Origin of the sequence: Nonomuraea sp. CA-141351 (genome assembly GCF_050944675.1) — a bacterium.
Lineage (GTDB): Bacteria > Actinomycetota > Actinomycetes > Streptosporangiales > Streptosporangiaceae > Nonomuraea.
The window spans coordinates 6,261,573-6,712,549 of sequence record NZ_CP191982.1 but is presented as its reverse complement, the minus strand read 5'-3'; the positions used below and the strand labels follow the sequence as shown (position 1 = coordinate 6,712,549).

Genomic DNA, 450,977 nt, shown 5'->3' with positions numbered 1-450,977 from the left:
GCTCGATCATGCGAGAGGTCAGCAGGGGCGCGGTCGAGCAGGCCCTGCAGCTCATCGACGAGAGCCACGCCCAACTGCTCGACGACCGCCGCACGCTGCTGGCCGTCGAGCGGGCGCTTCGCGATCTCACGTCCGAGGACGGGTCCAGGCCTCTGGAACGCCACGAGCCCGTAGGCGACACCTTCATCGGCCCCCTGGCCAGAAGGCTCGGGGTCAGGCCCGCCACCCTCCGTAAATGGGAGCGCGCCGGGCTGGTCGATCCGCGACGCGACCCTCAAACGGGCTACCGCGTCTACACCGCCGCCGACGTGCGGGATGCCCGGCTGGTCCACCAGCTCAGGCGCGGCGGCTACCTGCTGGAGCAGATCGCGCCGCTGCTCGCGCAGGTGCGCTCCGCAGGAGGGGTGGCACCCCTCGAGGCCACGCTGCGTGACTGGCACGCCCGGTTGTCGGCGCGCGGCCGCGCCATGCTGGCCGGCGCCGCGGAGCTCGACGCCCTCCTGCGGGGAGCTCCGACGGATTAAGATACAGTACAGCTCTGTATATTAATCCGCCATGACAGGCAGACGGGATGACGCCATGGGTGCATACGTGCTCGGCTTCCACGACATCGACAAGACGCTGCTCCCGCTGGTCGGTGGCAAGGGGGCCAACCTCGGCGAGCTGTCCGCCGTCGAGGGCGTGCGGGTGCCACCGGGCTTCTGCGTCACCACCGAGGCCTACCGCGCGGTGGTGGAGTCGGACGAGACGGTCGCCCAGCTGATCGGCGGGCTCTCCAGGCTGCGGGCGGACGACCGGGGCGGGATCGCCGAGGCGGCCGCGCGGCTCAGGACGGCCGTCGAGACCCTGCCCGTGCCGGCCGAGATCGAGGGCGACATCCTGCGCCATCTCGGCGAGCTCGGCGACGGGTCCTGCGCCGTGCGCTCCAGCGCCACCGCCGAGGACCTGCCGTCGAGCTCGTTCGCCGGGCAGCAGGACACGTACCTGAACGTCACGGGAGAGCAGGCGGTGCTCGCGAGCGTACGGCGCTGCTGGGCGTCGCTGTTCACCGACAGGGCGGTGGCCTACCGCATCAAGAGCGGCTTCGATCACCACGCGGTCCGCGTGTCCGTGGTCGTGCAGCGGATGGTCTTCCCCGAGGCGGCGGGCATCATGTTCACCGCCGACCCCGTGACGTGCAACAGGAACGTGGTCTCGATCGACGCCGGGTTCGGCCTGGGCGAGGCGTTCGTGTCGGGCGTGGCGAACGCCGACAACTACCGGGTGCGCGCGGGCGAGATCATCGCGCGGAACGTCGTGACCCAGACCATCGAGCTGCGCCCCTCCCCGGACGGCGGCACGGAGGAGAGGGAGATCGAGCCCGCCCGCCGGCACGTCCAGACCCTGGCCGACGAGCAGATCGTCCGCCTCGAACGGCTGGGCCGCCGCATCGAGAGCCACTTCGGCCGCCCCCAGGACATCGAGTGGGGGCTGGTCGACGGCGAGTTCCAGATCCTCCAGAGCCGCCCCATCACCACGCTCTACCCGGTGCCCGCGACCGGCGACGGCAAGAACCACGTCTACATGTCGTACGGGCACCGCCAGATGATGACCGACGCCTTCAAGCCCCTGGGCCTGTCGGTCTTCGCGCTCCTGCACGACCGGCTGGGCCGCTCGGCGGGGACGGTGACCGGCGGCCGCTTCTACAAGGACGTGTCGCCGGAGCTGTCCTCGACGTGGGCCCGCGCGGTCACGCTCAAGAGCCTCGGTCAGGTGGACGTCCTCATGGCCAACGCGTTGCGCCAGGTCCTGGCCAGGAAGGACTTCGTGCGCGACCTGGCCCACGGCAAGACCTCGATGCTGGACTTCGGCGAGGGCGGGCTGCTGCCGATGGCCCGCCAGTACCTGAAGATGTCCGGCAAGGACGACACCGAGGCCGTGCCCGAGCTGATCGCCGAGAACGAGAGGACGGTCGAGGAGCTGCGGCGGGGCATCGCGGGCAAGTCGGGCGACGCGCTGTTCGCGTACATCCTGGACGACCACGACGTGCTGGCCCGGCTCACGTTCGACCCGCGCAGCGTGGCGGCGGCCTTCGTCGGCATCCAGGCGGTGAACTGGGTCAACAAGCACATGAAGGCCTGGCTCGGCGTGCAGAACGCCGCCGACCCCATCGCCCAGTCCGCCGACCACAACGTGGTGGCCGCCATGGGCCTCGACCTGCTCGACGTGGCCGACGCGATCCGCCCGTACCCGTCGGTGCTCGAGCACCTCGAACGGGCCGATCGCGACACGCTCCTGACCGGGCTCGACGGCCTGGAGGGCGGTCCGGAGGCCCGCCGCGCGATCGAGCACTATCTGCACGCGTACGGGATGCACTGCTCGGGCGACATCGACATCACCAGGACGCGGTGGAGCGAGGACCCCACCCAGCTCGTCCCGCTCCTGCTGAGCAACGTGAGGAACTTCCCGCCGGGCGAGCGCGCCCGCAAGGCCGAGCGGGGCCGGGCCGAGGCCGAGCGCACCATCGCCGACCTGCTGGAGCGCCTCAGGGAGCTGCCCGGCGGCGAGCGGAAGGCGAAGAAGGCGGCGCGGCAGATGAGCCTCATCCGCCACTTCATCGGCTACCGCGAGTACTCCAAGCACGCCCTGCTCCAGCGGTACGAGCTGTACAAGCGGGCGCTGCTCGCCGAGGCCGCGAAGCTCGTCGAGCGGGGAGTGGTCAAGGAGCCCGAGGACGTGTACTTCCTGTCACTCGAGGAGTTCCGGGAGGTCGTGCGGACCGGACGGCTCGGCTACTCGCTCATCGAGGAGCGGCGCGAGGCGTTCGAGGAGTATCAGAAGCTCACGCCGCCGCGCGTCATCACCTCCGAGGGTGAGGTGATCTCCGGCGAGTACGACACCGGCGCCCTGCCCGAGGGGGCGCTGGCGGGCATCGCGGTGTCGTCCGGCGTCGTCGAGGGGCGGGCCCGGGTCGTGCTGAGCATGGACGAGGCGGCGGTCGAGGAGGGCGACATCCTCGTAACGGTCTTCACCGACCCGAGCTGGTCTCCGCTGTTCGTCTCCGTCAAGGGGGTGGTGATGGAGGTCGGGGGAGTGATGACCCACGGCGCGGTGGTCGCCAGGGAGTACGGCCTGCCCGCGGTCGTCGGCGTGGAGAACGCCACCCGGCGCATCGAGGACGGGCAGCTCATCCGCGTCAACGGCACCGAGGGGTACGTCGAACTGCTCTGACCTGATCCTGTGGGCTGCGCGGATACGTGTAGGTGTGCGGCGCAGGTAGTCCATGCGGGCAGCTCGCCGGTGCCGACCCCGCACACCAGGCGCAGGGTCAGCGCCACCTGGCCTCCCGAGCCGGCGCGGGGTGGCAACAGGTGAAGATCAGGCGCAGGCGGTCATCGGGGATCGCCTTGTCGTCGGGCTCATCCATCTCGACCTCGTCCGGTTCTGCGAGCAGCGGCATTTTCGCCCGGAACACCTGGTCCCTGCGCAGGACGTCCAGTGCTTTGCGTTTGGCGGTGGTGGTGAGCCAGGCGCCGGCCTTGCGGGGCACGCCGTCGCGGGCCCAGGCCTCCAGTGCGGCGAGGTAGGCGTCTTGGACGCACTCCTCGGCCAGATCGAGGTCGCCGGCGACGCGCGCCGTCGCGGCGAGCACGAAGGCCCACTCGCGACGGTGCGCGTCCGCCACGGCGCGTTCGACCGCGGCCCTGCTGTCGCTCACTCCGCCGGCGGGCGAACAGCGGCCGGACCTCCACGCCGCCGCCGTCCAGGTAGTCCGGGTTGAGCTCGGCGATCTTCGGGGCGACGTCCAGATCCGGTGTCTCCAGGATGAAGAACCCGGCGACGGCCTCCTTGGCCTCGGGCCGTCGGTGACGAAGCCGCCGCCGCGCACGGACGTGGCCGTGGTGCTGGGCTGCAGCGCATAGCCCGCGACACCGCGATGCCCGCCAGCGCCCTCTCGGGCAGGGCGCCGGTGTCGTACTCAGGCGAGATCTTCATCGCGTCGCCCGGCGCCGGCATGTAGACCAGGACTCCGTACTGGGGCTCTGGAAGATCATCAGGCCGCCGCTACGGCTCGGGGATGACTTGGCATACTTCTCCGGTGGATATATCAAGGGCTTCCTGGCGTAACACGACGCACGACTGGGCGAGCGTGGTGGACTTCGGTCACTTGGCGTGCATCCGTCAGAACCCGGACACATTCGCTCCCGGTGGTGTCCGGCATCTGATCCTTGAAGTCGTCGCCTATGCAGCCGACGAGGCGGAGTGCAACAACGGAGGGTGCTGTGTCGTGACACTCCACCCCGATGGCTCAGTGTCCGTGGCAGATGACGGGCGAGGCACTGACACCCGCTTTGACGAAAATGGACGGGTCGTGAAGAAGCCGGTCATGGCGTCGAAAGACCTGCGGTTCTTCGATCACCCTGACGCACAGTTGCTGTTCGATGGTCATCCGCGCCGGGGCATGTCCGTCGTCGCGGCGCTCAGCGAGTGGCTCGTCCATACCAACCGCCGCCACAACGGATCCTGGACTCAGCGTTACGAACATGGCGCGCCCGTGACCGATCTGGTACCGATCGACGATGACGGCACGACCGGGACGGTCGTCCACTTCCTCCCGGAGGAGCCTGTGCGGGTGGCGAGCGGCGATCCCATCCCGTTCGCCATGCCGTGGCGATGCCTGTCCGTCGAGGTCGACGACCGGCGCCGGCCACGGACACGGCCGAGAAGGTGACCGGTGGCCGCGCGCGCACCTATGGCCGGTGGACGCGGGACCACGTCGCCGAATTCGGCGGCTGAGCCGGTCAGACGGTGCCGTGGGGGTTGTCGATGACGTAGCGCCACTGGCCGTCGGGGCCGCGGCGGACGACGTCGGTGGCGGTGCCGCTCATGTCGATCTCGGTGCCGTCGCGTGCCGTGCCGCGCATGGACCAGTCGACGATGAGCAGGGCGATGTCGCCGGCCACGTACGCGTGCCTCGGACGCGCCTCGATCGGCAGCCCGAAGCCCTGCAGGTGCTGGTTGGCGGCGAGTCGTGCGGGGCCGGTGACGGGATGGCCGGGCACCGGTACGAGGACTGCGCCGTCCTCGTAGACGTGGTCGATCGCCTGAGGGTCGCCGGCGTTCATGGCCGTGACGAAGCGGGCGGCGGGGCCGTCGGGGTCTCCGGTGAGAAGCACGTAAGGCCGGGATGTGTCATGACTATTCATGACAAAATGATCATAACACGCTCCGGCCTGTCTCAGGCCGGAACTCCGCGGTCTCGCGGAGCCCGAGATTGTCGTGGGCGCCCGCTAGGGTCGCCGCGATGGCTGACGCAGCGGAGGTGTGTTCGTGCGCCCGTTCTTCTTCCCGGCCCGCTGGAGAGGCGGCCGGGTGAGCGCGTGGGAGCGGCTGGTCAAGCTGGCCGCGCGTGGTGCGACCGGCAAGGTGGTTCGCCTGATCGGCGAGCTGGACGCGGCCGGTCGGAAGGAGGTCGCGGAGCGGCTGCCGGGATACGTGGCCACGTTGCGGCCCGAGGGCGACGGGTCGGTCCGGCAGGAGCAGCTCAGGTCGATGCTGCTGGCCGGGGTCGGGTGCCTCGGTGGGGCGGCGGCCGTCGCGGCGTGGTTGTTCAGGCGCGAGTTCCGCTGGATGCGGGGCGACGACGAGCTCGTTCTCGAGCTGCTGCGTGAGCGGCCCGCCGCGTGGAAGGCAGACGTGGCGCGCCGCATCGCCAGGCGGCTGCGCGTGCCCGAGCTGCGGCATTGGGAGGTGGCCGCGGCGTTCGTGCGGGAGACCGGCATCGAGCCGCCGGCCGGTGACGCGTTCATGGTGGGCTGGTTGCGCGCGCTCGACTCGAAGCCGGTGGCCACGGATCCGCTGTTCGCCGCGTTCGCGCCGCGGATCTTCGAGATCGACGGCCTGGGGGAGGCCCTCCCCGATCAGGTGGGCACGATCGTCCGGCTCGTCGAGGACGGGCTGCTGGAGCGGAAGGTGGTCATCGACGGTGTCGTGGGGCGGCTGCTACGTGACGGGCCGTCCGCGCCGGCCGCCCTCGCGATCCTGCACGACCGGCTCGACCTCGACATCGACGAGTCGGCCGAGCGGGCCGCCGACTACACCAGGCTGCTGCCCGCCGGGCCGGTCCCGGTGGCCGATCTGGCGCTGGCGCAGCTGCGGCGGCTCGAAGAGGCGGGGCGGCTGGAGGAGGAGCTGTTCGCCGAGGCGGTGGAGGCGCTGGCGTTCCGGCCGGAGAAGAAGCTGCTGCGTGCGGTGGTCTCGTGGGCCGGCGACGCCGTGCTGCGCGACGCGGGGCGGGTGGACGTCGTGCTGGCCGCGCTCTCCGTGATCTTCGCGCAGGATACGCTGGCCCTGCAGGAGCGCGCCGTCCGGCTGGCCGTCAAGCTGGCCCGGCAGGCCGGTGAGCCGGGTCGCGAGGCCATACGCCAGGCGGCGGCCGTGCTGCCCGGCGAGCTGCGGGAGAAGATCTCGGCGGCGTACGGCGGCGGCATCGAGGCGGAGGAGGTCGCCGTCACCCCGCTTCCCGCGGTCGGGGACGGCCCGGCGATGCCGGCGCCCATCGCCTCGGCGGAGCGGCTCGTACGCGAGGCCGCCGCGCCCGACCTGGACCCCTACACGTTCGAGCGGCTCCTGGCCGGGCTGGCCGAGTGGTCGCACCGGGCGCCCGCCGCGCTCCGCGAGGCATTGCGTCCCTGGTCGCAGCCGATCGATCCGGTCTTCTTCGGTCATTACGGGGACCGACTCTACGACGGGGCGGTTCAGGCCGTGCGCCGGGCCTTCCTCGCGTTCGCCTCGCCCGAGGACAGCAGGTCGCTGTCGAAGACGGCCGTCAAGCAAGCGCTGCCTCTGCGCGCGTTGGACCGGATCTACGTGCGCCGCGCCCACGAGCTCGCGCGGTCGTTCGAGGGTGGCAACGGCTACCCGGTCCTGCTGGCCACGCCCACCGCGGGCACCGGCCACATCGACCCCGGTGTGCTGCTCGATCGCCTCGAGGTGCAGGAAGCCGCCGGCGTGCGGGCGCTGCCCCTGGATCTGGCGCAGGCCCTGCTGCGGCTGCCTCGCGACATCCCGGAGGTGTGTCGGCGGCGGGCGGAGGGCCTGACCTCGGAGGCGGGCCGCACGTGCGACGCCTGGATGCGCGGCGGCCGCCCGGCCGATCCGGGAGTGAAGGTCCTCGTCGTGGAGCATCGCCCGCGGCAGGGGGAGCCGACGCGGGACTTGAAGGCCGAGCTGTCGGGCGACCTGCCCGAGCCGATCCGCGAGCTGTACGAGCTCGAGACCGGCTACGCGTACACGCTCGAGTGGTGGCCTCTCGTCATGCCCTCGCACCGGGAGGTCGTGGCCGCGCACCTGATCTGGAACCTGTCAGTCGGCATGGAGTTCAACGACTTGCCCACCCAGGCGCTGGTGGGCCTGGCGTACGCGGACGGCCCGATCGGTGAGGGCATGGCGCACGCGCTGGCCTGCGGCATGGGCCACGCGAACGCCACCAGCCGGGCGGCAGCCACCGACGCGCTGCTGACGCTGGCGGCGCGCAGGCAGGTTCCGGTGGCGGCGCTGGGAAAGGCGCTCACGGAGCTGGTCACGCGGGGCGTTCTCAAGCTCAACCGGGTGGTGTCGGTGCTCGACGACGCCACGCAGGCGGGGGCGCACGAGACGGTGTGGGAGCTGATCGTGCGGCTGCTGCCGGGGCTGCTGCCGAAGGAGGGCGAACGGCCACGTGCGGGGGTGGCCGACCTCCTCGCGGCGGGGGCGAGGGCGGCCAGGATCGCGGGGATACGTGCTGAGCTGCCGGAAGTGGCGGCGGTGGCGGCCCGCAAGGGTTCGAGCCGGATGGTCCAGGAGGCGCGGCGGTTACGGCACCTCGTGACCGCCCCTGAGAAATCTACATTGTAAAGGCGTCGGGATCGGTGTGCCGTCGTCAACCGAACCCCGCGTACAAGTGGCTCCTGTCGCCGGTCTGCGGTGCCCACTCCGGGAAAGCCCAGCGTGCGGCGTGGTCCCGGAGCCCGGAGAGCCGTCGGTCCTGACCTGAGGAGGCCGTACTCCACGGTGTCAGGAATGGCGCCAAGAGCAGTTAAGCGCTGTTCAGCGCCGCCAGTGGCCGCCGCGGCAACGGTAGATGCGGCCACGGGAGGTTCCAACAGCGCCCGGTGTGCCGCAGAACCCGCCCGGGCGGACGTTGCCGACCTGCATCGGTTCCGGTTGCGGGTGCGGACGGGGCCGGCGGGTCTTCTTCCGCTTGAGGCGTTTGCCCTTGCTGGGGTCGTGGTCATCGATGTCGTTGAGGGTGGTCGCTCCGTCGTAACGGTCGGCGACGCCGTCGTCGCCGCGGCCTGCCACGGGTCGCGGTATCCGAGGTTCCGGCGTCCAGGGCCTGTACGACGGGATCGGCGCCGGCGTGTAGGCGGCAGACGCGGGGGCTCGGTCGTCGTTGCCGAAGAGGGCGCTGCATCCGCCCACGACGAGCAGGAGGGCGACGACAAGGCAGCCGCACCCTTTCGCTCGATTGCGTGCTGCGGGGTTGATGGTCGGCATGGAGCGTTCCTCCCAGGAGGTGCGTGAGCACAGACAGTAGGTGAGACGCTGCAATGCGCTACTTGGTTGGTGTTGTTTGCGCCGGCTCCATTCGGGTGCCCGGCCCCCGCGGCCTGGAGCCTTCCGCGTGGCGGGGCCGCCACCCGCATGACCGCCACACGCTCCACCGCCGGCCCGCACGTCCTGCACGTCAGTCAGCACATTGCCCACCAGGCGTTCCACATCACCGCACCGACCAGCGTGCTCATCCGCCCGGAGGGATACATCGCCGAATTCTGCAGCTGGCGCCGGTGCGCCAACGTCACCGAGAGGCGCCCTGTCCAGCTCCGTGCTGAACCAGGACGGCGCCCTCGGCCTCATCGGCGAGGGCGCCGTTTTCCGGCATTGCCGGGTCCTCGGGCGTCAGATCTTCAGCGGAAGGCGGCTCACTCCTGTCATGGTCGGCGTGGGCATGAAGTTCACCGGGTCGCCCGGGTCGGTGCACAGGCGGTCGAATCGGTCGAGCAGGATGTTCAGGGCGACGCGTCCCTCCAGGCGGGCCAAGGGGGCGCCCAGGCAGAAGTGGATGCCGCGGCCGAAGCCGAGATGCGGGTTGGGGTCGCGGCCGGGGTCGAAGACGTCAGGGTCGGGGAACTGCCGGGGGTCTCTGTTGGCTGCCCCGAGCCAGGCCATGAGCATTTGATCGGCCGGGATCGTCACGTCGCCGATTTCGACTTCGCGGGTGGTGGCGCGGCCGAGGGCGGCGAACGGGGTGAGGAAGCGGAGGGATTCCTCGATGACGTCCGGGATCGAGGCGCGGTCGGCCCGTACCTTGTCCTGTTGTTCGGGAAAGGCGTCCAGGCACAGCACCGTGTTGCCGAGCAGCATCGTCGTGGTGATGTGTCCGGCGAGCAGGAGGACGATCGCGAAGTTGACCACTTGGCCGTCGGGAAGGCGTTCGCCGTCCACCTCGGCCTCGACCAGCCTGGTGAGCAGGTCGGCGCGCGGCTGTCGTTTTCGTTCCGCGGCGTGGCCGGCGAGGTAGGCGGCCATGTCCTTCCACGGTTTCAGCGTGGCCTCCATGTCCACGTTCTGTTCTTCGGCGGGCTCGGCGAGTGAGACCTTGGTGTCGCGCTGGAACAGCCCGTCGGCCCACTGTTTGAACAGGGCGCGATCGCTGCTGGGCACGCCCAGGAGTTCGGCGATGACGATGACCGGGAGGGGATAGGCCAGATCGGTCACCAGTTCCAGCCGGCCGCGATCCTGTGCCGCGTCGAGCAGTTCGTGGGTGAGGGCGGCGATCCTCGGCTCGAGATCCGCGACGACCTTCCGCGTGAAGGCGCTGCTGACCAGCTTGCGTAGCTTGCCGTGCTCCGGCGGGTCGATCTGGGTGATGAAGCCCTCCAGCGAGAGGTCCTTGCTGTCCGGTCTCAGGTGCTTGGGGATCACGCGCATGGTGTCGGAGGAGAACGTGGCGGGATCGCCGAGGACCTCGTGCAGTTCCGGGTAACCGTAGACGTTCCACATCCCGGCGCGGGCGTCGTACTCGACAGGCGGGCCCGATCGCTGCCCGCGCAGCCAGAAGTGCTGTTCGGGGATGTTGTACCGCTCGACGATGTCAGCCATCGCCTCTCCCTTGGTCGTGGGTCTGTTGTCGGTATCCGTGAAAGGTTGGGATGGACTCCGTGGCCTGCCGAGTGTTCAGAACGTGAAGCGGTATTCCACGGATATGTTCCGCAGTCCCGGTACGGCGTTCATGAGCCGGTAGATGACGCGGTAGAGCCGTACCGGGATCCTGCGGTAGTGCGTGGTGAGGGGAACCTGGTCGGCGCAGGTGAGGCGGGGGTTCCAGCGCTCGACGTCCCGGCCGTCGCGCGGGGACCAGTGGAACAACTTGGTCATCCGGACCACCCATGGAGCCAGCCCATCGAAGATCAACTCGCCTGAGGTGAAGTGGTCGGTCAGCCGCTGCAGCAGGCGGCGCACCTCGGACGGGGTCAGGTAGGGCAGCAGCCCCTCGGCGATGATCAGGGCGGGGCGGTCGGCGGGGATCTTCTCCAGCCAGCCGTCGTCCGTCACCGACGCGCCGATCATCCGGTACGAGCCGTGTTCCGGGTAGATCTGGCGGCGCAGGTCGATGACCTGGGGAATGTCGAGATCGAACCAGCGCGGCGCCCCCTGCGGGCCGAGCCGGAGCATCCTGCTGTCCAGGCCGCAGCCCAGTTGCAGCACGGTGGCGTCCGGATGCCGGGACAGGAAGGCGGCGCTCCAGTCGTCGAGCTGCCGGGCCCGCAGCGCCACCAGGAACTGGTTGCTGTTCGGCCGCATGCGCCGCTTCAGCTTGGCGAAGTCGTAGTCGATGCGCCGGATGGCCTCGGCCGCGTGGTGGTCGCCGAGGATCGGCGCCGGTAGCCGGCTCTCCCATGCCCGCAGGTAGAGGGTGCCCAGGAGCGTCCAGGTCACCCCTTCGTCGGTGACGCCGCTGAAATCCACCTTTTCCGCGTTCATTCGACGCCCCCATCGTCTTCCGGTTTCTCGCGGTACTCCCGCCAGCGCTGGAGGAACTCGTCCAGGTCGCGCGCGGTGAAGGCGAAGAACTCCCTGGTGTCCTCCAACCGCGCCCGCTGCTCGTGCCGATCGTCGCCGACGACCGAGAGCCCGAAGTCCAGCGTCTCCAGGACCGGCTGCATGGCGGCCAGCTGGACCCGCATGACGTGCTCCCATCCACCGTGGACCACCTGGTAATGGTGCTCGCGGCTCGACGTGGGGACGCGCTCGATCATGGCGACCGCCTCCAGTTGCCTGGCGACCGTGCTGATCGCGGTCTTGCTCACGCTGAGCTGCGCCGCCAGATCGGTGAGGGACTGGTGTGGTGGGTCACAGATCATCAGCCACGCGTACAGGCGGCCCATCGTCCGCGTGCCGCCCAAACGCTCCATGACCAGCCCCAGCCGGTCGACGAACTCGCTTTCCCGGGGATCCATCTATGCCAACTCCGACAGCATCGTAAAGTACGTACTTTACGAAGCGTACGTCCGCCCTCGGCCTTGGGCAAGGGGCCAGTACGTCGCTCCTTGAAAGTGAGGAAGGAGGACAGACCAAGTAAGCCGAAATGGGCTTATAGGGCTGGTGTGGACGCGCTGCGGGGGTGAAGATGGGCCGGATCAGGCCCGGTGTCAGCGGGCGAGGGGAATGCGGAAGACGAAGCACGCGCCACCGGTCGCCGAGTCTTCGATGTGCAGGGTGCCGTGGTGATCTGAGGCGATGTCGCGCGCGATGGCCAGCCCCAGGCCGGCACCGCCCCGGTCGCGGCTGCGGGCGGTGTCCAGCCGGACGAAGTTCCGGAATACGCGTTCGCGGTCGGCAGGGCGATTCCCTGGCCGTCATCAGTCACGGCCAGTTCGGCATGTTCGCCTGCTCCGTGCAGGCGAACCTCCACCATGTGGGTGGCGTGACGTCGGGCGTTGTCGAGCAAGGCGACGAACAATCGGGCGATCTCGCCCGGGGCGGCGTTCACCGTCACCGCGGGATCGACGTCGATCCGCAGGTTGCACCGGTCGGCCCAGCGAGCCGCCTGTGTCTCGACCAGTTCCGTCAGGTCCACATCCTCAAGAATCCTCCCGGTGTCGGCCTGAGGCCGGGCCAGAAGGTGGAGATCACTGATGATATTTTCCACCCGGACGATCCCACCCATGACATGCTCCAGGAGATCGGGCAGGTCAACATCTTCTGGATGCAGCTTCGCCGCTTCTACTTGCAGGCGTAGGCTGGCGATCGGCGTACGGAGCTCGTGCGAGGCGTCAGCGGCGAACTGACGCTGCCGGTCAAGCAGCTGTTCGACGTGCGTTTTCGCCTCCCTCAGCTGTTCGTTCAGTTCCTGCGGTTCCTTGGCGGAGGCGTGGCGCTCCGGTTCGGTCGCGTGCTCGTGCGCGTCCAGCCTGCTCGCCCGCGAGCCGGCCTGCTGTCGTCCGGGAAGGAACGCGGTCACGTCCTCGACCAGGTGGAGGAACAGCCTCACCGCTCCGTCCGGGCCGAGGGTGGGAGAGTTGATCGCGCTCCAGTACCGTTCCTCGAACACGTCCGTGCTGCCGGGCACCGGCATGGCGGTCTTGTGCGGAGCCATGACGTCGGACTGTCCGGTGGCCCGGACCTGGCAGAGCGAGGCTTCGAGGTTGCGCAGCGCCCGGATCTCATCGGATCGGCGGGATTACGAGGAAACGGGTCGAGGAGATACCGGCCCAGCAATTCCTCTGTCTGAAGTCCGCAGGCGTCGGCGTATGCCTGGTTGACGGCCACGATGGTCAGATTCAGCGTCATGATCAGACACGGGCTCGGAATGGCCGCGAACACGGCGGCGTAGTCAACGTGGTGTCATCGCGTTCCTCTCCGTTATGCCTGGCAGGGTCGAAGATCCCTAGCCTTGTTCGGGCCTCTGCCTTGCCCGCCGGCTTGCCAGATGCGAGGGGAAGCCGCAGCACGAAGCAGGCCCCGCCCGTTGCGGACTCCGTAGCGTGGAGGGTGCCCATGTGCGCCTGGGCGATGTCGCGGGCGATGGCCAGGCCGAGGCCGGTGCCTTTGTGGTCGATGCGGCGTGCGGCGTCCAGGCGGGTGAAGCGTTGGAAGATCCGTTCCCGCTCGGACTTCACGATTCCTTCTCCGTCGTCGGCCACGGTCATCTCGGCGCTGCCGCCCGTGCGGCTCACCCTGACCTCGACCATCCGCTGGGCGTGCCGTTGAGCGTTGTCGAGCAGGTTGGTGACCAGCCGGGCGATCCGGATCGGGACGGCCTACACGGTCACGCCCGGTTGAAGCAAGAGCTGGACCGCGAGGCGATCGACTCGGTGGCAGACCTCGTCCCGGACCAGCTCCGCGAGGTCGACCTGCTGCGGCTCCATGGGTGGGCCTGCCTCCATTTCGCCGAGGACTCGCAGGTCGCCCTCGTCATGGCCGCAGGCGCCGCACTATGCCTCGGCCAACTTCTCCACACCCAGCCAGACCGCGACGAGGCGCAAGCCACCGACCAGATCGCGGAAGACCTGCTGCGCACCTTCGGCATCCCCACCGACGAAGCCCGCCAAATCTGCCAACGCCCCTGCCCGAGCTCGACCGCCTTCTCCCCAACGCCACCGCGTAGCAGAGGCAGGCGATGGCTGGTGAGCCGGTCCAGAGCGTTTCATTTCAGATCGGCTGAGCGGTGGTGGCGGTGCCTGGCTGCTGAGGTCTGCTGAAGGGATGGCAGACAGCAGCCTGGTCGGCCTCGTCGACGACGGCTCCGGTGACATCGAGATGTTCCAATGGGAGGGATACCGCCGCCACGACCCCCGCCGTCCCTCCCGCAAGCGGCTACAGCCGGCGGTGGACCTGGCCGCGTTCTGCGCGCCGCCGCTGGCCGCTCTCACCCTTCTCTGGCTACTGGGCCCGCACACTGCGGTGGTGCTGATCGGCTCAGCCGCCGCTCTGGCCACGGTGGCGGTCCTGGCGACCCAGATCATCGGCTACGCGGACGTGGCCGGTCCCGCGCAGCTGACATGATTGCACGGCCGTCTCGGTCTCCTGGGATGCCCGTGGTCACGTCCACCACGGCGTTTGAAGGGGAGCCACGCGGCAAAGGGCCTGACTGATAGGCACCTCGCCGCGTGTCTCACCCCGTCAGAGATGGACGGGTAGCCGCGTCAGGCCGTGGATCAGCATGCTCTGCCGCCAGACGAGCCGCTGTGGCTCCTCGGCGAGGGCCAGGTCCGGGAACCGTTCGATCAGGGTGCGGAAGGCGATCTCACCCTCCAGCCGTGCCAGCGGGGCACCGAGGCAGTGGTGTATCCCGTACCCGAACGCGACGTGCCCGGAGGCGTCGCGTGTGACGTCCAGTTCCGTCGGCTCGCGGTAGCGCTCAGGGTCGCGGTTGGCGGACACCAGCGAGACCAGCACGACCTCGCCGGCCGGGATCATGGTCCCTCCCAACTCGACCGGCTCGGTGGTGTAGCGCAAGGTCGCGAGGTTGACCGGGCCGTCGAAGCGCAGGAACTCCTCGACAGCGTTGGGTATCAGCGACGGGTCGGCGCGCAACGCGGCGAGCTGGTCGGGGTGGCGGAGCAGGGCCAGCACCCCGTTGCCGATGAGGTTGACCGTGGTCTCGTGCCCGGCCACGAGCAGCAGGAACGCCATCGAGAGGGCCTCGCCAGGCGAGAGAGAGTCACCGTCTTCAGAGGCTTGCACGATCGCTGAGAGCATGTCGTCGCCCGGGTTCGCGCCTTTGTCGGCAACAAGCCGGGTCAAGAAGTCGCGCATCGCGCCGGCCGCCGCGATGCGCTCCTGCTGCGGCGAGAACGAGAGCAGGGTGTTCGACCAGGCGCGGAAGTCGTCCCGCTCGCCGTCTGGAACGCCCAGAAGCTCGCATATGACAGTCATCGGCAGCGGGAAGGCGAACTCGTCGATCAGATCGACGGTCGCCTCGCCGGCTCCCTTCGCCGCCATCGTGTCAGCCAGCCGGTTCGCGATCTCCTCGATGCGGGGCCGCATCCGCGCGACCGCCCGAACCGTGAACGCGCGGTTGACCAGCTTGCGGAGCCGAGTGTGGTCCGGCGGGTCCGTGTTGAGCATGTGCCCGGCCACGGAGTCGGCGAGCTGTATCCGGCTGTCGGGCGGGATCGATCGCTGCTCGAGGATCTCGGCGAACCGGGCGGCGCTCTTGGATAGTCGCGGATCGTTCAGCGCGGGCCGGACGTCCTCATAGCGGGTGACCATCCAGGCGTGCAGGCCTATCGGCGTGATTACGCGCACGACCGGCGACTCCAGGCGCAGCTTTTGGTACAGCTCGTCCGGATCAGCGAAGAACGGACCGTCCAGACCGACGGTCGCTAGGTGCGTCATCAAGTACCTCTCTCTACGGTGTTGATCGCCCCACACGGGCACCGCCTCGTAGCCCTCTCATGCGAAGTGAGATGCCGCGGCCTTCACGATCTGCCCACAGCGCCCTGCCGGGCTCACGTGCGGTACGCGCTCTTGGACACAAGTCAAGCAATAGGGGACGTCGTGCCCTGCAACCAGAACCTGCCGAACCACCTCCTTGGCCGGTCGCGCCGATTGCTCCCCGGACGACGATCCTCATCGGCCTCCTCCCTCGTTCGGTGACGAGGCGCCGTACGCCGTCCCGACGGTTTCTTGATCGAACGTCGATCCGGTGACGACCCGCAGCACCTCCATGCACAACCGCGTGACCTCAGCCTTGGCCACGGCAGGGCTGTTCACGGACTCCCGCGCAGCCTGCACGACGAAACCCAGCCAGGCCCCGACGGCAAGCCGCATCACCGGGGTGTCCTCCTGTCCCAGCAAGCCGAGCACGCGTTCCACCTGTACCGGGTGGCCGGCAGCCACGAGCTGGCGTACCAGCGGCGGGGCCGCCGCCCCGGGGGCGGTGAGGTCAGCCAACCGGCCGCTGGCGCAGAAGTGATCGAGGTATGCGGCCAGGCTGCGTCGCAGGTTCTCTTGCGGGGAGAGCTCGGGATCCGGCGCAGTCACCTCGAGAAGTATTTCGGCCTCGCGCCTGAGCACCGCCTCAAGCAAGGCATCTTTCCCCGGGAAGTAGTGGTACACCAGCGCGCGCGTCACGCCGGCGTCTGCGGCAATCGCCCGCACGGAAAGCCCCTCGTAGCCCTCGCGTGCGAAGTGAGACGCCGCGACCTCCACGATCTGCCCGCGGCGCGCGTCCGGGGTCAGGCGCGGCATGCGACGACTCTTTGACACAAGGCAAACAGTAGGGCGAGTATTTGACAGCAGTCAAACAAGCGGCGACGCGACACGGGTGGCCCTGCGGCAGCCTGAGGGCGCTGTGATGGCGCTGCCAGAGGCACATGTGGGCTCGGAGCTGGGCTCGCCCGGGTGTCAGGCGGGCCGGCGCACCTCGACGGGGAGATGGCGGGGTCCGCGCAGCATGGCGTTCTGCCGGTAAGGGGGCGGGTCCTGGATCAGGGTCGCGGTGCCGAGGCGGGGGATCAACGCGCGGAGGGCGATCTGGGCCTCGACGCGGGCGAGCGGTGCGCCGTAGCACAGGTGGATGCCACTGCCGAAGCCGAGGTGCTCGTTGCCCGGGCGGGTGGGATCGAACCGATCGGGCTCGTGGAACCGTTGGGGATCGCGGTTGCCTGAGGCGAGCACGAGGACGAGAGAGGTGCCTTGAGGGATGGTGGTGCCGGCGACATCGACGTCAGCGAGCGGGATGCGCTCGCGCATCTGCACCGGGGGCTCGTAGCGCAGCAGTTCCTCCACCGCGCTGGGCAGCAGGCCGAGATCACGGCGGAGCCGGTCGAGCTGGTCGGGGTGGCGCAGCAGGGTGAGTACCCCGTTGGTGATCAGGTTGACCGTGGTCTCGTGTCCGGCGATGAGCAGCAGTACGGCGGTTTCCGCCAGTTCCTCACGGGTGAGCCGCATGGCCGGGTCCGGTTCGTTGATGAAGGCGGAGAGCATGTCGTCACTGGGATGGCCGCGGCGCTGCTCGGCGAGGTTCACCAGGTAGCGGCCCATCTCGGCCCGGGCCTGTTCGCCCGCCCGATCCCGCTCGATGGTGTCCTGCCCGGGCCCGACGTCAGCGGAGGCGACAATTGCGTCGGACCATTGCCGAAACAGCGGCTCGTCTTTTCGCGGGACGCCGAGCAACCGGCAGATGACCGTGACGGGCAGCGGGTAGGCGAAGTCGTCGACGATGTCGATCTGGGTGCGATCCCGGAGCGCCTCGATCAGTTCCTCGGTGAGTTCGGTGATCTGGCCGCGCATGGCGTCGATCCGGCCGGGGCTGTGCGGCGGGCCGAACGGCCGCATGGCCAGGGTGCGCAGCCTGTGGTGCGCGGGGTCGTCGAGCCGCAGGAAGGGCGGCTGCCGCTCCTCCTCTGACAGGCCGGGGGCTGGGGCCGGGCGGCTGCGGGGATCGGCACTGATCCGTGGGTCATGGAGCAGAGCATTGATCTCGTGGTACGTGCCGATCAGGTAGCTGCCGTCCGCCTGCCGCACCACGGGACCGGCTTCGCGGAGTTCCGCGTACAGGGGGTAGGGGTTGGAGCGGTTGGCGTAGTCGCTGATCCGTTCCAGCAGGGTGTCGGCGGTCATGGTTTCGGCTCCTCGTGGACGGGCGGAAGGGTCAGCCAGGCCGCACCACGGTCAGCCGGCGGTCCGGCAGGTGACCGGTGAGCGCGACGATGGGGCCGTGCGAAAGCCCCTTCGGATCCGGCACATCGGAGGGAAACGGGATGTCTGCTGCGATCGGACGGTCCGCCGCGCCGGGCACGGGCGGGAACGGGGCGGCGGTCTCGATCAGGTGCTGGTAGTACTCGAGCGACTTGGCCATGTTGACGGTGACCGCGGCGGTGACCCGGCCCCGGTAGCCGTACACCATCGTCAGACGGCGCTCCTCCAGCGAGCCCTGCGCAAGGACTATCTGGTCGGAGAAGGTGGGGACGCCCACCGACTTGATGTTGAGCCCGAACTGGCTCGACCAGAACGTCGGGAGCGCAAGGTGGGGACGCCGCAGCGGCCCTGGATTGACCATGTTGTAGGCCGCCACCTCGGCCTGCGCGACCGCGTTGCCCCAGTGCTCCAAGGAGAGCAGTTGGTAGTCGAACAGCGGGTGGGGAAAGCGGGAGACATCGCCGGCGACGAAGACGTCGTCGGTGACGATCCCGTACATGTCGAAGGCCCGGCATCCGGCGTCGCAGGCGACCCCGCGCGGGCCCGCTGCCAGCCCGGCGTCCGCCAGCCATTCGACGTTGCGGACCGCCCCCAGCGCGACGACGCAAACATCCGCGTTGACGTGGCTGCCGTCGGACAGGTCGGCACCGGTGAAGCGGCCGTCCCCGTCCCCGCGCAGGGCGGTGACCGTCGCCCCGCAGCGCAGGTCCACTCCGTGCCTCCGCTGCATTCCGGCGGCAAGCTTCGACAGGGTGCCGCCGAGCGCGCCCACCAGGGGTGCGGGGCCGCGCTCGGTGACCGTGACCTCCAGCCCCCGTTCCCGGCAGGCCGAGGCGACCTCCGAGCCTGTGAACCCGCCGCCGATCACCAGTACCCGCCGCGGCCCGGCGGCGAGCCGCTCGGCCAGCCGTCCGGCGTCATCGCAGGTGCGCAAGGTGAACACCCCGTCCAGGGCGGCCTCCTCTGGATTGGGCCAGGGCCGCGCCCTGGTCCCGGTCGCGATCAGCAGCCGGTCGAAGGGCAACGATTCGCCGTCGGCCAGCACCACCCGTTTCCCGAGGGGATCCAGACCGGTGGCCCGCACCCCGAGCCGCCAATCGGCGTCCGGGTCCCGGCGCATCGGCAGCCCGGTGGCGTCCGCCGCCGCCTGGCCGAGCAGCACCTGCTTGGACAGCGGCGGCCTGTCGTAGGGCGGATGGGGCTCGTCTCCCACCACGGTCAGTGAGCCGGTGAAGCCCTCCTCGCGCAGCGTCTCGGCGGCTCGCAGCCCGGCCAGCGACGCGCCGATGATGACGATCCGGCCCTCCCGCAGGTCACCGGCCACCGGCGCTCACCTCCTCACCGAGGAGGATGGCCTGGACGGGGCACGCCGCGGCGGCCTGGCGCACGCGCTCCAGCTGGTCGTCGGGGACGGCCGGGTCGTACAGCAGTGCCTCCTCCCCGTGCAGGTGGAACACCTTCGGCGCGAGGAACACACACTGCGCATAGCCCTGGCAGCGGGTGAGGTCCACAACGATCCGCATCCCACCACTCCCTCCGTCGCCTCACCCCTGTTCCTGTCCAGAACAGCAGCCCAAAAGTCGGACATTAAGGCAATAATCGGGAGATCGCCTGACTGCTGCGCCGGGGGCGGGCCTCCTCGACCTTGATCATTCTGATGGGGTCACGTTCGCTAGTGCGCCGTCCACCGTAAGTTCAGGGCGGCTGAAGGCCCTTCAGCGGAGAATTCGCCTTTGGGGGCTGGGGCTCGTCGGTGGCCCATGTTCGTCCACATCGAAGATTTCTGATCAGCAGGACCCTCGCTCTCTGACGGCTACTGACCAGCCCTATTAGCCCCTTTCTGGCGTAGTTGGTCTGCCCCGGGAACTGTGGTCCTCCGCTACCGCTTCTCGCCTCGGCTCAGCGGCCCGACTGACCTGGGCTGAGGCGATTGCTTGATGGGACGGGGCCGTGGTGGAGGAGGTCAGGCGGTGATGTCGGCCTCGATGTGGGTGACGGCGGTCATGGCGCCGTAGGCGAGGAGGGAGACGGTGCAGTGGTCGCTGAGGCGGTGGTCGGTGGCGCGCCAGGCCGTGACGTGCTCGTCGGTGATGGCCTCGGGTGCCAGGGCGGCGAGGATCGCGATGCGCGCTCCCATACGTTCGCCCTGCGAGAGGGACGAGAGGGGCCGGTCGAGCCAGTCGCCGACGGGCAGTCGGCGGCCCCGGTGTTCGGCGATCACTGCCGCCGCCGCGGTGGCGGCCGCCGGGGTGAGCAGGCCGCTGCCCTGAGCGGCGGTGGCGGCGAGGGTGGCGTACGCGGTGCCGATCGGGCGTCCGGCCGCCCACGCGGGCGGTTCGGCGGTGGGCAGGCCGTCCAGCAGGGGGAGGGTGGCGCCGGGGCGCAGGTCCTGATCGAGGGGGCGCAGGACCGGGGCGCCGTCGAACGGTGGCTCGTCGTCGGGGTCCATGCTGCCGGGAGTCAGCCCTGCGGGCAGCATGGCGGCCGCCACGCGGTCGATGAAGTGCGTGAACAGGAGCGTGCCGAGGTATTCCGCGGCCACCTCGCCGGAGAACGGCGGCTTCAGCGGTTCCCGCGCGGCGACGCCGGTGGAGGCGGCCCAGTCCAGCAGGGCCGCCAGGCCGGGGTCGGAGGGCGGGTCGCCGCGCTCGATGGTGTCGGCGAGCTGCGGCCGGCCGAGCAGCCGCAGCACCGACAGGAACGCCTCAATGTCGTAGTCGAGCCCGTTGGCCTGAGCGGCGCCCAACGCGACGATGGACTTCTCCAACGCCGGGGCCTCACCGGCCAGCTGGGCTTCGCGCATCAGCGACCAGCCTGCGGCCATGATCTCGGGGGAGGGCGACATCATCATCACGGCCGGGCCGATGCTGCTGAACTCGGCGTTGACCTGCGCGTACACCTCGGCCAGCGTGCCACGGGCACGGTGCGGGGACACGGGGGTGATGTGGCGTATGAGTGCGGACGACATGAAATGGCGCCTTCCTGCGGGGAGATGGTGGGTCTCGAGCATCGCCGTGCGGAAGTGGTGGTGTCGTCGTCCGGCCGAAGGGTCTGACCGATACTCCCCGGGGGGTATCGGGCCGTGCGGGTACGCCGGATGAAGTAGGGGTCCGGCCCGGGATCCCCTCGACGCCCGGCATGACCTCAGCGGCGGGGACAGCATCAGGCCGGTCCGGGCCGGTCGAAGGAGCCTTGGACTTTGGCGATCCGGTTCCGGTGGTGGCGCGGGCCACTTGGATAGGTGGGGTTCCTCCTCATGCGCCAGAGGGGCGGGGCCCCGCGTCAGGTGTGCTGGGGTGCGAGAGGTACGTCCAGGTCTGGGTGCATGGCCGGTAGCGGGCGCCAGGTGACGGGGACTTCCCGCATGACGAGAGCGCAGTCCAGTGTCGCGCTCCCATGGGGCAAGCTGTCGAAGAACGACGATTGCGCCGAGACGATTCGGCACGCGTCCAGCCGCCAGGCGTCCGCATTCAATTCCATGCCTTCGAGCGCTCCCGCGGCCGTAGGTGAGTAGCCCTTGGCCCCACGCTCGAAGAAGATCGACGCCTGTTGCAGGTTGTCGAACAGCTGGCTGCCCCGCAGGCCGGGGGTCACCTCGACGGTGACGTCCACTCGCGTGTCGCCGCTGCGGGCGGTGTAGGCGACGCGCAGCTCGCCGGGCGTCTCGCGGACCTCGAAGTCGGCCCGGCCGTGCTCGCCAGGGAAGAGGCGTCCGCCGGCCCAGGTGTTGAGCAGCGAAGCGGTGTCGCGGCGTGGGATGTAGACGCCGGTCTCGACTCCGCCGGGACCGTCCCACTCGACGGCGATGCGGTGGGCGGCGTTCTCGCTGCGCAATCCCACGGCTTTCGGCGCCCAGCTCGGCCGTACGTCTCCCAGGCGGAGCAGGCAGATGCCCGCGACGGCATGTCCGCGCACGAGTTGCGGGCGGAGCCCGTCGGGCAGCAGGCGGGTGGCGACTTCCGGCGTCAGCCGGTAATTCACCAGGAGGCGCCGCTCGACGACGCTGGACAGACGGGGTTGCCTCACGCTCCCTCACCTTCCGAAAGGCGGCGCCACTTGGTGTGGCGTAGGACGACCTGCTCGGGACAGACGGCGCTGAGGAAACGGCCGACGCAGATGGCCAGCTGCTCCTCGGCCAGTGTGTAAAGGATGCGGTTGCCGTCGCGGCGCTCGGTGACCAGACCTGCGCCCTTGAGGACGCCGAGGTGGCGGGAGATGGACGGCGCGCTGATGGAGAACCGGCTCGCGATCTGTCCTGCCGAGAGCTCGCCGTCACGCAGGTCTTCGAGAATCTGGCGTCTTGTGGGATCGGCGAGCGCGCGGAAGACACCGGTCTCGTCCTTGGCGTCCGTCATGCTTTGTATATTAGCAAAGTAGCTAAATAGCTAACAACGCGGTCTCCCAAGGTCCACCGAGGTGACGGGACATCAGGGGTCTGCATGCAGGCGAGCCGTGACCCGTCTTCGCGGTGCATGGGATGAAGCCCCCTTCCGTGGCCGGCGTCTATCGGCTGCTCAGAGGGGAGCACGCCGTTCGATCACCTTGACGGTGAGACCAGGCCCGCCTCGTAGGCGATGATGACGAGCTGGACCCGGTCACGCGCGTCGAGCTTGGCCAGCAGCCGGGTCACGTACGCCTTGACGGTGGCGACGCTGATGGACAGGTCGGTGGCGATCTCGGTGTTGGACAGGCCGCGGGCGATGAGAGTCAGGACCTCGCGTTCGCGCTCGGTGATGCCCGCCAGTTCGCGTGGAGGGGGAGCGGGAGCGGAGCCGGGGCGGTCGGTGGCGAACGTCTCGATCAGCCGCCGGGTGACGCCCGGTGCGATCAGGGCGTCGCCGGCGGCCACGACCCGGATCGCGGCGAGGATGTCGTCCAGGGCCATGTCCTTGACGAGGAATCCGGATGCGCCGGCGCGCAACGCGCCGTAGACGTAGTCGTCCTCGTCGAACGTGGTCAACACCACGACGTGCGCAGGACCGGGTCCTTTGGTGATGAGCCGGGTGGCTTCGATGCCGTCCATGCCGGGCATGCGGATGTCCATCACCACCACATCGGGGCGCAGGTCGCCGGCCAGCTGGACGGCTTGGAGCCCGGTTGAGGCCTCTCCGGCGACTTCGAGGTCGGGGGCGTCGGCGATGACCATGTGCAGGGCGGTGCGAATCAGCGGCTGGTCGTCGGCCAGGAGGACGCGAATGGTCACCGAACTGCCGCCGTCAAAGGCAGGTGGGCAGCCACCCGGAAGCCGCCTTCGGGACGCGGACCCGCCGCGAAGGTCCCGTGCAGCAGGCTGACGCGCTCCCGCATCCCGATCAGGCCGTAGCCGCTGCTGCCTGGTGTGCGACGGGGGCCGCGCCCCTCATCGAGGACCTCGATGGCGAGTTCGCCGTCGCGGTAGTCCACGAATACGCGGCACGAGCCCGTGCCGGCGTGGCGCACGACGTTGGTGACCGCCTCCTGGATGATGCGGTAGGCGGAGACGTCGATCTCCGGTGGCAGCCGGTACGGCTCGCCCCGCCGGCTCACCTCGACGCGAACGCCGGCGTCCGTGGTCGCCTCGGCCAGCCGGTCGAGGTCCGCCAGGCCCGGTGAGGGATGGGGCTCGGCCGCGTCGTGCGGCCGGTTCGCCTGGCTGTGGCGGAGCGCCCCCAGCATCCGGCGCAGCCCGGACAGCGCCTCCCGGCCGACCGTCTCGATCTCGCCCAGTGCTTGGCTCGCGCGCCCTGGCTGGGTGTCGATGACGCGGCGCGCCGCGCCGGCCTGCAGCGCGATGACGCCGATGCTGTGGGCGACCGTGTCGTGCAGCTCGCGGGAGATGCGCAGCCGTTCGTCGGTGACGGCCTGGACGGTGGCCTTGGCGACCAGCGTCTCGGCGTGCTCGCGGGCCTGGCGCACCGAGTGGCCGATCAGCCACGCGATGATGGTCGTCATGGCCACGGCCAGCTCGGCCGAGGTGCCGATCGGCCAGCCGCACAGCAGCCGGATGGTCAGGTAGCCGGCCAGGACGGCGAGCGCGCCGGCGAGGGCGGCGATCCCGGTACGGCGTGCGCCGCCGGCGGCGAGGAAGCACACCGCGACGTCGACCGCCAGGTATTGGGCCAGCGGAATCTCTCCCACACCCAGCGGAATGCACGCCAGAACGGAAGCGGCCAGCAGCAGCCACAGCGCCCGCAGCGGCCGGCGACGCAGCAGCGCGCAGCCCGCCAGCGCCACCGCTGTGGCCAACGCCAGGTTCGTCAGTCCGTCCCACCGGTAGAAGACGACCCCTGCCAGCACGGCGGGCTCGCTCTCTCCCGGGAGCCTGACCCGTACCAGGAACGTGAACACCAGGCCGCCGCACCACGCCAGGGCTGTCCATGCGCCCGGCGGCACCCGTTTGAGCAGCGGCAATGGCGGTGTCACGTGCATGCACAGGATGGTAACGGCGTCGACCGGGCCTTGGCATCGGACCACGGTCGTACGACCGTGGTATCCCAGCAGCCCAGCGAATGCCGACGACGGTCCGATGTGGCGCGGGTGCCGCCTGCGGCACCGTCGATCGGGTGATCGACGTCAAAGCGCCCCTCCTGCGCCGTACCCTGCTCGCCGCGTTCATCTCCGCCTCGGTGGCGGCGCCGGTGACGGGTGCGACGCGCTCCGCCGCGGTCCCCGCGCCCACCCCGGCCCCCGTCACACCGTTGCGGGCCGCGACCCCCGAGGCCCTGGCCGCACGGTACGCCGCGAGCCGGGACGCCATCCGGGCCGCCGAGAGGATGGCCGCGGACCACGGTGACCGGTGGCGGGCCGCGATGCTGCGCGCCATGGCCGGCCCCGAACGCCGGTTCCTGTCCTTCGACGGCCGCGACGGCGGCCGCGCCATCGAGGTGTTCGGTGACCTGCCGGCTGCGGAGAAGATCGCCGTGCTGGTCCCCGGCAGCGACACCAGCCTCGACAAGTACGGGCTCCTGCGCGGCGGCGCGCTGAGGCTGCAGCAGGCGCTCGGCGAGAGGTCCGCGGTCGTCGCCTGGCTCGGCTACCGGACGCCCACCCTGGTGAGCCTGTCGGCGCTGACCCCCGGCCGCGCCGACGAGGCAGCCCCGGCGTTACGCGCATTCGTCCGGGAACTGGGCGCCGCCAAGCCCGCCGCCCGCATCTCCCTGCTGTGCCACTCCTACGGCAGCGTGGTCTGCGGCAGGGCCGCGCCCGGACTGGACGTCGACCGGCTCATCCTGACCGGCAGCCCCGGCCTCACCGTCGAGCACGCCGCCGACCTGCGCACACGAGCGGCCGTCTGGGAAGGGCGGGCAAGCGGCGACTGGGTCGCCCGCGTGCCACGCGCCCTGCTCGCAGGCCTCGGTTTCGGCGCCGACCTGGTCTCGCCGGGCTTCGGCGCGCGCCATTTCGCCGCAGGCGACGGCGGGCACAGCGACTACCTGAAAGCCGGCTCCCTGCCGCTGGACAACATCGCCCGGATCATCTCCGGACAAGACCCCGTCGAGGCCCGCCGTGCTGCCTGACCTCATCCGGCGCATCGACACGGCGACCCCCTCCGATCGCGACCGCGGCATCGACGCGCTGCGCGCCCTGGCCATCGGCGGCGTGGTGCTCGGCCACTGGCTGGTGACCGCCCTGGTCGCCGACAGCGGCACCATGTACGTGACCAGCCCGCTGCGCGACATGCCCTACCTCGCCCCCGCCTCGTGGATCTTCCAGACCATGACGGTCTTCTTCCTGGTGGGTGGGCAGATGGCCGCCACAAGCCTCACCCGCGCCCGCGCCCGCGGTCTCACCTACGCGGGGTGGCTCGGCGCCCGCATGGCCCGGCTGCTGCGGCCGGTCGTCGCCGTGCCGGCGGTGTGGGCCGTGGCGGCGGTCGCGATGCTCGCCCTCGGAGCCGATCTGAAGACGGTGATCGCCCTGGCCAAGCTGGTGTGGTCGCCGCTGTGGTTCCTGCTGATCTTCGCGGCGCTGACGGCGGCGACCCCGCTGGTCGCCACCCTCCACCCGGCGTGGCCGCTCGCCACGGTCGCCGTCGCCGACCTCGTCAGGTTCGGGATGGGCGGGCCGGCCTGGATCGGCTGGGCCAACCTCGCCGCCGGCTGGCTGGTGCCCTACTGCCTGGGCGCGGCCTGGGGCCGTGGCCGCCTGCGCAGCCGTTCGACCGGGTGGACGCTGCTGATCGGCGGCGCCGCGGCCACCGCCGCGCTCGTCCTGTGGGCCGGCTACCCGGCATCCATGGTGGGCGTGCCCGGCGCCCCCGTCTCCAACCAGTCGCCGCCCACCCTCGCGGCCGTCACCTTCGGCCTGGCCCAGTGCGGGGCGGCGCTGCTGCTGCTCGGCCCGCTGCGCCGGGCGCTCACCCACCCCGCCGCCTGGGCCGCCGTGGCCATGGCCAACCTGTCCGCCATGACGATCTACCTCTGGCACCAGACCGCCATGATCGCGGTCACCGCCCTCGGCCTGCTCGCCGCCCGCCCGCTGCCCGGTCTGCACACCGTCCCCGACACCCCCGCCTGGGTGCTCGCCCGGCTGGCCTGGGTGCCGGCGTTCGCGCTGGCCCTGCTGGCGTGCCGGCTCGCCTTCCACGCCCACGAACATCGACAGCCCGAAGAACGTGACCAGGGCCGGGCCGCACCCGAGCGACTGCGGTCACACTGATCCCGCGCAGGCCGGCAGGGCGCGGGCTGCGGGAATACGGCAGAACGACACCGCGGAGTCTGACGGTCGATCGTCGTCGTGTTGATGGCGGTCTTGGCCCGGCTACGGTGATCCGCCACCCGACGGTCCAGCGAAGAGGCGCGGGTCATTCGTCGTCTGGATCTGCCGGCTCCACGGTCGGGGCGATCTGCAGTGGTGTCGCGGCCCCGCCGGCGATCTCGCGCCCTTGATTCAGTGTGTAGTCAAGCTGCCTGGCCAGGTGGGGGAGGGTCGCCGGAGGTAGATACGCATCAGCGCCGGCGTCGAGCAGTCGTCGGACCGGGCCGTGGTACTGAACTCCGAGTTCGGGGTCCTCGATCTCGGTGACGATGACGCGAGCTTTCGGGAACATCGATCGGAGCGCTGTGATCAGCTGCGGGCTGCCTGGAGGTACCAGCAGCACATCGGTCGTCGCGGGAGCCGCATGCATGTCGAGCACCACGTAGTCCGCCCCGAGCTGGGTGGATAGCGCGACCCGAGCCGCGGACGACAACTCCATCGCGGTGGCCACGACTGTCATGCTCTCGTAGTCGATCGGTGCTTGATCGTTGGCCTCATCTGGCGCGTCGCGATCGACTATGGCGCCTTGGACCACGTCAATGGTGCTGGAGATCGTCGCGATCGACGCGCCATCACGCGTGAGGACCAAGTTGTCACCAGGCTCGAGGGCGTCGATGAGCGCCACGACGTCGTCGGGAAGTCGGGTCACGTCGATTCGCTGCGTGGAGCGCGGGGCGCGTCTGCGGATCACCATGCCTGGGACACGCTCACGGCTGCGAGGGCACCCTGCGTCATGCGCAGCCCCGGCCGCCGAGCGGAAGGCCCATCCACGGTGACATGGTCGCCTGCCCCGAAGGTGCCGTTCAACAAGACGATCACATGAATCCCTTCTGATGCTGTGACCTTGTTGGATGCCACCACACGATCATTGGTTCGAGGCCGCGCCGGAGTTTCTCTCATTGGGTGCCCGGCGTGCACGAACGGCAACTCCAGCACCTCGCCCGACGAAGCGAGCGCGACGGGACGCCCGGCTGGCTCGCGGTAGTGCCAGCCCAGCGATTCCGCGGCTTCGTCGAGGGACAGCGACCGGTCCAGCCACGCGGCCGCTTCTCGATCACCGGCCGCACCTGCCCGGGAGTCAAGGCGTCGATGTCCGCCAGTGCGTACAGGTCGTAGGAGCGGCCCTTCTTCTCGAACACGTCGGCCACGGCCAGGTGGCCCACCTCGGCGAGGGTGCTGATGTCGGCGGGCTCGACGTCCAGGCCAGAGCCGATCCGCGCACCTGCTGCCCCGGCTGATCTCCGGCCGGGAACGCGGCCCGCTGTTCCTGTCCGAGTACCGGCCCGCACCGCCTGGCCACCACCGACCCTGACGACATCTGTCCGGAGACCGGCCGGGTCCGGCTGGGCTACGACCGCGCCCGCATCCTGCTCGCCCACTACGCCGACGGGCTCCAGCTGCACCAACTCCGACACAGCCCAGCCACGCACCTCGGCGAGGCCAACCCTCCGCCAACGTCATCATGGCCAAGACCGGGCACGAGTCACTGCGCAGCGTGCAGCGCTACGTCAAACCCGGCCTGGCCGCCGTGCATCAGGCCACCGCGACGCTGTCCAGCCCCCGCCGACGCGGCTGACCAGCAGCTACGGGGGCCGCGGCAAGTTTCTGGCCAGAGTCCCACCCCTCAAAGACGAGTTGACGGACCCCGTCACCTCACACTGCAGGAGCGGACCTCGAGCCAGGTCAGGTGGTGAGGGCGGCCGCCGCTTCCCGGTAGATGACATTCGGGTCCTCCGACAGCCACCTCTTCACCTGGCGGCTCCAGTCGTCGGCGAGCACCTCGGGCCGGTGCGCCTCGATCCCGTCCAGGGCTGCCGCGACGATCGCCTCGGGGGCGCTCTTGTCGCCGTTGTACCAGGCCATCATGTCGGTGTCCGCGGCGCCCAGGTGCAGGCCCGTCACCAGGGTGCGCTGACCGGCCAGCTCCAGGCGGACGTTGTTGGTGAGCGCCCACTCGGCGGCCTTGGCCGCGTGATAGGCGCCCGCACCGTCGTAGGCGAGCCACGAGATCGCCGACAGCACGTTGAGGATCGCGCCGTCGGCCAGTTGGGGCGCGAAGGCGCGGATCACGTTGAGGGTGCCGTAGAAGTGCGTGTCCATCTCACGGCGGATCATGTCCAGGTCCCCGGTGACCAGGTTCGCCCCGGTCGAGATTCCCGCGTTATTGATGACGATCTTGACATCAGGTGCCGCGGCCGCCGCGCCGGCGATCGATGCCGGATCGGTGATGTCGAGTCGCAGCGGGACGACCCCAGGCACGTCGATGAGGTCCGGACGGCGGGCGGTGGCGTACACCTTGGCGGCGCCGCGGTCGAGAAGGGAAAGGGCGAACTGGCGGCCCAGGCCGCGGTTGGCGCCGGTGACCAGCACGTGTGCTCCATTGATCTGCATGCCGGATAAGCTAAAACCTGACGTTGACGTCAGAGGCAAGTCCTGTGATGGAGGTCACGGTGCGTATCGGTGAGTTGGCGGTGCAGTCAGGCGTCAGCGTACGGGCCCTGCGCTACTACGAGGAGCAGGGGCTGCTGGAGGCTGCCCGGAGCGGCTCCGGGCAGCGCCACTATCCCGAGTCGGCGGCCGACCGGGTTCAGCTGATCCAGATGCTCTACGCGGCCGGCCTGTCCAGCCGGACCATCGCCGAGCTGCTGCCCTGCGTCGAGGCCAAGGTCAGCACCCCGGAGTCGCGAGCCCGGCTGGCCGCCGAACGTGATCGCATCGATGCCCAGATCGCCGCGTTGACCCGTACCCGTGAGCGCCTCGACGCCGTCATCCTGTCCTCCGGAGATCCGGCCAGCGGCTGCACGTGGATCGCGGACCAGGACGTCGCCGCGCACGCGAGTCACTCCGCGACGCCGTGATCGCGCCGGCCAGGTCAGGCTCTAAGAAGTCCCAACAAAATGATCATCTACAGGTTGATCACCTCTGTGAGGAAGGGTGAGCAGTCGCCGGGGATCATCCCGGATGAGTTGTGGGCGCGGATCGAACCGTTGTTGCCGGTCTTGCCACGCCGTACAGATCATCCGGGCCGTAAGCGCCTGGACAACCGGAAGGTCCTGTCGGGCATCTTGTTCGTGCTCTACACCGGTATTGCCTGGAGTTTCTGCCCCGCCGTGGCACCCGGCACGGCTCCGGCCTGGGTAGGCATCGCCGGGTGATCGAGCAGACGATCGCCCTGTTGCATTGGTTCCGCCGCCTGCGTATCCGCTGGGGGATTCGCGACGACATCCACGAAGCCTCCATGACCCTCGCCGCCGCCATCATGTGCTGGCGACGCCTCATCCATTGATCATCCGATAGGACTTCTCATAGCGGTCGGGCCCGCGCAGCCTCACAGCCGGGATCTCAGCACGTCGATCTCACAGCCCGGCGCGAACGGGTCGAAGCCGTGCTCGACCAGCCAGCGAACCACTAGCAGGCTTCGCAACGACCACCACGCGCGGATCACGTCAACGTCGACGTCGGTGCCGTAGCCGGCGACGACGTCGCCGAGGTGCTCCTCGTGCCCGAGCGTCAAGGTGGCGAGGTCGAACAGGGCATCACCTTGGCCCGCCTCGGACCAGTCGATGATGCCGGTGACCTCGTCGCCGTCGACGAAGACGTGCGCGATCTGCAGGTCGCCGTGTGTGAACGCCGGAGTCCACGGCCGGAGCGCGGCCTCAGCGACCTGGCGGTTGCGGGTGACCAGGGCGGCGGGCAGGACGCCGTTCGCCACGAGCCACTCGCACTCGCCGTCGAGTTCCGCCGCCAACTCGTCGAGGCCCCGGCCGGCCCGGCCGGGGCGGGGCGGCAACGGCGCGTCGTGTAACCTCCGGATGGCGGCGCCCGCCGCGGCCCACGCCGCCGGGGATGCGGTCGACGGCTCGCCGAGGCGGCCGAGCGCCGTCCCCGGGACTGCGGCGATGGCGAGCACCGGCGGCTTGTGCCACAGGACCTTCGGGGTCGGGACCGGCGCGAGGGCGATCGCCTCGACCTCGACGTCGATGCGCGCCTGATCGGCGTCCACCTTCAGGAACACGTCGCCGACGCGTAGGGTCGCGCGCTCGGAATGGGCGACGACCATTTTGACTTCGTCCATGGGCGACCAGTATCCCGGGGCTGATCGTCGACGTCGCCGGGTTTATCGCGTGCGACGGCGCGGCTGACCGCGTCCCGCTACCGAGCGGCCTCGTGCGCGACACCGACCGCTGACCAGGTCAGGAGAACTGAGAACCCATGCCTTCATTCGGATTGGACCTGGTCGTGCGCGTGGCCCGCCACGTCCGGGCCGATGGTCGGCTCGTCCTGCAGCAGCACCGGCTCCGGCCCTCATCACAGCGACAACGCGGCCATGAAGGCCATGCTGGCCGCCATTCCGGCCGAGCACAGCTCCTGGCCGATCCCCCTTCGGTTCACGCCCCGCTCGGGCAGAACGCGGATGAGCCGGGCGCAGGTCCAGGCCAGCCCGATGAGCACGGCCATCGTGGCCAGCGAACCGGCTCCGTGCGTGTGTCCGGACGGAGCGCCGTCGAGAGGGGGTCCGTTGAATGCCGTCAGCACCAAGAGGATGGCCATGACCACAAAGTCCTGGATGTGATGACCGCTCTCCGCACGGCGGGAGGGGGTGCCGCACAGCCAGCCGGCGGTCAGCAGCGCGAACACCGAGACGGACAGGAACACGCCGCCCAGATGCCCGGCCGCCATGCCGAGCGCCATGACGACGTGCGGCCACCTCTTGATGGGACGTGCGGTGGGCAGCAGCGCCGGCGCGAGGGCCAGGACGCAGCCGGCCGATACCCCCACCGCGTGGAGGAGAGGCATGATGCACTCCTTGCCGTTGTCGATCATTGCACCACCAGACAGAACGAGCTCGACGCGGAACGAAGCAGGTCACGGGGCGAGCGGTCCGACGCGTTGAGGCTGACCCGCATTACCCGCAACGTCCACCTCGGCGTCACCTGACTCGAACAGGGCTCGACCGACCGGGCTTCGGTGAGGTCCGGGCGCTGCCGCTGCGCAAGCGACTGAAGCCGCTGGCTCGAACAGCTTCGCCGGACTGCACCGCTCAACCCGTCAAGCTTGCCGAGCCCTCGGCGGATGGGGCCACACGGCCGGCCAGGCGAATTCCCGCCGGCCGTGGGTCCGTACGACGGTGCCGTCAGGGCGTGGCCGGTGGTGCGGTGTGCAGGGGGCAGGTGCACGCGGTCCATCCGTCCGCCAGGGGGCCGAGGTCGTCGTCGCGCCCGGCCTGCAGGCGCGGCCATTGGGCGGCCGGCCGGCCGTCGAGCTGGAACTGGCCGCCCTTGGAGCCCCAGCGCTGCGGCCAGCCGTCCGGCGAGTCCTCCCAGTCTTCTTGCCGTCCGTAGACGGTGCGATCCAGCAGTCCGTACGACGGCGCCATCGCTTCGTTGCCGCGGCCGGTGGTCCAGTAGGTCTCATACACCTGGTCACCGTCTCGCAGATAGCAGGCCAGGATGCCGAAGTGCCGGCCGGCGATCAGCCGGTCCACGGAGTCCTGCGGCACCGAGTACCAGGGCACGGGGTAGCCCATGAAGTCGCGGTAGCGCGAGGCCTCCTCGTACGGTCCCTCGGCCAAGACGGCGTAGCTGACGTCGCGGGAGTGCAGGTAAGCCAGCTCGGTGACGTGGGAGGTGCTGAAGGTGCAGCCCTCGCACTGCTGCGCGGCGGGCCGTCCGGGGTGCCACATGTGGAAGTAGGCGACCAACTGCGACCGGCCGGCGAAAAGGTCGATCAGCGGCACCGGCCCGTCCGCCCCGATCAGCGGAGTCTGTGGATCGATCTGGACCATCGGCAGGCGGCGGCGGGCGGCGGCGATCGCGTCGCCCTCGCGAGTGTGGGCCTTTTCCCGGGCCCGAAGCCGGTCCAGTTCGGCCTGGAACGCGGCCCGGTCGGCGACCGGGGGCTTGGCCGCGTCGCCGATAGGCGAAACGGGAGGTTCGGTGGGCTGGCTGGTCATGGCGAGGTCCTTTCTCGTAGACGGCCGTGTAGAAACGGCCGGATCCGCACGCTCCGGGAAGTGGTGCTGGGCGATCTGTCGGCGGGCCGGCCGAGCGGTCTGCCGCTCCAGGCGCCCGCTTGCACCGCGACCGCGTGCTGGTGACGAACTGGCCGCAATGCCTGGCCCCAGCCAGCATGGCGGTGAGCGTGTCATGGGCGTCAGCTTCATGATCGCGGTTCCTTTACCTCGGCGCCGCCCCCTTGCGGACGGCCTCACCCCTGCTACGAACACCACCGCCCCGATCCGACACCGACTCCTGGATTTGTTTGAAGAACTTTCCGGGACGCCGGTCGTCAGCGATCCGACAGCACGACAGTTTCGCGGCGACTGCGCTCCACTTCCTCGAGCGCGCCGGTGCGGACAAGCTCGTGGACCAGATCGATCGCGGAGCTCCTCAGCGCCCGCGGGCAGGGCGACAACGAGACCGGCGCGTTCATCAACCAGACCTCCAGCGCGCCGACGCGTTCCTGCTCGGCCGGCGGACCTACGAGCTGTTCGCCGGCTCGTGGGGTCCTGGACGGTCCAGGATGTCCCGTCATGGGGGCATGGAACACACGGCCCAAGTACGTGGCATCGACCACACTCGGCCGGGCACCACCGTCCTGTCCGACGACCTTGCGACCGCCGTCGCGGACCTGAAGGGCAAGCCAGGGGATGAGCTGCCGGCACACCACACTGTCTTGACACCATAGGAGATGATCCTCGGATGCAGTACCTGATTTCCGTGATCCACGACCAGGCCGGCCTCGCCACCCCGGACGAGCACGCTGCGATCGACGTGTTCAATGACGGGCTCCAGGCCGAGGGCCACTGGGTCTTCGCCGGCGGCCTCGCCTCGCCCGGCACGGCCACCGTCATCGACAACCGGGGTGGGGAGGCGATGGTCACCGACGGGCCCTTTCTGGAGTCCAAGGAGTACCTCGCCGGCTTCTGGATCATCGAGGCAGCCGACCTCGACGTGGCGCTGAAGCTGGCAGCCGAGGGGTCGAAGGCCTGCAACCGGAAGGTCGAGGTGCGGCCGTTCCTGTGAACAGCATCGACGTCCGTGAGGCGATCACCCAGGCCCACCATGAGGAGTGGGCCCGGGTGGTCGCCTCCCTGACCAGGCGCTTCGGTGACCTCGACATCGCCGAGGAGGCGGCCGCCGAGGCGTTCGCGACCGCCGTCCAGCGGTGGCCGGCCGACGGCGTGCCCCCCAACCCGGGCGCCTGGCTGACCACCACCGCCAACCGCCAGGCCATCGACCGGATCCGGCGCGAGAACAAGCGCGACGACAAGCACAGAAAGGCTCAGATGTCCTACGACGACCCGCCCGAGCCTCTCGGCGCCATCGACGACGACCGGCTCCGGCTGATCTTCACCTGCTGTCACCCGGCACTGGCGATGGAGACCCGCGTGGCGCTGACGCTGCGCATGGTCGCCGGCCTGACCATGCCCGAGATCGCCCGCGCCTTCCTGGTGGCCGAGAGCGCCATGGGGCAGCGGATCACCCGCGCCAAGGCTAAGATCAAGGCGGCTCGCATCCCCTATCGGATGCCGTCCGCCGAGGATCTCCCGGCACGCGTCTCCGGCGTCCTCGCCGTCCTGTTCCTCGTCTTCAACGAGGGCTACCTGGCCACCGGCCCTGACACCGCTCCCGTACGGCACGAGCTGACCGCCGAGGCGATCCGGCTCACTCGCCTGATCCGTCTCCTCCTGCCGGACGACGGTGAGGTGGCCGGGCTGCTGGCGCTGATGCTCCTCATCGAGGCCCGCCGCCCCGCCCGGGTCTCGGCCGGCGGCGAACTGGTCGCTCTCGACGAGCAGGACCGCGGCGCCTGGGACGCGAAACTGATCGCCGAAGGTCACCGGCTGGTGCGCGAGCGCCTGGCCGCTGCCGCCGCCGGGGTGGCTCCGGGTCGCTACCAGATCCTCGCCGCGATCAACGCCGTGCACACCTCCGCCCGCGACATGCGCGACACCGACTGGTCGCAGGTCCTCGCCCTCTACGACCAGCTCATCCGCCTCGACGCCTCGCCGATCATCGCCCTCAACCGGGCCATCGCGGTCGCCGAGCTCGACGGCCCGGAGGTGGCACTGGCGGCCGTCGACCGTCTTGAGCCCAGGTTGGCCGGCTATCACGCCTACCACGCCACCCGCGCCGACCTGCTGCGCCGGCTGGGCCGCAGTCAGGACTCGCGCGCGGCCTACGACAAAGCCATCGACCTGGCGGGCAACACCGCCGAGACCGCCTCCCTGATCCGCCGCCGCGACCAACTGCGGTAGCGCCCACGGACGCATCTCGCACAAGAGGTCCGGTGGTGTTCCGTAAGGCGATCCTCAACCGGAACACCCACCAGCCGAGACAGCGCCCCAGCGGTCGCCGCGACGGTGGTGGTCGGTCGGGTTTCCTGGTCCGGACGTGTCGGGGGCCCGGCGTCGGGACGCGGTATGGCCCGTGCCCCCGACCGGGACTGGCCGGGGGCACGGGAGACCCCGCTAGCGGGCGCGGTAGGACAGGATCAGGCCGAGACCCTCGAGAGCGGACTTGTCGCCTTCCAGGACCAGACGCCAGGTCCCGGCCGTGAGGCCGGGGGTCGGCAGGAGCTTGCCCTCGTTGAGCGTCAGGCGTCGTTCTCCGTTGAGGAGGAAGCGGGCCGAGCCCTCGCCGGCCGGCGAGTACAGGGCGTACACGCCGGTGATGGCGCGGCCGGTCATGCCGGGGAACATGTCCGGGGTGAACGGGAGGGTCAGCGTGTCGTCGGAGCCCTCGACGAACGCGGACCATTCGTCGGGGAACTCCGCCGGGATGTCGCAGTAGCGAGCCGTGGCATAGGGCTTGAGCATGCCCTTGACCGCGCCGGCGAAGAGCTCACCGCCCTGTTCGGCGGAGTACTTCACGGTGATGGTGACGTCCAGGAGCTGCGGGGCGCTGCCGGAGGGCAGCTCCAGGCGCCACCGGGAGACCGCGCCGGTGCCCTCGAAGGGAAGGTAACGGTCGTCGTCGTAGCGGAGCTCGAAGAGCCCGTTGTTGTCCTTGTACTCCTCCAGGTCCGACAGCGCGATCTGCTGGCCGCCGCGCCAGTCGGCGCGCAGCGTCGCCGGCATCGGGCCCTTCGGATCGAGGAGGTACTTGACGGCCTTGGGATCGGCCGCGAGCACCGTCCTGCTGTCCAGCTGGGTCAGCACGGCGTTGAGAGCGAGCGGGCCCTCCGGGCCGGTGAAGGTGACCGACACCGTCTTGACGCGCCGGCGGTAGTGGCCGGGGAAGTCGCGGTCGAAGAGGGCCTCGGTCAGGGCGAACTCGCAGCGGCCGGTGGTGCGGAGGCCGAGCGCGGCCACCGGGTCCAGCGCCAGCAGCGACACCTTCTTGATGATCTCCAGGCCGCGGCGGTCGCTCTCGACCCACGCCTTGCCCAGCCGCTCCAGGTCCAGCCCCAGGCTCTCCGCGGCGAGCAGGCCGTTGCGCCGGCTCTCCCAGTAGAGCGGCTGGATGTAGTCGGCCTCCCCCTCGGGGACGCCCCGCTCGTACTGGAAGGACCGTTGCGCGGCGCGCGCCATGTCGTACGCCATCGAGTAGGTCTGGAAGTACAGCCCGGCCAGCCGCCCCGACATCCACTGGTACAGCTGGAGGTTGGTGAACTTGCCGGTCATGAAGGCGCCGACGGCCTCCTGGTTGGCGATCTGCTGATCCAGGATCTGCAGCTCGCGCTGGGCGGCCTTGAGCCGGAGCTCGGCGGCCTTCACCTGGTGGCCGAGCTGCTCCAGGTCGTTGCGGGCGACGGCGAGCTGGAAGGTCCAATCAGTCACCATCCGCTCCTGCTCGGCGCGGATGCCGAGCAGCTCGCCGATGACGTTCAGCGCCTCGGCCGCCGACGACGAGGCCTCGCCGCCGTGCTCCAGGGCTTCGGTCACCTGTTCCCGGCCCAGCTTGGTGCCCATGATGAACAGGCCCAGCAGGACGTCCGGCAGGCCCGAGGCGATGGCCGCGCCGGCCTGGAAACCGGTCGCGACGACGTGGGCGACCACCGCCGCGGACATCATGCCGAGCTGCGCCTGCTCCAGCGGCGTCAGCCCGGCGGCGATCAGCCCCTCGTAGTGCTCGACCCGGTTCTGCGCGCCCTGCTCGCTGACCCGCACCTCGCTCAGGCCCTGGGCGGCGATCTCCACCTCCGCCTCGCGCACGGCGCGGGTGAGGGCCAGGATCGTGCCCTCGTGCCGGTTGTTGAGCAGCGCCAGCTCCTCGGAGTCGCGGCGCTCCAGCACGCTGAGCAGGTCGCCGCCGAACTGCCGCAGCTTGTCCACCAGCTCCTGCGCCTTGCGGAAGACGGAGGAGAAGCGGTAGTGCGGCACCGGCAGGGTCGCGGCGGCGGCGAGCCGGTCGAGCGACGCTCCCGCCGCCGCGCCGCGCACCAGCGCCATCACGTCGGCCGGCGGCTCGAACAGCGGCAACGGCCGGCTGACGCCCATGATGTCGAGCGAGGCCCGGATCTTGCGCAGCCGGTCCTCGACGCGGTCCCAGTACTCCAGGAACACGCCGTTGGCGGGGACGTGGAAGTACGGTCCCGCGACGCTGGCGTGCACCTCGCCCGCCTTCTCCAGCATCGCGCCGCCCGCGGTGAGCTCGGTGAGCCCGTCGTCCTCGGGCGCCCGGCGCAGCTCCTCGTAGGTGAGCGCGGGCGTGAGGGCTCGGGGGCCGAGGTCCTCGGGCGGCCGCTCGCCGAGCAGGTCGTAGGCGAAGATGTAGAGCATCCTGGCCTCGTCGACGCTCTCGGCGGTGTACTGCCTGAAGAGCAGGTCACCCCAGTCGAGCAGGTTGTCGACGTACGCCATCACGACCGCGCGCCGGTAGGCCGGCGGACGCAGCTCGGCGATCGCGTGCGGGTCGAAGGGATCCTCCAGGTACGCCTTCAGCAGCGCGGCCCGGTCGCCCATGAGGTCGTACTGCTGGCGCAGCCGCCCGACCAGGGCGACGCGTTCCAGCAGGCCCTTCAGCGCCGGCCCGGCCCCTGGCGGCGCCTCCAGCGCGTCGAGCGCCTCCTCGATCGGCGGCAGTCCGGCGGTCGTCGGCCCGCCGGACGGCAGCTCCGCGAGGTAGTCCTTCTCGGTCTGGCTCAGCTCGCGCTGGTGCTGGAAGGCGGGGGCCATCGGCTCCACCTTGACCAGGATCGCCTCCAGGTCGGCGCCCGGTTTGCCCACGTCGGCCCCTCGGGCGGCGAGCTCGGCCAGGTCGTCGCGGCAGCTCTGGACCAGCGCCTCGACGTCCGCCGCCAGGAACGGCAGGAAGCGCCAGTATCGCGGTGTGGTGGGGTCGAAGACGTACTCGTACCAGGTGCGGGCGTCGTCGAAGCGCTGGGCGGCGTTGAGCGCCTGGGCGATGAGCGTGGGGGCGTGGAAGAAGACCTCCCAGTAGTAGATGCCGTTGCCGCTGTTGAAGTCCAGGTGCGTGGCGGCCGGCACGCCCTGCTCCGCGGTCGACTCGGTGACCATGATCGTGGTGGCGTCGGAGACCCGCGTGCTGAAGGCCGGCAGCTCGTCGAGCTCCTGGATCTCCGGCGCGAGCAGCGCGGGCACGCCGCCCTCCAGCAGCGCCTTGTTCAGCCTGTACGCCGTGCTGGAGGTGAGCCTGATGACCTCGTGCGGCAGCGCGGCGATCTCGTACGGCCGCTGGACCTTCACCGCCGAGGGGTAAGTGACGTACGTGGAGCCGAGGAACAGGTAGAGGTCGCCGGCGTCGAGCACGCCGTCCAGCCCCGTCTCCCAGCCGGCGGGCAGGCCGCCCCAGTTGCCGCTGACCGGGGAGAACTCCGCCATGGACGCCAGCTCCTCGCCGGGCCGCAGCACCGTGTAGTCCTGCCCGCTGAAGACGTAGCGCAGGCCCGCGCGCTGGAAGACGGCCCGGACGCGGCGGCTCATGGGCTTGGGATAGCCGGGGTCGGCCAGAGCGGCCGGGACGCCGTCCTTGAGCGTGTAGCGGACGTACTCGAGGTTCCTGGCGAGGAACAACGTGGCGTCCTGGCCGCCGGTGCCGGCGACGACGTAGGCCGCGTCGACGCCCTCGTCGGTGACGGCCGTCCTGGCCACGCCCAGGGGCTTGATGGGGGACGGCTCGCTCTGGACGTATTCCCTGGAACCGTTGCCGGACTGTCCCCGGCCCTTGCCGGGTTGCTCGCGGGTGATGGACAGGTAGGTGTGGGTGTCGTTGTTGAAGAAGTAGACGCTCTCGCCGTGGCGGAAGGGGGCGCTGACGGGGCCGGACTGCGGCAGGCCGTCCTTGTTGCCCCGCAGCGGGATCGGGCGCTCGTTCGGGCCGTCCCCGCGCCGGTAGGAGTCGCCGTTCACGACGAAGAACTCGTCGCCGCGGAACAGGAGCGCATCCACCGGCGTGTCGCCGAGCGCCCACGGCGGCTGGAAGGTCTCCAGGGGGCTGCCGGGACGGGTCCGGCGCAGCCACCCGTGCTGCCTGGCCGAGTAGTAGTACTCCACGCCGTTCGCGTCGACGGCGGCGGCGTCCACCTTGTCCCACTGCGGGAAACCCTCTTTGTTGCCGGCGATCAGCTTCGGATAGCCGACGTCGATCCTGCCGAAGGGGTCACCGGAGTAGCGGTAGTAGTACGCGCCGGAGAACAGGTAGCGGAACCCGTCCTTGACGATGGCCGCGTCGGCCTCGGCCGCGTCGTCGTACAGGGGGGTGGCGACGTGTCCCCAGCGTTCGGCCGTCAGCGGCTTGCCGAGGCGGGTGGCAGTGGTCCGGGTCGCGGAGACCTCCACGTAGTAGGGACCGGAGCCGCTCTCGCCGGTGTTGTTGAAGAAGTACCGGACGCCGCCGGGCAGCTCGACCGCGGCGTGGATCGGGGACCACACCGGTAGCTTGTCGGGATTGCCGCTCAGCTGCCGCGGCTCCTCGCCGCTGCCCTCCGGGGCGATCGGCCGGCACAGGAAGCTGCCGCCCTTGTGGTCGACGCTTATCCACGGGTCGCTCTCGGCCCCGGCCGGCAGGGTCAGCTGGACGACCTTGGACGCCTCGATGGGCTCGCCGAAGATCTGCTCCAGCCGGGACGGCCGCACCGGCTCCGGCACGCCCTCGGCGCGGAGCGCGTATAGCTCGGGGGTCAGCGCGAACGCCGACTGCACCCTTTCCGGGCCCTCCGGCTTGGCGACCGTGTACGTGCAGGTGATCAGGATGATGTCGTGCGTGCCGCCGTCCGGCACCGGCACGGTGGCGGAGGCCTGGACGTACAGGCTGACGCCGTCGACGGGCGCGTCCAGCACGTCCTCCAGGGGCAGGACCTGCGCGGGCACCCATTCGCCGTTGAGGTTGCGGAAGGAGTAGTTGACGCGCACGCGATACTTGGGCGGCGGCGGAGTGAGCGTACGGTTGTCGCCGCTCTGCTGCTCGGTGAGCGTGGTCCGGGCGCCGGGCTCGGGCGCGACCGCCTCGGCCGTGGGCCAGAAGACGAAGATGCGGCCGAAGGCGTGCACCGGGTAGACGATCTCGGCCTCGACCTGCGCGTCGACCTTCAGCCACGGCTGCCAGGTGGCCGACAGGCGCCCGTCGTCCCTGAACTCCGCCTCGCGGCAGTAGTAGCGCCTCGGCTCGGTCCTGGTCCTGCCGAACAGCACCAGCCGCCGGACGCCCGCCTCCGCGCCGTCCTCGCGGTAGACGTAGCCGCCGGCGATCGCGAGCCTGGAGACCTCGGTGTACTCGTCGAGGTAGCGCTTGTAGGCCTGCTCCACCTTCTCCTGGGTGATCTCGCCCTGCAGCAGGTCGTCCTCCAGGGCGCGGAAGGCCGGCGTCTTGGAGCCGCGCAGCTCGGGGCGCAGGTAGTTCTCCGGGTAGAGGAAGACTTTCCTGTTGGCCTCCCACAGGCGGTAGTTCTTCAGCCAGGCCCACCAGGTCCTGATCCGCCGCCTGGTCTCCTCCGGGTCCCGCCCGTGCGGGACCGTCACCCGCTCCAGGTCGAGCAGGTAGCGGTGCACGTAGAGCTGGGCCGCCGCGATGGCCTCGCGCACCCGTGAGGTGCGGCCCTGGCCTCCCATCTCGACGTCGGCCAGCAGCTTGTCGTACAGCTCTCCCGGGGTGCCCGGGGCGATCGAGACGAGGGCGTCGCGCTTGAGCACGTTGATCTCGTCGTGGACGGCGGCCGACAGCGCCTCCCACTCGCCGGTGTGCAGGCGCTCCATGATCCCGTAGAGGGCGGTGTTCGCGGCCGCCAGGGCGGGCGGGTCGCCGAAGGCCTGCCGCCACACGTCGGTGTAGAGCGTGGACGGGGCCTCCCCGATCCGGCCCGTGAGCGTGAACAGCTCGACCAGGCGGAGCAGGAACTCGACCTCGAAGCGGTCCTCCTCCCGCCGCACTGGCGCGGCGCTCACCGCCGCGGCCGCGATGGCCTCGGGTTCGGCGGTCAGGAGCGCGGCGTTGCGCTTGGCCCACCTGATCTCGTCGACGTCCCAGCCGAACAGGTCCGCCAGGTAGGCGTACGGGTCCTGCACCACGGCCGGCGGGTCCAGCAGGAAGGCGGGCAGGCCGTCCGGGTGCCGCCGGGCGAGGTCGACGAACCTGGAGATCGTGTGCACGTCGCTCAGCCGGTAGTCGGCCGTGCCGCCCCAGCGGTGGCGGAACCGCTGCGGGTAGGTGCGGTCCACCTCGTGATAGCCGCGGGAGTAGCGTACGTATTCGTCGCCCTTGCACAGGTACGTGCGGCCCTCGAAGACGAAGGCGCCGTCGACGCCCGACTCGAAACGGGCCGGCAGGTCGCCCCAGTCGTCACGGACGGTACGGGGGTGGCCTTCCTCCACGAACTCCAGCGCGCCCGGACGGTATCGGACGTACTGCCCCCCCTTGAAGGCGTACAGCTCGCCGGTTGGCGCGGCGAAGGCGGCGTCGATCAGCCTGTGCCCGGCGTCGGCGAAGGCGTTGCGCACCTTGCCGAACAGGGCGTTGACAGGCTGCGCGGCCGGTTCGCCGACCCGCTGGCAGAGGTCGCCCTTGATCAGGTGGACGGTGCCGGCGGGGCCCGGGGTGCGGAAGGCCGCGTCGAGGCCGTCGGCGAAGTCCGCGGGCGGGTCCTGCATGCGCAGATCGAGGGCAAGGCCGGGGAGGATGGCGCGGGGGTAGCCGTCGTCGGCGTAGTCGTACTCGGTGCCGGTGTAGCGGACGTACTGGTCGCCGGAGAACAGGTAGGTGTGCGCGCCGGTGACGATCGTCGCGTCCACCTTCTCCCTGTCCACGAGGTTGTTCCTGACGCGGCCGAAGACGGCGAGGTCGCGGGTGGCGGTCGCGGCGCGGGAGACGACGTGGCAGGAGCCGCCCGCGAAGAGGTAGGCGGTGCGGCCGTTGGCGATGGCGGCGTCGATCGTGCGGCCCGTCACCGCGTCGTCGAACGACTCCGGCAGGTTGGCGAAGGCCGCCTCGCGACGCAGGTTGCCGACGATCTTCTTCGGGTAACCGAAATCGATGTAACGGTATTCGGAACCGGTGTAGCGGACATACCGGTCGCCGGAGAACAGGAACGTCGTGTCGTCGCCGAAGACGCAGGCGGCGTCGATCCTGGCGGTCGCGTCGTCGGGCACGAAGGGGTTGGGCGACCTGCCCCACCGGTCGCGGATGACCGCGAGCGGGGCGAAGTCGTGCCCGTCATGGCGGGAGTACTGCTCGGACAGGAAGAAGTACGTCGAGCCGTCCGGCGCGGTGAACGCCGTGGCCAGAGCGTCACCGTCCTCCCTGCTGGATTCGAGGACGCGCTCGAAGCCGGGCCAGAGCCGCTCGATCGGGCGCGGGTAGGACCAGGCGCCGGCTCCCTCGTCGTACTGCAGGCAGTGCTCGCCGTGCAGCAGGAGCATGGTGTCGCCCGCGAACAGCACCGCGTCGGGCACGGGGTGTCCGGGTATGCGGTACTGCTCGGGCACCTGCCAGAAGCTCTCGTCGGCGAGCTGCGGCTCGCCGTCGGGCTCGGTGTAGTCCGTACCGGAGTAGACGAGGTAGCGCATGCGGCCTTCCTCGTCGGGCGACTCGAAGACGTACGTCTTCGTGCCGCGGACGTACGCGAGCGCGACGTCGTCCAGGCCGCCCCAGTGCTCGGAGATGAGCCGGGGCTCGCCGTCGATGGTGAGGCCGGGGTTGGGGGCGGCGGTATTGGCGGGTCCGGGGTCGGCGTAGACGACGAACTGGTCGCCGCTGAACAGGTACGTGCTGCCGTCCCTGCCGACAAACGCCGCGTCCACCTTGTTGTCCTGATAAATCGTGTTACGCGGCTTGCCCCACTCCTCGGCGAGGAGGTACGGCCTGTTCAGCCGCGTGTTGACGCAGTCCGGCCCCTTGAACAGGTACGTGGTGCCGTCGGCGCCGCGCAGCACGGCGTCGAGCCCGCGCCGGAACCCCTCCGGCGCGGCGCGCAGCGACCGGGGTGTACCGGTCTCCTGCGCGAGCCCGTGGCCATCGACGGACTCGATGCCCGCGCGATGGCGCCAGCCGCCGACGTCCTCCGCCAGCAGCTTGCCGTCCTCCAGGAACGCGCAGCTCAGCCCGCTCAATGAGGCGTCGTCGTAGCGGCGGTAGAGGCCGTCGGACACGATGTGGCAGCGGCCGGCGCGGAAGAGGTGGACGTTGCGGCGGTCGGCGAACGCGGCGTCCACACCGTCGAGCGTGACGTCCAGGGCCGCCATCCCGGGCTCCCGCGACAGCGCGGACAGAGCGGCCGGATAGCCGTCCTGCACGTACTCGAGCTCCGTGCCCAGGTAACGCACGTACTGGTCGCCGGAGAACAGGTAGGTGTAGTGGTTGTCCACCTTCCTGCCGTCGACCTCCTCCGTCACGGTCCTGGCCAGCGCGGCGTCCACCAGGCCCGTCCGGGCGATCCTGTTGACCACGTTGCCCCAGTACGCCGGGACGGAGGCCGGGTAGCGGTCGTCGGCCCTGGTGTAGTCGCCACCGGAGAAGCGGATGTACCGGTCGCCGGAGAAGACGTAGGTCCGTCCGTCCTTGCCGACGAAGGCGGCGTCCACCCTGGTGAAGGGCAGTAGGCTGTCCCAGTGGCCGGCGATCGTGCGCGGCTCCGACCACCAGCGGTGCCGGGCGTCGGACACCACGAAGCTGTCGCCGGCGAAGAGGTACGTGCGGCCGGTGCCGTCGGTGAAGACCGCGTCGACGACCGCGAAGCGGGGGTCGGCGGCCAGCGATGCGGGCAGGTTCCACCAGTTGTCGGAGACCGGCTTGGGGTAGCCGGGGTCCGGCGTGGCGTAGTCCCTGGTGGAGTAGCGGACGTGGAAGTCGCCGCCGTCGGCGTGCACCTGGATGTGCAGCGGGTTCCTGTGGAGCGTCAGCGCGATGCCCTGCTCGGTGCCGACGTGCCACTTCCTGTACTCGTCCGTGCCCTCGGCGGTGACCGTGGCGTTCTCGGCCAGGGTCAGGCCATGCTCCAGGAAGTGGCGGCGCAGCGCGGGCGACAGGCGGCCCTCGTTCAGCTCCGGCTCCTGGGCGAGCGGCACGTCGAACAGGTGGCCGCCCTGGCCGAACAGGTACGTCCTGCCGTCCATCACGAAGGCGGCGCCGACCTCGCGCAGCCCTCCCCAGTCGCCGGCGATCCTGCGCGGGTAGCCGAGGTCGACCACGGCGTAGTCGGCGCCGGAGTAGCGGATGTACCTCTCGCCGCTGAACAGGTATGTCTTGCCGTCCATGCCCACGAGCGCGGCGTCCACGGCGCCGCCGGCCAGCACGTCGGCGACCTTGCCCCAGCGCTCGGCCGTCGGCTGCGGCACGCCGACGCCGGAGGCGGCGAAGGAGACCGTCCTGCCGTCCTTGAAAAGGTGCACCATCCCCGAGACGGGCTCGGTGAAGGCCGCCTCGACGCCGGTGTGGAACTCACCCGGCAGACGGGCGAACTCGGTCTCGATGCGCCGCGGATAGCCGTCGTCCACCCGCACGCCGTCGTTCTCCACGCTGTCGGTGTAACGGACCACCTGGTTGCCGCGGAACAGGTACGCCCTGCCGTCGGGGCCGGTGAACGCGCCGTCGAGGCTCTGCGCGCCGTCGAAGGCGTTGCGGATGCGGCCCCACCGGGCTGAGATCGGCTGCTCCTGCCCGCCGATCTCGAAGTAGCGGCCGCCCGCGAACAGGTGGACATGCCCGTCCACGTCCTGGAAGGCCGCGTCGAGCGCCCCGGTGAACGCCTCGGGCAGCGGCGTGTCGTGGCCCTCGGCCTGCCACCATTCGGCGACGCTACGCGGGTAGCCCTCGTCGACTGTCGTGAAATCCGGGTCCGAGTATCGGATGTACTGGTCGGCGCAGAACAGGTAGGTCCTGCCGTTCTCGTCCACGTACGCGCTGTCGATCCGGCGCGGGGCCTCGAAGTTGTTCCTGACCCTGCCCCACAGCTGGTCACGGGGCGCCCAGCGGATGCTGCCCGGCTCCTTGACGAACAGCCGCGAGACCTCCCGATCGGGGAGCTCGTCACCCTCGCTCCGCTCGACGGCGCGGCCGACGATCCACTCGGCGCCGTCGGGGAAGGCGAAGGCGGCGTCGACCCGGGTCAGCCCGGTGAACCGGGGCGACAGCTCGGTCAGCGCCTTGGACCTGGGGTCGAGCAGGGCGTACGTGTCGGCGGAGTAGGCCCAGTAGACGTCGCCGGCGAACACGTAGATGCGGCCGTCGGAGCTGCGCAGCACCGCGTCGACGACGTCGATGCCCGGTGGCAGGGCCAGGGGTTCGGGGTATTTGCCGGTCAGGTCCTGGTCGTGGAAGGCGACGGCGACTTCGGTCTCGTCCATGCCGAGCTTGCCGGCCAGCAGCGCGAAGCGGCGGATGCGCTCGTAGGCGGCCTGGAAGTGCGGATCAGACAGTCGCCGGGGGACGGCGATGACCGGCGGGAGGAGGATCTCCATCGCCTCGGGCAGCCCGCCGGCGACGCCCGCGCAGATCGCCGCGGCGCTCTCCGCGGGCACGCCGAACGCGTCGGCCAGCGCGGAGGTGAGCGCCTCCCGCTGCTGCCCGGCCCGGTTCTCCAGCGTGGCGGTCACCTCCTCGACCGCCTCGGCGAGCGCCACGGCGACCGCGTGCAGCAGGAAGAACACGTCCCGTTCGAAGTCCTCCAGCCCCTGCAGGGCGAAGCTGACGACGTTCGCGGGGTTGGCGAAGAAGGGGACGGCCTCGCGCGGCACTGACAGGCCGTCGGTGAGGTATCCCCGCGCGATCAGCTTCTCGACGACCAGGCGCTGCTGCTCGTCGTCGAAGCCGAGCTCGCCCAGCGCCTCCAGGTGGATCCGGTACGGCCGCTCGTCCTGCGCGCACTCGGCGACCCGCAGGGCCACGATGCCGGTCTCGGCCGCGGTGAACCCGTCGCCGAGCGTCTCCACCTCGGCGACCGGCCAGCCGTCGCTCAGATGGACGCCCTCCATCGCGGCCATCGCCCGCTGCGCCATCGCCAGGTCCGCGGTCCCGGCGAAGTCCTCGGGGGTGAAGGTGTAGAGCTCGGTCTCCAGCTCGCCGATCTGCCGCTTCGCGGCGTCGAGCACGGCCTGCCGGTGCGGGTGGAATTCGGGCGGCAGCGCGAAGTCGGCGGGCTGGAGCGCGGCCAGCGCCTGCTTGTTCAGATAGCGGCCGTTCTCGTCGATGTAGCCGTTGAAGCGCAGCCCGTCCATCAGCCTGGCCAGCCGCGCCTCGCTGAGCCGCAGCCCCGTCAGAAGCGTGGGGTCGAGGACGAGCGGCTCGGCGCGGAAGGCGTCGATGCGCCGGCGCAGCAGGGTGAGCACCTCGGGGGCGACGTCGGATAGGCCGGCGTTGACGCGGAACGCCTCGAGGTTCGCCTCGTCGGCGAAGAACGCCGGATCCTGGACGGCGCCCTCCTCGTCGACGTACCCGTGGTAGATCAGGTTGTCGTACAGCTCGTCGAGCTGCCCCTGGGACAGGTTGCCGACCGTGGCCAGATCGGAGGGGTAGAAGGACGAGGTGCCGTTGCCGACGCTGTTGATCAGCTTGAACAGCGCCTCCTTGAACGGCGCGAAGTCCCGCTCCAGGTTCAGCGCGTAGTCGGTCTCGGGCATGCCCTCGGTGACGAGCGTGCCGTCGGCGCGCAGCCGTCCGCTGAACACGAGTTGCGCGTGGATCTTGCCGGCCAGACGCTCACCGAGCCCCAACCCGATGAGGTCGTCGTCGACGATCATGCCGAGGGAGGTGACCGCCTCGTACGCGGCCACGGCCACCGTGCCGGGGTCGAGGCGCAGCAGCCGGGCGTCGCGTTCCGACACCACTGCGTCGGTGTGGGTCGCCAGCACGTCGTGTACGGCCTGCGCGGCCCGCGGCCCGAAGCGCTCGCCCTCGAACATGGCCGGCTCCATGGCCACCGCCTGGAACCGCTGGTCGAGGCCCTCCAGCACCGCGAGCCGGTCATCCCCGCCGGACCCGCTGGACCCGCTCCCCAGGATCTCGGCCAGCTCCTGGGCGCCGAAGCCGCCGTCCTGCATCCACCGGGCGACCGCGAGCAGCGTCTGGGCCAGCCACAGGCCGGAGGCGGGGTCGCCGCCCTCCAGGATGCGGTAGCAGTCCTGCGTCTTCGGCTCGACCCCGCCCAGGAGGGAGAACGTGGAATACCGCCACAGCGACGGGTCGCTCTCCAGCACCCCCAGCAGGTCGAACAGCTCGCCGGCGGACATGCCGAGCGCCGAGGTCAGCCTGCCGGTCCGCCGCAGCAGCGCGATCTGCGACGACCCGATCGGAGCGCGGTCGAAGGGGCTCGGCTCCAGGGCGCTGTAGCGGTCTCGGTAGCGCCGCACGGTCTCCATGATGTCGCTCTCGGAGGTCCCGATTCCGATGGCCAGCTTGCGGCGGTACTCCTTGTTGTGCGGGCCGAGGATGTCGCCCGACATCGCGGGCAGCTCCTCGGGCACCGGCTCGACCTCCGCCACCAGCCCGCACACCGCGTCGACGGTGAGGTCGTAGCCCTGCCGCAGGTGCACGACGAGCGCGGTGGTCCGCAGCGCGGCCGCGTCGAGCGTACCCCCGCAGCACGTGGTCAGGACGCGATCGAGGTCGCTGAGGCCGAGCCCGGTCCACCTGGCCAGCCGGACGATCCGGCTGATCCGGTCGTACCAGCCGGAGGTGGCCCCCTGCAGTCGCGCCCCGTCCGGCGACATGGTGACCGGCCCGCTGCCCTGGTTGACGTACGAGTCCTTGGGCGGCCGTACGAGGTCTTCCGGCTCGCCGAGCAGCTCCCGTAGCTGCGGCGCCGACAGGCCCGTCACCTGCTTGAACCTCTCCACCTCCGCGAGCGAGTCCAGCCGATCCTGCGGTGCGAGCCCGTAGAACGCCTTGATCCGCGCCTCGTCCGCCGGCGACGTCAGATGCGTGACGGCCTCCGCGGACAACCCCAGGAACAGCCGGGCCACCGTGTCGGCGTCGGCCACCGGAGCGAAGATCCGGTAGAGCTCGTCCGGTCCGGTCCTGAGGTGCCGGAGGTAGGTCTTGAACCGCTCCTCGTCCAGCGAGAACGGCATCCCGAACGGGTGCTCCAGCCGCTGCCGCATCCGCTCGTACGGCTGGTCCCCGGCGAGCCTCTCCAGCAGCTCGATGACGATGTCCAGGTAAGGAGACTCGCCGAAGGTGTTCTCCCCATCCAGGAGGACCCTCTTCAGGTCGGCGCGCCGGTCGTCGCCGAGCAGTGACGGCTGCTCCAGAACGGCCTCGAGCAGCCCCAGGAGATCCGCGAGATAGGCCCCCGGCGAGTAGACCGTCCTGGCCTCGTCCTCCTGCCGATGATCGAGATTCGTGTCGTCGAACAGTTCCTCGTAGCTCGGGAGCGGCTCGTTGCCCGCCATGCGTCCCCCCTCAGAGAAGCCTGTGCAATCCGGACCGACCCCACAGAGCGGTCCACGCCCTCCCAGATACAAGCCCAGAAACGGCGCCACGAATATGGCGACCAAGCCACCTGTCCTCATCCGGCCAGAGGCGGACCGTCGTTCGTCAGACGGGGCGGTCTCCCGGTGGACGGGTGGAGGATCATCGGCGAGCGATGGCCTTGGTGATCGCGGTGAAGGACTCCTCGCCGTTCTCGACGAAGCGCCGACGTGCTGGACCAGAGAAGCGCGCCACGAATGTGGCGGACAGGGAAGCTTTGCACGCCCGGCCGAAGGTGGACGATCGATCGGTCGTCAGGCAAGGGGGAGCCTTGAGAAGAACGGCTGGGGGGTCATGAAAAAGACAGGGCCGAGCACCGGCACCAAAAACAAGCGTCAGCGCAGGCGTACGATCGCCGGAACAGAAAAGATCAAGCCTGGCATATCAGACATGTCTGACGTGCCCATCACGAAGCGTGACGTGTCCGTTGCCTCCCCATCGGTCTCCACATCAACGCCGCCGGGCTGGCAGAAGTTCACCGAGAAGCCCGACTCGACCACCGCCAAGGTGGTGGCGCAGGCGCTGCGGGACACAACCTCCGTGCGGCGCATGGCCGGGATGCTGGCCCAGCGCTCGGCGTATGAGCGCAGCACGATGTCGCGGCTCATCGTGGCGCAGCTCAGAGGCAACCTCGCCCTTGACTTCCTGAAGGCGACCGCCGGGGTTCGTCTCGTCAAGCCCGAGACGCCGCAGAAGCAGGTGCCGCAGCCTGAGGACGGTCGCGATCCGGGCCGCAACGAATCGCTCGAGGCGCTCGACCTCGCCGCGCCGCGCAAGGGCGCCATCGACCTGGTCGAGCTCGCGAAGCGGACCGACGACGCGGACGACGCCTCGTCGATCGCCTACCTCAAAAAGGCGTTGGCTGACATCAACTTGATCAGCAGCGGCAAGACGCCGTACTCGGAGCTGCGCCGCAAGGAGCTCGGGAAGGTGGCGGTCGCCGGGCAGGCGCACCTCGTCAAGCAGGTGGGCTTCCGTACGGCGAGCAGCAAGCGCACCGGCCAGAGTAACCTGTCGACCCAGCACGACCTCGTGTCCAGCTACTGGCGCACGTCCTTCGGCGAAGCCTTGCAGGAATTCGCGGAGAAGCTGCAGGCGGACGGCAAGCTGAAAGAGGGCGACATCCTGGTCAACAGCCCGCGCGTGCTGCGCAAGCTCGGGATGGTACTGGACCCGAAGGTGCTGGCCAAGCTCGAGATCAAGCCACTCAAGGGGGAGACGGGCATCAGCGTGCTGAGGGGCGTCACCGACTCCTCCTTGCCCTGGAAGGACATCCTGGAGGGGATCGGCGCGACGCCGTCTGCGTACCAGCTCTACGAGCTCATGGACGCGGACAAACCCCCGCTTCGGCCGAACTTCACCGTCGACGCGCACGCCGACCTCGCGCAGCTCATCACTTCCAGCGCGTTCTCCCGCCTGCAGGACATCGCGCGCGGGAAGGGCGAGCTGGCGCCGGCGTGCGCCATGGTCGAGCACCTCCTGCTCGGCCTCACCGACAAGCTCGGCCCGTACCGCCACGATGCGCTGACCGCCGACGCCCTGCGCTCGCTGAGCCGGCTCCTCGACATCGTCGTCGAGGATCCGAACCCGTCGACGGCGTTGCGCGCGGTCGACCTCATGATGGACGAGATCGCCGTCGTGCTCGCCGTGGCCAAGAACTACGGCCATGTTGACTATTGGAAGACGATGCAGGATGTCCTGCTGAAGCGGGCGCCGAGCATCGCGCCGAACGTCGGCAGGGAGATCGAGCTCAGCAGCCACCTCATGACCAGCGGCATGGACGCGCTCGGGACGGCGCTGTACATCGCGCTGTCGGGGCGGCGCACCGGCGAGGTCTCGCGTGCCACCGAGAAGGTCGACTACTTCGAGACCGGGATGCTGCTCGGCAAGCTCAAGAAGGGGGAGGTGGCGAAGCCGCGCAAGGATGTCGTGGTCGCGGCGCTGAACCCGAGCACGCCCTTCGAATCGCCATCGGCAAAGAACCTCGTGGAAGGCGTGCTCGAGGGTCTGAAGACACGCAAGCCGGATGACCCGCCGCACGCGCTGATACTCGACACCACCGTCGAGGAGGGGCTCGACCTGTCGACCGGCCGGACCCGGCTCGACGAGGTGCTCAGCCGCCTGAAGGGCGCCATCGCCGACGGCAGCCTCGAGGTGTTCCTGTGCAAGAGCTTCCAGAAGTACGCCTCCTTCGGCACCGGCAAGGTCGCCGCCGGCGATCTCACGGTGTTGTCGAAGAAGGGCGGCATGGCATCCCAGCGCACGCAGGCTGAGGCGCGGCTGCAGGAGCTCGACCTCGATCTCGCCCGGCATGACGAGGGGCAGCTCGTGATACACATGCTCAAGCACGGCAATCAAGACGAGCAGGCGCTGATGCGCAGCGCCGCCGGTAACGCCCAGTTCGTGAACAAGTTCTGCTGGCCGGTCACGCATACGGACCTGGGGTCTCCGTACGTCGATGGCATCCCCCTGCTCCTGCGCTCGAAGCCCGGGGGCCAGATCGCCGAGCTGTTCCAGAAGCTCACCCTGGTCGATTGGCGCGGCAGCTTCTCGTTCCTGCGGACGTCGTTCGTCGACCTGATCCCGGGGCCGTGGGGAGCGACAGATCAACAAGAGGACTGGTACACGCGCATCAACACCGGCCACGAGTCGAAGCAGACGATGGTCGAGTACTTCTACGCGTTCGGCCACCTGGCGACCGGCATGCCTCCTGGCGCGAAGAAGCCGACGACGGAGGTCAATCTCAAGAGTCTGAACATGAAGGACGTGAAGGACCACTGGGACGCACTGGGCGGCGTCAAAGACGAGGACGATGCCGACATCGCGCGGTACCGGGACAGCATCATGGCCTCGTACTGCGCGTATGCGTGCCAGAACGTGCTGTTCAAGCCGGACGTGCTGCCGATGCTCATCGCGTTCTTCGCGAGGCCGACGACCGGCGTCTCGATCGAGACGCGGCGCTATCTCGCCGGCGAGCTGCTCGCGCGGGCGAATTTGACAGCCGTGAAACCCCTCGATGCCGGCACTCTCACGGACCTGTGTGAGCGGGCGATGGTGGGTTTCAAGATCCCAGGCATGGACAAGCCCGACGCGACCGTCACCCTCGCGGCGCTGTGTCGCGCGGCGGAGGTCCTCCCCAACTGGTCGATGAAGCCCTTCGCCCAAGGACTCATGGACAAGCTCAAGCGCAGCGGCGATTCGACGGAAGCGCAGCGGCTGCGAGATCTCCTCGAACGAGCCATCAAAGCCTGAGGTCGGCGGGCGATCAGCCGGTCGATCACGGTACCCGGGCCCCGGACGCCGCACCTCCCCTGACCGCGGCGTCCCGGGCCGGAGCCGGTGGCCAAGGGGCCGGCCCCTGAGCCCAGCGCGCGCTGGATCCAGAAGTCCCAAGCGGCAAGACATGCCCGCAGCCAGGGGAGTCGAGCCACTTGAAGTGTGTAGAGAGCCCTGCCAGCGCGTCGGGGTGGAGACGTTCCTCGATAACGCGGGCGACATCAAACGCACCGCGGCGAGCCCGTGCATCCACCGTGCGAGCCCGCACTACCGGCTGCGCAGGATCGAAAAGATCGCGGCTGTCGAGCTGCCCACCGGGGACGACCGGCTCGCCCTGCATCTGGGACTCAAGGTCGCCAGGCTCATCGAGTTGAGATGGCGGCGGCCGGCGTGACCGTGACACAACCATGACACGGCGCTGACGAGGCGGGGATACGGTCGGCCGACAGTGGATGGGGTTGACCGGCGCCGGCTCCGTGCCACTGAGGAAGGCTGATTGATCGTGACTGAACGCGTGCGCGTGGCTGTGCTGGCGGGTGGGCCGTCCGCCGAGCATGAGGTGTCGCTGCAGTCGGCGCGGGCTGTGCTCGATGCTCTGCCGAGGGATCTGTACGAGCCCGTCGCCGTCATCATCGACCGGCAGGGCAGGTGGCCGGTGGAGTTGCGACGCGATCTGGTGGACGTGGTCTTTCCCGTGCTGCATGGGCCGTTCGGTGAGGACGGCGTCGTTCAGGGTCATTTGGAGGCGTTGGGCATCCCGTATGTGGGCTGCGGTGTCCTGGCCTCGGCCGTGGGCATGGACAAGGTGGCGATGCGGCGTACGTTCCTGGCGGAGGACATTCCTCTTACCCCGCATGTGTGGTTCACCGAGCATGAATGGCGTACCTCCACCGACCACTGGGGTCTGGTGAAGTCGCTCGACTGGCCGATGTACGTCAAGCCGGCCAACATGGGCTCCTCCATCGGCATCTCACGTGTCACCTCCATGCAGGAGCTGCGTACGGGTGTGGAGCTGGCGTTGGGCTATGACCGGGTGGTCGTCGTCGAGCAGGGGGTGAGCGCGCGCGAGCTCATCTGCGGCGTGCTCGGTGGCTATGACACGCCGGATGTGTCGGTGCCTGGCGAGCTCATCGTGCCCGGTGACTGGCTCGACTATGAGGCCAAGTACCTCAGCCGGGCCGAGATCGCCACCATCCCTGCCGTGCTGCCGGAACGGGTGGCCGAGGAGGTGCGTGAGCTGGCCCTGCGCGCCTTCCGGGCGATCGGTGGCTATGGCCTGGCGCGTGTCGACTTCCTCTATGAGCAGGACACGGGACGCCTGTACGTGCTGGAGATCAACACCATGCCCGGTTTCACCTCCCGTTCGGTCTACGCCAGGGCCTGGGCCGCAAGCGGTGTCGCGTACCCGGACCTGCTGGGCCGCCTCATCGACCTCGCCTTCGCCAGGAGCGGTTCATGATCCCCATGACGCTGAAGGAGATCGCGCGGGTCGTCGGCGCGAGCCTGTCGGACGTGCGCGACCCGCAGGCGCTGGTGACGGCGCCCTCGGCGGTCGACTCCCGCGAGGTGGTGCCCGGTGGCCTGTTCGCCGCTACGGTCGGCGCCCGCGTCGACGGGCACGACTACGCGGCGGGTGCCGTCGCGGGCGGCGCCGTCGCGGTGCTGGCCGCAAGGCCCGTGGGGGTGCCTGCCCTCGTGGTCGAGGACGTCCAGCTCGCGCTCGGCCTGCTGGCCAGGCATGTGCTGGAACGCCTCAGCCCGACCGTGATCGGCCTGACCGGGTCCGTGGGCAAGACCACGACCAAGGACCTGCTGGCCCAGGTGCTCGAGCGGCACGCGCCGACGGTCGCCACCGACAGGTCGTTCAACAACGAGCTCGGGCTGCCGCTGACCGTGCTGCGTGCCGATGCCGGCACCCGGTACCTGGTGCTGGAGATGGGTGCGGGCCGCAAGGGGGATCTGAGGTATCTGACCGGGCTGGCACCGCCCCAGGTCGGGCTGGTGCTCAATGTCGGCACCGCGCATGTGGAGCGGATGGGAGGCGGGCCGGCCGATGTGGCCGAGGCCAAGGGCGAGCTGGTCGAGGCGCTTGCGGCGGACGGGTTCGCGCTGCTCAACGCCGATGACCCGTACGTCATGGGCATGGTCGGTCGCACCCGGGCCCCGATCCTGTTGTACGGCAGGTCGGCGAAGGCGGCGGTGCGAGCCGAGGACGTGCGGCTGGACGAGCGCGCGCGAGCCGCGTTCGAGCTGGTGACGCCCTCCGGCCGCGCCCGGGTCGAGCTCGGCCTCATAGGCGAGCATCAGGTGAGCAACGCCCTGGCCGCCGCCGCCGTCGCCACCGCACTCGGCCTGGGCGTCACCGAGATCGCCGATGGGCTGAACGCCGCACGGCGGCGCTCCGCGGGCCGGCTGGAGATCGTCGAACGACCTGACGGCATCACCATCGTCAACGACGCCTACAACGCCAACCCCGAATCCATGCGGGCCGGGCTGCGGGCGGCCAAGGCCCTGGCCGGCACTCGTCGTACCGTCGCCGTGCTCGGCGCGATGGGGCAGCAGGGGGACGCCTCCCGCGCCCGGCACGCCGAGATGGGCCGGCTCGTCGCCGACCTCCGCTTCGACGTGCTGATCGCGGTCGGAGCAGGGGATCCGCTCGCGATGGCGAAGGCAGCGCAGTCCTCGAGCCAGGGTGTGGCCGTCCATACCGTCGAGGACGCGGCCGCCGCCCTCAGGCTGGCCACCGCGCTGCTCGAACCGGGAGACGTGGTGTTCGTCAAAGCCTCCAGCGAGATCGGGCTCAGCACCTGCGCCCGTGCGCTGGCCGGCGCCTGACCGCCGGCGCATCGCCGAGGGGCCGAGCGGATCGGCCAAGTCCATGCCGATGCACTGCCTGGCCGGACTCGACCAGGCCAGTGGCGGCACCGTCACCGTGGCCGGCACCGACCAGCCTGCCGGCGCAAGCAAGCGAAACGGAGTTCCATGCGCGCTATCGGTCTCATCGGCGGGTTGAGCTGGGAATCGACGGTGATCTACTACCAGATCATCAACCAGCGGGTACGCGAGCGCCTCGGCGGCAGCCATTCCGCCAACAGTCTCATCTGGTCGGTCGACTACACGACCGTCGAGGACCTCATCTTCGCCGACCGCTGGGACGAGGTGAGTACGTTGCTGACTGGTGCGGGCAGGAAACTGGAGGATCTCGGCGCCGAGGTCCTGCTCATCTGCAGCAACACCTTCAGCCGGGTGAGCGACGACGTGGCACTGGCCGCGGGCGTGCCCGTGCTGCACATCGCCGACACCGTGGGCGCGGAGGTCCGCGCCAGGGGAATGCGCAAGGTCGGTCTGCTGGGCACCAGCTTCACCATGGAACAGCCCTTCTACCGGGATCGGCTGGCCGCCCACGGCTTCGACGTGGTCGTCCCGCGACGTGAACAGCGGGAACTGGTCCATCGGGTGATCTTCGACGAGCTGGTGCGCGGGGTGATCCGGGAATCGTCCAGGGACGCGTACGCCCGGATAGTCGCCGATCTCGCCGACGACGGCGCCGAAGGCGTCATCCTCGGCTGCACCGAGATCGAGCTCCTGATCAGTGAGAAGGACACCGCCATCCCGGTGCTGCCGAGCGCCCGGCTGCACGCGGAGGCAGCGGCCGGCTTCGCGCTGGCCGACTGACACACCCTCGGTCGTGGCACGATGCGGCGGCTCAGGCGGACAACGCTGCAGCCGCCGCCGTACAACGTCGCGTTGAAAACCGCGAGCTCTTCCTTCCGCCCCACGAACGCCATCTCGCGTGCTGCTTGCAGGAGCCATCCCAGCAATCCGGACGTGTTGTTACTCTCCGTTGACATACCCCTAACCCCTCTCCGAACGCCCGGTCGATGAATCGCACACCAGGGCTACTTCTGGTCCTCGTTCTCGCTTACCTAGCCCACGCCGGGTGGGGTCGTCGTCGTGGTGGTGTGCCGCCGCAGTCTGGGCGGTACTCGAAGTGCCACCACTCGTTGTCGTAGATGCGGTAGAGGTCGTAGCGGGCGCCGTGTTCCTCGAGCCAGCGCGCGCCTTCGTGCGGGCGCACGTCCAGCGCGATGCCCTTGACGTGGTTGGATTCCGCCGGTGGTAACACGAGCATCCGTGCCAAGGCCGGGGAGCCGGAGCGGCGCACTTCCTCGTCGAACATCCGTTGTTGGACATGGGGATCGCGGTATCCCGAGGTGAGGCCGATGAGCTGGCCGTGACGCCAGAGCGCCTCGGTGCGCGCCGCGGTGAACGCCGCCATGGCGCCGTCGGTGAGCCCGGTGAGGTCCTCGGCGGGGAATCGCATCCCCAACGCCCAGCGGCAGGCCAGTTCGCGGGCGCGGCCGGGATGGCGGGCCAGCGCCGCGGGCAGCAAGAGCACGGCCAGCACCAGCGTGACCACGGCGTACAGCCGGTCACGGGGCCGAGGTGGGATGGTGCGTGGTTCGTCCATGGCGACTACGATTGGCGCCGAATGTGCGCGCGTTGTCCGCCGAATGTCATGGTTTCTCGACTGCGGCCACCGTCGGTGCGACCGTGACACAACCATGACACGGCGCGGACGAGGCGGGGACAAAGCCGGCCGACAGTGGATGGGGTTGACTGGCGGGCGAGTTACGGAGCGTGCTTTGATTCGCGGCGTGTCGCGAGTGTTGTTGATCGAGGATGACCCGGCCGTGCGGGAGGGCCTTGAGCTGGCCCTGGCCCGGCATGGGCACCGGGTGCGCGCGGTCGAGTCCGGCGAGCAGGGCCTGGACCGGCTGCGTACGGACCTTCCCGATGTCGTCGTGCTCGATCTGATGTTGCCTGGCATGGACGGGTTCGAGGTCTGCCGCCGCATCCGGGCCGTCGGTGAGGTACCGATCATCATGTTGACAGCGCGCAGCGACGACATGGACGTGGTGGCCGGGTTGGAGGCGGGCGCCGACGACTACGTGGTCAAGCCGGTGCAGCCCAGGGTGCTCGAGGCACGCATTCGCGCGGTGCTCCGGCGGATCGGCCGGGACCAGGCGGAGCTGGAGCGGCACGGGGACCTGACCATCGATCGGGCCGGGCTGGTGGTCGCCCACCGCGGCGTGCCGGTCAGCCTTGCCCCGACCGAGCTGCGCCTGCTGCTCGAGCTCTCCGGCACGCCGGGCCGGGTGCACAGCCGCCAGCAGCTGCTGGAGTCGGTGTGGGAGCATGGCTATTTCGGCGACTCGCGTCTCGTGGACGCGTGTGTGCAGCGGTTGCGCGCGAAGATCGAGGACGATTCGGCGGCGCCCGTCTACGTGCAGACGGTGCGTGGGTTCGGGTACCGGTTCGGGCCGGTGTGAGCCGCCGATGGCACCTCGGCCGAGCCTGGGGCTGCGTGCCCGGCTGCTGTTCGCGTTCGCACTGCTGTGTGTGGTCACCGCGGCGGCGGTAGCCGGCGGGATCTACGTCGATGCCCGCAACGCCATCCTGCAGAGGACCCAGGATGCCGCGGTGCGGGCGATGACAAGCCGCCTGGAGGAGCTCTTCCCCTTGCGGAACCCGGCGCCGGGCCCGGCCGAACTCGGAGAGATCGCCGCCACCGTGACCGACGGGAACAGCTCCGCGGTCGCCTTCTACCACGAGCTGCACTCGCCGACCGGCCCGCCGCCGGGGCTCGAAGCGCCCGGCATGAACCCGCTGGTCCTGGATCCCAGGGCGATTCCACCGGAGCTGCGGCGAACGGTGGCCGGCGGCGAGGTCGCGTGGCAACGCGTGGTGTGGCAGGGCGCGCCCTTCTTGGTCATCGGCACGCCGTTGCTGATCGCCGACCCGGGTCAGCCGACGCGGATGTCCGGCATCGAGGTCTACGCCGCGCGTAGCCTGCTTCCCGAACAGCGCAGCATCGACCGGCTCGCCGCACGCGCCTGGCTGACCGGCGGGGCGGCCCTGGCGTTCGCGGTCGTCCTGGCGTTGCTGGCCACCCGTGGCGTGCTGGGCCCTGTGCGCGAGCTCGGCCGGGCGGCACGCCTGCTGGGCCAGGGCGAGATGCGGACCAGGATCGCGGTCCACGGCTCCGATGAGCTGGCCGACGTGGCACGCACGTTCAACACCACCGCCGCGGAACTGGAACGGCACGTCAAGCAGCTGCGCGAGATGGAGGCCGACGCCCGCCGGTTCGTGGCCGATGTGTCCCACGAACTGCGCACCCCGCTGGCCGCGCTCGCCGCGGTCGCCGACGTCCTGGAGGACGAGGCGGACCGCCTGCCCGAGCCCGCCGGCAGGGCCGCCAGGCTGGTCAGCCAGGAGACGCTCAACCTCACCGCTCTGGTGAACGACCTCATCGAGATCAGCAGGTTCGACTCAGGCGTCGCGGCCCTGGCGCCGAACGAGGTCGACGTGGCCGAACTCGTGCGCGCGACCCTGCGTGTCCGGGGCTGGTCGGAGTCGGTGCACACCGAGCTTCCCCCCGGGGTGACGGCGCGGCTGGACCCGCGCCGAGTGGACGTCATCCTCGCGAACCTGGTCGGCAACGCCCTGCGGCACGGCGAGCCACCGGTGTCGGTACGGCTTCGCGCCGACGCGGACTGGATCTCTCTCGAGGTCCGCGACCACGGACCGGGGCTGGACGAGGCCGTGCTGCCGCACGTGTTCGACCGGTTCTACAAGGCCAGCGCGGCCAGGGCCAGGTCCGAGGGCAGCGGCCTGGGCCTGGCCATCGCGCGGGAGAACGCGCGTCTGCACCGGGGCGACCTCACCGTCAGCAACGCCCCGGACGGTGGCGCCATGTTCACGCTGCGCCTGCCACGCCGGGCACACGATCCGGACGGAGGCCCCGAGTGAGGACCCGCCTGGCCCGCCGCATGCTCGCCGCGGGCCTCGCATCGCTCGTTGCCGTGGCCGGCTGCGGCGTGCGGCCCAGCGACGTCGTCCGCGCCGGCGACCCGCCGAGCGGAGGCGTCGCACCCACCATGGCGACCACCCTCTACCTGGTGAAGAGCGGCCGGCTCAGCGCGGTGACGCGGCCCCGTGGGCGTCCCATGTTCCTCACGGACACGCTCGCGCTGCTGGCAGCCGGGCCCACCGTGATGGAACGGGCGGACGGATTCACCACCGACGTCCCGCCCGAAGCCGGCCCGTTCGAGGTGACCGCCAAGCCGGCCGGCGACTTGGAGGTGACCCCGTCCATTCCGGCCGGCGAACTGTCCAAACTGGCCGTCCAGCAGATCGTGTGCACGGCCGCCGCCACGGCGGCGGAAAGCCCTGCCCGGGTCACCGTCGTCGGTGCCGAGCAGGGCTTCAGCCCCCGGAACTGCCCGGGGTAGACGACCAGCCGGGTGCCCGGGAACGACGCACCGCCGGCTCCTTCGAGGTCGGGACGCTCGACCGCTGGCCCGCCGCGTCACTTCAGGCACCAGGGGGCGACCGCTCCGAGGCTGAGCCCGATCACCTGCCGGGTGCCGTGACGGGCCGCGTCGCCCGACAGTGCCGGATCCTGGCCACCGGCGTCGCCGAGCACGTGGAGGCGGCCGAGCCGCTCGAACGCCTGTGCGCGCAGGTCGCCACCGTCCGGGACCACGACGACATCGACGCCACGGCCTCGGTCAACTTGTCCACGGCCGCGACGGTATTCGGCGGCGGATGCGCGTGAGGTCACTGCCGGCGCCGCCGATCGGCGGACGGGCCGGCTGTCAGCGGCGCAGGGCGGCGGCGAGGTCGTCGAGGTAGTGGGAGACCGGTCCCAGGGTGAGCAGCCCGCTGCCCGCCCCGGCCAGTTCCGCCGCGGCGGGCGCGAGCGCGGAATGGGCCCGCTCCATCGACTCCCGGTCGCCGACCGCGACGGCGGCTCGCGCCACCAGACACCACATGGCCTCCAGCAGCAGGTCTCGGGGCGGGTCAGGGATGTGGCGCAACTTCGCCGCCGCCTCATCTCGGCGGCCCTGGGCGAGCAGCACCACGGGACGCACCCACGGCTCGTAGGGTCCGAACCCGGCGCCCTCGTCCGCCGATGCGGCCCGAGGAGGCCGAGCGGGTTGTGCGTGGCCGCGCAGGCGCAGGCACAGCAGCGCGAGCGGCAACAGTCCGCGCTCGAGCCCCGGCATACCGGCGCCGTCGAGCCGGGCGGCGGCGGCCCGATAGGCCGACTCGACGTCCTCCACCGGCGCCTGCCCGGTCGCGTCGAGCCGCAACGCTCGGTACCACTGGGTGAAGACGCTCACCAGCGGCAGCTCGTACCGCTCGGCCAGGCGGTCGGCGGCGCAGGCGTGGGCGTCGGCTCCGGGGAAGTCCGCGAGCGCGCAGCGGGCTTGGAGACGGATGAGGTGCCCGAGAACCTCGTAGGTGGCCAGGGCATGCCGAGCCGACAGGGCGACCAACTCGGCGCCGATCGCATCCCGGTGCACAGCCAGCCCCGCCCGGTGGAACGTCTGCATGAACACGGCATTGAGCGCGAACGCCAGCAGCCTAGGATCGTCCAGCCGGCGTGCCAGCCGTTCCGCCTCCCGGGCGGCTTGTGGGCCGCGCGGCGAGTGGGTGCCCCGTGACTCCAGTCCGATCGTGGCCAACAGGCGAGCTCGCGCCGCATCATGCGCCCCCGCCGGGAGGGCGGTGGCCGGCGGGAAGGCTGCCAGGGTGGTCAGGGCGCGTTCGGCTGCCGCGATCACGTGCGCCGCCTGGTCCGGGTCGTCGAGGCGGGTCCAGATCGCCGGAACGTCGTAGGCGCCGATGACGCGGGCCGTCAGCTGCGCGTCGCCCAGTTCCTCCGCCGCCGCGATGGCAGCCACCCGGTGCTCGCGAGCCGCCTGCAGACCACCGCCCCCGGTCACCGCCAGGCCGCGCATCAGCGTCACCGTCGATTCCAACCGGGCCCGCGCACCCCGCGGCGCGCTGCGGTCGTAGGCGGCGGCCGCCCGCGCCCACACCGTCTCGGCCGCCCCCGGCTCCGCCGCACGCGATTCGGCCGCACGCGATTCGGGCGCACCTGATCCGGACGTACTCGAGTCGGACGCGGCCGAGCCGGATGCGGCCGGGCTGAGGTGGTCGGCGTGGTGGAGGATGTCGCTCTCCAGGCGGCGCAGCGCCGGCCCCGGGTCCACGCCCAGGTGCTCGGCCAGCAGCGTACGCGCCCGGCGTAGCACGGCGAGCGCGTCGCCCTGGCGCCCGGTACGGTACAGCGCCAGGGCCAGCAGCCGCCAGCCCTCCTCCCGCCATGGGTGATCGGCCACGTGCGCGTCCAGATCCGGCACCGCCGCCCCGGCAAGCCCCAGGGCCAGCCGGGCCTCGGCTCGGCGTTCGACGGCGTGCAGCCGCAGCTCCGTCAGCCGGGAGCGCTCCGCAAGGGCCCAGGGCTCGTCGGCGAAGTCGGCGTAGGCGGGCCCGCGCCACCATCCCAGCGCCTCCTCCAGTCGCTCGAGGACCTCCTCGGGCGGTCCCGCGGCGGCCACCGCCCGTTCGAAGCGCCAGGCGTCCACCGTTTGCGGCTCGGCGCGCAACGCGTACCCAGGGCCCTCGGTGACCAGCAGCCGGGCCGGGGCTCGGGGCGGGCGATCCGGCTCCAGCGCCCGGCGCAGGGCCGCAACGAACGTGCGCACCGCGCCCACCGCATCGGCAGGGGGATCCTCCCAGAGGTCGGCCACCAGGCGGGAGACCGGGACCACGCGCCCCCGGGCGGCGATCAGCCGGGCCAGCACCGCACGATGCCGCGGCCCCTTCAAGCCGATCGCACGCCCGGCGCCGTCCCAGGCCGCCACCGGCCCCAGCACCCCGAACACCACCCGCACTTCCTGCTCACCCCCAGGTCACGGTAGCGCGCTCATCGGATGCTCATTCACGCCCGGCACGCTGGAGGCAGAACGCCGCGGAGCCGTAGGTGCGGCGGCAGTGCGCCACGCCGTACGCACAGCCTTCACGCCGCGCGGCGCCAGTGCCCCTACACCTACGCGCGGCCCCGCATCCCGTGTACGGCTGGGCCCAAACCGGCCCAATCGACCCAAAAAGAAAGAACGCCATCATGGTCATCGAAGGCTTCACCTATCACCGCGTCCCCGTCGGCGACGGCGTGTCGCTCAGCGCGGCCGTCGCCGGCGAGGGCAGCCCGATCGTGCTGCTGCACGGCTTCCCGCAGACCCACCTCATGTGGCGGCACGTCGCCCCCGAGCTGGTGGCGGCCGGCCACACCGTCATCTGCCCCGACCTGCGAGGCTACGGCGCCAGCGACAAACCCGCCGAGACCGGCCCCGACACCTACGCCAAGCGCACCATGGCCGCCGACATCATCGCCCTGGCCCGCGCATTGGCCCACGAGCGCTTCGCCCTGGCCGGGCACGACCGCGGCGCCCTGGTCGCCTTCCGTGCCGCGCTCGACCACCCCGCCGCGATCACCCACCTGGCCTGCCTGGACGTGCTGCCGACCCTGGACATGTGGGAGGCGCTGCACGGCGCCGCCGCGGCCGTCGGTTTCCACCTCTACCTGATGGCCCAGCCGCCCGGCCTGCCCGAGCGGCTGATCGCGGCCGACCCGGACGCCTTCTTCGGCCACTTCCTCGACGCCTGGACCGGCGACCCGCAGGCGATCCCCTCCGACGTCCGCGCCGCGTACCTGGAGGCCTGCCGCGACGCGATCCCCTCGATCGTCGCCGACTACCGCGCCTCGGCAGGCATCGACATCGAGCACGATCAGGCCGACCAGGACGCGGGAAATCGCCTGCGGATGCCGGTGACGGTGCTCCAGCAGGACTGGGGCGCCGCCCTCGGCTACGACGCGGCGGCGCTGTGGCGGGCCTGGGCGCCCGACGTCCGGCATGGCACCGTCGGCTTCGGCCACTTCATGGCCGAGGAAGCCCCTGCCGGCATCGTCAAGGCCCTCCGGGAGCTGCTCGAGCGCTGAAAGTTCACACCCGTACGACGTGCGCATGGCAAGGAAGCAGCGCGTCGAACCATTTGGCGCGTTGCCGGCACGTCTCGGCGCTCGCCTGCACCGGCAGCAGTTGACTCCCACTGGCGGCAGGGGAGCGCTGACCATCAACCCCTGCCGGCCGCGCTGTCTCAACGAGGGCAAGGACCCGAACGCCGCCACGACACGCGGCCGTGGAAGCCGGGGCCAACTACACCTGCTGAGGCCGCACGCCTAGCAGTCGCCGGTGGGCTCGACGTGCTCGGTGCAGATCACTTGGGCGTTGCTGACCGCCGCCTGGAGCAGGGTGTAGAGGGTCTCGCGCTGGCCGGCGTCGAGCGCGCCGAGCACCTCGTCCTCGACCGCCGCCAGCGCGAGCTCGACCTCGGCCAGCCGCCGGGAGCCCGCCTCGGTGAGCTGCACCACGTGGCGGCGGCGGTCTTCGGGAGCGCGGCGGCGCTCGACCAGGTCCTGGGCTTCGAGGTCGTTGAGCAGGCCGACCACGTTGGTGCCGTCCATCGCCAGCATGGTGGCCAGGGACTGCTGGTTGCAGGCGCCGGCGTCGCGCAGCACGGTCAGCGCGACGACGTGGCGGGGCCGCAGGCCGAGGGGGGCCATCACCGACTCGGCGCGCATGCGGATGCGGCGGGAGAGGTGGTCGAGCAGGGGGCCCGAGAGGTGCGCCGTTTGGTCTGCGGCGGGCGCGGAGGTCATGACGTCAGTCTACGGCTTGGCAGAACCATCCATGTGGTGGTAATCATTGATGTGCCACAAACGATTTATTGAGGAAGAACGATATGGCACATCTTCTCCACATCGACTCGAGCATCCAGGGCGAGCGCTCGACCAGCCGCAAGCTCACCGCGCAGGCCGCCGCGGTCTGGCGGTCGGCACACCCGGGCGGCACCACCACCTACCGCGACCTGGGCCGCGACCCGCTCCCGCACCTCGACGCGGCGGGCGGTCTGGCCCGGCTGGTCCCGGCCGGGCAGCACACCTCCGCCCAGGCCGCCTCCTGGGAGCTGACCGAGCAGCTCGTCAACGAGGTCAAGCAGGCCGACACGATCCTGCTGGGCCTGCCGCTCTACAACTACGCCGCGCCCAGCAGTGTCAAGGCGTGGGTGGACCACCTCATCGCCCCCGGGCTGGCGTTCGACCCCGAGACCGGCACCGGGCTGCTGGCCGGCAAGGAGTTCATCGTGCTGGCCAGCCGCGGCGGCGGCTACGGTGAGGGCGCCCCACGTGAGGGCTGGGACCACGCCGGGCCGTGGCTTCCCCACGGGCTGTCCATGGTGGGGCTGACGCCGCGGTTCATCACGGCCGAGCTGACGCTGGCCGGGGTGAACCCGGCGATGTCCGATCTGATCCCGCTGGCCGCCGAGAGCCTGGCGGCGGCCCAGCGTGAGATCGACACCCTGTGGCGGGCCAAGGTGCCTGCCTAGGCTCCCGCCAGATGGGAGCGGAGCGTGCCGGTGAGCGGCCCGCGGTTCTCGCAGTCGATGAACGCGAAGCAGCTCGCCGGCCGCTCCGCCTCCTGCGGGCTCACGCCCTCGAAGCACCGCCCGAAGTCCGCCACCAGCGGCCCGGCCGACAGGGGCACCCCTACGAGAACGGGTCGAAGGTGGGGAACCCCTTGTCGAACATCCGCCGCGGAAACACGCCGACCCGCTCCTCTATCTCTCCTGGCGCAGGGGCGCGGTGCTGCCGCGGATGAGCAGCCGGGGCTGGAAGCGCACGTCGTAGCCGCCGGACTCGCCGTTCATCAGCGCCCACAGCCGCTCCCACGCCTGCCTGCCCAGCTCGTTCTTCGGGATCGACGCCGTCGTCAGCGGCGGCGTGGTGTAGCGGGCGAAGGCGATGTCGTCGAACCCGGTCACCGACACGTCGGCGGGCACCCGTACGCCGAGCTCGTGCAGGCCGGTCAGCGCGCCGGAGGCCACCATGTCGTTGAACGCCACCACCGCGCTCGCCCCGCAGCCGGCCACGGCGCCCGCCGCGGCGTGGCCGTCGTCGAACATCGACCCGCACGCCAGCTCCGTCAGCCGGAAACCGGGCTCCCCGGCCGCGGCGGCGCGCAGCGTGGCCAGCCGCTCGGCGTTGCTCACGCTGCCCTCTGGACCGGCCAGATAGGCCAGGTGGCGGTGGCCCAGAGTGGTGAGGTGGGCGACGATGGCGGCCATGCCCGACGCGTTGTCGACCGTCAGCGACGGCGCGCCCGAGCCCGGCACGTCCCGGTAGACCAGCACGAACGGCGCGAGCCTGGCACGCAGCTCGACCAGCCGCTCGTCGGAGGCGCGGGGCGAGGCCAGCACGAGCCCGTCGGAGTTGCGCCGGGCCTCCAGCGCCAGCACCGTCTCCTCCTCGGGGTCCTCGTTCGACTCGGCCACCAGCAGCCGCCGCCCGGCCTGGCCCGCGGCCTGGCTGAGCCCCCGCAGCACGCCCTGGAACAGCGGATTGGCCAGGTCGGGCACGATCAGCGACACGTTGCCCGTCCGGCCGAGCGCCAGGCTGCGGGCCGCCACGCTCGGCTCGTAGTCCAGCGCCCGCGCGGCCGCCCGCACGCGTTCGGCCAGCTCCGGGTTGACCGTGGTCGAGCCGTTCATCACGCGCGACACCGTGGCCCGCGACACCCCGGCCGTCTCGGCCACCCGGCTGATCGTCGCCGGCCCCGCCGGCCGCGGCCCGCGCCGCCCCGGCCGGTGGACCGGCTCCTCCTGATCGGCGTCTCCGGTGCTCGCCCTCATCCGCTCTCCCTGCACGCTCGGGCCCCTCCCTGCATGCACTCATTCAAGCGCCCCCGGCGACCGGTCAAAGCCGCTATGGCGAGGGATGCAGACCCTCGTGCTCGACCGACCAGTCCGCCGGGAAACCGGGCGCCGGCGGGCCGCCCTCCCAGCCGGCGGCCATGAGCGCCACCGCCGCCAGCAGGCCGCCGTTGCCCGGCAGGTAGACCGGCAGCGTGTCGGTCTGCCGGTTGTGGCCGTTGGGCAGGTAGGCGTTCTTGGCCACCGGCATGAGCAGCGTCTCGACGGCGGTCTCCGGCTCGCCCAGCCGGGTGGCGGTCATGGCCATCGCCGGGTAGTCCCAGCCCCACGTGGTGTCCCATTTCCAGCTCGCCAGCACGTTCCGAAGCGTCGCCCGCATCGTGGCGGGGTCGATGAGGCGGGTCGGCGGGACGAAGCCGAGCGCGTACAGCATCGACGGGTGGTCGTCGGGCACCGTGTACGGCGGCGCGTCCATCGCCGCGTACACCCCGCCGCGCACCCGCGGACGGCGCATCCCCTCGGCCACCTCCGCCCAGGACGGCTCGGGCGGCAGGTCCAGCAGGCGGCGCCACCGCTGCGCCACGCCCAGCGCCCACGACCAGTACGCCAGCTCGAACGTCGGGTCGGCCGCGCTCGCCCGCACGGACGCGTACGACTCCTGCGCCGGCACCAGCGGCGGGCCCAGCGCGTACCCGCCGGGCCCCTTGATCGCGAAGGAGGCCATGAACGCGGCCGTCTCCAGTACGATCCCGGCATACCGCTCCAGCGCGTGGCGGGTGCCGCGGGCCCGGCGCACCAGCTCGGCCAGGAAGATCGGGTGCGGCTGCTGCCACACCAGGAACGGCCCGATCGGGCTGGGACTCTCCCGCCCGTCCGGACCCACCTGCTTGGGCCAGCGTGCACCCGCGCACCCCTGGGAGCGCGCGGTCCCGCGGGCTCGCGGCAGCGCGGAGGCGTACCAGGCCAGGCTGCGCTCCAGCAGCTCGGACCGCCCCCACAGCGGGAAGTGCGCCGCGTGCCACCAGTGCATCTCCAGGTGGAAGCGACCCCGCCAGCTGTTGGCCATCAGCCCTGTCTCAGCCGGGGGAAGCGAGCCCGCGCAGTGGATCGCCGTCAGGTACTGCGACAGCACCACCCTGCGCTCCAGCTCGCCCGCCCGCTCGTCGCGGCTGCCCGACAGGTCGACGGCGCCGCCCGTGCTCCAGAACCGCGCCCAGTGCCGCGCGGACGCCGACGCCACCTCCTGGAAGGCGAGCGGCTCAGCGTTGAAGGCGATGACCAGCTCGGCGGCGGTGGCCTCCGGGAAGGTGATGCGGAACTCGTGCGGTCCGGCCTCCGTCACCTGCCCGTTCGTCGCCACCTTGACGTGGTAGGCGGTGTCGTCGAGGACGCGCTCCACCGTGAACCCACCCCGCGAGGGCCGCAGCGTCGAGGAGTGCGCCTCGGGCCGATCCCAGTCGGCCGCGTTGCCCCAGGCCTGCGACCCGTACGGGAACGCCAGCCGCACCGACGGCCCGCCCGCCGGCAGGCCCGACTCCAGCCGCACGGCCAGCACGTCCCGCTCGGGATGGCAGGCGGTGACGACCCGCACCGGCGAGCCGCGCAGCCGGTAGCGGCTGGTGATGGTGCCGCTCCACAGATCCAGCCGCTGCCGGACGTCGCTCACCTCGGCAGGTGTCACATCAGCGAGCCCGATCCGGCCCAGGTCGAGCCGGTGCGGGTTGGCGCGCAGCCACGACTCGGCCGCCGAGGCCGGCGCCTCGCCCGCGCCGCTCAGGTCGCCGCGCATGTCCACGTACGGCACCGGCCCGCGCGGCGTCTCATAGGCGCGCACCGTCTCGGCCAGGTCGTACGAGCCGGGCACGCTGTGCCAGCCCCACGAGGACATGGTCGCCAGCAGTGTGCCCGGGCCGGTGCCGGTGCGGTCCTGGACCGGGTAGCGGTCGGGGAAGGTCTGCAGCCCGGTGACGTCGACCGTGCAGCAGAACTCCCCGTTGCCGACCGACAGCGGCGACCGCGGCAGGATCCCCGTCACCTCGACCGCGTGCCGGTCGGCGAGTGCGCGGCGGTCGATCATTGCTTGATCGCCACCTGGACCTGCTTGATGAAGTCCGCCGCCGCCTCGGCCGGCTTCTGCCGGTCGAACAGCACCTCGGCGTTGACGCGGTCGAGGATCTTCGGCGTGTCGGTGGACCCGGTCGGCCCGATCACCAGCGGCGGCCCCGCCTTCGGCGTCAGCTTGTCGATGAACTGCGCCTGCGCCTTCTCGTCCTCGCCCAGCACGCTCTGAATGCCGGCGCGGACCTCGGAGTTGGCCGGCATGCCCCGGTCAGCCAGGATGATCTTCCCGGCGTCGACGCTGTTGACCAGGAAGTCGAGGAACTTGGCGGCCTCCTGCGGGTGCTTGCTGCGCGCGTTGATGCTGTAGATCTGCGAGGCCTGCAGCCACATGCCGGGCCGGGCGCTCTCGCCCGGCAGCCGGATCAGCTTCAGCGGCTGACCGGAGGCCTTGCGCAGCGCGGTGAGCTGGTTGCTCCAGTCGAACTGCATCGCGGCCAGGCCCCGGCCCATCAGCGACTGCTCGGGCGCGGGCTGGGTGATCAGCTCGGCCGTCTGCGAGGCCGGCGGGGTCGCCCCGGCATCGCGCAGCTCCAGCGTCATGGTCCACCAGTCGACCAGCGTCTGCCGGCCGATGCCGACCTTGCCGTCGGCGGTGTAGAGCGCCTCGCCGCGCTGGCGCGAGTACGCGTCCAGCATGTCGGTCCTGGTGGGGTCGGCCAGCGCGAAGGTGCCCTTGGGCACCTTCGGGGCGATCTCTTTGGCGATGCGCTTGAAGTCGTCCCAGGTCCAGGTGTCCTCGTCGGGCAGTTCGACGCCCGCCTTGTCGAACACCGCCGGGTTGACCACGACGGCGATGGCGTTGACGCCGGTCGGCACGCCGTACTGGACGCCGTCGAACTTGCCGTTCTCGAGAGCCGCGGCGCCGATCTTGTCGGTCTTCAGGCCGACCTTGGCCAGGTCGAGCAGGGCGCCGCGGTCGCCGTACTCGCGCGGATAGGCGCCGCCGAGCGTGATGACGTCCGGCGCGCGGCCGCCGGCCACCTCGGTGGCCAGCCGGTCGAAGTAGGAGTTGAAGTCGGTGTACGTGCCCTTGACCTTGATGCCGGGGTTCTTGGCCTGGAAGGCGTCGATGACCTTCTGGGTGGCGGCCGCCCGGTCGTTGTTGCCCCACCAGCCGAAGCGCAGCTCGACGGTGCCGTCGTCGCCGCCGGACGAGCCAGAGCAGGCCGAGGCCGCCAGCACGACGCCGGCCAGGCAGAGCGCCGCTAGTCTCCTTGGCATGAGCCAGTCTCCTTAAAACGTTTTAACGGAAGACATTATTTGAAGCCGGTCGTGGCGATGCCCTGAGTCAGGTAGCGCTGGCCGGCCAGGAAGAACCCGAAGATGGGGACCAGGCCCACGATCGACATGGCGAACAGCTGGCCCCAGTCCGTCTCGCCCTGCCCGTCCATGAACGAGCGCAGCGCGACCGGCATGGTCCACAGCTCGGGGTCGGTCAGGAAGATGAGCTGGCTGAAGAAGTCGTTCCAGGTCCAGATGAAGGTGAACAGCGCCGAGGTCGCCAGCGCCGGCACCGACAGCGGCATGATGATCCGCCAGTAGATCCGGATGTGCCCGCAGCCGTCGATGCGGGCCGCCTCATCGAGCTCCCGCGGCAGGCCACGGATGAACTGCACCATCAGGAAGATGAAGAACGCGTCGTGCGCCAGGAACTTCGGCACCACCAGCGGCAGGTTCGTGTTGATCCAGTCGAGCTGGGAGAACAGCACGTACTGCGGGACGATCAGTACGTGGACGGGCAGCATCAGCGTCGCCAGCATGGCGGCGAAGAACAGGTTGCGGCCCCGGAAGTTCAGCCGCGCGAAGGCGTAGGCGGCCAGCGAGCACGACAGCAGGTTGCCTATCACCGCCAGGATCGCGATCACGGCGGAGTTCAGCAGGTAGTAGTGGAAGGGGTGCTCAAGGGCCGTCCAGCCCGCGGCGTAGTTGCCGAAGTCGGTCTCGGTGGGCCAGATCGACGGGTCGCGGAAGATCGTCTCGGTGGGCTTGACCGAGCTCGACACCATCCACAGCAGCGGATAGAGCATCACCAGGCCGAAGCCGATGAGCAGCACGTGCTTCGACAGCCTTCTAGCTCCCATAGAACACCCACCGCTTGGCGAAGAGGAAGTTGAGCCCGGTCAGCGCGGCGATGACGGCCAGCAGGAACCACGCCATCGCCGAGGCGTAGCCCATGTCGAACGAGCCGAAACCGCGCTGGTAGAGGTAGAGCGTGTAGAGCAGGGTGGAGTCCGACGGGCCGCCCTGCCCGCCGCTGATCACGAACGCCTGGGTGAAGCTCTGGAAGGCGCCGATCATCTGCAGCACCAGGTTGAAGAAGATGATCGGGGTCAGCAGCGGCAGCGTGATGCGGAAGAACCGCGACACGGTGCCCGCGCCGTCCACCTGCGCCGCCTCGTAGTAGGAGACGGGAATCTGGCGCAGCCCGGCCAGGAAGATCACCATGGGCGCCCCGAACGTCCACGCGTTCAGCACCACGAGCGTGCCCAGCGCGAAGTCGGGGTGGGCCACCCAGCTCACGCCCTCGACGCCGGCCATCGACAGCAGCTGGTTGACCAGGCCGTCCTTGCCGAAGATCTGCCGCCACAGGATCGCGATGGACACGCTTCCCGCCAGCAGCGACGGCAGGTAGTAGATCGAGCGGTAGAAGCTCAGCCCGCGTACGCCGCGGTTGAGCACGAGTGCCAGCGCCAGTGCCAGCGCCAGCTGGACGGGCACCGACACGAACACGTAGATGAAGGTGACCAGCAGTGACTTGTGCAGCCGCGGGTCCTCCAGCATCTCGGCGTAGTTGGCCGGCCCCAGCCATTCGGGCGGCTTGAGCAGGGTGTACTCGGTGAACGACAGATAGAGCGAGGCCAGGATCGGTCCCACGGTGAAGACGGCCATGCCGATGAACCACGGAGTGAGGAAGAGGTAACCGATCCGGTCGGCCTTGTCGAAACGTTTGCTCATAAATCACCCTTCGCCGGTTGCGCGAGGCGGGGTTGAGGGGGGAACAAGCATCGTCCGGCTTGTGAGTAACCAGTTTCTAACAGAGCTGACATTGGGTGTCAACGCTCAGTGAGCGAAGCGTTGAGCTGGGTGAACATCGGAGGTAAGCGGACTCGGCAAACGGTTGCATCGAGATCTGAGAAACCGGTATCTTACGCGACTCCCAAAACGGCCCGGCGGTGTCGGCGGCCCTCCCGGAGGATGAAGCGATAGACTTCTATCGGTTTGACGGCGACGGTCCGATCCTCCGAGGAGCTGGCATGAGCGAGCCTGTGACCCTGCCCCTGTACATGCGGCGCGACGCGTTCGACCCGGATCCCGAGCTCACCGCGGCGCGCGACGAAGGGCGCATCCGCAAGGAGAGGACCCCGTTCGGCCTCGACGTGTGGATGGTCAGCCGCTTCGCCGACGTCAGGGAGGTGCTCGGAGACTCCGCGCGCTTCAGCAACGCCCAGCGCAACGTCTTCAGCGTGGCCGGCATGCCGGCGCTGAGCGACGAGGAGATCAAGAGGCTGCGGGCGGGCAACCTGCTCTCCTTCGACCCGCCCGAGCACACCCGGCTGCGCAGAATGCTGACGCCCGAGTTCACCATGCGGCGGATGCGCCGTCTGGAGCCGCGCATCAAGGACATCGTCACCGAGCACCTCGACGCCATGGAGGCCGCGGGCCCGCCCGCCGACCTGGTCTCGGCCTTCGCCCTGCCGGTCCCGTCGCTGGTGATCTGCGAGCTGCTCGGCGTGCCCTACGCCGACCGGGCCGACTTCCAGCGGCGCACCGGCAAGATGCTGGACATCTCGCTGCCCATGGAGGAGCGCAGGGCGGCCCAGCTCGAGTCGCGCGCCTACATGGCGGAGCTGGTCGCCCGCACCTGGGCCGAGCCGGGCGAGGACCTGCTCGGCATGCTCGTGCGCGAGCACGGCGACGACCTGAGCACCGACGAGCTCATCGGCATCGCCGGGCTGCTCCTGCTGGCCGGCCACGAGACCACCTCCAACATGCTCGGCCTCGGCACCCTGGCCCTGCTGCGCCACCCCGACCAGCTGGAGCTGCTCAGGAAGGAGCCCACCCGGATCAACGCCGCGGTGGAGGAGATGCTGCGCTGGCTCAGCATCGTGCACTCGGGCACGTTCAAAGTCACCACCACCGACGTCGAGGTGGCCGGACAGCGCATCCCGGAGGGGGAGCTCGTGGTGTGCGCGCTGCCCGCGGCCAACCGCGACCCGGCGTTCATCTCCGATCCCGACCGGCTGGACATCGGCCGCGGCGACATGGGGCACCTGGCCTTCGGCCACGGTGTGCACCACTGCCTCGGCGCGCCGCTGGCCAGGATGGAGATGCAGATCGCCTTCCCCGCCCTCTTCGAGCGCTTCCCCGGCCTGCGTGAGTCCGGGCCGCCCGCGGAGTTCCGCTCCTTCACCATCGTGTACGGGCTTCGCTCGCTCCAGGTGGCCTGGTGAGCGGCTGCTAGCGTTACGGATCGTGCACGAGCAGGGACAGCGAGCCGACGCGCAGCGCAACTCCGACAAGATCATCCGGGCCGCGATCGCCATCCTGCGCGAGAGCGGCCCCGCGCTGTCCCTCGACGAGACCGCCCGGCGCGCCGGGATCGGGATCGCGACCGTGTACCGGCGCTTCGGCGACCGTGACGGAGTGATCAGGGCCGCCTTCGCGACATACTTCGCGGAGGAGGTCGAGCCGCTCGCGCTGGCCGCCCGCGACGCCGCCGATGCCGGGAGCGCGCTGAACGAGGTGCTGGCGGCCACGGTGGAGACCCTGGCCGCCCACCACGGGCTGCTGCGGGCGGCGCACGAGTCGGGCGCGATCACGGTCGACATCGCCGAACGCTTCATGGGCCCGCTCGGCGAGGTGCTGTCCAGAGCCCAGCGGGAGGGTCAGGTGCGCGCCGACCTGGTCGTGCGCGACCTGGCGGCGATCGTCGTGATGGCCCTGTCCACCGTGCACCCGCGCGACCCCGGACACGCCGACCCGCGCCGCTACCTGGCGCTGCTGCTGTCCAGCCTCCGCCCCTCGCCCGGCGAGCTGCCCGCCCCGTCCTGCTCGTGAAGGGACGGCCAGGGGCGACCCCCTGACCGTCCCTCCGCGCTGCTCAGAACCCGCTGCCCTGGATGCCGGCCGACGCGGCGGTCGCCACCGCCACCACCGTGAACAACGCGACCATCAGGGTCAGAACGAATCGACGCCAACGAGTCATGGCACGCCTCCTTCCGGGTCGGGGGATCGACCCACCCCCGTATTCGCCGCACCGGCCCCGGCGGATCACGCCTTCGGCGAGGTGACCGATGCCTGGCCGCCGGATGAGGAGGACCGGACTGCCCGTTTTGCGCGGGCGCCCGCCGGGGACGTCAGGCGTTGGGGCAGCGGGGCGGGGCCGTGCCGTAGGCGTACTGGAGGAAGTCGACCAGGACGGCGGGCCAGGAGTTCCAGTCGTGGCCGCCCGTGCCGTAACAGTAGCGATGGCGCACACCCAGGCCGGTGAGGGTCTGGTCGAAGGCGGCGGCATACGAGCCGAGTATGGCCTCGTTGACCCCGTTGGCCTCGGTGTTCTCCGGGGACGTGGTGCTGTAGCCGCACTCCGAGGGCGCCGGGTCGTCGCCGTCACCGAGCACGTACGCGCCCGAGGAGTCGCGCGGCAGCGCCTTGCATCCGCCCGCGTACAGGCCCAGCCTCCCGCTGAACGGCGCGTACTTGCCCTGCGTCACCAGCACCGCCGGGTCCGCGGACGGCCAGTCGTAGCCGCCGGAGGCGCTGGTCGTGTGCGGGCCGAACAGGGTGTCCAGCCGGTACACCAGCTGCTCCTGCTGGTCGAGCACGGGCAGCCCGTTCGCGTACTTGTTGACCCGGTAGGACCCCAGGTCCAGCAGCGTGATCGCGGCCCCGGCCTGCCACATCGAGTCGGAGAGCGTGCGCTGGGCCGGTTCGGCCCGCAGGTCGATGCCCGGCGAGAAGGCGCCGATGACGGAGAACACGTCGGGGTGCGCGGCGGCGTACTTGAGCGTGCCGAACCCGCCCATCGACAGCCCGGCCAGCCCCCGCCCCGACCGGTTGGCGATCGTGTTGAAGTTGGCGTCGATCCACGGGATCAGCTGGGAGATGTGGTACGTCTCCCACTTGGGTGCGAAATATCCGTCGGTGCGCCCGGCCCAGTCGCTGTACCAGCCGGCCATGCCGCCGGTCGGCATCACCACGATGCCGTCGTAGGGATGGCCGGGCGTGGTACGGATCAGGGACACAAGGTCGGCCTTCGTGGTCCATTCGTCGTAGTTGTCGCCGCCGCCGTTGATGAGGTAGAGCGAGCGGTAGCGGATGCTCCTGGCCGGGTCGTACCCGGGCGGCAGGTAGACGCGGACGGTGATCTCGTGGGCGAGCGGATCGATCGCCGGGGTGCCGCCGGCCGCCTGGAAGATCGCCGTCGAGGTCATGGTGACGTCGCGCAGCTCGGACCCGTCGCTCTGGGGCCGGCGCTCGACCCGCAGGCAGGTGATGCCGTGGCCGTCCGGGTGGGGGAGCGTGGCCGAGCACGTCTCGGCGTACGCCGTCGCCGTGGGCGCCACGAGCGCCGCGGCGAACAGCAGGAGCACGGCGGCTAACCGTCGCATGGCATCTCCTCCGCGCAAATGCTTGCTTGGTTACGAGGCGTCCCGATCATGGCACCAGGCATCGGCGGTCACGTCAACATCCGCCGCATTGACAGCCAAAACAACCAAGCGCATGCTTGGCGGCATGGTCGAGTCCAGGAGATCCGGCAACACCCTGACCCCCGCAGGTCAGACCCGCCGCACCCTGCTCAAAGGGGCCGCCGTCGCAGGTGGCGCCCTGGTCACGGGCACGGCGCTGGGCAGCGCGCCCGCCCGCGCCGACACCGAGTACGACGTCGTGGTCGTGGGCGCCGGCGCCGCCGGGATGACCGCGGCGCTGACAGCCGCCAAGCGCGGGCTGCGTACGATCGTGCTCGAGAAGGCCCCCACGTTCGGCGGCTCGGCCGCCCGGTCGGGCGCGGGCATCTGGATCCCGTGCAACGAGGTCGTCCTCGCCGCCGGAGTGCCGGACACCCCGGCCAAGGCCGCCGCCTACCTCGCCCGCGTCGTCGGCGACACGGTGCCCGTCGAACGGCAGCGGGCGTTCCTCACGGCCGGGCCCGCCATGATCTCGTTCGTGCTGCGGAACAGCCCGCTGCGCTTCCGTTTCATGGAGGGCTACGCCGACTACTACCCGGAGTTCCCCGGCGGGATGCCGAACGGGCGCTCCATCGAGCCCGCCCAGCTCGACGGCAACATCCTCGGCGCCGAGCTGGCCCGGCTCAACGGCCCCTACATCCCCACCCCGACCGGCCTGGTGGTCTACAGCGCCGACTACAAGTGGCTCACGCTCGCCGCGGTCAACGCCAAGGGCCTCGAAGTGAGCACCGCGTGCCTGGCGCGGGGCACCGAGGCCGCGCTGCGCGGCGAGAAACCGCTCACCATGGGACAGGCCCTGGCCGGCGGGCTGCGCGCCGGGCTGCTCACGGCCGGCGTCCCGGTGCTGCTGAACACCCCGCTGCTCGACCTGACCATCGAGTCCGGCCGCGTCACGGGCGTCGTCACGCCCGGCGGAACGGTCAAGGCCCGGCGCGGCGTGATTGTCGGCTCCGGCGGATTCGAGCACAGTGGGGCCATGCGCGCGGAGTTCCAGCGCCAGCCCATCGGCACGAGCTGGACCATCGGCGCCAAGGAGAACACCGGTGACGGCATCGAGGCCGGCGAGCGCGCCGGGGCGGCGCTCGACCTGATGGACGACGCCTGGTGGGGCCCGGCGATCCCGCTGCCCGGCCAGCCGTACTTCTGCCTGGCCGAACGCACGTTGCCCGGCTGCATCCTGGTCAACGGCAACGGCGTGCGCTTCGTCAACGAGGGCGCCCCCTACAGCGACGTCGTCCACGTCATGTACGACCGCAACACCCCGGCCGCGCCCCACATCCCCGCCTGGCTGATCGTCGACCAGAACTACCGCGACAAGTACCTGTTCCGGGACGTCGCGCCACTGCTGCCGCTGCCCGACGCCTGGTTCGACAGCGGCGCCGCGTACAAGGCGTGGACGATCGAGCAGCTGGCCCAGAAGATCGGCGTCCCGCAGGCCGCGCTGCGCGGCACGATCAACCGGTTCAACGGGTTCGCGGTGACCGGCAAGGACCTCGACTTCCACCGCGGCGACAGCGCCTACGACCGCTATTACGCCGACCCGCTGGTCAAGCCGAACCCGTGCCTGGCGCCGCTGTGGCTGCCGCCGTTCTACGCGTTCAAGATCGTCCCCGGGGACCTCGGCACCAAGGGCGGGATGCGCACGGACGCTCGCGCGAGGGTGCTGCGGGTGGACGGCTCGGTCATCCCCGGCCTGTACGCCGCGGGCAACGCCAGCGGAGCCGTCATGGGCCACAGCTACGCCGGCTCCGGCTCCACCATCGGACCCGCCATGACCTTCGGCTACGTGGCCGCCAACGACATCGCCGACACCCCTTAATGCGTTTGCGGGCGCCCCCGCGGCAGAGCACCATGGCGGAATGCGCTTCTCGATCAACATCCCGAACTTCGGGGACTTCGCCGACCCCCGCACCGTCGCCTCGCTGGCCGTCGCGGCGGAGCGGGCGGGCTGGGACGCCCTGTTCGTCTGGGATCACGTCGTCCACGTCAAGAGCCGGCGGCGCACGTTCGGCGACCCTTGGATGCTGCTCACGGCGGCGGCGATGGCGACCACCCGGATCAAGCTCGGCACCCTGGTCACCCCGGTCGCCCGGCGGCGGCCGCAGCAGCTCGCCCGCCAGGTCGCCACGCTCGACGTGCTCAGCGGCGGGCGGGTGATCTTCGGCGCGGGGCTGGGCGGGCCGATCGAGGACGAGTACGGCAGCTTCGGCGAGCCCACCGACCCGGTGGAGCTCTCCGAGCGCCTCGACGAGGGGCTGGACCTGCTGTCCCGCTACTGGACCGGCGAGCCGGTCACCCATCACGGACGGCACTACCAGGTCGAGGACGTCGCCCTCCTGCCCCCGACCACGCAGCGCCCCCGCCCGCCCGTCTGGATCGCCGGGTTCTGGCCGAACCGCAAGCCGATGCGCCGGGCCGCCCGCTGGGACGGCGCGGTCCCGCTGTTCGGGCCGGGCTCACACGGATACGGCCCGCCCGCCGACCAGGTCCGCGACCTGGTGGCGTACCTCCGCGAGCACCGCCAGGACGACAGGCCCTTCGAGATCGTCGTCGGCGGCGTCAGCCCGGCCGGCGGATCCAAGGCGCGCGACCTGCTCGGCCCGCTGCAGGAGGCCGGGGCCACCTGGTGGGACGAGCGGCAGCCCATCGACAGCCCCGACAACGAGCGGCTCACACCCGTGCTGCGCCGCGTCGAGCAGGGCCCACCGACGGTCTAGGGAGTCTCGGCGGTCTGCCATGATTCAAGCGCATTAAGTGATCAACGCTTGAAGGAGTTCCCCCTTGGACCGCAGACGCTTTCTCGCCCTGACCGGCGCAGCCGGGCTTGCCACTGTGGACTTCGCCCGCCCCGCTCTGGCGGCGAGCTACCCGTTCGCCACCGCCGGCGTCCCCGACGAGCTGAAGACGAAGATGGGCGAGCTGGCGCCTTATGGCATCACGGCTGCCGCGTTCACGCCGTCCGGCGGCTGGGTGATCGTCACCCAGGACGGGCGCTATTTCGCCCGCGGCGTGCCCGACGCGTGTTTCGCCGAACTGGGCAAGATGGTCAAGGCGGGCGGGAAGATCCACTGCGTGGCCTTCCCGCCCGAAGGCGGCGATCGCTGGGTGATCACCGGTGACAAGGGGATGTCCGCGCGCGGCCTGCCCGAGGAGTGCCACCAGCGCGTCAGCGACAGCTACGCCGCCGGCCGCCAGGTCCTGCACGTCGCCTTCCCGCCGGCCGGCGGCAACCGCTGGGTGGTGGCCGACACGCAGGGCTTCTACGTCCGGGGCATCGACGACGAGTGCTACCAGATGATGCGGAACCTGACGCAGGGCGGACGCCGGGTGACCCGAGTCGCCTTCCCCAAGGCGGGCGGGTGGACGATCGTCGCTCAGGACGAGTTCTACGCGCGCGGCGTCGACGACGCCTGCTTCAAGCAGATGAACGCCCTCGCCGCCGACGGCTGGCAGCTGCACGACGTGGCCTTCTCACCGAGCGGCGGCTGGACGCTGAGCTCGCGCGGCAAGGTTCCCGCGCTGCCCGCCGACCGGGCGCGGCAGGTCGAGAACGCGGTGGGCGGCGCCACCATCTGGCAGCGGATGAGCGCCTGGAAGACGCCGGGCGTGGCCGTCGCGGTGGTGGTCGGCAACAAGATCGCCTGGTCCACCGGGTACGGCTGGCTGGAGGCGGGCAGCGGCGCCGCCGCCCATCCCGAGACCGCCTTCCAGGCCGCCTCCATCAGCAAGGCCGTGGCCTCGGTCGGCGTGCTGCGCCTCATGCAGACGCTCAAGCAGCCCCTGACCGGCGACATCCGCCCCTACCTGGGCTGGACGCTGCCGCGCCGCTCCTGCGTCTCCGCCACGGGCGTGCCCACCATCGACCGCCTCCTGACCCACCGGGCCGGCGTCATCGGCCGCGGCTCCACGTCCCCTTCCGGTGCCTGCTCCGGCTTCGACTCCGGCGGCGGCGGCTTCGCCGGCTACGGCCCCGGCGCGACCGTGCCCACGTTGCTGCAGGTCATGAACGGCGAGGGCAACTCCCCGAAGATCGAGCTCACCACCGACCCCGGGGCCGAGTTCCACTACTCAGGGAGCGGCTTCGTGCTCCTGCAGCGGATGGTGGAGCAGAAGAGCGGCCTCACGCTGGCCCAGTACATGGACAAGGAGGTGTTCGCGCCGCTCGGCATGAAGAACAGCTCGTACGCGCCGTCGCCCGGCTTCGAGCTGGCCGCCGGCCACACCGCCACCGGCGCCGTGATCCCCGGCAAGCGCAACCGCTACCCCGAGTCGGCCGCCGCCGGCCTCTACACCAACGTCCTCGACCTGTGCCGCCTGGTGTCCTACCTCAACAAGGCATGGACCGCCTCCGGCGACATCGCCGGACCGCTCACCAAGGCCTCCGTGCGCACGCTGCTCACCCGTGGCCCCGAGCCCACCATGGGGCGCGGGTTCTTCGTCGCCGGCTCCGGGACGAAGAACTTCTCCTACACCCACGACGGCTCCAACTACGGCTTCAAGTCCGTCTTCAAGGGCTACCCGGAGCTCGGCGCCGGCTACGCGGTCCTGGCCAACGGCAACAACATGAACGTGGTCAACGAGATCGCCGCGGCCATCCGCTCGGTCTACGGCTGGGCCTGACCCAAGCTCCGCGGCCACTTCCCCGGGCCGGGAGTGTCTCACCATGACGATCACCTCCTGCACCACGAAGGCCGGTCGACCGGCCTTCGTCGTCAACGTCGAGGTCTTCCTGGAACGGGTCGGCCGCTGGCTCCTCATCAAGCGCGGCCACCAGGAGGCCCACGCCCCCGCACGCTGGCCGGCGTCGGTGGCAAGGCCGAGGCGGACGGTGCCGGGGCCGACATCCTCGAGCAGACCGCGCGCCGGGAGGTCGCGGAGGAGGTCGGCGTCGACCTGACGGGCACCGGCCTCACCTATGTGGAGAGCGCCTGCTTCGTGACCGACGACGGCGACCCGGTGATCAACGTCGTCTCCGCGGCGGGCTGCCGCCGCAGGCCCGCCCGGTGGTGGCCGCGCCGGACGAGGTCGCCGAGCTGACCTGGCTCACCCTCGAGGAGGCCGAAGCGCACCCCGGCTGCCCGCCGTGATCCTGCGCAGCCTGCGGCGCCTGGCTCAGAGGCCCTGACCGAATGATCGCTATCGCGCTGTCGCCGTAGGCCTGCCGTAGGAACGCGCCTCTTGTACGTGTCACTCGGCCCGCATGCGCCCGACCTCCGACTGGAAGACCTCCTCCGTCCTGCCCAGGAAGCCGGCGATCAGTTCCAGCTGCTCCTCGGTGTAGCCGTCCATCGCGCCGCGCCACGCCCGTACGAACGGGGCGAACACCGGGGCGATCACCTGCGCGGCCTCCTGGACCTGGAGCGTCACCACGACCTTGCGGCGGTCGACGCTGTCGCGTTCACGCCGCACGTACCCCACCGCCTCGAGCCTGTCGATCACCCCGGTGACGGACGCGGTCGTGATGCCCGCGCGCCTGGCCAGCTCGCTCGCCGTCAGCGGGCCGTCGCTGAGCAGGTTGAGGCAGTGCAGGTCGGTGGTGTTGACGCCGATCCGCTCGGCGGCGCCCTGGCTCATCGCCACCGACAGCGCGTTGGTACGGCGCAGCGCGTCGAGCAGCTGGGCCACGAGCTCGGCACGCCTTGACATCGCCATCCAAACTCCTTAGCGTTCCAAGTGTTTAGGAAAACTAGAGATATGGTTCTCTAGTGGCTAGATTACCGTAAGGAGAGCGCGATGAAGGATGTCATCAAGCGTTTCTACGACGAGGTGCTCAACGCCGACGACCTCGACGTAGCCGACGAGATCGTCGGCCCCGGCTTCGCGCCCCGAGACGGCGGCGTCACCGGCCCCGAGGCGCTCAAGCAGACCGCCCGCTACCTCCGTTCGGCGCTGCCCGACCTGCGCTTCGACATCGAGGACATGATCGCCGAAGGCGACCGGGTGGCCACCCGGTGGACGCTGCGCGGCACGCACGAAGGCGACTTCTTCGGCTTCCCGCCCACCGGCAAGCCCCTGGAGGTCCGCGCCTGCGTCGTCTTCCGCATGGAGGACGGCAAGGTCGCCGAGATCTGGCCGGTCATCGACTCCAGCTCCCTCGTGGCCGCCAGAGGATGACCAGTCGGCGGGCAGGCCGTTGCGGCGGGCCGGCGTGCGCAAGGCGCTTCGCAGTGCCTTCGCCTCGTCGTCGGCGAGCCCTTCGGCCGGCTCCGCGTCGATCTCGGCCGCGGCCTCGGTGCACGCGGCCGGCCTTGGGCAAGGCGGAAGGCCGTGCCCCCCACGGGCACGGCCTTCGGCATGCGGTCATCAGGCGGTGGCCGGAGCCTCCTGCTTGGCCTGCTCGGGCAGGTCCAGGCTGTCGCGGAGCTTGGCGGGCTTGAGGAACGCCGCGGCGACGAGGCCGACGGCGGCGATCGCGGCCGAGATGAGGAAGATGTGGCCGGTGGCGTCGCCGTACGCGGCCCTGACGATCGTCTTGATCGGCTCGGGCAGCGCGGCGATGTTGAGGCTGCCGCCCGCCGCGCTCCCGGCGGCGGGGATGCCGGCCTTGGCCAGGCCCTCGACGATGTTGGAGGCGACCTGGTCGGCCAGCACGGCGCCCAGCACCGACACGCCGACGGTCCCGCCGAGCGAGCGGAAGAAGGTGACCGCGCCGCTGGCGGCGCCGATCTCGCTCAACGGGACGGTGTTCTGGATGACCAGGACGAGGTTCTGCATCGACATGCCGACGCCGACGCCGACCGCCAGCATGTACACCGAGATCAGCACCATCGGGGTCTCGTGGTCGATCGTGGCCAGGCCGGCGAAGCCCAGCAGCAGGACGACCAGGCCGACCAGGATGAACGGCTTGGTCTGGCCGGTCTTGGAGACCATCCTGCCGCTGATCGTCGAGGAGAGCAGCACGCCGAGCATCATCGGGATGGTCAGCAGGCCGGCGGTGGTGGGGCCGTAGCCGCGGCCGATCTGGAAGTACTGTCCCAGGAAGACCGAGCCGCCGAACATGGCCATGCCGACCGCGAGGCTGGCCAGGATGGCCAGGGCGGGGGTGCGGCGGCTGATGACGTGCAGCGGGACGACCGGCTCCTTGACCCTGGACTCGATCCAGGTGGCCAGGGCGAGCAGCAGCACGCCGCCGCCTGCCATGGCCGCGGTCTGCCAGGACAGCCAGTCGAAGTCGTTGCCGACGAAGGTGACCCAGATGAGCAGAATGCTGACGCCGGCGGCGATGAGGGTGGCGCCCCAATAGTCGATGCTCACGTCAGAACGGCGCACGGTCGGGATGTGCAGGGTCTTGGCCAGCAGCGCGAAGGCCAGGACCGCGAAGGGCACGGCGACGAAGAAGCACCAGCGCCAGCCGAGCCAGGAGGTGTCGGCGATGAGACCGCCGAGCAGTGGGCCGCCGACGGTGGCCACGGCCATGACAGCGCCGAGGTAGCCGTTGTAGCGGCCGCGCTCCTTGGGGCTGATCATCGCGGCGATGACGACCTGGGCGAGGATCTGCAGGGCGCCCATGCCCAGGCCCTGGACCGCGCGGAAGGCGATGAGCTGCCCGGTGTTCTGGGCGAAGCCGCAGGCCAGCGAGCTGAGCATGAAGGTCACGATGGAGATCTGCAGCAGCAGCTTCTTGTTGAACAGGTCGGCCAGCTTGCCCCAGATCGGGGTGGAGGCGGTCGAGGCCAGCAGGGACGCGGTGACGACCCAGGTGTACTGCGACTGGCTGCCGTCGAGCGCGCCGATGATCTGCGGGAGCGACACCGAGACGATGGTGCCGCTGATCATCGCGACGAACAGGACGAGCAGCAGCCCGCTCAGGGCCTCGAGGACTTGCCGGTGGCTCATCGGCTCCACCGTTGACGGCTCTGCCGTCTGTGCGCTCATGCGCGACCTCCAACTGAATGTGTACGACCGGGACACCATACATGCTCAATGGGAAACTTTGCGCACTGGGCATCTATTCCCGGCAGGTAAGCTTGCGTACGTCATGAACAGCACAGTGGGGTTGCGCGAGCGCAAGAAGGCCGAGACCCGCCAGGCGGTCCACGAGGCCACGCTGCGGCTCGCGGTCGAGCACGGCCTGGACAACGTCACGGTCGAGGCCATCGCCGACGCCGCCAACATCTCGCGCCGGACGTTCTCCAACTACTTCGACAGCAAGGAGGAGGCGCTGCTCTACGGCGATGAGCAGCGCCTCGGAGAGCTGGTGGAGCGGGTGCGTGACCAGCCGCCCGCACTGACGGCCTGGCAGGCGCTGCGTGCCGCCTTCGACAGCCTCTATGAGCAGACCGGCGAGCCCGACCCTGAGTGGATGCTGCGCGCAAGGCTGGTCAAACAGCACCCCTCCCTGCTGTCCAGGCAACTGGCCAGCAGGGTGCGCCTGGAGAACGAGCTGAGCCAGGTGGTGGCCGGGCGGGAGCAGGCCGGCGGTGTCAGCCCCGAGGTGATCACCGCGGCCTTCCTGACCGCGCTGCGCATCGCCACACTCCGATGGGTCACGGATCACAAGACCAGGACACTGCGCGAGCTCACGAACGAGGTCCTCGACCAGGTCGCCCAGCCGTTCGGCTGACGCGCCTCCGCCCGGCGCCGCCGGACAGGGGCCCTCTGTCTAGCCAGCTAACTCACTAGTACGTACATTAGAGGCGTCCGCACCCTGTCCTATCCGCCGGAGAGGAAGAAGTGATGGCCTCGTTCCTGACCGGGCTGGTCGGCTCGGGCATCGGCCCTTCGCTCAGCCCGCCGCTGCACGAGCGGGAGGCCGTCCACCACGGGCTGCACTACGTCTACCGGCTGCTCGACACCGACCGGCTCGGGCTGGAGGTGGGGGAGCTGGTGCGCACCGCGCGCCGCTTCGGCTACGACGGGCTCAACATCACCCATCCGTGCAAGCAGACCGTCATCCCGCACCTGGACGACCTGTCGCCGGACGCCCGCATGCTCGGCGCGGTCAACACCGTCGTCTTCGACGGCGAGTGCGCCATCGGGCACAACACCGACTGGACGGGGTTCGCCGAGTCGTTCGCCCGCGGCCTGCCCGAAGCCCCCACCCGCCGGGTGGTGCAGCTCGGCGCGGGCGGCGCGGGCGCGGCCGTGGCGCACGCGCTGCTCACCCTGGGCGCCGACCGGATCACGGTCGTCGACGCCGACCACACGCGGGCGGTGCGGCTGGCGGCCGAGCTGGGCGCCCGTTTCGGCGCCGGACGGGCGCGCGCCGCCGGCCCCGACGACCTGCCGGCGCTGCTGGCGGAGGCCGACGGGCTGGTGCACGCCACGCCCACCGGCATGGCACACCACCCCGGTATGCCGCTGCCCGCCTCGCTGCTGAATCCCGGTCTGTGGGTAGCGGACATCGTGTACCGGCCGCTGGAGACCGAGCTGCTCAAGCAGGCGCGGGCGCTGGGCTGCCGGACGCTGGACGGCGGCGGCATGGTCGTCTTCCAGGCGGCGCACGCTTTCCGCCTGTTCACCGGCCGTGAGCCCGACGCCGAGCGCATGCTCGCCCACCTGACCGACCTGGTGACCGTCTGAGGAGGAGACGTGCGCAAGTCCATCGCCACCGTTTCGGTGAGCGGCACCCTGATCGAGAAGCTGGACGCCATCGCCGCCGCCGGGTTCGACGGCGTGGAGATCTTCGAGAACGACCTGCTCACCTGCCCGCTGCCACCTGAGGAGATCCGGGCCCGCGCCGCCGACCTCGGGCTCGGCATCGACCTCTACCAGCCGTTCCGCGACTTCGAGTCGGTGCCCGCCGACCTGCTGGAACGCAACCTGCGTCGCGCCGAGCACAAGTTCCGCGTCATGGAACGCCTCGGTGCCGACCTGCTGCTGGTCTGCTCCAACGTCTCGCCGCAGGCGATCGGCGACGACGAGCTGGCGGCCGCCCAGCTGCGGCTGCTGGCCGAACGGGCCGCCGAGCACGGGATCCGCATCGCGTACGAGGCGCTGGCCTGGGGGCGGCACGTCAACGAGTACCTGCACGCCTGGCGCGTCGTCCGCATGGCCGACCACCCGAACCTGGGCACCTGCCTGGACAGCTTCCACATCCTCTCGCGCGGCTCCGACCCGATCGGCATCGAGGCCGTCCCCGGCGAGAAGATCTTCTTCCTCCAGCTGGCCGACGCGCCACTGCTGGCCATGGACGTGCTGCAGTGGAGCCGCCACTACCGCTGCTTCCCCGGCCAGGGCAACTTCGATGTGGCCGGGCTGGTCCGTCACGTGCTCAACGCCGGCTACGCCGGGCCGTTGTCACTGGAGGTCTTCAACGACCACTTCCGCCAGGCCGACACCGGGCGCACCGCGCGCGACGGCATGCGCTCGCTCATCGCCCTGGAGGACACCCTGTACGGGGCCGCGCACCCGGCCGTGCCCACAGGTTTCTCCTTCGCCGAGCTCGCCGACAATGGGCAGGTCGGGGGGATGCTGACCGCGCTCGGCTTCGCACGTACCGGGACGCATCCCACGAAACCAGTCGAACTGTGGGAGCAGGGCGGGGCGCGGCTGCTGCTCAACGCCACCGGCGAGGACCCCGCACTGGTCGCCATCGGGCTCGACAGTCCCGACCCCGGCGGCGCGGTCAAGCACGCCGAGTCGCTGCTGTCGCCGGTGCTGCCGCGCGAGCGCGCGCCCAGGGAAGCGCGCCTGGACGCCGTCGCCGCCCCGGACGGCACCCAGATCTTCTTCTGCGACACGGCCTGGCTCGACGACTTCGGTCCGTCGGAGCCGGTGTCCGGCGAGATCACCCGGATCGACCATGTGGCGCTGACGCAGCCGTGGCACCAGTTCGACGAGGCGGAGCTGTTCTACCGCAGCGTGCTCGGGCTGAGCCCGCAGGAGAGCCTGGAGGTGCCCGACCCGTACGGGCTGCTGCGCAGCAAGGCCATGTCGGACCCCGGCGGGCGCGTACGGATGGTCATCAACCTGGCCCAGGTCGGCGCGAAAGATCTCGCGTGGCAGCACGTCGCGCTGGCCTGCGACGACGTCGTGGCCATCGCCCGCCGCCTGCGCGCAGAGCACCCGGACCTGCTGCTGCCCATCCCCGCCAACTACTACGACGACCTGGAGGCCCGCCACGACGACGTCGATCCCGCGCTCAGAGAGCTGGGCGTGCTGTACGACCGGGACGAGCACGGCGAGTTCCTGCACCTGTACACCGTCACCGTGGGACGCGTCTTCTTCGAGATCGTCCAGCGAACGGGCGGATACCAGGGATACGGCGCCGCGAACGCCCCCATCCGCCTCGCCATTCAGCACGCTGGACATAACTAAGATGACCGAATGACCTCCCAACCCGTCGCCTCGGAACGCCAGCGGGACGCCGACCGCACCAAGGCGGAGATCCTCAAGGTGGCTCAGCAGGAGTTCGCGCGGCACGGGTACGCGGGCGCGCGCGTCGACGAGATCGCCGAGCAGATGCGCACCACCAAGCGCATGATCTACTACTACTTCGGCAGCAAGGAGCGGCTCTACATCGCGGTCCTGGAGAAGGCCTACACCGAGGTCCGCGCGATGGAGCGCACGATCGACGTCGAGCACCTGGCTCCGGTGGAGGCCATCCGCACCCTGGCGGAGCTGACCTTCGACCACCATGACGCGCACCGCGACTTCATCAAGCTGGTCGCCATCGAGAACGTCCACCAGGCCGAGCACATCCGCAAGTCCGACGTCCTGGCCAACCTCGGCACGCCGGTGCTCGACGTCATCTCGCGCATCCTGGACGCGGGACAGGCCTCGGGCGAGTTCGTGACCGACGCCGACGCGATCGACGTGCACATGATGATCAGCTCGTTCTGCTTCTTCCGCGTGGCCAACCAGCACACCTTCGGCGCGCTGTTCGGGCGCGACATGACCGCGCCGGAGCACCGCGCCAGGCTGCGCCGGATGGTGGGCGAGATGATCGTCGCCTACCTGCGCGGTCAGGCCTGACGCCGTCCGGGCCGGTAACCAATGGGCAATGCCCTTGTAATGTACGAACCGGTGAGTTAGTTTCCTGCCACTGCGCTTTCCCACCCCCCGTGAGGAGCTTATCGTGACGGTGCAGGGCAAACCTCGCAAAGCGGCCGTTGCTGCCTGGATCGGCAGTGCCTTGGAGTACTACGACTTCTTCATCTACGGCACCGCCGCCGCCCTGGTGTTCAGCAAGATCTTCTTCCCGTCCAGCTCGCCCGCCACGGGGACGCTGCTGGCCCTGGCCACCTTCGGCGTCGGCTACCTGGCCAGGCCGGTCGGCGCCTTCGTCCTCGGACACGTGGGCGACAAGTTCGGCCGCAAGAAGGTGCTGGTCGCCACGCTCGTCATGATGGGCGCATCGACGTTCCTGGTGGGCTGCCTGCCCACGTACGACCAGGTCGGCCTGCTCGCGCCGATCCTGCTCGTGGCCCTGCGCCTGCTGCAGGGCTTCTCGGTCTCCGGCGAGCAGGCGGGCGCGAACTCCATGACGCTCGAGCACGCCCCCGAGACCCGCCGGGCCTACTACACCAGCTTCACGCTCAACGGCACGCAGGCCGGGCAGATCATCGCCACCGCGATCTTCCTCCCGATCGCCGCGCTGCCCGAGGAGCAGCTGCTGAGCTGGGGCTGGCGGGTGCCGTTCTGGCTGAGCATCGTGGTGGCCGCGGTCGGGCTGGTCATCCGGCGCACGCTGGAGGAGACGCCCGCCTTCGAGCAGGAGGTCGCCACCAACAACGTGGCCAGGTTGCCGCTGGCCGTGCTCTTCCGCGAGCACTGGCAGGACGTGCTGCGGGTCGTCGTGGCCGCGGTCATCGCCTCGGTGAGCACGATCTTCACCGTCCACGCCCTGTCGTACGCCGTCAACACCATGCACCTCGAGCGCGGACCCATGCTGTGGGTGGGCGTGCTGGCCAACGTCGCCGCAGTGATCACGATCCCGTTGTGGGGGTCGCTGTCGGACCGGATCGGCCGCAAGCCGGTCTTCATCGGTGGCTCGCTGGGCTGCGCGGTGCTGATGTTCGGCTACCTGTGGTCTATCTCCATCGGCAGCTACGCCCTGATCTTCGTCGTGGGCATCCTGATGTTCGGCGTCGTGCACAGCGCCACCAGCGGCGTCTGGCCGTCCTTCTACGGTGAGATGTTCACCACCAGGGTCCGCCTGTCGGGCATGGCGATCGGCACCCAGATCGGCTTCGCCATCGCCGGCTTCGCGCCGACCGTGGCCACGGCGGTGGCGGGCACGGGCCAGGAGAGCTGGCTGGGCGTGTCGATCATCACCGCCGTGCTGTGCCTGGTCAACGTGGCCGCCGTGGCGACCGCCCGGGAGACCTACCGAGTGCCCACCGAGCAGCTCGGCGTCAGGGCCTCGGTGACGGTGTGAACGACTTCCGCGTCTACGCCCTGCGCTTCGCCGAGCGCGACGCCCGGCGCGGCGAGCACTTCCACGGCTACGACGCCAGGGGAGCCGAGCCGCATCCCACCGCGTACTACGTCTGGCTGGCCGTCAACGACGAGCACACGATCGTCATCGACACCGGCATCGCCCGGGCCCGGGCCGAGCGCGCCCCCGGGCTGCGTTACCTGGCCTCGCCCATGGAGGCGCTGGCCCGGCTGGACGTGGCGGCCGACGCCGTCGACCACGTGGTGCTCACCCACCTGCACTACGACCACACCGGCACCGCCAAGGAGTTCGCCTCGGCCCGCTACGTGCTCCAGCGGGCCGAGCTCGGCTACTGGACGGGCCCCTGGGCCGAGCGCATCGCGGGGGAGCGCTGGCTGCTGAACGACGACGACCTCGCCCACCTCCAAGCCGCCCGCGAGGACGGCCGCGTGCTCCTGACCGAAGGCGACGCGCCCGTCGTGCCCGGCCTGAGCGTGCACCTGGTCGGCGGCCACACCGCCGGCATGCAGGTGGTACGCGTACGCACCGCCCGCGGCCACGTCGTGCTGGCCTCCGACGCGAGCCACTTCTACGAGAACGTCGAGGGCGACCGCCCCTTCCCGATCCTGCACAGCATGACCGGCATGTACGGCGCCTTCGACCGGATCAATGAGCTGGCCGACGGCCCGGACCTGGTGGTCGCCGGCCACGATCCGGAGGTGCTCAAGCGCTTCCCCCTGCTGGAGCCCGACATCGCGGTGATCGCGGGCTAGCTCCTGGGTAGGGGGCGCTGATGTTCGAGGACTTCATCACCGACAGGGTCGACGTCGGAGAGACGGAGCTGTTCGTCCGGTACGGCGGCTCGGGCACGCCGACCCTGCTCCTCCACGGTCACCCCCGCACACACGCGACCTGGCACCGGGTCGCGCCGCTCCTCGCCGCCCACCACACCGTGATATGTCCGGACCTGCGGGGCTACGGCCGCTCCGGTAAGCCGCCCACCACCCCCGATCACGCGCCCTACTCCAAGCGGGCCATGGCCGGGGACATGCTGGTCCTCATGCGGGCGCTGGGGCACGACCGCTTCGCCGTGGCGGGCCACGACCGCGGCTCGTACGTCGCCCACCGCTTGGCCGTCGACCACCCCCAAGCCGTCACGCGGCTGGCCGTGATGGACGGCATACCCATCGGCGAGGCGCTGGCCCGCACCGACGCGAAGTTCGCCGCCGCCTGGTGGCACTGGTTCTTCCTCGGCCAGACCGACAAGCCCGCGGAGCGGGTCATCAACGCCGACCCCGATGCCTGGTACCGGGCGACGGCCGAGCAGATGGGCGAGGAGGCGTACGAGGACTACCTCCGCGCCATCCACGATCCGCGGACGGTCCACGCGATGTGCGAGGACTACCGCGCCGGGCTCGGCGTTGATCGCGCGGCCGACGACGCCGACCGGGCGGCGGGCCGCCGCGTCACGTGCCCGACGCTGTTCCTCTGGGCGGCCAAGGACGACATGGAGGACCTGTACGGGGATCCGCTGCAGGTGTGGCGGTCGTGGGCCGACGACGTATGTGGACATCCGATCGACGCCGGGCACCACATCGCCGAGGAGGCGCCCGACGAGCTGGCGGCGGCCCTGCTGGCGTTCCTGCGAGCGCCATGACCGGCGCCGAGCCGAGCGGCCTGGGCATGGCCTCCCTCTGCCGCTGACCCTAAAGAGCGCCGCCGACCAGCAGGGCCAGGTCGATGAGGCGGTTGGAGTAACCCCACTCGTTGTCGTACCAGCCGACCACCTTGACCTGCGAGCCGAGCACCCGGGTGAGCTGGGCGTCGAAGACGCAGGAGGCGGGATCGGTGACGATGTCGGTGCTGACGATGGGCGCCTCGGTGTAGGACAGCAGGCCCTTGTACGGACCCGCGGCGGCCTCGGCGTACGCGTCCTTGACCTCCTGCACGGTGGTCGGGCGGCGGGTGGTGACGGTCAGGTCGGTGACCGAGCCGGTCGGGACGGGCACCCGCAGGGCGAAGGCGTCGAGCCGGCCCTGGAGTTCGGGCAGGACAAGGCCGATGGCCTTGGCGGCGCCGCTGGAGGTGGGGACGATGTTGAGCGCCGCGGCGCGGGCACGGCGCAGGTCCTTGTGTGGCGCGTCCTGGAGGTTCTGGTCCTGGGTGTAGGCGTGAACGGTGGTCATCATGCCGGAGTCGATGCCGACCGCGTCGTGCAGCACCTTGGCCAGGACTCCGAGGCAGTTTGTGGTGCACGAGGCGTTGGAGATGATCGTGTGACGTTCGGGGTCGTAGGCGTCGTCGTTCACGCCGAGCACGATCGTGACGTCCTCGCCGCTGGCCGGGGCGGCGATGATGACCTTCTTCGCGCCGCCGTCCACGTGCGCCCGCGCCTTGGCGGCGTCGGTGAAGATGCCGGTGGACTCGATGACCACGTCCACGCCCAGATCCCCCCACGGCAGGTCGGCCGGGTCGCGCTCGGCCAGCACCTTCACCGTGGTGTCCCCGGCACGGATCGCGCCGGGCTCGGCGACGATCTCGCCGGGGAAACGGCCCAGGATCGAGTCGTAGGCCAGCAGGTGGGCCATGGTCGCCACGTCGCCGAGGTCGTTGACCGCGACGATCTCCAGATCGGCGCCTCGGGCCGCCGCCGCGCGGAAGACGTTGCGCCCGATCCGCCCGAAACCATTGATGCCAACACGAACAGTCATATGTGCCTCTCTCTTCTCGAGGGCTACATCATAAGCATCTTATATAAATTGTCGATATATATTTGTGGTGTGAACGACCTTCCCGACGACGACCTGGACGTTGACGCCTTCGCCACGGCGATCGAGAACTTCAACCGCTTCTACATCCGTCTCCCCGTGCTGGAGAAGTTGTCGTTCACGACGCTGTCGGTGCTGGACACCCTCGCCTTCGGAGCCAGCCCGATGCGGCTGACCGACCTGACCAAGACCGAGCAGGTCAGCCAGCCCGCCATCACTCAGCTGGTCACCCGGCTGGAGCGCGACGGGCTGGTGGAGCGCCGCCCCGACCCGAGCGACGGACGCGCGGTCCTCGTCCACATCACCGAGGCCGGCCGCCGGATCGGCCGTTCCCGCCACGACGACCGGATGCGCCATCTGGCCCCGCTGGTCGCCCAGCTGACCGCCGAGCAGCGACGGGCGATCGCCCAAGCGCTGCCCGCCCTCACCCACTTGGCCGAACTCGGGCGCGCCCAGCCGTCCGGCTGAGAGACGTTCCCGGCCGGCCATGCTGAGGGCGCATCGCCCGGGTGATCGGGCCGCACGGCGTCGCGGTCGTCGACACCGAACTGCGCGTGCACGGCCTGAGCGGGCTGCGGATCGCGGACGCTTCCGTCACGCCGTCACCGATCTCCGGCGACACCAACGCCACGGCATTCGCCATCGCCGAACATGCCGCGCACCTGCTCGCCGGGTGGGGTAAGGGGCAGTGCCTCCGGCCGGACCGCTCTACCGACCATTGACACATAGCGGCGATATCAGTAGCTTCCCTCCCATCTACCGGTTTCACCTCCCACTCATCGAACCGTTAGAGGGTGCTATGGCGGAGCTTGACCGTCTGGCCGGGACTCTGGAGCGTGGTTTCGCGATCCTGGAGTTACTCGCCGCGGAGCGGTCGATCACAGCGGTGCAGATCGCGGAGCGGCTGGGCCTGTCGCGCAGTGCGACGTACCGGATCCTGGGCACATTGCGCCAGCGAGGCTACGTGGACTGGGACGGAACGGAACGCGTGAGCCTCGGTCAGCGCGCGGTCACCTTGGGCATGGCCGCCCTGAGCAACTTCGACCCCTACCTGGCCGCGCAGGCGCACCTGCGGGACCTGTCGCGCGAGCTGTCGGAGGCCGCCCTGATGGCGGTGCGAGACGGCGAGCAGATGGTGTACGTCGCCCACGAGGACGTCACCGAACATTCCATCGCGGTCCGCCGGCTGCTCGGCGTACGCCGCCAGATGCACAGCACGTCACTCGGCAAGGCGTATCTCGCGGCACTGCCGATCGACGAGGTCGACGCCCTCATCGACCGGCTCGACCTCACCCCGCACACCCCGACCACCATCACCGACCGGGCGAGGCTGCGCGCCGAGCTCGACGAGACCCGCGCCCGCGGATACTCCATCGACAACAGCGAGAACGAGCCCGACGTGCTCTGCTTCGGCGCCGCGATCCGCGACGAACGCGGCATGCCCATCTGCGCCATCAGCGTGGCCGGCCCCCGCGAGCGGATGCTCGGCAAGCAGGACGTCGTCCCCCATCGAGTGTCCGAAGTGGCGCTCGCGATCTCCCGGCGGCTCGGTTTCGTTGGGCCCGTCAACTTCGTGAATCTGGGAAGGTAGCCCGAAGATGCGACGCATCCTGGCCTCTTGCCTCGCCACATTGTCGCTCGCCGCCTGCGCGCCGGGCACGAGCAGCGGAGGCGGGAACGAACAGCAGGTCGACGACAAGACGCTGACGTACCTGTACTTCACCGACGGTCCCGACGAGCAGGCGACCCGCAGCCTGATCGCCGACTACGAGAAGAAGTCCGGCGTGAAGGTCGACCTGCAGATCGTCCCCTTCGACAACCTGGAGCAGCGGCTGCAGGCCCGTCTGTCCGGGGGCAACGCGCCGGACGTGGCGCGGCTGCACGACATCTCGCCCTACCGCAGCGACCTGCTCGACCTGAACAAGTTCCAGAAGGCGGCGCTCGACGGCCAGTTCGTCGACGGCGCGAACGCCTACGTCAAGGGACCGGGCGGCGAGCTGTTCGCGGTGCCGAGCGACCTGACGATGAACGGCCCGCTGGTCAACGTGGACCAGTTCAAGAAGGCCGGGGTGTCGCTCCCGGACGTCACCAAGCCCTGGAAGTGGGACGAGATGGTGGCGGCCGCGCAGAAGGTGCAGAAGGCCAACAAGACCCAGTACGCGATCGCGATGGACGTCTCGGGCCACCGGTTCGCCACGATGCTGAGCCAGTTCGGCACCACGTTCTTCGGCGCCGACGGCAAGGCCGTGGGGCTGGACGCGCAGAAGGCGACGGCGGCGGTGAAGCGCTTCGCCGACCTCAACGCCTCCGGCACGATGCCCGCCGACCTGTGGCTGCAGGCCGGCTCCAAGTACAAGGCGGCGAACGAGATCTTCCTGGCGCAGCAGACCCCGGTGTACATCAGCGGGAACTGGCAGGTCAGCGCCTTCGCGAAGGACGCGAAGTTCACCTGGGCCGCCGCGCCGAACCCGTGCCAGGAGACCTGCGGCGGCTTCCCCGGCGGGAAGTTCATGGCGTCGTTCAAGCAGAGCAAGCGGCAGCAGGCCGCGGCGGACTTCATCGCCTACATGAACTCCAAGGAGTCGCAGGAGCGCCTGGCCAAGGAGGCGAACTTCCTGCCCACCAGGAAGGATCTCATCTCCTCCGGTGTCGACTACCCCCAGCGCGACGCCGACATGAAGGTGTTCCTCGCCGACGTGAGCCGGACGCCGCCGCAGGCCTTCGCCACCACCTACAGCCCGGCGTTCTCCGCCACGGCGAAGGCCACCGTGGACGAGCTGAGCAAGGTCCTGGCCAAGAAGGAGTCGCCGGAGCAGGCCGTCGAAGCGATCAAGGCCGCCGCGGAGAAGGCGCTCAAGGACACCAAGTGAGCACGCGAGGCATCCGGGCGACCGAGCCGCCTCACGGAGTGGGGTCATGAGCGCTGCCCGCAGACGGCGAGCCAAGCCGTGGAACCAGCGGCTCGCGCCGTACCTGTTCGTCCTGCCCAACATGCTGATCTTCGGGTTGTTCGTGGTGTACCCGGCGATCAACAACTTCAACATCAGTCTCTACGACAGCCGCAACGGCCGCGACTTCACCTACGTGGGCGACGCGAACTACCAGGAGCTGTTCGGCTCGGACGACTTCTGGAGCGCCGCGCGCGCCACCGCCGTGTTCGCCCTGTGCTTCGTGGTCCTCACCACGGTCCTGTCGGTGACGCTGGCCCTGCTGCTCAACCGGCGTCTCAAGGGCCGGGCGTTCTTCCGCACGGTGTTCTTCCTGCCGGTCGTCCTGTCCCCGGTCGTGGTGGGCCTGATCTGGGGCTGGATCTTCGACCGCGGCAACGGGCTGCTGAACACCGTCCTCGGCCGGATCGGGCTGGGACAGCCGGGCTGGCTCGTCGACGGCGGCCTGGCCATGGCCGTGGTGATCTTCGTGGGACTGTGGATGCACATCGGCTTCTACATCCTCATCATCCTCGCCGGGCTGCAGGGCATCGATCCGGCGTACTACGAGGCCGCGAGGATGGACGGGGCCACGAGCTGGCAGCAGCTGCGGAAGATCACACTACCGCTGCTGCGGCCGACCACGATGGTGGTGGTGATCCTCAGCCTCATCGCCGGCTTCCAGGCGTTCGACTACATCTGGACGCTCACCGGCGGAGGCCCCATCGGGGCGACCACGCTGATGGTCCAGTACATCTACGAGAACGCCTTCCAGTCCCCGATCCGGTACGGCATGGCCGCGGCCGCCTCCGTGGTGCTGTTCGTCACGGTGTTCGCGCTGACCCTGCTCAACTTCCTGTACGGCAGGCGGAAGGAGGCCGCGTGAACCGGCCCCGATGGACCTCGGTCGGCGGCGGCGGTGCTCCGACCGCCGGACGGGTCCTCACGTACGCGGTCCTCATCGGGCTGACCGTCGTGGTCCTCGCTCCGGTGGTCTGGGCGATCCTGTCGTCGTTCAAGACGCAGACCGAGCTGGCGCAGCGCCCGCCGGCGCCGCTGCCGTCGTCGCTGTCGCCGGCCAACTACACCGAGGCGCTCGGCTCGTTCGACTTCGGCCTCTACCTGCAGAACAGCGTGATCGTGACCGTCGGCGCGACGCTGCTGACCGTGGTGGTCAACACGATGTGCGCCTACGGGCTGGCCAAGTACAACTTCCGCGGCCGTGACCTGCTGTTCCTGGTCGTGCTCGGCACCATCATGATCCCGCTGCAGCTCATCTTCATCCCCGTCTATCAGGTGGCCTCGCAGCTGGGGCTGGTGAACTCGCTGTGGGGCCTGATCATCCCGCCCGCGGCGACCCCGACCGGCGTGTTCCTGCTGCGCCAGTACATGCTCGGCATCCCCGACGACCTGATCGAGGCGGCCCGCATCGACGGCGCGGGCGAGTTCCGGATCTTCGCCCGGATCGTCGTGCCTCTTTGCGGCGCGGCCCTCGCGGTCGTCACGATCTTCTCGGTGATGTGGCGGTGGAACGACTTCCTATGGCCGCTGATCATCAGCCAGGACCAGGCGAAGTACACGCTGCCGGTGGCCTTGGCCCAGTTCAACAGCCAGCTGTCCGTGCCGTTCAACTACATTTTGGCGATGTCGGTGGTCAGCATGATCCCGGTCGTGGTGATCTTCCTGATCCTCCAGCGCCACATCGTCCGCGGCATCGCCAACACCGGTTTCAAGTAGAGGGTTCGAGAACATGGAAGAACGGACCGTACACGCGCTCGACCGCCGCGGCACGGTACTGGACTGGCTGGTCAGCCCCGCGTGGCGGGAACCCGCCGACGATCTCGCGAAGCACCTGAGGGCCGACGGGGACCCGTGGGGAGAGCGGGGCCGGTGGCGGCTGACGAACGGCCCGGATGTGACCCCGGTCAAGGAGGAGCTCTATCGGCATCGGCCGTTGCCGCGCGACCCGGTGACCGCGCCGATCGTCGAGGGCGGCCAGATCCGCTACCTGCAGCACGCGGGAGAGTGGCGCCGGCTGCACACGGGTGCCGACGGCCTGGTGGACTGGAGCGAGTTCTGCTTCACGCCGGAGTACCGGGTCGCGCTCGCGGCCACCGTCCTGGAGGTCGACCAGGCCGAATGGCGGACGCTCCGGCTGGCGTCCACCGGGCCGACGCTGCTGTTCGTCAACGGCGAACTGCTCGACGATTCCGACGGCTTCACCTACATGGAGCCCGCCGAGCGCTCCCGGCGGGTGTGGCTGCCCTCCGGCACCTCGACGGTGATCGTCGCCTCGTGGCAGGTGGCCTTCCGCGAGTGCCGCCAGGTCCTGCGGCTGCGCGTGGACGGGCTGCCCGTCCGCGTCGTCGTGCCCGGCGCCGGCGCCCGGGAGGACACCACCGCCGTCGCCGAACGCGTCCTCGACGCCGTGGGCGTGACCCGCTGGGGCACCACCGACGGCACGGTGCCGATCGTCGGCCCGGACGGCGCCGCGCTGCGCGTGCGCTGGGCCGACCAGGAGCGTCTCGTACGGCTCACGGGCGGACGGGCGACCCTGCAGCTCGACAAGCCCGACGGCGACGGCGAGGTCGGGAACGCCTCCATGCTGTCGACCGGCGAGACGGTGCTGCGGATCTCCGTCGACGGCTCGCCGGTGTTCCGGGAGTTCCCGGTCGCCGTCCTGCCCCGCGAGTACCGCTCCTCCGCGCACGGCGATCCCGCCACCTGGCGGGCCGAGTTCCTGCGCCACGCCGCGGGCATGGACGGGACCTCGGCCGCCGAGCTGGTACGCGCCGCCGAGGACCCGTCGTACGTCGTCACCGGCCTCGAACGCGCCCTCTGGATGATCGGCAGCAGGGCCGACTGCGCCGACTTCGAGGCGGTCGGGCTGGCGCACCTCTGGCACCGGGCCTCGGCCTGGGAGCCCGGTCTGCGCGAGCGGGTCCGCGAGTCGATGCTCGGCTTCAAGTACTGGATCGACCAGCCCGGCCTGGACGCGATGTGCTACTTCACCGAGAACCACCAGCTCGTCTGGCACACGGCGGAGCTGCTGTGGGGCACGGCGCTGAGCGAGGAGACCTTCTCCAACACCGGCTGGACCGGCGCCCAGCACGCCGCGCACGGGCGCCACATGGCGGTGGAATGGATGCGCCGCAAGCTCGCCGGAGGGTTCAGCGAGTTCGACTCCAACGCCTATCTCGCGATCGACCTGCTCGCGCTCGTCTCGCTCGTGGAGTTCGCCGAGGACGCCGAGGTCAGGGCGCTGGCCGCGGGGGTCGCGGACCGGGTGCTGTTCAGCTTGGCGGCGAACTCCTGGCGCGGCATCCACGGCTGCGCCCACGGCCGCTCGTACGTGTCGACGTTGCGGTCGTCCAGGCTGGAGGAGACCGCGCCGATCATGTGGCTGTGCTTCGGCACCGGCGCGCTCAACGACGCCGTGCTGCCCGCGGCGGCGATCGCGACCGCGCGCCGCTACCGGATGCCCGAGGTGATCCGCCAGGTCGCGAACGACCTGCCGGACCGGTGGTGGGGCACGCAGAGCTACCGCGGTGAATACCGCTTCGCCCACGACCTGCTGAGCAGGCCGTACGCGTCCGACGTGTCGGTGTTCAAGACCCCCGACGTGATGCTCTCGTGCGCCAACGACTACCGCCCCGGCCTGCCCGGCCTCCAGGAGCACATCTGGGGCGCCACCCTGGGCCCGGAGACCCAGGTGTTCGTCACGCATGCCCCCAACTCCTCCACCTCGCCCTCCGCCCGGCCCAACGCCTGGGCGGGCAGCCGGATCCTGCCCAGGGCACGCCAGCACGAGGGCACGGTACTGGCGCTGTACCGGATCCCGGGCGACGACGTCATGGGCTACACGCACGCCTGGTTCCCCATCGGCGAGTTCGACGAGTGGACCCGGGCGGGCGTGTGGACCGTCGGACGCAAGGGCCGTGGCTACGTCGCCCTCGCCACGGAAGGCGGCGCGGAGCCCGTGACCACCGGGCCCGACGCCTGGCAGGAACTGCGGCCGCTCGGACCGGGGACCGCCTGGGTCTGCACCGTCGGAGCCGGCGCGGACTTCGCCGGCTTCGTCGCGTCCCTGAGCGAGCCGCGCTTCGCCCGCGACGCGGTCTCCTTCGCCACTCCCGGGGGCGCCGAGCTGAACCTGACGTGGAGCGGCCCCTTCACCGTGGACGGACGCCCGGCCGACCTCGCCCCCGATGGCACGATCGCCCAGCCGCCCCAGCTCGACAACCCCTACGCGCGGCTCGAGTTCGGCGCCGGCACGCTGTCCATCGGATCGCACGAGATCCACCTCCAGAAGGGCCGGAGCGCATGAGCGAGCGGACAAGCGGACACGGCAGGCCCTGGCGCATGCGACCGGCGAAGGAGGGCGCATGAGTCAGGGCCAGGGCCTGGACACCAGCCAGGCCAGGGGCGCGGAGCCGCCGCGCCCGCCCGCCGACCTGGCGGACCTCACTCCGGAGGTCCTCGCCGAGACCGCCGGGCGCATCGCCGACCGGGCCGTGGCCATGGGCCTCACGCACTGGTTCTGGGGCGAGGGCGTCGTCCTGCAGGGCATGATGCGCCTGACACCCCGGCACCCGTTCGTCACCGAGTTCGTCGATGGGCACCTGGGCGACGGCATCGAGCTCGGCCACGTCAACAATTTGGCGCCCGGCGCCGTCTGCGCCGACCTCTACGGCGCGACCGGCGAACGCCGCTACGCCGACGCGTGCGAGCGCATGCTGGACTGGCTGCGCAACGACAAGGCCGTCACCCGCGCGCCGGGTGGCGCCATCGAGCACTGGCCCGGCGGCGTCTGGGCCGACACCGTCTACATGGGCGGCACCTTCCTCATCCACTACGGGCTGCACGCCGGTCGGCCCGAGCTCATCGAGGAAGCGGGTGAGCAGATCCTCGCCCACGCCGATGTCCTCCAGCACCCAGAAACCGGGCTCTACGCGCACGGTTCCCACGAGGGCCGCACGATCTGGAACTTCTGGGGCCGCGCCAACGCCTGGACCGCGCTGGCGTCGGTCGAGTACCTCGAGGCCGGGGGAGCCCTGTCCCAGCAGGTGCGTGAGGTGCTGCGCCGTCAACTGCTCGCCCTGGCCGGTCACCAGCCCCCGCACGGTGTGTGGGACGTGCTGGTGGACGGGCAACCGGAGAACCGCGGCATCCTCGAGACCTCGGCCGCCGCCGGCATCGCCGCCGCGATGCTCCGCGCCGCCGCCCTCGGCATCGAGCCGGAGCGGCTGCGCCGTGCCGGATGGCGGGCGCTCGCCGGAGTCCACGCGTACGTCGCCGAGGACGGCACGCTCACCCGGACCAGCGCGGGGACGGTCCTGCAGCTGATCCCGTTCGGCTACTCGGTCATCCGCAACGACATGATCCAGCCTTGGGGCCAGGGCCTGGCCCTGCAGGCGTACACGGCAGCTCTCCAGGAGACCAGGTGAAGACCAGGCACGCCACCGACCCGGACCAGATCCCGGGGTTCGACACCGACGCGCTGCGTTCGCGTTTCCTCGTCGAGGACCTCTTCGGCACCGGCATGAACGACGGCATCACCATGGTGTACAGCCACGAGGACCGCATCGTCATCGGCGGCGTGCGCCCGTCGGGCGCGCCCGTGACGCTGGAGACCGCCGAGCCGCTGGCCGCCGAGCACTTCCTCGCCCGACGGGAGCTGGGCGTCGTCAACGTCGGCACGGAGCCGGGCACGGTCACCGTCAACGGCGCCGACCACGAGCTCGGAGTCAAGGACGTCCTCTACGTCGGCAGGGGTGTCCGTGAGGTCTCCTTCACCGGCTCCGGCGGGGCCGCCTTCTATCTCGTGTCCACTCCGGCGCACGCCACGTACCCCACCCGCAAGGGCACACTGGCCGAAGCCACCCCGATCCGCCTCGGCGACCAGCGCAGCTCCAACGAGCGCACCATCTACAAGTTCATCCACGCCGACGGCATCCAGAGCTGCCAGCTCGTCCTCGGCATCACCGAGCTCGCCCCGGGCAGCATGTGGAACACCATGCCCGCGCACGTCCACGGCCGGCGCACCGAGGTTTACCTGTACTTCGGCCTCGACGCGAACGACCGTGTGGTCCACCTGATGGGCCGTCCCGACCAGACGCGCAACCTCATCGTCGCCGATCGGCAGGCGGTCATCTCGCCGAGCTGGTCCATCCACTGCGGCTTCGGCACCGGCGCCTACGCGTTCGTGTGGGCCATGGGCGGGGAGAACATCGACTACGCCGACGTCGAGCCGTACCCGATCACGGAGCTGCGATGAGCCGGCTGTTCGACCTGACCGGGCGGACGGCGCTCGTCACGGGCTCGCGCACCGGCATCGGTCAGGCCATCGCGGTCGGCCTGGCCGAGGCGGGAGCCGACCTGGTGCTCCACGGTCACCACGACGACCTGGACGAGACGCAGGCGGCGGTCGAGGCCCACGGCCGCTCCGCCCGGCGGTGGATCCGCGACCTCTCCGATGCTTCTGGACTCGCCGGCGACATCGGCGGCCTGCTCGACCGGACCCGCGTGGACATCCTGGTCAACAACGCCGGGATCATCCGCCGCTCACCCGCCGTCGACATGGCGGGCGAGGACTGGGACGCGGTGATGACCGTCAACCTCGACGCCGTGTTCGCCATCACGCAGGCCGCGGGACGGCGCATGCTGGCCCGGCGGACCGGGAAGATCATCTCGATCGCGTCGCTGCTGTCCTTCCAGGGCGGTGTCAACGTCGTGGGGTATTCGGCGAGCAAGCACGCGCTGGTGGGCATGACCCGGGCGCTGGCCAACGAGTGGTCCCGCGACGGGGTCCAGGTCAACGCCATCGCGCCCGGCTATGTCGCCACCGGCAACACGGCCGCGCTACGGGCCGACCCGGTCCGGGAGCCGCAGATCAGCGGCCGGATCCCGGCCGGCCGCTGGGGTACTCCCGCCGACCTGGTCGGCGCCGCCGTCTTCCTCGCGGCTCCGGCGTCCGACTACGTGTGCGGCCACGTGCTCTCCGTCGACGGCGGCTGGCTCGCACGCTGAGTCCCCGGGGCCGCGATCGATTGTCGATGCCGCACCCGGACGCGGTCCCGGTCTTCCTGCTAGGAGATCCTGCGGGCGAAGCCGGGGGCGTGTTCCGGGCGGGGACCGAAGCCCACGAACCGGGTGGGAATCATCCGGAGCCGGGGGAACACGCGGGTGAGGAAGAGAGGGGCTGGAGGAGCCCCGGAACGCTTGCCCGCGAACTGCTTGTCGAAGATGACACGCTGGAGCATCCGCTGGCCGGCCTGGACGATGACGGTGGGGCGGTGCCTGCGCCGTTGCACGGCCGCCAGGTCCGCGAGGCGGAGTGCCGCCGCAGGGGCCCGGCCAGGATGGTGGCGGCGGCCACGGCGTCGTGCCGGTCTCCGGCCTGGGTGCCCGGCCATCTCTGTCAGAAGGTGAGGAGGCGCGCCCAGCGGTCCGGCTGCATCCTACAGAAGGCGCGCGGCCAGCCGGCTCCACTGGCGCAGCGGCGGCTCGCCCGGGGTCGAGGTGAGCACGTGGAGGCTGACGTGGTCCGCGCCGGCGTCGAGGTGTTCGCGTACCCGCTGGGCGATGTCGTCGGGGCCGCCGGTGGCCACCAGCGCCTCGACCAACCGGTCGTCAAGGGACTCGGCGTTGTCGAAGCCCAGGTCGCGCAGCAGCGTGAGCCGGTTGGGCAGGGCGGCGGCCGCGTGCGCGCGGGCCAGGTCGGCCGATCGGGAGCGGGACGGGTCGAGGACGACCAGTTGGGTGACCGCGAGCAGCGCCTGAGGCCCGAGCAGCTTCCTGGCGTCGAGGGTGTGTTCGACGGGCATGCCCAGGGGATGGGCGCCCCAGGCCCGTTCGCCGGCGAGCTTGAGCATCTTCGGGCCCAGAGCGGCCAGGACCCGGGGCGGTGCGGGGGCCGGCGGTCCGAAAGGGGCGGCGTCCATGGCGTCCAGGTAGCCGCGCATGGTCGCCAGCGGCGGGCCGAAGCGGTGGCCGCGCACGTCGGTGACCAGGGCGGGATGGCTTATCCCGAGTCCGAGCAGGAACCGCCCGGGAAACGCCTCGTCAAGGGTGCGCTGAGCGGCGACGGTGGTGACGGCGTCGCGGGCGTAGACGCTGGCCGCGCCGGTCGCGACGACGGTCCGCCGGGTCGCGGACAGCAGCATGGCGGCCTGCGCCATGGCCTCGCGGCCGGTCGTCTCGGGGAACCACAGAGCCCGATAGCCGAGCTCTTCGACGGCCGCGGCCGCTTCGCGAAGGACGGTGGCGGGGTATCGGTCGGCCTCTCCCGCCCAGATGCCGACCTGCCCGAGATCAGGCGCCCGGCCGCTCACGCCGTGGCCTTCTGGGCCAGGAAGTGCGCGATCTGGGCGGCGCCGGTCCGGGCCAGCCAGGTGCGCAGGTCCATCAGGCCGGGGTGCAGCGCGCGGGCGAAGGAGACGTCGGCCCGCCAGCCGCGTCCGTTGAGCCAGGCGTAGGCGAAGGCGAACTCCTCGCCGGCCTGAGCGATCGCCTCGAGCGGGATCTGGACGTAGGGCAGGGGCCGCCCGACGGCCTCGGAGATGACCGCGGCGATCTGGACCGGGGTCAGCTCGTCCCCGGCCAGGTCCACCGCCCGGCCGATCCAGTCCTGCGGCCGGGCGAAGGCCTGGGCGGTGAAGACGGCGAGGTCGTCGACGGCCAGGATCTGCTGCGGCACGTCCGCCTCGAACGCGGTGGCCACGGCACCGCCCTGCAGGTGGTAGGCGCCGGTGTAGTTCTCCATGAAGGAGACCGGGCGCAGGAAGGTCGCGGGCAGGCCCAGCCGTACGATGTGCTGTTCGATCCGCCACTTGCTCACCACGTTCTGCGGCAGCTTCTCGGTGTTGTGACGGCCCGCGCCGGCGACCGAGGCGTAGACCAGGTGCCGCACCTCGGCGGTGTGGGCCGCCTCGGCCACATTCCGGCCCCAGCGCACCTCGTCCTCGGTGGAGAAGCCCGCCGGGGTGCCTGGGGAGCCGACGGTCGGCTGGACGCTGAACATGCCGTAGGCGCCGCCGGCCGCGGCGGCCAGCGACGCGACGTCGTCCATCTCGGCCCGTACGAGCTGCGCGCCGGCCTGCGCCAGGGCCTGGGCGGGGGCGGCAGCCGGATCGCGGGTCACCGCCCGTACCCGCCAGCCGTTGGAGAGCAGGCGCGCCGTCACGGCGCGGCCCTGCAGGCCGGTCGCGCCCACCACCACGATGGTCTTGTCCACGATGTGTCTCCAGAACGTAGGCCCAGAAAGTGGGCATGACGGGGTCGCCATAACTGGGGGACCCCTCCGGTTACATTCGAGTACGATATGGAGGGCCACCCCGTTTTGCAAGCCCGCCGGAGACCGCATGCATCACGACAGCCGTACGCCGTCCGACCGGCCGATGCGTGCCGACGCGCGCCGCAACTACGAGCGCATCCTCGCCGCGGCCACCTCGGCCATCGCCCAGGACGGCGCCGACGCGTCGCTGGAGGAGATAGCCCGGCGCGCCGGCGTCGGCTCGGCCACCTTGCACCGGCACTTCCCCTCCCGGCAGAGGCTGCTGGAGGCCGTCTTCCGCGGCAAGGTCGAGGCCCTGTGCGCCGCGGCGGGCGACCTGGCCACCGACGCGGATCCGGGACATGCCCTGGTCGCCTGGCTCCGCGGCGTCGCCACCCACGCCGTGTCCAACCGGGGCCTGGCCGCGTCCCTGATGCGCGATCCCGGGGACGGCGACCCCACCCTGGGCGCGACCTGCCACTCCATGATCGTGAGTGCCGGGGAGGAGCTGCTGGGCCGCGCCGAGCGGGCGGGCGCCGTACGACCGGGCATCTCGATCGTCGAGCTGCTCACGCTTGTCAACGCCATCGCCCTGGCCACGGAGCACGAACCCGACGGCGCGGCCCGGGCTGACCGGCTGCTCGACCTCGCCCTCGACGGCGTGCGCCCCGCGCCAGGGCGATGACGGTGCGGGGGCCTCAGGCCACGGTGAAGCCTCCGTCGACGGGGAGGATCGATCCGGTCACGTAGGCGGCGCCGATGAGGTAGCGGACCGCGCCGGCGACGTCGCCGGGGCGGCCGACCCGCCCGGCCGGCACCATGTCGGCCGCGACCGCGAACTGGGCCTGCCTCTGATCCTCGGGCAGGAACGACCACCACGGGGTGTCGACGGCGCCCGGTGACACGGCGTTGACCCGTACCGGTGCGAGCTCGGTCGCCAGGGGTGAGACGATCCGCTCGATCGCGCCGTTCACCGCGGCGAACGTCACGGTCCCGGGCAGCGCCGCCCGCGCGGACGAGGCGGAGATCATCGTGATCGAATCGCTCACCTGGGCGTGCTGGATGGCGAACAGGTACGAGAAGAGCTTTCCGTCGAATGCGGATCTGATGTCGTCGACAGCGATGTCCTTGAGCGCCCCGCCGCCGAGCGCGCCCGGGCTGAACGCCAGGACCAGGTGGTCGAAGAGGCCGATCCGGTCGAAGAACGCCGTGACGTCGTCCTCGGAGGTGCCGTCCACCTGCTCCGCGGACGCCACCCGGTCCTTGACCGCGGCGAGCTTCTGCGGGTCCCTGCCGGTGACGATCACCTCGGCGCCGTCGTCCGCCAGCAGCTCTGCCGTGGCCAGCCCGATGCCGGACGTGCCACCCATGATCACAACGCGCATGCCGTGCCTCCCTTTGAGAAACGTTACGTCACGTAAATATATATGGACGTGGCCTCTTGTAAAGTCGGTGGCATGACGGATGATCGGCGCCGGGGGCGGCCGCGCAACGAAGCGACCCGGCAGGCGATTCTCGCCGCCGCGATCGACGAGCTGCGCGAACGCGGGTACGGTGCTCTGACCATCGAGGGCATCGCGGCCCGCTCCGGCGCGGGCAAGCCGACGATCTATCGCTGGTGGGGGTCCAAGGCCGATGTCGTCCTCGATGCCCTGCTCGACCGGGCGGCCGTGCACAGCCCCGTTCCGGACGAGGGCTCGCTGCCCGCGGACCTGGTGGCGTTCCTGAACGCCACGTTCCGGCAGCACGACGAGCGGCCGATCCTGATCGGCCTCATGGCTCAGGCGTTGCTCGATCCGGTCTTCGCCAAGGCGTTCCGGGATCGATTCCTGTTCAGCCGCCGCGCGGCCCTGCGCGAGATCCTGGACCGTGCCGTCGCGCGGGGAGAGATCGCCGCGGACGTGGATCCCGAGCTGCTCGTCGACGTGGTCTACGGCGTGCTGTGGTACCGCCTGATGCTCGACCACCTGCCGCTGGACGAGACGGCGGGCAAGCAGCTCGCCGAGCTGCTCGTCCGCGCGGTTCGCTGACCATCCGTCACAGGCCGGCCTCGGCGTACTGCGCCACGCCGTCGCCGAACGACCAGTCGATCGGCTGGTTCTCGTAGATCGTGACGAACACGTTCCGCGGCTCGGTGTCCGCGTACTCCTCGGCGAGCTCGGCGATCCTGCGGTAGAGGGCCTGCTTCTGGCTCGCCGTACGGCCCGAGCGCATGGTGATGGCGACGAACACGATGTCGTCGTCCCGGTGAACGCCGAGGTAGTCGTCGTCGTAGCGGAACATGCGATGCGTGCCGTCGTGGCTGGTGAGCACCTGGAACCTGTCGTCCTGTGGGATGCCGATGGCGTCGACCAGGGCATCGTGTACGGCCCGGCCCAGGGCGTCCAGCCGCTTCTCGTCTGCGCGGAGCGCATCAATACGAACAAAGGGCATGATTTCGTCCTTTCGGATGATTCACTCGGTGAGCGGGTACCTCAGCGGACGTGTCCGGCAAGCAGGCCGAGCGCGCCGTCGACGGCCTGCGCGTACACCTCCGCGTCACCGGCGGCGCGGGCCAGTACGTACCCGCCCTGCAGCACGGCGACGAGCGCGGTGGCGGTGGCCGCCGGGTCGAGCGCGGTGTCCAGCTCGCCATGTGACCGTGCTTCCGCGAGGACGCCGGCGAGCCGGGCGCGCAGCCAGGCGAAGGTCTCCTCGACCGGACGGCGTAGCACGGAATCGTCCATCACGTCCGGGTCCTGGGTAAGGCGGCCGACCGGGCAGCCCCGGAGCGCTTCCCGCTCCCGGCGCAGGTAAGCGGTGATCCGCTGGACGGGAGTCCCGGAGCCGGAGAACTCCGCCTCCGCGCGAGCGCGCATGTCGTCGGCGCTGCGGGCGATCGCGGCCAGCGCCAGATCGGGCTTGCCGCGGAAGTGGTGGTACATGCTGCCCTGGCCGGCCCCGGATCGCTCCTGGATCGCCTTCGGCGAGGTGCCCACGTATCCGCGCTCCCACAGCAGCTCTCGGGTGCTCTCGATCAGCCGTTCTCTCATGTCCACGGTCACGATCGTACATACTAGTAGGTACAGAGGCAACCTGGGGGCGGCGAAGCGGAGATCGCAGGAGTCAGCGCGCCGTGGCCTGGGGCGTGGTGAGGGCGTCGAGCAGGCCGGGGAACGCCTCGTCCATCTCTGTGCGGCGGAGGGCGTTCATTCGTGAGGTCCCGACGTAGTACTGCCGGATCAGGCCCGCCTCACGCAGGACGTTGAAGTGGTGGGTGGCGGTGGACTTGCTGACCGGTATGTCGAAATCGCCGCACTTGATGTCCTCGCCGGTGGCGTCGAGCTGCGTGACGATCCTGCGGCGTACCGGATCGACGAGGGCCTCCAGCACCTGCTGGAGGCCGAACTGCGACACCTCTGGGTGCGGCGGTGTACGTCCCATGGGCCCCATAGTACGACAGGTATCGAAGTTTGACAGCGATCGTACTTATGCGCTTCAGTGGGTCACGTTCACAGCGAGCGAAGGATGGTTGGCATGGCAAGGACCGTGCGGTTCCACGAGATCGGCGGGCCCGAGGTGATGCGGCTGGAGGACCTGGAGACAGGCGAGCCGGGACCGGGCGAGGTGCGGATCCGCGTGGACGCGATCGGGGTCAACAGGGCCGAGGCGCTGTTCCGCAGCGGCCAGTACATCGAGCCGGTCAAGCAACTGCCCGCCGGGCTCGGCTCTGAGGCCGCCGGTGTGATCGAGGCTGTCGGCCCCGAGGTGGACGGGTTCGAAGTGGGGCAGGCGGTCAGTGTCGTGCCGGCCTTCTCGTACAACGACTACGGCATGTACGCCGAACAGGCGATCGCGCCGGCGCGCGCCCTCCTGCATCGCCCCGACGGGGTGGACGCGGTCTCCGGCGCGGCGGTGTGGATGCCCTACCTCACCGCGTACGGCGCGATGGTGGAGGTGGGCGGGATGCGGGCCGGCGACGTGGCGGTGCTGAACGCGGCCTCCAGCAGCGTCGGCCTGGCCGCGATCCACACGGCCAACCGTGTGGGCGCCACACCGATCGCCGTCACCCGCACCCGCGCCAAGAGGCAGCGGTTGATCGAGGAGGGCGCGGCCGAGGTGATCGTCTCCGAGGAGGAGGACGTGGCGGGACGAGTGCTGGCGCTGACCGGCGGAAAGGGCGCCGAGTACGTCTTCGACGCCGTCGCCGGACCGGGCGTGGTTGACCTGGCCCGAGCAGTGGCCCCCGATGGGACGCTGTTCCTGTGGGGCGCGCAGAGCGGGCAGCCGACGCCCTATCCGGGGTTCGACCTGGGCATGCCGGCGCTGAACATGCGCACGTACACGGTGACGCGCGAGATCACCCACGATCCGCAGCGGATGCTGCGGGCGGCGGCGTTCGTCGCCTCGGGCCTGCGTACCGGGGCCTTCCGCCCGGTGGTCGATCGCGTGTTCCCGCTGGAGGAGATCGTGCGGGCGCACCAGTACATGGAGTCCAACGCCCAGTTCGGCAAGATCGTGATCACCGTGGCCCACTGACCGCCAGAGCTCAGGAAACCTTCTGGGCGATCAGCACCTGCAGCGCCACCGGTTCGACGAGTCGCCCGCTCGGATCGGCTGCCAGCAGAGCGTCGGTGATCTCTCGTTCGAAGGCGGGCCGCCGATCGCCGAGCAGCCGCCGCAGCGGGAGCGAGGTCGAATACAGGTAGCCGATGATCCGGTCCACCGTCCACGGCCGCTCGAACTCATGGACCACTCGGGCGACGTCCCGGAACGGCGAACGAGCCAGCACCGCTTCATGCGGCTCGGCCCACGTCCCCGCATTGGATTGGGGGAGCGGGCCCAGGAAGCGGTGCTGCACTTCCTCGATGGCGTGCTGCCACGGCGTTACTGCTCGCGCCATGCAGCCGTCATTGGCGATCACCACGCCGCCCGCGTTCTCCACCATGCCGGCCAGCGCTCCCAGCACCTGCTCACGATCCATCCAGTGGAACGAGCGCCCCATGGTCACCAGCCGGAACCGCCCCAACCCGCCTGGCAGGTCCGCTGAACCGCCACGCACCCAGGTCACGTTGCCGACCTCACCCGCGAGGGCCTGCCGGGCGGCCTCGGCGAGCATGTCCGGCTCAGGATCGACACCGACCGCTTCCGCGACATGACCGGCAAGCGGAATGGCCAGTTGGCCGGTGCCACAGCCGAGGTCGAGCAGACGTCCAGAGCCGTCGAGCCCGAAGCGCCGGACCAGATCGTCGAAGAACACCTTCGGATAGCCCGGACGGAAGCGCGCGTAGAACACACCTGTCCCGGCGAACAGTCCGCCACTCGACACCACGCCACCCTACCCAGATGCGCACGGCGGCCGGGCAGGCGCAGTGACGTAATGAGAGAGTCTCATCCTGATTGATGAGGGTTCTCCGGCCGCTGCTCCCAGAAGCGGTTCGGCCTGGAGGACGAGGTGGCCGGGCGATCGCGTCCCTAGATTCGTGACGTGTCCAAGAGAGCCGTGGTCGCCCGAGCACTGCGCAGGGCCGCCGTCTGGTGCGCGGTGGTGGTCGTACTGGCGGCCGTCACCGGGTTCTGTTACGAGTCCGTGGCCCGGCAGGGCGACCCACCCGCGCCTGGGCGGCTGGTGGACGTGGGCGGCCATCGGCTGCACGTGCAGTGCACGGGCTCGGGAACGCCGACCGTCGTACTCGAAGCGGGCTTGGCGGAGTCCAGCGCGAGCTGGGACGTGATCCAGCGCGGACTGCCTGGCCGCGTGTGCGCGTACGACCGCGCGGGATACGCCTGGAGCGAGGACGGCCCCGCCCCTCGTACGGCGGACCGCGCCGCGGCGGAGCTGCGCGCGCTGCTCGCCGCAGTGGGCGAGGCGGGGCCGTACGTCCTGGTCGGGCACTCCTACGGCGGCACGATTGTGCGGCTCTTCGCGCACCGCTGGCCCGCGTTGACCGCCGGACTCGTGCTGATCGACGTGACGGACGAGAACGCCACCGAAGCCCTCCAGGTCTCCCGTCCGCTGCTCGCCGCGCAGTTCACCGTCAACCAGGTCCTGGCGCGCGTCGGCGTGCTGCGGCTGTTCGGCGACGGGCTGGTGCCCGCCGACGCCACCGCGGCGGCGCGCGCGAGCGCTCCCGTCGTCTACGGCGCGGGCAGCATGGGCGCCGCCCGCGCCGAGGCCTGGGCCGCGGCGGACAGCGCCGCCCAGGTCCGAGCGACGGTACGACCAGGCGCGTGGCGCGACCTGCCGGTGGCGGTCGTCATCCCCGCGGGCCAGCCCGCGACAGCGGTCGAGCAGGCCAGACGCCTCGCCGCGCTGTCCAGCCGCGGCCGGGTCGTCGTCGCCACCACCACGGACCACTATGTGCAGCACGCCCAGCCCGACCTGGTGATCGAAGCGATCAGGTCGGTCCGGCGATAGGCGCGCGTTGAACGCCGGCGGGAGTCGAAGCGCTCCGCCGCGGCTGGGTCTGACCCGAGTTTCGTGGTGACCGCTGGTTGCGGTGATGATGTGGTCATGGCGAACAGGCGACACGTCATGTCCTGGGCCGGCGCGCTCGCGTCCGGCATGGTGTTCCCGACGTGTTCCCTCGACTCCGCGTCCAAGACCGGCGATCCGGCCACGTCCCCCAGAGGGGAGGACCTCACGGCCAGCCGGCGCCGGGTACGCCGACTTCGGCGGTGAGCACCTGACCGGAGCCGGGCACGACCATCTCCGCCTCGGTCATGCCCTGCCATTGGGCCGCCACGATGAACAGCGTCGTCCCGTCGGGACCGCCCAGGGCGCAGGCGAAGCCGCCGCGGTCCAGCTGGACGGTCTGCAGCACCTTGCCCCCTTCGGCGACGCGAACGCATTGCCGGTTGGGCACGTCGGCGTACCAGACCGCGCTCTGCTCGTCGACGCAGATGCCGTCCGGGGTGCCCTCGCCGAGGTCGGCCCAGATGCGCCGATCGGACAGCCCGCCGTCGGGGCCGATGTCGAAGGCCACCAGCTGGTGGCGGTAGGAGTCCGCGACGATGAGGGTGGAGTTGTCCGCGAGCACCGCCATGCCGTTGGGGAAGGCGATGTCGTCGCCTGCCTGCCGCACCGACCCGTCGGCGGCGGCCAGGTACACCGAGCCGGGCTGGAACGTCTCCCCGGCCATGGGGTCGAAGCCGGCGCGGTTGACGTAGGCGTTGCCGCGGCCGTCTACCACGATGTCGTTCCAGCCGGGCCGGCCGAGATCCGCGTGAGTGACCAGCGACCCGTCGGGCTCCAGGCGCAGCAGCCGGCCCTCCGGAGACGAAACGATCAGAAGCCTGCCCTCCGGCGACCACGCGGTGCACAGCGGCAACGACGCGACCCGCGCGACGGCCTCGCTGCCGCCATCGAGATCGACGGCGATGACCTCACCCGCGCTCCAGTCGGAGACGTACAACCGGTCACCGTGCCACCGCGGCGACTCGACCAGCCCTCGACCCGTCAGCAACGTGTCTACCTTGCGCATTTCCACCACACCCTTGTCCGTCGCGAGAGCTTGGCTTGCTCATCGTCCACACGAATGGCCGTCGATCAGATCGACAGTCCCGTGCCCTGCCGGTGGACGCCGGATAAGTTGCCACATGTGACTGATCTGCGAATCGTGTACCGGAAGTACGGCGGAGCATTGCACTGGAACCACCCCGGGCGATTGCTGGGCGAGGACGAACACGGAGTTTGGGTGGACGTGCCCGGCGGAACAGTCGCCCGCAAGGGCGAAGGCCCGCCGATCACATGGGAGACCACCGCGATCATGCTCTTCCCCCGAGACGCCTGGTGGACGGCATCGTTCAACTCACCGCCACACCGGAGCGAAATCTACGTCGACGTCACCACCGTCCCGGAGTGGAGGGACGGCGAGGTGACGATGCTGGACCTCGACCTCGATGTCATCCGAATGCGGGACGGACGCCTCATCCTCGACGACCAGGACGAGTTCGCCGAACATCAGGTCCTCCTTGGCTACCCACCCGAACTGATCGCCCAAGCGGAAGCCAGCGCCCGTTGGCTGATGGACGCGGTAGGCCAGAGAAAGGAACCCTTCGGCGGCGCGCACCTCGAGTGGCTGGCACGGACTGGGCAACTCAGCTGAACGTCTTCCGTTTCCCGGCGCTGCCACCGTGATTTGCCACAACGGCAAGCTTGGACGTGCTCTGGTTCAGCGGCGCCCGCGACGGGCGGTGCCGAAGATGGATCTGGTGATCTCCCGGCCGAGGGCGGACGCCGCCGACCTCGCCATGGAGCGGAACTCCTTCGACTCCAGCACGTTCTCCAGCACGGACTGCCTCGGTTCGCGTGCCGGCTCGCGCGGAGCTTTGGGAGCGGGACCGGCGGGAGTCTCGGCGGGTTGCTGCTGCGCGCTCAGCTTCTCGGACAGGATCTCGTAGGCCGACTGGCGGTCGACCGCTGCGCCGTACTTCCGCTGAAGTGGCGAGGCGGCGATGACGCCCTGGACCACCTGCGGGCTCGACGGCGCCATGAGCGTCTGAGGGGCGCGCAGGCGCGTCCAGGCCACCGGGGTCGGCGCGCCCGTCTCCGACAGGACCGTGACGACGGCCTCGCCGATGCCCAGCTCGGTGAGCAGCCGTTCCAGGTCGTAGGAGGAGTCGGGGAAGGTCGAGACGGTGGCTTTGAGCGCCTTGGCGTCCTGGGGGGTGAAGGCGCGCAGGGCGTGCTGCAGGCGCGCGCCGAGCTGGGCCAGCACATCGGCCGGTACGTCCTTCGGCGTCTGGGTGACGAAGAACACGCCCACGCCCTTCGACCGGATCAGCCGCACTGTCTGGGCGATCGACTGCAGGAACGCCTTGGACGCGCCGTCGAACAGCAGATGCGCCTCGTCGAAGAAGAACACGAGCTTGGGCTTATCGACATCGCCCACCTCGGGGAGCTCATGGAAGAGATCGGCGAGCAGCCACATCAGGAAGGTGGAGAAGAGCTGCGGCCGGTCCTGCACGGCGGGCAGCTCGAGAATGGAGATCGTCCCATGGCCGTCCTGCGCCACGCGGAGCAGGTCGCGCACGTCGAACTCCGGCTCGCCGAAGAACGCCTCCGCCCCCAGCGCTTCGAAGTTGGTCAGCGTACGGAGGATGACCCCTGCCGTCGCCGCCGACAGCCCGCCGATCCCGCTGAGTGCCTGCGGAGTGTCGGTCAGATACCGGATGACCGCGATCAGGTCCTTGAGGTCCAGCAGGGGCAATCCGTGCTTGTCGGCGAAATAGAAGATCAATCCGAGCGACGACTCCTGCGTCTCGTTGAGCCCGAGGACCTTGGCGAGCAGGGTCGGCCCGAAGGCGGTCATGGTGGCGCGGATCGGGACGCCGTCCCCCAGACCGCCCAGCGAGAAGAACTCCACCGGACAGGCCGCGGGCTGCCACGTCTGCCCCACCTCGGTGGCACGCCTCGTGACGCGCTCGGAGGCCGTGCCGGGCGAGGCGAGCCCTGACAGGTCGCCCTTCATGTCGGCGAGGAAGACCGGAACGCCCTGGGCCGCGAGCTCCTCCGCCATGAGCTGGAGGGTCTTGGTCTTCCCCGTTCCGGTGGCCCCGGCCACCAGTCCGTGCCGGTTCAGCATGCTCAGAGGGATCCGGATCTGCTCTGAGGGGGCGGCGGTGCCGTCCTCACGTACCAGGGCCCCGAGCTCCAGCGCCGGCCCCTCGAAGTCGTACCCCTTCATCGCTTGGGCTTTCTGTCAGGAGGGCCACCCGCCCTCTCGTATTCCGTGGTCCGGAACCCTTGCCGGTTGTGTGGGCGCTTCCGCCGTCGCGGCCAGGCACACGAACTGCCGTCTGGCGAGCATCGCTCTCCCTCCGGCTGGGGTTCATGCCGGTGGAGCCCGCTCAGGCCCCGCTTTTCACGGTAGGCGGCGGCTGGTCAAGGTCACCCCAAAGGCGGGTCGGCGGCATCCTCAGGTGGGCATATCCGGGGCGGTCCCCCGACCGTCCGCCGGTCGGTGCAGCCTCGTCGGGGGAGGGCCGGGAGCCGACGGGGTGCCGGCGATCCCGGCCGGGATCTCGTCCGTCGACAGGGGAGGATCGACAGGTCCCACAGCGGCCTGAGCCCCGCTGGTCGCATCACGATGAACGCGCGCACCCCCTGCCTCCCCGCACCGGGGTGGCTTTTCGCAGGGCGTCGCTTCCCCGGCTGGTCATCCTTCTGGATCTCAATGGTGTGACCGCAGGAAGGGCTGGGTACGGCGATCATCAAACGGTCGGTGGCTTCCAGTGGGCTCGTGACAGCAAGGGTGTCGTGGTCCGGTGGGGCAAGAACGGAAAGACCTCCATCCGCCAGTACGACGGCGCCGTCAAGCGGACCTGGCACGTGCGCGGCTGCCCTGTCGGCCAGGGACAAGGCACCTTCACCCCGTCTGGCCGCCGATTCGTCACCGCCTGCATGTCCCTGGAACGGTCAGCCTGCGTCCGGGACACGGCCACCGGCAAGGCCGTGACCCGGATCAAGCCGGCGTTCAGCCCCGTCTGGGGATCCGTGCGCGAAGCAGGGCTTCTACCCCCGGTTCGACGCTCGCGGCGAAGGCTGAGGGGCTTCCTGATCATTTCTTGTCGACCAGTTCGTAGCCGCCCTTGATCACGGGCGCGTCGGCCGCGGGGGCCATGCACTTGCGCAGCTGACCGTCACCGGGCTGAGGGCCCCCGCTCAGCCCGATCCGGCTGGGGCCCCTGCCCTTCCCGGCGACGTAGAAGCTGACACCCATGCGCGTATGTTCCTTCAGCAGCTCCTCCCAGGGCCCGCCGGGGGTGACCCTGGTGAGCGTGCCGGTGATGGTCGCGGTGGGTCCGCCGGTGGTCAGGCAGTCGACCTCGAGATCACCCCAGTTGGTGAACCACGTCCCGTCAGGCAGCTTGAGCCGGTGGGAGATCCGGAACGTCCCCCACGATCTGGTCGGCGTGGATGCGCCGTTCGGATTGAACGTGGCGTGGGCGTCGACGGTGACCTGGATGTCGTTGTCGGGCGCCGGGAAGTACATCCTGGCCCACCCCTTGAGATGGGAGGTCTTCACGCCGGGCGCGGCCGGGCTCTCGAGGGCGGACGGGCCCGGGGTGGGCGCGTCGGCCGCCGCCCAGGACGCGGGGAAGATCGCGGCCGTGAGAGTCGCGGCGAGGCCGACCGCGGCGGTCAGGCCCAGAACCGACGCGCGGCGGGTCCGGTTGATCATTGCGTGCACTCCGATCGAGCGGGTCGTACTTTCGACCTCACGAGCCTTTCGAACGGCACCCGGCCGTGGTTCCCCCGCCCGGGGGATCATGCTCCCCCTCGCGGGCGAACCCCACTGGGGCCAGGGGAGCGAGCGGCCGGTCCTCGCGGAAGCGGACGATCGGGGCGAACCGCCGGCCTCGGCTGCTCCTCCACGGGCGCCCCCGCATCGCCGGCACCCCTTTCACCCTCCAACTCAGTAATGAGCGTCGGAAGAGACGCCGTCCATGGCCATGTGCCTGGGCCATGGACGGCGTCATGCGTGCTCAGCCGCGGTCGGTGGCGGCTCAGCCGGACGTTCTGGCCGTGCTCGGCCGGGAGAAGGGCGGGGTCGCGAGTGAGCCGCCCCAGGGGAGAGGGTCGGTCGGCCACACCTCAGGCTGCCGCTTGACCTTGGCCTCGGCTCTGCCGCCTACCGGGCAGCGGAAGCCGTGCGGAGGAACGGTCAGCGACATCAGGTAGTTGTCGATGGGCACCGTGCTGCACTCGTCCTTGCCGTAGATGCGGTGCCCCCAGCCCTCGTAGGTGAGCAGCACCGCCTTGGGGCCGAGCCGGCGGGCCACGTTGGCGGACCAGAGGTACGGCGTGGAGGGGTCGTGGAGCGAGTTGCCCAGCAGCAGCGGAGTACTGCCCGTGTAGCGCAGCCGGTGCTGCGGGTTGGTGGTGGGATGGCCGAGGCAGACGGGCAGGTCCTCGATCGGCATCGGGTTGAGGCGCATGTCGGGGGCGAGGCGGCCGGAGCTCCGCAGCAGTGCGGCGTACTCCCGGTAGTTGCGCACCCGCAGGTTGTAGTCCTCGCAGAGGATCGCGGTCGGCAGCTGGGCGACTTCCCCCGTCACAGGCTGCCGGCCGGGCAGCGGAGGCACCCACTCCGGCAGCGGCCCGCCGTCCAGGGCGCGCAGCATCTCGCTCAGCAGTTGCCAGGCGGGCCCCTCGGTGCCCAGCACGCCCTGCCAGAGGACCTGCACCTCGGTCATCGGGCGATCCGTGACGCCCGGGTAGTACAGCTCGCCGCTGCGCGCCTTGGCCAGCAGCCGCTCCCACACCGCCCGGACGTCCTGCCCGTGCAGCGCGCAGGCGGACTCGCTGTCACACCAGGCGACGAACTCGTCGAAGGCGTCCTCGACGGTGGCCGCCTCCGTGTCGAGGAAAGCCTTGACGCCGAGGCTGTGGTCCATGTTGCTGTCGAGGGCCAGGGCACGGATCCGGTGCGGGAACAGCTCGGCGTACATCTGCCCGATCAGCGTGCCGTAGGAGATCCCGTAGTAGGTGAGCTTCTCCTCGCCGAGTGCGGCGCGGATGGCGTCCAGGTCCCGCGCGACGTCGACCGAGTCGACGTGGTCGTACAGAGGGCCGGTACGGGCCCGGCAGTCCCGCCGCAGCCTCTTGGCGTAGGCGATCCACTTGTCGAAGTCGGCCTGGCTCGTCATGACCGCGTACGGCATCTGGTTGTACACCGACGCCGAGCAGATCACCGGGTGGCTGCGGCCCACGCCCCTGGGGTCGAAGCCGACGATGTCGAAGTGCCGCTGGAGTTCCTCGGTGAAGAAGCCGGGGGCGCCGTACGCGGCCTCCACGCCGGATCCACCAGGGCCGCCCGGGTTGATCACCAGGGAGCCGATCCGGGCCGCGGAATCGGTGGCCTTGCGCCGGGCGAGGGCCAGGTCGATGGCGGGGCCGTTCGGCTTGGACCAGTCGATCGGGACGGCCAGCGTGCCGCACTCGGCGGAGGGCTCCTCCTCGCAGGGCGCCCAGACGATGGCGCCTTCGCAGCCTCCGCCGGGGCTCCGTCCGGGGTGGCCGCGCCTGCGGCCGTCGAGGTGGGTAAAAGCGCCGCTAACGCTACGAAGGCGGCAGCCAGCACACCGTACTTTCGTCGCACAATGCTCCAATCGTCGTCGGCTGGCCCCCGCGCGGCACGCGGCCGACTCTGATCATCCCCGTAGCCCGGCGATGCGCGGTGAGCGCGCGCCGCGGTGGGCAGGCCGAGCGCAACATCCAGCCGATCCACACCGTCGGTACGTCCTACCGCGAAACTTCCGGACATGTCCGAGACTTATTCCTTATTCACGACATGATCAGAATTGATGTGATCTCGGCAAGACCGGCGGCGCCGACCTGACCGATCGGTTCGCCCTGCTGGAAGGCCGCCCGCTCGACAAGGACCACCTGGTGGACTTTGTGGACGCGGTCATGCTCCCCGCGCTGCGCCAGCCCGCCTCCTGAGCCCGGCGATTCAGCCCTCAGGCGTCGTCGCCGGAGAAGAGGTCGATCATCTCGTCGAAAGCGGCGGATTCGAGTCGATGATGCGGATATGTCGCGCAGGCCGCGCCGGCGTGGGCCGGCTCATTGTTGGAGGGTCTGGCTGCGTTCGATGAGGTCCAGCATCGCCTTCTGGATCTGGCGCAGGACGCCGACGATCTCCTCGGCGGCTGCGGCGATGGCTGAGTCGCTGGGGGCGACGGGAGGTTCGAGCAGTTGGGCCACGGCGTCGGCGAGGACCTGGTCAGGGTCGTCGACGCCGTGGGGGGCGGTGGCCGGGTCGGACAAGGCGGCGCCGAACCCGGTGAGCACGGCGTGCACGGTGTAGGTCAGGTCGGGCAGGGGACGGTCGTCGCGGATCAGTCCGTGGCGGTGATGGATCGGCATGCCCGTCTCACACAGCGCGCTGGGCGTGGTGCGGGCGAACAGCTCGCGGTCGCCGGCCTGCTGCGTGAGCAGCCGCAACAAGTCGGCGTCGCCGCTTTGAACACGGCGTGCCAGGGGGAGTTTCAGCCCTGTGCGGATCAGCAGCGGGGCCATGCGGTGCGGCAGTACGGTGGCGGGGTCGGCGGTGATGCGGGTGATGATCTCGTCCATGAAGGTCAGCAGTTCGCGGGCGAACAATCCGAGGATGAGGTCTTCCTTGGCGGGCCAGTACAGGTAGACGGTGCCCTTGCCGACCCCTGCCGCGCGGGCGATCTCGCTGACGGTCACCTTGCGTACGCCGTGGTCGAGCACCAGCTCGCGTGCGCTGTCCAGGATGCGGGCGGCTTTGCGCGAGTGGCGCTCGATCAGCTGGCTCACCTGGGCTGTCCTCTTCTTTCGTGCTGGAGTCGGGTCACACGGCGGCGACGTCGAGGGTTTTGTTCTTCATGTCGGCGCCGTTCATTATCTTGCCCATGGCCTGCCCGATGACCGGCGCGCGCATGAGGCGGAGCATCACGGAGCGCATGATCTGTTCCTTGCGGTCGTGGGGCGTGAAGATCCTTCGCATGATCAGCGCGCTGTCCTGCTCGGTCTGGATGAAGGGCCGCATCCGGGCCTCCCACGCGTCCAGCGCGGCGGGCAGGTCGCCGGGGTGGCGCTGCAGCATGGTGCCCAGGAGCTCGCCTCCGGCGATGCCGCTGGAGGCGCCCATGCCCGCGTACAGGGTCACGCACCAGGCGGCGTCGCCGACCAGGACCACCCGACCCTGGTGCCAGCGCGGCATCTTGACCTGGTTCACCGAGTCGAACAGGAACTCCGGAGCCTGCTCGAACGCCGTGAGCAACCTCTCCAGGAGCGGTCCGGTGGGCTGCGGGCCGAACGCGGCCCGGATGGACTCGATCGGCGGGCGGGCGAACTCGGCGTCGACGTCGCCGGTGCGGTAGGAGAACAGCAGGCCCGGCGCGTGGTCGGAGAAGGGGAAGATCCACGCTGAGCGTCCCGGCTCGGCCAGGGTCAGGCCCTGGTCCTGGCCGAGGCCCTCGATCGGCTTGTCCAGGACGGTGGCGCCGATCATGTAATTCAGCGGACGCAGATAGTCCTCGGGACCGAAGGCCAGCTTGCGCACGGTCGAGCGCATCCCGTCGGCGCCCACCACCAGGTCGAAGCGCTCGGTGACGGTGGTGCCGGCCGCGGTGTCGCGCAGGGTGACCTCAGCCGCTGAGTCGTCCTGGGTGATGTGGGTGGGCACGGTGGAATAGCGGATCTCCACATCGGCCGGCAGTGCGGAGAACAGCGCCTGCTCGATGTCGCCGCGCAGCACGACCCGCGGTTTGCCGGGCAGGCCGGCCAGGCTCATGCCGACGGTGTGGCGTCCGGCCCGGTTCACCTCGTAGGGGGCAGGCCGCGGGGTACGGTCGCCGATCGCATCCAGCACGCCCAGCCGCCGCGCGGAGGCGAGCCCGGCGCCGAACACCAGGATGAAGTACCCGCCTGAGCGGCGCGCCGGGGCCCGCTCCACCAGCACCGGCTCCCAGCCGACCTGCCGTAGCCGTAGCGCGGTGGCGATGCCCGCGATCCCGAGCCCCACCACCAGCGCCCGGCCATGCCCGACTGCGTCCTTCATGACGCTCCTTTCTGTCGTGTCACCGTGACTCTATCTGACGAACTGACCAAACCGGTTCTAATGGTCAGTTTGCCAAACGCAACCGTATGCCGTTCAGTGCTTCGCTGCGCAGTCGTAGAGGGTGGCGCCGCCTCCCATGAGGCCACCGCTCGTTGGACTGCCCGGCGTGGAGGCGGTGGGACTTCCCCCATACGCGGCGCGGGGACCTCGGCGCAGTTGCCCCGGAACTCGTCCAGTCCTTCAGTTGCTGGGCGGTGACCTCCCGGACTGGCGTCGGTGGTGCCGCCGCTGTTGTTGCCGTCCAAGCGCCACCGCTCACACCGATGAGTTCACGCCGTCCGCCCGGTCTGCCTTCTTGAAGGACATGACCCGACATGGGCTTCAGCGGACGGAGGACAGCGGAATGAGTGGTGTGCAGCTAGGGGTCAGCCTCCCCACAAGCGGAGAGCACGCGACGCCGGAGGCGATCGTCCAGGTGGCGGAGGAGGCGGAACGCGCCGGGCTCGGCTCGGTCTGGACGTACGAGCGGCTGCTCCGGCCGACCGTGCCGATCGCGATGGGCGGCGAGGGCGGGCCGGTGATGGACCCGCCGGAGGGGTTCGCCAACGTCTACGACCCCCTGGAGGTGCTCGGCCATGTCGCCGCCCGCACCGAACGGATCAAGCTGGGCACCAGCGTGCTGAACGCGCTGTTCCACAACCCGGTGGTACTGGCCCGGCGGATCGCCACCCTCGACCGGCTGAGCGGCGGGCGGCTGCTGGCGGGCGTCGGGCAGGGCTGGATGTCCCAGGAGTTCGAGGCCGCCGGGGTGTCGATGAAGCGGCGTGGGGACGGCTTCGAGGAGCATGTGCGGGCGATGCAGGCCGTGTGGGGGCCGGACCCGGTGAGTTTCGAGGGGCGCTTCTACCAGATCCCCGAGTGCGAGATCGGCCCCAAGCCGGTGCGCGGGGGCGGCCCGGTCCTGCTGGTCGGCGCCGGCGCACCCGCCGCGATCGAGCGCGCGGCCCGGCTCGGCGCCGGGACGACCCTGGTGATCTTCGACTGGGACGCGCTGACCGGCACGATCGAGGCGTACCGGCAGGCGGCGCGGGCCGCCGGTCACCCCGCGGGCCCCGTCGTGGTGCAGGTCAACGGGGCGGTGACCGCGAAACCGCTGAACGAGCGGGCGCCGCTGACCGGCTCCGCCGAGCAGGTCGCGGGCGATCTGGACCGGCTGGACCATCTGGCCGTCGACCACGTCTTCTGGGCGATGCCCGGTACGCCGGCCGAATGCGTCCAGTCCATCGCCCCGCTCCTGACCCGCTGACAGAGACGATGCGGCGAGCAGCGTCTAACCGGCCGCCACCGTGCGCAGCGCGCGGTAGAGCAGGCGGCTGTCGCCCAGGTGATGACGTAGGAGCTTCTCCAGGCCGCCGATCGGGATCAGGTTCTGGGGGGCGCGCGGGTCCTTGTAGTCCACGCCGGCCAGTGGAGGCAGGGCCAGGGTGACCTCGTCGGCCAGCCGTACGACCTGGGCCGGGTCCAGGTCGGCGCTGGCCTCGCAGCGTGCCACGCCCGCCCACGGGGCGGGCGACTGGACGGGGAGCCGCAGGTACCAGGCGTGACGCCGCCAGCTGGTGCCCATGAGGAACACGGGCGTGCGCTGGCCGGGCGTGAGCGCGGCGACGACCGCGGACTGCGGCGGCGGCAGGTAGGCGGTGTGGTGGGTCTTGATGTAGCCGACCGTGCGCGGCAGGTGGGTACGCCCGCGCAGCGGCCCGTCCACCAGGAGCAGGTCGTCGCTCCGTGACCGGTGCCGCACCGCCAGGTCCACCTCGAGCTGGGTGACCTGCCGTTGCAGCGCCAGGGACAGCTCCTCGAACGACGCGTCGGCGGACTTGCTGGGGTGGTAGGTGGCGTGTGTGGTCTTGACCTCGGGCGCGTGCGGGGAGGCGGAGATCAGCGTCCGGTTGACCTGGATCTCGGCCAGGTCGGCTCCCTCCGGGCCGCAGCGGACGATCCCGGCCGCGTAGGAGGCGGCGATGCCGGGTACGGGCATGGGCGCGTCGGGGTCGTGGACCCAGACGCGGGCGTCGATCCTGCGGACGCCGTCGGCGACGAGCAGGGTCTCGGGGGCTGAGGCGCCGGGTCCGGGCGTGACGGGTTTCCAGTCGGCGGGCGGCTGCTCGACGTCGAGGATCAGCTCGGCCGTGGTGTCGCCCAGCTCGGAGATGTTCTCGACGGCGAGGGCGGCGGCGTAGCCGGGGTCCCATGGGTCGACGGTGAATCCCGTCATGGAGCGATGGCCGCCTTCCGTACGTGGGAGCCCTTGCCGTCGCGCCTGACCTCGAAGCGCACGGGGACGCGGTCGGCGAGCGCGGGCACGTGGGTGACGACACCGATCATGCGTTCCTGGCCGGCGGCGAGGCGTTCGAGGGTGGTGGCGACGGTGTCGAGCGTGGCCGGGTCGAGGGTGCCGAACCCCTCGTCCAGGAAGATCGAATCGAGCCTCCTGGCGACGGCGCCGGACAGGGCCAGCGCCAGGGCGAGGGCGGCCTGGAAGGTCTCGCCGCCGGACAGGGTGCGGGCGCTGCGCCGCATGCCGGCCTCGCCGTAGTCGATGACCTCGATGTCGCCGGTCTTGTCGGCGAGCGCGAGCTCGTACTGGCCGTCGGACAGCTCGCGCAGCGTGTCGGAGGCGGAGGCGACGAGCACGGCGAGGGCTTCGGCGCACAGCCAGCGCTCGAAGGCGTTGGCGCGCAGGCGCAGGGCAAGCTCGTGGGCGACCTTGGCCTCGTGCTCCTTCTGGGCGACCTGGCCTTCCAGGTCGGCGGCGCGCTTGCGTTCCTCCTTGAGCCGGTCGAGGGCGCTGTCGGCGCGGGCGACGGCGGCGGCGACGGCGGCACCGAGCTGGTCGGGGGAGGCGTCGCGCTGGGTGACGACCCCCTGCTCGGCCAGGCGCTCGGCCAGCCTGCGATGGTCGGCGGCGAGCCGGTCGCGGGCCTGGGCGAGCTGCTCCTCGCGTTCGGCGAGCGCGGTGCGGGCGGCCTGCGCGGCCCGGTCGCGCCAGCCGAGCAGCTCGGTCCAGGCCCGGTGCAGGTCCTCGCGGGCGAGGGGCGGCGGCGGGTCGTCCTGGGCGCCGGAGACGAGCAGCCGGTCGCGGGCGGCCTCCAGCGTGCGCCAGGCGGACTCGGTCTGGCGCTCGACCTGTTCGGCCGCGGCCCGCGCCTGCTCAAGCCGGCCGCGTGCGGCGCGTACGGCGGTGCGCGTCTGGGTGGCCAGCTGGTCGGCCTTGGCGATGGCGGCCAGCCGCGCTTCGAGCTCGGCCCGGTCGCCGGGGGCGGGCAGCGCGGCCAGCTCGGACTCCAGCCGGGCAGCCTGCGTGGCCAGCATCGACATCGAGGTCTCGGCCTTGGCCTGGGCGGCCCCGGCGCGCTGGGCGCGTTCGCGGGCGCCTGCCAGGGCGCGGTCGGCGGTGCGCATGTCGGCGGGAGGCTCGTGCTGGGGCAGCTCCGCGACCGGGTGCCGGCAGACCGGGCACGGCTCGCCGACGGCCAGCCGGTTGAGCAGGTGGGCGGCGGCGTGGGCGTCGCGCAGGCGTTCCCGCCGGGTCTCGGCTGCGGCGAGCGCTTGTTCGGCGGCGGCCCGCTCGGCGGCCAGGCCCTCGAGCGACGCGGCGGCCGACGTGGCGGCGGCGCGGGCGCGCGTGGCCTCGCCCTGCAGGCGTTCGCGGGCGTCGAGCGCGGCCAGCGCCGCACGGGGCGCGCCGCGGTCACCGAGCGCGGCCAGCGCCTCGTACGCCTCGTGCTCGTCGGCCTCCAGCCGGGCCACGTCGGCGGCCAGCGTCTCGACCGACTCGGCGGCGGCCCGGCGGGCCGCGGCCAGGTTGGCGACGGCGGCGGGCATGCGCAGTGACGACAGCACCGACTGGCGTTCTGCCACTGCGGCCCGTTCCTGCTCGGCGCGGCGGATGTCGCCGTCGCGGGCGCGCAGCAGGTCCAGGTCGGCGCCGATGGTCTCGGCCAGCCGCCGCAGCGCCGCCAGCCGCTCGCTCAGCTCCCGCTCGGCCTCCTCCGTCGCGCCGGACAGCTTGGCGAGCTGGTCGCGGGCGAAGGAGGCGGCCTGCTTGGCGGCCTCCTCCTCGCGGGCGGCGCTCTGCCTGATCCGCTCGTAGACGTCGGCGTCGAGCAGCTGCACCAGCAGGTCCTGCCGCTCACGCGGCGCGGCGTGCAGGAACTCCGCGAAGCGGCCCTGCGGCAGCACCACACACTGGGTGAAGAACCGGTACTCCAGCCCGGTCACCCGCTGCGCCTCCGGGGTGACGTTCTCGCCCTCGGCGATCGGCTTGACCACCGCGTCGAACGCCTGCCCGAGCGGCGCGGCGCCGTCCAGCTCGTCGAGCCTGGCCTCTTTGGTGCGCACCGCGCCCTTGGCGTCGCGCACCATCGCGCGGACCACGCCGTAGCGCCGGCCGTCGCTGTCGAACACCATGGCCACCTTGCCGGCGGAGACGGACGGCGCCAGCGCGTGGGCGACGGCGCCCTCCCTGCCCCAGCGCGGCACGGTGCCGTACAGGGCGAAGCAGATCGCGTCGATGATCGTGCTCTTGCCCGCGCCGGTCGGGCCCACGAGCGCGAAGTACTCGGTGTCGGAGAAGTCGACGGTCACCGGCTCGCGGAAGCTGCCGAAGTGGTCCAGGTGCAGCAGCAGGGGACGCATCAGCCGGTCACCTCGTCGTAGAGCCGGTCGAACAGCGCGGCCACCTGCTCGTCGTGGCGGCCGGTGGCGCTCAGGTAGTCGCGGAAGAGCTCGCGCGGGCTGTGCTCGGCCGAGCTCGCCCTGCGGGTCGCGGGCACCGGCCTGAACCGCTCGTCCAGCATGACGTCGACGGTGCCCGACAGCAGCTCGCGCACGTCGTCGGCCAGGCCGACACGTGGCTTCTCCTCCACGATCACCTTCAGCCAGTCGTCGCCCGGCTCGATGCCCTCCAACTGCTCCAGAGTGCCGCGCACGGTCCGCAGCCTGCGGGCCGAGGTGAACGTCAGCTCGTTCACCACGGCCGGCCGTCCGGGGGAGACCTCGACCAGCAGCGCGCCCGGAGTGTTGCCCTCCTCGCCGAAGTCGACGGCCAGCGGCGAGCCGCTGTACCAGATCGGGCAGGGGCCGGGGATCTGCTGGCGGCGGTGCAGGTGGCCGAGGGCGGCGTACTGGGTGGCGGCCGGGAACGCGGTCGGCTCGAAGTAGTAGGAGAAGATCGACTGCGCCTCCCGCTCGCCGCCCCCGAACGCGCCGCCGGGCAGCGTGCCGTGGGTGGTGATCAGGTTGACCGTGTCGGCGTGGAAGCCGGCGGTGAGCGCGCCGATCAGCTCGCCGATGCGGGAGGCGTAGTCGCGGTTGTGGTCGGCGGCCGTGCCGGTGAGGACCTCGGCGGCGCGTACGACGTACCGGTGCGACAGGAAGGGGAGCACGGCCAGCCGCACCGGCTCGCCCGAGCGCGCGGTGAACGCGAGCGTGCCGCCCGCGTCGGGGCGCCGGAACGAGCCGATCACGTGCAGGCCCAGCTTGCCGAGCACCGGCCGGTAGACCTCCAGCAGTTGCGGGTTGTCGTGGTTGCCGGCCAGCACCACCACGTCCCGGCCGTCGCCGCGCAGCGCCATGAGCGCGTTGAGCACCAGCGACTGCGCCTCGGGCGTGGGCGCGGAGGTGTCGAACAGGTCGCCGGCCACGATGACGGCGTCCACGTCGTGGGTACGGGCGGCGGAGACCAGCTCGCGCAGCACGGCCCGGTGCTCGTCAATCCGGGGGCGGCCCTTGAGCACCTTGCCCACGTGCCAGTCCGCGGTGTGCAGGATCTTCACGAAACCACCTGTGGTCAGAAGGGCGGGATGTCGTCTTCGACGCCGGGCAGGCCCTGGAACGGATCGGCCGAAGCCTTCGCCGGTGGGGCCGCCGCCTCGGAGGGCCGGGTCGCCCAGGCCGGGAAGGGGAACGCGACGGCCAGCGGGACCGGGATCTCCGGCTGGGCGACGAACATGGTGCCAGGCTTGGCGATCGTCGCGCGTTCCCGGACGGCCGGAGGCAGCCAGCCGTACTCGGACCGGGCCGCCTCGGCCGGGTCCAGACGGCCGGCGACGCGTACGGCGCTGTTGGAGACGATGCGCCGCTCCACCTCCGAGGCCGTCTGCTGGGCGCCGATGAGGATGACGCCGAGCGAGCGGCCCCGCTCGGCCACGTCCAGCAGGATCTCCTTGATGGGGGAGTCGCCCTCGCGCGGCGCGTACTTGTTCAGCTCGTCCAGCACCACGAACAGCAGCGGCCGGGCCGTGCCCGAGGACTCCTTGCGGTGGAACTCCCCGCGCAGCACCACGCCCACCACGAACCGCTGCGCCCGCTCCGGCAGGTTGTGCAGGTCCACGATCGACACCTGCGCGTCGGAGGTGCGGACCGAGTGGCTGCGGTAGAACGGCAGGTCGCCCCGGACGATGGGGGACAGCGGGCGCACCGCGCTGCGCAACCGGCGCAGGAAGGCGTTGACGGTGCCGAGCGGCGTCTGCGCGCCGCTCCACTCGCCGCGCGCGCTCTCGTCCTGCAGCTGGTCGGACAGCATCTCGACGAGGTCGGAGAACGTACGGCAGGCGATGCCGCGCACCATGATCGCGCCACCGTCGCCCACCGGCTCGGCCCACGCCTTCAGCCGGGCGGCGACCTGCCCCACCAGCAGCGAGTAGCCGGCCCGCTCGTCGTCGGCGTCGGCGAACACGAACCGCAGCAGCTCCTCCTCGCAGAACTCCACCAGCGTCCAGTAGAAGGAGCTCACCCCCTGCGTGCGGGCCGAGACGTGCGGCACGCCGTTGGGGTCGCCCGGGCGGGGCGGCGCGAACACGTGGACGCTCCCGAACGCCTTGGCGGGCAGCCCCAGCCGGGCGTAGACGCTGGTGGCGCGCTCGTCGAGCCGGAGGTTGTCGTGGTCGAGGAAGAGCAGGTCCTCGCCCTTGACGGAGAAGATCAGCGCCTTGGTGTTGGCCGCCTCGCCTTCCAGGACACCCGAGTTGAAGATCGAGTAAAGCAGGAAGGTGGCGAACGAGGTCTTGGTGGCCACGCCGGACACGCCCGAGATGGACACGTGGGCGCCGCGGGTGCCGTCGAGGAAGTCGAAGTTGACGTACAGCGGCTGGCCGTCGCGGCCCATCCCCAGGGGGATCCGCCGGTCCATCACGTCGAAGTACAGTGCCTGGTCACGGTCGCCCGCGCCGGCCAGATAGACCCTGGAACCGGGCAGCGGCGGCACGAACACCTCCGGCTCGACCCTCGTCACCCGCACCTCCGCCACCTCGACCACGGCGGCCGGCAGCGCGCCGTCGGCGATCAGGAAGACGTCGGAGTCGTACGCGGCGCCCTCGTGCCTGGCCTCCACGGTCGTCACCACGCCCGCCACCAGCACCAGGCCGTAGCCCGGCACCTCGCGCCTGGTCACCACCACGTCGTCGAGCTGGACGACCTTGCCCGGCTCCAGGCCCACCCAGAACGACAGCGGCGAGGCCGCCTGGGTGCCGAGCACCCTCCCGACCGCCTCACCGGCCGCAGACGTCGCCGCCGTCGCCTGATGGTTAACCGCCCCGTTGACCGTCACTCATCCCTCCGCCCCCACGCATGCCGCTCTAATGGAGCGTAGTCGGCTTGAGGGGTGCGTCCGGCTCATTTCGCAGGCGGGAACCCCGATGCGCTGAGCAGAAAGGTGGCGCTCCGGGTGACCACGACGGCCACATCCGCACGGAGCCTCAAACGCCTGGTCAGCTGGGGCATCCTCTCAGGCCGGGCGCCGCGCCCCCGAACGGGCCCGGAAGGCTGCCGCCTTCGTCCGGCTCTGGCAGGACCGGGAGCAGAACTGGCGCACCCCGTTGCGGGAGGCGTCGACGTACACGCGGTCGCACTGCCTGGCCTGGCAGACGCCGAGGCGTCCGCCGAGGTCGCTGCCGATGGCCAGCGTCAGGGCGGAGGCGATGCCCGCACTCCACCCCACGGCCAGGCTGTCGTCGGCGCCGTGGAAGTGGACCTGCCATGGCTCACCGGGAGTCCGGTTGAGCTGCGGTCGCGCGCCCGTGCTGATGATCAGCGCGTTGACGATGGCAGCCGCCTCGTCGTCCTGGTGAGCGTCCATGGCCTCGAAGACCTGCCGGACCTTCAACGCGGTTCCGGCCAGATAGAGGGACTCCTCCATCGAGACCGTCACGTCGCCCGGCAGCACGGCGCCGATCGCGGAGGGCAGCGCCTCTCCCGTCGGCGCCACGTACGGTTTGCCGCCGTTGGCGCCGCCGGTCATGACGTTCACGAGCGACACCGCGGTGTCGAGCAGGATCGCCACGTGACTATCGAACATCACTTGACTGGTCACTCCTAACGCCTTAAGGTCCGTGACTGATGTTATCAGTTTCGTCGGTCACGGAGGTTGCCGTGCAGGTCGCAGGCGGTGGGGAGCGCTTGCCGCGTACCGTGTGGTGGCTCGTCCTTGCGCGGGCGGTCAACCGGCTGGGGGCCTTCTCTCTCGGGTTCCTCACTGTCCTGATCACCACGGAGTTCGGCGTGGGCGCCGTCGCCGCCGGTTCGATCTCCGCCGCCTTCGGCGTGGCCACCATCCCATCCCGGCTTCTGGGCGGCGTCCTGGCTGACCGGTTCGGCAGGCGTCGCACGATCGTCGCAGGTCTGGCCGGGTGCGCTCTGGCCCAGGCAGGCATCGCTGTCTCCGAGAACCTGGTGCTGCTCGCCGGGTTCGCCGTCCTGCTTGGGCTGGTCTTCGAGATCTACGAGCCGCCGTCCCAGGCGATGATCGCGGACGCCGTACGACCCGCTCAGCAGGCACAGGCTTTCAGCCTGTTCAACACGGCCATGGCAGTCGGAGGCATGGGCGCGGGCCTGATCGCCGCGGGACTGGGACGGTGGGACCTGCGTTGGCTGTTCGTCGTGGACGCCGCCACCTGCGTGGCCTGCGCGATCGTGGTCCGCCTCGTCCTACCCGCCGACCGGTCCGCCCGCCGACCCTCCGGTGACATCCTCGCCCTCACCCGCCCGGATCACCGCTCGCCCTCGGTCCCGAGCCAGGCCGAGGGCGCTGCGGCCGTCGCGGGACCCGCCTGGCGCGACCGTAGCCTCCTCGTGCTCCTGGCCTCCGGCACCTTCTTCGCGCTGATCTACATGCAGGTCATGATGGCCCTGCCGCTGGCGCTCGTGCAGCGCGGCCTGCCGGCCGCCGACGCCGGGCTGCTGTCGGCCGTCTCCGCGGTGGTCATGGTGGTCTGCCAGCCGCTGCTGAGGTGGACGGCGGCACTGTCCCACCACGCGGCGATGACCGCCGGCTACCTGCTGCTCGCCGCCGGCCTCGCCGGCTATGCCGTGGCGGGCGGGTTGCCGGGCCATCTCGTCGCCACGATGGTGTGGAGCGCCGGTGATTCGCTGATGTTCGGACGCAGCTACGCCATGGTCGCCGGCATCGCCCCTGAGGACGCCCGGGGGCGCTACCTGTCGATCTTCGGCATCTCCTGGGGGTTCGCCACCGTCCTGGCACCCCTGTGCAGTACGCAACTCCTCGAACGTGCCGGGCCCAGCGGGCTGTGGAGTGCCCTGGCCATCGCATGCCTGCTGCTGGCCATCGCGCAGCCCATGGTGCTGAAACCCTTGCTCAGCAGGCGGGCCGCCGGCTCCGGCGTACCCGGCCTCACGGCGAGCTGACTCCCTGCCCTGACGCGGCGCGGATGGCGCGGGTGTCGGCCTCCCGCACGTACACCGGCGGTTCCCGTGGCGGGACCGCGTGGGCGCCGTACTCCCCCTCCTCATGGCCGGCCTTCTTCCGGTCAGCCGATTCCTTCATCGAGGGGGCGAAGCATCTCCAAGAGGGCAGATGGCCGGCGGTCGGGGCGGGCGAGCGTATCCGCGACCGGCACCTCGGCCAGGGGTGTTGACCAGCGGCCACCGGCCGTCATCGCCCCCTTGCCGACGCCCTCCGGCCGCATCGCCTCAGATCTTCATTGGATCGGGGGCGGCGTGGCGGGTGTGTCGGTTACGGCGTTGGCGTAGCGGCGGGCCAGGTGCGCGAAGGCGTCCTTGAGCTCGGCCGGGCCGACGACCTCGATGTCGGCGTCGAACCTGCCGATGGTGGCGGCCAGGCCAGTCCATGACCACGAGCCCAGGACGAGCCGGCAGCGGTTCGGGCCGAGCTCCTCGACGACTCCGTCGCGGGTGTAGCGGGACACGGCGGCGGCGGGCAGGTCGAGGATCACCTCGCCGCGGCACGGCCAGTCGCCGGAGCCCTCGGAGCCCCGGAACCTGCCGGCCAAGAAGGCGGCAACCTCACCTCCGGGCAGCTCGCGAGGGGTGAAGCGGGGCCCTGTAGGGGTGCGCGGGATGATCCGATCGGCACGGAAGGTACGCCAGTCCTCGCGGTCGAGGTCCCAGGCGACGAGATACCAGCGCCCGCCCCAGGTGACGAGGTGATGGGGCTGCACCCGGCGCGGCGGGGTCTGCGCGTCGGCACCTTGGGTGTAGTCGAAGCGCAGCACCTCGCGGGCGTGGACGGCGGCGCTGAGTGCCATGAGCACGCTGCTGTCGACCTGCGGGCCCGGCCCGATCGCGGGCGGCTCGACGGCGGTGACCTGGAGGGTGTCGATCCGGCGGCGCAGCCGTACGGGCATGACCTGCCGGACGGTGTTCAGTGCGCGCGCCGCGGCTTCCTCGATACCTGCACCAGCGGTGGTGGCGATCTGGAGCGCGATGGCCAGAGCGACGGCCTGCTCGTCGTCGAACAGCAACGGGGGCAGCTCCGCGCCGGCGTCGAGCCGGTACCCACCGTCGGGCCCTTTGAAGGCCACTATGGGATAGCCGAGCTCGCGCAGGCGGTCGACGTCACGGCGCACGGTGCGGGGGCTGACGTTCAGCCGCTCGGCCAGCAGCGCCCCCGGCCAGTCCCGGCGCGCCTGGAGCAGCGAGAGCAACGACAGCAGTCGCGCTGAAGTCTTCGGCACGGTCCCCATACTGCCCTGAGAAGCGGTCACTCCCTGGCCTCTTCGCCTGGGACTGTTGTCGCGTGCCAGTCAACGACGACAACCCGAAGGGCCTGAACTCCGTGACCACCACGTCCCCCTCAACTCTCGACGCCGAGCGGGGCGCTCGCTGCGCTCGCGACTGCGCGATCCGCCCTGACCAAGACCAAGCAGGTCGCGTCCATCGAGGAAGAGTGGCTGCGCTTCGTGGTCGAGGGTCCCTCGGCGATGCGCTACGACCTGCCCGGCGGCGTCACCTGGGCCGACCTCGCGGCCGGTACCGCACGCGAGGTCCCGCAGTGGGCGATCGACCACCAGAACGACTTCCGGATGCTGCCCGGCGAGACGCCGGCCGGGATCCTCGCGCGTTACGAGCAGGTCGCCGCCCGCAGCGAGGAGATCGTCGCCGCCGTCCCCGACCTGTCGGCGACGCACCCGCTGCCGGAGGTGCCCTGGAACGAGCCGGGAGCGGTGCGCAGCGTGCGCCGGGTGCTGATGCACGTCATCGCCGAGACCGCCCAGCAGGCCGGGCACGCCGACATCCTGCGCGAGACGTTCGACGGGCAGAGATCAACCTGAGCGGTGACGAGGCCCTGCCGGCTCGGGCCATCGTCTTGACCGGTGTCACCGGTCCCGGGCCGAGATCCACCACCCATTCGGGTCCTGCATGAAAGCGAAGGAGAACGGCGTCACCGTGAAGATGCGCGAGCTGGGGCGGACCGGTATTCAGGTCAGCTCCTACTGTCCAGGCGCCAAGATGTCCGGCCGCGCGGCGCCAGACCGGCGATCGGCCGACGAGCGCGTCGGGGCATGAGCCGATGACCGTTCTCGACACCCGGGCGCTCAACCGCGCGACGCTCGCCCGGCAGTTGCTGCTCGATCACGCCGACGTGCCGGTCCTCGACGCCGTCGCGCACCTGTGCGGCCTGCAAGCCCAGGAACCGCAGGAACCGTTCGTCGGGCTCTGGTCGCGGCTGCGCGCGTTCGACCCGGCGGCGCTCTCGGACCTGCTGGTCCGGCGGAGCGTGGTGCGGACCCACCTCATGCGCCGCACCGTCCATCTCCTCACCGCCGACGACGCCCTGGCCTGGCGGGCCCGCCACGACATCATGCTGCGCCAACGGGTACTCGGGACCTACCGTCGCGAGCTCGCCGGGATAGACCTCGACGAACTCGCGACGGCAGGCCGGGCGGTGATGGCCGACGGCGAGCCCCGCTCGATGACCGAGCTCGCGCGGGCGCTGGCTGAGCGCTGGCCGGCGCCGGGACCGCGGGCGCTGGGCGAAATGCTGATCGCCGCCCTCGTCCCGATGGCCCAGCTGCCGCCGCGCGGGCTGTGGCGCACGAGGGCAGGAGTGCGCAACGTCCTGCTCTCCTCCTGGCTGGGGCGTGAGATCGACCCGCCGGCCCCGAAGGGCTCCGATCCGGTCGGCGAAGCGCTGGTACGTCGCTATCTGGCCGCGTACGGCCCCGCCGCGACGGCCGACCTGCGCGCCTGGTGCGGCCTCGCCGGACTGCCGGACGCGGTGGCCGCGATACGCGAGGAACTGGTCACCTTTCGCGACAAGCGGGGCCGGGAACTGCTGGATCTGCCCGACGCGCCGCGCCCCGACCCCGGCACACCCGCCCCGGTGCGGTTCCTGCCGGCGTTCGACAACGCGCTCCTCGGCTACCACGACCGCAGCCGGATCATCGACCACGCCCACCGCGGCCTGTCGGTCGCCGGCGCTCGCGTTGCCCTGGTCGACGGCCGGGTCGCCGCGACCTGGAGCGTCAAGGCCGGCACCGTGATCGTCACCCCGCTGCGCCGCTTCTCCCGAGCCGACCGAACCGCCGTAGCCGAGCAGGGGCGGGCGCTGGCGTCGTTCCTCTCCGGCGGCGACAGCCATCGCGTACAGATCGCCGCGTCTCCCCGCTGAACGGCACACCCGCGAGCTGCTTCCCTTGGGCACGGGATCGATTGGGCCGCGGCACTCTGCGTAGGCGCTGATCGGCGTCGCTGTCGCCCGGTGGGTGCAGGAGATCTGGCCGACGAGCGGGCACGCGCGGAATGGCTCAAGGAGGCGCCCTGCATCGCGGAAGCCGGAAGTAGAACGTCCGGAATGGGGTCTACGGTGGCGCCATGACCAACAGCGACTACTGGTGGGAACCGCCCCTCGCCGGAACCGAGGCCGAGCACCTCGTCGGTGCGCTCGACCGCCTGCGCACAACCTTCCGCTGGAAGGCCGACGACCTCGACACGGCCGGGCTGCGGACCCGCGTCGGCGCCTCCTCGCTGACGCTGGGCAGTCTGCTCAAGCACCTCGCATGTGCCGAAGAGCAGATATTCAGCACCAAACTCAGCGGCGCTCCGCTGGGCGCGCCGTGGGACACAGCAGACTGGGCTACCGATCCCGACTGGGACTTCAACTCGGCCGCCGACGACACCCCCGAAGACCTCTACGCGCTCTGGGACGCCACCGTCGAACGGTCCCGGGCGAGGCTCGACGCGGCCCTGGCCGCCGGCGGACTCGACCAGCTCGTCCACCTCACCTACACCGACGGGCGCCATGTCAGCCTGCGCCGGCTGCTCTGCGACCTGATCGAGGAGTACGGGCGCCACACCGGGCATGCCGACCTGCTCCGCGAGGCCGTGGACGGGCTGGTCGGCGAGGACCCTCCAGCTGGATGGCACGCGAAGTCCAACCGGCCACGCCTACGCAGCTGACCGGCGTACCGGCGATCGAGGGCGTCGTGGGATGACCGAAGCTCGCAGACCAGTCCAAAAGAACGGCCGATATGCGTGTCATGCCGTGGACTGCGAGCTTCGCGCGGTTGTGTCAGACATCGACGGTCAGACGAACGGTCACCACGTCCCCCACGTCGAGCCCTTCGGCCTTCCGCACCGCCGCTTTCACCGGCACGAGGTAGCGCCCGTCTTTGGGGAACAGCGACGTCCTCCACCGGGTTCCCCGTATCCGAGCCGTGACCGGAATCATGCCCCAGCCATAGCTCACCACGGCAGCGGTCGCTTCCAGATCGTGGCACTCCTCGTCCGGAACGGTGACGAAGTGCCACGGCGCCGGCCCCTTCCAGAACCACATCTCGCCGCTGAACTCCAAGTTCATCGACACAGGATAGAAGCCGGCGTGGGCGACCCGGTTATCCGGTCTCGTCCATCGACTGGCTCATCCCTGATCGACACCAGGCCCCGGATCGGCGAACGCGAGCGGCTGGAGATCCACCGAGAGCACACCATGACCCGAGCTGAGATCCTCGACATGGTCGCTTCACGCAGCCACGTCACCACCCTTCCCGACAGCCGGCGCGCCCGGCGACGTGGAGGAGTTCCTCGGCGCCCATCCGGACCTCAAAGACCGCGAGGAGATCGCCATGTCATACATCACCAGGTGCACCCGTGTCCGCCGCGCCTGAAGACGTCGTCATCCGCAGGCTGACCGTGCGGGACGCCGAGGAGTACCGGGCGTTCCGGCTCCAGGCGCTGAGAGACGCACCCACGGCCTTCACCTCCAGCTTCGAGGAGGACGTCGCCAAGCCGCTGTCGGTGACGGTGCAACGCCTGGCCCCGGCGGGCCGGCCGCACGACGCGGTGATGGGCGCGTACCTGGCGGAGCGTCTGGTGGGCATCGCCGGACTGGCGGTGGCCGAGCGGGCGCAGGAGCGCCACAAAGGCACGCTGTTCGGCATGGCCGTGGCGCCGCACGCCACCGGGCGCGGACTGGGCAGGGCGCTGGTGGCGCGGGTGCTGGAGCTGGCGGCCGCGGTGGACGGGCTCGTGCAGGTCGGGCTGACCGTCTCGGAGGGGAACGTGCCCGCCGAACGGCTGTACCGGTCATGCGGGTTCGAGGTGTGGGGGCCGAGAGCCGCGCGCGATCATCGTGGAGGGATGCGCCGTCGCCAAGCTGCACATGGTTCGCATGCTGGATGCTCCGAGGGCCGCCGGCCGTTGACGAGGTTCCCGCCACGCGCCCACTCGGGGAAGGCAGCCGCCAGGAGGCCGCCGTTACCTGGCCGGGGCGCTGGGGGAAGCTCGATCAAGGGATGCCGTACAAGTAGAGTCCCTCAGCATGACCAGCGAAAGTGTGGCGTCGAAGATCTATGCCGTAAGCCATCTGACCGGGGAGTTCGTGCTGCGCTCAGGGCGCACGGCGACGGAGTACTTCGACAAGTACCGTTTCGAGGCCGACCCGGCGCTGCTCGATGAGGTGGCTGCCCAGATGGCCCGACTGGTGCCGGCGGGTACAGAGGTGCTGGCCGGATTGGAGCTGGGCGGGATTCCCGTGGTCACGGCGCTGGGCCGCCATGTCGGCCTGCCCTGCGCGTTCGTCCGCAAGACGGCGAAGCCGTACGGGACCCGCAAGCTGGCGGAGGGCGCCGATGTGTCCGGGCGCCGGGTTCTGGTGGTTGAGGACGTTGTGACCTCTGGCGGCCAGGTGGTGATCTCTACCCGCCATCTGCGCGAGTTGGGGGCACATGTCGACCACGCATTGTGTGTCATCGACCGCCGGGAGGGCGGGATGGAGGTGCTGGCCGGCGAAGGGATCACGTTGTTGTCGCTGCTCGCCAGAGAGGACCTCGAGGCGGCCGCGACCGCCTCGGGTTGACGGCGTCCAAGCGCGCACGCCGGACGATCATCCGAGGACGAGCGGGAGTTTCGCGGCCAGCTCACCCAGTTCGGTCTTCTCCGCGTCGGTCGGGGCACGCCGTCCGGTGCCGACCAGCAGCGCGTCCTTGTCGGAGAACGACGCGGGCAACGCGGTCCCGGCGATCTTCTCCAGCATCTCGCGGGACCGGGCGAGCCCCTCCGGGGGCGGTTCCGCCGCGTCCGGGAGGTGCGCGATCAGGTCGAGGTGGTGCAGCGTCCACTCCAGGACGTACGCGGAGAGGTAGTCGCCCGCAGTGAGGACCTGGTCGCGGGTGCCGACCCGGAGGCTCGGGTCGGCGAGTTCGGCGGCGCGGCCGGCCGCGGAGCCGACGTCGTCGAGGTGGAACTTGAGCAGCCAAGGCTCCTCGTACGCGGCGGCCAGCCGGACGGTCAGCGCGTCGAGCGGGTCGTCGCCGGTCGGCGGCGTTTCGGCGACGTCCCAGTAGGTCACCGCGTCGCGGGTCGGTTCCGTTTCGGCGGGGGTCACGAGGGTGATCAGGACGTCCTGAGCGTCGATGACCAGATGGCACACCAGGTCCCGTACGAGCCAGCCGGTACAGCCGGACGGCTGTGCGAAGTCCTCGTCCGTGAGTTCGGCGACCGCCGTACGCAACGCCGCCCAGGAGCGTGAGAAGAGATCCACATCGGCACGGTAGTGCGGCGCCACAGTGCGGACAAGCGCATCTGGACGGTCGGCTCGTGTCAGAGGCGGAGGAGGCGGGGGTGAGGAGGCGTTCAGTGAGGTTCGCGAAGGAAGGGAGTGGACGCCTCCGGCCGGCACCAGCGCGGCGGGCCGAGACGGCAATGGCCCCGATCTCCTCCACGTAATGGCGTTCCCGAGCCGGGGCAGGTGGTCGCGGTCCTGTCATCCGGGGGCGAGGGAGCGGCCAGGTCTCTTACTCCCGGTTCTCCGGCGGCTCCCGGTGGACCTGTAGCGGTGCGAAACTCTGGCCGGTGGGCATGAGTTCGATCGTGTTGATGTTGACATGGGGCGGAAGGGCCGCGGCCCACAGTACGGAATCGGCGATGTCCGCCGGTGTCAATGGCTGCGTATCGGCGTAGACGGCGCCTGCTTTCTGCGAGTCGCCGTCGAAGCGGACGAGCGAGAATTCCGTTTCACCGGCCATGCCGGGCTCAATACAGGTGACCCGGACCCCGGTGCCGTGCAGGTCGCTGCGCAGATTGAGGCTGAACTGCCGTACGAACGCCTTGGTGGCGCCGTAGACGTTCCCGCCGGGATACGGATAGCTGCCGGCGATCGACCCGATACTGATCACGTGACCGCGGGAGCGGGCCACCATGCCCGGCACGATCGCCCTGGTGCAGTAGATCAGTCCGGTGCAGTTGGTCGTGACCATCTGTTCCCAGTCATCGAGGTCCGCCTGGTGAGCCGGGCCCATGCCCTTCGCCAGACCGGCGTTGTTGACCAGGATGTCGATGTCGGGCAGGGTCGCGACAGCCTGCTCGACGGCGGCCCGGTCGCGCACGTCGAGCCGCAGCGGATGAAGGTCCGGCCCCAGCTCTTCCGCGAGTTCGGCCAGCTTGCCCGTCCTGCGGGCGGCGGCGATCACCCGGTGACCCTGACGGACGAAGCCACGGGCGATCTCGGCGCCGAAGCCGCTGCTGGCGCCGGTCACGAAAACGGTTGCCATCTCTGTCACCGCCGGCTCGGCGAATCGGCCGAGACGGTTTCAAGGAGCTGCTGGAGCGCCTCGTTGAATTCCGTCTGACGTTCCAGATTCGGCATGTGGCCGGCGTTCTCTATCACGGCGAGCGCGGCGTTCGGAATGAGACTCCGCGTGAACAGGGCGTCGGCCACCGGCGTGTAGTAGTCGTCGCGCCCCACCACCACCAGGCTCGGCACGGTGACCTGTCGCAGGACGTCCACGTAGTCGGGGCGCTCGGCGCGGCCGCGCAGGGCGGCGGCCGCCCCCTCGGCGGACGTCGTCCTCATCATTTCCAGAACGTGCCGCGCGACATCGGGCAACTCGGCGATGTTGTACGGCGCGATCATCCGCGGCAGGGTCTCTTCGGCATAGTCCGCCATGCCTTCGCGAATGACGCGCTCGGCCGTGTCGAGGCGAAGTCGCCTGCCTTCGGCGCTGTCCGTACGTGGAGACGAGTCGGCGATCACCAGACCGCGGACCCGCTCCGGAAAGAGCCGGAAGAACTCCATGGCGATCTGCCCGCCCATGGACAAGCCGGCAATGACGACCTCGTCGATCCCGAGATGATCGAGCAGTGCGGCCACGTCGGCGGCGAAGACATCCAGCGTGGTCTTGCCGGGCACGACGGCGCTCCCGCCGTAGCCACGGAGATCCGGGGCGACCACTCGCCAGCCGGATTCGCTGAAGCGCTCGGCCTGAGGACGCCACATTGATCGGTTGAACGGGTGGCCGTGGATGAGAACGAGGGCGTCGCCACTGCCCACATCATCGAACTCCACCGCGACCCCGTCGGAGAGGAAAGTGCTCATCGTGCTCCTGAGATCGGGCCCCACGACCAAGGATTGCTCCGAGTGGGGCGTGAATGCATTCAAGGCTATGAGCGCTCAATGCATCGGTGCAATAGGGGACAATGTTCTCGGTGCAATGTAAAGTGGGATGCCATGGATGACTACCGGCGTCTGGCCGACGCCGTCGAGGCCGACATTCGTGCGGGGCGGCTGCGTGAGGGCCAACGCCTCCTTCCTCAGCGGGACTTCGCCCGCCGCCATCGCATCGCGACGTCCACTGCGGCTCGCGTCTACCAGGAGCTCATCCGGCGCGGCCTCGCGGTCGGCGAAGTGGGCAGAGGGACGTTCGTCCGCGCCGGCGAGGCACCCGTGGAGCCCGCGCTGGCGGAACCCGCGACCGCGTGGGCCGATCTGGAACTGAACTTCCCCACACTGCCCGGACAGTCGTCCCTGCTCGCCCGCGCCTTCAAAGAACTGCCGGCGAACGCTCTGGGCGCCGTGGTGGGCCCGTCAGGCACCCCGCCGGCGCGCCGGGCCGCGGCGGCGTTCCTCTCCCGTCCCGGATGGGCGCCGCAGCCGTCGCAGGTCCTGTTCACCGGCAACGGCAGGCAGTCCATCGCCGCCGCGATCTCCGCGCTCGTTCCCGTGGGTCACCGGCTCGGCGTGGAGACGCTGACCTATCCGGTCGTGAAGGGCATCGCCACGCGTTTGGGCGTCACCCTCGTCCCCCTTCCCGTGGACGCCGAAGGACTGGTCCCCTCGGCGGTGCGCACGATTCACCGATCTTCACCGCTCTCCGCCGTCTATCTGCAACCGACGTTGCACAATCCGCTCGGCACCACCATGTCGGTCGAGCGCCGTGCCGACGTGGCGTCCACCCTGCGTCACCTTGGCCTGCCCGCGATAGAGGACACCGTGTACGCCTTCCTCCGTGACGACCCCGCACCGCTCGCGGCGCACCATCCGGAGAACACGATCGTGGTGGACAGCCTCTCCAAGCGCCTCACGCCCGGGTTGACGCTGGGATTCGCCGTCGTACCCCCGGCCCTTCTGGAGCAGCTCGCCACGGCGGTCAGATCGGGCGTCTGGACCTGCTCCCGCTTCGCCCTGGAGATCGCGACCCACTGGATGACCGATGGCACGGCGGCACACATCGAGAAGGCCAAACGCCAGGACGCGGCGGACCGGCAGGCTCTCGTCCGGGAGCGGCTCGGCGAGTTCGCCGTACGGGCTGACTCGTGTGCCTATCACTGCTGGTGGGAACTGCCCGAACCGTGGCGGGCCGAGACGTTCGTGGCCGCGGCCGCGCGACGCGGGATCGCGGTGACTCCCGCCGCGGCGTTCGCCATCGGCTCGGGCCGCGCCCCCAACGCGGTCCGGCTGGCGATCTCCTCGCCCAGCCGTCAGGACCTCGTCACCGCTCTCGATCTGCTCGCGACGCTGGCGCGGGGGACGCCTGAGGACGCGAGCGTCGATTGACTCCCACAGACCGGCCCGCGGCTGCGATCGCCTCAGGAAGACTCAGCGGCTCCGAGCCAGCGTTCGAGCGACTCTCCCAGCGGGTGTCCGATGACTCCCGGCACCCACGCCACGTACCCGTCAGGCCGCACCAGGAGCGCCTCCGCTTCGTGGTCGGTCTTGGCCCTGACCACGTCCAGCCGGTCCGCCCACCCCGAGGCGACCTGCACCAGGTCGTCCCGCCCGGCCAGGTCGAGGAGCAGGGGCCGCCCCGCCCGCAGCAGCTCCGCCAGCCGCACCCGGCCGGCGGCCGTCTCCAGTACGAGGTCGGGCGCCATCCCCCCGGCTCCGGGAACCCCCACCTCATAGACCACGTCGACCCCGCTGACCATCCCGCTCAGGTACGCGTTGACCTCGTCGAACCGCATGAGCCGGGCGAACAGCTCGCGTAGCGGGTCGACGGAGGGGTCCGGATCCGCCAGAGCGGTCTGGGCGCGTACGTTCCACAACACTCGGGCCGCCACCGGGTGCCGCTCAGCATGGTAGGTGTCGAGCAGACCGTCCGGCGCGTGCCCCTTCACCTGGGCGGCCAGCTTCCAGCCCAGGTTGAAGGCGTCCTCGAGGCCGGTGTTCAGGCCTTGACCGCCCCACGGGAAATGCACGTGCGCGGCGTCCCCGGCCAGCAGCACCCGGCCCAGGCGGTACGTCGTGGCTTGGAGTGCGGCGTCCCCGTACCGCGACAGGCTTTTCGGGTCGGCCATGGGGACCGGGCGGTCGAGGATGTGCTCCGCCATCTCCTGGAGCTCCTCCAAGGTGACGGGCGCTTCCCTGTCGGCGTGCGGGGCGCGGAAGTCGTACGTGGTGACGCGGCTGTGCCCGGCGGGGTCGAGCCAGACGATGATCCAGCCGCGCGGGGTGCGGGTGTAGCCGGGCGGCACCCCGTACGGATCCAGCAGCCGTACGTCTCCCATGAGGGCGGCGACGCGTGCGCCCGTTCCCGCGAACGGGATGCCGGCCGACTTTCTGACGGTGCTGCGGGCGCCGTCGGCGCCGACAACGTAGCGGGCGGCCAGCTCGCGGCCGTTCACGGTGAGCACCACGTGGTCGTCGTCCTGCACCAGCCCCGTGACCTCCTGACCGCGGCTGATGTCGGCGCCCAGGGCGGTGGCTCGGCGGGCGAACACCTGCTCGGCCCACGCCTGCGGGCTGCCCACGATGCTCGGCCCGTCGTGTGCGACCGCGCCGAGGTCGAGGCCGAACATGCCGGAGAAGTGGAAGCTGAGGCGCCCGAAGCTCGAGTGGCCGACGAGGTCGAGGAGACCGCGCCGGTCCAGACTCTGGGCGGTGCGAGCGTGCAGCGTGCCCGCCTTGGACTCGCCGGTGGGGACGGTGAGCCGTTCGAGGACGATCGGGCGCACGCCTTGGAGTGCCAGCTCGGCGGCCACCAGCATGCCTACTGGCCCGCCTCCAGCGATGACTACGTCGTCCATGTCACACCGCGGCCGGTTCGACGGCCCGCCGCTTGGCGAACGTGAGCGCGACGGCGCTGCCCAGCAGCATGCCCGCGGCCGCGATGAGCACGGCCGTACGCATTCCTGAGGCGAGCGCGGGGCCGGTGGCCTCGCCGATTCCGCCGACGGCGACCAGCACCGCGAGCCCCAGCGCGGCGCCCACCTGGAGCGCGGTGGAGGCCATCCCGGAGGCGACGCCCTGCTCGCCTGCCGCGACGCCGGTGGCCGCGGCGATCCACATACCGGTCCAGGTGAAGCCCTGGCTGACGCCCATGACGACGATGCCGGGGAGCACGCCCCAGTACGAGCCATCGGCGCTGATTCCCGCCGCGAGCAGGGCCGTGCCCGCCGCGCCGCCGACGGTGCCGGTCAGCAGGGTGGCCCGTGTCCCGATGCGGCCGGCGAGCCGCCCGCCGAGCTGCGTGCCCAGCGCTATCAGCAGGGACGGCACCAGGAAGGCCAGTCCGGTCGTCACCGCGCCGTACCCGAGAACGGTCTGGAAGTAGACCGTCAGGAAGTACGGCAGCGCGTTGAAGGTGGCGCCGAAGACCAGGATGACGGCGATGGCGGAGCCGAGGCTGCGGTTGCCGAACAGTCTCAGCGGCATGAGCGGGTCGGCGCCCGTCTTCTCGACGGCGACGAAGGCGCCGAGCAGCACGGCCGCGAGCACGAAGCCGATGGTGATGAGCGGGGAGGTCCAGCCGGACTCAGGGCCCTGGATGAGCGCGTACGCGAGCAGGCTGACGCCGCCGGTGGCGAGCACGGCTCCGGGGATGTCGAAGCGGCGGTTCCGTTCACGAGGTCCCTCGGCGGGGAGCAGCAGGTACGCGCCGGCGATCGCGACGGCGGCGAGCGGCACGTTCACGTAGAAGACGGCCTCCCATCCCCACGCGCCGGTCAGCAGGCCGCCCAGCAGGGAGCCGAGGGCCAGCCCGCTGGCTCCGGCGCCGCTCCACACACCCAGCGCCCTGTTGCGCGCCGCGCCTTCGGCGAACCTGGTGTTGACCAGAGCCAGCGTGGCGGGGAACAGCAACGCGCCACCGAGCCCCTGCACGGCACGGGCGGCGACGAGCGCCCCCGGGCTCTGCGCCAGCCCGCCCGCCAGTGAGGCGACCGCGAAGAGCGCCAGCGCGGCGACGAACATCCTGCGGTGTCCCAGCAGGTCGGCCGCGCGGCCGCCGAGCAGCAGGAATCCGCCGTACGCGACCGCGTAGGCGCTGGCCACCCACTGCAAGGTCTGTGCGGAGAAGTCCAGGTCACCGCCGATCGCGGGGAGCGCCACGAAGACGATGTTGAAATCGAGGGACGTGATGAGCTGGGAGAGCGCCAGCAAGGCGAGGGTCAGGCCGGGTCGGCTTCTCATGGCCACCTTCATACGATAGTTCGGGATAGTCGTACGGTTCGGGATCCTCGTACAAAGGTGGGCTGCGCGTCAAATTATTGTTCGGAGACTTCGTACAATGAGCTCATGCTGCATCCATCACGTGACCAGATCCAGCTCGTGGAGGTGCTCGCCGCGCTGGGCCATCCGGTACGTGCCCAGATCGTGCGGGCGTTGTCGTCGGGCGAGGAGGAGTTCTGCGGCGCGATCGTGCCGGACGTGCCGAAGTCGACGCTGACCGGTCACTGGCGGATCCTGCGCGAGGCCGGCGTGATCTGCCAGCGGCCGGAAGGGCGCAAACTGTTCATCAGGTTGCGCCGGGAGGACCTCGACGCCCGCTTCCCTGGCCTCCTGGACCTGATGATGGCCGACTCGTCCTGAGCCACGAGCCGTCCGGCCTCTCATAGGCTGAGTCGGGTCGCCGACCGCGCGGCCCGCTGGAGGAGTGGGATCGTGGGCCGTTATTCGCGTGTCGTGGTCAAGCTGAGCGGTGAGGCGCTGGCCGGTCCTACGGGCTGGGGCGCGGACCCGGAGAGTCTTGCGAAACTCGGGGATGAGCTGCTGTCGGTGCACCAACTCGGCATCGAACTCGCCGTGGTCGTCGGCGGCGGAAATTACTTCCGTGGCCGGATGGCCGACGGGTGGGGCATCGGCCGGGCCGAGGCGGACAACATCGGGATACTGGGCACGGTGATGAACGCGCTGATGCTACGTGGCGTACTGATGGCACGCTCCGAGTCGGACGTGCGAGTGATGACGGCGGTGCCGATGCAGAGCGTCGCCGAGCCCTTCATCCGGCTGCGCGCGGACCGGCACCTGAGGCGTGGGCTGATCGTGCTGCTGGCGGGCGGCATCGGGCAGCCGTACGTCACCACCGACTATCCCGCTGTCCAGCGAGCGCTGGAACTGGAAGCGGACGCGCTCCTGGTCGCCAAGCGCGGCGTGGACGGGGTCTACGACCGCGATCCCAACCTTGATCCGGACGCCAAACGCTTCACCAACCTCACCTATCAGGAAGCGCTCGCCGCGGGGGTGAAGGTCATGGACCAGAGTGCCTTCGTCCTCGCCAACGAGCAGGGACTGCTCATGCACGTCTTCGACGTCGCGGCGGTGGGCGCGATGAGCGCGATCTGCCAGGGCGAGGATGTCGGCACCCGTATCACCGCGACCACCTGACCTCACCGGCCGGCGATCAAGCGCCAGGCCGACGCGACCGATGAGTTTTCTCCCTGACGCCGGTCTGTAGAGGCAACCACCCGCTCTGAAGGAGACGGCGATGACCAACGACCCAGCACTGCAGGCCCTGGCCAGGCTCGTCGGTACCTGGAAGATCACCGGAGGGCACGACGGTAGGGTGACCTACCGCTGGCTGAACGACTTCTTCCTCCAGCAGGATGTCCAACTGGGCGGCACTCACGGCATCGAGATCATCGGCCGGGAACGGACGCTGATGGCCGAGCCCAGCGCCGACATCAAGTCTCGCTACTACGGCGACGACGGCAGCACCCTCGACTACACCTACGAACTCGAGGGTGACACGCTCACCATCTGGGCCGGTGAGCGGGGTTCCCCCGCCCACTACCAGGGCGTCTTCAGCCCCGACGGCCGCAGCCTCACCGGCGCCTGGGTCTATCCGGGCGGGGGCGGCTACGACTCCAACGCCGAACGCGTCGAATAGGACCGTTTCGGACCGCCAGGTCAGGGCCGCGCGCAGGACGACTTTGCTCGGCCACCTGATCATCCGGCAGCCGAACGTTCGCTCGCGGTTACGCCTTCGGCTCCTGCGAGATCCGGACCATGTTGCCCGAGGGATCGCGGAAGGCGCAGTCGCGCGGGCCCCACGGCTGGTCGATGGGCTCCTGCAGCACCTCGGCGCCAGAGGCCCGCACCCTTTCGAAGGTCGCGTCGAGATCGTCGGTGCGGAAGACGATCATCGGTAGGACACCTTTGGTGAGCAGCTCCTGGAGGGCGTCGCCGTCGGCCTGTGGCCGGCCGGCGTGCGGCTCGGAGAGCACGATCTCAAGGCCCGGTTGGCTCGGGGTGCCGAGGGTGACCCAGCGGAATCCACCGGAAGGGACATCGTTGAGCGCCTCGAGGCCGAGCGCATCGCGGTAGAAGGCGAGCGCCTCGTCCACGTCGTTGACGGTTATGTGGCAGTACTGGAGTGCGATGGTCATGCGGCCAACGCTAGACGGCGGCTTCGCGTTCCGCTTCTCGGATCCTGCTCGATCCGTTTCTGATCGGCCGGGTGCGCACCTTCGCCACGCACGGTGGCATCGCCGTCACGGCGCGGTGCTCCCGGGCGCGGTAGGCGCTCGGTGTCTCACCCACGAGCTCGGTGAATCGCGAGCTGAACGAGCCGAGCGAGGTACAGCCGACCGCCATGCACGCGTCGGTCACGCTCATGCCCGCGCGCAGCAGCGCCATCGCCCGCTCGATGCGGCGGGTCATGAGGTAGCTGTACGGCGTTTCGCCATAGGCCGCCCGGAACTGCCGTGAGAAGTGCGCCGGCGACATGAGCGCGTGGTGAGCCATCGCCGGCACGTCGAGCGGACGTGCGTACTCACGGTCGATCAAATCCCGCGCCCGCCGCAGGTGCGCGAGGTTGGCGAGGTCTTGCGGGGTCATGCGGGAAGGCTATCACCGCTCTGCGAAGAGCGTCGCTGACCTGCGGGAACGAAGCACTTGCCGCGGCCGTGCCGTTCGGTCAGTCCGCTGACCGCGGCGCCGAGCCGCAGCTCGACCCGCGCTCAGCGTGCAGTTCGGCGAGCAGGCCCGCGGCCGGCTGGCCGAGCTGGCAGGCCAGCGGCGCCGGTTGGGGACCGGCCTGGGTGACCGGTAGGCCCATGCCGCACGCGGTGGCGGCGATCTCGGCGCCGAGCACGCCGTCCCCGACGACCACCAGGCGCGTGCAGGACAGCAGGTCCATCCGCAGCGCCAGCGTGTCGTCAAGGGTACGCAGCACGTGGACGGCGCTGGACGAGGTGGCTGTTCAGGTTCATCGGGGGTGACCTCCAGGTGTGAGGTGACTGCGGGCGAACGTCGTCGACAGGCGCAACAGCCGGTCCGCCATTTCTTCGGGGTCGAGGGGGTCGTCGGCGTCGACCAGCCAGTCGTTGACGATCGAGCCCGTCCCGCCCGTGACCATCGTCGCCAGGTCCTGTGCCGTGGCGTCGTCGAGGTCGCCGAACACCTCCCGCAGGCTCGTCATGGTGACGAGCGAGCCGAACAGCCTGTTCAGGGCCCGGGTCATGGGGAAGGCGCAGGATCCGGTGAGCATCGCGCGGTAGAAGGTCCGGTGCCTGGCGAAGTGCCGGGCCATCGCCAGCATGCGCGCTCGAAGGGGTGCGTCGCCGTCCCCTACCTCGTGAATGAGCTCCCGTTCGACCAGGTCGGTCGCGGCCGCCACGAGCAGCGCGTCACGGTCCCCGAACTGCAGGTAAACCAGCTGCCGGCTGACGTCCGCGGCGTCGGAGAGATCGCCGACGGGAAGGGCCGTCGTGCCGCGCTCGGAGACCAGGCGTACGGCGGCGGCCATGAGGGCGGCGCGGGAGCGGAGCACCCGGCGGTCTTGTCGATCCTGCACGTTCACAACACTAGACATGTGTTAAAAAATAGACAACTGTTAAATCAGTCGTTTTAGGTGAGGAGCCGCCATGTCCCGAGTCGAGTCCCCCGAGCCCGAGGTCCGTACCGTCGCCGGCGTGGTGCGCGGCCGCATGGAGGACGGCCTCGCCGTCTTCCGCGGCATCCCGTACGCCGAACCCCCGATCGGCGAGGCCCGCTTCCAGGCGCCGCGGCGCGTGCGCGGCTGGGACGGTGTACGGGAGGCGTCCGCCTTCGGCCCGCCGGCCCCTCAGGATGTGAACATGGCCGGCCGCGGCGGCGGGGACCTCTTCACGGGCACGGGCGATGACTGGCTGACGGTCAACGTCTGGACACCCGACCCGGACCCGGCCGCCCGCCGCCCGGTGATGGTGTGGATCCACGGCGGCGCCTACAAGCTCGGCTTCTCCGGCAGCCCCGGCTACGACGCCCAGCACATCGCCCGCGACGGCGACGTGGTCTTCGTCTCGCTGAACTACCGCCTCGGCGTCGAGGGCTTCGCCCGCATCGACGGCGCACCCGCCAACCGGGGCCTGCTCGACCAGGTCGCCGCCCTGGAGTGGGTGCGGGAGAACATCACGGCGTTCGGCGGCGACCCCGGCCAGGTGACCGTCCTCGGTGACTCGGCCGGCGCCGGTTCCATCGCCGCGCTGATGGTCATGCCGAGCGCGGCGGGGCTGTTCCGGCGCGCCGTCGGGCAGAGCCTGCCGGGCACGTTCTTCTCCGACGCCCTGGCCCGGGACGTCGCGACGGCCATCGCGGCCGAGGCGGGCCTGCGTCCGACGGCCAGGGATCTGTCCGGCGTGGATCCGCGGCAGCTGCCGAAGGCCGGGCAGGCGCTGGAGGCGAAGATGCGGCAGTACGAGGACCGCTGGGGCTCATTCGCGCACACGCTCACCCCCTTCTCCCCGGTCGTCGACGGCGAGGTGCTGCCGGCCGCGCCCTGGCAGGCGCTGGCGCGCGGCGCGGGACGGGACGTGGAGCTGATCATCGGTCACACCCGCGACGAGTACCGCACGTTCCTCCTCTTCTCCGGAAGGCTCGGCAAGATCACCGAGGAGCAGGCGACGGAGGCGCTGCGCCACTTCGGCCCCGGCGGTGACGGCGAGCGCGCCTACCGCGCGGCGTTCCCCGACGCGTCCGCCGAGGAACTGCACGAACTCGTGCAGAACGACTGGCTGTTCCGCATGCCGACACTGCGCCTGGCCGAGGCGCAGACCGCCGGGGGCGGGCGGGCCTACCTGTACGAGCTGGCCTGGCAGTCCCCGGGCAACGGCGGAATATTGCGCGCCTGCCACGGCTTGGACGGCCCGCTGCTGTTCGGCACCTATGACGCCCACCTGGGCCCGGCGGCCATCGGCCCCGAGCACACCGCCGAGGCCCGCGAGTTGACGACCCAGATCCGTACGGCCTGGACGTCCTTCGCGACCTCGGGCGATCCGGGCTGGCCCGCGTACGACTCCGGGCAGCGCCTGACTCGGATCTTCGACACGCCACCGTCGATCACGGCGTACCCCGAGGAGACCTCGCGCCGCCTGTGGCAGGACTACTCCTTCGAGGCGCTTCCCCTGCTGGCCACCTGAGCGGACGACCAGGCAACGTGCGAGAAGACGAGGCTGGGCGGGGTCATCGCGTCCCGCCCAGCCTCAGTCACAGTGAGGTGTCACTTGGCGAGCGGCGTCAATGCGATCTTGTCCACGATCGGGGCGTACTTCGATCGGGGCAGGATGCCGGAGATGTAGGAGTCGCCGTCGAAGCTCGGCAGTTCCTGCGAGGCGAAGGTGATGGTTTTGGAGCTGGACCGGGATGGTCAGCTCCCAGAAGTTGCCGGCGTTGGAAGGAGCGCGGGAACCAGGCGCGCTGTGGCTGCCCGTGCGGCACCGTGGGCCGGTAAGGCGGCTGCCGGGATCGCGGTCAGTGCGAGGGTGGAGGCGAGGATGGCGCGTGGCACACGCGTGCGTGCCCGCCGGGACGAGGGTTCAGCCATGCGCCTTTCCCGTTCGGGGAGTGGTCGAGGGTCGGTCGAATCGATTCGACTGGAAGATAGGCGCCTCCTGACGCGCCGGTCAAGAGCCGGACACATGCGCGACACGTCGCCGTCACGCGAGCCGCAGCCCTGGGAGCGGGCCGGCGATGCGCCCTCAGCCTGACGACGTGCGGATCCGCGGCACCAGGGCGGTCAGGCGCGGGGCCGGGCGGGCCCGGTCGTGCTGCGGAGCGAGATCGGAGGGGCGACCAGGAGGTGGCGGTGCGGGGTCGCCGGGTCGGTGATGCGCTGGATGAGCAGCTCGACGGCGCGGGTGCCCATCTCGTCGGCGGGGACGTCGGCGGCGGTGAGCGGCGGATGCAGGTTCTCGGCCCAGTGCTGGGCGGCTACGCCGGCGATGGAGAAGTCGCGGGGCACGGTCAGGCCGGCTTCGGCCAGCGCGCGGTACATGCCGGCCACGGCCGCCTCGTTGATGGTGGCGATGGCGGTCAGCTCCGGGTGCTCGGCGAGCAGTTGCTGGAGGCAGGTCTGTCCGGCGTGGGCGTCGTCGGCGCAGCAGACGCGCACGCCGTGGAGGCCGCGTTCGGCGATGGCGCGGTCGAAGCCGGCCTGTGCGCGGTGGCCGGGGCCGTAGCCGGCGGCGACCAGCTCGGCGTTGCGGTTGACCAGGGCCAGGTGCCGGTGGCCGAGGTCGGCCAGGTGGTGGACGCACTTGGCGATGAGTGTTTCGTAGTCGATGTCCACCCAGGACATGTCCTCCGGCTGGCGGGTACGGCCGATGCCGACGAACGGCAGGCCGCTCTGCAGCAGCCGGGTGACCCGGTCGTCCTCCAGCCGGATCTCCATGAGGATGACGCCGTCCACACGCCTGCCGGTGACGACGCGTTCGAAGGAGCGGTCGTGCTCCCCGCCCGAGGGCGACAGCAGGACGTCCAGGTCGGCGCGGGCGGCGGCGTCGACCACGCTGGCCACGAAGCCGAGCTGCATGTCGGTCAGGCGCTGGCTGGCCGGCGGGATGACCAGGCCGATCGTGCGGGTACGGCCCTCCTTCAGCGCCCTGGCGGAGGCGTTGGGCCGGTAGCCCAGCTCGTCGATGACCGTCAGGATGCGGCGCTTGGTCTCCTCCGACACCGGGCGCTTGCCGGTGAGCGCGTACGAGACGGTGCTGCGCGACACGCCGGCCCGCTTGGCGATCTCTCCGATGTTCACCCGTGCTCCTCGTCCGATCCGCCGGTCGGCGACCATCGTAGGTCGAATCGGTTCATGACGTGGTACGCCGCCGGATTCGTGACGACGAAGTGTCGCCTGTCACGCATGCCTCGCAAACCTTGCCGCACTGCCCATTGACGCCTGCGGCGGAGCGGGCCTATCTTCGGTCGAACCGATTCGCCGAATCGATTCGACTTCGTTTCGAAACAGCCTTGTAACGCCTGTCAGCGGAGGTCAGCCCAATGAGAACAGCGGCAAGGTGCCGGCGTGCGGCCGGTGCGAGTCTGGCGGTCCTGGCCGCCGTGGGCGGGCTGGTCGCCTGCTCGTCATCGTCCGGCGGCGGCAACGGCGGCTCGACGAGCGCCGGTCAGGCCACCGGGGGCGGGGCGTACACGATCTGGGACCCGTACCCGCAGTACGACAAGAGCTCGGAGTGGGTGAAGCTGCTGGACAAGTGCGGCACCGACGCCGGGGTCAAGGTCGAACGCACCGGCTACGACACCAGCGACCTGACGAACAAGGCGCTGCTTGCGGCCCAGCAGGGCAACTCGCCGGACGTGCTGATCGTGGACAATCCGGTGGTCTCCACACTGGCCGAGGCCGGGGTGCTCACCACCACCGAGGAGAACAAGCTCGACGTCTCCGCGATCGCGCCGAACCTGCTGGCGGCCGGCCAGAGCGGCGGCAAGACCTACGGCGTCCCGATCGGTGCCAACACCCTCGCCCTGTACTACAACAAGGACGTTCTGAAGAAGGCAGGGGTGGACATCGCCTCAGTGAAGGACTGGGGCTCGCTGACGGCGGCGCTGGAGAAGGTGAAGGCGGCCGGGAAGAAGGGCATCACCTTCTCGGCGATCGGCACCGAGGAGGGCAGCTTCCAGTTCCTGCCCTGGTTCTGGGGCTCCGGTGCGAATCTCACCAAGCTCGACTCGGCAGAGGGCGTCTCGGCCGTGGCGTTGTGGACCGACTGGCTGAAGAAGGGCCACGCGCCCAACTCCGTCATCAACAACACGCAGACGACGAGCTGGCAGGAATTCGCCACCGGTGACTTCGCCTTCGCCGAGAACGGCACCTGGCAGCTTGCCAACGCCAAGAAGACCGGCTTCGACTACGGCATCATCCCGATCCCCGGCAAGGGCGGCGGCACCGCGCCCGCTCCGACCGGCGGCGAGTTCGTCAGCATCCCCGTGCAGGCCGACACCGGTCGATACACCACTTCCCAGAAGCTGGTGACGTGCCTGACCAGTACCGGCAACTCGCTCACCACGACCACCACCCTCTCCTACATCGCGCCCACCGAGGCGGTGCAGGCCAAGCAGGTGGCGGCCACGCCCGACCTGCAGGTGTGGGTGGACGCGGTCAAGGCGGCCAAGGGCCGCACCAGCGACGACCTGGGCACCAAGTACCCGAAGATCTCCGAGCCCATGTGGGGCGCGGTGCAGGCGGCGCTGAGCGGGTCCAAGTCGCCGCAGGAGGCGATGGCGGCGGCCCAGGCCGCGGCGGCGAGCGCGATCCAGTAGCAGCATGAACCGAGTCACGCAGACGCAGGCGCGTCCTGCCGCCCGCGGCTCCGTACCGGCGACGGGACGGAGCCACCGGGCGGCACGCGCGCGGTCCGGCCAGTGGGCGGCATGGGCTTTCCTCGCCCCGGTCGTGCTCTACCTGCTGGTGTTCTACACCTATCCGCTCTACCGCAACGTCGATCTGAGCCTGCGCAACTACACGGTCCGCTCGTTCGTGCAGGGCGATGCCCCGTTCGCCGGGCTCGCCAATTACGCGAAAGTGTTCGCCGATGCGACCTTCGGGCCCGCGCTGTGGCACACGGTGGTGTTCACGCTGGTCTCGCTGGCCTTCCAGTTCACCATCGGGCTCGCGCTGGCGCTGTTCTTCCTGAAGAACTTCCGGCTGTCCGCCACGCTCAGAGGGTTGTTCCTGGTGCCGTGGCTGCTGCCGCTGATCGTGTCCGCCTCGACGTGGTCGTGGATGCTGAACAGCGACTCCGGAGTGGTCAACGCCGTCCTGGCCTGGTTCGGGATCGGGCCGGTCAACTGGCTGACCTCGCCGGACTGGTCGCTGTGGTCGGTCATCATCGCCAACATCTGGATCGGCATCCCGTTCAACCTCGTGGTGCTGTACTCCGGGCTGCAGGCGATCTCGCCGGCCATCTACGAGGCGGCCGCGCTGGACGGGGCCAACGGCTGGCAGCGGTTCTGGAAGGTGACGTTCCCGCTGCTGCGGCCGGTCTCGGCGATCACGCTGCTGCTCGGCCTGGTCTACACGCTGAAGGTGTTCGACATCATCTGGATCATGACCAAGGGCGGGCCGAGCGGGGCCTCGACCACGTTCGCGACCTGGTCCTACCGGCTCGGGTTCGGCAACCTGGTGCCCGCCTTCGGACCCGGCGCCGCCGTGGGCAACCTGCTCATCGTGACGGCGCTGGTCTTCGGGCTGATCTACATCCGCGCCCAGCGAAGGCAGACTCTCGCATGAGGCGCCTCAAGACCGCGATCGGGCTGGTGCTCACCGCCGTGATGTTGTTCCCGGTCTACTGGATGATCAACGTGTCGTTCACCCGCGACCAGGACATGCGCAAGAGCCCGCCGAACTGGTTCCCGGTCGACGGCACCCTGGACGGCTATCGGACGGTGCTGGACCAGCAGCTGCCCTACCTGGGAGTGAGTCTGGTCGTCGGGCTCGGCACGGTGGCGCTGACGCTGCTGCTCGCGGCGCCGGCGGCGTACTCGCTGGCCAAGCTGCGCCCGCGCGGCGGCGGAGCGCTGAGCTTCGTACTGCTGATCGCGCAGATGATCCCCGGGATCATCATGGCGATGGGCTTCTACGCCATCTTCCTGTCCACCGGCGTGCTCAACACCGTCCCCGGGGTGATCGTGGCCGACTCCACCCTCGCCGTGCCGTTCGCGGTGCTCATCCTGACCACGTTCATGTCCGGCATCCCCGAGGAACTGCTGCAGGCCGCCCGCACCGACGGCGCCGGGGTGGTGCGTACGTTCGTCTCGATCGTGCTGCCCGTCAGCCGCAACTCGATCATCACGGTGTCGCTGTTCGCGTTCCTGTGGGCGTGGTCGGACTTCGTCTTCGCCTCCACCCTCGATCAGGGCGGCGACCACCAGCCGATCACCCTCGGCATCTACCACTACATCGGAAACAACAACCAGGAGTGGAACGCCATCATGGCCACCGCCGTGATCGCCTCCATCCCGGCCACCATCCTGCTCGTCGTCGCCCAGCGCTACGTCGCCGCCGGCGTCACCGCAGGCGCCGTCAAAGACTAAGAAGGGACCCTCGCTTCATGACCGTCGCCGCTTCAGGCCCGGTGTTCTACCTGCGGGACATCCCGTTCAGCTACCGCGGATCCTGGTTCGGCTTCTCGCCCGTCGTGGGGGAGAAGACCTACGCCGAGGACGTGCACCTGGTCTCGCACCAGACCGGCATGCACGCGATCCTGCGGCTGATCCCCACCGCCGAGACCGCCGTCACCGCCACCCCGCACCAGCTCACCTGGGCCGGCGACGACGGCCGGATCGACCTGGCCTACGAGAACCCCGACACCGTACGCGTCAAGGGCCGCGGCCTCGGGCTCCGCCTGCTGGCCGCCGACCCCGTACTGACGCCGTTCAGCGGCCCGTACTTCTACCAGGAGCCCGTCGACGGCTCGTACGTCTTCACCGTCTACCAGACCGGCCGCCGCTACCGGATCACCCTCCTCACGGGGCAGGCCGAACATCTCGGCACGCAGGCGCTCGGCACCGCCGAGCGTGGTCTCGTCCTCAGCGGCGAGTGGGAGATCGCGATCGAGGAGTACGAGACCGCCCGCGCCCCCTACGTGAGCACAGGCTCCTTCGAACAGGTGGCCAAGGCGGCGCGCGCCGAGTTCGACGCGTTCGCCGAGGCGGTCGCGCCCTGGCGCAGCGACCGCACGCCCGCCGCCGAATTGGCTGTCTACGTGCTGTGGTCGGCGACCGTCCGCCCCGCCGGGTTCGTCACCCGGCCCGCCGTGCTCATGTCCAAGCACTGGATGGACAAGGTGTGGAGCTGGGACCACTGCTTCAATGCCATCGCCCTCGCCGAGGGGTTGCCCGACCTGGCCTGGGACCAGTTCCGGCTGCCCTTCGACCATCAGGACGCCGCCGGCGCGCTGCCCGACTCCGTCACGCACTCCGAGATCCTCTACAACTTCGTCAAGCCCCCCATCCACGGCTGGGCCCTGCGCCACCTCCCTCCAGCGCCCGGCACCTACCCGCTACTGGAACGCTGGACCGCCTTCTGGCTCGACGCCCGGCGCGCCCCCGGCCGGGAGCTGCCGCACTACCAGCACGGCAACGACAGCGGCTGGGACAACGCCACGACCTTCGACCCCGAGCGGGTGGTCGAGACCGCCGACCTGGCCGCCTTCCTCGTGCTGCAGCTGCGCGAGCTCGCCCGCCTCGCCACCGACCCCGACACGTCCGCCCGGTGGACCGAGCAGGCCGACCGGATGCGTGACGCCCTCCTCGCCGAGTTGTGGGACGGCGAACGGTTCGTCGCCCGCGGTGCGCTCTCGGGCCGTACCTGGTCGAGCTCCAGCCTGCTCGACCTCATGCCGATCGTGCTGGGGGAGGAGCTGCCGCGATCCGTCCGGGAGGCGCTGGCGGCCCGGATCGAGGGACACCTGACCGCGTTCGGCCTCGCGACTGAGCTGCCTGCCTCTGAGCACTACCAGGACGACGGGTACTGGCGCGGCCCCATCTGGGCTCCCTCGACCGTCCTGATCGAGGACGGTCTGCGCCGCGCCGGATACCCGGACCTGGCCGACGAGATCAGCGCCCGCTTCCGTGCGTTGTGCGAGAAGTCAGGATTCGCCGAGAACTTCGACGCACGCACGGGGGAGGGGCTCCGCGACCGCGCCTACACGTGGACAGCGAGCGCCTACCTCATCCTCGCCGCCGCTCACGAGCGGCGGATCGGAACCGGCGCGGTCATCGGCCCCAGAGCCGCCACGTCTGGTTGAGAGGACTGGCCTGGCCCGCCGGGTTACAGGTCCATTGGTGGATGGGAGCCCGGGCCGCGGTCGAGATGGTGCTGACGTCGACGCACTTGCCGCTGTGGCGGGCTACGAGCTGGTAGTCCCGGGCGTCGTTGCCGGCGTAGGTGACCTTGCGCAGGGTGAACTGCTGGTTCTGGGCTCCGCCGCTACACGCCCACTGGTGTACCGGGGCGCCGTCGGCCGTGGAGTTCGCGCTCACGTCAAGGCACTTCCCGCTCTGCTGGTTGACCAGCGTGTAGGTGTCGGCCACGCCGGCGACCGGCCGGAAGTTCCACAGCTGCTGATCGCCGCCCTCACAGAAGAACTGCTGCTGCACGTTGCCATCGGCCGTGCTCAGGTTGGTGTTGTCCAGACACTGCTGGGAGTGCTGCGCGACTGCGACGGACTGGAAACCGCCGTCGGAGGGCGGCAGCAGGGTGATGGTGAACGTCTCGTCGGCGTTGGTGTGCGGCAGGTTCAGCGCGGCGCCGTTGCCGGACAGCGTCAGGACCGTGTTCTGAACGGTGATCGGCCCCTGGACCGCTCCGCCGCCGTTGTAGGGGATGCGCTGCACGATCGCGCGGACCTGGTTGTTCTGCACGATGCCACTCGTGGTGTCGAGCCGCCGGAGGTTGACGGCGATGTTGCCGGTCGTCCCGCCGCCGCCCACGAGGATCCTGGCCGCGCCGGTCGCCTTGGTGGCGAAGGCGTCGTACGACAGGCTCGGGGTCACTGAGACGGTCTGACCGGTCTGGGAGGCGTAGAAGCGGTAGACCCACCATTCGCCTCTGGGCAGGTGCTGGCCGGCGCTGTTGCGGACGAGCAGGTTCGCCAGATCGTTGTGCAGGTTGCCCGCGCTCGCCCAGTTCGCGCGCAGGCCGTCGGCGCCCGCCCGCTCCAACCGGGCGATGTACCACGCCCCGTCTCCCGGATTCTGCTCATTGGATGCCGCGTATTCGTTGATCTGGTACGGGCGCGGATGCGGGATGCCGCGCGCGTCGAGAGTGGTGTTGGCGGCAGCGACGTTGGCCACCGGGTCACCGGGGAGGGAGTGCCAGCTGACGATGTCGGGGGCCACGTTGTTGGCGCGGACGAAGTCAAGGTAGGCGTTCCACCAGGCGTGCGCCGTGGAAGGCACACAGGCGCAGCTGGGACCGACGATCAGGTGGCTGGGGAAGGCGGCGCGGATGCGCTGGTAGCTGCGGCGCCACAGCTCGAAGTACTGGGACTGGGAGCGGTTCCAGAACAGGGAGAGGTTCGGCTCGTTCCAGATGTCCCACTGGACGGTGATCCCGGCGGCCCGCACGTCGTTGATCAGGCGGGTGAGGAAGGCGTCGTAGTCGGACCAGTCGCCGTTGTCGCCGGGAAAGCGCGAGATCGGGTACCCGTCCGCTCCCCACAGGTCGTGGGGGAGGATGATGAACTGGCCGCCGAGCGCGATCGTCCGGCGGGCCTGGGCCAGCGTCGAGTTCCATCTGCGCTCGTAGGCGCCCGACACCCAGCCGCCGGGTGAGCCGAGCTGGGCACCGCCGGCGCGCATGTACCGGAACTTCACGTCGCGGAAGAAGTGGTCCGCCGGTCCTGAGGCGTTCTCCGTCATGCCGTAGATCCACCCGGACGCGCGGTAGGCCGGGGCGCCGCCGGTCACGGCGAAGTCGACGCTGATGGATTCGTCCGCAGCGTGCGCCGGGACGGCCGGGAGGATGACGGCGATGAGCATCGCGACCAGGAGCCGGGCGGCGAATGCGAGCCGTCTCCTGAGGTGCTGTTGGGTGGTCGTCATCATGGGTTACTCCTCCGGGAGCGGGGGGTTGGAGGCAGAAGGACCACGAATGTGCGACTCGTCCTGCTGAACGAGAGCGGAAGCCGAACGAGAGGCCTCACTACTCGAAGCGATGAACCGATTCGAGCGCATGGAGTTGAAGCTCAACAGGCCTTGAATCCGGATGAGGGTCTTACGAGTGCTCTCTTGAGCGAATCGATTCGATCGGATCGTAGATCTCTCGCTGGAAACGTGTCAATGGCGTGTCAGCGGAATGACTTTCAGGTTGCGCAGCGCCAAGCGAGTCTCGCTCAGCGGCACATCGCGTCGATGAGATCCGGGAAATGCGGGAACTCTGCTCGTGCGGCAGTCACGATCTGGGCGGGGGTACGGCGGCGGCCGGGTGCGTGTCGCTCGGCGATCGTATGGAAGGCCTCGTTCGGCTGCGTGGGGGAGCCAGGATCCGCGAAGGCCTCGGCGGGGCCCAGACCGGCGGCGAACAGCCAGAGGAGGTCGCCGAGGTCGCGGGCGATCACACCGCGCTCCCCCTCGGAACCGATGTGGACGACAGGCTGGTCGATGATCGCCGCATCCGGCCGTACCAGCCAGAAGCCGGTGTAGTCACCCGATCCGGTCGTGCCGAAGAAGCGGAACTCGCTGCCGTCGACCTCTTGGTTGCCGGTCCACAGGCGGAACCACCACGCCGTCCGGTCGGGCTCCTCGAACTGACCGTATGGCTCGAAGTCACAGCCGCGAGCCTCGTCGGTCTCCTCGTCCCACTCCCACTCGAAGCCGACCTCGGCCACCTCGGCCAGGGCAGTGGGCAATGCGAGATCTGCACGTGTGTCCGCCACCCCGAAAGATTAAACGATCACTGGAAGCTGCTGCGCGAAACGTGGTGATTCGAGCGTGGAGGTGCGAGCCGATGGTCAGCCCTCGATCTGGACGCCCGGCCGGGCGTGCGCGGCGAAGAACCCCAGAACGGCATCCGCGATCTCGCCTGGCTTCTTCTCTGGCGCGAAGTGGTCGAGCGTACGGAATGTCGCGCTCTCGGAGCGGGGAATCGTCGCGGCCAGCCGGGTGAGGGCGACGGCCTGCCGGCCGGTGGCACGCCCCTTGCCGCGCATGATCAGGGTGGCTGCGGCGATCTCGCGGTAGTCGGCCAGCCGGCCGTCGAGCCGCCCCACCTCGGCGTGCTCGCTGATCGCCTGGGGCATGAGCGCGCAGTTCTGCCGCATCTCGGCACGGGGGATCGCGCGCCGCAGGATGATCCGGAGAAGGCGACGCGGAAGTCGTCCCGACTGATCCGGGTTGATCCCGCGGACGAAGGTGATGAAGGCCTCGAAGTCCGCGCCCTCGGAGACTTCGCGGCGCGCACGATCGATCCAGTCGACCGGAATCGACCCGTCGACCGACACTCCGGGCTCGTAGACGGCGACCGCGTCGAACGCCGGATTGCCGCACGCGGCTCGCAGGGCCACCAGCCCGCCGAAGCTGTGCCCGAAGATCAGCCGCGCGCCGGTCTGCGCGCGGACCGCCTCGATGTCCTCGCACTCCCGCGCGATGCCGTACCGGTCTCCCTGCGGGCCGCTGCCGCCACGGCCACGCCGCTGCACGATGTGCACAGTGTGCCGGGCCGCCAGGAGCCCGGCGAGGGCGGTGAGGTCGGAGGCCACCGCGAGCGCTCCGGGGACCACGATGACGTGGGGCCCGTGCCCCGCGCTGAGGTACTCGACGGGCGTGCCATCCGCCGATGTCACCATCCGAGTGGCCAGATCAGACATGGTGCTTCCTCTCTCGTCTCGCTCGTCGCCCGAGCGATGCTTACAATGTACGCAGCAGTGTCGGATCCAGGGCGGGCAGCGCATCGCGAGGTAGTGCGCTTCGTACGTCATCGCAGTAGACGGGGTAGTACGGTGGCCCGCTGCTGCGCCGACCGCACTAGTACACCTGGAGAGTCATGACGGATCGAGCGCTCTACCTGCGCATCGCCGACGAGATCGCCGGCGACATCCGGAGCGGGCGACTGGCGGAAGGCCGGCCGGTGCCGTCCACCAGGCGGATCGTCCGGGACTGGGGTGTCGCGATGGCCACCGCCACCAAGGTGATCGGCGCCCTGCGCACAGCGGGCCTGGTGGAGACGGTCCCCGGCAGCGGAACCGTCGTGCGACGGCGGGACGAGCAGGCCGCCGGGACGGCCCACCACGTGACTGCCGGAAAACGGGCCCGGCGCGCCGGGCTGACCCAGAGGGACATCGTCGAGGCCGCCGTGCGGATCGCCGACAACGATGGGCTGCCGCTCGTCACCATGCGGCGAGTGGCCGTCTCCCTGAACGTCTCCACGATGGCGCTCTACCGCCACGTCCCCAACAGAAGTGACCTGACACTGCGGATGACCGACAGCGTGTTCGCCGGAACCAAGGTGCCCGAGATCCCGATCACAGCCTGGCGGCGACGCCTCGAGGCTGCCGCACATCTCTTCTGGACCGTCTTCAGTCGCCACCCGTGGGCCGCCGAGGTGTTCTCGCTGAGCCGCCCGCAACTCATACACAACGTGCTGCCGCTGGCCGAGTGGTCGCTCGGCACGCTACGCGCGATGGGCTTCGACGCGCACGACATGGTGTGCGCGCACATCAACCTGTTCGGGCACGTGCGCAGCATGGCGCTGGTCCGTCTCGCGGAGGGACAGGCGGAGGAGGACACCGGGGTGTCGGCGGACGACTGGATGCGCCTCCAGGGCGACGGTATGCGGCGGTGGTTGTCGTCGGCCGGACTCGGCTACGTCGCGCGGGAAAAGTTCGACTTCGACCTTGACACGGTCTTCGAGTACGGGTTGCAGCGCATGCTCGACGGCATCGACGCCCGCCGCCGCGCTCTCGGGCTACCGGGCTGACGCGCGGCCGAGGTGTGGCCACCGCCCCTGGCTGCGAGATCGCCGGCAGCAGGGTGACGGCGTTGGTGCCAACCTCCCGTGCGCCCTGGCCGGGCCGGCGTCATCCAAGTCCACGGCCTCGGCTGACATCGTCATCGACGGCCGTTACAGATACGTGAGCAAGGGGGCTGACTGTCGATGAGGGGAGTACCGGATCGGCGGACGAGAGGAATGCGGAGCACGAAGCATGCGCCACCGTCGGTCGAGTCCTCGACGTGCAGGGTGCCATGGTGGGCCGCGGCGATGTCGCGGGCGATGGCCAGGCCCAGACCGGCGCCTCCGCGGTCGCGGCTGCGGGCGGTGTCCAGGCGGGCGAAGCGCTGAAATATGCGTTCGCGGTCGGCCGGGGGGATACCCTGCCCGTCGTCGGCCACGGTCAGTTCCGCATGGTCGCCTGCGCGGCGCAGGTCCACCTCCAGCCTGTGTGTGGCGTGACGTCGCGCGTTGTCCAGCAGGTTGGCGAGCAATCGGGCTATCTGCCAGGAGGCGGCTTCCACCGTGACCGCGGCTTCGAGATTGAGCCGCACGTCATGGCTCTCGGTCCACCGAGCCGCCACTGTCTCGACCAGGGTCGTCAGATCCACCTCCTCCAGCCTTCTGCCGAGGTCGGCCTCGAGGGTGGCGAGCAGGAGCAGGTCACTGATGATGTTCTCCAGCCGGTCGAGGTCGTCCGTCACGTGGTTCAGCAGATCGGGCAGGTCGACGTCGTCCGGGTGCAGCCGTGCCTCCTCCACTTGCACGCGTAGCGCGGTGAGCGGCGTACGCAGCTCGTGTGAGGCATCGGCGGCGAATTGCCGTTGCCGATCCAGCAGTTGCTCCGCGAACAGGGCGGCGAAGTCGATGTTCTGTCCCATCAGGTTCTCTTTTCCAGACGCGCCCAGCCGGGCTCATGGATCCATGGCTTCGTGCGGGCTCCGGCCCTTACCTCGACCGGCCGGAGCAGTCGAATCTTCGAGGGGAAGGCACAGGACGAATCTGGCGCCGCCGGTCTCGGACTCCCCGGCATGCAGGCTGCCGAGGTGCGCCTGGGCGATGTCGCGGGCGATCGCCAGGCCCAGGCCGGTGCCGGCGTGGTCGAGGCGGCGGGCGGCCTTCAGCCTGGTGAAGCGCTGGAAGATCCGTTCTCGCTCGGATTCCGCGACTCCTTCTCCGTCGTCGGTCACCGTCAGTTCGGCGTGGCCGCCGTCGCGGCTCACCCGTACCTCGACCAGATGCCGGCCGTGCCGTTGGGCGTTGTCCAGCAGGTTCGTGAGCACCCGGCCGATCCGGATCGGGATGGCCTGGACGGTCACCCCGGACTCCAGCCGGAGTTGGACCGCGATGCGGTCGGTCCTGCGGGCGAGCTCGTCACGGACCAGTTCGGCGAGATCGACACGCTGGGGCCTGATGGGTGGGCCGGCCTCCATCTCGGCGAGGACCCGCAGGTCGGTGATGATCGCATCCAGGCGGTCGATGTCTCTGAGCGCCCGGGCGAGCAGGTCGCAGAGGTCGGTCTCATCGGGATGCAGGCGGGCCTCCTCCAGTTCCGCGCGTAGCCCCGCGACCGCCGTGCGCAGTTCGTGTGAGGCGTCGGAAGCGAATCGCCGCTTCTTGTGCAGTTCGCGCTTCATCTCACGCATCTTGGCGGAGGGCGTTCGGATCGCAGACGCGGTCCGGCCGTCACCAGATGGCTGCGGAACCTCGCAGTCATACAGGGGCGTCGGGCGTGCCGTCACAGCACGTACTCCTTCCATTGCATTCACATTCCGTGCGTCATCTGAAAGCCGCTGTGGGGCAGGTACTGCACGCCGTCGACGTCGATGTTCGATGCCCCTCGTGGTCAGGCTCGGCGAGCGTGCCGGACCGATCAGGCCGGGCTGCCGATGACCGCGATCTTCGTGGCGGATCTTGTCGGTAGGACATCCGCTTCCGTTCGGCTACCAGCTAAGACAGGGCAGCCTTGCGGTCTGTGACAGCTCAACGACGAGCCATTCTCGGGCCGCGTTGTCACAGATCGAAATGCTGCCCTGTCTTTCAGGCGAACTGGACATTGCGAAGCGACAGGAGCGAGACCTTGCCCCCATCCGGCACCACCATCCGAATCCGAGTCCGGATGAGCGCTCGCCCCATCGACGAGCCGCACCGCGCTTCGAGCCAGCTCGAACTGCTGTTCGACCTCACTTTCGTGGTCGCGGTCGCCAGCGTCACCGCCCAGCTCGCGCACAGCATCGCCGACGGTCATGGCCTGGCCGGGTTGCTGCCGTTCCTTCAGGTGTTCTTCTCGATCTGGTGGGCGTGGATGAACTTCACGTGGTTCGCCTCGTCGTACGACACCGACGATGTCGCCTACCGGCTGCTGACCATGGTGCAGATGGCCGGCGTGCTGACCCTCGCCGCAGGCGTGCCCGCCGCGGCCGGTCACTCCGACTACGGGATCATCACCCTGGGCTACGTCATCATGAGGATCGGGCTCGTCGCCCAATGGCTGCGGGCCGGGGTCGAAGACCCGGCCCGGCGGCGTACCGCGCTGCGCTACGCCGCCGCCATCAGCCTCCTGACGATGGGCTGGGTGCTTCGCTTCCTGCTCGCGGAAACGGGCGCCCTGCCCTCATTCTCTGGACTGCCGCTCATCATCTGCCTGGATGTCCTGGAACTCGCGGTGCCACTGTGGGCGGAACGGCCCAGGGCCACCACCTGGCACCCGCACCACATCGCCGAGCGCTACGGCCTGTTCACGATCATTCTGCTCGGTGAGAGTGTCCTGGCCGTGAGTAGGGGAGTCGAAGGAGCGCTTGAAGCGGGCGAGATCAGGGGGCCCTTCGTCGTCATCGCCGGCTGCGGCCTCGTCCTGCTGTTCGCCCTTTGGTGGCTCTACTTCCTCGTACAGGCCGGGGAGGGGCTCAGTGACCGCCGTCATCGGTCGTACCTGTGGGGGTACGGTCACTACGGCATCTTCGCGGCTCTGGCGGCCCTCGGCGCCGGGCTTGAAGTGGCGGTGGAGCAGAGCGGGCGCGAGGTGGAGGCGTCGTCGCTGGCACTCGGTTACGCGGTCGCCATCCCGGTCGGTGTATTTCTCACCCTGCTACGGGCGGTGCACGCGCTTGTCGTCGCAGAGGCCGTCATCTATCCCGCGGCGGTCCTGGGCTGCGTCACCCTCATCTTGTTGCTGCCACTCGCGACGCCCTGGATCGGCATGGCCGCCGTGGTCGCGGCGATCACGGCCATCTGCGTTCTGCTGCTTGCCGTCACGATCACGACAGCGGCCGCCCGAGCGCGTCGTCAGGGCCCGCAGCCCTCCAGCTCCGGCGAGTCGTGAAGTAGACCACACCCACCAGGCCGAACAGCGCGACGCGACCCAGGGGCCTCGTACGGGGGCGATCGTGCACCGGCCTGGACGTCACAAATCACGCCGCTACCCGGTCTTGCTTCCGTAATCGCTTTCACCGATGCGCCAAAGGAGCACCATGCACTCGCCAGAGAACCGGATCGCCACGTCCGTCCTGGTCATCGGCACAGGAGGAGCGGGGCTACGGGCCGCCATAGAGCTTGCCGAGCGAGGGGTCGGCGTCCTGGCCGTGGGCAAACGGCCGAAGGCGGACGCGCACACCTCGCTCGCGGCGGGCGGCATCAATGCGGCGCTCGCCACGATGGACCCCGAGGACACCTGGCAGCAGCACGCGGCGGACACCCTCAAGGAGAGCTACCTGCTCGCCAACCCGCAGACGGTGCAGATCGTCACCGAGGGGGCCGCTCAGGGCATCGAGGACCTCCAGCACTGGGGCATGCCGTTCGCCCGCGAGCAGGACGGGCGGATCTCGCAGCGCTTCTTCGGCGCCCACACCTACCGGCGCACCGCCTTCGCCGGGGACTACACCGGACTCGAGATCCAGCGCACCCTGATCAACCGCGCGGCGCAGCTCGATGTCCCCATCCTCGACACCGTGTACATCACGCGCATTCTCGTCCGCGACAACGCGGTCTTCGGCGCGTACGGGTTCGACCTGACCGATGGCACCCGCTACGTCATTCATGCCGACGCGGTGATCCTGGCCGCCGGCGGCCACACCCGGATCTGGCGGCGCACCTCCTCTCGGAGGGACGAGAACACCGGCGACTCCTTCCGCCTCGCAGTCCTGGCCGGCTGCCGTATCCGCGACCCCGAACTCGTGCAGTTCCACCCATCCGGTCTCATCGCACCCGAGAACGCGGCCGGCACCCTGGTCTCCGAAGCGGCACGAGGCGAAGGCGGAATCCTGCGTAACCAACTCGGTGAGCGGTTCATGTCCCGGTACGACCCGGAGCGGATGGAGTTGTCCACGCGCGACCGCGTCGCACTGGCCGCCTACACGGAGATCAAAGAAGGCCGCGGAACGCCGAATGGCGGCGTTTGGCTGGATGTGTCGCATCTGCCGCGCGAGACGATCATGACGCGGTTGCCGCGCGTCTACCAGACGCTCCTGGAACTGCAGATGCTCGACATCACCAAGGAGCCGATCGAGATCGCGCCGACCGCGCACTACTCGATGGGCGGGGTCTGGGTGCGGCCAGATGACCACGGCACGGGCGTCGGCGGCCTGTACGCGATCGGGGAGGCGGCCAGCGGCCTGCACGGCGCCAACCGCCTGGGCGGCAACTCCCTCATCGAGCTCCTCGTCTTCGGCCGCATCGTCGGGCAGGCGGCGGCCGAGTACTCCGCGGGCCTCGACGCCCAGCGCCGCTCACCCGAGGCCCTCGACGCGGCCCGGGCGGAGGTGGACGCCCTCCTGGCCGCCGACGGCCCCGAGAACGTGCGCTCACTGCAGCGAGCCCTTCGCGACATCATGACGGAGTATGCCGGGGTGGTGCGCGACGAGAGCGGCCTGCGCAAAGGCCTCGCCGAACTCGCCGCGGTGGAGGCGCGCATCGCCGATGTCGGCGTGCATCCGGACATCGCCGGCTTCCAGGACCTGGCCCACGCCTTCGACCTGAAGTCCGCAGCGCTCGCCGCGCGCGCGACGGTCGAGACCGCACTTGAGCGTCGCGAGACCCGCGGCTGCCACAACCGTTCCGACTATCCAGAGCTCGACCCCGCACTGCAGGTCAATCTGGTGTGGTCCGGCCCCGGATCGGTGGAGCGGGAGGCCATCCCACCGATTCCCGCCGAGATCGCGGCGCTCATGCGCGAGGTCTCAACCGCCGGAAAACTCGTCGAGTAGCCCGCTCGGCACCGCGCAGGCATCGTCGCAGGTCAGTGGGTATGTCTAGACCGGACATCGAAAGAATTTCACGGCGACTGTCACAAGCCCGGAGGCTGCCCTGTCTTAGCTGGCGACCGGTTGGCACATGGGTGCCCCGGCGGACAGAAAGGATTTGCCATGAAGATCGTCGTAATCGGCGGGACCGGCCTGATCGGGTCGAAGGTCGTGGCGAAGCTGGGTGAGCACGGTCATGAGGCGGTGGCGGCGGCGCCGAGCACCGGTGTCAACACCCTCACCGGCGAGGGGCTGGCAGAGGTGCTGGCGGGCGCGTCGGTGGTGGTCGACCTGTCGAACTCCCCCTCCTTCGAGGAGGTCGCCGTACGGGAGTTCTTCGAGACCTCCACCCGCAACCTGCTCGCCGCGGAGGCGGCGGCCGGCGTCGGCCACCACGTCGCGCTGTCGGTGGTGGGAACGGAGCGGCCGCCCGGCAACGCCTACTTCCGGGCGAAGATCGTGCAGGAGCAGCTGATCGAGAAGTCGTCGATCCCGTTCTCGATCGTGCACGCCACCCAGTTCTTCGAGTTCGTCCGGAGCATTGCTGACGAGGCCACGGACGGCAATACGGTGCGGATGGCGCCCGTGCTCTTCCAGCCCATGGCGGGCGATGACGTCGCGCAGGCGGTCGCCCGGGTCGCGGTGGGGACGCCGTTGAACGGCATGGTCGAGATCGGCGGACCCGAGCAGTTCCTGATGGATGAGTTCTTCCGCGACGTGCTGGCCGGCTGGGGTGATCCGCGCGAGGTGGTCACCGACCCGCACGCGCACTACTTCGGAGCCGAGGTGCTCGAGCGCTCGCTGGTGCCGGATGACGGCGCCACCCTCGGCGAGATCCGCTACCGCGACTGGCCCGGCCGGAACGCGGCCAGGAAGTAGCGCGTCTCGCCGCGGCTCCACCACTCCTGGATCACGAAAGGTAGTTCCCATGCCCGATATCGACCCGGCGGCCACCGGGCCCAAGCCGCGATCGACCGCGTGGCAGACGGCGCTGACCTTGCTGCAGGAGGCCGAGCCGCCATTCATCCCGAAGGGTGCTCACGCGATGACGGTGGTCATCGAGTACCCGCCCGGCGACCCGGGCACGCCGCCGCACCGGCACTCCGGGCCGGCGTTCGGCTTCGTCCTGGAAGGCGAGATGTTGCTGGAGCTGGAGGGTGAGCCGGAGCGGGTGGTGCCCGCGGGAGAGGCGTTCTGGGAGGCGGGCGGCGATGTCATCCATTACCAGGACGGCAACAACCGCGACGACATCCCGCTCCGCTTCACCGTCACCATGCTGTGCGAGCCAGGCAAGCCGATGCTCACCTTGGTGGACGAGGAAGAGCTCGCCCAGCGCAGGGGCCGCCGCGCCCCGCGTCCGTCCTGAGCGCGGACGGGCTGTTTACACCATGACGACAGGTGGCACGCCATACCGGCCACCTGTCGCGGCAGCGCGAGTCCGGCCGCACTGACCTGGCTGGCCGAGGTATACGAGCCGTCGGCCGACATGCCGGACATCCCACGTAAAGCCATGCATGGAGGAATGATGAGCGCTCCGAGCGGCGAGGATGACTTTCTGTATGAGCTCCAGCTCGAGGTCGAGGCGGAAGTGACCCTGGTCGAGGCGAGCCATCCTGAGGGCGCCGCCGGCCTGCCGGTCACCGAATGGCTGTTCGATCCGACGGACGCCGAGCGAGAGGAAGTCGGCCTGCGGGGTCTGCTCGACGCGGTCGAGGCGCTGGAGGACGGCTCCCGGCCCGACGATCACGGTGCGTGACATGTCCGAGGCGTCACTCGCCCGGGCTCATCTCGGTCGGCGGCGACATGACCGCCGCGCGACACCCACGCCGCGCGAGCCGCCACCGCCCAAGCCATCGAGGTCCTCAGGATCGCCCTGAACACCAGAAAGGCGCACTCATGACCACCGCGGAGCAGCCCGTCATCGTCCTGGTACACGGCGCCTTCGCCGAGTCGGCCGGCTGGAACCGCGTCATCCAGCGCCTGCACGACCACCGACTCACCGTCGTCGCGGTGGCGAACCCGCTGCGCAGCGTGGAGGGCGACGCCGCGTACCTGCGCGACGTGATCGCCGGCATCGGCCGCCCGGTCGTCCTGGTCGGTCATTCCTACGGCGGCATGGTGATCAGCCAGGCGGCGGCCGGCAACCCGGCCGTCCGCGCCCTGGTCTACGTCGCCGCCTTCGCCCCCGAATCTGGCGAGAGCGCACTGCTGCTGTCCGGTAAATTCGAAGGCGGCACCCTGGCCAGTGCGCTGGTCGCCTATCCGGTGGCCTCCGGCGGCAACGAGTTCCGCATCGCCGCGGACAAGTTCAACCACCAGTTCTGCGCCGGCCTCGCCGCCGGCGAGGCCGCGCTGATGGCCGCGACGCAGCGGCCGGTGACCGAGCGGGCGCTGACCGACGGGCTGACGGTGAGCGAGGCGGGCTGGCGTACCAAGCCCTCCTGGTTCGTCCACGGCGGGCGCGACCTCAGCATCCCGGCCGCGGCGCTGCGGTTCATGGCCGAACGGGCCGGCTCACGGGGCACCCGCGAGATCGCGGACGCCTCGCACGCGATCGCGGCGTCCCAGCCCGAGGCCGTGGTCGCCTCCATCCTCGACGCCGTCGGCCATGTGCGGGGTCGAACGGAGGTCGCCCGGCCGCGTGACGGATCGTCGGCCGGTGGTGAAGAGCCGCCGGTCGGCTGCGAATCGATGTGGATAAGTTGACGCCAACGTAGTGAAGGCGGGGGTAAAGATGCATGTTGAATCTCTGGAACAGGCAAGCGCACTCGAACGGGCTGCCGCCGACTTCGTCGAGCTGCGTCCGCGTCTGTTCGGCATCGCCTATCGGATGCTCGGGAGCGCGGCCGAAGCCGAGGACATCCTTCAGGAAGTCTGGTTGCGCTGGCAGAACACCGACCGCGCAACCATCGAGAACCCCTCGGCCTTCCTGGCGTTGATCACCACCCGCCTGGCCATCAACGTCGCTCAGTCCGCCCGTTCGCGACGCGAAACCTACATCGGGCCCTGGCTCCCCGAACCCGTCGACACCAGCCTCGACCCCACACTGGGCGCCGAACGGGGCGAGGCGCTCGAACTCGCCTTCCTGCTGCTGCTCGAGAGGCTCACCCCCACCGAACGGGCCGCCTACGTGCTGCGCGAGGCCTTCGTCTACCCCTATACGCAGATCGCGGACATCCTTCAGGTCTCCCTGGTCAATGCCCGCCAACTCGTGAGCCGCGCCCGCAAACGTCTCACCGCCGCACGACGCGAGCCCATCGACAAGACCGAACATCGACGCCTCCTGGCGGTTTTCCTGGCCGCCGCCCAAACCGGAAACATCGCCGCCCTCGAAGACCTCTTCGCCGCGGACGTCGTCAGCTCCTCCGACGGCGGCGGCATCAGAGGGGCGGCGCGGTTCCCCCTGCTGGGCAGCGCCCGCGTGGCGAAGTTCCTCGCCACGTACGCGCCACGGTTCTGGCCGGGCACCGAAATGACCTGGGTCGAAGTGAACGGGCGCGCCGGTGTGCTCGTCCCCCGCAACCGCACCGACGTCACTCTTCTCACCATCGAGGCCTCGCCGGAGGGAATCCACCACGTCATGTGGATCGTCGACCCGGCCAAACTCGGGGCGTTCGAGCGGTCACGCTCCCGGGGGGGACGCCGGCACATCTGACAGGGGCTAGACGGTCGCCTCTCGTGATCGCCCCGGGGACGTCACACCAAGACCGGCTGCCCGGTCTTACTGCCGACGCCGAAAGAACAGAGGACATCGTGCGGACGACCCCGTTGGCCGGTTGCCATGCCGGCACCTCCACAGCATGGAAACAGGAGAAGCCGCGCCCCTTCTCCCAGCTGCGAGGGCAGCAGGATATGACCGAAGTGAGCGCCGGGACGCCGGCGGAGACGCCCAGCGGCACCCCGCGACCCGGCACGGCCGGAGCACCCGCCACCAACGGTCCGGCACGCCGGCCCGAGCCCGCCACTGGCACGGCACACCAGCAGGCCAGGTCGAACCAGGCGATGATCGTCAGACACGACCGTGTCGCGCGCCGGTTGGCCGCGGCCTGCGACATGGGGGACACAGCGGCGCTGCAGGCGGTCCTGGCCGCGGATGCGATGGTCGTGAGCGATGGGGGCGGCAAACTGCGCGCCGCCGTACGCCCCACCTACGGCGCGGACGCGGTCGCCCGGCCCGTCACCGATGTGTGGATCGTGCTGAACCCCGACAAGTTGCAGCGCTGGCACCGCCCATGACCAGCGTGCCCTCACCACAGGCGCCTCGCATGCCGTTGAAAGGTTTACCGGTGAACGACCCGACATTGTCCACGGAGCACGACTTCAGCGGCTCCGCGTTCAAACCGCTCTACGTCACGCGCGTCGCCGTGAGCGGCGGGAGCTCCGCCCACGGCCGGGCCACCGGCCGGGCCCGCTCCGCCGACGGCGCCCTCGACCTGGAGTTGCGGATGCCCGAGGAACTGGGCGGCGACACCACCGGCCCCAACCCCGAACAGCTCTTCGCCGCCGGATACGCCGCCTGCTTCCACGGCGCCCTCAGCCTGCTGGCCCGCCGGCACCTCCTCGACCCCGGATCGATCACCGTGGAGGTAACCGTCGCCTTCGGCCGCGACCCCGCCGACGGCGGCTACCAGCTACGCGCCGACCTCGTCGTGACCTGGCCGGGAGTCGAACGTGACACGGCCACCCCGCTGCTCGCCCAGGCGACCGCGCTGTGCCCCTACGCCAAGATGACCCGCCAGGGAATCCCCGCCACCATCAACCTCGCCCCCGGCCCGTGATTCCAGTAGACGCTGCGACCCTGTCAGGCAGCCGGCTCAGCTCGCCGGGCTGAACCGTTCACCACCACCGGAGACGCGATGTCCTTGCCACAGGGGTGACCCACAAGGTCCCCGGCCGAACTCGACACCAGCGGATGGCGCCCGTTCGGCCCTGGGCCGCGCCGCGAGGAGGCGTCGGCGGGATGACGGCTGGAGCATGCCGCAGGCGTCCGTCGGGGGCCGTCCGTCATGGGCTGACCCCTCCTCGTCCCTCGGCTGGGTCCTGCAGCAGTTTGGACCCGTACCGATGTCAGTCCAGCGCTGCCACGACCTCGGTGCTGGTGCAGACAGTAGCGATGCGCGGGAAGATGTACTCGAAGGCGAACTCATGGGCGCGCGTGTCGAGCCCGGTGACCGCGTCCTCGGGCAAGATCACTTCAAAGCCGAACTCGTCGGCGAAACGCGCGGTCTGCTCGACGCCGAAGTTCGTGGCGATCCCGGTGATGATCAGGGTGTCGATGGCGTGCTTACGCAACGCCTCTTCCAGCCCGGTGTTGTGGAATGCGCCCCAGCTGCGCTTCACGATCTCCAGGTCGCCGGACACCCCTTCCACCAGTTCGCTGCCCGGTGGCTGCTCCGCAACGCCTGGCCGCTCGACCCGCACGGCGACAACAAGACCTCCCGCCTTTCGCACTGCGTCGGCCAGAGCGAGGGAGCGGCTGACCACGGCAGGTCCGGAATGCGGTGCGGTGGGCTGCTCAACGATGCGCGTCATCAGGTCGATGAGCAGCAATGCGGTGCGGCGGGGATCCAGTTTGTCCATGATCGGCATGGTAGCCGCCTAGATCGAGCTTCGAGTCTGTGGATTTGGAGGGCGACCCCATCGCCGCCGTAGAGACGCCAGCCGGGACGCGACGGTTGCTGCCCCTGAGCGGCATGCTCAAGCACCAAGGCCCTGGTCGCGGCCGACTGGCCCTGTCACTGGCTGCACGGCCAGGACCTGCCGCCCCATGGGACACGTTGGACTGGAAGTCCGGCCCCGGCTAGGAGTGAAACCGGCCGCTGGTGATTCGCCCGAGCACCTGCCCACACTCTGGGTGCAGTCGGTGGCTCGCTCCCGCGCCCTCGTCGCGGTGGCTCCGGCCGACGGCGGCCGGGAGCCGGCGCTGGGGCTCGGTGCCGCTGATCGACATGCTCAAGGAGGCGGTGCTGCGCACCGGCTGCCTGAAGGCGGTCACCTCGGTGGTGGGCGGCTCCAGCCTCAAGCCCGAGGTCCTGGCCGAGCGGCTGATGCCGGCGATCTTCGGGTACGGCACCAACACCGGGATCCGGGCCGTGTCCTCCGGTGGCTACGCCCACAGGGAGGACGACATTCGCTACGTCCGGCGCCGCTATCTGACCCCGCAGGTCGCCACCGACATCGCGATCGCCATCGCGAACGCCGCCTTCACCGCCCGGAACGTGGAGCTGTGGGGCGAGGGGACGGCCGGGTCCATGGTCGTGCACTCCCAGGCCCTGCGCGCCTCAGCCTCGGAAGTGCACGCCATGATCGAGGGCGCGGTCCGGCACGGCACCACCATGAAAGTCGAGGGCAACTACGTCGATTCCCACGGCCAGACCGAAATCGGGTTCGGCGTGACCCGGCTCTTGGGCTTTGACCTGCTGCCGCGCATCAAGCAGATCAACAAGGTCAAGCTCTACCGCGTGGAGAGCGGTGAAAGCGACCCGTACCCGCGCCTGACACCGGCGATGACCCGGCCGATCCGCTGGGATCTGATCGAGCAGAACTACGACCAGATGATCATATACGCGACCGCGATCAAGCAGGGCACCGCCTCCACCGAGGCGATCCTGCGCCGGTTCACCGAGTCGGCCTCGCACCCGACCTACCAGGCCATGCTGGAGGTCGGCCGGGCGCAGAAGACCATCTTTGTCGCCCGTTACCTCCGTCTGCGCGAGCTCCAGCGGGAGATTCAGGAAGGGCTCAACGTGGTGGAGTCCTCCAACGGCGCCAACAGCGTCATCTTCTACGGCAAGGGCGGCGACATCGCTACCAACCGGCGCGAGGAGCTGGAGATGAGCGTCTTGTGCCTGCGCATCCTGCAGGCCGCGCTGATGTACATCAACACCCTGATGCTGCAGCACGTCTTGGCCGAGCCCGAGTGGGCCACGCTGCTCAAACCCGCGGACCGGCGCGGGCTGACACCGCTGTTCTGGCAGCACGTCCAGCCCTACGGCGAGGTACGGCTGGACGTCGCCAAGCGTCTGCCGCTGGGCGGCGGCGAGGGTGCTGCCCAGCGGCGCCAACCGGAGTAGCCCAGATCCTGTGGCTCTTTCCGACACGGGCAGGGCCGGGTGGGACTTGCGCGGCGCTCGCGCGGTCGCCGTGCCGTTCCCGATCGTGGTCGCCGCCGCGGCGATCCTCGGCTGGCTGGTGCACCGGCTGGCCCCGCACGTCTTCAAGCGCGGCAACGGACACGACGGCGACGGCGGGCCGGCGCCGTCGATCCCGGACGACGCCCTTGGTGACTGAACTGCGCCGATCGAAACCCCGCTGGACCGCACAGGCTGGGCTGCGCGGGCTGGAGCGCGCCGGACCCCGCCGCCGTACGGTCGAGCGGTCCGGCGCGCCCGGTCATCCCGCTCGCCGCAGCAGCTGCGCCCCGGCGGTCATCGCCGCCGCTGCAGCGGCGGCGGCCACGGCGGCGACGAGGGCGGTAGCCAGGAATCCGAAGGCGCTGGAGAGGGCACCGAAGGCGAACGGTGCGATGGTGGCGCCCGCGTAGACGCCGATCTGCACGGTGTGCCCGGCGTCCTCGGTCCGGCCGGGTACCAAGCGCAGCGTGGTGGCGAGCAGGAGCCCGGTCCAGCCCCAGCCCGCGGAGAAGGCCAGGATCGCACCGAGAACGAACGTCGTTGACGTCCCGATCGCGATCAGTGCCAGCCCGAGCCCGCCGGTGAGCATCATGGTGACGATTACCGCCGAATTGCGGCGCGGAGCCCGGTCGGTGAGCGCCCCGGCGGTGATCCGTATGGCGATGGCGAACAGGGCGCTGAGCGACAGCAGATTACCCGTGACGGTGGTGCCAAGCCCGGAGTGGGTGCCCAGTTCGACGAAGTACGTGGCCACCGCGTTGTTGCCGGTCGCGGAGAGCGCCGCGGCCAGCGCCCAGAGCCCGAGTACCCGCCCGACCGTCCGTTGCTTGTCGCCGGTCTCGTCGGCCTCCTTCGGCCTTACAGGAGACGGGCCGCCGGGTGCCCGGGCAAGCGGGGCGAGCGCGGCCGGAACGAGCGCGGCGATACCCGCGACAAGCAGGGCGGTCCGCCAACCGTACGCCGGGAGGACCAGGGCGACGAGCAGGCCGGGGACGAGGGTGCCCGCCCCTAGCGCCGCGCCGATCATGCCGGCGGCCAGCGAACGCCGGTGTTCCGGGACGCGCGCCGCGATCAGCCGGCCCGCCACCGGCTGGACGAGTGCGTTGCTCAACCCGCCCACCAGCAGTATCGCCGTCAGCATCCCCGGCCCGGTCACCCGCGACGCCACCAGCATGACCGCCGACGCGACCAGCGCCGCGACGGCGAGGACCGTGGGGACCGGCAACCGCGCTGCCACCCGTTTGGCGACGGGTGAGCCGAAGGCGGTGGCGGCGTAGAAGAGGCTCATCGCCAGTCCGACGGCGCTGCGGGAGGTGTGCAGGTCTGCTTCGATCGTCGGGGCCAGCGCCCCGATGGTGAAAGCGGGCATCCCCGCCACGGTCGCAGTCAGCGCGGTCGCGATGATTCCCGGCCAGTGCCGTGCAGGCGAGCGGGTGGGTAGGCCGCGGGTGATTGTCGTTGTCATGGTCGATCTTGGGGCGGGTCAGACGTCCAGGGGGCGCCAGGCGGGGCTGGCGCCGTCCCGGCGGACCTGTCCGAAGACCGCATCGGCGAAGTGGATGCCAAAGCCGATCGTGTCGGGCTCTTCCAACTCGGCAACGAGTTGATGACGATGCTCGGCGGACTGCGCAGGGTCATGATCGTAGAGGCAGGACCATTCGGGGTGGTCCACCTGGATCGGTGAATGCAGGGCATCGCCGAAGGCGATCAGCCGGGTTCCGTCCCCGGTGATGACGTACTGCGTGTGCCCGGCCGTGTGTCCACCGGTGATCTGGACCCGCACGCCGGGGAAGACCTCCTGCCCGTTCGTCACCGTACGCACGCGCGGTGTCAGCGCGGTGGCCTCCTCCGCGGTGATGCCCTGCGCGAACAGGTCGCGTTGGGCCCATTCCGGTTCGGCCACCACATACTCGGCTTGGGTGAACACGGGCTGGTCACCGCCCGGCGCGGGATGCCAGGCCCAGCCGAGGTGATCGATGTGCAGGTGGGTGAAGGCCACCGCCTCGATCTCTTCCGGCCTGCGGCCGAGCTCAGCCAGGCTGTCCAGCAGCGCGCCACCGTAAACGGCGCCGTTCGGACTTCCCGGCTCGGCCGGCAGCGACACCGGCCCCCACCCCGCATCGATCAACAGTGCGCGGTCGCCGTTCTCCACCAGGAGACCACCGATACTCGCCACAAGATGGCCGGAGGCATCCAGGTACTGCGGGTGGGCGGCCCAGATCTCATCGGTGGTGTCCGGCAGCCAGCTGCGCGGCCTCCCCTGGATAGCCCCGTCCGGCACGAAGGACACCCTCGTGTCGCCCAGCCATACCGAGCGGATTCCCGCCGGCCGCCGCAGCCGCTCGTCCTGGTCAACCGCGGAGTTCTCCATGGTCGCGTTCCCTTCTGCGGGTCAGGTCATCGCCGCGTCCTCGCCGGCAACCAGGCCACCATAAGCATCAAGCTTGAAACGGTCAAGCTTGAAATATGTCGGCTTGATGGACTTGCTACGATGGGACGCATGACCACGCCCCCAGAACCGCAGGCCATCGCCGAGCGGGAGCTGTGCGGTCTGGTGAACGGACTGGCCCAGCAGATCGCCGATCACGTACGCGAACGCGCGGTCACCTTGGGCCTCACCTCGGCCCAGGCGACCGCGCTGCGGGAGATGACCGGACCAATGACCATGCGAGAGCTCGCCGAACGCATGAGCTGCGAGCCCTCCAACGCCACCTTTATCGTCGACAAGCTCGAAAAACAGGGCTTGATCGAGCGCCGCGCGCACCCCACCGACCGTCGCGCCAAGCAACTCGTCCTCACCCCGGAGGGCAACGCCCTCCGTGAACGGCTCCTCGAACTCCTCGTCCAGGACTCACCGCTGGCCGGCCTCACCACCCAGCAGCAGCGCGCCCTTCAGGACCTGCTCGAACAAGCCATCATCCGCTCATGAGTTGACGCCGGCACACCCTGTCAGCCCCCACTCGGGTCCGCGCGAGCAGGCTGGCCTCGGCGCTCATCGCCGAGGCCAGCAACGACGGAGCATGAAGCCGCCATGCCGTCACATCGCGGCTACGCGGTTCCCGGCACCAGGACGGCAGCGACCGTGAGGCTCGGGCAGCACGGCGGCGAACTTGGCTTCGCCGCCGTAGTAGGCGATCGGGGGCAGCACCGTGCTCCTCCTACGCCGAGACCGGCTTGTCGGGATCGAGGTGGCGGTAGATGGTGGCGCGGCTGACGCCGAGCTGGTCGGCGATTTGCTGGACGGTGTAGCGGCGCTTGCCGTCGTCACCCGTCATCTCGTACAACGCGCGAGCCATCTCCACGCCGTGGGCGTCCAGTGCCGGTGGGCGCCCGCCGACGCGGCCGCGCGCTCGGGCCGAGGCGAGCCCTTCGAGGGTTCCCTCGACGATGAGTTCCCGGAGAAACTCGTCGAAGGCGCCGAACATGTGGAACTGCAAGCGCCCTGACGACGTAGAGGTATCGATGCCCTGCTTGAGCGTACCGGCGCCCCGAGTCGTGCGGTCAGCGGCGTGCTCGCCTGTTCAACTGCGTGGGCGAGCGGGTCAGAGAGGACGCCGATCCGGCGCCTCGTGGGTGCTGAGAATCCGCAAGATATCGACCAGCGTCGACAACTGCTCGGCGGTGAGCGGCCTGAACAGCTCTTCCGCCGCCGCTTCATAGCTGGTCGCCCAGCTCTGCGCCAGCGCGGCCCCTTGCGCCGTCACGTGAAGGAGCACGGATCGGCGGTCGTCCGCGCTGGTCCGGCGTTCGAGCAGTCCGTCGCGGACGAGCGCGTCGACCAGGGTGGAGGCGGTCCCCTGCGCGATGCCGACCGCGAGGGCGAGTTCGGTGAGGCGCACAGGCTGCGAACGCGCCACCTCCACCACCAGGCGGGACCTCGGTGTCGACACCCCGTGCTCGCCCAGACGCTCGTTGAAGTGACGTACGAGAACCTTCGCCGTACGGCTGAACTCGTCGGCGACCTGCGCGGCGGTCACGCTCTTCCTCTCGCGCGGCATCGCCCACCTCCTCCTTGACGCACCCATCGTACGAGAGATTACATAGACGCCGATGCATTGATATCGAAATATTAGATGTCAATGTTTTCAGGTGCAGTGCGGTCAACCACGAGGAGCGGAAGCATGAAGATCTTCATCACCGGCGGCAGCGGTTTCGTCGGCGGCGTTGTCGTCCATCGCCTCATCGCCGAAGGACATGAGGTCATGGCACTTGCCAGATCAGGCGCGAGCATCCAGCGCGTACGCGCGGCTGGAGCTGAGCCCGTCCCCGGCGATCTCAGCGACCTCCGCCAGGCTGACTCCTCAGCGCCGACCTGGCTCGCCAGGCTGGAAGAGGCCGACGCGGTCGTGCACGTCGCGGCGCATATGGAGTTCTGGGGACCCGACTCGCTCTTCGAACGGGCCAATCACGTGCCCACGGTCGCCCTGCACGCCGCGAGCGTCGCGGCCGGGGTGCGACGCTTCGTGCTCATCAGTGCCGCGTCCGTCTCCACGGGGAGTCAGCGCCGTCCTGTCGTGGACGAGTCGACCCCGGAAGGCCGGCCGAACATCGCCTACAGCCGGGTCAAGCTGGCCACCGAGCGCGCGCTCCTGGAAGCCCGCGACGGGAACACCGAGCTGGTGGTGCTCCGCCCGCCGTTCATCTGGGGTCGCGGAATGACGACGATCAACGAAATGGTCAAGGTCGCCGAGGCCGGACGGTTCGCCTGGATCGATCACGGCCGGCACATCGTCGACTTCGTGCACGTCGAGAACCTGGCCGGCGCCGTGCTCCGCGCGCTCACGCGGGGCCGCCACGGTGGGATCTACTACGTGACGGACGGTACGCCGACGCGTATTCGAGACTTCCTCACTCCCCTGCTGGCGACCCGCGGCGTGGACCTGTCCAAGAGCCGCAGCGTTCCTCTGGCGGTGGCGGCGCCCATGGCGGCGATGATGGACCGCACGGCACGCCTGCTCCGGCGCAGGTCGGCGCCCCCGCTGACGAACTGGCTCGTGAGCTTCACCGGCCGTGACCGTTCCTACGACATCACCGCCGCAAGGCGGGAGTTGGGCTACTCGCCGGACGTGACGCTGGAGAAGGGCCTGGCGGAGATGAGCTTCTCTCACAGCGATGGTTATCTTGGGTAGTCAAGCAAAATAGCTGGTCAGCTGCTTGAAGGTCTGTCAGTCACGTCAGGCAAGCAGGTTCGGCGCGGTTCCGTTGGGTGGCTGGTAGATCCGCAGACGTGACGACGGGCCCCGGCCCCCGCGTGGATTCGGGCCCGTCGCGCAACGGAACACGCTTCAACGTCTTCACGATTACCCGGTATGGCCACGGAAGCGTTCTACGCCACCGCCTCGCAGGTGTTGCCGACTATCTTGATCGCCCTGTCAGTAGAGATTGGCTTCATGCGGCAGAGAAAATCAGCGGACGCGGCGACGTACTGCGACATAAGTCAACGCCGAGTCCAGTCACATGTGGACCCTCGCTCGGCAGGCGAGTGGTCGCGCCAGTTGAGCCGGTCAGTCCGTAGGTTGCACCTGGCATTCGAGTGGCTCTGCGTGACCTTCGTGGTTGGCGAGCTGACGGCGGTCCTGTCTGTGGTGTTTGGCTGGTTCAACGCCTGGACCCTTGGGCTGGTCGTGGCAACGCGCCGACGGAGCGGGCGGCGGCGCTCACTCGGGTGCCGTGGCCGGATACTCGGCCACCTGTCTGAAGCGGCCATTGTTCACCTCGTGGAGCGCGGTTACCGTGGCGAGGTTGTCGCCGCGGTCGTCCCAGGCAGAGGGTGAGCCGTACGCGATGCCCTCGAACCGCTGCCCGCGCAGCGCCGCCGTCGTCTCCTCCCGGTCGCCGGCAATGGCCACCGAGTTGAGCAGCATGCAGGCGGCATCGTAGGAGTTGGCCGCGTAGTTGTTGATAGAGCCGTAGCGCCGCTCGTACCGCCTGGCGAACTGCGATGATCCCTTCACCTCGCCCAGTTGCGGGGTGGCCGACAGTACCAAGGTCCCCTCGCCCTCGGTCGCGGCCGGCCCGGCGGGACGCAGGAAGTTGGCCAGGTCCCAGCAGCCGTCGCCGGTTGCCAGTAGCCGGGGTGAGCCCTGTTCGCGGATGTGCCGCACCAGCGGCGCGCCCTCGAACGTCCCGCCGTAGAAGATCACATCGGCCTCGCGGGGCAGCTCCGGGAACGTCTTCTGGCCCTCGTCCACCTCGTACCGGCCCGGCACCCGGCCGCCCAGCGCGGTGAAGGCCCGCTCGAACTCGCCGGCCATGCTGGTGCCGTACGTCGTCCGCGTGGCCACCACCGCCGCCGTCCGCTTGCCGAGCCGCTGGTACAGGTGCCCGGCGATGGCGTCGGCGGTGCGGTCGTCGCGGTTGGTGAAGCGGAAGATATGGGTCATCCCGCGCTCGGTCAGGGCGGGGTTGGACACGATGGGGGCGATCAGCGGGAGCCGGGCCGCGTCGTAGATCGGCGCCGCCGCCAGGGTGATGTCGCTGTTGTAGTGGCCGACCACGCCTACGCACCGGGCGTCCCTGGCCAGGGCGCGCGCCAGCCGCTCGCCCTCCCGTATGTCCCCCTGGTCGTCGAACGTCTCCAGTGCCAGATCGTCATGGCAGTGCTCGTCCACCGCCAGCCTTACGGCCTGGGCCATCTCCGCCCCAAGTAACTGGGACGGACCGGTCAGCGGACCGGCCACGGCTATATATCGTTCTGTCATCTCAACCTCCTATCACGGTCGGGTCGGTTTACACCGACCTGGATGAGGGGGCGGTGATCCCCACCTCGATCGGAGATGGGTCGGCTTCTTGCACGTCGAGTCCCCCCTTCTCTGTGAATCGGCGTTGGTCGTGGCCCAGCCCTGCGCATTCTCCAGACGCGTCACGACTGGGCGGTGAGCCGACGGCCGGGCGTCGTCGTCGCGCCCGGTGCACGCCGCTCGTCGGCCGCGTCCAGGATCAGGCGAAGCGCGACCAGACCCAGCCAGCCGAAACCGATGGCGAGGCTGACACGGTTCCACAGGCCGTGGTTATGGCCAACCTGTGTCTGGAAGTTGTACTGCGTGGCCGCCAGCATGAACGTCGCCGGCGTGGCGACGGCGGTGGTGAAGCAGTACCACATCCAGGCACGCCGCCGTTCGGCGCCGAAACGCCGGCCGAGTACGCAGGCGAGCGCGGCGAGCGCGAGATACACGGCGAACGGCATGAAGCCGTGAATCGTGCCGTGGAGCGTCGGCTTGTCGGGTACTGAGCTGTCCGGGTGGTAGCTGGGCGTGGGGTCCATGCTGAAGACGCCGGCCGTGATGAGTGCCAGGCCGCAGGCGGCCGCCAGGATCGGCGCCGACCGGAAGCCGCGGCCGGTGGGCAGCGCCCGCCGCAGACCGACGGCGAAGGCGAACAGCAGTAGCCCGGTGACGATGAAGTTCGCGATCTGGATCCACCCCCACCGGCCGAGGCTGAGTTCGCTGATGAAGTGGTCCACGGACCGGTAACCGGGGCGCAGCGCGCCCTCGGTGAGGATCACCACGACGAACAGCGGCGCGGCCAGGCCGCAGGCCAGCAAGGTACGGACAGGTGCCGGACGGGACCGGATCATCACTCACGCTCCTTAGCATCGCTAAATTGGCTAGATCGGCAACGATGCCTTAGCACTGCTAAGCTGTCAAGAGGGTCGTCGAACGGAGACAGCGTGGACCGGGAAGCCATCGTCGGCGCGGCACTGAGCCTGCTCAACGAGACCGGGCTCGACGGGTTGACCGTGCGCCGCTTGGCCGAGCACCTCAACGTGAAGAACCCTGCGCTCTACTGGCACTTCTCAAGCAAGCGGGCGCTGCTCGACGAGATGGCGCAGATACTCCAATCGCGGCAGGACTTCGGGCCGCCACGAGACGGCGAGTCCTGGCAGCAATGGCTGACCCGGCGGGCACGCGAACGCCGCCAGGTCCTGCTTTCCTGCCGGGATGCCGCCCGGCTCGTGGCCGGCACCCGAGCGGGGCCGGCCCTCATCGAGAAGTTCGAAGCCGAGTTGAACGCGCTCGTGGCGGCCGGATTCACGCCGGCGCAAGCACTGCACGCCATCGGCACCATCACCCGCTACGTCAACGGCTTCGTGCTCGACGAGCAGGCCATGGCCGAGCACACTGCGGATGCCCCGCAGCCACCGGCCACCGCCGACGTCTTCGCGGCCACTCCCACCCTCGCGGCAGCCATCCAGGAGGCCGGGGACAGCGACGCAGCGTTCGAAGAGGGAGTGCGCGTCCTGGTGGCTGGCATCGCGGCCCGCCGCGGGGCCAAAGCTTGACCCTGCCGAAACTGCGAGGGTTGCCGCCGGCATGACCACGTGCACTGTTACGGCAGCTCAGGATGCCCTACGCTGCCCCTCGCGATCCCGAACGGGAACCCTCCAGCGGACGGACCGGCCTGCCGGCTGTCACCATGCCTGGACCAAGGGGTCCTGCTCGCCGGGCACCACCTGGGTGTGACCGGTTTCGAGGTCGAGGCGCAGCAGTTGTGAGCGGGCGCCGCCGCACGGAGGCAGCCCGGCCAGGGGCGACCGGTCCATCTCCGCAGCCTCCCGGTCGACGCCGACCAGCACGTAGCGGCCGGTGGGATCGAGCGCCAGCGATTCGATATGGCCGCAGTCCAACGCCAGGACCTTCCTGACCAGCCGCGTCCCCTCATGCAGGACGAGCGTGCGAGTCGGCCAGCCGAGCGCGCGCAGTTGCCGGCCGCCGGGCAGGGGCAGGATCGGGCGGGTGAACTCGTGCTCGGCCGGGGCGGGGACCTGACCGATCGTGCCCGTGCCCACGTCGAGGGTGGCCAGGGTGCCGGCCGGGACACTGTGCTCGGGGAGCGCGAGACTCCGGGCGTCCAGCCACTGGAGGCGATAGCCGCTAACCGGCCATTCGCGTTCCAGGGTGCCCGCGAAGCTGGCCTGGTCCGTCATCCGCCCGTAGGCGATCCGGCCCTCGGTGGAGACGGCCAGGCCGTTGGCCGTGCCCTTGAGGGAGGGGGTGAGCCGCTCGCCGACCGTGATCCGGCCGTCGTCGCTCATGGACAGCCGGTAGAGGCGGAAGTAGCGGCCCGACAGGCTCGTGAGCGCCGCCACGTAGTGGCCGGGTTCGGTGTCTCGGACGATGAGATCGTAATGAACGTAGGTGCGCGTCGCCTGGGGCAGCAGGCTCACCGGCTCACCGGACTCCAGGTCGAGCACGTACGGCCGGCCCGCGCCGGCCACCGCATAACGCGGGGTGCCATCGGCGTTGACCGGCAGCCCGATCAGCGCAGCGGGCAGGAACGCGGCCAGTACGACGCCTGCCACCGCCAGCCCGGCCTCGCGCAGATCGGTCAGGCGCGGCCGGATCCCCGCGCCCGCGATCCCGGCCAGCAGGACCATGGTGGCGGGGGAGAGCAGCCAGGCCAGGATCAGGCGCGGCGCCACGAAGGACTGCGGCGCCACCTGCGCGTGCAGGCACTCCTGCCACATGAAGGGCATATCGGGAGACAACCGCTCCTCGACCTCGGCCAGCGCGGCGGGGAGCAGGGCGAGCACCAGTCCCAGCGCGGCGGGGAGCAAGGAACTGCCCCGGCTCGCGTTGGGAGCACCCCGAGGTCGCGACCGGATCGCCCAGATCGCGGTCAGCGCCAGCAGCACGGGCTGGACCCGGGCCAGCCAGTCACCGAGGAAGCCGGCCACCTGGGCCGCCGGAACGGGCTGCGGCCAGTCGAGCGGCCCGGCACTGCTGCAGGTGACCATCACCGTTTCGGTGAACACGGGCTCGACCAGCAGTTCCCACAGCGACAGCGCCACCGCTGCCGACCAGAAGAACTTCATTACGCGCATCGGGGGACTTTCCGAACTCTGTGTAGGAGGGCCGGCATAGCCTAGCGTCCGCCGCTCCGCCATGATCACTAAGCCGCGCCGGGCCCGCCGACATGGTGATACGGCGGCCCGGCCGGACGGCGTCCTTGAAGATCGGCGCCGCATGCCGGATCCCGCCGGCGCACCCTCCTGGATCCGGCCACGCGAGGCATCCGGGATCATCGCCGATCCCACGGCGGGCTGTCCCGCAGCTCCCGCAGGAAAGGGATCGGACGCGTGGCCGGCTTCATTGAGATGCCGGGACAGTGACGGCACGGGCGCTCGCCGGCACAAGGTGTGCCGGCACGACGCGTTGATGCTGCCCGCAGCCGCCCAGCTCAGGAGCTTCGCCGATGGGTGAGTTCGAGTTCCGTCCAACGGGTGCAGCGGGCTCATCTATGGTCCCATCCGTGGAGGACCTGTTCGGCGGAGCTGCGCCGTACTACGCCAGATACCGCCCGGGCTACGGCCAGGCGGCGATCGAGCACCTGGCGGAGACGCTCGGGGCGGACAGCCGGGTGCTGGACCTCGGCTGCGGCCCGGGAACGATCGCGATCCCGCTGGCCCCGCGGGTGAAGGCGGTGCTCGCCGTGGACCCGGCGCAGGAGATGCTCGCCGAGGGCAGGCGCAGGGCCGGGAGCGTCACCAACATCGCCTGGTTGCGCGGGGACTCGACCGCGCTGCGGGCACTGCCGCCGTTCGACCGCGTGGTGATGGGCCGGTCCTTCCACTGGATGGACCGCAGGGCCGTCCTTATCGAGCTGGACGAGCTGCTGCCGGCCGGCGGCGCGGTCGCGCTGATCGGCCCGTCGAGGCAGCAGGGAGAGCCGTGGCAGCCGGATGCGCAACCGTGGCAGCCGGTCGAGCGGCGGGTGTGCGAGGAGTTCCGCCTCGACATCCACACCGCCGCCACCTCCTTCCACGCCACCGGTGAGCACCACCGCGACGTCCTGGCCGCCTCGCCCTTCAGCATCCTGGATTCCCGCGTCTTCACCAGGCGGCTGACATGGGACGTGGACGGGCTGGTCGGGCTCCAGCTCTCCTACTCCTACAGCTCGCCCGCCAGGCTCGGCGACCGACTGCCCGCCTTCATGCAAGCGCTGCGGCAGGCGCTGCTCGCCGACAACCCGGCAGGCCGGTGGGAACAGGAACTGGCGACCGAGGTACTGGTGGCCAGGCGGTCCGAGCGCTGACCTGTCCGGCGCTCATCGAGGCGCCGCGGCCGACTCCGCCATGGCCAAGGATGGCACCGGCCGGGCGTTCCGGCTGAGGACCAATGTCACCCCTATTCAGGACTTCGTCCCCGGGTGCGGCGAGCCAGGTGCCGCGAGAGTGGAGAAGTGAGGTCCGACTGGTGAATGTGAGGCGTGATGGCCGGTCACATCGTGGTGGGTGTGGACGGGTCCGCACCGGCGACCGCGGCGGCGGAGTGGGCCGCCGCCGACGCGCAGAGGCGCGGCCTGGCCCTGCGGATCGTGCACGTGTGCCAGCAGTGGCCACACAGCGAGAGCACCGCGTACTGCGCCAGTGCCCTGGACGCCGCCGGCGGCCGAGCCCGTGAGCTCACCAGGGATGTCAGAGTGACGACGGAGCTGCTCAGCGGCGACGTGATCACCGGCCTGATCGCGGAGTCGGAGTCGGCGGACAGCCTGGTGCTGGGCAGCAGAGGGCTCGGCGGGTTCGCCGGGATGGTGCTCGGGTCGGTCGGCATGGCCGTGGCCGGGCACGCCGCCGGGCCGGTCGTGATCGTCCGGACTCCCAGCGCGCTGCGGCACGACAGAGTCGTGGTCGGATACGACGGTTCCGAGTATTCACAGGCCGCGATGGCCTACGCCGTCGAGCAGGCCAGAGCTCGTGGAGCGCAGCTGCACGTCGTTTCCGCTTGGCATATGCCGGCGCTCTCGCCGTATGCCGTCGCGTACGGCAGCCTGATCGAGGATCTCATGGGGGAGGAGGCCCGCGCGGCGCGGGAACGGGTCGAACCCTGGCGCGAGAGCCATCCCGATCTGGTCATCACCGACGCGCAGCCGTGCGAGCCCCCGGTCAAGGCACTCGTCGAGGCGGCCCAGATGGCCGATGTGGTCGTGGTGGGCTCACGCGGGCTGGGCGGCTTCGCCTCGGCGGTGCTCGGATCGGTGAGTCACGGTGTGCTGCACCACGTGACCTGTCCGGTCGCGGTGGTACGGCCACGCGCGAAGGAGAAATCATGACCGTCGAATCGCTGACCGCCAGGCAGGTGATGAGCCGCGTTCTGGTGGTCGTCAAGCCGGACGAGTCGCCGTTGATGGCCTGGGAGCTGATGCGCCGCGCCGACGTACACCACCTGCCGGTCGTCGACGGGCGTCACGTGCTCGGCGTCCTGACCCGAGAGCAGCTGGCTGCGTCCTGGTCGGGCGGGCCGTATGAGCAGTCCAGTCGCCAGGTCCGGGCGTTGCTCAGATGCGAGCGCAGGCCGCTGATCCTGCCGGATGTCCCCTTGGCCCGGGTGGCCGCCGTGATGCTCGACGCCGGATGCGACGCCGTGCCTGTGGTTGACGGCGGCGGACTGATCGGCTTGGTCACGGCCCGCGACGTGCTGTCGGCCGTCGCTGGACGTATCCGGCCTGCCGAAACGCCCGGTGAAGTGGTCACCGGGATGTTCCGCCTCGAGCCCGTCCTGCCCCAGACCCCTTCCCCCCGTGGCGCGCGATGAGCGCGGCTGGTCATATGCCTCAACACCAGCCTGCGGGGCGGCCACCGAATCCGCGCAGGAGGTCGGGCCAGTCGTGGTTGGGCGGCCCGCTCCGCGAACCTTGTTCACGACTCCTCAGAGGCCGTGGATGCGGCGGCCGGAGATCTGGTGCGGGACGATGCGGATGTAGAGCTGGCGCTCGCCGCCCGCCCAGGGGGTGACGTCGGCCTCGGTCACCTTTTCCACCTCGTCCTGAGGCACGTGGTGGGCGGGGCCGTTGATGAGGACGCTCCAGCCCTCCCGCCGTGCCTCGTCGATCCGGTCCACCTGGAAGCCGATCTTGATGTCCACCCCTTCGAGGCCGGTGCGCAGGTCCTGGTCCATGGGGCCGCCGTAGGCGGTGCGGAAGACGATGGCGCCCTCATGGAGCTTGTAGTTCACGGGCAGCACGGTGGGCCCGTCCTGGCCGTTGAACGCCACCCGGCCGATGCCGCCCGGACCGACCAGCCGCAGGCACTCCTCGGGGTCGAGGACCTCCAAGACCGGGCTGGCCGCGGCGGGGCCGGGGCCGGGCGGGCGATCGCGCCCGCCACCCAGCAGGTCCTCGACGGTCGTTTCCAGGGCGGTGGCCAGGCGGGTCACCGTGCCTGCGTCGGGTGTGCCCAGATGGCTTTCGAGGTGCTGGACGTACCCGGCGGACATGTTCGCCCGGTCGGCGACCTGCTCGGAGGTCAGGCCGAGCCGGTGGCGGTGATAGCTGATGCGACGCCCGAAGTCGCCATTACCTGTCATGAGCGTGTCCTCCCTGGTCATGGCCATGAAGCTACCCGCCGGCCCCTTTGGCGGACAGGGTCCTTCGGCCCTTGCGTGACCGACCTCCGGCCCTGCTGCGGACTGGCGCGAGCGGGGTCTGATGGAGGGTGAGGAAGGAGGCACATCATGATCATCGTTGGAGTGGACGGCTCGGTGGCCGCGCGGGCCGCGGTGGAGTGGGCGGCCGGCGACGCGTTCCGCATGCGGGTGCCGCTGCGGATCGTGCATGCCGTGGACCGCTCGCCGTACCAGATCGGCAAATACCCCAACGCGGCCCTACCGGATGTGCTGCTGGGCGAGGGGCACATGATCCTGCGTGAGGCGCAGGCGCTCGTGCGCGAGCGCCAGCCCACGGTCGAGGTCGAGACGCGGGACATCGAGGGCGCACCGGCCGAGGTCCTGCGCGAGCAGGCCGAGGACGCCACCGAGATCGTGGTCGGCAGCCGCGGGTTGGGCGGGTTCGCCGGCGCGCTGCTGGGTTCGGTCAGCATGCACGTGGCCGGCCATGTTCACTGTCCCGTCGTGGTCGTCCGAGGCGATCATCGGCCGATGTACGGGCAGGTCGTGGTCGGGGTCGACGACTCACCGGAGTGCGAACCCGCGCTGGCCTACTCCTTCGAGCAGGCGAAACTCCGCCAGAGCGCGCTGCGGGTGGTGCACGCCTGGCAGCTGCCGGTGCACGCCTTCGCACCGGAGGCCTCCTACGACATGGACGAGGTCCGTACGGCGCAGCATCAGGTCGTCCGCGATCGGATGGCGATCTTCAGCGAGGACTATCCGCAGGTGAAGCTGGTCGAGGACGTGCATTGCGCGGATCCGGTGAACGCGCTCACCGACGCGTCCGAGCGGGCGGACCTGCTGGTGGTGGGTTCACACGGGCGCGGTGCCCTGGGCTCGATGTTGCTCGGCTCGGTCAGCCGCGGCATCCTGCACCACGCCCGCTGCCCGGTCGCCGTGGTCCGAGCGTGACAGGCGCTGGTCAGGACCTTGGTCCCCCGGCATCGGGGACGTTCGCCACTGCTGGGCCGGGCTGCGCTGGAGGACTTTAGGAGTGGAGGTGGATGTCATGTCACTCGAAGTCAAGGACATCATGGGGCGCGTGGCCATCGCCGTGCTGAAGGACGCCTCGTTCGCGGAGATCGTGGACGCGATGGAGCGATTCGCGGTTGGCGCGGTCACCGTCATCGACGCGGACCGGCGGCCGGTAGGGGTGGTTTCCGAAGACGATCTGCTGCTCAAGGAGACCGACACGGTACGGCACAGCGTTTCGATGTTCGAGTCCCGCAGGCAGCAGCAGGAACACCAGAAGGCTGCGGGCGTGACGGCGGCTCAGCTCATGACCTCTCCGGCGATCACCGTCACGCCGAACACCTCCGTGCGGGACGCGGCCCGGCTGATGCACGCCAAACGCATCAAGCAGCTGCCCGTGATCGACGTGGTCACCGGACACATCATCGGCACCCTGCACCAGCGTGATGTGCTGCGCGTCTTCACTCGCCCGGTCGAGGAACTCCAAGCGGACGTCAGAGCCGTCCTGCCGAAGCCCGCGGCGTTCACCATCGACATCGACCAGGGCGTGGTGACGATCAGCGGCTGGGTCGAGTGGAAGTCACAGGCCCTCGCACTGACCGAGCAGATCCGCCTGATCGAGGGAGTCGTGGACGTGCGCTCCGAAGTGACCTTCGACAAGGACGACCTCCTCATCATCCCCTCCGGGATGTGAGAGGCCCTCCGGGACGCGGCGCGTCCGGCCCTCGTCACTGGCGCATTGTCATTGACGACGGTCGTCCCGTAGCCGGGACTGTACGGTTTTCGGCGTGGAATCAGGGAGTGGTCGCGCGCCGGGCCGCGTGCGGGTTGATCAGTCCCTGGGTCGTTTGGCGCCGTGACAGGGACCTTCGGCCCTACGGCTCTCCTGTATGAATTGTCAGCATTCTTATGGTTCCATTTTTCAGCACGGGGGGCTCACATGGGACTGGAGCGAGAAAGACCGGGCGGCAGCCCGGCGCTCAGGATCGACTCTTCGTCGCAATCGTGCAGGCCGCTACTTGCGATCACGCAGGTGTCTGACGGCGTGAGGGTGATGGGAATCGCGGGCGAGTTGGACCTCGCCACGGCCGAGTCGCTCAGCATGCTGCTCAACACCGTGATGGCGGGCGCCGACCGGCGGGTAGTGCTCGACCTGTCCGGCATTACGTTCTGCGATATGTCGGGCCTGAGAGCGCTGCGCGTCTGCGGCGAGACCGCCCGCGCTTCGGGGGTGGCGCTCGAGCTGGCCGGTCTGCCCGATCGAATGCTGTGGCTCCTCACGATGAGCGGCCTCATGCCTGTGTTCGCGCCGATCATGTCGACGGAGAACCGATCCTCCATCGCGAAGCCGGCGCCCTCGGTCCCGAATGCGAGCCCGCCTGGTTCCTGCAACGGGCGTGGGGTGCGGTCAACGCGTTGCTGCAGATCGTAGCCGGCTACGGTGCCGTCGAGTTGTTCGGTGGCACGACACAAACATGTCACCGAGGTCAAGATGATCCCGGACTGGGGGTGTTCACGCCGGGAGACAAGGTCGTCGGCCACCCCGACTCCCTGAAGGACGTGATGACCGAGCGGTGCGGTCGGCCTGCGGCACGAGCAGGGCCACTACCTCAAGAATCTGCTGTTCGGGCCGCTGTGTCTCCCGGTGCATGCCCGGTACAAACGCCGTTGGTCGTCCTTCGGTGGTCATTCCACCGGCCGCCCCGCTGACCGCGCTCGGTCTTACTTCCCGGCCGTGCCGGGTTTCCCGCTGATGGACTCCTGATAGATGTCCGCGTAGGTGCGCGAGTCCTTGACCAGGTCGTCGCAGAAGGCAGCGACGTCGTTGCCGATGAGTTCCAGGACTCCCTTGCCGGCCGCGACGCCCTCCTCGAAGAAATCGACGATCCCTGAGAGTAGGGTCCCGTCAGTCAAGTCGACCGGTCCGATCTTGAAGAAGTACTTCTGAATCTCCTTGTAGACGATCTGATAATCCGGCGGGAGCGCCTTGACCCGCGCCATGTGCGCTCGCCACTGCTTCTTGCCCTCGATCATGTCTTGGATGCCCACGTCAGCCTCCTAGCCGGCCCAATTTCCTTGCGACGTTCCTGTTCAACTGCTCGCGCCACCGGTCGCGATAGCTCCGAGCCCCTTCTCCGCCGGCCAGCGCCGCGCAGAAGCCCGCGATGTCGTCGCCCAGCACCTCGTGAATGCTCTGCCCATCGGCCGCTGTCTCCTCGAGCAGTCCCAGGGCACCGTCGAGGATCGGCATCAGGTTGCGGCCCGTGAAGTCCCCGTAGGGGAAGAGGTGGGCCTTGATCTGTTCCCACGCCGCCCGGTAGTCGGCCGGCAATGCCGCGGCCCGGGCTTCGAACGCCTTCCATTCCCTGGTGAGGTCGCTGCCGGTAATGGTCTCCCAGAAATTCATCTCCCGCCTTCCTTGAGCTTGTCGATTCGTGATGAGAGGTACTCCCATTTCGCCCAGAACCTCCCGAGTTCTTCGCGTCCCGCGTTGTTGAGCGCATAGAACTTGCGCGGCGGACCCATCCCGGACGGTCGTTTCGTCACCTGAACGAGCCCGTTCTTCTCCAGTCGCAGCAAGATGGTGTAGACCGTCCCCTCGACGACGTCGGCGAAGCCGAGTTCATTCAGCCGACGCGTGATGGCGTACCCGTAGGTCTCCTCGCTGCCGATGATTTCAAGCACGCAGCCCTCAAGCGTGCCCTTCAACATCTCCGTCAGGTCGTCTATCGCGGGTCTCCTCTTCGATCCTCCCGGTACTGCGTACTACCGAGTACCACTACACGGTATCACGGAGTAGTCCGGCGTGCGAACCTGCCGGTCAGCCGGTTGAAGGTCATCAAGCCACGTAAGGCGAGTAGGCTGACCGCGATCGCCTGCGACAGTGAAGGGGCCGCTGATGATCGCCGACCCAACGATGACCCGGATCGGCCAGGGGGTGGAGTTGCATCACCATCAGGGCCGGCGTGAAGCAGCTCGCGAGTTGTTCGCGCAGATCTGGGACGACATCGGCGGTGAGCAAGGCGACCCGCTGCATGTTTGCGTCCTTGCCCACTCGATGGCCGATACGCAAGACGACGTGCACCAGGAGCTGGTGTGGGATCTGCGAGCGCTTGCCGCCGTCGGCCTGATCACTGATGAGCGCGTGGCCCAAGCCGGGGTGCCGCTTTCGGTGGCCGGCTTGTATCCGTCGTTGCACCTGAACTTGAGTGAGTGCTATCGCAAGCTGGGCGATCTCGGCCGCGCCCGTGAGCACCTCCGGCAGGCGCGGGCCGGGATCGGCGCACTTGGCGACGACGAGTACGGGCAGCTCATCAAGGGTGGGCTGGAGCAGTTGGCCGAACAGTTGGGTGAGACCGTCTGACTGCGAGCCAGGCAAGTAGGCTGCCGCGTCAGTGGGCCGTCGAGAGGTCCATGAGCCGCGTGGAAGGAGCCGCTGGACGCTCCGGGCCGTCACCGCGACCTGCCGAAACCCTACATGGAGCGGCGGCTGATGGATGGCCTGCGCACGCTGGACGGCAAGATCGACAAGATGGAGCGCCGCTTCTCCGGCCCGGAGCCGCGCCTTGACCAGGTCCTGGCCGCCCTCCGCAAGACAGACAGCTAGAGGCACGCGAGCCCGTCCCCGAGCGGCCAGGGCGTTCTTCTCGGCAGGGTCGGCCGTCAGTTCCCAGCCTCCGCCGCCTCGGCTGACAGGCCAGTTCTGTCAGAGCCGGGGAGAGGACCGGCCTGGTGATTGCAGTCGCGGCACGGCGACGGGTTGCGGGATAAAGCCGCCCCGGCCATTAGTCCAGTGCAGCGACCTTGCCGCCTGTCCCGCCACGGCTCCGCGGACTTCAGCGTGAGGGGGACCGTTCGGTTTCCGGTTGGAGGGTCGGCAGCACCGCAGCGAATACAGTTGGCTGCGACCGCCGGTTGCGTCAGCCAGGGCGGTACGGCTGCCGCTGCTGCTGACCGGGAACCCGCCCAGGTTGGCCACGCCGAGGGCGAGCAGTCGCTGGGTGGCGTGGCCTTCGTACAGGGTGGGTCCACCTCCGAGCGGGCGCAGCCGGCACCGTGCCACAACACGTGCTCGGCCGCCTTGCGCAGGTGGGCCTTGGCCTCCTCGTCTGACAGAAGAGGTCAACTGGCACCTGGGACGGTGACGTTCTGCTCCTTGAAGTCGTAGCCCGTCCCGATGGCGTTGTGCTGCAGGCTGTCCATGGAGCTCTTGCCGGCTTCGAGGTCGGCCGGCGTCGCGCTGCCGCCCTTCAGCTTGTCGGTGAGGCTGGTGAACTTGGACTCGACGGCCTCGACACCCTTGCAGAGGCTGGGGTTGGCGATGGCGAAGCCCTTGGCCACGTTCAGTTGATGCAGGGCGAAAGCACCTGCTACAGCCGCCTTGAGGAACGTCCGCTTCCGCTTCTCCGCCCCGGCTCGGAAGCCCCCGCTGCGCAGGGGTTTGTAGATGTAGCGATGGAAAGCACCCAGCGCGAGACCGGCGTGCAGCGCGAAGCGGGTCTTCGCGAACCGCTTGGCGTTGCCTGAGGTCGGGCAGGTGGACGTGTGCTCACTCTCCATGTCCGCGAGTTGTGTGGCAACCACCGCTGGATTGGATGTGAGCGCGCCGTTGACAGGCAGGGCGCCAGTCGTGGTGCCGCCACAGCCCACGAGCAGCGGCACAGCCAGCAAAGCCGCCGCCCCATGCACGGCAACGGATCGGATACTCACTGAAGCCACTCTTCCCCCATGTACGGCGTCGCCAGTGGGATGATCTCCGGATGACGCGGGCCACGCTGCGCGCCCGTCGTATGGTTAGGTTGCCGCCTGGTTGTGGAATAAGCGCGCCTTTGCCACGTCCGGGCCACCCCAGCACCCTCGCCAGCCGGGCACTTTGGAGCCGGCTGACCATTCAGGCGTTACGGCTGACTACGGCGCAGGCGAGTGCACGGGCACGATCCGGCGCAGGCTTCGCATGGATCGGGAGAGAATCGCAGGTGAGCTTCCCCCGTTCTCTGGACGCCTGACCTGAGCGGCTCTACCGGCTGTTCTTCATCGAGCACGCCACCCGGGCCGTGCACATCATGGGAGTCACAGCGCATCCGAGCGGAGCCTGGGTCGTCCAGCAGGTCCGTAACCTGCTCATCGAGCTGGGGGAGCAGGTCGACGCCATGCGATTCGCGGAGGAAGGGCGAGGGTATGCGATGCGTCGTTTGCGATGCTCCGACCAGAGATATGGAATCTGTACCGAATGTTCACCAAGCGGGCAGGACCCGCTTGGCTTGGACGGCGTCCATGTGCATGCTGTGGATGTGAAAAAGCGGACAGTCAGGTGACAAGGCATCTGTGCTGCGCGGCGCAATCAAATGAATGGTTCGCGCAGAAGCTCATGTCAATGATCATTCGGCAGCCCCGCCGTGGGATAGCGACGTCGCCTGGAGTTGATATCGGGGCGGTGCTCCGACACGCTTGTGCTGCACGGAGGCGCCGAGCGTTGCGTGACACGGTGCTTACGGCCGTCAACTTTCCAGCGATTCTGCTGGTTATTGGATCCGTGGTCGTCGCGGTTATTACCCTATCGCTCGCTCCGCTCCGGACGATCTTACCGGTGCTGGGGGCGTCCCTAGTCATTTCATCAGTGACGACCTTTCTCTTCAAGCTCTCCTACAATCACGCGATTACCGGCTCACTGAGCTTTTTCAGCGCCCGCGAATAGGCCAGCGACGAGGGCTATCAACGCTATTGCACGATGGAGGATCTCGGTCGGCCAGCCCCGAAAGCGGCGCGTCGGGCTGGAGCACCCGCAGGTGGAGGTGATCGAGGGCGTGCGGCGTTCCCACCCGGTCGCAGCTCTGGTGGGCGCCTCGGCTCAGGCCGCGCTGGTGGTCGTCGGGTCGCACGGGCGGGGAGGCTTCTGTTCGGTGCTGCTCGGTTCGGTTAGCCACGGGGTGTTGCACCACGCCCGCTGTGCCGTGGCGGTACGGGAGTAAAAGGATCGATCGCGTGGCCGCGGGTCCATGTGCGACGGAGACCCTGGCTGGTTGAGGTAGAAACATGCGGCAGCTGAGCGCGCTGGACGCGCAGTTTCTCAACTTCGAGACGTTCTCGGCCCCAAACCCCCAAAGTCGGTCGCAGAAAGCCGGTTTCCTATGGGATCCGGGGAGAGGGGTTCCGGGGGTGAAGCCGCTGGTCATGTGCCGATGCGGTAGGGGCGCATCATCTCGTTGTCCTCGTGTTCGAGGATGTGGCAGTGCCAGACGAACAGGCCCGGCCGGTCGAAGGTGGCCTTGATCCGGGTGATCTGGTCCGGGTAGGCGATGACGGTGTCCTTGAAGCCGCTCTCCCAGCCCTCCGGCGGACGGGTGGGGCCGTGGAACGGGCGGCGGTCGACGACCTGGAAGAGGACTTCGTGGACGTGGATCGGGTGGGCGTCCATGGTGAAGTTGTGGATCTCCCACGTCTCGGTGGCACCAACGGCCGGGTTCTCGGTGATCGGGTCGGACCACATCTTCGCCGCACCGCCTCCCTCCAGGGAGCCCAAAAGCACGGCCACCGGTCCCACGCCTGCCACGACCCTTGAGGCCCGCTCCAGCAGCGCCACTTTGCGGGTGGTGCCGGCCGCCCCAAGTGGGGTGAAAGCGGGCAGGGTGAGCTCGGCCGGTGGCACGCTGCGGTCGGGTGCCGTCAGTGGGCGAACCGTGAACTTCAGGACCTGCCCCGTTGTCGCCGGGTCGGCCGGGACCGCGGCGTGGCGGCCGTGGAAGGGGCCGTCCGGAGCCTCGTTGATCAGGAACAGTTCCGTCCCCGGACGGATGCCGGTGAAGTCGACGATCACGTCGGCGCGTTCCGCCGGGGCCAGCAGGACCTCCCCGAGCTTCACCGGCGCGGGCAGGAACCCTCCGTCCGATCCGATCTGCCAGAAGGGCAGGGCGGCGGAGGCGGGCCGTTGAGCCAGCGGACTCGTGACGATCTTCAGGTCGAGGAAGCGGCCGTTGCACCCATTGAGGAGCCGGAAGCGGTAGCGGCGTGGCTCCACGGCCAGATACGGCCAGGTGCGGCCGTTGACCATCATGGTGGTGCCGTAGAACTCGGGGATCCAGATGGGTGGGATATCACTGCGGGGAATATACGGTCCCTCGAACCGGTCGAACTGCCGGCGGCTCGCCGGGTAGAAGAGCGAGCCGTCGACGCCGAACGTCCTGTCCTGGATGACGATCGGGATTTCGCAGACGCCTTCGCCCCCGGTCGTGCTGAGTGCGGTGGCAGGGCCTGGCAGGACGCCCGGAGCGAGGTCAGCGGGGCCGCCGCGCAGTAGGTAGAAGCCGGCCAGTCCGGCGTAGACGTTGAGCCGGGTGATCCCGAGGGTGTGGTCGTGGAACCACATGGTCGCGGGACACTGGTCATTGTCATAGTGGAAGACCGCCGATCCCGGACTCCAGGCGATCTCGAGCTGGTCCGCGACAGCGGCTCCGAAGCCGGCATACCGCGATCCATCGGTCGAGTACCCTGCCGGGATGTCTCGTGCCGCTGGCAGGAACCACGCCTCGGGATGGCCGTCGCTATGGTCGGAGTTGTGCCCGCCGTGCAGGTGCGTGACGATGGGGACCGGCCCGAGGTAGCGGCTGGGCGTGGCGCCGAAGGCCGGGCGTGAGTCGCGTCTCTCCCGTCCGCCGGGTGGGTTGGCCCAGTGCAGTGTCGGATCCACCGGCAGGGGATGGGGGAGAGCTCTCCCGTGGCCGTCGACCAGCTCGTTCGTCCACTTGACCCGTATGGGGCGGCCGACTCTGGCCTCCACTGTGAAGGCCGGGCTGTTGAAGCTCCGCGGTTCCCCTACCGCCCCATAGCCCAGGACCGTCGTGGCCGGGCTGCCGGGCGGCAGGATCTGCAGACGGAGCCGCCGCACACCGATCACGTACCGGTCGGCTGGGCCTTCCGTCGAGGCGGGCGGCATTACGGGCGGAATTGGTAGCGGGACGACGTACTTGGCGATAGACGCGGGGTTCATCAGGCTGCTTGGGGGAGCCACAGTAGGGTACGGCCGGGAGGCCAGGAGGAGAACCCCACCTGCCCCGGCCTTCAAGAACCCCCGTCTCGTGATCATCTCCACCTCCTGCTCCAAGGCGGAGGCCACGAGAACTCCGCTTCCGGCCTCCAGCGGTCGCAAGCCACCTCCAGAATCCGGACAAAGCGCTTGTCGTGGGCTATATCCCCCGTATGGGTCGCTGGCGTAGGGCTTTTGCCGTGACGCGGCCGTATCTCGCCTTTGTGGAGAACAATTCGCCCTGAGAGCCGATCGTCCCTGAGTGTGCGCGTACCCACGGGTGCCCGAGCCTCGGGCACAGGCGACGAGCATCGATCGGAAGGTCCGAGCTCCGGATAGGCCGTCGCAGAGCACTCAGTTCTGGTCGGCCATTACCGTGGCTCGGCCGACTGGTGAATGAAAGGCGTGCTGGCCGGTCACATCGTTCAGGTATGGACGGGTCCGCACCGGCGACCGCGGCAGCGGAGTGCGCCGCCGATGCGCAGCGCCGCAGCCTGGCCCTTCGGATCGTGCACGTGTGCCAACAGGATGTTCCACCTCGAGCCCGTCCCCGGACACCTGGTCCAGGTAGCGCGCGATGAGCGCGCTGGTCATCCGCGAATCCATATGCGGCAACACCGGCTTCGCGGAGTGGTGTACGGGTTTGAACCTACTCGTCACCTTGATGTCCGTGAGGGAAGATCGATGTGACATGAGGGCGGCCACTCCGCGATCCTTCACAGCTGTCGAAGGCATAAGAAGGAGAACGAGAAGTGGCCGCTATGGACATTCTGCCTGCTGAGGGTGAGTGGTTCGACGAGACCCTGGTGCAGGTCTCGCCGGATGTGCTGCGCGAGATGGTTGTGCGGATGGCGCAGATGATGGTGGACGCCGAGGTCGGGCAGCGCTGCGGCGCCGGCTACGGGGAGGTGTCCGATCAGCGCATCAACTCGCGTAACGGTTATCGGCGGCGCGAGTGGGACACCCGGGCAGGGACCGTGGTGCATGCCTTCGCACCGGAGGACAACGGCGTCGGCGTGGGAGAGACGGGACGCCGTAGCGGCCTGCGCAACATCGAGGAACGGGCCGCGCGGTTGGGCGGCACTGCGGAGCTGGAGACGCCCGAGAACGGAGGAACGCGGCTGCGCTGGCAGGTCCCGCTGTGAAGCCGAAGGTCCCTGGGCGCCGCATTCGGATCTGAGGCGGAGCCGGTCCAGCTTGGGCGCCGTGATTGGCGACATCTTCTCGATTCGGACCGTTAGAGGTCGTCCTCGTCCCACAGCAGTTCGTCTCGCACGTCCACGACGCCGTTGACGCGGATCGCAGAGTGGGCGATGAGCACGGCATCGGAGTGGGTGCGGGTGCGCCCCTGGAGCGTGACGACGCCGTCTTCGACCTTGGCGTGAACCCGGGAGGTGTCGACCCAGGCGAAGTGGTTCAGGTCGCGCTGGATCTCGTCTGCGAGGTCCTTGTCCGTGCGGACGAATACCTTGATCAGGTCGTGGCGGCTGAGGATGCCGACCAGGCGGTCGTGGTCGTCCACGACGGGTAGACACATGATGCCGGACTCGTCTGTCAGCCGCATGGCGTTCACCACGGTCTGCTGCGGACGGACGGTGATGGCGGGTGCGGTCATGAGGTCGGCCGCCGTGCTCGCGTACATCTTGTCCAGGTTCCGGCCGCCGCCGGGCGACAGGTGCCGGCGCAGGCGTGACCGGATATGCGCCTGGTAGCCCTCGCGGACGTACTGCTCCTTGAACTCCTCCTTGGGCAGCAGATCCGCCTCCGACACGACCCCGACCACGCGCTTGTGGTCATCGACCACGGGCACCGCGTTGAGTCCGTGCTGGATCAGCGTCTCGGCTACGTCCTTGAAGGATGTGCCGGGGGCGACCGATGCGGTGTCCCTGGTCATGATGTCGCGAACTCTGGTCTGCATCGCTCCCTCCGGGGACTCTCTTCTATGAGAGTTCCGGTTTTTCGTCCTCAGGAATGCCATGGATGCTCAAAACGTGGGTCAAGCGGTCGCTGCTCGACGATCGGCCTGCCGGGGCGGGTCGAAGGTCTGTGAGAGGGGGCCGGTCAGGCGGGCAGGCTGAGGGTGTGAAACGTCTCTGGTCGGTGGTCTTCCTGGGTTTCACGGTTGTGGCCCTGGTCGTGGGAGGTGCCCTGAGCCTGGTCGGGCTGCCCGGCTGGGGTGGCGTGGTGCTCGCGGCGGGAACGATCGTGGCCATCGGGCCGGGTTTGTGGTGGGTGGTCTCGGCGCTGCGCGCGGGGCGTCTCGGGGTGGACGCGATCGCGGTGCTCGCCCTGGTCGGGACGCTGGCCGTACGGGAGTATCTGGCGGGTGCGCTGATCGCGGTGATGCTGGCCGGCGGGCGGGCGCTGGAGGAGTACGCGATGCGGCGGGCGCGGCGCGATCTGACCGCGCTGTACGAGCGGGCGCCGCGCTGGGCGCACCGGTATGAGCGCGACGGCCCGCGCCGAGTGGACATCGGTGAGGTGTCGCGAGGCGACCTGCTGCTGGTCCCGGCAGGGGAGATGGTGCCGGTCGACGGCGTGGTCAACAGGTGTGCGGCGCTGCTGGACGAGTCCGCTCTCACGGGTGAGGCGCTGCCGGTGGAGTACCCGGTCGGGGAGAGTGTGCGCAGCGGCGTCGTGAACGCGGGCCCGGCCTTCGACCTGCGGGCCACCAGCACGGCCGAGGAGAGCGCCTACGCCGGCGTGGTGAGGCTGGCCCGGGAGACCGAGGCGGACAGTGCTCCGGTGGTGCGGCTGGCCGACCGGTTCGCTGCCTGGTTCCTGCCCGCGACGCTGGCGCTGGCGGGGCTGGCGTGGGCGTTGTCGGGGGAGGCGGTGCGGGCGGTCGCGGTGCTGGTGGTGGCGACTCCGTGCCCGCTGCTGCTGGCCGCGCCCGCCGCGATCGCCTCCGGACTGTCGCGTACGGCGCGCCGGGGCGTCGTGGTCAAGGGCGGAGGCGCGTTGGAGACGCTGGGCCGCGCCCGCACGCTCGTCCTGGACAAGACGGGGACGCTCACCCAAGGATGCCCCGAGGTCGTGGACATCGTCGCCGCGGACGGTTTCAGCGTACGGGAGGTGCTGGGGCTGGCCGCCGCGGTCGATCGGATGTCCTCCCACGTCCTGGCCGCCGCCATCGCCCGGGCCGCGGATGAGCGCGGTGCGGAGCCGTTCACTGCCGAGCGGGTGCACGAGGAGGCCGGATCCGGCACGACGGGGACCGTGGACGGGCGGCTGGTGCACGTGGGAAAGGCGCCGAAAGGGCTGGACTCGGCATGGATGGCCGCACAGCGGGCCAGGGCGGCGCTCGACAGCGCGATGACCGTCTGGGTGAGCATGGACAGAGGCGTCGCCGGAGTGATCCTCCTTCGTGACGCGGTACGCGCGGACGCTCCTCGTACGTTGCGCAGGCTCCGCTCCGCGGGCATCGAACGCGTGGTGATGCTCACCGGCGACCGGGCCGAGGTAGCCGAGAGCGTGGCCACCGTGCTCGGCGTCGATCGCGTGCTCGCCGAACGGACACCCGAGCAGAAGGTGGCGGGAGTGTGCGAGGAGGCCGGACGCGCACCGACCGTCATGGTCGGCGACGGCATCAACGACGCACCCGCCCTGGCCGCCGCCCAGGTCGGGGTGGCCATGGGCGCGCACGGGTCGGCGGCGTCCACCCAGGCGGCCGACGTGGTGCTGACCACCGACCGGCTCGACCGGCTGGCCGACGCCATGGACGTGGCCCGCCGGGCCCGGCGCATCGCCGTGCAGAGCGCCGGGGTCGGCATCGGCCTGTCGCTGGTCGCGATGTTCGTAGCAGCTCTGGGCGCCCTGCCGCCGGCCGCCGGCGCGCTCCTGCAGGAGGCCATCGATGTCGCAGTGATCCTCAACGCGCTGCGCGCCCTGCGCCCAGCTCGGGGAACCCGCCTGCACGTGGACGCCCCCACCGACGCCCTGCTGCACCGCTTCGACCGCGAGCACGCCACGCTGCGGCCCGCGCTTGACCTGCTCCGCGAGGCCGCCGACGCGCTCGACCGGCCATCGTCGGCGACGCTGCCCCTCCTGCGGCACGTCCACGACGTACTGACCGGCGAGATCCTCCCGCACGAGCAGGCCGAGGAGCAGCGCCTCTACCCGGCGCTGAGCAGGCTGCTCGGCGACCCCGAGGCGACCGTGACCATGAGCAGGGCACACGCGGAGATCACCAGGCTCGCGACCAGGCTGGGCCGCCACGTCGAACTCGCCGGGGCCGACGGGCCCAGGCCGGAGCAGATCGACGACTTGCGGGCCTGCCTGTACGGGCTGTACGCCGTGCTGACCCTGCATTTCGCGCAAGAAGAGGAAGCCTATTTCTCGCTGGCCGGTCGGGCCGAGTAAAGCACGTATCGGCCATCCGTCCCATTTGGAGTGCCCCCAGCAACAGCGGTCCGGCCTTGATGGGACGAAGGTCCTGGCGTTGCGGGCCGTACGGCACTGCCGGGAAGAGGGCGCGGACGGTGTGCTTGGTGTGTGCAAAGGACGACGAATCCCCGCTGAAAGGGGGCCGCCATGGCCACCACCGTCAACAGGTCCATCGTGGAGACCGGCAACACCGCAGCACGCCGCCCGGTCGACTACGTCTGGGCCGTTGCCCGGATCTCGATCGGCTGGATCTTCCTGTGGGCGTTCCTGGACAAGACCTTCGGCTGGGGGTTCGCCACTCCTGCCAATCGCGCCTGGATCTCCGGCGGTAGTCCGACGACCGGGTTCCTCAAGGGCACCGGCGAGAACGCGCTCGGCGGCTTCTTCTCCAGCCTGGCCGGGCAGGCATGGGTGGACTGGCTGTTCATGGCCGGTCTGCTGGGCATCGGCCTGGCGCTGATTCTGGGGGTCGGCACCCGGATCGCCGCCGTCACCGGCAGTTTGATGCTGGTCTTCATGTGGGCGGCCGAGCTGCCCCTGGACACCAACCCGTTCATGGACGATCACATCGTCTACTCCGTCGTCCTGGTCGGCCTCGCCCTCGCCAACGCCGGCGCCACCCTCGGACTCGGCAACCTCCCCATTGTCCGACGCAACCCCTACCTCAAGTAGCGCCAGCCCCACGCCCACCCCGCAATGGGGTGGGCGTTGCGCTGCGGTACGGAGGCGCACGTGCTACTTCCGGGGGCGGGCGATGAACGTCAGGATGACGACCGCGACAGCGAAATCCACGGACACGATGACGATCGCGACAGGCCAATCCATGACGGCCCCCTTCCACGGAACCAGGCACTTTCAGCTGACGTCACCGGCTACTGCCCGCACCAGGAGCGAGGGTCCCGCATACGGTCCCGGAGACCAGTGGTGATCGGCGCTGGTAAGGCCGAGACCCAACGGCTCTCAACGCGGAATCAGAGGGCGGGCCGGGCCACGTGGGGGTGCCGGTCCCGTATCCGCCAGGGACGATCACCGGGCCCGTGCGATCCAGTAACCCGTGAATGCCGATGGTCCCTGGCGTAAAGGGACTTTCTCCCCTGGAGGCGCGGTCCCGCCGGACGTGAGCTGGAGATGTGAACAACGACGTCGAACTCACGGTGGACGACAGTGTGCTGCACATCCGGGGGACCAGACATGGAAGTCCATCGGGCTGCACTGCTCCGAGCCCGCCCACGGGTCCCCTCACAGTCCGTGACACTGCTGGCGCTCGGCACCTGTGAAGAAGGTCGATGATGAACACAGCGATCGTCGTGGGAATCGATGGCTCGCGGACCGCGTGGTCGGCGCTCGCCTGGGCGGCCGACGACGCCGAACGCCGGGGCGTGCCGTTGCGCATTGTCCACGTACGCGAGCCCTGGCTGGCCGAGCACCCGCTCAGCGCCTCCAGCGACAATGAGACCCTGACCGAGCGGTGCGACAGGCTGCTCGCGGGCTCGGCGGAGCGGGCACGCGAGCTCGCCCCAGGGGCGCGGATCTCGACGGCCCTCGCCACCGGGGCGGTGATCGAGCGGCTCAAGACCGAGTCGGAGACGGCCGACACCGTGGTGGTGGGCAGCAGGGGACTGGGTGGCTTCGCCGGATTGGTGCTCGGCTCGGTCGGGCTCGGCCTCGCCGGGTACGCCGAGAGCCCCGTGGTCGTCGTCAGGAGGCTCCCGCGCGACGGCAGTGGCGAGATCGTGGTGGGCTATGACGGCTCACCGTGCGCGGACATGGCGCTGGAGTACGCCCTGGCACAGGCGGCCGCTCGCCGGGCGCGCCTTCGCGTGCTGTACGGCAGGCGATACCCGGTCACGGCTCCGCATCCTGCAGGGTACGGGCCGTTGCCGGTCGACGAGGCCGCTGAGATCGGGCAGCGCCTGATGCTCTGGCGGGAGAAGTACCCCGACATCGAGCTGATCGAGTCGATCGTCCGCGAGCACCCCGTTCTGGCCCTGGCCGCGGCGTCACGAGCTGCCGATCTCGTGGTAGTGGGCTCGCGTGGGCTGGGCGGGTTCACCTCTGCGATGCTGGGCTCCGTCAGCCATGGGGTCCTGCAACGAGCGCACTGCCCGGTGGCCGTGGTCAGCGCACAGGGAAACGGTCGTAACCGCGGTCGAGTTCACGCGCTGTCGGTGTCCTGTCCAACAGTTACCTGATCGCGGGCATCGCCGGTGAGCTCGTCCTCGCGGCGCTCCTCGTCTACCTTCCTCCGTTCCAGGCCCTGCTGGGAACCGCTGCCCTGCCTGCGAGCGACCTCCTTCTGCTGCTTCCTTACCCGCTTATCGTCTGGGGCACGGACGAGTCACGCCACTACCTGGTCCGGACGCCGGGCCCGCCAACGAGCCGGGACGGACGCCGAATGAGCCGCTGACGCCACTGGTGGAGCAGAACCAGTACGTGGTGCCGTCGCGTTCGTCCGGTCGGTGGCATCAGGAGTATCCCCCATGTCCAACCTGGCCATGGCGGGGCCGGCGCACGCGCCATGGGGACAGATCCGCAGGTAGGAGTACGTGGATGTGTGTCCGATAACAAGGAAACGGGCATGAAGAAATCCGTGAAGCGACCCTTTCGATGCATTTCGCGCCCTAGCTGAGCGGCGCGGGCGGCCAGGTGTCCGCCTGATCGAGGCACTTGCCGAAAGTGCCGCGGAGCATGCGGAGGGGCCTGAGAGCTGGGCGCCGGAGGTGGCCACGCGGTTCAGGCTGCCCGCGGCAGCAGGGCTGGGTCCCGCCACCTTCTACGCGGACCTGGCCGTCCCGCACGGGCGCCGGCACGTGCGGGTCTGCGCCGCGACGGCGTGTTTCGCAGCGCAGGGAGGCCAGCATCTGCTCACCATCCAGGACGTGCTCGGTGTCACGGCCGATAGCGACCTCAATCGCGAGGCTGACGTCTCTTTGCAGACCGTTCGCTGCCTCGGCTACTGCTATGCGGGGCCGGCCTGCTTGGACGGTGAGAATCCGTGTGTCGGCCAGGATGTCGCCGGCCAGGTGGCCGGTCGCGTGCCGCCGCGCTCCCCGCCGATCCCGGCGACCGCCATCACCGGCGACCCGGTCGTGCTGGCCGGGATCGTGGCGGGTGAGGCCGCGTGGCGGACATGGGTGGAAACCGTCGGCCGGCGCTCGCCGGAGCACGTCCGGTCCGAGGTCGCGGCCTCCGGGTTGCGCGGCCGGGGCGGCGCGGGTTTTCCTGTGGCGGCCAAGTGGGCGGCGGCGGGCGGCTCGCCAGAGACCGTGGTGATCGCCAACGGTGACGAGGGCGATCCGGGTTCGTACGCCGACCGGCTGCTGATGGAGGCCGATCCGGCGCGGGTGCTGGAAGGGCTGGCGCTGGCCTGCTTCGCCTGCGGGGCTCGCCGTGGTCTGGTGCTGGTGCGTTCGGAGTATCCGCAGGCGCTGGCGGCGATGCGGGATGCCGTGGCGCGGGCGCGCGCGGACGGCCACCTCGGCCGCCAGGTGCACGGCAGCGACGTGGACCTGGATGTGGAGGTGGTGGCGGGTGCCGGCTCCTATGTCACGGGTGAGGAGACGGCGCTGATCGCGGGGCTCGAAGGTGGTCGCGGCTGTGCGCGGGCGCGCCCTCCGTACCCGACCAGTCAGGGTCTGTGGGATGCGCCGACCGTGGTCAATAACGTCGAAACGCTGGCCGCGGTTCCCTGGATCGTCAGTCGCGGTGGTGACGCCTACGCCCGCCGCGGCACGCCCGGCGAGACCGGGACGAAGCTGGTCTGCCTGTCGGAGCGGTTCGCGAGGCCAGGCTGCTACGAGGTCGAGCTCGGCGTGCCGGTTCGGTGGATCGTCACCGAACTGGGCGGTGGCTTGCGGGAAGGGGCCGAGCTCGGTGTGCTGCAGGTCGGCGGGCCGCTGGGGGGGTTCTTGTCAGAGGAGGATCTTGATGTGCCGCTCACCGAGGCGGGGCTGGCGGGTTACGGTGCCGCGCTGGGCCATGCCGGGTTGGTGGCGGTCGAGCGGCGGCTGGAGCCGCTGGATGTGCTGCGGCATGTGTGGGCGTTCGCCGCGGCTGAGAGCTGTGGAGCCTGTTCGCCCTGCCGGGTCGGCTCTCGCCGCGGGCTGGAGCAGGCCAGGGCCGGCGCCCCGCCTGGTGACGCTTATGTCCGCATGCTGAACGTGATGGGCGAGGCCAGCCTGTGTGCGTTCGGTCGCCGGCTGCCGCATGCGGTGCGGAGCCTGGCGCGTGCCTATGGGGATCGCCTGCGGGGGTGGGGCGGATGAGGCTCACGGTGGACGGCGTCGTCGTCGATCTCGCGGGGGAGGCGACGGTGCTGTCCGCGGTGCGGGTCGCGGGCGTCGATCTGCCCACGCTCTGCCATGACGACCGGCTGACGCCGGTGGGTTCCTGCCGGGCCTGCCTGGTACGCCTCGACGGGCGCGTGGTGGCGGCCTGCGTGACCCCCGCGGTGAACGGCGCCGAGGTGCGCGTCGAGGAAGAGGACTTGAGCCGGTTGCGTCATGACGCCGTGGAGCTGATCGTCTCGGCGCTTCCGCCTTATGCGCTGGAAGGCGATGGCGAGCTGGCGCGGGTGTGCCGATCCCTGGGCCTCGGGCCGGAAGCCGCTCAGGGCGGTGCGGGAAGGGGCCGGGACCACACGCATCCGTTCGTCCATCTGGACCGGGATCTGTGCATCGCCTGTGGCCGGTGCGTGCGCATGTGCGCCGAGGTGCAGGGTACGTTCGCGCTCACGCTGGTGGGACGTGGCTCGGAGACCGTGGTCGCGCCGGGCACCGGTGGCGCGTGGGTGGACTCGGATTGCGTCGCGTGCGGAGGGTGCGTGGACAGCTGCCCCACTGGCGCTCTCACCGAGCCGGGGTTGCCGATCGGGACTCATCTGGCCGCGCTCACCCGCACGCGTACCACCTGTGGATACTGCGGCGTGGGCTGCGCCCTGGACGTGCTGACCCGTGACGGCGAGGTCGCCGGGGTACGGCCGGCCAAGGACGGCCCGGTCAACCGGGGGCACGCGTGCGTCAAGGGCCGCTTCGCCCACGGATTTCTGCGCTCTCCGGAGCGGCTCACGCAGCCCTTGCTGCGCCGCCGTTCCGGACTGGAGCCGGTGAGCTGGAGCGAGGCGCTCGACCACATCGCCCGCGGGCTGCGAGCCGCCGTGACCGAGGCGGGCCCTGACGCGGTGGCGGCGATCTCCTCGGCCCGGGCCACCAATGAGGAGAACTACCTGATCCAGAAGTTCATGAGGGTGGTCATCGGCACCAACAACGTCGACAACTGCTCGCGGCTGTGCCATTCCCCGTCGGCCGCCGGACTGACCGCCGCGTTCGGCCTGTCGGGCGGCACCGACGCCTTCGAGGACGTGGAGCGGGCCGACTGCCTGCTCGTGGTGGGCGCGAACCCCGTCGAGGCGCATCCGGTCGTCGGGGCGCGGCTGCTCCAGCAGGTGCTGCGCGGCGCGCGGTTGGTCGTCGCCGACCCGCGTGCCGTCGGCCTCGCCTGCCACGCCGACGTGCACCTACGGCCCCGCCCGGGGACCAACGTCGCCCTGTTCAACGGGCTCGCGCATGTGCTGCTGGCTGACGGTCTCATCGATGAGGAGTTCCTGCGTCACCGGGCCGGCGGGTTGCCAGAACTCGTCGCGGTCCTCGGCGACTACACGCCCGAGCAGGTGGCCTGGATCACCGGCGTGCCCGCAAAGGATCTGGTCGCGGCGGCCCGACTCTACGGGCAGGCCGAGCGGCCGACCATCGTCTACGGGCTCGGCGTGACGGAGCACCTGCACGGTACGGACGGCGTGCGCACGCTGGCGAACCTGGCGATCCTGCGTGGCGCGGTCGGCACCGATCGCGGATTCGGCGTGAACCCGCTCAGGGGACAGAACAACGTTCAAGGCGCCTCGGACATGGGCGCCCTGCCCGACCTGCTGCCCGGCTACGGCAAGGTCGGCGATCCCGCGGTGCGCGGCCGTGCCGAGCAGGTGTGGGGCACCCCGGTGCCGGATCATGACGGCCTGCGCATCCCGCAGATGTTCGCGGCGGCACGCTCGGGAGACCTGCGGGTCCTGTGGGTCGTCGGGGAGGACGTGTGCGCCACCGATCCCGACGCCAACCGCGTGGTCGAGGCGTTGCAGGCCTGCCCGCTCGTCATCAGCCAGGAGCTCTTCCTCTCCGAGACCGCCCGCCACGCCGACGTGGTCCTGCCGGCCGCGTCCTGGCTGGAGAAGGACGGTACCTTCGTCAACTTCGACCGCAGGTTCCAGCGGGTACGCCCCGCTCTCGCCCCGCCCGACCAGGCACGGACCGACTTCGCCATCGTCCACGCGATCGCCGCGGCCTACGGCGCCGACCTCGGCTGCCCGACACCGGCCGAGGCGCTCGCCGAATGCGGGCGCGTGGCACCCGTCTTCGCCGGGATATCCCACCAGCGGCTGGACCGCGAAGGCGCCATCCCGTGGCCCTGTCCCGACCCTGGCCGTCCCGGAGAGGCCAAGCTCTACCTGGACCGATTCGCCACCCCGGACGGCCTGGCCCACCTCGCCGCCCGCCCCTACCTGCCGCCGGGCGAGAGCCCCGACGACGACTACCCGCTGATCCTGATCACGGGCCGCCGGTGGGCGCACTACAACTCCGGCAACATGACCCGGCGATCCGGAAACATGGAGCTCGACGCCTCGGACCGGCTCGACATCCATCCCGCCGACGCCGCCCGCCACGCCGTTCGCGACGGCGACGCGGTGCTCATCGAAAGCCGGCACGGGCAGGCCACGCTGCCCGCGCGCATCACCGAGGAGATCCCGCCGGGCCAGCTCTTCTGCAGCTTCCACTTCCCCGCCAGCCGGGCGAACGCCCTGACCTCCGATCATGCCGACACCGTGACCTCATGCCCGGAATACAAGGTCACCGCCGTACGCCTGCAAAGGTGCTCATGACTCCTTGCCGCGTGGCCGTACGACCGCGACCGGGCATGTGGCGCGGTGCAGCACGCCGTGGCTGACCGAGCCGAGGACCGCGGAGGCGAAACCGCCCAGCCCGCGCGAGCCGACCACGACCAGGTCCGCCGTGGCGGAGGCTTCGACGAGGGCGGGTACCGGGTGCTTGCTCACCTGCTGGTCAGCGATCTCGACGTCAGGATGGTCCTTCCGCCAGCGAGCCACCCGCTCCTTTGCTGTGCGGGCCTCCTCTCGGAAGGCGTCCTTCAGCAGGAGACCGTAGTCCGGGGCGTAGGCGGAGACGATCGGCGCCTGCCAGGCGTAAACGGCGAGCAGCCGTGCGTGGCGGGCGCGAGCCTGTTCGATGGCGTACGGCATGGCTTCCGCCGCGCTTTCGGAACCGTCGTCGCCGACCACGATCCGGCCATGCTCGGCGCCGGCGGGTGCGCGGACGATGACGACCGGCCCGGATGCATGGCCCGCGACCGCCAGGCCCACCGAGCCGAGCACCAGCCCGGCGAATCCGCCCAATCCTCGGCTACCCAGCACCAGGGAATCGGCCGACGCCGACTGGCCGATCAGCACTTCGACGACATTCCCATCGAGCAGTTGGGTGCTCACCTCGATATCCACGCTCACCGCGCGAGCGCTGTCAGCAGCGGCTTCCAGCGTGCCGAGGCAGTACTTCCTGCCGTCGATGCCGCCCGGCCACTGTTCGCACACATGCAGCACCTTGAGGGGCAGCCGTCTGCGCTGGGCGTCGGCCGCGGCCCACTCGGCCGCCGCGCTCGCCGGCTTGGAGCCGTCCACGCCGACCACGATCGGTCCGGCCATTATCGGCCTCCTTCACAAAGCCTTCCCCTCGCCTCCTGCTTCCCGAAACGGACATCAGCGCACATCGATGCCCAGCCGTCACGAGGTTCCGCCCTCGCTCGTAGGCGGCCACGGCGGTCGGCAAGGTCAGAAACGGGAGGTCCTCACCGATGGCCGCGTCATGGCGCGTGCTCTCTATCCTGTGGATCTTCTCCGCCCGACCAGGAGGGCGTGAAAGGCAAAAAAGGCTCCGATAAGGGACTAACAGCCCTACCGGCATGCGACGCCACTGCTGGACTATGGCGAGGTGAAGGGGATTCTTCCGCTGGGTACAGTGGCCGGAATCCCGGTGCGCGCGCACTGGTCGGCGCTGGGCCTGGCGGCGCTCATCGTGGCGGTGCTCGGCGGAGTCGTGCTGCCGCGGGCCATGCCCGGGCTCGATCACAGGCACTACTGGCCGGTGGCTGTGGTCGCCGGAGGCCTGTTCGTGGCGTCGCTGCTGATCCACGAGCTCGCCCACGCGCTGGTCGCCCGGTGGTGTGGCCTCAAGACCAGCTCGATCACTCTGTGGGGCCTCGGCGGCTCCACTGAGCTGGAAGAAGAGGCGAAGAATCCGCGTGTCGAGTTGGTGGTGGCCGCAGTGGGACCGCTGGCCAGCCTGGGCATCGCGGCTCTGGCCTTCCTCACGTCCTTGATCATGCCGAGAGCGACTCTGCCGGCGTCCGCCGTCGTGTGGCTCGCCACCATGAATCTGTTGCTCGGTCTGTTCAACCTGCTCCCTGGCGCTCCTCTGGACGGCGGGCGTGTGCTGCACGCGCTGCTGTGGTGGCGGTCCGGGGATCGTTCCCGAGCGGATCGAGGGGCGGCACGAGCGGGGCACATGCTCGGTGCGGCACTCATCGCGGTCGGCCTCTTCGGCACCCTGCTCTGGGGCTGGCTCGGCGGTCTGTGGTTGCTGCTTCTTGGCTGCTTCATCGTCGCGGGGGCACGGCAGGAACTCACCTTCAAGGTCGCCCGTGTCGGGCTACGTGGCCTGCTGGTGCGCGAGGTCATGACCCCGGAGCCGGACCTGGCACCTGCGTGGATGACGGTGGGGGAGTTCGTCGAGAAGGTCGTGCTGGGCTCGCGTCAGACGGTCTTCCCGGTCGTGACCTTCACCGGCGCCCCGATCGGTTGCGTCTCGCTGTTCAACTTGATGACGGTGCCCCGCGCGCGCCGGAGCGTCACGCGGATCGAGACGCTCACGGTCACGCGGCGTCCGGTACGGGTCCTCGCATCGGACGACGAGGCCATCCGGCTGCTCGAGCAGCCCATACGGGGTCTGCTGATCGCTGTCGTCGAGGGCGGACGTCTGGTCGGCATGGTGACCAGCACGGATCTGGATCGAATTCTCGGCCAGGCGTTGTTGCGGGCCGGTACGAACGCGGTCGGCTGACCACGGTGGGCGTCCGGGAATCAGCCTTCGGACACCACCGCGACAGGGCAGGGGGCGTGCTGGGTGAGGAAGTCCGCTGTATCGAACCACGCGGCGCGCCTGCGGCCGACGACCATGAGCGTCGCGTGGTCATGAGCCTCGCCCGGCTGGATGCGGACTTCCGGGTGTCGTTCCGCCCACTCGGTCAGGTCGGCCGAGGCGGACACCGGTACCTGACGCAGGGCGGCCTCTCCGAACGCGAATTCCAGGACGGAGGCGTCCGGCTCCTTGTCGGCCACGACGATCGGTCCCGGATGCGTCGCGGCGGGCAGGGGCCCCGGGCCGCGTACGACGATCACGGGGCAGTCGGCGTGGGCGGCGACGTATCCGGCGACCGAGCCGACGACGGCTCTGGGCAGCGCGCTCAGCCCGCGGGAGCCGACCACGACGAGCGTGGCATCCCTGGAGAGCTCGACCAGGCGCTGCGCGGCGGGGCCCTCGTACAGGTCGGTCTCGACGCTCACGTCCGAACTGGTCGAACGGGCGCAGTCGGCGCCGTGCCACAGCACATGGTCGGCCGCCTTGCGCAGGTGGGCCTTGGCCTCCTCGTCGGCTTCGCCATAGGGCCATTGCCACGCGTGGGCGATGGTCAGAGGCAGCTTTCGCAGCTCGGCCTCGTCCAGCGCCCAGTCCAGGGCCTGCACCGAGAAGTCCGAGCCGTCATAGCCGAGCACGATGTGGTTCATGTTCGCAGGCCCCTTTCGCGGGCAGGGAACCATATTTCCTCCAGTGTCGGAGTGAGCCCCGAGCGCGCATAGGGTCGGGTGGCCTCGTCCGCCGGGACCTTGGTCCCCGCCTCTCGGGCGGAACCGGCTCCGCCAGGGACCTTCGGCCCTGCCCACAGGGCCGTCCGGCACTGCCGAGTGCGCCTGACGTGCGGGAGTGTCAGATCTGGAGGATCGAGCCCATACGCGGCTGCCTCGCGTCTGAACGGAGGTTCAGCATGCCTGACGGATACGACGTACTGCTGCGCGACGGTGGCATCGCCCATGTGCGCCCGCTGCGCCCCGCCGATCGCGAAGCCCTGCACGAGCTGGTGGACCGCTCGTCGGAGCACTCTGCCTACCTGCGTTTCTTCACCGGCGGCCGCAACACCGCACACGCCTACATCGATCGCATCACCAGTGACAGCTACGTCGGCCGCGCGCGGGTAGCCAGCCTGCACGGGCGGCTGGTCGCCGTAGCCGAGTACATCCCCATCGACGACGACCGTGCCGACCTGGGCATCCTTCTGGACGACGCCGTGCACGGGCATGGCCTCGGCACACTGCTGCTGGAGCACGTCGCCGTCGACGCCGCCGAGCACGGCGTGCACGAGCTGGTGGCCGACGTGCTGGCCGAGAACCGGCCGATGATCCGGGTGCTGCACGACCTGGGCCTGAAGGTGGCACAGCGCTTCGAGGACGGCACGCTGCACGTCACCATCGCGGCCGAGCCTACCCCTAGGCTGCTGGCGGCCATCGAGGCTCGCGACCACGAGGCCGAGCGGGCATCCCTGGCGCGGGTCCTGGCGCCGCGCTCGGTCGCGGTGATCGGTGCCAGCCGCAACGAGCGGGCCGTCGGGCACAAGGCGCTGCGTAACCTCATCGACGGCGGCTTCTGCGGCCCGATCCACCCCGTCAACCCCAACGCCACCGAGATCGCCGGCCTGGCCTGCCACGCGATGGTGCCCCACGGCGTGGACCTCGCGGTTGTGGCCGTGCCCGCCCGGAATGTGCTGCAGGTGGCACGCGACTGCGCAGACGCAGGAGTGGCCGGGCTGGTGGTGCTGACATCGGGGTTCGCCGAGGCCGGGCAGCGTGAGGCGGAGTCGGAGCTGCTGGCGCTCTGCCGCACCGCCGGGATGCGGCTCATCGGCCCGAACTGCCTGGGCGTGATCAACACTGGAGCCTGGCTGAACGCCAGCTTTCTTCCGCACCGCCCGACCCGAGGATGCGTGGCGTTGATGTCGCAGTCCGGCGCCGTCGGCGCGGCACTGCTGGACCGAATGGACGTCTCGTCGTTCGTCTCGGTCGGCAACAAAGCCGACGTCAGCAGTAACGACCTGCTGGAGTACTGGGAGGACGACGACGACACCTGCGTGATCGCGCTGTATCTGGAGTCGTTCGGCAACCCCCGCAAGTTCGCCCGCATCGCCCGGCGGGTCGGCAAACGCAAGCCGATTCTGCTGGTCAAGAGTGGCCGTGGCGAGGCCGGGGGGCGGGCAGTGCGCTCGCACACGGCCGCCGCGGCCACACCGGACGTGGCGGTGGACGCGCTCACCCGCGCCGCCGGCGTGATCCGGTTCGACAGCGTCCCCGAGCTGATCGACACCGCCAAACTGCTGGCCACCCAGCCCCTCCCTCAGGGCCGCCGGGTGGCCATCGTCGGCAACTCGGGCGGCCCTCAGGCGATGGCCGCCGACGCCTGCGAACGCCACGGCCTCATCGTTCCCGAACTGCCGCCCGGGCTGCTGAACGCCCGTGCCGCCGCCGCGCTGGGCAACCCCGTCGACCTGACCGCCGACGCCACCGCCGCCGAGATCGGCGCCACCCTCGAGGCACTCGCCGCCTCGCCCCACATCGACGCGGTCCTCGCCGTCTACACCCCGCCGTTCGGCGACGGCCTCGACGCCACCCGCCAGGCCATCGCCGACGCCACCAAGGCAGCGGCCAAGACCGTACTGGCCTGCGTCGTCGGCCACGACGACCTGATCGACGGCCGCGTACCCAGCTACGCCTTCCCCGAACAGGCCGTCCAGGCCCTGACCCACGTCGCGCGTTACGCCGAATGGCGCAGTCGCCCCGTCGAACCCGTCCCCGTACCTCCGCCCGCCGACGAGAAGGCCGCCCGAGCGATCGTTCACGCGGAGTTGACGGCGCACCCGGACGGCGGCTGGCTGTCACCCGCCGATGCCGCCCGGCTGCTCGCCTGCTATGGCGTTGCACTGGTGGAGTCCGTCGACGTGGACGGCCCTGAGACCGCCGCCGCGGCGGCCGCCCACATCGGGCCGCCTGTCGTGCTCAAGGCCACGGGTCCCGTGCACAAGAGCGAGGTCGGCGGTGTCCGGCTCAACCTCCAGACCCTCGACGAGGTACGGCAGGCGTACCACGACATGTCGGCGCGCATAGGCCAGGAGATGACCGGTGCGATCGTCCAGCGCATGCTGCCCGGCGGGGTGGAGATCATCGTGGGCGGCGTCAACTACCCGACGTTCGGGCCGCTGGTCATGGTCGGCATGGGCGGCGTGATGTCCGATCTCCTGGCCGACCGCGCCTTCCGGGTACCGCCCGTCGTCGATGTCATCGACATGATCGACGAACTGCGCTGCGCCCCGGTGCTGCACGGCTACCGCGGTTCACCACCCGTCGACGTCCCCGCCCTGGCCGACCAGGTCGTACGGATCAGCAGGCTGCTCGAGGACCTACCGCAGGTGGCCGAGCTTGACCTCAACCCGGTCATCGTCACACCAGGAGGCACGGCCACAGTGGACGCCCGCATCCGGTTGGCGTCCTGCGAAAAGCCGCCCTCGCCGCTCCTGCGGCGGCTGCGCTGACCATCGGCCAGGCCATCCGCTGGGCCACGTCGACCAGCCAGTTGGCATCGCTCCCTTCGTTGTCGTACCAGCCTTCATCACCTGCTTTCACTCATCGTCACACGTCCAGGGTCACCGTGCAGGTCCACTGACCGGCACGGTGTTCGAAGGTCAGCTGGTGCAGTGTTGATCGGGATCTGTCCGGTGGTGTCCATCAGGTAGATCACCTCATCCAAGACGGCCACGTCCACCTCGTGAGACGACGGCGGCCACCCGGCTGCCCGGCTCCGCCGCGGCCGACAGCGCGGCCGCCGCCCCGGTACTGGCTCCGAAATAGCCGACCGGCAGTCCTGCGACCTGAGGCTGATCAATCAGCCAGTTCGTCACCTGCGCGAGCCGTCCGGCCAGCAACTCGATGTCGAACACCTTGCCACGGTCGTACTCCTCCTCGACCGTGAGCAGGTCGCACAGCAACGTACCCAGACCCGCGCGGTTGAGCAGCGAGGCCACGTACCGATTGCGTGGGCTGTGCCTGCTGCTGCCGCTGCCGTGCACGAAGACCACCACCCCCGCAGCCTCCGGAATGACGAGCTGCCCCGGCAGCCGGACAGGACCGGCATCCACCGTCACCTCGTCGGCAGGCTCCAGCGGATCGGATTTCGCCACGTGCCCTTTCCCGGTCGCCGCGCCGTCGGCGGCAGGTGGTGCGGTCCGCCGCAGCAGTTCGACGACCTGCTCGTCGGTGTTCTGGGTGAAGTCGGTGTACCAGGCGCCAATGGCCCAAAGAGCGGTAGGTGTCTCCAAACAGATCACCTAGTCGGCGTCCTCGCGCAGACTCGCGATCGTGTCCGGCGTTCCGACAGGGACCGCCAAGATCACTCGCGAGGCCCCGCGCGCATGAGCCACCTGGCAGGCGGCGCGAGCGGTGCCACCCGTGGCGATCCCGTCGTCGACCACGATGACCGTACGGCCCGTAAGGTCGACCGGTGCGCGATCACCGCGAAAGCGGCGCGCACGGCGCAGCACCTCCGCCTGCTCGCGCTCCTCTACCGTGACCATCTCCTCATGCGTCACATCCGCCATCCGGACGACATACGAATTGATCACGCGTACGCCGCCTTCTCCGACAGCACCGAATCCCAGCTCGGGCTGGAACGGCACTCCCAGTTTGCGGACCACGATCACGTCCAGCGGCGCGCCCAATGCCTGGGCCACCTCGAAGGCCACGGGTACGCCGCCTCTGGGCAGCCCGAGGACGACCACATTCTCATCGGTGATCCGCCCGGTCAGTCGTTCAGCCAGACGCACACCTGCGTCATGACGATCAGTGAACATTGAACCTCTGCACCTCCCCAAGCCCCCGATGGCGGCGAAGGAATGCATCCCTTTCACCACCATCAGGGGTGCAGAACGTCGCGCGGGTAGGGCCGAAGGTCCCTGTTCGTGAACTCACCCTGAGCCGCGATCTTCGGGGTCTTGCCGGACAAGCAGGCAATGGATGATCAAGTGAGGGTCACCCGGGCCCAGATTCGAGGCACGGCTGGTGGTGGGGTCGTAGCCGCGGTCAGGCGCATGGGACGAAAGGCCCATCCGTTAGGGAAGGAGGACTCTGCCGTCACGGTGCCGAGTTGGAGAACCTGTGAATGAGGAGACCCGCCGATGCGGGAAGCGGAAGGGCCGTCGATGGCAGACGGCAGTCCCGCTCGAGGGCGGAGAAGGAAACTTTCCGCCCGAAAAGCCCGGATTGTTAGTCCTGATGCTCCCATCGGCGGGTGCTCTGTACTGGACGTCGCATTCCGAATAGAGCATGTGCTGTACCAGCTGTTCGAACGAATTTTTACATCTCTCCGCCGGCACGCTCGCTCATGCTTGGACTCGCAGGGTACGAGAGGGTGAGAGCGAGTCGATGTGTTCGGGGGCGACCGATGAGCATAGAGGAAGCCGGGAAGAAGGCCCGCGACGTGATGCATGAGGGAGTTCAATGCATCGGCGAACACGAAAGCCTGCGGGTCGCCTCACAGATGATGTGCGACCTCGGAGTCGGCGCCCTGCCCATCTGCGGGGATGACGACCGGCTCGAGGGCATGATCACTGACCGGGACATCGTGGTCCTGTGTTGCGCCCACGGCAAGGACATCGACCAGACCACCGCAGGAGAACTGGCTCGTGGACTGGTATGGGTGGACGCCGACGCCAGTCTTGAGGAGGCGCTGTTCAAGATGGAGCAGCGCCACATCAAGCGCCTGCCAGTGATGGAGGACCACCACGTGGTCGGCATCATCAGCGAGGCTGATCTCGCCAAAGAGTTGCCCGACAACAAGCTTGCCGAGTTCGTTCACCGCGTTTACGCGCTCGGCTGACACGCCCGTCGGCCACGGCGCGGCGTCGGAGATCGTCGTGGTGGTGATACATGGCTTGTTCGTGGAGGCGGCGGTGGAGCGCCTCAGTCGTGCCGGGATCGGTTGGGTGCCGGTCACCGACACGCTCGCCCAGTCGGCCGCGCCGGCGATGTCGCTTGGCGTGTGCTCGGTCGCTCCGCTGCTGGCAGATGCCATCGGGCGCTTGCACCATGATGAGCCACTGGATGACCTGCTGGCCCGGGCTTGATGGTCCCGTGCTGGCCGGTGCGCGCGGCCGAACGCGAAGAGGAGACGACATCGGGAGGGAACAATGCCGCACACACGAGTGCAGAGCATCGATCACACCGTCCAGACCACCAACCGGTGGCTGGCGGACCTGGCTGAGGCGATCGGGACCGAGGACCGGGAGCTCGCCCAGCGGGTGCTGAAGGCCTGGCTGCACGCGGTCAGGGACGGTTTGACCGTGGACAGCGCGGCCCACTTCGCTGCGCAACTGCCCGATCTGCTCCGTGGGGTGTACTACAACGGCTGGGATCCTAGCAGCGTACCGATCCGCCGGGGCCGGGAGGAATTCATCGAGTACTTCGCCCGCTCAGCCCGCATCGCGCTCAGTAATGTACCCGAGCTCGCCCCTACGGTCACGGAATTCCTGCGCGGGGAGCTCTCTGAGCCGTCGGTTGCGCATGTGCTCGACCGGCTCCCGCGGGACGTACGTACCGTGTTGCACTCCACAGGGACGGCCAGGACGGGGTGATCGCATGTCTGAGCCGGTCATCGTAGGTGTGGACGGTTCGCGGGGAGCGCTGGCCGCGGCGCTGTGCGAGACCTCCGCCCGTGCCGACCTGATCGTCGTGGGGTCACAGGGCCGGGGAGTGATCCGCTCGGCCGTGCTCGGCTCGGTCAGCCACGGTGTCCTGCACTACGCATCCTGCCCAGTCGCCGTCGCACGGCCGCGTATCCGAACCGACTGAAGGCATGCAACAGACCATCGAAAGTCGGACATGCCAGAACACAGTTCCCCGGGCGACACGACAACTTCATGTTGCCCCCGTGGATGTCGGAAGAGCCACGTTGGGCTTTGAGCCGGGAAACAACCTGATCGCCGGCTTTGCTGTGTCTGCTCGGAGCCGTAAGACGTGACAAAGACCTGTGAGGCGTTCTCCCTTCGCCGGTATTGCGACCTCTCGTACGACGCGAGGTGTGCGCTGGGCGGTGGTGATGATCTGGCTTCATACGCACCAGCTCATGGGATCGGTTGATCTGCTCATGCCACGGCACCGGACCTCCTCGCGGGTCCGGTGCCGCCGACGCCGCGGTCGGTTACTTCTCGATGGCGATCCGCTTGGCCTCCTTCTTGGCGCTCTCGGGCATCGGGACCGTGATCGTCAGGATGCCCTTGTCGTAGGTCGCCTTGATGTCGTCGGCCGTGACGCCTTCGGGCAGGGTCAGCGACCGGGACAGCGAGCCGTAACGGGACTCCGAGCGGTGCGCCTCCTTCCGTTCCTCGTGCCGTTCGGCGTGCAGGCGCAGCACACCGCCGGAGACGGTGATCTCGACGTCCTTTTCGGGGTCCATACCGGGCAGTTCGGCGCGGATGACGTATTTACCGTTGTCGATGTAGTCCTCGATTCGGATGGTGCCTTCCGCTGTCCGCAGCATGCCCCAGGGCGACTCCAGCAACTCGAACAGGTCAGGGAACAGGGTGCGTGACCCCCAGCGCTCCAAAGCACCCATCATGACCTCCTGCGTGTCGGATGTTCCTTCCCATCCAGCTCACCCCTCCCTAATCCGGGGATGAAGAGGCATAATTCCCTTCCTGCGAGGACCTTCGTCCATCTCTTGGTTCACGAGGCCTCTGACATGTCAGAGATGCGCATTGATTCGATCGTGGCCGGCAAGGCGGTGCCGTCACCGTCCAGCACCTGAACGGCCATCGGATCGAGACTCCTACCAGCCCGCCTCGGCCAGTGCCTCCACCAGTCGCACGCCCGGTCGGCCACACCGGTCGGCCAGGGCCCGAAACGCGTCAAAGGGACGGTTCATACGGGGGGACCTGTACGTTTTCCCGGTCGCGAACGCACGTTCGGTGGTCGAAGGCCACCACGGACGCCCTGTCCGGATTGCCCGACGAGGAGGCCGTACGGCTGCTTGCCGAGCACGGCCGCAACGAGCTGCCCGAGCATAGGCGGCCCTCTCTGCCGTTGCGGGCCGCGCGCCGGTTGGCCGACCCGCGGTCGATCCTGCTGCTGATCGCCGGGTTGGTCACGCTGGTGGTGCTGGGTGAGGTGCCGGAAGGGGCGGCGATCCTGGCCATCCTGGCGGTGAACGTGGTCATCGGGGTGAGCCAGGAGGTCAGGGCCGATCAGGCGGTACGCGCGCTGCGGACGCTGACCGCACCCATGGCAAAGGTCTGCCGGGGGGCATCGTGCGCCGCATCCCGGCGGCCGAAGTGGTTCCCGGCGACGTGATCCAGGTGGCGGCAGGCGATCGCGTTCCGGCCGATGCGCGGGTGGTTGAGGCCGCCTCGCCGGCGGTCAACGAGGTGGTGTTGACGGGAGAGTCGCGGTCGGCGGGCAAGCGGATGTGCCCATGAGCCGGCTCATGCAGCAGGAGCGGCGGGGCGGTCTACGACAAGCGTCGCCACCGCCCGCACGCCTTGGCCCAGGATGCGTCCCATGCGGCGTACCGTCCTCTGTCCAGCAACCACGTGAAGCCCCGGAAGCCCAACATCAGCGTGGTGGCCGCTCCAGCGATGACCAGGAGCGTCGTGGTCACAGCGCCCGCCAGTGTTTCCGCGTGACTCGCCGGCGATCTGGTCAGCTCGCCCCGGCCGTCGATCCACACTTTCACGGACGTACCCGCTTTCGCGCCGGTGGGCACCGCCACTCGGCCCATCTTCTGCTCGCCGGACGGTGTCACCCACCGCGCGGCAGCGTGTGATTCTGGCGCCGTGTCATTGTCATTGCCGCCGACAGGAACGGTGTCCGGCGCGTCCTGCACAAGGGTCGCTGTCACCTGCTGGCGGATGCCGGGACCGGCTCGCTCGGCCTGCAGGCCGTTCTCGTAGGCCAGCCGCCCCATGACGACGGCGGGCCAGACGCTGAACAGCAGCAGAATCAACGTGGCGGCCACGCCTGCCGCCTCCAGCCGGTCGGAGCGACGGCGCAGTGGATTCCGCCCCAGCCAGTACCGTCGCACACGAAGTGCCACCCACTGAGTCGCGAGTCCCATCATGCACCTCCCTCCTCATCACTCTGCGGCGATGACAGCGGGGCACGACAGGGGCATATGGCCCGGCCGCTGTGGGGCCTTGGACCTCTTCTCACGGGGCGATCGTCTCGGCCGAAGAGGTCGTCCCGCCTGCTGAGGCCAGGCGGGGAGCAGCGCGCGATCAGCCTGTTGTGCGCCCACCGTGGCGCGCTCGACCGGCTCGCCATGATTCTGTCCGAAGAGGAGTCCGTCGATGAGGTGTTGCGGGACGAGCGCTTGGCACTTCCTTCAGAGAGGCGCCTCGACACCAGTTCGCTTGGCCGGGCTCTTGGGAAAGGGTGCTGATCAGGGCGTGACCACAGCGCAGTCTTGAGGGCCTTTGCCGTGGCTTTGCCGCGTTTCGGGCAGGAGGTTCGCACAGGAAGGCTCTGGACGGCTAGCGAAAGGCGCAACCATGAACGACGTCATCGTCGTGGGAACTGACGGTTCGCCGGGCGCCGACGCCGCCCTCGCGTGGGCAGCCGGGGACGCGGCACGCAAGGGGCTCCGGCTTGAGCTCGTGCACGTGATCGAACGCGGCACCTACGACCTTCCGCGTTATCCGGTCCCTGGCCTGCTGGAGACGCTCGGAGAGGCCGCCGAGGTGATGCTGGAGGAGAAGGTTCAGACTGTCATGGCCGGATGGCCCGGCGTCGAGGTCGCCACCAGGGTGGTGACCGGATCGGCGGTGGCGGACCTGCGGGCGCGGGCGGAGTCGGCCGCCGAGCTGGTGGTCGGCTCGCGCGGCCGGGGCGGGTTCGCGAGCGCGTTGCTCGGCTCGGTGAGCCTGGGAGTGGCGGGCCACGCGCACGGCACGGTCGTCGTGGTACGGGCGGTGGCGGCCGAACGCGGGCAGCTCGTGGTAGGCGTGGACGAGACCGATTCCTCCGAGCCCGCCCTGGCCCATGCCTTCGCCGAGGCGTCCCTGCGCCGAGCAGCGTTGCGCGCCGTCTACGCCTACGCTGTTCCCGTTCATGCGGTCTCGCTCAACTTGGACCGGCTACAACAAGCCCAGTACGAGTTCCTTCGCGATCGACTCGTCCCTTGGCAGGCCAAGCACCCCGAGGTCAATGTGATCGAGGACATCACTTCCGTTCATCCGGTGGCGGCGCTCACTGAGGCGTCCAGGGACGCGGACCTGGTCGTGGTGGGCAATCGGGGGCGCGGTGGCATGGTGTCCGCGGTGCTGGGCTCCGTCAGCCACGGTGTGCTGCACTACGCTCACTGCCCGGTCGCCGTTGTCCGCCGCCGAGGCGCACGATGAACTTCCTCGGACGCGGGCCTTCGACACGCCACCTCGCGGGCCGTACGTCATCGTGGTCGACGACGGGGTCGCCACGGGTGGCACCGCTCGTACCGCCTGCCAGGTGGCTCATGCGCGCGGGGCCTCGCGAGTGATCTTGGCGGTGCCTGTCGGAGCGCCGGACACGATCGCGAGTTTGCAGAAGGACGCCGACGAGGTGATCTGTTTGGAGACGCCTGCCGCTTTTTGGGCGATTGGCGCCTGGTATGTCGATCTCCCCAGACCACCGACGAGCAGGTGGGCGAACTGCTGCGGCGGGTCGCGCAGACCTGGCACGCGCCGGTACGCCTTGAGCAGGGCAATGGCGTGGCGTGGGTCAGAGCGCTGGCGGAGCTGTTGACCGCCATGTCGCAGGACTCCTCAGTCCATCATGTTGCCCGGCCCGTGTGGGCCCGGCCCGTGTGGGCCCGGCCCGTCCCACCTTCCACAGGGCCCGCCCCATTCACCGAACCAGTCGGCCAGGTAGCGGCGCATCTGGAACATCTCGGCGTGCTGGGCGTCGCGTACCTTGGCGGCGAAGTCGGCGACTTCGGGATGCTCGGCCCGCCGGGATGCCAGCAACCGCTGCGACATCATGATCGCCGCCATGTGGTGCGGAATCATGTCTTGCAGGAACGTCTCATCGAGCGCGTCGCCGGACAGCCTGGACAGGTCGCGCATCATCGGCCGGTAGTCGCGTGCCCCCGGATGCCCCGGATACCACTTGGCCAGCCAGTCCTTCATGGTGGCGATCTCGGCGTTTTGCGTCGTGACGATCGAGGCGCCCAGGGCGCGTATCTGGGGCCGGTTCGAGCGCTGAAGTTGCCGAGCTGCGGCGACTGCTTCTTCGTGGTGGGCCACCATGTGGGTCAGATAGTCGGCCTCGTCACTGACGTGTATGTTGTGCATCCAGCCGCACGGCCCCATGGGGCCCCAGTCGGTCGGTGGGGCGGTTGGCTGCTGCCAGGTGGCGGCCGGCGGCGACGTGGTGTCGGCCACGGCGCCGGCGATGCCGGTCACCGCCGCCGCGGTGGCCAGCGTCGCCCCGGCCGCGATCGCCGCTATTGCCGAAGGTTTCATGTCGGACTCCAGCGTCTTGTGTCGTCTGCCCTATCCCTGCAAGCCTGGGTGCGGCCAGCCTGGCAGGCCAGTGCCATGAGGCCCTGACCACCAGGACCAACGTCCCCCTCACGTGACGGCGGCTGATTACGCGGGGAACAGAGGTGCCTGAACCCTGGTGCGGCCACGGCTACGGCGGAGCCCAGGCCGTCTGGACCAGGGAACGTTCGGCGCGCACTACCCCGACGGTGCACCCCACGTCGCCCGATCAGAGCCAGGACCACCCGGGCGGGCGGTCCTGGTCGCCGCCCAGCAGTTCGTGCACCGTGGTCTGCAGAGCGTCGGCCAGGCGGAAGAGGGCTCCGGCGTCGGCCGTGTCGGGATTCTCCAAGAAGTCCAGGCAGTCGGCCAGCCCTGCGGTGACCAGGAACCCGCGCCCCGATGGCAGCTTGCGTGCGAAGAGGCTGAAGGTGGCCTGATCGGTCATGCTGTGGCGCAGATAGCTCTCGGCCATCTTGAGCTCGTACAGATCCGTCAGCAGTGCACCGCCCATGGCGCAAGTATCTGTCCAGCGATATGCGTGGACATCGGCCGATCGTCCTGCTCAGGTGGGTCGAAAGTCCCAGAAATGGCTTAAGCCTGTGCAATCACCCGCTGCGGCGACTGCGCTGACCAACGACCGCGACCACTTGGGACTTCCGGCTTTATGCCCTGTCTTCGCCTGGAGCTGTGATGAAAGCAACCGACAAGGAGGAGCGCGAGGACCGCGCCGGTACTCGCATCCTCGTGCAGAAGCCGGAAAGGAGCTGACCGGGCCATGCGTATGACCGTCGCGGACGTGATGACCAGCAAGGTCGTCTTCGTCACCGCCGCCACCTCGTTCAAGGACATCGCCGAAGCCCTCATTACCGGCGGCGTCAGCGCCGTCCCGGTGCTGGACGACGACGATCATGTGATCGGCATGGTGTCCGAGGCCGACCTGCTGCGCAAGGAGGAGTTCCGTGAGGAGTTCTATTGCGAGGGTTACCGGCCGCCGCTGCGCGCCCGGCTGCGCCACCCCAAGGGCCGCCGGAAGGCCGAGGGCGACACCGCCGCCGAGCTGATGACAAGGCGCGCAATCACCATCTTCCCGGATGCGTCGGCGGTCTCGGCCGCTCGACTCATGGACGCCCATGACGTCAAGCGGTTGGCGGTCGTGGACTACAACGGTCGCCTGCAGGGCATCGTCAGCCGCTGCGACCTGGTCAAGCTGTTCGTGCGAGGCGATGAGGTGATCGCCGCCGAGATCCGCGACGACATCCTCGACCGCGCTCTTGGTTTTCCGAACACACCTGCTGGCCCGGAGGCCTGACGAGGCCCGCACTCTGGAGGAGACCTTCGACCGGGCCTGGCAGGTGGTCTCCGCTCTGCCACGACACGAACTGTCGATGCTCAGCGAGGAAGCACTGGAATCCGGATACAGGGGGCAATCATGAGACTGCGGATCCCACCTGGCAGGGCGGGGCGGATGTGGCTCCGTCGCCGCCTGACCGCGGTCCGGCACGGACTTGACGTGCTTGACAGGAAGCTGTGGATATTGCGGCGGGAACAGGACCGGCTCACCCGTCATTCGGTACGTATCCAGGCGGACTGGTTCTCCGCATGTCGGGCCGCCGACGAATGGCTTCTCCGTGTGACCCGGCTTGGCGGCCAGCGCGCCGTGCGCCTGGCCGCTGACGACCGCCTCGCCGAAGTGCACGTGTACTGGGCCGACGCTGTGGGAACAAGCTATCCGGCCCGAGTCTCCTGCCTGCTCCCCGAACTCGACGCAGCGGCTCCACTCCCGATCACCACTGCTCTCGTTCCCGCCAGGCATGCCTACCAGGCCGCGTTGCGCGCCGGGCTGGAACACGCGATCGTCGCCGAGGCCGCACGGATCGTGTCAGCCGAGGCCGTCTCGACGAACCACAGGATCCGCGCCCTCAAAGATCGCCTCCTTCCCCTGCTGGAGGAGGCCCTAGCCTCCGTCGAACTGTCGCTGGTCGAGATGAAGAGAGCGGATATCGACCGTGTGCGCCGCATCATCGGCTCCAGAGCACAGCCGCCGAGCGGCTAAACCGCGCCTGCCGATTGAGGTCGGGGGACGCTGTTCAGTCGGCTATGCGGCGGCCGGACACCTGCTCGGCATCGACCACGATGTAGTGGTCCCGGCTGCCGGGCGCCGAGGCCGTCAACGGCAGTGCCGCCAGCCGGTCGAGTTCGGCCGGGTCGGTCACGGCCCGCGAGTATCCCACCGCGGTGACAGACCAGCCGGTACGTAGCTCGGGATCGAACTCATCGGCCTCGAAGGCCACCACGGCGCGCCGGGTGGCGGCGGCCAGCTTGGACCCGATCGAGGTCCGGATCACGATGGAGCGGCCGTCGAGATAGAAGTTGACCGGCTGTACGGCTGGCAGGGCATGTTCGGTGAACACGATGCGCCCGATCGGTGTCGTGGCCAGCAAGTCGAGGCACTCCTCCCGGGAGAGCGCCTGAAGTCCGGACGAATTGAGCTGCATACCCTCAACATCCATGTTTGGGCCCCACCTGCATTAGAGGCGAAAGTCCCGTCCTTCCTGCTGTTCATCACACAGTCGGATGTCTTGGTGGCGCCCGGTGGGCAGGCTGGGCGGATCCTGTTCGTGGGTGGGAGGGTTCTTCCATGACTACTGAGAGGCTGCGGCGCAAGCCGTACGAGAAGCGGCTGTTCCGGTTGCAGGCGGAGCTGGTGGAACTGCAGGAGTGGGTCAAGGCTGAGGGCCGGCGGGTGGTCGTGATTTTCGAGGGGAGGGACGCCGCGGGTAAAGGGGGCGCGATCAAGCGGGTGGCCGAGTACCTCAACCCGCGCGTGGCCAGGATTGTGGCGTTGCCCGCGCCTACCGAGCGGGAGCGGACGCAATGGTATTTCCAGCGGTACGTGGAGCATCTACCAGCCGCGGGGGAGATCGTGCTGTTCGACCGGAGCTGGTACAACCGGGCCGGGGTGGAGCGGGTGATGGGGTTCTGCACGCAGGAGGAGTACACGCGGTTCCTGCATCAGTGCCCGATCTTTGAGCGGTTGCTGGTGGAGGACGGGATCCTGCTGCGCAAGTACTGGTTCTCGGTGAGCGATGGCGAGCAGGAACGGCGTTTCCGGGCGCGGCTGGAGGATCCGATGCGGCGGTGGAAGCTGTCGGAGATGGATCTGGAGTCGATCACGCGGTGGGAGGAATACTCGCGGGCCAAGGACGAGATGATGATCCACACGCATGTTCCCGAGGCGCCGTGGTACGAGGTGGAGAGCGAGGACAAGCGGCGGGCCCGGATCAACATGATCTCGCATCTGCTGTCCACGATCCCGTACCGGGAAGTGCAGCGTGCACCGCTGGAGATCCCGCCGCGGCCCGCTTCCAGCGGTTACCGGCGGCCGCCGCGGGTGGAGACGCTCGTGCCCGACGTGACCGGAGGGCTTTCGTGACGGTCGTCTGACGCGCTCCGGGCCACCCAGGCTGCGTGGCCCGCATGTGTCTGGAGACGACTCGCGCCACTACGCAGTGCGTGCCCTGCAGGCGGTTTCCACAGCAGAGGGCCGACGGCCCTGGCGGCGCGGGACCTTTGGCCCTGACCGGAACCGTCCCAGGCGTGATGCGCTGGAGGCATGGCCCCGCGGAGGTGATGGTCATGGCCGTTCTTTCGGCGAAAAACGCGCTCGATGCCGCGGTGGAGGCCGCGCGCTGGGCGCCGTCCACGCACAACACGCAGCCCTGGACCTTCTCGGTATCCAGGGAGGAGATCAGCCTGCGGGCCGACACGGACAGGAAGCTGCGCATCGGCGACGCCGCGGGCCGTGAACTGCTGATCAGCTGCGGCGCTGCCCTGTTCAACATGCGTACGGCGATGCGGTGCGAGGGCTTCGAGCCTGAGGTGCGTACCCTGCCGGACCCGGACCGCCCGTCGTTGCTCGCCACGCTCCGGCCGGGCACCGAAGTGCAGCCCGACGAGTCCATCCGGGCTCTTGGTGGCGAGATCGAACGCCGCCGCACCCACAGGGCGGGCTTCGCCGACGTGCCGGTGCCGGACAGACTGATCGAGCGGCTGGTCCACGCGGCCACGGAGGAGGGCGCCAAGCTGACACCCGTCCGCTCCCCGGAGGCGGTCAGGATCATCGCCGCGCTCACTCAGGCCGCGCAGGGAGTGCAGGCGCAGGACCAGCGCTTCAGCCTGGAGGTGATCCGCTGGGGGCGGCCACCCGGCAGCAGCCGCAAGGACGGAGTGCCCGCCGAGGGCTACCCGCGCCAGGCGGCGCGTACCGACCCGGACTTCCCGCAGCGTGACTACACCTGGCAACACGACTGGGGCAGCCAGGCCGATCAGCGAGCTGCGACGTCTGTCGGGGTCGTGGCGCTGCTCACCACGCCGGGCGACAGCCGCCAGGAGTGGATCGACGCCGGGCAGGCGCTGCAACACGTACTGCTGCACGCCGCCGCGTACGGTGTGAGCGCCGCCTTCCACACGCAGGCGTTGGAGATCGGACTACTGCGCGAGTTCCTGCGGGGCGAACTCTGCTCGGGCGAATACCCACAGATGATCATGCGGCTCGGCGTCACCTTCGACGACAAGGACTCGGTCCGCCGTCCCCTGTCCGAGGTCATGGACTGAGGATCAGGTCGCGCCGACATGGCGCACAGGCCGGCGGGGAATCGATCAGGCTGTGACCGAGCGTCTGGGGAGGGGCGGCGTGCATGTACGACTCCATGCCGCGTGCTCGACCCCGACAAGTTCTCATCGAGCGCCTCGCCGGCGGTCGCCTGCACAGAGAGCCAGCCTGAGGTGGAGACATGCGGCAGCTCAGCGCCCTGGACGCGCAGTTCCTCAACTTCGAGACCGCCACCAACATCGCGAACGTCGGCGGACTGGCCGTACTCGGCAAGGACCTGTCCAGGGAGAAGATCCAGCACAGGCTGGCGGAACGTATGGCTGGAGTGCCGCAGCTACGGCGGCGCCTGGTCCGCGTACCCTTCGGCCTCGACCACCCGTACTGGGCCGACGACAGCGAGATCGACCTGGACTATCACGTCCGGGAGCTCACTCTGCCGCCTCCTGGTGACGACATGCAGCTGGGCGAACAGGTGGCCCGACTGCACGAGCAGCGGCTGGACCGAGCCCGTCCATTGTGGGAGATGTACCTGATCCACGGACTGGCCGACGGCCGCTGCGGCATCTACGCCAAGGTTCACCACGCCGCCGTCGATGGGCTGACGGGGGCGGAGGTGCTCGCCGCGCTCATGGATCCCGTCCCCGAAGTGGCCGCGCGCAGGCCCGAAGCCCCTCCGGGGCTGTTGCACATGCTGGCCAGGAGCGCCTGGCACCTCGCGGCGAACCCCGCACACTTGCTGCGGTTCGCAGGTGAGGCCCTGCCGGTGCTGGACCAGCTCCCCGTCGTCTCCCGGCTGCCCGGCGCGGGCGGCATCGCGCGGCTGATCCGGCGCGAACCCCTGCCTGAGCTGCCGGACATGGCGGCTCCGCACACCCCGTTCAGCGGTCCGGTCTCCTCCCGCCGCCGTTACGCCTTCGCCGAGCTGCCGTTGAAGGAGATCAAGCGGGTCAAGAACGCCTTCGGCGTCACGGTGAACGACGTCGTGATGACGCTGGCCGCCTCCGCGTTGCGCCGCTGGCTGATGGCTCACAGAGCGTTGCCGGAGATTCCCCTGGTCGCGGGCGTGCCGTTCTCACTGCGCGGGCGGGAGGGGACGAACGAGGGCAACCAGGTCACCATGATGATCACACAGTTGCCCACGAACGTGGACGATGCCGGTCGGCGGCTTGAACTCGTGAGCGAGGCGATGCGGCAGATCAAGGCACGGTTCGCGCTGACGCCGGCGCGCTTGCTTCGTGACCTGAGCGAGAGTATGCCCGCCGCGCTGAACGGGCTGGCGGACCGTGCCGCGCTCGAGCTGGTGGGACGGACGGCGCCGCCCATCAACGTGGTCGTCACCAACGTCCCCGGGCCCCAGTTCCCGCTGCGGATCGCCGGGGCCAGGATGCTCGCTCATTACCCGGTGTCCGTGGTCACCGACGCGAGTGGCGGCCTGAACATCACGGCCTTCTCCTACAACGGCCGCCTCGACGTCGGGATCATCGCCTGCGGGGAACTGGTCTCCGATGTGTGGGCCTTCCCTGGCTATCTCCGCGAGGCTCTGGACGAGCTCAATCCGCGGAGAGCAGGATGAAGCCGAGTTGCCGGTCGTCGGCTGTCGGGTTCGCTCGCGAGGACGCGCAGGTGGTGGCGGAGACGGCCGGCGACCTGGACGTGTACCGGTCGGTGAGAGCGGAGGTGCTCCTGCTCGGCGGTACGCGCAGCCCGGCCCACCTGCGGTCCGCGCTCACCGCGTTGGAGCGCGTCCTGCCCCGTGCCCGGCGGGTGGCCCTGAAGGGCCTCGACCACAGCGCCACCTCCAACGCCTTGACCTGAACGCCCGACTGAGCATCAAGCATCTCGGCTCGCCGGGCGCCAGTTCGTGACCCCAGCCGCCCGGCTACGGAGCGCCCGCGAACTCGGCCGCCTCGATCTCGTGTCAAGTGAGGCCGCAACTTCCGGCCTACTTCGCACGTCGTACATCGCCTGCCCGCTACATCCGGCGCGGTAACTGGGACAGTCTTCCCTCGGTCGATGACGGCTGGGAGCCCCGCTCGGCATCATCGTCACTGCCTCCTTCGGAAAGGACATCTCGATGCTGTTCATTGAGCTCCTGGTACCCATGGGCGTCTTTGACGAGCACGAACGCCGCCGGCTCGCCGGCCGGCTGTCGGGGCGGCGGCTGCTGTCGGCCGCCGACGGCCAACAGGCCGCCGACCCCGGAGTGATCGACCTGCTCGACTCCCTGACCCAGGTCGTGGTGCGCGAGGAGGAGATCTGGATGGCAGGCGGGAGGCCGCCGGCTCCCGCCCACGGGCCCCGGTATGTCGTGAACGTGATCGCCGGCATGTGGGGCAGAGAAATGAGTGAGCACCTCATCGCCCGCATCACCGCGGAACTGGCCGAGGCGGAAGGCAACCCCGAGCCGCGCGCCGTGGTGCACGTGATCAGTCTTCCCGAGGGAAGCTATGGCCTGAACGGGCAGGCCCAGCGCTCCGCTGACGTGCTTCAGCTGATCGAGCTGGCCAAGACCGGGCCCGTGGCGCCAGTCCCGGACGGCATGGTGATCGATCCCGTCTGTGGCGCGACCGTGCCGAGCGCTGACGCCGTCACCCTGAAACACGACGGGCAGACCTACGGCTTCTGCTGCACCCACTGCCGCGGCCACTACGCCAAACAGCTGGGCGAGGCGGAGGCGTCCTGATGGCGACGAAGCCGTTGACCACGCGCTGCGCCTGCTGCGGGCGGGCGTGCCGGTCGTGCCGCACCAGTGGCGCGGCACGTTCCATGGGTCGCAGCGGCGTGCCATGGCCGGGTGAGGTGGCCGCGGCCGGCCATCCCCATGCGACAACCGGCCAGATGAAAGATCACCGTAGGAAGGTCGTTTGGGCATGACTGTTACTCCGATTGATCTCTTGGCGTCTTTTCTCCACCTGCACCAAGGCGGCGAGATTCACGCCGGGAAGAGACCTTTGGACTTCGGCCAGGACGGCTGGCAGGTGGTGGCTTTCCATGCGAAGAGCGACGCCGACGTCCGCGCCGACCATTGGGAGGTTCATCCTGAGGCCGAGGAGGTCGTGTCCTGTCTCATCGGGAAGATACGCCTCTACCTGCGTCCGGAGCGGCCGGGTCAACAGGAGGAAGAGATCAGGCTGATGGCCGGAACCGCTGCCATCGTCCCGCGCGGGCGATGGCACCGCATCGAGCTGGACATCCCCAGCAACATCATGGCCGTCACCCTGCCGCGTGGCAGCCGGCTGGAGAAGCGGACCGAATCCTAGTAGTACTTTGTTAGTTCGGGATCTTGTGTGAGATGATTTTTGTGTGACTCCGGCTGAGCTGGCTGAGGTTCGAGGCCGTCTTGAGGACTTCGCGGGTGAGGTGTTCACTTCCTTCGCGCGTCGGGAACAGCGGTCCAACGGCGGGCTGTACCTGCGTGGGCTGATGCTGGATGGGCGGCGCAAATCGATGGTTCCGATGGCTGAGCGGTTGGGGGTGGATCACCAGCGGCTGCAGCAGTTCATCACCTCCTCGACCTGGGACTATGCGGCGGTGCGCAGGCGTCTGGCACAGCGCGCGGTCAGCGTGGTGGCGCCGCAGGCGTGGGTGCTGGACGACACTGGCCACCTCAAGGACGGCGATGCCTCGCCGGGGGTGGCCCGGCAGTACACCGGCACCGCGGGAAAGGTGACCAACTGCCAGATCGCGGTCAGCGTGCACGCGGTTACCGATACGTGCTCGGCGGCGCTGAACTGGCGGTTGTTCCTACCTGAGCGATGGGACGACGCGCTGGCCGAGGATGCAGCCCAGGCCGCGGCGATCGCCGGGCGGCGGCGGCGCTGCGGCATCCCTGACGATCAGCGGCACCGTCCCAAGTGGCAGCAGGCGCTGGACATGCTCGATGAGCTGGCCGCCTGGGGGCAGGTGCCGCCGCTGGTGGTGGCCGATGCCGGATACGGCGATGTGACCGCGCTCCGGCTCGGCCTGACCGGGCGCGACCTGCCGTACGTGGTCGCCCTCAAGGGCACCACCAGCGCGTATCCCGCCGATGTCGTCCCCGAGACGGTGCCTACTCCGGTAACGGCCGCCGTCCGGTGGCCAAATACCGCAGCGCGCCCTCCAGCCTGCGCGAGCTGGCCCTGGCCGCCGGACGCAGCAGTCTGCGCCGGGTGAGCTGGCGGCAGGGCACCAAGAAGAGCAAGGGCAACCCGACCGCTACGATGCGCTCACGCTTCCTCGTGCTGCGGGTGCGGCCCGCCAACAGCGGCATCGCCCGAGACAGTGACGGGCATCTGCCCGAATGCTGGCTTCTGGCCGAATGGCCACCTGGTGAGCCCGAGCCCACCGATTACTGGCTGTCCACCCTTCCGCCAGACATCCGGCTGCGGGAACTGGTGCGCCTGGCGAAGATCCGCTGGCGGATCGAGCACGACTACCGCGAGCTCAAGACCGGCCTGGGCCTGACCCACTTCGAGGGCCGCTCCTTCACCGGCTGGCACCGGCACGTCACCCTGGCTTCGGCCGCCCATCTGTTCCTCACCGAACTCCGGCTGTCCATCCCAAAAGCGACTGGGGCGGCCTGACCTTCTACAAGATCTTGCACATGCTCCAGGTGCTGTTAGCCACCTGGGCCGGCCGATGCCCCACCTGTCATCAACGACCACCATGACGAACTAACAAAGTACTACTAGGCCAAACCCCTCAAACCCGGTCCTTCGGCTCGGCCCCGTGCCCGGTCACGACGAGAGAGAGCGATGAACGCCACCGACCTTGCCAAGGCAAGGGACCAGTCCGCACCACCACCGGATGCCGATTCCACAGCGGAACAGAGCATGGCAGGGCTGCTGCGCCCTCATGTCTGGAGCTTCGCCGCCATTGTGATCCTGCAGGTCATCGGCGCTATCGCGGGCCTTGCGCCGCTGCTGGCGGTCGTCGAATTGGGTCGTACTCTGTTGTCGCACGGCCCGATCGATCACGGTCATGTCTGGATCGTCGTGTTCGCGGGAGCGGCCGGCTTGTTCGTCCGGCTGGTGTTCACGGCCGCATCGTCCGGACTCGGGCATCTTCTCGACGGCCAGGCGCAACTGTCGTTCCGCCGGCAACTGGCCGCGGCTGGGGCACGTACCGATCGGCTGGTTCTCCAGGCGCCGGACCGGCGAGCTGGCAATGGTGGTGGGGACGACGAGCTGCTGCGCCCTGGTGGCCGCTACGCCGATTTCTGGAACATTTCCATGGCACCCGTGGCGAGTGAATGAGTCGGTATGTTGTTGGAGCCCCGCCTCATCGGCGGACGCCAATGACCGAATACGCTTTCATGCCATGCCGCCGAGACATTATTCCCGGCGGCTCCACATTATCGCCATAAATTCGCCACAGCTCTCCGTGTGGCTCACCGACCTGCGTGAACGCATAAATAGATTGCATCAGAGGTACAGCTTCGTAAGCGATTTGAACACCGTGCCGTGAAATTGTCCAGATCTTGCTGAGTGATTTACCAGCACTTACTCTCCAGGTGATCAAATCACTTCCTCTCTTTGCCTGGAGGCACCACTTGCGCCGATTAGCGCTCCCCGCCGCCCTCACGGCGATGCTCCTCCCCTTTCTCGCCCCAGAGGTCTCCGCCTCCGCGCTCGCCGACCCGCCGCCGGCCGACGTTCAGGAGATCGGCCCCGGCCAGTACTCCTCCGACACCAAAACCTTCAAGCTCACCGAGTTGGACGTGTCCGCGGGCGCGATCAGCCGCAGGCACGGCGTGGCTCTGACCGGCGGTGATCTCGCCCGGCCGCAGTCGGCCCCGGCCACCCGCCCCGAGCTGGGCGTCTTCGGGCCGGGCTGGCAGGCCGAGTTCGCCGGAGGGCAGATCAACCGGAAACTGGAGAACCAGAACGGCACCATCGTCGTCACGGAGCTCGACGACGGGACGTCGACCAGCTACCCCCTGAAGAGCAGCGTCTCCTTCCCCGACGGTGGCGGCGTCCAGACGTACCAGGCCGACAACGGATCCAAGATCACCGAAACCACCAAGTGGGACGCGAACATCGGAGCGATGCGTACCACGACGATCGAGACGCTCGTGTTGGATCCGGGCCCCGTGGAGGCGGGCGACGACACCTTCACCAACGCCGACGGCACCCCCGTCAGCACCGGCGACCTCCAGCTCACCTACACCTGGGCCCGGCCTGCCGGGGCACCGAGCGCCGACCCCTGGCGGGTGACCAGCGTGGGCAGCGTCGCCTTCGGCAAGTCCACGATCGCCTATGACGCCCAGGGCCGGGTCAGCACCGTCGGGGAACCGGCAGGTGCCGAAACCCCCCAGACCATCACCAGGTTCACCTACGCGACGACCACCACGGCCACCGGCACGTCCTCAGGCGACTTCGCGGGACGGCTCAAGGAGATCACGGTCGCCTACGGAACCGAGACGCCGCAGACCGAGGCCAGCTACGCCTACGACACGAACGGCCTGCTGCGCACCGTAAGCGATCCCAGCGTCGGCGCTGTCCAGGGGACCTACACCTACGACCCGGTGGGGCGCCTGTCGTCGATCGAGTCTGCCAGCAACGGCGGCTGGCAGCTCACCTTCCCGGCGGGCGTCGCGGCTCCCCAGGTGACCGCCACCGGCACCGCGCCGGCCAACGGCGGACAGACCGAGGGCGCGGCCGGGCTCGACGACCCCGACGCGACAGAGCCGCCGGCCAGTGACTTCCTGCCGGACGGCCTGGACCCGCCACAGTCCTACCCCGCCAAGTGCAACACGGCCGTGACCTGGATGTGGTACACGAAGTCGGGCTGCTCGGCCTGGGCATTCCACGGCGGCAAATGGCGGAAGCCCGACTGGAAACGGACCGCCAGCGGCTTCAAGGTCAGGGGTATCTACTACGACCACTGCACGAGTTCTCCGGACAAGCCTCATAACTTCGATATGCGGCCGGCCTGTGACTCCCACGACTACGGGTACGGCCTGATAGCCAACCGGAAGAAGCACTACAAGTACTACCTCGACAACACCCGTACGCGAAAGCTTGACGTGGACAACCGGTTCTACATCACCATGCGCGACAAGGTGTGCGGCGGCTACTTCATCCTGTTCCGGCCCGACTGCAGGGCATGGGCATGGACGTATTACCAGTTCGTCAAAAAGTACGGCAATCCCTGAGAACGGCGCGAGTCCCGACGTGACACCTGAGCTCTGACCTTTTCGGGGACTTCCCTCGGCCGGATGGCGGCTTCGGCCGCCGTCCGGCCACCCCCTCATGCCGGCGTCGTTTCCCTGCACCTCCTTCATGTAAGGCGCGGTACGTCATGAAATTACGAGTCTTATCCAGTGTCTTCGTGGCGCTCGCGGCCACGGCGATCGCGACCGGGCCGGCCCACGCGGCAGCGGCCCCTACGGCGGCTCCTACAGCGGCCACTTCGGCCGCACAGCAGGCCACTTCGGCGACCCCCTGGATCGAGCCGAAGCTGAGCGAGCGGGTGGCCGCCGCGGGCAAGATCAGAGTGAACGTGGTCAGCAAGACCCGCGCCGACCTGCCGGACGCGGCCGCCAGCGGCCAGGTCGTCCAGCAACTGTCCCGCTTCCCCCTGGTCACCCTGCACGTCGACCAGGCCGGGCTGGACCGGCTGGCCAAGCTGCCCAGCGTGGTGAGCGTGACCGAGGACCGGCCGGTGCGGCCGGTGCTGGCCGAGAGCATCCCGCTCATCGGCGCGGACAAGACCAGGGCCGCGGGCAAGACGGGCGCCGGCAGCGTGGTGGCCGTGCTGGACACCGGCGTCGCGGTCAACCACCCCTTCCTCCAGGACCGGGTGCTGGAGGAGGCCTGCTTCTCCCCGATCGACGCCGACTACTCCGCCACCAGCCTGTGTCCCGACGGCACCGCCCAGCAGGAAGGGCCCGGCGCCGCCGACGCCGACCAGGGCCCCTGCGCCGACCCCGCGCTGGACTGCGACCACGGCACCCACGTGGCCGGCATCGCGGTCGGCAACGGCCAGGGCGTGACCGGCGCCCCGCCGGCCGGTGTCGCGCCCGGGGCCGAGCTGGTCGCCATCCAGGTGTTCAGCAAGTTCACCTCCGAAGACCTGTGCGGGGTGGGCGCCGCTCCGTGCGTGCTCAGCTTCACCAGCGCCCAGCTCGCCGGCCTGGAGAAAGTGCTGGAACTGAAGGAGGGAGGGGTGCCGCTGGTTGCCGCCAACCTCAGCCTGGGCGGAGGCCAGTACACCGCCGCCTGCGATGCCGACCCGCGCAAGACGGTCATCGACAGCCTGCGCACCGCCGGCGTGGCCACCGTGATCGCGGCCGGCAACGACGGCTACGGCGCCGCCGTGGCCGCCCCCGCCTGCGTGTCCTCGGCCATCACCGTCGGCGCCACCACCGACCAGGACGGCGTGGCCCCCTTCAGCAACCGCGGCGCGCTGCTGGACCTCTTCGCCCCCGGCGTGTCCATCGTCTCCTCCGTGCCCGGCAACAAATGGGCCTCCTTGAACGGCACCTCGATGGCCGCCCCGCACGTCACCGGCGCCCTGGCCGTGCTGCGCCAGGCAATGCCCGACGCCCCGCTGGCCCAGCTCGAAACCGCCTTGAAGACCACCGGCAAATCCATCGCCTACAGCGGCGTGACCACCCCCCGCATCCAGGTCGACGCCGCCGTACTGGGAAAGACCGCTGATCCCGGCGCCTGGCCCATCCCGTACTACGAGAACATGAAGGACACCGCGATCCCCGACCACGGCACCGTGACGTCCTCCATCCCGGTCACCGGTCTGCTGGGCACCGCGCCCGCCACCACCGAGGTGTACATCGACATCCACCACACCTGGCGCGGCGAACTGAAGATCGACCTGCTGGCCCCGGACGGCAAGGTCTATCCGCTGGTGGCCAACGATCCCAACGACAGCGCAGACATCATTCACGAGACCTTCCAAGTCAACGCCAGCGCGTCCCCGGCCAGCGGCACCTGGAAGCTGCGCGTGCAGGACGTCGAATGGCTCGACACCGGCTACATCGACGGCTGGTGGATCCGGCTGCCATGCTTCGGCAACTGGGACGACACCACCATCCCCGATCCCGGCGCCGCCGAATCCAGCATCGTCCTGGCCTGGATCAACGGCAACGCCCCCACCCGCACGCGGGTCCACGTCGAGATCGATCACACCTGGCGCGGCGACCTGAAGATCGACCTGATCGCGCCGGACGGCAAGGTGTACCCGCTGCGCGCCGCCGATGCCAAAGACGGCACCGACAACATCGACGAGAGCTACTGGGTGAACGCCAACGCCTCACCAGCCAGCGGCACCTGGAGACTCCGCGTGGAAGATCTCGCCAAGGGCGACACGGGCTTCATCAACGGATGGACCCTGACGCTGTAGAGGCACCCGCGGGACGGCTGCCCACGCCTGTCGCGGGCAGCCGGTCCGGCCGCCCCGCGACCCCCGTCATACGCGGGGCGGACTTCGCCGGGCCGAATGCATGAGCCGGCCGGCGAGCGCCACGACGAGGTCGCGGAGCTCGTCCGGTCGCTCGATGATGAACGGCAGGTCCAGCGACGCGAGCACGGCAGGCAGCCAGTCGAGCCGTTCCGCCCGCAGTTCGACGCGGGACCAGTGCCTGGTGTCCGCATCTGCGCCGCTCGCGGACGGCGACTCTTCCACGATCGCGATTCCCGCGGGAAGCCGGGTGCGGATCTGCTCGGCTGTCCCGAGGACCCGCAGAGTCACCTCGTGCCGGTACGGAGCGGTAGCGAGCCCTGTCAGGACGCGCTCCGCCGGGTCGAGTCCGGCGGGCGGCTCGAACGAGCCGGGCAGGGTCCTTGCATCGGCGATGCGATCCAGCCGGAACGTCCGGTCCTCGCCGATCGCGGGATCGGCACCCGTCACATACCACCTGCCCGAATGGGCGACGAGCCCGTACGGGTGCAGTGTTCGTTCGCTGCGCCGGCCGTCGGCGGCGGTGTACCGGATCGAGATCGGCCGGTGATGGCGCACCGCGTCGGCGATCGAGAGCAGGACCGTGGTCTCCGGGGCGATCGGCTCGCCGGAGGGAGCCGTGAAGGCGAGGGAGCCGAGTACGGCGTCGAGTCTGCGGCCGAGCCGCTCGGGCAGCACCCGCCGGATCTTGGCCGCTGCCGTCTCGCTCGCCGTGCCCGTGGCCGTCATCAAGCCGGCTCTCCGTCCCGCGACCAGGCCGAGCAGCACGGCCAGCGCCTCGTCATCACTCAGCATGAGCGGAGGCATGCGGTAACCGGAGGCGAGCCGGTAGCCGCCGTAGCGACCGCGCACCGATTCGACGGGAACGTCGAGATCGATGAGGTGGTCGATATACCGGCGCACCGTGCGCTCGTCGACGTCGAGCCGGTGCGCGAGTTCGGCCATGGTCCTGATGCCTCCTGCTTGCAGGAGCTCCAGCAGGGTGAGCACGCGAGCAATGGGCCGGGACATGTCTATGAGTCTCCCGCAGATACTGGGCGGATTCTGTCCAGTATCGGTCGTAACGTGTGGTCAGAAGCGCCAGCCGATCAGGAGAGAACCCATGGACTTCATCTCGATTCGCATCATCACGGGCGATGTCGCCCGCCTCGTCGACTTTTACGAACGCGCCACCGGAGTGCGGGCGACCTGGTCCAATGAGGAGTTCGCTGAGCTCAGGACCGCCAGGGCCACCCTCGCGATCGCCGGCGCCCGTACCGTCTCTTTGTTCGCCTCTGGCTCCGCCCGCCCGGCCGACAACCGCAGCGTCATCATCGAGTTCCTTGTCGACGACGTGGACAGCGTGCACCAGAACCTGACCGGCTTTGTGGAGGACTTCGTCAATGAGCCCACCACGATGCCCTGGGGCAACCGCTCGCTCCTGTTCCGCGACCCCGACGGCAACCTCGTCAACTTCTTCACCCCCGTCAGCCCGGCCGCCATCGAGAAGTTCGCTCGCTGACGGTCCGGTCCACCGGTCTGCCGGCGCCGAGCGCGAGCAGCGGCAGGATCACGGCCGGCCTGCTGCGCCCGTTCGTTCTCTGTCGCGGCGGGTATGGGGCCCGGTGGCGCCGGATGGGTAAGGGCCGCTGTTCGTCACCGGCTACTGCGGTCGCGACCTGTTCACGACTGTGCTCAGACGGGTGCTCTGGGAGCGGGGGTTCCTCGAAGGAGAATCCTCAGCGCCGGCCGGATTGGAGTGGGTGGGTTGTTCGCCGCGTGACCGAACGTGGCCCCGGCCGCCTTCAGCACGGCCGGGGCACTGTTGAGGTGCTGTCGGTTCACCTACCCCGCATGTCCAAGTTAGTCTTTTTTGTCCGCTTTGCGCATACGCCTCACGCCAGTCGGCAGCGTTGAGGCTTGGGGAGCAGTTGTGCGGGCCGGCGGTGACTGTCCGTGTTCTGGTGATGCTTCCGTGGGTAAAGATGCTGCTGAGGGGGCACATGCCGGTTTCTGCCACGCACGGCCGGCTGAGGCGACGGGGGCTTGGATGCTCACAAGCGACGGACGGCCGGGATGAAGGCCGTCGTGTTCGCCGGTACGCGCTTGGTCACGGTCGAGGATGTACCGGACGCGGTGCTTGAGGAGCCCGGCGACGCGGTGATCCGGATCGGCTCCAGCGCGATCTGCGGGACTGATCTGCACATGTATGACGGGCGGACGGGGGCGACGGTCGGGCTGGTCCTGGGGCACGAGCCGCTGGGTGTCGTCGAGCAGACGGGCTCCGCGGTCGAGATGGTCAAGCCCGGTGATCGGGTGGTGATCTCGGCCCATGTCTACTGCGGCGTGTGCGTCAACTGCGCGCGCGGGCTGTCGGCAGCGTGCCCGCGGGTGCGTCCGGGCGGCTTCGGCGCGGCCTACGGTTACGCCGGCATGGGGCCCTACCAGCGCGCCGACGGGGTCATCAAGGCCGTCCTGCGGCCGTGACAGCGCATCGAAGGGAGAGTGAAAACTGATGACGGAGCTACAGCCGCAGGCGGTGCTGAGTCCGCTGACGAGGTCGGCGCTCTTTCTCGTGGTCACGATCGACCCAGGAGGCGAATCCCGCGTACGGGACACGCTGGCGGAGCTGTCGGGGTTGCAGAGAGCCGTCGGGTTCCGGGCGCAGGAAAGCCGATTGAGCTGCGTCACCGGGATCGGTTCACAGGCTTGGGACCGGCTGATGTCCGGGCCGCGGCCCGCCGAGCTGCACCCGTTCCGGGAACTGGCCGGACCCGTCCATCACGCGGTGGCCACTCCCGGTGACCTGTTGTTCCACATCCGGGCACAGCGGCCGGACCTGTGTTTCGCGTTGGCGTCGGAGATCATGGATCGGCTGCGGGACGTGGTGACGGTCCGCGATGAGGTGCACGGATTCAAGTACTTCGACGTACGGGACCTGCTGGGCTTCGTCGACGGGACGGAGAACCCGGTCGGGCCCGCGGCGACGGCGGCAGTGCTGATCGGGGACGAGGATCCGCAGTTCACCGGGGGGAGTTACGTGATCGTGCAGAAGTACCTGCACGATCTGGGGGCGTGGAACGCCCTGCCGGTCGAGGCCCAGGAACTGGTGATCGGGCGCAGAAAGTTGTCCGACATCGAGCTGGACGACGCCGTCAAACCGCCCGACTCCCACGTCGCGCTCACCACGATCGTCGATCCCGACGGCACCGAACACGAGATCCTGCGCGACAACATGCCCTTCGGCTCGGTGGGGATCGGCGAGTTCGGCACGTACTTCATCGGCTACGCCCGCACTCCGACCGTCATCGAACGGATGCTGGAGCGGATGTTCCTCGGAGACCCGCCGGCCCGGCACGATCGGATCCTGGATTTCTCCGTCGCCGTGACCGGCTCCCTGTTCTTCGTCCCGAGCGCCGACCTCCTCGACGACCTGCCCGACCCGCCCTCCATCGCCGCCCGGACGGAGGACGAGGTACGCGCGGCCGGCACGCCATCCGACCTGGAAAGTCCGCTCCCGCAATCGCTGGGGATCGGCGACCTCAAAGGAAGCAACGTCCGATGAACAACCTGTACCGGGAACTGGCGCCGATCTCCGCGGCCGCGTGGGCCGACCTGGAGGAGGAGGCGCGGCGCACCTTCCGGCGACACCTGGCCGGCCGCCGCGTCGTCGATGTCGTCGGCCCGCGAGGAGCCGAGCTCTCGGGAGTCGGCACCGGGCATCTCCAGGCCATCGACCCTCCGGCCGACGGCGTCATCGCCCATGCACGCCGCGGTCAGCCGATCGTCGAACTGCGCGTGCCTTTCACCGTCGACCGGCAACAGGTCGACAGCGTCGAACGCGGCGCCAAGGACGCCGACTGGCAGCCGGTCAAGGACGCCGCCCGCCGCCTCGCCGTCGCCGAAGACCGCGCGATCTTCCATGGATACACACAAGCCGGCATCACCGGCATTCGCGCCGGTTCCTCCAACCCGGCCGTCACCCTCCCGGCCCACGTACGCGACTATCCGGGCGCCATCAGCAAGGCGGTGACCGCATTGCGCCTGGCCGGCGTCGAGGGTCCGTACACGCTGGCGCTCGGCGCCGGTGCCTACACCGCTGTCAGCGGCACCACCGATGAGGGCTATCCGATCCTCGACCACATCGCACGTGTTATCGACGGCGAGATCATCTGGGCCCCCGCGGTCGACGGCGCGTTCCTGTTGTCCACCCGCGGCGGAGACTTCGAACTGCACATCGGACAGGACATCTCGATCGGCTACCTGGCGCACGACACCACGAGCGTCCAGTTGTACTTCCAAGAAACACTGACCTTCCTGGTCTACACAGGTGAGGCCGCGGTGACGCTGCCGGCACCGGCGACGTGACGGCCTGTCGACGGGGCGGCCGCTGCGGGCGCGGGGGACACCCCGAGGCCGGACTGCTTCCACGTCGTTTCCGGTAATTCGTCCTTTGTCGGCCCCAAGGACAGTCATTGGCTGCGGCTCAGCGTCTACGTCCCTGACCGGGGAAGCGGGTGAGCGAGCGCGGCCTCGCACTTTGAACCGGGGCGCTGGACTTCCGGGGGTGGTGGCTGCTCGAAGGGGGATGACCATGTCACCGGGGAAGAGGAAGCCGGATCTGCCGAGCCCGATGTTCGCCGAGCAGCCGGACGGGAGCTACGTGACGTCCCTGCGAGGGCTGGCCGTGCTGCGGGAGCCACTGTTGAACAAGGGCACGGCGTTCTCGGTGGAGGAGCGGGCCGAGCTGGGGCTCGAGGGGCTGCTGCCGCCGGTGGTGGAGACCCTGGATGAGCAGGTACGGCGGATGTACGTGCAGTACGGGCGCCAGCCGACGAACCTGCTCAAGAACGTCTACCTGGAGGGGCTCCGGGACCGGAACGAGGTGCTCTACTACCGGCTGCTGAGCGATCATCTGCGGGAGATGTTGCCCGTCGTCTACGACCCGACGGTCGCTGAGGCGATCCGGTCCTACAGTCACGAGTACCGGCGTCCGAGGGGCGTGTACCTGTCCATCGACGACCCCGGCGGGATCGAACGGGCGTTCAAGAGCCTCCAGGTGGGGCCGGACGACGTCGATCTGATCGTGGCCTCCGACGCCGAGGAGATCCTGGGCATCGGCGACTGGGGAGTGGGCGGCGGGGCCGGCATCGCGGCCGGCAAGCTGGCCGTCTACACGGCCGCCGCGGGGATCGACCCTGGCCGGGTCATCCCGGTCGCCCTGGACGTGGGCACCGACAACGAGGCGCTGCTGAACGACCCCGCCTATGTCGGCAACCGGCATGCCCGGGTGCGGGGGCAGCGCTACGACGACTTCATCGACACCTACGTCACCACGGCCACCCGGATGTTCCCCGGCGCCCTGCTGCACTGGGAGGACTTCGGCCCGTCCAACGCCCGGCGGATCCTGGAGAAGTACACCGAACGCATCTGCACCTTCAACGACGACATGCAGGGCACCGGCGCGATCGTGCTGGCCGCCATGCTCAGCGCCGTCAAGGTGTCGAGGACCCCGATGCGCGACCAGCGGATCGTGATCTTCGGCGCGGGCACCGCCGGCATCGGCATCGCCGACCAACTGCGTGATGCGATGATCCGCGACGGCCTGGACCACGACACCGCCACCCGCCGGATCTGGCCCATCGACAAGCAGGGCCTGCTCATCGACGACATGACCGACCTGCGCGACTTCCAGCAGCCCTACGCCCGACCGCGCAGCGAGGTCGCCGACTGGACCAAGGACGAGCACGGCATCTCGCTGGCCGAAGTCGTCGCACGCGTCAAGCCCACCATGCTGCTGGGCACCTCCACCGCCCACGGCGCGTTCACCGAACAGATCGTGCGCACCATGGCCGCGGGCGTCGAACGCCCCATCATCTTCCCGATCTCCAACCCGACCGATCGGATCGAGGCGATGCCCGCCGACCTCATCCGCTGGAGCGACGGCCGAGCCCTGATCGCGACCGGTATCCCGATCGAGCCGATCACCTACAACGGCGTCACCTACGTCATCGGCCAGGCCAACAACGCCCTGCTGTACCCGGGGCTGGGGCTGGGCGTCGTGGTCTCCCGTGCCCGCCGGGTCAGTCCCGGCATGTTCCAGGCGGCCGCCGACGCCGTCAGCGGCCTGGTCGACGTCTCGGGCCCGGGCGCCTCGCTGCTGCCCCAGGTGGACAACCTGCGCGAGGTCTCGGCCACGGTCGCCGTCGCCGTCGCCAACCGGGCAGCCGAGGAACACCTGGCCCGCACCACCCTGCGCAACACCGTCCAGCAGGTCCAAGACGCCATGTGGCAGCCGAAGTACCGCCCGATCCACGGGAACGGACGATGAGCGCGCCCCGCGTCCGCGACGTGCCGATCGGGCTGCACGCCACCGGCACCCGGACCGAGAGCGACTCCCTCGGCGAGATCGAGGTCCCGGCCGATCACTACTGGGGCGCCCAGACCCAGCGCTCGCTGATCCACTTCGACATAGGCAACGACCGCATGCCCACGGCCGTCTACCACGCCTACGGCTACATCAAGAAGGCCGCCGCGATCGTCAACGCTCACGACGGACGCCTGCCCCAATGGCAGGCCGACCTCATCGTCCGGGTCGCCGACGAGGTCATCCGCGGCGAACTCGACAGCGAGTTCCCGCTGTACGTGTGGCAGACCGGCTCCGGCACCCAGTCCAACATGAATGTCAACGAGGTCATCTCCAACCGGGCGATCCAGCTGGTGGGCGGGCGTCTGGGCAGCAAGGACCCCATCCACCCCAACGACCACGTGAACATGGGCCAGTCGTCCAACGACACGTTCGTCACCGCGATGCACATCGCCGCCGCCGAGGCCATCGACGACCACGTGCTGCCCGCCGCCGCAAGGCTGCGCGACGCCGCCGCCCGCAAGAGCCGCGAGTGGCAGCACGTCGTCAAGATCGGGCGTACCCATCTGGAGGACGCCACCCCGCTGACCGTCGGCCAGGAGTGGTCCGGCTACGCCGCCCAGCTCGCCGACGCCATCGACCACCTGCAGCGCACCCGTACCGGGCTGTACCGGCTGGCGATCGGCGGCACCGCGGTCGGCACCGGGCTGAACGCGCCGCCCGGCTTCGGCGATCAGGTGGCCAAGAAGATCGCCGAGCTGACCGGGCGGCCCTTCACCAGCGCGCCGAACAAGTTCGCCGCCCAGGCCTCCTGCGACGACGTGGTACGCGCATCGGCGGCGCTGCGCGCCCTGGCCGTGCCGCTGTTCAAGTTCGCCAACGACCTGCGCTGGCTCGGCTCCGGGCCGCGTACCGGCCTGCGCGAGCTGATCCTGCCGGCCAACGAGCCGGGCTCATCCATCATGCCGGGCAAGGTCAACCCGACCCAGGCCGAGGCCATGCTGATGGTCGTCATCCAGGTGACCGGCAACGACACCGCCGTCTCGATGGCCGGCTCCGAGGGCAACTTCGAGCTCAACGCCTTCCGCCCGATCATCATCAAGAACGTCCTGCACTCGGCGCGCATCCTGGCCGACATGATGGACCACTTCCGCACGTACCTGGTCGAAGGGGCGCGACTGAACACCGAGACCCTGCACTACAACATCGACCACTCGATCATGATGGTGACCGCGCTCAGCCCCGTCCTCGGTTACGACCGGGCCGCCCGCATCGCCCACTACGCCCTCGACAAGGGCCTGGCACTCAAGGACGCCGCACTCCAATGCGGCGTCACCGAGGACCTCTACGACAAGATCGTCAATCCTGAACGCCTCACCCAGCCCGGCGTGCCCAGCCCGGACGGCGGCACCCGCCGCTGAAGAACCACCTGCGCCGCCGGCCGAGCCTCACCGGTGGAGCCGGCGCGCCGTACAGGGTGCTCACGGCCGGTCAAGATGACGCCGGACAATGGCCGCGATCGTGTTCGTGGCGTCGACCAGGCTGTCGGTGATGGCCACGCACCGAGGGTCGAGCGCGGCCGAAGGGGGGCGCAGGGCTGACTGGAGCCGGCGGAGCGGGGGAAGGTCGCCGGGCGGTCGCAGGGATCTGAGCGCCTCGGCAAGCGAGTCCAGGGTCGTGCCGAGAGCGGCGGCCAGGGCGTCCAGCCGCCGGGCATCGTCGCGGCTTCGCGCGCCTTCCTGGCCGGCGGTGGTGGCCTGCTGGAGGACGAAGGTGTGCAGTGAGAGCTCGGTATGCGCCAGGCGGGTCACCGCGGCGACCAGGGGCCGGGCGACATTTGGGGTCAGCGGCGGGTGTGGCGGTTCGTCGGCCAGCCGGGCGGTGGCCGCCTCGGCATCGGTGCGGGCGCGGCGGGCAGTGCCCTGCAGACTCCGGAGCCGGGCAGGGTCGGCCTGCTCCGGATGGGCGCACTGGTGCAGCAGCGCGGTCATGTACCGGCCGTGGGCCGCGACGAGCCGGGCGAACGTTTCCTGCGCGGTGAGAGCCTGCCCGCTGGGCCACGCCCAGTAGGCGATGAGAGCGATCGCCGCACCGATGGCGGTGTCGGCCAGGCGCGCGGTGGCGGAGGTGGCTCCCGGGATGCCGAGGATGTCGAGCAGGATCACGATGTAGATGGTGAGGAAGGTGCTGAACAGCAGGTAGTTCACGTCGAACAGGGCATAGGCCGCCGTGATGGTGATGGTGGCCGCGACGATCAGACCGACCGGGTCTGAGTGGGCCAGGCCGGCGAGCGCCGCGCCGAGGCCTGCTCCGGCGGCCGTTCCTGCCGCTCTTCGGATGCCGCGCTCGACCGTCGAGGTGAAGTCCGGTTTGAGCACCAGGAAGATGGTCAGCACCACCCAGCGGCCCTCGAACAGGCCGGTGACCTGGACCATCAGCTCGGCGAGCCCGGCGGCCACCGCCAGCCGCACGGCATGGCGGCCTGTCTCGCCGGTCGGCGTCAGGTTGGCGCGCACGGTCAGGGCAGTCCATGTGATCTCGTCCTGCGCGACAGGCACGGTGGCGGGTCCGCCTGGCCTGCTCTCCGCTGCCGCGCGCACGGAAACCGCGTCGAGGCGGGTCAGGATGCCGCCGACGGCTCGCAGCTGTCCCAGGACCGCCTCGGCGGTCCATTCCCAGCGCGTGTCCGGGGCGACGACCGGCGCGGGCAGAAGCCTGCACAGCTCGCGGACCAGCGCGGCCCGATCGGCTCGCCGGGCGCTCAGCGCGCCCGCGACGGCGTCCAGGGCCCGTGCGGTGCCGGCGGCGAAGCCGCGGGCGGCCCCGGAGGGGTCGTCGGGCGCGTGCTCGGCCAAGGCCGCGAGTGATGCGCGGATGCGCTCCGCCAGCTCGAGCAGGTCGAGGTAGTCCATCCGCACGGCCTGTGGCAACAGCGGATTGGGGTCGGCCAGCAGGGCAGCGGCCGGGAAGGCGGTCGGCGGCGGCGGGTCGAACCGCCCGGCGGCCAGGCCGCGGGCATAGGACGCCAGATCGCGGTACGACTCGGCCAGCGCGGTGCGCTCAGTGGTCCCGCGCCGCAGCGTCCAGGACAAGGCGACCAGAACGCCCTGGAACAGCCCTCCGGCCAGCACCAGGCCGGCCCGCAGCGCGGCCTCCGACGGCCCGAGCGGGATACCGACTGCGATCATCAACGCGACGGACCACTGGAGTACCACGACGCTCATCCGCGGTCCCAGGCAGACGGCCAATCCGGTGACGTACCCCCAGAGCATGACGGCAGGCACCAGCAGCAAGGGGGCGGCCGCCGCGGTGGTCGCACCCACGAAGGTGGACACGGCCATGCCGATGCTCGCCGCCGCCACAGCCGCCACGCGGGTGCGGGCCACGCCGTGGAAGGACACGAACCCGGCGGGCTGCGCTCCCAGAGCCGCGAACGCGCCGTACTCCAGCTGCCCGCCGGCCGCCCCTGCCACGAGGGGGACCACCACGCCCGAGGCCACCCTGGCCGCGCGCCCGGGCGCGACGGCATCCCAGTGGAACGGCCCGCCCCGCAGCAGGCTCCGCCATCGGGCCCAGGTCAGGCGACCCCTGGTGAGGCGCCGGGCGCGGTGCGGCCGTTGACGTTGTGGATCGGCGCTCATGGTGTGTCATCGGCCGGCGACGATGACGTGGAGGCGGCGTGGTCCGTGGACGCCCTGAACGCGGACCATCTCGATGTCGACGGTGGAGGAGGGGCCGGAGAAGAGGGTGAGCGGGCGGGTCGGGTCCAGGGCGGCGAGTGCTTCGGGGACCGAGCCGACGATCTGCTCCGCGCGGACGACGCAGAGGTGGTAGTCCGGGATCAGCGACAGGGCCCGCCTGCCCATGCCGCTGCCGGCGTCCAGGACGATCGTCCCGGTCTGCGCGATCGCGATCGCGCACGTGGTGACGACGCCGTCGGCGCGGTCGAGGGCGTGATGGTCGAGTGGCGGCGTGTCACGCAGCGGTTCGGCACCGGCGAACCAGACCTCGGGTATGCCGTCGGGCACGACCAGGCGGCGGATGCCGTCGTTCCGCAGCGTGGTGAAGATCGCGGTGTCGAGCTGATCGGAGGTGACCCGCTGGGTGGTCGCGCCGTACTCGCCCAGCCGTTGAATGAACTCCTCGATGTCGGCTGCCGTCTGGGCGCGGTAGTCCCGCGGGATGGCCGGCGGGGGAGTGGCCGCCTGTATGGCCTGGTGGACGCGGGCGAGCACCTCGTCGCGGGGGGAGGCGACGCGGCTCATCGTGTCCTCTTGTGCTGCTTGATCCACCAGTCGCGGAACGACTCGGGCGGGGGAGACGGCAGATCCCGTACCGCCGTCCAGCGGGACAGGATCGGCAGCGTGCTGTGGCGCAGGCGGCGCATGAGGGGTGCCATCTTGAGCGCGAGCGACCAGAGGCGGGAGTTGTCCATCACCTTCGCGACGGCGCCGAACAGTGCTTTCTCGGGTGAGGACTTCCGCTCTGCCTGTACGGCGTCGTGACGGAGCTTGACGAGGATGCTCGGGATGTCGATCTCGACGGGGCAGACTTCGTAGCAGTAGCCGCACAGGGACGAGGCGAACGGCAGCTTGGCGGCATGCTCGACGCCGACCAGTTGCGGCGTGAGCACCGCGCCGATCGGTCCCGGGTAGACCGAGCCGTAGGCGTGCCCGCCGGTCCGCTCGTAGACCGGGCAGACGTTCAGGCAGGCGGCGCAGCGGATGCAGCGCAGCGCCTGCCGCCCGAGCTCGTCGCGCAGGACGTCGGTGCGGCCGTTGTCGAGCAGCACGATGTGAACGTCTTGTGGTCCGTCGCCGGGAATGACACCGGTCCAGACCGAGCTGTAGGGGTTCATCCGCTCGCCGGTCGCCGACGGCCCCAGGAGCTGCAGGAAGACCTCCAGATCTCGCCAGGTCGGCACGATCTTCTCGATCCCCACCACCGAGATCAGCGTGTCCGGCAGCGTGATGCACATCCGGCCGTTGCCCTCGGACTCGGCGATCAACAGCCCGCCGGTCTCGGCGATGGCGAAGTTGGCGCCGCTGATCGCGACCTTGGAGTCGAGGAACATCTGGCGCAGATGCGCGCGGGCGGCGCTCGCCAGCTCGTTCGGGTCGTCGGACAGATCGGCCGGCGCGTCGGGCAGGTGCTGGAGGAAGATCTCGCGGATCTCCGCGCGGTTACGGTGGATCGCCGGCACGACGATGTGGCTCGGCTTGTCGTGCGCGAGCTGGATGATCAGCTCGGCGAGGTCGGTCTCGTACGCGGTGATGCCCTGGCGCGCGAGCGCGGGCACCAGCTCGATCTCCTCCGTCGCCATCGACTTGACCTTGACGACCTCCCGGTGCCCGGTCGCGGCGACGAGTGAGGCGACGATGGCGTTCGCCTCCCGCGCGTCGCGTGCCCAGTGCACGTGGGCGCCGCGTTGGGTGGCGGCGCTCTCGAACTGCTCGAGATAACGGTCCAGATGGGCGAGGACCTCGTCCTTGATGGCGGCTCCTGCCGAGCGAAGCTGCTGCCAGTCCGGTATGTCCGCCACCACTTCGGCGCGCCGCTGCCTGATCGTTGCTGTCGCGTGCCGGATGTTGTACCGCAGCTGCGCGTCGTTCACCTCGCGGGCGGCGTTGGCGGGGAAGGGCGGATCGTCGAGCCAGATGACCCCTTGAGCGCTCACCGGAGCACCTCCGCTCTCGGGGCTCGCTCGCTCGCCCGATGACCGCTTTCGGTGCTCGCCAGGATTTCTGCGAGGTGCAGTGTGCGTACGCCGGCGCGGACGCGCTCCAAACCGCCGCCTATGTGCATCAAGCAAGAGCGGTCACCGGCGCACAGCACCTCGGCGCCGGTCTCGATCACTTCCTCCATCTTGTCGGCGAGCATCGCCGCCGACACATCGGGGTTCTTCATCGCGAACGTGCCGCCGAAACCGCAGCACTGATCCCAGTTGGGGAGTTCGGCCAGACGGATGCCGCGAACGTTGCGCAGGAGCCGTAGCGGCCGGTCGCCCACGCGGGCGATCCGCAGCGAATGGCAGGTCGGGTGATAGGCCACCCGGTGCGGGAAGTACGCGCCCACATCCTCGACGCCGAGCACGTCGATCAGGAACTCCGACAGCTCGTACGTTCTGCCGGCCACGGCCTCAGCCTGCGCGGCGAGCCGCTCATCACCTGCGGCGCGCGCGATCTGGGCGTGCTGGTGGCGGATGCTGCCCGTGCATGACGCGGAGGGAACGACCACCGCGTCGTAGCCGGCGAACACCCTCACGTACCGGCGGACCAGATCGGTCTCGAAATATCCGCTGTTCGTATGCATCTGGCCGCAGCACGTCTGCTCAAGAGGAAAGCCGACCGGCTGGCCGAGCCGCTCCAGAAGACGTACGGTGGCTCGGCCCACGTCCGGAAACAGCCCATCGACGAGACAGGTCGTGAACAACGCGACACGCGGCATCGGACGATTGCCGCCACCTCGATGTGGTTCCGGCGAGATTCCCGCCCCCGAATCGGACATGATGTGGACGCTACCCGAGGCTCACCGGGAATATTCGCCGCGGCGGTTGATCACACTAAATTTGCCGAAAAGTGCTCTCTTTATACCTCCTACCTGTACCGACTGCCCGCAACGGCGTTTCACATGCCGTCATTTAGAAGGCCCATTGCGGACCGTGAAGCGCCCGGGGGGAACGGTATGGGGCAGGGGTCTCGACGGGCTGGAGAGTCGCTCGACAGGGAGTTTGCAAAATGGCGAGGCAGAGCGTTGCGGAGCAGTTTGTCGATATTCTCTCCCAGGCCGGAGTCAAGCGAATATACGGCGTGGTCGGCGACAGCCTCAATCCCGTCACCGACGCCGTACGCCGGAGCTCCGACATCGAGTGGGTCCAAGTACGGCACGAGGAGACCGGGGCATTCGCGGCGGGGGCGGAAGCACAGATCACCGGACGTCTGTGCGCCTGCGCGGGCAGTTGCGGCCCGGGCCATCTGCATCTGATCAACGGCCTGTACGACGCGCACCGGAGCATGGCGCCGGTGCTGGCGCTGGCCGCCCACATCCCCAGCGCCGAGATCGGCACCTCCTACTTCCAGGAGACCCACCCGGACCGGTTGTTCGCCGAATGCAGCCATTACTCGGAGCTGATCTCGCATTCGGAGCAGATGCCGCGAATCCTGCAGACCGCCATCCAGCACGCCATCGGCCGCTCGGGCGTCGCCGTCGTGAGCATGTCGGGAGACGTCGCCGGTCAGGACGTGGAGCAGCCGGCGGCAGAATTGGCGCTGCTCACCCAGCGGCCGGTCGTACGCCCCGGGGAGGCCGAGATCGCCGCGCTGGCCCGGATGGTCGACCAGGCGGACGCGATCACGTTGTTCTGCGGCAGCGGGACCGCCGGAGCTCACGACGAGGTCATGGCCTTCGCCCAGCGGGTCAAGGCACCGGTCGGGCACGCGCTGCGCGGCAAGGAATGGATCCAGTACGACAACCCGTTCGACGTCGGCATGTCCGGACTGCTCGGCTACGGCGCCGCCTACGACGCGATGCACGAGGCCGGCCTGCTCATCCTGCTGGGAACCGACTTCCCCTACACGGCGTTCCTGCCCGACGACGTGCGCATCGTCCAGGTCGACATCCGGCCCGAGCACCTGGGCCGCCGCTCCAAGGTCGACCTGGCGCTCTGGGGCGACGTCCGCGAGACCCTCCTCGCGCTGACGCCGCAGGTGCGGGAGAAGACCGACCGCCGGTTCCTGGACCGGATGCTGGCCAAGCACGCCGAGGCATTGGAAGGCGTCGTCGCGGCGTACACCCGCGACGTGGAACGGCACCGGCCGATCCACCCCGAGTACGTCGCCGCCATCCTGGACGACGAGGCCGCCGACGACGCGATCTTCACCGTCGACACCGGCATGTGCACCGTCTGGGCGGCCCGCTACCTGTCACCGAACGGCCGACGCCGTCTGATCGGGTCGTTCACCCACGGTTCGATGGCCAACGCCATGCCGCAGGCCATCGGCGCGCAGCTGGCCGACCGCTCCCGGCAGGTGGTCTCCCTGTCGGGAGACGGCGGATTCTCCATGCTGATGGGCGATCTCCTCACGCTGATCCACTACGACCTGCCGGTCAAGATCGTGCTCTTCGACAACTCCTCGCTCGGCATGGTCGATCTGGAGATGTTGGTCGGCGGCTTCCCGCCGTACGGCACGTCCTATCCCCACACCGACTACGCGGCGATCGCCCGCGCGGCAGGCGCCCACGGCGTACGGGTCGAAGATCCTCATGATGTACGAGACGCGATACGCGAGACGCTGAATCACGACGGCCCCGCTCTCCTGGACGTCGTCACCGATCCCAACGCCCTCGCCATCCCGCCGCGCGTCACCGGCCGGCAACTGGCCGGCTTCGCCACGACCACCAGCAAGCTCGTCCTCACCGGCGGCGTCGGCCGCATGGTCCAACTCGCCCGGTCGAACCTGCGCAACATCCCGCGCCCATAAGAAGGAGACCGGCGCCGCCGTGGTCGTTTCCGGTGACCGTGGCCGGCGCTGGAGCATTCAGCGCGTCGGCGTCCCGTGCTCGCCCAGTGTCCCGGCGAAGCGATCCACCTGTGCCACATCCGCTGACCAGCAGTAGAACATGACCTCGTCGGCTCCTATATCGCTCATCTGGGCGAGCGTGTCATGGATCTGGGCGGGTGTGGTGAGCATGCTTGCCACCGCCCCCTCCGCGAACCCCGCCGGCAGGTTCATGTAGTCAGGGCCCCCGTAATAGGCATGAAGCGAATCGCGTGCCTGCTCGATCAGGTGGTCCGGCCCCAGGACGGCGTTGAACTGCGCGACCAGCCGGGGACGGCCGGGGCGGCCCTCGGCCTGCCATGCCTGCTCGGCGTCCTGGAATTGGCGGGCGGCATCGGCGAGGTGGGCCGCGCACAGCAGGCCGTCGCCGAAGCGGGCCGCGCGCCGGAGCCCGGCCTGACTGAAGGAGCCGAAGAGCACCTCCGGGCCGCCCGCCCGGGCGGGTGCGGGGCCGATCGGGCCGATCCCCTTTCCGTACGGCTCGCCCGACCACGCACGCCGCATCACCTCCATCATCTCGTCCAGCCGCACTCCCCGGCCGCGCACATCCACCCCCGCCGCCTCGTAGTCGTCCCGCCGCGCCCCCAGGCCGATACCGAGCGTGAAACGGCCTCCCGACATGCGATCCAGGGTCGCGGCCTGCTTGGCCAGCAGCGCGGGCTCGCGCAGCGGGGCAAGCAGCACCTCGGTCTGCACCCGGATCCGCGAGGTGGCCCCGGCGAGCACGCCGAGTGCCACCAGAGGCTCGGGATTGTCGTAGACGAGACGGTCCAGCAGGCCGAGCGTGCTGAACGGTCCATCGTCCGCGCGCCGCGCCCACTCCAGCAGGCATTCGGGTTCGCTGATAGGCAGCCCGAGACCGACGTTCATTGTGCCCCCTCACTATCGCCGATCGCGCGTTCCATTCCGCCCGCCGGGTCCTCCTCACGGTCTGTGCTGGTACGCGTGTGGTATTCGTGCCCAGGCCGAGGGTGAGGATGCCACCCACGTTCGGCAAATCCGCCTAAACATGGCGAGACATTTGAAATCCCCATAAGACGGAACTCTCGGGATCAAACGCTCACTTAAGACATCCCCAGCCAGTTCCTCTACCTCAATAACTTCCGGCAACTTCACCGCCCCGGTAACCTTGCGGGATTCTTTGACTCCGGTGGAGAGTCGTTGTGGGGCCCCGATGTTCGCCATGCCGATCAGCGCGCTCGGGCTGATCGCCGACTTCTTCCTGGCCGGACGGAAGTAACTGATCCGTGGTGCGACTACCCCGGGACCGAAGCAGGTCCTGCGCCCCCCCAACCCCAGGAGGTAGAGCCGTGGGCTCTGGCAAGAAGATGTGGACGGCAGTGTCGCTGGCCACTGCTGTGCTGGCGATCACCGCGGCCTGCGGCGGCCAAGGCGCCGACGGCGAGATCAAGTTACGTTTCTCCTACTGGGGCAGCGCCGCAAGGCAGAAGATGACGCAAGAGGCGATCAAGAAGTTCGAAGCGAAGAACCCGGACATCGACATCGAGGAAGAGTTCTCCGACTTCGGCAACTACTACGAGAGGCTGGCCACGAAGGTCGCGGGCGGCGAAGCGCCTGACGTCATCACCCTCGAGATCCGCGGCCTGAGGGAATACGCCGACCGCGGCACGCTCGCCGACCTGGCCAGCAAGGTCGACACCGCCGACATCGACGGCAAGGTGCTCGCCACCGGTGCCATCGACGGGAAGCAGTTCGCCATCCCCACCGGCGTCAACGCCTGGTCCCTGGTCGTGGACCCGAAGGCGGTCAGGGACGCGGGGCAGAGACTACCTGACGACACCACGTGGACCTGGGAAGAGTACGTCGACTTGGCGGCGCAGATCACCGCGAGGACCGGTGGCAAGGTCTACGGCACGCAGCAGGCTTTCAACCCGGCCTTCCTGCAGATCTTCGCAGCTCAGCGGGGCGAGTCTCTCTACAAGGGCAACAAGATCGGCGTCTCGCCCAATACGCTCAAGGCGTGGTGGGCCGTCCACCGGAAACTGATCAAGACCAAGGGTTCTCCTGACGCCGCCAAGAGCGTGGAGCTCGGGTCACAGGGCGAGGACCGGTCGCTGTTCGCCACCCGCAACGGCGCGATGGGGATGTGGTGGAGCAACCAGCTCGGCTCGATCAACAAGGCGTCAGGCGGCAAGGAAGTGGACCTGCTGCGGATGCCGAAGGCACAAGGCGCTCCCACCGGTGGCATGTTCCTGCAGCCGGCCATGTTCTACGCCGCCTCGGCAAAGTCTGAGCGCCAGGCCGCGGCGGCCAAGTTCATCGATTTCATGATCAACGACCCGGAGGCCGGCACGATCATCCTCAGCGACCGCGGCCTGCCGGCCAGTTCCAAGGTGCTGGCGGCAGTCAGGGACAAGCTTCCGGAGACCGACAAGAAGACGCTGGCCTTCCTCGACGAGATCAAGGGCGAGCTCACGGACCCGCCCGCCGCTCCGCCGAAGCACGCCAGCGCCATCGAGGACATCCTCAGACGGTATACGAACGAGGTTCTGTTCAGCCGGATGAGCCCTGACGATGCCGCACAGAAGCTCATCACAGAGGCCAACGCCCTCATCGCAGGCTAGAGGGGAGGACATCGGGCTCGGGCACCGCGCGCAAATGTACGTCGACGCGCTGCTCGGGAAGTGGCGCGACCCCGGCAGCGGTCCGAGTCGGTAGCGGCGTCCCCGGCGACTGCGAGAGCCGGGGACGATGGCATGTGAATCGCGGCCCCGCGCCTGATCGACTGGATTGCTCACTGGTAGGCGGATGCCTGGAGGTCGTACAGGTGGGCGGTAGTGGCCGGCGAGGTCGATGAGCCCGGCGTGCGTGCCGTACTCGATGATTCGCCCGCCGTCGAGCACGACGATCAGGCCGGCCACCCAGTTCCGGTCGTCGATCTTCAGTTGTTGTAGAAGGCCCGTCCGGTTCTCCCGCCGGAGACCGACCAAACCTCGGTAATGAGGCCGTCTTCGATGCGCAGCATGTCGATCCCGCTGATGCGCAGGTCGCGCCCGGTCTCGCCGGTGAAGCGCGCCAAATAGGGCTGGGCGATCTTGCCGCGAGGCCCCCCGTCGGCGAGGTGGACATCGGCGACGGCCTCGCCGTCGGGGGCGAAGTGCAATCCGGGACGGGCCGCCCGGAACTGGGCGATCATCTCGGCCAGCTGTGAAGGGTGCCGGATGTGGTCGAAGGCGTCCGTGCCCGGCTGGGCGTAACGAAGCCGGAACTGCGGCGCCATGATTCGATCGGCCAGGCTCAGCTCGCCGTTCCACAACGCGGACCACAACTCGAAGATGCGGACGTTGAAGTCCTCAACGTCCATGACCCGAGTGTCGGTGCTCATCACCACTCCAATGGTATCATTGATACGGTATCGATGGGATCGACATTATGCTCTCAATGAGACGATGTCAATGGAAGGATGTGGAAGGTGCCGGAGCTCACCTCCCCCGAGTGCGTGGTGCTCGGGCTGATCGCGCGCCACGGCGCGATGACGCCGTACGAGCTGAAGGCCAAGGTGGAGGAGTCGGTCGACTACTTCTGGCCAATCCCGCACGCGCAGCTCTACCGGATCCCGGCGCGGCTGGCCCAACTCGGTCTGCTGCAGGAGGAGGCCGAGCACACCGGACGCCGTCGCCGCGTCTTCCACCTCACCGACGCCGGCCACACCGCGCTGAAGCAGTGGCTGGCCGACCCGCACGCCCCCGAGCCGGAGACCCGCGACCCGGCGCAGCTCAAACTCTTCTTCGCCGACCTCGGCGACCCCGCCGACGTGGTGGCGCTCGCCCGCGAGCAGGCGCGCCAACACCGCTACTGGCTCGAGGTCTACCAGTCGCTGCGCGCCGGACTCGACCCCTCCGACCAGACGCGGCTGGTGTCGCGAGCCAGAATCCTCAAGCTCGGGATTCTGCACGAGCAGGCATACGTGGACTTCTGGGAGTCCCTCTCCATCGACCCCGACCTCGACGACCTGGCAGACACCAACTGAACCGGGCCGACCCAAGGCCACGCGGAGCCGGTGGAGAACCGCAGCCAGAGGTTAAAGCGGAGCTGAGTGCCTGTCCCATTGCTGGCTTCGGGGGGCCTGATCATCTGAAGCCAGGCCACGCCGGCGCGGCACTTGTCCTGTCTCGCTGATCCTGGCGTGTGCGTATCTATAAGTACGTCCTGAAACTCGCGACCGGCGGCGACCACCATGCCATCGAGAGCGGTGTGCCTAAATTCCGCCTCGAGCTGGCCTCCGGAGACTCATCACCGCAGGTCAGGGTGACTTCGTTGGATTCACGGTTGTTGCTCAGGTGACCCGCTGGCGACGGCTACTGTGCGGCGGCGTGCTGGCCGTAGACATGGACCGTCTGTCCACGGTAGTCCGTGTCGCGCAGGTGGCGGTGGCCGATGCGTTCGGCGACGGAGATGGAGCGCATGTTGCCGGGCAGGATGAGGGAGATCACCTCGTGCGCGCCCAGCGCACCGAAGCAGTAGTCGAGGGCGGCGCGGGCCGCTTCGGTGGCGTAGCCCTTGCCCCAGTGCTCGCGGGCCAGGCACCAGCCGACGCCCAGCCCGGGAAAGCCGTGTGGTCGCCAAGGTCCGGCGCGGCCGACGAACCGGCCCGTGGCCTTCTCGACGAGCGCCCAATGCGAGTAGCCGCGGATCTCCCGGTGCCCGATGAACGTGGCCAGGCTCCTCCAGGCATCACTCGGCGAAGTCCCCACGCTCTCCGCCAGCCCGTCCGCGACCTCCGGGTCGGCGAGCATTCTGGCGTAGTCGTCGAAGTCGTCGCCGGTCAGCGGACGCATCACGAGTCGTTCGGTTTCCATCATGGTCATGATGAGAAGTATGTGCCGCCCCTCCATGGCGCCTCAACCGGCCGTCGTCCTCCCTCGATCTGCCGATGCCGTGGGTCGGGGAGGGCGCGAGAGCCAGGCCGTCATGCGCGCCCAGGACCAGGAGGGCTCCGAGCGCGAGCCACCACAGGCCCCGCCCATGTAGGTGATGATGACTCCGCCGATCAGGATGCCGACGAATCCTCCTCTACGGGCCTCGGACTGCCGGTCAGAGTGGCGTTGCGTGGCCGCCTGGCGCTGCCGTTCGCGCTGGTCGTCAGTAATACAACGTCGATACGGGGCCGTTCCATGAGGACGACGATCACAGCCTTGCCCGGCCGGACCAGCGCAAACCCTCCCAGACGCTGAGGAACAGCCTCACACCAGACGGCTGTTCAACGACTCGGCCGCACCGAGGCGCAGGATCGGATCGAGCAAGCCCGGGAAGCGGTCGCTTAGATCGTCGGCGCGTGGCCGGATCCGCCGGTGTCGGCCGTCGACGGTCATGCTGATCAGCCCGGCCTCGCGCAGGACCCGCCAGTGATTGGACAGCGTCGACATCGGCACATCCAAACCGTCGGCGAGAACGGAACAGGTCGACTCGGGATTGGCCCAGGCGCGCCGCACCAACTCCAAGCGCACCGGATCACTGAGCGCGTGCAGCACTGGCGCGAGCGTCAGTGACTCGCGCGCGGGCTCGGGTAGCGGTCGCATGCCTCGACGATACCCCACAATTCGATAGTTCGGAATTATGGAACTATGGTGTGAGGGAGCCATTCGCATCATGAGAGGGAACAGCGTTGACCGCACACGAAGGCGCAACGAAGGCTGAACCGTCTGAGGCCGTAGGCATCGGATCGAACCGGGCAGCGTTGCTCACAGTGACCTGCCTGGGTCAGTTCATGGTGCTGCTCGACAGCACGATTGTTGGTGCGGCGCTGCCCGATATGCAGCAGCGGTTACACACCCACTTGAACGGTCTGCAATGGATTGTCGACGCCTACGTTCTGCTGGTCGCCATGCTGTTGCTGTCCGGCGGCGTCTTCGCCGACCGTTTCGGCCGCAAGCGGGTGTTCCTGGCCGGCGTCGCGGTGTTCACCGCCGCGTCCGTGCTGTGCGCCGTCGCACCCACGATCGGTTGGCTGATCACCGGACGGGTGGTGCAGGGCATCGGGGCCGCGGCGCTGAGCCCCGCCTCGCTGGCCCTGCTCGCCGCCGCGTATCCCGTTCCACAAGAACGAGTCAAGGCGATCGGGCTGTGGGCGGGATTCAGCGGGATCGGCCTGGCCGCCGGACCGTTGGCCGGTGGCATTCTGGTGGATGCCTTCGGTTGGCCCGCGATCTTCCTCGTCAATGTGCCCATCGGCGCGGTCCTGCTGCTGGCCGGTCTGCGCATTCTGGGCGAGTCCCGCAATTCCGGCGCACCGGCGATCGACATCCCGGGGACGGTCCTGTCCGTCCTGGGTGTGGGGGTGCTGACTTATGGGCTGATCGAGGGCGGTTCCCGTGGCTGGACCTCGCCGGTGATCCTGGGCAGCTTCGCCGCCGCGGTGCTGATCCTCGCCGCCTTCGTCGTCGTCGAAGGACGTGGTTCGACGCCGATGCTGCCATTGCGGCTGTTCCGGCAGCGGCTGTTCACGGTGTCCAACACGGCGATGGTCGTGGTGGGTTTCGCGCTCATGGGTTCGTCCTTCTTCTTCTCCCAGTTCTTCGTGTACGTCCAGGGCAGTTCGATTCTGCGCGCCGGCCTGCAGACCCTGCCCGCCTCCCTCGCCATGGTGGTCGTCAGCCCGTATGCGGGCCGGTTCGCCGCCAAGTACGGCTTCCGGATCGTGGTCACCATCGGTCTGGCGCTGGCTGGGCTGGGGCTGCTGGCGCTGGGCTTCGTGCACGCGGATACCGCCTACGGGAATGTGTGGTGGCGGCTGGCCGTGGTCGGCGTCGGTTTCGCTCTGACCATGTCCCCGCTGACCGGCGCCGCCATCCAGGCGGTCAGCCCGCAGGAAGGAGGCCTCGCGTCGGGCATCAGCAGCACCACCCGGCAGATCGGCGCGGTGCTCGGCGTGGCGGTGCTCGGAGCCATCGTCCGCGCCCGGGAATCCGGTGGCGCGTCCTTCGAGGCCGGCCTCAACAGCGCCTTCGTCGCGGCTGGCGCCGTCACCTTGGCCGGCGCCGTGTTCACCGGCCTGTGGCTGGTGAGGTCCAAGCCCGCGGAAGTCTCCACGCCGCGGCCACAACGCACCGACTCACCCACGGTCACGACACCGTCCTGACCCGCCCGGCTCGCATCCACGCCCAACCAACGGGTGGCCGGGACGCCCGGGCTGTACTGGCCGTAGCGGGCGTGTGGCGGGCCGGCCATCCGGGTGCGCACTGGCGGGAGGCGGTCAACGTGGCTGCCCCATCGCGCCCGTCGCGCTCCTTCTGGCGGCGCTCGCCGGGGCCGTCGTGTACGGGGTGCCGGCGTGGCAGGGGCCGTTCGTGGAGGACGAGCTCCGGCAGCTCCCTGGAGCTGGTGCCGTACTGGGTCGTCGTGGGGCTGACCTGGCGCGGGAGGAGCGGTGCGGCGGCTGCTTGCGCGTGGGCCTCCGCGCTGCGACGGGCTCCCGGTTGTGAGGACGCTCACAACCTGTCACAGGCGAGCGGGGCTTGTCGTCTTAGATGGCATGACAAACGCGGAACAGACCTCGGTGTTGATCACCGGAGGCAACAAGGGACTTGGTTTTGAGGCGGCCCGGCGGCTCGGGGAACAGGGCTGGACGATCTTTCTCGGCTCGCGTGATGAAGGTCGCGGACGGGCAGCGGCCGACAAGCTGACCGATGGTGGCGCGAACGTGGTCATGGTCCCGCTGGACGTGACCTCGGACGAGTCGGTGGCCGGCGCGGTACGGCTGGTCCGGGACCGCACCGACCGGCTGGATGTGTTGATCAACAACGCCGGCGCGCCAGGAAAGATCATTGCGCCTGCGGACGCGACGGCTGACGAAATTCATTCCGTCTACGACACCAACGTGTACGGACCGATCAGGGTCACGCACGCGTTCCTTCCCTTGCTGCAGGCGGCGGACCATCCGCGGGTGGTGATGGTGTCCAGCGGTGGCGGTTCCTTCGCGGTCGTGACCGATCCAGAGCAGCCCGTCTCGAAAATGCACGAGCTCGCCTACAGCTCGTCGAAAGCGGCGCTGAACATGATCACTGTCCGGTACGCCCAGGCGCTCCCGAACATCAAATTCAACGTCGCCACTCCCGGAGAAGTCGCCAACCGCAAGTTCGCCGCCACGGACATGAACCATCACACCGGCCAGCTGACGGTCACCGAGGGCACCGACTCGATCGTCAAACTCGCGATGATCGACGCCGACGGGCCGACCGGGACCTTCATCGATCGCCTTGGCCCCGTTGCGTGGTGACCACCGTGCAACCAACCTGCGGCCGACGCCGGAGACGCGGCGAAGGCCCGAGGTGTCACATCTCGAAGCCACCCTTGTCGCCCACGAAGGCGCGGCCCCCGTCTCCGTCGCCGGCGCGGGCGGTGGCACGTGGACAAGACCGTAGCGGAGGGGTACGGCATGATCGAGGGCCGGGCGCCTCGGATACCCTGCTGGACGTCGTGCGGCAGCGTCCTCGAACGAGAAGGCCAAGGAGATGAGCCGCGGTACGCGAATTGGCGGGAGGGATTCCGTGCCTGGGGCAGCGGATGAGACGGGCACGGACAGGTACCGGCCGCTGCTGTTCTCCATCGCCTACGGGATGACCGGATCCGTGGGCGACGCCGAGGACATCGTGCAGGACGCGTTCCTCGGCATGACCCGGGCGCGCCTGGCGGGAACCACGATCGCCGATCCGAAGGCGTACCTGACGACGGCGGTGACGCGGCTGGGCATCGACTACCTGCGTTCGGCGCGGGTGCGGCGGGAGACGTACGTGGGGGAGTGGCTGCCCGAGCCGGTCGTCATGCCCGCCGATGGGCCGGGGCCGGCCGAGCACGCCGAGCTGGCCGACTCGCTGTCGATGGCGTTCCTCGTGCTGCTGGAGTCCCTTTCGCCGGTGGAGCGGGCGGTGTTCATGCTGCGCGAGGTGTTCGGGTACGGCTACCCGGACGTGGCGAGGATCACCGGCAAGACCGAGGTGAACTGCCGGCAGATCTTCGCGCGCGCCAGGCAGCGCATCGCCGCCGGGGGGCAGGTACGCGACAGCGCGCCGCCCCCGGCGCGGCGGGCGGAAGGCGAGGAGTTCGCCCGCAGGTTCTTCGAGGCCGCCGCGGGCGGTGACATGGACGCGCTGCTCGGCATGCTCGCGCCCGACGTGGTGCTCCATGGGGACGGCGGCGGCAAGGCGCGGGCGATCGGGAAGCCCGCGACCGAGCGGCAGCGCGTCGGAAAGCTGCTCGTCGGCGGGCTCCGCCGGGTCCGGATGCTCGGCGTCTCCCTCCGGCTGGCCTGGGTCAACGGCCGGCCGGGCGCCGTGATGTACGACGCCGAAGGGCGTGTGGCCGGCGTGGTCGAACTCGACATCGCCGACGGCGTGGTCCAGGCGATCCACTCGGTGGCCAATCCCGACAAGCTTGGCCATATCGGACCGGTATCCGACGTAGGGCGACTGCCGGAGAAATAATCCACCCTCACCTCACCGTCAATCGGCAGACCGCCGCCATGGTCACAGGGCGACGACGAGAGGGCGATGAACGCCACCGACCTTGCCGAGGCGAGGGATCGTGCTGGTGATCGTGCACAGCCTGCAGACGATCCGCGACGCCGATCAGATCGTGGCGGTGCGGATCTACAATGTAAAGGCGCTCGGCTTGCCGACGATCAGGCCGCGATTGCGCGCATTGCAGGGGAGCTTGCGGTGGATGACGGCGAGTCGTCAGCGGCCTCATGACCATCCTCCTGGTTCGGCTCGGGCGGCAGGTGCGTGGCCTGCCGCCTGAGGTTTCGGAGCATGCTGTCGAATCAGGCCTCCGCCGCGTGATCCACCGGCTTGAGGGTCCCGACGCAACGTGATCGACTTCGAGCGCAAGCCTCACGCGGCGAAGCGAACTTGACCGTCGCCTCGAGCACGCTTATGACCAGGCGTCTGACCAGGAAAAAGCCCCAGGCGTGGACCCGATGGCCGGCGTCTGCGCCACAGGCCGCCTGAGAGCTGCCGCCGGTTCAGGAGGCTGCGACCGGTCCAGCATTGGTCGCTTGGTAAGCGAGCCATTGCTCTCGGGTGATCGCGTACTCGACTTCGCCAAGATGACTGCCGGGGAGCGGCGCTTCCCAGTCCAAGTGGAACGTACGGACGTACTGCATGCCGATTGCGGTCATCGTTGCGCGGGAGGCGGTGTTGACCGCCATGGTTTCGGCGAAGATGCGGGTCAGTCGAAGATCTTCGAATCCGTGGCGAATAAGCTCGCGGGCTCCCTCACTGGCCAAGCCCTGGCGCCAGCGGCGACGCAGGAGCCGGTATCCGAGTTCGGCCTGTCCTTCGATCGGGCCTTGGTCGACGCCCTCCGGTGGCTCCAGGATCCACCAGCCGACGAACTGCCCGTCGACGAAACCGACCCAGAACCCAAGCCCCGCAACGCGGCCTGCGGCGGCAACCCGCTGGCGATGGAGGACCTCGACTTCCTCACGGCTACGTGCACTGCTGGTGAGGTAGCGCATGACCTCGGGATCAGCGTCGAGTTCAATCTCGTGTTCGAGGTGCTCGTCGGACAGCGGAACAAGCTTGATGCGGTCGGTACGCAGTATCGCCTGGGACATGGGAGGCATTCTTGCGTTCGAGCCGCTTGCCGGTCATTCGCTTTTCCTGAGGGGTCGCTGATCGCGGCGCGTCTCTCTGCGGCTCGAAGAGATCGTATTACCAGTTCAGAGACACCCTCTCAGCTTGTTCTTTATCGTCCGGACACTTGTGCTGAGCGGGGTTTGATCGTTTCGCGGACAGCGAGACGGCCTTGTAGTGATCATGTGCGGTGTCGCGTCCTTCAGGGTGTGAATGCTCATGGGAGATCACATATCTGCGATAAGTTTCGTTGGACAAGTAAACGTTGGCTGGGCCAACTGTACACATAATCGTGGGCACGGCCAACAATTTGCTAGATTGCCTCCGTGGACATCCCAGAGGGAAAGCCGCCGAAGCGGCTGCGCACGCTACCGAGCAGGCTGACCAACCAGGCCGCACTGACCGCCAACCGGATCGTGGACCAAGCTCTCGCCAAGGCCGGCCTCCGGCGCTACCACTACTCGCTGCTCGCCGCATTGGAGGAGTACGGTCCAGCCAGCCAGGCAAGCCTCGGACGCCGGACCGGCATCGACCGCAGCGACATGGTGGCCACCGTCAACGATCTAGCCGAGCGGCAACTCGTCGAGCGCGCACCTGACCCCGAAGACCGCCGACGCAACATCATCACCATCACCGAGGCGGGCCGGCGGCAGCTCACCGAACTCGACCGGCTACTGGCCGGCGCCCAGGACGAGTTCCTCACCCCGCTACCCACCGCCGACCGGCAACACCTGATCGAGCTGCTCACCCGCCTCGTCGACCATCACAGCGGCGAACACCACTGATACGGCCTCCTCCAGGCCGGCTGAATGGATGGTCCGACGGATACTGCGGCCACTCGGCTCTTTCGGCTGGAGGTCCGGCAGGGGTGTGTCGGGGTCGGTGAGTCGTCGCGGGTTGCCGCGGTGTGCGGTGGCGATGAGTGCGCGGAGGTGGTCGGCGGCGCCCCAGTTGTCGATGGTCAGGGCGGCCACGGGGATGCCGCGGTCAAGCCGGGAGGCGGTGAATGCGGGAGTGCCGTGCTCGCCGCGGGTGATGATGCGGTCCCAGGGGGCGGGGAGTCCGACGTATTCGAGGGTGGAGCATGGCACATGGCTCCTAGATGATCTCGAGGTTGGCCATCATGCCCATGTCCTCGTGTTCGGCGTTGTGGCAGTGGAAGAGGTAACGGCCGCGGTAGCCGTCGAAACGGGTGATGATCTCCACCGCTTCGCCCGGCCGCAAGGAGACGGTGTCCTTGAGGCCCGCGTCGTGTGGCAGCGGCGGGCGGCCGCTGCGCGACAGCACGCGGAAGCCGACCAGGTGCAAGTGGATGGGGTGGTGGACGTCGGCGATCAGCCGCCACACCTCGATGTCGCCGAGCCGGGCGGTGACGTCGGTGCGGGCGGGGTCGAACGGGAGCCCGCCGATCAGCCATCCGTGATCGCCGCGCATCTGCCCGGCGCGGAAGGAGAACTCGCGCACCTCGACGGCGTCCGATCGTCGCCAGGTCGGCAGATCGGTGGAGAGGGTGCGTGGGATGCGGCTGTCGTCGGTGGCGTGGCGTGCGACGCGGAAGGCCATCACGTCGCGGGTACGGCCCGCGCCGAGCCGGTTGATGAGTCTGACGCGGCTCCCGACCGGGACACCCGAGAAGTCGATGATCACGTCGTAACGTTCTGCGGGTGCGATCGGCAGGAGCCGGTGGGTGACCGGCGTCGCGAGCAGTCCCTGGTCGGTGCCGATCTGGACGAGGTCGAGCCGGCGGCCGTCGTCGGTGACCGCTTCGAGTTCGTAGTGCCGGGCGTTGGAGGCGTTGAGGATGCGTAGCCGGTAGCGGGCCGTGTCGACCTCGTGTACGGGCCAGGGGGCGCCGTTGACCAAGATCACGTCGCCGAGGACTCCGGCGAGGTAGGGCTCGTGCACGCCCGGCCGCTCCCGCAGGGTGGGGTCGAGGGCGGGGTAGTCGAGGCTGCCGTCGGCGGTGAACGCGCGGTCGGCGATCATGAGAGGAAGTTCGCGCGGCCCTGCGGGCAGGCCGAGATCGTCTTCGGCGTCGTCGCGGACGATGTGCAGCCCGGCCAGGCCGCGCCAGATCGCGGGGGCGGTGAAGTCCATCCGGTGGTCGTGGTACCACAGCAGCGTGGGCCGCTGGTCCAGCGGGAAGGTGTAGTCCCGCGTCAGCTTGGTCACCACGGCCCGTGGATCGTGCATGCCATGCTCAGAGCCGTGACCCATGTGCATGGTGGCGTCGTGCCGGCCTTCGGGCAGGACGAGGTCGGTGGGGTAGCCGTCGGAGGCTGCCGGGGTGTGTCCGCCGTGCAGGTGCACGACGGTCGGCACGGGCAGCTCGTTGCGGTGTGACACGGTAACCGGCCGGCCGCGGCGCGACTCGATGGTCGGCCCGGGGAAGGTGCCCTCATACGTCCACAGCGGCGTCCTCACACCAGGCAGAATCTCCGCACTCGCTTCACGCTGGGTGATCTCATAACGGTCGGTGCCGCCCGAGGTGCTGATCGGCTTCAGAACGGCGGGAATCGGCAGCGGCACCTGGAAAGGCGGCGGTAGTGGTACGGCACTGCGCAGCTCGGCGCCGGTGATCGACGGCCGGCGGGCCAGCGCGGCCGAGGTCGACAGCCCGGTGGCCGCCATCAGCCCGAACGCCCCGCCGATGCCCAGCATCCGCCGCCTGGTCATGCCACGCTCACGCATTGCGGGCCTGCCTCCGCGGGAGGGGCCGGTGCCAGACCGCGATGAACTGCACGACGAGCGCGGCGACGGTCATCACGCCCAGCGGGATGTGCAGCCACAACGCGCCCTCCAAGCCGGCGACGTACTGCACCGTCTCGGCCGCCACCACCGCCATCGTGGCCAGGAACGGCCAGGCCTGACGCAGCCGGACCCAGACGACGATCGCCGCGAGCATCTGCAGGTAACCGATGGAGGTGACCACGTCGGCGCCGAGCGCGTGCCAGCGCAGGCTGTCGAAGTCACCGGTCAGATACACCCCGGCGAACACCGGCTGGCCGACGATCGCCACCACATGCGCGCTGACAATGGCCCGGAAAACCCACCCGGTCGCCCTTGTCCGATGCGCGGCAGCGGATCCCAGATTGCTGGTGACCATGAGGGATCCTCCTCACCCTGATCTATATATGCGAACGCGCCCGACAATATGGCTCGAGAGTTATCTTGTCTAAGATTAATATTGCTATGGTGTTATGACCCGGGAGGCATGATGGAGCTGAACTCGCTCAAGCAGTTCCTGGTGGTGGCGCGGCTGGAGCACCTCAGCCGCGCGGCCGAGGCGCTCCGCGTCGCCCAGCCGTCGCTGAGCCGTACCATCGCCCGGTTGGAGGGCGAGCTGGGCGTACCGCTGTTCGATCGGAGCGGCCGGCTCCGGCTGAATGACACGGGCAAGCTCTTCCGCGACTACGTAGAACGCGCCCTGGGCGAGCTCGATGCGGGGCGGCGCGCCGTCGCCGAGGCCACCAGCGAGGGTGTGGGCACGGTGCGGCTGGCGTCGGAGACCTTCATGACTCTCACCGGACCGTTGGCTGCCTACAAGCGCGCCCATCCCTCCATCGAGGTCCAACTCCACTGGTCACCGGCCGAGGACATGGCCCGCCGCCTACGGGCCCAGGACGTCGATCTGTGTGTCGCCTCGCAGCCGATCCATGCCGAGGGCCTGGAGTCGACGCAGTTGTTCGATGAGGCTGTGGGGGTGGGCACGCCGCTCGATCACCCGCTGGCGGGCCGTGCTTCCGTGAGCATCGACGAACTCACCGACCAGCCCTTCATCACCGCCCGCAAGGGGCACTGGCTACGCCGGCTGCTCGATCGGCTCTTCGCCGCGAGAGGCATCACGCCGAAGATCGTCTGCGAGAGCGACGAGCCCGCCGCCATCGCGGAGCTGATCAGCGCGGGACTCGGCATCGGTCTCGTTCCGGCCTTCGCCCGCCGAAGCGCCACGCGCACCCCCGGCGCCTGGATCGCCGTCGACAGCCCCGACTGCCGTCGCGCGGTCACCCTGCACTGGGGCGCCGACAGCCACCTGTCAACCGCCGCCCGGCTGATGCGGACCACGATCACCAGCTGGGACTGGGTCACCGGGGAACCGCAAGAGAAACGCTGATGATCAGCTCGCGGGGTGGGCGCGACATGCCCCGGGTCTTGGCCATCGCGGTTGCGCAGCCCGTGTCGGCACTTGGCTATTGAGAGTGAGCAGTGCGAGTCAGCCCGTCGTCCAGGGGCGGAGCTTGTCAGGGTTGCGTACGGCCCAGATGCGCTTGATCCGCTCGCCTGCGACCTCGAACGCGTACACCGATACGGTGACGCCGTCTTGCTGGGCGATCAGGCCGGGTTGGCCGTTGACCGTACGCTCCATGATCGTCAGGTTGCGGAGTCTGCCCTCGAGATTGACCAGTGAGCGCACGATCTGCTCGGCGCCCACCATCGGGCGGAGCGCGGCGCCGACGACGCCGCCGCCGTCGGCGATCGCCGTGGCGTCGGGGTCGAGGAGGCCGATGAGGGCGTTGATGTCCTTGGCCTCCCAGGCCTGCTTGAAGTCTCTCACGACGCCGGCCTGCTGGGCTGCCAGAGCAGCCGGAGCCTGCGACGCGCGGATGCGGCGGCGGGCCGAGGAGGCCAGCTGGCGGCATGCAGCCGGGGTACGGCCGACGATCTCGGCCACTTCGGCGAAGGAATACCGGAAGACATCGTGCAGAATGAACGCGACGCGCTCGGCCGGGGTCATCGCTTCGAGCACGACGAGGAAGGCCATGTTGACCGACTCATCCAGGGTGACCCGGTCGGCCGGGTCGACGGTGATGCCGTCCGACCGCCCAGTGATCCACTCCGTAGGGTCGGGTAGCGGTTCGGGGACCCATTCGCCCACGTAGGTCTCTCGCCGGGCGCGTGCCGAGGAGAGCACGTTGAGGCACAGACGGCTGGCGACCTTGCTCAGCCAGGCCCCGGGGGATTCGATGGCGTCCTGCTGCTGCCGGGACATGGCGTACCAGCGGGTGTAGGTCTCTTGTACGACATCTTCGGCGTCGGCCAGGGAGCCGAGGAGCCGGTAGGCGAGATTGATCAGCTGGCGCCGCTCGCCCATGATCGCGCTCAGGCCTGGATCGAGCCGGCCGCCTCCTGGCTCGGACTGGATCGTCATCGTGTCGTCGGCCCCCTTGGTCGCATCTTCTCTTACCAGTCCGACAAGACAGCGCAGTGAACTGTGAGGTTGGCGCGTCGCCTCACATTCTGAGGGGTTGCGTTGTCGTACTGCACGGAGGAGCACACCAGACCGATGGGCGACCTCGAGACCATCGCCGACCGAATCGAGATCGAGACGCTGCGCGGTGAGTTCACCGATGCCGTATCAGCATCAGAACAGGAGAACGATGATCAAGATTGGGATCATACTTGGCAGCACCCGCCCCGGCCGCAAGGGCGAACAGGTCGCCAAGTGGGTTTATGAGAGGGCGGCGCGCCGCAGAGACGCCGAGTTCGAGGTGATCGACCTGCTTGACAACCCGTTGCCGCACCTGGACGAGCCTGCGCCGGCGCCGGCGTCACTGGGCCGGTATCAGCACGAGCACACCAGGGCGTGGGCGGACACCATCGCCTCGTTCGATGGGTTCGTGATGGTCACTCCCGAGTACAACCACTCCATCCCCGGAGTGCTCAAGAACGCCATCGACTACTTGCACGCGGAGTGGATCAACAAGGCGGCCGGGTTCGTCTCCTACGGCGGCGTGGGCGGCGCCCGCGCGGTCGAGCAGCTGCGGCTGATTTGCGGCGCACTGCAGATGGCCGATGTGGCTCCGCAGGTCACACTGTCACTGCTGACCGAGTTCGAGAATTACACCGTCTTCAAGCCGGGCGACCACAACGTCATTGCCTTGGACACGCTGCTGGACCAGGTCGTCGCCTGGAGCACCGCCCTCGCGCCACTGCGCGCCGCTTCCCCGGTCGCTGTCGCCTGAACCCCGGAACCCCGTCCCCGGCGGCATCGGCGAGCCGTCGTGGCACCTCACATTTTGCAGGACTGCGCCGTCGGACTACTGGAACCACAAAGGACCGTCCTGCGGGCAGGAATTTCTTGAATGGAGGATGCGATGACTTCGACCGATTCCGAAGTTCGTACGGCAGCCGGGGCCTGACATCCCAGGGTGCTGTGTTGTCGTACTAGTGAGAAGTCAAGATTTCACGCCGGACGGAAGGGATGGGTAGCGATGCCTACGCAACGCGAGGTAGACGAAGCCAAGATCAGGCAGCATGTCGACAAGATAGCCGAAGGAATTCGAGCCAAGGATCTCGAGGGCCTGAAGCAGCTTTACGCGGCGGACGTCGTGTCCTTCGACGTCGAGCCGCCGCTGCAGCACGTAGGGATCGAGGCGAAATTGAAGAACTGGGCGAACGCGTTCACGTTCTTCCAGGACGTGAGTTATGAGGTTCGCGACCTGACGCTCACCGTGGGCGATGATGTGGCATTCGGGCACTGCTTCGGCCGGCTCAGCGGCACGCTGGAGAACGGGACGGCGACGAGCGGCATGTGGGTCCGGGGCACTTTCTGCTTCCGGAAGATCGACAGCAATTGGTTGATCGTGCACGACCAGGCTTCTGTGCCGTTCGATATACGGAGCGGCAAAGGAGTGACCGACCTCGAGCCCTGACGAGTCGCACAAGTTCGGGACACCGCGGGCGGTGCTGCCCCTCCATCGCCTACCTCCACGGCAACGGGATGCAGATGCGCAGCCTGTTCGTCCCGGCCACCCCCTTCGAACTCGCGCTGCGCAAGGTCATGGTGCGAGTGAACAAGATGCCGGTCACCTCTCCGCTGTTCGTCCGGTGGCGGACCAAGAGCAAGGCAGCCCGTGTCTCACCCGACGCTCTCACTCGCTGGCAAACCCGCCGCGACCGGCGCCGCCGTCAAGCAGCTGCGGGCACTGCCCGCCGAAGATGAGCCAGGTGTGTTCGGCCGGCGGCGACATCGCCGTACGCGGCGCGTCACCGTTTCGGGAGGAGCTTGTCCGTCCACAGCGGACAACAAAAGGCAAAGGCAAGGAGGTTACCCACTCCTTGCCACTTCCAATCTATAGCGCACCGGGGGCCTTGCGGCAAGGACCGGTTCGTGCTGCATAATCTCCGACCGAAGCCAGAACCTGCGGGAATCAGGGATTCGCGAAGTACGAACCGCTGGTGGGACGCGCGGTGCGGTTGCGGGCACTCGGCGCGGAGGCAGGGGGTGTGCGCGCCGCCGGACTGCGCGGAGGAGCTGGCCGAAATGCAACCTTTGAATGGGGGGTTTGATGATTGACGTGATCGTTGCCGGTGGGGGACCGACCGGCATGATGCTGGCCAGTGAGTTGCGGCTGCACGGCGTGCACGCGCTCGTGCTGGAGAAGGACGCGGAGCCGACCAGGCGCGCCGGCGGGCTCGGCCTGCACATGCGCAGCATCGAGGTGATGGACCAGCGCGGTCTGCTGGAGCAGTTCCTCGCGCTCGGCAAGCAATACCCGGTCGGCCGTTTCTTCGCCGGCATCACCAAACCGGCGCCGGACCGGCTGGACACCGCACATCCGTACATCCTCGGCATCCCGCAGCCCACCGTCGAGCGCCTGCTGACCGAGCACGCCACCGAGCTAGGCGCCGAGATCCGGCGTGGCTGCGAACTGGTCGGGCTGAGCCAGGACGAACACGGGGTGACCGTCGAGCTGGCCGACGGCACGCAGTTGCGCTCGCGCTACCTCGTCGGGTGCGACGGCGGCCGCAGCACGGTGCGCAGGCTGCTCGGGGTCGGCTTCCCCGGCGAGCCCGCCACGCACGAGTGGCTGCTGGGCGAGGTGGAGGTGGCCGTGCCGCCGGAGACGCTGATGGCCGTGGTGACCGAAGTCCACAAGACCCACAAGGGGTTCGGCGCCGGGCCGCTCGGGGACGGGGTGTACCGCGTCGTCGCGCCCGCCGCCGGGGTGGCGGAGGACCGCACGGTCCTGCCGACCCTGGACGAGCTGAAGCAGCAGGTGCGAAAGCTCGCCGGCACCGACTTCGGCCTGCACTCACCGCGCTTGCTCTCGCGCTTCGGCGACGCCACCCGGCTGGCCGAGCGCTACCGGACCGGCCGGGTGCTGCTGGCCGGCGACGCGGCGCACATCCACCCGCCGTTGGGCGGGCAGGGGCTCAACCTCGGTATCCAGGACGCGTTCAACCTGGGCTGGAAACTGGCCGCCGAGGTCGGTGGCTGGGCGCCGGAGGAGCTGCTGGACAGCTACCACACCGAACGGCACCCGGTGGCCGCCGACGTGCTGGACAACACCCGGGCGCAGGTCGAGTTGGGGTCCCTCGAGCCGGGTCCCCAGGCAGTGCGCCGGCTGTTGTCGCAACTGGTGGACTTCGAGGACGTGAACCGGTACCTGATCGAGAAGATCACCGCGATCGGGATCCGCTACGACTTCGGCGAGGGCCACTCACTGCTCGGCCGGCGGATGCGGGACGTGGAGCTGAAGCGCGGTCGCCTCTACGAGCTGATGCACGGCGGCCGCGGACTGCTGCTCGACCAGACCGGCAGCCTCTCGGTGGCGGGCTGGGCGGATCGGGTCGACCACGTCGTCGACATCAGCGAGGAACTGGACGTGCCCGCCGCGCTGCTGCGGCCGGACGGCCATGTGGCGTGGGTCGGCGACGATCAGCGTGAGCTGCACAGCCAGCTGCCACGGTGGTTCGGCGCCGCCGTCAGCTGAGCACGGAGTTGTGGCTCGAAAGGGTCGGACCTGTCCCCGGCCGAGTTGGGCGCGGTCCGGTGCGTGACATCCGGTCCTGGTGCTTGGGGCGGTGGCGGCCGCGTGGAACCTCCCGCTGAGGGCACCGCGATCCAGCTGTACGAGTAACCGGCCCCGGCCCGCGCCTGCGCCAATCGTCCACTGTCCTGATCGCGGATCGTGCGCCGGAAGCGTCGCCCTCTGACTTATATGCGTTGGCGTCGCAGTCCTCGATCGGGTTAGCGTTGCTTCCGTCATGCGCCAGGAGAACGTGCCCTGCCTGTGCCTCTGAGTCAGCAGATTGGAGATGCGGCATGACTTCTCAGCTCGTCGCGCTCTGCTTCGATGCGAACGACCCGCTCCGTCTCGCGCGCTTCTGGGCCGGCGTCCTGGGCTGGGAGACGGCCGACGACCCCCATGACGGCATCGCGATCCTGCCGAGCGATGACACCGGGTTCCGGATCCGATTTCTTCCGACCCAGGAGAAGAAGACCGGCCCCAACCAGATGCACTTCGACCTGACGAGCACGTCCCTCGAGGACCAGCAGCAGACGGTGGCGAGGTCGCTCGAACTCGGTGCGCAGCACATCGACATCGGGCAACGCCCGGAGGAGGGTCATGTGGTGCTCGCCGACCCCGAAGGCAATGAGTTCTGCGTCATCGAGCCGGACAACAACTTCCTTGCCGACTGCGGATTCATCGGAGCGCTCGCGAGCGACGGTTCGCAGGAGGTCGGGTACTTCTGGAGCGAAGCGCTGGGCTGGCCGTTGGTCTGGGACCAGGACCAAGAGACCGCGATCCGCTCGCCCCACGGCGGTCCGAAGATCACCTGGGGCGGTCCGCCAGTGGCGCCGAAGACCGGGAAGAACAGACTGCACTTCGACCTCGCGCCACCTATGCACGGTGATCAGCAAGCGGAGGTCGACCGTCTCATCTCCCTGGGAGCGACGCGAATCGACATCGGCCAGAGCGGGGTCAGTTGGGTGGTGATGGCCGATCCCGATGGCAATGAGTTCTGTGTTTTGACTCCCCGATAGCGTGACCCCGGGCGGCGCCGCGACGGTGTCGCAGATGCCCCGTACGGTGAAAATCTCGATTGTCGGGGGCTGAACGTGTACTCCCCGGCCATGCCCGAGACCCTGATCGGCGATTTCGACGCCAATCCCGACGTCGGCCCCGCCGTGATCCACACGCCGGCGACCGGGAAATGAGTGCGCAAGGAGCTGCCGTCGTGTCTGGTCGGTGATTCCGGCACCGGCAAGTCGCACCTGCTGATCGCGCTGTGCGCCGAAGCCGCCAAAACCCTGGTAGCCAAGCTCGTCAACGAGCCGGCCGAGGCCGCCGACGAGAAGATGCACGAGGTACGGCTTGCAGCAGTGAACGCAGCAGTTGTGCGGCGGTGTCGGCGGACACTTCGCCGGGCGTGTTCATGATCTGGGAGGCGAGTCCGTCGACGAACGTGTGCAGGAGCGCCGCCCAGAGCTCGACCTGGGGATCGGGGTGCGGGAGCGTCGCCTGGCCCGGTTCGCGGGCCGGCTCGTGTCCGCGTAGGGTGGCGCCCCGCCGTGATCGGGATAACGCTCTATCTGCTGCTGTCCAGGCCGCACCGCGTGGGCGCGCTGCTCGGCGCGTACCTCGGATCGGTCGCGATCGCGTACTTCGCCTTAGGCGTACTGCTCATGCTCGGCCTGGGCGCCGTCGTGCCACATATAGATGACACCGTGTGGGTCTGGGGACAGGCCGTCCTCGGCGTAGCGCTCCTGGTGGGGAGCTTCTTCATCCCCGACAAGAACCCCGAACGCGCATCCATCCGGGCCCGGTCCTTCACCATGCGCTCGATGCTGCTGCTGGGGCTGGGGACCTGGCTGTTCGAGTCCGCCACCGGCCGTGCCGTACTTCGGCGCGATCGGCCTCATGACCTCGGCCGGCCTGCCCGCCGTCCAATGGTCACCACTACTCGGCGTTTACGTGACCATCATGGTGATCCCCGGCATCCTGCTCTCTGTCGCATGGGCCACCCTGGGCGAACGGATGCGTGAACGGTTCGAACGGTGGCAGAACAAGCTCTCCTCTGGATCCCGTACAACACTGCGCTGGATCGTCGGGATAGCAGGAGTCCTGATCCTCCTGGACGCAGCACCAGACCACATCATCACGATCACGATGAGTCCGTAACCGCCCGCATTGGCTCCTCGACGAAGCTCCCGTACACCGCGGGCCTGCTCCTCGGCTCAGAAACTCCACTGGCACGGCACGGCACGGCACGGCGATAGCGATCAATACGCCGTTGGTCTGGAGGATGGTGACGAGCCGCCCGTCACGGCCGTGGACCTGCCAACCGTCGGGTGCGGCGTGCAGCCATCCCATCTGTGTCGCCACAGTGGCGGCCGCCGGTTCTCTCGGCGCACGCCGTACCGAGCTCGGCGCCGCGGTGGCCGACGTGACGGCGGCCGCGCTGGCGGGTTGACCGGCGGGGGTCTCAGCGGGCGGGGGAGCGGTGCCCGTCATGCTCTGTCCCGTCGCGGCGGGCGGTGATTCGTCGTCTTTTCCGCCCTTCGACAGCTCCGCAAAACGGCCGCCCCAGGGCTCACCCACCATCGGGGCGGTCGAGTCGGCCGGGATGGCCTGGCCGGTCGCCGATGAGTTTCCATCGCGGGAGCGGTCTCACTCTCGAAACGACTGGAAGGAGCGGCTCCGGTGGACTTGTACAGCGTCGTGTGCGTGCGTGACCGGGCGACATCGCAGAAGTGGTTCGAGGTGTTCTTCGGGCGGCCGGCGGACGAGATCATTGGCGAGGAGTACCTGTGGCGGGTTGGTGAGAGCGCGTGGGTCGTCATCGACGACCGGCACATGCGGGCCGCACGGGTGGGCGGCACCATGATCACGTTCGGCGTAACAGACCTCGACGACATGTTGGCCCGGCTCGCCGTGCACGGCATCGAGCACGAGCCCGTGGAGACCTACGGCAACGGTGTGCGTCACGTGGAAGTCCTCGACCCTGACGGCAACAGCCTCTCGCTCGCGGAGGCACCCGCCCGGTAGCCCGGTCGGGCTGTGCTGCGTTCGCCCGGCTGCGTACTGGGCCCTGGGCGAAGACGCCCCAGCCCGAGGATGGAGACGGCGAAGGCATGGTGGGCGTGTTCCGTGCTTCTCCGGCGGAGGCGGGCGCGGTGCCGGCGCATGCTGGACGTTCTCAACGGCGTCTCACCAGCTCTGATCCTCAACGATCGGCGGGACGTGCCGGCGGCCAACCACCTGGCCAGTGCGCTGATCGCGGGCTTCGACGCGCTGCCGCACCGTGACCGCAACCTCGTCCGTTACATCCTGCTCGACCCTGGGGCCCGCGAGCTGTATACCGACTGGGACGAGGTCGGAGAAGTCGTGGCCGCGGACCTGCGGCTGGCGGCCGGACGTCGGCCCGACGACTCCCGGCTGAGCGAGCTGATCGGCGAGCTGTGCGTCAAGGTGCCGGAGTCAACAGCTGGTGGTCCAGCCATCGGGTGGATCAGTGCGCTCACGGCGTTCAGCGTTTTCCACCCCCCTTTGGTGGGCGAGCTCACGTTGTACCGGGAGACGCTGACCTTCCCCGCCGATCCGGACCAGATCATGTGCCTCTACACCGCCGAACCCGGAACCGCCTCGGCGCAGGCCCTCGGGCTGCTCGCCAGCTGGACCGCCCCGGACAGCACAGTCCGCGGCGCATCGCCGGAATCTGGGATCACCCGTGGAAGGATCCTCTCGTGACTCGTCTCGACTCGTCCCCGGCGGGTGCCTTTGCCCGCGATGGCGTCAGCCTGCGCCTCATCTGGCCTCAGTGGCAGGGTGCCGGTGCGGCGATGGTGAGGACGCTTGTGCCCGAGTTGCCGTTCGACGTCGCCCGTCGCGGCCACGCCGTGGGCGCGGCGGTCCTGGAGGCGGTCCTGCCGCCGCACGACGGTCCCACCGCGACGGTCCCGGTCACGATGTCCGACAACGGCTTGGAGGTACGCGACGGCGTCGAGGCCAAGAACGCCGTCCTGGAACAGCTCGCGACTGCCCTGGAAGTGATCCGAAGCCACGACCCGGCGCGGATCACGACCCTCGGTGGCGAGTGCTCGGTCAGCGTGGCCCCGTTCTCCGAGCTCGCCCGGCGCTACGGCGACGACCTGGCGATCATCTGGATCGACTCCCACCCCGACATCGGCACCCCGCGAAGCGAGTACCACGGCTACCACGCGATGGCCGTCGCCACGCTCACCGGCCACGGCGACCCGGATGTGCGGAAACTGCTTCCGGCGACCGTCTCCGCGGACCGGGTCGCCCTGGTGGGACTGCACGAGTGGACCGACGACGACTTCCCCAACGTCGCCGCTTGGGGCATCCCGTCCTTCGGCCCCGACGAGCTCCGCGACTCGACCCGGCCCGTCCTCGGCTGGCTGGCTGCCACCGGCTGCTCGCGCGTCGCCATTCACTTCGACGTCGACTCCATCGACAGCAACGAGATCGGCCTGGGGCTCGGCATGGTGCCCGGCGGGCTCACCGGCAACGAGGTGCGACGCATCATCGCCGACGTCGACGCCTGCGTGGATGTCGTCGGGCTCACGATCGCGGAGTTCATCCCACGGCAGGTCATGCACCTCCAGCAGATCCTCGAGGGGGTCCCGCTGGTCTCCTGAGGTCCGGCGGTTCGTCGCGAGCTCAGCAGGCGGCCACTACAAGAGATCGCGTCGTCCTCGACGTCCGGCCACCAGCGGATCGACCGCCGCACCGCACTGCGCCAAGGCAGGCGTCTTCTCCATTCTCAAGATCAATTCACGCAACGATGTCCGTGACCGTGACGCCGCGAGCGGACGGTCCGGCGGGAGGTGCATCGTCAAGGCCATGGTGACGCGACGGTTCGAGGCGCTCCCGGAGATGGTCGTGGGGGACTGCCCCAAGCCGGTGCGGCGTGCCGGCACGTCGTTGATCCGCATGCATTCCGCCACGATCGACCAGTACTCCAAGACGATGCGCGCGGGCGGCTTCTCTCGCGTGCAGGCTCCTGCTGGAGTTGCGCGGCAGTCTCGACTGGGCGCAGGGGCCGGGTTTTCGGGTTACGTGAAGTTCGTGGTACTTTCTTGATCGTAAGGTGCAGCGCTCGTTCACGAGCGCGTCGGGACATCCGGCCGGCACGACAGCCTCAGTACAGGCTGTCTGGATCTCTCAGCGGAGAGCGTGCCTTGCCATGTCCACAACCTCCTTCCCACGTGTATGGGCAGTCTCCTTGCTCGTGGTCGCCGCCGATGTGCTCGACCTGCTGAGCACCACGGTGACCAACGTGGCCGCCCCCACCGTCGTGCGGGACCTCGGCGCCTCCTGGCTCGGCGCGAGCTACACGCTCGCGATGGGATCCCTTGGCACGGTGGCCGGCGTCGCCGCGTTGGCCGCGTTCGGATGGCATCAGGCACGCACCAACCGGCCGCCCGCTCAATGCGGTGCAGCAGGTCGTCAGCGCGGCCGGCTCCGCCATCGTGTCGACGGTCTATCCGGTGACCGTCACGCCGAGCGCTCCGTCCAGCGGCGTTTTGCCCGGTCTGCTCGCATCCATATCCGTACCAATCACGGGAGATTGTCCATGATTCTCATCACCGGCGGCCGCGGCGCGGTCGCCGCCCACCTGCTGGCTCTGCTGCTCCAGGCCGATCAGCCCGTACGCGTAGCCTCCAGCAACCCTGGAGAACTACAGGTCCCCGACGGCATCACAGCCGTCACCTGCAACCTCAGAGATCCCGCCACCTTCCCGGCAGCTCTGTCCGGCGTCACCGAGGTCTTCCTGTACGCCGAGGCCTCGCACATCGCCGAGTTCGTCGACGCCGCCGTTACGGCAGGCGTCAAGCACGTCGTCCTGCTGTCGTCCGCCGGCGTGCTGAACCCCGACGCGGCCGGTGATCCGCTGGCCAAGTCCCATCTCGACGTCGAGACCGCACTGCTCACCTCACCGCTCGCCACCACGCTCCTGCGCCCCGGTTCCTTCGCCGGCAACGCGGGAGCCTGGGCCTGGCCCATCAAGGCCGGTCGTCCGGTGAGCCTGCCCTACCCGGGCTCCCACACCGACCCCATCCACGAACGGGACATCGCCGAAGTGGCCTTCACCGTGCTCACCGACCCACACCACCAGGGTCGGCGCCTCCACCTGACCGGCCCGGAGAGTCTCACGTTCAGTGAACAGATCGAGCAACTCGCCGAGATCACCGGCCGGCCGATCACCGTCAACCACGTCACCCGCGAGGAATGGAAACAGGAAATGGCCGATTACATCCCCGGTCCTTACGCGGACCCCTTGCTCGACTACTGGCAGGCCCATGACGGCCGCCCCGTGCCCCTGACCGACACCGTCGAACAGCTCACCGGTCACGCTCCCCGCACCTTCGCCACGTGGGCTCGCGACCACGCCACGGCCTTCATCGAATAGCACCGAACACTGTCCCCACAGGCCCTGCCGGGCACGTCCTCACCGGCGTGCCCACCTGTCCAATCGGCCGGCATCGCGCAAGAGCGACACAGGCGGGGTGGAGGTGATCTGCCGCGGCGGGGCAGCCGGATCGTCCATCCGCGACGGCCTCCTGGATCTTGGCCAGCTCGCCGGTCCGCCCGACCAGCTCGGGCCGCGGTGTCCGGACAGATCCCAGCCTCGTCAACCTGTCATCGGTCATGGCATCCTCCGGAGCATCCGGGCGATCAGGTCAGGACCAGGCGCACGGCCGACGCCGCGTTGATCATACAAATGTGCGAGGCGGGAGGCAGAGCGGCAGCCGGCGGGGCGTGTCCGTCATGCCTTGAGCAGCTCCTCGCTCAGTTCCCAGAGCCGCTGGGCGGACTGCGGGTCGATCGCGTGCGGCGCGATGTCTGACGGGATGTCCTGCTCGGCGCCGAAGGTGAAGGGCTTCGGGTCGTCGTCCAGCGGTGAGACGTCGTTGTCCTTGAGGTAGACGCCGCCGATCCCGGCGAGCAGCGGACTGGTCGCCGCGAACACGATGGTGGCGGCCCCCTGCTGCGGGGTCTTCTTCCCGCGGTCGGGGTCGATGATCGGCCGGCCGGACTCGTCGATCAGCCCCATGGCCCGCAGCTGGTCCTCGCCCGCCGAGCTGTTCAGGTTCGTGCCGACGACCACGCCTGGGTGCACCGCGTAGCCGCGGATCCCGTCCTCGGCCCATCGCCGGTCCAGCTCGACGGCGAACAGCACGTTGGCGGTCTTGGACTGGGCGTAGGCGAGATGAGGGTCGTAGCCGGTGGTGAAGTGCGGGTCGTCCCAGCGGATGTCGGAGAGTCGCTGGGCACCGGATGACACGTTGACGACTCGGGCACCGTGGGCGGCGCGCAGTGCGGGCAGCAGGCCCAGGGTCAGCTGGAAGTGGCCGAGATGGTTGGTCGCGAACTGCGATTCGTACCCGCGCGCGTCTCGAACCAGTTCGTCAGGGGCAGGGAGACCGGCGTTGTTGATCAGGATGTGGAGCGGGCGGCCGGAATCGAGGTAACGGGCGGCGAAGGCGTCGATCGACGCCGGGTCGAGGAGGTCCAGCCGGCTGACCTCGACGCGCTCGATCCCGGCCAGCGCGAGCGCGGCGCGGTCCGGGTCACGCGAGCCCACGGTGACGGATGCGCCGGCGTTGCTGAGCTCTCGGGTGGTCTCCAGGCCGAGCCCGGAGTGGCCGCCGGTGACGATGACGTTCGTGCCGGCCAGGTCGATGCCCGCGAGGACGTCGGCGGCCGTCGAGGCGGCGGTGAACCCTGTCCCGAGGGGGTGCTGCTTGTGAGTCATGGGACCAGTCCTTTCGTGGTGAGTTGGCCGTGTTCTGTTCTGGGATCTCGTGCGGGGGGCGATGCGGGGGTGCGGTCAGGCGGCGGCGCGTTCGTCGAGCGGCCGGCGGCGCAGGCGTGCGCGCTCGATGGCGGCTGGCTTGTAGGCCATGTCGAGCGTGCCGACATCGGTGCCGGGTGGCACGATCTCGTCGATCCGGTCGAGGATCTCGTCGGTGAGCGTGACGTCGAGGCCGGCGAGAAGGTCGTCGAGGTGCTCCATGGTGCGCGGCCCGATGATCGCGCTGGTCACACCGGGATGAGCGATCGCGAACGCCATCGCGAGGTGCGTCATCGGCAAGCCCGCCTCTTCGGCGAGCGGAATGATCTGTTCGACGGCATCGAGCCGACGCTCGTCACTGAGGTGCTTGAAATAGGCGACGCGGCGGAGGTCGGTCTGCTGACCCTTGCGGATGCGCCCGGTGAGCAGTCCCTGCGCGAGAGGGCTCCACACCAGCGTGCCCATCCCGAAGCGCTGGGCGACGGGCAGCACCTCGGCTTCGATGCCGCGGTTGAGGATCGAGTAGGTCGGTTGTTCGGTGCGGAACCGTTCCAGGCCGCGCCGCTCAGCCACCCACTGGGCTTCGACGATGTCGGAGGCGGGCATCGTGGACGACCCGATCATTCGGACTTTACCGCTGTGGATCAGGTCCGAGAGCGCCGAAAGCGTCTCCTCGATGTCGGTGTCGGGGTCCGGCCGGTGGATTTGGTAGAGGTCGAGGTGGTCGGTCTGCAGGCGACGCAGCGAGTTCTCGACCGCGGTCATGATCCAGCGCCGGGAGTTGCCTCGCTGATTGGGATCATCTCCCATCGGGAGATGCAGCTTGGTCGCAAGGACGACGTCGTCGCGACGCCCCTTGAGCGCCTTTCCCACGATCTCTTCTGACTCGCCGTGGGAGTACGCGTCGGCGGTGTCCACGAAGTTGATCCCCGCGTCCAGGGCCTTGTGGATGATCTTGATTGAGTCGTCGTGGTCGGGGTTGCCGACGGCCCCGAACGTCATGGCGCCGAGCGCGTAGGGGCTGACCTTGATGCCGGTCCGGCCGAGGGTGCGGTACTGCATGCGGTTCTCCTGAGGTTGCGGTCGAGATGTGGTCGGCGTCCGTGGATGCCGTATCCTGGACCGAAGCGGAACGTCTTTCCGGAACTATACGGAAAGGCTTTCCGGTTATGCAAGCGAAGGAGTGTCGTGACCGAGAACACGGCGCCGACCGGAGCCGACTCGACCGGCTCCCCGGGTCCGGGCGCACCCGAACGCGCGCCGCGTCGGCTGCGCGCCGACGCGCAACGCAACATCGACTCCCTGCTTGAGGCAGCCAAGGCCGTTTTCGCCACGTCGGGCGTGGACGCGCCCGCCAAGGAGATCGCCGATCTGGCCGGTGTCGGAGTCGGAACGCTGTACCGGCACTTCCCGCAGCGCTCAGACCTGGTCAAGGCCGTGTTTCAGCGCGAGGTGGATGCCTGTGCCGACGCGGCCCCGGTGCTGACCGCGGCGCACGAGCCAGGAGTGGCACTCGCGATGTGGCTCTTCCGCTACACCGAGTTCCTCGCGACCAAACGAGGACTCGCTACAGCCCTTCACTCGGGCGATCCGGCCTTCGACGCCCTGCCCGGCTACTTCATGCAGCGACTCGGACCGACCCTCGGGTCACTGCTCGAAGCCGCGACAACCAGCGGCGAGATCCGTGCCGACATCAGCCCCAAAGACCTCCTGTACGCCGTCGCCAATCTGTGCCTGCCGGTGGCCGACGAGGGAGTCGCCTACAGCCGGCGCATGGTCGCGCTCCTCGTCGACGGACTACGCTACGGCGCCGATACGAGCCGGCCCTGCTCCTGAATTTGAACGAGCCAGGGCCCGGTGAGGCGACGGCGAGCGCGGCGGTGCAGGCAAGGATCCCGCCGGGGCCCCGCTGGTCGGGCTCTCACCCAAGAGCCTGAACGCGAGCCATCAGGTGCCGAGCTGAAGGCTTCTGGCCGGGGCTATTGGCGGGAGAGCGCGCGAGTGAGGCCTGCCAGGATGGTCGTTGCGAGGATCCACCCCGCAGTGATCATCGCGGCGGCGAGCCACTGCTGTAAGCCTCGCGGGCCGAAGGCGGCCTCCTGCCCGAAGCCGATGATCGGGAGGAGCAGGTCCAAGGTGTAGAGGAAGGCGTTGAAGGGGGGCGCCTCGCCTGGCTTCAGGGCCGGTGGGTGGTGGACGGTGAAAACGACCGTGCCTATGAGGAGAAGGGCTGCGAGCCAGAGCGCGGCACGGAACGAGCGGTAGCCATACCCAACCGTCCAGTCCTGCAGGTACCCCCAAAGCCGCGCCCCGAGCCGTTGCCCCGTCCGACGGCGACGCTGTTTGGCCAGCAGCACGTCCCGGGCGGCCTCATCGTGACCATGCCTGCGGTAGACGGTGGCCAACTGCTCATATGGCTGGGGCTGGTATGCCTCCTTGGCCAGCCAGTCGAGACGCTCCTGGACAGGCAGGGGAGCCTCAAGGCTGTCGTAGGTGAAGCCATTCATCAGAAGTCGAGCCGGCCACCGGCCAGGAACGTCATCGAGCACGCCGACTCGGGTGTGGCGAAGGTCGACGGCGCGGAGAAGTACGGTCTCAGGCCCGATCTTCAGCGAAGCCGCTTCGACGCCACGTAGGTTAAGGTCACCGTCGATGGTGGTCTCCGCGAAGCACAGCATGGCGGCGATCCGGGAATTTCTGATCGAGAGGGCTCCCTTCGCCGTGAAGCCTTCGCAGCAGTCGACGCCACCGCCCACGGTCACCTCCCACAGGGCCAGAACCCGCCCCCCGGGATTACTGAGGACAGCGCCGTGAAACTCCAAGCTGCCCTCGACCCTGGCGCCGATGAGCACGATCTCCCCGTCGGCACTGAAGCCCTCGCTACAGCTGAGCCTGCCGGTGACCCCCAGCCGCCGCAGTGACAGCGCCGTCGCGCCCGGGTTGGACAGTCTCCCGCCGTCGACGTTGACCGATCCGCGGACCTGCGTCGAGTCCAGGAAGACCTCTCCGGTCGCCACGAAGCCCGGTGTGGCTCGCAGCCCGCTGCCGATCTCCATGAGCGGCGCGTTCAGTGCGCGTCCTCCCGGATTGACGAGGGTCGCATGAGCGAATGAGAGCGAACCGGCCACGCGGGCTCCCCGCAATTGGACTTCGCCCTCGGCGGTAAAGCCCTCATTAATGAGCAGCCCACCCTCGACGGTGAGCCTTTCCGCATTGAGGGCGATGCCGGAGGGGTTGGACAGCCGGGCTCCGCTGAACACGCACCTGCGTCCCACCCGGGCATCCTGCACGCTCAGCTCGCCGTACGAGCGGAAGCCATGACCACACAGCAACCCGCCGTCGATGACAATCGCCTCCGCGGTAAGGCTGTAGCCGCCTGACCGTCCGACCTGCGCGCCATCGAGGATCATCGTCCCGCCGATCTTGGCGCCGGCGATGCCTATCTCGCCGTCGATGACGGCGTTCGCGCACCGAAGATCCCGCTCGACGATCAGGCCGTCGGCGTGGAGGGCCAGATCTGCGTGGATCACCGTACCGCTGAGATCCACTGTCCCGGACACGTGCGCTCCACCGAGCTGAATCGCACCCTCCATCAGGCACCCTTCCAGGCCCAGGCCCCCGCCGATCACGGCGTCTCCAGCCTGCAGTCCGGGCAACCGGCAAGCCGCGAGGTCGACCAGGCCGGTGCGGGCACCGGTGAATACCGGCGCTTCCTCGAAATCGCACTCAGTCAAGATCAGAGGGTGTTGAACCTCGGCGTACGACAGATCCAGCCGGCCAGTGATCCGGGCTCCGGACAGGCGCAGCCCGGGCGTCTGCCCTGGAAGGCGTTCCTGGGCGCCGAGCAGCAGCCTTGCGATGATCGCAGCCCGAACGGGGGACCCGGGAAAATCTACAGAACGCGCTGCGGGAAACGCCTCCCAGAGGGCGAGTTCCGACTCGGAGAGATCCTCGATGACCATAGGGCACTCCCGGAACGTCGCACGCGTCAGTAAGGAGATGGTCCAAGGTCACCACCGGCTTCGCAACCGTGATGCCCTGATCGTCCGCGGCAACCGCCGAGAGTCTCGGCTCGTTGGGCGTGCGGTGCCGGTCGGCGTCGGCCGTTTGCCGGCACTGCCGACCCCGCTGATCACGAATCCGTACCGGCGCTCGCTCGCGGGCGGATCGCGTCGGTGAGGAGGTCGAGCAGGCGATCGGTCTGTTTCTGAGAGGCGCCGGCCGTGATGGAGAGGAACACGCCGACGAGCATCGTGGTGACGTCCTCGGGGTCGGCGTCCGCGCGGAGCGTACCCGCTGCGACACCCTGTTCGAGGATCGTGGCGATCGTGCTGGTGACGCGTTCCCGTGAGGGGGCTGCGATGCGCCCGGAGGCGAAGCAGGCGCGCAGCGTCTCCATCATCCGCGTTTGGTGGCGACGAACGTGGCGTAGCGGCCCATCCAGGCACGGAGCGCTCGTATCACCCGAGGAAGAGCCCAACGACCCGAGATACCCATCGGCCCACATTGCGTGCCGCCAAAGCCACCGCCTGACAGCGCGGCGTGTCAGCGCCGCAGGTCGCGCCCCGCGACGATGAGCCAGAGATACGGCAGGGGCAGCATCGCCAGCCAGAAGAGGTGCGCCTGGTCCCAGTACCCGAACCCGCAGGTCGGTGGCCAGAGCCGGACCTGCTGCGGCAGCAGGATGGTCCCCAGCACCATCGCCAGCTGGACGACCACGGCGGCCATGGCGGCCTGCCGTCCGGGCGCGAACCGGACGGCGTTCGCCGCGGCGGCCAGCGCGATGCCGAGGCAGACGCCCACCTCGATGAGCAGGTCGCCGACCGGGAACAGGACGTCTTCTGGCAGGCGGGTCAGGATGTAGGAGAAGGCGGCCAGCCAGATCGCGATCGCGGCGCCACCGGGCAGCAGGCACCTCAGCGCCTGCCGCACCCATCGGGGGACCGCAGCGGCGCCGAGGTCGGTGGACATGGCATCGACCAGCCCGTAGGCTGCCGCCGCGCCGAGCAACGTGCCACAGATGCGCATGATCACGAGCGCGTTGCCCGCGGGCAGCGCCTCCCCGTACTGCACCAGGCTCACCAGCCCGGCGGTGAACACGGTGACCACGACCAGCGGCGCCCAGTCGATGGCCCGGGCGAGCGGGCGCACCAGCAGGAACGCCACCCGCCGACGCGACGGTGGCGGGGCGTGCACGGCCGCGGCGGGCAGCGTCACAAGCATGGCGTGGCTCCCATCGGTGCGTTGAACGTCCGTTTCAGCCCGAGCAGAGGCAAGGCCTGGTCGATCGTGGTGGTGGGCTTCATGAGCGTGTCCCAGTTGGCCTGGACCTTCTCGCGGGCGCCGGGGGAGGCCAGCAGCAGCTTGGCATAGCCGATCTCGGCCGGGCCCCAGTCCAGGCCGGACAGGCGTCCCCGGTCACGGTCGACGTAGAGTGCCCGCCGGGCCTCGGGAGGGGAGACCTGGCCGATGAGCCAGTGCGCCACCACCGTGCGAGCCTGGCCCTGCACGTTGCAGAGTGCGGCGCGCCGGGAGAGGTTGAAGTGCTTGACGGCCGAGTCGTACAAGCCGGTCGTCCAGAAGGCCACGTCCTCGGCCAGCATCCTGCGCTGGTCGGGATGTCCCCAGCTCATCAGTGGCCGGATCATGCCGGAATCGTCGGTGAAGCTCCAGGTCGGGCTCATCTGCCGTACCTGGGGCGCCCGGGCCCGCAGCGCGGCCGGCAGCGCCGCCACGACCGGCTCGACTGCCTGTTCCCAGAGCGGGATCCACGGTTCGTATCCCGGAAAGGCACAGTAGGTGAGACCCTGCAGCACCGTGCAGCGGTAGGCGCCGGAGCCGAAGTAGCGCTCGCGCACGCGGGAGTCCACGTGGCCGAGGGTCAGCGTCACGCCCGTGGGGAACACCGCCGGTGGCCGGGTGGACGCCGCGGTGGCCCCCGACGGCACCGCGACAGCCAGCGCCACCACCACGGCCGCGGCGGGCGCCGCCCGTACCCGATGTCTGAGCAGCGCGATCCCGCTGAAGACGGCGGCGACGGCGAGCACGTACACCAGGTGGACCGCCGACGGGCGGTCGGGCCAGTCCGGCTGGTGGACCTGCATCACCGGCAGCAGCCAGCGGGCCTGGCCGTTCGTCGGGTTGGTGAAGATGAGGAAGCCGAGCACGGCCACCACCAGCGGCCCGGCGATCAGCCACCGCGCCCAGCGGCCGACGGCCACGCCCAGCGTCGCGGCGAGGACTGCGGCGGCCACCGCCGTCAGCGGCTCCCATAAATCCAGCCTCCCCCCGGCCGGGCCGCTCAGCAGCCGGATCACCAGGTAGCCGCCCATGGCCACCGTCGCCGCAAGCCCCGCGACCAGCGGTGTGGCCAGCAGCAGGGCCCGCGTCCGGTGCTCGGCCCGCCCGGGCAGGCCTGCGAGGCTCTCGGGCATGCCGTGCCGCCCGTCGCGTGAGGTGGCCAGGCTCGCCACGACCAGGACCACCGCGCCGAGGCAGGTGCTCAGACCGGTGGCGTTGATCGGGTCCATCGTGAGGTCGGGCTGCTGGTCCCAGCTGAGGAAGGTCTGCAGCGCCAGCACCAGGACGGTCGCGCCCCACACAAGCGGGTGCCGCACCAGCCTGCGCGTCTCGAACAGGAACAGCCGCCGCGTCACGCCGCCTCCCCGAGCAGCATGAGGTAGCCGTCCTCGACACCGGGCGCGACCGCGTCCGCGGCCGGCGGCCGCGCGCCGAGCGTCCGGTAGCGCCCGTCGGCGGTCCGCCAGAACAGCTCCGCCGTGGCGGGCGGCTCGTCCGACAGCCACACCCGGCCGGCCGCGACGGCCGCGAGCTCGCCGGGCGTGCCGTCGAAGACAGCCCGGCCGTCCCGCAGAACCACCACCCGCTCGCACAACGCGGCGACGTCCTCGGTCTGGTGCGTGGACAACACGACGGTACGACTCTCGCCGAGCCGCGAGACCAGCGCGCGGAACACCATCCGCTGCTCCGGGTCGAGGCCCACGGTCGGCTCGTCGAGAATGAGCAGGTCCGGCTCGCCCAGCAGGGCCTGGGCGAGCGCGAGCCGCTGGCGCATGCCGCCCGACAGCTTGCGCACCTTCGTCCCGGCCTGATCGATGAGGTCTACTTCGGCCAGCACCCGGCGCACCTCGGCGTGCCGGTGCTGGCGGTCGGTCAGCTCCTTGAGGATCGCCACATAATCCACGAGGTCGAAGGCGGTGAAATGTGGGTAGGCGCCGGGGTTCTGCGGGAGGTAGCCGAGCCTGCGCCGCAGCGCGGTCCGCTGCACGCGGTCGGCCGGGTCCAGGCCGTAGGCGTCCACCGCGCCGCCGTCGGGAGCGAGGGTGGTCGCCAGGCAGCGCAGCAGGGTGGTCTTGCCGGCGCCGTTCGGGCCGAGCAGACCGGTCACGCCGGTGCCGAGCGTCAGGTCGAGGCCGTCGAGCGCCCGTTTGGCGCCGTAGGTTTTGGTCAGTTCCTTGATCTGAATCATTTCATACTCACTTTGTAGAAGCGGAACGTCAGCAGGAGGACGGCCACGCCGTACCCGATCTGCGGGGTGGGGCCGAAGACGGCCAGCCAACTGCCGATGAAGCGGCCCGCGCCGATGATGGCCAGCCACACCCCGCCCACGGCGAGGGCGGCCATCGGTACGGGCAGCCGGCTCGACAGGGCCAGGCAGCCCGAGGCGGCGGCCAGCGCGGGCAGTAGCCAGGCGGCGCTCAGCCCGGGCGGCGCGGGCAGCAGCGGCGAGGCGAGCCCGGCCAGCACGACCGACACCGCCAGCACCGCCATGGCCCGGGTCAACAGCAACCGCGGCCCCGACATCGGAGTGGCGGCCACCAGCTCGTGGGCAGAATCGACGCGGGGCCCGTAGGCGAACGCGATGCCCGCCAGCGGCAGCATCGGCGCGACGATCAGGAAAGCGGGCAGCAGCTCGGCCTGCGCGCGCGCGGCCAGCACCGCGAACGCCAGCACCGCCACCACCGAGGCCAGCCAGGCCCGGGTCATCGCCGGCGTCGCCGACAGCAGCCTGGCCAGGTGGTCAGGCACCCCGCTGTGCCGCAGGAACCGCTCTGACAGGCTCGGACGCGGCGTGATCAACTCGGCTTCCAGGCGCGCCCAGGACGTTTCAAGCCAGTCCTTCTCGTACGGCACTGCCGCCCGGCAGTCAGCGCAGTGGCCGAGATGCGCGTCCACGGACATGGCCAGCGCCGGTTCGAGCGTGCCTTCGAGGTAGCGATCGCGGAGGTCATCGGGGATGTGCCAGCTCATGACAGCTCCTCGCGCAACCGGGCCCTGGCCCGCATCGCGCGGGTCTTGACCGTGCCTTCCGGGATGCCAAGGAGACCGGCGGCCTCCTTGGTGGTGAGGCCGTCGAGGACGGTCGCCTCGATGACGGCGCGCAGTTCGGGGGAGAGCCTGGTCAGGGCGGTGCCGAGGTCGCCGTGCTCCACGTTGAGCAGCACCATGTCCTCGGCCGAGGCGATCGGCGAGCTTTCGCCTGGTTCGATGCCGGAACCGATCCAGCGCGCGCCGCGGCCGCGCAGGGCAGAGATCAGGCGGCGGATGGCAATCGTCCACAACCAGCCGGCCGGGTTATCGCCGCGGAAGCCGCCCGCCGAGCGCCACACGGCCAGGAACGTCTCCTGCAGCGCGTCATCGATGGCGTCCACGTCGGCGCAGCGGCGGGCCAACCGGGCGCGCAGCCAGGGAGCGTGGCGCTGGTGGAGGATGCGCAGGGCGACGGTGCTCCGCGCGGCGACGGCGGCGATGAGCTCGGCGTCCGTGCTTTCCGCGGTGACGTCGGGGACCTCGCGCCTCCGGAAGAGAAACGGTCTCACGGTGTATCTATCGCACGGCCCGCACGCGCCGGTTCTCCCGGGTCAGCCCCTTTCGCGATTCGGCCCGCGGAGCCCCTCGCTTCCGCCGCGTCGGTGCACATGGCACAGTCCTCGGTGTGCCGTTGGACGATCTGCCGGACTGGTTGCCGGCTTGGTGTCTGGACCATCTGGGTGGCGAACCCGCCGACGTGCTGTTCCGGCTGCAACACATGTCAATGGTGTTCGGTCTCCGGTTGGTCGATGGTAGGGACGTCGTGGTGAAGACGCGCGCCGATGATGGTCGGGCCGTGTCGTGTGTCGCGGCGCAGGCCCGGTTGGCCGGGCGCGGATTTGCGTGTGCCCGGCCGCTCACGCCAGTGGTCGGTGTCGGTTCGCTGGCCGTGCACGCCGAGGAGTTCCGGCCCGGCGGCGAGGTGTTGGACGGGGACTCGCCGGACGTGGCCGTGCGCTATGCGGAGGTGTTCGCCCAGTTGATGGCCGAACTGGCTGACGTGACGGTCGCGCCGCCGCTGCCGAATCCGCGCTGGGTGCGCTGGGACCACACGGATTCCGGAGTGTGGCCGGCGATCGAGTTCCTCGATGCCCGAGACCAGAGCGCCGTGCCCGCGTACGTCGCTGGCACGGCTGACCGGGCCCGCGGGCGGCTGCTGGCCGTCAGCCTGCCGTGCGTGCTGGGCCACGCCGACTTCGAGGCACAGAACCTCCGGTGGCACGGCCGGGAGGTGTGGGCGGTGCACGACTGGGACAGCCTGGCGTGGCAGCCGGAGGCGGCGCTGGTGGGAGCGGCGAGTGGCGCGTTCGCCAGCGCCAGGCCGCCCACGCTGGCGCCGTTCGAAAGTTCCGAGGCGTTCCTGGTGGCTTATCAGGACATTCGGGGCCGCTTGTTCACGGCCGTGGAGCAGGAGATCGCGTGGGCGGCCAGCTTGTGGCCGGCAGCGCACAACGCCCGATGGGAAGCGCTGCACGGCGACATCCCAGTGTCCGGTAATGCGCTCCGGGCACAAGCAGCCGAACGCCTCCGCCGAGCCAATGCCTAGCACCAGCAGGCGAGTCCGGCGAACGCCTACCCCGTACCGGGCGCCAGTTCCGGATGTGGGTCATGCCAAGTGCGGACGTCGAGCGTGGCAGGCCCAACCGGGCTGCAGGTCAAGAATCACAGTTCGCACGGCACCGGCAGGACCGGCGGCCCCGCACGTCCGCGGGCTGCTCAACTCTTGATCTGCTCGGCGATCTTCTCGTCGATGCAGTCGGCAAGCCGTATTTCAAAGCCGGTGTACTCGCGAATCTCGCCGTTCTCCTCGTACGTTCCTATGCCGTCGCCGAAGCGGCGCCGCACCGCGTCCAGCGCCGGTCCAACCTCGCGGGAGGCCACCAGAGCTGCGGGCGGCATGCCCAGCAGCACATCGAGCAGGAGGCTGAAGCCTTCCGTCTCGTCGTCCTCCAGCACGGCCAGCAGGGCGGGCGCCGCGGCCGTACCGGCCCGCCTGAGGGCGGGCATCAGCCGGTACTTGGTCGACTCGTCACGGAACCAGTGGTCGGCGTCTTCCCGGGTCGGGAAGGGAAACGCGTGCACCGCCGGGACCGCGGCAGCGCCCCGTTCGCCCAGGGCGGCCGAGGTGAGCACAGCGAGGAAGTTGTCGATCTCGGGCAGGCTCGCGATGAGCTCCTCCGTCGTGGACCTGTCCTCGCCGGTGAAGTACGCCGGCAACCGCTCGGCGGAACCGTGGCTGTCGTGACGATCGAACATCAGGTAGAGGGCGGTGGTCTTGCCCTCGTCGATCTCCGCCAGCGCGATCACCGCGGCCTCCCGGGCCGTCTGGTCCGCACCGTTCACGATCAGGTCCGCCAGCGCGTCCACCGCCGTCCCGTGCCAGGCTTCGCCGAGGTCGCCCGAGGCCGGCTCACGGACTGCGGCCACGCTCGCCGGGCCGTCGTCCCAGTGGTGGCGGATGTCGTCGAGCAGGGTCTCCACGTCACCGCCGTCCGTCACCCAGGAGGTACGGCCGACGCGGTGTGGCACGAGCCCGGCATGGCCGGACCAGTGGAGAACGTGGACCTGGCCGCCGCGCCCGCCGATCAGCCAGCACCGCCCGTCGGGCGTACCTGCCACATGGGTCAGCTCCCGGAGGCCGGAGGGCGTGGGGGGCGCGAAGCAGCCGACGGGCCCATGGCCGTGCAGCCGCCAGAGCGCGGCCGTCCCATCCTGGGAAACCGACATCACCAGGTCGGTGCCGGTGGCGAGCGCCAATGCCCGTACACGGCCGCCATGCGCCTGAACGCGCCCGAGGCGGTGCCCCGAGCGCGTTGTTCGGAACGGCGGTGCGGCGTTTTGAGCGGGCTCGGCCAGACGCCGTACGCCATTGCCCCCGCTCGACGACGATCACGCACCACCAGCGGGCTGGGCGGACGGGCCCAGCGTACGTTTTCGTTCTTCCAGTGCCGAGGGCCGCGCCACCGGCTGCGATGTTCGGCACGGTGCGCGCGGATGAGTTCGGCCAAGCGGGCCAGGGCGATGCTTGCCGCCGGTCGATGGTGGCGGGGCGCGTCCCAGGTTCTGCTGGATGGTTCCGGCGGCGTTGCGCTGCTTGCCTCGATGGCCAGAATGAGCCTGGTCGGCTCCGCACGATGATGCGGAAACGGTGAACCTGATCGGCTTCTCGTCCGACTGTGCAGGGTGACGGGAGGATGAGATGACCGATGAGCTGCTGGTGGTGCGCGCCCAGCTGGGTGAGCGGGCGGCACTGGCCGAGCTGGTGGCCCGCTGGCGGGTGCCGGTGTGGACGTACGTGCGGCGCATGCTGGATGCCGAGCGGGCCGACGACGTGAGCCAGGAGGTCTGGCTGGCGGTGGTCCGCGGCCTGCCCCGGCTGCGGGAACCGGGCCGGTTCGCGCCCTGGCTGTTCACGATCGTCCGTCGGTCGGTGATCGACCGCCTGCGCAGCCAGTACGCAGGCGAGGAGGAGGGGCTCGCGCAGGGAGACCTGGCCGTCGAGGACCCGGTCGAGGCCATGGTGGAGCGCGCCGAGCTGGTGAGCGCCCTGTCGGCCCTACCGGTGCTGGAGCGGGAGGTCCTCGTCCTGTTCTACCTGGAAGACCTGCCGGTGGAGGACTGCGCGCAGATCTGCCAGATCCCCGCCGGCACGGTCAAGTCCCGGCTCAACCGGGCCCGTCGCCTGCTGCGTGAGCACCTGGAGGAGAAGGGGTATCGGCCATGACCGAGGAGGAACCGCGCCTGTCGGCGCAGGAGATGATCGAGCGGCTGGAGCGGTCGCTGTCGCCGAGCAGGCGTGTCCGGGCGGTGGCGGCGCTGGTGGCCGGGCTTGCCGGAGCGGTGTTCGTGGCCGCGTTGTGGTGGAGCGAACCGGGCCCGCTGCCTGGCCGTACGCATCTGGCGTTCGGGCTGTTCACCGTGTTCTGCCTGGCGTGGGCCGGCTACGGCGGGTGGCTGCTGACACGCCGGGTGCCGTTGTTCGCGGCCGATCGGTTGATCGCCGCCTGGATCGGCCTGATCGCCTCCGCCGCCACGGCCGCGCTGGTGGTCGTCGTCACCGTCCAGCGCGGCACCGGTCTGGGGCTTGCGCTGGCGGTCGGGGGCCTGTTCGTCGCGGTGGCGCTGGCGCTGCTAGTACGGGCCCATGCCCGTCGTGCGGCGCTGCTGCGCCGCCTGCGCGAGCTGACCGGCGAGGAGATCAGCGGGGACGAGGGGTGAAAGCGCGGGAGACCCGTGAGCTCGGCAGGCACCGGCCGTCACGGACCGCGCCCTGGCCGACCGAGCTCGGGGGTGCGCGCGGCCGCGCCACGGGTCGGCTCTCCGGCCGCCGCTCGGCTGGACCCGTTGGAGCCGCGTCCTAAGGCCGGCGTCCCGGCCAGAACCAGCAGATGCTGCGCGTCTCTCTGTCCGCGTTTCCAGGCCGGGTTCTCCAGGTCAGAGCCGGGCCGCGGTCCAGCAGTCCGGCGCGCCGGGCTTCCCGCACCCCGCCGGCGCGTCGAGGACCCTGCCCAGGTCGGAGGTCCTGGCGTTGCCGGGGTCGTTGGACTCCTGGTTCGGATTCGCCACCGTGTCGTAGTACTCGGGCCTCGCCTCGCCCTCGTACACCACGTACAGCTCTCCGGCGGTGCGCACCTCCGCGTAACTGGGCGGCTGCGAATCCCCGCCTGAAGGGGCTCGGCGTCCGGGTCCGGCTCGCCCGGCGCGGCCGGGTTGGGCTTGACGTGCTCGATCAGCGCCATCTTCTGCCATGTCGAGGAAGGTGGCGAACAGGTCGACGTGCTGGGCGATGGCGCCGGTCACCAGGTAGCCGTGCCGTCCCGCCGTAGGCCGTTTGACCAGCGGCGGCACCCGGACTTCGTGGTCGTGGGCGGTGGACTTGCCGCGTACGAGGCGGTGCTGGCCGAGGTGGAAGCCGTTGTCGCTGGTGAACACCACGTACGTGTTGCGCTTCTCGGCGTCCGTCAGCGTGGAAAGGACGCGCGCCACCATGTCGTCCACCGACTGCACCATGCGGATCCGGTCGCGGAAGTCCTTGCGCAGCTCCTTGACCAGCGCGGGGGCGAGCGGGGCGCGACGCACCCAGGAGGGCTTGTCGGCGGATCGACCCGCCTTGGCAGGCCCGCTCGGATTTCGCTATCGCCCGCCGCTTCAGGGAGCCGGCCCGAGAGCACTTCGGCGTCCGCCGCGAGATCCCGGCCACGGGGGGTCCCGGCAGTAATGGATACGGCCGAAGCTACGCGGGCCCCCTCTTCAAGATCGAGGTTGCGGGGTGGTGACGTAGCAGGGCGGCAGGGGCGCTGGAACTACTGCGGCCGGATCCAGGATGGCCCGATGCTTGCCCGTGTACGGGGGACAGCGATAGTCGCGGCTGATGCGGATCTCGGCCACTCGCGGGGCGAGGCGGTAGGTCGCGAAGGGCATGGTGCACTCACTGTGACCGTCCTCCCAGCGCAGCCACACCACGTCATCCTTGCGCGGGTTGACCATGGCCGGCGTGTCGCGGCTGTCGTTGAGGGATTGATAGCCGTCGGTGATGTCGCGGAACCGGCCGGTCTGCCCGCGATCATAGAAGCAGACGTACGGCGAATCACACCGGTTGGGATCTTCGCCGCGGACCAAGGGGATTCCCTTATCGGCCGGCCATAGGAACAGGGTCACAACCGTGGCGATCAGCGTGCCCGCCACGAGCCCGGACAGGCCGACCAGCACGATGCGGGCGCGGGCCGGCCGCGCGGGCATCGGCTCGGAGGCGTGAACCGAGGGCGTTGTCTCCTTGGCCGGCTGGCTGCCGGACTCAAGGTCACCAGGGCTGGCTATTCGCCGCCAGGCGTCCTGCCAACGGGCGATTTCAGTCTCGATCTCCTCGGGTGACAGGTCGCAGGCGGCGAGGCACGCCGCTACGTAGGCTTCGACGAAGACCAGCCGCGGCAGGCCGGGCAGCCCTCGTCCGTTGAGGATGTAGGACACGGTGCTCGGTGGCAGGGCATCCGACTGGTGGCCATCGGGGGTGGTCGAGCGGCCGGCCAGGTGGCGCAAGCGGCGCAGTGAGGGCCGTCCCGCCCAGATCCTGAGCCGGTCGAGTACGTCGACGAATTCCCGGGCGCTGCCTGCCGATGCCGGATCTGGCGGAGGCGAGGTCACCGCGTCGCCCATCTGAAGACCACCTTCCTAAGGGGAATGAGACGGTCGGCTGGTCCTCTTGGCGTTTTACGCCCGACGTGCAAGATCGGTCAATTGTGTCCAATTGTGTTGCGTCGCTTGTTAGACACCTGTCTGCCCAGGTGAGCTGGCCGTGCCCGGTCAATTCCAGGAGACCGAGCTGAAGGTGGCCGCCATCTCAGCTGCCGCGGTGAGCGGATAACCCGCCGCGTATCGCGGAGGCGGTCCACTGAGATCAAGGAAAGGCTTGTTCGATTCAGTGGAACTCGGCGGCTCTACCGATCACTGCGATCACGCAATCGCTGATCATCAGTCGAGAGGAATGGATGAGCATGACAGGAAAATTCCGACTCATGGCCATGGCGACGCTCACCTCTGCCGCACTGGTCGCGTTGCCCGCCTATGGCGCGTCGGCCTCCGCCGGTGCACTGGCCGGGCCGACGGCCGTCGCGGACGCGAGCACCATCCTCGACAGCGCCCCGGACTGCGCGACGACCTGGACGGGACACGACCTCAGCAAGTGGGTGAAGGTGCGCAACGACTGCGGCCGTACCATCCGCATCAAGATCATCATTCAGTACAACTTCGACAGCCCGTGCAAGGTGCTCCAGCCGCACAAGACATTCTTCTTCCGTTACGGCATGGCCTCCTACCTGGACGAGGTCAGGTCCTGCTGACCCCGAGCAGGATCCGCCACGCCGTCATCCCGCCCTCCGCAACCAGAGCGTGTGCGTGGCCCAGGCCGCCGCGGCGCCCACCGCGTACCAGAAAAGGTCGGGCGGGTTGAACGTGCTGCCCAGCAGTGGCCGCAGCACGGCCGGGATCTCCCCGAGCTGGGCGAACTCGATCGCCCAGCTCGCCCCGGCCGCCAGCGCCGCCGCCATCCAAGGGCGCACCCTGGGGAGGGCCAACGCCACGAGCGTGTAGATCAACACGGTGTAGAGGGCGTCGCCCGCGTACTTCGACACGGGGCCGTCGAAGAACGCGCGCACCCCCAACCCGACCGCAACAGTCAGGACGGCTACGCAGAGAATGGGCAAGCGGGACACCAGATCACGTTAGCGCCAAGAGCGGTGCAGATTTACACCGCACAAGGCAACGAAGACGAAGCGATGCTCCGCCAATCGCGCGTGTTCCTCACGTACGCCGTACTCGCGGCGACAATCCCTTCCCCCTGCCCGAAGCCCACGGGCTCGACCACATCCGCTTAGCGCGGGCGGACGATCCGGGGGAGTCGTTCCTCGGCAATCGCGGGCACGTCCAGCGCACCGCCGTCGGCCTGTGCGACCGCCGCGTGAGCGTGTACTACCGGCTGCGCCGGATAGAGAAGATCGCCGGCGTCGACCTGTCGAACGGCGACGACGCCTCGCCTTCCACCTGGGTCTCAATCGTACTCAGATGGCCCAGGCTGGTATCGCCTGGCGGGCCGGGCACTCCGGCTGACCTGGCGAAACGTTTGACCTGGTTCGTGGGCGAAACCTACTGTTAACCATGGCAGTGGTGACGCGAAAGCGGCCCGCCGGTAACCTGCCCGTCGAGGTGACGGAGTTCGTCGGCCGCCGGCAGGAGCTGTCACAGGCCCGGCGGATGCTGGCCGAGACGCGTATGCTCACGCTGACCGGCCTCGGCGGGGTGGGCAAGACCCGGCTGGCGTTGCGCGTGGCGGCTGAGGCCCGGCGAGCCTTCTGTGACGGCGTGTGGCTGGTCGATCTGGCCCTGCTCCAGGACGGAGAGCTGCTCCCGCGGGCTGTGGCCGACGCTCTGGGTCTGCGTGACGAGTCGTCCCAACGCCCCCTGTCGGGGCTGGCGGAGTTCCTGGAGGACAAGCAGTTGCTGCTGGTGCTCGACGGCTGCGAGCACCTGACGTACGCGGCCGCCGTGCTCGCCGGCAAGCTGCTGGGCGCGGCCCCCAGACTGCGGATCCTGGCGACCAGCCGGGAGACGCTGGGCGTCGAAGGTGAGTACGTGCTGACCGTGCCTCCGCTGGCCGTCCCGGAGCCGGGCCAGCCGCTGGCGGCCCTGACGCAGTCCGACGCGGTGAGGCTGTTCGCCGAGCGGGGCACCGCCGTGCTGAACGGTTTCACGGTCACGGAGGCCAACGCGGAGGCGGTGACCGCGCTCTGCCGGCGCCTGGAAGGCATCCCGCTGGCCATCGAGCTGGCCGCGGCCCGGCTGCAGGCACTGTCCGTGACGCAGATCCTCGACCGGCTCGACACCCATACTCCCGCCTACCGCGCCTTGGTGCCCCGGCACCAGACGATGCGTGCGGCGATCGACTGGAGCTACGACCTCTGCACCCCGCAGGAGCGGACCCTGTGGGCCCGGCTGTCGGTCTTCTCCGGCGAGTTCGACCTGGAGGCCGCCGAACACGTGTGCGCGGGCGACGGCCTGCCGCAGGAGCAGATCTTCGACCTGGTGGCGTCCCTCCTGGACAAGTCGATCCTGGTACGCGGCGAGGACGTCACGCACGCCCGTTACCGGCTGCTGGAGATCATCCGTCAGTACGGCCAGAACGTCCTGGCCGAGTCAGGGGAGGAGGTGGCGTCGCGCCGCCGGCATCGCGACCACTTCCGCGGCCTGGCCGTACGGGCGGAGGCCGACTGGTTCGGCCCGCGCCAGGGGGAGTGGATCGCCCTGCTGCGGCACGAGCACGCCAACCTGCGGGTCGCGCTGGACTTCTGCCTCCGCGAGCCCGGTGAGGCGCGACACGCCCTGGAGATCGTGGCGGCGTTGTGGAACTACTGGGTGTTCTTCGCCGGCTCCTTCGGCGAGGGCCGCCATTGGCTGGAGCGGGCGCTGGAGCTGGACAAGGAGCCCACCGCCGCCCGGGTCAAGGCGCTGTGGGTGGACGCCTGGTTCGCCCTCAGGCAGGCCGATCCGACCGCGGCCTCGCCACTGCTGGAGGAGTGCCGCGAGCTGGCGCGGCGGCTCGACGACCGGGTCGCCCTCGCGTTCGTCGCGCACTTCTCCGGGCTGACCGCCTACCTCCAGGGCGACACGGCCGGCGCGATCGGGCTCCTGCGCGAAGCGCGGGACCTCCACGCGGCCAACGGCGACCAGGACGGCGTGTGGATGACTCTGTTCCACCTGGTCATCGCCTACTCCAGCGCTGGAGACGATGACCGCGCGGACTCGCTCGCCGCCGAGTGCCTGGCGATGTGCGAGGCCCGGAGCGCCTACCTGTCGAAGTCCAACGCGCTGTGGGTCGTCGGGCTCGCACGGTGGTTCAGGGGCGAGCAGGAACGGGCCTCCGCCCTGGTCAGGAGCGGCCTGAAGATCATGCGGTCGCTGGACGACCGGTGGGGTGTCGCCGCCTGCCTCGAGGTGCTGGCCTGGGTCGAGGCGGCCGACGGCCGGGACGAGCGCGCGGCCCGGCTGTTCGGCGCCGCCGGCATGGTCTGGCAGGCGATGGGCACGTCGCTGCCGGCGCTCCGGCCGTTCGCCGAGTTCCACAACCTGTGCGAGACGCAGTTGCGCATGTCCCTGGGCCATTCCGGCTACACCGACGCGTTCCAGCGCGGTGTCGAGCTCACCGTCGATCAGGCCGTCGACTACGCGCTGGACACGGGGGCGCGGGCCCCCGCACCCCGCCGGGAGGCGGAGCCCGGGCAGGCGGCCGCTCTCACCCCCAGGCAGCGAGAGGTGGCCGACCTCATCGCCGAGGGGCTGAGCAACAAGGACATCGCCGCGAAGCTGGTCATCGCCCAGCGCACCGCCGAGAGTCATGTCGAGAGCATCCTGACCAAGCTGGGATTCACGTCCAGGGTGCAGATCGCGGCCTGGGTCAGCAGTCACCGGTGACGCCTGCGGCATCGTCAGGCCCGCCCGCGCGACGAGACCAGTACGGCCGGTCGCAGACCCAACACGATGCCGTCGTGACCGGTCGCCGCCAGGGCCTCGGCCACGTGCCCGCCGGGAAACGGCCGAGCCGGTGGCCTTCACTCCTACGCCGCCGACCGTAGCACGGCCGAGGGATCCCCGAAGCGACGTTCGCGGTTCGTAAGTGTTCTTACGGAGGGCGAACGGCGGACGCCGTGGCGGCCGAGAACCGAGCCAGGGGTGCGAGGCTGCCGACTATGAGCCGGAACATGCACCTCGTCGCGCCGGCGGCCGTGGCGGCCAAGCCGCTCCCCGGCGCCTTGTCCGATGTGGTGGCGAACGGAGTGGCGTGGCGGCGCCTCCTCGGCATCGCAGTGCCCGCCACGCTCGTGGTGGCACTGTCGTTTCTGCCGTACGTGCCGGCCTCGGGAACCTCGGTGGCGGGCCACCTTCAGGAGGAGCGGTACGACGGCCATGGCAACCGGTACGCGGTCCTGCGGTTGCTCCTGCCGTACTCGTGGGCCCCCTACGTTGCGATCACGCTGCTTGCCCTGATCGTCCTGGCCGTTCTGAGGTACGGCGATGCCGAGCGGTCCTGGCGGGGTGCGCTGCTGGCCGTGGCCCTGGAAGGCGCGGTCGCCTACGCCGCCGGCCCGGCCGCCCTCGACAGTTTTGGAACCCCTTTCCAGGCCGCGGCTGCACCGGCCGTGCTGATCGGCTGGGTCGTACGCCGCCCTCATCGAGTGGAAATAAGCCAATGATCCTCAAGACCGTCTCCGCCAGGTTCACCAGCCGCCTGCGCTCTGAGCAGGTGGCCGCCAAGCTGGGAGCCTGGCTCGGCGTGAGCTTCACCGTCGCCTTCGCCACCGGGCTGTTCAGCCACTTCCTGCAGCATCCGCCCGCCTGGCTGTTGTGGCCATCCAGACCGGTCAACCTCTACCGGGTCACCCAGGGGCTGCACGTCATCGGTGGGATCGCCACGATTCCCCTGCTGCTGGCCAAGCTGTGGGTGGTGTACCCGAAGCTGTGGCAGTGGCCGCCGCTCCGCTCCGCCGGCCACGCCGTCGAGCGCCTGTGCGTGCTGCTCCTGGTGGCGGGCGCGTTGTTCCAGCTCGTCACCGGGGCGCTGAACATCGCTTACGTCTACCCGTGGCCGTTCGGCTTCCTCCAGGCGCACTACTGGACGGCCTACGTCGTCTATGGCGCGCTCCTGATCCACGTGGCCAACGAATGGGCCAAGGTCAGGCGGAACCTGTGGACCCGGGTGGAGAGCCCGGAGCGTAGGCGCTTCCTGTTCACTGTCGCCGCCGCCTGCGGTCTGACAGCCCTGGTCACCGCCGGCGAGGCGGTCACCCCCTTGGCACGGCTGGCCGTCCTGGCCCCGCGCGATCCCCGTGTCGGAGCCCAAGGGGTGCCGGTCAACCGGTCTGCGGCCGCGGCGGGCGTGGTCGCAGGCCCGGACTACAGACTGCTGGTCACCGGTGCCGTCCGTACGACCCTGTCGCTCGGCTACGCCGACCTCGTACGGCTGCCGCAGCACACCGTGCGCCTGCCGATCTCGTGCGTGGAGGGCTGGAGCGTCGAGTGCGAGTGGACCGGAGTCCGGCTGCGCGACCTGCTCCTGTCCGCCGGCGCCTCCCCGGACGCCTTCGTCACCGTTGAGTCCCTCGAACGGGCGGGGGCATATCGGACCAGCGAGCTCCGCCCACCTCACTGGACCGACCCGCTGACGCTGCTGGCTCTGCGGATCAACGGGCAGACCCTGGACGCCGACCATGGCTACCCGGTTCGCCTGATCGCGCCGAACCGGCCGGGCGTCCAGCAGACCAAGTGGGTCAAGGAAGTGAGGGTGGCATGAGGTGGGTCGGCTACGCGGCGGGCGCCGCGCTGATCGTGCTCGGCCTGGCCGGGCTGGCGATGGAGGGCGTCTTGATCGGGTGGGCGCTGTGGTTCGGCGGCGTACTCGTCGTGCACGACGCCCTGCTCGCGCCGGGGGTGGCGGTGGCCGGCACGGTGATCGGCCGGTGGCCACGGCCCGTGCGGACCGCTCTGATCCTGGCGGGAACGCTGGTGGTGGCCACCCTCCCGACCGTGCTGGCGCTGGGCCGGCGGGCTGACAATCCCTCGATCCTCCCGCTGGCCTACGGCGTCAACCTCCTGATCGTCCTCGCCGTCATCGCCTTGCTCGCAGTGGTGGATCACCTGCTGTCGGCATCTCGTAAGGACTGAGCACCTGAGCCATCGCGCTTTCGATCACATGCCGGAGATCTTGATCATCGCCAAGGAACCGGTGCCGGGGAGGCGGCTCAACCCCGGGTCGCGCCTTCGCCTATGACGATCGGGGCAGGCTATGCATCGGAGTCTGATTCGTCGCCTGATGAATCACCGCCGCAAGGCCCTCTTCCATGGCCTTGATGGTGGCTTCGCTCTCGGTTCCCAGTTGGTGACGGTCGGCGATCCAGGCGGCATCGTTGTAGGTCGACCACACGTCGCCGTCCGCGTCCTGCCAGGCAAGAGCCTTCACGGGGAGGTCAATGCCGCTGGTCTGCCGCTCCTGTATCAAGGGGGTGCCGCCCCGGGGGTTGCCGAAGATCAGCAGCTCGGTCGGCCGAAGCTGTTCACGCGGTGGGGTCCTCGGGGCGTTCTACGAACTGGCCGCGTTCGAAGTGGGCTCCGGCACGGACGAGGGACAGGTGGTGGTACGGGGTGTCGGCTCCCAAGCTCAGCTCCGGTTAAACGACGCCGGAGAATTGCGCAGTGGGGTAGGGGTGGCAGGCGAAACCTCAGCCTGGCCCGGCGAAGCGATGAGCAGCGAGGTCGCGCGACTGCCAGCACATCCCCGCGAGCGACGCTCAAGTCTTGGCGCATTGTGGGGGAGCAGCGGGACTGCTCAGATGGGCTGGCTGCGTCCTCGGTATGAATCTACAGTGTAAAGGCGCTTGGCTAGATTTATAACCCCGTCCCCAAACTGGGCCGATTTCCACAAGGGGATGAGACTCGTCTTCGGGCCGACCTTCGCCGGCGACCCCGAACGGCGGTGGCTGCGGGCGATTGCGCTGATCCGTTCGGAGGTGACTCCGGCGTGCAAGCCTGCGCTTCCACATCTTCCCCTGTCTAAGCATCGAATGCGGTTCCCCCGACTCGCTTCGAAACGTGATCACCGGAAGCGTTGAGGCAGCCCCACCGAGACGAGAATGATCTCTCTCGGCGAGTCGCCCACCTCGCACATTTCACAGTCCATTGACAAGAGAGCAGGTCTGGTCACTTCCACCTGAGCGGCACCACAGGCAGGAAGGGAGGTGTTCAGGGCTGTGTCGACGCTGGACTGCTGGACGGGAGTACCCAATGGGTGACACCGTTGCGTTGAACGCATCGCTCTCCCGCCGAGGCCCAAGCTCCGTACTCACATCAGTCGGTCTTGCCACCGGTCATCTCCAGTCGTCCATGCTAGGAGTGGCCGCAGCGGCCAGGCCGGTCAGGGCCTGCTTCAGTGCGGCGACGAGCCCCGCTGACCAGAGCCTCATTGCTCAGCGGGAATTTCCGGCCAGTACCCCGGGCCGCCATTCACCGGCAGGCCGAAAGCATCGCCAAGGCGCGCGGCTGGCCGTCGCCCGCCTACCGGAGCGTGGCCCGAATCGTCGCCGCCGTACGCTCCTCGATCGCGCGGATCACCGCCACCATGTCGGTACCGGCGAGCCCCAAGGCGGCGCTCTCGCCGAACAGGGCGTGGCAGACGTCAAGCAGCGGCGAGGCGATCCCGGCCGCGCGCGCCGCCTCAGCGATCCGCCGGCAGTTGTTATCCAGGACGTCGGAGATCGCGGCCTGCACGGTGAAGTCCCGGTCGACCAGCTTGGCCGCCTTCGTCTGGGACACGCTGCTCGCCATAGGCCCTGCGTTGAGCACGCTCACGAACCGCTGCAGGTCCAGGCCATGACGGTCGGCGAAATGGGCCGCCTCGGCCAGGCCGGTGACCATGGTGATCAGGAACAGGTTGACCGAAAGCTTCATGAGCAGTGCGTTCGGGACCGGCCCGAACCCAATTGTCTCATGGCACATCGAGCGGAGCAGCGGGAGCACGTCCTCCGTGCCAGGCGGCTCGCCGGCCACCATCGCCACAAGCCGCCCGGCCTCGGCCGGCTTACGCGAGCCCGAGACCGGCGCCTCGACATAGGCACCGCCGGCGGCGCGGATGTCGGCTTCCAGCTCGCGTGAGTATTCCGGCGAGGTTGTCCCCATGTGGACGATTGCGTGCCGTGCGACGTACGTCTCGAACACAGGGGTGCCCCGGCCCAGGACGGCGTCGATCGCCGTGTCGTTGGCCAGCATGAGGATCACGGTACGGGCCTGCTCGAACACCTCGATGGGGCGCGCCGCCACCTTCGCGCCTGCCGCGCGCAGCGGCTCGCTCCTGGCCGCCGAGCGGTTCCAGACGACGATCTTCATCCCCGCGCGCGTCAGGTTGAGTGCCATGGGCTGCCCCATGACGCCGAGGCCGATGAAACCCGCGTCCATGACCACCTCCCCGGCCATCGTACTATGACAAGCGTCATAGAGGGAGAGGCGTTCAGATGGCGCACGGTCCGAGAGAGCGCATCGTCTACAGCGCGGCGCAGCTGCTGCGGACGCGGGGGGTGACAGGGACCGGCATCCGTGACGTGGTCGAGCACGCGGGCGCGCCGCGGGGGTCATTCCAGCACTACTTTCCCGGCGGTAAGGACCAGCTCGTCGGCGAGGCGCTGCTCTGGGCCGGGGACTTCGCGGCCGAGCGGGTCGCCTCCTACGCGCGCATCGCTGCCGACCCGTCACCGGCCGGGCTCTTCGCCCACATGGTGGAGCAGTGGAAGGCCGAGTTCTCGGTGCGGGGCTACGAGCGCGGCTGCCCTGTGATGGCCACGGTCGCCGACCTGGCGGGCGGGGAGTCCGCGGTCAACGAGCAGGTACGTGCCGCGCTCGGGCGGTGGGAGGGGGCGGTGGCCGCAGAGCTGGTGCGGCTGGGCGTGCCCGGGGAGCGCGCAGGCGCGGTGGCGACGCTGATGATCGGGGCTCTGGAAGGCGCGATCATGTTCGCCAGGGTCCGCAGGAACGTCGGTCCGCTGGACGCCGTCGTCGCTGAACTATCGCCCTTGCTGGACTCGTACCGGACCTGATGGCCGGGCCCTCACAACGGCACCCGCGAGGCTATCCGGCACTCCAATGCGCGGTCCACTCCTTGCCCCGCGGAAGCTTCCGCCAGCAACCGCACCCGCTGGCGGGCGAGGGCGGCGTCCGGCGGGGTGGCGCAGGTAGACGCGGATCTCGGTGATGTCGCGGGGGCCGTAGCGGATGGTGACCTGTTCGCCGACGTAGTCGGCCAGGACCGGGTCGATGTAGCGCAGGGCCTGGAACTGGATGCCGTCGGTGTGGACCTTGCGCGGTTTGGCGACGGTGCACAGCAGGAGGTCCAACTGCTCCAGGGAGTCGGGCATGCGCGGGATGAACGCGCCGGCCTCCCACCGGGGCTGCGGCGGGAGGCGGGTTTCCGAGTGTGGCCGCAGGTTGTAGACCTCGCGGATGAACCGGCCGATCGCGGTGTCGAGCTCGGCGAGGGTCAGCTTGGCTTGGGCGGCGCGGTCCTTGCTGCCCTTGGGGGCGTAGCCGGGCAGGTGGGCCAGGCACATCTGGTTCATGGTCTCCATGAACCGTTCGATTTTGCTGTGGCCGTGCGGCTGGCCCTTCTTGCTGAACATCGGCCGCACGCGCAGGTCGGCCATCACCTGTTCCAGGTGCGAGGAGGTGAAGTCGCTGCCGTGATCGAGGTGGAACACCTCGGGGATCCCGCACACGTGCCAGGCCGGTTCGGCCTTGCGCCAGATCGCCTGCCGGAAGGCCAGCGCGGTGGACAGCGCCGAGGGCGCTTCCAGGTTGACGGCGTACCCGGCGATTGCGCGGGAGTGGTCGTCATCGATGGCGGTCAGCCACGGCCGGGCCGGTTGGCCCTTGGGATCCACGACCCACAGGTCCAGCTCGGTGTGGTCGGCCTGCCAGATCTGGTTCGGCTTGGACGCCTCCCTGCGATGCACCAGCTCATACACCTCCCGGTAGCGTTTCGTGCCCTCCAGCCCGAGAGCTATGAGCGCCGGATCAAGGTTTCGGACGATCTCGTGCACGGTGGAGTATCCGGGGACCGGCCATCCCGTGCGGTGGCGACGCTGGCGGCCTGCCGGTGGATCACCGCGACGCTTCTGCGGGGCGGCCGCAGCGCCAGGCCCTCGATCAGCAGCCGCAACGGCTCGGGCATCCGCGCCCGGCCGCGGTCCGAGCGCGGCCGGCGCACCAGCCCGGCCAGGCCGTCGGCCTGGTAGGCGGCACGCCACCGGCGCAAAGTCCGCTCCGGGACCTCGCAGGACGCGGCGACCTGGGCCAGCGGGACATCGTCTTCGAGGTGGGGCCGCAGCAGCCGCCAGCGCTCGATCGCCGCCCGGCGTTGAGCGTCGCTGAAGCCCGTCAGCGGGGCGGGGTAGCCATCTGATGCGGCTTTTTCCATCAACCGTCCCTTTCTGGCCGCCATGACACCACTGCGCTGGCCGTTCACTGGCCCGCATCGAGTGTTCCCGATCCTCTGGCGAAAGTCGCCGGCGGTAACGGAGTTATGCCCGGCCGCCGGCCGGGTTGGCGGGCTGGTCGGCGGAGGCGGCGGGCTGGTGAGGTAGTTCTGGAAGGCGGGGGCGACGATGGCGATGAGGGGTGTTGAGGTCGCAACTCGGTCAGCGGTGCGTCTTGAACAGGTGGCGGCCCTGGGCGATGCCGATGAGGTGGTCGAGCGCCAGGACTAGGCGCAGGTCGAGGTCATCGACGGACAGGTGGGCGCGGGCCTGCTCCAGCAGGGAGGTGGTGAGGAAGGCGCGTCAGGCAAGTAGACCCCAGCATGCCGGGCTCTCGTACGGACGGGCCGCCCGTTGTGCGGGTTCGGCCCGTGCGTCGCGTCAGTGGGTGGTGGATTCGGTTTGTGTGGCGCGTCAGTGGGTGGTGGCGGCTTCGCCGCGCTCGTGAGTGAGGCTCTCCGTCGATGATTGGGCCCTGGTACGGCCGTACTCGGGCAGGAGGGACACCATCCCGAGTACGGCCAGCCCGACGCCCAGCCAGAGGGGAGCTCGCAACCCGAAGCCGTCGATGACCAGCCCGCCGATCGAGGAGCCGATGATCACCCCGAGGGTGATGAAGGAGGCGTGGACGGTGTTGACCAGCGGCCCCGGGTTACCGACGCGCTGGACGCGTACGGCCATCGCCGGGTTCATGGTCACTCCGACCAGCCCGACGCCCAGCATGGCGATCACTGCGGGGACGCTGAGGTGAGCGAATATTGCGAACCCGGCCAGGAAGATCGTGTTGAGGATCAGCCCGGACAGCAGGACGCTGGTGGTGTGTTTGTCGGCCAGGCGTCCGACGATGTGGTTCCCGATCACGGTGGCTGCGCCGTACGCGACGAGCAGGAGGGGTACAGACTCCGAGGTGAACCCGGTGACCTGGGTGAGGATCGGGCTGAGATAGCTGAAGGCGGCGAAGGTCGCGCCGATGATGAGGGTGCTGGTCGACAGCGCCAGCCACAGCCGGCCGTTCCTGAAAACCGCCATCTCCTGCCTGAAGTTGCTGTTGCCGCCGTCAGCACGCCCGAGCCTGGGAACGCCCGTCATCGTGGCGAGTGCGGCGATGACGGTCAGGGCGCCGACGGCCCAGAAGGCGGCGCGCCAGCCGAGCTGCCCGCCGATCAGTGTGGACAGTGGCAGCCCGAGCAGGGTGCCGAGCATCAATCCGTTCAAGACGATGGCGAGGGCGCGGCCGCGTACCTCCGGACGGGTCAGCTGGACCGCCACCGAGATGGCGACTCCGAAGAACGTCTGGGATGCGACGCCGGTGATGACGCGCGCGACCATCATGATCGGGTACGAGGGCGCGACAGCCGCGAGCACGTTGCCTACCAGAAAGATTGCGAACAGCAGCATGAGTGCGGGTTTGGGGCGTATCCGTACCAGCGCGACGGTCATCAGTGGCCCGCCCGCCGACATGGCCACTGCGAAGGCGGTGATCAGATAGCCGATTTGGGAGATGGTCACGCCGAGTCCGCCTGCCATCTCGGGCATCAGGCCTCCGACGGCGAACTCACTGGTCACCATGGCGAAGATGCCTATGGCCAGGACGTAGACGGCTCTGGGCAAGGGGACTCCTTTTTGCATCAATCGGTGTAGAACATGGGCATGAAAAAGCAGAGGTCAGGCCAGGGCGTCCATGGCCGTGGCCGCGATGGCCTCGATGGTGGCGTCGTCGGCGCCGCCCTGAGCAGCCACCCGGATCCCGGCGATCACGGCGTTGACGAACCTGGCGAGCTCGGCGGGGTCGCGGGTGGAGCCGATATCGCCATCGCGCTGCCCGCCCCTGATGGCCGCGCTCAGGCTGACGACTCGGCGCTCGGTGTCGCGGGCGAGCATCAGAGTGATCTCTGGGTCGCGGCCGGCAAGCTCCATCGTGGTGTTGACAGTCAGGCAGCCGAGGCCGTGGCCGTCGCGCCGGTTCTCTGCCTCCGTCTGGAGGATCTTGGCGAACAGCGCGCGGATCCGCTCGATTGCGGGCAGCTCGTGATTGTCAAGGATCCGCAACTGGTCGGCAGTGGTGGCGTCCATGTAGCGGGTCAACGCGCGCTTGAACAGCTCGCGCTTGTTGGTGAAGGCGTTGTACACGCTGCTGCGGTCGAGACCGAGCGCCTCGCACAGGTCCCTGGTCGAGGTCGACTCATAGCCGTTCGCCCAGAACGTGCGCATCGCAGTGTCCAGGACCCGGTCCTCATCGAATGATCTCGGCCTCGCCATACGAGCACGCTACCTGTTTTGCATCAGTCGGTGCAATACGAGATGGTTCAGCGGGCGGAAGGCGGCCGGAGTACGCCAGAAACACACCGAAGGCCGGAAACATGTACGTCATAATGGTCTATTATCACGTACATGAGCGATCACGGCGGCGCGGCGACCAGGACAACCCTCCGCCGGGACGGTGCGCGACTCCGGCACGTTATCCGGTACATATGGGCCACCATCTGGGCCGGCTCCATCAACGCCGCCCGGCGGCCGGCATGAGCGCCGCGCCGAAGGTCGCAGCGCTGCGCGGTGGAGGTGTCAGCCTCGCCGCGGCCGCCGACGCCTTCCTGGCCACCCCACGCACGGCCAACCCCAACACCCACCGCGCCTACGCCTCCGCGATCGACCGCACCATCGACCGGCTCGGCCGCGACCGTCCGCTCGCCGACGTCACCGACACCGAGATCGGCACCGCGCTCACCGCCCTGTGGGGCGCGAGCACGCCGGCGACCTGGAACCGCAACCGAGCCGCCGTCACCTCCTGGCTCGCCTGGTGCCAGACCAAGAAGCACTGGGCCGCCCCGTCGGTCCCGGCCGACGCCGAACGCCGCAAGGAAAGCGCCGACGAGACCCGCGCCGTGGCCAAGACCACCATCCACCGGCTGCTGTCGCGCCGCGACATCCCGCTACGAGAGAAGACGCTGTGGCGGATGCTCTATGAAACGGCGGCCAGAGCGGCCGAGATCCTCGCCCTCAACGTCGAAGACCTCGACCTGGAGCACCGCCGCGCCCCCGTCCGCTCCAAGGGCGGCGCCATCGAATGGGTGTACTGGGACAGCGGCACCGCCCACCTGCTGCCCCGTCTACTGCGCCTCCCGGACGGCAGCACGCGCACGCATGGTCCGCTGTTCCTGTCCGAACGCCGCCCTGTCCCCGCCCGCCGCCCGGCCGCCGCCGACATCTGCCCGCACACCGGCCACGCCCGCCTCGGCTACGACCGCGCCCGCGTCCTGCTGAACAAGTACGCCAGCCTCGACCTGCACCAGCTGCGCCACAGCGCCGCCACCCACCTCGGCGACGCCGACGTCCCGCTGCAGCTCATCATGGGCAAGACCCGCCACAAGAACCCCCGCACCGCCATGCGCTACGTCAAACCCGGCGCCGAAGCCATCGCCAAGGTCACCGAGGTCCTGGCGCCCCGCCGCCGTACTCACTGACTCGCGTTTGACGCGTCAGCTGACCGACTGGGAACCATCCTCGGCCAGATAGCTCTGGGTCTCCCCGGCCATTTATCGCCGGAGCTCACAGGCGAAGGGGATGCCATAGGCCACGACCATGCCTTCGACCTAGTGCAAGCCCTTGTGCTCAGCAGCCAGACGGCTGGCGGTGGCGAAGCAGGTACGCCGACAGGGCCGACGTGAACAGTGTGATCGCCAAAGAAGTGCACGAACCAGCCGACGGCAGAAACTACATCAGGTTCGACCCATCCATCGGCATACACATATTCGGTGGTGTGACCACTGGATGGGTACGCGGGCACGGCGACGGCGAAGGAACCAACAGTTCTCCCCGGATGGCCTAGAGGTGCGCCGCCAAGCGCCCGGCGGCGGCCATACGTTGGGAGACGTGCATTGCGCCGCGGTCAACGGCAAGAGTGCGTGATCAGTGGCTCTGTTCGTGGGTTTGGGCGCCGCCCCTCGGTGGGGGCGGGATACGTCTGTCGTCGGCCGGCGCACCGCTCACGCACGGTGACGGGTGTCGGAGGCGGGACGCGCCTTGTCTGCGGCCGATCCGCATGGGTCAGAATGTGCCGATGACGATCTCCGCTGACGACTCCGGTCCGGTCCGGATTGTGACGGCCGTTCTTCGCGACGGCGATCGGGTGTTGCTGTGTCATCGAAGTGCCGGACGCCGTTGGTATCCCGACGTGTGGGACCTGCCGGGCGGTCATGTTGAGGCGTGGTTCATGACGTCCGACCTTGACAGCCTGCGTCTCGCCCATGAGCCGTATCTCTCGATGCTCACCGCCGTGCTCGTCACGTGACGTCGCTCGGGAAGCCAGGGGTGCGCGCTCATCGGCAGATCCGCGCACTCGCATCCGGCGTGGTTCATGATTGATTGCACGGAGGGTGAACGGGCTCCGGAGCTACCGCCGGCGCCACCGGCGGGCAAGATCCACAAGTGGTGCCGGTTCTCACGAACATCTCGGCACGCGGCGCCGGCAACGTGGCGCCGAAAGTCGCGAACATCTGGCGCCCAATCTCGTGAACGAAGCCAGATCAGCGCTGTCGGCGGATGATAGTCCCGCTCAACATCACCGACCATACGGATCCAGCCGTACGGATTACATAGGTGTCAGCAGGTGCCCAGCACCCTGCCGAATTGATCTCTTAGGTATCAAGGCGACGGCGCTCCGAGCCGCCGCACGGCCCGCCGCTCGCTCCGCCCGGCCGGGCGTGCGGCGTGGGCGCCGGGCGCCAGTAGCTTCGGCCGGAGAGGAGGGAACTGCGGGTGATCACGCACGCCGCTACGCCACCGGCAAGGTGCCCCGAGCCGACCCGGCCGAGGAGTACAGCGTCGGCCGCTCGACCATCCACCGCATCATGCACAGCCCCGGGCAGGACCAGGCGTAGGGTCCGTCTGCTGGACTACGACCAGGCGACGTTCACGTTCTGCGGGTATGCGTTCGATCGCACGGCCTGACATGCCCGCGCAGGCATGTCAGGCGGATCGCGGGTAGAGGTGAAGGTCACCAGCAGGTCCCACGCAACCGACAACTCGCGACAGCTGAATAGGCGACCTCACCAGTACCGACGCCGTGGTAGACGTGGCTCTACACCGCATAGACGGGCGCCAGGTCGACGAAGATGCGGTAGTCCGAGATCAGACCGTCGTCGCGGGTATGCCAGATCGACACGGCCACGACGCTGACGTCCTTGCCGTCGAGGCGCCGGTATGTCACCTCGGTCTCGGCAATGGTGTCGGCGTCGACCTGCCACGTTCTGACGAGCCTGTGCGCGAGGCCCGCGATGGTCGCGAAGAATATCCGCAGCCCCTCGGCGATGGCGTTGCGTCCCACCATGGGCTCGGCATTGCCGAACACCATCCTGGCGTCCTCCGCCAGCAACTGCACGAACTTGCCGGGATCGAACGAGTCGACCACCTGGAAAACGCGCCGTGCCTCATCGTCGGACATACCGATCTCTCCTCCCGCGGCGAGGGTCGCTGCTCGGGACGTTACGTGGCGACGGGCAAGATGCAACCCCTTCTGAAAAGCAACTGACCGGATCGAGAAGAGCCTGGCCAGTCCCCGCGGCTTGAGCCGAAATCCAACAAATATGCCTCGGACCGGCGCCGACCCTGCGGCACGGCACCTTGGTCCCGGACACCTTCACGAGGGAAGTTGTCCAGGTCTTCCTATCGGCGAGGGGATGCCTGTGAGGTTCGATCGTCCATAGGGCGACGTCATCGACCTCAGTTCGTGGTCGGTCGCGGTGCCGCGGATCGGCCGCCGCGGATGTCAGGGGCGGCCGATCAGGGCGCGGTGACAGGCCGCCATCAGCTCTGGACCCGTCGCCAAGTAGCTGTGCGTGACCTGGAGTTCCTGGGCGGTCCTCAGACGGGCTCGGGTTGATGATCGCAAAAGGGATTGCGCGGGGGCCGGCGAACAGCAGTGCGGATCGCGACCGCGTGGACATCGGCGTGCGACTGCTGCGGACCGCCATGGCCGAAGTCGTCCCAGCGGGCACCCGTCCCCCCGGGTACAGCCGCATCGTCCCACCCGATTGGCGCGAGGCTGGGGCGACCGAGCGCGTCGTCGAGGACCGCATGGTCGCCCTGGAACGGAACGGCGGCCGCCTGCTCGTCGAACGACTGCGTCTGGAGTGGCGCCCCGGAACGCCGGTCCCCGCGCCGAGCGGGCGCCTGGTGTTCCGGCCGGTCCGCGACACCGAGGAAATCCTCGCCCTGATGACTCTGGTCCTGGACGGGACGCTCGACGCGCACAGCAGAGACGACCTGACCCGGATGTCCCCCCGCGAGGCGGCCGTCAGACACTATGAGGACGAACTCGCGCACTACCGGAGCCCGCGGGACTGGTGGCGGATCGCGACGCTGCCGGACGGCGAGCCGGTGGGGTTCGTCACCCCGGCCCGCAACGACTACAACCCCATCATCGGCTACCTCGCCGTACTGCCCGCACACCGCGGCAACGGCTACATCGACGACATCCTTGCCGAAGGCACCCGTATCCTCATCGCGCAGGGCGTCCCGCGCATCCGGGCGGCCACGGATCTCGGCAACACTCCGATGGCGAACGCCTTCGAGCGCGCCGGATACGTCAACTTCGAACGCACGATCAACATGGCCTGGATCTGAGCCGGGCGTCGGGCGGGGAGGCCACAACCGACCTCCCCGCCAGCGCTGCAGCGGGCTGGGGATGATGCCGCCAGCGGTGCGTCTCGGTCGCCATCAGGAGGTTGTCACCAGAGCGCCTCACTGTCCGCGCAGGCGGGACTCGATGGCCTCTATGATCCGTGGGCGCAGCTCCGCGGCGCGGATGACGGCGTCGACGGAGCCGACCTCGACCGCGCGCTGGATGTTGTGCACGCGGTCGAACTCCGCGGCCACCTCGCCGAGCTTCTCCGCGCGGACCGACGAGCGGAGCTCGTCCAGCTCTGCGGTCAACGCGGCGCGGTCGGCGCCGGAGGCGGCCGCGGCGCGGGCCTCCAGGTCCCGCACGCGCGGGTCGGCCGCGGTCCGGGCGTTGACCTCGCCGGTGAACACCACGGCGGCGGCGGGGGCGCCGCCGAGCACCGAGGCGAACGAGCCCTCCAGGGCGAGCACGGTCATGTTCGGGTTGAGTGCCTTGGAGAACACCACGAATGCGCCGCCGTGGTACCGCGAGATCACGCAGAACACGATGGGCCCGCGGAAGTTCACGATCGCGCGGCCGATCTCGGCGCCGTACTCCAGCTGCAGCTTGCGCATGGACTCCGGTGAGCCGTCGAAGCCCGACAGGTTCGCCAGCACCACCAGCGGCCGGTTGCCGCTGGCCGCGTTGATCGCTCTGGCGGCTTTCTTCGACGACCGCGGGAACAGTGTGCCCGCGGTGTAGGTGTCCGGGCCGTCGGTGGGCGGGAAGCCGCGGCGCGGCACCGCCCGGGACTCGATGCCGAGCAGGCACACTGGCATGCCGCCGAGGTGTACGTCCTGCACGACCGCGGTCTCCGCGTCGGCCATGCCCGCCCAGCGTTCCAGCACCGGGTGGTCCTGGTCGGACAGCGCTCGCATCACGGTCCGGATGTCGAACGGTTTCTTGCGGTCCGGGTTGGCCGCGGTGGAGAAGATCTCGCCGACGGTGGTGAAGTCGCTGCCCTCGACGGCATGTGGGAAGTCGGAGATGTCGCGGTCGACGGGGTCGGTGGTCTCCGCCCGCCGCGGCGCGTGCTCGCCGGGTGCGATGTAGGTGTGGTCGTAGTGCGACATCAGCACGTCCCGGGCTGCGGCCAGGTTCGGCGCCCAGTACTGGGCCTGCCCGTTCGGTCCCATCACCCGGTCGTAGCCGCCGATGCCGAAGTTGTCCTCGGCCGACACGCCACCGGAGAAGTCGAGCGACTGCTTGCCGGTGAGCACCATCGCCGAGTCGGGCGTCATCACCAGGATGCCCTTGGTGTGCATGAGCATCGTCGCCTCGGCGTTCCAGTACGGCTGAGCGCCGACGTTGATGCCCGCGACCACGATGTTGATCTCGCCGCCGTCCTGGGTGAACTCGACGATCCGCTTGAGCGCCGCGGCCACCCAGTCCATGTTCTCCGTGCCCGACTCCATCGAGATCCGGGCGCCGGCCGACAACGCGTACCACTCCAGTGGCACCCGCATCCGCTCGGCCAGGTCCATCGCGGCGATCACGCGGCGGCATTCCGGCTCCGACAGCGCACCGAGCGCCTTTGTGGGGTCGCCGAGCAGCACGACCCTGGTGACGCCCTGCGGGTGCCGCCGGGTCGGCGTGGTGACCACACCTGCGACGATCGCCGCGGTGTTGCGCCCCTTCGGCCGGTCGACCGGGACCAGTGTGTGGTCGTCGTCGAGGTCGTGTTCGGTGAAGTCGCCGAGCAGGCCGGTCAGCTCGTACGGGTAGACCGTGTTGCGGCTGCTCGCGCGCAGCACCTTCTGCCGGTAGTCGTCGATCGGCTCGATCTGCTCGTTCGACGGCTCGCCGACGGTCACCTGGGTGCCGCCGGTGGCGTCGAGAGAGATGCGCACGGCGATCTTGGTCAGCTCGCCGGTCTCCCTGTTGCGCTGCCGCGCGATGAACAGGGTCTCCTCCAGTCCGGCGCCCGCGGTGGTCGGCAGCACGCGCCGGGCGATCATCTCGATCTCCGCGTGGGTGATGTTGCTGGGCGGCCAGACGTAGATCACGATCCGGTTGGTGTTGAGGCGTTTGTTCGACGGTCGCCGCGACTGCGCGCGGCGGATCGAGTCGACGCAGGCGGCGATGGTGTCCTCCGCCGTCGGCAGCGCGACCAGCCTGCCGTCGTGGTCACGCAGCTCGGTCAGGTCGCGCACCTGCGCGAACGCGACGAGACGGTCGTCGGAGGGGTTCTCCCGCGCCACGCACTGGAAGAGGTAGACCTCCTCGTCCGATGACGGGAGCCGGGTGAGGTCGAACTTGCTCAGCCGCTCCAGCTGCATGCGCTCGGCGATGTAGGGGTGCAGGCCGCGGATCAGCCGCTCCTCGGTCATCCCGGTGGCCGACGGGCGGAAAGTGAAGTGGTGGTGCATCACCGCCCCGCCGCGGCCCGCGACGGTGGTGGTGATTCTGCGGACCTGGTCGGGCAGCGGGTGCGCGCTGACGATCTCGTGCAGTGCGGCCGCCATCGCGTCGGAGTCCTCCGGCTGCCTCTCCCAGGCGAGATAGATGTCGGCGTCGATGGCGTTCTCGCCGCCGGCCAGCTCCGCGAGCCCGCGCAGCGCGCTGCCCAGCGTCTCGAAGCTCACCGCGGAGGAGACCAGGCACGAGCCCGCGCGCTCGGCGATCAGGAACGTGCAGCCCGCGACCTCGCTGGTGCGGACGCCGGTGAGGCCCTTGTTGCCGTAGTAGCGCCGGGTCAGCACTTCCAGCATGACCGCGTTGTCCAGGTCGTCGCGGACGAGGCGCTGGCCGAGCAGGCGGACCAGCGGCTCGGTGCTGCGTACCATTTCGGCGATGCGCTCGGCGCGGTCCGGCGCGTCCGGGTGCGCGTCGAGGTGGCGCAGGTGCTTGCGGACGCCGGCGTAGACCTGGGCGCGGTTGCGGCGCAGCAGCGGCCGGCCGAACCAGGCGAACACCACGCCGCGCGCGAGGTCGGAGACCACGGGGAAGCGGACCTGCGTGGCGGCCAGCAGCCGTTCGAGCGCGAGGCCGGCAGGCTCGCGCAGCGCCTCGTCCGGCGGCGGCTCCCGCAGCCAGGTGCGCAGCAATGTCGCGACGAGCGTGGCGTCGGTGGACGCGCGTTGCTGGGCCAGGAAGATCCGGAACACCGCGGCCTCGAGCTCGCCGGAGCGCTCCAGCTCGGTGACACCGTAGTGCCCGAGCGCTTTGGCGAGCTTGGCCTGGAACGTCTTGGGCAGCCCGGCCCGTTCGACGTCGAGGCTCTGCAGGTAGGTGTGGAAGTACTCGCGCGGGCTGTGCACGTGGCCGCCGCCGTCCTCGCCCGCCGGCCGGTTGCGGCTCAGCTCGGCCAGGTCGGCGAACGCCTCGATGAGTTCGAGCTCCTCGGCCAGCGGCCGGTGGCCGTCCTCGATGACCGTACGGCGCGCGGCGAGGTAGTCGTCGAGCACCCGGCGTTCGTCGTGCGGGTCGAGGTCGAAACCCAGCAGCAGGCTGCGCAGGTCCTCCTGGCCGCGCGTGGTGCGCTCGCGCGCCGGGATCGTCCCGGGCGCGGCGGGCAGGTCCAGCTCGACGGACCCGGCGGCCGAGGTGGCCTCGGCTTCGGCGGCGTCACCGGCGAGCGGCTCCAGCCGCAGCAGCGGCGCACCGCTCTCCACCTGGCTGCCTACGGACACGGCGCATTCCTTCAGCCGCGCCTTGAACGGCGCCCGCAGCACCGTCTCCATCTTCATGCTCTCCAGCACGAGCACCGGTGCGCCCGCGTCGACCTCGGCGCCGACCTTCACCGGAGTGGCGACGACCAGCGCGGGCGCGGGGGAGCGGACGACGCCGCCCTCGTCGCGGCTGACCCGGTGCGTGACGCCGTCCACTTCGACCAGGTGGATGGGCCCGTGTGTGCCGGTGAGGAGGCGGTATCGGACGCCGTTGACGACGATCTGACCGGTGTGCCGGTCGAAGCGGTCGAGGTCGACGTCGGCGGTGCGGACGTCGCCACCCGCTTCGACGCCGACGCGGAACCGATGCGCGCCGACCCGGGCGACGCGCACGCGGTAGCCGACGCCACGCAGCTTGAGATCCAGCGGCCGGTTGCTCTCGTGCTGCACCTGCGGGCGCCCGCCGAACGCCGTCGACAGCAGCCGCTGCCGCTCGGCGCGTTCCTCCTCTTCGTAGGCCTCGATGGCGGCGGCCGCCAGCGCGACGCCGGAGTGACGGTGTGAGACGAGCCTGCCTTCGCCGCGGACGCGGTCGATCCAGCCGGTGTCCGCGCTGGCATCGATCACCTCGGGCTGATCGAGCAGGTCGAGCACGAAGCTCTTGTTCGTCGCGCCGCCCTCGATGATCACCGTGGTCTGCGCCATCGCCCGGCGCAGCCTGCCGAGTGCCTCGTCGCGGTCGCGGCCGTAGGCGATGATCTTCGCGATCATCGAGTCGAAGTCGGCGGGGATGGTGTCGCCCTCGCTGACGCCGGTGTCCACGCGGATCCCTGGCCCGGCGGGCAGGTCCAGTCGCACGATGCGGCCCGGGGAGGGCGCGAAGTCGCGGTCGGGGTCTTCGGCGTTCAGCCGGGCCTCGATGGCGTGCCCGCGCTCCATCGGCGGCTCGCCTTCGAGCCTGCCGCCGGATGCCACGTGCAGCTGCGCCTTGACCAGGTCGAACCCGGTGGCGAGCTCGGTGATCGGGTGCTCGACCTGCAGGCGGGTGTTCACCTCGAGGAACGCGAACAGCTTGTCGCCGGGGTGGTAGAGGAACTCGACGGTCGCCGCGCCGCGGTAGCCGACCGCGACGGCCAGCCGTTCGGCCGAGGTCTTGAGCTCGGCTGCCTGCACAGCGCTGAGCACCGGCGACGCCGACTCCTCGATGACCTTCTGGTTGCGCCGCTGCACCGAGCAGTCCCGGACGCCGAGCGCCCACGCGGTGCCCTCGCCGTCGGCGATCACCTGGACCTCGACGTGCCGGGCACCGGTGACCAGGCGCTCCAGGAACACGGTGCCGCTGCCGAACGCCCGTGCGGCCTCCTGGCTGGTGCGCTCGTAGGCGTCGGCGAGCTCGCCCTCGTTCATGATCACGCGGATGCCGCGCCCGCCGCCGCCGGCGGTCGCCTTCAGCATCAGCGGGTAGCCGATCTCGGCGGCCGCCGCCAGGGCGGCTTCCAGGGTCTCGACCGCGCCGCGGCTCCACGGCGCGACCGGCACGCCGACCTCCTCGGCGATCAGCTTCGCGCCGATCTTGTCGCCGAGCTTGCGCATGGCCTCCGCACTCGGTCCGACGAAGGTGACTCCGATGTTCTCGCACAGCTCCGCGAACGCCGGGTCTTCCGCGACGAAGCCCCAGCCGACCCACGCGGCGTCGGCCCCCGTCTCCACCAGCGCGCGCTCCAGCGCCTTCAGGTCGAGGTACGGGCGCGCCGACGCGGGACCGAGATCGTAGGACAGGTCCGCTTCGCGGACGAAGGTGGCCGTACGGTCGACGTCGGTGTACAGGGCGACGGTCTCGATCGGTGTCCCGGTCTCCGCGGCGAGGTCCCGTACGGCGTGGATGAGCCTCATGGCGGCCTCACCACGGTTGACGATGGCGACACGACTGAACACCCGACCGAGCCTCCTATAGATCGACGATGTGCGCGCGGCGACACGGCGGTCCCCGACTATGTCCACTCTTTCGTCTATCGGCTGGCAGTGTCATGTCGTGGACAGTGCACGCTATGCGGCCCCAGTTGTGGAAAACGACCAAAAACCGTCGGCCGGCGGCACGCTCTGCCGCACTTCGACTGTGACATGAAGTGAGCGACGTGCCGTTGGCCGGGCAGGTGCGGGACCTGCCGCTCGTCGGCCTGCCGTCAAGTTGGTTGTCACCAAGTACGCGCGAGCGTGTTGAGGCTGGTCGGTGAGGACCTCGTCGGCTTGTGCCGGATTCGCGGAACCGGAGACGTGCCCGGCCGCGTTTGGCCTCCCGTACGAGGTCGCCGACGTCGAGGCCGAGGACCTCGACGGAGCGGGCCGCGCTCGCAGGCCGACCGGGGCATCGATGATCTCCCGCCGGCGGCAGAACCGGTAGGCCGCCGGCGGGAGCAGATTGGAGGTAGGGAATGGTCGAGGGACAGAAGATCAAGGGTGTTAGATTGTCGGGCGAATTGACGTTGACCTGACAGTAGAGGCGTGGCTCACGTGGCAGGGTTTGAGATCTACTTCGACACGCTCGAGGAGTGCGCGACCAAGGCCAAGGGAGTCGCGAACCAGTTCAAGAGTGCGGCGGAGGATGGTCCCACGAGCGTCAGTACCTCCTGTTTCGGTGACCTCGAGGACCTTTCTGACAAGCTCGTCAAGGCCGTCAACGACTTCGAGGTGAAGATCGACGCCGAAGTGCGTTATGCCCAGCAGAACCTGACCAAGGTCGAGGCGGCCATCCACCGGGTCGTCGACAACGTCCGCAAGGCTGACCTCCCCGACGTTCCCCGGACGGAGCAGGCGTGACGGATATCTGGGACCAATACCTCAGCCCCATCCAGCGCGTCATCGACAACTTGAGCGGCGACCAGGCCGAGATCACCAAGATCTCGGGGCGATGGCGAACGGCGGCGACCAACATCACCACGGAGACCGGCGTCATCAAACGCGCGGTCAACAGGGTGGACAGCGCGTGGAACGGCGTCGCCGCCGAAAACTTCGCCACGTACATGGCCAGATATCCCGAGTCCGGTACGGCACTGAGTGAGGCCTTGACCGGCTGCGCCGGCAAGCTGGATGCCGCGGGGAGCGCGCTGGAGACGGCCAAGAGCGAGGTCCAAGCCCTCTACCGGGAGAAACGCGCCTGGCTGGATGAGCAGCGCAACGACCCCGACAGCACCACCATCTCGATGACGAGCATCAGGTCCCAGGTGTCCAATGCCCTCGAGCGGGCCAAGGTGCACACAGACAAGGCGGCCCAGGCCCTCCGTCAGGCCACCGACGAGATCGGGAAGCACCTCGGCGAGGTGCGGTTCTTCACCGGTATCCCCGCTCCCGGCGATCAGGACTTCGTCCCGGGCAACAAGTCCGGGACGCGCTGGATCCCCGACCCCGACTTCCAGCCCCGTACCCCGAAAACCCAGCTGGCGTCCTACAACGGGAACGGCGCGCCGACCAGTGAGAGCAACGGGTACGGCGCCAACGCAGGGGGCGGTGGTGGCGGCGGCGGTGCGAGCACGCCTTCACTGGCCGTCCCGCCGAACGCTCACAGCCTGGCGCCCAACCCCCGCGCTCAGGCCGTCATCGACTACGCCCTCAAGCAGATAGGCGACCCTTATGTCTGGGGAGCGACAGGACCCGGCTCCTTCGACTGCTCCGGGCTGACACTGCGCGCGTACGAGTCCGCGGGGATCGCCATCCCGCGGGTCGCCCACGACCAGTGGCTGCGCGGACCGCGCATCCCTGAAGGCAATGTGCAGCCCGGGGACCTGGTCTTCTTCGACAACAACGGTGATGGCACCGCCGACCATGTGGGCATCGTGCTCGACCCCGAGAAAGGCACGATGATCCACGCGCCCAGAACGGGCTCCGACGTCAAGATCGCTCCCTACAGTCGCACCCCCATGGGCTTCACCCGGCCGGGAACGAGCTGACTCTGGCACGGGCCCGGAGTCGCGCTGGAAGCCCGGCTGGCCGGCCGCTTCACCGTACGGGCGTGTCCGTGGCCCCCGTGGGGAACTCCTCGATGCCGAGCACCCACAGCAGCTCCAGCCGCTCGCGGGTCTCGGCGTCCGCCGGGGTGAGCACCAGGAGTTGCTGACCCTGGTCGGGGGTGACCAGGGTCTCGCAGTCCATCAGCAGACGGCCCACCCGCGGATGCAGCATGGTCTTGCGGTCGGCGCGCCGGACCGCCACCTCGTGCTCGGCCCAGAGCCGGCGGAAGTCGGCGCTCGCGGCCTGCAAACGGTCGATGAGTCCGGTGACCGTGGGGTCGCCGGACCGGCGGCCGACGGCCGCGCGCAGGTCGGCCACGAGCTGACGGGCCTGATGCCCCTGCTCCTCGGGCGGGCAGACGGCGCGGGCGGCGGGCTCGGTGAACCAGCGGTATACGGGGTAGCGCCGGTCGCCGGAGAAGCCGGTGTGGTCGCCCGTCATCAGGACGGCCGCCCGGTTCTGGGCGAGGACCTCGCCCAGGTCGGACAGCACCAGGGCCGGGGTGTCGCCGAGCAGGTCGAGCATGCGTATCAGGCCGGCGCGGGCCAGGCGGGCCACCCCGTCGGCGGGCGGGGGCCGGTGGCCGGCCAGGTGGAACAGGTGGTCGCGCTCGTCGTCGGACAGGCGCAACGCCCGGGCCAGCGCGCCGAGCAGCTGGGTCGAGGGCTGACTGCTGCGGCCCTGCTCAAGGCGTACGACATAGTCCACCGACATGCCGGCGAGCATCGCCACCTCTTCCCGGCGCAGGCCCGTGGTGCGGCGGCGGGGGCTGTCGGCGAGGCCCACCTCGGCCGGACGGATCGCCTCGCGGCGGCGGCGCAGGAAGTCGGCGAGCTGGTCACGGTCCATGGCTTCATACTGCCTCTCGGCCGGCGAGCCGAGCCAGGGAGCGGCTCTCCCATGATGAACGCTCCGCTTTCGCCCGTCCCGGCCCGGGCCCAGGGTGGGGGAGGACATCGACAACGAGGGAGAACATGATGCAGATACGAACCCTGGGCCGCACCGGACCGGCCGTTTCCGCGCTGGGCCTGGGCGCGATGGGGATGTCGGGCGCTTACGGCGCGACCGACCGGGTGGAGAGCATCGCCACCGTGCACGCCGCGCTGGAGGCCGGCGTCACACTGATCGACACCGGTGACTTCTACGGCATGGGCCACAACGAGTTGCTGCTCGCCGAGGCGCTGCGGGGCCGGGATCGCGACAGCTACAAGCTGAGCGTCAAGTTCGGCATGCTACGGGGGCCGGGCCCCGAGATCGGCGGGCCTGACGGCCGTCCCGAGGCGGTGAAGAACTTCTTGGCCTACTCGCTGACCCGGCTGGGCACCGACCACATCGACATCTACCGTCCCGCCCGGCTGGACCCGGCGGTACCGATCGAGGAGACGGTGGGCGCGATCAAGGAGATGGTCGACGCCGGGTACGTGCGGTACATCGGGCTCTCGGAGGTCGACGCGGCGACGATCCGCCGGGCGCACACCGTGCACCCGATCGCCGACCTGCAGATCGAGTACTCGCTGATGTCCCGCGCGGTGGAGGCGGACGTTCTGCCCACACTGCGGGAGCTCGGCATCGGCCTGACCGCGTACGGCGTCCTCAGCCGCGGCCTCATCTCCGGGCACTGGAGCGCCGGCCACACTGCCGGCCCCGGCGACATGCGCGGTTTCAGCCCGCGGTTCTCCAGCGGGAACGTGGAACACAACCTCGCCCTCGTGGACGCGCTGCGCCGGGTCGCCGAGGCGAAGGGCTGCACCGTCGCCCAGCTGGCCATCGCCTGGGTGGCCGCACAGGGCGAGGACATCGTGCCGCTGGTCGGCGCCCGCACCCGCGAGCGGCTGGCCGAGGCGCTGCCCGCGATGGACCTGAACCTCACCGCGGACGACCTCGCCGAAATCGAGAAGGCGGTACCGCCGGGCGAGGCGCGCGGCGACCGATACCCGCCCGCGTTCATGTCCAACCTCGGCGTGGGCAACTGAGCCCGGCCGCCCGCGGCCTCATACGCGCAGCTTTGTCAGCCGGTCCGTGGCCTGGTGCTTCGCCTCAAGCGCCGAAGGCGGCTCGGAGGAATTCGCAGATCTCAGCCCGCGCGGCCTTGGCCTGCGCCACCACGCCCGGCATGGACAGGAACGCGTGTGGTGCTTCGGGATACTCGGTGAGCCGCGTGGTCGTCCCGGCCGTCCGCAGCCGTTCGGCGAAGCGGCGGCCGTGATCGGCCACCGGATCGGCGGTCGGCACCACCACCAGCGCGGGAGCCAGCCCGCTCAGGTCGTCGGCATACAGCGGCGACAGGTCGCGCGGATCGGTTCCGGGTGGAACGGCCAGCCGCTGGAACAGGCGTAGCTGCGGCACGGAGGTGGTCGGGGTGTCGGCGTACTGGGCGATCGAGGGATAGTCGAGCATTGTTTCGGTGACGTCGACAGCCGGGTTGACCAGCACCTGTGCCCGCAGCGGCAGGCCGGTCTCCCCAGCCCGGATCGCCGTCAGGGCGCTGATCAACGCGCCGCAGCTCTCGCCGAACACAGCGATACGCGTCGAGTCGATGCCCCACTGCTCGGCGTTCTGCAGCACGTGCTGGAGCACGTCCCAGCCGTCGTCGACGGCGGCTGAAAGCGGGGTGTCCGAGTCCAGGAGGCGGTGCTCGACCGAGATGACGACCGCGGGCAGTCGGGTGGCGAGGTGGCTGTTGGTCCAGTCGCACTGTACGGCCGTGCCCACGAAGCTGCCTCCGTGCACGTGGAGCACGAGGGGCAGACCGGTGCGTCCGGCGGCTTCGCCGGTGCACTCGGGTGTCGGGCGGTAGACCCGCACCGGGAGTTCACGGCCGGGCAGCGGTACCCGCTGCCATTCGATCGTGGCGCCGAGGTCCGGTTCTCCGGTGATCGCCCGGGCCGCGTCGGACATCCGGAAAAAGTTCTCCGCGTCGCGCCAGGCGATCAGTTCCTCGGGCGTCAGCGTTGTGTAGTCCGGCGTCGGCGGCCGCTTGACAGCAGTGGTCTCACTCATGACTTCTTCTCCCCTCCCCGGCAGGGGCACCGGGGGCGTCTCACTGATGCAACCATTATGCACGCAGTGCGTGCAACGCCAAGTGCATAGGTTATGCTGAGCGTTGGCGAGAGGAGCGAAATGGCAGGCCGGAGGCGCTGGTCGACCGACGAGATCCTGGACACGGCGACGGAGTTGCTGAGCACGAGCGACGCCGAGTCGTTCAGCGTGCGCAAACTCGCCGCGGCACTCGGGACCGACTCCTCCAGCCTGTACCGGCACTTCCGCGACAAGACCGAACTGCTGCGCGCGATCGCCGACCGGATCCTCCTGGCGGCCATGGACGGCTACTGTCCCGAGGGCGACTGGAAACAGCGCATCACCGCCGTGGCCCTGCGCTTGAGAGACGCCTTCGGCCGGCAGCCCCAACTCGCCGCGATCTGGGGACGCTACGCCTCAAGCGGCACCGGCTCCCGACTGGTCATGGAAGAGGTGTTGCAGGCCCTGCGAACCTCGGGCCTGCCCGATGAGGAGATCCCGGCGCGCTACCACCGGATCGCGATCCTCCTGGCCTCACTGATCGCCTCCGAGGCCGGAATCAGCACGATCACCCCCCAGGAGTACGAGCAGGGCATGGAACTGTTCCGCGTCGCGGTGCTGGGCGCCGACCCCGAACGCTTTCCCGCCCTGGCCCACTTCGCCCGCGACGTCCGCCCCCTCGGAGCCGACCGCCGCGCCGCGTTCGAAGAGATCATCGCTGCTCACCTCGACTACGTTGAGACCGCAACCCCCTGACTCACCTCCGGAAAGCGGTCAGGCCTGTCCCGAGCTCCTTCCGTCACTCCTGGTTCTCCAGGGTGAGGACGTGAACGGCTCGAACCGGCTCCATGACGTCTGCTCCTAGTGGCTGTGACCGAGGGCGGCGATCCATGGACCCCGAACTCGTCGCAGCGACCTTCGGGATGGACCCCGAGGGCGTCATGATCTATCTCGCCGACCATGTCCATGAGGGCCGCCTACTCGACCGGAACGAAATAGGATCATGATGCGATCTCCGCTTGCGGGCCGCGTGCCGGCGCTTCACCTCGGCCTGGAATCCGTGCTGAGCGGCCTGGCCGTCCGGCACCCAACGGCCCCGGTCCATTCAGAAAAGCGCCGATTGGCCGCCCTGCCTGCGATGAGTTTCACCTCGATCGACGGCTATATCGAGGATCCCGACGGTGGCATGGACTTTCTGGACCCGGGCGAGGACTTTCAGCAGGCGGCGAACGACCATGTTCGCCGGACCGCGGCGTTCCTGTTCGGGCGGCGGCTGTATGAGGCGATGGAAAAGCCCTGGACGCAGGATCTCGGCAAGGAAGGCGCCCCGGCCGTCGAGCGGGAGTTCGCCCAGTTCTACAAGGAGACGCCGCGGTACGTCTTCTCCGACACCCTCCAGACCGTCCCCAAGCGTTGACTAACCGGCATCGGGGTTAGCCGGTCTTCTCGACGCGCGACGTCGTCGGGGAGAGGGGCTCGTCGTCCTGGTCGCGGGGCAGCAGTTCGGGCACTTCTCTCCCGTCGCGATCGACCAGGATCGAGCGGGGCTCGTCATCGGCGAACGCGTGGCGCTCACCCCACTGCCGAAGCGCCACGATGGTGGTGAAGAGGTCCTGGCCGGCGTCGGTCAGACGGTACACGTGCCGCTTGCCGCCGGCAGTGGTGCTCGTGGTGAGAATGCCGTGGTCTACGAGCCTGCGCAGCCTGTCAGTGAGGATGTTGCGGGCGATCCCGAGCTGCTGGCGGAAGTCCGTGAACGAGGATGCGCCGCTCATGGCGTCGCGGATGATCAGCAGACTCCACCGGTCGCCCACAAGGTCGACCGTGCGCGCGACAGGACACGTCGGGTCAGTCCACCCGCCTCCAGGGCCGAGCGTCACGTCCACCTGGACACCTCCCCGCGATGGTTGCGATTTGAAACCATTATGCCCTACGTTGAAACGGTTGCATATTGCTACCAAAAGGAGGGGTGGAGTGACGGCAAGAGTCACAGGGCCGCAGCGGTTCGTGCTGGCGCTGGTGTGCGCGGTGGCAGTTTCCACGATCTACGCGATCCAACCGGTGCTGGAGACCGCAGGCGCCGATCTGGGACTCCCGTCGGAGTCTCTGGGCTGGCTGGTCGCCGCCGGGCAGATCGGCTACTGCGCCGGACTGGTCCTGCTGGTCCCACTCGGCGATCTACTCGACCGCCGCCGGCTCATCATCGGGCACCTGCTGCTCACCGCCGCGGGAGCCGGAATCACCGCTGCTGCCCCGAAGGGGGTCATCGCGGTTGTGGGGCTGGCGGTCGCGGGGCTGTTCGCGGTGGTCGTGCAGGTCACGGTCGCCTACATCGCTGCCGTCTCGCCCGCGGGCGAGCGGGGCCGCAACATCGGGGCGGTCACCTCAGGGGTGGTGATCGGCATCCTCGGTGTGCGTGTCCTCGCCGGTGTCCTCGGCGACACGCTCGGCTGGCGTGTCGTCTACGTTGTTCTCGCACTGCTCTGTGCCGTGGTCGCCCTGGCAGCGCGGCTGAGTCTTCGTGTCGATGCCCGGCAGGCAGGTGACCGCTACACCCGGGTGCTCACCTCGATGGTGAAGCTCGCGGTCACGGACCGCCTGTTCCTCAGCCGCGGGCTGATCGCCTTCTTCCTCTTCGCGTCATTCGGGACGCTCTGGAGCGGGCTCACGCTCCCCCTCAGCGCCCAGCCCTGGGGGCTGGGCACCACCGAGATCGGCCTCTTCGGGCTGGCAGGACTCGCCGGAGCGCTCGGGGCCGCCCGCGCGGGCCGGTGGGCCGATGCCGGTCACGCGCAGGCGATCAGCGGCTGGTCACTCACCTTGCTCGCCGCATCCTGGCTCCTCATCGCCCAGACCGAGCCGACGTTGTGGCTGCTGATCGCAGGCATCGGCTTGCTCGACTTCGCCGTCCAGGCCGTCCACGTCAGCAACCAGCACCTCCTCACCACGGCCCACCCAGACAGGGCCAGCAGCGTCATCGGCGCCTACATGGCCTTCTACTCCCTCGGCTCCGCGCTCGGGGCGATCAGCACGACCTGGGCCTACGCCACCTGGGGATGGCCGGCGTCAAGTCTGCTCGGTGCCCTCTATGCCCTGGCCGGGCTGGTCGTGTGGGCACTCAGCCGGGCATTCGCTCGCCACGGCGCCGACCTGTCCCATGTCGCCACGACCGCGAAGGAGTGCGCATGACCTGTCCGCGCCGGGCGTTGAAGCGCTCCTCGTATTCGAGGAGAACCGGACATCTTCGCCCGAAAGACCTCATCGAACCCGGTCACAGTCTTGAACGCCGCTCCGCAGGTGAAATCGGCCAGTAGCGACAGCGAGCCGGCACGCGCTTCGTTACCGCCGTCTAGCGCTCCGATGCGGGTGGCTGCTGCCGCCCTCGCGCCATCGTCCCCTGACGTCAGGGATGGTTCGGATGAGATCCGTGCGCGAACTGCACGGTGATGGACAGGCCGCCTTCGGGGCGTGCGCTGGTGGTGAGGGTGGCGTGGTGAGCCTGGGTGACGGCATTGACGATGGCGAGGCCGAGGCCGTAGCCGTCGCGGCGGCCGTGACGTTCGGGCGCCAGTCTCTGGAAGGGTTGAAAGAGGCGCTGGATCTGGTTGCCGGGGATGACTGGCCCGCTGTTGGTGACCGTGAGGGCCACCTGCGTGCCGGAGGTCTGTGTGGTGATCTTTACGTGCCCGTCTGCGTGGTTGTGGCGGATGGCGTTGTCGATGAGGTTGGCGACGAGGCTTTCGATCAGTCTCGGGTCCCCGGCCGTCACCGCGGGCGTCAGGTGTTCGGCGAGGTCAATGCCTGTCCGCGTTGCTTGGTCGCGGCGGGAGGCGAGCACTCCTTCGACGACGTGGGTGAGGTCGAGAGTGTCCCGGCGGGTGACGCCGCGCTCGCTGGTGGCCAGGGCGAGCAGTGCTTGGACCAGCCGCTCCTGGTGTCCGCCCAGGGCGAGGGCCTCCTGGCAGACCGAGCGCAGGGTGTCGGCGTCGGCATCGGGGTCGGAGAGGGCGACTTCAAGCAGAGTACGCAGACCGGCCAGAGGGGTGCGCAACTCGTGGGAGGCGTTGGCGACGAAGTGGCGTTGGGCGTCGAAGGATGCCTCGAGGCGGGCGAACAGGTCGTCGAGGGTGTGGCCGAGCTCGGTCAGCTCGTCCGTGGGCTCGCCGAGGTCAAGGCGCCGGTGGAGGTCTCCGGCTGAGATGATCTGGGCGGTGGCGGTGATGGCGCGCAGCGGCTGCAGGAACCGGCCGGCGACGAACCAGCCGAGAGCCAGGGCGACGGGAACCAGAATGACCAGGGCGACGGCGGATCCCGTGAGGAGCTGGGGCAGGCTGATCCCGGGCCCGGTTTCGGTGATCGCGCTCGATGAGGGGTGGCCCTTGGGGGTGGCCGCCTGGACGCTGGCGAGCGGGACGGCGACGAAGACGACCACCAAAACCCCGGCGGCGTAGATGCCCGCCGCGTAGGCGAGCGCGAGCCGCGTCTGCAAGGACCTCCTGGCGAACTTTCGGGAGGTCATGACGGTCCGATGCGGTAGCCGCCTTCGCGGATGGTCTCGATCACGGGCGGGTCGCCGAGCTTGGCCCGTAACCGGTGCATGGTGTGCTTGACGGCGCTGCTGAAGGGGTCGGTGGCCTCGTCCCAGACGCGTTCGAGCAGTTCTTCCGCGGAGATGACCAGGCCGGGTACGGCGAGCAGGCATTCGAGCAGAGCGAACTCCCTGGGGCTCAACTCAAGGCGCCGGCCAGCCCGGAACGCTATACGGCGGGCCGGATCGAGGGTGATGTCCCCGCAGGCCAGGGTGGGCGGTAGCGGCGGGGTGGCGCGGCGGGCCAGGGCACGGACGCGGGCGACCAGTTCGGCGAACGCGAAAGGCTTGGCCAGGTAGTCGTCGGCGCCGAGGCTGAGCCCGTCGACGCGGTCCTCGATCGTGCCGGAGGCGGTGAGCATCAGTACGCGGGTCTCACAGCGGCCATGGGCGAGTCGCCGGCAGATCTCGTCCCCGTGGACGCCGGGCAGGTCACGGTCGAGGATCACCACGTCGTAGCGGGTGGCGGCCAGGCGGTCGAGGGCGGCGGTTCCATCCAGGACGACGTCGACGGCCATGCCCTCGCGGCGCAGTCCGGTTCCGATGGAGCGGGCGAGGACCTCGAAGTCCTCGACGACGAGGACCCTCACCGCCACTCACCGCCGGTCGTCGTGCGGGCGGGGCGGCCGAACCGTCCGCCGGGTCGAGGTGCCATGGTTCAACGATGCCAGATCCCCGGTTCCAGCCAGGTCGCAGCGGCTGCGACCCGGCTGGAACCGGGTGCCGCGTACAACCGTCGGCATGAGTTCATTCACGCCTCACCGATCCAGCCCGCGGGCCGGGCGGGACCGTTTCCCCCAGTTGCTGCGCGCGGAGTGGACCAAGTTCCGCTCCGCGCGAGGCTGGGTGCTCGCCATGGCGGCCTCCGTGCTGGTCACCGTGTCGCTCGGACTGCTGATCGCCGGGGGTGCCCGCAGCACCTGCGTGACCGGGAAGGGCGAGGGCCCCTGCCCCGCGCCTTTGGTGGGTCCCGACGGCACGGCGGTGAAGGACAAGTACTACTTCGTGCACCAGCCGCTCACGGGGAACGGCAGCATCACCGCCCGTGTGTCGGACATGACCGGGCAGATGCGGCTGCCGGACGCCGTACCCGGGGTGCGCAACATCAAAAAGGGAGTGGTGCCGTGGGCCAAGGCCGGGCTCCTGGTCAGGCAGAGCCTCAAGCAAGGCACGCCGTACGCCGCCGTCATGCTCACCGGAGATCACGGCGTGCGGATGCAGCACAACTTCACCCAGGACGTGCCCGGCGGTCCTCACAATGGCCCGCAGTGGCTGCGGCTGACCAGGTCGGGCGACACCATCACCGGCTACGAGTCAGACGACGGCAAGACGTGGACCGAGGTCAGCACGGTCAAGCTCACCGGCCTGCCGGAGACGGTCGAGATCGGGCTGTTCGCCACCTCGCCAGGCGCGTTGTGGGACATGGCGGAAGCCTTCGCCCAGGCCACCGCCACCTTCGACCAGATCACGCTGCAGGGCGCGAACGGTTCGTGGCGGCACGACGACGTCGGCGTCTCCATGGAGTCCGACGGCAAGACCCCGCATCATCCGGGCGGGGTGGTCGAGTCCGGCGACAAGCTCATCGTGACCGGGGGCGGTGACATCGGGCCCGCCACGGTGGAGGGTGGTGTGCGCGCTGACCTCATGCTGATCGGCGGGGCTGTGGGGCTGATCTTGGTGCTCGTGGTGGCGGTCACGTTCTTCACGGCGGAACACCGGCGGAGGCTGATCGGGGCCGGTCTGCCGGCCGAGCCGCATCCAGCGCCAGCGCGGCTGCTGGCGGCCAAGGCCGTGGTGGTCGGCGCGGTCGCTTTCGTGGCGGGGCTGGTGACCTCGGGGGTCGTGGTCCCCGTCGGCCTGGCGATGTTGCGTGCCAATCAGAACCCGATTCAGCCGATCACCCTGGGTACCGAGCTGAGGGTCATCGTCGGCTACGCGGCGCTGACCGCGGCCGCCGCCGTACTGGCTCTGGGCCTCGCCGCGCTGGTCAAGCGGGCCGTCGTCGCCGTCGGGCTGGCCATCGCGCTGGTCGTCGTGCCCTACCTGCTGGCGACCGCAGGTTTGGCGCCATGGCTGCTGATGATCACCCCTGCCGCCGGGTTCGCGATCACGCAGAGCGTCCCCACGTTCGCGCATGTGGACGTGCACCCGTCACTGCTCGGGGGCTATTACCCGCTCCCGCCGTGGGCAGGTTTGACCGTGACCTGCGGATATGCCGCCCTCGCCCTCTGGGCGGCGATGGCGGTACACCGCAGGAACGTGCCACGTTAGGTTCCGCTCACCCAAAGGTGCTGGGCGGCAGCACCCCGGGACGCGGCTCGGACAATGCCGGAAGTACGCCCGAACCTCGAGGTCATGAAGGCGTGCCGTGCAGGCGGTCGCTGCGCGGCTCCGGCACGTTATCCGGTACATCGCGCCGGTTGGTGGCGGAGCTGTGGGGGGCGAGATCGCCGGGAGCTCCCGCCGTATGTCAGCGGCGGCGTCAGGACTGCGACGGCCCCGTATCAGAGCGGACGGCGATGGTGGACCTCGAAAGAACACAGCACAAGGAGCCCATCATGCAGAAGTTCGACACCCCCGCCCCGATCTCCGCCGTCCTGGACATCCCCGCGGGACGCGTCCAGTTCATCGCCGCCGACCAGGCCGACACCACGGTCGAGGTCCGGCCCGCGAACGCCTCAAAGAGCCGCGACGTGACGGCAGCGGAGCAGACCAGGGTCGAATACGCCGACGGCGTCCTGCGGATCGAGACTTCGGTGAAGAACCAGTACTTCGGCCCGTCCGGATCCATCGAGGTGACGGTCAACCTGCCCGCCGGCTCCCGCATCGAGGCCAAGACGGCCGGCGCCGAACTCCGGACCGTCGGTCGTCTCGGCGATGTCGCCTTCGAAGGCGCGTACCGCGAGGTCAAGCTCGACGAGACCGCGAGCCTGCGCCTCACCGCGGTCGACGGTGACGTCGAGGTCGGCCGGCTGGGCGGCCCGACGGAGATCAGCACCGCACGGGGCGACATCCGGATCGCCGAGGCCATGGGCGGCAAGGTCGTGCTCCGCACCCAGTCCGGAGACATCTCGATCGCCGCCGCCGGCGGAGTCTCGGCGGCACTGGATGCCGGCACCAGCCACGGCCGCATCACCAACGCCCTCAAGAACGACGGCACCGCCGAACTCGACATCCACGCCACCACTTCCAACGGCGACATCACCGCCCGCAGCCTGTGACCCGCAGCCTCCAAAGGGGAACAACGGGACCAGTCATTAGCGGTATGGGCTGTTCGAGTAGGTCAGATCCATCTCACCGCTAATGGCTGTCCTCGCGTCCCCGACTCCGTACTTGGTCTGCCCCCTGTCAGGCTCCGGCGGCATCGAGGCGGGCGAGCTGCTCCCCTGTGAGCTTGACGTCGAGCGCCGGCAGCGCCGCCTCGTACTGCTGGAGGGTGCGCGGCCCGATCAGCGGCACGATCGCCGGCGAGGTCTGGTGCAGCAGCCAGGCAAGGACCAGCGCGTTCGGGGTGATGCCGGTCTCGGCGGCCACCTTGGCGGCAACGGCGAGTCGGGCCTCGGCGTCCGGACCCTGGTAAGGGTTCATCGCCTCGTGGCCCGCGCGCTTGGCGGGGTTGTCGTAGATGCCCTTGAGGATCGGCGAGTAGGCGACCAGGGTCAGGTCGTCGTGTGCCTGCAGGTAGTCGAGCTGTTCGTCGTCCACGATGGACGCGTGCCGGAGCCCGGCCCGGCGCCGCAGGTAGGAGTGCTGCTGCTGGAGCGCCACCGGCGCCGGCCAGCCGTGCTGGGCGCACAACTGGCGGATCCGCTCCAGCCGCCAGGTCCGCACGTTGGACCAGCCGATGTAGCGGGCCTTCCCGGCCTGGACGATGCCGGCCAGCGCCTCCAGCGTCTCCTCCAAGGGCGTGGCGCGATCGTCGACGTGCACGTAGTACAGGTCGACATGGTCGGTGCCGAGCCGGCGCAGGCTGCCGTCGATGGCCTCCCGCAAGGTCTTCGCCCCGGCCCCGGCGAACGTCCGATAGGCGGCGTCCCAGTCAGGCCGGCCGTCGGACCAGACCGCGTCCAGGTCGCGTATCACGGCGCTGCCCTTGGTCGCGAGGAACACCTGCTCGCGCCGGCCGGTCCTGGCCAGCCAGCGGCCCAGAAACTCCTCACTCTCGCCGCCGTAGCTGCCCCGGTTCTCCCACCAGCAGTAGCAGTCGGCGGTGTCCAGGAAGTTGCCTCCGGCCTCGAGATACCGGTCGAGGATCGTGACGGCTTCGTCCTCCGGCGTCACCGTTCCCATGATCATGCACCCTAGTGCGAGCTGACTGACCTGCTCGCCCGTACGGCCAAGCTGCACAGTTCTCACGTGATGTGCTCCCTTCTCGGTGCCACCGACGCTAGGAGCTCGAGCACGCTCCAGGTCAAGGAAACGGGGGAAGATTCAAGGGCGCCGCGGATGCGCCCTCAAGCGCCAGAAGAGATCGTCACGCTCTCACCTGGGAGAAGAGGTCAACAACCGGGGACAACCATCGGCGTTCGTGCGGTCCGCGGCGTCGGGCGTCGGAACTGGCGGTGGGGGAGTGGCGGAGATCTTGGATGGAGTGGCTGTTTCGGGGGAGGTCTGGATGCGTCAGTGATTGGCCAGGCAGTCGCCGGTGATCGGCCGGCAAACCTGTATGTGGCGGTGACGAGGCCTGGCTATCGCGGTTTCTGCCTCGTCTCGCCTATGAGATCTACAATGTAAAGGCGCTCGGTTAAAAGATCTCATCCCTCACACCACCAACAACACAAACATCCACAACAACTGGAGCTCCGGCTGACCAACTCGTTGATGAGCCGTGTCGAGATCGCTTGATCGGCAAGAAAGCGCAGAGCTGTACCTTCCGACCGGACGCTGCCGTCTTTGACGGCCTTCACCAAGGTCGGCCAGTGGTCGCCCGTCAGGGGATTCGGCCGCCTCGGTCAGGATCGTTGCCGCTTGGCTGCGTACCAACTGCCTGAACGCCGTCATCTCGGTCGCGGGCAGCTTCACTCTCAAGCCCGAAGTCCTGGCCGAACGGCTCATGCTGGCGATCTTCGGCTACGGCGCCGACACCGGAGAACGTCCGCCGTTACTTCGAGCCGTCCCCCGAGGCGATCGCCGAGCTCACGAGCCTGCTCGCGCCCGGCGGCGGCAACCGCTGAGCCGCGTTCCTTGATCCTTCTCGGTGGCGACGGCGGAGGCGGAGAGGAGCGTCGCTGCGGTGAGGCTGCCCCAGAGGGCGGCCGAGCCGTGGGAGGCGAGAGCGGTGATGACCGCCGGGGAGACGGCGAGGCCGAAGCCCGTGGAGAGCTGGAAGCGGGCGAGAGCGCGTCCCAGGACATGGGCCGGGGCGAGGGCGGTGACGAGCGCGGTGGCGCTGCCGGCATAGAGGATCTCGCCGATGGTGCAGATCACGGACACCGTGGCGACTGCCGGGGCGCCCCAGCCGTGTCCCAGTGAGGTGGCAGCGAGGAAGCCGAGGTAGGACGCGGCGAGTACCACGCCGGCGAGAGCCAGCACGGTCCGCCGGGAGAAGCGGGACATCAGTACGGTGACCGGAACCTGCAGGGTGACCACCAGCACCGTGTTCGCCACGAAGATGGCTGCCGACCACACTGGGGATGTGTGCAATTGTGTCACCAGGACCAGGGGGAGCGCGATTTCGGGGACGTTGAGGCAGAAGACGTAGATCACGTTGGCGGCCAGCAGCGCGCGCATCTGAGGTGCGGGCCCGCCGGCCCTGTCCTTGGCCGGAGTAGCGGCCGGATGCGTGTGCAGGTGGACCGACCATGCCAAGGCCGCCGCAGCGAGATAGGCGAGCCCGGTGGCGGCTGCCAGCGCCTGCAATGCGGTGGTGCCGCCCGCCAGGCATGCGGTGGCGAGGAGGGCGCCGGCGCCCAGGGCGGCGTTGCGCAGGGCGCGGCCTCCCGCGAGAGCGGCGTCACGTTCGCGGCCGTGGGCGACCGTGGCCACGAGGGCTGCGTGGGCGGCGGGCCATGCCTGGTTGCCGATGCCGAGGAAGAGTGCCGCCGTCGCGAACAGCCAGACGTGCCCCGCCGGGGTGGCCAGCAGCAGCGCCACGCCCAGCACCCGCACCAGCATCGACGCTGCCACGACCGTGCTGCGTGCGCCCCGGTCCAGCCATCGGCCGACAGCGGGCATGCACAGCAGACCCACGACGATGCCGGCCGTCATGGCGATGCCGGTGAGGGGCGCGGACAGCCTCAGCACTGTCACCCCGTAGAGCAGCAGAAAGGGCCGCAGCAGGCCGGTGCCGAGCGCGTCCACGGCCAGGGCGACGGCATAGCGGGGGCCTCCGGAGGCACGGACGAGGGCGCGCGGCTGGATCTTGGTGGTGGTTGTCATGGCGTCAACGATGCGTTCGGCCGCTGGGCCGGCTGTGTCGGTTGACGGACACCGTCAATTGAGGCGGTCGTCGGCGATCCGACCAGCGATGATGAGGGGATGACGTTGAGGATCGACATCGGCGGTCTGCCGTCCGGGCGAGTGCGGTTCGCTGCCTCCCCACTGGCCGAGCTGACCGCGATGCTGCACGTGCTGGCCGAACCCGGGCATCACCCGCAGCTCGCCGGCTGGGCCGGGGACGTCTGGGCTGGGCTGCGGCCGGAGCTGGCCGAGCGGCTCAGGGAGGCGGAGTTTCTCTGGCGTTCTTCGCGAGCCGACTTTCTGGTCCCCGCTCGTCCTCGGCTGACCCTCGCCGAGGAGCTGGACGATGTCGACCGGATCGACGATGAAACCTATGTGACCGCCGCGCTCATTACCACGTGCGGCAGCAACCGGGTCCACTTCGCCGCGCCGTCGCCGCTCGCCGACGCGACGGCGCGCGAGCGGGCCCTGGACCTGGCCCAGGCCCGCGGCGCGCTCCAAGAGGCCTTCGCGGAACGGTTGCTCGCGGACCCGGCCGCCGTGCGGGCACGGGTGCGTCACACCCTCGAACAGTGCGCCGAGGCCTTCTTCGACGCCGCCTGGACGGGCGTCGCCGTGCAACTCGCCACCGACCTGCGCCTGAAGAACGATCTGCTGAAGCGCCAGGGTATCGGGGCGGCACTCGCGTCGGTCTCCGGCGCCGTCACCCTGGCGCCGGACGGTAACTGCATCATCGTGGACAAGCTGCAGGACAATGCGACCGCCGCCTACGGTAGCGGGGTCACGTTCCTCCCTAGCGTCTTCGGCCGCCCGCACCTGGTGGTGGTCCACGCGCCCGGGTGGCAGCCGGTGGTGCAGTACCCCGTGGCCGAGGCACGTCCATCGGAGCCGGTATCGCTGGAGACGGTCACGCTACGGCTGGAGGCACTCGCGCATCCGGTACGGCTGCGGCTGCTGCGCACTCTCGCCCGCGGCCCGCACACCACTGGTGAGCTGGCCCACGCCTGGGAACTTTCAGCCCCGGAGGTGTCCCGCCACCTCGCTGTCCTGCGCCGCGCGGGCCTGCTCACGGCCCGGCGGCACGGTCGTTACGTCCGTCACACCCTCAATCTCCCCGAGCTGACGGCGCTGGGCGGCGACCTGCTGACGGCCGTACTGCGCTGAGTAGCTTCGGTCTGCCAGATCGAAATGCTCGCTACCCACGAGGGGTGGCTGTTGGGGTGATCCGCAGCTGTGTGATCAGTGACGCCCACGTCATGACTTCCCCGGTAAGGTGCCATGACAGGCTCATGACGATCCGCAATGCCGGCCGGGTGTGATCGACCGTACGGAATGCGTCCGCTTGCCAGCCCCCGCCGCTTTCGCTCGCGGCCGAGTTCGCCGTCACTGTTGTCGCGTCCCGGGCGCCGACCGGGGAAACGAAGGAGAAAAGACCGTTGCGCAGCAGCGAACTGGCCGCGCTCGCCGGAGTCACCATCCGCACCGTGCGGCACTACCTTCAGATCGGGATCCTCGAAGAACCCGAGCGCTCGGTCAACGGCTACCGCGACTACGACGTACGCCACCTGGTCCGGCTGTTGCGGATCGCCCGCCTGACCGAGCTCGGCGTCCCGCTCGCCGCGCTCCCGGACGTGCTCGACGATCCCCAGGCCGCGGAGACACTGCTCGATGAGCTGGATCGGCAGACGGCCGCCGAGATCGAGCGGCTCACCGGCCGCCGGGCGGCCATCGCCCGGCTGCGCGGCCACGGCGCGATGCCCGACCTGCCGCCGGAAATGGCCGCCTATGCACCCACTCTCAGCGCCGTCGCCGACATCGCCCCCGACACGGCGCGCCACGAGCACGAGCAGATTGTCCTGATCTCTCACCTGATCGGCGAGCCCGAGACGTCCACTCTCGCCGGCGCCCTGGCGCAGCACGCCATCTTCACCCCGGCCACTACGGAGCTGCTCCGGCGCTATGCCGAACTCGGCCCGGACACCCCGCAGGAGGTCGTCGAACAGCTCGCCGACGACATGGTGACGCAGTACCAGCCGCTCCTGGAGAACTGGCCGGACATCGAGTTCGGCACCGACGTCTCCACGATGCTCGCCGCCTACGGCGAGCGCAATCTGAACGACCAGCAGCACCGCGCGAACCAGCTGTTCGCGGAGCGGGTGCTCAAACGCATGGCGATCAGCGACGCGCCGGCGCCCGACCCCGCCCTCCCGGCTGAGCCCGCCTGATCTGTGCCACGTGGCGGTCGGTCAGAGGCTGGGCCGATGCGCCGGTTGACTTGGACGTGACGTCATAGTTTTTCCTGTTACCTATGCCGCTCGTCGCGCTTGTGCAGCTGAACGGGCACGTCCGCTCTGCGCATAGGAGGAGATAGTGCTATCACGTCGTGCCCGGTCGTCGTTCAAGGCGGTGCCGCTGCTGATGGCGGCGGGTGGATGTACCCGGTCGTCCGCGACTGCCGAAACGCAGGCTGCATGGCCGCCGCACCGGGTTCGACGCCTGACCGGCCGAGGCCGGTGAGGCGACCCGCCGGCGGCTTGCGGAGCGCCGGGCCTCGCGGTTCCGTCGCGGGTCGGCCGAATATCCCTGGCTGATCGGCCTGAAGCCACGCGCGGTGACGAACGGGTGGCCAGGACGGCACTGCCGGGTCTGGACCACGAGGCGCAGTTCGACGTGCCACAACGCATGCACGTGTACGCCCTCCGCGGTGCCGCGGACCGGACGTGAGCCTGCCCTCATGCCCATTTGATTTCACCTGTGACGATAGGAGAAAGCACATGCCATATCGCAAGAGACCGGCCGCCGTCCTGGGCGTCGCGGCGCTGACGCTGCTGCTCGGCGCCTGCACCGGACCGGTCGGCGGCCAGACCGTCTCGGCCGGTACCGCCCAGGCCGGCGCGCAGTCCGCCTCGTCCAGTCTCGTCCTGGACCGCTTCTACGGGCAGAAGCCGGCCTTCAAGCCGTGTGATCCGAAGCTGCCGCCGGGTGCGCCGGCCGTCAAAGCGGAGTGCGCGCGTCTCAAGGTGCCGCTCGACTACCGGAACCCGGAGGGCAGGCAGGCGGAGATCGCGTTGCTGCGGGTGCTCGCGCGCGGCAAGGACCGGATCGGGTCGCTGGTGCTGAACCCCGGCGGTCCCGGCTTCCCCGGCACCGAGTACGCGGCCCTGACCGCCGCCGTGTGGGCGAAATCGCCGATCACCGAACGCTTCGACCTGGTCGGGTTCGACCCGCGCGGCGTCGGCGCCTCCACGCCGGCGCTCGACTGCTACACCGACGCCGAACGCGAGCGCGGCGCCAAGCTCTCCTCGATCCCGGCCGGCGTGGATGACTGGACCCGGCAGGAGACCCGCCGGCTCGTCGCGCAGTGCGCCAGGCGCTCCGGCGGCACGCAGGTGCTCGCGCACGTCGGCACCCGCGACGTCGCGCGCGACATGGACGTGCTGCGCCAGGCCCTGGGCGATGCCAAGCTGTCCTACGCGGGCACCAGCTACGGCACCCGGCTCGGAGCCGTGTACGCGGAGATGTTCCCGAAGAAGGTCCGCGCGCTGGTGCTCGACGCGGCGTTCGACCCGATGGCGGGCACGTACGAGCGGCGCGTCCAGCAGGCGACCGGAATGCAGGCCTCGTTCCAGCGCCTGGCCGCCTCATGCGCCACCCGGCAGGACTGCCCGCTCGGCACCGACCCCAAGCGCGCCACCCAGGCGTTCCAGAAGCTCGTCCGGCCCCTGATCGACAAGCCGGCGCGGACCTCCGACGGGCGCGGGCTGACGTTCGAGCAGGCCGTCGAGGGGGTGACGGCCGCGATGTACGCCGAGGCGAGCTGGCCTGCCGCGATCGAGGGCATCGCCGAGTTGGAGGCCGGCAAGGGCGATGGTTTGCTGAAGCTGCGCGACGGCTACCACGGGCGAACCGCTGACGGCGGCTACCCCAACTCGCTCGAGGCCTCGATGACGATCAACTGCCTGGACGAGGAGCGCCACACACCCAAGCAGGAGACCGCGCTGAACCGGGCGTGGTTCAAGGCGGCGCCGTTCACCGACCCCGGCCGCCCGGTCAAGGAGGCGCGTGACGGCTGCGAGGGGTGGCCCGTCAAGCCGACGCTCGGTTACCCGTACGCCACCGGCATCAAGGGCCTGGCCGACACGCTGACGGTCTCCGTCACGCGTGATCCCATCACCCCGCACGAGGGCGGCATCAACCTGGCCAAGGCGCTGGGCGGCAGCCTGCTCACTGTCGAGGGCGAGCAGCACGGCACCCTCCTGACCACCAACGCCTGCGTCAACGACGCCGTGGCCGCCTACCTCATCGACCTCAGGTCCCCCGCCGAAGGGGCCCGGTGCAAGCTCTGAGCCCCACGCCGTCGTCAGGGCTCGATTCCTGACCTGATCTTCGACCCTTGAGGAGCCGAGAGCCGGTCGTGGCCGGGCCCGCTCGTGGTCCACGCGACAGGTGGCAGAACACCATCGCCTCGAAGTGGCGGCGTACGAGCGTCCCGGGCCGGTGCCGGTCCCGCAGCGCCTTTCTGCCCGTTCCGGGTGGCGAAGGAAGCGTCGAGCACCTGGCCTGGCCGTCGGTGGCTCGGTTGGGCAGGTTGTCGCGGACGGCGAGATGTCGCCGCGCATGCTCCACGTGTTGGGTTCGGAGAGGACCGATCGCCACAGGTTGCCTGATTGTCGTGGTCGATGCGCCTGACTAGGCGGTGAAGCCGCCGTCAATGGTGAGGCTGGCGCCGGTGATGAACGCAGCCTCCGGGCCGACGAGGTGGGCGACCAGCGCGGCGATCTCTTCCGGCGCACCGATCCTGGGCAGGGCCAGCCATTTGGTCATGGCCTGGGCCGCGGGGCCGTCGGGGCTCATGCTGTCGTTGGCCGTGGGGCCGGGCTGGACGTTGTTCACGGTGATGCCGCGTGGGCCCAGGTCCCGGGCCAGGCCGCGGACCAGGCCGGCGACGGCCGCCTTGGTCATGGCGTAGGCGGCGGCCCCGGCGAAGGGCGTGCGCTCGGCGTTCACGCTGCCGATCGTCACGATGCGCCCGGCGTCGCCGAGGTGGGGTAGCGCCGCCCGGATGGTGTGCACGACCCCGCGTACGTTCACGTCGATCATCCGGTCGATGTCCTCGGCGGCAAGGGCGTCGATGCCTCCCGCGCGGGCCACGCCCGCGTTGGCCACCACCACGTCGAGCCGCCCCCACACCTCCACGCTGCGCTCCACGGCCGCAGCGATGGCGGTGGGATCAGCGGCATCGGCCTCCAGGCAGAGTGCCTGCCCCTGACCGGCGGCGACCTCATTGACGACCTGGTCAGCGCGGTCCCGCTTGGTGGCGTAGGTGAAGGCCACGCGCATGCCGTCGCGTGCCAGCCGTTGCACGATGGCCGCGCCGATCCCCCGAGAACCACCAGTGACCAGCGCCACTTTGCTGCTCTTCATGTCCTGACCTCGATTCGATAGATAACGAACACGTCGATAGTCATCGAACAGTACGATAGCCTTCGACGTAATGGCAAAAGCGATGCACGCAAGGGAGCACCCATGCTGATCGAGGAGATGCACCCGGCCACCGCCGAGTTGCGGCTGCCGAAGGTCCTGGCGGCTCTGGCCGACCCGGCGCGGCTGCTGACCGTACGCGCCCTGCACCGGGCGGGGGAATCGGCGTGCACTCGGCTCCAGCAGGCGGCCGGCCTGACGATCAGCCGGTCCACCTTCTCCCACCACCAGCGGGTCCTGCGCGAGGCCGGGGTGATCCAGGTCAGGGTGCGCGGTTCCGAGCGCATTCTCAGCCTGCGCCGCGACGACCTGGACGCCTGTTTCCCCGGCTTGCTGGACGCCGTGCTCGGCACCGCCCCCGAGCACATCGGATCCTGACAGGAGGCGCGGGATGCGTGGATTCATCACCGACCCGACCGGCCGAGCCGGGCTGCGCCTGGACGACGACCTGCCCGAACCCGAGCCCGCGCCGAACGAGTTCCTGCTCGGCGTGCGCGCGTACGCCCTCAACCACGACGAACTCAACCTGATCCGCCGGCGACCTGAGGGATGGCGCCCCGGGCAGGACACGGCCGGGATCGTGCTGCGGGCCGCGGCCGACGGCAGCGGCCCGCCCGCCGGCGCACGGGTGGCCGCCTACCTCGACTGGGAGGGCTGGGCCGAGCGCGTGCCGGTCCCGGCGCACCGGGCCGCCGTACTCGATGACCGGGTCTCCTTCGACCAGGCCGCGACCTTGCCGATCGCCGGGCTGACCGCACTGCGCGCGCTACGCGCCGCGGGCGCCGTACTCGGGCGCCAGGTGCTGATCACCGGCGCGACCGGCGGTGTCGGCCAGTTCGCCGTGCAGCTCGCCGTGGCCTCGGGGGCGCACGTCACCGCGTACGTCAGCCGCCCCGAAAAACGCGTCACAGCTCTCGAACTGGGCGCGCACCGGGTCATCACCTCGCTCGACGAGCATGACCTCGGCCCCTTCGCCGCGGTACTCGACGGCATCGGAGGCCCGCTCACAGCTCAGGCCGTCCGGCGGATGGCCCCCCGAGGAACCCTGATCTGGTACGGCAACCTCGGCGGAGCCGCCGAACTGCGCCTAGATCGCTGATGTGAATTTGGGTTAGTGGTCGTAGGCGGTCAGGGACCGTTTCACGGGTGCGTCGGTGTTCCAGTTGTGCCAGATTGCGGCGTTGAGGGCGAGGATGCGCTGGCTGATACGGGCCCAGAGGCCGTCGGGGTGGCGGGCGTTGTGGCGTTCGAGGCCGAGCTGGTTCTTCAGTGTCCAGATGATCGCCTCGATGCGCTGGCGCAGCCAGCCGGGAAAGGGCAGGGCGCGTGCAGGCTCGTCTTCGCGGGTCGGCCGGATCAGGAGATGACCCAGATCGGCGGCGGCCTTCTCGATGCCGGCTCCGGCGAATCCCTTGTCGCACACGATCGGGCATGGCCCGTCGGCTATCTGGTGGACGTGCAGCAGGTGCAGGGCCTGCTTGCGTTCATCGAGCTCTTTGGGGTGGGCCAGGCTGAAGCCGGTCACCGCGCCATCAGCGGTAGTGATCAGCATCAGCTTGGCGCCCCAGTAGAAGGCGTGGTGGGACTTGTCCATGCCGTATCCGGCGATCTCACCCAGGTGTGATCTGTTGACCGTCACTCGCGAGGCGCCGCAGCGGATCGGGGTGCCGTCCATCAGCCGCAAAGGCTCGTGCCAGGTCGGGACCTGGCGGGCCAGCCACAACGCCGCCGCCGACATGGCCGGCCCCAGATCACGCAGTTGCCGGTTGTACTGCGACTGGGACGGCAGCCTGGGGAACAGGTGCCCGATCCGGCTGGCCGCCATCCGCATCCAGCGGCGTTCGTCATCACACCGCAGCAGCACCTGCGCCACTGCCACGACCACCGCCTCGGCCGGGGTCAGCACCGGCGGCCGGCCCCGTCCGCGAGGCCGTCCCCGCGAAGGCATCACGTGATCGTCCAGATGCACATAGAGTGCGGTCAGAAGGGCGTCTAAGTCAGTCTTCACACACCGACAATGGACGCCCTTCGTCACGCCCGCGGCCGATCACCAAAATTTCACATCAGCGATCTAGCCGACTTCTACGGCCAGGCATGGAACGCCCACGTCGTGGGCTTCATCAGCCCCGACCCGGACGAAACCAAGGGTGAGGACCTGGCCATCCTGGCCGCGCTGGTCGCGGGCGGCCGACTCGTTCCCCGCATCGGATTCACCACGGATTGGGAGAAGACTCCCGAAGCGCTCGAGGCCCTCGCCGAGGGAACGACCTACGGCAAGGCCGTGCTGACCCTGCCGTGAAGGCAAGCCAAGGCGATCACAAAGACCGTTTATACCGACGGCCGATTAGGCGATCCGGTAGGCGGCGGCGCCGTTGTGCAGGAAGCGGGCGCGGCCGTGCCCGTCGGAGCCGACCAGGGACAGGACCTGGTGGCCGTCGGACTTCGGTTCGGCGGTGATGACCGAGCTGTCGTTGAGGCGGACGACCTCGACGCGGTTCTCGGACCCGCCGAGGAAGGACTCGGCGATTTCATTGCGTGGGCGGTAGGTGAGGAAGGCGCGGTCGTGCTCGCTGGTAAGGGTGATGTCGTACAGGGTGGAAGCGGTAGGTGCCGCACATGCGGTCCGCGTCGATTTCGGTCGGGTTCGAGGGCGGCACGGGTAGTGGTGCCGTCTCGACGCCGGCCAGGTCCCTGAGCACCGCACCGAAGATCTCGTAGGCCAGTGGCGCACCGCCCGTGCTGTTGGTCAGCACGGCCACCGCCACACCCGCCGATGGGACGACGCGAAGCCATGCCTTCTGCCCCTTGGAGACACCGGTGTGGCCGACGACGCCGTCCTGGTAGAGCATCCAGCCAAGTCCCCAGCCGATGACGCCGCCCCCGAAGTCCGGGACGGATTCGACCTGGGGTTCGCGCAGTGCCGCCAGCGCGTGGTCGGTGAGGTGCAGGCGGACGAACTCCAGCAGGTCGCGTGCGCTGATCGCGAGGTGCGAGCCGCTGGGCGCGGAATAGTACGAAACTGCCCACGCTTTCGCCGGAACGACCTGTCCGCCGGTCTGGACGTGGCCGACCGCGGCACGGTGAAGGATCGCCTCGTAGGGGTCGGTAGCGGCGGTGTGCAGGCCCAGTGGTGTCACCAGGCGTTCGCGGAGCACGTCGTGGAAGGGCTTGTCGCGCAACACCTCCACCAGCCTGCCGAGCACCACGTACCCGCTGTTGGAGTAGGAGAAGACGGTGTCAGGCGGGAGAAAATGGTCCGCCTCGGAGAGGGTGGCGACGAACTTCTCGATCGCGTCGTTGTTGCGACCGGTGTCGGTGAAGTGGTTGCCGTCGATACCGCCGGTGTGGGTGAGCAGGTGGCGGGCGGTCAGGGACGCGGTGGCGGCCGGGTCGCTCAGCCGAAAACCGGGCAGGTAGTCGCGAACGGGACGGTCGAGATCCAGCACACCGTCGTCGACCAGTTGCTGGATCAGCGTGGCTGTCCAGATCTTGGTGATCGAGCCGATCTTGAACACCGAATCGGTCGTGGCCTCGACCTGGGTGCGCAGACTCAGCACGCCCGCCGCCTCGTCCCGAATCTCCCCGTTGGCCAGCACGGCGACCTGTGCGCCCGGTACGTCGTATTTCGCGACAAGCTCGCCCAGATCCCATCCCATCCCGCCAGGCTAGTGGCGAGCCTCCACCTGATCCAGGACGGGCAGGCCGCCGATGCCGCTGCGGTCGCACGCGGCTGTCGTCTGCCAGTTGTTCTATCGTTTCTTCAGCAGCTCCGTCTCGCTCATGATGCCGTCGCTGCGGCGGGGCCTGACCGGCTGCGCGAAGCTCGCGCACGTCGACGATGTGGCGGTAGAGGGTGCCGGGACTGACGCCGCTCGATCCTCAGGTCTCGCCACCATCGAGTGGCGGTTCACCGCGCGGCTGTTCATCGGCGCGGCCCCACCCCCGCAAGGCGGGTCACAGCCGGATCAGGTCGGCGACCTCCTCGGGCAGGCCAGGTGAAGTCATGACATGGCCCATTCCGGGCACGACGTGCAGTTCCGCGCCCGGAATCGCGGCAGCCAGGGCCTCGCCGTGGCCGAGCGGAAAGACCGGATCCTGGTCGCCGTGCACGATCGAGGTCGGCGCGGTGATCGACGACAGCGGGGCGAGCAGGTCGGGGGCGTCCATCCACGCGGCCTGGTCATGGTTGGCCGCGGCCGCCGGGTCGGTAGCCCGCGACAGCGCCAGCTCCAGCATCGCCCGGGCGGCCGGCTCGTCGAACGGCCGAACCGGCCCGTTGAAGACCCGGAACAAGGCCACGTCGGACTCCACACCCGGCGGCAGCCCCGCGGCCAGATGGGCGAGAAACGCCGGCGACGGCGGCGGCAGATCATCCGGGTCGGCCGGCTCCCCTGCCCGCGCCCGTGCCCACACCGGCCTCAGATCATGACCCATCGGCGAGCTGGACATCACAGTCAAAGACCGGACCCGGTCCGGCGCGTGCACCCCCAGCCACTGCGCGATCATGCCGCCCAGGGACGTCCCAGCCACATGAGCGGAACCCAATCCATAACCGTCCAGCACAGCCAGGCAGTCGCGAGCCATGTCCCCGATCGTGTACGGGTGAACATCGAAGTCGACAACGCTGGACCGACCGGTGTCCCGATGATCGAACCGGATCACCTGAACCCCACGCTCAACAAGCCGATCAACCAGCGCATCCGGGCAAAAGACACCCTGAGCAGCCGACCCCATCACCATCAAAACTGCGGGAAGCACAGGATCCCCGATCCTCTCGGTCCAAATCCGCAGCGGCCCGGAGAGCACAAATCGCTCGTGCGCATCCAACATGGAGGCATGGTAGCGGCCACCTGCTGCCGAGCGCCGACATTTGCCGATGGCCCGGCCGAGCACAGCGCGCCGCAACCGATAGAACCGGCCGTACCTCAATGACTGCCTTCGCGCTCGCGTCTCGCCCGATGCCCTCACCCGCTGGCAAGAACGCCGCGATCCCCAACGTCGAGGCTGACTGGCCTCGGCTCGGGTACGGCGGCCCGTTTCTGCCGTATTCCGGTGGCACCGGTTCTAGATGGATCCGGATCTCACCGAGCCGTTCGGTTGTGAAATGACCCTGAGTTCGTTGAGCGATTGCTTGTCGCCATAGCCGCAGGACCCGGGCTTATTTCCTGGGATCCCTGGCTCTTCGAGATTGATGAAATTTCAGAGATTCTAAAGGTCTATTGTCCTCGTCGTTCGTCTTGCATCGATAGCGAAGACGAGGCCGGAGTTGGCGCTGGCGGTTGGTGCGGGGATCTATGCGTGGGACTGCGCCGCGCCGCCGACGACGTCCGCGGGGCGCGCGGGCGTCGTGGGCTCCGGACGATCTGGACGCGCTGGAGAGCGATGTGCTGGCCGGGTTCGTCCTCGCCCGCGCTCAGATGCCGTGGACACTTCGCCCCATCGTCACGCTGCGAGGCAGCGAAGGTCAAGGGCGTCAGGGCTTCAGGACGCGGTAGCGCAGGTGGGTCACGGACACGGTTCCCGCGACGGGTTTCCCCTCCGGGATCAGCTCGGCCCGCTCGCCGGCGAACAGTGGCGTGCCCGCCCCCATCAGCAGGGGGACGAGGTGGAGCCATACCTCGTCGAGCAGGCCCGCCCTGAGCAGCTGCCGGGCGACGTCCGCTCCCAGCACCAGGACGTCCTTGTCCCCGGCGGCATCCTTGGCGCGTCGGACTGCGGCCTGAAGCCCGTCGAAGGCGAACGTCCCGCCGTTGTCGCCGAGGAGGTCCTGCCTGGTCCGGTGGGTGACCACGAAGCTCGGGACGCCGGGCCATGGTGTGCCGCCCCACGGGATCACGCCGAGGTCGAAGGTACGCCGTCCGATGACGGCGGCTCCTACCGCCGCGTCCACCTGTCGGCGGATGCCGATGTCGACCCCGCCGTCCGGCCCTTTCCCGGCCATCCACTCGTGCAGCCGTTCGCCGCCGTCCCCCATGGGCTCCTCCGTCCGGACGTTCGGTCCTGCCGTGAAGCCGTCCAGGGACATCGACACATCCAGCACTACCTTGCTCATCGCGAGCCTTCCCTTCGATCCACCGGCGCCGCCATCCGGCGCCGTCACGAGAAGGTCGGAGCCGATCCGACCGTCTCGACACCACGACGGAAAGATCAGTGGGAATGAACGTGAACGTGGAACACCCGGGTTGCTCTCGACCGGCTCCACCACTGGCGCAGCCGCTGGCCCGACACAGCGAACCCGTACCTGATCATCAACCAGAAGGGCTTTCAAGAAGAAATCAGCGGTAGGGGGTTGATCTTGCGACGGTGGCTGTTCTTACTGGTTGCAGGTCTTCCGGCTGGATCGCGCGGCGCTGGAGGCGCTGGCGACCAAGCGCCGTCCGGAGACGATGCCGGGGTGGCGGCCCGGGCCGTCAGCCGTGCGCCCTTTGTGTTGAAGAACGGCGCCCGGCTGTCACCGGCATGGAGCCAGTCGGGGCGTTCGTCGAGCCAGAGCTCCAGCTCATGGCGGAGATCGGGGTGGATGTCGGCCTCGCACAACTTGCTGCCCCTGCGGGCCGACAGCAGGACATCGTCGACGTCGAGGCGGACGACCCCCCGGCCCACACCTTCGCCTTCCTCGCCCGCGCGGCCGCCCAGCGGCTGGTCGCTCTGCGCGGGCTACGCCGCGGGGAGGCGATCGGGCTGCGTCGGAAGGACGACGATCTGAAAGCAGGAACGGCCGGAGCGCATTGGCGGATGCGTCCTCGTTCTGCACCATCCGGTGTCGCTGAGCTTTGACAACGCGCGTCCGGTTGCGGTGAGACCATCAGTCGCAACGCAGGTCAACGAGGCGCCGTTGGCATTATCAGCACCGTTCGAGCGTGAGCAGCGGCTCAGAAAACACAGGCGCTGGTGCGCCGGGATCTGCGGCAACAGCCTGCTCCAGGCGGCGGAAGCCGGCCTCCAGCTCGTCGGGACTGAGCTGGGCGAAGAACGAAAGGGTGCGCAGGCGCAGCCGTTCGAGCATGTCACCGCGGGTACCGGAGGACGGCTCGGTAACCGTGCCGAAGCTGGCAACGCGCCAGCCGTCCGACGTGAACATCGCGATGACCTCGTGCAGCGGCTGAAACAGCGAGGCGTCCACCTCAAAGCCGCGGGGGAAGTGCTCCAGCCACCACGGCCTGGGATGGTGGTCGCTGAAATTCGCGCGCAGTAGCAGCCGCCCGCCGGGCCTGAGCACCCTGGCCAGCTCCCGGGCCGCCCGCGGCTTGTCCTGGACGTGGTGCCAGGACAAGAACATGAGAGCGTAGTCGGCGCTGCCGGACGGCACCGGCATGTCCTCGGCGGAGCCTGCCAGATACCGCACACCGGGATGCCGGGACTGCGCCTGCGCTATCTCGCGCATGCGGACCGACGGCTCGACGCCAGTGACCGGCCCGAACGTTCGCGCCAGCGCGGGGGTGAACCTGCCGGTCCCTGAGCCGACGTCCAGCCCCGCCAGCGGACGCCGCTCGGGCAGCACCGCTCCGAAGGCACTGATCCATACCTGCATCTGCTGCTCGGCAAGCGCACGGCCACGCGCGTAGTCCTGGTACTGCTCCGTGTCGTAGTCGATCCGCCTCATCGCATCTCCCGCGTCCAGTCGGGCTGCGGCAAACCGTCAGCCCGATATATCGAGTGGATACATCGGCACGATATGCACTGTCGCGTCATGCCGCAAGGCGGGCATTGCGGTCGGACGTGCCTGCACCGCGGTGACCAGCACGAGATCCTGCTGAGGGGGCCGGAAGTGGCCCGCCGAACATTGACCTGCCGAGCGAGGCGTCGTTCTCGGCCCCCAAACCCCCAAAGCTGGGTCGCAGGAAGCCGGTTCCCCATGGGATCTGTGAAGCCGCTGGTCATGTGCCGATGCGGTAGGGGCGCATCGTCTGGCCGAGCTGAGGCAAGCATTACCCGCGTCACCGCATCAGATCACCAGCGGCCGGGCAGGCATCCGGCGTGATGCGGTCCAGTCGGCCCGCATCGGACTGGTTCGGGGACCGGGGCTGAAGATGAGGGACGACCGCGAAACACCGATCGTGCGCCGCCGCGACATGCTCAGCCTGCCCGTCGCCTTGGCCTGCGGCTCGGCGGTGCTGACCGGGTGCGGCACCGCGCGACAAGCCAGCAGCGCCGCGACGCCCACGCCTGCCCCCGGCCGGCAACCGGCCGCCGAAGTGCCGGTCACGCCGCCGGAGGACCTCATGCGGGAGCACGGGGTCCTCAAACGTGTCCTGTTGATCTATCGGGAGGGCATCCGGCGGATCAACGCCGGCGAGCAGGTGCCCGCGCAGGCCCTGCACGCCGGGGCCGGCATCATCCGTAACTTCATCGAGGAGTACCACGAGCGGCTCGAAGAACGGTACGTCTTCCCGCGCCTGGTCAAGGCGGGCAAGCTCACCGACACCGTCTCGGTGCTGCTCCAGCAGCACCAGCGCGGACGCGTCCTGACCGGCCGCATCCTGGGCGCCACCGCCAAACCCACGCCCCAGCAGGCCCGTCGTGACCTGGCCGCGACCATGGCCGCCTTCATCCGCATGTACGAGCCGCACGAGGCCCGCGAGGACACCGTCGTCTTCCCCGCGATGCGGGAAGTCATCCCTCCCAGGGAGTTCGCCGAGCTGGGCGAGATCTTCGAGGACGAGGAGCACCGCCGCTTCGGCGCGGCCGGCTTCACCGGCATCGTCGGGCAGGTCGCCGACATCGAAAAGACGCTCGGCATCTACGACCTGAACCAGTTCACGCCCCGCGTATGACGATTCCCCGGCCGAACGGTGGTGGGCGGGCGCCGGCTCCTATGTCGCGGGGGAGGAGACGGCGCTGATCGCGGGGCTCGAAGGCCAGACGCCTCCCGCTATCGCGGGTTCCGGCCGGAAGTGTCGGTGGCCGAGCTCGAGCAGTTCTTCCGGCTGGACGCCAAGGCGCTGGAGGCACCAGCGGGCAAGCGCCGTCCGGCGACTCCAGATGACCTGGATGCGCTGGAGACCGACGTCCTGGCCAGGTTCATCCTCGCCCGCGCCGCTGCGGGATCGTCGGACGGGACGATCGGCTCGGATGTGGTGCAGTTGGCGACGGCGGGGGTGCGGCGGTGAATGCTTCACTGCGGGCTGCAAGACCGAGGAACTGCGCACGCTGGAACAGCGGCTGACCAAGTTACGTGAGTCCATCGCAGCGGCGAACCGCCGGTCATGACGGGACTGGGTGACGGCATGACGGCCGTACCTCGGCGAAGAGCGCCGCTGGTTTGACCTTGACGCTGCGTCAACTTCTAGCATCGGGGCCATGTCGATCACTGTTCTTGACACCTACTCCGCCATGAGGCGGATCCTGCTGGCTCCGGTCGCGGACCGCGTTGACCTGCTGCGTTCGATGCTGGAGCCCACCAGGGGCATGTACCGCTACTACCCCGGCGAGGTCGACCTGGTGGCCATGCACCTCCAAGCGTCGGGGTTCCCCATCGACCGCGACGAGGAGCGTTGCCTTGACGCGCTCGAAACCCTGGCGGCCGCCGGGGCCTGGGAGCGGATGCAACGCGCCCTCGACGACGCTCTCACCGTACTGCTGGAGGCGACGCCGGGGCTGGGGGCCCCGGACATCACCGTGCTGTTCGTGCTCGGCGATCCGGGTGACGAGCACTTCATGGGTCCCTGCCAAGGAGTGACCGGGTTCGGCGGCATCTCGGGCCACATCGTGATCACGCTCTGGCCCTTCCCCGAGAACATGGAGCGGCTGGAGGCCACCGCCGTGCACGAACTCCACCACAACCTGCGGTTCGGCCCGGGCGGGGTTGTGTGGGACCCGATGACCGTCACGGTCGGCGATCACATCGTCTCCGAGGGCCTGGCCGACGCCTTCGCCCGACAGCTCTACGGCGACGAGCTCGGCCCCACCCGCATCGGCGTGCCGCACCTGCACGACGACGAGATCTTCGGCAAGGTACTCACCGGACTCGAGGTGACAGGCATGCGGAACTTCACTGCCTGGGTGCACGGCGATCCCAGCGCCGAGCGCTTCGGCCTCACCCCGGTGGGACTGCCGATGGGCGCCGGGTACGCCGCGGGCAACCGGCTGGTCGACACCTACCTGGCGGCGACCGGGCAGACGGCGGCGCAGGCCCTGCACGCCGAAAGCTCGAAGATCATCGCAACCACGCTCCGCCGCGGGTAACACTGGAACGATGGAGTGGACGATCCAGGAACTCGCGACGAGGGCCGGCATCACCAGCCGCACCCTGCGTCACTACGACCGCTTCGGGCTCTTGGCCCCGTCCCGGGTCGGCGCGAACGGATACCGCTACTACAACCCCACCGCGGTCGCCCGGCTACAGCGGATCCTGCTCATGCGCCAGCTCGGCATGGGCTTGCCGGCCATCGCCAAGGTCCTGGCCGACGAGGTGGACACGTGCGACGGGCTACGCGCCCACATCGCCGCACTGGAAGAGGAACGGGACCGCATCGAACGGCAGATCCGGTCTGTGCGTCACACGCTCGAGGCCCTGCAGGCGGGGGCGGAACCGCGGATGGACGTTATGTTGGCCGGGTTCAACGACCGCTACAAGGACGAGGTGATCTCACGCTGGGGCGAGCGCGCGTTCCAAGTGAGCAACGACTGGTGGCACGGCAAGACCCTTGACCAGCAGCGGGCCTGGAAGCAGGCCACCGAAGACCTCGTCGCCGCATGGGTCGCCGCAGTGAAGGCCGGAGTTTCTCCGACATCGGAACACGCTCAGTCACTGGCTGCCCGGCACGTCCAGTGGCTGAGCCAGATCCCGGGTACCCCCACGGCCGAGGGCGACCGGGAGCGCTCGATCGAGATGGTGAAAGGCCTGGGGGACATGTACGTCGACGACCCCCGCTTCGCCGCCATGTACGACGACGCCGCGGGGGCGACGTTCGTCCGCGACGCACTGCAAGCGTACGCGCGGACCCGGATGTAGCTCGTGTGTGGCTCGCACCACCCGCCCGCTCTGCCCGGGCCAGCGGGTTGGAGGTGATCAGCAGGTCCAGCACGGTCCAGGGCGTCATCGACCGAGGAGGTCTCCAGGTGCCGCACGGTGGCCGGCAGCATGGCTGCCTGCCATTTGGAGAACCCCGCCAGCTCCAGCAGGTCCCGGACAGCTCACCCTTGACCAAGTCGGCGGGCGCAAGCCCCGTCCTTCAGGGCGGGGCTAGCCCCAATGCCGCTTAGTTAACGTGGTGGCGGCCGTGTCAAGCTCGTGAAGACGACAACGGAGCTCCTGCTAGAACGGTGTCGACCAAGATCACTGTTCGGCGGGAGCTCCGTTGGATGTCCAGTCTGTCATGCGTCGTGATGTTGTGGTGGCCGCAGGCGCGTTCGCGCCCGGCCATCTGGGTGAACTGACCCGGCTCATTCCGTTCGAAATGGTCGATGAGGCGCTGACACGCACCGGCAGGACGCAGGTGCGGGTGCGGGATCTGCCCTCGCGGGTGGTGGTGTATCTGCTGCTGGCCGGATGCTTGTTCCCCGAGTTGGGGTGGCGGCAGGTCTGGCAGCGGCTGACAGCCGGGCTGACCGGACTGAAGCTCGCCGTCCCGACCGCGGCTGCGCTGGTGCAGGCCCGCCGACGGGTGGGTGTCGAACCGGTGCGGTGGCTGTGGGAGCTGCTGCGTGGCCCGGCCGCGGGGATCGCCACCACAGGCGTGTGGTGGCGGGGACTGCGCATCTGCGCGATCGACGGCACCACCATGGCGGCGCCCGACACTGCGGCCAATCTGAGCAGGTTCACCAAGCATCGCTGCAACAACGGCGGCTCGGGCTATCCGCAGATCCGGCTGCTGGTACTGGTCTCCTGCGGCACCCGCGCCCTGCTGGACGCGGTGTTCGGCACGACCGCGCACGGAGAGACCACGTATGCACCGCGTCTGTTACGCAGCCTGCACGCGGGCATGATCGTGCTGCTGGACCGCAGCTTCGCCGACCAGTCCCTGATAGCGGCGATCGTGGCAACCGGTGCCCAGACACTGGTCCGTATCAAGAACAGCCGCCGGCTGCCCGTGCTGCGCCGCCTGGCCGACGGCTCCTACCGGTCGATGCTGGGCACCGTCGCGGTCCGCGTCATCGACTGCGAGATCACCATCGCCACCGCCACCGGCCGCCGCACCAGCCTGTACCGGCTGGTCACCACCCTGACCGATCATCGCACCCACCCCGCCGCCGAACTGGTCACGCTCTACCACGAGCGGTGGGAGATCGAAACAGCCTTCCTGGAGATCAAATCCACCATCCTCGGCGGTCGAGTGTTGCGCGCCCGCACTCCCGACGGCATCGACCAGGAGATCTACGCCCTGCTACTCACCTACCAACTCCTGCGCCTGGCGATGGCCGACGCCACCGGCACCCAGCCCGAGATCGACCCTGACCGGGCCAGCTTCACGACCGCCCTGCACACCGCCCGCGACCTCGTCATCCAAGCCACGGGCATCATCGCCGACACCGTCATCGACCTCGTTGGCACCATCGGCCGCCACGTTCTAGCCGACCTCATGCCCGCCCGGCGCATCCGGACCCGGCCACGCGTCGTCAAACGTGCGATCTCCAAATACAACGCCAAGGGCACCGTCGACCGGACCAGCTACAAGGCCACCATCAGCATCGACATCCTCATCACAGACCCTTGACCCACAGCCCGAACCCTTAACTTTCTGGCATTGGGGCTAGCCCGGCGCGGGAGTGCCCGCTAGGGCGCCCTGCCGGAGGCGGCGAGGTCGCATCACGCGACGGCGGTCCCCTCAAGCTCGACCATCAGATCGGGGATCGCCAGCCGGTCCACCCCGAGCATCGTGGTGGACGGTGCCACCCCGGCGGCGCCCAACCGCGACGCCAGCGCGCCGTAGTGCTCGAAGAGCCGATCGGCGTCGGTGGTGTAGACGTTGAGCCGGACGAGGTTCGCGAGGGACATGCCGGCCTCGCCGAGCACGGCCTCCAGGTTGTCGAGGCTCAGCGCCAACTGCGCCGCCATGTCACCGGCATGCTGAGGCTTGCCGTCGCCGCTCATCGCGGTCTGCCCGGCGCAGTACAGAGTCCGGGTATGCCCGGAGACGATCTCGCCCTGGTTGTAGCCCAGCTCCACCGACCACGCCCACGGGTTGACCGCCGTTCGCTCCATTGCCACATCAGCTCCATTCGATTCGTCGACATTACGTACGTCCAGCGGCTCGGCAGCCGCCGTCTTTTTCGTCGCGTTGATGAGCCTCCCAACAAATCACGACATCCTGTGTCGTGTATTTCTGTAGAGTTCTGGTGTGCGCGCCGACCGGTTGGTCTCGCTGGTGCTGCTGCTGCGGCAGCACGGTCGGCTGTCCGCGACCGCGCTGGCCCGCGAGCTGGAAGTGTCCACCCGCACCGTGCTGCGCGACATCGAGGCGCTGTCCGCAGCCGGCGTCCCGGTCTACGCCGAACGCGGCCGGCACGGCGGTTTCGCGTTGCTGCCCGGTTTCCGGACCGAGCTCACCGGACTGAACCACGACGAGGCCCTTGCCCTGCTGGTCGCCGGATCGCGGCGCGGCGCGCAGGTATTCGGCCTCGGCTCGGCGCTCGCTTCGGCCATGCTCAAGGTGGTTGACGCGCTACCCGAAAGCTATCGGGCCACCGCGGCCGGCGTGGCCGAGCGATTGCTCATCGACCCGGAGACCGATCTCCTCTCGCGTCGGCTGGTCGCTGAGGAGGTGCCCGAGACCATAGTGGCCGAGGTCCGGCGCTCGGTGCTCGCCGGACACAAACTGCGCATCCACTACGCGGCCAACGGCCAGACCCCGAAGTGGCGCACGGTGGACCCGATCGGCCTGGTCACCGTCCGCGACCAGGGCTACTTGCTGGCCACGAGGTCTGGCGCGGACCGCACCTACCGGCTGTCCCGGGTCTTGGCCGCCAAGGAACTCGCCGAACCCGCACAGCGACCAGACCGGGTCGATCTGGACCGGGCCTGGCAGGAGCGCAGCACGCAGTTTCGGACCGGCGGCGACCAAGTCACCGTGCTGGTACGGGTGAACCCGGCGCGGCGGGAGGACCTGGTGGGCACCGCGCTGGCCGTACTCGCCGAAGAAACCGACTCAGACGGCTGGCTGCGGCTGGAGGTGACCTTCCAAGATCGGAGACACGCCGAATGGGCGCTGTGGCAACTCGCCACGAACGCGGAAGCCCTGGCCCCGCAGTGGTTGCGCACCTCCCTGCGCAATCGCGCCGCCGCGATCGTCACCCGCTACGGAGTGTCATCCTGAGAGGTGTCGCCTACTGAGAGCCGCCGCCGATGGCCTTGCCGTTCTTGCGGGCGGACTCGTGGCCTTCCAGGGTGCGGTCGCGGATGTATTCGCGTTCCATTCCCGGCAGGGCGGCCGGCACGGTGAACACCAGGCCGGACGGATCATGGCTGCCTTGGAGCTCGCCGGTGGGGAACTCCAGGGCGACGCCCGCGGCGCGCAGTTGTTCGGCGAGCTCGGTCAGGGCCAGGCCGCGGCCGAGCCGTTTGTGTTCGTGGATGACCAGGGTGACGGCGATGCCGGGACATCGGGCAGTCGTGGGCCTCCACGCGGACGAAGACGATGTCGGCATGCTGTGCTGGGCGACTCGGGGCGCTCGTGCCAGGGCTCACTCGCCTGCAAGGCGGCTGACCGGTCAGGACGTGGGTCCGGACTGCGTAGCAGGACCATGGATGATCTGTTCCAGACACTCGCGGAACAGATCGTCGACGGTGCGGCCGGGTCGGAAGTACTCGGCCACACCGGCTATCACGGTGGGGTACGCCGCGGCGTAGGCGGCCATGTCGAAGCCGTCCAGGGCGTCCGCGTCCGGGCGGCCAACCTGTTCCTCCAGGACGTAGCCGACGGTGAAGCGCAACACCGTCAACACGATCAGGCGAGCGTGCCGCAAGGGGAGGCCGCGCCCGACCAGTGTGCTCATCGCCAGTTCGGAGATGGCGGCCATCTTGAGGGACAGTTGGGAGGCCGCGATGATCCGGGCGCCGTCCGGGTGGGCCAGCAGCGCGCGGCGCAGCCGCTCGGCCAGGCCGATCAGCCAGTCCTGCCAGCACTCTTCCGGCGCGGGCGGCTCCAGTTCGGGGAACTGCTGCTCCAGGATCGCCTCGGCGATCGCGGTGATCAGCGCCGCCTTGTTCGGGATGTGCCAGTAAAGGGTCGGCGACTGTACGCCGAGCCGGGCGGCCAGCTTGCGCGTGGTCACGCCGTCGAGACCCTCGGCGTCCAGTAGCGCGACGGCCTCGGTGACGATCCGCTGCTTGTCCAGAGCCAATTCCGGCACCTCCCTTCCGAACTCTATCAGTGGTAGAGTTCTCTATCGGTGATAGAGACTACGCGCCAGGGGAGGCAACGATGAGACACCGGCACTCGCTCCGTGACCTGCTGCACCGGGCGACCCATCGCATTCCGGGGATTCCCGCGCACATCGAGCGGCCGACCGGCCACCAGGGCCAGGCCCGCCACGGCCAGGGGTGGCGGCACTCGCTCACGCACCACCGTTCGCACCACCACGGGTTCAACCACTCGCCGGCCCGTCCGCCTCGCGTCCTGACGGCGTGGCAGACGCGGATCGCCCGCCTGTTCGGTCAGGAGCTGGGATGAAGGCAGCGGTGCTCCACGAGGCCGGCGGCATCCCGCGCTATGAGGACTTCCCCGATCCGGTGGCCGGCGACGGCGAGGTGATCATCGACGTCAAGGCGGTCGCCGTCGAGAACGTCGACAAGGCGATCGCGGCCGGCACACACTACGCCAGCGAGAAGTACATCGGCCGGTTTCCGGCGATCCCCGCCTTCGACGGCATCGGCGCCCTCCCGGACGGCACGCTCGTCGGGTTCGGCAACATCCGCCTGCCCTACGGCGCGCTCGCCGAGAAGGCCGTGGTGCCCGAGGGCTCCTACGTGCCGATCCCCGACGGCATCGACCCAGCCGTGGCGACCGTGATGGCCTCGGCCATCACCGCAATGTCGATGAAAGCGGCCGCGGGGTTCGTTCCCGGGGAGACGGTGCTGGTGCAGGGCGCCACCGGGGTCGCCGGGCGGCTCGCGGTCAAGGTGGCCCGGCTGCTGGGCGCCGGCCGGATCGTCGCCACCGGCCGCGACGACAACCAGTTGCGCGAGGTACAGGCCATCGGGGCCGACACGGTGATCAACACCCTGGTCTCCGACGAGGCGCTGGCGCAGGCGTACCTCGACGCCAGGGGGGACGGCTACGACGTCGTCGTGGACTACCTGTGGGGCAGGCCCAGCGAGATCCTGCTGCGCGCGCTGGTGCCGCGGTCGTTCGCGTTCGGCAAGCCGACCCGGGTGGTCCAGATCGGCGAGTCGGCCGGCACTGAGCTCGCCCTCGCCGGGTCGAGCCTGCGCACCTCCGGCGTGGAGATCTACGGCGCGGCCAAGGGCCTCGACCCGCAGACCATGGACGAGGTGTACCAGCAGATCGTGACGTGGACGCGGTCCGGCGAGCTCACCTTCGACGTGGAGAAGGTCCCGCTGAGCGACATCGAGACCGCCTGGCAGCGAACCGACCTCAAAGGCAGGCGACTCGTCGTGATGCCATGACCGGCCCGCGCCCACGACACACCAGCGATGACCACTGGTCGGCGTTCCTCGCCGTCCCCACCCACGACGTCGACGGAACCGTCTCGAGCGGCGGTGCCCAGCCCCAGCGGTCGCAAGCCCCGCTCCGGGGCCCACGAGGCGATCACATAGCGGCCCAGGAAGCTATGTGATCGGCGTGACCCAGCAGAGACCAGCCAGGGGGCCACGTCCTCGTCCCTTCACCAGCACGCCCTGGGCGCGCACCGCTGCCCGAAGCCCGTCCGAGCAGCGGGCTCAGGGCGTCAGTCCCAGCTCGCGCAGTTGCGCGGGCCGCAGCGGCCGCCAGCCGCTGGTGTCGAGCTTGCCCAGCTCCGCCTGTCGACATTGATGACGCCGAAGAAGTTGATGTTGTCGCTGTGGCCGGGCGAGATGTGTGACAGGATCTCGTCGCTCACCTCCCGGCCTTGGGAACGCAGCTCCAGCACCGCTCTGGAATAACATTCCGTCGTCCAGCGATCACTGAGTTGGTCAGCAGGGTCAGGCACCACGCCTGCTCGGTCCGCTGCTCCGGGTGCCGGCGGGTGATGGTGCCCTGCTGGGCGTAGTGCAGCGCGTGCAGGGTTCAGCTGGCGGGAGATCGTTCTTCTGAAGGCCGGGTCCGAAGGGCAAAGTTGATGAGCGTGGCGTCGTGCGTATCCGTTGCATGCTCGATGATCGGAACGTCGCCATCGCCCCGCGATGCCGATACCGCCACCTCTTCCGCCACGGTTCATCGCATGCTCGTGGTGGCGTCATCCGAGCTTCTTGGGCGATTTCTTGAATCATTTGCCGCCCTTGATCGAACTGGGGCGTGGGCGGGGGCGTTGCCTCCGCGTCTTCTTTGACCTGAGGTTCCGATGAAATTGATGGTCTTGACCCATCGGCATATGAGGCCACTGACGGTGGCGGTCGCCGTGGCGGCCACGCTGGCGCTCTCACCTGCCGCCGCGTACGCGGACGGCAGTCAGCCCGCGCCGGTCACCGGCGGAATTCCCTTGATCAACACGGCCGAGAAGATCGGTCCGGGGATCAACCTGCAGCATGTCAAGGCGCTCGATCAGAAGGGCTGGTACGACGCGCACTTATTGACAGTGGACCTGTCCAACAGCGCAGTCAGCACGGACCTGCTGACCGCCGGGCCGGTCGCTTCCGGCGGGCCGCTCAGCGTGGCCGCCAACAAGGCCGGCGCCGTCGCGGGCGTCAACGGCGAGTTCTTCGACATCGGCAACTCCAACGCGGCGCTCGGCGGCGAGGTCCAGAACGGGCAGCTCATCAAGAGCGCCGACATCGGCGGCCGCCAGCACGTCGGCGTCAGCAACGACGGCATAGCCCAGCTCGTGAACCTCACGGTCAACGCGACCGCGAACTTGGCGGGCGCGGACCACACGGTCCTGTCGCTCAACGCTGCCAACGGCGGCGGGGTCCCCGCGGACGGCCTGATCGCATTCACCTCTGCCTGGGGTGACTACAGCCGCAACCGGGGCCTGGCGGGCGTCGGCAACGACCGGATCGCCGAGGTGCTGGTCCAAAACGGCTCGGTCGTCTCGGTCACGCCTAACGGTCCCGCGGGCTCGGGGACGATCCCGGACGACGGCTTCGTGCTCGTCGGCCGCGACGCCGCGGCGACCGCGCTACGCGTGCTGAAGCCCGGCGACCCGGTGACGCTCAGCTACGAGCTCGCCGACGACGTCGCCAAGACGATGAAGCTCGCGCTCGGCCACGGCGGCACCATCGTCTCCGGCGGCAAGGTCGTCGACGGCCTCCAGACCTCGATCGCCCCGCGCACCGCGCTCGGCTTCAAGGACGGGGGCCGCACGCTCGTGCTCGCCACCTGGGACGGGCCGGGCGGCACCGGCAAGGGCGGCGTCGGGATCGACAAGGAGGCGCGTGACCTCGTCGCGATGGGCGTGGAGACCGCGGTCAACCTCGACGGCGGCGGCTCGACCACGATGGTCGCCCGCGCCCTCGGAGAGGACGATGCGACCGTCCGCAACGTCCCGTCCGATGGCCACGAGCGCAACGACCCCAACGGCGTGGGGGTGTTCGTCGCGAAGGGCGACGGCACTTTGCACCAGCTCCTCGTCAAGCCCGCGCCCGGTGCGGCGTCGGCCGACGGTGACGTCAAGGTCTCCCCGGGGCTGCACCGTGCGCTCGTCGCGGAGGGCGTCGACAACAACCAGACGCCCGTGGAGGTCGACCCGAAGTCCGTGCGGTGGTCCGCTCGGGGAGCGTCCGTCAGAGGCGGCACGCTCGCGGCCCCGGCCAAGCAGCATGGCCCGATCACGGTCGAGGCGCAGGTGGGTCACCAGGAGGCGAACGAGAAGATCACCGTCCTCAACCCGGTCAACAGCGTCGAGCTGTCGTCCCAGCGCCTGTCGATCGCGGACACGACGCCCGGCCACGCGGTCACCGTCTCCGTGACGGGCCGCGACGACCAGGGCTACACCGCCCCGATCGACCCGCAGGACCTCTCGCTCGACTACGACCACAGCGTCGTCGACATCCAGCCGGTGGACGGCAACCTGAGGATCACCCCGCTCACCGCCTCGGGCACGATCCTCACGGTCTCGGTCGGCGGCAAGTCGGCCCAGCTCCCGATCACGGTCGGCGTTCAGACCACGACGGTCTACGACTTCGACGACGACGTGCTCTCCCACTGGCGCAACAACAGCACCGCGGCCACGACGTTCTCGGTGGACCCCGACGGTCTGCGGATCGACTTCAACGCGATGCGCAACGTGGGCTTCGTGGCGGCATCGGCCGCCCAGCGCGTCCAGGTGCCCGGCCAGCCGCTGCGCATGAGGGTGCGGATCAAGTCGAGCATCAACGTGCCGAACGGCCTGACCTACATGGGTTACTACGACGCGAACGGTAAGAGCAACGGCGTCTACGGCACCGCCCTGACCGCGAGCGACGACTGGCAGTACGCGACGTTCACGCTGCCGGCGAACGCGGCGTTCCCCGTGTCGATCTCGGGCTTCCAGGGCATCAACACGAGCGTCGCCCAGCAGAAGGCAGGCACGTTCGTCCTGGACCGCATCGAGGCCGACGTTCCGACATCGATCGACTTGCCTGCCCAGCCCGACCTGCAGCCCGACCCGCTCGTCTCCGACGACGGCTCGCTGCTCCAGGGCCACAGCACGTGGCAGTTCGCCACACTGTCGGACGTGCAGTTCACGGCCGACAACCCGGCGCTGTCCCAGGTCGCGACGGCCGCCATCAAGCGGATCCGCCAGACCAATCCGGACCTGATCGTCCTCAACGGTGACATCACCGACCGTGGCCTGCCGCAGGACCTCGCGCTTGCCCGCCAGGTGCTCACCGGCGCCGGGTGCGACCTCATCCCGGCCGGCCAGGAGCCGTCGGAGAACAGCACGCCGGACCCGAAGGCCGGCTCGATCCCGTGCTACTACGTGCCGGGCAACCATGAGTCCTACGGCCTCAACAACGTCCAGTCCGACCTGACGAACTTCATCAACGAGTTCGGCCAGCCGTATCGGACGTTCGACCACAAGGGCACGCGGTTCATCCTGCTCGCCAGCTCCCTGGGGTCGCTGCGCGGGACGGCATGGGATCAGCTCCCGATGTTGCAGGAAGCGCTTGCCGATGCCAAGAAGGACCAGTCGGTGCACAACGTCCTGGTGTTCGCCCACCACCCGGTGGATGACCCCGCCGAGGCGAAGTCCAGTCAGCTCGGCGACCGCGACGAGGTCGCGCTCATCGAGAACATGCTCACGGGCTTCCGTGACTCCTCGGGCAAGGGCGCCGCGATGGTCGGATCCCACGCCCAGATCGCCAACGTCCACCGCGTCGAGGGCGTCCCGTACATGGTGCTGCCATCGTCGGGCAAGAACCCGTACGGCACGCCGGACCGCGGCGGTTTCACCGGGTGGGTCGACTGGTCTGTCGACCCGCGGCGGAACGCGGACCAGCAGTGGATCGAGACCGAGGTGCGCGCCTTCGCGCAGTCCATCACACTCAGCACCCCGGACTCGCTCGAGGTGAGCGAGACAGCGCAGGTCTCGGGCAGCATCGTGCAGCCGGAGGGCGTGTCGACGGGCACGCGTGTGGTGCCGCTGCGGTACCCGATGTCGGTCGACTGGGGCGGCTCGTCCAACCTGGCGATCGGCAGCGGGAAGGCGGCCGTCGACGCGGCCCGCCGCAAGGGCATGGTGGCGATCCTCGACCCCCAGACCCGGACGCTCACCGCGCTGAATCGTGGCTCGGTGACCGTATCGGTGACGAACGAGTCGATGCGCGCCTACACCGACGACAGTTCTCTCGCGCCGATCACGACCTCGAAGACCATCCAGGTCGTGCGCGGCAGTAAGTGACCGTCACCAGCAACGGCATGCAGCCGCTGCTGATCGGCGCCTGGGCGATCCGACGCGCGAAGCGGCCTGCCTGAGGGCGAGCATGTACGTGCTCGCCCTCAGCGCTGCCCGGCCGACTCTTCTGGGACGCGTCGTTCCGTGCTGTCGTACTCAGGGACAAGGCAGTGCTTGTGATCGTCACCTCGAGTGGGCTTCAGGAGAGGCGCCCGCACCACAGAGTCAACGCGGTGTGTTTCCGGCCGTACCCGTACAGCAGTATGAGGCTCCTCGACCGCGAGGACGCGTCCGTCGGGGCGGAAGACTGCGAAGGTGACACCCGGCAGCGTCCCGCCCCGGCGTCGGCCGGGCCGGGACGCTCACGTTCGATCTAAATGGTGAGTTCCGAGACAACCAATCAGCGTGCGCGCCTGTCCGCCGACTTGCGGGCATCGTCCGCCTTGTGCGGGTGCCGTGCCTCACCGTGGGCCATGAGGATCGGTGATCCCCTGGGTGCCGGCGTTCCGGCAGATGGCGCCAGGCCTTCCAGCGTTGGCGACCGGAGGTAGCGGTGAACGTGCCTACACCGGAGGAGCCCGCCGGCGGCCCGCTTCGAGCCGCCGGCCATGGCGGCTGAGGCGAATCTGACCGCTGCGACCTACGAGGGCGCGGCGCGCGACCGGCTGGGAGCCTGCGTCGCGGCTCCCAGGATTACACGCCGGTGCTATGAGGCAGATGCAGGGCAGAACACCGACGTGAGGACTTGGTCGATGCGCTGCGCCACAGCGCCGCGCTCACCGTCATCCATGGCCACCGTCACGGAAACCGCGAACTGCAGCCGCCCGTCCGGGGAGGTGTAGGTCGCGGCGACGAAGCCGGGGGCGCTGCCGCCGCGTGGCTGGAAGGCGGGCTTGCCCGCGCACGGACCGCCCTGCGGCGGCGACGGCTGGCCGGGCACCGGGTCGGTGATCACTTTGTGCAGGGAGTTCGACAGCAGCTTGCCCTGGACGAACGCGCGTTGGAAAGCGCTGATGTCGTGCGCGGTGGAGATCACGCCGCCGGCGCCCAGCATGGTGGTGGCGTTGAGCTTGTCGACATCGACCACCGCGCCCTTGTCATCCTTCATATAGCCGTGCCCATGCGGGCCCTTGATCCCCTCGGCGGCCTTGACCGGCAGGTAGGTGTCCCGCATGCCCAGCGGGGTGAAGATCCTCCGCTTGAGCTCGGTCGCCAGTGAATGCCCGGTCAGCTTCTCGATGATCATGCCGAGCAGGATGTAGTTGGTGTTGGAGTAGTTGAAGGTCCCGATCTCCGACGGTCGTTGCTGCTTGCGGGAGGCGGCCAGCAAGTCGACGGGGCGATACGTGATCGTGGGGTCGAGCGGGTCGATGCCGGGAGCGAGGAAGTCGGGGATGCCCCGAGGTAAGCTGGATCAGGTTGCGTACCGTGATCTCGTCGGCCTGTTCCACCAGATCCTTCTCCGCCACCTCGGGGAGCACCTTGCTGAGCTTGTCGTCCAGCTTCAGCTTGCCAGTCTGCACGAGTTGGAGGGCCGCAGTGGCGGTCATGTTCTTGGTCTGTGAGCCGATCCGGTAGCGTGCGTTCGACGGGATCGCGCCGCCCTTGCCGTTGAGCAAGCGGGACCCGGCCGATCCCTTCCCGACCCGCTTGCCGTCCACGTACACCTCGCCGATAGCGCCCACCACGTGGCCCGTCTTCGCCAAGGCCTCCATCGCCTTCTGCACGTCCCCAACCTTGACGGAGGTATTGTCAGTCGACGCGTTGGCGGGCGTGGCCACGCTCAGAGCCAATGCCGTGCATGCCGCCGAGACAGCGCGTGCGCCTGCCGATCGACGCGAAACCATGAAGCACTCCTCCTGGGAAAGCCGAAGCTCCGATGTGAAGCTCCAGTTCTAGCCAGGAGACTGTTTCCTCGGCGTTTCCATCGAGCCGGTAGGAGCCAGGGCGACGGCCTGCTCGTCGTCGAACAACAACGGGGGCAGCTCCGTGCCGGCGTCGGGCCCCTTGATCGCCACGATGGGATAGCCGAGCTCGCGCAGGCGGCCGACGTCACGCCGCACGGTACGCGGGCTGACGCTCAGCCGCTCGGCCAGTTCCGGCGGACCTGGAGCAACCCCGGCAGCCGCGCTGAAGTTTTCGGCATGGCCCACATATTGCCCCAGGTAGCGGCCACACCCTGTCCGCTTCCCCTGCCACTGTGGTCACCGAGCAAGGGCCGATCCCCGCGATCGTCATTGGCGGCGGGGGAGCAAGCCCCCGCTGTCACAGCGAACCGGCCCTGCTATCGACACGGCCCGTCGGACGACGACGGCGACGCGTAACACCGCCCAGATGACAGGAATCGAAAGGCAAGGACCACATTATGTCCGTCAACGTTGTGACCCACCTGAACTTCCGGGGTGACGCCCGCGCGGCACTCACGTTCTACCAGTCCGTGTTCGGTGGGGACGTGGCCGTGGTCACGTACAAGGACGCTGGGAACGTCCAGCAGCCGTCGGAGGCCGACCAGGTGATGTGGGGCCAGGTGGCCGCCGGCAACGGCTTTCGGGTGATGGCCTACGACGTGCCCTCGCACCTGCCGTGGAACCAGGGCGAGAACGCGTTCTTCGTCTCGGTACGCGGTGAGGCGGCCGACGAGATCACCGCGTACTGGGGGAAGCTCACCGACGGCGCGACCGTCCTGCAGCCGCTGGGGCCCGCGCAGTGGGCGCCCCTCTACGGGATGCTGAAGGACCGGTTCGGCGTCACGTGGGTCCTGGACGTCGTCAGCGACTACAACGCGTCCTGACCTCCGGAGCCTGGGGCGGCGGGCACCCGCCGCCCCACCCCCCACCACACGACTCGAAGGCAAGGACGTAGCAGTGAAGATGCGCCCACTGGGCCGGACCGGAATCCAGGTCAGCCCCTACTGCCTGGGCACCATGATGTTCGGCCACATCGGCAACCCCGACCACGACGACTGCGTCCGGATCATCCACCGGGCACTGGACGCGGGGATCAACTTCGTGGACACCGCCGACGTGTACGGACCTCGCGGCGAATCCGAGGAGATCGTCGGCAGGGCTCTGAAGGGCCGGCGCGACGACGTCGTACTGGCCACCAAGGTCAACGGCCCGATGGGGGAGGAGCCCAACCGCGGCGGCAGCTCACGGCGCTGGATCGTCACCGAGGTCGAGCACTCGTTGCGGCGCCTGCAGACCGACCACATCGACCTGTACCAGATCCACCACCCCGACCCCCACACCGACATCGAGGAGACGCTGTCCGCCCTGACCGACCTGGTACGCAGCGGCAAGGTACGCGCCATCGGCTCCTCCAACGCCCCGGCCTCGGAGATCGTCGAGGCGCAGTGGGTCGCCGAACGCCGCGGACTGCAGCGCCTGCGCACCGAGCAGCCCACGTACTCCATCCTCAACCGCGCCATCGAACGCGAGATCCTGCCCACCTGCCGGCGTTATGGCATGGGCACGCTGGTGTGGAGCCCGCTGGCGATGGGCCTGCTCACCGGCCGCTACCGAAAGGGCGGGCCCGAGCCGCGGAACGCGCGGATGCACTGGGTGCCACGGCACATGACCGACGAGCGCAAACTCGACACCGTCGAACAGCTCATCCCGCTGGCCGAGGAGGCCGGCCTGTCGCTGACCCACCTGGCGATGGCCTTCGCGATCACCCACCCCGGCGTCACCTCGGCCATCATCGGCCCCCGAACCATGGAACACCTGGACGACCTCCTGACCGGCTCCGCGGTCACCCTCGACGATGAGATCCTCGACCGGATCGACCAGATCGTGCCGCCCGGGACCGACGTCGGCCCGCTGGACGTGGCCTACACCCCGCCCGACATCAGCCGGACGTCGCTGCGCCGGCGTTCGCCCGACGAGCGCGCCGCGGCATGAGGCGATGACCGTTCTCGGCACCCGGGCGCTCAACCGCACGACGCTCGGCCGGCGGTCGCTCCTCGACCGCGCCGACCTGCCGGTCCTCGACGCCGTCGCGCACCTGTGCGGTCTGCAGGCGCAGGAACCGTTCGCCGGGCTCTGGTCGCGGCTTCGCGCGTTCGACCCGGCGGCGCTCCCAGGTCGGGAACGGTCACGCGGTGAAGGTGCGGGCCTGCCGCTCGGGTCGGCGCGGTCGGACGCAATGCAGCTTTGAGTAATCACGGTTTGGGTCGTTCTAGCACAAATGGTCGTTTATGAGCCATGTGCCCGTAGGATGGCCGGTTGGACCTGATCGCTCGTCCAGCGCAGCCGCCGTCAACCCCGTACGACACGAGAGGCACAGCACGAATGGTGAACCGCGACACCACCGGACTCGATGACCCGGTGGGCGCATCACTGCGCGGTCACCACGCGCACCTTGCCCGCCGGCTCGGCAGGGCTGCCACCTACCAGCCGGGAGTCGCGACCTTCTCGGCGGTGACCGCCGACCCGGATCCGCAGGAGTGGGCCGACCTGGCCCGGCTGCTCGGCCGAGGCGAGCTCGCCGACCTGTTCAGCAGCGCGGCGACGCCGCCGCCGGACTGGGAGCCCATCTTCGTCCTCGAAGGCCGCCAGATGATCTGGCCCGGCGGCAGCCGACCCGATCCCCTCCGTGCCGGGACCGGCACCAGGGTGGTCGAACTGGGCGCGGACAGCGTGCCCGAGATGCTCGACCTGATCGCGCGGGCCCAGCCGGGGCCGTTCTGGCCGCGCACCCGCGAACTCGGCACCTATCTCGGCGTCCGCGACAACGGCACCCTGGTGGCGATGGCGGGCGAGCGACTCCGGCCGCCGGGGTGGACCGAGATCAGCGCCGTCTGCACCGCCCCCGAGGCACGCGGGCGAGGCTACGCCGCCCGCCTGGTCAGCGCGCTCGTCGCCCGGATCGTGGCGCGCGAAGAACGTCCCTTTCTGCACGTGGCCGAGGCGAACACCGGCGCGATCGCCCTGTACGAGCGGCTCGGCTTCCAGACCCGCAAGCCCGTGACCTTCCGGGGGTTCCGCACGCCGTGACGGCCTGCGGCGCTGGCATGCGTGGGCGGCTGGATGGGCCACGACCTTATGGTTGCCGGGTTCGCTGTGGCGGGGTTTTTCGGTTGATCCTGCACGGCGCCCACTTCCGGGCCGATCAGCGCGTTGCTCAACGCTCTGCGCCTGCGCGGACGGCTCACCCTGATCGGCATTGACGGCGGAGCCATCCAGGTACCGGTCGCGCAGCTGGTGATGAATGCGCAGGTCGTCACCGGCCAGCCTCACCCGCACCTCCGCCGATGTCGAGGACGCCATGCACTTCGCGGCCACCAACGACGTCCGACCGCGCCTCGAACGCCTGCCGCTCGAGCAGGCAGACCTCGCGATGCGCCGGCTGCGCGACGGCCAAGCCCGGTACCGGTTCGTGCTGGAGCCCTGACCCCGCACGACGCGATCGGGATGCCCTGGCCAGAAGGAGCTGATGTGAGCAGCAACCTGTCCCGGCCCGCTGTCGAGCTGATGACCGGCAACCTCCTCACGCCCGAGCAGACAGCCGCCCTACAGGCCTGGGCCCGCGGCGTCGTCCATCTGTCGCACGGTCAGGAGCGGCACGGCGGCTGGGGCTTCGGGATGGCGGTGCGCACCTACCGTGGTGACTTCGCCCCCACCGGCCAGTTCGGCTGCGACGGCGGAGCCGGCACCACTACATACGGCGACCCGGACAACCAGTTCGTCGGCATCCTGCTCACCCAGACCGGGATGTCCACCCCGGATTCGGGGCGGGCCATCCACGACTCCTGGACCATCCTCTACCAGGCAATCGACGACTGACCCGCCTATCTGGTCGAGGTCGGTCTGGTCGTATATGTCGTGCTCTCAATGAGGGCGGAGACCGTCGACAATGACCGCCACGATCGTGTGCGCCCGCGTGTCCCACTCCGATTCGGGTATACGCGACAACGCGCCCAAGAGCAGGATGACGTCAGCGGCATCAACCTCTTCGCGCACTTGACCGGCAGCTTTTCCCCGATCGAGCAACATCCCGAGCGCTTCATCGAGGCGGTGGTGCTGGTCCGAGTAGAGGTCGCGCCACGCCGATGCCTCGATCGCCGCCATGACACCGCGTTTGACCCGCGCATACTCGACCAGCCGCTGCAACCAGCAGGTCAGTGCCCGAAGCGGGGGATGCTCTGCCAGTAGCGGTGCCACGGCGTCGACAAGCTGGGTCAACTCGTACCGATACACCTCCGCCAGCAGGTGCTCGCGGGTCGGGAAGTGCCGATAAAGGGTGCCCTGTCCCACACCCGCTGACTTGGCGACCCTGTGAAGCTTCAGGTCAGCGGCTGCACCGTTGGACTTACTCAGTTCGACCCGCGCAGCCTCGAGAATGCCGTCACGGTTGGCGACTGCATCTGACCGGCGCTCACGACTCGCCACGGCGCTACCTCCCCTTCCCACTCAGCAAGGCGGACAACTGTCCGGTACTGTGAAGCCGTAACCGGACAATTGTCAGTTTAGAGCAGGAGGCGTCTCGATGAGCAGACTGGGCAGCAAGGTGGTCGCCATCACCGGAGCTAGTAGCGGTATCGGCGCGGCAACCGCCCTGGAACTGGCGACCCATGGGGCGGCTGTCGTGCTGGGCGCCCGGCGCACTGACCGGCTCGACTCTCTCGTAGCGCGAATCCGGGCCGAGGGCGGCCGCGCGGAGATGCTGGAAGTCGACGTCACCAAACGCGCCGATCTTGAGCAACTGGTGGCCCTGGCCGTGAACCGGTTCGGACGCCTCGATGTCCTGGTGAGTAATGCCGGAGTCGCCCGGATCGCCTCCATGGCAGACCTCGACGTCGACGACTGGGACGTGATGATCGACGTCAACCTGCGCGGTGTCCTTCACGGCATCGCCGCCGCGCTGCCGGTGTTCCGTAATCAGGGCCATGGGCATCTCGTCACCACTGTGTCCACGTCGGGCCTCAAGATCGTCCCGACGCAAGCTGTCTACGCGGCTACCAAGAACGCCGTACGCACGCTGCTGGAAGCTCTACGCCAGGAGTCCACCGACGGCGTTCTGCGCACGACCGCCATCTCGCCGGGATACGTACGCACCGAACTCGTCGACTACATCGACGACCCCGAGCAGCGAGAGCAAGCCCAGCATGCCATGGCGGCACTCGGCATCAGCCCCGACGCCGTGGCGCGCGCCATCGCGTTCGCCATCGAGCAGCCCGATGACGTCGAAATCGGCGAGATGACCATCCGGCCTGCCAGACAAGGCTGAGAGGGCGTGAGGGCAAAGGGGCGTGCGGCATCTCGTCCGCTACGTGCCCCTGAAAGCAGCCGCGGATCGCAGCGATGCCCGACGAGGTGTGAGGCGGCTTGCTCGATCCGCTGATCGGGCCGGCCGAGCAGACCCCCTACCGGATCAGCAACTTCCTACGCGGATGAGCACACCCGGCCGGGAGCGGCTCCGCAGCTGGGGCACCCCGACGCCGTTCTCGCTTTCAGCGCTCCTGTGGGGGCGAAGCATGGACGCCGAGGGCAAGATCGGCGCGTGTTCGGGCGTCGGCGGACCAGTGGGGGGCGTTCCACTGGTCGGCGATCGCGGCGGCCTGGGCGAAGTGGGCGGCGGCCTCGTCGTCGCGGCCGAGGAAGAGGGCGAGTTCGCCGAGCGTGTGGGCGACCGGGCGCAGCGCCAGCGACAGGCTCTCCGCGCCGGCCGGGGGGCCTTCACGGTGGGGGAGAAGGTCCGCGTAGATCTCCTCGGCAGCGTCGCGGTCGTTCAGCGCGACGATCGCCATCGCGCGCAGGCTCGTCAGGAAGGTGAAGAAGAAGTCGGGCCGGATCGGGCTCGGTGACGTGCGGGCCCGGCGTGCCTCGTCGCTGCGGCCGGCGGCGTGGAGGGCGAGCGTGAGCAGGTCGGCGACCATCGGGCCCAACGCCTCGTGGAGAGCGCGCACGTCGTCCAGATGGTCGCCGAGCGTGCCGTCGTTCAGCCAGATCGCCGCCAGCGCGAGGCGGACGAAGCCGGCGTGCACAGATCCGGCGCGTTCCATGTGTGCGGTGGCCTCGACGTAGAGGCGCTCGGTGTCGGCGGTGCGGCCCTCGATGAGCACCAGGGTCGCCAGCGCGATCTCGGCGGCGCTGATCGCCTCCGGCATCCGGTAGGCGCGGGCGAGGTCGAGCGCCTCCCGGGTCACGCGGCGCATGGTCGCCGGGTCGTTGGCCGCAGCGGCGTTCGCGGCCTGGTTGAGCAGCCCGGTCACGCGGTAGACGGGCAGGTCGTGCTCGACGCCGATCTCCACCAGCTCGCGGGCGTACTCCTCCCGCCCGGGGTCGCTGGCCAGGACCAGGAGCGCCGCGGCCCGGAGCCGGGGATCGGTGGCGAGGTCGAGTGCTTCCCGCGCCGCAGCCATGACCGTCGGATCGTCCTCGCCCACCAGCTCGTTGGCGTACGCGATGAGGAGGCGGGAACGCACGTCGGGGGCGAGACCGGTCCGCTTGAGCAGGCGGCTGAGGCGGCCGACGATGGGAAGGTCGACCGTGCCGTACGTGCGGGCCCGCCAGGCGGTGGGCTCGGTCCAGGCGGTGAACGCGGCGATCATCAGGTCGTCGCGGCCGATCGACTCGGCGTACTCCACGGCCTGTTCGCGCGTGTGCCGGGCCGCAGCGACGGACCCGGCCCTGATCTGCGCGCGCAGCAGCCTGCCGAGCAGGCCGACGCGCTCGTCCGGTTCGCTGGAGTTGGCGACCGCGTCGGCGAGGAGGGCAGCCGCCACGTCGTGGGCGTAGCGCGCCTCGGCCAGTTCGGCGGCCCGTACGCAATAGCCGACGGCCTTCGGTGACCCCGCTCGCGCATAGTGATGGGCGAGCGCCGCGACGTCGCCGGTGCCCTCCAGGGCGGCGGCGATCCGGGCGTGCATCCTGGCGGCCCGCAACAGGCTGACGTCGGCGACGAGCGTGTCCCTGACCAGCGCGTGGACGAACCGGACGCGTCCGGGCCCGGGCTCGTCGAGCAAGCCGGCGATGACGCCCGCGTCCAGCGCGTCCAGCACGCCGTCCTCGTCGGAGTCGGCGGCCTGCACGAGCACGTCCACCGAGCATTCCCTGCCGGCCACCGCCGCCAGCCGCAAAACGGAGACGCCGCTCTCGGGGAGCCTTGAGAGCCGGCGCCGCAGCACGTCCCGTACGCCCTCGGGGACCTCGGAGAGCGCGACCAGCGCGCCCTCGCCGGTCAGCAGCCGCGCGCTCTCGCGCACATAGAACGGGTTGCCGCCGGTCCGCTCGGCGATCCCGGCCACGGTCGCGTCGTCGGCCTCGCACTCGGCGCGTACGAGCTCCGCGACGGCGTCGCCTTCCAGTCCGGGCAGGTCCAGCCGGAGAGGCGCGGTGCGGGCGAGGGACCCGAGCGTGTCGGTGAGGCGCTCGCTCTCGTCCGCGCGGTACGCCGCGACGACCAAGATCGGGGCCCGTGCGCCGACGGCGCCGCTGAGCAGTTCCAGCGTGGCGGCGTCCGCCCAGTGGAGGTCGTCCAGGACGACGGCGAGCGGCCGGTCGGCGGCGGCCGCCGCGAGCCAGTTCCACACGGCCTGCCGCAGCCGGAACCGCCCGGCCGTCGCGTCACCGCGCACCGGCGCGGAGTCGGAGAGCAGCGGCGCCAGGTCGTCCGCGAACTCCCTCGGAGGAACGCTCGCGGCCACCTTCCGCAGCGCCTCGACCCATGCCCACGCGGGCGGCGCGCTGTCCACCTCGGGACAGCGCCCGGCGGCCACGAGCCACCCATCCTGTCCGAGGCGCGCGCCGAGGTGCTCCAGCAGCGCCGACTTGCCGAGTCCCGCCTCCCCGGTGACGAGCGCGACGCGCGCCCCATCGGCGGCGGCCTCCCCGGCGGCCGCCACCAGCGCCGCAAGCTCGCCCTCCCGTCCCACGAACGTTGTCGCGCCGGGCCCGCTGTTGGGAGGCGGCGGCGCGGTTGCCTGGGGCCGGGCCATGTCCGCGGGTGGAGGAGCGGCCGCGCGGAGGACCTCCGTGCGCTGGGTGAGGATCGCCTCTTCCAGGGCCACCAGGTCCGGGCCGGGGTCGAGGCCCAGCTCGTCGGCGAAGATGGCGCGGGCGCGGCGGAGCGCGGCCAGGGCGTCGGCCTGGCGGCCGCTGCTCCACAGCGCGAGGGCGTGCATACGCCAGCCCTCCTCGCGCAGGGGAGCGTCGCGGGTGAGGCCCTCCGCCTCGGGTACCACCGCCGCGGGGTCGCCGAGCCGCAGTCCCGCCGCGATGTGCAGTTCGCGGGCGACCAGGCGCAGCTCGTTCAGCCGGGCGGTCTCGGCGGCGGCCCACGGCTCGTCGGCGACCTCGGCGAACGCGGGGCCCCGCCACAGTGCCAGCGCCTCGTCCAGCCGGGCGCGGGCGTCACGGGGATCGGCGAGCGTACGGGCCTCGCCGAGCAGTTCCTCGAAGCGCCATGCGTCCACCGCCCCCGGTGGCAGCCGCAGTGCGTAGCCGGGCGACACGCTCACCAGCAGGCGGGCCGGGGTCCGCGGCGGGCGGCCGGGTTCCAGCAGGCGGCGCAGGTTGGACACGTACGCCTGCAAGGACGCCAGGGCGCGCGACGGCGGTTCGCCGCGCCACAGGTCCTCGACCATCCGGTCGACCGGCACGACCTGCCCGCGCGCCGCGACCAGCAGGGCAAGCACGCCGCGCTGCCGCGGTCCGCCGAGGGGAACGGGCTCGCCGCCGGCCTCGGCCGCGAACGAGCCCAATACCCGGATCAAGACCATGACGTGGCACATCGTACGCCCGGCGGCTTCAAGCATTCCAAGTCGGCTCCAAATGCCTTCCAAACCCCCGAGAGCAGTCTTGAGCACGCCGAACAGATGAAGGGCAGGAACAGATGAGCGTCAACACCCAGGACATGGAGATCGTCCACCGCGCCTTCCGCCGCGAGTCGCGGCTGCTGATGGAGCTCGTCGCGGCGGTCGCCCCGGGCGACACCGCCCGCGCCAAGGTGATCGCCGGCCACTTCAGCGACTACCGGCTGGGACTGAAGAACCACCACGAGGGCGAGGACGAGCTGCTGTGGCCACCGCTCCTGTTCCGGGTGGACCTGGAGGCCGACATCGTGCTGCGCATGGAGGCCCAGCACGAACGCGTCGCGGCCACGCTGACCAGGCTGGAGGCGGCGGTCCCCGCGTGGGAGGCCACCGCCGGTGCGGACGAGCGCGACACGCTCGTGGCCGCCCTGGCCGACCACCGGGCGGTCCTGCTCGAACACCTCGACGACGAGGAGGCCACTCTCCTTCCGCTCGCGGCCGAGCACATCACCGAAAAGGAATGGGCCTCCCTGGGCGACCACCTGGTGGCCAACACACCCAAGCTCACCCTGCTCACCCTCTTCGGCCTCGTCCTGGAGGATGCGAACCCGGCCGAGCGCGCCACGCTCCTGTCCGCCCTTCCCGCTCCGGTACGCGGCATCTGGCACGTCATCGGCCGCCCCCGCTACGCCCGCCACATCAGCCGCGTCCGCGCCGCCTAACCAGACCCCCAGACCCCACGCACGACTCACCAAGCTCACCGAAGACTCGCAAGGAGAAGAACAATGTCGCTGAAGAAGATCAACACTGTCCTGGCCGCCGCCTTCATCCTCTTCATCCTCTGGTTCGGGACGGAGTTCATCCTGAGCCCGGAGACGACGGCCCCGGGCTTCGGCCTGCCGAGCTGGCCGTCCGGCGACGGCGACGGCTTCCTGATCATCAAGGGAATCCGCGACGTCGTCCTGGCCCTGGTCCTGGGCATCCTGCTGGTGACGGGCCACCGCCGGGCGCTGGGCTGGGTGCTGCTGGTGGAGGCCCTCGCCGCGTACGGCGACATGACCACCGTGCTGGCCCACCACGGCTCCGTGGCCACCGCGCTCGGCGTCCACGGCCTGACCGCGACGCTGATGGTGATCAACGGCCTGCTGATGATGCGCGAGACCCGCAAGGTCGCGGCCGCTCCGGCGAGGCCCGCCCCGCAGCCCGCCTGATGCCATCGCCCCGCCCAGGGCCGATCGGGGATTGAGGGGACAACTCATGCTCAGCAACATCGCCACCGTGCTCGCCGGACCGATCGGCGCGGGCACCATCCTCATGGGCGCCCGCGCCTTCTGGGCACCACAGGCCGCGGTCGGCTTCGGCATCCCCGACACACCGACCAAGGACCCCAGCTTCCACGCCTGGCTGTCCGTCAAGGGCATGCGCGACATCGCCTCAGGGCTGTTCATCATCATCCTGCTGGCCGGCGGGACAACCCACCTGCTGGGCTGGTTCCTGCCGGCCGCCAGCGCCATACCCGTCGGCGACGCGGTGATCGTGCTGCGCAGCAACGGGCCCAAGACGGCCGCCTACGGCATCCACGGCGCCACCGCCGTGGTGATGCCGGCGATCAGTGAGCTCCTGCTCGTCGCGTGAACCGCGTGGTCCTGCAGGTGCATTTCCGAGAACTTGAAGAGGGAGACGACTATGACGATCAACGATGTGCGCGGTGTCCTCAAGGGGCGCGTGCTCCTGCCTGATGACGACGGCTTCGAGCAGGCGTCCACCGCGTGGAACCTCACCGTCAGGCAGCCGGTCGCGGCTGTGGTGGAGGCCGCGGATGCCGGTGACGTGGCGGCGCTCGTGCGTTACGCGCGGCGGGCGGGTATGACGGTGACCGCGCAGCCGAGCGGGCATGGCGCCTCCGGTGATGTGGAAGGCCTGATCCTGCTGCGTACCGGCCTGCTGAACGAGGTGGAGGTACGCGCGGAGGAGCGCGTGGTCCGGGTGGGCGCGGGCGTGACGTGGGGGCAGGTGCTGGCCGCGGCCGGTCCGCTGGGTCTGACCGGCCTGGCCGGCAGCGCGCCGGGGGTCAGCGTGACCGGCTACACCCTGGGCGGCGGGGTCGGCTGGTTCAGCCGCAAGTACGGCTTTGCCTCCGACAGTGTGCGGGCTATCGACATCGTGGACGCCGACGGCGAGCCGCGCCGGGTGAGCGCCGAGTCCGATCCCGAGCTGTTCTGGGCGCTGCGCGGCGGTGGCGGGGACTTCGCGGTGGTGACCGCCCTCGAACTCGAGCTGTATCCCGTGCCAGTCGTGTACGGCGGGCGCGTGATCTGGCCGGAGCACCGGACCAGGGAGGTGTACGACGCGTTCCTGGAGATCACCGCCGAGGCGCCGCGTGAACTCAGTGTCTGGATCAACCGGCTCCAGCCCCCCGGCGCGTCGCCGATGGTCACGCTGGATCTGGCCTACCTGGGTGAGGCGGCACAGGGGGAGGACCTGCTGGCGCGCATCGACAAGATCGAGGGCGTGATCTCCGACAGCCGCGGCGTCGTCGCGGTTGCCGACCTGGGTGACATCACCGCCGAGCCCACCGATCCGGCCCCCTCCATCGCTCGTGCGGAGCTGCTCACCGGCCTGGACGCGGACGCGGTGGAGCTCCTGCTCGCCAAGCCGGTCGAACCACTCATCAACGTGCAGATCAGGCACCTGGGCGGGGCGCTCGCCGAGCCGGGCGGCGGGGCCGGCGCGAGCGGCGCGGTGGCTGAGCCGTACCTGCTCGGCCTGCTGGGTCTCGGCCTGCCGCACGCGGCCGATGCGACGCGCGCCAAGCAGGCCGAGGTCGTGGCCGACCTGGAGGCCTACATCAGCGGCCGCAAGCCGTACACCGTGCTGTCCCCCGGTGACACGGCGGCGAAGTCCTTCTCCGCCAGCGCGCTCGCGCGGCTGTGGGAGATCAAGCGGGCCCGTGACCCGCACAACGTGTTCCGCGCGAACTACTCGGTGCTCGGATAGACCGGCTCCGCCGTTGCGCCGCCGACGGCCAGGACGATCCACAAGCTCACCTGTCCTCAAGGGTGATCAGATGAGCTGTGACGTCGTCGGCGAAGCGGGCCGGCAGGTGGCCGAGGTCTGCACGGTCGGGGCGGACCAGCGGGCGATGGCGCCGGTGAACCAGGGCTGTGGGGCCCTCCCTCCGCGGGAACCGAGCCTCCTGCTCGAAGAACTTCAGCACCAGGCCGAACCTCAACCGCGTCGCCCCGGACTTGTTGCCCAGCAGCGCCAACTTCACTTGGTCGCACGGATTCGCGGCCGAAGGCCCTCCTGGCTGCCGTGCCGACCACTGGTGGTGGCGCGTCCACGCCGCCTGTGCAACACTCACTGTTATAGAACTCATTAAAGAGTTATAGAATGATCGGAGCATGGCATGCGAGACGTGTTGCCCTGGCGTGAGCCAGTCCCGCTGGACGGGACGATGGGCGAGCCCCGAGCGCGGGGCCGATTCGGCGAGTACGGCGGACGGTACGCGCCGGAGTCCCTGGTGGAGGCGTGCCGCGAGGTGGACGAGGCGTTCCGGGAGGCCTGGGCGGATCCGGGGTTCCGCGGCGCCCTGGCGCGGCTGCTCGCCGTGCACGCCGGGCGGCCGACCCCGCTCACACCGGCCCGCCGGCTGTCGGAGGCGCTGGGCGTGCAGCTGTACCTCAAGCGCGAGGATCTCACCCACACCGGATCCCACAAGATCAACAATGTGCTGGGTCAGGCCCTGCTGGCCACCCGGATGGGACGGCGCAGGCTGATCGCCGAGACGGGAGCGGGCCAGCACGGGGTGGCCACCGCGACCGCCGCTGCGCTGCTCGGGCTGGAGGCCACGGTGTTCATGGGCGAGCGCGACATCGAGCGGCAGGCGCTGAACGTCTTCCGGATGCGCATGCTGGGCGCCGAGGTGGTCCCGGTGACCACGGGCAGCCGTACCCTCAAGGACGCGACCAGCGAGGCCATGCGGCACTGGGTGGGCGCGACCGGCGACTCCCACTACTGCATCGGCTCGGTCGTCGGGCCGGATCCCTACCCATGGATGGTCAGGGAGTTCCAGCGGGTCATCGGCGACGAGGCCCGCGGGCAGTGCGCCGCCGAGCTGCGGACCGGCGTGCCGGACTACGTGATCGCGTGCGTCGGCGGCGGCTCCAACGCCGCCGGCACGTTCGCCGGATTCGCCGACACCCCGGCGCGCCTGGTCGGTGTCGAGGCGGAGGGCGGCGCCGGGGCGGCCCGCGGCCGGCTCGGCGTCCTGCACGGCTGCCGCTCGCTGTTCCTGCAGGACGACGACGGGCAGATCACCGAGCCGCACTCCATCGCCGCCGGGCTCGACTACCCGGGAGTCGGCCCGGAGCACGCCCACCTGCGCGACCTGGGACGGGCCCGCTACGTCACGGTGACCGACGACGAGGCGGTCGGCGCGGCGGTACGGCTGGCGCGTACCGAAGGCATCGTCCCGGCGCTCGAATCGGCGCACGCCCTCGCCTGGGTGATCCGCGCGGCGGGCGGCGGCGACCTGCCCGCAGGATCGACGGTGCTGATGACGTTGTCCGGCCGGGGCGACAAGGACGTCTCAACCCTGAAGGAGCTGCTGTGACGAACCCCACGCCGGCCACGGGCGCGGTCGAACGCCACCTGCGTGCCCGCCGGGACACCGGCCGTGGCCTGCTCATGCCGTACGTCACCGGGGGGATCACGCCCGGCTGGACGGAGTACCTGCGGGCGTTCGCCGCCGCCGGGGCGGACGCGATCGAGGTCGGCCTGCCCTTCTCCGACCCCACGCTGGACGGCGTCACCATCCAGCAGGCCAGCGACACGGCACTGGCCCGGGGGGCGAGCACCCGCCGGATCCTCGCCGACCTGTCCGGCATGCCGGACCTGGGCGTGCCGCTGGTCGCCAGCACCTACTACAACCTGGTGCTGCACGACGGCCCCGAGGCGTTCTGCGCCGCGCTGCGCCGGGCCGGCGTCGGCGGCCTGATCGTACCCGACCTGCCGGTGCACGAGGCGGACGAGCTGACGGACGTGGCCGCCGCCACCGGGATCGAGCTGGTCCTGCTGGCGTCGCCGGCGACGCCGCAGCCGCGGCTGGCGGAGATCTCGTGCCGCAGCCGCGGATTCGTCTACGCGGTGTCGCTGATGGGCACCACCGGTGAGCGGGCCGCCCTCGCCGCTTCGGCGGCGGAGCTCACCGAGCGGATCAGGCGCGTCACCGACCGGCCGGTCTTGCTAGGATTTGGCATTTCCACCCCGGACCAGGCACGCGAAGCCCGCCGGCACGCCGACGGCGTGGTGGTCGGCGCCGCGGCCATGCGGCGGGTGCTCGACGGGGCTGGGCCGGACGACCTGCGGGCCTTCCTCGCGACCCTGCGGCAAGCCCTCGACCAGGAGTGTGACCGATCACGATGACCCCCGACGCCGGGCACGAGGCGAGATACCGCGCCATCGCCGCCGACCTCGCCGCGAAGATCCGGTCGGGACACTACGCCCCCGGTGAGGCCCTGCCCCCGCAGCGGGAGCTGAGCGCCTCCTACGGGGTGACCCTCATGACGCTGCGCCAGGCGTTGCGGGAGCTCAGCGACGAGAGGCTGATCGTGCAGCAGCCCGGCAGGGGCACGTTCGTCGCACCGCCGCACCTGGCGTACCAGCTCGACTCGCTCCGCAGCCTGGTCGACGACCTGCGTAAACAGGGCCACGACGTGCGAACGGCGGTGGCCGGGCGGGCGGTGCGCCGGGTCCCCGCCCGGATCGCCGCGGAGCTGCGGCTGCGTCCCGGCGACACCGCCCTGCGGCTGGAGCGGGTCCGCGAGTTCGCGGGACGTCCCGCCGTACACCAGGTGTCCTGGGTCCGCCGGCCGGTGGCCGACCAGATCCGCGACCGCGACTTCACCGCCGTCTCCCTCTACACGGCCCTCGCCGACGCGGGGGTGACGGTCGCTCGGGCGTCCGAGGTGGTCCGGCCCGGTTTGCTCGACCCCGCCGCCGCCCGCCACCTCCACGAGCCGCAGGGCAGCCCGGTGCTCGTCAGCACCCGGATCACCTACACGCTCGACGCCACGCCCGTGGTGTCCGACCATGCCACCATCCTCGGCAGCATGATGGAGATCCGCACCGAACGCGCCGCCACCGGCCTCTCTCTCACCTGGGGCGCCACCAGCTGAGAACCTCTGCGCGTTCTGTCCCACCGCAGGTTCTTGCGGACCTTGCCCGTCGCGTTCCTGGGCAACTCGCTCTCGATCTCGAACGCGGAGGGGGCCTTGGATGGGGAGACCACGTACGGGGGAAAGGGGGTACGGCGTTCGCCTGTGGCACCTCGCGCCGGCTCCTGACAGCCTCATGGGAACGCCACTGGCGCACGGTATCCGCCACGACCAGGCGGCGGCGCCGCGCCCACGGCCGAGGGGCGGAACCGGAAGAGACACAATGGGGCAATGTCACTACACCAAGGTTCGACAGTGAAGCTGAGCGGCGACGTGGAGATGCCGCTTCTGGGGTTCGGCACGTGGCAGATGCGTGGCCGCCAGGCGTACGAGGCCACGTTGGCCGCGTTGGAGACGGGTTACCGGCACATCGACACCGCGACCATGTACGGCAACGAGACGCAGATCGGGCAGGCGCTGCGTGACAGCGGCCTCGACCGGCGGGACGTCTTCGTCACCACCAAGCTCCCGGCCGGTAACGCGGGCCGGGAATGGGAGACGATCCGCCAGAGTCTCAGAGAACTGGGCACCGACTACGTGGACCTGTGGCTGATCCACTGGCCGACCGGGCCGGACGAGCTGGTGCGGACATGGGAGCAGTTCCTCGCGATCCGGGAAGGCGGCCTGGCACGGGCGGTAGGGGTGAGCAACTTCAGCCCGGCCCAGATCGACAAGGTGACCGCAGCCACCGGGCAAGCCCCGGCGGCCAACCAGATCCCGTGGAGCCCGTCCGGGCACGACGCCCGGCTGCTGGCCGAGCATCGCGACCGCGGCATCGTCGTCGAGGGGTACAGCTCCCTCAAGGACACCGACCTGCGCGACCCGGTCCTGGCCGAGATCGCCTCCCGGCACGCGGTGACCCCGGCCCAAGTGGTCCTGCGCTGGCATCTCGAACATGGCATCGTCATGATCCCCAAGTCGGCCAACCGCGACCGGATCCAGATGAACTTCGATCTGTACGCCTTCGCCCTGGACCAGGAGGAGATCTCCCGCATCGACGCCCTCTCCGACTGATCGGGCACCTCGCGATGGTCGTTCCCGGTCTTCGGGCCGGCGCACTCGTTCGGGGTCGAGGTGCTGCTCCGTACCTGCGTGAACGCGCCGCTGGACGACATGCAGGTCCACCTCGATCTCGGACATGTGGAGGCCTGGCCGTAGAACTCGGCCGTCGCGCCGGCGCCGCGGGCGAACGCAGGCCCGCCATCGGATCGGGTTCGGCTGTCTGGGCGTGGGCGGTGGTGGGAGCCCCGCCCGGTCCGTCGCCAATCAGCACCCGCTTCATGTCCACCAAAAGTACGTGCTTGCCCTCGCGCTGCAGCCGTTACCCGGGGGAGCGCAGCAGCCGGACGGCGTCAGCGATGACCACCCCGTCTGCGGCGTTGCTCAGCTCGATCCGGCCCACCCCCTCGGTGATGTGGAACGTACCGAGCGAGACCCAGGAGCCGCCGCGCGGTTCCGTCACCCCGCTGCTGCGCTGACTGATCCGCACAAGCGTGGTCCCGTCGGCGTGGCGGATCCTGAAGGGCGCGTTGCTCGCGCGGTTCGCGTGCCCGGTGAACGAGACCTGTACCTCGTAGTCGCCGGTATGCGGGACCACCGGCCGCCACCGGACGACGCGTTCGCCCGTGCCGGCGGGCGCCCATCGATAGTTGCCGCCCCGGTAGCCCGGCACGCCTGAGCTGGCCGACCAGGTGCCGCTGATCACCTCGTAGCCGAGTTCGTCGTTGTCGACCACCGCCTCCTCCCGGACGTCGGGCTGCGAGGGCGCGTCGATCAAGCTCAGTGTGTCCAGCGAGACCAGCCTGCCGCCGCCGCGGCCCACCCCGGACGCGGTGAACCGGATCATGTGCGGGCCGGATGTCAGCTCGAGGCTGCCCAGTTGTGCGACGTCGTAGCCGTCAGCCCGGTCGGCGGTGGTGTCCACCAGCGCGACCCGGGGCCTGAGACCGTCGACCGTGACGGTGACCAGACCTCCGGCTGCGCTCCGGAAGTAGCGCAGCAGCAGCTCATAGGTGCCCGGCGTCGGGACGTTCACGGTGTATTCGACGTAGGCGCCGGTCTGAGACGAGGTGAACACCACCCGTTTCCCCCCACGGGCCACGGGGTCCTGGACGACGGACATGGTGCCGCCCGATGTGGCGGCGCTGGTGGTGAGATCGAGGAGCCGTTCGGTGTAGCCGGGCCCTCCGGACAAACTGTCACGGCCGCCGCTCAGCCATTCGAGCGAGAACCGGCACATGACCACCCGGCGGGGGAAGCTCGGGTTGTCGCCGTCACGGCCATACAGGAGCAGGATCCTCCCATCGGAAAGCCGGCCGAGTTCTGAGTAGTACGACCGCCCCTCGTTGATCACTCGGCTATAGCGGAAGGAGTGCGCGTCGTCGTAGCTGATCGATACGGTCAGGTTGGTACGCACCGGGGAGTCGGGGCGGCTGAACAGCACTCTGCTCACGTCGGACGTGCCCGGCCCGCCGGTGTAGCGCAGCAGGCTCGCGTCCACGGCGTTGAACGTGCCGGTGGCCCCGTCAAGGCGCGGCGGCGACCAGGTCAGCCCGCGATCGACGCTGACCGACACGATCCGCTGCCGGTTGCCGCCCGCTGCGGCCCGGCCGTTGATCAGCACCGTGCCATCGGTCCTTTGGACGAGCCTGGCCTCGTTGATGGGGTAGGCGACGGAAACCGGCACCTCCCCTGTGGCATGCCAGGTCTGGCCGTGGTCGTCACTGTAGATCGACGCCACGCCGTAGTAGCGTTCCGTGACAGTGTTGCCTGTGACCACGCGGCGGTGGGCGCAGTTGAGCAGCAGCCGACCGTTGTCCAATTGGATGCCGTGTCCAGGGCCGGGGCCGTGCAGCTTCCATTCGTATGGGAAATGGCCGAACAGGCCGGACATGTCGCGTGGCACGCTCCAGGTGCGACCACCGTCGCCGCTGGAAATCATGTACAGATCGCCGATGTCGCCGGAGCAGCCGGTGTTCTCCGGCAGTCGGATGGAGAGCATGTAGAACAGGAAGATGTCGCCGGTGATCCGGTCGAGCACGAAAGTCGGGTTTCCCCACGACTGGCCATTGATCGAGGCGACCAGCGTTTGCGTCGGTTCCCAGGTGTCGCCCCCGTCGGGGCTACGGCGGACAAGCAGGTCTCGGGGACCAGCATCGCAAACCTCGTGCCGGCCTTCCGTGACGACCAGGACAGTGTCGTCCGGCAGCACGGCCAGCCCGTGAACGTGGTAACTCTCCAGCGGATCCACGGTGTTGTCCCACAGCGTCGTCTCGTCGAACGGCGTCGCCGACCGCCGTAACCCCGTCGCGCCCGCGGGTAAGGCAGGGCCGAGTGCGGCAGCCAACGATGCTGCGGCGACTGTGAGGCCGAAGGCTCGGCGCCCGATGAGGGAGTGGCGGCAATCCGGCTGTGACATGTGCTGCCTCCGGCTGTGGGGGGTGTGGGGCAAGGGCCAGCGATCAGTCAAGAACGGGTGTGGGGCGGACACGTGACGGCCGCCGCGCGTTTGGGAGATCATCTCACCGGACGGGGGAGACGCCGATCACATTGGCCGCCTTGACATAGCGGCGGATCAACTCCAGCGTGCGGAGATCGTCATCAGGCCGGATCTCGGCGATGACGACGCCAACACGCCTGAGGCCACGATGGAGGTGCCGGGCCGGTGACCGCCGCTCTGACCTGCGAGAAGAGGCCAACAACGCAAGATAGATGCCGCGACCGGTTCGCTGCGATTGCGCCATCCGCGCTCGCCATGCGTGACAGATAATGCGAATTCCGTGTCGCATCAGCATCCGTGAGTGCAAGCCAAGAGCGATCCGGCTCCTACCGCGAGGCCGGGCAGAGGCGCCGATATGGCGCGTACGGGACATAGTGCCGCCACTCCGGCAGTGAAACCCACGGCCCGCGATGGCGCAGACCGCACGGAGGAGATCACGCTGAAGCGCGACATCCCAGATCCTCACCGTATAGTCGTCGCTACCGCTGGCCAGATCCCACACCTGCACCGCCCCGTAATCAGACCCGGTCGCGCTGGTGGAGCGGGAGACGGCGGACCTGGCCGCGCTCGTGGCGGCGTGCGGCGGCGAGTGTTTCACCGACGTGTCGCCCACGTCGGGCGGCCGCCACGTCTACATCCTGTTCGCGGCCAATAACCCCACTCCTCGAACGCGTTCTCAGACCGCTCGAACTTCGGCGAGCCGCTTGACTGCGTAATCGTCGTCCCAGCAGACGGCGGCTTCCCATGCGGCCGACGCTTGCGCGGCGATGTCGTACGCGCCGTCGTCCAGCCCGGCGGCGTTGCCGGGCAGCACGAGGTCGAGGTCGGGAACGTCGACGTGCGACTCGTCCCAGTCGATCAGGGCGACTTGATTCGCGGTCATGCGGACGTTGCCAGGGTTGTTGGGGTCGCCGTGGACGACGCATGTCTGACGTCCGGTGAGCCGCGCCCACGCTGCCCGGCATCGAGCGACGCTCTCAGGGGGCATAGCGCCGAGGTCGATCCTCGTCCCGGTCTCGGCGTGCAGGAGGTCGGTCGACGATCGCCAACCTGGCCGCTGCGGCCAGCCCTGGGTCAACCGATGCAGCTCGCGGAGCGTGCCGGCCACGCGACGCCAGTCGGCCTGCGTCTCGGGCGGTCCGCCATCCAGGTAGGTCATCACCACCAGACCGTCGACGAACAGCCGGCCGTCCGTAGTCGGGATCGGCACCGGCACGGTCAGACCTGCACGGTCGAGATAGACGAGGAGCTCGGTCTCCCACGCGAGATCAGCGTCGCTCCTGGTACCGAGACGACCGACCGCGAGGTGCCCGTTGACGCGCACGCTCCACACGTCGTTGGCGACTCCGCCAGCGAGCGGTTCGATGCGAGCGACGTCTTCGCCCCACTGCCCGAGTGATTCCCACCCCACTGGCCACATCTTACGGGGATTCCGACCATCACTGTTCTCAGCAACTCGGCGAACACCATCGTCGTCCTCATGAACGACCGGTCTCAGCCGAGCGGGAATCCAGAGGCCACCGCGAGAAGTCGAACCTGGTGCTCTTCACGCAGACGGCGAAGGGTTCCGCGTCAGCCCCGGCCGAGGACGCAGAACTCGTTGCCCTCCGGGTCGGCCAGGATTGTCCACGGCACGTCGATCTGGCCAAGGCTGATGTCGGTGGCGCCGAGAGCCCGCAACCGGGCCAATTCCGCTGCTCGATCGTCACCGGGGTACGGCGCGAGGTCGAGATGGACGCGGTTCCACACGACCTTCGCCTCGGGCGTGCGCAGGAACTCCAGATACGGCCCGACGCCCTTGGGCGAGCGCAGCACCGCGTGATCGTCGGTCACCTCGTGCAGGGTCCAGTCCACCGCTTCGCCCCAGAACCGGGCCATGGCCCGCGGATCCGCGCAGTCGACCACCACCGCCGCGATCGGCCCGATGCCTCGGTAGATCTCCCGAGGCTCCAGCACGCAGAACTCGTTGCCCTCCGGGTCGGCCAGGACCGTCCACGGCACGTCGCCCTGGCCCACGTGGGCGGGAGTCGCACCGAGGTCCGTCAAACGCGCGACCAACTCCGCCTGATGAGCCGCAGAATCGGTGGCCAGATCGAGGTGCACACGGTTCTTCACCGTCTTGGGTTCCGGGGAGGCAACGATGTCGACGCAGACGGCCACGGGGTCGGGCCAGACGAACCCCACAGGTTCGAGGTTGATCACGCCGGGTCCCTCGCTGGAGACGCCCCAGCCGAGCGCCTCCGCCCAGAACCGGCCGAGCGCGGATTCATCCAGCGCTTTCATATTGATCTGAACAAGCTGCATCGCCATACCGGCGATCCTATGCGCACCTGGCTAAACGCGGTCTGCTCATCCGGGGCGGCACCGGGCAGGTCGGGGACTTCGCCGAGCTGCCCTTCGCATCCCTGGACGGCACCATCCTGTGGACGTCCGGAGCCCTGCCCGGCAAGGCCCATGATCTCAGCGCCGCCCGCATCTGGGGCGTCCTGCGTGCGTTGGAGCTCGATCCGCGCCTGTTCGACCCCGCTCCAACCGATCCTCACCTGATAGAGATCCTTTAGGATCGCTTACAAGGCGTCAGATCAGGGAGTATGGATGACCGAGCAGGAGCTGGCCCCTACGGGAGTGGACCCGAGGGTGCCGAGTGTGGCCCGGATGTATGACTATCTGTTGGGTGGCAAGGACAATTTCGCCTCTGACCGTGAGGCCGCGGCGCGGATCATTCAGTTGTCGCCCAATGCGAAGGAGGTCGCGCAGGCCAATCGGGCGTTCTTGGGCCGTGCCGTCCGCGCGGTCGCCGAGAGCGGGGTCCGGCAGTTCCTGGACATCGGCACTGGCCTGCCGACCCAGGAGAACGTCCATCAGGTGGCGGAGCGTGTCTCTCCTGGCTCGCGGGTGGTCTACGTCGACAACGATCCCATCGTGCTGGTGCATGCCCGCGCCCTGCTGGCCGAGACGGCCGACACCATCGTGGTGGAGGGCGACATGCGCCACCCCGACGCCATCCTCGGTCACCCGGAGATCACACGACACCTCGACTTCCAGCAGCCCCTGGCGGTGCTCCTGCTGGCAGTGTTGCACTTCATGCCCGATGACGAGCAGGCCCAGAGCATCGTGCGCGCCATCCGCGAAGCCCTGCCCTCCGGCAGTCATCTGATCATCTCCCACGTGACCATAGGCGAGCTCGACGACGATACGGTGGGCGAGGGCCGCGAGGTCTACAGCAAGACCAGAGCAGGAAACGTGACCCCACGCACGCGCGAGCAGATCGCCGGCTTCTTCGAGGGCCTGGAGATGCTGGAACCGGGCCTGGTGCCGACAACCGACTGGCGTGCCGAAGACCCCCTTGACCCGTCGCTCACCGGGCCCGGTGGAGCCGAGATCCTCTGCGGCATCGGCCGCGTTCCCTGAGGTATTTCCGAGTCTGAAGGCCACGATGAGAGCACCTGCTCGACGGTCGTAGGAATGGCAACCGCTGGCGAGGGCCTGCGTGGTGGCGTGGTAAGGGTTCGCAGGCGTCGGCGAGAGCCGCCTGGGCGCGCCATGGCGATGTTTCGGCGGCCTCCCGGCAGTGCTTCATCGAACTCGCCAAGCTCATCGAAGGCCGGCGGCCCCCGCACCCGACCACGGTCCTCGAGTACGGGCCCATCTGCCGGACTGGGCCGATGTCCCGATCCCGCAGCCGTCGCCATTTCCCGACGCCATGCCTGTGACCAGGTCAAACTCGTACATCACTCCCGGTGGACGCAAGGCGTCCTACTCGCCAGGACCGCCGCCGCGGCGACAAAGGGAGGCCGGTGTCGACGTCCTCCAAGCTTGATCCCGGCCTCCCCGCACGTCACTGGAACGAGAGGGAGTCGATGGTGATGGTGCTGTTCCCGCCGTACCAGAAGCCCATCGCGAATTGCCCGGGGGGACGCGCGGTTGATCCCGTTGGCCGACATCGGGATCCTGATGTCCTGGTACGCGGTGGTGATGGCCGGATGTCCGCCGCCGTCGAGCGTGAAGTCGCCGAAGACCTTTTTCACCCCGCCGAGGCTGAGGTTGAAGTGGGCCTGCTCGCCCCCTGCCGCGCCCTTGATCCGCACGACGAGATGGGTGTACGCGGACAGATCGGTGTTGACGTCGCTGCCGAACCAGCCGCAGTTGTCGTACCGCAGGCTGAGTGCCCCGCTGGACACGGTGCCGGAGCCGCCGCCGTTGAGGAAGCAGTTGCCGCCCCCGGGTGGGAGCGAGTGAACCCGGCCGAGCACCTGGCTGCCCGCTTCTCCTGCCCGATCCAGGTGGAGAACGACTGCAAGCTCGCCGCGCTCGCCGAGCGCTGGCAGGGGGCAGCCCGCGACGCCGACGACATCGTCTACCTGCTGGCGGGCATGCGCACCGGCGCCGGGCTGATCATCGACGGCACGCTGCGCCGCGGTCACGGCGGCGCGGCCGGCGAGATCGGCGCGCTGCGCGCCGTCCGCTGGCTCACCGCCCCCTCCCACCTGGAAAACTGCGCCAGCCTTCCCGCGGGCATCGACACCGACAACGCGGCCGCCTGGGTGTTCAACGCCGCCCGCTCCGGGGACAAGGCGGCCAGGACCGCCGTCCGCCGCTACACCCGCGACCTCGCCGTCGGCACCGCCGCCCTTGTCCTCACCCTCGACCCGCAGGTCGTCATCTTCGGCGGCGGCTTCTCCCGCTCCGCCGACCTCATCCTCGACCAGCTGACCCGCGAGCTCCGCCGCACCTGCCTGCGCGTCCCGGAGATCCGCGCCTCCACCCTCGGCGACGAGAGCGTCGCCCTGGGCGCGCTGCGCCTGGCCCTCGACGAGGTGGACGCCCGCCTCTTCGGCGTCGGCCTGCTCGCGCCGGTCGCTCCATGTGCCTGACCCCGCGCGCCGACCCTCCTGGCTGTCCCAGCGACGGCCCGATCCTCTCGAGGAACTCACGCGTCGAGCTCGATATTTCGTGAGCACGCACGCCTTGCGGGCGGCCCCTTTCGACGTTGATCAGGCCGGGAGCGTTGGCTGGGACTGGGCATCCCCAAGGCGGCGGGGATGCCTGTGGCGGTGGCGCGACCGCTGTCGGCACCGACCTAGGCGTCGCGCTGCTCGCCCCGCCCCTGCGTGGCGCTACCCATGGGTTGACGCCGCCGCGGGGCAACACAGCCGTCAAGGTTTCTTCAATCCGTGGCTTGACTTGTGGATCCTGGCGTGTTGCCGGGTGGGTCGGGGCACGTTCGCCTAATGGAGGTGCGGAAAGGCTGACGAGGCCGGATGGCCTGATTTCTTCATCGATCCACGGGAGGACGACATGAGAAACAGTCTTCTTGCCCTGGGGGTGAGTATCGTGGCGGCGGGCGCGCTGTGCGCTGCTCCCACATCCGCGACCGCTCCCACTCCGGTGCCTTCTGGTTCGCCCGGAGGCCATGTGAGTTCACCCGCGCCTTCGCAGGGCAAGACCCCGCATCGGCGCGGCATAGTGGGTGCGGGATGCTCGGCGCTGCCCGCCTCCGGCAAGGGCAGCCTCGCGGACATGGCCAACCACCGTCTGGCCACCGCGGTGGCGGACAATCCCGAGCTCACGTCGCTCAGCAAGGCCATCAAGCGCGCGGGCCTAACCGATCAGTTGAACAAGGCGAAGGACATCACCTTCCTGGCACCGGACAACCAGGCTTTCGGCGCGAACATGGCCAAGCTGAACAAGAAGCAACTCACGCAACTGCTCGAACATCATGTCATCGAGGGAAGCAAGACCCCTGCCCAGTTGACCAGCGGACCGCTCAAGACCAAGCAGGGCGGGACGATGACGGCCAAGGGAAGTGGTGACAACATCACGATCTCCGGACGCGCCAAGGTGGTGTGCGGCGGCTTCCACACCAAGAACGCCACCGTGTACATCATCGACAAGATCCTCCCGCCGCGATCCGGCGGTTGACACCTGGGCGGCCTCATCATCAGCGACGGACTCGGACACCTCGCCGAAGGCGAGATGGATCGGGGAAGACAGCGGCACGGGCACGGTGAATCCGATGGTCGGTCTAGGCTGGCGCTCTCGATCTCGGAAAACCGTGCCCGCTTGTCAAACCAGACACCCGCCACACACAGACCTTCAGCGCGTCAGGCCGACACGAACATCAGACTCGCGGCGGATGTCCGGCGAGAACGCCGACCACTGCCAGCTCCTGGCCGACAGCGCCGCAGATCTGCTCGCCATTCTCGCCACGTATATGCGGTATGACCACACGAACCAGTCAGGCGAAATCAGTTGGCGGGCTTGCCGAACCAGCGGGAGAGGTGGTCGTCCAGGTCCTGCTGATCGTCGCCGATCCAGGCGACGTGGCCGTCGGGGCGTAGCAGGACGCACGGAACATCCAGTACCGCAGTGGGATCCGCGAGGTAATCGACCCGGTCTGACCAGCCGCCGACGGTCAGGCGTTCGGTTCGGTCCAGCAGCAGGCCGCGGCCGCGATGCAGCAAACCATAGAGGTGGCCCTGTTTCACGTCGATGTCGCGCAGGCGGCGGCCGAGCAGGTCGGGGCCTTCGCCGAAGTCGTAGCGAATGCCGATCGCGGTGATCTTCTCGATCAGATGGCGGTTCACCTCGTCGAAGTCCATCAGTTCGGTGAGCAGCCTGCGCACGGCCTGCGGGCCCGGTTCGGTGGACAGCAGTTCCATCTGGGCGCGGGTGTTGTCCAGCACGTCCTCGGCGACCGGATGACGTTCGGCCTGGTAAGTGTCCAGCAGTGTTTCCGGGGCCCAGCCGTGGACCTGTGCGGCCAGTTTCCAGCCGAGGTTGAATGCGTCCTGAACGCCGAGGTTGAGGCCCTGTCCGCCGGTGGGTGGATGGATATGTGCCGCATCGCCGGCCAGTAGCACCCGCCCGACCCGGTAACGTTCGGCCAGCCGGGTGGCATCCCCGAAGCGGGACATCCAGCGCGGGGAGTGCACGCCGAAATCGGTTCCGGCGATGGTGCGCAACTGTTGTTTGAAATCCTCGAGGGTGGGCGGTTCCGCGCGGTCGCTGACTCCCGCGGCGGGGACTACGACGCTGTAGACCCCTGCGCCGAAGGGCCGGAGCCAGAATGGCTGATGGGTCTCGCGGATTTCGGTCACCTTGGCGGTGATCTCCTCCTGCGGCACGCCCGCTTCCATCTCGCCCATCAGCGTGTCGGTCCGTGAGGGCTCGCCGGGGAAGCCGACGCCGAGCAGTTTGCGCACCGTACTGCGCGCGCCGTCACAGCCGACCAGGTAGCGCGAACGCAGTTGTTCCCCGTCGGCCAGCTCGACGGTCACACTTTCGTCGTCCTGCTCGAAACCGGCGACCGCGCAACCGCGCCGGACCTGCGCACCCAGGTCGATCGCACGTTCTTCGAGGAGACGTTCGATGACAGGCTGCGGGATGCCCAGCAGGTAGGCGTACGCGGAATCGAGGCCCTTGGGCGCGGGTTTGGGGATGGCGGCGAAGAAACCGGCGGCCGGGCGCTGTCTTCCGTGTTCGAGAACGCGATCCAGCAGTCCGCGCATTGCCATCAGCTCGAGACTGCGAATATGCAGACCGACTATGCGAACGAACGACTTGGGCTCGGTTTCCTTCTCCAGAACGAGTACCCGCACATCGTGCAGCCGTAGTTCGGCGGCCAGCATCGCACCGGTCGGCCCGCACCCGGCAATGATCACATCGAACATGAGGGGCGCGCGATCGGCGCCGGAGGCCGGCGACGAGAGAACTCCGGGGACGTCGCCCACCGTGGAGTCGCGCTCGACCCTGTCGTTCGACGGCGGCTCGGCGGTGAACTGCGGAGAATGCATAGGTGTTGCCTTTCGGGAGTGCCTTGGTGGCGAGGCGCTCCCGGCGACACCTACGTCAATCGCCCGACCATGACAGGAAGGGGGAGCACCCACATCGATACAGCGTTCATGGGTCTCACCTCCTCGGGCGGTGTCACGGTCAACTGCAAGCTACAAGCCTGAGCATCATCCCGTCCAATCCTTTCCAGCCACGTGATCACGACTCCAAGCGGGCCCGTGCGGTTGCAGGGCGAATCCGGCGTGGCGGCCCGGCTGGTCACGGTCGACGGTGCTCCAAGGACCACAGGGTTCGCCCCTCTTGCGCCACGGGCCGCGCCCCGGGTCAGGAACCGGTAGCGGGTCGGCGGCGCCGCGGCAGCGCCCGTCGAACGGGCCTCATCAGGGGCAGTTGCCAGCACTGCCGCCCGAAACAACACCTGCCCCCATGGAAACAGCGGCTGGATACTTTGCCGCAAGAGCATGGAAATGCCCCGTTCCTGACCTGTTGTTGGTCAAGGGCCGAGGCCCTGGAAGAGGTCGTCCGGCGTCAGAGCTTGCCGCTGAACCAGTCGAGCAGGCAGGTGCGCAGACTGGCGGCGCCGGTGTTACGGATTTCACCTGGAAATCTTGAGCGTCACGCCGGCGGCCGGGTGAGTTTGGCGGCCACGGCGTCGAGGACCCAGTCCAGGCCGGTCTCGAAGGACGCCTCGGCGTCCACCTCCGTGCCGTCGTACACGGCCTTGGTCAGCGCCGGGAAGCGGCCCGTGGCCAGCATCCTGCGCAGATACGGCCCGAAGGCGCGCTGCCAGTCGCGCTTGGACAGGCCCGTGGCGCGCTCGGCCCGCAGGTTCGCGATCTCGCGCCTGATCGCGCCGGTGAGGTAGGCGCTGACGGTCTCCACGGCGCGCAGGGCGGTGTCGAGGTCGGTGAGGCCGTCGAGTGGGGCCAGCGTGGCCTCGGTCACGGCGAGGGCGTTCGGGCCCATGGTCGGACGGCCGCCGAGCAGGTCGGCCAGCCATTCGTGGCGAAGGGCGGCCTGCCTGGTGCGGCGGGCGTAAGCGCGCAGCGCCTCGCGCCAGTCGCCGGGCTGCTCCTCGGGGAGGATCTCGGCGTGGACCTCGTCCACCACGAGGTCGAACAGCTCTTCCTTGGTGGAGATGTATCCGTACAGCCGCATCGGGCCGACCTCCAGCCGGGCGGCGACCTTGCGCAACGACATCGCCTCCAGCCCGCCCTCGTCGGCCAGCGCGATCGCGGCGACGACGATGCGCTCCCGGTCGAGCGGCAGAGGGCGTGTCGGCGGCTCCGGCCGGTCCCACACGGTCATGGCTACATCGTACTGTTGCGTTACATCGTCACAACGAAATACAGTGTATCGGCATGAGACACCGTATCGCCGTGGCCGGGAGCGGCCCTGGCGGCCTTACCTTCGCCCGCGTCCTGCACCACCATGGTCACCCCGTCACCGTCCTCGAACGCGATCCTGCCCCCGACGCCCGTCCGCCGGGCGGCACGCTGGACCTGCACGAAGGGATGGGCCAGCTCGCACTGGAGAAGGCGGGGCTGCTGGCGGAGTTCCAGGAGCTGTCCCGTCCCGAAGGGCAGGCCATGCGCATCCTGGACACGGACGGGACCGTGCTCCGCGACTGGCAACCCCGTCCGGGTGAACGGGCCAATCCGGAGATCGACCGCGGGCACCTCCGTGACCTGCTGCTCGGCCCCCTGGACGTTCAGTGGGGGCGGAGCGTGACGCAGGTGGTGCCGGGGAGCCGGGATGGCGTGCTGGTCCATTTCGCGGACGGGCGACAGGAGACGTTCGACCTCGTGATCGGCGCGGACGGCGCCTGGTCCAGAGTCCGCCCGGCAATCTCGTCCGCGACGCCGCACTACACCGGCGTCGCCCGGATCGAGACCTCCCTGGACGACATCGACACCCGCCACCCTGACCTCGCCCGGTTGATCGGCGACGGTTCCGTGGCTGTGTACGGCGTGAACCGAGCTCTCGTCGCCCAGCGCAACAGCGGCGGCCACGTCAAGGTGGGCGCCCAGTTCCGCGCGCCGCTGGACTGGCATACGGGCCTGGACCTGGCCGACGTCGAGGCCGTGCGAGCAAGCCTGCTGGCTCTCTTCGACGGCTGGGCCGCTCCCGTCCTCGACCTCCTCCGCCACGGCACCGCTTTCGTCCACCGCCCCCTCTACGTCCTGCCCGTGTCCCACACCTGGGCCCACGTCCCCGGAGTGACGCTGCTGGGCGACGCCGCCCACCTGATGCCCCCATTGGGGGCGGGTGCGAACCTCGCGATGCTGGAAGGCGCAGAACTCGCCGAGTCCATCGCCGCCGCCCCCGGCCCTGGAGATCTGGACGAGGCCGTCCGCGCCTTCGAGGAACAGATGTGGGCACGGGCCAGCAGATGGGCGAAAATCACGACGGCCGGTCTGGAACGCCTCGTGAGCCCGGACCCCACTCAAGCCCTCGCCGTCTTCGACGAAGTCCAGCCATCCTGACCGCCGAGCGCGAGAGCACCAGCATCAACAACCGCGGCGGACCGCTTTCCACCACGCGCCTCTCCGAGCCCTCAGAGCAGGATGTAAACGCCACTGACCAGCGACAACACCACACAACGTCCCCATCCAAGGGGTGGTCCTGGACGGCTGGCTGTAAGCGGTCGTCGACGACAACGGGGTCATCGAGCGAGCCCCCTACGAGTTGTGCGTGATCGTGTCGCTGAAGGACACGCTGCGCCGCCGCCCGCCGCTGGCGCAACCCCGAGGAGGACCTGCCAGCTGACTTTGAGGACAACCGGGACGTCCACTACCAGAACCTGCGTCAATCGCTGGATGCCAGCGTGTTCATCGCCACGTTGAAGGAGGCGATGCGCGCCTCGATGGCGGCATGCGGCCAGGCGGTCACCAGGAACGAGTCCGGCGGTACGAAGGTGAAGACGCACCGCGGCGAGCCGCGCTGGCACATCCCCGACCTGGGCAAGCTGAAGGTCCCGGAGAACCTGCGGGCGCTGCACACCGAGGTCGCCGCCCGCTGGGGGATCATCGACCTGCTGGACTTCTTGAAGGAGTCGGACTTCGTCACCGACTTCACCGACGCGTTCACCACGGTCGCGACCCGGGAGGCGACCCCGCGGGAAGTGATCCGTAAACGCCTGCTGCTGGTGCTGTACGCGCTGGGCACGAACGTGGGGATCAAGCGGGTCGCCGACGGCGGTCGTCACGGCGAAACCGAGGCCGCCTTGCGCGCGACCCGGCATCTGTTCGTCAACCGCGACAACCTGCGAGCGGCGATCGCGACGCTGGTCAACGCCACCTTGAGAATGCGGGACCCGCTGTGGTGGGGCAACGGGACCGCGTGCGCGTCGGATTCGAATACTCCCAGCTTCGCTCCTGCAACGCCTCCGAGGTCGCCGCGATGATGGAGGGCGTGCTGCGGCACTGCACCGACGCCACCATCGACCGCCAGTACACAGATAGTCATGGCCAGTCGCTGGTCGGGTTCGCGTTCTCCTACTTGCTGGGGTTCAAGCTGCTGCCGCGGATGAAGAACATCGCCCGGCAGAAGCTGGTGAAGGCCGACACCGACGACCAGGTCACGTCATGCCTGACCGGCATGGTGGCCGACAAGCCGATCGACTGGGAGATCATCGCTCAGCAGTACGACCAGATGGTGAAATACGCCATCGCCCTGCGGCTGGGCACAGCCGAGGCCGAGCAGGTGTTGCGCCGCTTCACCCGCGGCGGCCCCGAACACCCCACCTACAAGGCCATCGAGGAACTCGGCAAGGCCGTCAAGAGCGTGTTCGTCGCCGAGTACATCGCCTCGCAGGAACTGCGCCGCGAGATCCACGAGGGCCTGCAGGTCGTGGAGAACTGGAACCCGCCAACACCGACCTGTTCTACGGCAGCGCCGGCGCCATCCCCGGCGGCGACAAGGAACATCAGGAGGTCTCCATGCTCAGCCTTCACCTGCTCCAGTCGGCGCTGGTCTTCGTCAACACCCTGCTGGTTCAGTTCCGTCCTCAAGGACCCGCCTGGCAGAAGAAGATGAGCGACGCCGACAAGCGAGGACTCTCGCCAATGTTCTGGTCCAACGCCAACCTCTACGGCACGATCGACATCGACATGGGCCGCCGTCTTGACCTCGACCTGGTCGCCTGACCCTTCCCGTCGATCACGCCGATGGCCGAGGCAGGACACCCTGGCCGGGTAGCAGGTCGGCCAGAGCGGTTCGCGTGGCCGCCCGGCTTACCCCATGAGCCCGTGCCAGGGCCGCGATCGAGGTGCCCTGGTGGAAGGCAGCTCGCACGTCCTCGCGCCGGTCACCGTCCAGCGCGGGCGGCCGGCCGCGGTAGCGGCCTTCGGCCTCGGCGGCGGCGATCCCATCGACGGTGAGCTCGTTCTGGTCACGTTGGAACTGGCCGACGGCGGTGATCACGTTGATGATGACGGCGGTGGTCGCATCGTTGGCGGCCAGATCGTGGAAGTTCGACAGCGGTCCGGACAGGACGCGCAGGGCGACGCCGCGGGCTTGGCACCAGTTGCGGACGGCGTGGATGTCGAGCAGGTCACGGCAGAGCCGGAACAGCTCCGAGACCGTCAGGGAGTCGCCGGGGTGCGCCTTGGCGGCGATCTTGCCGAACGCGGGCCGGTCGAGGGCGGGGATCTTGGAGGTGGTGGCGAGGTCCTCGAAGAGGAGGACGCCGTCGGCAGGCCGGAATCCCTCGGCGACGCCTTCGATGCGCAAAGAAGGCCAGCCTCGGTGAGGATGTGGCGCTGCCGCAGCAGGGACTGGGTCGCGGTGGAGACACGGGAGCAGACGATCTGCACCGGACTCTCCTCGGGAAGGGTCGGAGCCCCGATTTTCCTGTCGTCAATTCGTGTACGGAACCGGCCATCCGACGTCACGGTTCGTCACTCGGTGTCCGGCTTCGGGGCGTCGGTAAGACTCGTGCAGCCAGGTACACGCGATTGAGTTCGCCCAGGTCAGCGGTGGCCCTGCTGATCGGTGGGGAGATGGCCGACGGCGTCTTCGAGGTCGGCGTGGGTAGGCAGGGTGTAGCGGCGGGTGGTGTCGAGGCGGGTGTGGCCGAGGAGTTCGGCGACGACGACGATGCCGACGCCCGCGCGCAGGAGGTTGGTCGCCAAGGTGTGCCGCAGGATGTGGGCGGAAAGGGCGAGGGCGCCCGCGTCGTCGAGGATGTGTACCTGGCTGCACGAGTCTTACCGACACTCCTGCTCGCGGGGACCGGCGCCCGCCTTGATGAGCGTCCGATGGTCCTCAGGTGGTGGCGTACTGCGGGCGCCCGGTTGGCCGGTAGACCTGGATCGTTATGCCCTTCGAGAAGGCTCGCGAGTCGACCAGGTCCAGCGCGATGTCCAGGCCGGTCTCGGGGAACAGCCGCACGCCTTGGCCGACGACCACCGGGACGATGAGCAGGTTCATCTCGTCGACGAGGTCGTTCTCGAGCAGCCACCGGATGAGGGCACCGCTGCCGTGCACCTGCAGTTCACCCCCCGGTTTGGCCTTCAGCTCGCCGACCGCGGCCGCGAGGTCACCGGCGAGCACGGTCGTGTCCGCCCATCGCGGTTCGGTGAGCGTGGCCGACGCCACGTATTTGCGTTTCGTGTTCAAGGCGTCTGCGATGGGACCGCTGCCGGGACCCATCTCGCCCCAGTAGGGGGCGAAGATATCGTAGGTTCGCCGGCCGAACAGGAACGCGTCGGCGCGCTGGTAGACCTGGTTGACGAACGTCATGGCCTCGTCGTCGAAGTGCCGCAGGGCCCATCCGTCACGCTCGAATCCGGCCCTGCGGTCCTCCTCCGACGGGCCGTTTCCCTGCATCACTCCGTCGACGGAGAGCTGCGTGATGGTCGTCAGTTTCATGATCGTGGTTCCTTCTCGTTGGTTGCTGTCTTAAGTAGCGATCGTCACTCGGCAAGACCGGATCCCGCTCGGAATTCGCCAGTCATCGCGCCCGCTGCGCGAGGTAGCAGCGGAAGATGAGGCCCATGCGCACGGTCCCGTCGGTCCGTGATCGCGGTGCGAAGAAGGACCGCAGCGCCGCTTCGACGGCTGCGCGGCCGGAGTGTCGGACCGCCGCGGCGACCGGTCCGGCCGGCAGCTGGGCGGCGACCGCGTCGTCCTCGCTGTTGAAGTCGACGTCGAACGCGATGTCGGCCATCGCCACGGATGCGAACCCGGCATCGAGCAGCGCACCGCGAGCCGCGTCCGCGTCGGCGAGGTCGAGTGTGCTGCGGTCGGGCACCTCGTCGCGGGGGGCAAGCGAGTTGATCAGCGCTGCACTCTCGGCCTGCTCGGGACCGGCGCCTACCGTGACGACGGCCCTGCCTGAGGGAGCGGTCACGCGCGAGATCTCGGCGAGCGCGCGGCGGAGGTCGGCGGCGTAGAGCACGGAGTTGAACGCGGTGACGACGTCGAAGGGGCCATCACCGAACGGCATGTGCTCGAGGTCTTCGACCACGTAGCGGGCCGCCGGGCGCCGGCGGCGCGCGTACTCGACGAGTCCCGGGGCCGCGTCCAGCCCGATGACGTCCGCGCCTGCCTGAGCGGCCAGCTCGGCGAACAGGCCCGATCCGCAGCCGGCGTCGAGGAGCCGTATACCGGGGCGAAGGTCAAGGCGCTGGAGCACACGATCGTACAGCGGCCGGATGCGGCCCTCCGCGGTCTCCGCCCAGCCCCGCGGATCGCTGCTCCATAGCTCGCCCTGGACGGTCGCGTTCACCGTGCGCTCCCACACGCCGGGACCAGGCGTCGATCTTGCGGTGACCGAGCGAGGCGCGATCGGCAGTCGAGTGCGAGCAGCCCCGCCGAGCAGGAGGTCATGAAGCTGAACATGGCCAAACCATACGGCCGGACCCGCGGCGGACTCTTGAACAAACCGGGCGTCCTTCTCGCGGCAGACCAACCGGGGCGCGACATACTGGCTCATGTGACCGGCGACCCGTTCTCCACCCCCGCCGCTGGCGAGCAGAGCTACCTCGAGCGCTTGCCCGCCCCGGCGTTGCGCGAGCTCGTCTCGTCGGTCTGGGTCCAGCAGGTCGGCCGCGACACCGCGCCGTACGTCCACCGGCGCATCCCCAACGGTGCCGTGGAACTCGTGTGCAGGGTCGGCTCGACGCCGCAGGTGATCGGCCCGCTCACCGAGCCGCTGGTCGAGGTGCTCCAGCCGGGCACCACGATTGTCGGCCTGCGCTTCGTGCCGGGCGCCTTCCCGGTGGTCGCGGGGCAGCCCGCGTCGGAAGTGGTCGGGCTCGCGCTCGACGCCGAGGAGTTGTGGGGACGCTCGGCCGCCGCCCTTGGCGAGGCGGTCGGCGCGGCGGACTCGCCCCAGGAGGCGCTCGCCGCCGCGCAGCTCCACGTGCACGAGCTCGCCGGCCGTGGCCAGCGCCCGGACCCGCTGGTGTCCAAAATGGTTCGCGGTCTCATGCCGTGGCGCACGGTCGACGTGACGTCGCTGCGCGCGTCTCTTCACATCTCCGAGACGCAGCTGCGGCGCCGCTGCCACACGGCCGTCGGTCTCGCACCGAAGGCGCTGCACCGGATGCTGCGCTTCCAGGGCTTCCTCGCGCTCGTCCAGCAGGCGATCACCCAGGGCCGCTCGGCGACGATCGACGGGCTCGGGCTGCTCGCCCTCCGCGCCGGCTACGCGGACCAGTCCCACCTCACGCGCGAGTGCGTCCGGCTCACCGGCGTCTCGCCGCGGGTATTCATCGCCGAAACGCAACGGGCCTGCGCCTGCGGGCACGATCACTCGGCGTCATTCGCGCCCGTGCTGCGCGCCGAGACCGGAACACGCCCCACACGGGCATGACACAACTCGGCTGGAGGCTACGCGCCGTTCTTCGCCAAACGGCGGGCAGACCACCACACCAGGTGGAAGCAGCTTCGGAATCAGACAAGATCGGACTCTGGCACTGCCCACGGCAGCTGATCAGCGGCATAGCGCGTATGCCGTCCAGGCCACCGGCGAGGTCATGCCCTGCGGCCCACCGTCCGGCACCAGCCCGATGTGCTGCCCCCCCCGACCTCGAAGCCGACGTAATAGGACGAGTCGGTCTGTGGTGCGACACCGAGAAGGGCCGCGTACACCGCCTTGGCCTTGGCCAGATCGGACACGGGATGCAGCACGGTCTTGATTTCCTGGGAGGAAGAGCCGGTCATGGTCACTCCTGTCGTCGTGGGTCACATCGACCCGCTGTTTGCGTGTGCTCAGCTTTTCGCCCGGCTTGGCCGCTCCGCATCCGTGGTGACCACGGATCGTCGGCACGGATCGTCAGCACGGATGGGTTGCGGAGGGAATGCGGCAAACTGGGACGGTGGTGACCGGAATGGAGATTTCGCCTCGGGAAGCCGAGGTGCTGGAACTGGTCGGGGCCCATCTCAGCAACGCCGAGATCGCGGCACGGCTGTGCATCTCGGTGCGCACCGTGGAGAGCCATGTCTCCTCACTGCTGCGCAAGCTGGAGGTGCCGGATCGGCGCGCGCTCGCCCAGCGTGCGCCCACGCCGGCCGGTGCCGGCCCGGCCCGCCCGGCACCGGTTCTGTCGACCCCGCTGACCTCTTTCATCGGCCGGGTGAGCGAACGGGCCGAGCTGACCGAGATGGTCAAGGCGCACCGGCAGGTGACCGCGGTCGGTCCCGGCGGAGTGGGCAAGACCCGGCTGGCGTCGGCGGTGGCCGCGCAGGCGGCCGGTGAGTACGCCGACGGGGTGTGGTTCGTCGACCTGGTCCCCGTCACCGATCCGGGCCTGATCGCGACCGCGGTCGCCGGGGCGCTCGGCCTCGGTGAGCAGCCCGGCCGCGACATGACCGAATCCGTGCTCGCCGCGCTGGCCGACCGTCATGCGCTGCTGGTGCTGGACAACTGCGAGCACGTGGTGGACGGGGTGGCGCTGTTTCTCGAGCGGCTGCTTGCGACGTGCCCTCGAGTGACGGTGCTGGCGACCAGCCGGGCCCGGCTGATGGTGCCGTTCGAACGGGTGTATCCGGTCCCGCCGCTGTCGCTGGCCGTCGATGGTGAGTCGGACGCGGTCGCGTTGTTCATGGAGCGGGCGGCGGCGGTCGGCTGGCCACTGGATCCGCCGCTGCGCGCCCAGATCGCCTCGATCTGTGAGCGGCTGGATGGAATGGCGCTGGCGATCGAGCTGGCCGCCGCCCGCTATCCCATGCTCGGTTTCGATGGCATCACCGCCGCCCTGTCCCACCCGCTGCGGATGCTCACCGGCGGCTCCCGTGCCGATGAGCGGCACCGCTCGGTGCGGGCGGCGCTGGACTGGAGCCATGCCCTGCTGGAGCCGGCCGACCGGGCGCTGCTGCGCCGGGTGTCGGTGTTCGTGGCACCGTTCACCGCCGCGGCGGCTGCGGAGGTGACCGGGGACGAGGAAGGCCTGGTCGCCAACGGCCTGGCCCGGCTCGCCGAACAGAGCCTGCTGGCGGTGACGGCGTCCCCGGGCAGAACCGAGTACCGGGCGTTGGAGACCATCCGCCAGTACGGGATGGAGCGGCTGTCCGAGGCCGGCGAGCTGATCAACGCTCGATCCCGGCACCTTCGCTGGTGCCTGGCCGAGGCTGCCGGCTTGGCAGCGGTAGGCCAGGACTGGAGGGCCCGGTTCGACCTGGTGGCCGACGACCTCCGCGCCGCCCTGGCGTGGGCGGCCGACCGTCCGGAGCGGCGCGTGGACGCGTTCGAGCTCGCCCGGTGCCTGGCGGAGCTGACCTTCACCCGTCACCTGACCGACGAGTCCCAGCGTCGCTATGAGCAGGCCGCCGCACTCGCGACCGATCCGGCCACCTCCGCGTCGATGTTTCGGCAGGCCGCAGCCGTGGCCGGCTGCCGGACGGTCGGCGATGACATGTACCGCCTGCGCCGCGCGGCCGCGGACGCCGCCCGCGCGTCCGGCGCCGCCGCCGCCGATCTGGCGACCGCCGCCACCATCGCGTTCCGGTTCTCGACCACGTTCGTGCGGCTACCGTCTCAGGAGGAGGCGCTCGCGCTGATCACCGAGGCGCGGGAGTCGGCCGACGACGATCCGGCCGCGCAGGCGGCGGTGGCACTGGCCGAGGCTGGGGTGCTCACCGACGCGTTCGGTGCCGTCCAGGGCCCGCCCGGCAACGCCGTATCGGAGACGCGTGAGCGCGCCGAGCGTGCGGTCGAACTCGCCCGCCGGACCGGCGACCCGCTTGCCGAGTCGGCCGCGCTTGACGCGCTCACCGGCGCTCAAAGCTGGGCCGGCGACACGTTCGCCACCGCGGCCACGGCCCGGCGCCGACTCACGCTCCTGGCGTCCCTGCCGACCTCGCCGGCCGGTACCCACGAGCTGATCGACGCGCTCGGTATAGCCGCCGAGGCCGGCCTCGGCGCGGGAGATGTGCCGAGCGCCCGCCGATGGGCACGGCAACTGGCCGACCATCCATCGCTGGCGGAGGTCGGTCACCGCGCTACGTGCCGCCTGCTGATGGTTGCCGCGCTGGCGGGCGACGTCGACGAGGTGCTCACCAGCAGCGTCCGGTTCCTCGATGCGTGGGGGCGGGCAGGCAGCCCCGCCCGGTCCATCCTCGCCCCGGCGGTGGCCGGTGTGGCGACGATCCACGGCCTGCGCGACGACCATGACGCCCGGCGCGAATGGCAGAAGATCCTGGGCCGGCTCGGCGCCTCACCGGAGCATACCTACGGCTACGGGGCGGTTTTCGACGCGATGCTCCTGCTGCACCACGGGCAGGCACCGGAGGCGCTGGAGCGGATGGCCCCCGAGCCCCGGCAGGTGTGGAAGTGGGTCACCTGGATCTGGCACCACTGGTATGTGGCGCTGCGCAGCGAGGCCGCCGTGCTCGCCGAAAGCCGCGACGCCCGCGACATCGTGGCCGAGGCCCGCACCGTCGTGGCCGGTAACCCGGTCGCCAGTGCCATGGTGGAGCGGGCTGGAGCTCTGCTCGACGGCGACCAGGAAGCGCTGCTCGCCGCAGCGGACGCGTTCGACACCGCCGGCTGTCACTACCAGTCCGCGCGGACGCTCGTGCTCGCCGGCGGCGACCACGCCGAGCGCGGCGCCACTGCCCTCGCCGCCCTCGGTCTCGCCCCGATGGGACCCACCGGCCGAAGATGGTGACCTCGTTACGCAGCGGGCCGGATCACCCTGTATGTGTCGAACTGTCGAAGACCTGGCGTGCGCTCTCTGGAGATTCGTTGTGCCCGTACGGGATGCCTGGCCGACGCCACCGGCGTGGACCACGAGAGATCGTTGACGAGCGGCCATCTCCATGTGAGGCCCGTTACAAGATCACGATAACGAAAGCAGCACCAGGGCCTCTCCGTCGAGCTCACCCTGAGTAGCTGATCATCGAGAGTGAGCCAGGGCCCGGGTACCAAGGGTGGAGTTCGAGCGGGGGCCGCCGCCCCGCCGAGCAGGGGGCATACGCCCAACTCGATCTCCGCTGCTACCGGGCCGCACGATCGCCTACGCGCGGGTCTCTACCCGCGATCAAAACCCCCTCAACTCCAGCTCGATGCCCTCGCCGAGGACGGCTACGACGTCCTGTTCCAGGAAAAGATCTCCAGCCGCCTGCGCGGGAACCGTCCCGAATTCGCCGCCGCCCTGGCCGCACTGCGTCCCGGCGACACGTTGAAGTTCTGGAAGTCCGACCGATGGGGCCGCTCAGCCGCACACGTGCTGACCGTGGTGACCGAGCTGCGCGAGCGCGGTGTCAAGGTCGTGTCCCTGACCGAGAACTTCGACCTGGACACCAAAGAGGGCCGCTTCATGTTCGCGGTCCTGGCCGCCGCCGCCGAGTACGAGCTGGAACTGCGTGCCGAGCGGCAGGCCGAGGGCATCGCCGCCGCCAAACGTCGCGAGGCCACCGGCGCCATGCTGCCCGGCAAGAAGAAGACCGGGCGGCCGCGCGCCATCGGCCCCGCCGAACTGGACACCCTGCGCCGTCTGGTCAACGACGGCGTCTCGGTCACCGAAGCCGCGCGCACTCTCAAGATCGGCCGCTCCACCGCCTACGCAGCACTCGCGCGACGCTGACCAGCAGTTCTCCCACCCTGCATCCCGTTCTGCTAGATGGCACCCCTAGCAAGATCGTTCTCGGTGCCAGCGGCTGTCCACCAGTGGGGAACCACTCAAGATCCACTCAATGTGGGTTTTGGGCTTATGTGGGCTGGACACCTTTCGGTTGCTGATCGACTCAAGGCCGTCAACGACGTCCGGGGAACGCTGCTCCAGGGCTTGGCGGCGTTGCTCGCCCTGGCGGGTATCGCGCTGGGCGCAGTGGTCACCATGCGTCAGTCAGGGTGAGCCGAGAGGGGCAGTTCATCGACCTGTTCAACAAGGCGCTGGAGCATCTCGCGAGCAGTGACCTGGCCAGACGGCACGGCGGTGTTTACGCCATGGAGCAGATCGCTGAGACCGCTCCGCACTACCGCGGTCATGTGGGAGCTCTGCTGGCCGCTTTCGTGCGGCAGCAGGCGCCATGGCCGCCGGTGTTGCCTCCCGAGCAGGCGGAGGCGCTATCACGGCGGGCTGCGTGATGATGTGGGAGCGGCGATGGCCGTGCTGAGCCGTCGCACGATGGTGCTGCCGGGGGCATCGATCGAGCTGGAGAAGGCCGACCTGCGGGGGCGGATCTGGCTGGCGCAGGTGGCTTCCCTTGCTGGGCGGTGGCGGGCTGGCGTCGCGACGGACGTGTACCAGGTTAATATCGTCTAACGACCTATCGTTTGACGTATCAAAGGGGGCCGTGATGGCGCGCCGAGCCGATCCGTTGGGCTGGGGCAATCCGCCGCTGCTGATCCTGGGAAGCCTTGCCGAGGGACCCAAGCACGGGTACGCGATCATCAAGGATGTCCGGGAGCAAGCTGGCATCACGCTCGGCCCGGGGACCCTGTATGCCGCACTGTCCAGGCTCGAGGCTCAGGGCCTGGTCGAGGGGCTGCCGGGGGAGGAGCGGCGCCGGCCGTACCGGATCACTGCGGCGGGGGCGGCGTTGCTGGCCGAGCGTCTGGCCGAGATGTCGCGCTTCGCCACCATCGGACTGAGCCGTTTGTCCGCGGGCGTGGTCCGATGAGTGGTCTGGCGGCGCGCGTTGTGCTGGTCTGCTATCCGCCGTGGTTTCGCGAGCGCTATGGGGAGGAGCTCGCGGCGCTGGTCGAGGATCTGGGCGGAGGCCCCGGCGTGGTGGTGGATCTCGCACTGGGCGCCGCACGGGCTTGGTTGCGTCCGGCCCTGGCGGGCGATGAGGAGGCGCGCGTCCGTCGGCGTTTGCAGGCGACGCTGGCCACGACGTGGGTGGCCTGGTGCGTGGGGATCTCGTCGGTGCCGCTGCTGGATCGGTTGCTGCTGGATCCGCCGACGCCGGGGACGCCGCAGCCGGTGCGCACGCTCGTGGGGCTGGCCGGGTGGTTGGCGGTGGCGGGCTGCGTCGTGGCGGCGGCTGCCGCGGCGCTGCTGGCGCTGCGGGTGCTGGTACCTACGCGCGATCGTCGCCTGCTGGCGCCGCTGTTGCCTGGCGGGGTCCTGATGGGCGTCGAGGTCACGGGCGCGTTGCTGCTCGCGCCGCCACACCGGATGTCGGCGGGCTTTCTGGCGGGCGTGCTGGTGTGGCTGATCGGGTTGGGCGCGATGGTGCTCGCGGTCGCCGCGGGGCCAGTCGTCACCTTGCGGCGTGCCCAGCCGCCGGTCGTGGTGATGCGGCGGCCCGTGCTGCTGGCCGGGGTCGTGGCGGTCTTGCTCGGCGCGGTCGCGGTGGTGGACGGCATCGCGGCCACGATGGCCGACCGTACTTTGTTGACACTGGCAGCTGTCGCGGTCGGCGGGGTCGCGGCGCTGTGCTCGACGTTCAGCGTCACCCGGGCATTCCGTCAATAGTACGTTTGACGTTATACCGTTTCGCGTACTAGCGTGCGCGCGTGATGTTCTCCAGAGCCTTGCGGTGGTGCATGGTGTCCGCGGTGGCATTCACCGCGTTCATCCTGCTGACCACGCAGTCCCGTGCGGTGCGGGCCTTCAGCCCGTGGCAGGACGATCCCTATGACGTCGTGATCTCCTGCACCGAACTCCTCGTCCCCGCCCTGGCGCTGGCCATCGCCATCCGTGCCTGGGCACGGCCCGCCTCCGGAGATCTGGTGCGGGGCACCCGGGTGGTGCTCGCGGCGGTGGCGGCGACCGTAGTGACGTGCTGGGTGTCGGTCGCCGCCGGTGCGCACGCCGACGTGCGGGGATGGCAGCAGTACCTGCTGATCGCTGGGCTGGCGGTCGTGACCCTGTCGGCCGTGCCCCTGGCGATGGCGCTGCGCCGTGAAGGCGCCGCGCCCAGGCCCGACACCGACTGGGTCGAGGACCTCCTGGCCGGGGCGGAGCGCCTGAAAGTGCCGGTCGGCTGGGCCCGCCGGCCGAGCGAGTGGCTGCGCAGGCACCGGATCGTTGCGGCGGTATTGCTCGCGACCGCCGTGTCGATCTGGCTGGCACTAGCTGAGGCGATCGGCGACGGCCTGGGGCCACACCCCCTGCAGGCCGCCGCATTCCGCGTCGTCGCCGGCGCGAGCCTGCTGGTCGCGCTGCTCGTCCCGCTCAACGCCTACCTCGGCCTGCTGCACCCGACCCGGCCATCCCGTCGCATGCCGGTCCTCCTGGCGGGGCTGTACGGCGCGGCCGTGAGCGTCCCCGTCACCATCGCCTTCCGGGAGGGGATCGGCTACCTGCTCGGCTATCCGCTCAACACCCTGGGCGACATCAGCCGGCTCACCGCCGTCCTGGCCGGCATCGTCGGGCTGGTCACGCTGCTGGTGCAGGCGTTCAGAACCCGCAGGCGCCGCATTTCGCGGATCTTGGTCGCGCTGCCGCTGTCTCTCGGCGTCCTGGTCGTCGGGTACCTCGGCACGGTGACCGTACGGCGGGTGCTGCCGCAGGATCTGCCCGAGCCGACCGGTGCGTACGGAGTGGGGCGGACGTTCCGGGAATGGACCGACACCAGCCGCACCGACCCCCTTGCCCCGAGAACAGGCCTGCCGCGCGAACTGTCGGTGTGGATCTGGTACCCCGCGCAGCGGGACACCAGCGGCCCGCGCGCACCCTACACCCCTGGCCAATGGGACCGGCAGCACATCCCGACCCCGCTGCCCGGGCTCGGCGAGGGCAGCTTCGCCGCGGTGCGCACCCAAGCGGTCGACGAGGCTGACGCGGCACCAGGCCGCTTCCCGCTCATCGTCTTGATGCCGGGGATGGGACTCAACGCCCCGGTCTTCAGCACCCTGGCCCAAGACCTGGCCAGCCACGGCTACCTGGTGGCCAGCCTGACACCCACCTACAGCGCCAACGTCAGCGTCCTGCATGGGCACATCGTGACCAGCACGCCATCCGGCAAACCCGACGATTTCGATGAGGCACACGCCGTCCGACTGCTGGACGTCTGGACGGCCGACGCCCGATTCGTCGCCACCCGCGCCGCCGAACTCGACCGCGACCCTCGCCTGGCCGGGCACGTCGACACCGGCCACCCCCTCTACATCGGGCACTCCTTCGGCGGCGCCACGGCCTTCCAGGCCTGCCACGACGACCTGTCCTGCGCGGGTGCGGTCGACCTGGACGGAGCCCTGCACGGCAGCGTCGTCGGCGATGGGCTCCGCGCGCCCGCCATGATCCTCGGCGGCGACAATTCCTGCGTCACCGGCATCTGCCAGGCGAGCGACGCTGACAACGTGACTATGCGCGACATGACCCGGAGGCTGGTCGCCGCCAGCACCGGTTCGTTCTGGCGTTACGAGATCGTCGGCACCGGCCACTTCAACTTCACCGACTACGCCGTGATCTACCTGGCGGCGCCGATCCGCGCCGTGTTTCCCCTCGAGTCCATTGACGGGGCGCGCGGGCTGCGGATCCAGGACGACTACGTCATCCAGTTCGCCGACCAGGCGCTCCATCGCCGAGCCTCCCCGCTCCTGGCCGGCGCCCACCCCTATTCCGAGGTGCGTGTGCTCCACTGATTCTTGATCCGTGTGTTCCGGGGCTACGGCGCTTGCGCCTCGGCCAGGAAGGGTGTCCGCAGGTGGTCAGTGCGTCACGCGAGCTAGTAGGGGAAATGCAGGGAAAGCGCTGGTTGACACGACACCTACGTTGTAGCCGGAGATGAGTGCAGGTCCTGCCCGCCGAACAGAGCGCGCAGGGCAACGGGCCCGACTATCGTCCACCTCATGAGGGCCAGAACAAGATCTCCGCTGTGGCGACGGATGAAGTGGATCAGCGGAGTTCTCTGGATCTGGAGCTGGAGCGTCGTCTACCGGGAGATCTTCCACTGGCACCACATGACGACGTCGCTGCGCTTCAATCCGCCACCGCCGCCGCCTGGAACCAACATCCAGCCTCGAGCCGGTCTGCCGCTCCTCTCCGCCCTGGCGGCGGCCGCAATCGCACCCATCGTCTTCATCGTCAGCGTGATCATGGATCGGGTACGCAGAAGGCCCAGTCAAATCGACTGACAGTGACCGGGCCGGTGAAGTATCCGCGATCAGGAAGCGGGGCTCCCAGTGCGGCCAGGGTGCCGGTCAGCAGTGTGGTGGCGGCGATGGGGGCGGCTGAGACGGCGATGCTGCGGGCCAGGCTGGTCATGCTGACGGCGGCCGTGCGGTGCGCGGCGGGCAAGACCGGGCCGCGGCCCGAACGCTCAGGACTGAGCCGGGCACCCCAGCACGGTGAGTCTCGGAGTGCCTGGCGCTCGGTTCAGCCGTCCTCAGGCTCGGAGGCGTCGCCCTTGCCTTCCTGCTCGTTCTGGTCGCCCGCCTGGCCCTGCTTGCCCTCCTGGGCCTCGGAGCCGGCCTCCTGCCCCTTGTCGTCCTGGCCGTCCTCAGCCTCGGCCTTCTCGCTGCCTTGGTCGTCGTTGCCGTCTTCGGCCTCGGCCTTCTGGCCCTGCTCGTCTTCCTTGGTGCCCTCGTTGGGCTCCGCGCTCTCCGCGGGCGTGGCGGCCTCGGTCTTGGGGGCCTGCTCGGTGGGGGTGGCGGAGGGAACGGGGCTCTGGTCGGTGGAGGAGGCGAACGCGGCAGCTCCGCCGCCCGCCACGAGGACGGCCACGGTGGCGAGTCCAGGGATGATCGTTGACTTACGCATGAAATATCTCCGATGCATTGACGTCGTACTGACGTCTCAGTCTGCGGAAACGCGGGACAGCGGCAGGTTCGGCCAGCCATAACGGGAGGTTAAACCTGGTGTGAAGCCCGGGCCCGAACTGGGCAACGCGCGCGCAAAGGTAAGCGCCGCGCTAACCGAGTGCTGAGCGGACGCTGTCACGTACCTCCATACCGTGCGTTCATGAGATCAGGCAGCAGGACGACAGTCCCCCTGCCGGTCTCCGCCGCGTTCCTGGGCTTGGGGGTGGCCGTCGGCTTCGCCGCGCGCACGCCCGCGTGGACCGCGGCGGACACCGGCCCGAGCCAGGCAGTCCAGTCGCTGCGCGGCCCGTGGCTCACCGCAGTAGCGCAGATCCTGAACGTGGGCTTCGGCACCGTCATGGGTACGGTCCTCGCCGCCGTCCTCGTCGCAGTCGTCGCGCTCTCGGGACGGCGGCACACCGCCGGACGCATGCTGCTCGTGATCGCCGCAGGATGGGGGATCAGCCCCCTGGTCAAGGCCCTCGTCGCTCGCCCCCGGCCCTCAGCCGCCCACGCCCTGGTGCAGGAGCTCGGCCCGGACAGCTTCCCCAGCGGCCACGTGTGCCTGACCCTGTCGATCGCGATCGCCGTGGCCCTGCTGGCCAGGAAGAGCCGCTTCTTCCGGCCCGTCGTGGTGGCGAGCTGCCTGCTGGTGACCGGTCAGATGTTCGCCAGGGTCTACCTCGGGGCGAACTATCCCACCGACACCCTGGGCTCGATCATCCTGACCCCGGCCGCCATCCATCTGGCCGCCGGCGCGCGAAGGCTTGGAGTGTTCCTGCTACGCGCGGACAACCGCCGCAGGGCACGCCGGGCCGGCCCGCCCAGCACCCGGCAGGTGAAGATCCTTTTGCTGCACGCGCACGGCATGGGTGGCACCATCAGGACCGCCTTCAACCTCGCCGGCACGCTGGCGGCCCATCACGACGTGGAGATCGTCAGCGTCACCAAGACCAAGGACGAGCCCTTCTTCGAGGTGCCACCGGGCGTTCGCGTCACCTTCCTGGACGACCTCACGAACCGCCGCCCCCGCGGCGGCCTGCTCGCGCGCCTGCTCCGCAGCAGGCTCATCCCGCGGGAGGAGGCCGCGTACGACAGGTTCGACCTGCGTACCGACCTCGCCTTGCTGCGTTTCCTGCGCGGCCTGCGCACCGGCGTCCTGATCACCACGCGACCCGGCCTCAACCTGGCCACCGCCCTGCTGGCTCCGCCCGGCGTGATCACGATTGGGCAGGAGCACGTCGGCTTCGGCTCGCACAAGCCCTCCGTCCGGGAAATGATCGTCCGCAGATACGGCAGGCTCGACGCGCTCGTCACCCTGACCGAGGCCGACCTGAGCGCCTATCACACGGCCCTGGGTCCCCGCGCGCCGCGACACCTGCTGCGCATCCCCAACGCCACGCCGCCCCTCACCGGCGGGCCCTCGTCCCTGAACGCCAAGACCGTCATCGCGATCGGCCGCCTGGCCAAGGTCAAGGGCTTCGACCTGCTGCTGCGCGCCTGGCAACGGGTCAGCGCCGTACACCCCGGCTGGACGCTGCGCATCGCCGGCGCAGGTCCCGAGCGCGCTCGCCTTCTCAAGCTGGTGGGCGAGCTCGGGCCGGCCTGCTCGGTAGAGCTTCCCGGCCCCTCCCGCGACGTCGGCGCCGAGCTCGACCACGCTTCGATCTTCGTGCTCAGCTCCCGCCGCGAGGGATTCCCGATGACCATCCTGGAGGCGCTGAGCAAGGGTGTGCCCGTGGTCGCCTTCGACTGCCCGCACGGGCCCGGCGAGATCATCACTCACGGCCATGACGGGCTCCTTGTCCCCAGACGGGACGTCGCCGCCCTGGCCGCGGCGATCGGCCGCCTCATCGACGACGAGACCGAGCGCCACATGATGGGGACCGCCGCGCTGGCCACCTCCAAGCGGTACGACCCGGAGGTCGTCGGCCGGCGATGGACCGCGCTGCTGGCCGAACTGGAGGCGGGCCGCTGACCGGTCACAGGTCGCGCAGCACCGTCAACGGCGGGCGGTGGGCGGCCCGCACCGTCGCCGCCCCGGCGGCCAGCAGCGCCGCCACGCCGAGGACCGCCAGCACCGCCAGGTATGCCCACGGCACGGCCAGCGCGTCGGGCGGCGGGTCGAACACCCCGCTGAGCACGGCGACCAGCATCCGCGACAGCGCCCACCCGCACAGCGCGCCCAGCATGGCCGCCGCCACTCCGACCAGGCTCACCTCCGTCCACACGAACGAGCCGAGCTGCCGCGGAGTGGCCCCCAGCACCGTGGCCAGCGCGTATGTGCGACGCCGCTCGGCGAAGCCGAGCACCAGCAGCAGGCCCGTGGCCAGGGCCGCCAGCGCCAGCGCGTAGCCGAGTTCGATGGCGGTCAGGCCGGCCAGGTCCACGGCGGTGAGGCTGCTGCCGACGACCTGGCGGGTGGTCTCCACGTCGGTGACCTTCGCTGTCGGCCCGAGTCTGCCGCGCAGCTCGGCGGCGACCCGGCTCGGCCGGGTCCCGTCGGTGGTGATCAGGTAGGTGGTGTCGGCGGGCATGGTGCGGGCCAGGTAGGAGGCGTTGGCCACGAGGAAGCTGTCACGGGGCGCGGTCGGGAACTCGGTGATGACGCCGGCGTAGTGGAAGGGGACGGTCCTGCCGTCCTCGGTACGCAGCCGCACCTGGTCACCGAGGTGAAGCTGGAAGTCGTTGACGGTCTCCTGGCTGACCAGCAGCGCGTCCTGCTGGCGGGTGAGCCGGTCGAGGATCTCGCGGGCGGTCCCGCCGGATACGTAGGTGTCGTGCAGGCGAGTGGTGGCGGGGCGGATGCCGTACAGGTCCTGCAGGTCGGAGCCGACGTAGGCGAAGCGGTGCTGCAGCGGCTCCACCCGCGACACGCCGGGCACGGCCGCGAGCTGCCCCTGCGTGGCGGTGGTCTGGGAGACCGTGACGTCGGCGCCGTTGGTCAGCTCTGCGTCCACCTGGGCCTGCTGGCGGTAAGTGGTGTCGAAGACGGAGGTCGAGACGGCGAACGCGACGGCCAGCGCCGCCAAAGTGGCCGTGCGGGCCAGCGGCGCGCGCTGGCGCGTCAACATCGCCGACACGGTCCCCGTCAGCCCTCCGGCCAGCGGACGCACCGCCCAGGTGACCGGCAACGTCCGGGTCAGGCGCCAGATGAGCAGGCCCGCTCCCGTCCACAACAGCGCCGGCCCGGCGAAGGCCCAGTAGTCGACCGACAGCTGGGGTAGGCCCTCGGGGACCAGCACGAGCTGGTAGCCGTTCCTGCTGGTGATCCAGAAGATCACCGCAGATCCGGCCAGCAGCCACAGGTCCAGCCCGTACCGCAGCCAGGCGGGCGAGCGACGCGGCCCGCCGACCGGACGGCGGGCCGCCGCCACGGTGGTGGCGTGCAGCGCGGGCAGCAGCACGGTGACGGCCGCGACCAGCAGTCCCAGGACGGCCGCCCACCAGGACACGTTCGCCGACCCGAACAGCGCCCGTCCGGCCACGGCGGCCAGCCCCAGGCCGGCCAGCACTCCGGTCACGCTCACCAGCGCGGTTTCGGCCAGCGCGAGCCGCACCAGTGTGCCCCTGGACGCGCCCCTGGTACGCAGCAGCGCCTGCTCGGCCGTACGCCGCGGCGCGCCGGCCCGCGTCACGAGACCGGCGAGCAGGGCCGCGAGCACGACAGCCGGCGCGCCCAGGAACAGGAACAGCACCTGCGAATACAGGGCGTCCGAGCGGGCGGCGTCCAGGGCCGCGCCGAGGTTGTCGCCGATCAGCCCGCTGCCGGCCATCCGCTCCTCCAGATTGCGCGCCTGCCCGCTGACCGCAGTGAAGGCCGCCGCCGGGTCGGGCGGCAGCCGGTGGCCGATGCGGACGTGGAACTGGGTACGCACCCGGTCGCGCGAGATGCCGTCGAACATCCGGTGCCAGTCGGCCTCCGGCAACAGCAGCACGTTGTCAGGGGGAGCCTGCGGCTGCGCGCCCGGCGGTGCGCCGATGCGCTGGAACAGCGAGTCGGCGGCGGGCAGCTCCACCACCCCCGTGACCGCCACCGTCGCGTCCGGAAGTCCCGGGCGGCGCACGGTGACGCTCGCGCCGGGTCGGGCGTGCAGGTTGGCGGCGGTCTGCTGGGCCAGCAGCGGCCCGTTCGCGTTCCCTGCGAGCAGGCGCAGCTCGCCAGGGAAGGTGGCGGCGTAGTCGGTGGGCAGGCCCAGGACCTGGCCCGCGCCCGTGGTCAGCGTCTGCCCGGCCTGGCGGGACTCGAAGCCGTCGATCCTGGCAAAGCTCACGTGCCTGGACGTGCCGGGCATCGGGACGGACACGGTCTGGCCGGGCTGCTGCTCCACCTGCCAGTCGACCGGCACCCGCTGGACCGAACGGGTCGTCATGGTGGCCTTGGCGGTGGCGAGGAACGCGCCCAGCGCGGCGGGGAGCGCCACGGCGAGCGCGATGCCCGCCGCGGCCGCGGCCAGCCTGCCCGCCCGGCGTGTCAGCAGGCCGCGCAGCCAGATGAGGATCAGCATGTGAGAGCTCCGTCGCTCATGGTCCAGGTCGCGGGCAGTCGCGCCGCGACCAGCGGGTCGTGGGTGGCGACCACGAGAGCCGCTTCCAGCCGGGTGGCCACCCCGGTGAGCAGGTCCACCACCCGGATGGCCAGGTCCGAGTCGAGCTGTGCCGTGGGCTCGTCCGCGATGATCAGGCGGGGCTCGGCGGCCAGCACGCGGGCGACCGCCACGCGCTGCGCCTGCCCGCCCGACAGCTCTTCCGGCAGTGACCCGGCCAGGTCGGCCAGACCGATCGTGGCCAGCGCGATCAGCGCCCGCTCCTTGGCCACGGCGTCTTCGACACCCGCGATGATCAGCGGCAGCGCGACGTTCTCCGCGACGTTGAGCGGAGGCAGCAGGCTCGGCCCCTGGAAGACCACGCCGACACGGCCGCGCGGGCGGTCGTCGAGGGCGGGCCAGGCGATCCGCCCAGCCGTGGGCCGGTCGAGACCGGCCAGCAGGTGCAGCAGTGTGGTCTTGCCCGACCCAGACGGGCCGGTGACCGCGATCTGCTGCCCCGGCCGCAGCTCACAGGTGATGCTGTGCACGGCGACCAGGGCGTTCGAGCCCTTGCCGTACGATCGGGCCAGCCCCTGGCAGGTGACCAGCGCGGTCGTGTCGGCCGTCCGGTCCTTCAGCTCCGCGGTCATGTCGCCCGCCCGTCCTTCAACTCCACGACGCGGTCGGACATTCGCCGTACGGCCGGGCTGTGTGAGGCGATCACCACGGCGGTGCTGTCGCCGGCCTGCTCGCGGATCAGCCGCAGCACGGGCCCCTCCGTGTGCTGGTCGAGCTCGCCGGTGGGCTCGTCGGCCAGCAGCAGCGCTGGTCGGTTGGCCAGCGCCACAGCCAGCCCCGCGCGGGCCGACTCGCCGCCGGACAGCTGGCTCGGCCAGGCCCCCGCTCTGGCCGAGAGCCCCAGGTCCGCCAGCAGCTCATCGCGCAGGGGCCGATCGCGCCGCCCCGCCAGCCGCTGGGCCAGGTCGACGTTGGCCGCGACCGTCAGGTGCTCGATCAGGTTGCCGCTCTGGAACAGCACGCCCACCAGCCGGGCGCGCAACGCGGCCCGCTCGGCCTCGGGCCGGTGGCTGATGCGGTGGCCGTCCACCCTGACGGTGCCGCCGTCCGGGTCGTCCAGCCCGCCCAGGCAGGCCAGCAACGTGGACTTGCCCGAGCCCGACGGACCGCTGACCAGCACGACCTCGCCCGCGGCGACGTTGAGGCCGACCCCGCGCAGCGCCTTGGTCTCCTCATCGCCCGACCGGTAGAACCGGTAGAGCTCCTCGGCCTGCAGGATCACGACGCCGCCCATTGGAAGGAGTCGGAGACCGTACGCCACGGGTCCACGTTGTCGGCGCCGACGGGCCCGAACAGCGTCAGGATCGCCTCGCGCCCGGCGCGGTAGAAGGTGTAGCGCTCGACCTCATCCTTGACGACCTTGCCGGTGACCGGGTCGGGGCCGCTGTCCGCGCGGTAGACGATCCGCACCGCCTTGCCGCCCTTCCTGGTCACCGTGTCGACCTTGCGGATGTCGCCGCTGTGCACCTGGCGCCGGACCGACGCCTCAGTCGGCGGGGAGGCGGCGGTCACGGTCTCGATGCGGATGCTGTTCAGCTTGTCGGTGAAGCCGGCCCCGGTGGGCAGGTCCGTGCGCGCCCACCCCTCGGGCACCTTCACCTCGTACGGTTGCCCCGGGTGCCGGTAGGTCACGAACACCGTGTCGTCCGGGATGTCGCCCGCCGGATTCGACTCCGTGGGCTGCGGAGCCGGGGTGTCGTTGCTCGCTGGTGCCTGTGTCTGCGTCTGAGGCTGGGTCTGGGCGGGCGTCGCTGCCGCGCAACCTGCCGCCAGCCCCGCCATGGCCAGGGCGATGACGCTCTGCCGTACCTTCATGGACGTCACGCTATGAGCGCGCCGGAAAGCGTCCGCTGAGCAACGGGTTAGCGGGGCGTTTACCTTACTTCTGCCAACCTGGAGGGGTGACAGCACAGGGCGTGCCGCTGCGGCGGCGGGTGCTGGTGGTGATCTTGAGCGTGACCGTCCTGGCCGTCGCGCTGTTCCTGGTGCCGCTGGCAGTCGCGGTGAAACTGCTCTACCACGACCAGACGGTGGCCGCGCTGCAACGCGACGCCGCCTGGGTCGCCGCCGCGGTCCCCGACGAGCCGAGGGTGCCGTTGAAACTGCCGACCGGCCTGTCAGGCGAGCTGGCCATCGGCGGCTACAGCGTGTCCGGCACCCGGGTGTTCGGCAACGGCCCCACGCACTCCAGCGTTGCCGCCTCCAGCAAGGACGGCCGCGTGCACGACACGGTGGAGGGCGGTTTCCTGGCTGTGACCGCACCCGTCCCCTCCGACGAGGGCCTCTCGCTGGTCATCCGCGTGGCGACGCCGAACTCCGAAGTCGAGGAACGCATCCACGAGGCGTGGCTGCTCATGGGCGGGCTCGCGCTGGTCGTGATCGCCCTGGCCGCGGGCGCGGCCGTACGCCAGTCGGCCAGGCTCGCCGCCCCGCTGGAGCGCTTGACCGCCGCGGCGCAGGCGCTCGGGGGCGGCGACTTCAGCGTCCGCGCCTCCCCCTCCGGACTGCGCGAGGCCGACCAGGCCGGGCAGGCGCTGGAGTCGACGGCGCGCCGCCTCGGCGACGTGCTCGCCCGCGAGCGGGCCTTCAGCGCCGATGTCTCCCACCAGTTGCGCACCGGGCTGACCGGCCTGCTGCTCGGCCTGGAATCGGCGCTGTCCCGCCCCGGCGCGGACCTCGCCCCGGCGGTCCGGGCCGCGCTGGCCAGAGGCGAGCGGCTGCAGGAGGTCATCGACGATCTCGTACGGCTCAGCCGCGACGCCCGCGTGCCGAGCGAGCAGCTCGACGTGGACGCTCTGATGGAGGAGATCCGGCAGGAGTGGCACAGCCCGCTGGCCGAGCGGGGCCGCCGCCTGACCATCACCGTGGAGCCCGGGCTGCCGCCGGTGACGGCCCAGCCCGCGGCCGTCCGGCAGATCCTGCGCGTCCTGCTCGACAACGCCCTGCGCCACGGCAAGGGCGAGGTCATGGTCACCGTCGCCGACGTGGGGCCAGGGATGGCCGTCGAGGTGAGCGATCACGGGCCGGGCCTGGCCGAAGGGGCGGACCCGTTCGTCAGGGTCAGCGGCCGCAGCCACGGCATCGGTCTCGCCCTGGCCCGCTCGCTGGCCGAGGCCGAGGGCGGCAGGCTGGTGCTCAGCCGGAACAGCCCGCCGCTGTTCAGCCTGCTGCTGCCGGGCCACGACATCTGACGGATCATGGCTCGTAGCGGTAGCCGCGCCCCCGCACCGTGACGATCCGCTCCATCCCCTCACCGTGCTCGGCCAGCTTGCGACGCAGCGCGAACACGTGCACGTCCAGCGTCTTGGTAGGGCCGAACCAGTTTTCGTCCCACACCTCGTCCATGAGCTGCTCGCGCGTCACCACCTCACCCGCCCGGCTGACCAGCGCTATCAGCAGGTCGAACTCCTTGGGCCGCAACGCCAGCTCCGCCTGCCCGACGTAGGCGCGCCGGGCGGGCACGTCGAGCCGCAACCGCCCAGCCGTCAGCACGCGTTCCCCCGGAGCCGGGCCGCGCCGGCGCAGGTGGGCGCGGATCCTGGCCATCAGCTCGGTCAGCCGGAACGGCTTGGTCAGGTAGTCGTCGGCGCCCGCGTCGAGCGCCACCACGACCTCGAACTCCTGGGTGCGAGCCGTCAGCACGACGATCACCGTCTCCGGCACCCTCGACCGCAGCCGCCGGCACAGGGCCACCCCGTCCACATCGGGCAGCCCCAGATCCAGCAGGACAAGATCCGGCTCGTGCCGCTCGGCCGCCTGCAGCGCCTCGGCCCCGTCCGCCGCCGGCTCCACCTCGTAGCCCTGGGCGGCCAGCGCCTCGACCAGCTCGGACCTGATGACCAGGTCGTCCTCCACGACCAGCACACACGTCATGCGCCCGATGGTACGGGCTGCCAGGAGACGCCGAAGCAGTCGTTGACCCAGCCGAACTTCCTGCTAAGCCGTAGGCGCTCAGCCGTATCAGCGGCTGCCCGTCCTCGGAGAGCGCCGCGTACATGCGTCCACGTCCTCCTCGGTGTCGCACAGCCCGAGCATGCCGGCAGATGACCGGAGCCGGACGGGCGCCATCGCCAGTGCGTCGGTCACCAACTCGGTGCGCATGTGCTCGGCCATCGCCCAGCCGACGATCCGGCGAGAGAACACATCCAGCACCACCGCCAGATAGACGAAGCCCTCCCAGGTGGGCACATACGTGATGTCAGCGGTCCAGACCCGGTCCGGCTCAGCCGCGGCGAACTGGCGTTTGACCAGGTCCGAGGCGGCCGTGGCGCGCTTGTCGGCGAAGGTGGTGCGACATCCCTTCCGCCGGCTCACCCCGGCCAGCCCGGCGGCGCGCATCAGCCGGGCCACCCGCTTTCGGCCCACCCGGACCCCATCCAGCTCCCGCAGGTCGGCGTGGATGCGCGGCGCCCCATAGATCTCATCGGAGGCCTGGTGATGCGCCCGGATCCGCTTAGTCAGCTCGGCGTCGCGGCGGGCTCGCACCGACGGGCCGCGCCGCTGCCGGGCCGCCCAGGCGTAGTAGCCCTGGCGCGACACACCCAGCACACGGGCCAGCAGGGAGACCTCGTGGTGGTCCTTCTCCACATGAATCAGCCGGAACATCATCTCGGCAGATCCGTCTCCCGCGCGAAGAAAACCGCGGCCTTCCGCAAGATCTCCTTCTCCTCACGGAGAATCTTGTTCTCGCGCCGCAGCCGGGCCAGCTCCTCCTTCTCAGCGCTGGTCACCCCGTCTTGGCGGCGGCCATCATCCAGATCGGCCTGGCGCACCCAGGTACGGATCGACTGCGCGGAGGGCTGGAACTCCTTGGCCAGTTCCTCCAGCGTCCGCCCGGCGCGCACCAGCTCCACCATCTGCCGGCGAAACTCCGGCGGATAGTTGTTCGGCACAGCAGACTCCTTCTTCCGGGAACCAGGGTTCCCCAGAGATCAGGTGTCCACCAAACCGGGCCAACTCCAGTCGCCCGCGAACAGATCTTCAACGGGCTCCTCAACCGGCTCGATGGCGAAGCTTCCTGAACTTGCCTTCAGACTTTCGATAGGTCCATAGCAGCTTTGGGTAGTCCCCCGTGGACACCCAATGCCAGATCGGAGATGGTGGGCGACATGCTCACCGTGCTGTTGCCCCTGATCACGCTTGTCCTCGGCTTCGTCGCGAGTTACCTGCTAGAACTGTTCCGCACCCGCTGGACCAGACGGAACACGCAGGAGATTCGCGACGCCGAGCGCCAACAAGCCGAACACTTAAATCGAGTCGCATTTGAGCGTGATGGGCTCCGCGCCATGCATGCGGCCATTCACGACCTGCTGAGAACCGTGAACGCGATCGCCTTGGAGCAGCAAAAGGCGGAAGCTGCGGAACTGGACTGGCGTGAGAGCGACAGTGGCCAAGAGCTGCGCGCGGCAGCCATGCATGCGAACGTACGGTGCAGCCACGAGTCCGCCCTTCTTCTGCATCCTCCAGTGATCGAAGCGGTGGAGCGCCTGACAGCGGCCGCCTTTCCGATGTACTGGACGCGCGAATCCGGAACGGATCCCAGCCACAACAGCGAGTTCTTTGGAGCAGTAACCGCCGCCGGAAGGGCCATCGCTACCAGGCTTCGCGAGTTGTATGGCTTCCCAGTGGGCACGACGCCGTCAAGTTGACTCAGAGCACCATCAAAGTCCCCCACCTCACTCGGCGCTTTCTAGGGGTCGTCGCAACACACGTGATCAATTGGTGGCTGCGAGAAGCATAGCGAGACGCTTGGCTGGGCTGCCCAAGCCGAGCGTCTTTCGCTTTATGGCATAGACACGCTGGATGTGGCCAAGGCGTGGCATCCCCCCGAAGACCACAAGATTCCTGGCGATCACCGCGGACATGTCCGCCATAAGGTGGGCTCAACATCACAGCGGAACCCAGACAGGAGCACAAGGTTGATGAACGAAGCGGTCGCCACAGCATCCAAGCAGGTAGTGGAACGCTATTTCGATATGTGGAACACCGGCGATGTCTCCGCCGCCCCCGACATCCTCAGCCAAGACTGGATCGACCACGCCCACCCCGAGGTGGTCGGCCCAACAGGTGTGCAACGTGCGATTGAGCAGATCAAAGCGGCGCAGCCGGACCTTCACTTCCACATTGAACGCATCCTTGCTGAGGCTGATCGGATCGCAGCCATTGGCAGCGTTCGTCAGGGTCAGGACCTCGATACGCCGGGGACCGACCTGATCTGGCTGGTTCGGGTGGCGGATGGACAGATGGCCGAAATGTGGACATATCGCAGCACCACCTGACGATCAAACCCTCGCGAATCCAGGAAACGATCATCGTTCCTATGGTCGGGTAGCCGGGAGGGATCTCACCTCCCGGCTCCCACAGATCCGTACGTAAACCTCTCGGTTTATACGGCTCTTGTCACCCTGGTCACCAGACGGCGGGCATGGTGGTGATCCAGCGCCAGTGCGCGAACAGCCTCGGGTACTGCTTGGTGACCCTCAGCCACGCCTGGTGGGCCTTCTTCCTCGCCCGCAGCCGTTTGTACTTCGAGCGGACCCAGCGCATCAGATAGGCGTTGATGCGCGTCAGGAGCCGATACAGCTTCGATCGGTAAAACCGGCCGTAGTACCGCATCCAACCCGCCACGATCGGGTTGATCGCCTTGGCGAGTTCTTGCTCAGTGAGGTTGACCCGCTGGTGCAGCCGCCATGCACGGACGACGGCGGCGAGCCTTTTGAGGGCGTCATTGCTGATCGCAGGAAGGAAGCTGAGAAACCGCCTCCCGTACTTGTCCTGCGCCTGCCTTGGCTGGAACGTGAACCCCAGGAACGTGAACGCGACGTGTTCGTACGAGCCACGCCGTGATTGGTCCTTGCAGTACACGATCCGGGTTTTGTCGGGATGCAGTCGTAGCCCGACTTCCTCCATCCTGTTCGCAAGCGCTGCCAGAACCTTGCGGGCCTGGTCCTCGCTGACGCAGTGCACAACCGCATCGTCGGCATAACGTTCGAACTCGACCTGCGGGTAGTGGCGCATCAGCCAGGTGTCGAACGCGTAATGCATGAACAGGTTCGCCAGAACAGGTGAGACCGCCGACCCCTGGGGAGTCCCTCGGTCCCTCAACTGCACAGTGCCGTCGGGCAGTTGCAGCGGGGCTTGAAGCCACCGCTGGACATACAACTTCACCCACACGGCGTCGGTGTGAGTCTCCACGGCCTTGACGACGAGGTCCCACCGGACGCTGTCGAAGAACTTCTGGATGTCGAGGTCGATCACCCAATCCCGCTTCCAACAACGCCGCCGGCAGCGCTCCACCGCATCAAGGGCCGATTTCCCGGGCCGGTAGCCGTAGGAGTCCTCATGGAACACAGGATCCACGCGAATTCCCAGATGCCTGGCCACCACGGTCTGGGCAACCCGGTCAGCGACCGTGGGGGCTTCGGCCCAGGTGAAGAAACTGGTAGGCCTCGTGTTCTTCGGGCTGGAGCCGGTTCTGGTCGGGGTCGGTGATGACGCCGCCGTCGACCACCCGGTCCCCCTCCTGAACCGCACGATCGAGCAGGCCCTCTCAACACCCACCGACTGGGCGGCTGCCGTCGGCTGCCGGGGTCAGTGGCTGCTGTGGGTTTGTCCGGTGATGCGGTCGGTGAGCAGGTCGGTGACCGAGCGCGGGGCGCGGCTGAGGAGTTCAGTCAGGATCGGGTCGACTCCGGCGAAGCGGCCTTGGCGGGCGGCTTGGAAGGTGGTGAGGGTAAGCCGGGCCATGGCCTCGGGGGAGCCCGCTGCGACCCGGTCGGCGATCCACTGCTCGTCGTCGGCGACGACCCGTTCGATGGTGCGGCCGGTGAGGGCGGAGGCGATCTGTGCGACATCGTCAAAGGTGACGGCGTCGGCGGCGGTGAGGGTGACGGGGCCGTCGAAGGAGCGGTCGCCGGCGAGGATGAGCGCGGCGGCTTCGGCGACGTCGGCGCGGTCGGTCCAGGAGACGGGGCCGTCGGCGGGGGCGGTGATGGTGCCGGTCTGCTGCCAGGGGCCGAGCAGCCAGTCAAGGCTGTGGGCGTAGAAGCCGTTGCGCAGCGAGGTCCAGGCGATGCCGGTGTCGGCGAGGATCGCTTCGGTGGCGGCGTGGTCGCGCGCGGGTGGGAACGGGCTGTCGAGGCCGGCGCCCTGGTGGCTGGTGTACAGGATGCGCTGCGCGCCGGCCGTGACCGCGGCTTCGATGGCGGTGCGGTGCAGGGTGACGGCGTCGGCGGTGGGGTCATTGGAGGAGACCAGAAGCACCTGCTCGGCGCCCTCGAACGAGTCGCGCAGGGCGTCCGGGTCGTCGTAGGAGCCGCGCCGTACCCGCACACCGCGGTCGGCGAGGTGCTGGGCCTTGGCGACGTCGCGCACGCTGACGCCGATCTGGTCGGCGGGGACGAGCTTGAGCAGGTGTTCGACGGTGGCGCCGTTGAGGGCGCCGGTCGCACCGGTGATGACGATCATGATCAAGTCCTCGTGTCGGTGGGTCTCACGGAATCGCGGTGTGCTGGCGACGTGGGGGCTACGGGCCCTGACGTTGCGGGTGGGTGTCATCGCCGTTGGAGCAGCGGAAGGAGGACGTCGTCGACGAGGTGCTCCAGGAACGGCCGGTCGCAGGGTTGGCCGGCGACCACGAGCCGGTGCACGATGAGGGCCGGGGCGATCTCGGCAAACAGTTCGGCCGCACCAGGCGTCAGCCGCTCACCGCTTTCGATGGCGTCGCGGAACGGCTGCCGGGTCATCGCCGCTTCGTCGCGGCGCAGGATCCGCCGCATCTCTGCGGCGAGGCCGGGGTCGCTGCGCATGCCGGCGAACAAGGCGCCCAGCAATCCGATCTCCTGTTCGGCGATCTGATCGGCCAGCCACTGCACGGTCGCCAGCAGCGCCGCACGCAGATCGCCCAGCGGGGTGGCCGGGGGCGTTCCCGGCGCCCGGTGCTCGACCGCCGCGGCCACCAAAGCGGCCTTGCCCGGATAGCGGCGGTAGACCGTCGGCTTGCCGACCCCGGCCCGGGCCGCTACCGCGTCGATCGTCAGCTGGTCGTATCCGACCTCGGTCAGCACCGACAGCGTCGCCTCAAGAATCGCGACGTCACGACCGGTGTCCCGGGGCCTGCCGCGCGTCGGCACGGACCTGCCGCCATCTGACATCACCCACCCCCGATTAACGAAACGAAACTGATACGTAACGTAATTTAGCCAAGGAGGGGCGTCCAGACAAACTCGGCCTTCGGGAGGTAGCCGACGGAGTCTGATCACAGCGGCTGTTCCGTTAGAGGATCCCCCACCGGAACACCACCCGGCCGAAACAGACCCCCAGGCCAGGGTGTTCCGTATAGCTGTTCCGCGAATCGTTCCGGTGAAGGGGGCTATGCGGAACACTCTGGACGGGTGAACGAGACGCGCCGTGTCGGATACGCCCGTTGCAGCACCGATGAGCAGGATGTGATCATCTAGACCGAGCAGCTCCTCGCGCTCGGTGTCCCCGAGGACCGGATCTACATCGACCGCGGATTCTCCGGCACCACCCGCCGCAACCGCAACGGCCTCGACCAGTCCCTCGCCGCGTGCTGGGACGGCTCGGTGTTCACCGTCACCAAGTTCGACCGGTTCGCCCGCAACATGGCCGAAGCCAACGACATCCTCACCGGGCTGTCCAAGCGGGGCGTCCTGTTCGGACTCGGCACGTCGGTCTACGACTGGAACGACCCGTTCGGCCGGCTGTTCCTCCAGACCCTCGCGATGGTCGCGGAGTTCGAGGCCAATCTCGGGCACATGCGCACCCGCGAAGGCATGGCGCTGGCGAAGAAGAACGGCAAGCTCAAGGGCAAGCAGCCCAAACTGCCCGCGCCCGCCCCCCGCTCCATCCGCCGCCGCTACGCCGAGGGCGAGGTCTCCCTCGCCGACCTCGCCACCGAGTGCAGCGTCGGCCGCTCCACCATCCACCGCATCATCCACGGATCAGATGCCTGACCTGCGGCTCAGCGCTTAGCGCCAATACCCGGCCGGATCTTCCCGGTACCCCGGCCCGGGTGAGCGGAGCCGGTGGGCGGTCGCGTACAAGACCGGTGACGGCCATGACCAGCCCGATCAGCAGTGGTATCAGCATGTGCGGGGAAGGCAGCGCCGGCTCTCCCAACTCACCCGCCACCACCATGACGGACAACATCACGGCCCATAGGACGACGCTGGCTCCCCGAGACGCGATACCGCTGCTGCGAAAGCGTGGCGGAATTCGCATGTCACGCAGAGTAGTAACGTTATGGCCAGGTTAAGCGCCGGCGGCCGCCGTGGCGGTCGGCGCGCTGTGCCGCTCAGTGCCCTCTGCCAGGGCTTCCTCGCTCGACCCTGACCTGCGTGCTGGGGATCCTGGCCGAGCGCGCGACGGGACTGCGGCTGCCCGAACTGCTCTCCCACACCTCTGACAGCGGCTCGGTGCCGAGCACGACGCCGAGATCACGGTCGACCGCAACGGCAACGCGCTGGCGGACATCGGGATCTGTTAGGCACGCGACCTCGCCCGGCTCGGTGAGGTCCTGCGGCGAGGTGGCCGGCGCCCGGACGGGCGCGGGAGGTGCCCGAGCCGTGGATCCACGACCTGGCGCGGACGAGCCATCGAGACCTGCATAGACATATCCGTAGATATATGAGCAAACTAACAACTGTTACGTTTATAACGCAACGGAAGGATGTAGGCCGATGGATGCGGCCGCATGGGGCCTGGGCGCGGCAGTGCTGCTGGCCTCGATCGTGGAGATGGTGGAAGCGCTGACGATCGTCATGGCCATGGGCATGACCCGGAGCTGGCGCTCCACCCTCATGGGGGCGGCGGCGGCCCTCGTGGCCCTGACCGCCTTCACCGCCGCCGCCGGCTACGCCATCGCGACCTGGTTGCCCAAGGCGGCACTGCAGCTCGCGATCGGCGGCCTCCTGCTGATCTTCGGCCTGCAGTGGCTGCGCAAGGCGATCCTGAGGTCGTCGGGGCGCAAGGCCATGCACGACGAGGAGCAGATCTTCGCCGAGGGGGTGGCGGCGGCCAAGAACGCGGGCGAGGTCAAGTCCGCGGGGCTCGACTGGTTCTCGTTCATGATCAGCTTCAAGGGCGTCTTCCTCGAAGGCGTCGAGGTGGTCTTCATCGTCATCACCTTCGGCCTCAACGCGGGCAACATGCCGGTGGCGATCACGGCGGCCGTCATCGGCGTGCTCCTCGTCCTCGTCGTAGGCATCGCCGTCAGAGGGCCGCTGTCGAAGGTGCCGGAGAACACCCTCAAGTACGGCGTCGGGCTGCTGCTGGCGGGATTCGGCACGTTCTGGTCGGTGGAGGGGCTCGGCATTTTCACCGAGAGTCACGAGAGCCTGGAGTGGCCGGGCTCCGACCTGGCCATCCTGGTGCTCGTCGCCGTCTGGTTCGGGCTGTCCCGCCTGCTGGTGCGCGCGCTCAGCCGGCCTTCGGCGACGCGGTCCGAGGCCGTCCCGACTACTTCCGGGAGCTAGACATGGGATTCATCCGAGGGTTCGGGCAGTTCTGGTACGACCTGATCGTCGGCGACGACTGGAAGATCGCCGTAGCCGTGGTCGTCACGCTGGCGCTGGGCACGGTGGTGCTGCTGGCGTTCGCCGTGTCGGCCGTGGTGTTCGCACCGGTGCTCGGCGTCTGCCTGATGGCCGCCTTCGCCATAGCGCTGCGGATCGACACGCGCGACCGGTAGCCGTTCGCCGGCCGGGTGGGCCCTGCGCGCTCACCTGGCGCCGGTGCTAGAAGATCGCGCTGTCCTCGGCCTCGTACACGGAGGCGGCGAACTCCTCCAGCGTCTTCGCGCACTCCTCGAGCGCCTTGATGACCTCTTTGCGCCGCGCGGCGCCCAGGACGTCGCGGGCCTTGACCTTCTCGTACCAGCCCTTGAGCTTGGAGAGGTCCTCTTCGTTCTCCTCTAGCTCGCTGTACGTGAAGTGCTTCGCCCGCACCTCCTTCTCCACTTCCTTGTGGAAGTCGGCGCACTTGTCGAGGATCTCTTCGTACTCGTCGTCGCGGGCGGCGTTGTAGAGGGCGACCAGGTCGGACTCGCCGATGACCGAGGAGGTGCTGACCAAGAACGCCTGGCCGGACATCGATTCGACGATCTCGCTGCGCAGCGCCCGCAGGGCCCGCTCGCTCTGCGGGGTGCGCGGCGCGGCGGCCGCGGAGTTCTGCAGATAGACGGCGCCGAGGTTGCGGAGCCTGCGCCAGACCGCCGCCCGCAGCCTGGTCGGCTCGCTGGGCACCCGGTAGATCAGCATGAGCCAGGTGACAGGCTTCACCGGCTCGGCGGCCTCCTGCGCGCCGCCCTTCGCCTCCTCCGTGCCCGGCAACGTGCGCCTCCTCCTCCGTACTGGACCACTCGATCGTATCCGTGCGCGACACCGGGCGCCGCCCCGGAAGGCGGGCGGAGCGTTCGCACCTCAGCGGGGCTACTCCACCTGCGCATTCTGCCCAGGACCTCCACCGGTAGATCACCCAGAAGGAAGGCCAGCCGGGGCACGTCGTAGCCGGCGTCGACCACGATGAGGATGTCGCGGTCGGTTTCGGTGTGCTGACCCGCCTCCACCAAGCGGACGACGACATCGCGGAGCTGGCCGGCGGCGACGGCGGCGACATCCGCGCCGGCCTCCAGCCGGATCGCGTCCACCAGCGCGGTCCAGGAGGTGCGGCCGGTCTCCAGCGCGGCGACGATGGAGTACGGCCAGCCGGAGATCATCTGGTGCGTGGTCTTCTCGCTCCGGCCGTAGGTGTGGCAGAAGGACCGATCCGGGCTGGTGGCGTCGGGCCGCAACCATGGCGACACGTCCGCCGCGAGCACGATCCGGCCGTCGGCGGCCCGCGGCAACGGCAACGTCGTCATGGCCCGGCGCAACCGCCCGATCTCGATCCGGCCGTGGTTCAGCCCGTCATAGAGGGCTCCATGCCCACGCCGGTGCTCGGGCGCCAGCGCCAGGTCCACCAGCGTCCTGACCGGCCCATCGGTGCACAGCACCGCCGCGGCCAGCTCGAACAGCTCATCGCGCCGCGTGGTCAGGCACGCGTAGAAGTCCAGCCGGAACTGCCACAGCCCTGCCAGGCCACCGCGATCGGCGTGGGTTTCGCGGCTATCGGTTCGCGTCGCCGTCACGCATGCCCGAGTGGACATCGCGGCCACTGCCTCGCCTCGGAGAATTTGCACGAGCCGAAGATGAGACGGTGACCGTCCCATGTCACGGCGACACACCATGCCTAAACCGCCACAATCCGCTATGCGCGAAACATCACGATTGCGACCGAACACGGCAAGCGCGAACGTGACAGTGACCGTGCTGAGTGCGATCACATCAAGCCGGAAACCTGGACAGACAGTTGCTCTCGGGTAAACCGGTCGACGTCCAAGCGCACGCCGGTCAACGCCTCAACGGTCGCCAATGCAGTCTCCCAGTCAGGATAGGGCGCGGCGGGTGTCACGCCCGCCTCGTCATCGGCCTTCATCCGTGCCCCCAACGCCCGCAAGGCCCCCAGATAGCCATCGAGCGCGGCAGGGTCCTGACCGAAGCACTCCGGGCCGTAGGGCGACGAGATCTGCGCCACCGATGTGACGAGAACACCATCGGCCGCATAGAACAACTCGTGGGCATTGTTGACCAGACACCAGAAACCCCACGCCTGCGCGTTCTCGGTCAGGCTGGCCCAGATGTCGGGATCGCTGGGATAGCGGTTCTGCGCCAGCACGATCACACCGTGGTCGCTCTGTTCCAGGACGACATGATCCCCCAGCTCCAGCACCGTGCGGGGAATCGCCGTGTCGGGGTCGGCACCCAGCCGACGGGCGACATCGGCGACGGTGAGTGGCTCCTCGCGCCCTTGCACTACCATCCAGAACATCGCGTCGTTGATATAGGGATCCACCCGGCCGAGATCCTTGCAGAACTGTATGTAGTAGTTGATCATCTCGGGCGTAACCGGACTCATGCTCTCCCCTCTCGACAAGTGGAGACGACAGAGTAGCGACCGATCACGACATTTCCGGATCACCAGGAGGGCAGCGCAGAGCTCGATCACCGCGGAGATCTCGCTCATCCCACGTCTGTCGACCGGAGCACTCCGGGGGCATGTTGCGATGGATGGCGCTGCCACCAGCCACCATCCGCGAAACCGGCACAACCCGTTCTGCGACCTAAGATGCGGCTTCGCCGCCAAACGGCACCAACGCGAAGTTTGAACCTAAATGACAAGCTGATCGGCAGTGGCAGGACCGAACGGTCACTGACCGCGGCCGCGGTCGACGACCCATGCTGGTGCTGTCGGATATGGTGGGGGCATGGGTTGCTTCGCCGCTATGAACATCCGCGCCGCCGTTTAGCGGCGGTATCGCGGTTGCCGTAGACCGCGGCCTCATTGCCGGCCCCGCCCGGGGTCAGTGCCAGGGTGTACCGCCGGATCGGTGTCTCGCCGGCAGCCCAATCTCGTGTCTCGCTGTGCTGCCGGATCGTCCTGTGTGATCCGGGGAGCAAATCCATGTCGCAGCAGTTCCATCCAACGAACCAAGACCTTTTCCCTCGCACGTCCGAGGCATGCCTCGCCGTCGCCGACAAGCCGGCCGCAGCCACCGCGAAAGCGAAGCCGGACCATGACGTGCAGCCCGAACCCGCCAAGCTTCTCCTGATGGTCGGGCTCCCCGGCGCCGGAAAGACCACCCGGGCCGAAGAACTCGCCGCGGCGCACCGCGCGCTGCGGCTGACCCCGGACGAGTGGATGATCTGCCTGTTCGACGGGTCGCAGCCCGACGGCAAGCGCGACATCCTGGAAGGACGGCTCATCGCACTAGCGCTGCAAGCGCTGCAACTGGGCACCAACGTCGTGCTCGACTTCGGGCTCTGGAGCCGCGACGAACGCTCGGCACTGCGCTGGCTGGCAACATCGGCCGGGGCAGCCTGCCACGTCATCTACCTGCCCATCGACACCGACGTCCAACGCGCCCGGATCGCACACCGCCAAGCAACCGCACCGCACACGACATTTCCGATGAGCGAGGCGGACATCGACAAATGGCGCAAGCAGTTCCAGGCGCCAGATGCCGCCGAACTCGGCGGCGGCGACATCCCCGGTCCGCCGGCGGGGTGGCCGGGCTGGCCGGAGTGGGCCGCGGACCGATGGCCCTCGCTCGCACACGGCAATGCCTCCGAGGCGCGGAGGCGACAGCGGCCGGCGGCGGAGTGACGGATACGCCGGGCACCGGTAAGAGTGTGTCCACGCCTCGGCGAAACCTAGATCAACCACTCCGGCCTTGAGGTTCAGCAACACCCTCTAACGGAATTCGGCGCCGACGTTGTCTGATCTTGACGATGGTCTGGTCTGCGGGAGGCGCGCGGGCCAGGTACAGATCAGGTGGTGTTCGAGGATGGGGCCGCCCTCGTCAGTCCAGACGGCCATGGCGGCCCGTCCACGGTTGCGTCCGTGGGCCCGGAAGCGTATCCGCCAGGAGGCGGGTTCCGGCGGGTAGAGGAATGCCGGTGCCGCATTCGAGGCCGGTGGGTGCTTGGATCGTGATGCTGGGGCCAGTGACGGTGAGTACGACTCGACGATGTCGTCCCAGCGGCCGATGGTGGCTATTCGCAGGTGGTGGTGTCGGCCGGGGCCGCCGTTGCAGGTCCATCGTGCGCGCAGGCGCCTGCGTCAAGCAACGCGACCGCTTCGATCCCCGATCCGACCTGGACGGCTTCCCCGCCCAGCGCCACCGCCACCATCCGCAAGATTTACAGGTGAGGCGCGGGTGTCGGTACCGAAGGGCCCGTTCGGGCGTGCCGAAGAGTCAGAGTTGAACGCCTCGCAGGTCTCTTCACCCAACGACGACGCATGAGCTGAGGCAAGTGGACCACGACCCGATCGAGTCCGATCCGGCAGTCCTTACAGTCCCTTGCCAGCCGTCATCCTCAACCATGATTGGGCTGTGGGCAATGTGTGGGACGTCGCAAGGTGATCGCTGCGGCGAGGATGATCGTGCCCAGGGCGGAGATCAGGCCGCCGAGGATGAGCGTGTAGCGGGCGCCGAGGGTGTCGGAGATCAACCCGGCCAGGGGGGCACCGATGGGGGTCCCGCCGAGCAGTACCAGCAGGTAGATGGACATGACCCGGCCGCGCATGCCAGGGCCGGCGTTGAGCTGCGTCATGGCGTTGGCGGTAGTGAGCACGATCGCCGAGGCCAGGCCGGTCGGCAGCAGGGCAGTCATGAAGGCAGGGCATCCGGGCGCGAGACCGCTGATGGCTTCCAGTACGCCGAAGACGACGGCGGAGGTGATGAGGCGGGCGGGAGTGGGCGGGGTGCTGCAGCCGGCCGCGAGTATGGCGCCGACCAGGCTGCCTGCGGCGTAGCAGGCCGACACGTACCCGAAAGCAACGGGGTCGGAGTGGAACACGGTGGTGGTCATCAGAGCGGTGGTCACCTGGAAGTTGAATCCGAAGGTGCCGATCAGGCCGATGAGGGTGATCGGCAGCAGCAGGTGGGGCCGTGTCCTGATGTGCTGGAAGGCATCGATGAGCTTGCGGTTGTCGCGGCGGCTTGAGTGTTGTGGCTGGTCGGCGCGCAGGCTGAGCAGTGAGCCGAGGGCGGCCAGGTAGGAGGCGGCGTTGAGGAGGAAGACGACGCCAGAGCCGGCCAGAGCGACGATCATTCCCGCTGACGCGGGGCCGAGGATGCGCGCGATGTTGAACTGCGCGGCGGACAGACTGACCGCGCTGGGCAGCTGCTCGCGGTCCACAAGCTCGGCGATGAAGGCGTTACGAGCTGGGCCGTCGATCGCAGTGAACGTGCCCAGGCTGAGGGCGAGGGCGTACAGGTGCCAGATGGTCACCGCGCCGGTCACGGTCAGCGCGCCAAGAAGCAGCGCCTGGATGCCCATGAGGGTGTGAGTGATGAGCAGCAGGCGCCGCTTGCCACAGCGGTCGGCCAACAGGCCGCCGTACAGGCCGAACAGGATCTGGGGCGCGAACTGCAGTGCGGTGAGGATACCCAGGGCTGCACCGCTGTCGCCGGTGAGGTGGAGAATCAGCAGGTCCTGGGCGGCGCGTTGCATCCAGGTGCCGATGTTGGACACCAACTGGCCGATCAGGTAGCGGCGGAAGCCGGCACACCGCAGCGGCGCGTATCGAGACCCCCGTTCGGGCTTCGCTTCCCGATCGACGTGAAAAGAGCCCACCTCAAGCCTCGTCCAGATAGTGGAAGCCGGGGGCTGGGTGCATCAGGAAGGCATGGTGGGAGATGTTCCATGCGTACGCGCCCGCCATGGCGAAGGCGACGTAGTCCCCGGCCCGCAGTCGTTCGATGTGGACGTCTCTTGCCAGGACGTCCTTGGGTGTGCACAACTGGCCTACCAGAGTTACCGGCTCGCCGGTGGCGGTGGGTCGTGGCCAGGGCCAGGGCCAGTTGTCGATCGGGATCGTCCGGAAGGGCTGGTCGTGCCCGCGCGCGGCGGGGGTGCGCAGGTGGTGGGTGCCGCCGGCCAGCACGGCGAACGCCTGACCGTGGCTTCGCTTGATGTCCAGGACCCGGGTGATGTAGCTGCCGCAGTACGCGCTGATCGAGCGACCTGGTTCGATTCGCAGTGTCGTGCCGGGGTGATCAATGAGGATCTTCTCCAGGCCGGCCCCGAAGTCCCGCCAATCGAACAGGCGGTCGGGGTCGTTGTAGTCGACCGCCATTCCGCCGCCGATGTTGATCTCGGAGAGGGGCAGGTCCCGCTCGGAGGTCCAGGCCAGGATGTCGCCGGCGAGCGCGAGCTGGGCGGGCGCGTCCATGCCACTGGCCAGGTGCAGATGCAGGCCGCACAGCCGGATCTGCGGCTGTGCGGCGATCAGGTGCAGGCAGTGGTCGAGGTCGCCGGGATCAAGGCCGAAAGGGCTGGGTACGCCGCCCATGACCAGCGGAGCTGGTCCGGTGGCAATGGGGGCGTTGACGCGTAGCAGAATCTCGGCGGTGCGCCCGCCGAGCAGCGTGGCCAGCAGATGCAGCTCCTGGACGCTCTCAACATGGAGCCGCTGGACGCCCGCGTGGAGTGCATAGTTCAGGTCGGCGGCGGTCTTGCCGGGGCCGCCGAACGCGATGGGCGTGCCGGGGAACAGTTCGCGCACGTGGCGGAGCTCGCCTGCCGAGGCGACCTCGAACCCGTCGACGTGGTCGCGCAGCGCGGCCAGCAGCCGGGCGTCGGGGTTGGCCTTGGCGGCGTAGTACACCTCGACCCAGGCGGGCAGGGCCGCTCGGATGGCCTGGGCGTGCTTGCGCAGTGCCACCAGGTCGTACACGTACGCGGGAAGGTCCTCCTCGGGCAAGGCGCGCACATAGTCCAGCAGTCGCGGCCTCATGGGGTCATCTCGCGGGGGAACTCGGCGATCAGCGGGCTGGGCAGGGGGACGTAGGTGGCGTGCCGGTCGGCCTGGCGGGACCAGCGCAGCAGCAGGTTGGCCTTGGCGGGCAGCGGGACGCCCGACAGCAGAGCCCGTAGCGGCGGCGGGTCGCCGGCCATGCGGGCATGGGCCTCCAGGTGGTCGCGCACCAGCCCCCACAGCTGCGGCTCCAGCTCGTGGGCCTGGTCGGCGAGCGCGGCGAGCATCTCACCGACGTGGTTGACCAGCAGGCAGTACGCCACCCGGTTCCAGCCGCGCTCGGCGTCGTAGGTGAGCGGCCCACGGACCTCCTCGGGCAGGTCCGCCAGGGCACGGTGATGGAAGCGCGGGATGAGCTTGGTGCCCTCCAGGTCGCGGAACAGGACCTGCGCCGGTGTTCCGTCGGTGTTCACTCCGACGACGACGTTCTGCAGGTGGGGCTCCAGGACCACCCCGTGCTCGAAGTAGGCGGTCAGTACCGGTGGCAGTAGCAGCCGTAGGTAGCCGTCCCACCAGGAGAGTACGTCGCCGTCGCCGCGAGCCAGCAGGTGGGAGATGTGCGCCGGACCCGTGGGGTACTCGTCCGCGATGGCGGCGGCCAGCAGCGCGGTCGCGCCAGGGCGCAGCGCCCGGTGCACGCCCGAGCGCACGATCACTCCCAGGCTTTCCAGGAGTTGCTTGTCGCCATTGAGGTCGAGGCTGCGGTAGCCGGGCTCGGCCAGCAGCGCGCAGCCGGGGAAGCGGGTGGCCAGGTCGGCGAAGACGGGCTGGAGCAGCCGGTTGAGCGCGACCGCGCCCGAAAGATCGTAGGTGGCGTTCTTGCGTACGCAGTTGGTCAGCCGCACGTTGAGGCTGAACTTGAGGAACAGGTCGGCGGCCGGCTGGTACAGCGTGCGTACCGACGCGGTGGGCAGATAGCCGGGCCCACCGGAGCCGAGATCGTGCACGTCGCCGCGGGCCAGCGCCGCGCGGAGACCGGCGTGGCCGCGGATCTGCTCGTACTGCCAGGGATGCACGGGCAGCACCCGAAACTCCGGTGACTCCGGCGTCGCGTGCGCGGACACCTGGTCGAGATCGCACACGTCGCCCTCCTGCCGGATGGCTGTCTCCCGTACGGCCAGGTAGTGCAGCGGGAAGCAGGCGCCGGTCTCGGGGCTGTAGCGTGACCAGTCCCAGGACCATGTCGAGCGGGCTTTCGGGGTGGGATGGAAACGATGGCCGAACACCAGCGACTGCTCCGACTCCACGTAGCCGGTCTGCGGGGTCTGGACGCCGCGCAGCGCCAGCGCAGTGTCGATGACCTTGTGGCTGTCGCTCACCTGGACGAGGAACTCCTCGTTGGCCGTCCCCGTGCGCAACTCCAGCTCGTCCTGGATGTAGCAGGCCAACTCGCGCCAACCGACTTCGACCCACTTGTCGCCGTCGTCGCGTTCTACTGGCCCAGTGAAGCGGTGCGCCCCGATGAGCGAGACCCTGCGTACGGCGACGCGCAGCAGGATTCCGCGTCGCGGCAACCGGAGCAGCAGATGGCCGTCGGCGATGGTGACCTGGCGTTCGGGTGCGGATACCTCCCGGATCAGGCAGTTGAGCAGCGTGTGCGCGGTGACGATGTCTGCCTGCGCATATGCGGTCGTGGTCGGTGTGATGATCATGTTGGGCATGGCAATGGCTCCTGTCGCGGCGGGGCGGCCGCGTCTGGTGTGTGATCTTGATCGTAGGAATCAGCGCGCCAGTGGGTTGGGGATGGGCGTCCACAGTGCCGTGCCGCTGTCCTTGGCCAGCCGCATGGCCGTGGTGGCCTTCAGCGGCAACGTGGCACCAAAGACGGCCGCGGCGTCTCCGCCGCCGGGGAGTTCTGCGCAGACGCGTTGGGCCACCGAGGCGACCGTGCCCCACAGTGCCTCGGGTTGGGCGCCGCGCGATCGGGCCAGCACCGCGACCAGTTCGCTGAACATCCCACTCAGCAGCGCGCCGACCAGTTTGGTCCGCAGCGCGCCCACATCCTCGCCGGCGCGGTTGCCGGCCAGTTCGGGGAGGGTGAAGCCGTGCGCGGTCAGCCGTCGCGGGCTGATTCGCACGCCGTCCAGGTCGCGGTAGAGAATTCGTACCGGCTGGTCGTGGCGCAGCACAACCAGGGTGTTCTGGCCGTGGGCCTCCAGGGCGACGCCCATCGACAGCAGCGTGAGCGCGGGTGGCAGGATCAACTCGGCCAGGCTGGACAGCCAGCGCATCGGGTCGCCCGCGACCAGGGCGGCCTGGGTGGCGTAGATCGCCGTGATCGGGACGGCGATCTCTCCGGGCTCCAGGTGGCGCTCGACAGATTCCCGGATCATCGCGGCGAGGCTCGGTGACGGCTGACCGTCGACGCACACTGCGATCCCAGCCACCTCGCGCAGCACGCGCAGAGTGTCGCCGTACCCGACCTTGTCCACCACTGCGCCGACCAGTTCCGACAGCACCGGCCCGTCGGCGACCTCGGCCGGTGAGATGGTCCTCCGATAGTTGGTGATCTGCACGTCCAGCGCGGTTTTGACGTGGTAGCCCGGGAGCGTGCCGACCGGGGCGAGCGTGCGCAGCGACAGCAGCGGCCGGGCGGCCACCGTGCCCGCGGTCACCTCCAGGCCGGGATGATTCGGGAGCACGTGATCTCGCTGCCACGGATGCACAGGAACGAGCATGCTGCCGCCATCGCGCAGCTCGCTCGGCCACGTGCCGGATGCAATCCAGCGACCGGCCGGCGCGGCGAGCAGCGGCAACTCGACCACGGGGTGATGCTCAGGCGCGTAGGCGAGCACCTCGGCCACGGACATCCCGGTGCGGGTACGGCAGCAGGGATGCTGGGGATGGCCGTCGATCACCGCCTGCTCGGCATCGGCCGAGTCACGAACGGCGCCTGAATCGCCGCGGTGCGCAGCCCTGGCCAGCGCAAGATTGACCACGCTGTTGCCGAGCTCGGCCGCCAGCCGGCGCGCGCCCGGTGTGCCCAGCTGCAGCGTCGCCAGCAACTCGGCCGGATCGGCGACATCTCCAGCCGGGCCGGCTACCGTGAACCCGGGCGGCACCTGCGCAAACCGCTCGGCGCACGCGGTCGGCGCCACCAGCCGCCCACCGGCTTCCAGCTCGACCACCAGCATGGCGCCGTCATGCCGCCGATCGGCGATACCCGGCACCGGCTCGCGACCGAACGCCCCCCACAACCGGCCAAGAACCTCTGCCCGCGCCCCGGCCACCTCTTTGTCAAAGGCGGCGACCAGGTCAGGGCGTACCTTGCGGAGCTGATCGACCGCATCCCTCTCGGCTGACGCCCCAGGCGCCGCGGTCACAGCCGCTGCCCCACGGCATGTGCGGCCCTTTCGAGCGATCCGCGGAGTGTGGGCGATGATTGCTGCGGGCATTGCCTCCGCGCTGCCGCTGATTGCATGTCGAACATCGTTGAATCCCCCGGAATGTGTCAGCGGAGCCGCTCAAATCTAGACACGCTCCGAGTACGTCTAACTACTATCAGTTATGTAGTAGCTTTCGCAACAACCACACCCGACTCGCAATCTCGTCCCGTGGTCTTCCTGGCGTGGACACTCCTCCATTGGGGCATCGCCAACTAACCTGCTTCCCCACAGGGTTGGAGAAGACCCGAGCAGCAAGGGCAGCGGAAAGAGGCGAGGCATGGCCGATCCATCCCGCGAGCGTCGCGACCGCGGCGCGCTGGAGGCGCAGGTTCTCACCGTCATAGCCGCCTCCGACCACCCCATGACCCCGGGCGAGGTCGTGACGCTGCTGGCCGACGGCCTGGCGTACACCACGGTGATGACGGTGCTGGCACGGCTGTACCGCAAGGGCGCGCTCTCCCGGGTGCGGCACGGGCGCGCTTTCGCCTACACCTTCGTCCGCGACGAGGACGCCCGTCGTGCGCTGCGCATGCGCGAGATGCTGGAGAAGGGCAACGACAAGGCCAGTGTGCTGGCGCACTTCGTCGGGGAGCTCTCCGCGGAGGACGAGGCCACCCTCCAGCAACTGCTACGCCAGGCGTCCCGTCCCGACGGCTCTGCTGAAGGCCCCCCTGAGGGCGGTGCTTGACCGTGCGCATCGCCGTCTACCTGCCGATGCTGACCGCCGCCCTGCTCGCCGCGACCGCCCCCTGGCTGGCCCGGCGGCTGCCGCCGGCAACCGCCACCTGGCTGCTGGTCCTGGCCGGCGTCGGCGTGGCGGCGAGCACCACGCTGACCCTGATCCTTCTCGCCTGGACTGTCGTCATCGAGTCCCCTGCCGTCGCCGCCCTCGGCTCCTGGTCGCCGTCCGCCTGGGACATCCGCAACCCCGTGCCCGACGCCGTCGCGGTGCTCTCCCTGATCACCCTGATCGCGGTGCTGTGCTCGCTGGCCGGCACGATGACGCGGCTCGCGCGCCGCTCCGCCGGCGTTCGCGAGGTGCTCGGCGGTCCTGGGGGCGACGACCGGGACGACGTCGTGGTCGTCGATCACAACGGGATTGAGGCGTTCGCGGTCGCCTATCCGCGCGGTCGCGGACGGATAGTGATATCCACCGGAATGCTCCACCTCCTGACGGAACCGGAGCGCCGTGCGCTCATCGCCCACGAACATGCACACTTGCGCCACCGCCACCACCGCCACCGCGCGGTCACCGCAGCGGCGAGCGCGCTCAACCCGCTGCTGTGGCCATTGCGCCGGGCGGTCGAGTTCGCCACCGAACGCTGGGCGGACGAACAAGCCGTCCTAGCGGTCGGCGACCGACCACTGGTCGCCCAAGCTCTTGCCCGCGCCGCCCTCGCCCGTCGCGGCCCCCTGCATTTCCCGGCGGCCATGAGCTACGACCAGCTCAACGTGCCCGAACGCGTACGGCATCTGCTGCAACCCCGGCCACACCCACGCCCCCTCCTCACCGTCGCGATCGTGACCGTGCTGGTCCTCACACTGGCCGCGGCCGGCGATGCCAGCGAGGACACCGGACACCTTCTCGATCAGGCCGGCGCGTCCTCCTTTACGGCGCGTGCGCCGACGTTGGGGAGGTGAAGGTGCAGACTCGGCCGCCGGGCGACATGAGAAAGTACGGGCGTCCTTCGGTTCCGGCCGGAACGAGGCATTAGTGAGCGAGCCGTCCGCGAGGCACAGGAGGTGGCTCGGCATCTGCCGCTGAGCGTCTGGGCCGTTCCAGCCGGCCGGGTACATCGAGGGCACGAACCAGCCCGGGCTCCTCCCGCCCTCGCTCTACCAGGCACAGCTCGTGGACCGCCTCCGCCCCTGACTCCAGGGCACTCGAGCGGCTGCGCCTCCACCACCGCCCTGCCGCCGGGCCTCGGCCCGCGTACCCTCGCACTCACGGCGGCGCGCCTCTCGTTGGGGGAGAGGCGCGCCGCCGTGGCCTGACACGACCGGACGGCCGTACCGGGGCACCGGCGGGGCAGGACTAGCGCACGACCTTGGTCTTGACCGGCTTGCCGTAGCCCCAGCTGGAGATGCCGCCGATGCGCTTGAGCTCCTCCTCGCTCATCTGGTCGACGCCGGTCTGTACGTTGAACGAGAGCACGCCGAGGATGGCCGTGAGCGTGCCCTTCACATCGGGGCCGGTCTTGAGCTGGAACTTGAAGTCCACCGACTCGCCGACCGGCACCGCCGTGCCCACCGAGCAGTACAGGAAGCCCTTCTCCACCGCACACTCGCTGCCCTTGGGGCCGAACCCCTTGGCCTTGCGGGAGTCCAACCCCTTGGGCAGCTGGAAGACGATCTGGTAGTCGGTCGCTTCGGCGGTGTGGGGACCGCGGTTGGTGCCGACCACGGCGTACTGGAGTGTGCCGCCGGGCTGGATCTGCTTGGTGCCCTTCACCTCCACGTCGAACTTGGAGTACGGCTCGTCGGCGGCCTTGGCCGAGGTGGCGGCCGTAGCGGATGCCGGGGTGAGCAATGCGGCGCCGGCCAGCGGGGCAATCACGGCGATAGTGGTGATCTTGCTGATGACTTGACGCATCGGCGTCTCCTTGAACAGGGGGTGCGCGGATGCAGGGAGCGCCCTGGGACCCCAGTTCTGACAGGAAAGGATCTCCACAGTTATCCCTTATTGTCCCCTGGGTCGCAAGAGGATCATCGGCACCATTGCCGCACCGCGTTTGGGCGAACGCGAACCAGCCACCGTGGTCGTGTGTCCGAACTCCGGCGGCGATCGGGCGCTACGGATGCGCGAGACCAGCACGGTGGTGTCCGGGATCGGCAGCGCATGCGAGTCGCACGGTGAAGGGCGGCGTCAACGCTCCAGGTGGAGCAGGCCTGCTCTTCCCCGGCTTCTGCGGTGATGCGGGCGGAGGTCTCTTCGCCCAGGCGGACGTAGCAGCCGAGGCCGGCCAGGTGCTGGTGGCGGCTCTTGGCCTGCAGTTCCGGCGCGGTGCGGCCTGCTTGCGCGAGATGTCGCAGCGCCGAATGACGGAGCCGGTGCAAGGTCCACTCCCGGCGGTGCGGGTCGACCTTGACCGGCTGAACCTGCCCCTCAACACCATCACATGCTACGCACGTCCCCGAACCCGAACGCCTGCCCCGCACCATGCGTAAGATGCACGCCGGGCCGGCTTCGCGCTGCTCCGCCACCGCATCCTTTTGGCCTGACGCTCCGTTACCGCCGAAGGAGAGACAGAGCCGTTACCTAGAAACACCCCACGCTGCATCAGAGGATGACTTTCCGTCCGTCCAGGACGTGGAAATCAGCGAGGACGTAGCAGTACCTGGCCCGTGCGGTCGTCAGGAGCCGGTGTCCGCGTTCGTGGGCGACGGCGGTGGCGTGGCAGGCCGCGAGGATCTCCGCGCCGTGGTAGTTGGCCTCTACGCACGCCCCGTACAAGCTTCCGGCCCTTGCCGCCGACGCGCCGTCGAGGGCGACCACCTCGACCCCGGGGAGGCCACAGAGAGTGTCGAGCCTGGCCGGCGAGCCTGGATCGTGGTCCTGGCTGCAATCCTCTTCACCGCAGGAACGCATGCTGTGGGCCACCGCGAGGACGACCGAGGGAATCGTCAGCGTCAACCGGCCCTCCTCGACCGCCTCCCGAAGGGCGCCTGACGCGGGACCGTGCGCGGTGGCCAGGCCATACAGGGCGTAGGAGTCGGCGACGATCGGAGTGGACGACTGCAGGATTTCCGATAACGGGGTCATGCTCCTCTTCTACCCCGGCGGTCCTTCCGGGATGGGCAATCCTCCGGGACTTGTGGATCACGAGTTTCCGAGCGGCCGCGGGTGAGGGTTGGTCGCCGGGCCGTTCGACCCGCAGGGGCGGAGGCCGCTGCCTGACCTCCGCGCCACACTTGCCAGTCAACGGCTGGCGGTTTCCCCGCTCCCGGTCACAGGGGGAGTGCCCTCGCGGTGAGGATGACCAAGCCGAATACCGGGTTTGTGTACACCCCGTGATGAGGGCGGAACACTCTGCGTTGTGGCAAAAGACGCTGAAATCAAGATTGTTTGTTGCCCTGACTGACAGCCGGTATTACCGTCCCGAGCGAGAGACAGTAGAGGTGATCAGTGAACGAGCAATCGTCCTTACCCAGTCTGGATCACGAACTCTGGCTTGACCGAAATTCTGCGAAGTCGCCGTTTCGGATAGCACCAAATAGCGGTTCGGCCCCAGTCGGGTGACCGGCATCGGGGGCAGCGCGCCGCCCGAGTCCCGCGACGCTCGCGGACCACGCGAGATGGGGAGACTTGTCGCGGCGGCGATACGGCTGGTATGGGCCGCCAGTCGTAAAGAGTTCATCACCGTTTTGATCATGGACGTGCTTCAGGCTGTGGGCGCGTTCAGCCTGGTCATCCAGGCGCAGAGCCTGCTCGGCAGCTTGATCGAATCCGAGTCCGGCCGCACCGGCGGCGGCATCCTGCTCAGTGTGGTGCTGTTCATCGCCGCGAACGTCGTGATCGTGGCTGCCGAGGCCGTCATCACCAACCGGCGACTGCTGCTCACCGAGCGCACCAGCATCTACATCTGCGGCAAGGTGCTGGAGGTCGCGGCCCTGGCCACGCTCGACGACTTCGACGACTCGCGTTTCCACGACCGTCTGCAGCGGGCGGCGACCAGTGCGCTGACCCGCCCGGCCAGGATGGTGGAGAGCCTGATCACGATCGGTCAGGCGATCTTCACGCTGTCCGCGGTGGCGCTCGCCTTGGTCACCGTGCAGCCGTGGATCGGGTTGTTCGCCGCGCTCACCGCAGTTCCTATCTGGATTGGCGGGATGAGGAGCGGTGAGCAGTACTTCGAGTTCGTAACCAAAACCACCTCCACCGACCGTAATCGCCACTACCTCTTCCAGTTGCTGACCACCCGCCAGCCGGCCAAGGAGATCCGCGCCTTCGACCTCGAGCATCACCTGTCGGGCACCTGGCGCACTCTCATGAACGAGCGTCTGGCCATGCTGATGGTCACTCTGCGTAAGCGTTTTAGGTCATCACTGCTGGCCTCGCTCGGCAGTGGGCTGGTGCTCGCTGCGGCGGCGGGCGTACTGATCGCGCTCAATCAGTGGGGAGTCATGAACCTGGCACAGACGGCCACCACGGCGGGCGCGCTCCTGGTGTTCAGCCAGAAGCTCACTGACGGTATCAGCTCCACGGGCGAGTTCTTCGAGGCGGCCCCGCTGATGCGCGACCTCGACTCGTTCCTCGCTCTGCGGCCCGAGCTGGTCAGGGAGCAGAGTGGCACGCCCGCTCCGCCCAGCTTCGCCGCGATCGAGCTGGACGACGTCTCCTTCACCTATCAGGGCGCGGAGCGCGCGGCCGTCAACGGCGTCTCGATGACCATCGGGGCCGGCGAGGTGGTGGCGCTGGTCGGGGAGAACGGCTCGGGCAAGACCACGCTGGCCAAGCTGCTCGCCGGCCTCTATGCTCCGCGGACCGGCCGCATCCTCGTCGACGGGGAGGACCTGGCGACCATAGACCCGGTCGCCTGGCGGAGCCTCGTCGCGGTTCTCTTCCAGGACTTCATCCGTTATGCCATGTCCGCTGAAGAGAACATCCGGATCGGCGCGGTCAGTCGCGAGCCGACTGAGGAGGCGATCCAGGAGGCGGCGCGGAGGGCCGGCGCCGACGAGTTCCTGTCCAGGCTGCCGGCCGGTTACCAGACCATCCTGTCGCCGGAGTTCGGCGAGGGCCAGGACCTGTCACTCGGGCAGTGGCAGCGCGTCGCCCTCGCCAGGGCGTTCATCCGCTCAGCGCCGCTGGTGGTGCTGGACGAGCCCAGCGCCTCGCTGGACGCCAGAGCCGAGCGCGCCCTGTTCGACAGCGTCCGCGAGCTGTATCGAGACCGAACCGTCCTGCTGATCTCTCATCGGTTCTCGACCGTGCGCACCGCCGACCGGATCATCGTCCTGGACAGCGGGGAGATCATCGAGCAGGGCACGCACGCCGAGCTCATGGCGGCCCAGGGACGGTATGCCGAGCTGTTCACCCTCCAGGCCAGCGGCTATTTCGAAGACGACACCGGAGACGGCGCGAGCGCCGACGCCATCGCCACCGTCGGATAAGCCGGCACCGCGGAACCAGCCTGACCCACCCCTCGCGTACGCCGACGGCATGCCCGCCGGAGAGCTCGTTTCAGGAATCCCTCACCTGGAGACGTCTTGGGACCAGAACGGACAGAAGCAGCCAACGCCAGCCGGACTACTTCACAAAACGGGCACGAAGGCCAGGCTGTGCAGGTGGCCCTGAGGCTCAGCGGCCCGCTTGACGTCCCAGCGATCCAGGCCGCGCTCGCCGGGGTGATCGAGCGCCACGAGATCCTACGCACCGGCTTCGGCGCGGTGCACAGTGCGTACGCCCTGCCGTTCCTGGACCTGAGCCACGAGCCGCGCGCTCAGGCGCCGGAGTCCGTGATCAGAACCATCCTGGCGGAGGAGGCGCTGTCACCCATCGACCTCGCGGCAGGGCCGCCGTTGCGGGCCTGGCTGGTCAGGCTGGAAGCCGAAGAGCACGTGCTCAGCCTGGTCATGCCCCGCCTGGACGCCGACGAGCACTTGGCCGGGGTGCTGTGCCGGGAGCTCGCCGCCCTGTACGAGGCCACTCGCGTCGGCGCCCCGACGCCCGACCCCGACCCCGGCCCTGCCCATGCCCACGGGTCCAGGTGCGCCGAGCCCGAGGTCGTGGACGCGGAGCGGACCGCCGGCTACTGGCGCGACCGGCTGGCGGGCGCGCCCGCCCTGGAACTGACCACCGACCGCCCACGGCCCCCCGCGCCGTCCGGACGCGGCGCGCGGGTGACGTTCGAGGTCGGGCCGCAGGCCGCGGCGCAGCTCGACGCGCTGGCCGCCGACTTGGGGGTCGGAACGCCCGTCGTCGTGCTCGCGGCCTTCGCGACGCTGCTGGGCGGCCACGCCGACCAGGACGACATCGTCATCGGCACGCCACTCGCCGGACCGGCCGGTGGGCTGCCCGACCCCATGCCGCTGCGCGTGGATCTGACCGGCGACCCCCTGTTCACCGAGGTCGTCGAGCGGGTGAGGTCCGGGCTGGACGAAGCCTGTGCGCACCACGGCCTCCCGTTCGACCACCTGGTACGGCTCCTGCGCCGAACCGCCGACCGCAGCCGGCACTCCCTCTTCCAGGCCCGATTCGATGTCGTGCCCAGTTGCGCCTGGTGGAACGGCGACCTGCGGGCCACCGTCGTCTCGGACGGCACCGCCGCGGCCGAGCCCGACGTCGCCCTCGTCCTGCGCGAGCGGCACGAGGGCCTGGCCGGCGACCTGCGCTACCGCGACGACCTGTTCGACGAGGCCACGGTCGAGCGACTGGGCGGTCATCTGGAGAGCCTGCTCACGGCAGTGGCCGCCGACGCGCGACGGCACCTGTCCGAACTGCCGCTCATGAGCTCCGGCGAGCGCCACCGCGTCCTTGTCGAGTGGAACGACACCACCGCCCCGATCGCGCCGGTGAACGGGGTGCACGAGCTGTGCGCCGCCCAGGTGCCACGTTCGCCCGATGCCATCGCCGTCTCCTGCGCCGGCCGGTCGCTGACCTACGCCGAGTTGGAGGCCGAGGCCAATCGCCTGGCACACCACCTCAAGGCGTCCGGCGTCGGGCCCGAGGTCGTGGTCGGCCTGTCGCTGGAGCGTGGCGTCGACATGGTGGTGGCGCTGCTCGCGATCTGGAAGGCCGGCGGCGCCTACCTGCCGCTGGACCCCGACTACCCGGCCGACCGGCTGGCGTACATGCTCTCCGACAGCGGCGCCTCCGTCGTCATCGGCTCCCGCGCCCTGGCCGGGACCTACGCCGACAGCGTCGCCGCCACGGTCTACCTGGACGACCCGGAGACGGCGGCGGCGATCGCCGCCGCGCCCGCGCACGCTCCCGAGGGCGTGACCCACCCCGACCAGCTCGCCTACGTCATCTACACGTCCGGCTCCACAGGTCTGCCCAAGGGCGTCGCGGTCGGCCACCGCGGTGTGGTCAACCGGCTGGTACGGATGCAGGAGACCTATGGGCTCACACCGGACGAGAAGGTGCTGCACAAGACGCCGCTGACCTTCGACGCCTCGGTGTGGGAGCTGTTCTGGCCGCTGTCGGTCGGCGCGCAGCTGGTTGTGGCGGAGCCCGGACGGCACCGCGACCTCGACTACCTCATCGCGCTGCTGGAGTCCGAACGCATCAGCGTCGTGCACTTCGTGCCCTCGCTGTTCAGGCTGTTCGTCTCGCATCCGGCGCTCGGCCCGCTGACCCACCTGCGGCTGCTGTTCTGCAGCGGCGAGGCGCTCGCCGCCGAGGACGTCGCCCGCTTCTACGCCAGGAACGCCACCACCGTGGTCGGCAACCTGTACGGCCCGACGGAGGCCTCGATCGAGGCGTCGTCCGCCCAGTGCGACCGGCCGGGCACCGGCACCGCCTCGCCGCCCATCGGCAGTCCGATCGGCAACGTGACCCTCCACGTCCTGGACAGGTTCCTGCGCCCGGTCCCGGTGGGCGTGCCCGGAGAGCTGTTCATCGGCGGCATCGGCGTGGGGCGCGGCTACGCCGGCCGGCCCGCCCTAACTGCCGAGCGCTTCGTCGCCGACCCCTTCGCCGCGGACGGTTCGCGCTTCTACCGCACCGGCGACCGGGTCAGGTGGCGCCCCGACGGCCAGATCGAGTACCTGGGCCGCGCCGACGACCAGGTCAAGGTCAGGGGAGTGCGGATCGAGCCGGGCGAGATCGAGGCCGCCCTGCTGGCCTTCCCGCAGATCACCGATGCGGTCGTGGTCGCCCTCGGCTCGGCCGGTGATCGGCGGCTCGTGGCCTACGTCGTGGCGGGAGGCGGCACTGGGGAGGCGCTGTCCACCAGCGACCTGCGGACCTTCCTGAGGCGAAGTCTGCCCGTCTATCTCATCCCTTCGGTGTTCGTTGAGCTGCCGGCTCTGCCGCTCAGCCCGAACGGCAAGGTCGACCGCGCCGCCTTGCCCGAGCCGGAGGCCGTACGGCCGGTGCTGTCGGCCCGGTTCCAGACACCGCGCACCCACACCGAGGAGGTGCTGACCGGCCTGTGGTCGGAGATCCTCCGCCTGGAGAGCGTCGGCGTCGGCGACGACTTCTTCGAGCTGGGCGGACACTCGCTGCTGGCCACCCAGGTCGTCTCCCGCATACGCGGGACCTTCGGGATCGAGCTGGACCTGGCCGCACTGTTCGACCACCCCACCATCGAGGCCCTGGCGACGATCGTCGACGGCGCGGCGCCAGGCGTCCTGGCCCCGCCCATCGTGGCGGCGGCCCGCGAAGGGCTGGTGCCGCTGTCGTTCGCGCAGCAGCGGCTCTGGTTCCTCAACCAGCTCGCGCCGCTGTCGCTCGAGTACAACGAGCCGCTCGCACTGCGGCTGCGTGGCGCGCTGGACACGGCGGCGCTGGGCGCGGCCCTGGACACGATCGTCGAGCGGCACGAGGTGCTGCGCACCCGCCTGGTCGCAGTGGACGGCGTCCCGCACCAGGTCGTCGACCCACCGTCCGGGTTCGCCCTAGACCTACTGGACCTCAGCGCCGAACCCGACGCGGCCGCGCGCGCCGAGGAACTGCACAGGGCCGACGTGATCGCGCCGTTCGACCTGGCGGCCGGACCGCTGGTACGCGGACGGCTGATCCGGCTCGGCCCGGAGGACCACGTGCTCAGCCTCGTCATGCACCACGTGGTGTCCGACGAGTGGTCCGTGGGCCTGCTGCGCCGGGAGCTCTCGTTGCTGTACGGCGCCTTCAGCCGGGGCGAGCCGTCGCCGCTGCCGCCGCTGCCGGTGCAGTACGCCGACTTCGCCGTCTGGCAGCGCGCCTGGCTTCAGGGCGAGGTGCTGGAGGGCCAGCTCGGCTACTGGCGCGACCGCCTGGCCGGTGCCCCGGTCCTGAACCTGCCGGCCGACCGGCCCCGCCCGCCCGTACGCTCCTCGGCCGGCGCGGTCGTCGAGTTCGGCGTCGACGCCTCCACGGTGGCACGGCTGCGCGCGGTCACCCGTGACGCCGGCGCCACCATGTTCATGACGATGTTCAGCGCGTACGTCGCCCTGCTGTCCCGCTACTGCGACCAGGACGACATCGTGGTCGGCACCCCGATCGCCAACCGCAACCGCGAGGAGATCGAGGATCTGATCGGGTTCTTCGTCAACACCCTCGCACTGCGCACCGACCTGTCCGGCGACCCCACCTTCACCGAGCTGATCGGCCGGGTCCGCGGCGAGGCGCTGGCCGCGTACGCCCACCAGGACCTGCCGTTCGAGCAGCTCGTCGACGCCCTGGAGACCGACCGCGACCGATCGCGCACGCCGGTGTTCCAAGTGCTGTTCAACTACAACAGGGACGGCGAGGCCGGCGCCGCGCGGGCCGAGCTCGGAGTGTCGGCGGCCGAGCTGCCCGGTGTGACGACCGCCAAGTTCGACCTGCGGATGATCATCGGCGAGGACGGCGACGCGCTGCAGGGCGCGATCGAGTTCAGCACCGACCTGTTCGACCGGCCGACCGTGGAGCGTATGGCCGGTCACCTGCGGGTGTTGCTGGCAGCCGTCTCCCGCGACCCGGACGTCCGGCTGTCGGAACTGCCCCTGCTGGCGCCCGCCGAACGGGACCGGCTCCTGCGCGATTGGAACGACACCGCGGTGCCCGTGCCCGCCGGCGTGGCGCACGAGTGGATCGCCTCCCGCGCGGCCGCCCAGGCCGATACCGCCGCGGTGGTCACCGCCGAGGGCACGCTGACCTACGCGGAGCTGGAGGCACGGGCCAACCGATTCGCCCATTACCTCAAGGCCTCGGGCGTCGGTCCGGAGGTCGTGGTCGGCCTATGTCTGCCGCGTGGCCTCGACCTGATCGTCGCGCTGCTCGGGGTGTGGAAGGCCGGCGGCGCCTACCTCCCGCTGGACCCCGGCCATCCGGCGGAGCGGTTGTCGTACATGCTGGCCGACAGCCGCGCGTCGGTGCTGGTCGGCACCGCCGACTCCCTGGACGTCCTGGCCGTGCGGCGGGCCCTCGTCGTAGTCCTGGACAACCCTGTGACCGCCGCCGCCATCGCCGGGCAGCCGGACACCGACCCCACGGTGCCGACGCTCCCCGCGCAGGCCGCGTACATCATGTACACCTCGGGGTCCACCGGGCAGCCCAAGGGCGTCCAGGTGACGCACGGCGGGCTGGCCGCCTACCTGTGGGGCGTGTCGGACCGCTTCGGGTGGGACACGCCCCGCCGGCGGTACGCACTGCTGCAACCGCTGTCCACCGACTTCGGCAACACCGTGGTGTTCGGCTGCCTGGTGTCCGGCGGCACGTTGTTCGTCCCCGAACCTGACGTGGTGCGCGACCCTGCGCTCCTGCGCGCGTACCTGAGCGAGCACGCCATCGACTACCTGAAGGTCGTCCCCTCCCAGCTCATGGCGCTGACCGCCGCCGACGGGCCCGCGGGGCTGCTGCCCGCCAGGGGTCTGGTGCTGGGCGGCGAGGCCTCACCGTCGCGGTGGGCGCGCGAACTCCTCGAGGCCGCGGGCGAGCGGACCGTCACCAACCACTACGGCCCGACCGAGACCACGATCGGCGTGGCCACCACTGTGCTGGACGCCGAGCAGCTGGCCGGGGTGGAGAGCGCGCCGATCGGCGGCCCCCTGCCCAACGCCCGGCTGTACGTGCTGGACCGGCACCTGGCCCCAGTGCCCGTGGGCGTGCCGGGCGAACTGTTCGTCGGCGGCCTCGGGGTCGCGCGCGGGTACGGCGGACGCCCGGCGCTGACGGCCGAGCGGTTCGTGGCCGACCCGTTCAGCGACGACGGCTCCCGCCTGTACCGCACCGGAGACCGGGTCCGGTGGCGCGCCGACGGCCGCCTGGAGTTCCTCGGCCGCGTCGATCACCAGGTGAAGATCCGCGGGTTCCGCGTCGAGCCGGGCGAGATCGAGTCCGCGCTGCGCTTCCACCCGGCCGTCGCCGCCGCGGCCGTCCTCGCGCGCGAAGACGGCGGGACAGCGGGGGAGCGCCGACTGGTCGCCTACCTGGTACCCGACGACCTCGAAGAGGGCCTCCCCCCAGCCGGCGACCTGCGCGCCTTCCTCCTCAGGTCCCTGCCCGAGCACCTCGTCCCGGCCGCCTTCGTCGAGCTCGCGGCCCTGCCGCTGACCTCCAACGGCAAGCTCGATCGCGCCGCCCTGACCGCCCCAGAAGGCACCCGCCCCGAGCTGGCCTCGGCGTTCGCCGCTCCCCGCACTCCGACCGAGCAGGCCCTGGCCGCCATCTGGTGCGAGGTCCTCGGCCTGGAACAGGTCGGGACCGCGGACAACTTCTTCGAGCTGGGCGGCCACTCGCTGCTGGCCACCCAGGTGGTCTCCCGGATCCGCGCCGCACTCGACGTCGAGGTGCCTCTGGCGACGCTGTTCGACCACCCCACCGTCGGGGATCTGGGCGCGGTCGTCGACGAGATCGCCCCGGCGCAGCTCGCGCCGCCGGTCGTGCCGGTGGAACGCGATCGGCCGCTGCCGCTGTCGTTCGCGCAGCAGCGGTTGTGGTTCCTCGACCAGCTCGAACCCGGCTCGACCGAGTACAACAACCCCCTGGCGCTGCGCCTGCGCGGCCCCCTGGACGTGGCGGCGCTGAGCGCCGCGCTCGACGCGATCGTCGAGCGGCACGAAGTGCTGCGTACCCGGTTCGTCGCCGTCGACGGCATCCCTCACCAGATCGTCGACCCGCCCACCGGATTCGGGCTCGGCTTCACCGACCTCACCGCCGGCCCCGGCGCGGAGGCCGCGGTCGAGGAGCTGGTCACCGCCGACGCGCTGACCCCCTTCGACCTGGCCGCCGGACCGCTGTTCCGCGGCCGGCTGTTCCGCCTCGGCGCCGACGACCACGTGCTCAGCCTGTGCATGCACCACGTGGTGTCGGACGAGTGGTCGGCTCTGGTGACCCGGGACGAGCTGTCGGTGCTGTACGACGCCTTCAGCCGGGGCGAGCCTTCACCGCTGCCGCCGCTGCCGGTGCAGTACGCCGACTTCGCCGTCTGGCAGCGCGAGCGGTTGCGCGGCGACTTCCTCGACGGCCAGCTCGGCTACTGGCGCGAACGGCTGGCCGGGGCACCGCCGCTGGAGCTGCCCACGGACCGCCCCCGCCCGCCCGTACGGTCCAGCGCCGGCGCCCTGGTCGACCTGTCCGTCGGCGAGGCCACCGTCACCGCCCTGCGCGAGCTCAGCCGCCAGAGCGGGGCGACGATGTTCATGACGCTGCTGTCGGCGCTCACCGTCCTGCTGGGCCGGTACGCCGACCAGGACGACGTGGTGGTGGGCACCCCGATCGCCAACCGGACGAGGGCCGAGACCGAGGGACTGATCGGCTTCTTCGTCAACACGCTGGTGCTGCGTACCGACCTGTCGGGCGATCCCACGTTCGCCGAGGTCGTGTCGCGGGTCCGGCAGGAGGCGCTGGGCGCCTACGCTCACCAGGACATGCCGTTCGAGCAGCTCGTGGAGGCCCTCCACCTGGAACGGGACCTCAGCCGCTCGCCCCTGTTCCAGGTCCTGTTCGGCGTCGAGCGGGTGCGTGACGACGACCGCCTGACCTTCACCGGCCTCACCGGCGAGCCGTTCCCCGTGGGCGCGGTCGAGGCGAGGTTCGACCTGACCGTCGCGCTGGGCGAACAGGACGACGCGATCACCGGCACCCTCCTGTACAGCACCGAGCTGTTCGATCACGCCACGATGGAACGCCTTGCACGCCACCTCGTCGACGTGCTGGACATGGTGGCGGCCCATCCGCATCGCCGCCTTTCGGAACTGCCCCTGGCCAACGACGACGAACGCCGCCTGGTCGAGATCGAGTGGAACCGGACCGCCACGCCCCTGCCCGAGGTGGGCGGCGTGCACGAGCTGGTCGCGGCCAGGGCCGCCGAACGGCCGACGGCCACCGCGGTGACGTACGGCGAGCGGTCGCTGACCTACGCCGAGCTGGACGCCCAGGCCAACCGGCTGGCCCACCATCTGCGCAGTGTGGGAGTGGGACCGGAGACGGTCGTGGGGCTGTATCTGCCGCGCGACCTCGACCTGATCGTCATGATGCTCGCCGTGCTCAAGGCCGGCGGCGCGTACCTCCCCCTCGACACCACCCACCCGGCCGACCGCATCGCCATGATGATCGCCGACAGCCGCGCGTCGGTGCTGGTCGGCATGAGCGATGACCTCGACGAGCTGCTGGTGGGGCGGGTCCGGCTGGTGGCACTGGACGACGCCGCCACGGTCGCTGCCGTGGCGGCGGCGCCCGCCCAGGCCCCCGAGGCGGCCGTCCACCCCGGCGGGCTCGCGTACGTGATCTACACCTCCGGGTCGACGGGCCGGCCCAAGGGCATCGCCGTGACCCACCGCGACATCGTGTCGCTGGTCACGGCCGGCGACTACGTGACGCTGCGCGCCGACGACGTGGTGGCGCAGGCGTCGACCACGACGTTCGACGCGGCCACGTTCGAGGTGTGGGGGGCCCTGACGTCAGGCGCGGCCCTGGCCGGGATCGACAAAGACGTGCTGCTGTCGCCCGCGCGGCTGTCCGAGCAGATCAGGCAGGCCGGCGTCACCACCATGTTCCTCACCACCGCGCTGTTCAACCGCCTGGCGAGCGAGACCCCCGAGGCGTTCGGCGGCCTGCGGAACCTGCTGTTCGGCGGCGAGGCGGTCGACCCGTCGAGTGTCCGGCGGGTGCTCGAACACGGCCGGCCCGAACGCCTCCTGCACGTGTACGGGCCGACCGAGACGACGACGTACGCGACCTGGCACCTGGTGGAGCGGGCGGGCACCGGGCCGGTGCCGATCGGCGGCCCGCTGGCGAACATGCGCGCCCTGGTCCTCGACCGGCACCTGCGCCCGCTCCCCGTGGGAGTGGCGGGCGAGCTGTTCCTGGGCGGCGTGGGCGTGGCGCGTGGCTACTCCGGCCGCCCGGAGCTGACGGCCGAGCGGTTCGTAGCCGACCCGTTCGCCGGCGACGGCTCCCGCCTGTACCGCACCGGCGACCGGGTGCGATGGCTGCCCGAAGGTGCGATCGAGTTCCTCGGCAGGGTGGACGAGCAGGTCAAAGTACGGGGCTTCCGCATCGAACCTGGCGAGATCGAGGCCGCCCTGCTCGCGCACCCGCGACTCGCGGCGGCTCTCGTCGTGGCCCGCGAGGACGGCGCCGACCGCCGCCTGGTCGGTTACGTGGTGCCGGCAGACCTGACCGAAGGCGCTCCCTCCACCGGAGAGCTGCGCACCTTCCTGCGCATGACGCTGCCCGACTACCTGGTGCCCTCGGCGTTCGTCGAGCTCACCACCTTCCCGCTGAACGCCAACGGGAAGATCGACCGTGCCGTGCTCCCCGCACCGGACAACAGCCGCCCCGACCTGGGCGAGGAGTTCGTCGCCCCCCGCTCGGCCACCGAGGAGATCCTTGCCGGAGTGTGGGCCGAGGTGCTCGGCCTGGAACGCGTGGGTGTCACCGACAGCTTCTTCGACCTGGGCGGCCACTCGCTGATCGCCACGCAGGTCACCTCACGCGTACGCGCCGCCTTCGGGGTGGAGATCGCGCTCGCCACCCTCTTCGACCACCCGACGGTCGCCGGGCTGGCCGAGGTGATCGACGTCGCGGCTCCCGGACACCTGGCGCCGCCCATCGTGCCCGTCGGCCGCGACAAGCCGCTCCCGCTGTCGTTCGCGCAGCAGCGGCTGTGGTTCCTGGACCAGCTGGAGCCCGGCTCGGTGGAGTACAACGTGCCGCTCGCCCTCCGCCTGCGTGGACCCCTTGACGCCCTCGCGCTCGAAGCCGCCCTCGACGCCATCGTGGAGCGGCACGAAGTGTTGCGCACCCGCCTGGTCGGCCGCGAGGGCGTCGCGTACCAGAGCGCCGACCCGCCGGGCGGCTTCGGCCTGGTCGTCACCGACCTCACCGGCGAACCCGACGCACTCGACCGGGCCAAGGCCCTGGTCGCCGTCGACGCGGCGACGCCGTTCGACCTGGCAGCGGGGCCCGTCGTGCGCGGCCGGCTGGTCCGGCTGGCCTCCGACGACCATGTCCTCAGCCTGGTGCTCCACCACGTCGTCTCGGATGAGTGGTCCGGCGGGGTGCTGCGCCGGGAGCTGTCGGCGCTGTACGAGTCGTTCACGCAGGGGGAGCCGTCGCCGTTGGCGCCGTTGCCGGTGCAGTATGCCGATTTCGCGGTCTGGCAGCGTGCGTGGTTGCAGGGGGAGGTGCTGGAGGGTCAGCTCGGCTACTGGCGTGAGCGGCTGGCCGGTGCTCCCGTGCTGGACCTGCCCACCGACCGGCCTCGTCCAGCCGTGCGGTCCACGGCCGGCGCCCTCGTCGACTTCGAGATCCCGAGGGAGGCCGCCGCCGCTCTGCAAGCCATGAGCCGGGACGCGGGGGCGACGATGTTCATGACGCTGCTGGCCGCCTTCAGCGTGCTCTTGGGCAAGTACGCGGGTCAGGACGACGTGGTGGTGGGCACGCCGATCGCCAACCGCAACCGGGCCGAGACCGAGGACCTGATCGGCTTCTTCGTCAACACCCTGGTGATGCGTACCGACCTGTCCGGCGACCCGACCTTCGCCGACATCGTCGCCCGTGTCCGTCAGGAGGCGCTCAACGGGTACGCCCATCAGGACGTGCCGTTCGAGCAGCTGGTCGACGCCCTGCAGCCGGAGCGCGACCGCAGCCGCACGCCGTTGTTCCAGGTGTTCTTCAACCACCTCGGCGTCGCCGACCGCCCCGGGGGCGACTCCGGTCTCACCGGTGAGGTCCTGCGCTCGCCGCACACGACCTCCAAGTTCGACCTCACCCTCTTCACCAGCGCCGGTGCCGATGGCATCACTGGGACGCTCGAGTACAGCACCGCGCTGTTCGACCGGTCGACGGTGGAGCGCTTCGCGGGTCATCTGGTGCGGCTGCTGGGTGTGGTGGCGGCTGACCCGGGTGTGTCGTTGTCGGAGATTTCGCTGCTGGGTGGGGAGGAGCGGTTTGGGGAGTGGAACGACACCGGGGTGGGTGTGCCTGGTGTGGGTGGGGTGCATGAGTTGTTCGCTCGGTGGGTGGCGGAGGCTCCGGATGTGGTGGCGGTGGTGGCTGGTGGGGGGTCGCTGACTTACGCCGAGTTGGAGGTGCGGGCGAATCGGCTGGCTAATCATTTGCGTGTGTTGGGGGTGGGTTCGGAGTCGGTGGTGGGGGTGTGTCTGCCGCGGGGTCTGGACTTCTTGGTGGCGTTGCTGGGTGTGTGGAAGGCGGGCGGCGCGTACCTGCCTCTCGACCCCGGCTATCCGGTGGAGCGGCTGGACTGGTTGCTGGCTGATAGTGGCGCTTGTCTGGTGATCGGGCAGGGTGGTTTGTCGCTGGATGATCCGGCGGTGGTCCAGGCGTCGGGTGTGGCGCCGGTGGTGGAGACACATGCTGATCAGTTGGCGTATGTGATTTATACGTCGGGGTCGACGGGGTGGCCGAAGGGGGTGTTGTCGGCTCATGCAGGTTTGGTGAATCGGCTGGCGTGGATGCAGGACGCCTACGGGCTGGCCGTGGGTGAGCGGGTGTTGCATAAGACGGCGGCGACGTTTGATGTGTCGTTGTGGGAGTTGGTGTGGCCGCTGACGGTCGGGGCGACGGTGGTGGTGGCTGAGCCGGGCCGGTCGGGGGATGTCGGTTACCTGGCGGGGTTGTTGGCCCGGGAGCGGGTTGGTGTGGTGCATTTCGTGCCGTCGATGTTGCGGGAGTTTGTGCGGGAGTGTCCGGTGCTGCCGGATGTGCGGTTGGTGGTGTGTAGTGGGGAGGCGCTGGACGGCCGGGATGTGGCGCGGTTGCGTGCGGTGAACCCGGGCGTGGTGGTGGAGAACTTGTACGGGCCGACCGAGGCCTCGATCGACGTGTCGCGGTGGACGTGTGGGGGTGAGGAGCGGCCGCCGATCGGTGCGCCGATCGCGAACATGCGGCTGCATGTGCTGGATGGTCATCTGCGGCCGGTCCCGGTGGGGGTGGCGGGGGAGTTGTATCTGGCCGGGGTTGGTCTGGCGCGCGGCTATGGCGGCCGGCCGGAGTTGACCGCGGAGCGGTTCGTGGCTGATCCGTTCGCGGGGGATGGCTCGCGGTTGTATCGCACGGGGGATCGGGCTCGGTGGCGGGCTGATGGGGTGGTGGAGTATCTGGGCCGGATCGACCATCAGGTCAAGGTCCGCGGGTTCCGGATCGAGCCGGGCGAGATCGAAACCGCCCTGCTGGCTCACCCCGCGATCGCCTCCGCCGTCGTAGTCGCACGGGAGGACGGCGGCCATCGCAGGCTGGTGGCCTATCTCGTGGCGAGCGACGTCGCCGTCGGTGTGCCAACCCCCGGCGAGCTGCGCACCTTCCTGGCTGCCACGCTGCCGGACTACATGATCCCCGCCCTGTTCGTGGAGTTGGCGTCGTTCCCGCTCAGCCCCAACGGCAAGCTGGACCGAGCCGCACTACCCGCCCCGGACACGGCGCAGCCCGATCCCACGCAACCGTACGCCGCCCCGCGCACCGAGGCCGAGCTGGTGTTGAGCGAGGTGTGGGCCGAGGTGCTCGGGCTGGAGCGGGTCGGCACGTCCGACAACTTCTTCGAGCTGGGCGGCGACTCGATCATCAGCATCCAGGTGGTGGCGCGGGCGAGGCTGCGCGGCGTCCACGTGACCCCCGGCCAGTTGTTCGAGCACCAGACGGTGGCCGAGCTCGCCTCGGTCGCCCGGCAGACCTCTTTCGTGGAGGCTGAGCAGGGGATTGTGACCGGAGAGGTCCGGCTCACGCCGATCCAGCGGGCGTTCGTCGAGCGCCGGCTGCCCGAGCGCGACCACTACAACCAGTCGCTCCTGCTGGAGATCGAACCCCGCGTCGAGGCCGCGCCGCTGCGGGTGGCGCTGGCCGCACTGCTGGAGCACCACGACGCGCTGCGCCTGCGGCTCACCGGCGACGGGACGCAGGCCCGGCAGCACATCGAGACGGCCGAACCGGCCGACGTGCTCACCATCGTCGAGCTGACGGAGCCGGACGAGGCCGCGGAGCGAGAGCGGATGACAGCCGCCGCCATCGCCGCGCAGCAGAGCCTGAGCCTCGAGCACGGCCCGCTGCTCCGCGCCGTGCTCTTCGAACGGGCCGAGCCCGGCGATGACCGGCAGACCGAGCGGAGCCAGGCGCTGCTTCTGGTCGTCCACCACCTCGCCGTGGACGGCGTCTCCTGGCGGATCCTCACCGAGGACCTCGAATCCGCCTACGAACAGGCAGCGCGTGGAACCCCCATCCGGCTCGCCGCCAAGACCACCTCCTTCCAGCGCTGGGCCGAGCGGCTGAGCGAGCTGGCCGAATCTCCGGAACTCGCCGCCGAGGCCGGATACTGGCTCGCGGCCGGCGGGCTCGGTGCGCCCCTTCCCCGCGACCACGCCGACGGGGACAACGATCTCTCCTCGGCCCGCACGGTGCACAGGCAACTGACCACGCGGCAGACCTCCCGGCTCCTGCACGAGGTGCCCGGCGCCTACCGCACGCAGATCAACGATGTGTTGCTGACCGCCCTCGGCCTCGTGGTCGCCGAATGGACCGGCGAGCCCACCGTGTCGGTCGACCTCGAAGGCCACGGCCGAGAGGACGTCGGACCCGGCTTCGATGTCTCCCGCACGGTCGGCTGGTTCACCACGCTGTACCCGGTGGTCATCCCCCTGCGGGGTTATCTCCAGGACCCCGGCGCGGCGCTCAAGCAGACCAAGGAGCAGCTCAAACGAGTGCCCCGCAGAGGATTCGGCCACGGCCTGCTCCGCCACCTGGCCGGCGGTGACGTCGCAGGAACGCTCGCCGCCATGCCCGCGCCGGAGATCAGCCTCAACTACCTGGGCCAGATCGACATGGGCGCCACCAGCCAGAGCAGGTTCCGCCGAACCAACGGCTCTCTGGCCCCAGACCGCGCGGCACGCGGACCGCGCGGCCACCTCGTCGAGCTCGACTGCCGGGTCGCGAATGGACGGCTGGAGCTCGGCTGGACCTACTCCGAACAGGTACACGAGCCCACCACCATCGAACGGCTCGCACGGCGCTACCAGGAGGTGCTCGAGCAGGTGATCGACCACTGCTGCAGCCCGGGAGCCGGCGGCTACACCCCGTCGGATTTCCCGCTGGCCGATCTCGATCAGGCCCAGCTCGACCTCATCCAGCAACGGCTCGGCTTCTCCCCACCACAGGGCCAGACCCCGGCCGGCGGCGCCGCAGAGTTCCCGGGGCGATCATGACCGCCACGCCCCGGCCGGGCGCCGGACAGCAGCCGCGCAGCATCGAGGACATCTACCCCCTCACTGCCCTGCAGCAGGGCATGCTCTTCCACACCCGGCTCACCCCGAACAGCGGGATGTACTGGGTGCAGAACGCCCTGCTCGTCGAAGGGCACCTGGACCTCGACTCGTTCGTACGTGCCTGGGAGCTGATGTTCGCCCGGCATCCCGTGCTCAGGAGCACCGTGGTAGCCGAGGGCGTCCCGACACCAGTGTCGGTCATCTCCCTATCGGTGCCGCTGCCACTGGAGGTGCTGGACTGGCGGGGCCTCGACGAGGCAGAGCAGGCCACGGCGGTGGAAGAGCTCATCCAGCGCGACCGGGCCAGGGGCGCTGATTTCGACCGGCCCACACTCGTGCGCGTCACGCTGATCCGGTTGGCGGAGGATCGGCACCAACTGGTGCTGGGCTACCACCACCTCGTCATGGACGGCTGGAGCGTCTCCATCCTGCTGGGCGAACTGGTCGAGGCCTACCACGCCTACCACGGGGGCACCGCACCCCAGCTGCCCCATCGCCGGCCGTTCCGCGACTACGTCGCCTGGCTCGGCCGACGCGACCGGAGTCAGGAAGAGGCGTACTGGCGCGACCGCCTGAGCGGCGTCACGACCGCCACCTCCCTGGGCATCGAACGGAACACGGGAGAGCAGGGCTACCGAACCCACCGCGTACGGCTCTCACCGGAGACCACGGCCGCCTTGGCGGAGGTCGCCCGCCGGCACCGGCTCACCATCAACACCGTGGTGCAGGGTGCGTGGGCACTGACCCTGTCGGCCTACAGCGGCGAGGACGACGTCGTGTTCGGGGTGACCACCTCCGGGCGCACCGAGGAACTCGACGGCGTGGAGTCGATGATCGGCCTGTTCATCAACACCACCCCGGCCCGGGTCCGCGTCGACGACGATCTCCCCCTCACCGAGTGGCTGGCCCGCCTGCAGGCCGACCAGGTCGCCGCCCGACGCCACGAGCACACGCCGCTTCTCGACGTGCAATCGTGGAGCGAGGTGCCAGCGGGCCGGCCGCTGTTCGACAGCCTCTTCGTCTTCGAGAACGTGCCCGACGGCCGGGTCCTCCAGGACGGGCTGCGGCTGACGGACAACCTGTCGAGGGAACAGTCGAACTACCCCCTCACCGCCATCGCCTCACCCGGGCATCGGCTCACCGTCGGCATCACCTACGACTGCGGCCGGTTCGACGCCGTGGCCGTGGAAGCGATGGCCGACCACCTGACGGGACTACTGGGTGCGATCGCTGAGGATCCGGGGCGGCGGTTGTCGGAGATTTCGCTGCTGGGTGGGGAGGAGCGGTTTGGGGAGTGGAACGACACCGGGGTGGGTGTGCCTGGTGTGGGTGGGGTGCATGAGTTGTTCGCCCGGTGGGTGGCGGAGGCTCCGGATGTGGTGGCGGTGGTGGCTGGTGAGGGGTCGCTGACCTACGCCGAGTTGGAGGTGCGGGCCAATCGGCTGGCTAATCATTTGCGTGTGTTGGGGGTGGGTCCGGAGTCGGTGGTGGGGGTGTGTCTGCCGCGGGGGCTGGACTTCATGGTGGCGCTGCTGGGCGTATGGAAGGCGGGCGGCGCCTATCTACCGCTAGACCCCGGCTATCCGGTGGAGCGGCTGGACTGGTTGCTGGCTGATAGTGGCGCTTGCCTGGTGATCGGGCAGGGTGGGTTGTCGCTGGATGATCCGGCGGTGGCTGGGGCGTCGGGTGTGGCGCCGGTGGTGGAGACACATGCTGATCAGTTGGCGTATGTGATTTATACGTCGGGGTCGACGGGGTGGCCGAAGGGGGTGTTGTCGGCTCATGCAGGTTTGGTGAATCGGCTGGCGTGGATGCAGGACGCCTACCGGCTGGCCGTGGGTGAGCGGGTGTTGCATAAGACGGCGGCGACGTTTGATGTGTCGTTGTGGGAGTTGGTGTGGCCGCTGACCGTCGGGGCGACGGTGGTGGTGGCTGAGCCGGGCCGGTCGGGGGATGTCGGTTACCTGGCGGGGTTGTTGGCCCGGGAGCGGGTTGGTGTGGTGCATTTCGTGCCGTCGATGTTGCGGGAGTTTGTGCGGGAGTGTCCGGTGCTGCCGGATGTGCGGTTGGTGGTGTGTAGTGGGGAGGCGCTGGACGGCCGGGATGTGGCGCGGTTGCTTGCGGTGAACCCGGGCGTGGTGGTGGAGAACTTGTACGGGCCGACCGAGGCCTCGATCGACGTGTCGCGGTGGACGTGTGGGGGTGAGGAGCGGCCGCCGATCGGTGCGCCGATCGCGAACATGCGGCTGCATGTGCTGGATGGTCATCTGCGGCCGGTCCCGGTGGGGGTGGCGGGGGAGTTGTATCTGGCCGGGGTTGGTCTGGCGCGCGGCTATGGCGGCCGGCCGGAGTTGACGGCCGAGCGGTTCGTGGCTGATCCGTTCGCGGGGGATGGCTCGCGGTTGTATCGCACGGGGGATCGGGCTCGGTGGCGGGCTGATGGGGTGGTGGAGTATCTGGGCCGGATCGACCATCAGGTCAAGGTCCGCGGGTTCCGGATCGAGCCGGGAGAGATCGAAACCGCCCTGCTCACCCACCCGGCGATCGGCTCTGCTGTGGTGGTTGCTGATGATCGGCAGCGGCTGATCGGCTATCTCGTGGCGAGTGATGTCGCTGTCGGTGTGCCAACCCCCGGTGAGCTGCGCGCGTTCCTGGCTGTCACGTTGCCGGATTACATGATCCCCGCGCTGTTCGTGGAGTTGGCGTCGTTCCCGCTGAGTGTCAATGGCAAGTTGGATCGGGCCGCGCTGCCGGCCCCTGACGGCGCCGGGTTGTTGTCGGCGGGGCAGTCTTCCGGTTTCCGTTCGCCGGTGGAGGAGATGCTGGCCGGGGTCTGGGCGCAGGTGCTCGGGTTGGATCGGGTCGGTGTGGAGGATGATTTCTTCGAGTTGGGTGGGCATTCGCTGCTGGCGACGCAGGTGATGTCGCGGGTGCGGGCGGTGTTCGAGGTTGAGGTGCCGTTGGCGGCGTTGTTCGAGCATCGCACGGTGGCGGGGTTGGCTCGGGTGGTGGAGGGGTCGGCTCGGGGCAGGCTGGCCCCGCCGATCGTCGCGACGCGGCGCGAAGGGCCGCTGCCGCTGTCGTTCGCACAACAGCGACTGTGGTTCCTCGACCAGCTCGAACCCGGGTCCACCGAGTACCACCTGCCCATGGCCATGCAGTTGGCCGGCCGGCTCGACCCGGGCGCTCTGAGCGCGGCGCTCGACCTCGTGGTGGAGCGGCACGAGGTGCTGCGCACCCGTCTGCTCAGCGTCGACGGCGTCGGCATGCAGGTGATCGACCCTCCCTCCGGAGCCGGCCTGACCCTGATGGACCTCGGTGACGAGCCGGACCCCCTGGCCCGCGCGGAGGCGATCATCGCGGCGGACGCGCGGACCCCGTTCGACCTCGCGACCGGTCCGCTGCTCCGCGCCCGGCTGATCCGGTTGGGGCCGGACGACCATGTGCTGAGCCTGTGTATGCACCATGTGGTCTCCGACGAGTGGTCCGCCGGCGTGCTCCGCCACGAGCTGGTGGTGGCGTACGAGGCCTTCACCCGCGGTGACGCCTGCCCGCTGCCACCGCCCCCGGTACAGTACGCCGACTTCGCGATCTGGCAGCGCCAATGGCTGCGCGGGGACGTCCTGGACGGGCAGCTCGCGTACTGGAAGGGAAGGCTGGCCGGAGCGCCGCCGCTGGAGCTGCCCACAGACCGGCCACGCCCGGCGGCCCGCTCCTCGGCGGGGGCGACGCTCGACTTCGAGGTTCCCGCGGCGACCGTCCAAAGGTTACGGGCCGTCGGCGGGGACGCTGGCGCCACGATGTTCATGACCCTGCTGTCGGCCTTCACGGTGCTGTTGGGCAAGTACGCGGGTCAGGACGACGTCGTGGTCGGCACGCCCATCGCCGGCCGCAACCACGAGGAGATCGAGGATCTCGTCGGGTTCTTCGTCAACACCCTCGTCCTGCGCACCGACCTGTCGGGCGACCCCACGTTCAGCGAGATCGTCGGACGGGTCCGGAGCGAGGCACTGGGCGCCTACGCTCACCAGGACGTGCCGTTCGAGCGGCTCGTCGAGGTGCTGCAGCCGGAGCGGGACCGGTCGCGCACCCCGCTGTTCCAGGTCATGTTCGACTACGCGCAGGGCGGGGGAGCGGGCTGGGAAGCGGGCTTCGGCGACGGCTTCACCGTCTCCGGTCTGCGGCTACCCCGCGAGACCTCGCTCTACGACCTCGCCCTCGTGCTGGCCGACGAGGGCGAGGACGCCCCGTTGAGCGGCGTGGTCGAGTACAGCACAGAACTGTTCGACCGCTCGACCGTGGAACGGCTGGTCCAGCACCTGGTCGCGCTGCTCGAGACGGTGGCGCGGCGCCCGCACGACCACCTGTCGGACCTCTCGCCGCTCGACGCCGATGAGCTCCGGCGCGTCGTCACCACATGGAACGACACCGTCCTGGACGTGCCCGCGGCGATCGAGGCCGCCACCGGTGTGGCGGCCAGGGTGCGTGGTGTGCACGAGCTGGTGGCCGCACAGGCGGCCCGCCGACCCCACGACGTGGCCGTGGTGGCCGAGGACGCGTCGTTGACTTACGCCCAGCTCGACGCACGGGCGAACCGGCTGGCGCACCATCTGCGCGAGCTCGGGGCCGGGCCGGAGACGGTCGTCGCGCTCTGCCTGCCCCGCGGACTGGACCTCGTCGTGGCCCTCCTGGCGACGTGGAAGGCCGGGGCGGCGTACCTGCCCGTCGACCCCGACTATCCGGCCGAGCGAGTGGCGTTCATGCTGGAGGACGGCCGGGCCGGCGTCGTGCTGGCGGTCCGGTCCGTGGAGCTGCCCGAAAGCTCCTTGACGGTCCTGCTCGACGACCCGGAGACGGCCGCCGCCATCGAGGCCAGGCCGCCGACCGCGCCGCGGCTCGAGTGCCTGCCCGCCCAGGTCGCCGCCGTGATCTACACCTCCGGCTCCACCGGCCGCCCCAAGGGCGTGCTGGTCCCCCACTCCTCGCTGATGAGCGTCTTCGCGGCGTGGGCGAGCTCGTACGCACCGGCCGGCGCCGCCTATCGCTGGCTGTCGGTCACCAGCGCCAGCTTCGACGTCTTCACCGGCGACGTGGTGCGGGCGCTGTGCTCCGGTGGCGCGCTGATCCTGGCCCCCACCGGCCTCCAGGCCTCGGCCCCCAACCTGGCCCGCACGGTGGCCGAGCACGGCGTGAACGCTTTCGAGTCGGCCCCCCGCTTCGTCGACGAGCTGGTGGCGCACCTCGAGTCGACGGGCGAGCGGTTGGAGACGCTGCGCCTGGTGATCGTCACCACGGACGTGTGGCGCTCACCCGGAGTGGTTCGCGCCCGCCGCGTGCTCGGCCCCGACGTCCGGCTGCTGACAGCCTTCGGGATCACCGAGACCACGATCGACTCCACCTACAGCGACCTGGCGGGTATAGAGCCCGGTGACGAGCGGCCGACCCCGATCGGCGGCCCCCTCCCGAACACCCGGGTCTACGTGCTGGACCGTTTCCTGTCACCGGTGCCGGTCGGGGCGCCGGGAGAGCTGTTCGTCGGCGGCCCCGGGGTGGCCCGCGGCTATGGCGGTCGCCCCGAGTTGACCGCCGAGCGGTTCGTGGCCGACCCGTTCGCCGCCGACGGCTCCCGGCTGTACCGCAGCGGCGACCGGGTCCGCTGGCGGACGGATGGCCAGCTGGAGTTCCTGGGCCGGGCGGACCAGCAGGTGAAGGTGCGCGGATTCCGGATCGAGCCCGGTGAGGTCGAGGCGGCCCTGCTCCTGCACCCCGACGTGGTTGCCGCGGTCGTGGTGGCTCAGGCGGACGGCGGCGACGCACGGCTGGTCGCCTACGCGGTGCCGGCCTCATCCGCCACCGGACTGCCGCCCACGACCGAGCTGCGCGCCTTCCTGCGGACGACCCTGCCCGACTACCTGATCCCGTCGGTGTTCGTGGAGCTGGCGTCGGTCCCGCTGACCCTTCACGGCAAGATCGACCACCGCGCACTGCCGGCGCCGGACGGGACACGCCCCGAACTCGGGGTGGCGTTCTCAGGCGCGCGGACGCCGGGTGAGGAGATCTTGGCCGGGGTGTGGGCCGAGGTGCTGGGCCTGGAACGGGTCGGGATCGAGGACGACTTCTTCGACCTGGGCGGGCACTCGCTGCTGGCCACCCAGGTGATCTCCCGGGTGCGGGCCGCGTTCGGGGTGGAGGTGCCGCTGGCCGCCCTGTTCGACCACCCGACCGTGGGCGAGCTCATCGAGGTCATCGAGGCGTCGTCGCCGGAGGCGGCGCCCCCGATCATCCCGGTGCCTCGGAGCGGGCGGGTGCCGTTGTCGTTCGCGCAGCAGCGGTTGTGGTTCCTGGACCAACTGGAGCCGGGCTCGGTGGAGTACAACGTGCCGGTCGCGCTGCGCCTGCGCGGGGCGCTGGACGTGGCGGCGCTGAGCGCGGCGCTCGACGCGATCGTGGAACGGCACGAGGTGCTGCGCACCCGGTTCGCCGCCACTGATGGGGTTGCTTACCAGGTCGTCGACCCGCCATCCGGGTTCGGGCTGGAGGTCGTGGACCTCACCGGCGAGCCCGACGGGCCCGCGCGGGCCGAGGGCATGGCCGTCGCCGACGCGGCCGCGCCGTTCGACCTGGCGGCCGGACCCCTTTTCAGA

The 450,977-nt window shown here is 69.6% G+C and carries 410 protein-coding genes and 15 pseudogenes (2 of these 425 cut by a window edge); 232 read left to right on the top strand and 193 right to left on the bottom strand.

Features of this window, described 5'->3' with window-relative positions:
* Window positions 1-524 carry the 3' portion of a TioE family transcriptional regulator gene (locus tag ACQPWU_RS31855; RefSeq protein WP_433428141.1) on the top strand. 202 nt of this gene lie to the left of the window's left edge, so only the last 524 of its 726 coding nucleotides appear in the window; its start codon lies beyond the left edge, outside the window; the stop codon is at window positions 522-524.
* 31 nt (window positions 525-555) lie between these two features.
* Window positions 556-3,210, top strand: a complete 2,655-nt coding sequence (rph, locus tag ACQPWU_RS31850) for a rifamycin-inactivating phosphotransferase (RefSeq protein WP_433428140.1) — start codon at window positions 556-558, stop codon at window positions 3,208-3,210.
* Window positions 3,211-3,307: 97 nt separating this feature from the next.
* On the opposite strand, the gene ACQPWU_RS31845 is transcribed toward rph, so the two are convergent.
* Window positions 3,308-3,697, bottom strand: coding sequence for a sigma factor (locus ACQPWU_RS31845; protein WP_433428137.1), 390 nt, complete (start codon window positions 3,695-3,697; stop codon window positions 3,308-3,310).
* Window positions 3,698-4,078: 381 nt separating this feature from the next.
* Here ACQPWU_RS31845 and ACQPWU_RS31840 point away from each other — a divergent pair, with 381 nt between their 5' ends.
* Entirely contained in the window at window positions 4,079-4,711 is a 633-nt protein-coding gene (locus tag ACQPWU_RS31840) for a hypothetical protein (RefSeq protein WP_433428134.1), read from the top strand.
* 70 nt (window positions 4,712-4,781) lie between these two features.
* On the opposite strand, the gene ACQPWU_RS31835 is transcribed toward ACQPWU_RS31840, so the two are convergent.
* Complete coding sequence (locus ACQPWU_RS31835) at window positions 4,782-5,186, bottom strand: YybH family protein (protein ID WP_433428132.1); 405 nt, start codon at window positions 5,184-5,186, stop codon at window positions 4,782-4,784.
* Window positions 5,187-5,310: 124 nt separating this feature from the next.
* Between ACQPWU_RS31835 and ACQPWU_RS31830 the strand changes: the two genes are divergently transcribed.
* Window positions 5,311-7,875 carry a DUF6493 family protein gene (locus ACQPWU_RS31830; RefSeq protein ID WP_433428129.1) on the top strand — a complete coding sequence of 855 codons (2,565 nt, stop codon included), beginning with the start codon at window positions 5,311-5,313 and terminating at the stop codon, window positions 7,873-7,875.
* A gap of 192 nt (window positions 7,876-8,067) precedes the next feature.
* Here ACQPWU_RS31830 and ACQPWU_RS31825 read toward each other — a convergent pair whose 3' ends face one another.
* From ACQPWU_RS31825 to ACQPWU_RS31795, 7 genes are all read right to left on the bottom strand, one after another.
* A complete protein-coding gene (locus ACQPWU_RS31825; protein ID WP_433428126.1) occupies window positions 8,068-8,517 on the bottom strand; it encodes a hypothetical protein in 450 nt (149 codons plus the stop codon).
* A gap of 402 nt (window positions 8,518-8,919) precedes the next feature.
* Complete coding sequence (locus tag ACQPWU_RS31820; RefSeq protein WP_433428123.1) at window positions 8,920-10,122, bottom strand: cytochrome P450; 1,203 nt, start codon at window positions 10,120-10,122, stop codon at window positions 8,920-8,922.
* Window positions 10,123-10,197: 75 nt separating this feature from the next.
* Entirely contained in the window at window positions 10,198-11,004 is an 807-nt protein-coding gene (locus ACQPWU_RS31815) for a class I SAM-dependent methyltransferase (protein WP_433428121.1), read from the bottom strand.
* Window positions 11,001-11,480 (bottom strand): GbsR/MarR family transcriptional regulator, encoded by a 480-nt coding sequence (locus ACQPWU_RS31810; RefSeq protein ID WP_433428119.1) that lies wholly within the window; start codon window positions 11,478-11,480, stop codon window positions 11,001-11,003. The genes ACQPWU_RS31815 and ACQPWU_RS31810 overlap by 4 nt, the downstream gene beginning before the upstream one ends.
* Window positions 11,481-11,614: 134 nt before the next feature.
* Window positions 11,615-12,619 carry a sensor histidine kinase gene (locus ACQPWU_RS31805; RefSeq protein ID WP_433428117.1) on the bottom strand — a complete coding sequence of 335 codons (1,005 nt, stop codon included), beginning with the start codon at window positions 12,617-12,619 and terminating at the stop codon, window positions 11,615-11,617.
* Complete coding sequence (locus tag ACQPWU_RS31800) at window positions 12,511-12,846, bottom strand: PAS domain-containing protein (protein WP_433428114.1); 336 nt, start codon at window positions 12,844-12,846, stop codon at window positions 12,511-12,513. The genes ACQPWU_RS31805 and ACQPWU_RS31800 overlap by 109 nt, the downstream gene beginning before the upstream one ends.
* Complete coding sequence (locus tag ACQPWU_RS31795; protein WP_433445340.1) at window positions 12,816-13,247, bottom strand: sensor histidine kinase; 432 nt, start codon at window positions 13,245-13,247, stop codon at window positions 12,816-12,818. The genes ACQPWU_RS31800 and ACQPWU_RS31795 overlap by 31 nt, the downstream gene beginning before the upstream one ends.
* Between ACQPWU_RS31795 and ACQPWU_RS31790 the strand changes: the two genes are divergently transcribed.
* A complete protein-coding gene (locus tag ACQPWU_RS31790) occupies window positions 13,224-13,724 on the top strand; it encodes a hypothetical protein (RefSeq protein WP_433445339.1) in 501 nt (166 codons plus the stop codon). The two genes, ACQPWU_RS31795 and ACQPWU_RS31790, sit on opposite strands and share 24 nt — an antisense overlap.
* Window positions 13,725-13,728: 4 nt before the next feature.
* Entirely contained in the window at window positions 13,729-14,028 is a 300-nt protein-coding gene (locus tag ACQPWU_RS31785) for a hypothetical protein (RefSeq protein WP_433428112.1), read from the top strand.
* A 117-nt stretch (window positions 14,029-14,145) separates the two neighbouring features.
* On the opposite strand, the gene ACQPWU_RS31780 is transcribed toward ACQPWU_RS31785, so the two are convergent.
* The 10 genes from ACQPWU_RS31780 to ACQPWU_RS31735 all read right to left on the bottom strand — a co-directional run bounded on the left by ACQPWU_RS31780 (window position 14,146) and on the right by ACQPWU_RS31735 (window position 24,078).
* Entirely contained in the window at window positions 14,146-15,363 is a 1,218-nt protein-coding gene (locus ACQPWU_RS31780; protein WP_433428110.1) for a cytochrome P450 family protein, read from the bottom strand.
* 234 nt (window positions 15,364-15,597) lie between these two features.
* Window positions 15,598-16,218 (bottom strand): TetR/AcrR family transcriptional regulator, encoded by a 621-nt coding sequence (locus tag ACQPWU_RS31775; protein WP_433428109.1) that lies wholly within the window; start codon window positions 16,216-16,218, stop codon window positions 15,598-15,600.
* 156 nt (window positions 16,219-16,374) lie between these two features.
* Entirely contained in the window at window positions 16,375-17,592 is a 1,218-nt protein-coding gene (locus tag ACQPWU_RS31770; protein ID WP_433428107.1) for a cytochrome P450, read from the bottom strand.
* 31 nt (window positions 17,593-17,623) lie between these two features.
* Entirely contained in the window at window positions 17,624-18,994 is a 1,371-nt protein-coding gene (locus ACQPWU_RS31765; RefSeq protein ID WP_433428105.1) for an NAD(P)/FAD-dependent oxidoreductase, read from the bottom strand.
* Window positions 18,984-19,193, bottom strand: coding sequence for a ferredoxin (locus ACQPWU_RS31760; protein ID WP_433428102.1), 210 nt, complete (start codon window positions 19,191-19,193; stop codon window positions 18,984-18,986). The genes ACQPWU_RS31765 and ACQPWU_RS31760 overlap by 11 nt, the downstream gene beginning before the upstream one ends.
* 440 nt (window positions 19,194-19,633) lie before the next feature.
* The gene (locus ACQPWU_RS31755; RefSeq protein ID WP_433428100.1) at window positions 19,634-20,638 is read right to left on the bottom strand and encodes a hypothetical protein; all 1,005 of its coding nucleotides are present in this window, start codon (window positions 20,636-20,638) and stop codon (window positions 19,634-19,636) included.
* Between the two features lie 314 nt (window positions 20,639-20,952).
* Complete coding sequence (locus ACQPWU_RS31750) at window positions 20,953-21,696, bottom strand: DUF2071 domain-containing protein (RefSeq protein WP_433428098.1); 744 nt, start codon at window positions 21,694-21,696, stop codon at window positions 20,953-20,955.
* Window positions 21,693-22,025, bottom strand: a complete 333-nt coding sequence (locus tag ACQPWU_RS31745; protein WP_433428096.1) for a metalloregulator ArsR/SmtB family transcription factor — start codon at window positions 22,023-22,025, stop codon at window positions 21,693-21,695. The genes ACQPWU_RS31750 and ACQPWU_RS31745 overlap by 4 nt, the downstream gene beginning before the upstream one ends.
* A 182-nt stretch (window positions 22,026-22,207) precedes the next feature.
* The gene (locus ACQPWU_RS31740; RefSeq protein WP_433428094.1) at window positions 22,208-22,873 is read right to left on the bottom strand and encodes a response regulator; all 666 of its coding nucleotides are present in this window, start codon (window positions 22,871-22,873) and stop codon (window positions 22,208-22,210) included.
* A complete protein-coding gene (locus ACQPWU_RS31735; protein ID WP_433428092.1) occupies window positions 22,870-24,078 on the bottom strand; it encodes a sensor histidine kinase in 1,209 nt (402 codons plus the stop codon). Before ACQPWU_RS31735 ends, ACQPWU_RS31740 begins: the two co-directional genes overlap by 4 nt.
* Window positions 24,079-24,212: 134 nt before the next feature.
* On the opposite strand from ACQPWU_RS31735, the gene ACQPWU_RS31730 reads away from it, so the two are divergent.
* Both ACQPWU_RS31730 and ACQPWU_RS31725 read left to right on the top strand, forming a co-directional pair.
* Window positions 24,213-25,166 (top strand): alpha/beta hydrolase, encoded by a 954-nt coding sequence (locus ACQPWU_RS31730; protein WP_433428089.1) that lies wholly within the window; start codon window positions 24,213-24,215, stop codon window positions 25,164-25,166.
* Window positions 25,156-26,307: an acyltransferase family protein gene (locus ACQPWU_RS31725; RefSeq protein WP_433428087.1), complete on the top strand. Its 1,152-nt coding sequence runs from the start codon at window positions 25,156-25,158 to the stop codon at window positions 26,305-26,307. Before ACQPWU_RS31730 ends, ACQPWU_RS31725 begins: the two co-directional genes overlap by 11 nt.
* Before the next feature lie 145 nt (window positions 26,308-26,452).
* Here ACQPWU_RS31725 and ACQPWU_RS31720 read toward each other — a convergent pair whose 3' ends face one another.
* From ACQPWU_RS31720 to ACQPWU_RS31710, 3 genes are all read right to left on the bottom strand, one after another.
* Window positions 26,453-27,031 carry a hypothetical protein gene (locus ACQPWU_RS31720; protein ID WP_433428085.1) on the bottom strand — a complete coding sequence of 193 codons (579 nt, stop codon included), beginning with the start codon at window positions 27,029-27,031 and terminating at the stop codon, window positions 26,453-26,455.
* A 271-nt stretch (window positions 27,032-27,302) separates the two neighbouring features.
* The gene (locus ACQPWU_RS31715) at window positions 27,303-27,821 is read right to left on the bottom strand and encodes a hypothetical protein (protein WP_433428083.1); all 519 of its coding nucleotides are present in this window, start codon (window positions 27,819-27,821) and stop codon (window positions 27,303-27,305) included.
* A gap of 268 nt (window positions 27,822-28,089) precedes the next feature.
* On the bottom strand, window positions 28,090-28,797 hold the full coding sequence (locus tag ACQPWU_RS31710) for an SDR family oxidoreductase (protein ID WP_433428081.1): 708 nt from the start codon (window positions 28,795-28,797) through the stop codon (window positions 28,090-28,092).
* Window positions 28,798-28,856: 59 nt separating this feature from the next.
* On the opposite strand from ACQPWU_RS31710, the gene ACQPWU_RS31705 reads away from it, so the two are divergent.
* The 3 genes and pseudogenes from ACQPWU_RS31705 to ACQPWU_RS31695 all read left to right on the top strand — a co-directional run bounded on the left by ACQPWU_RS31705 (window position 28,857) and on the right by ACQPWU_RS31695 (window position 29,692).
* Window positions 28,857-29,264, top strand: a complete 408-nt coding sequence (locus tag ACQPWU_RS31705; protein WP_433428079.1) for a MerR family transcriptional regulator — start codon at window positions 28,857-28,859, stop codon at window positions 29,262-29,264.
* A gap of 39 nt (window positions 29,265-29,303) precedes the next feature.
* Window positions 29,304-29,516 (top strand): annotated as a pseudogene (locus ACQPWU_RS31700) (transposase); the annotation flags it as partial.
* 41 nt (window positions 29,517-29,557) lie between these two features.
* Window positions 29,558-29,692 (top strand): hypothetical protein, encoded by a 135-nt coding sequence (locus ACQPWU_RS31695; protein ID WP_433428078.1) that lies wholly within the window; start codon window positions 29,558-29,560, stop codon window positions 29,690-29,692.
* Window positions 29,693-29,734: 42 nt separating this feature from the next.
* On the opposite strand, the gene ACQPWU_RS31690 is transcribed toward ACQPWU_RS31695, so the two are convergent.
* The 4 genes from ACQPWU_RS31690 to ACQPWU_RS31675 all read right to left on the bottom strand — a co-directional run bounded on the left by ACQPWU_RS31690 (window position 29,735) and on the right by ACQPWU_RS31675 (window position 32,940).
* Window positions 29,735-30,481, bottom strand: coding sequence for a phosphotransferase family protein (locus ACQPWU_RS31690; RefSeq protein WP_433428076.1), 747 nt, complete (start codon window positions 30,479-30,481; stop codon window positions 29,735-29,737).
* Between the two features lie 233 nt (window positions 30,482-30,714).
* Entirely contained in the window at window positions 30,715-31,203 is a 489-nt protein-coding gene (locus tag ACQPWU_RS31685; RefSeq protein WP_433428075.1) for a hypothetical protein, read from the bottom strand.
* 337 nt (window positions 31,204-31,540) lie between these two features.
* Window positions 31,541-32,359 (bottom strand): DUF899 family protein, encoded by an 819-nt coding sequence (locus ACQPWU_RS31680; RefSeq protein ID WP_433428073.1) that lies wholly within the window; start codon window positions 32,357-32,359, stop codon window positions 31,541-31,543.
* A 335-nt stretch (window positions 32,360-32,694) separates the two neighbouring features.
* Complete coding sequence (locus ACQPWU_RS31675; protein ID WP_433428071.1) at window positions 32,695-32,940, bottom strand: hypothetical protein; 246 nt, start codon at window positions 32,938-32,940, stop codon at window positions 32,695-32,697.
* A gap of 167 nt (window positions 32,941-33,107) precedes the next feature.
* On the opposite strand from ACQPWU_RS31675, the gene ACQPWU_RS31670 reads away from it, so the two are divergent.
* On the top strand, window positions 33,108-33,431 hold the full coding sequence (locus tag ACQPWU_RS31670) for a YciI family protein (RefSeq protein ID WP_433428070.1): 324 nt from the start codon (window positions 33,108-33,110) through the stop codon (window positions 33,429-33,431).
* Window positions 33,428-34,666 (top strand): RNA polymerase sigma factor, encoded by a 1,239-nt coding sequence (locus ACQPWU_RS31665; protein ID WP_433428068.1) that lies wholly within the window; start codon window positions 33,428-33,430, stop codon window positions 34,664-34,666. The genes ACQPWU_RS31670 and ACQPWU_RS31665 overlap by 4 nt, the downstream gene beginning before the upstream one ends.
* A 213-nt stretch (window positions 34,667-34,879) precedes the next feature.
* Here ACQPWU_RS31665 and ACQPWU_RS31660 read toward each other — a convergent pair whose 3' ends face one another.
* Complete coding sequence (locus tag ACQPWU_RS31660; RefSeq protein ID WP_433428067.1) at window positions 34,880-48,187, bottom strand: hemopexin repeat-containing protein; 13,308 nt, start codon at window positions 48,185-48,187, stop codon at window positions 34,880-34,882.
* A 94-nt stretch (window positions 48,188-48,281) separates the two neighbouring features.
* Here ACQPWU_RS31660 and ACQPWU_RS31655 point away from each other — a divergent pair, with 94 nt between their 5' ends.
* The 5 genes from ACQPWU_RS31655 to ACQPWU_RS31635 all read left to right on the top strand — a co-directional run bounded on the left by ACQPWU_RS31655 (window position 48,282) and on the right by ACQPWU_RS31635 (window position 55,217).
* Window positions 48,282-51,518, top strand: a complete 3,237-nt coding sequence (locus ACQPWU_RS31655; RefSeq protein WP_433428065.1) for a hypothetical protein — start codon at window positions 48,282-48,284, stop codon at window positions 51,516-51,518.
* A 184-nt stretch (window positions 51,519-51,702) separates the two neighbouring features.
* Window positions 51,703-51,936: a helix-turn-helix domain-containing protein gene (locus ACQPWU_RS31650; protein ID WP_433428063.1), complete on the top strand. Its 234-nt coding sequence runs from the start codon at window positions 51,703-51,705 to the stop codon at window positions 51,934-51,936.
* Window positions 51,937-52,044: 108 nt separating this feature from the next.
* Window positions 52,045-53,001, top strand: coding sequence for a D-alanine--D-alanine ligase family protein (locus ACQPWU_RS31645; protein WP_433428061.1), 957 nt, complete (start codon window positions 52,045-52,047; stop codon window positions 52,999-53,001).
* The gene (locus ACQPWU_RS31640; RefSeq protein WP_433428059.1) at window positions 52,998-54,377 is read left to right on the top strand and encodes a UDP-N-acetylmuramoyl-tripeptide--D-alanyl-D-alanine ligase; all 1,380 of its coding nucleotides are present in this window, start codon (window positions 52,998-53,000) and stop codon (window positions 54,375-54,377) included. The genes ACQPWU_RS31645 and ACQPWU_RS31640 overlap by 4 nt, the downstream gene beginning before the upstream one ends.
* A gap of 147 nt (window positions 54,378-54,524) precedes the next feature.
* The gene (locus ACQPWU_RS31635; protein WP_433428057.1) at window positions 54,525-55,217 is read left to right on the top strand and encodes an aspartate/glutamate racemase family protein; all 693 of its coding nucleotides are present in this window, start codon (window positions 54,525-54,527) and stop codon (window positions 55,215-55,217) included.
* A gap of 247 nt (window positions 55,218-55,464) precedes the next feature.
* Here ACQPWU_RS31635 and vanY-N read toward each other — a convergent pair whose 3' ends face one another.
* The gene (gene vanY-N, locus ACQPWU_RS31630; RefSeq protein ID WP_433428055.1) at window positions 55,465-56,013 is read right to left on the bottom strand and encodes a D,D-peptidase/D,D-carboxypeptidase VanY-N; all 549 of its coding nucleotides are present in this window, start codon (window positions 56,011-56,013) and stop codon (window positions 55,465-55,467) included.
* A gap of 187 nt (window positions 56,014-56,200) precedes the next feature.
* Here vanY-N and ACQPWU_RS31625 point away from each other — a divergent pair, with 187 nt between their 5' ends.
* From ACQPWU_RS31625 to ACQPWU_RS31610, 4 genes are all read left to right on the top strand, one after another.
* The gene (locus ACQPWU_RS31625) at window positions 56,201-56,875 is read left to right on the top strand and encodes a response regulator (RefSeq protein WP_433428054.1); all 675 of its coding nucleotides are present in this window, start codon (window positions 56,201-56,203) and stop codon (window positions 56,873-56,875) included.
* A 7-nt stretch (window positions 56,876-56,882) separates the two neighbouring features.
* A complete protein-coding gene (locus ACQPWU_RS31620) occupies window positions 56,883-58,355 on the top strand; it encodes an ATP-binding protein (RefSeq protein WP_433428052.1) in 1,473 nt (490 codons plus the stop codon).
* On the top strand, window positions 58,352-58,837 hold the full coding sequence (locus ACQPWU_RS31615) for a hypothetical protein (RefSeq protein ID WP_433428050.1): 486 nt from the start codon (window positions 58,352-58,354) through the stop codon (window positions 58,835-58,837). Before ACQPWU_RS31620 ends, ACQPWU_RS31615 begins: the two co-directional genes overlap by 4 nt.
* Window positions 58,838-58,974: 137 nt before the next feature.
* Window positions 58,975-59,163 carry a hypothetical protein gene (locus ACQPWU_RS31610; protein WP_433428048.1) on the top strand — a complete coding sequence of 63 codons (189 nt, stop codon included), beginning with the start codon at window positions 58,975-58,977 and terminating at the stop codon, window positions 59,161-59,163.
* A gap of 40 nt (window positions 59,164-59,203) precedes the next feature.
* Here ACQPWU_RS31610 and ACQPWU_RS31605 read toward each other — a convergent pair whose 3' ends face one another.
* Window positions 59,204-61,291, bottom strand: a complete 2,088-nt coding sequence (locus ACQPWU_RS31605; RefSeq protein ID WP_433428046.1) for a BTAD domain-containing putative transcriptional regulator — start codon at window positions 61,289-61,291, stop codon at window positions 59,204-59,206.
* Between the two features lie 230 nt (window positions 61,292-61,521).
* Here ACQPWU_RS31605 and ACQPWU_RS31600 point away from each other — a divergent pair, with 230 nt between their 5' ends.
* Window positions 61,522-62,397: an alpha/beta fold hydrolase gene (locus tag ACQPWU_RS31600; RefSeq protein ID WP_433428044.1), complete on the top strand. Its 876-nt coding sequence runs from the start codon at window positions 61,522-61,524 to the stop codon at window positions 62,395-62,397.
* A gap of 240 nt (window positions 62,398-62,637) precedes the next feature.
* On the opposite strand, the gene ACQPWU_RS31595 is transcribed toward ACQPWU_RS31600, so the two are convergent.
* A complete protein-coding gene (locus ACQPWU_RS31595) occupies window positions 62,638-63,117 on the bottom strand; it encodes a MarR family winged helix-turn-helix transcriptional regulator (RefSeq protein ID WP_433428042.1) in 480 nt (159 codons plus the stop codon).
* Between the two features lie 83 nt (window positions 63,118-63,200).
* Here ACQPWU_RS31595 and ACQPWU_RS31590 point away from each other — a divergent pair, with 83 nt between their 5' ends.
* Window positions 63,201-63,845, top strand: a complete 645-nt coding sequence (locus ACQPWU_RS31590; RefSeq protein ID WP_433428040.1) for an FMN-dependent NADH-azoreductase — start codon at window positions 63,201-63,203, stop codon at window positions 63,843-63,845.
* Here the strand turns inward: ACQPWU_RS31590 and ACQPWU_RS31585 are convergent.
* From ACQPWU_RS31585 to ACQPWU_RS31560, 6 genes are all read right to left on the bottom strand, one after another.
* Window positions 63,842-64,003, bottom strand: coding sequence for a hypothetical protein (locus ACQPWU_RS31585; protein WP_433428038.1), 162 nt, complete (start codon window positions 64,001-64,003; stop codon window positions 63,842-63,844). The genes ACQPWU_RS31590 and ACQPWU_RS31585 overlap by 4 nt on opposite strands.
* A gap of 73 nt (window positions 64,004-64,076) precedes the next feature.
* Window positions 64,077-65,147, bottom strand: coding sequence for a LacI family DNA-binding transcriptional regulator (locus ACQPWU_RS31580; protein ID WP_433428036.1), 1,071 nt, complete (start codon window positions 65,145-65,147; stop codon window positions 64,077-64,079).
* Between the two features lie 73 nt (window positions 65,148-65,220).
* Entirely contained in the window at window positions 65,221-67,245 is a 2,025-nt protein-coding gene (locus tag ACQPWU_RS31575) for a hypothetical protein (RefSeq protein ID WP_433428034.1), read from the bottom strand.
* Window positions 67,242-68,510: an ABC transporter substrate-binding protein gene (locus ACQPWU_RS31570; protein ID WP_433428031.1), complete on the bottom strand. Its 1,269-nt coding sequence runs from the start codon at window positions 68,508-68,510 to the stop codon at window positions 67,242-67,244. Before ACQPWU_RS31570 ends, ACQPWU_RS31575 begins: the two co-directional genes overlap by 4 nt.
* A 35-nt stretch (window positions 68,511-68,545) precedes the next feature.
* The gene (locus ACQPWU_RS31565) at window positions 68,546-69,370 is read right to left on the bottom strand and encodes a carbohydrate ABC transporter permease (RefSeq protein WP_433428029.1); all 825 of its coding nucleotides are present in this window, start codon (window positions 69,368-69,370) and stop codon (window positions 68,546-68,548) included.
* The gene (locus ACQPWU_RS31560; RefSeq protein ID WP_433428026.1) at window positions 69,360-70,244 is read right to left on the bottom strand and encodes a carbohydrate ABC transporter permease; all 885 of its coding nucleotides are present in this window, start codon (window positions 70,242-70,244) and stop codon (window positions 69,360-69,362) included. The genes ACQPWU_RS31565 and ACQPWU_RS31560 overlap by 11 nt, the downstream gene beginning before the upstream one ends.
* Before the next feature lie 299 nt (window positions 70,245-70,543).
* On the opposite strand from ACQPWU_RS31560, the gene ACQPWU_RS31555 reads away from it, so the two are divergent.
* Together ACQPWU_RS31555 and ACQPWU_RS31550 are read left to right on the top strand one after the other, a co-directional pair.
* Complete coding sequence (locus ACQPWU_RS31555; protein ID WP_433428023.1) at window positions 70,544-71,740, top strand: cytochrome P450; 1,197 nt, start codon at window positions 70,544-70,546, stop codon at window positions 71,738-71,740.
* 22 nt (window positions 71,741-71,762) lie between these two features.
* A complete protein-coding gene (locus ACQPWU_RS31550; protein ID WP_433428021.1) occupies window positions 71,763-72,347 on the top strand; it encodes a TetR/AcrR family transcriptional regulator in 585 nt (194 codons plus the stop codon).
* A gap of 299 nt (window positions 72,348-72,646) precedes the next feature.
* Here the strand turns inward: ACQPWU_RS31550 and ACQPWU_RS31545 are convergent, their stop codons facing one another.
* Window positions 72,647-73,900: an alpha/beta hydrolase gene (locus ACQPWU_RS31545; protein ID WP_433428019.1), complete on the bottom strand. Its 1,254-nt coding sequence runs from the start codon at window positions 73,898-73,900 to the stop codon at window positions 72,647-72,649.
* 124 nt (window positions 73,901-74,024) lie between these two features.
* Between ACQPWU_RS31545 and kstD the strand changes: the two genes are divergently transcribed.
* From kstD to ACQPWU_RS31525, 4 genes and pseudogenes are all read left to right on the top strand, one after another.
* Window positions 74,025-75,797: a 3-oxosteroid 1-dehydrogenase gene (gene kstD, locus ACQPWU_RS31540; RefSeq protein ID WP_433428016.1), complete on the top strand. Its 1,773-nt coding sequence runs from the start codon at window positions 74,025-74,027 to the stop codon at window positions 75,795-75,797.
* A gap of 40 nt (window positions 75,798-75,837) precedes the next feature.
* Window positions 75,838-76,695 (top strand): LLM class flavin-dependent oxidoreductase, encoded by an 858-nt coding sequence (locus tag ACQPWU_RS31535; RefSeq protein WP_433428014.1) that lies wholly within the window; start codon window positions 75,838-75,840, stop codon window positions 76,693-76,695.
* Window positions 76,696-76,759: 64 nt separating this feature from the next.
* Window positions 76,760-78,598 (top strand): serine hydrolase domain-containing protein, encoded by a 1,839-nt coding sequence (locus tag ACQPWU_RS31530; RefSeq protein WP_433428011.1) that lies wholly within the window; start codon window positions 76,760-76,762, stop codon window positions 78,596-78,598.
* 33 nt (window positions 78,599-78,631) lie between these two features.
* Window positions 78,632-78,844: pseudogene (locus ACQPWU_RS31525) on the top strand (hypothetical protein); the annotation flags it as partial.
* A gap of 47 nt (window positions 78,845-78,891) precedes the next feature.
* On the opposite strand, the gene ACQPWU_RS31520 reads toward ACQPWU_RS31525, so the two are convergent.
* Both ACQPWU_RS31520 and ACQPWU_RS31515 read right to left on the bottom strand, forming a co-directional pair.
* A complete protein-coding gene (locus ACQPWU_RS31520) occupies window positions 78,892-79,047 on the bottom strand; it encodes a hypothetical protein (protein ID WP_433445583.1) in 156 nt (51 codons plus the stop codon).
* A 118-nt stretch (window positions 79,048-79,165) separates the two neighbouring features.
* Window positions 79,166-79,630 carry a MarR family winged helix-turn-helix transcriptional regulator gene (locus ACQPWU_RS31515; protein ID WP_433428008.1) on the bottom strand — a complete coding sequence of 155 codons (465 nt, stop codon included), beginning with the start codon at window positions 79,628-79,630 and terminating at the stop codon, window positions 79,166-79,168.
* Window positions 79,631-79,711: 81 nt separating this feature from the next.
* Here ACQPWU_RS31515 and ACQPWU_RS31510 point away from each other — a divergent pair, with 81 nt between their 5' ends.
* On the top strand, window positions 79,712-80,092 hold the full coding sequence (locus ACQPWU_RS31510; protein ID WP_433428006.1) for an ester cyclase: 381 nt from the start codon (window positions 79,712-79,714) through the stop codon (window positions 80,090-80,092).
* A gap of 189 nt (window positions 80,093-80,281) precedes the next feature.
* Here ACQPWU_RS31510 and ACQPWU_RS31505 read toward each other — a convergent pair whose 3' ends face one another.
* Complete coding sequence (locus ACQPWU_RS31505) at window positions 80,282-81,814, bottom strand: MDR family MFS transporter (RefSeq protein ID WP_433445338.1); 1,533 nt, start codon at window positions 81,812-81,814, stop codon at window positions 80,282-80,284.
* Window positions 81,815-81,956: 142 nt separating this feature from the next.
* Here ACQPWU_RS31505 and ACQPWU_RS31500 point away from each other — a divergent pair, with 142 nt between their 5' ends.
* The 7 genes from ACQPWU_RS31500 (at window position 81,957) to ACQPWU_RS31470 (ending at window position 88,956) form a co-directional block, all read left to right on the top strand.
* Entirely contained in the window at window positions 81,957-82,541 is a 585-nt protein-coding gene (locus ACQPWU_RS31500; RefSeq protein ID WP_433428004.1) for a TetR/AcrR family transcriptional regulator, read from the top strand.
* Window positions 82,542-82,654: 113 nt separating this feature from the next.
* Window positions 82,655-83,500, top strand: coding sequence for a shikimate dehydrogenase (locus tag ACQPWU_RS31495; protein WP_433428002.1), 846 nt, complete (start codon window positions 82,655-82,657; stop codon window positions 83,498-83,500).
* A gap of 9 nt (window positions 83,501-83,509) precedes the next feature.
* Complete coding sequence (locus ACQPWU_RS31490) at window positions 83,510-85,237, top strand: bifunctional sugar phosphate isomerase/epimerase/4-hydroxyphenylpyruvate dioxygenase family protein (protein ID WP_433427999.1); 1,728 nt, start codon at window positions 83,510-83,512, stop codon at window positions 85,235-85,237.
* Between the two features lie 9 nt (window positions 85,238-85,246).
* Window positions 85,247-85,894 (top strand): TetR family transcriptional regulator, encoded by a 648-nt coding sequence (locus ACQPWU_RS31485; RefSeq protein ID WP_433427998.1) that lies wholly within the window; start codon window positions 85,247-85,249, stop codon window positions 85,892-85,894.
* A 103-nt stretch (window positions 85,895-85,997) separates the two neighbouring features.
* The gene (locus ACQPWU_RS31480) at window positions 85,998-87,299 is read left to right on the top strand and encodes an MFS transporter (RefSeq protein WP_433427996.1); all 1,302 of its coding nucleotides are present in this window, start codon (window positions 85,998-86,000) and stop codon (window positions 87,297-87,299) included.
* Complete coding sequence (locus ACQPWU_RS31475) at window positions 87,296-88,072, top strand: N-acyl homoserine lactonase family protein (protein WP_433427993.1); 777 nt, start codon at window positions 87,296-87,298, stop codon at window positions 88,070-88,072. Before ACQPWU_RS31480 ends, ACQPWU_RS31475 begins: the two co-directional genes overlap by 4 nt.
* A 20-nt stretch (window positions 88,073-88,092) precedes the next feature.
* Entirely contained in the window at window positions 88,093-88,956 is an 864-nt protein-coding gene (locus ACQPWU_RS31470) for an alpha/beta fold hydrolase (protein ID WP_433427990.1), read from the top strand.
* A gap of 49 nt (window positions 88,957-89,005) precedes the next feature.
* Here ACQPWU_RS31470 and gap read toward each other — a convergent pair whose 3' ends face one another.
* Complete coding sequence (gap, locus tag ACQPWU_RS31465) at window positions 89,006-90,010, bottom strand: type I glyceraldehyde-3-phosphate dehydrogenase (protein WP_433427988.1); 1,005 nt, start codon at window positions 90,008-90,010, stop codon at window positions 89,006-89,008.
* A gap of 69 nt (window positions 90,011-90,079) precedes the next feature.
* Between gap and ACQPWU_RS31460 the strand changes: the two genes are divergently transcribed.
* From ACQPWU_RS31460 to ACQPWU_RS31415, 10 genes are all read left to right on the top strand, one after another.
* Window positions 90,080-90,535, top strand: coding sequence for a MarR family winged helix-turn-helix transcriptional regulator (locus ACQPWU_RS31460; protein WP_433427986.1), 456 nt, complete (start codon window positions 90,080-90,082; stop codon window positions 90,533-90,535).
* Between the two features lie 41 nt (window positions 90,536-90,576).
* Entirely contained in the window at window positions 90,577-90,789 is a 213-nt protein-coding gene (locus ACQPWU_RS31455) for a GMC oxidoreductase (protein ID WP_433427983.1), read from the top strand.
* A 77-nt stretch (window positions 90,790-90,866) separates the two neighbouring features.
* Window positions 90,867-91,658: an IclR family transcriptional regulator gene (locus ACQPWU_RS31450; RefSeq protein ID WP_433427981.1), complete on the top strand. Its 792-nt coding sequence runs from the start codon at window positions 90,867-90,869 to the stop codon at window positions 91,656-91,658.
* A 7-nt stretch (window positions 91,659-91,665) separates the two neighbouring features.
* Window positions 91,666-92,937, top strand: a complete 1,272-nt coding sequence (locus ACQPWU_RS31445) for an ABC transporter substrate-binding protein (RefSeq protein WP_433427979.1) — start codon at window positions 91,666-91,668, stop codon at window positions 92,935-92,937.
* A gap of 46 nt (window positions 92,938-92,983) precedes the next feature.
* Entirely contained in the window at window positions 92,984-93,880 is an 897-nt protein-coding gene (locus tag ACQPWU_RS31440) for a carbohydrate ABC transporter permease (protein WP_433427976.1), read from the top strand.
* The gene (locus tag ACQPWU_RS31435; RefSeq protein WP_433427974.1) at window positions 93,877-94,731 is read left to right on the top strand and encodes a carbohydrate ABC transporter permease; all 855 of its coding nucleotides are present in this window, start codon (window positions 93,877-93,879) and stop codon (window positions 94,729-94,731) included. The genes ACQPWU_RS31440 and ACQPWU_RS31435 overlap by 4 nt, the downstream gene beginning before the upstream one ends.
* Window positions 94,732-94,744: 13 nt before the next feature.
* A complete protein-coding gene (locus tag ACQPWU_RS31430; RefSeq protein ID WP_433427972.1) occupies window positions 94,745-97,321 on the top strand; it encodes a hypothetical protein in 2,577 nt (858 codons plus the stop codon).
* Window positions 97,322-97,379: 58 nt separating this feature from the next.
* Window positions 97,380-98,441 carry a glycoside hydrolase family 88 protein gene (locus tag ACQPWU_RS31425; protein WP_433427970.1) on the top strand — a complete coding sequence of 354 codons (1,062 nt, stop codon included), beginning with the start codon at window positions 97,380-97,382 and terminating at the stop codon, window positions 98,439-98,441.
* Window positions 98,438-99,271, top strand: coding sequence for a 5-dehydro-4-deoxy-D-glucuronate isomerase (gene kduI, locus ACQPWU_RS31420; RefSeq protein WP_433427968.1), 834 nt, complete (start codon window positions 98,438-98,440; stop codon window positions 99,269-99,271). Before ACQPWU_RS31425 ends, kduI begins: the two co-directional genes overlap by 4 nt.
* A complete protein-coding gene (locus tag ACQPWU_RS31415) occupies window positions 99,268-100,023 on the top strand; it encodes an SDR family oxidoreductase (protein ID WP_433427965.1) in 756 nt (251 codons plus the stop codon). The genes kduI and ACQPWU_RS31415 overlap by 4 nt, the downstream gene beginning before the upstream one ends.
* Before the next feature lie 59 nt (window positions 100,024-100,082).
* On the opposite strand, the gene ACQPWU_RS31410 is transcribed toward ACQPWU_RS31415, so the two are convergent.
* The 3 genes from ACQPWU_RS31410 to ACQPWU_RS31400 form a co-directional block, all read right to left on the bottom strand.
* On the bottom strand, window positions 100,083-100,307 hold the full coding sequence (locus ACQPWU_RS31410) for a hypothetical protein (protein ID WP_433427962.1): 225 nt from the start codon (window positions 100,305-100,307) through the stop codon (window positions 100,083-100,085).
* Between the two features lie 147 nt (window positions 100,308-100,454).
* Window positions 100,455-101,327: a TIGR03620 family F420-dependent LLM class oxidoreductase gene (locus ACQPWU_RS31405; protein ID WP_433427960.1), complete on the bottom strand. Its 873-nt coding sequence runs from the start codon at window positions 101,325-101,327 to the stop codon at window positions 100,455-100,457.
* On the bottom strand, window positions 101,324-102,229 hold the full coding sequence (locus tag ACQPWU_RS31400; protein WP_433427958.1) for an NmrA family NAD(P)-binding protein: 906 nt from the start codon (window positions 102,227-102,229) through the stop codon (window positions 101,324-101,326). Before ACQPWU_RS31400 ends, ACQPWU_RS31405 begins: the two co-directional genes overlap by 4 nt.
* 127 nt (window positions 102,230-102,356) lie before the next feature.
* Here ACQPWU_RS31400 and ACQPWU_RS31395 point away from each other — a divergent pair, with 127 nt between their 5' ends.
* On the top strand, window positions 102,357-102,953 hold the full coding sequence (locus ACQPWU_RS31395; protein WP_433427956.1) for a TetR/AcrR family transcriptional regulator: 597 nt from the start codon (window positions 102,357-102,359) through the stop codon (window positions 102,951-102,953).
* Between the two features lie 13 nt (window positions 102,954-102,966).
* Here the strand turns inward: ACQPWU_RS31395 and ACQPWU_RS31390 are convergent, their stop codons facing one another.
* Window positions 102,967-103,653 carry an SDR family oxidoreductase gene (locus tag ACQPWU_RS31390; protein WP_433427953.1) on the bottom strand — a complete coding sequence of 229 codons (687 nt, stop codon included), beginning with the start codon at window positions 103,651-103,653 and terminating at the stop codon, window positions 102,967-102,969.
* A gap of 72 nt (window positions 103,654-103,725) precedes the next feature.
* Here ACQPWU_RS31390 and ACQPWU_RS31385 point away from each other — a divergent pair, with 72 nt between their 5' ends.
* Window positions 103,726-104,298, top strand: a complete 573-nt coding sequence (locus tag ACQPWU_RS31385) for a TetR/AcrR family transcriptional regulator (protein ID WP_433427950.1) — start codon at window positions 103,726-103,728, stop codon at window positions 104,296-104,298.
* A 7-nt stretch (window positions 104,299-104,305) separates the two neighbouring features.
* On the opposite strand, the gene ACQPWU_RS31380 is transcribed toward ACQPWU_RS31385, so the two are convergent.
* From ACQPWU_RS31380 to ACQPWU_RS31370, 3 genes are all read right to left on the bottom strand, one after another.
* On the bottom strand, window positions 104,306-104,701 hold the full coding sequence (locus tag ACQPWU_RS31380) for a tautomerase family protein (protein ID WP_433427947.1): 396 nt from the start codon (window positions 104,699-104,701) through the stop codon (window positions 104,306-104,308).
* 41 nt (window positions 104,702-104,742) lie between these two features.
* Window positions 104,743-105,300, bottom strand: coding sequence for a TetR/AcrR family transcriptional regulator (locus ACQPWU_RS31375; RefSeq protein WP_433445336.1), 558 nt, complete (start codon window positions 105,298-105,300; stop codon window positions 104,743-104,745).
* Between the two features lie 73 nt (window positions 105,301-105,373).
* Window positions 105,374-105,691, bottom strand: a complete 318-nt coding sequence (locus ACQPWU_RS31370) for an ArsR/SmtB family transcription factor (protein ID WP_433427944.1) — start codon at window positions 105,689-105,691, stop codon at window positions 105,374-105,376.
* 93 nt (window positions 105,692-105,784) lie between these two features.
* Here ACQPWU_RS31370 and ACQPWU_RS31365 point away from each other — a divergent pair, with 93 nt between their 5' ends.
* A complete protein-coding gene (locus ACQPWU_RS31365; protein ID WP_433427942.1) occupies window positions 105,785-106,786 on the top strand; it encodes a zinc-dependent alcohol dehydrogenase family protein in 1,002 nt (333 codons plus the stop codon).
* A 10-nt stretch (window positions 106,787-106,796) separates the two neighbouring features.
* On the opposite strand, the gene ACQPWU_RS31360 is transcribed toward ACQPWU_RS31365, so the two are convergent.
* The gene (locus tag ACQPWU_RS31360) at window positions 106,797-107,543 is read right to left on the bottom strand and encodes a class I SAM-dependent methyltransferase (protein ID WP_433427939.1); all 747 of its coding nucleotides are present in this window, start codon (window positions 107,541-107,543) and stop codon (window positions 106,797-106,799) included.
* Between the two features lie 192 nt (window positions 107,544-107,735).
* On the opposite strand from ACQPWU_RS31360, the gene ACQPWU_RS31355 reads away from it, so the two are divergent.
* Window positions 107,736-108,665, top strand: a complete 930-nt coding sequence (locus ACQPWU_RS31355; protein ID WP_433427936.1) for an alpha/beta fold hydrolase — start codon at window positions 107,736-107,738, stop codon at window positions 108,663-108,665.
* A gap of 223 nt (window positions 108,666-108,888) precedes the next feature.
* On the opposite strand, the gene ACQPWU_RS31350 is transcribed toward ACQPWU_RS31355, so the two are convergent.
* Window positions 108,889-109,731 carry an SMP-30/gluconolactonase/LRE family protein gene (locus tag ACQPWU_RS31350; protein WP_433427933.1) on the bottom strand — a complete coding sequence of 281 codons (843 nt, stop codon included), beginning with the start codon at window positions 109,729-109,731 and terminating at the stop codon, window positions 108,889-108,891.
* A gap of 54 nt (window positions 109,732-109,785) precedes the next feature.
* On the opposite strand from ACQPWU_RS31350, the gene ACQPWU_RS31345 reads away from it, so the two are divergent.
* The gene (locus tag ACQPWU_RS31345) at window positions 109,786-110,355 is read left to right on the top strand and encodes a DUF402 domain-containing protein (RefSeq protein WP_433427930.1); all 570 of its coding nucleotides are present in this window, start codon (window positions 109,786-109,788) and stop codon (window positions 110,353-110,355) included.
* A gap of 66 nt (window positions 110,356-110,421) precedes the next feature.
* On the opposite strand, the gene ACQPWU_RS31340 is transcribed toward ACQPWU_RS31345, so the two are convergent.
* The 5 genes from ACQPWU_RS31340 to ACQPWU_RS31320 form a co-directional block, all read right to left on the bottom strand.
* Entirely contained in the window at window positions 110,422-111,936 is a 1,515-nt protein-coding gene (locus tag ACQPWU_RS31340; RefSeq protein WP_433427927.1) for a helicase HerA-like domain-containing protein, read from the bottom strand.
* A gap of 873 nt (window positions 111,937-112,809) precedes the next feature.
* A complete protein-coding gene (locus ACQPWU_RS31335; RefSeq protein ID WP_433427925.1) occupies window positions 112,810-113,433 on the bottom strand; it encodes a hypothetical protein in 624 nt (207 codons plus the stop codon).
* A 325-nt stretch (window positions 113,434-113,758) separates the two neighbouring features.
* A complete protein-coding gene (locus ACQPWU_RS31330) occupies window positions 113,759-115,363 on the bottom strand; it encodes an alpha/beta fold hydrolase (protein WP_433427923.1) in 1,605 nt (534 codons plus the stop codon).
* 454 nt (window positions 115,364-115,817) lie between these two features.
* Complete coding sequence (locus tag ACQPWU_RS31325; RefSeq protein ID WP_433427920.1) at window positions 115,818-116,537, bottom strand: TetR/AcrR family transcriptional regulator; 720 nt, start codon at window positions 116,535-116,537, stop codon at window positions 115,818-115,820.
* A 34-nt stretch (window positions 116,538-116,571) separates the two neighbouring features.
* Window positions 116,572-117,783 carry an FAD-dependent monooxygenase gene (locus ACQPWU_RS31320; protein WP_433427917.1) on the bottom strand — a complete coding sequence of 404 codons (1,212 nt, stop codon included), beginning with the start codon at window positions 117,781-117,783 and terminating at the stop codon, window positions 116,572-116,574.
* 403 nt (window positions 117,784-118,186) lie between these two features.
* On the opposite strand from ACQPWU_RS31320, the gene ACQPWU_RS31315 reads away from it, so the two are divergent.
* Window positions 118,187-119,089, top strand: a complete 903-nt coding sequence (locus ACQPWU_RS31315) for an LLM class flavin-dependent oxidoreductase (RefSeq protein ID WP_433427914.1) — start codon at window positions 118,187-118,189, stop codon at window positions 119,087-119,089.
* Between the two features lie 24 nt (window positions 119,090-119,113).
* On the opposite strand, the gene ACQPWU_RS31310 is transcribed toward ACQPWU_RS31315, so the two are convergent.
* The 5 genes from ACQPWU_RS31310 to ACQPWU_RS31290 all read right to left on the bottom strand — a co-directional run bounded on the left by ACQPWU_RS31310 (window position 119,114) and on the right by ACQPWU_RS31290 (window position 126,139).
* Window positions 119,114-120,058: a hypothetical protein gene (locus ACQPWU_RS31310; protein ID WP_433427911.1), complete on the bottom strand. Its 945-nt coding sequence runs from the start codon at window positions 120,056-120,058 to the stop codon at window positions 119,114-119,116.
* Window positions 120,055-122,481 carry an AAA family ATPase gene (locus ACQPWU_RS31305; protein ID WP_433427909.1) on the bottom strand — a complete coding sequence of 809 codons (2,427 nt, stop codon included), beginning with the start codon at window positions 122,479-122,481 and terminating at the stop codon, window positions 120,055-120,057. Before ACQPWU_RS31305 ends, ACQPWU_RS31310 begins: the two co-directional genes overlap by 4 nt.
* Window positions 122,481-123,620, bottom strand: a complete 1,140-nt coding sequence (locus ACQPWU_RS31300; protein ID WP_433427907.1) for an exonuclease SbcCD subunit D — start codon at window positions 123,618-123,620, stop codon at window positions 122,481-122,483. Before ACQPWU_RS31300 ends, ACQPWU_RS31305 begins: the two co-directional genes overlap by 1 nt.
* Window positions 123,621-123,634: 14 nt before the next feature.
* A complete protein-coding gene (locus ACQPWU_RS31295) occupies window positions 123,635-125,392 on the bottom strand; it encodes an ATP-binding protein (RefSeq protein WP_433427905.1) in 1,758 nt (585 codons plus the stop codon).
* A gap of 177 nt (window positions 125,393-125,569) precedes the next feature.
* A complete protein-coding gene (locus tag ACQPWU_RS31290) occupies window positions 125,570-126,139 on the bottom strand; it encodes a CGNR zinc finger domain-containing protein (protein ID WP_433445335.1) in 570 nt (189 codons plus the stop codon).
* Window positions 126,140-126,213: 74 nt separating this feature from the next.
* On the opposite strand from ACQPWU_RS31290, the gene ACQPWU_RS31285 reads away from it, so the two are divergent.
* The gene (locus ACQPWU_RS31285) at window positions 126,214-127,485 is read left to right on the top strand and encodes an MFS transporter (RefSeq protein WP_433427904.1); all 1,272 of its coding nucleotides are present in this window, start codon (window positions 126,214-126,216) and stop codon (window positions 127,483-127,485) included.
* Here ACQPWU_RS31285 and ACQPWU_RS31280 read toward each other — a convergent pair.
* Window positions 127,472-127,624, bottom strand: coding sequence for a hypothetical protein (locus ACQPWU_RS31280; RefSeq protein WP_433427901.1), 153 nt, complete (start codon window positions 127,622-127,624; stop codon window positions 127,472-127,474). The two genes, ACQPWU_RS31285 and ACQPWU_RS31280, sit on opposite strands and share 14 nt — an antisense overlap.
* A gap of 154 nt (window positions 127,625-127,778) precedes the next feature.
* Window positions 127,779-128,774: a helix-turn-helix transcriptional regulator gene (locus tag ACQPWU_RS31275; RefSeq protein WP_433427898.1), complete on the bottom strand. Its 996-nt coding sequence runs from the start codon at window positions 128,772-128,774 to the stop codon at window positions 127,779-127,781.
* A gap of 159 nt (window positions 128,775-128,933) precedes the next feature.
* Between ACQPWU_RS31275 and ACQPWU_RS31270 the strand changes: the two are divergent.
* The 4 genes and pseudogenes from ACQPWU_RS31270 to ACQPWU_RS31255 all read left to right on the top strand — a co-directional run.
* A pseudogene (locus ACQPWU_RS31270) lies at window positions 128,934-129,371 on the top strand (DUF664 domain-containing protein); the annotation flags it as partial.
* A gap of 88 nt (window positions 129,372-129,459) precedes the next feature.
* Entirely contained in the window at window positions 129,460-129,606 is a 147-nt protein-coding gene (locus ACQPWU_RS31265) for a hypothetical protein (RefSeq protein WP_433427896.1), read from the top strand.
* A gap of 4 nt (window positions 129,607-129,610) precedes the next feature.
* Window positions 129,611-130,711 carry a winged helix DNA-binding domain-containing protein gene (locus ACQPWU_RS31260; protein ID WP_433427893.1) on the top strand — a complete coding sequence of 367 codons (1,101 nt, stop codon included), beginning with the start codon at window positions 129,611-129,613 and terminating at the stop codon, window positions 130,709-130,711.
* Between the two features lie 203 nt (window positions 130,712-130,914).
* Window positions 130,915-131,499, top strand: a complete 585-nt coding sequence (locus ACQPWU_RS31255; protein ID WP_433427890.1) for a DUF664 domain-containing protein — start codon at window positions 130,915-130,917, stop codon at window positions 131,497-131,499.
* A gap of 112 nt (window positions 131,500-131,611) precedes the next feature.
* Here the strand turns inward: ACQPWU_RS31255 and ACQPWU_RS31250 are convergent, their stop codons facing one another.
* Window positions 131,612-131,899 carry a DUF1905 domain-containing protein gene (locus ACQPWU_RS31250; protein ID WP_433427888.1) on the bottom strand — a complete coding sequence of 96 codons (288 nt, stop codon included), beginning with the start codon at window positions 131,897-131,899 and terminating at the stop codon, window positions 131,612-131,614.
* 290 nt (window positions 131,900-132,189) lie between these two features.
* On the opposite strand from ACQPWU_RS31250, the pseudogene ACQPWU_RS31245 reads away from it, so the two are divergent.
* A pseudogene (locus tag ACQPWU_RS31245) lies at window positions 132,190-132,654 on the top strand (GNAT family N-acetyltransferase); the annotation flags it as partial.
* Window positions 132,655-132,859: 205 nt separating this feature from the next.
* Complete coding sequence (gene pyrE / locus ACQPWU_RS31240) at window positions 132,860-133,396, top strand: orotate phosphoribosyltransferase (protein WP_433427886.1); 537 nt, start codon at window positions 132,860-132,862, stop codon at window positions 133,394-133,396.
* Between the two features lie 27 nt (window positions 133,397-133,423).
* Here pyrE and ACQPWU_RS31235 read toward each other — a convergent pair whose 3' ends face one another.
* The 3 genes from ACQPWU_RS31235 to ACQPWU_RS31225 form a co-directional block, all read right to left on the bottom strand.
* A complete protein-coding gene (locus tag ACQPWU_RS31235; protein WP_433427883.1) occupies window positions 133,424-134,080 on the bottom strand; it encodes a maleylpyruvate isomerase N-terminal domain-containing protein in 657 nt (218 codons plus the stop codon).
* A gap of 253 nt (window positions 134,081-134,333) precedes the next feature.
* Complete coding sequence (locus tag ACQPWU_RS31230; RefSeq protein ID WP_433427881.1) at window positions 134,334-135,089, bottom strand: SDR family oxidoreductase; 756 nt, start codon at window positions 135,087-135,089, stop codon at window positions 134,334-134,336.
* 5 nt (window positions 135,090-135,094) lie between these two features.
* Window positions 135,095-135,883, bottom strand: coding sequence for an alpha/beta fold hydrolase (locus tag ACQPWU_RS31225; RefSeq protein WP_433427878.1), 789 nt, complete (start codon window positions 135,881-135,883; stop codon window positions 135,095-135,097).
* A 162-nt stretch (window positions 135,884-136,045) separates the two neighbouring features.
* Here ACQPWU_RS31225 and ACQPWU_RS31220 point away from each other — a divergent pair, with 162 nt between their 5' ends.
* Window positions 136,046-137,371, top strand: coding sequence for a PLP-dependent aminotransferase family protein (locus tag ACQPWU_RS31220; RefSeq protein WP_433427877.1), 1,326 nt, complete (start codon window positions 136,046-136,048; stop codon window positions 137,369-137,371).
* Window positions 137,372-137,403: 32 nt separating this feature from the next.
* Here the strand turns inward: ACQPWU_RS31220 and ACQPWU_RS31215 are convergent, their stop codons facing one another.
* A complete protein-coding gene (locus tag ACQPWU_RS31215) occupies window positions 137,404-138,840 on the bottom strand; it encodes an FAD-dependent monooxygenase (protein WP_433427874.1) in 1,437 nt (478 codons plus the stop codon).
* Between the two features lies 1 nt (window position 138,841).
* Window positions 138,842-140,224 carry an MFS transporter gene (locus ACQPWU_RS31210; RefSeq protein ID WP_433427871.1) on the bottom strand — a complete coding sequence of 461 codons (1,383 nt, stop codon included), beginning with the start codon at window positions 140,222-140,224 and terminating at the stop codon, window positions 138,842-138,844.
* A gap of 105 nt (window positions 140,225-140,329) precedes the next feature.
* Between ACQPWU_RS31210 and ACQPWU_RS31205 the strand changes: the two genes are divergently transcribed.
* The 3 genes from ACQPWU_RS31205 to ACQPWU_RS31195 all read left to right on the top strand — a co-directional run bounded on the left by ACQPWU_RS31205 (window position 140,330) and on the right by ACQPWU_RS31195 (window position 141,920).
* Window positions 140,330-140,623 (top strand): ArsR/SmtB family transcription factor, encoded by a 294-nt coding sequence (locus ACQPWU_RS31205; RefSeq protein WP_433427868.1) that lies wholly within the window; start codon window positions 140,330-140,332, stop codon window positions 140,621-140,623.
* Between the two features lie 72 nt (window positions 140,624-140,695).
* A complete protein-coding gene (pyrH, locus tag ACQPWU_RS31200) occupies window positions 140,696-141,418 on the top strand; it encodes a UMP kinase (RefSeq protein WP_433427865.1) in 723 nt (240 codons plus the stop codon).
* A gap of 100 nt (window positions 141,419-141,518) precedes the next feature.
* A complete protein-coding gene (locus ACQPWU_RS31195; RefSeq protein WP_433427862.1) occupies window positions 141,519-141,920 on the top strand; it encodes a hypothetical protein in 402 nt (133 codons plus the stop codon).
* Window positions 141,921-142,008: 88 nt separating this feature from the next.
* Here ACQPWU_RS31195 and ACQPWU_RS31190 read toward each other — a convergent pair whose 3' ends face one another.
* The 4 genes from ACQPWU_RS31190 to ACQPWU_RS31175 all read right to left on the bottom strand — a co-directional run bounded on the left by ACQPWU_RS31190 (window position 142,009) and on the right by ACQPWU_RS31175 (window position 143,846).
* Window positions 142,009-142,419: a VOC family protein gene (locus ACQPWU_RS31190; RefSeq protein ID WP_433427860.1), complete on the bottom strand. Its 411-nt coding sequence runs from the start codon at window positions 142,417-142,419 to the stop codon at window positions 142,009-142,011.
* Window positions 142,420-142,429: 10 nt separating this feature from the next.
* The gene (locus tag ACQPWU_RS31185; RefSeq protein ID WP_433427857.1) at window positions 142,430-142,870 is read right to left on the bottom strand and encodes a helix-turn-helix transcriptional regulator; all 441 of its coding nucleotides are present in this window, start codon (window positions 142,868-142,870) and stop codon (window positions 142,430-142,432) included.
* A gap of 79 nt (window positions 142,871-142,949) precedes the next feature.
* Window positions 142,950-143,207, bottom strand: a complete 258-nt coding sequence (locus ACQPWU_RS31180) for an NAD-binding protein (protein ID WP_433427854.1) — start codon at window positions 143,205-143,207, stop codon at window positions 142,950-142,952.
* A gap of 33 nt (window positions 143,208-143,240) precedes the next feature.
* A complete protein-coding gene (locus ACQPWU_RS31175; protein WP_433427852.1) occupies window positions 143,241-143,846 on the bottom strand; it encodes a TetR/AcrR family transcriptional regulator in 606 nt (201 codons plus the stop codon).
* Between the two features lie 52 nt (window positions 143,847-143,898).
* Between ACQPWU_RS31175 and ACQPWU_RS31170 the strand changes: the two genes are divergently transcribed.
* Entirely contained in the window at window positions 143,899-145,431 is a 1,533-nt protein-coding gene (locus ACQPWU_RS31170) for a carboxylesterase/lipase family protein (RefSeq protein ID WP_433427850.1), read from the top strand.
* A gap of 596 nt (window positions 145,432-146,027) precedes the next feature.
* Here ACQPWU_RS31170 and ACQPWU_RS31165 read toward each other — a convergent pair.
* Window positions 146,028-147,044 carry a LacI family DNA-binding transcriptional regulator gene (locus ACQPWU_RS31165; protein WP_360697466.1) on the bottom strand — a complete coding sequence of 339 codons (1,017 nt, stop codon included), beginning with the start codon at window positions 147,042-147,044 and terminating at the stop codon, window positions 146,028-146,030.
* A gap of 242 nt (window positions 147,045-147,286) precedes the next feature.
* On the opposite strand from ACQPWU_RS31165, the gene ACQPWU_RS31160 reads away from it, so the two are divergent.
* From ACQPWU_RS31160 to ACQPWU_RS31145, 4 genes are read left to right on the top strand one after another with little or no spacing between them, the layout of a single operon-like run.
* Window positions 147,287-148,564: a sugar ABC transporter substrate-binding protein gene (locus ACQPWU_RS31160; protein ID WP_433427846.1), complete on the top strand. Its 1,278-nt coding sequence runs from the start codon at window positions 147,287-147,289 to the stop codon at window positions 148,562-148,564.
* A gap of 4 nt (window positions 148,565-148,568) precedes the next feature.
* On the top strand, window positions 148,569-149,534 hold the full coding sequence (locus ACQPWU_RS31155; RefSeq protein WP_433427843.1) for a carbohydrate ABC transporter permease: 966 nt from the start codon (window positions 148,569-148,571) through the stop codon (window positions 149,532-149,534).
* Window positions 149,531-150,337: a carbohydrate ABC transporter permease gene (locus tag ACQPWU_RS31150; RefSeq protein ID WP_433427840.1), complete on the top strand. Its 807-nt coding sequence runs from the start codon at window positions 149,531-149,533 to the stop codon at window positions 150,335-150,337. The genes ACQPWU_RS31155 and ACQPWU_RS31150 overlap by 4 nt, the downstream gene beginning before the upstream one ends.
* A gap of 17 nt (window positions 150,338-150,354) precedes the next feature.
* Window positions 150,355-152,052, top strand: coding sequence for an amylo-alpha-1,6-glucosidase (locus ACQPWU_RS31145; protein WP_433427837.1), 1,698 nt, complete (start codon window positions 150,355-150,357; stop codon window positions 152,050-152,052).
* Here the strand turns inward: ACQPWU_RS31145 and ACQPWU_RS31140 are convergent.
* The 3 genes from ACQPWU_RS31140 to ACQPWU_RS31130 all read right to left on the bottom strand — a co-directional run bounded on the left by ACQPWU_RS31140 (window position 152,021) and on the right by ACQPWU_RS31130 (window position 155,613).
* Window positions 152,021-153,853 (bottom strand): RICIN domain-containing protein, encoded by a 1,833-nt coding sequence (locus ACQPWU_RS31140; RefSeq protein ID WP_433427835.1) that lies wholly within the window; start codon window positions 153,851-153,853, stop codon window positions 152,021-152,023. The genes ACQPWU_RS31145 and ACQPWU_RS31140 overlap by 32 nt on opposite strands.
* Window positions 153,854-154,140: 287 nt before the next feature.
* Window positions 154,141-154,683, bottom strand: a complete 543-nt coding sequence (locus tag ACQPWU_RS31135) for an SMI1/KNR4 family protein (RefSeq protein WP_433427832.1) — start codon at window positions 154,681-154,683, stop codon at window positions 154,141-154,143.
* Between the two features lie 75 nt (window positions 154,684-154,758).
* Window positions 154,759-155,613 (bottom strand): alpha/beta fold hydrolase, encoded by an 855-nt coding sequence (locus ACQPWU_RS31130; protein ID WP_433427829.1) that lies wholly within the window; start codon window positions 155,611-155,613, stop codon window positions 154,759-154,761.
* 176 nt (window positions 155,614-155,789) lie between these two features.
* Between ACQPWU_RS31130 and ACQPWU_RS31125 the strand changes: the two genes are divergently transcribed.
* Entirely contained in the window at window positions 155,790-156,722 is a 933-nt protein-coding gene (locus tag ACQPWU_RS31125) for a TetR/AcrR family transcriptional regulator C-terminal domain-containing protein (protein WP_433427826.1), read from the top strand.
* 131 nt (window positions 156,723-156,853) lie between these two features.
* Here the strand turns inward: ACQPWU_RS31125 and ACQPWU_RS31120 are convergent, their stop codons facing one another.
* Window positions 156,854-157,615 carry a sensor histidine kinase gene (locus ACQPWU_RS31120; RefSeq protein WP_433427825.1) on the bottom strand — a complete coding sequence of 254 codons (762 nt, stop codon included), beginning with the start codon at window positions 157,613-157,615 and terminating at the stop codon, window positions 156,854-156,856.
* 33 nt (window positions 157,616-157,648) lie between these two features.
* On the bottom strand, window positions 157,649-158,371 hold the full coding sequence (locus ACQPWU_RS31115; RefSeq protein ID WP_433427822.1) for a sensor histidine kinase: 723 nt from the start codon (window positions 158,369-158,371) through the stop codon (window positions 157,649-157,651).
* Window positions 158,372-158,853: 482 nt separating this feature from the next.
* On the opposite strand from ACQPWU_RS31115, the gene ACQPWU_RS31110 reads away from it, so the two are divergent.
* The 9 genes from ACQPWU_RS31110 (at window position 158,854) to ACQPWU_RS31070 (ending at window position 166,749) form a co-directional block, all read left to right on the top strand.
* The gene (locus tag ACQPWU_RS31110; RefSeq protein ID WP_433427820.1) at window positions 158,854-160,056 is read left to right on the top strand and encodes a low temperature requirement protein A; all 1,203 of its coding nucleotides are present in this window, start codon (window positions 158,854-158,856) and stop codon (window positions 160,054-160,056) included.
* Between the two features lie 148 nt (window positions 160,057-160,204).
* The gene (locus ACQPWU_RS31105; RefSeq protein WP_433427817.1) at window positions 160,205-161,935 is read left to right on the top strand and encodes an L-aspartate oxidase; all 1,731 of its coding nucleotides are present in this window, start codon (window positions 160,205-160,207) and stop codon (window positions 161,933-161,935) included.
* A 159-nt stretch (window positions 161,936-162,094) separates the two neighbouring features.
* Window positions 162,095-162,850 (top strand): SDR family oxidoreductase, encoded by a 756-nt coding sequence (locus ACQPWU_RS31100; RefSeq protein WP_433427815.1) that lies wholly within the window; start codon window positions 162,095-162,097, stop codon window positions 162,848-162,850.
* 49 nt (window positions 162,851-162,899) lie between these two features.
* Complete coding sequence (locus ACQPWU_RS31095) at window positions 162,900-163,337, top strand: cupin domain-containing protein (RefSeq protein ID WP_433427813.1); 438 nt, start codon at window positions 162,900-162,902, stop codon at window positions 163,335-163,337.
* A 120-nt stretch (window positions 163,338-163,457) separates the two neighbouring features.
* Complete coding sequence (locus ACQPWU_RS31090; RefSeq protein ID WP_433427811.1) at window positions 163,458-163,727, top strand: hypothetical protein; 270 nt, start codon at window positions 163,458-163,460, stop codon at window positions 163,725-163,727.
* Between the two features lie 140 nt (window positions 163,728-163,867).
* Window positions 163,868-164,677, top strand: a complete 810-nt coding sequence (locus tag ACQPWU_RS31085; RefSeq protein ID WP_433427809.1) for an alpha/beta fold hydrolase — start codon at window positions 163,868-163,870, stop codon at window positions 164,675-164,677.
* Window positions 164,678-164,705: 28 nt separating this feature from the next.
* Complete coding sequence (locus tag ACQPWU_RS31080) at window positions 164,706-165,626, top strand: RNA polymerase sigma-70 factor (protein ID WP_433427807.1); 921 nt, start codon at window positions 164,706-164,708, stop codon at window positions 165,624-165,626.
* Window positions 165,627-165,823: 197 nt separating this feature from the next.
* Window positions 165,824-166,207, top strand: a complete 384-nt coding sequence (locus ACQPWU_RS31075) for a hypothetical protein (RefSeq protein ID WP_433427806.1) — start codon at window positions 165,824-165,826, stop codon at window positions 166,205-166,207.
* Window positions 166,208-166,257: 50 nt separating this feature from the next.
* Window positions 166,258-166,749 carry an Ohr family peroxiredoxin gene (locus ACQPWU_RS31070; RefSeq protein ID WP_433427803.1) on the top strand — a complete coding sequence of 164 codons (492 nt, stop codon included), beginning with the start codon at window positions 166,258-166,260 and terminating at the stop codon, window positions 166,747-166,749.
* A gap of 289 nt (window positions 166,750-167,038) precedes the next feature.
* Here the strand turns inward: ACQPWU_RS31070 and ACQPWU_RS31065 are convergent, their stop codons facing one another.
* Complete coding sequence (locus ACQPWU_RS31065; protein ID WP_433427800.1) at window positions 167,039-167,551, bottom strand: isochorismatase family protein; 513 nt, start codon at window positions 167,549-167,551, stop codon at window positions 167,039-167,041.
* A 341-nt stretch (window positions 167,552-167,892) separates the two neighbouring features.
* Between ACQPWU_RS31065 and ACQPWU_RS31060 the strand changes: the two are divergent.
* Together ACQPWU_RS31060 and ACQPWU_RS31055 are read left to right on the top strand one after the other, a co-directional pair.
* Window positions 167,893-169,044: pseudogene (locus ACQPWU_RS31060) on the top strand (Tn3 family transposase); the annotation flags it as partial.
* Between the two features lie 10 nt (window positions 169,045-169,054).
* Entirely contained in the window at window positions 169,055-169,261 is a 207-nt protein-coding gene (locus tag ACQPWU_RS31055; RefSeq protein ID WP_433427797.1) for a hypothetical protein, read from the top strand.
* 102 nt (window positions 169,262-169,363) lie between these two features.
* Here the strand turns inward: ACQPWU_RS31055 and ACQPWU_RS31050 are convergent, their stop codons facing one another.
* Both ACQPWU_RS31050 and ACQPWU_RS31045 read right to left on the bottom strand, forming a co-directional pair.
* A complete protein-coding gene (locus ACQPWU_RS31050) occupies window positions 169,364-170,569 on the bottom strand; it encodes an MFS transporter (RefSeq protein WP_433427795.1) in 1,206 nt (401 codons plus the stop codon).
* Window positions 170,570-170,587: 18 nt separating this feature from the next.
* The gene (locus tag ACQPWU_RS31045) at window positions 170,588-171,394 is read right to left on the bottom strand and encodes an MBL fold metallo-hydrolase (RefSeq protein ID WP_433427792.1); all 807 of its coding nucleotides are present in this window, start codon (window positions 171,392-171,394) and stop codon (window positions 170,588-170,590) included.
* Between the two features lie 210 nt (window positions 171,395-171,604).
* Here ACQPWU_RS31045 and ACQPWU_RS31040 point away from each other — a divergent pair, with 210 nt between their 5' ends.
* Entirely contained in the window at window positions 171,605-172,033 is a 429-nt protein-coding gene (locus ACQPWU_RS31040; RefSeq protein WP_433427789.1) for a MarR family winged helix-turn-helix transcriptional regulator, read from the top strand.
* A gap of 229 nt (window positions 172,034-172,262) precedes the next feature.
* Here ACQPWU_RS31040 and ACQPWU_RS31035 read toward each other — a convergent pair.
* Window positions 172,263-172,571 (bottom strand): annotated as a pseudogene (locus ACQPWU_RS31035) (helix-turn-helix domain-containing protein); the annotation flags it as partial.
* A gap of 75 nt (window positions 172,572-172,646) precedes the next feature.
* Window positions 172,647-173,102: a MarR family winged helix-turn-helix transcriptional regulator gene (locus ACQPWU_RS31030; protein ID WP_433427787.1), complete on the bottom strand. Its 456-nt coding sequence runs from the start codon at window positions 173,100-173,102 to the stop codon at window positions 172,647-172,649.
* A gap of 123 nt (window positions 173,103-173,225) precedes the next feature.
* On the opposite strand from ACQPWU_RS31030, the gene ACQPWU_RS31025 reads away from it, so the two are divergent.
* Window positions 173,226-174,233 carry an NAD-dependent epimerase/dehydratase family protein gene (locus ACQPWU_RS31025; protein ID WP_433427784.1) on the top strand — a complete coding sequence of 336 codons (1,008 nt, stop codon included), beginning with the start codon at window positions 173,226-173,228 and terminating at the stop codon, window positions 174,231-174,233.
* Between the two features lie 528 nt (window positions 174,234-174,761).
* On the opposite strand, the gene ACQPWU_RS31020 is transcribed toward ACQPWU_RS31025, so the two are convergent.
* Window positions 174,762-175,805 (bottom strand): branched-chain amino acid ABC transporter substrate-binding protein, encoded by a 1,044-nt coding sequence (locus ACQPWU_RS31020; RefSeq protein WP_433427781.1) that lies wholly within the window; start codon window positions 175,803-175,805, stop codon window positions 174,762-174,764.
* Between the two features lie 161 nt (window positions 175,806-175,966).
* On the bottom strand, window positions 175,967-176,680 hold the full coding sequence (locus ACQPWU_RS31015) for a DUF998 domain-containing protein (RefSeq protein ID WP_433427778.1): 714 nt from the start codon (window positions 176,678-176,680) through the stop codon (window positions 175,967-175,969).
* A 93-nt stretch (window positions 176,681-176,773) separates the two neighbouring features.
* On the opposite strand from ACQPWU_RS31015, the gene ACQPWU_RS31010 reads away from it, so the two are divergent.
* Window positions 176,774-177,385 (top strand): TetR/AcrR family transcriptional regulator C-terminal domain-containing protein, encoded by a 612-nt coding sequence (locus ACQPWU_RS31010; protein ID WP_433427776.1) that lies wholly within the window; start codon window positions 176,774-176,776, stop codon window positions 177,383-177,385.
* A 129-nt stretch (window positions 177,386-177,514) separates the two neighbouring features.
* Here the strand turns inward: ACQPWU_RS31010 and ACQPWU_RS31005 are convergent, their stop codons facing one another.
* The gene (locus tag ACQPWU_RS31005; protein ID WP_433427773.1) at window positions 177,515-178,927 is read right to left on the bottom strand and encodes a hypothetical protein; all 1,413 of its coding nucleotides are present in this window, start codon (window positions 178,925-178,927) and stop codon (window positions 177,515-177,517) included.
* A gap of 428 nt (window positions 178,928-179,355) precedes the next feature.
* Between ACQPWU_RS31005 and ACQPWU_RS31000 the strand changes: the two genes are divergently transcribed.
* From ACQPWU_RS31000 to ACQPWU_RS30990, 3 genes are all read left to right on the top strand, one after another.
* Window positions 179,356-180,138: a class I SAM-dependent methyltransferase gene (locus ACQPWU_RS31000; protein ID WP_433427771.1), complete on the top strand. Its 783-nt coding sequence runs from the start codon at window positions 179,356-179,358 to the stop codon at window positions 180,136-180,138.
* 177 nt (window positions 180,139-180,315) lie between these two features.
* Window positions 180,316-181,155, top strand: coding sequence for a universal stress protein (locus ACQPWU_RS30995; RefSeq protein WP_433427768.1), 840 nt, complete (start codon window positions 180,316-180,318; stop codon window positions 181,153-181,155).
* Window positions 181,152-181,637: a CBS domain-containing protein gene (locus ACQPWU_RS30990; protein WP_433427765.1), complete on the top strand. Its 486-nt coding sequence runs from the start codon at window positions 181,152-181,154 to the stop codon at window positions 181,635-181,637. Before ACQPWU_RS30995 ends, ACQPWU_RS30990 begins: the two co-directional genes overlap by 4 nt.
* Before the next feature lie 114 nt (window positions 181,638-181,751).
* Here ACQPWU_RS30990 and ACQPWU_RS30985 read toward each other — a convergent pair whose 3' ends face one another.
* Window positions 181,752-182,429, bottom strand: a complete 678-nt coding sequence (locus ACQPWU_RS30985) for a helix-turn-helix domain-containing protein (protein WP_433427762.1) — start codon at window positions 182,427-182,429, stop codon at window positions 181,752-181,754.
* 126 nt (window positions 182,430-182,555) lie between these two features.
* On the opposite strand from ACQPWU_RS30985, the gene ACQPWU_RS30980 reads away from it, so the two are divergent.
* From ACQPWU_RS30980 to ACQPWU_RS30970, 3 genes are all read left to right on the top strand, one after another.
* On the top strand, window positions 182,556-183,398 hold the full coding sequence (locus tag ACQPWU_RS30980) for a universal stress protein (RefSeq protein WP_433427760.1): 843 nt from the start codon (window positions 182,556-182,558) through the stop codon (window positions 183,396-183,398).
* A gap of 97 nt (window positions 183,399-183,495) precedes the next feature.
* Window positions 183,496-184,152: a CBS domain-containing protein gene (locus tag ACQPWU_RS30975; protein WP_433427757.1), complete on the top strand. Its 657-nt coding sequence runs from the start codon at window positions 183,496-183,498 to the stop codon at window positions 184,150-184,152.
* Between the two features lie 246 nt (window positions 184,153-184,398).
* Window positions 184,399-184,890, top strand: coding sequence for an STAS domain-containing protein (locus ACQPWU_RS30970; RefSeq protein ID WP_433427755.1), 492 nt, complete (start codon window positions 184,399-184,401; stop codon window positions 184,888-184,890).
* Between the two features lie 290 nt (window positions 184,891-185,180).
* Here the strand turns inward: ACQPWU_RS30970 and ACQPWU_RS30965 are convergent, their stop codons facing one another.
* Genes ACQPWU_RS30965 through ACQPWU_RS30955 form a run of 3 tightly spaced genes read right to left on the bottom strand, consistent with a single transcriptional unit; the run spans window position 185,181 to window position 186,188 of the window.
* A complete protein-coding gene (locus tag ACQPWU_RS30965; RefSeq protein ID WP_433427753.1) occupies window positions 185,181-185,507 on the bottom strand; it encodes a DUF1048 domain-containing protein in 327 nt (108 codons plus the stop codon).
* 1 nt (window position 185,508) lies between these two features.
* Complete coding sequence (locus tag ACQPWU_RS30960) at window positions 185,509-185,865, bottom strand: DUF1048 domain-containing protein (protein WP_433427750.1); 357 nt, start codon at window positions 185,863-185,865, stop codon at window positions 185,509-185,511.
* Window positions 185,862-186,188: a PadR family transcriptional regulator gene (locus ACQPWU_RS30955; protein WP_433445333.1), complete on the bottom strand. Its 327-nt coding sequence runs from the start codon at window positions 186,186-186,188 to the stop codon at window positions 185,862-185,864. Before ACQPWU_RS30955 ends, ACQPWU_RS30960 begins: the two co-directional genes overlap by 4 nt.
* 169 nt (window positions 186,189-186,357) lie before the next feature.
* Between ACQPWU_RS30955 and ACQPWU_RS30950 the strand changes: the two genes are divergently transcribed.
* On the top strand, window positions 186,358-186,822 hold the full coding sequence (locus ACQPWU_RS30950) for a hypothetical protein (protein WP_433427748.1): 465 nt from the start codon (window positions 186,358-186,360) through the stop codon (window positions 186,820-186,822).
* 758 nt (window positions 186,823-187,580) lie between these two features.
* Here ACQPWU_RS30950 and ACQPWU_RS30945 read toward each other — a convergent pair.
* Window positions 187,581-188,018, bottom strand: coding sequence for a hypothetical protein (locus tag ACQPWU_RS30945; RefSeq protein ID WP_433427745.1), 438 nt, complete (start codon window positions 188,016-188,018; stop codon window positions 187,581-187,583).
* A 1,151-nt stretch (window positions 188,019-189,169) separates the two neighbouring features.
* On the opposite strand from ACQPWU_RS30945, the gene ACQPWU_RS30940 reads away from it, so the two are divergent.
* A complete protein-coding gene (locus ACQPWU_RS30940) occupies window positions 189,170-189,427 on the top strand; it encodes a universal stress protein (RefSeq protein ID WP_433445332.1) in 258 nt (85 codons plus the stop codon).
* A 200-nt stretch (window positions 189,428-189,627) separates the two neighbouring features.
* On the opposite strand, the gene ACQPWU_RS30935 is transcribed toward ACQPWU_RS30940, so the two are convergent.
* Window positions 189,628-191,442 (bottom strand): multicopper oxidase family protein, encoded by a 1,815-nt coding sequence (locus ACQPWU_RS30935; RefSeq protein ID WP_433427743.1) that lies wholly within the window; start codon window positions 191,440-191,442, stop codon window positions 189,628-189,630.
* 803 nt (window positions 191,443-192,245) lie between these two features.
* Between ACQPWU_RS30935 and ACQPWU_RS30930 the strand changes: the two genes are divergently transcribed.
* Window positions 192,246-192,623 (top strand): transposase, encoded by a 378-nt coding sequence (locus ACQPWU_RS30930; RefSeq protein WP_433445331.1) that lies wholly within the window; start codon window positions 192,246-192,248, stop codon window positions 192,621-192,623.
* Window positions 192,624-192,715: 92 nt separating this feature from the next.
* Here the strand turns inward: ACQPWU_RS30930 and ACQPWU_RS30925 are convergent, their stop codons facing one another.
* Window positions 192,716-193,396, bottom strand: coding sequence for a CBS domain-containing protein (locus tag ACQPWU_RS30925; protein ID WP_433427739.1), 681 nt, complete (start codon window positions 193,394-193,396; stop codon window positions 192,716-192,718).
* A gap of 164 nt (window positions 193,397-193,560) precedes the next feature.
* Here ACQPWU_RS30925 and ACQPWU_RS30920 point away from each other — a divergent pair, with 164 nt between their 5' ends.
* The 7 genes and pseudogenes from ACQPWU_RS30920 (at window position 193,561) to fdhF (ending at window position 202,792) form a co-directional block, all read left to right on the top strand.
* The gene (locus ACQPWU_RS30920; protein WP_433427736.1) at window positions 193,561-195,840 is read left to right on the top strand and encodes a heavy metal translocating P-type ATPase; all 2,280 of its coding nucleotides are present in this window, start codon (window positions 193,561-193,563) and stop codon (window positions 195,838-195,840) included.
* A gap of 171 nt (window positions 195,841-196,011) precedes the next feature.
* Window positions 196,012-196,536 (top strand): DoxX family membrane protein, encoded by a 525-nt coding sequence (locus tag ACQPWU_RS30915; RefSeq protein WP_433427734.1) that lies wholly within the window; start codon window positions 196,012-196,014, stop codon window positions 196,534-196,536.
* A 614-nt stretch (window positions 196,537-197,150) separates the two neighbouring features.
* Window positions 197,151-198,056, top strand: coding sequence for a universal stress protein (locus ACQPWU_RS30910; protein WP_433427731.1), 906 nt, complete (start codon window positions 197,151-197,153; stop codon window positions 198,054-198,056).
* Window positions 198,038-198,271, top strand: coding sequence for a cation transporting ATPase C-terminal domain-containing protein (locus ACQPWU_RS30905; protein WP_433445330.1), 234 nt, complete (start codon window positions 198,038-198,040; stop codon window positions 198,269-198,271). The genes ACQPWU_RS30910 and ACQPWU_RS30905 overlap by 19 nt, the downstream gene beginning before the upstream one ends.
* Before the next feature lie 244 nt (window positions 198,272-198,515).
* A pseudogene (locus ACQPWU_RS30900) lies at window positions 198,516-198,833 on the top strand (NAD(P)H-dependent oxidoreductase subunit E); the annotation flags it as partial.
* Between the two features lie 54 nt (window positions 198,834-198,887).
* Window positions 198,888-200,129 carry an NADH-ubiquinone oxidoreductase-F iron-sulfur binding region domain-containing protein gene (locus ACQPWU_RS30895; RefSeq protein ID WP_433445329.1) on the top strand — a complete coding sequence of 414 codons (1,242 nt, stop codon included), beginning with the start codon at window positions 198,888-198,890 and terminating at the stop codon, window positions 200,127-200,129.
* Window positions 200,126-202,792 (top strand): formate dehydrogenase subunit alpha, encoded by a 2,667-nt coding sequence (gene fdhF / locus ACQPWU_RS30890; RefSeq protein ID WP_433427728.1) that lies wholly within the window; start codon window positions 200,126-200,128, stop codon window positions 202,790-202,792. The genes ACQPWU_RS30895 and fdhF overlap by 4 nt, the downstream gene beginning before the upstream one ends.
* Here the strand turns inward: fdhF and ACQPWU_RS30885 are convergent.
* Window positions 202,787-203,626: a universal stress protein gene (locus ACQPWU_RS30885; RefSeq protein WP_433427725.1), complete on the bottom strand. Its 840-nt coding sequence runs from the start codon at window positions 203,624-203,626 to the stop codon at window positions 202,787-202,789. The two genes, fdhF and ACQPWU_RS30885, sit on opposite strands and share 6 nt — an antisense overlap.
* A 286-nt stretch (window positions 203,627-203,912) precedes the next feature.
* Here ACQPWU_RS30885 and ACQPWU_RS30880 point away from each other — a divergent pair, with 286 nt between their 5' ends.
* Window positions 203,913-205,040 (top strand): site-2 protease family protein, encoded by a 1,128-nt coding sequence (locus tag ACQPWU_RS30880; RefSeq protein ID WP_433427722.1) that lies wholly within the window; start codon window positions 203,913-203,915, stop codon window positions 205,038-205,040.
* A 20-nt stretch (window positions 205,041-205,060) separates the two neighbouring features.
* Here ACQPWU_RS30880 and ACQPWU_RS30875 read toward each other — a convergent pair whose 3' ends face one another.
* Window positions 205,061-205,765 carry a universal stress protein gene (locus ACQPWU_RS30875; protein ID WP_433427720.1) on the bottom strand — a complete coding sequence of 235 codons (705 nt, stop codon included), beginning with the start codon at window positions 205,763-205,765 and terminating at the stop codon, window positions 205,061-205,063.
* A gap of 257 nt (window positions 205,766-206,022) precedes the next feature.
* Between ACQPWU_RS30875 and ACQPWU_RS30870 the strand changes: the two genes are divergently transcribed.
* Entirely contained in the window at window positions 206,023-208,614 is a 2,592-nt protein-coding gene (locus tag ACQPWU_RS30870; protein ID WP_433427717.1) for a GNAT family N-acetyltransferase, read from the top strand.
* 207 nt (window positions 208,615-208,821) lie between these two features.
* Here the strand turns inward: ACQPWU_RS30870 and ACQPWU_RS30865 are convergent, their stop codons facing one another.
* Both ACQPWU_RS30865 and ACQPWU_RS30860 read right to left on the bottom strand, forming a co-directional pair.
* Entirely contained in the window at window positions 208,822-209,397 is a 576-nt protein-coding gene (locus ACQPWU_RS30865; RefSeq protein WP_433427715.1) for a hypothetical protein, read from the bottom strand.
* A 9-nt stretch (window positions 209,398-209,406) separates the two neighbouring features.
* Complete coding sequence (locus ACQPWU_RS30860) at window positions 209,407-209,928, bottom strand: phosphoribosyltransferase (protein ID WP_433427712.1); 522 nt, start codon at window positions 209,926-209,928, stop codon at window positions 209,407-209,409.
* Window positions 209,929-210,518: 590 nt separating this feature from the next.
* Here ACQPWU_RS30860 and ACQPWU_RS30855 point away from each other — a divergent pair.
* The 4 genes from ACQPWU_RS30855 to ACQPWU_RS30840 all read left to right on the top strand — a co-directional run bounded on the left by ACQPWU_RS30855 (window position 210,519) and on the right by ACQPWU_RS30840 (window position 211,924).
* Window positions 210,519-210,953 carry a CBS domain-containing protein gene (locus tag ACQPWU_RS30855; RefSeq protein ID WP_433427710.1) on the top strand — a complete coding sequence of 145 codons (435 nt, stop codon included), beginning with the start codon at window positions 210,519-210,521 and terminating at the stop codon, window positions 210,951-210,953.
* Window positions 210,916-211,200, top strand: coding sequence for a hypothetical protein (locus tag ACQPWU_RS30850; protein ID WP_433445582.1), 285 nt, complete (start codon window positions 210,916-210,918; stop codon window positions 211,198-211,200). Before ACQPWU_RS30855 ends, ACQPWU_RS30850 begins: the two co-directional genes overlap by 38 nt.
* 63 nt (window positions 211,201-211,263) lie before the next feature.
* Window positions 211,264-211,707: a DUF2267 domain-containing protein gene (locus ACQPWU_RS30845; protein WP_433427708.1), complete on the top strand. Its 444-nt coding sequence runs from the start codon at window positions 211,264-211,266 to the stop codon at window positions 211,705-211,707.
* Between the two features lie 4 nt (window positions 211,708-211,711).
* The gene (locus tag ACQPWU_RS30840; protein ID WP_433427706.1) at window positions 211,712-211,924 is read left to right on the top strand and encodes a universal stress protein; all 213 of its coding nucleotides are present in this window, start codon (window positions 211,712-211,714) and stop codon (window positions 211,922-211,924) included.
* 349 nt (window positions 211,925-212,273) lie between these two features.
* On the opposite strand, the gene ACQPWU_RS30835 is transcribed toward ACQPWU_RS30840, so the two are convergent.
* Window positions 212,274-212,690, bottom strand: a complete 417-nt coding sequence (locus ACQPWU_RS30835) for an Hsp20/alpha crystallin family protein (RefSeq protein ID WP_433427703.1) — start codon at window positions 212,688-212,690, stop codon at window positions 212,274-212,276.
* Window positions 212,691-213,073: 383 nt separating this feature from the next.
* On the opposite strand from ACQPWU_RS30835, the gene ACQPWU_RS30830 reads away from it, so the two are divergent.
* Window positions 213,074-213,421, top strand: coding sequence for a cation-transporting P-type ATPase (locus tag ACQPWU_RS30830; protein ID WP_433427701.1), 348 nt, complete (start codon window positions 213,074-213,076; stop codon window positions 213,419-213,421).
* On the top strand, window positions 213,379-213,546 hold the full coding sequence (locus ACQPWU_RS30825; RefSeq protein ID WP_433427698.1) for a hypothetical protein: 168 nt from the start codon (window positions 213,379-213,381) through the stop codon (window positions 213,544-213,546). Before ACQPWU_RS30830 ends, ACQPWU_RS30825 begins: the two co-directional genes overlap by 43 nt.
* A 32-nt stretch (window positions 213,547-213,578) precedes the next feature.
* Here ACQPWU_RS30825 and ACQPWU_RS30820 read toward each other — a convergent pair whose 3' ends face one another.
* Window positions 213,579-214,187: an Rv1733c family protein gene (locus ACQPWU_RS30820; protein ID WP_433427696.1), complete on the bottom strand. Its 609-nt coding sequence runs from the start codon at window positions 214,185-214,187 to the stop codon at window positions 213,579-213,581.
* A gap of 430 nt (window positions 214,188-214,617) precedes the next feature.
* On the opposite strand from ACQPWU_RS30820, the gene ACQPWU_RS30815 reads away from it, so the two are divergent.
* Window positions 214,618-215,466 (top strand): universal stress protein, encoded by an 849-nt coding sequence (locus tag ACQPWU_RS30815; RefSeq protein ID WP_433427693.1) that lies wholly within the window; start codon window positions 214,618-214,620, stop codon window positions 215,464-215,466.
* Window positions 215,369-215,845 carry a phosphoribosyltransferase family protein gene (locus ACQPWU_RS30810; RefSeq protein WP_433427691.1) on the top strand — a complete coding sequence of 159 codons (477 nt, stop codon included), beginning with the start codon at window positions 215,369-215,371 and terminating at the stop codon, window positions 215,843-215,845. The genes ACQPWU_RS30815 and ACQPWU_RS30810 overlap by 98 nt, the downstream gene beginning before the upstream one ends.
* Window positions 215,846-215,865: 20 nt before the next feature.
* On the opposite strand, the gene ACQPWU_RS30805 is transcribed toward ACQPWU_RS30810, so the two are convergent.
* Together ACQPWU_RS30805 and ACQPWU_RS30800 are read right to left on the bottom strand one after the other, a co-directional pair.
* The gene (locus tag ACQPWU_RS30805; protein ID WP_433427688.1) at window positions 215,866-216,564 is read right to left on the bottom strand and encodes a DUF305 domain-containing protein; all 699 of its coding nucleotides are present in this window, start codon (window positions 216,562-216,564) and stop codon (window positions 215,866-215,868) included.
* Window positions 216,565-216,811: 247 nt separating this feature from the next.
* Window positions 216,812-217,096 carry a hypothetical protein gene (locus ACQPWU_RS30800; protein ID WP_433427686.1) on the bottom strand — a complete coding sequence of 95 codons (285 nt, stop codon included), beginning with the start codon at window positions 217,094-217,096 and terminating at the stop codon, window positions 216,812-216,814.
* A 264-nt stretch (window positions 217,097-217,360) separates the two neighbouring features.
* On the opposite strand from ACQPWU_RS30800, the gene ACQPWU_RS30795 reads away from it, so the two are divergent.
* Together ACQPWU_RS30795 and ACQPWU_RS30790 are read left to right on the top strand one after the other, a co-directional pair.
* Complete coding sequence (locus ACQPWU_RS30795; protein WP_433427684.1) at window positions 217,361-217,894, top strand: CBS domain-containing protein; 534 nt, start codon at window positions 217,361-217,363, stop codon at window positions 217,892-217,894.
* Window positions 217,895-218,014: 120 nt separating this feature from the next.
* Entirely contained in the window at window positions 218,015-218,638 is a 624-nt protein-coding gene (locus ACQPWU_RS30790; protein WP_433427682.1) for a V-type ATP synthase subunit D, read from the top strand.
* Between the two features lie 34 nt (window positions 218,639-218,672).
* On the opposite strand, the gene ACQPWU_RS30785 is transcribed toward ACQPWU_RS30790, so the two are convergent.
* Window positions 218,673-219,080 carry a pyridoxamine 5'-phosphate oxidase family protein gene (locus tag ACQPWU_RS30785; protein WP_433427679.1) on the bottom strand — a complete coding sequence of 136 codons (408 nt, stop codon included), beginning with the start codon at window positions 219,078-219,080 and terminating at the stop codon, window positions 218,673-218,675.
* 143 nt (window positions 219,081-219,223) lie between these two features.
* On the opposite strand from ACQPWU_RS30785, the gene ppk2 reads away from it, so the two are divergent.
* From ppk2 to ACQPWU_RS30735, 10 genes and pseudogenes are all read left to right on the top strand, one after another.
* A complete protein-coding gene (ppk2, locus tag ACQPWU_RS30780; RefSeq protein WP_433427676.1) occupies window positions 219,224-220,018 on the top strand; it encodes a polyphosphate kinase 2 in 795 nt (264 codons plus the stop codon).
* 203 nt (window positions 220,019-220,221) lie between these two features.
* Entirely contained in the window at window positions 220,222-221,199 is a 978-nt protein-coding gene (locus tag ACQPWU_RS30775; RefSeq protein WP_433427673.1) for an Acg family FMN-binding oxidoreductase, read from the top strand.
* Between the two features lie 179 nt (window positions 221,200-221,378).
* Window positions 221,379-222,770, top strand: a complete 1,392-nt coding sequence (locus ACQPWU_RS30770) for a WS/DGAT/MGAT family O-acyltransferase (protein ID WP_433427671.1) — start codon at window positions 221,379-221,381, stop codon at window positions 222,768-222,770.
* Window positions 222,767-223,012, top strand: a complete 246-nt coding sequence (locus ACQPWU_RS30765) for a hypothetical protein (protein WP_433427668.1) — start codon at window positions 222,767-222,769, stop codon at window positions 223,010-223,012. Before ACQPWU_RS30770 ends, ACQPWU_RS30765 begins: the two co-directional genes overlap by 4 nt.
* Window positions 223,013-223,271: 259 nt before the next feature.
* A complete protein-coding gene (locus ACQPWU_RS30760) occupies window positions 223,272-223,880 on the top strand; it encodes a hypothetical protein (protein ID WP_433427667.1) in 609 nt (202 codons plus the stop codon).
* Between the two features lie 187 nt (window positions 223,881-224,067).
* Window positions 224,068-224,457, top strand: coding sequence for a cupin (locus ACQPWU_RS30755; RefSeq protein ID WP_433445328.1), 390 nt, complete (start codon window positions 224,068-224,070; stop codon window positions 224,455-224,457).
* A 43-nt stretch (window positions 224,458-224,500) separates the two neighbouring features.
* Window positions 224,501-225,759: pseudogene (locus ACQPWU_RS30750) on the top strand (IS701 family transposase).
* Window positions 225,760-225,930: 171 nt separating this feature from the next.
* Window positions 225,931-226,431, top strand: a complete 501-nt coding sequence (locus tag ACQPWU_RS30745) for a hypothetical protein (RefSeq protein ID WP_433427664.1) — start codon at window positions 225,931-225,933, stop codon at window positions 226,429-226,431.
* 296 nt (window positions 226,432-226,727) lie between these two features.
* Window positions 226,728-228,332 carry a phospholipase A2 gene (locus ACQPWU_RS30740; RefSeq protein ID WP_433427661.1) on the top strand — a complete coding sequence of 535 codons (1,605 nt, stop codon included), beginning with the start codon at window positions 226,728-226,730 and terminating at the stop codon, window positions 228,330-228,332.
* A gap of 146 nt (window positions 228,333-228,478) precedes the next feature.
* Window positions 228,479-230,539 carry a S8 family serine peptidase gene (locus tag ACQPWU_RS30735; protein ID WP_433427658.1) on the top strand — a complete coding sequence of 687 codons (2,061 nt, stop codon included), beginning with the start codon at window positions 228,479-228,481 and terminating at the stop codon, window positions 230,537-230,539.
* Between the two features lie 66 nt (window positions 230,540-230,605).
* On the opposite strand, the gene ACQPWU_RS30730 is transcribed toward ACQPWU_RS30735, so the two are convergent.
* Entirely contained in the window at window positions 230,606-231,607 is a 1,002-nt protein-coding gene (locus tag ACQPWU_RS30730; protein ID WP_433427655.1) for a helix-turn-helix transcriptional regulator, read from the bottom strand.
* Between the two features lie 91 nt (window positions 231,608-231,698).
* Between ACQPWU_RS30730 and ACQPWU_RS30725 the strand changes: the two genes are divergently transcribed.
* The 6 genes from ACQPWU_RS30725 (at window position 231,699) to fumC (ending at window position 238,363) form a co-directional block, all read left to right on the top strand.
* On the top strand, window positions 231,699-232,097 hold the full coding sequence (locus ACQPWU_RS30725; protein ID WP_433427652.1) for a VOC family protein: 399 nt from the start codon (window positions 231,699-231,701) through the stop codon (window positions 232,095-232,097).
* Window positions 232,098-232,651: 554 nt separating this feature from the next.
* Entirely contained in the window at window positions 232,652-233,062 is a 411-nt protein-coding gene (locus ACQPWU_RS30720) for an alcohol dehydrogenase catalytic domain-containing protein (RefSeq protein ID WP_433427650.1), read from the top strand.
* Window positions 233,063-233,090: 28 nt separating this feature from the next.
* The gene (locus tag ACQPWU_RS30715) at window positions 233,091-234,140 is read left to right on the top strand and encodes a Dyp-type peroxidase (RefSeq protein ID WP_433427647.1); all 1,050 of its coding nucleotides are present in this window, start codon (window positions 233,091-233,093) and stop codon (window positions 234,138-234,140) included.
* On the top strand, window positions 234,137-234,943 hold the full coding sequence (locus ACQPWU_RS30710) for a family 1 encapsulin nanocompartment shell protein (protein WP_433427644.1): 807 nt from the start codon (window positions 234,137-234,139) through the stop codon (window positions 234,941-234,943). Before ACQPWU_RS30715 ends, ACQPWU_RS30710 begins: the two co-directional genes overlap by 4 nt.
* 226 nt (window positions 234,944-235,169) lie before the next feature.
* Window positions 235,170-236,906 (top strand): NAD-dependent malic enzyme, encoded by a 1,737-nt coding sequence (locus ACQPWU_RS30705; RefSeq protein WP_433427642.1) that lies wholly within the window; start codon window positions 235,170-235,172, stop codon window positions 236,904-236,906.
* The gene (fumC, locus tag ACQPWU_RS30700) at window positions 236,903-238,363 is read left to right on the top strand and encodes a class II fumarate hydratase (protein WP_433427640.1); all 1,461 of its coding nucleotides are present in this window, start codon (window positions 236,903-236,905) and stop codon (window positions 238,361-238,363) included. The genes ACQPWU_RS30705 and fumC overlap by 4 nt, the downstream gene beginning before the upstream one ends.
* Before the next feature lie 60 nt (window positions 238,364-238,423).
* On the opposite strand, the gene ACQPWU_RS30695 is transcribed toward fumC, so the two are convergent.
* From ACQPWU_RS30695 to ACQPWU_RS30680, 4 genes are read right to left on the bottom strand one after another with little or no spacing between them, the layout of a single operon-like run.
* The gene (locus ACQPWU_RS30695; RefSeq protein WP_433427637.1) at window positions 238,424-240,583 is read right to left on the bottom strand and encodes an FUSC family protein; all 2,160 of its coding nucleotides are present in this window, start codon (window positions 240,581-240,583) and stop codon (window positions 238,424-238,426) included.
* A gap of 6 nt (window positions 240,584-240,589) precedes the next feature.
* The gene (locus ACQPWU_RS30690; RefSeq protein WP_433427634.1) at window positions 240,590-241,207 is read right to left on the bottom strand and encodes a LutC/YkgG family protein; all 618 of its coding nucleotides are present in this window, start codon (window positions 241,205-241,207) and stop codon (window positions 240,590-240,592) included.
* The gene (locus ACQPWU_RS30685; protein WP_433427632.1) at window positions 241,204-242,619 is read right to left on the bottom strand and encodes a LutB/LldF family L-lactate oxidation iron-sulfur protein; all 1,416 of its coding nucleotides are present in this window, start codon (window positions 242,617-242,619) and stop codon (window positions 241,204-241,206) included. Before ACQPWU_RS30685 ends, ACQPWU_RS30690 begins: the two co-directional genes overlap by 4 nt.
* Window positions 242,616-243,389, bottom strand: coding sequence for a (Fe-S)-binding protein (locus tag ACQPWU_RS30680; RefSeq protein WP_433427630.1), 774 nt, complete (start codon window positions 243,387-243,389; stop codon window positions 242,616-242,618). The genes ACQPWU_RS30685 and ACQPWU_RS30680 overlap by 4 nt, the downstream gene beginning before the upstream one ends.
* Window positions 243,390-243,679: 290 nt before the next feature.
* Here ACQPWU_RS30680 and ACQPWU_RS30675 point away from each other — a divergent pair, with 290 nt between their 5' ends.
* Entirely contained in the window at window positions 243,680-245,422 is a 1,743-nt protein-coding gene (locus tag ACQPWU_RS30675) for a pyruvate dehydrogenase (protein ID WP_433427627.1), read from the top strand.
* A 57-nt stretch (window positions 245,423-245,479) separates the two neighbouring features.
* Here ACQPWU_RS30675 and ACQPWU_RS30670 read toward each other — a convergent pair whose 3' ends face one another.
* Window positions 245,480-246,370, bottom strand: coding sequence for an LLM class flavin-dependent oxidoreductase (locus ACQPWU_RS30670; RefSeq protein ID WP_433427624.1), 891 nt, complete (start codon window positions 246,368-246,370; stop codon window positions 245,480-245,482).
* Between the two features lie 440 nt (window positions 246,371-246,810).
* Here ACQPWU_RS30670 and ACQPWU_RS30665 point away from each other — a divergent pair, with 440 nt between their 5' ends.
* Window positions 246,811-248,085 carry an ABC transporter substrate-binding protein gene (locus tag ACQPWU_RS30665; RefSeq protein WP_433427621.1) on the top strand — a complete coding sequence of 425 codons (1,275 nt, stop codon included), beginning with the start codon at window positions 246,811-246,813 and terminating at the stop codon, window positions 248,083-248,085.
* 317 nt (window positions 248,086-248,402) lie between these two features.
* On the opposite strand, the gene ACQPWU_RS30660 is transcribed toward ACQPWU_RS30665, so the two are convergent.
* The gene (locus ACQPWU_RS30660; RefSeq protein ID WP_433427618.1) at window positions 248,403-248,846 is read right to left on the bottom strand and encodes a nuclear transport factor 2 family protein; all 444 of its coding nucleotides are present in this window, start codon (window positions 248,844-248,846) and stop codon (window positions 248,403-248,405) included.
* Between the two features lie 87 nt (window positions 248,847-248,933).
* Here ACQPWU_RS30660 and ACQPWU_RS30655 point away from each other — a divergent pair, with 87 nt between their 5' ends.
* Window positions 248,934-249,491, top strand: coding sequence for a PadR family transcriptional regulator (locus ACQPWU_RS30655; protein WP_433427615.1), 558 nt, complete (start codon window positions 248,934-248,936; stop codon window positions 249,489-249,491).
* Between the two features lie 328 nt (window positions 249,492-249,819).
* Here the strand turns inward: ACQPWU_RS30655 and ACQPWU_RS30650 are convergent, their stop codons facing one another.
* Together ACQPWU_RS30650 and ACQPWU_RS30645 are read right to left on the bottom strand one after the other, a co-directional pair.
* The gene (locus tag ACQPWU_RS30650) at window positions 249,820-250,329 is read right to left on the bottom strand and encodes a GNAT family N-acetyltransferase (RefSeq protein ID WP_433427612.1); all 510 of its coding nucleotides are present in this window, start codon (window positions 250,327-250,329) and stop codon (window positions 249,820-249,822) included.
* Between the two features lie 375 nt (window positions 250,330-250,704).
* On the bottom strand, window positions 250,705-251,040 hold the full coding sequence (locus ACQPWU_RS30645; RefSeq protein ID WP_433427609.1) for an ArsR/SmtB family transcription factor: 336 nt from the start codon (window positions 251,038-251,040) through the stop codon (window positions 250,705-250,707).
* A gap of 86 nt (window positions 251,041-251,126) precedes the next feature.
* On the opposite strand from ACQPWU_RS30645, the gene ACQPWU_RS30640 reads away from it, so the two are divergent.
* From ACQPWU_RS30640 to ACQPWU_RS30625, 4 genes are all read left to right on the top strand, one after another.
* The gene (locus ACQPWU_RS30640) at window positions 251,127-252,599 is read left to right on the top strand and encodes a DHA2 family efflux MFS transporter permease subunit (protein WP_433427606.1); all 1,473 of its coding nucleotides are present in this window, start codon (window positions 251,127-251,129) and stop codon (window positions 252,597-252,599) included.
* 393 nt (window positions 252,600-252,992) lie between these two features.
* The gene (locus ACQPWU_RS30635) at window positions 252,993-253,736 is read left to right on the top strand and encodes an SDR family oxidoreductase (RefSeq protein ID WP_433427603.1); all 744 of its coding nucleotides are present in this window, start codon (window positions 252,993-252,995) and stop codon (window positions 253,734-253,736) included.
* A gap of 271 nt (window positions 253,737-254,007) precedes the next feature.
* Complete coding sequence (gene sigJ / locus ACQPWU_RS30630; protein ID WP_433427601.1) at window positions 254,008-254,940, top strand: RNA polymerase sigma factor SigJ; 933 nt, start codon at window positions 254,008-254,010, stop codon at window positions 254,938-254,940.
* A gap of 100 nt (window positions 254,941-255,040) precedes the next feature.
* Window positions 255,041-255,256 (top strand): hypothetical protein, encoded by a 216-nt coding sequence (locus ACQPWU_RS30625; RefSeq protein ID WP_433427598.1) that lies wholly within the window; start codon window positions 255,041-255,043, stop codon window positions 255,254-255,256.
* 223 nt (window positions 255,257-255,479) lie between these two features.
* Here ACQPWU_RS30625 and ACQPWU_RS30620 read toward each other — a convergent pair whose 3' ends face one another.
* Complete coding sequence (locus ACQPWU_RS30620) at window positions 255,480-256,073, bottom strand: GNAT family N-acetyltransferase (protein ID WP_433427595.1); 594 nt, start codon at window positions 256,071-256,073, stop codon at window positions 255,480-255,482.
* A 345-nt stretch (window positions 256,074-256,418) separates the two neighbouring features.
* Here ACQPWU_RS30620 and ACQPWU_RS30615 point away from each other — a divergent pair, with 345 nt between their 5' ends.
* Window positions 256,419-256,877, top strand: a complete 459-nt coding sequence (locus tag ACQPWU_RS30615; RefSeq protein WP_433427593.1) for a MarR family winged helix-turn-helix transcriptional regulator — start codon at window positions 256,419-256,421, stop codon at window positions 256,875-256,877.
* Here the strand turns inward: ACQPWU_RS30615 and ACQPWU_RS30610 are convergent.
* From ACQPWU_RS30610 to ACQPWU_RS30600, 3 genes are read right to left on the bottom strand one after another with little or no spacing between them, the layout of a single operon-like run.
* Window positions 256,800-257,183, bottom strand: a complete 384-nt coding sequence (locus tag ACQPWU_RS30610; protein ID WP_433427590.1) for an oxidoreductase C-terminal domain-containing protein — start codon at window positions 257,181-257,183, stop codon at window positions 256,800-256,802. The genes ACQPWU_RS30615 and ACQPWU_RS30610 overlap by 78 nt on opposite strands.
* A gap of 7 nt (window positions 257,184-257,190) precedes the next feature.
* Complete coding sequence (locus ACQPWU_RS30605; RefSeq protein WP_433427588.1) at window positions 257,191-258,783, bottom strand: multicopper oxidase family protein; 1,593 nt, start codon at window positions 258,781-258,783, stop codon at window positions 257,191-257,193.
* The gene (locus ACQPWU_RS30600; RefSeq protein WP_433427586.1) at window positions 258,776-259,198 is read right to left on the bottom strand and encodes a hypothetical protein; all 423 of its coding nucleotides are present in this window, start codon (window positions 259,196-259,198) and stop codon (window positions 258,776-258,778) included. Before ACQPWU_RS30600 ends, ACQPWU_RS30605 begins: the two co-directional genes overlap by 8 nt.
* A 108-nt stretch (window positions 259,199-259,306) precedes the next feature.
* Between ACQPWU_RS30600 and ACQPWU_RS30595 the strand changes: the two genes are divergently transcribed.
* Window positions 259,307-260,206, top strand: a complete 900-nt coding sequence (locus ACQPWU_RS30595) for a LysR substrate-binding domain-containing protein (RefSeq protein WP_433427585.1) — start codon at window positions 259,307-259,309, stop codon at window positions 260,204-260,206.
* A gap of 99 nt (window positions 260,207-260,305) precedes the next feature.
* On the opposite strand, the gene sigJ (ACQPWU_RS30590) is transcribed toward ACQPWU_RS30595, so the two are convergent.
* The gene (gene sigJ, locus ACQPWU_RS30590; protein ID WP_433427582.1) at window positions 260,306-261,241 is read right to left on the bottom strand and encodes an RNA polymerase sigma factor SigJ; all 936 of its coding nucleotides are present in this window, start codon (window positions 261,239-261,241) and stop codon (window positions 260,306-260,308) included.
* A gap of 229 nt (window positions 261,242-261,470) precedes the next feature.
* Between sigJ (ACQPWU_RS30590) and ACQPWU_RS30585 the strand changes: the two genes are divergently transcribed.
* From ACQPWU_RS30585 to ACQPWU_RS30530, 12 genes and pseudogenes are all read left to right on the top strand, one after another.
* Window positions 261,471-262,055 carry an NADPH-dependent FMN reductase gene (locus ACQPWU_RS30585; RefSeq protein WP_433427579.1) on the top strand — a complete coding sequence of 195 codons (585 nt, stop codon included), beginning with the start codon at window positions 261,471-261,473 and terminating at the stop codon, window positions 262,053-262,055.
* A gap of 249 nt (window positions 262,056-262,304) precedes the next feature.
* Entirely contained in the window at window positions 262,305-262,745 is a 441-nt protein-coding gene (locus tag ACQPWU_RS30580; RefSeq protein ID WP_433427577.1) for a YybH family protein, read from the top strand.
* 68 nt (window positions 262,746-262,813) lie between these two features.
* The gene (locus ACQPWU_RS30575; protein ID WP_433427575.1) at window positions 262,814-263,035 is read left to right on the top strand and encodes a hypothetical protein; all 222 of its coding nucleotides are present in this window, start codon (window positions 262,814-262,816) and stop codon (window positions 263,033-263,035) included.
* 346 nt (window positions 263,036-263,381) lie between these two features.
* Window positions 263,382-264,809 (top strand): rifampin monooxygenase, encoded by a 1,428-nt coding sequence (gene rox / locus ACQPWU_RS30570; protein ID WP_433427573.1) that lies wholly within the window; start codon window positions 263,382-263,384, stop codon window positions 264,807-264,809.
* Window positions 264,810-265,141: 332 nt separating this feature from the next.
* Window positions 265,142-265,864: a VOC family protein gene (locus tag ACQPWU_RS30565; RefSeq protein ID WP_433427570.1), complete on the top strand. Its 723-nt coding sequence runs from the start codon at window positions 265,142-265,144 to the stop codon at window positions 265,862-265,864.
* Between the two features lie 174 nt (window positions 265,865-266,038).
* The gene (locus ACQPWU_RS30560; RefSeq protein WP_433427567.1) at window positions 266,039-266,260 is read left to right on the top strand and encodes a hypothetical protein; all 222 of its coding nucleotides are present in this window, start codon (window positions 266,039-266,041) and stop codon (window positions 266,258-266,260) included.
* A 430-nt stretch (window positions 266,261-266,690) separates the two neighbouring features.
* A pseudogene (locus ACQPWU_RS30555) lies at window positions 266,691-267,002 on the top strand (GAP family protein); the annotation flags it as partial.
* A gap of 522 nt (window positions 267,003-267,524) precedes the next feature.
* On the top strand, window positions 267,525-267,869 hold the full coding sequence (locus ACQPWU_RS30550) for a VOC family protein (RefSeq protein ID WP_433427565.1): 345 nt from the start codon (window positions 267,525-267,527) through the stop codon (window positions 267,867-267,869).
* Window positions 267,870-267,938: 69 nt separating this feature from the next.
* A complete protein-coding gene (locus ACQPWU_RS30545) occupies window positions 267,939-268,571 on the top strand; it encodes a hypothetical protein (RefSeq protein WP_433427562.1) in 633 nt (210 codons plus the stop codon).
* A 92-nt stretch (window positions 268,572-268,663) separates the two neighbouring features.
* Complete coding sequence (locus tag ACQPWU_RS30540; RefSeq protein WP_433427560.1) at window positions 268,664-269,482, top strand: arginase family protein; 819 nt, start codon at window positions 268,664-268,666, stop codon at window positions 269,480-269,482.
* Between the two features lie 205 nt (window positions 269,483-269,687).
* The gene (locus tag ACQPWU_RS30535) at window positions 269,688-269,927 is read left to right on the top strand and encodes a hypothetical protein (protein WP_433427558.1); all 240 of its coding nucleotides are present in this window, start codon (window positions 269,688-269,690) and stop codon (window positions 269,925-269,927) included.
* Window positions 269,928-270,030: 103 nt separating this feature from the next.
* Entirely contained in the window at window positions 270,031-271,257 is a 1,227-nt protein-coding gene (locus tag ACQPWU_RS30530; RefSeq protein WP_433427555.1) for an NAD(P)H-binding protein, read from the top strand.
* A gap of 357 nt (window positions 271,258-271,614) precedes the next feature.
* On the opposite strand, the gene ACQPWU_RS30525 is transcribed toward ACQPWU_RS30530, so the two are convergent.
* Both ACQPWU_RS30525 and ACQPWU_RS30520 read right to left on the bottom strand, forming a co-directional pair.
* Complete coding sequence (locus tag ACQPWU_RS30525; protein ID WP_433427552.1) at window positions 271,615-272,604, bottom strand: SDR family NAD(P)-dependent oxidoreductase; 990 nt, start codon at window positions 272,602-272,604, stop codon at window positions 271,615-271,617.
* Between the two features lie 75 nt (window positions 272,605-272,679).
* Window positions 272,680-273,645 carry an aldo/keto reductase gene (locus ACQPWU_RS30520; RefSeq protein ID WP_433427550.1) on the bottom strand — a complete coding sequence of 322 codons (966 nt, stop codon included), beginning with the start codon at window positions 273,643-273,645 and terminating at the stop codon, window positions 272,680-272,682.
* 186 nt (window positions 273,646-273,831) lie between these two features.
* Here ACQPWU_RS30520 and ACQPWU_RS30515 point away from each other — a divergent pair, with 186 nt between their 5' ends.
* A complete protein-coding gene (locus ACQPWU_RS30515) occupies window positions 273,832-274,479 on the top strand; it encodes a TetR/AcrR family transcriptional regulator (RefSeq protein WP_433427547.1) in 648 nt (215 codons plus the stop codon).
* Between the two features lie 143 nt (window positions 274,480-274,622).
* Here ACQPWU_RS30515 and ACQPWU_RS30510 read toward each other — a convergent pair whose 3' ends face one another.
* The 7 genes from ACQPWU_RS30510 to ACQPWU_RS30480 all read right to left on the bottom strand — a co-directional run bounded on the left by ACQPWU_RS30510 (window position 274,623) and on the right by ACQPWU_RS30480 (window position 281,483).
* The gene (locus ACQPWU_RS30510; protein ID WP_433427545.1) at window positions 274,623-276,605 is read right to left on the bottom strand and encodes a hypothetical protein; all 1,983 of its coding nucleotides are present in this window, start codon (window positions 276,603-276,605) and stop codon (window positions 274,623-274,625) included.
* A gap of 170 nt (window positions 276,606-276,775) precedes the next feature.
* On the bottom strand, window positions 276,776-277,045 hold the full coding sequence (locus ACQPWU_RS30505; RefSeq protein ID WP_433427544.1) for a TetR family transcriptional regulator C-terminal domain-containing protein: 270 nt from the start codon (window positions 277,043-277,045) through the stop codon (window positions 276,776-276,778).
* Between the two features lie 143 nt (window positions 277,046-277,188).
* Window positions 277,189-277,866, bottom strand: a complete 678-nt coding sequence (locus ACQPWU_RS30500; protein ID WP_433427542.1) for a hypothetical protein — start codon at window positions 277,864-277,866, stop codon at window positions 277,189-277,191.
* Window positions 277,857-279,299, bottom strand: a complete 1,443-nt coding sequence (locus ACQPWU_RS30495) for a hypothetical protein (RefSeq protein WP_433427540.1) — start codon at window positions 279,297-279,299, stop codon at window positions 277,857-277,859. Before ACQPWU_RS30495 ends, ACQPWU_RS30500 begins: the two co-directional genes overlap by 10 nt.
* The gene (locus ACQPWU_RS30490) at window positions 279,296-280,132 is read right to left on the bottom strand and encodes an ABC transporter ATP-binding protein (RefSeq protein WP_433427537.1); all 837 of its coding nucleotides are present in this window, start codon (window positions 280,130-280,132) and stop codon (window positions 279,296-279,298) included. The genes ACQPWU_RS30495 and ACQPWU_RS30490 overlap by 4 nt, the downstream gene beginning before the upstream one ends.
* On the bottom strand, window positions 280,129-280,914 hold the full coding sequence (locus ACQPWU_RS30485; protein ID WP_433427534.1) for a zf-HC2 domain-containing protein: 786 nt from the start codon (window positions 280,912-280,914) through the stop codon (window positions 280,129-280,131). The genes ACQPWU_RS30490 and ACQPWU_RS30485 overlap by 4 nt, the downstream gene beginning before the upstream one ends.
* Window positions 280,911-281,483: an RNA polymerase sigma factor gene (locus tag ACQPWU_RS30480; protein WP_433427531.1), complete on the bottom strand. Its 573-nt coding sequence runs from the start codon at window positions 281,481-281,483 to the stop codon at window positions 280,911-280,913. Before ACQPWU_RS30480 ends, ACQPWU_RS30485 begins: the two co-directional genes overlap by 4 nt.
* 116 nt (window positions 281,484-281,599) lie before the next feature.
* Here ACQPWU_RS30480 and ACQPWU_RS30475 point away from each other — a divergent pair, with 116 nt between their 5' ends.
* Complete coding sequence (locus ACQPWU_RS30475; protein ID WP_433427530.1) at window positions 281,600-282,520, top strand: hypothetical protein; 921 nt, start codon at window positions 281,600-281,602, stop codon at window positions 282,518-282,520.
* Between the two features lie 170 nt (window positions 282,521-282,690).
* Here ACQPWU_RS30475 and ACQPWU_RS30470 read toward each other — a convergent pair whose 3' ends face one another.
* The gene (locus ACQPWU_RS30470) at window positions 282,691-283,731 is read right to left on the bottom strand and encodes a hypothetical protein (protein WP_433427527.1); all 1,041 of its coding nucleotides are present in this window, start codon (window positions 283,729-283,731) and stop codon (window positions 282,691-282,693) included.
* 442 nt (window positions 283,732-284,173) lie between these two features.
* On the opposite strand from ACQPWU_RS30470, the gene ACQPWU_RS30465 reads away from it, so the two are divergent.
* Window positions 284,174-284,698, top strand: a complete 525-nt coding sequence (locus ACQPWU_RS30465; RefSeq protein WP_433427524.1) for an RNA polymerase sigma factor — start codon at window positions 284,174-284,176, stop codon at window positions 284,696-284,698.
* Window positions 284,695-285,192 (top strand): hypothetical protein, encoded by a 498-nt coding sequence (locus ACQPWU_RS30460; RefSeq protein ID WP_433427522.1) that lies wholly within the window; start codon window positions 284,695-284,697, stop codon window positions 285,190-285,192. The genes ACQPWU_RS30465 and ACQPWU_RS30460 overlap by 4 nt, the downstream gene beginning before the upstream one ends.
* 216 nt (window positions 285,193-285,408) lie before the next feature.
* Here ACQPWU_RS30460 and ACQPWU_RS30455 read toward each other — a convergent pair whose 3' ends face one another.
* Together ACQPWU_RS30455 and ACQPWU_RS30450 are read right to left on the bottom strand one after the other, a co-directional pair.
* Window positions 285,409-286,053: a sulfatase-like hydrolase/transferase gene (locus ACQPWU_RS30455; RefSeq protein WP_433427520.1), complete on the bottom strand. Its 645-nt coding sequence runs from the start codon at window positions 286,051-286,053 to the stop codon at window positions 285,409-285,411.
* Window positions 286,054-286,224: 171 nt separating this feature from the next.
* On the bottom strand, window positions 286,225-287,127 hold the full coding sequence (locus ACQPWU_RS30450; RefSeq protein ID WP_433427518.1) for a hypothetical protein: 903 nt from the start codon (window positions 287,125-287,127) through the stop codon (window positions 286,225-286,227).
* 338 nt (window positions 287,128-287,465) lie between these two features.
* Between ACQPWU_RS30450 and ACQPWU_RS30445 the strand changes: the two genes are divergently transcribed.
* Entirely contained in the window at window positions 287,466-287,810 is a 345-nt protein-coding gene (locus ACQPWU_RS30445) for a hypothetical protein (RefSeq protein ID WP_433427515.1), read from the top strand.
* 24 nt (window positions 287,811-287,834) lie between these two features.
* On the opposite strand, the gene ACQPWU_RS30440 is transcribed toward ACQPWU_RS30445, so the two are convergent.
* Window positions 287,835-288,182 carry a DUF2809 domain-containing protein gene (locus ACQPWU_RS30440; protein WP_433427512.1) on the bottom strand — a complete coding sequence of 116 codons (348 nt, stop codon included), beginning with the start codon at window positions 288,180-288,182 and terminating at the stop codon, window positions 287,835-287,837.
* Window positions 288,183-288,256: 74 nt separating this feature from the next.
* Here ACQPWU_RS30440 and ACQPWU_RS30435 point away from each other — a divergent pair, with 74 nt between their 5' ends.
* From ACQPWU_RS30435 to ACQPWU_RS30415, 5 genes are all read left to right on the top strand, one after another.
* A complete protein-coding gene (locus ACQPWU_RS30435) occupies window positions 288,257-288,622 on the top strand; it encodes a helix-turn-helix domain-containing protein (protein WP_433445327.1) in 366 nt (121 codons plus the stop codon).
* Window positions 288,623-288,633: 11 nt separating this feature from the next.
* A complete protein-coding gene (locus ACQPWU_RS30430; RefSeq protein ID WP_433427510.1) occupies window positions 288,634-290,934 on the top strand; it encodes an ATP-binding protein in 2,301 nt (766 codons plus the stop codon).
* 275 nt (window positions 290,935-291,209) lie between these two features.
* Window positions 291,210-291,713, top strand: coding sequence for a hypothetical protein (locus ACQPWU_RS30425; RefSeq protein WP_433427508.1), 504 nt, complete (start codon window positions 291,210-291,212; stop codon window positions 291,711-291,713).
* Complete coding sequence (locus ACQPWU_RS30420; RefSeq protein WP_433427505.1) at window positions 291,710-292,810, top strand: molybdopterin-dependent oxidoreductase; 1,101 nt, start codon at window positions 291,710-291,712, stop codon at window positions 292,808-292,810. The genes ACQPWU_RS30425 and ACQPWU_RS30420 overlap by 4 nt, the downstream gene beginning before the upstream one ends.
* Entirely contained in the window at window positions 292,807-293,181 is a 375-nt protein-coding gene (locus ACQPWU_RS30415; RefSeq protein WP_433427503.1) for a hypothetical protein, read from the top strand. Before ACQPWU_RS30420 ends, ACQPWU_RS30415 begins: the two co-directional genes overlap by 4 nt.
* A 100-nt stretch (window positions 293,182-293,281) precedes the next feature.
* Here the strand turns inward: ACQPWU_RS30415 and ACQPWU_RS30410 are convergent.
* Both ACQPWU_RS30410 and ACQPWU_RS30405 read right to left on the bottom strand, forming a co-directional pair.
* Window positions 293,282-293,560, bottom strand: a pseudogene (locus ACQPWU_RS30410) (DUF302 domain-containing protein); the annotation flags it as partial.
* 1,007 nt (window positions 293,561-294,567) lie between these two features.
* Window positions 294,568-295,482 (bottom strand): NAD(P)-dependent oxidoreductase, encoded by a 915-nt coding sequence (locus ACQPWU_RS30405; RefSeq protein ID WP_433427501.1) that lies wholly within the window; start codon window positions 295,480-295,482, stop codon window positions 294,568-294,570.
* Window positions 295,483-295,520: 38 nt separating this feature from the next.
* On the opposite strand from ACQPWU_RS30405, the gene ACQPWU_RS30400 reads away from it, so the two are divergent.
* Window positions 295,521-296,099 (top strand): TetR/AcrR family transcriptional regulator, encoded by a 579-nt coding sequence (locus ACQPWU_RS30400; RefSeq protein WP_433427499.1) that lies wholly within the window; start codon window positions 295,521-295,523, stop codon window positions 296,097-296,099.
* Here ACQPWU_RS30400 and ACQPWU_RS30395 read toward each other — a convergent pair.
* From ACQPWU_RS30395 to ACQPWU_RS30380, 4 genes are all read right to left on the bottom strand, one after another.
* Entirely contained in the window at window positions 296,067-297,098 is a 1,032-nt protein-coding gene (locus ACQPWU_RS30395) for a Mu transposase C-terminal domain-containing protein (protein ID WP_433427497.1), read from the bottom strand. The genes ACQPWU_RS30400 and ACQPWU_RS30395 overlap by 33 nt on opposite strands.
* Window positions 297,059-297,475, bottom strand: coding sequence for a helix-turn-helix domain-containing protein (locus tag ACQPWU_RS30390; RefSeq protein WP_433427495.1), 417 nt, complete (start codon window positions 297,473-297,475; stop codon window positions 297,059-297,061). The genes ACQPWU_RS30395 and ACQPWU_RS30390 overlap by 40 nt, the downstream gene beginning before the upstream one ends.
* A 472-nt stretch (window positions 297,476-297,947) precedes the next feature.
* Entirely contained in the window at window positions 297,948-299,144 is a 1,197-nt protein-coding gene (locus ACQPWU_RS30385) for an MFS transporter (protein ID WP_433427493.1), read from the bottom strand.
* Between the two features lie 54 nt (window positions 299,145-299,198).
* On the bottom strand, window positions 299,199-299,792 hold the full coding sequence (locus tag ACQPWU_RS30380) for a TetR/AcrR family transcriptional regulator (protein WP_433427490.1): 594 nt from the start codon (window positions 299,790-299,792) through the stop codon (window positions 299,199-299,201).
* 212 nt (window positions 299,793-300,004) lie between these two features.
* Here ACQPWU_RS30380 and ACQPWU_RS30375 point away from each other — a divergent pair, with 212 nt between their 5' ends.
* Together ACQPWU_RS30375 and ACQPWU_RS30370 are read left to right on the top strand one after the other, a co-directional pair.
* Window positions 300,005-300,994: a tyrosine-type recombinase/integrase gene (locus tag ACQPWU_RS30375; RefSeq protein ID WP_433427487.1), complete on the top strand. Its 990-nt coding sequence runs from the start codon at window positions 300,005-300,007 to the stop codon at window positions 300,992-300,994.
* Window positions 300,995-301,590: 596 nt separating this feature from the next.
* Entirely contained in the window at window positions 301,591-301,821 is a 231-nt protein-coding gene (locus ACQPWU_RS30370; protein WP_433427484.1) for an NUDIX hydrolase, read from the top strand.
* Between the two features lie 789 nt (window positions 301,822-302,610).
* Here the strand turns inward: ACQPWU_RS30370 and ACQPWU_RS30365 are convergent.
* Complete coding sequence (locus ACQPWU_RS30365; protein ID WP_433427481.1) at window positions 302,611-302,973, bottom strand: nuclear transport factor 2 family protein; 363 nt, start codon at window positions 302,971-302,973, stop codon at window positions 302,611-302,613.
* Window positions 302,974-303,467: 494 nt separating this feature from the next.
* Here ACQPWU_RS30365 and ACQPWU_RS30360 point away from each other — a divergent pair, with 494 nt between their 5' ends.
* Entirely contained in the window at window positions 303,468-304,154 is a 687-nt protein-coding gene (locus ACQPWU_RS30360) for a GNAT family N-acetyltransferase (protein WP_433427479.1), read from the top strand.
* 117 nt (window positions 304,155-304,271) lie between these two features.
* Here ACQPWU_RS30360 and ACQPWU_RS30355 read toward each other — a convergent pair whose 3' ends face one another.
* A complete protein-coding gene (locus ACQPWU_RS30355; protein ID WP_433427477.1) occupies window positions 304,272-309,737 on the bottom strand; it encodes a carboxyl transferase domain-containing protein in 5,466 nt (1,821 codons plus the stop codon).
* A 576-nt stretch (window positions 309,738-310,313) separates the two neighbouring features.
* Here ACQPWU_RS30355 and ACQPWU_RS30350 point away from each other — a divergent pair.
* Window positions 310,314-310,619, top strand: coding sequence for a hypothetical protein (locus ACQPWU_RS30350; RefSeq protein ID WP_433427474.1), 306 nt, complete (start codon window positions 310,314-310,316; stop codon window positions 310,617-310,619).
* Entirely contained in the window at window positions 310,616-311,746 is a 1,131-nt protein-coding gene (locus ACQPWU_RS30345; protein WP_433427472.1) for an NlpC/P60 family protein, read from the top strand. Before ACQPWU_RS30350 ends, ACQPWU_RS30345 begins: the two co-directional genes overlap by 4 nt.
* Before the next feature lie 49 nt (window positions 311,747-311,795).
* On the opposite strand, the gene ACQPWU_RS30340 is transcribed toward ACQPWU_RS30345, so the two are convergent.
* On the bottom strand, window positions 311,796-312,656 hold the full coding sequence (locus tag ACQPWU_RS30340; RefSeq protein ID WP_433427469.1) for a helix-turn-helix transcriptional regulator: 861 nt from the start codon (window positions 312,654-312,656) through the stop codon (window positions 311,796-311,798).
* A 125-nt stretch (window positions 312,657-312,781) separates the two neighbouring features.
* Between ACQPWU_RS30340 and ACQPWU_RS30335 the strand changes: the two genes are divergently transcribed.
* Window positions 312,782-313,780 (top strand): aldo/keto reductase, encoded by a 999-nt coding sequence (locus tag ACQPWU_RS30335; RefSeq protein WP_433427466.1) that lies wholly within the window; start codon window positions 312,782-312,784, stop codon window positions 313,778-313,780.
* 64 nt (window positions 313,781-313,844) lie between these two features.
* Here ACQPWU_RS30335 and ACQPWU_RS30330 read toward each other — a convergent pair whose 3' ends face one another.
* On the bottom strand, window positions 313,845-314,807 hold the full coding sequence (locus ACQPWU_RS30330; protein WP_433427464.1) for an alpha/beta hydrolase: 963 nt from the start codon (window positions 314,805-314,807) through the stop codon (window positions 313,845-313,847).
* Between the two features lie 120 nt (window positions 314,808-314,927).
* On the opposite strand from ACQPWU_RS30330, the gene ACQPWU_RS30325 reads away from it, so the two are divergent.
* Window positions 314,928-315,581: a TetR/AcrR family transcriptional regulator gene (locus tag ACQPWU_RS30325; RefSeq protein WP_433427462.1), complete on the top strand. Its 654-nt coding sequence runs from the start codon at window positions 314,928-314,930 to the stop codon at window positions 315,579-315,581.
* 247 nt (window positions 315,582-315,828) lie between these two features.
* Window positions 315,829-316,242: a dihydrofolate reductase family protein gene (locus ACQPWU_RS30320; protein ID WP_433427460.1), complete on the top strand. Its 414-nt coding sequence runs from the start codon at window positions 315,829-315,831 to the stop codon at window positions 316,240-316,242.
* A gap of 16 nt (window positions 316,243-316,258) precedes the next feature.
* Here the strand turns inward: ACQPWU_RS30320 and ACQPWU_RS30315 are convergent, their stop codons facing one another.
* A complete protein-coding gene (locus ACQPWU_RS30315) occupies window positions 316,259-316,711 on the bottom strand; it encodes a winged helix-turn-helix transcriptional regulator (protein ID WP_433427457.1) in 453 nt (150 codons plus the stop codon).
* Between the two features lie 88 nt (window positions 316,712-316,799).
* Between ACQPWU_RS30315 and ACQPWU_RS30310 the strand changes: the two genes are divergently transcribed.
* Entirely contained in the window at window positions 316,800-318,014 is a 1,215-nt protein-coding gene (locus ACQPWU_RS30310; RefSeq protein WP_433427455.1) for an MFS transporter, read from the top strand.
* 214 nt (window positions 318,015-318,228) lie between these two features.
* Here the strand turns inward: ACQPWU_RS30310 and ACQPWU_RS30305 are convergent, their stop codons facing one another.
* Window positions 318,229-319,344 carry a sensor histidine kinase gene (locus ACQPWU_RS30305; protein WP_433427453.1) on the bottom strand — a complete coding sequence of 372 codons (1,116 nt, stop codon included), beginning with the start codon at window positions 319,342-319,344 and terminating at the stop codon, window positions 318,229-318,231.
* The gene (locus tag ACQPWU_RS30300; protein ID WP_433427450.1) at window positions 319,341-320,003 is read right to left on the bottom strand and encodes a response regulator transcription factor; all 663 of its coding nucleotides are present in this window, start codon (window positions 320,001-320,003) and stop codon (window positions 319,341-319,343) included. The genes ACQPWU_RS30305 and ACQPWU_RS30300 overlap by 4 nt, the downstream gene beginning before the upstream one ends.
* 151 nt (window positions 320,004-320,154) lie before the next feature.
* Here ACQPWU_RS30300 and ACQPWU_RS30295 point away from each other — a divergent pair, with 151 nt between their 5' ends.
* Both ACQPWU_RS30295 and ACQPWU_RS30290 read left to right on the top strand, forming a co-directional pair.
* On the top strand, window positions 320,155-321,684 hold the full coding sequence (locus ACQPWU_RS30295) for a hypothetical protein (protein ID WP_433427448.1): 1,530 nt from the start codon (window positions 320,155-320,157) through the stop codon (window positions 321,682-321,684).
* 287 nt (window positions 321,685-321,971) lie between these two features.
* Entirely contained in the window at window positions 321,972-322,634 is a 663-nt protein-coding gene (locus tag ACQPWU_RS30290) for a DUF4097 family beta strand repeat-containing protein (RefSeq protein WP_433427445.1), read from the top strand.
* 127 nt (window positions 322,635-322,761) lie between these two features.
* On the opposite strand, the gene ACQPWU_RS30285 is transcribed toward ACQPWU_RS30290, so the two are convergent.
* The 3 genes from ACQPWU_RS30285 to ACQPWU_RS30275 all read right to left on the bottom strand — a co-directional run bounded on the left by ACQPWU_RS30285 (window position 322,762) and on the right by ACQPWU_RS30275 (window position 325,791).
* On the bottom strand, window positions 322,762-323,769 hold the full coding sequence (locus ACQPWU_RS30285; RefSeq protein WP_433427442.1) for an aldo/keto reductase: 1,008 nt from the start codon (window positions 323,767-323,769) through the stop codon (window positions 322,762-322,764).
* Between the two features lie 405 nt (window positions 323,770-324,174).
* Window positions 324,175-324,468 (bottom strand): hypothetical protein, encoded by a 294-nt coding sequence (locus ACQPWU_RS30280; RefSeq protein ID WP_433427440.1) that lies wholly within the window; start codon window positions 324,466-324,468, stop codon window positions 324,175-324,177.
* An 81-nt stretch (window positions 324,469-324,549) separates the two neighbouring features.
* Window positions 324,550-325,791: an MFS transporter gene (locus ACQPWU_RS30275; RefSeq protein ID WP_433427437.1), complete on the bottom strand. Its 1,242-nt coding sequence runs from the start codon at window positions 325,789-325,791 to the stop codon at window positions 324,550-324,552.
* Window positions 325,792-325,890: 99 nt separating this feature from the next.
* Between ACQPWU_RS30275 and ACQPWU_RS30270 the strand changes: the two genes are divergently transcribed.
* The 3 genes from ACQPWU_RS30270 to ACQPWU_RS30260 all read left to right on the top strand — a co-directional run bounded on the left by ACQPWU_RS30270 (window position 325,891) and on the right by ACQPWU_RS30260 (window position 330,158).
* Window positions 325,891-326,976: a DUF5937 family protein gene (locus tag ACQPWU_RS30270; RefSeq protein ID WP_433427434.1), complete on the top strand. Its 1,086-nt coding sequence runs from the start codon at window positions 325,891-325,893 to the stop codon at window positions 326,974-326,976.
* Window positions 326,977-327,248: 272 nt separating this feature from the next.
* The gene (locus ACQPWU_RS30265; RefSeq protein WP_433427432.1) at window positions 327,249-328,037 is read left to right on the top strand and encodes a MerR family transcriptional regulator; all 789 of its coding nucleotides are present in this window, start codon (window positions 327,249-327,251) and stop codon (window positions 328,035-328,037) included.
* A gap of 549 nt (window positions 328,038-328,586) precedes the next feature.
* On the top strand, window positions 328,587-330,158 hold the full coding sequence (locus tag ACQPWU_RS30260) for an alpha/beta hydrolase (RefSeq protein ID WP_433427429.1): 1,572 nt from the start codon (window positions 328,587-328,589) through the stop codon (window positions 330,156-330,158).
* Window positions 330,159-330,501: 343 nt separating this feature from the next.
* Here ACQPWU_RS30260 and ACQPWU_RS30255 read toward each other — a convergent pair whose 3' ends face one another.
* Window positions 330,502-331,236, bottom strand: a complete 735-nt coding sequence (locus tag ACQPWU_RS30255; RefSeq protein WP_433427427.1) for an SDR family oxidoreductase — start codon at window positions 331,234-331,236, stop codon at window positions 330,502-330,504.
* Between the two features lie 102 nt (window positions 331,237-331,338).
* Here ACQPWU_RS30255 and ACQPWU_RS30250 point away from each other — a divergent pair, with 102 nt between their 5' ends.
* Together ACQPWU_RS30250 and ACQPWU_RS30245 are read left to right on the top strand one after the other, a co-directional pair.
* Window positions 331,339-331,671 carry an ArsR/SmtB family transcription factor gene (locus tag ACQPWU_RS30250; RefSeq protein ID WP_214644049.1) on the top strand — a complete coding sequence of 111 codons (333 nt, stop codon included), beginning with the start codon at window positions 331,339-331,341 and terminating at the stop codon, window positions 331,669-331,671.
* 13 nt (window positions 331,672-331,684) lie between these two features.
* Window positions 331,685-332,392, top strand: coding sequence for a zinc-binding dehydrogenase (locus tag ACQPWU_RS30245; RefSeq protein ID WP_433427425.1), 708 nt, complete (start codon window positions 331,685-331,687; stop codon window positions 332,390-332,392).
* Window positions 332,393-332,404: 12 nt separating this feature from the next.
* On the opposite strand, the gene ACQPWU_RS30240 is transcribed toward ACQPWU_RS30245, so the two are convergent.
* The gene (locus ACQPWU_RS30240) at window positions 332,405-333,301 is read right to left on the bottom strand and encodes a transposase (RefSeq protein WP_433429273.1); all 897 of its coding nucleotides are present in this window, start codon (window positions 333,299-333,301) and stop codon (window positions 332,405-332,407) included.
* 9 nt (window positions 333,302-333,310) lie between these two features.
* Here ACQPWU_RS30240 and ACQPWU_RS30235 point away from each other — a divergent pair, with 9 nt between their 5' ends.
* A complete protein-coding gene (locus tag ACQPWU_RS30235; protein WP_433445129.1) occupies window positions 333,311-333,592 on the top strand; it encodes a zinc-binding dehydrogenase in 282 nt (93 codons plus the stop codon).
* A 229-nt stretch (window positions 333,593-333,821) separates the two neighbouring features.
* Here the strand turns inward: ACQPWU_RS30235 and ACQPWU_RS30230 are convergent, their stop codons facing one another.
* Window positions 333,822-334,949 (bottom strand): serine hydrolase domain-containing protein, encoded by a 1,128-nt coding sequence (locus ACQPWU_RS30230; protein ID WP_433445127.1) that lies wholly within the window; start codon window positions 334,947-334,949, stop codon window positions 333,822-333,824.
* Between the two features lie 88 nt (window positions 334,950-335,037).
* Here ACQPWU_RS30230 and ACQPWU_RS30225 point away from each other — a divergent pair, with 88 nt between their 5' ends.
* Window positions 335,038-335,292: a hypothetical protein gene (locus tag ACQPWU_RS30225; protein WP_433445126.1), complete on the top strand. Its 255-nt coding sequence runs from the start codon at window positions 335,038-335,040 to the stop codon at window positions 335,290-335,292.
* Here the strand turns inward: ACQPWU_RS30225 and ACQPWU_RS30220 are convergent.
* Window positions 335,248-336,123 (bottom strand): alpha/beta fold hydrolase, encoded by an 876-nt coding sequence (locus tag ACQPWU_RS30220; RefSeq protein ID WP_433445125.1) that lies wholly within the window; start codon window positions 336,121-336,123, stop codon window positions 335,248-335,250. The two genes, ACQPWU_RS30225 and ACQPWU_RS30220, sit on opposite strands and share 45 nt — an antisense overlap.
* A 643-nt stretch (window positions 336,124-336,766) precedes the next feature.
* Window positions 336,767-337,345, bottom strand: a complete 579-nt coding sequence (locus ACQPWU_RS30215) for a dihydrofolate reductase family protein (RefSeq protein ID WP_433445124.1) — start codon at window positions 337,343-337,345, stop codon at window positions 336,767-336,769.
* A gap of 407 nt (window positions 337,346-337,752) precedes the next feature.
* On the opposite strand from ACQPWU_RS30215, the gene ACQPWU_RS30210 reads away from it, so the two are divergent.
* The gene (locus ACQPWU_RS30210) at window positions 337,753-338,070 is read left to right on the top strand and encodes a hypothetical protein (protein ID WP_433445123.1); all 318 of its coding nucleotides are present in this window, start codon (window positions 337,753-337,755) and stop codon (window positions 338,068-338,070) included.
* A gap of 67 nt (window positions 338,071-338,137) precedes the next feature.
* On the opposite strand, the gene ACQPWU_RS30205 is transcribed toward ACQPWU_RS30210, so the two are convergent.
* Window positions 338,138-338,896, bottom strand: coding sequence for a class I SAM-dependent methyltransferase (locus ACQPWU_RS30205; protein WP_433445122.1), 759 nt, complete (start codon window positions 338,894-338,896; stop codon window positions 338,138-338,140).
* Between the two features lie 427 nt (window positions 338,897-339,323).
* Between ACQPWU_RS30205 and ACQPWU_RS30200 the strand changes: the two genes are divergently transcribed.
* From ACQPWU_RS30200 to ACQPWU_RS30180, 5 genes are all read left to right on the top strand, one after another.
* Complete coding sequence (locus ACQPWU_RS30200) at window positions 339,324-340,067, top strand: hemerythrin domain-containing protein (RefSeq protein WP_433445120.1); 744 nt, start codon at window positions 339,324-339,326, stop codon at window positions 340,065-340,067.
* A gap of 126 nt (window positions 340,068-340,193) precedes the next feature.
* Entirely contained in the window at window positions 340,194-340,403 is a 210-nt protein-coding gene (locus ACQPWU_RS30195; protein ID WP_433445119.1) for a hypothetical protein, read from the top strand.
* A 190-nt stretch (window positions 340,404-340,593) separates the two neighbouring features.
* On the top strand, window positions 340,594-341,478 hold the full coding sequence (locus ACQPWU_RS30190; protein ID WP_433445118.1) for a DUF2268 domain-containing protein: 885 nt from the start codon (window positions 340,594-340,596) through the stop codon (window positions 341,476-341,478).
* Window positions 341,479-341,488: 10 nt separating this feature from the next.
* Window positions 341,489-342,247 (top strand): MerR family transcriptional regulator, encoded by a 759-nt coding sequence (locus ACQPWU_RS30185; protein ID WP_433445117.1) that lies wholly within the window; start codon window positions 341,489-341,491, stop codon window positions 342,245-342,247.
* A gap of 364 nt (window positions 342,248-342,611) precedes the next feature.
* Window positions 342,612-343,949, top strand: a complete 1,338-nt coding sequence (locus tag ACQPWU_RS30180; protein WP_433433055.1) for an IS4 family transposase — start codon at window positions 342,612-342,614, stop codon at window positions 343,947-343,949.
* Window positions 343,950-344,041: 92 nt separating this feature from the next.
* Here ACQPWU_RS30180 and ACQPWU_RS30175 read toward each other — a convergent pair whose 3' ends face one another.
* Window positions 344,042-344,437, bottom strand: coding sequence for a RidA family protein (locus ACQPWU_RS30175; protein WP_433445326.1), 396 nt, complete (start codon window positions 344,435-344,437; stop codon window positions 344,042-344,044).
* A gap of 136 nt (window positions 344,438-344,573) precedes the next feature.
* Between ACQPWU_RS30175 and ACQPWU_RS30170 the strand changes: the two genes are divergently transcribed.
* A complete protein-coding gene (locus tag ACQPWU_RS30170; RefSeq protein ID WP_433445116.1) occupies window positions 344,574-345,548 on the top strand; it encodes a helix-turn-helix transcriptional regulator in 975 nt (324 codons plus the stop codon).
* 10 nt (window positions 345,549-345,558) lie between these two features.
* Here ACQPWU_RS30170 and ACQPWU_RS30165 read toward each other — a convergent pair whose 3' ends face one another.
* Window positions 345,559-345,879, bottom strand: a complete 321-nt coding sequence (locus ACQPWU_RS30165; RefSeq protein WP_433445115.1) for a recombinase family protein — start codon at window positions 345,877-345,879, stop codon at window positions 345,559-345,561.
* 63 nt (window positions 345,880-345,942) lie between these two features.
* Window positions 345,943-346,584, bottom strand: a complete 642-nt coding sequence (locus ACQPWU_RS30160) for a TetR/AcrR family transcriptional regulator C-terminal domain-containing protein (RefSeq protein WP_433445113.1) — start codon at window positions 346,582-346,584, stop codon at window positions 345,943-345,945.
* Between the two features lie 71 nt (window positions 346,585-346,655).
* Here ACQPWU_RS30160 and ACQPWU_RS30155 point away from each other — a divergent pair, with 71 nt between their 5' ends.
* Complete coding sequence (locus tag ACQPWU_RS30155; protein WP_433445112.1) at window positions 346,656-346,904, top strand: hypothetical protein; 249 nt, start codon at window positions 346,656-346,658, stop codon at window positions 346,902-346,904.
* Window positions 346,901-347,860 carry a quinone oxidoreductase family protein gene (locus tag ACQPWU_RS30150; RefSeq protein WP_433445111.1) on the top strand — a complete coding sequence of 320 codons (960 nt, stop codon included), beginning with the start codon at window positions 346,901-346,903 and terminating at the stop codon, window positions 347,858-347,860. Before ACQPWU_RS30155 ends, ACQPWU_RS30150 begins: the two co-directional genes overlap by 4 nt.
* A 281-nt stretch (window positions 347,861-348,141) precedes the next feature.
* Here ACQPWU_RS30150 and ACQPWU_RS30145 read toward each other — a convergent pair whose 3' ends face one another.
* Window positions 348,142-348,324 (bottom strand): hypothetical protein, encoded by a 183-nt coding sequence (locus ACQPWU_RS30145; protein ID WP_433445110.1) that lies wholly within the window; start codon window positions 348,322-348,324, stop codon window positions 348,142-348,144.
* Between the two features lie 441 nt (window positions 348,325-348,765).
* On the opposite strand from ACQPWU_RS30145, the gene ACQPWU_RS30140 reads away from it, so the two are divergent.
* Window positions 348,766-352,212 (top strand): phosphodiester glycosidase family protein, encoded by a 3,447-nt coding sequence (locus tag ACQPWU_RS30140; protein ID WP_433445109.1) that lies wholly within the window; start codon window positions 348,766-348,768, stop codon window positions 352,210-352,212.
* A gap of 700 nt (window positions 352,213-352,912) precedes the next feature.
* Here the strand turns inward: ACQPWU_RS30140 and ACQPWU_RS30135 are convergent.
* The 3 genes and pseudogenes from ACQPWU_RS30135 to ACQPWU_RS30125 all read right to left on the bottom strand — a co-directional run.
* Window positions 352,913-353,536 (bottom strand): serine hydrolase domain-containing protein, encoded by a 624-nt coding sequence (locus ACQPWU_RS30135; RefSeq protein ID WP_433445108.1) that lies wholly within the window; start codon window positions 353,534-353,536, stop codon window positions 352,913-352,915.
* A gap of 28 nt (window positions 353,537-353,564) precedes the next feature.
* Window positions 353,565-353,921, bottom strand: a pseudogene (locus ACQPWU_RS30130) (serine hydrolase domain-containing protein); the annotation flags it as partial.
* A 225-nt stretch (window positions 353,922-354,146) separates the two neighbouring features.
* A pseudogene (locus ACQPWU_RS30125) lies at window positions 354,147-354,359 on the bottom strand (helix-turn-helix transcriptional regulator); the annotation flags it as partial.
* Window positions 354,360-354,571: 212 nt separating this feature from the next.
* Here ACQPWU_RS30125 and ACQPWU_RS30120 point away from each other — a divergent pair.
* The 6 genes and pseudogenes from ACQPWU_RS30120 (at window position 354,572) to ACQPWU_RS30095 (ending at window position 357,989) form a co-directional block, all read left to right on the top strand.
* Window positions 354,572-354,997 carry a VOC family protein gene (locus ACQPWU_RS30120; RefSeq protein ID WP_433445107.1) on the top strand — a complete coding sequence of 142 codons (426 nt, stop codon included), beginning with the start codon at window positions 354,572-354,574 and terminating at the stop codon, window positions 354,995-354,997.
* Window positions 354,998-355,076: 79 nt separating this feature from the next.
* The gene (locus ACQPWU_RS30115) at window positions 355,077-356,105 is read left to right on the top strand and encodes an aldo/keto reductase (RefSeq protein ID WP_433445325.1); all 1,029 of its coding nucleotides are present in this window, start codon (window positions 355,077-355,079) and stop codon (window positions 356,103-356,105) included.
* Between the two features lie 4 nt (window positions 356,106-356,109).
* Window positions 356,110-356,289, top strand: a pseudogene (locus ACQPWU_RS30110) (winged helix DNA-binding domain-containing protein); the annotation flags it as partial.
* A 206-nt stretch (window positions 356,290-356,495) separates the two neighbouring features.
* Window positions 356,496-357,200 carry a GNAT family N-acetyltransferase gene (locus ACQPWU_RS30105; protein ID WP_433445106.1) on the top strand — a complete coding sequence of 235 codons (705 nt, stop codon included), beginning with the start codon at window positions 356,496-356,498 and terminating at the stop codon, window positions 357,198-357,200.
* Between the two features lie 214 nt (window positions 357,201-357,414).
* A complete protein-coding gene (locus tag ACQPWU_RS30100) occupies window positions 357,415-357,597 on the top strand; it encodes a hypothetical protein (RefSeq protein WP_433445105.1) in 183 nt (60 codons plus the stop codon).
* Between the two features lie 44 nt (window positions 357,598-357,641).
* Entirely contained in the window at window positions 357,642-357,989 is a 348-nt protein-coding gene (locus ACQPWU_RS30095) for a hypothetical protein (protein ID WP_433445104.1), read from the top strand.
* A 45-nt stretch (window positions 357,990-358,034) separates the two neighbouring features.
* Here the strand turns inward: ACQPWU_RS30095 and ACQPWU_RS30090 are convergent, their stop codons facing one another.
* Complete coding sequence (locus ACQPWU_RS30090; RefSeq protein ID WP_433445103.1) at window positions 358,035-358,595, bottom strand: TetR/AcrR family transcriptional regulator; 561 nt, start codon at window positions 358,593-358,595, stop codon at window positions 358,035-358,037.
* A gap of 97 nt (window positions 358,596-358,692) precedes the next feature.
* Between ACQPWU_RS30090 and ACQPWU_RS30085 the strand changes: the two genes are divergently transcribed.
* Entirely contained in the window at window positions 358,693-359,433 is a 741-nt protein-coding gene (locus ACQPWU_RS30085) for an SDR family oxidoreductase (protein WP_433445102.1), read from the top strand.
* A 223-nt stretch (window positions 359,434-359,656) separates the two neighbouring features.
* Here the strand turns inward: ACQPWU_RS30085 and ACQPWU_RS30080 are convergent, their stop codons facing one another.
* Window positions 359,657-362,926, bottom strand: a complete 3,270-nt coding sequence (locus tag ACQPWU_RS30080; protein ID WP_433445101.1) for a BTAD domain-containing putative transcriptional regulator — start codon at window positions 362,924-362,926, stop codon at window positions 359,657-359,659.
* A 113-nt stretch (window positions 362,927-363,039) separates the two neighbouring features.
* On the opposite strand from ACQPWU_RS30080, the gene ACQPWU_RS30075 reads away from it, so the two are divergent.
* The 4 genes from ACQPWU_RS30075 (at window position 363,040) to ACQPWU_RS30060 (ending at window position 365,956) form a co-directional block, all read left to right on the top strand.
* A complete protein-coding gene (locus ACQPWU_RS30075) occupies window positions 363,040-363,681 on the top strand; it encodes a hemerythrin domain-containing protein (RefSeq protein ID WP_433445099.1) in 642 nt (213 codons plus the stop codon).
* Between the two features lie 63 nt (window positions 363,682-363,744).
* Entirely contained in the window at window positions 363,745-364,170 is a 426-nt protein-coding gene (locus ACQPWU_RS30070; protein ID WP_433445097.1) for a DUF4267 domain-containing protein, read from the top strand.
* A 46-nt stretch (window positions 364,171-364,216) separates the two neighbouring features.
* The gene (locus ACQPWU_RS30065) at window positions 364,217-364,594 is read left to right on the top strand and encodes a DUF4267 domain-containing protein (RefSeq protein WP_433445095.1); all 378 of its coding nucleotides are present in this window, start codon (window positions 364,217-364,219) and stop codon (window positions 364,592-364,594) included.
* A gap of 51 nt (window positions 364,595-364,645) precedes the next feature.
* The gene (locus ACQPWU_RS30060) at window positions 364,646-365,956 is read left to right on the top strand and encodes an FAD-binding oxidoreductase (protein WP_433445094.1); all 1,311 of its coding nucleotides are present in this window, start codon (window positions 364,646-364,648) and stop codon (window positions 365,954-365,956) included.
* A 46-nt stretch (window positions 365,957-366,002) separates the two neighbouring features.
* On the opposite strand, the gene ACQPWU_RS30055 is transcribed toward ACQPWU_RS30060, so the two are convergent.
* Window positions 366,003-366,233 (bottom strand): hypothetical protein, encoded by a 231-nt coding sequence (locus ACQPWU_RS30055; RefSeq protein WP_433445093.1) that lies wholly within the window; start codon window positions 366,231-366,233, stop codon window positions 366,003-366,005.
* Between the two features lie 135 nt (window positions 366,234-366,368).
* Here ACQPWU_RS30055 and trpB point away from each other — a divergent pair, with 135 nt between their 5' ends.
* The 4 genes from trpB to ACQPWU_RS30035 all read left to right on the top strand — a co-directional run bounded on the left by trpB (window position 366,369) and on the right by ACQPWU_RS30035 (window position 370,191).
* Window positions 366,369-367,574: a tryptophan synthase subunit beta gene (trpB, locus tag ACQPWU_RS30050; protein WP_433445092.1), complete on the top strand. Its 1,206-nt coding sequence runs from the start codon at window positions 366,369-366,371 to the stop codon at window positions 367,572-367,574.
* A complete protein-coding gene (gene trpA, locus ACQPWU_RS30045) occupies window positions 367,571-368,386 on the top strand; it encodes a tryptophan synthase subunit alpha (protein ID WP_433445091.1) in 816 nt (271 codons plus the stop codon). Before trpB ends, trpA begins: the two co-directional genes overlap by 4 nt.
* Window positions 368,383-369,138 (top strand): GntR family transcriptional regulator, encoded by a 756-nt coding sequence (locus tag ACQPWU_RS30040; RefSeq protein WP_433445090.1) that lies wholly within the window; start codon window positions 368,383-368,385, stop codon window positions 369,136-369,138. Before trpA ends, ACQPWU_RS30040 begins: the two co-directional genes overlap by 4 nt.
* A 294-nt stretch (window positions 369,139-369,432) precedes the next feature.
* A complete protein-coding gene (locus ACQPWU_RS30035) occupies window positions 369,433-370,191 on the top strand; it encodes an aldo/keto reductase (protein ID WP_433445089.1) in 759 nt (252 codons plus the stop codon).
* Between the two features lie 307 nt (window positions 370,192-370,498).
* Here ACQPWU_RS30035 and ACQPWU_RS30030 read toward each other — a convergent pair whose 3' ends face one another.
* The 4 genes from ACQPWU_RS30030 to ACQPWU_RS30015 all read right to left on the bottom strand — a co-directional run bounded on the left by ACQPWU_RS30030 (window position 370,499) and on the right by ACQPWU_RS30015 (window position 374,986).
* Window positions 370,499-372,523, bottom strand: a complete 2,025-nt coding sequence (locus ACQPWU_RS30030) for an exo-alpha-sialidase (protein WP_433445088.1) — start codon at window positions 372,521-372,523, stop codon at window positions 370,499-370,501.
* Window positions 372,524-372,698: 175 nt separating this feature from the next.
* Complete coding sequence (locus ACQPWU_RS30025; RefSeq protein ID WP_433445087.1) at window positions 372,699-372,920, bottom strand: hypothetical protein; 222 nt, start codon at window positions 372,918-372,920, stop codon at window positions 372,699-372,701.
* A gap of 432 nt (window positions 372,921-373,352) precedes the next feature.
* Window positions 373,353-374,000 carry a phosphotransferase enzyme family protein gene (locus tag ACQPWU_RS30020; protein ID WP_433445086.1) on the bottom strand — a complete coding sequence of 216 codons (648 nt, stop codon included), beginning with the start codon at window positions 373,998-374,000 and terminating at the stop codon, window positions 373,353-373,355.
* A 248-nt stretch (window positions 374,001-374,248) separates the two neighbouring features.
* The gene (locus ACQPWU_RS30015) at window positions 374,249-374,986 is read right to left on the bottom strand and encodes a VOC family protein (protein WP_433445085.1); all 738 of its coding nucleotides are present in this window, start codon (window positions 374,984-374,986) and stop codon (window positions 374,249-374,251) included.
* A gap of 285 nt (window positions 374,987-375,271) precedes the next feature.
* Between ACQPWU_RS30015 and ACQPWU_RS30010 the strand changes: the two genes are divergently transcribed.
* Window positions 375,272-376,087, top strand: a complete 816-nt coding sequence (locus ACQPWU_RS30010; RefSeq protein WP_433445084.1) for an SAM-dependent methyltransferase — start codon at window positions 375,272-375,274, stop codon at window positions 376,085-376,087.
* Window positions 376,088-376,407: 320 nt separating this feature from the next.
* Here ACQPWU_RS30010 and ACQPWU_RS30005 read toward each other — a convergent pair whose 3' ends face one another.
* Window positions 376,408-376,929, bottom strand: coding sequence for a hypothetical protein (locus ACQPWU_RS30005; RefSeq protein ID WP_433445082.1), 522 nt, complete (start codon window positions 376,927-376,929; stop codon window positions 376,408-376,410).
* Between ACQPWU_RS30005 and ACQPWU_RS30000 the strand changes: the two genes are divergently transcribed.
* Complete coding sequence (locus tag ACQPWU_RS30000) at window positions 376,912-377,550, top strand: ROK family protein (protein ID WP_433445081.1); 639 nt, start codon at window positions 376,912-376,914, stop codon at window positions 377,548-377,550. The two genes, ACQPWU_RS30005 and ACQPWU_RS30000, sit on opposite strands and share 18 nt — an antisense overlap.
* 424 nt (window positions 377,551-377,974) lie before the next feature.
* Window positions 377,975-378,598 (top strand): fasciclin domain-containing protein, encoded by a 624-nt coding sequence (locus ACQPWU_RS29995; protein WP_433445079.1) that lies wholly within the window; start codon window positions 377,975-377,977, stop codon window positions 378,596-378,598.
* Window positions 378,599-378,924: 326 nt separating this feature from the next.
* On the opposite strand, the gene rox (ACQPWU_RS29990) is transcribed toward ACQPWU_RS29995, so the two are convergent.
* Window positions 378,925-380,349 carry a rifampin monooxygenase gene (rox, locus tag ACQPWU_RS29990; protein WP_433445324.1) on the bottom strand — a complete coding sequence of 475 codons (1,425 nt, stop codon included), beginning with the start codon at window positions 380,347-380,349 and terminating at the stop codon, window positions 378,925-378,927.
* 736 nt (window positions 380,350-381,085) lie between these two features.
* On the bottom strand, window positions 381,086-381,778 hold the full coding sequence (locus tag ACQPWU_RS29985) for a TetR/AcrR family transcriptional regulator (protein WP_433445078.1): 693 nt from the start codon (window positions 381,776-381,778) through the stop codon (window positions 381,086-381,088).
* 53 nt (window positions 381,779-381,831) lie between these two features.
* Between ACQPWU_RS29985 and ACQPWU_RS29980 the strand changes: the two genes are divergently transcribed.
* The 3 genes and pseudogenes from ACQPWU_RS29980 (at window position 381,832) to ACQPWU_RS29970 (ending at window position 384,618) form a co-directional block, all read left to right on the top strand.
* The gene (locus ACQPWU_RS29980) at window positions 381,832-382,956 is read left to right on the top strand and encodes an FAD-dependent oxidoreductase (RefSeq protein ID WP_433445077.1); all 1,125 of its coding nucleotides are present in this window, start codon (window positions 381,832-381,834) and stop codon (window positions 382,954-382,956) included.
* A 368-nt stretch (window positions 382,957-383,324) separates the two neighbouring features.
* Window positions 383,325-384,277: pseudogene (locus ACQPWU_RS29975) on the top strand (Tn3 family transposase); the annotation flags it as partial.
* A gap of 53 nt (window positions 384,278-384,330) precedes the next feature.
* Complete coding sequence (locus tag ACQPWU_RS29970; protein WP_433445322.1) at window positions 384,331-384,618, top strand: Tn3 family transposase; 288 nt, start codon at window positions 384,331-384,333, stop codon at window positions 384,616-384,618.
* Between the two features lie 13 nt (window positions 384,619-384,631).
* Here ACQPWU_RS29970 and ACQPWU_RS29965 read toward each other — a convergent pair whose 3' ends face one another.
* The 4 genes from ACQPWU_RS29965 to ACQPWU_RS29950 all read right to left on the bottom strand — a co-directional run bounded on the left by ACQPWU_RS29965 (window position 384,632) and on the right by ACQPWU_RS29950 (window position 387,203).
* Entirely contained in the window at window positions 384,632-385,204 is a 573-nt protein-coding gene (locus ACQPWU_RS29965; RefSeq protein WP_433445076.1) for a recombinase family protein, read from the bottom strand.
* A 239-nt stretch (window positions 385,205-385,443) separates the two neighbouring features.
* Window positions 385,444-385,659 carry a tyrosine-type recombinase/integrase gene (locus ACQPWU_RS29960; RefSeq protein ID WP_433445321.1) on the bottom strand — a complete coding sequence of 72 codons (216 nt, stop codon included), beginning with the start codon at window positions 385,657-385,659 and terminating at the stop codon, window positions 385,444-385,446.
* A 79-nt stretch (window positions 385,660-385,738) separates the two neighbouring features.
* A complete protein-coding gene (locus ACQPWU_RS29955) occupies window positions 385,739-386,344 on the bottom strand; it encodes a dihydrofolate reductase family protein (RefSeq protein ID WP_433445075.1) in 606 nt (201 codons plus the stop codon).
* 82 nt (window positions 386,345-386,426) lie between these two features.
* Window positions 386,427-387,203 carry a class I SAM-dependent methyltransferase gene (locus ACQPWU_RS29950; protein WP_433445074.1) on the bottom strand — a complete coding sequence of 259 codons (777 nt, stop codon included), beginning with the start codon at window positions 387,201-387,203 and terminating at the stop codon, window positions 386,427-386,429.
* 207 nt (window positions 387,204-387,410) lie between these two features.
* Between ACQPWU_RS29950 and ACQPWU_RS29945 the strand changes: the two genes are divergently transcribed.
* The gene (locus ACQPWU_RS29945; RefSeq protein ID WP_433445073.1) at window positions 387,411-388,292 is read left to right on the top strand and encodes a DUF6597 domain-containing transcriptional factor; all 882 of its coding nucleotides are present in this window, start codon (window positions 387,411-387,413) and stop codon (window positions 388,290-388,292) included.
* 161 nt (window positions 388,293-388,453) lie between these two features.
* Here the strand turns inward: ACQPWU_RS29945 and ACQPWU_RS29940 are convergent, their stop codons facing one another.
* On the bottom strand, window positions 388,454-388,642 hold the full coding sequence (locus ACQPWU_RS29940) for a VOC family protein (protein ID WP_433445071.1): 189 nt from the start codon (window positions 388,640-388,642) through the stop codon (window positions 388,454-388,456).
* Window positions 388,643-388,809: 167 nt separating this feature from the next.
* Here ACQPWU_RS29940 and ACQPWU_RS29935 point away from each other — a divergent pair, with 167 nt between their 5' ends.
* The 8 genes from ACQPWU_RS29935 (at window position 388,810) to ACQPWU_RS29900 (ending at window position 396,950) form a co-directional block, all read left to right on the top strand.
* A complete protein-coding gene (locus tag ACQPWU_RS29935; protein WP_433445070.1) occupies window positions 388,810-391,587 on the top strand; it encodes an ATP-binding protein in 2,778 nt (925 codons plus the stop codon).
* A 237-nt stretch (window positions 391,588-391,824) separates the two neighbouring features.
* Window positions 391,825-392,505 carry a recombinase family protein gene (locus ACQPWU_RS29930; RefSeq protein ID WP_433445069.1) on the top strand — a complete coding sequence of 227 codons (681 nt, stop codon included), beginning with the start codon at window positions 391,825-391,827 and terminating at the stop codon, window positions 392,503-392,505.
* A 266-nt stretch (window positions 392,506-392,771) separates the two neighbouring features.
* Window positions 392,772-393,008 (top strand): hypothetical protein, encoded by a 237-nt coding sequence (locus ACQPWU_RS29925; RefSeq protein ID WP_433445068.1) that lies wholly within the window; start codon window positions 392,772-392,774, stop codon window positions 393,006-393,008.
* Window positions 393,009-393,024: 16 nt separating this feature from the next.
* The gene (locus ACQPWU_RS29920; protein WP_433445067.1) at window positions 393,025-393,186 is read left to right on the top strand and encodes a hypothetical protein; all 162 of its coding nucleotides are present in this window, start codon (window positions 393,025-393,027) and stop codon (window positions 393,184-393,186) included.
* Window positions 393,187-393,220: 34 nt separating this feature from the next.
* The gene (locus tag ACQPWU_RS29915; protein ID WP_433445066.1) at window positions 393,221-393,544 is read left to right on the top strand and encodes a PadR family transcriptional regulator; all 324 of its coding nucleotides are present in this window, start codon (window positions 393,221-393,223) and stop codon (window positions 393,542-393,544) included.
* Window positions 393,541-394,344, top strand: coding sequence for a hypothetical protein (locus tag ACQPWU_RS29910; RefSeq protein ID WP_433445065.1), 804 nt, complete (start codon window positions 393,541-393,543; stop codon window positions 394,342-394,344). The genes ACQPWU_RS29915 and ACQPWU_RS29910 overlap by 4 nt, the downstream gene beginning before the upstream one ends.
* 41 nt (window positions 394,345-394,385) lie before the next feature.
* Window positions 394,386-396,458 (top strand): alpha/beta hydrolase family protein, encoded by a 2,073-nt coding sequence (locus ACQPWU_RS29905; protein ID WP_433445064.1) that lies wholly within the window; start codon window positions 394,386-394,388, stop codon window positions 396,456-396,458.
* Window positions 396,459-396,665: 207 nt separating this feature from the next.
* Window positions 396,666-396,950: a hypothetical protein gene (locus tag ACQPWU_RS29900; protein WP_433445063.1), complete on the top strand. Its 285-nt coding sequence runs from the start codon at window positions 396,666-396,668 to the stop codon at window positions 396,948-396,950.
* A gap of 241 nt (window positions 396,951-397,191) precedes the next feature.
* Here ACQPWU_RS29900 and ACQPWU_RS29895 read toward each other — a convergent pair whose 3' ends face one another.
* Window positions 397,192-397,575 (bottom strand): hypothetical protein, encoded by a 384-nt coding sequence (locus ACQPWU_RS29895; protein WP_433445062.1) that lies wholly within the window; start codon window positions 397,573-397,575, stop codon window positions 397,192-397,194.
* A 201-nt stretch (window positions 397,576-397,776) separates the two neighbouring features.
* On the opposite strand from ACQPWU_RS29895, the gene ACQPWU_RS29890 reads away from it, so the two are divergent.
* Window positions 397,777-399,594, top strand: a complete 1,818-nt coding sequence (locus tag ACQPWU_RS29890; RefSeq protein ID WP_433445061.1) for a glycosyltransferase — start codon at window positions 397,777-397,779, stop codon at window positions 399,592-399,594.
* 4 nt (window positions 399,595-399,598) lie between these two features.
* On the opposite strand, the gene ACQPWU_RS29885 is transcribed toward ACQPWU_RS29890, so the two are convergent.
* Genes ACQPWU_RS29885 through ACQPWU_RS29870 form a run of 4 tightly spaced genes read right to left on the bottom strand, consistent with a single transcriptional unit; the run spans window position 399,599 to window position 404,038 of the window.
* Complete coding sequence (locus ACQPWU_RS29885; protein WP_433445060.1) at window positions 399,599-402,124, bottom strand: FtsX-like permease family protein; 2,526 nt, start codon at window positions 402,122-402,124, stop codon at window positions 399,599-399,601.
* The gene (locus tag ACQPWU_RS29880; protein WP_433445059.1) at window positions 402,118-402,795 is read right to left on the bottom strand and encodes an ABC transporter ATP-binding protein; all 678 of its coding nucleotides are present in this window, start codon (window positions 402,793-402,795) and stop codon (window positions 402,118-402,120) included. The genes ACQPWU_RS29885 and ACQPWU_RS29880 overlap by 7 nt, the downstream gene beginning before the upstream one ends.
* Window positions 402,792-403,457, bottom strand: a complete 666-nt coding sequence (locus ACQPWU_RS29875; protein ID WP_433445058.1) for an ABC transporter ATP-binding protein — start codon at window positions 403,455-403,457, stop codon at window positions 402,792-402,794. Before ACQPWU_RS29875 ends, ACQPWU_RS29880 begins: the two co-directional genes overlap by 4 nt.
* Entirely contained in the window at window positions 403,442-404,038 is a 597-nt protein-coding gene (locus ACQPWU_RS29870) for a hypothetical protein (protein WP_433445057.1), read from the bottom strand. Before ACQPWU_RS29870 ends, ACQPWU_RS29875 begins: the two co-directional genes overlap by 16 nt.
* Window positions 404,039-404,124: 86 nt before the next feature.
* On the opposite strand from ACQPWU_RS29870, the gene ACQPWU_RS29865 reads away from it, so the two are divergent.
* Entirely contained in the window at window positions 404,125-405,414 is a 1,290-nt protein-coding gene (locus tag ACQPWU_RS29865; protein ID WP_433445056.1) for a HAMP domain-containing sensor histidine kinase, read from the top strand.
* A 4-nt stretch (window positions 405,415-405,418) separates the two neighbouring features.
* Here ACQPWU_RS29865 and ACQPWU_RS29860 read toward each other — a convergent pair whose 3' ends face one another.
* The 3 genes from ACQPWU_RS29860 to ACQPWU_RS29850 all read right to left on the bottom strand — a co-directional run bounded on the left by ACQPWU_RS29860 (window position 405,419) and on the right by ACQPWU_RS29850 (window position 407,115).
* Entirely contained in the window at window positions 405,419-406,096 is a 678-nt protein-coding gene (locus ACQPWU_RS29860; RefSeq protein ID WP_433445055.1) for a response regulator transcription factor, read from the bottom strand.
* 87 nt (window positions 406,097-406,183) lie between these two features.
* Complete coding sequence (locus tag ACQPWU_RS29855; RefSeq protein ID WP_433445054.1) at window positions 406,184-406,831, bottom strand: IS3 family transposase; 648 nt, start codon at window positions 406,829-406,831, stop codon at window positions 406,184-406,186.
* A complete protein-coding gene (locus ACQPWU_RS29850) occupies window positions 406,828-407,115 on the bottom strand; it encodes a transposase (protein WP_433445053.1) in 288 nt (95 codons plus the stop codon). Before ACQPWU_RS29850 ends, ACQPWU_RS29855 begins: the two co-directional genes overlap by 4 nt.
* 216 nt (window positions 407,116-407,331) lie before the next feature.
* On the opposite strand from ACQPWU_RS29850, the gene ACQPWU_RS29845 reads away from it, so the two are divergent.
* Together ACQPWU_RS29845 and ACQPWU_RS29840 are read left to right on the top strand one after the other, a co-directional pair.
* Window positions 407,332-407,871, top strand: a complete 540-nt coding sequence (locus tag ACQPWU_RS29845) for a hypothetical protein (RefSeq protein ID WP_433445051.1) — start codon at window positions 407,332-407,334, stop codon at window positions 407,869-407,871.
* Between the two features lie 273 nt (window positions 407,872-408,144).
* The gene (locus tag ACQPWU_RS29840) at window positions 408,145-408,501 is read left to right on the top strand and encodes an ester cyclase (RefSeq protein WP_433445050.1); all 357 of its coding nucleotides are present in this window, start codon (window positions 408,145-408,147) and stop codon (window positions 408,499-408,501) included.
* A gap of 130 nt (window positions 408,502-408,631) precedes the next feature.
* Here the strand turns inward: ACQPWU_RS29840 and ACQPWU_RS29835 are convergent, their stop codons facing one another.
* The 3 genes from ACQPWU_RS29835 to ACQPWU_RS29825 form a co-directional block, all read right to left on the bottom strand.
* Complete coding sequence (locus ACQPWU_RS29835; protein WP_433445320.1) at window positions 408,632-409,756, bottom strand: reverse transcriptase domain-containing protein; 1,125 nt, start codon at window positions 409,754-409,756, stop codon at window positions 408,632-408,634.
* Window positions 409,757-409,813: 57 nt separating this feature from the next.
* The gene (locus ACQPWU_RS29830) at window positions 409,814-410,689 is read right to left on the bottom strand and encodes an SDR family oxidoreductase (RefSeq protein WP_433445049.1); all 876 of its coding nucleotides are present in this window, start codon (window positions 410,687-410,689) and stop codon (window positions 409,814-409,816) included.
* 86 nt (window positions 410,690-410,775) lie between these two features.
* Window positions 410,776-411,354 carry a TetR/AcrR family transcriptional regulator gene (locus ACQPWU_RS29825; protein WP_433445048.1) on the bottom strand — a complete coding sequence of 193 codons (579 nt, stop codon included), beginning with the start codon at window positions 411,352-411,354 and terminating at the stop codon, window positions 410,776-410,778.
* A gap of 345 nt (window positions 411,355-411,699) precedes the next feature.
* On the opposite strand from ACQPWU_RS29825, the pseudogene ACQPWU_RS29820 reads away from it, so the two are divergent.
* From ACQPWU_RS29820 to ACQPWU_RS29810, 3 genes and pseudogenes are all read left to right on the top strand, one after another.
* Window positions 411,700-412,197: pseudogene (locus tag ACQPWU_RS29820) on the top strand (recombinase family protein); the annotation flags it as partial.
* Between the two features lie 726 nt (window positions 412,198-412,923).
* A complete protein-coding gene (locus ACQPWU_RS29815; RefSeq protein ID WP_433445047.1) occupies window positions 412,924-413,718 on the top strand; it encodes a COG4280 domain-containing protein in 795 nt (264 codons plus the stop codon).
* A gap of 2 nt (window positions 413,719-413,720) precedes the next feature.
* Window positions 413,721-413,933: a hypothetical protein gene (locus ACQPWU_RS29810; RefSeq protein ID WP_433445046.1), complete on the top strand. Its 213-nt coding sequence runs from the start codon at window positions 413,721-413,723 to the stop codon at window positions 413,931-413,933.
* A gap of 46 nt (window positions 413,934-413,979) precedes the next feature.
* Here the strand turns inward: ACQPWU_RS29810 and ACQPWU_RS29805 are convergent, their stop codons facing one another.
* From ACQPWU_RS29805 to ACQPWU_RS29795, 3 genes are all read right to left on the bottom strand, one after another.
* Window positions 413,980-414,573: a Chromate resistance protein ChrB gene (locus ACQPWU_RS29805; RefSeq protein ID WP_433445044.1), complete on the bottom strand. Its 594-nt coding sequence runs from the start codon at window positions 414,571-414,573 to the stop codon at window positions 413,980-413,982.
* The gene (locus ACQPWU_RS29800; RefSeq protein WP_433445043.1) at window positions 414,519-415,370 is read right to left on the bottom strand and encodes a transposase; all 852 of its coding nucleotides are present in this window, start codon (window positions 415,368-415,370) and stop codon (window positions 414,519-414,521) included. Before ACQPWU_RS29800 ends, ACQPWU_RS29805 begins: the two co-directional genes overlap by 55 nt.
* A gap of 191 nt (window positions 415,371-415,561) precedes the next feature.
* On the bottom strand, window positions 415,562-416,176 hold the full coding sequence (locus ACQPWU_RS29795; RefSeq protein WP_433445042.1) for a hypothetical protein: 615 nt from the start codon (window positions 416,174-416,176) through the stop codon (window positions 415,562-415,564).
* A gap of 567 nt (window positions 416,177-416,743) precedes the next feature.
* Here ACQPWU_RS29795 and ACQPWU_RS29790 point away from each other — a divergent pair.
* Entirely contained in the window at window positions 416,744-417,445 is a 702-nt protein-coding gene (locus ACQPWU_RS29790; protein ID WP_433445040.1) for an AAA family ATPase, read from the top strand.
* A gap of 713 nt (window positions 417,446-418,158) precedes the next feature.
* Here ACQPWU_RS29790 and ACQPWU_RS29785 read toward each other — a convergent pair.
* From ACQPWU_RS29785 to ACQPWU_RS29770, 4 genes are read right to left on the bottom strand one after another with little or no spacing between them, the layout of a single operon-like run.
* A complete protein-coding gene (locus tag ACQPWU_RS29785; protein WP_433445039.1) occupies window positions 418,159-419,421 on the bottom strand; it encodes an MFS transporter in 1,263 nt (420 codons plus the stop codon).
* A gap of 1 nt (window position 419,422) precedes the next feature.
* Window positions 419,423-420,583: a type III PLP-dependent enzyme gene (locus ACQPWU_RS29780; RefSeq protein ID WP_433445038.1), complete on the bottom strand. Its 1,161-nt coding sequence runs from the start codon at window positions 420,581-420,583 to the stop codon at window positions 419,423-419,425.
* A complete protein-coding gene (locus ACQPWU_RS29775; RefSeq protein WP_433445037.1) occupies window positions 420,580-422,265 on the bottom strand; it encodes an IucA/IucC family protein in 1,686 nt (561 codons plus the stop codon). Before ACQPWU_RS29775 ends, ACQPWU_RS29780 begins: the two co-directional genes overlap by 4 nt.
* 60 nt (window positions 422,266-422,325) lie before the next feature.
* Window positions 422,326-423,927 (bottom strand): IucA/IucC family protein, encoded by a 1,602-nt coding sequence (locus ACQPWU_RS29770; RefSeq protein WP_433445036.1) that lies wholly within the window; start codon window positions 423,925-423,927, stop codon window positions 422,326-422,328.
* A 340-nt stretch (window positions 423,928-424,267) separates the two neighbouring features.
* Here ACQPWU_RS29770 and ACQPWU_RS29765 point away from each other — a divergent pair, with 340 nt between their 5' ends.
* Both ACQPWU_RS29765 and ACQPWU_RS29760 read left to right on the top strand, forming a co-directional pair.
* Window positions 424,268-424,678 (top strand): BlaI/MecI/CopY family transcriptional regulator, encoded by a 411-nt coding sequence (locus tag ACQPWU_RS29765; protein WP_433445035.1) that lies wholly within the window; start codon window positions 424,268-424,270, stop codon window positions 424,676-424,678.
* 2 nt (window positions 424,679-424,680) lie between these two features.
* A complete protein-coding gene (locus tag ACQPWU_RS29760) occupies window positions 424,681-425,631 on the top strand; it encodes a M48 family metalloprotease (RefSeq protein ID WP_433445319.1) in 951 nt (316 codons plus the stop codon).
* A 394-nt stretch (window positions 425,632-426,025) separates the two neighbouring features.
* Here the strand turns inward: ACQPWU_RS29760 and ACQPWU_RS29755 are convergent, their stop codons facing one another.
* Both ACQPWU_RS29755 and ACQPWU_RS29750 read right to left on the bottom strand, forming a co-directional pair.
* Entirely contained in the window at window positions 426,026-426,583 is a 558-nt protein-coding gene (locus ACQPWU_RS29755; protein WP_433445034.1) for a hypothetical protein, read from the bottom strand.
* A 687-nt stretch (window positions 426,584-427,270) separates the two neighbouring features.
* Entirely contained in the window at window positions 427,271-427,753 is a 483-nt protein-coding gene (locus tag ACQPWU_RS29750) for a hypothetical protein (protein ID WP_433445033.1), read from the bottom strand.
* A gap of 608 nt (window positions 427,754-428,361) precedes the next feature.
* On the opposite strand from ACQPWU_RS29750, the gene ACQPWU_RS29745 reads away from it, so the two are divergent.
* The 3 genes from ACQPWU_RS29745 to ACQPWU_RS29735 all read left to right on the top strand — a co-directional run.
* Window positions 428,362-430,104 (top strand): ABC transporter ATP-binding protein, encoded by a 1,743-nt coding sequence (locus ACQPWU_RS29745; protein WP_433445032.1) that lies wholly within the window; start codon window positions 428,362-428,364, stop codon window positions 430,102-430,104.
* Window positions 430,105-430,272: 168 nt separating this feature from the next.
* Entirely contained in the window at window positions 430,273-444,273 is a 14,001-nt protein-coding gene (locus tag ACQPWU_RS29740) for a non-ribosomal peptide synthase/polyketide synthase (protein ID WP_433445030.1), read from the top strand.
* A protein-coding gene (locus tag ACQPWU_RS29735; protein WP_433445029.1) for a non-ribosomal peptide synthase/polyketide synthase crosses the window boundary here: on the top strand, window positions 444,270-450,977 show its 5' end (the start). 12,273 nt of this gene lie beyond the right edge of the window; only the first 6,708 of its 18,981 coding nucleotides appear in the window; it begins with the start codon at window positions 444,270-444,272; the stop codon falls past the right edge of the window. Before ACQPWU_RS29740 ends, ACQPWU_RS29735 begins: the two co-directional genes overlap by 4 nt.

What these genes read in the sequence shown, in the direction of transcription:
- rph (WP_433428140.1), top strand. Translation starts at nt 556, where the DNA reads ATGACAGGCAGACGGGATGACGCCATGGGTGCATACGTGCTCGGCTTC.
- ACQPWU_RS31835 (WP_433428132.1), bottom strand. Translation starts at nt 5,186, where the DNA reads ATGAATAGTCATGACACATCCCGGCCTTACGTGCTTCTCACCGGAGAC.
- ACQPWU_RS31825 (WP_433428126.1), bottom strand. Translation starts at nt 8,517, where the DNA reads ATGCCGACCATCAACCCCGCAGCACGCAATCGAGCGAAAGGGTGCGGC.
- ACQPWU_RS31820 (WP_433428123.1), bottom strand. Translation starts at nt 10,122, where the DNA reads ATGGCTGACATCGTCGAGCGGTACAACATCCCCGAACAGCACTTCTGG.
- ACQPWU_RS31815 (WP_433428121.1), bottom strand. Translation starts at nt 11,004, where the DNA reads ATGAACGCGGAAAAGGTGGATTTCAGCGGCGTCACCGACGAAGGGGTG.
- ACQPWU_RS31810 (WP_433428119.1), bottom strand. Translation starts at nt 11,480, where the DNA reads ATGGATCCCCGGGAAAGCGAGTTCGTCGACCGGCTGGGGCTGGTCATG.
- ACQPWU_RS31805 (WP_433428117.1), bottom strand. Translation starts at nt 12,619, where the DNA reads ATGGCTCCGCACAAGACCGCCATGCCGGTGCCCGGCAGCACGGACGTG.
- ACQPWU_RS31785 (WP_433428112.1), top strand. Translation starts at nt 13,729, where the DNA reads ATGGCAGACAGCAGCCTGGTCGGCCTCGTCGACGACGGCTCCGGTGAC.
- ACQPWU_RS31780 (WP_433428110.1), bottom strand. Translation starts at nt 15,363, where the DNA reads ATGACGCACCTAGCGACCGTCGGTCTGGACGGTCCGTTCTTCGCTGAT.
- ACQPWU_RS31775 (WP_433428109.1), bottom strand. Translation starts at nt 16,218, where the DNA reads ATGCCGCGCCTGACCCCGGACGCGCGCCGCGGGCAGATCGTGGAGGTC.
- ACQPWU_RS31770 (WP_433428107.1), bottom strand. Translation starts at nt 17,592, where the DNA reads ATGACCGCCGACACCCTGCTGGAACGGATCAGCGACTACGCCAACCGC.
- ACQPWU_RS31760 (WP_433428102.1), bottom strand. Translation starts at nt 19,193, where the DNA reads ATGCGGATCGTTGTGGACCTCACCCGCTGCCAGGGCTATGCGCAGTGT.
- ACQPWU_RS31755 (WP_433428100.1), bottom strand. Translation starts at nt 20,638, where the DNA reads ATGTCGTCCGCACTCATACGCCACATCACCCCCGTGTCCCCGCACCGT.
- ACQPWU_RS31745 (WP_433428096.1), bottom strand. Translation starts at nt 22,025, where the DNA reads ATGACGGACGCCAAGGACGAGACCGGTGTCTTCCGCGCGCTCGCCGAT.
- ACQPWU_RS31735 (WP_433428092.1), bottom strand. Translation starts at nt 24,078, where the DNA reads ATGCACGTGACACCGCCATTGCCGCTGCTCAAACGGGTGCCGCCGGGC.
- ACQPWU_RS31710 (WP_433428081.1), bottom strand. Translation starts at nt 28,797, where the DNA reads ATGCAGATCAATGGAGCACACGTGCTGGTCACCGGCGCCAACCGCGGC.
- ACQPWU_RS31690 (WP_433428076.1), bottom strand. Translation starts at nt 30,481, where the DNA reads ATGGACGAAGTCAAAATGGTCGTCGCCCATTCCGAGCGCGCGACCCTA.
- ACQPWU_RS31685 (WP_433428075.1), bottom strand. Translation starts at nt 31,203, where the DNA reads ATGCCTCTCCTCCACGCGGTGGGGGTATCGGCCGGCTGCGTCCTGGCC.
- ACQPWU_RS31680 (WP_433428073.1), bottom strand. Translation starts at nt 32,359, where the DNA reads ATGACCAGCCAGCCCACCGAACCTCCCGTTTCGCCTATCGGCGACGCG.
- ACQPWU_RS31675 (WP_433428071.1), bottom strand. Translation starts at nt 32,940, where the DNA reads ATGACGGGACATCCTGGACCGTCCAGGACCCCACGAGCCGGCGAACAG.
- ACQPWU_RS31670 (WP_433428070.1), top strand. Translation starts at nt 33,108, where the DNA reads ATGCAGTACCTGATTTCCGTGATCCACGACCAGGCCGGCCTCGCCACC.
- ACQPWU_RS31660 (WP_433428067.1), bottom strand. Translation starts at nt 48,187, where the DNA reads ATGGCGGGCAACGAGCCGCTCCCGAGCTACGAGGAACTGTTCGACGAC.
- ACQPWU_RS31655 (WP_433428065.1), top strand. Translation starts at nt 48,282, where the DNA reads ATGGCGACCAAGCCACCTGTCCTCATCCGGCCAGAGGCGGACCGTCGT.
- ACQPWU_RS31640 (WP_433428059.1), top strand. Translation starts at nt 52,998, where the DNA reads ATGATCCCCATGACGCTGAAGGAGATCGCGCGGGTCGTCGGCGCGAGC.
- ACQPWU_RS31635 (WP_433428057.1), top strand. Translation starts at nt 54,525, where the DNA reads ATGCGCGCTATCGGTCTCATCGGCGGGTTGAGCTGGGAATCGACGGTG.
- vanY-N (WP_433428055.1), bottom strand. Translation starts at nt 56,013, where the DNA reads ATGGACGAACCACGCACCATCCCACCTCGGCCCCGTGACCGGCTGTAC.
- ACQPWU_RS31620 (WP_433428052.1), top strand. Translation starts at nt 56,883, where the DNA reads ATGGCACCTCGGCCGAGCCTGGGGCTGCGTGCCCGGCTGCTGTTCGCG.
- ACQPWU_RS31600 (WP_433428044.1), top strand. Translation starts at nt 61,522, where the DNA reads ATGGTCATCGAAGGCTTCACCTATCACCGCGTCCCCGTCGGCGACGGC.
- ACQPWU_RS31595 (WP_433428042.1), bottom strand. Translation starts at nt 63,117, where the DNA reads ATGACCTCCGCGCCCGCCGCAGACCAAACGGCGCACCTCTCGGGCCCC.
- ACQPWU_RS31590 (WP_433428040.1), top strand. Translation starts at nt 63,201, where the DNA reads ATGGCACATCTTCTCCACATCGACTCGAGCATCCAGGGCGAGCGCTCG.
- ACQPWU_RS31580 (WP_433428036.1), bottom strand. Translation starts at nt 65,147, where the DNA reads ATGAGGGCGAGCACCGGAGACGCCGATCAGGAGGAGCCGGTCCACCGG.
- ACQPWU_RS31575 (WP_433428034.1), bottom strand. Translation starts at nt 67,245, where the DNA reads ATGATCGACCGCCGCGCACTCGCCGACCGGCACGCGGTCGAGGTGACG.
- ACQPWU_RS31570 (WP_433428031.1), bottom strand. Translation starts at nt 68,510, where the DNA reads ATGCCAAGGAGACTAGCGGCGCTCTGCCTGGCCGGCGTCGTGCTGGCG.
- ACQPWU_RS31565 (WP_433428029.1), bottom strand. Translation starts at nt 69,370, where the DNA reads ATGGGAGCTAGAAGGCTGTCGAAGCACGTGCTGCTCATCGGCTTCGGC.
- ACQPWU_RS31560 (WP_433428026.1), bottom strand. Translation starts at nt 70,244, where the DNA reads ATGAGCAAACGTTTCGACAAGGCCGACCGGATCGGTTACCTCTTCCTC.
- ACQPWU_RS31555 (WP_433428023.1), top strand. Translation starts at nt 70,544, where the DNA reads ATGAGCGAGCCTGTGACCCTGCCCCTGTACATGCGGCGCGACGCGTTC.
- ACQPWU_RS31545 (WP_433428019.1), bottom strand. Translation starts at nt 73,900, where the DNA reads ATGCGACGGTTAGCCGCCGTGCTCCTGCTGTTCGCCGCGGCGCTCGTG.
- kstD (WP_433428016.1), top strand. Translation starts at nt 74,025, where the DNA reads ATGGTCGAGTCCAGGAGATCCGGCAACACCCTGACCCCCGCAGGTCAG.
- ACQPWU_RS31535 (WP_433428014.1), top strand. Translation starts at nt 75,838, where the DNA reads ATGCGCTTCTCGATCAACATCCCGAACTTCGGGGACTTCGCCGACCCC.
- ACQPWU_RS31515 (WP_433428008.1), bottom strand. Translation starts at nt 79,630, where the DNA reads ATGGCGATGTCAAGGCGTGCCGAGCTCGTGGCCCAGCTGCTCGACGCG.
- ACQPWU_RS31510 (WP_433428006.1), top strand. Translation starts at nt 79,712, where the DNA reads ATGAAGGATGTCATCAAGCGTTTCTACGACGAGGTGCTCAACGCCGAC.
- ACQPWU_RS31505 (WP_433445338.1), bottom strand. Translation starts at nt 81,814, where the DNA reads ATGAGCCACCGGCAAGTCCTCGAGGCCCTGAGCGGGCTGCTGCTCGTC.
- ACQPWU_RS31500 (WP_433428004.1), top strand. Translation starts at nt 81,957, where the DNA reads ATGAACAGCACAGTGGGGTTGCGCGAGCGCAAGAAGGCCGAGACCCGC.
- ACQPWU_RS31495 (WP_433428002.1), top strand. Translation starts at nt 82,655, where the DNA reads ATGGCCTCGTTCCTGACCGGGCTGGTCGGCTCGGGCATCGGCCCTTCG.
- ACQPWU_RS31485 (WP_433427998.1), top strand. Translation starts at nt 85,247, where the DNA reads ATGACCTCCCAACCCGTCGCCTCGGAACGCCAGCGGGACGCCGACCGC.
- ACQPWU_RS31470 (WP_433427990.1), top strand. Translation starts at nt 88,093, where the DNA reads ATGTTCGAGGACTTCATCACCGACAGGGTCGACGTCGGAGAGACGGAG.
- gap (WP_433427988.1), bottom strand. Translation starts at nt 90,010, where the DNA reads ATGACTGTTCGTGTTGGCATCAATGGTTTCGGGCGGATCGGGCGCAAC.
- ACQPWU_RS31450 (WP_433427981.1), top strand. Translation starts at nt 90,867, where the DNA reads ATGGCGGAGCTTGACCGTCTGGCCGGGACTCTGGAGCGTGGTTTCGCG.
- ACQPWU_RS31445 (WP_433427979.1), top strand. Translation starts at nt 91,666, where the DNA reads ATGCGACGCATCCTGGCCTCTTGCCTCGCCACATTGTCGCTCGCCGCC.
- ACQPWU_RS31440 (WP_433427976.1), top strand. Translation starts at nt 92,984, where the DNA reads ATGAGCGCTGCCCGCAGACGGCGAGCCAAGCCGTGGAACCAGCGGCTC.
- ACQPWU_RS31430 (WP_433427972.1), top strand. Translation starts at nt 94,745, where the DNA reads ATGGAAGAACGGACCGTACACGCGCTCGACCGCCGCGGCACGGTACTG.
- ACQPWU_RS31425 (WP_433427970.1), top strand. Translation starts at nt 97,380, where the DNA reads ATGAGTCAGGGCCAGGGCCTGGACACCAGCCAGGCCAGGGGCGCGGAG.
- ACQPWU_RS31415 (WP_433427965.1), top strand. Translation starts at nt 99,268, where the DNA reads ATGAGCCGGCTGTTCGACCTGACCGGGCGGACGGCGCTCGTCACGGGC.
- ACQPWU_RS31395 (WP_433427956.1), top strand. Translation starts at nt 102,357, where the DNA reads ATGCATCACGACAGCCGTACGCCGTCCGACCGGCCGATGCGTGCCGAC.
- ACQPWU_RS31390 (WP_433427953.1), bottom strand. Translation starts at nt 103,653, where the DNA reads ATGCGCGTTGTGATCATGGGTGGCACGTCCGGCATCGGGCTGGCCACG.
- ACQPWU_RS31385 (WP_433427950.1), top strand. Translation starts at nt 103,726, where the DNA reads ATGACGGATGATCGGCGCCGGGGGCGGCCGCGCAACGAAGCGACCCGG.
- ACQPWU_RS31380 (WP_433427947.1), bottom strand. Translation starts at nt 104,701, where the DNA reads ATGCCCTTTGTTCGTATTGATGCGCTCCGCGCAGACGAGAAGCGGCTG.
- ACQPWU_RS31375 (WP_433445336.1), bottom strand. Translation starts at nt 105,300, where the DNA reads ATGAGAGAACGGCTGATCGAGAGCACCCGAGAGCTGCTGTGGGAGCGC.
- ACQPWU_RS31370 (WP_433427944.1), bottom strand. Translation starts at nt 105,691, where the DNA reads ATGGGACGTACACCGCCGCACCCAGAGGTGTCGCAGTTCGGCCTCCAG.
- ACQPWU_RS31365 (WP_433427942.1), top strand. Translation starts at nt 105,785, where the DNA reads ATGGCAAGGACCGTGCGGTTCCACGAGATCGGCGGGCCCGAGGTGATG.
- ACQPWU_RS31350 (WP_433427933.1), bottom strand. Translation starts at nt 109,731, where the DNA reads ATGCGCAAGGTAGACACGTTGCTGACGGGTCGAGGGCTGGTCGAGTCG.
- ACQPWU_RS31345 (WP_433427930.1), top strand. Translation starts at nt 109,786, where the DNA reads ATGGCCGTCGATCAGATCGACAGTCCCGTGCCCTGCCGGTGGACGCCG.
- ACQPWU_RS31340 (WP_433427927.1), bottom strand. Translation starts at nt 111,936, where the DNA reads ATGAAGGGGTACGACTTCGAGGGGCCGGCGCTGGAGCTCGGGGCCCTG.
- ACQPWU_RS31335 (WP_433427925.1), bottom strand. Translation starts at nt 113,433, where the DNA reads ATGATCAACCGGACCCGCCGCGCGTCGGTTCTGGGCCTGACCGCCGCG.
- ACQPWU_RS31320 (WP_433427917.1), bottom strand. Translation starts at nt 117,783, where the DNA reads ATGAAGGACGCAGTCGGGCATGGCCGGGCGCTGGTGGTGGGGCTCGGG.
- ACQPWU_RS31315 (WP_433427914.1), top strand. Translation starts at nt 118,187, where the DNA reads ATGAGTGGTGTGCAGCTAGGGGTCAGCCTCCCCACAAGCGGAGAGCAC.
- ACQPWU_RS31310 (WP_433427911.1), bottom strand. Translation starts at nt 120,058, where the DNA reads ATGACGGGATTCACCGTCGACCCATGGGACCCCGGCTACGCCGCCGCC.
- ACQPWU_RS31305 (WP_433427909.1), bottom strand. Translation starts at nt 122,481, where the DNA reads ATGCGTCCCCTGCTGCTGCACCTGGACCACTTCGGCAGCTTCCGCGAG.
- ACQPWU_RS31290 (WP_433445335.1), bottom strand. Translation starts at nt 126,139, where the DNA reads ATGTTCGATAGTCACGTGGCGATCCTGCTCGACACCGCGGTGTCGCTC.
- ACQPWU_RS31280 (WP_433427901.1), bottom strand. Translation starts at nt 127,624, where the DNA reads ATGAAGGAATCGGCTGACCGGAAGAAGGCCGGCCATGAGGAGGGGGAG.
- ACQPWU_RS31265 (WP_433427896.1), top strand. Translation starts at nt 129,460, where the DNA reads ATGAAAGCGAAGGAGAACGGCGTCACCGTGAAGATGCGCGAGCTGGGG.
- ACQPWU_RS31260 (WP_433427893.1), top strand. Translation starts at nt 129,611, where the DNA reads ATGACCGTTCTCGACACCCGGGCGCTCAACCGCGCGACGCTCGCCCGG.
- ACQPWU_RS31255 (WP_433427890.1), top strand. Translation starts at nt 130,915, where the DNA reads ATGACCAACAGCGACTACTGGTGGGAACCGCCCCTCGCCGGAACCGAG.
- ACQPWU_RS31250 (WP_433427888.1), bottom strand. Translation starts at nt 131,899, where the DNA reads ATGAACTTGGAGTTCAGCGGCGAGATGTGGTTCTGGAAGGGGCCGGCG.
- pyrE (WP_433427886.1), top strand. Translation starts at nt 132,860, where the DNA reads ATGACCAGCGAAAGTGTGGCGTCGAAGATCTATGCCGTAAGCCATCTG.
- ACQPWU_RS31230 (WP_433427881.1), bottom strand. Translation starts at nt 135,089, where the DNA reads ATGGCAACCGTTTTCGTGACCGGCGCCAGCAGCGGCTTCGGCGCCGAG.
- ACQPWU_RS31220 (WP_433427877.1), top strand. Translation starts at nt 136,046, where the DNA reads ATGGATGACTACCGGCGTCTGGCCGACGCCGTCGAGGCCGACATTCGT.
- ACQPWU_RS31215 (WP_433427874.1), bottom strand. Translation starts at nt 138,840, where the DNA reads ATGGACGACGTAGTCATCGCTGGAGGCGGGCCAGTAGGCATGCTGGTG.
- ACQPWU_RS31210 (WP_433427871.1), bottom strand. Translation starts at nt 140,224, where the DNA reads ATGAGAAGCCGACCCGGCCTGACCCTCGCCTTGCTGGCGCTCTCCCAG.
- ACQPWU_RS31205 (WP_433427868.1), top strand. Translation starts at nt 140,330, where the DNA reads ATGCTGCATCCATCACGTGACCAGATCCAGCTCGTGGAGGTGCTCGCC.
- ACQPWU_RS31195 (WP_433427862.1), top strand. Translation starts at nt 141,519, where the DNA reads ATGACCAACGACCCAGCACTGCAGGCCCTGGCCAGGCTCGTCGGTACC.
- ACQPWU_RS31190 (WP_433427860.1), bottom strand. Translation starts at nt 142,419, where the DNA reads ATGACCATCGCACTCCAGTACTGCCACATAACCGTCAACGACGTGGAC.
- ACQPWU_RS31185 (WP_433427857.1), bottom strand. Translation starts at nt 142,870, where the DNA reads ATGACCCCGCAAGACCTCGCCAACCTCGCGCACCTGCGGCGGGCGCGG.
- ACQPWU_RS31175 (WP_433427852.1), bottom strand. Translation starts at nt 143,846, where the DNA reads ATGTCTAGTGTTGTGAACGTGCAGGATCGACAAGACCGCCGGGTGCTC.
- ACQPWU_RS31170 (WP_433427850.1), top strand. Translation starts at nt 143,899, where the DNA reads ATGTCCCGAGTCGAGTCCCCCGAGCCCGAGGTCCGTACCGTCGCCGGC.
- ACQPWU_RS31160 (WP_433427846.1), top strand. Translation starts at nt 147,287, where the DNA reads ATGAGAACAGCGGCAAGGTGCCGGCGTGCGGCCGGTGCGAGTCTGGCG.
- ACQPWU_RS31155 (WP_433427843.1), top strand. Translation starts at nt 148,569, where the DNA reads ATGAACCGAGTCACGCAGACGCAGGCGCGTCCTGCCGCCCGCGGCTCC.
- ACQPWU_RS31150 (WP_433427840.1), top strand. Translation starts at nt 149,531, where the DNA reads ATGAGGCGCCTCAAGACCGCGATCGGGCTGGTGCTCACCGCCGTGATG.
- ACQPWU_RS31145 (WP_433427837.1), top strand. Translation starts at nt 150,355, where the DNA reads ATGACCGTCGCCGCTTCAGGCCCGGTGTTCTACCTGCGGGACATCCCG.
- ACQPWU_RS31140 (WP_433427835.1), bottom strand. Translation starts at nt 153,853, where the DNA reads ATGATGACGACCACCCAACAGCACCTCAGGAGACGGCTCGCATTCGCC.
- ACQPWU_RS31130 (WP_433427829.1), bottom strand. Translation starts at nt 155,613, where the DNA reads ATGTCTGATCTGGCCACTCGGATGGTGACATCGGCGGATGGCACGCCC.
- ACQPWU_RS31125 (WP_433427826.1), top strand. Translation starts at nt 155,790, where the DNA reads ATGACGGATCGAGCGCTCTACCTGCGCATCGCCGACGAGATCGCCGGC.
- ACQPWU_RS31120 (WP_433427825.1), bottom strand. Translation starts at nt 157,615, where the DNA reads ATGGGACAGAACATCGACTTCGCCGCCCTGTTCGCGGAGCAACTGCTG.
- ACQPWU_RS31115 (WP_433427822.1), bottom strand. Translation starts at nt 158,371, where the DNA reads ATGAAGCGCGAACTGCACAAGAAGCGGCGATTCGCTTCCGACGCCTCA.
- ACQPWU_RS31110 (WP_433427820.1), top strand. Translation starts at nt 158,854, where the DNA reads ATGAGCGCTCGCCCCATCGACGAGCCGCACCGCGCTTCGAGCCAGCTC.
- ACQPWU_RS31105 (WP_433427817.1), top strand. Translation starts at nt 160,205, where the DNA reads ATGCACTCGCCAGAGAACCGGATCGCCACGTCCGTCCTGGTCATCGGC.
- ACQPWU_RS31100 (WP_433427815.1), top strand. Translation starts at nt 162,095, where the DNA reads ATGAAGATCGTCGTAATCGGCGGGACCGGCCTGATCGGGTCGAAGGTC.
- ACQPWU_RS31095 (WP_433427813.1), top strand. Translation starts at nt 162,900, where the DNA reads ATGCCCGATATCGACCCGGCGGCCACCGGGCCCAAGCCGCGATCGACC.
- ACQPWU_RS31090 (WP_433427811.1), top strand. Translation starts at nt 163,458, where the DNA reads ATGCCGGACATCCCACGTAAAGCCATGCATGGAGGAATGATGAGCGCT.
- ACQPWU_RS31085 (WP_433427809.1), top strand. Translation starts at nt 163,868, where the DNA reads ATGACCACCGCGGAGCAGCCCGTCATCGTCCTGGTACACGGCGCCTTC.
- ACQPWU_RS31080 (WP_433427807.1), top strand. Translation starts at nt 164,706, where the DNA reads ATGCATGTTGAATCTCTGGAACAGGCAAGCGCACTCGAACGGGCTGCC.
- ACQPWU_RS31075 (WP_433427806.1), top strand. Translation starts at nt 165,824, where the DNA reads ATGACCGAAGTGAGCGCCGGGACGCCGGCGGAGACGCCCAGCGGCACC.
- ACQPWU_RS31065 (WP_433427800.1), bottom strand. Translation starts at nt 167,551, where the DNA reads ATGGACAAACTGGATCCCCGCCGCACCGCATTGCTGCTCATCGACCTG.
- ACQPWU_RS31050 (WP_433427795.1), bottom strand. Translation starts at nt 170,569, where the DNA reads ATGACAACGACAATCACCCGCGGCCTACCCACCCGCTCGCCTGCACGG.
- ACQPWU_RS31040 (WP_433427789.1), top strand. Translation starts at nt 171,605, where the DNA reads ATGACCACGCCCCCAGAACCGCAGGCCATCGCCGAGCGGGAGCTGTGC.
- ACQPWU_RS31030 (WP_433427787.1), bottom strand. Translation starts at nt 173,102, where the DNA reads ATGCCGCGCGAGAGGAAGAGCGTGACCGCCGCGCAGGTCGCCGACGAG.
- ACQPWU_RS31025 (WP_433427784.1), top strand. Translation starts at nt 173,226, where the DNA reads ATGAAGATCTTCATCACCGGCGGCAGCGGTTTCGTCGGCGGCGTTGTC.
- ACQPWU_RS31020 (WP_433427781.1), bottom strand. Translation starts at nt 175,805, where the DNA reads ATGACAGAACGATATATAGCCGTGGCCGGTCCGCTGACCGGTCCGTCC.
- ACQPWU_RS31015 (WP_433427778.1), bottom strand. Translation starts at nt 176,680, where the DNA reads ATGATCCGGTCCCGTCCGGCACCTGTCCGTACCTTGCTGGCCTGCGGC.
- ACQPWU_RS31005 (WP_433427773.1), bottom strand. Translation starts at nt 178,927, where the DNA reads ATGCGCGTAATGAAGTTCTTCTGGTCGGCAGCGGTGGCGCTGTCGCTG.
- ACQPWU_RS30995 (WP_433427768.1), top strand. Translation starts at nt 180,316, where the DNA reads ATGGCCGGTCACATCGTGGTGGGTGTGGACGGGTCCGCACCGGCGACC.
- ACQPWU_RS30990 (WP_433427765.1), top strand. Translation starts at nt 181,152, where the DNA reads ATGACCGTCGAATCGCTGACCGCCAGGCAGGTGATGAGCCGCGTTCTG.
- ACQPWU_RS30985 (WP_433427762.1), bottom strand. Translation starts at nt 182,429, where the DNA reads ATGACCAGGGAGGACACGCTCATGACAGGTAATGGCGACTTCGGGCGT.
- ACQPWU_RS30980 (WP_433427760.1), top strand. Translation starts at nt 182,556, where the DNA reads ATGATCATCGTTGGAGTGGACGGCTCGGTGGCCGCGCGGGCCGCGGTG.
- ACQPWU_RS30975 (WP_433427757.1), top strand. Translation starts at nt 183,496, where the DNA reads ATGTCACTCGAAGTCAAGGACATCATGGGGCGCGTGGCCATCGCCGTG.
- ACQPWU_RS30970 (WP_433427755.1), top strand. Translation starts at nt 184,399, where the DNA reads ATGGGACTGGAGCGAGAAAGACCGGGCGGCAGCCCGGCGCTCAGGATC.
- ACQPWU_RS30960 (WP_433427750.1), bottom strand. Translation starts at nt 185,865, where the DNA reads ATGAATTTCTGGGAGACCATTACCGGCAGCGACCTCACCAGGGAATGG.
- ACQPWU_RS30950 (WP_433427748.1), top strand. Translation starts at nt 186,358, where the DNA reads ATGATCGCCGACCCAACGATGACCCGGATCGGCCAGGGGGTGGAGTTG.
- ACQPWU_RS30945 (WP_433427745.1), bottom strand. Translation starts at nt 188,018, where the DNA reads ATGGAGAGTGAGCACACGTCCACCTGCCCGACCTCAGGCAACGCCAAG.
- ACQPWU_RS30935 (WP_433427743.1), bottom strand. Translation starts at nt 191,442, where the DNA reads ATGAACCCCGCGTCTATCGCCAAGTACGTCGTCCCGCTACCAATTCCG.
- ACQPWU_RS30925 (WP_433427739.1), bottom strand. Translation starts at nt 193,396, where the DNA reads ATGCAGACCAGAGTTCGCGACATCATGACCAGGGACACCGCATCGGTC.
- ACQPWU_RS30915 (WP_433427734.1), top strand. Translation starts at nt 196,012, where the DNA reads ATGGCCACCACCGTCAACAGGTCCATCGTGGAGACCGGCAACACCGCA.
- ACQPWU_RS30910 (WP_433427731.1), top strand. Translation starts at nt 197,151, where the DNA reads ATGATGAACACAGCGATCGTCGTGGGAATCGATGGCTCGCGGACCGCG.
- fdhF (WP_433427728.1), top strand. Translation starts at nt 200,126, where the DNA reads ATGAGGCTCACGGTGGACGGCGTCGTCGTCGATCTCGCGGGGGAGGCG.
- ACQPWU_RS30885 (WP_433427725.1), bottom strand. Translation starts at nt 203,626, where the DNA reads ATGGCCGGACCGATCGTGGTCGGCGTGGACGGCTCCAAGCCGGCGAGC.
- ACQPWU_RS30875 (WP_433427720.1), bottom strand. Translation starts at nt 205,765, where the DNA reads ATGAACCACATCGTGCTCGGCTATGACGGCTCGGACTTCTCGGTGCAG.
- ACQPWU_RS30870 (WP_433427717.1), top strand. Translation starts at nt 206,023, where the DNA reads ATGCCTGACGGATACGACGTACTGCTGCGCGACGGTGGCATCGCCCAT.
- ACQPWU_RS30860 (WP_433427712.1), bottom strand. Translation starts at nt 209,928, where the DNA reads ATGTTCACTGATCGTCATGACGCAGGTGTGCGTCTGGCTGAACGACTG.
- ACQPWU_RS30855 (WP_433427710.1), top strand. Translation starts at nt 210,519, where the DNA reads ATGAGCATAGAGGAAGCCGGGAAGAAGGCCCGCGACGTGATGCATGAG.
- ACQPWU_RS30845 (WP_433427708.1), top strand. Translation starts at nt 211,264, where the DNA reads ATGCCGCACACACGAGTGCAGAGCATCGATCACACCGTCCAGACCACC.
- ACQPWU_RS30840 (WP_433427706.1), top strand. Translation starts at nt 211,712, where the DNA reads ATGTCTGAGCCGGTCATCGTAGGTGTGGACGGTTCGCGGGGAGCGCTG.
- ACQPWU_RS30835 (WP_433427703.1), bottom strand. Translation starts at nt 212,690, where the DNA reads ATGATGGGTGCTTTGGAGCGCTGGGGGTCACGCACCCTGTTCCCTGAC.
- ACQPWU_RS30820 (WP_433427696.1), bottom strand. Translation starts at nt 214,187, where the DNA reads ATGATGGGACTCGCGACTCAGTGGGTGGCACTTCGTGTGCGACGGTAC.
- ACQPWU_RS30815 (WP_433427693.1), top strand. Translation starts at nt 214,618, where the DNA reads ATGAACGACGTCATCGTCGTGGGAACTGACGGTTCGCCGGGCGCCGAC.
- ACQPWU_RS30805 (WP_433427688.1), bottom strand. Translation starts at nt 216,564, where the DNA reads ATGAAACCTTCGGCAATAGCGGCGATCGCGGCCGGGGCGACGCTGGCC.
- ACQPWU_RS30800 (WP_433427686.1), bottom strand. Translation starts at nt 217,096, where the DNA reads ATGGGCGGTGCACTGCTGACGGATCTGTACGAGCTCAAGATGGCCGAG.
- ACQPWU_RS30795 (WP_433427684.1), top strand. Translation starts at nt 217,361, where the DNA reads ATGCGTATGACCGTCGCGGACGTGATGACCAGCAAGGTCGTCTTCGTC.
- ACQPWU_RS30790 (WP_433427682.1), top strand. Translation starts at nt 218,015, where the DNA reads ATGAGACTGCGGATCCCACCTGGCAGGGCGGGGCGGATGTGGCTCCGT.
- ACQPWU_RS30785 (WP_433427679.1), bottom strand. Translation starts at nt 219,080, where the DNA reads ATGCAGCTCAATTCGTCCGGACTTCAGGCGCTCTCCCGGGAGGAGTGC.
- ppk2 (WP_433427676.1), top strand. Translation starts at nt 219,224, where the DNA reads ATGACTACTGAGAGGCTGCGGCGCAAGCCGTACGAGAAGCGGCTGTTC.
- ACQPWU_RS30775 (WP_433427673.1), top strand. Translation starts at nt 220,222, where the DNA reads ATGGCCGTTCTTTCGGCGAAAAACGCGCTCGATGCCGCGGTGGAGGCC.
- ACQPWU_RS30770 (WP_433427671.1), top strand. Translation starts at nt 221,379, where the DNA reads ATGCGGCAGCTCAGCGCCCTGGACGCGCAGTTCCTCAACTTCGAGACC.
- ACQPWU_RS30765 (WP_433427668.1), top strand. Translation starts at nt 222,767, where the DNA reads ATGAAGCCGAGTTGCCGGTCGTCGGCTGTCGGGTTCGCTCGCGAGGAC.
- ACQPWU_RS30760 (WP_433427667.1), top strand. Translation starts at nt 223,272, where the DNA reads ATGCTGTTCATTGAGCTCCTGGTACCCATGGGCGTCTTTGACGAGCAC.
- ACQPWU_RS30755 (WP_433445328.1), top strand. Translation starts at nt 224,068, where the DNA reads ATGACTGTTACTCCGATTGATCTCTTGGCGTCTTTTCTCCACCTGCAC.
- ACQPWU_RS30745 (WP_433427664.1), top strand. Translation starts at nt 225,931, where the DNA reads ATGAACGCCACCGACCTTGCCAAGGCAAGGGACCAGTCCGCACCACCA.
- ACQPWU_RS30735 (WP_433427658.1), top strand. Translation starts at nt 228,479, where the DNA reads ATGAAATTACGAGTCTTATCCAGTGTCTTCGTGGCGCTCGCGGCCACG.
- ACQPWU_RS30730 (WP_433427655.1), bottom strand. Translation starts at nt 231,607, where the DNA reads ATGTCCCGGCCCATTGCTCGCGTGCTCACCCTGCTGGAGCTCCTGCAA.
- ACQPWU_RS30725 (WP_433427652.1), top strand. Translation starts at nt 231,699, where the DNA reads ATGGACTTCATCTCGATTCGCATCATCACGGGCGATGTCGCCCGCCTC.
- ACQPWU_RS30720 (WP_433427650.1), top strand. Translation starts at nt 232,652, where the DNA reads ATGAAGGCCGTCGTGTTCGCCGGTACGCGCTTGGTCACGGTCGAGGAT.
- ACQPWU_RS30715 (WP_433427647.1), top strand. Translation starts at nt 233,091, where the DNA reads ATGACGGAGCTACAGCCGCAGGCGGTGCTGAGTCCGCTGACGAGGTCG.
- ACQPWU_RS30710 (WP_433427644.1), top strand. Translation starts at nt 234,137, where the DNA reads ATGAACAACCTGTACCGGGAACTGGCGCCGATCTCCGCGGCCGCGTGG.
- ACQPWU_RS30705 (WP_433427642.1), top strand. Translation starts at nt 235,170, where the DNA reads ATGTCACCGGGGAAGAGGAAGCCGGATCTGCCGAGCCCGATGTTCGCC.
- fumC (WP_433427640.1), top strand. Translation starts at nt 236,903, where the DNA reads ATGAGCGCGCCCCGCGTCCGCGACGTGCCGATCGGGCTGCACGCCACC.
- ACQPWU_RS30695 (WP_433427637.1), bottom strand. Translation starts at nt 240,583, where the DNA reads ATGAGCGCCGATCCACAACGTCAACGGCCGCACCGCGCCCGGCGCCTC.
- ACQPWU_RS30690 (WP_433427634.1), bottom strand. Translation starts at nt 241,207, where the DNA reads ATGAGCCGCGTCGCCTCCCCCCGCGACGAGGTGCTCGCCCGCGTCCAC.
- ACQPWU_RS30680 (WP_433427630.1), bottom strand. Translation starts at nt 243,389, where the DNA reads ATGCCGCGTGTCGCGTTGTTCACGACCTGTCTCGTCGATGGGCTGTTT.
- ACQPWU_RS30675 (WP_433427627.1), top strand. Translation starts at nt 243,680, where the DNA reads ATGGCGAGGCAGAGCGTTGCGGAGCAGTTTGTCGATATTCTCTCCCAG.
- ACQPWU_RS30670 (WP_433427624.1), bottom strand. Translation starts at nt 246,370, where the DNA reads ATGAACGTCGGTCTCGGGCTGCCTATCAGCGAACCCGAATGCCTGCTG.
- ACQPWU_RS30660 (WP_433427618.1), bottom strand. Translation starts at nt 248,846, where the DNA reads ATGAGCACCGACACTCGGGTCATGGACGTTGAGGACTTCAACGTCCGC.
- ACQPWU_RS30650 (WP_433427612.1), bottom strand. Translation starts at nt 250,329, where the DNA reads ATGACCATGATGGAAACCGAACGACTCGTGATGCGTCCGCTGACCGGC.
- ACQPWU_RS30645 (WP_433427609.1), bottom strand. Translation starts at nt 251,040, where the DNA reads ATGCGACCGCTACCCGAGCCCGCGCGCGAGTCACTGACGCTCGCGCCA.
- ACQPWU_RS30635 (WP_433427603.1), top strand. Translation starts at nt 252,993, where the DNA reads ATGACAAACGCGGAACAGACCTCGGTGTTGATCACCGGAGGCAACAAG.
- ACQPWU_RS30620 (WP_433427595.1), bottom strand. Translation starts at nt 256,073, where the DNA reads ATGTCCCAGGCGATACTGCGTACCGACCGCATCAAGCTTGTTCCGCTG.
- ACQPWU_RS30605 (WP_433427588.1), bottom strand. Translation starts at nt 258,783, where the DNA reads ATGCGTGAGCGTGGCATGACCAGGCGGCGGATGCTGGGCATCGGCGGG.
- ACQPWU_RS30600 (WP_433427586.1), bottom strand. Translation starts at nt 259,198, where the DNA reads ATGGTCACCAGCAATCTGGGATCCGCTGCCGCGCATCGGACAAGGGCG.
- ACQPWU_RS30595 (WP_433427585.1), top strand. Translation starts at nt 259,307, where the DNA reads ATGATGGAGCTGAACTCGCTCAAGCAGTTCCTGGTGGTGGCGCGGCTG.
- sigJ (WP_433427582.1), bottom strand. Translation starts at nt 261,241, where the DNA reads ATGACGATCCAGTCCGAGCCAGGAGGCGGCCGGCTCGATCCAGGCCTG.
- ACQPWU_RS30585 (WP_433427579.1), top strand. Translation starts at nt 261,471, where the DNA reads ATGATCAAGATTGGGATCATACTTGGCAGCACCCGCCCCGGCCGCAAG.
- ACQPWU_RS30580 (WP_433427577.1), top strand. Translation starts at nt 262,305, where the DNA reads ATGCCTACGCAACGCGAGGTAGACGAAGCCAAGATCAGGCAGCATGTC.
- ACQPWU_RS30575 (WP_433427575.1), top strand. Translation starts at nt 262,814, where the DNA reads ATGCAGATGCGCAGCCTGTTCGTCCCGGCCACCCCCTTCGAACTCGCG.
- rox (WP_433427573.1), top strand. Translation starts at nt 263,382, where the DNA reads ATGATTGACGTGATCGTTGCCGGTGGGGGACCGACCGGCATGATGCTG.
- ACQPWU_RS30565 (WP_433427570.1), top strand. Translation starts at nt 265,142, where the DNA reads ATGACTTCTCAGCTCGTCGCGCTCTGCTTCGATGCGAACGACCCGCTC.
- ACQPWU_RS30545 (WP_433427562.1), top strand. Translation starts at nt 267,939, where the DNA reads ATGGAGACGGCGAAGGCATGGTGGGCGTGTTCCGTGCTTCTCCGGCGG.
- ACQPWU_RS30540 (WP_433427560.1), top strand. Translation starts at nt 268,664, where the DNA reads ATGGTGAGGACGCTTGTGCCCGAGTTGCCGTTCGACGTCGCCCGTCGC.
- ACQPWU_RS30535 (WP_433427558.1), top strand. Translation starts at nt 269,688, where the DNA reads ATGGTGACGCGACGGTTCGAGGCGCTCCCGGAGATGGTCGTGGGGGAC.
- ACQPWU_RS30530 (WP_433427555.1), top strand. Translation starts at nt 270,031, where the DNA reads ATGTCCACAACCTCCTTCCCACGTGTATGGGCAGTCTCCTTGCTCGTG.
- ACQPWU_RS30525 (WP_433427552.1), bottom strand. Translation starts at nt 272,604, where the DNA reads ATGACTCACAAGCAGCACCCCCTCGGGACAGGGTTCACCGCCGCCTCG.
- ACQPWU_RS30520 (WP_433427550.1), bottom strand. Translation starts at nt 273,645, where the DNA reads ATGACGTTCGGGGCCGTCGGCAACCCCGACCACGACGACTCAATCAAG.
- ACQPWU_RS30510 (WP_433427545.1), bottom strand. Translation starts at nt 276,605, where the DNA reads ATGGTCATCGAGGATCTCTCCGAGTCGGAACTCGCCCTCTGGGAGGCG.
- ACQPWU_RS30505 (WP_433427544.1), bottom strand. Translation starts at nt 277,045, where the DNA reads ATGATGGAGACGCTGCGCGCCTGCTTCGCCTCCGGGCGCATCGCAGCC.
- ACQPWU_RS30500 (WP_433427542.1), bottom strand. Translation starts at nt 277,866, where the DNA reads ATGCTTGTGACGCTGCCCGCCGCGGCCGTGCACGCCCCGCCACCGTCG.
- ACQPWU_RS30490 (WP_433427537.1), bottom strand. Translation starts at nt 280,132, where the DNA reads ATGATTCAGATCAAGGAACTGACCAAAACCTACGGCGCCAAACGGGCG.
- ACQPWU_RS30485 (WP_433427534.1), bottom strand. Translation starts at nt 280,914, where the DNA reads ATGAGCTGGCACATCCCCGATGACCTCCGCGATCGCTACCTCGAAGGC.
- ACQPWU_RS30465 (WP_433427524.1), top strand. Translation starts at nt 284,174, where the DNA reads ATGACCGATGAGCTGCTGGTGGTGCGCGCCCAGCTGGGTGAGCGGGCG.
- ACQPWU_RS30460 (WP_433427522.1), top strand. Translation starts at nt 284,695, where the DNA reads ATGACCGAGGAGGAACCGCGCCTGTCGGCGCAGGAGATGATCGAGCGG.
- ACQPWU_RS30450 (WP_433427518.1), bottom strand. Translation starts at nt 287,127, where the DNA reads ATGGGCGACGCGGTGACCTCGCCTCCGCCAGATCCGGCATCGGCAGGC.
- ACQPWU_RS30445 (WP_433427515.1), top strand. Translation starts at nt 287,466, where the DNA reads ATGACAGGAAAATTCCGACTCATGGCCATGGCGACGCTCACCTCTGCC.
- ACQPWU_RS30425 (WP_433427508.1), top strand. Translation starts at nt 291,210, where the DNA reads ATGAGCCGGAACATGCACCTCGTCGCGCCGGCGGCCGTGGCGGCCAAG.
- ACQPWU_RS30420 (WP_433427505.1), top strand. Translation starts at nt 291,710, where the DNA reads ATGATCCTCAAGACCGTCTCCGCCAGGTTCACCAGCCGCCTGCGCTCT.
- ACQPWU_RS30415 (WP_433427503.1), top strand. Translation starts at nt 292,807, where the DNA reads ATGAGGTGGGTCGGCTACGCGGCGGGCGCCGCGCTGATCGTGCTCGGC.
- ACQPWU_RS30405 (WP_433427501.1), bottom strand. Translation starts at nt 295,482, where the DNA reads ATGGCCGGGGAGGTGGTCATGGACGCGGGTTTCATCGGCCTCGGCGTC.
- ACQPWU_RS30400 (WP_433427499.1), top strand. Translation starts at nt 295,521, where the DNA reads ATGGCGCACGGTCCGAGAGAGCGCATCGTCTACAGCGCGGCGCAGCTG.
- ACQPWU_RS30390 (WP_433427495.1), bottom strand. Translation starts at nt 297,475, where the DNA reads ATGGAAAAAGCCGCATCAGATGGCTACCCCGCCCCGCTGACGGGCTTC.
- ACQPWU_RS30380 (WP_433427490.1), bottom strand. Translation starts at nt 299,792, where the DNA reads ATGGCGAGGCCGAGATCATTCGATGAGGACCGGGTCCTGGACACTGCG.
- ACQPWU_RS30375 (WP_433427487.1), top strand. Translation starts at nt 300,005, where the DNA reads ATGGGCCACCATCTGGGCCGGCTCCATCAACGCCGCCCGGCGGCCGGC.
- ACQPWU_RS30370 (WP_433427484.1), top strand. Translation starts at nt 301,591, where the DNA reads ATGACGATCTCCGCTGACGACTCCGGTCCGGTCCGGATTGTGACGGCC.
- ACQPWU_RS30365 (WP_433427481.1), bottom strand. Translation starts at nt 302,973, where the DNA reads ATGTCCGACGATGAGGCACGGCGCGTTTTCCAGGTGGTCGACTCGTTC.
- ACQPWU_RS30340 (WP_433427469.1), bottom strand. Translation starts at nt 312,656, where the DNA reads ATGGACCGTGACCAGCTCGCCGACTTCCTGCGCCGCCGCCGCGAGGCG.
- ACQPWU_RS30335 (WP_433427466.1), top strand. Translation starts at nt 312,782, where the DNA reads ATGATGCAGATACGAACCCTGGGCCGCACCGGACCGGCCGTTTCCGCG.
- ACQPWU_RS30330 (WP_433427464.1), bottom strand. Translation starts at nt 314,807, where the DNA reads ATGAGTGAGACCACTGCTGTCAAGCGGCCGCCGACGCCGGACTACACA.
- ACQPWU_RS30325 (WP_433427462.1), top strand. Translation starts at nt 314,928, where the DNA reads ATGGCAGGCCGGAGGCGCTGGTCGACCGACGAGATCCTGGACACGGCG.
- ACQPWU_RS30320 (WP_433427460.1), top strand. Translation starts at nt 315,829, where the DNA reads ATGATGCGATCTCCGCTTGCGGGCCGCGTGCCGGCGCTTCACCTCGGC.
- ACQPWU_RS30305 (WP_433427453.1), bottom strand. Translation starts at nt 319,344, where the DNA reads ATGACCTCCCGAAAGTTCGCCAGGAGGTCCTTGCAGACGCGGCTCGCG.
- ACQPWU_RS30295 (WP_433427448.1), top strand. Translation starts at nt 320,155, where the DNA reads ATGAGTTCATTCACGCCTCACCGATCCAGCCCGCGGGCCGGGCGGGAC.
- ACQPWU_RS30290 (WP_433427445.1), top strand. Translation starts at nt 321,972, where the DNA reads ATGCAGAAGTTCGACACCCCCGCCCCGATCTCCGCCGTCCTGGACATC.
- ACQPWU_RS30280 (WP_433427440.1), bottom strand. Translation starts at nt 324,468, where the DNA reads ATGAGCCGTTCGGCCAGGACTTCGGGCTTGAGAGTGAAGCTGCCCGCG.
- ACQPWU_RS30275 (WP_433427437.1), bottom strand. Translation starts at nt 325,791, where the DNA reads ATGACAACCACCACCAAGATCCAGCCGCGCGCCCTCGTCCGTGCCTCC.
- ACQPWU_RS30270 (WP_433427434.1), top strand. Translation starts at nt 325,891, where the DNA reads ATGACGTTGAGGATCGACATCGGCGGTCTGCCGTCCGGGCGAGTGCGG.
- ACQPWU_RS30260 (WP_433427429.1), top strand. Translation starts at nt 328,587, where the DNA reads ATGCCATATCGCAAGAGACCGGCCGCCGTCCTGGGCGTCGCGGCGCTG.
- ACQPWU_RS30255 (WP_433427427.1), bottom strand. Translation starts at nt 331,236, where the DNA reads ATGAAGAGCAGCAAAGTGGCGCTGGTCACTGGTGGTTCTCGGGGGATC.
- ACQPWU_RS30250 (WP_214644049.1), top strand. Translation starts at nt 331,339, where the DNA reads ATGCTGATCGAGGAGATGCACCCGGCCACCGCCGAGTTGCGGCTGCCG.
- ACQPWU_RS30245 (WP_433427425.1), top strand. Translation starts at nt 331,685, where the DNA reads ATGCGTGGATTCATCACCGACCCGACCGGCCGAGCCGGGCTGCGCCTG.
- ACQPWU_RS30235 (WP_433445129.1), top strand. Translation starts at nt 333,311, where the DNA reads ATGGACGCCCTTCGTCACGCCCGCGGCCGATCACCAAAATTTCACATC.
- ACQPWU_RS30230 (WP_433445127.1), bottom strand. Translation starts at nt 334,949, where the DNA reads ATGGGATGGGATCTGGGCGAGCTTGTCGCGAAATACGACGTACCGGGC.
- ACQPWU_RS30220 (WP_433445125.1), bottom strand. Translation starts at nt 336,123, where the DNA reads ATGTTGGATGCGCACGAGCGATTTGTGCTCTCCGGGCCGCTGCGGATT.
- ACQPWU_RS30215 (WP_433445124.1), bottom strand. Translation starts at nt 337,345, where the DNA reads ATGAGCAAGGTAGTGCTGGATGTGTCGATGTCCCTGGACGGCTTCACG.
- ACQPWU_RS30210 (WP_433445123.1), top strand. Translation starts at nt 337,753, where the DNA reads ATGGAGCCAGTCGGGGCGTTCGTCGAGCCAGAGCTCCAGCTCATGGCG.
- ACQPWU_RS30205 (WP_433445122.1), bottom strand. Translation starts at nt 338,896, where the DNA reads ATGAGGCGGATCGACTACGACACGGAGCAGTACCAGGACTACGCGCGT.
- ACQPWU_RS30200 (WP_433445120.1), top strand. Translation starts at nt 339,324, where the DNA reads ATGAGGGACGACCGCGAAACACCGATCGTGCGCCGCCGCGACATGCTC.
- ACQPWU_RS30190 (WP_433445118.1), top strand. Translation starts at nt 340,594, where the DNA reads ATGTCGATCACTGTTCTTGACACCTACTCCGCCATGAGGCGGATCCTG.
- ACQPWU_RS30185 (WP_433445117.1), top strand. Translation starts at nt 341,489, where the DNA reads ATGGAGTGGACGATCCAGGAACTCGCGACGAGGGCCGGCATCACCAGC.
- ACQPWU_RS30180 (WP_433433055.1), top strand. Translation starts at nt 342,612, where the DNA reads ATGCGTCGTGATGTTGTGGTGGCCGCAGGCGCGTTCGCGCCCGGCCAT.
- ACQPWU_RS30175 (WP_433445326.1), bottom strand. Translation starts at nt 344,437, where the DNA reads ATGGAGCGAACGGCGGTCAACCCGTGGGCGTGGTCGGTGGAGCTGGGC.
- ACQPWU_RS30165 (WP_433445115.1), bottom strand. Translation starts at nt 345,879, where the DNA reads ATGCCGACATCGTCTTCGTCCGCGTGGAGGCCCACGACTGCCCGATGT.
- ACQPWU_RS30155 (WP_433445112.1), top strand. Translation starts at nt 346,656, where the DNA reads ATGAGACACCGGCACTCGCTCCGTGACCTGCTGCACCGGGCGACCCAT.
- ACQPWU_RS30150 (WP_433445111.1), top strand. Translation starts at nt 346,901, where the DNA reads ATGAAGGCAGCGGTGCTCCACGAGGCCGGCGGCATCCCGCGCTATGAG.
- ACQPWU_RS30140 (WP_433445109.1), top strand. Translation starts at nt 348,766, where the DNA reads ATGAGGCCACTGACGGTGGCGGTCGCCGTGGCGGCCACGCTGGCGCTC.
- ACQPWU_RS30120 (WP_433445107.1), top strand. Translation starts at nt 354,572, where the DNA reads ATGTCCGTCAACGTTGTGACCCACCTGAACTTCCGGGGTGACGCCCGC.
- ACQPWU_RS30115 (WP_433445325.1), top strand. Translation starts at nt 355,077, where the DNA reads ATGCGCCCACTGGGCCGGACCGGAATCCAGGTCAGCCCCTACTGCCTG.
- ACQPWU_RS30105 (WP_433445106.1), top strand. Translation starts at nt 356,496, where the DNA reads ATGGTGAACCGCGACACCACCGGACTCGATGACCCGGTGGGCGCATCA.
- ACQPWU_RS30100 (WP_433445105.1), top strand. Translation starts at nt 357,415, where the DNA reads ATGCGCAGGTCGTCACCGGCCAGCCTCACCCGCACCTCCGCCGATGTC.
- ACQPWU_RS30085 (WP_433445102.1), top strand. Translation starts at nt 358,693, where the DNA reads ATGAGCAGACTGGGCAGCAAGGTGGTCGCCATCACCGGAGCTAGTAGC.
- ACQPWU_RS30080 (WP_433445101.1), bottom strand. Translation starts at nt 362,926, where the DNA reads ATGGTCTTGATCCGGGTATTGGGCTCGTTCGCGGCCGAGGCCGGCGGC.
- ACQPWU_RS30075 (WP_433445099.1), top strand. Translation starts at nt 363,040, where the DNA reads ATGAGCGTCAACACCCAGGACATGGAGATCGTCCACCGCGCCTTCCGC.
- ACQPWU_RS30070 (WP_433445097.1), top strand. Translation starts at nt 363,745, where the DNA reads ATGTCGCTGAAGAAGATCAACACTGTCCTGGCCGCCGCCTTCATCCTC.
- ACQPWU_RS30065 (WP_433445095.1), top strand. Translation starts at nt 364,217, where the DNA reads ATGCTCAGCAACATCGCCACCGTGCTCGCCGGACCGATCGGCGCGGGC.
- ACQPWU_RS30060 (WP_433445094.1), top strand. Translation starts at nt 364,646, where the DNA reads ATGACGATCAACGATGTGCGCGGTGTCCTCAAGGGGCGCGTGCTCCTG.
- trpB (WP_433445092.1), top strand. Translation starts at nt 366,369, where the DNA reads ATGCGAGACGTGTTGCCCTGGCGTGAGCCAGTCCCGCTGGACGGGACG.
- ACQPWU_RS30040 (WP_433445090.1), top strand. Translation starts at nt 368,383, where the DNA reads ATGACCCCCGACGCCGGGCACGAGGCGAGATACCGCGCCATCGCCGCC.
- ACQPWU_RS30025 (WP_433445087.1), bottom strand. Translation starts at nt 372,920, where the DNA reads ATGGCGCAATCGCAGCGAACCGGTCGCGGCATCTATCTTGCGTTGTTG.
- ACQPWU_RS30015 (WP_433445085.1), bottom strand. Translation starts at nt 374,986, where the DNA reads ATGGCGATGCAGCTTGTTCAGATCAATATGAAAGCGCTGGATGAATCC.
- ACQPWU_RS30010 (WP_433445084.1), top strand. Translation starts at nt 375,272, where the DNA reads ATGACCGAGCAGGAGCTGGCCCCTACGGGAGTGGACCCGAGGGTGCCG.
- ACQPWU_RS29995 (WP_433445079.1), top strand. Translation starts at nt 377,975, where the DNA reads ATGAGAAACAGTCTTCTTGCCCTGGGGGTGAGTATCGTGGCGGCGGGC.
- rox (WP_433445324.1), bottom strand. Translation starts at nt 380,349, where the DNA reads ATGTTCGATGTGATCATTGCCGGGTGCGGGCCGACCGGTGCGATGCTG.
- ACQPWU_RS29985 (WP_433445078.1), bottom strand. Translation starts at nt 381,778, where the DNA reads ATGACCGTGTGGGACCGGCCGGAGCCGCCGACACGCCCTCTGCCGCTC.
- ACQPWU_RS29980 (WP_433445077.1), top strand. Translation starts at nt 381,832, where the DNA reads ATGAGACACCGTATCGCCGTGGCCGGGAGCGGCCCTGGCGGCCTTACC.
- ACQPWU_RS29955 (WP_433445075.1), bottom strand. Translation starts at nt 386,344, where the DNA reads ATGAAACTGACGACCATCACGCAGCTCTCCGTCGACGGAGTGATGCAG.
- ACQPWU_RS29940 (WP_433445071.1), bottom strand. Translation starts at nt 388,642, where the DNA reads ATGACCGGCTCTTCCTCCCAGGAAATCAAGACCGTGCTGCATCCCGTG.
- ACQPWU_RS29935 (WP_433445070.1), top strand. Translation starts at nt 388,810, where the DNA reads ATGGAGATTTCGCCTCGGGAAGCCGAGGTGCTGGAACTGGTCGGGGCC.
- ACQPWU_RS29920 (WP_433445067.1), top strand. Translation starts at nt 393,025, where the DNA reads ATGGCCGTGCTGAGCCGTCGCACGATGGTGCTGCCGGGGGCATCGATC.
- ACQPWU_RS29915 (WP_433445066.1), top strand. Translation starts at nt 393,221, where the DNA reads ATGGCGCGCCGAGCCGATCCGTTGGGCTGGGGCAATCCGCCGCTGCTG.
- ACQPWU_RS29910 (WP_433445065.1), top strand. Translation starts at nt 393,541, where the DNA reads ATGAGTGGTCTGGCGGCGCGCGTTGTGCTGGTCTGCTATCCGCCGTGG.
- ACQPWU_RS29900 (WP_433445063.1), top strand. Translation starts at nt 396,666, where the DNA reads ATGAGGGCCAGAACAAGATCTCCGCTGTGGCGACGGATGAAGTGGATC.
- ACQPWU_RS29895 (WP_433445062.1), bottom strand. Translation starts at nt 397,575, where the DNA reads ATGCGTAAGTCAACGATCATCCCTGGACTCGCCACCGTGGCCGTCCTC.
- ACQPWU_RS29890 (WP_433445061.1), top strand. Translation starts at nt 397,777, where the DNA reads ATGAGATCAGGCAGCAGGACGACAGTCCCCCTGCCGGTCTCCGCCGCG.
- ACQPWU_RS29885 (WP_433445060.1), bottom strand. Translation starts at nt 402,124, where the DNA reads ATGCTGATCCTCATCTGGCTGCGCGGCCTGCTGACACGCCGGGCGGGC.
- ACQPWU_RS29880 (WP_433445059.1), bottom strand. Translation starts at nt 402,795, where the DNA reads ATGACCGCGGAGCTGAAGGACCGGACGGCCGACACGACCGCGCTGGTC.
- ACQPWU_RS29875 (WP_433445058.1), bottom strand. Translation starts at nt 403,457, where the DNA reads ATGGGCGGCGTCGTGATCCTGCAGGCCGAGGAGCTCTACCGGTTCTAC.
- ACQPWU_RS29870 (WP_433445057.1), bottom strand. Translation starts at nt 404,038, where the DNA reads ATGAAGGTACGGCAGAGCGTCATCGCCCTGGCCATGGCGGGGCTGGCG.
- ACQPWU_RS29860 (WP_433445055.1), bottom strand. Translation starts at nt 406,096, where the DNA reads ATGACGTGTGTGCTGGTCGTGGAGGACGACCTGGTCATCAGGTCCGAG.
- ACQPWU_RS29855 (WP_433445054.1), bottom strand. Translation starts at nt 406,831, where the DNA reads ATGATGTTCCGGCTGATTCATGTGGAGAAGGACCACCACGAGGTCTCC.
- ACQPWU_RS29845 (WP_433445051.1), top strand. Translation starts at nt 407,332, where the DNA reads ATGCTCACCGTGCTGTTGCCCCTGATCACGCTTGTCCTCGGCTTCGTC.
- ACQPWU_RS29840 (WP_433445050.1), top strand. Translation starts at nt 408,145, where the DNA reads ATGAACGAAGCGGTCGCCACAGCATCCAAGCAGGTAGTGGAACGCTAT.
- ACQPWU_RS29830 (WP_433445049.1), bottom strand. Translation starts at nt 410,689, where the DNA reads ATGATCGTCATCACCGGTGCGACCGGCGCCCTCAACGGCGCCACCGTC.
- ACQPWU_RS29815 (WP_433445047.1), top strand. Translation starts at nt 412,924, where the DNA reads ATGGATGCGGCCGCATGGGGCCTGGGCGCGGCAGTGCTGCTGGCCTCG.
- ACQPWU_RS29810 (WP_433445046.1), top strand. Translation starts at nt 413,721, where the DNA reads ATGGGATTCATCCGAGGGTTCGGGCAGTTCTGGTACGACCTGATCGTC.
- ACQPWU_RS29795 (WP_433445042.1), bottom strand. Translation starts at nt 416,176, where the DNA reads ATGATCAACTACTACATACAGTTCTGCAAGGATCTCGGCCGGGTGGAT.
- ACQPWU_RS29790 (WP_433445040.1), top strand. Translation starts at nt 416,744, where the DNA reads ATGTCGCAGCAGTTCCATCCAACGAACCAAGACCTTTTCCCTCGCACG.
- ACQPWU_RS29780 (WP_433445038.1), bottom strand. Translation starts at nt 420,583, where the DNA reads ATGAGGCCGCGACTGCTGGACTATGTGCGCGCCTTGCCCGAGGAGGAC.
- ACQPWU_RS29775 (WP_433445037.1), bottom strand. Translation starts at nt 422,265, where the DNA reads ATGCCCAACATGATCATCACACCGACCACGACCGCATATGCGCAGGCA.
- ACQPWU_RS29765 (WP_433445035.1), top strand. Translation starts at nt 424,268, where the DNA reads ATGGCCGATCCATCCCGCGAGCGTCGCGACCGCGGCGCGCTGGAGGCG.
- ACQPWU_RS29755 (WP_433445034.1), bottom strand. Translation starts at nt 426,583, where the DNA reads ATGCGTCAAGTCATCAGCAAGATCACCACTATCGCCGTGATTGCCCCG.
- ACQPWU_RS29750 (WP_433445033.1), bottom strand. Translation starts at nt 427,753, where the DNA reads ATGACCCCGTTATCGGAAATCCTGCAGTCGTCCACTCCGATCGTCGCC.
- ACQPWU_RS29745 (WP_433445032.1), top strand. Translation starts at nt 428,362, where the DNA reads ATGGACGTGCTTCAGGCTGTGGGCGCGTTCAGCCTGGTCATCCAGGCG.